Below are 461,373 nucleotides of genomic sequence, written 5' to 3'. Positions count from 1 at the left end.
TTGATAATAAAAAAGTGAAAGAGTTTTCTTTAGGAATGAAACAAAGGTTAGGAATAGCCAGAGCTATTTCTACAAGACCAGAACTTCTCATTTTAGACGAGCCGATTAACGGTCTGGATCCAATAGGTATAAAAGAGTTGAGGGATCTCTTTAAGTTACTTTGCAGAGAATATGGAATTACATTATTAGTCTCCAGTCACATTTTAGCCGAAATGGAACAAATGTCAGATACTGTTGGTATCATACAGAATGGCAAGTTAATAAAAGAAGTTTCTATGAAGAGTATAAACGGAAAACAAACAGAGTATGTAGAGGTAAAAGTCCAAAATATAAAAAAAGCGTTATATATTTTAGAGCAAAATCTGGGGATAAGAAATTTTAAAATGATTGACCAGCAATTAATTCGTATCTATGAAACAGCAGTTACACAACAAGAAATCTCTAAAGCACTTATTCTGAATGACATTGGTATAGAAAGTATAAATAAAAAACACAGTTCTTTAGAAGAATACTTCTTAAATTCTATGAATGGGGAGGGAATACACACTAGATAGATTGCCTGTCTGTGTTATGCACCTATTTGCATTGTCTTAAATTCTTCTGCCGGAGGCTAATTGAAATGTTAAAACTTATGAAATTAGAGTACAAAAAACATCACTTATCACAGTATTTTAAATGGGTGGCACTTTGGATATTCATCATCTTTGCCTTAGTGGCTCTTATGGGATGGGAATCTAAAAATGAAAATGAACTTATGTTTCGTGATTATGCAGATTTTATATCTCTAACTAATATTTTAATTAGAATTGTGTTTATTTGTTTTTCTGCTGTGATTTTATCCCGTTTAGTTATTGATGAATATAAAAATAAAACAATACAATTGCTGTTTACTTATCCTTTACAAAGAAAAAAATTAATGCAAGCTAAACTATCTATTGTCTTCCTATTCTGCTTTGTAAGTATTGTTATTGCTACGTTTGTTATTAACTTGTTAATTCTCTTCGTGAGTCCGCACTTATATTTATTCGAGAAGCCTGTTGAAATGAGTGAAGTTGTTTCCGCTATGCCATCGACTCTTCTCACCGCTTTTATGATGGGAGGAGTGAGTCTGATTCCTTTATTTTTCGGCATGAGAAAAAAATCAACTTCTGCTACAATCACTTGGGCTGTCATAATCGGGGTCTTTATCAATGCAACAGTTTCCGACGGAGGAGAAACAGTCAGTTTAAGTCAATTTATTATCATTCCAATTATACTTTGTTTATTTGGTTTTTTAGTGGGTTATCTTTCTTACCGTAAGGTGGATCAGAAAGATTTATTGTAGATAAAAGGAGAAATTATACAATGAAGAAGATTATAGCATCATGTGCAGTGTTAATCGTAATCGGCGGAATTGTTTTAAGCCTTTATAAGACAGATACTAAAAACTTTAAAAAGAACGTGTCCTACAATGTTGAAAAAATTGATACTTTAAAAGTATATACTGACTCATGGGATGTGAAGTTTAAAAAGAGTAATTTAAATAAGGTAACAATATCTGCTGAGGGGAAACAGAAAGATAAGGCTCCAGTTACATTTCAAGAAAATGGGAGAGATTTGGTCGTTAGTCAAAAAGAACAAAAGAATGGCGGCTTTTTGGATGGATTTACTTTTGGGAAGCAGGGCGGCACAATCTATATTAATGTTCCCGATTCAGGTATGAACAATATTGAAATAACCAATAAAGATGGGAATATACAATTAAGTGAAATTTCAGCTGAACATATTGTCGTTGATAATCATTCCGGTGATGAAAAAATCAATAATGTTTCGGCTCATACTGGAAAGTTTTCATCCAAGGATGGGGCGTTAAGCGTTGAAAATAGTTCTTTTGAGAAATTAAATATAACATCTGCAAGCGGCGATAACGAGATGAAGGAAATACATAGTTCCAATGTAAAGGTTACTTCTAAAGATGGAGCGGTTTCAATCAAGGACATAACAGAAGGAACATCTTTATCAGTAAATACGAAATCAGGAGATATAGGTGTATCTTATAAAAAAGCGCCAACTTCACTTGCTGTTTTTGCTCAGAGTAATTCTGATGTAACGTTTGATCTAGATGGGCTTAATAAGAGCCATGATGGCGTAAAACTGAAAAAAGGTGAAATTGGCGCAGGAAGTAATAAAGTGAGTCTATCTAGTGAAGATGGTTCGATAAAGGTGAGATAAAAAGAGAAAAACACAAGACAACAATTCCCGCTATTGAAGAATGGTTGTCTTATTTGTTTGTATTTAAAATATTTTGGAATATTTATCTCCTTTTGTATAAAAAATAATTATAATGAGATTAATTATCTGTATAATGATTGAAATAAACAGTGAATTAAGAATATCAGTTTTATATTTAAGGAGCGGAAAGCTTGGGTTACAAAATATTAATTGTAGAAGACGACCAATTCATAAGCGATATGGTAAGCGAAAGCTTAACGAAAGAAGGGTTTGAAGTAACAGCAGCTTTTGATGGTGAAGAAGCTTTAGACATATTGAACACCCAAAAGTTTGAGGTTATATTGTTGGATTTAATGCTTCCGAAGATAGATGGGATGGAATGTTTAAGAATGATTCGTTCCAAAAGTATGGTTCCCGTTCTTATCATGTCTGCAAAAGATGAAGATGTAGATAAGGCACTTGGTCTCGGCCTCGGGGCTGATGATTATATTTCTAAACCTTTTTCTATGCTGGAGGTAATAGCCAGAATTAAAGCAACCATTAGAAGAGAAAGACACTATAAGAGCTCCCTGTCTTCAAAGGAAGAAAAAATCATTAAAATAGGTGATTTAAGTGTTGACCTGCATGGCTTTTCTGTTAAAAAATTCAATGAAAAGATTAATCTCACGGCAAAAGAATTTAATATTTTAAAACTCTTTATTTCTAATCCTTCACAAGTATATACTAAGTCTCAACTTTATAAATCCGTATGGGAAGATGAGTATCATGGAGATGAGAATGTAATTAATGTTCATATTAGACGGCTTAGAGAGAAAATTGAGGACGATCCATCTCATCCAATGTACATAAAAACTTTGTGGGGAATCGGTTATAAGTTGGGAGATTTTTAAATTGTTTTATATGTTGGTTATTTTATTCATATGCTCTGCAGCAGTAAATATATTTCTTTTCCGAAGCCGATTAAATCTAAGGACTGAGATTAAATATATAAGAAATAAACTTCGAAAAGTTGTTAATGAAGAGACAGGCGAAAGATTATTGCTTAACACGGAAGATAAATATATAAAATCCTTGTTAATTCAAATAAACCGTCTTTTAGACCATAATCAAAAGATCAAAGGGAACTACAATAGTATTGAACTGTCAATGCGAAAAATGTTATCAAATATTTCACACGATTTAAAGACGCCTTTAACAGTTATACTAGGTTATATTGAAATGATAAATAACGATAAAAGTCTGACTTCGGAAAAGGTTATGAGTTTACTAAAAACAGTTAATTTAAAAACGGTCGAGGTATTAGCGTTAATAAACCGTTTTTTTGAACTTGTAAAATTAGAGTCAGGAGATAAAAAATTAAATTCTTCACGAATTGACATATGTGAAGTCAGCCGAAAAATAATTTTGGATTACTACGAAATTTTAATCAGCAAAGAATTTGAAGTAGTGATTGATATACCCGATGATTCTGTCTTTGTTAGCGGAGATGAAGATGCAATTGAGAGGGTTCTGAATAATTTAATTACGAATGCAATTCAATATGGTTCCGATGGTAAGATGGTGGGTTTAAAGATCAGAATAACTGATAATGATGTTTTTGTAGAAGTATCAGATAAAGGAAAAGGAATAAATGAAATGCATAAAGACCGTGTCTTTGAACGAATGTACACATTGGAGGACTCGAGAAATACCAATTATCAGGGAAGCGGATTGGGGCTGACGATTACTAAGAGATTAGTAGAGCAAATGGAAGGAAGTATATCTCTAAATAGTGTCCCCTTCAAAGAAACAACGTTTTCTGTACGTTTAAGACGTATTAAATTTTAATAAATGCAGTAAGGTTTCTTCTGTATACGTCTTCAAATCCCCTTTCTCTTTAATCTGAGAGGCTGACAACAGCCTCTTTTTTTACACACAAAAACCTGGCATGAATCTTGCATATAAAAAGGGGCGTAACGACAATGTGAAAGGGATTGATGGGTTTTGGTGTAAAAGCGCTTACATTTTGTTCTGCCGGTAATTGAAGCTTACACGTAAAATACGATGAGGTGATAAAACATGTCAGCCAACCCGCTTTCTAAAAGCAATCAGAAAGATGAAGAAAAAGAAGTTCTTAATTTGTTCTTGTCAACACAATCGATCATAAAAGAGGCCCTGCGCAAACTGGGGTACCCTGACAATATGTATGAATTGATGAAAGAGCCGATGCGGCTTTTGACCGTCCGCATCCCTGTCAAAATGGACAATGGCTCAGTACAGGTTTTCACGGGCTACCGCTCACAGCATAATGACGCAGTCGGCCCGACAAAAGGAGGCGTGCGGTTTCATCCGGAAGTCAGTGAAGAAGAGGTTAAGGCGCTTTCGGTCTGGATGACTTTAAAATGCGGCATCACAAATCTTCCTTACGGGGGCGGAAAAGGCGGCATCATCTGTGATCCGCGGACGATGTCATTCGGAGAGCTGGAACGGCTGAGCCGCGGATATGTGCGTGCGATCAGCCAGATCGTCGGTCCGACAAAGGATATTCCGGCTCCCGACGTATATACCAACTCGCAGATTATGGCATGGATGATGGACGAATACAGCCGCCTGAGAGAATTTGATTCACCGGGATTCATTACGGGCAAACCGATCGTTCTCGGCGGTTCACAGGGGCGGGAGACAGCGACCGCGCAAGGCGTCACGATTTGTATTGAGGAAGCCGTTAAGAAAAAAGGGATTCCATTGGAAAATGCGCGGATCATCATTCAGGGGTTCGGAAATGCGGGGAGCTTTCTCGCTAAATTTATGCATGACGCCGGCGCCAAGGTGATCGGCATCTCAGACGCCCACGGCGCTTTGTATGACCCTGACGGCCTTGACATTGATTACTTGCTGGATAAGCGGGACAGCTTCGGCACGGTGACGAATCTCTTCTCGGATGTCATAACGAACCGGGAGCTGCTGGAAAAGGACTGTGATATTCTCGTGCCTGCCGCAATCTCCAATCAGATTACGGCTGAAAACGCCCATCACATTAAAGCCTCAATCATTGTGGAGGCGGCGAACGGGCCGACAACGATAGACGCCACGAAAATCCTGAATGAAAGAGGCGTGCTTCTCGTGCCGGATATTTTGGCAAGCGCCGGCGGCGTGACGGTGTCTTATTTTGAATGGGTGCAAAATAATCAAGGCTTTTACTGGTCTGAGGAGGAAGTCGCCGGAAAACTGCGCAGCGTCATGGTGAATTCGTTTGAATCCATTTATCAGACAGCGCATACCCACAAAGTCGATATGCGTTTGGCCGCTTATATGACGGGCATCAGAAAGTCGGCTGAAGCGGCCCGGTTCCGCGGCTGGGTATAAGTGTTACCCGCAAAGAGATTTTGCATCAGTTATATAGCAGATCGCAAAATTTCTTTGCGTTTTCAGATTGCAGCTGACAGATTCGGACAAGCTTCGTCCGCTTTCGGCAAAGATTTTCTCATTTTTATCACAAATTGCTATGCTGGTATGCTTCTTGCATCTTCATAAAGCGTGAGCACACATTACAAAATACGGGGAGGAATTCTAATGACAGTTTCATACGCACACGAACCATTTACAAATTTTCAGGAAGAGACAAATAAACAATCGTTTCAGGAAGCGCTGGCTTATGTGAATTCACAGCTCGGCAAGCATTATCCGCTTATCATCAATGGTGAAGCGATTGAAACGGATAAAAAGATCATTTCCGTCAATCCGGCAGATAAAAAAGAAGTGATCGGTTCTGTATCGGCAGCCGGAAAAGAACTTGCGGAAAAGGCCATGCTGGCTGCGCTGCAGGCATTTCAAACATGGAAAAAAGTACGGCCGGAACACCGCGCGAATGTGCTGTTTAAAGCGGCGGCCATCATCCGCAGAAGAAAGCACGAATTCTCCGCGTATCTAGTGAAAGAAGCCGGAAAACCGTGGAAGGAAGCGGATGCTGATACGGCGGAAGCGATCGACTTTTTAGAGTATTATGCCCGTCAGATGCTGAAACTGAAAGACGGTTCCCCTGTAAAGAGCCGTGACGGAGAATTTAATCAGTATCACTATGAGCCGCTTGGGGTGGGAATCGTCATTTCTCCATTCAACTTCCCGCTTGCGATCATGGCGGGAACGGCGGCGGCAGCCATCGTAACAGGCAACACGATACTGCTGAAACCGGCGGATGCGGCGCCTGTCGTGGCGGCGAAATTTGTTGAAGTGATGAAAGAAGCGGGCCTGCCGGACGGCGTGCTCCAATTCATACCGGGCGACGGAGGAGAAATCGGCGACTATCTGGTTGAGCATCCGAAGACGAGATTTGTGTCGTTTACAGGTTCCCGCGCGGTCGGATGCCGCATCTATGAACGCGCCGCAAAAGTACAGCCGGGCCAAAAGTGGCTGAAACGGGTCATTGCCGAAATGGGAGGGAAAGATACGGTGCTTGTAGACAGAGATGCTGATCTTGATCTTGCCGCTTCCTCAATCGTGTATTCCGCCTTCGGATTCTCAGGCCAAAAATGTTCAGCCGGTTCCCGTGCGGTCATTCATCAGGACGTCTATGATGAAGTTGTTGAAAAAGCCGTCGCTTTAACAAAATCACTCACCGTCGGAAGTCCGGAAGATTTTGATACATACATGGGGCCAGTCATCCACGAAGCATCTTATAATAAAGTCATGAGGTATATCGAAATCGGCAAAACAGAAGGAAAACTCTTGACGGGAGGCGAAGGTGATGATTCAAAAGGATACTTTATTCAGCCGACCATTTTTGCGGATGTTGATGAAAACGCCCGCCTGATGCAGGAGGAAATTTTCGGGCCGGTCGTCGCGATCTCAAAAGCCCGTGATTTCGACCATATGCTTGAGATTGCCAATAATACCGATTACGGACTGACGGGCGCTCTGTTATCGAAAACCCGCGCGCACATTGAACGCGCCCGCGAAGATTTTCACGTCGGGAATCTATACTTCAACCGCGGATGTACGGGAGCGATTGTCGGATACCAGCCGTTCGGCGGTTTCAATATGTCAGGAACCGATTCAAAAGCCGGAGGACCTGACTATCTGATTCTTCATATGCAGGCAAAAACAACGTCTGAAGCCTATTAATCTTTCGGAAATAGCGCGATGAAAAAGAGAGTCGCGCTATTTTCTCTATATGAGGGTAAGGAGGATGGAACATGTATCAGCAGCTCAGCAAAATGCTTCCGGAGGAGAAAATAGAAGCCATTACGAAATCACTGGTGGCGTTAAACAGCATCAACGGCACATTGGGAGAAGGAAAAAAAGCCGACTATATCAAAGATATGATCAAGAGCTTTCCCTACTTTCAGGAGAACCCGTCACATGTGTGGGAGCAGGCGATTCCAGAGGACCCTTACGGCCGCAAAAATATTTTCGCATTTATTGAGGGAAACGGCGACAGCCTGAATACGGTCATTTATCACGCTCATCTTGATACGGTCGGCATCGAGGATTTCGGCCCTTTAAAAGATATCGCTTTTGATTCCGACCGTCTCGCGGAGTATTTCTCAAACTATGAATTTGATCGTGATGTGCAGCGGGACGCCCGCTCAGGCGAGTGGATGTTCGGAAGGGGTTCGGTTGATATGCAGAGCGGTATTGCCGTTCATCTCGCCAATCTGCTTCATTTTTCTGAGCGGCGCGATCAGCTGCCGGGCCATATTCTGTTCATGGCAAACCCGGATGAAGAAAGCCAGCATTCCGGCATTTTAACCAGCATTTCTGAATTAAAACGGCTGAAACAAGAAAAGCAGCTTCGTTATTTAGCAGCGATTAATAACGACTTCATCACGCCGCTGTATGAGGGTGACACGACAAGGTACATCTACACGGGCGCGGCAGGGAAGCTTTTGCCTTGCTTTGCGATTTACGGGCGGGAGGTGCATGTCGGTGATACGCTGTCCGGCATCGACCCGAATTTGATCGCGTCAGAAATCACCAGAAGAATTCACAACAACATTCATATGGCGGAAAACATTGAAGGGGAGCTTGTGCTTCCGCCGACCTGCCTCTACCAGCGTGACAACAAGGAAGCGTATAACGTGCAGACCGCCGTCAGCAGCTATGTCTATTTTAATTATTTTATTTACGAGAAAACCGCCAAAGAAGTCATGGATCAGCTGACTGCCGCGGCTGCCGAAGCCTGCAAAGAGACAGAACAAAAATTATCTGATTATTATGACGAATACTGCGAGAGAACGAGCCTGCCGAAAAAAGAGATGTCATGGAACGTTCAAGTGTACAGTCTGGAAGATTATCTGAAAAGGCTGAGAAGCCGCGGGATAGACCCTGCACAGTGTATCGAGCAGGCATTTAAAACATATGAACATCTTGAACTGCGGATGAGATGCTTTAAAGCCGTCGAGGAACTGCAAAAACTCGATCCTGAGCAGGGAGCTAAAGTCATTATTTTCTATGCGCCGCCTTACCTTCCGCACAATTATCTGAAGGAAGAAAGCACACGGGACCGGCTTTTGCAGCATGTCATTCAAGAAGCCGTCGATAAAACAGCGGCGTCAACGGGAGAAACATTCGCCTTTAAAAAGTTTTTCCCTTATTTAGCGGACGGAAGCTTTTTATCGCTGCATGAAACAGACGCGGAGGTCTCCGCCTTTACCGATAATTTTCCAGGCTGGGATGTCATCGGGATGATTCCTTTTAAAGAAATCAGGGAATTGAATATTCCGTCGATCAATATAGGGGTATACGGAAAGGACGGCCATAAATGGACGGAACGCGTGTATAAGCCGTACACATTCCATGTGCTGCCGGAACTCATTCAGCAGACGACAATGCACCTTTTGCACAGCTACCGATTAGACATACGCACAAATGGCTGACATAACGGAATAAGGGGGATGTATATGCAGGGAGATACCAATCAAACTGAATTGCAGCGCACGATGAAGGGCCGGCATTTGTTTATGATCGCCCTCGGCGGCGTGATCGGGACGGGTCTTTTTCTGGGCTCCGGTTTTACGATCAGTGAAGCGGGACCGATCGGCGCGATATTGGCTTATGTGATCGGCGGATTTTTAATGTATCTGGTGATGCTTTGTTTGGGGGAGCTCGCGGTCGCCATGCCGGTCGCAGGATCATTTCAGGCGTATGCCGCAAAGTTTCTCGGGCCGTCGACGGGTTTTACGATCGGATGGATGTACGCATTCAGCTGGGCCAATACAGTGGGGCTTGAACTGACGTCGGCGGGGATTTTAATGCAGCGGTGGTTTCCGGCCGTTCCGATTTGGGTGTGGTGCCTTGTATTCGGCGTCGTCATTTTTTCCATTAACGCGCTGTCTGCGCGGAGTTTTGCGGAAATGGAATTTTGGTTTTCCAGCATTAAGGTCATGGCCATTGTATTGTTTATTATTCTCGGCTGCGCTGCGGTATTCGGCTTTGTCGGTTTTAACGGCGGGCAGACGGCTCCGTATCTGTCAAACTTTACGACGGACAAAGGGCTTTTCCCGAACGGTGCCCAAGCCGTGCTGTTTACCCTTGTCATGGTGAATTTTTCATTCCAGGGCACCGAGCTGGTCGGAATCGCCTCGGGAGAAAGCGAAAACCCGGAAAAGACGCTTCCCCGCTCAATCCGAAACGTCATATGGCGGACGCTGTTTTTCTTCGTGCTGGCGATGTTTGTTCTCGTGTCCATTTTGCCGTACCAAACGGCAGGCGTCATCGAAAGCCCGTTTGTGGCTGTGCTGGATAAAATCGGCGTTCCCTATGCGGCTGATATCATGAACTTTGTCATTCTGACCGCCATGCTGTCGGTGGCGAATTCCGGACTGTATGCTTCGTCCAGAATGATGTGGTCCCTGTCAAAAACTAAGATGGGCCCCGCTTCCTTAACGAAACTGACGAAAAAAGGCGTGCCTCTGAAAGCTCTTTCCATCACCATCGCTATCTCCGGTTTATCCCTGCTGACAAGTGTATTCGCGGCTGAAACGGTGTATGTGTGGCTCATTTCCATCTCCGGTATGATTACCGTCGTCGCGTGGATGTCAATCTGCGCTTCACAATTCGTTTTCCGGAGACGCTTTCTCGCTGAAGGAGGAAATCTGAAAGACCTGGCATTTAAAACGCCTCTTTATCCGATCGTGCCGATTCTCGGATTTTCGGTTTACGGTCTTATCTTAATCAGTCTCATCTTTATTCCCGACCAGCGTATCGGTCTGTACTGCGGCGTCCCGCTGATGATCATCTGTTACGCGTATTATCACTTCGGTATCAAAAAACGCCTGAAGCGTGAGCCGGCTTCTTCGGAAAAAGGCGCTGCCGGATAAGAAAAAAAGCCCGCCGCTTTAAGCGGAGGGCTTTACTTTGTTTTCCGTTTTGCCGACAGCACATAGGATAGAACGGCACAGAACTCAAAACCGAAAATGCTGACGGCCATCGGCCAGGCATTTTCTTCTCCGGCAATACCGACAAGGGGAGCGGCAGCCGCACCCCCGATAAAGGGCAGGAGTCCGAGAAGAGCCGCAGCGCTTCCCGCGCCTTTCTCCTGTTTCTGCATAGCCAAAGAAAATCCCGTCGTCGTGACGATCCCGACAGAAGAAACAATGATGAATAAAGAAATGCAGACCGCCGTCAGGCCTAAACCAAACGCAAGTGATAAAAGCAAAGCGATGCTTCCGATGACGGCGATCAACAGCCCGGAGACAAACAGCTTCTGTTCATCATGTGTTTTAGCCATCCGTCCGGTGATTTGGGTGGCGCATATGATTCCCGCACCGTTTACGGCGAACAGCAGGCTGAACATTTGCGCTGATACGCCGTAGATGTTTTGCAGTACAAACGGCGACCCGGCAATGTATGCGAACATGCCGGTCATCACAAATGCCTGGCTGAGCGCAAATCCCATAAACATCCGGTCGCCAAGCAGGCCGCGAAACGTCATCAGCGTCTCCCGGAGTCCGCCGCTTGTCCGCTTTTCCGGCGGGAGTGATTCAGGCAACGCCGTAAGCACGGCGGCAGAAATGATACAGCCGATCACTGCCAGCACGATAAATACGATTTTCCAGCCGGCGAACTGAAGGATAAATCCCCCTGTAATCGGCGCTAAAATCGGCGCCGCCCCATTGACGAGCATCAGTAATGAGAAAAAAGCCGTCAATTCTTTTCCGGAATACATATCGCGTGCGGAAGCCCGTGCGATGACGATTCCGGCCGCCCCGGTGAATCCTTGAATAAACCTCATGACAATTAAAAACGAAACAGAAGGGCTGAAGGCGCATAATAAAGAAGACAGCGTATAAAGCAGCAATGACAGAATCAGCGGTTTCCGGCGCCCGATCATATCACTGAGCGGCCCGACAACGATCTGCCCGACCGCCAGCCCCAAAAGACAAAACGTCAGGCTCAGCTGCGCAAGTGACGCTGTCGTATGAAGATCGGCCGCCACTTCAGGCAAAGCGGGCAGATACATATCGAGCGAAAGCGGCCCGAATGAAGCGAGCGTCCCGAGAATCAGTACCATGCCGAGGCCTGCGCGGGCGGCCTTTGAATCAGCGTTATTCATTCCATGACCCCCACCTTAACAAATGATTCTATCACTATAGCATAACCGGACGGCGTATTTTATATTATTTGTTGAATATAAACTAAATATTTTATTTAAAATCTGAATGTAAATAAAAAATCAGAATTGGTTTTCATGTGAAATGTAAAATGAAACATAAGGATGCTAAACTATAAAACAACAAAAGGTAGAAAAGTTTTACGGAAGAGGTGTTCAAAGAGCATGAACAGCAAACAAACCGATCACATCGAAACGAAACGCCGATTTCCGATCTGTCTCGCGCTTGCTTTGACATTAGGCGTATTTGCCGCGGGTTCTGAAGAGCTGGTGATTTCTCCGCTGCTTCCGGATTTAGCGCGGGCTTTCAGCTCGGATGTCAGTGTGCTGGCGCTTTCCATCAGTATTTACGGAGTGATGATTTTTATCGGCGCGCCGCTTCTCGTTCCGCTGGGAGATAAATATTCCCGGGAGCTCAGCCTGATGGCGGGGCTGCTTATATTTACGGCCGGCACGGTGATCTGCGCGCTGGCGCACAATCTCTTTTTCTTCTTTCTGGGCAGGGCGCTTTCCGGGCTTGCGGCGGGTGCGTTTGTGCCGACAGCATATGCGGTGGTCGGCGACCGTGTGCCTTATGCGTACCGCGGCAAGGTGATGGGTCTGATCGTGTCAAGCTGGTCGCTCGCTTTGATTTTCGGCGTTCCGATCGGCTCTTTTATCGGCGGTGTTTTGAATTGGAGGTGGACGTTTTGGATTTTCGCCCTCATGTCTGTCCTCGTTGCTTCGCTCATTTTCATTGAGGCGCGCCGCAGTACGGCGGATGGGGATAAAACAGAAGAGGAAAACGGACGGCAGGCAGGCACTTTCCGGGATGCGCTGAAGGTGCCCCGTGTCCCTGTATACCTCACGATCACTTTTTGCAACATGATCGGTTTTTACGGCATGTATTCCTTTCTCGGCACCTATCTTCACCGCATGCTCCCGGGGGGAAATACAGCTTCAGGGCTGCTGATCATGGTGTACGGAATCGGTTTTTCCATGAGCGTGTTCACCGGAAAAATCGCAGATAAGGCGGGGAAAATGCGCTCTTTGATCGCGGCATTGGCCGTGATCAGCATATGGCTTTCCTGTCTCGCCTATGCGCCGTCATCAATGCCGTTTTTGGTCATCGGGTTATTCGTCTGGGGATTGATGCAAAGCCTGACGGTGACCTTGCTCAGCACCATTTTAAGTGATTGCTCACAGAGCCGCCGGGGCAAAATCATGGCATTTTACAGCCTGGCGTCCAATTTGGCCGTCACCTTGGGTTCTGCTGTCATGGGTCCGGTCTATGTCGAATACGGATATGCAGCTGTCGGATTTATCTGTGCGGCCGTCACCCTCATCGGTTTTGTCCTCAGCGTTTTCGCATACAGAAGGTATGGGAAATATGAGCATCAGGCCGACCAATCATTGTATCGGTAAAATAAAGTTTCTATAATTTTGTAAATGTTAATTTTTAACACCTTATATCTTAAGGTGTTTTTTAATATATAGGAATAATTATCAATATTTTCAAATAATATTGACAGCTTGAACGTCTATGGATAATATTTACTTAAAATTTAACAGATTGGTTGGTGCTCATGATTATATTGGATAATAGCATTCAAACAAAAAGCAAGGCTTATTCAATATCTAAACTGATTACGATCAACACGCTCGGTCCTGAAGGGACAAGCAGTGAGTACGCAGCAAAAAACTTCATCACCAATTTTACCCTTCTCCAAGGGGTGAACAGTAAATTATCACTGCATGATACATTTGAATCGTGCATTGAAAAAACGCTTCAAAGTCCGCTGGAATACACAATTGTGCCTCACGCGTATGACGGCATTAAGCACTTCTACATGAGACCGGATCTGCAGCTTCTGCAAATTTTCAGGTGCGACACCCCGATGTACGGCCTGGCTGTCCGGCCCGGTTTTGAATATACGGATGACATGCTTGATAAGGCTGTCATCGTATCCCACCCGTCTCCTATCAATTTGATTAAGTATTTTACCCGTAAAGATGTCACGTTTGATCTGGTGAACTCAACGAGCGCAGCCGCGAAAAGAGTGAAGGACGGTTTGTCCGACATCGCGCTGACAAATGAGCTGGCCAGACAAAAGTACGGCCTTCACTTTGTCAAAACATTTAAAAGCATTCCCATGAGCTGGTCATTATTCGGAAAAGGAGAGATTCATGATGAAAACTGAACAAGATTTGCAGGAACTTTATTTCCCGACGCCTAAATTAATAGAATGGGATAACGGAGTAAGACAATATTCGTCCGTCAGAGGCGATACGGAAGTTCTGCTTTCTTACGTTCCGCCGCATACAAACGTGGAACCGCATCAGCATAAGGAAGTCCAAATCGGCCTTGTCGTTTCCGGCGAGCTGTCCATGACTGTCGGAGATGTCACAAGAAAGATGACCGCGCTGGAATCAGCCTATATCGCGCCTCCTAACGTGCCTCACGGCGCAAGAAATGAGACGGATCAAGAAGTGATCGCCATTGATATTAAACGCCTGAAAGCCGGTGAAACCTACACAAGCCCCGAGGACTATTTTTTGAATATTTTTAAAACGAGAGACTTATTGCCTGGGATGGAAGTCACGTTCTTCGTGGAAGACTGGGTGGAAATCATGCTTGCCAACATTCCGGGCAATGGAGGAGAAATGCCGTTTCATAAACACCGCAATGAACAGATCGGCATCTGCATCGGCGGCGGCTATGATATGACCATTGAAGGCTGCAAAGTGGATATGACATTCGGCACAGCTTATTTCTGCGATCCGAGAGAAGATCACGGCGCCATCAACAGATTTGAAAAAGATTCAAAATCAGTCAATATCTTTTTCCCTCCGCGCTATAACAGAGCAAAAGCGAAAAAATTAGAGGCGAAAGAGTCATGAACCTGACGGATAAAACCGTCCTCATCACAGGGGGCGCATCAGGCATCGGTTATGCCGCGGTTCAGGCGTTTCTGAATCAGCAGGCGAATGTGGTCGTCGCGGATATTGATGAGGCGCAGGGAGAAGCGATGATCAGGAAAGAAAACAATGACAGGCTGCATTTTGTGCAGACGGATATTACAGATGAACCGGCATGTCAAAACGCCATCCGGTCAGCGGTAGACAAGTTCGGCGGATTGGATGTGTTAATCAATAACGCCGGCATCGAAATTGTCGCGCCGATTCATGAGATGGAGCTGAGCGATTGGAACAAGGTGCTCAACGTCAATCTGACGGGCATGTTTCTTATGAGCAAGCACGCGCTCAAGTATATGCTCAAAAGCGGCAAGGGCAATATCATTAACACGTGCTCCGTCGGAGGAGTCGTTGCATGGCCCGACATTCCCGCATATAACGCCTCTAAAGGCGGCGTATTGCAGCTGACGCGTTCGATGGCCGTCGATTACGCCAAACACAACATCCGCGTCAATTGCGTGTGCCCGGGAATCATTGACACACCTTTGAATGAAAAGTCGTTCCTTGAAAACAACGAAGGCACGCTTGAAGAAATCAAAAAAGAAAAAGCGAAAGTCAATCCGCTGCTGAGACTCGGCAAGCCTGAAGAAATAGCGAACGTCATGCTGTTTCTCGCGTCGGATTTATCAAGCTATATGACCGGAAGCGCGATCACCGCAGACGGTGGATACACCGCACAATAGAGAAGGAGTGTTTACATATGGAGAGAAAAACAGTATTGGTCATTGCTGATCTTGGAGGCTGCCCGCCGCACATGTTTTATAAAAGCGCTGCTGAAAAATATAACCTGGTCAGCTTTATTCCAAGGCCTTTTGCAATTACAGCCTCTCATGCAGCTTTGATTGAAAAATACTCGGTCGCGGTCATTAAAGATAAAGACTATTTTAAGAGTCTGGATGATTTTGAGCATCCCGATTCGATTTACTGGGCTCATGAAGATCATGACAAACCTGAGGAAGAAGTAGTCGAAGAAATCGTCAAGGTGGCCGGCATGTTCGCGGTTGACGCCATTACGACCAACAATGAACTGTTTATCGCTCCGATGGCAAAAGCGTGTGAACGTCTCGGCCTGCGGGGAGCGGGCGTACAGGCCGCTGAAAATGCCAGAGATAAAAACAAAATGAGAGCCGCCTTCAACCGGGCCGGCGTCAAATCCATCAAAAACAAACGGGTGACGACGCTGGAAGATTTCCGCGCCGCGCTTCAGGAAATCGGAACGCCGCTCATTCTGAAGCCTACATATCTGGCGAGCTCCATCGGCGTGACGCTTATCAAAGAGAGGGAAACGGCAGAAGCCGAATTTAACAGAGTCAATGAATACCTGAAGTCGATCAACGTACCGAAAGCGGTCACGTTTGAAGCGCCGTTTATCGCGGAAGAATTTTTGCAGGGCGAGTATGACGACTGGTACGAAACAAGCGGTTATTCCGACTATATCAGTATAGAAGGCATCATGGCCGACGGGGAATACTTCCCTGTCGCGATTCATGATAAAACACCGCAAATCGGATTCACGGAGACATCGCATATTACGCCGTCCATCCTGGATGATGACGCGAAGCGGAAAATCGTCGAAGCAGCCAAAAAGGCGAATGAAGGACTAGGCCTCGAAAACTGCGCAACACATACAGAGATTAAATTAATGAAAAACCGGGAAGCCGGACTGATTGAATCAGCGGCACGATTTGCGGGCTGGAACATGATTCCGAATATTAAAAAGGTCTTCGGCGTCGATATGGCGCAGCTGTTATTGGATGTTCTCTGTTTCGGAAAAGAAGCCGATCTGCCGAAAGGATTATTGGAGCAGGAGCCATGCTATGTCGCCGACTGCCACTTGTATCCTCAGCATTTCAAAGAGAACGGCCAGCTGCCTGAGACGGCTGTCGATTTCGTCATTGAAAGCATTGACATTCCCGACGGCGTCTTAAAGGGAGACACCGAAATCGTTTCTTTCTCGGCGGCCGAGGCGGGTACGTCCGTGGATCTGCGGCTGTTCGAAGCGTTCAACAGCATTGCGGCGTTCGAGCTGAAAGGAAGCAATTCGGGTGACGTGGCCGAATCAATCAAACAAATTCAGCAGCAGGCGAAGCTGACTGCAAAGTATGCGTTACCGGTATGAAACAGCTGAAACCGAACTCTAAGTATTTGCTTTTCGGGCAGGCGCTTTCGTTTATGGGAGACTATTGCGTTCTCCCGGCCCTGCTCATTTTGTCTACATACTATCATGACTACTGGGTGACGTCCGGCGTCATCGCGGTCCGCAGTATTCCGATGGTGTTTCAGCCGTTTTTAGGCGTGCTCGTGGACCGGCTCGACAGGGTGAAAATCATGCTGTGGACGGATGTGATCAGAGGTGTCATCTTTTTGGGGCTGACATTTCTCCCGAAAGGCGAATATCCGCTGCTTTTTCTGGCGCTGCTGTTTGTTTCTTACGGAAGCGGCGTGTTTTTTAATCCGGCACGTCTCGCGGTCATGTCGTCTTTAGAAGCGGATATTAAAAATATCAACACTTTGTTTGCAAAAGCCACGACGATTTCGATTATTGTCGGCGCTGCAGCCGGCGGACTTTTTCTGTTAGGCGGTTCTGTGGAGCTTGCCGTCGCGTTTAACGGGGTGACCTATCTTGTCTCCGCGTTTTTCATCAGCCGCATTAAGCTTCAATACGTGCCGATTCAGTCAGAAAACGTGAGAGAAGCTTTTCAGTCGTTTAAAGAAGGCCTGAAGGAAATCAAAACAAATGCTTTTGTGTTAAACGCCATGTTCACGATGATTACGATGGCGCTTTTGTGGGGTGTCGTCTACAGCTATTTCCCGATTGTCAGCCGCTTTTTAGGCGACGGGGAAATCGGCAATTTCATCCTGACGTTCTGTATCGGCTTCGGCGGCTTTATCGGCGCCGCTCTTGTCAGCAAATGGGGCTTTAACAACAATAAAGGGCTGATGTATTTTACAGTGTTATCGATCGTCTCGCTTGCGCTGTTTTTGTTTACCCCGATTTTCGCCGTGTCAGTCATTGCTGCCATTCTTTTCTTTATCGCAATGGAATACGGTGAAGTGCTGGCAAAGGTCAAAGTTCAGGAGAACGCGGCGAACCAGATTCAGGGCCGGATTTTTTCGGTGGCGGAGGCCTCCATCGGATTGTGCATCGCCGTCGGTTCCATGCTGATCAACATTGTAGACGCGGCAGTTATCATGGCGTTTATCGTCCTTTTGGTCAGCGGGCTGTTTCTGCATACAAAACTGGTCAATAAATCCTTTTCAGAACGGAATAACGAATCAGAGCAAATTCATTTATAAGGAGCCTTTCAGATGGAAATCATACCGTCCGACGTCATCAAGACACTTCCGAAACAGGAATTTTCGCTCGTTTTTCAAAAGGTAAAAGAGATGGAGAAAACGGGAGTCCAGATCATTAATCTCGGGCAGGGGAATCCCGATCTCCCCACTCCGCCGCATATCGTTGAAACATTGCGGGAGGCTGCGCTGAATCCTTCGTATCACGGATACGGCCCGTTCAGAGGCTATCCGTTTCTGAAAGAAGCCATCGCGGAATTTTATGAGAGAGAGTACGGGGTATCGGTCAATCCGGAGACAGAAGTCGCGCTGTTCGGCGGAGGGAAAGCTGGTTTGTACGTTTTGACGCAATGCCTGCTGAACCCCGGCGATATCGCCTTAGTCCCGAACCCCGGCTACCCTGAGTATTTATCGGGCATTACAATGGCCAGAGCGGAGCTGCATGAGATGCCGCTTCATCCGGAAAACGGCTATCTGCCGGATTTTGAGCGGATTGATCCCGCCGTCCTGAAAAAAGCCAAGCTGATGTTTTTGAATTACCCGAATAACCCGACGGGCGCAACTGCGGATCAGGCGTTTTATGAAAAAGCGGCTGCGTTTGCAAAAAAACATGACATCCACCTTATTCATGATTTTGCATACGGCGCGTTCGAATTTGATCAGAACCCGGCCAGCTTTCTTCAGGCGAAAGAAGCGAAAACGGTCGGCGCGGAGCTTTATTCATTTTCGAAAACCTTCAATATGGCAGGCTGGAGAATGGCATTTGCCGTGGGGAATGAGAAAATCATTCAGGCGGTCAATGAGTTTCAGGATCACGTCTTCGTCGGCATGTTCGGCGGTCTTCAGCAGGCGGCAGCGGCGGCGCTGTCAGGAAGTCCTGATCATACGGAGCGTCTGAAGCGTACATATAAAGAACGGATTGACTTTTTCACGGCGTTATGTGAAAAGGAATTAGGCTGGAGCATTGAAAAACCGAAAGGGACTTTTTATGTTTGGGCTGAAATTCCGAATGAATTCGAGTCCTCACACCAGTTTTCGGACTATCTGCTGGAGCATGCCCATGTTGTCGTGACGCCCGGCGAGATTTTCGGAAGCGGCGGAAAGCGTTATGTCAGAATATCAATGGTGGCCAAGCAGGGCGATTTGAGGGAATTCGTGCTGCGGATTCAAAAGCTCGGTTTGTCCTTTCCTTCATTACAAGAAACATCCCGCTGAGAGCGGGATGTTTTTATTATATGCTTTTCATGCTGCCGCCGTCGGCTGACACTTGCTGCCCGGTAATATAAGAGGCTTCTTCAGAGGCAAGAAAGGCAGCCAGCGCCGCGGTTTCTTCCGCAGTTCCGACACGCTTCATCGGGACGCCTGAGGCAATCCGTTCTTCCGCTTCCGCTTTAGAAATGCCGTTTTTCTTCATGACATTCTTCACGAATTGGTGATAACGGTCTGTGGCGATAAATCCGGGATTCAGACAGTTGACAGTAATGTGAAAAGGCGCAAGCTGAATGGCGATGTTTTTGCTGGCATTAATTAAAGCGGCGTTCATCATGCTGTTGGTAAACATATTGGCGCCGGGTTCTTTCCATAGGTTTCCGACGATATTAATGATTCTGCCGAATTCGTGCTGTTTCATGATTGCTGCGGCCGTTTTCATAGAGTCGATATAAGCGATTGTTTTATTCGTAAAGGTATTTGTCATATCCTCTATATCGCAGGTTTCAAAGGTATCCGGCGAGCCGCCCGGAATGTTGTTGATCAATACATCAAGCCGTCCGCATTGTGATCTGATCTCTTCAAAAATGCCGGCTCTCGTCTTCTGGTCCGACATATCCCCGGCCAGAACGGTGACGCCCGCATCCGGATGTTTGGCGAGGATCTCTTCTTTTACCGATTCGATATTTTCGGGAACTCGTGAATTAATGACGGTATGAAAGCCATTGTCCGCCAGTTTCAGAGCGATCGCTTTGCCGATCCCCTGACTGGCTCCCATAATAAATGCGGTTCGTTTTGACAACTGTCTGCACCCCTTTACCAAAATGGAATCTCCTTTACATCGTAAAAAAAAATGATAAAAATAGCAAATTTTATTTAAATTCTGACAAAGAAAAAACCCGCCGGACAGGCGGGTGGGTGTTACACGTGCAAAAACTTCGGAAGCGTGTCGAGAGACAAGCGGTTTCCGACAAAAAATGAACCGAATTCGCCGTAGCGCGCGCTGACTTCATCAAAGCGCATTTCGTAAACAAGTTTTTTGAACTGAAGCACATCATCGCTGAAGAGCGTGACGCCCCATTCGTAATCGTCAAAACCGACAGATCCCGTGATAATCTGTTTGACTTTGCCGGCATAGCTCCGTCCGATCAAGCCGTGGCTTCTCATCAGATTTCTGCGTTCATCCATAGAAAGCATGTACCAGTTGTCATTGCCGCTTCTTCTTTTATCCATCGGATAGAAGCAGACGTATTTCGCTTCAGGCAGCTCAGGATACAGGCGGGCGCGGACATGCGGGTTTTCATACGGATCGCCTTCTCCGCTTGCGAGGTAGTTGCTCAGCTCAACCACGGACACGTAAGAATAAGCCGGGATTGTAAATTCAGCAAGCTTTGATTTGTTAAATTCAAGCTCGATTTCGTTCAGCTCTTCCATTGTCGGGCGAAGAATCATCAGCATAAAATCAGCTTTCTGTCCGACGATGCTGTAGATGGTTTGCGAGCCTTTGCCTTCTTTTTGGGCGACGCCCCATTTTTCAAGCAGTCCCGTAAATTCGTGAATAATCGACAGGCGCTCATCGCTGGATAACATCTTCCATGACGTCCAGTCCATTGTGCGGAAATCGTGAAGCGCGTACCAGCCGTCAAGCGTTTGGGCGGCTTCGTTCGTTTTTTGCTGCTCACTCATGTATCTTCACTCCTATATCTATTCATTGATGCCTTCACTATATCACAGTTTAACCGTTTCGGCTGTGGAGAAACCTTGAATAATCCGAAGCCTTGTGTCAGAAACTATGCCGTGAACAAACGGTCAATTAAATTAGTTAGAAAAATAAGATTTCTTTTTGAAAGCGCTATAATGGAAGTTGGTTATTTGAATTTAGCTGGAAGAAGAGTATGCTGTAAAAGTAAGCGTTTTTTGTCAACATAGAGGAGGGTATATCGTGGCAGATTTATTTACAAAAGTACAAGAAAAAGTCGCAGGAAAAGATGTGAAAATCGTATTTCCTGAAGGGTTGGACGAACGTATCCTGGTTGCGGTCAACAACTTGGCGGGCAACAAGGTATTAAAGCCGATCGTAGTCGGCAATAAAGAAGACATTCAAGCAAAAGCGAAAGAATTAAACCTTACGCTTGACGGCGTGGACATTTTTGACCCGCATACATATGAAGGCATGGAAGAACTCGTTCAGGCTTTCGTAGAACGCCGCAAAGGCAAAGCGACGGAAGAACAGGCCCGCAAAGCTTTGCTGGACGAAAACTATTTCGGCACGATGCTTGTGTACAAAGGTCTCGCAGACGGACTTGTCAGCGGAGCTGCACATTCTACAGCCGATACGGTGCGCCCTGCACTTCAAATCATTAAAACAAAAGAAGGCGTGAAAAAAACATCAGGCGTCTTCATCATGGCCCGCGGTGACGAGCAATATGTATTCGCTGATTGCGCGATCAACATTGCCCCTGACAGCCAGGACCTTGCCGAAATCGCCATTGAAAGCGCCAATACGGCTCAAATGTTTGACATTGACCCGCGCGTTGCCATGCTCAGCTTCTCTACAAAAGGATCGGCGAAATCAGACGAGACGGACAAAGTGGCTGAAGCCGTGAAAATTGCGAAGGAAAAAGCGCCTGAGCTTACGCTGGACGGCGAATTCCAATTCGACGCTGCATTTGTGCCGTCTGTCGCGGAGAAAAAAGCGCCGGACTCCGACATTAAAGGAGACGCGAATGTATTTGTATTCCCAAGCCTTGAAGCAGGAAACATCGGCTACAAAATCGCTCAGCGCTTAGGCGGCTTTGAAGCGGTCGGACCGATTCTGCAAGGATTGAATATGCCTGTAAACGATCTTTCCAGAGGATGTAATGCGGAAGACGTCTACAATCTTGCGTTAATTACGGCTGCTCAAGCGCTGTAATCCGCAAAAGCCGGCCTTTACGAGGGCCGGCATTTTTTATAGAAAAAACGTCACTGCGGCCCAGCCGAACAGGGACAAACAGAGAGAGCCAATCAAGCCTGCTGCGAGCGCCCGCCAGCCGTTATGACGAAACGCCGATATATGGACTTTCAAACCGAGACCCGCCATCGCCATGCCGATGAAAACATAAGACACTTGAACAAGAAATTCGGAATGCGCGGCTGAAATGACGCCTGATGTATGGATGGCGCTCATTCCGAGAAATCCGAAGATAAACCAAGGGATGGGGAGTGAAGCGGCAGAAGCCGTCTTTGACTTTCCGCTGCGGCGCGCCCGCATTCCGAGCATGAATGCGGCCGGGACGAGCAGCGCGACCCGGGTCAGTTTGACGATCACCGCCATCTCGACGGCTGCTTTTCCTCCGGCGCTGCCGGCCGCCGCCGCATGCGCCACCTCGTGAAGCGTTGCCCCGCAAAAGGCTCCGTAAGCCGCAGGAGAAAAGCCCAATACATGATAAGAAAGAGAATATACAACAGTAAAAACGGTTCCTAATAACGAAACGGCGGCCGCGCTGATGGCGGCTGCATTTTCATTTGATCTGATCTGCGGCGCGATCGCGGCAATGGCAGCCGCTCCGCAGATCGCTGTGCCGCAGGCTGTCAGCGTGCTGAGTGTCTGATCTATACGGAACAGCCGGGACAGTCCGTATACAACTGCACCCGCAAACATCATACAGCAGACGGCAATTGCAAATACGTGCCAGCCCGCATGATAGATATCCGCCAGATTCAGTCTCATACCAAGCAGGATGATGCCTGCTTTCAGCAAGTATTTGCTTGAGAACGCGATCCCCGGCTCTAATGCCGCCCGCTGTCCGAATACGGCGCGCCAAAGCATGCCGATCAGCATTGCAAGGACAAGCATTCCGAACATATGCAAAAACGGCAGGCGGCTGACATAGAAAGCCGCAAACGCAATTCCTGCGGTAACTGAAACACCTTTTACCATCTTCATCTCAGTCACTTCCCATTATCTTGATAACTCCACTTTACTGCGGTCTTAATCATTAGTAAAATATATTTATATGATCTAAACGATTAGGAAAAATAATGATTAGGGGCGATGCTTTTTGTATTATGGGGAACTGAAAACATTCATTGCCGTCGTGGAAGAAAAAAACTTTACAAAGGCGGCGCAGAAGCTGATGATTTCTCAGCCAAGCGTCAGCCTTCACATTAAAAACCTGGAGAAAGAATTTCAAACCGCCTTGCTGAACCGCTCTCCGAAGCACTTTACGACTACGCCGACGGGGGACATCCTCTATCAGCGCGCCAAGCAGATGGTCTTTTTGTACGAACAGGCGAAAACCGAAATTTACGCCCATCATCATTATGTCAAAGGGAAGCTCAAAATCGCCGCGAGCTTTACCATCGGCGAATATATTCTGCCGCCGCTTCTCGCAAAGCTTCATGACGAGTATCCCGAGCTGAACCTGGACGTCATGATCGGAAACACGGAGGAGGTCAGCGAAGCGGTTCGGATGCTTCAAGCCGATATCGGATTAATTGAAGGGCATACGGGGAAAAACGAGCTCGACATTCAGCCGTTTATGGAGGATGAATTGTGTATTGCCGCACCGAACGGACACCCGCTCGCCGGCAGAAAAAACATCCCGGCTGCCGAATTGCAAAATCAAGCGTGGGTGACGAGGGAGAAGGGTTCGGGAACGAGGGAATATTTAGACCACGTCCTTCAATCAAACGGACTGCGGCCGACATCCATGATGACGATCAGCAGCAACCAGGGCGTCAAAGAAGCCGTGATCAGCGGAATGGGTCTTTCCGTTCTGTCAAAAAGCGTGCTGCAAAAGGATCTGCTTCACGGCAGCATTTCCGTGCTTGAGATAAAAGGATTCTCCTTAAAACGGAAGCTGTCTATCATCCAATCTTCCATTATGGAGAACACAAAAAACAAAGAAATCTTCATCGCACTTTTGAAAAGCCAATTTCAATCATCTCAAGCGGAGTGATATAATAAATGCATGGAAAGCCTATGACGAAAGGGATTTAATATAGATGGGAAAGCAACCGATTGATTTACTGATGCAGCCGAGCTGGAGAATCATTGACCAATCCAGCCTCGGCCCTTATTTTGATGCGAAGCAGTCATTCGCAATGGATGATACGCTGTGCGCCTCCGTAGGCAAAGGGGAATCGCCTGCGACGGCACGCTCCTGGGTGCACCACCGGACGATCGTGCTCGGCATTCAGGACACGCGCCTGCCGTTTTTAGAGGACGGCGTGAAATTGCTGGAGGACGAAGGCTACCGTGTCATTGTCCGCAATTCCGGAGGCCTCGCCGTCGTACTGGACGAAGGCGTATTGAATATCTCGCTTATCTTTGAAGATGAGAAAAAAGGCATCGACATCGACAGAGGCTACGAGGCGATGACAGAGCTGGTGCGGCGGATGCTGCGTCCGCATAATGCCGAAATTAAAGCATATGAAATTAAAGGATCGTACTGTCCGGGCAGCTATGATCTCAGCATCGGCGGCCGAAAATTCGCGGGAATCTCACAAAGGCGCCTGCGGGGCGGAACCGCGGTTCAGATTTACCTCTGCGCCGATAAAAGCGGAAGCGAACGCGCCGATCTGATCAGACGTTTCTATCAAGCCGCTTTAAAAGACAAAAGCAACGATACAAAAGGCGTGTACCCCGACATCCGGCCCGAAACGATGGCTTCATTAAGCGAATTGCTGCAAACGGACATTACCGTGCAAGACTTAATGCTGACGCTTTTGACTGAACTGAAGGAACTCAGCGGACGCCTGTATGCAGCCGGATTATCGCCGGAAGAGGAAATGGTATTTGAAAAAAATCTGACCCGAATGCTGGAACGGAATGAGAAGGTGTTCGGCACGCAGGAAAGCTTGGACTAAGTCCGGGCTTTTTTGTTTTTTTTTGGTAATTATATACTATTTAGTTATAGTGAAAAAAGAAGTGTTGTATGAAAACTAGTTTACATTATATACCTTATTTGATTAATATATTTATGTAGGTTCCAAATAATTCTATAAACTGAAGGAGATGGAGATATGAACTTTAAAAAAATAAAAGAAGAAAAAAGAATCACGATCCCGACACATTTGTTAGCCGGAGATGCGGAACAATCAGGCAATTCTTTCGCTTGGAGCGGCTGGGTGCTTGTAGTGCCGAGCCAAGAAGACAATCAAAATCCGAATTTGAATTTCTCTGATTTAGCCGCTCAAAAGTAGGATAATCACTGTTTGGAGCCTACACATCTGAGACGAGGCGGTGAGAGTGTGACACAAGAGTATATAAGAGAAATTAAGCGGGGAGCACTGTCATGGATTGTTAAAAATATCCATTACTTTGATATGAATCATAAAGTAGCGAATGATTTCAGGTGGCGCCTTAAAACATTTATAGAACTCATTTTTCTTACCAATTACCTGATCAGAAATCAGGCAGATGATAAGGAAGTTGCTGTTTTAACGGAGTTTATTACAGAAAGGCTCCGTAATGATCAGCTTGAAGAATTTATTCATTTTGATCCGGACGGTCTCGCCGGATTGGCTATTGCGGGTGAATTTCTTACCTTGACTGATCATCCGTCACGGGCTTCGGTGATATGGGAGCTGGAAAAATTCACGGCAGCGCGTTTTGATCGCAGCCTTGCTAAAATTCCCTTTCGGAAAATGGATCTGAAGTACAGTCTGCAAAGAGCAGGCGTAACCTCGGAAATAACGGATTTTTCTGACTTATATCACTACACAGCAGCTGGTCAGGATATCCCAAATACATATATGACGGATCATGATGCGTACAGCATCACTCATACGATTTTTTATATAACAGACATGGGATGTTCTTCGCTTACGGATAAAGAGTATCATCTGCCGTCCTTAAAAGAAAAGGTCCTGAAATTTCTCGGGATCTATATCTGTCTTGAGAATTTAGATATTACTAGTGAATTATTGATGTGCAGCTCTTTTTTACATATCGACATGGATAAGGACAACCATAAACCGCTCTATGAAGCAGCCTGGAATAAAATCTATCAGGGCCGAATGAAAGAGGGGAATGTCCCGAGCATCACCTATCAACATAAACCCGGTTTGAAAGGTGAACAGCGAAGAGAAGATATGTTCAAACATTGCTATCATACAACACTTGTCGCCGCGGGTGCCGCGCATGCCTGTCTTAGAGCAGAAAGGAACGATTAACTTGAATAGATTAGCTGAAGAGACAGATCAATTTTTATTATCTTTTGCTGAACAATCGCTTCCGGATCAAAAGAGCATTCAGCTGTTTGCCGGCTTCTGCAAGTACTACAGGAAGACGAGCCATTCTTCCGCTGTAAAAGAACATACTGAAAGGATTGCCTCCGCTTTCGTTGATAAGTCATGCTGGGAAGATCTGTTTCACTGTAACACGGCCATTGTCAATGAGTTGATTCATATCTATTTAACGGCAAAAGCTTATAAAAAGAAGCAGGGAATGGATTCGGATGATCAAGTCATACGTCACGGATTGCAAAACGGCTATCTTATAAAAAAAGAATGGCCTTATTTTAAATACGCCGAATTCGCCGGTTTGCTGAACGAGCTGGGAATGTCAACTGACCATGAAAAAGTGCGCTTTTACAAGAATTCGATGTTTCAGCCTTTGCTCCATGACGCATGGAAAAGAACAGCTGAAAACGAGCTGGAGTTTGTCGAGTACTGTCTTCTTCATTTAGATCAGGGAGAGCATCTGCTTCATCCCGGCTTGAAGGCGTCCATTCAAAAATGGCTTGTGTTTTGTCTCGGCAGCAGAAAAATGAAACAGCTGTGCAATATGTTATTTATCCAATCGTGTATCGATCCATTTTTTTATGGCTGTCAAGCGGCTCTTCATCATATAAATAACGAGAATCCATCCATTCATTGTGCTCCGGCTCTTCTGCCGGCGATTGAGATTCTGAATCTGGAGTGTGGAACATGCAGATAGTCAAGGAACATTTTAATATAAAAAAAACAGAAGAATGGCTGCTGGGTTTTTGGAAGAACATTCAGCTGAAGCCGGAAGAAATGGAAGCAGATGATCTCATGCACCTGTTTTGCGGTTTAGCGGCATGTCATCACTTTGAAAAAAGAAAGGATACAGAAGAAGTCATTCTATTCTTAGACCGTTATTTTGGAGAAAAAACGCACGAATGCCATCCGGTCCTGTTCGCGTATGCGTATCATATATACCGCAGGATGGATGCCGCAAAAAGCATCTTTTTTCATAACGGACTTGAACAAATGGTCCGCGGTTTACAAGAGGAACTGAAATCAGAGCCTTCCTCTATGATCCTCATGGTGTTAGGGGCTTATTTTGGGGCGGTGACTTCGGAAGAACTGATCGTGTTCTTAGAAACCGGGATGAAACGTGAGGCCGATTTGCTCATGGCACCGGGCGGCATCCAGGAAGAACAGGCGGATGCCCTTTATGCCGTCACTTATTTGCAAATGAAAGAATTGCAGCCTTTTCTCACGGAATGGTACAAAACATCAGACTTTGCTTTTTCAGGTTTAATGTTAGCCGAGTGCAGAAAGTATCACATTGACGCCGTTGCAAAATACACAGCCATTATGAAATTTCTCCGATTCGATGAGGCGCTTTTTATACGGGAAGGGCGGGAATTTCTACGCTTTCAGCAGCGAAGCAGCGGGTGCTTCGGTTATTTGAATCCATTAGCGATGGACCAAGGGGCGGTCAGCGGCAAATTGCTGGACCGGCAGTATTTCCTGCCGTCCGCTCATTATGCCGCCGCCTCTCTGTCTATGCTGTAATGTCTCTCTTTTGAAAGACGGAAAAAGAAATGAATAAACAAATAAGAAAGTAGATCGCTATAACCGTCATGGAGTAGGGGATGTTTAACGTTGAAATCGCATCACCCGCGCTTTTATTTACATAAGCAACGAGATTTAAATGCGGAAAGAGCGTAAATTTATACCACGTAAATTGGGCAAGCAAATCAGTTCCGCCCAATATACTGCCGGCAAACAGCAGTAAGATCGATAAGCAAAGGGAGAGCGCCTGGCTTTTGCACAATACTGACAAAGTGAACGCAATGGTGACAATGCTTATAATTGATATGAAACGCAAAAGCAGAATGATTCCGGATGCTTTGATTGAACTGATGGTATACAGACTGTCATTTAAATGAGTATAGACGAGCGGATATGAAGCATTGGAAAAACCGAATAACACGCCGCCGATCAGCAAACAGCTCACACAGTAAAATAAGTAAATCATACCGGTAAACAGAAGGGAGGCCAGAAATTTCGATGTTAAAATCCGCCATCTTCGGTTCGGGCTTGTAGCGATAAACTTAATCGTCCCAAGGGCAAACTCTTTAGAAACAACCCCGCTGACGGTTAAAATCGCGGTTAAGCTTACGAAAATCTCAAGCCCGTTTGAAGTAACCGTGCCGAAAAACCTCCAGCCGTTCCATTCATAAGGGTTGATGTTATGCTCCAAATAATAGTCTTTATTCTTAACATCAGCAGAATAATAAACGCCTGTCGTTTCAGCCGGTTTATCAATTTCTTCCTGTTTTTTTTTCGGCGAGAAGCCGTTCTTTCCAATTGTTATCCGAGGAAGCATCTAACTCATGATTCATAATAAGGCCGGCCAGCAAAACGATGAGAAACAGGAAAAAAAGAGATAAAAGTGTGCCTTTTTTTCGGGTTATTTTTATGAATTCGTTCTGCGCCAGATGAAATATGCTCATACCGCGTCCTCCTGATCTGTAATCATCATGTATTTCTCTTCCAATGACAAAGTTCTTGCAGAAACGCGGGAAATCAGAATCTCTTTCTCTGCCAAAGATTTAATGACATACGGGATGGTATCTTCTTCCGCTTCCAATTCAATGACGCGGCTGTCTTTTTGCTGTACTTGAAGAATACCTTCCCGCTCTAATATTTCTTTCGCCCTTGCCGGATGATCGACCGTGACGGTAAACAGCTTTTTCTGACCAAGATTATGTCTGTTCTTCATGTCTTCAATTCCTAAAATCCGTCCCTTTTTAATGTAGGCAACCCTATCGCAAATCTCTTCCATTTCCGACAATAAATGGCTTGATAATAAAATAGAAACCCCTTGCTTCGCTAAATCAGAAAGAATGGTGCGCAATTCTTTCATACCTTTAGGATCGAGGCCGTTCATCGGTTCATCCAGAATTAATAACCCGGGATTGTGAAGAAGAGAATAAGCGAGCCCCAAGCGCTGTTTCATGCCTAATGAGAAATGTTTCACTTTTTTGCGGGCAGCCTGATCTAGTCCGACTTTTGCAAGGGTATTCATAAGGTCATCCGTTTTCAGCGAAGTGCTCCGCAGTCTGGTGAAATATTTCAGGTTTTGCAAAGCGGTCATATTCGGATACATATCCGGGCCTTCAATGATAACCCCGATATGTCTCATAAAATATTCAAAGTCGCTGTCCGGTCTGCCTCTGAATGAAATGGCTCCTTCTGTTTTTTTAATAAGCTGTACGATCATTCTGAAAATAGTGGTTTTTCCTGAGCCGTTCGGCCCTAAAAGGCCGAATATCTCGCCTTTTCTTACATCGAAAGAAATTGACTGTACAATAGGGGTATGATTGATTGTTTTAGAGACATCTTTTAATATCAGGGCTGGTTCAGTCATGATATTTGCACACCTTCCTTATGATTTAGGGTAAAAGCCGTCAAAACCGAAGAACATGCTTCCGATCAGGCCGGCAGCGATTAAAATGAGAGCAATGCTATACCACATTTTTCGATTCAATGGTTTCCCTCCTTACAACGCTGACATTCCATTTGAAATAGCGCAAAAAGATGCGGAATATCAGTTTCGAAAGATCAAATCCGGCCATAAACACCGCCATACCCGCTCCAAGAACCATACATCCGTTAAAAATGGCTGTTACAATCGGCACTTTTACAAGGAGAAAGAATGATCCGGTCATCAGCATCAGGCCGATCGCCATCAAACTTAACACCGCAACAGAGGCAAAAAGAAACGGTGTCAGCATAAACATGAAGTTGAACATGCCCATACCCAGCATCAGGCCGAATGCTTTGAAAAAGGAGCGCCATGTTTTCTGCTCCTCGGCATCACTGATGAAAATATCCGCTTTTAAGGCGCGCGCAAGTGTTTTGGGGTTTCCTAAATTGCCGGCGATTTGTTCATCGCTTTTTCCTTCAGCGCCGCCCATTTGGAATATTTCGCCGATATCGGCGAGTATCTCTTTTTGCTCAAATTCCGGCAGATCTTTTATTTCCCGCCGGAGATGTTTTAAATATTGGTCTTTACACATTCATTTTCCCTCCTTAATGATGCTGTTCACTTTTTCGGACAGGTCAAGCCATTCCGATTTTAATGTTTGATGATAAAAGGCGCCTTCTTCTGTTACTTTGTAATATTTGCGTGATGGGCCTTGATCGGAAGCTGCTGTATACGTTTTTAGGCAGTTATTTTTTGTGAGTCTTCGTAATATGGGGTAGATGGTGCCCTCCGATACAGGGAACGTTTCACTTATGATCTTGATTAATTCATAACCATATAAATCTTCATAAAGAAGCAGGGACAACACACAAAGTTCCAACGCTCCTTTTCGTAATTGGCTACTCATTTACTATCATTCCCATCATATCTAATAATTGTATTCTCTATACAGTGTATTGCACAGTAGCTAATCGATCAATAATTCCCAAGAACCATTTGGGATGAGGAATTGAATCTTTATGCTTATGTGCGGGCGGGGACCGAGATGCGCAGCCCTTGCGGGAAGAAGGCCTCCTGAACAATGTTTACATTAATATAGATCAGGATTCGCGTCATTGACAAATGGCAAAAACCCCTTTTTCCATGACAAGGAAAGGGGTTTTTTCGTTATTCGGCCATTTTTTCTAAATTGCCGTTCCGGTCCATTTTAAAGGACGGAGAGGCATGTTCGTCGTCTTCAAATAAAACTAGTTTTCTGGCTCTGTTCATAATTTTCACCAAGGTTTCGTAGTCTTCCTGAATGGTTTTTTGATCTTTTTCAAGCTTTTCGACGGCCGCTTCCAGCTGCTCGGTTTTAGACTGAAGTTCTTGGTTTTCCCGTTTTAAACGGTCATTTTCCATTTGCAGGGCGGAAGTTTGCTTTCCGCTGCCTTCATAGCTCTGCAGAAATTGAATGACGTCTGCCATTGTGAGCTCCGCCTTTTGGCTCGGCTGCTGAGGCGCCAGCAAATGTGATAAACTAGCTAACTCTTCCTTGAAGCTTTCATCGACATAAGGCATATGTTCGCCGGACATGACGGCTTGCCGGTCCTCTTTTGGCGCTTCCGTTTGAACCGTCTCTTCGGCTGCGGTTTCCTGCATGATGTCCGCATCCGGTGCAGGCGGCTGGTATAATAGTTTCTTCTTGGCCGGCTGGCCGTTTCCGAGCGCGCGCATCCGCTGTTTCCGCTGTTTTTTGGCAAGCTGAAGCGCTTTTTCATATTGATGGCGGACGACGGCATTCCACCTGAATCCGCACGCTGCCGACGTTCTGTTTAATTTATCGCCTACCTCTTCAAAGGCGTTCAGCTGCGTGCTTCCTTCCCGAACGTGACGGAGCACGGTTTCCGCAAGCAGCAGGTCGTTTTCCTCCGACCAGGCGTCCTGTCTTTGTTTTGTCAATGTTCTCAACCCCCAATATCTTTGATGGTATTAGAATGTCCAGATTGGAAAATATTTATACAAATTGGCTGAAAGAATGAGAGATACGCAGAGCCTTGCAGGATAAGATGAATCCTTGTACAATGAGATGTGATGTGATTTTTTTCGTTTTTAAAATTAAGATTTAACATAGAGGAACATTGAATGAAGGGAAGCGTACATCATGGCTAATGAATTCCGAGTGTGTGATGATTGCCAGGCCACCAATATTAAGACTTTGCTGCCGCGTTTGAAAGAAGCTGACCCGGATGCAAAAGTGGAGGTCGGATGTCAGTCATATTGCGGGCCCGGACGCAAAAAATCGTTTGCTTTCGTAAACAACCGCCCGCTGTCGGCGCCGACTGAGGACGAGCTGATTGAGAAAGTGAAAAAGAAGATCAAAAAGTAAATGTGTATTTTTACGACAGCCTCGCCCGATGGGTCAGGCTTTTTTGCTTCAAAAAATCAATGACGGAAAACTGGAACAAAACGCCGGACAAATTCAAGGATGTTTTCAAATTACAGAGCCGATATAATAGAATCACGGCTAAAAAAAAGAGGGAATGACGATGGCGTATCCAAACGGAAAATTATCAGAAGAAAAAGTGTTTAAAGATCCCGTTCACCGCTATGTTCATGTGCGGGACAAGCTGATCTGGGATTTGATCGGCACCCGTGAATTTCAGCGGCTGCGCCGGATCAAACAGCTCGGTACGACGTATTTGACGTTTCACGGCGCGGAACACAGCCGTTTTAACCATTCTCTCGGCGTCTATGAGATTGTCAGACGAATGGTTGATGATGTTTTTAAAGGGCGTCCTGAATGGGATGACAATGAACGCGAACTCTGTCTCAGCGCCGCGCTTTTGCACGATTTGGGACATGGGCCGTTTTCGCATTCCTTTGAAAAGGTTTTTCATCTGGATCATGAAGACTATACGAGGGAAATCATTCTCGGCGACACCGAGGTGAATCAGGTTCTCAGAAAGGCGGGACCGGGATTTCCGCAGGATGTTGCCGAAGTCATTGCCAAAACATACAAAAACAAGCAGGTGGTCAGCCTGATTTCGAGCCAGATTGACGCCGACAGGATGGATTACCTTCAGCGGGACGCATACTATACGGGCGTCAGCTACGGACATTTTGATATGGAACGGATTTTAAGGGTGATGCGTCCGCGAGAGGACCAGATCGTCATTAAGCAAAGCGGCATGCACGCCGTCGAAGACTATATTATGAGCCGCTATCAAATGTACTGGCAGGTGTATTTTCATCCAGTGACGAGAAGCGCTGAAGTCATTTTGACGAAAATTCTCCACCGTGCGAAGCAGCTCCATGAAGAAGGGTATATATTCACGCATGCTCCCGTTCATTTTTATTCCATTTTTGAAGGGAAGCTGACGCTTGCGGATTATCTGAAGCTTGATGAAGCCATCATTTTATATTATTTCCAGGCTTGGGAGGAAGAAGAGGACCCGATTCTGTCCGACTTGTGCCGCCGCTTCATTAACCGCCAGCTGTTTCAATATGCCGAATTTAACCCCAATGAGGAAATGTCGGCTTATTTTGAACTGACCGCTCTGTTTAAAGAGGCGGGAATTGATCCCAATTATTATTTAGTGGTCGATTCTTCATCGGATCTGCCGTATGATTTTTACCGGCCGGGTGAAGAGGAGGAGCGTCTGCCGATTCACTTGTTAACGCAGAACGGCCAGATCAAAGAGCTGTCCAGGCAGTCCGCCATTGTCGAATCCATTTCGGGCAAACGCCGGACGGACCATAAGCTCTACTATCCGATGGACCTCATTTGCGACGATTCAGAAAACCCTGAAGCAAAATTAAAAATCCGGCAGCTGCTGGGACTGACATAGAAGGATTTTGGTAAAGAAGGAAAAGGAGATGTCGGGAATTTGTTGAAAGAACATGCAAAACTGATGAAGGTGTTCTCGGATTCTGGAGAAATCATCGGGCGGAAAAAGCTGCAGAAAATCATTTATATCGCGAAGAAAATGCAGTATCCTTTCTACGAAAAATATGATTTTCATTTTTACGGCCCGTATTCCGAAGAACTGACGCTTCGAATTGAAGAGCTGTGCAATCTTGGGTTTCTGGATGAGGTGAAGGAAAAAAAGGGCGGCTACTTTCAATACCGGTACTCGCTGACGGAGACGGGAGCCGAGTTTTTACATCATGCGGAGCTTACGATGCCGGATATGAAGAAGTACATCGACAGCGTCAACAGCCGCTCATCCCGGTTTCTGGAGCTGGTGTCTACGATTTTGTATTTTGACGGTCTTGAAGCTGAAGAAAAGAAAGAGAAAGTGTTTACGATAAAAAGCAAACAGAAATATACGGATGAAGAATATGATGAGGCGCTTCACTACATAGAAGAGCTGAAACACATTTGTTAAAGGCGATGGCTTTCGTCTTTTTTGATGAAAAAACCAGGCCGCGATAAAGCGGGCCTGGTTTTGTTTATTGTCTCAATTTGCTGTGCTTGTACGAATATAAAAAGTAAACGATGACGCCGATGATCAGCCAGACGGCAAAATAAAGCCACGTTTTCAGCGGCAGATTGACCATTAAAAACAAACAGCAGATAATGGCCAAAATCGGTAGTACGGGTACAAAAGGCACTTTAAATCCCCGCGGCAGATCCTTATGGGTGCGGCGCAGAATCAGCACGGACAGACTGACCATGGCAAATGTCAATAGCGCGCCGATGTTTGAGAGATCCGACAGCTCTTTCAGATCAACAAAACCCGCGATGCATGCGCTGATCAGTCCGATCAGCCACGTATTAAAGATCGGCGCTCCCGATTTCTTTCCGACAATGGTAAAGACTTTCGGCAGCATTCCGTCTCTTGCCATCGCAAAAGATATACGGGTCGCCGCATAGGTATGGGCGAGAACGACGGCCATCAGTCCGATCACCGCACCGGCAGCGATAACGCCCGCCACCGCGTTTTGTCCGACAGTCTGTAACACATAAGACATGGCTTCCGGCACATTAAGCTGTGAATACGGAACCATACCCGTCATGACGAGACAGACGATGACGTATACCAATGTACAGATCACCAGTGAACCGATAATACCGATCGGCAGGTTGCGCTGCGGTTTTTTGACTTCTTCAGCCGAAGCGGAAATCGCGTCAAACCCGAGAAACGCAAAAAAGACGGCAGAAGCCCCTGTAATCACGCCTTTGATTCCAAAAGGCATAAAAGGATGCCAATTGCCCGGCTTCACAAAAAAGCTTCCTGTGATGATAAACAGCAAAACAATTCCGATTTTTACGAGAACCATTACATTATTAAAGGTTTTGCTCTCCTTGGAGCCGCGTGACAGAACGACGGCAATTAATAGAGTAATGATGATGGCAGGAAGGTTGACGATGCCCCCCTGGCTCGGCACGTGCAGCAGACTGTCCGGCAAAGGCATGCCGATTTCGGCTAACAGATTATTAAAATAACTTGACCAGCCGCTTGCCACCGCCGACGCCGTCACCATATAAACGGATAAGAGCGTCCAGCCCATTAAATGGCCGACAATTTCTCCCATGGTGGTATAAGAGTAAATATAGGCGCTTCCGTAAACCGGGAGAACAGAAGCGATTTCGGCGTAACATAATGCTGCAAGGCTGCAGACAACGGCTGCAATGATAAAAGAAAAGATTACGGAAGGCCCGGCGTTTTTGGCGGCCGTAATGCCTGTAAGAACCATGACGCCCGTCCCGATGACGGCGCCGATGCCCAGTAATGTTAAATCAAATCCACCCATCGTTTTGGCAGTCTGCCTGTTTCTGCTTTGTTCAAGCAGCTGGGTGATGTCTTTTTTTTGTAGGATATTCCGCAACACGCATCCCTCCATCCAAAAGCAAAAGCCAAGAGGGACTCTTTGGCTTTTACCCGTGTCACATTCTGTGTAATCGACAATCCTGTGTTCTGTTTCCCCGTCTGTTCCGTTTCTTTTCCAGTCATATTGTCTGCCGCATCCGATCAGATTATCCTTTCCGTCAAACGCAGTCACCCTTAATGATTTTACCTGAATCATGTCTATAAAACCAGCATTGCATAAAAGGGATGGGTGAAAAAGTAGGAGATAATAGTCTGTATAGGGCAGGATAAAAGTTGCGGGCTTTCCGGCCGAAATTTTGACTTTCCCCGCGAGGTATCAGTAAAATGTAATAAAAAACAATCAAATGATGATGGATGCATCTTGAAATGGGGAGTTTCTGCATGGAGCACGATATATTGCAAGCAAATGTACTGGATTACGCGCTCACGAAATATTTAAAGAGCACGAAAAAGCTTGATGAGGCGACAATTCCGAAGAGTATAAACAATATCAGAGGATTTATTCTCAGGATTATTTACCGGCACGGCACGTGCACGATTAAAGATATATTGCAGGAAGTCACATTATCGCCTTCAGCCACGACAACCGCTCTGAATCATTTAGAAAAAGAAGGTTTCGTGGAAAGGTCGAGAAATAACGAAGACCGGCGCACGGTATGGATGACGCTTTCCGAATCGGGAAAAATGGCGGCCATGCAAATGATTGAAAACCGGCAGATGCTCATTGACGAGCTGTTTGAAAAATTGACAGAGGAAGAAAAGAATACCTTTTTCAGCCTCGTTGAAAAAGTAATGAAATAAGCCGGCCTGACATAGCAGCGCCGGCCATTATCAAGGATTACTCCGTATCGCTGATCCGTTTGCCGGCGACGGCGTAATGATCCTTTCTCATTTCTTCAATCATGACAATGATCTTTTCTTCGGCTGCGCCTGTCGTTTCTTTTACGGCTTCTGTCACTTTTTCAACCAGATTCCGTTTTTGTTCATCTGTGCGGCCTTCAAGCATTTTAACGGTTACGAGCGGCATGGTGCTGATCCTCCTTTATCGTTTCCTCTCTTTGGAAGAGAGGTCACTTATAGTATACTGAATGAAGGACAATCTTGCATTTTTTAAAAAAGGGGATTTTTACATTTGGACAGATTTTTATATTATCCGCTGGAGCTAATGCCCTATGTCGTGATTACGCTGATCGTGGCATTTACGATGCATGAACTGGCGCACGCGTATGTCGCGTATCGGTTCGGAGACGATACCGCGGCGAGACAGGGCAGATTAACGCTCAATCCGATTAAACATCTTGATGTTTTCGGAACGATTCTAATTTTGGTCGCGGGTTTCGGCTGGGCCCGTCCGGTGCCGGTGAACCGCCGCGCCTTTAAAAGACCGCGGCTGGCGGGAGTGCTGGTTTCCGTCGCCGGGCCTGTAAGCAACCTGCTTCTTGCCTTTATCGGTTTCTTTTTGCTAGTGTTGATGCATGCTTACGGAATGGAGCTGCTTTCTGCATTCAGCATGGGGCTTGACCGCTTTTTCTCTATTTGGATTCAGCTGAATCTCGCGCTGTGTTTATTCAACCTGCTGCCGCTTCCTCCGCTTGACGGCTACCGGATTATTGAGGATCTCGTGCCGCCTCGGGTGCGCGCCAAAATGACTCAGTTTGAGAGCTACGGGATTATCGTGTTTCTCGTGCTGTTTGTGACACCGGTCGGCTCCTATGTCGTGTGGCCGCTGTTAAGCGAGGGGAGAGACTGGATTCTCAAGGTATTTGCCATTATATTTCAACCGCTTTTGTAGGAGGGGATTTTCATGGAAGAAAAAAAGAAGAAAACAATCGGATTTAATATTATTAAAAGTGATCCGACCGACGGACATGGCGGTTTTGGCGCCGGGGCGCTGAGCCTTGACAATATTTCTCCGGTATTTGTCGATGTGGAAGAGAAGGAAGCCTTCGTTGACATCGGCGCAATGCATGCCCGCAGTGTCGTTGAAAAAGGCATCAAATTCCTGCCGAACAAAGATGAAGTGCCGAACGGAAAACCGTACTGGCTCGTGTGGGTCACCATCGACAGAAAAGAAGAAGGCCCTTATTACGCGGGTGTGACGGCTTGTGAAATGACCGTGGACAGAAGTATCCGCAGAGGCTATAAGTCATTGCCGGAGCATGTGAATTTAATGGATAAATCAATGAAGCGCTGCATTATCGTGGATAAAATGGACGCCAGCTCAAAGCAGGTGCTTGCTGAATTTCTGCAGAAGCATGACCAAGGGCTCTGGGAACGTTCATCCGATGAATTGAAAACAGGTCTGCTTCCGGAAGAAAAATAATTTGTGAACTTTCTGTGAACTTTATAAATATTTGCACTATTTTGCAATTGTACTGAGTAAACTGTTGATACAGAATCAGGACATGGAAAGTCCCGAGCCGAACCAAGACTCGGGGTTTTTCATGTTTACGCGGAGGTTTCATCATGTTCACCGTCTTTGAAATCGGGCCTTGGGTCATTGAAGCAGATGCGGCGGCAACGAGAAAACAATACGAAAAATCATGGCCTGATCCTTGCGATTGCGGGCACTGTCGGAACTTTTCCGAGGCGGTGAATCTCCTTCCCGCCGAGAAAACAAGATTGTTTACGCAGTTTGGGATTCGTCCGGCTGTCTGTCACGATTTGGGGGAGCATGGAAAGGAAAACGGCCTGCATCATTATGCGGGCAGCTATCCGATTGTCGGCAGGCTTAGGGAAGGCTGGCCGAAGTTTCATATCGAGAGGGCGGGAGATATCCGCTTTTCGTTTTCATTGGCGAGTACAACATTTTTTATACCGAAGGGTTTTCCTGACCCCATTATCCATCTCGACTTTTCACTCTTGCTCCCATGGGTGCTTGAGGAAGACGCGGATTAAAGCCCGGCGCGCAATGCACCGGGCTCAGTCTTTTTTGCCGAGCCACTTATCCCACCATTTTTTGCGCGGAGCTTCTTTGCGGGCGGGGGCGTGTTCCTTTTCTTTTTTAGACGGTTCCGGTCCGTAGCACACATCCGCGGGCTCAGTGCCTGCGATGAAATACGTATAATGCTTTGCGGCGCAGCCGGGTCCCGAAGTGTAGCCGGAAGCGGGATCGATATAGACGCCCGTGACGCCCTTCGGCGGTTTAAGCGCTATTTCCGGTTCTCCTTCGAGCGCCTTCTCCATAAAGTCCGCCCAAATCGTCTTCGCATAGCTTTTTTCTTCTACTGAATCAATCGTGCTGCTTTTGTCATAGCCTGTCCATACACCGGCGGCAAGAGCCGGGTTAAAGCCGATCATCCAGCTGTCTGCGCTCGTCGTGCCTGATTTACCGCCATAGGTTCGGGTCAGCCGGTCAGAAATGGTGCGTCCCGTGACGGAAGTATAGCCGTTTAAATCCTGATCAAACATGCCCGTCATCATGCTCGCCGTCACAAAAGCGGCTTTTTTATCAAGCGTCTGCTGATGTCCGCGCGGCTGTTCATACAAGACATTGCCGGCGGTATCCGTCACTTTTGTGATAAAGGAAGGGGTGATTTGTTTTCCCCCGTTTGCGAGCATCGCGTAGGCATTAACCATCTCAATCGGGCGCACGGGTTCAGTTCCGAGCGCCAGAGACGGAAGGGGCTTTAAATGTTCGCTGATGCCGAATTCCTTTGCCGCCGACACGAGCTTATTCATGCCGAGAAAGAGATGGGTCTTCACTGCATAAATGTTGTCTGATAACGCAAGCGCCTGAAGCAGCGTAATCGGTTTATTGGCGTAGTAGCCGTTGTAATTGCTTGGAGAATAAGTATCTCCGTTGTCGTCAATCTGGAACTCTGTGGCTTCGCTTTTCATCAGCGTGACCGGTGTAAAGCCGCTTTGAATCGCTTTGTAGTACAAAAGCGGCTTGATCGTGGAAGCAGGCTGCCGTTTCGCCTGTGTCGCCCGGTCAAACGGGCTTTTTTCGTAGTCACGTCCGCCGAGAAGCGCAAGCACGCGCCCTGTTGCCGGATCAATCGCGGAAAAGCCGACCTGAATGTCAGAGCCGGTACGGATCGTATGTGCCACAGTGTTTTCCGCAATCCGCTGCATGCGCTTATCAAGCGTCGTATAAACACGCAATCCGCTCGTTGCCAGCTGTTCGCGCGTCATGCCGAGCTTTTTCTCGAGTTCTTTCATCGCATCATCGTAAAAATAAGGCGCCGTTTTCGCCGCGGTTCTGTTTTTCAGCGGCTGATAGGCAAGCGGCGTTTTCTTAAGCCTTTTCGCCTTTTCTTTTGAGATCATTTTTTGGCCGATCATCAGTCGGAGAATGGTTTCCTGGCGCTGTTTGGCCTTCTTTTCGCTGACATATGGCGAATAGCCGGACGGGCCTTTCGGTATGCCCGCCAAAAGCACGGCTTCCGCATCGTTCAGATCTTTGGCGTGTTTGCCGAAATACAGGCGGGAGGCGGCTTCAATTCCGTATGCACCGTGGCCGTAATATATCGTATTTACATAACCTTCTAAAATCTCGTTTTTAGAATAGTTCTGTTCAAGGCGGATCGTGTAAAATGCTTCGTTCCATTTTCGTTTCCATGTCTTATCATGCTCAAGGTAGAGATTTCTCGCGTATTGCTGGGTGATGGTGCTTGCGCCCTGAACCTTGGCCATTGCCTTTATGTCAGCCAGCGCGGCGGCAGCCATCCGCCGGTAATCAAAACCGTGGTGATTGTAAAAGTTTTGATCCTCCACCGCAATGGCGGCCTGCACCGCTATCGGATTGATATCTTTTAACCGGACCCAGTAGCGCTTTTCCCCGAAATCGGTCTCACCTAGCTTTGAGCCGTCATTCGCATAAAGAATCGTAGACTGAGGAACCCGGACGGAGGGGGCGCCCTGCCATTTCGCTGCAAGAAGAATGGATGTGAAGCAGACGCCGGCCAGCATTCCGCCGATCAGTGTCAGAAAGATGCAGGCGCGGATGATTTTGAACGTGATTCTGAGCTGTTTTCCAGATACTTTATCCACTTTTGGGAACCCCCTTTTTCATGATTCTATTATTATGTGAAAAAAGGGGGTTTTTTAAACATATCAAACCGGACACTTCTTTACTTTTTCCCCTCCATCCTCTATACTTTTTCCTTAGGTGAAAATGAGATTTTAACCGGAATAAAAGCGATACAGACGCTTACAATAAATGAAATAAGCCTTGAAAGGGAGATGACAATTGAGCGAGCTTTGGTATACGGAGAAGCAGACGAAGAATTTCGGCATTACATTAAAGGTGAAACAAACATTACATACGGAACAGACGGAATTTCAGCATCTGGAAATGGTGGAGACAGAAGAATTCGGCAACATGCTGTTCTTAGACGGAATGGTCATGACTTCTGAAAAAGACGAATTCGTCTATCATGAAATGGTTGCGCACGTCCCGTTATTTACGCACCCGAATCCGGAAAACGTCCTCGTTGTCGGCGGCGGAGACGGCGGTGTCATCAGAGAGATTCTGAAGCACCCAAGCGTAAAAAAAGCGACGCTTGTCGACATTGACGGCAAGGTTATTGAATACTCTAAAAAATTCCTTCCGTCCATTGCGGGCAAGCTTGATGATCCGCGCGTCGACGTGAGAGTCGATGACGGTTTCATGCACATCGCGAAATCAGAGAATGAGTATGACGTCATCATGGTTGATTCAACAGAACCGGTCGGACCGGCCGTCAATCTGTTCTCAAAAGGCTTCTATGCCGGAATTTCCAAGGCGTTAAAAGAAGACGGCATCTTCGTCGCGCAGACGGACAACCCGTGGTTTACACCGGAGCTGATTACAAACGTACAGCGTGACGTGAAAGAAATCTTCCCGATCACCCGTCTGTATACGGCTAATATCCCGACGTACCCGAGCGGCCTGTGGACATTTACAATCGGTTCTAAAAAGTACGATCCGCTTGAAGTGGAGGACAGCCGTTTCTTTGACATCGACACGAAATATTACACAAAAGAGCTTCACAAAGCGGCATTTGTTCTTCCGAAATTTGTGAGCGACTTAATCAAATAAAAACGTATGGCGCAGGAGCGAATCTTGCGCTTTTTTACAGGAAAGCGAGGGTTTTATCATGAGGTTTGATGAAGCATATTCAGGAAAAGTATTTATCGCAAGCCGCGCCGACTGGAAAGAGGCGGACGCCATCCTTTACGGCATGCCGATGGATTGGACGGTCAGCTACCGTCCGGGTTCGCGTTTCGGCCCGGGGAGAATCCGCGAGGTGTCTATCGGTCTTGAAGAATACAGCCCGTATCTCGACCGTGACTTGGCTGATTTGAATTTCTTTGACGCCGGCGATATTCCGCTTCCGTTCGGCAATCCGCAAAGAAGCCTTGATATGATTGAAGAATACGTGGACAGCATTTTAGAAAAAGGAAAGTTCCCGCTCGGCATGGGAGGGGAGCACCTTGTATCATGGCCTGTCATAAAAGCCATGTATAAGAAATTTCCGGACCTTGCCATCATTCATTTTGACGCGCACACCGACCTGCGCACGGATTATGAAGGCGAACCGCTTTCCCACTCTACTCCGATCCGCAAAGCGGCCGAGCTCATCGGGCCGCAAAACGTATTTTCATTCGGCATCCGTTCCGGAATGAAGGAAGAATTTGAATGGGCGAAAGAAAACGGCATGCACATTTCTAAGTTTGAAGTGCTTGAGCCGCTGAAAAAAGTGCTGCCGCAGCTTGCGGGACGCCCTGTTTATGTCACCATCGATATCGACGTGCTTGACCCCGCTCATGCGCCGGGAACGGGCACGGTTGACGCAGGAGGCATCACGTCTAAAGAATTGCTCGCGTCCATCCATGAAATCGCGCGCTCAGAAGTCAATGTAAAAGGCGCTGACCTTGTAGAAGTCGCGCCGGTCTATGACCACTCAGAACAAACCGCAAACACGGCAAGCAAGATGATTCGTGAAATGCTGCTTGGGTTTGTGAAATAAAAGAATTTCCCCCGCTTGAAACACGCGGGGGATTTTTATTGTATATAAACTACTTAGAAGTTAGTTATTTTACCATTAATAATTGATATCATTGATAAAAATTATCTAATAGGGTATTATTTAGTAAATACATCTTTAGAAAGGAAGTTAGAATGAAAACAGCAGTAGAAAATGAATTGGAATTAAAAAAGATTGAAATTTCTGTAATTAAACTGATAATTGCTGAAAAACCTAATAAAGAGATCGCTAAGTCATTAAACTACTCGCAGCGTAATGTCGAATATATCATAGCCGGTCTCTGTAAAAAGTGGAATGTGAGTACTAGAGTCGGTATTGTTTCGGAAGCATATAAAAGGAATTGTATACAGTGAACGATATGAAAGAAAAACCCCTATTGAGGGGGTTTATTTATATATGCTAAAAAAACATTCTATACAGGAATGCCGTAAAAATAAAAACTGAGATTGTCAGGTAGTTCAAATTTGTTCTCCATTTCAGAAGAATAAACAAAAGAAATAAGTATGCAATATTGAACAAATCAAAGATAGAAAAAATCAAATGATTACTTGTGAAAAATAAACTAGTGTTTGGATGTTCTGCGAAAATATTTTTGAATGATATAAGTAAAAACTTAATTGCGACCGGGATGTTAGAAAACATAAATAGGGAATAAAAAGTTTTGATCTTAATTTGAGCGCCAAGAAAATTTATAATGAGAAATAATACAAATCCTTCAAAAATCACCCCGAACATTAAAAGAAACAGTGCGGCTATTGCAATGATATAATCTAAATGTTTTACTTGCTCAACAACTTGTATAGGGATGTTTTTGGGAATTAAACTTTTCATAAAAGGTAATAGGGAACTTAAATAAAAAGCTAGCCCGATAATATAAAACAAAAATGAGGACAAAAAATTAATGTTTCGGTCCTTAAATGAAGATAATTCAATTTGCATAATCCTAAGAGACTCCTTTTATAAAGATAGGTGTAATAAATGTTTCTAACATAGCTGCTATAATTAAACCGAGAAATATAATACCAATATATTTAAAAGTGAATTTTAAATTTATTTTGAGGAGTAATAAATCCAAAGTTAATTTCATTCCTACAGAGGCTGCAAGAAGCAATACCGGGACTTCAATTATTCCATGGGGTATAACAAGCAGTAAAAGGTTTAAATTGTCTTTGATGTTTCCTATGGCATTTCCTAAAATTAATCCATTAATAATTAAAACTGCAATCGTGCCAAGTGACAGCGTCAACGGGCCTAAAAAAACAAGCAGACTCGCTACTTTAATATTATTAAAGAAAATCTGAAAAAAATCCGGACGGATATTTCGATTTAGATTATTTACATTTGAAGCGGGATCTGTATAAAAATATGCTGTAAATAAAGCAATTAAAAATAAGATCAGACAGAGTATGTACAATTTGACTAAAACGTTCTTTTTAAACAAAGTATTTTCATCCATTCGTTTAAGGGACTGCCAGGGATATTGAATTTAATGTTTTATGTTAAGCTGCTGCTGTACTTGCTGCAGCCAATTGTTCTAAAACGGCTAATGGCAAGCCTGCACCAAGAGATCCTAAAACAGTAATGATAGCCAGGACTGAACCCGTTGCGGTGATAGCACTGACAATCCAACTAGGAGCTATTATTCCAGCTCTGTTTAAAATATCGATGACATCCATGCTTAAATGATTATGTTTTATACTGAAAAGAGCGAGAACAATGATTCCTGATGCTACTAATGTAAAAATCGCTTTACTATTTTGTGTTTTTAAAAGTAGACTCATTTTTTCCTCCAATTTTTTCAATATCCCCAGCAAGTTAAATAATAAAATATATTGGAAGCTATTTGAATTGCGGATTTCCGAAAAAAATAGTTAAGAGGTGAAATCCGTTAAGGTATCTGCTGACTTATTTCAGTACAAAGAAAGCCGGACCATATGTATGATCCGGCTTTCTTTGTACTGAAACATTTATACTTTTTTTTCAAGAATAATATCAAAATAATCGGCTGCCCCATAACCTGAAATAGGAGGAGCAAATATTTGAACCAGCTTCCATCCTTGCTGCGAATACTTTTCAATAATTTCTTTATAGTCTTCTTTAGGCTTTCCTTTCCATCGGTTTACTTCTACTTTTATGAACTTATATTCGTACATTGCTGTATAATCCTCCGGAAGTGTATTGGAATTGTTACCTTGTTTTTCGATTATGATAAACTTGAATCCATAAATAGAGCGCGCAGCCTATTAAAAGTATTGGAAATTGCCATCCTGTATTTCCGTTTTTAAAATAATCTATTAATGACCATATCAGTAAAGCGACAGTATAAAAACTAAATGCTATTCTGGCGGCTATACCCGATTGGTGTTTTTGCATCTCATCCATTTTCTTCATAAGAACCGCTCCCTTAATTTTTTTTGGCGTTATAGTTGAATACTTTATCTATTCCCGTATTTAATGCGTGAGCTATCGAAAAAGCCAGACTTAAAGTCGGGTCATATTTATTATTTTCAATTGCATTGATGGTTTGCCTGGTCACATTGCAGAGCTTAGCCAGATCATTTTGTGAAATATCAGCTGCTGTTCTAAGTTTTTTTATATTGTTATCCACTAAAACCCTCCTTAAATATTTTTATCTTTATTTTAAATTTTCAAATTTATATATATTTATTTTAAATAATATATGTATATGTGTCAAATACTTTTTACATATTTGAATTTTAAGGTATACTTTTTGTTTTTGCAAATTAGTTGTTTATATAAAAAACGGCTTGCAGTTTAACCTGCAAGCCTAAAAGTAATCATTATTTAAATCATTCCGCGCTGAGCAACTTCAAATTGATGTTCCGGTGCACTTGCAATGTCGGCTGAAACAAAAATAGTGCCTATCGCTAAGCAAGTAAGTGCTAATTTATACTTCAATTTCATACAACTTCACACCTCCTTGAATCTGCTGTCTTGTTTCTTCCACTTTTAAAAAATATGCGGAAGCCTTCTCGAAATTTTCTCTTTCATGATAATATTTTGCCACATCTAAGGCAAAATCTTCAAGATCAGCATACATCAATTTATCTCTGAGAAAGTCAAAACATTCCATGATTGCTTCTTCATCAGGCTCACCGACATATAAAGATTCTAAAAATTCATACTCGACTATATATAGGGAATCTTCTGCCTCCTCTGCATAAGATATCCCTTTGTCATGATATTGTCTGGCTATGGCCGTATTTCCGATTTTATAATGTATTTGTGTGATTAAGAAATAGGCTTGCGGGAGAGAAGTGATGATGTTCCCATCTTCAAAAACAGCTATTGCCCGTTTTATGTAGTCAATGGCTGGTTTGTAATTTTCTTGGCTGTTAAAACAAAGTCCGATATTATATAGAGTCCGGCCCATTAATTGAGGCTGCTGTTCTGCCTCTGCCATGGCATAAGCTTTTTTAAAATGCTGAATTGCTTCATCATATTGCTTTAAGTCAAGAAAGTTGGTAGCGAACAATGAATGGCACTGAAGCACCCTTATATTATATGCCTCCTGCTTATGATAAATTTTATAAGCCTGCCGGGCATAATCCATAGAAAAATAAGTCTGCTTCATATAATAGTAGGACTCTGACATCTTAAAATAAAATTCAGCTTTCTCGATACAATCTTTGACAAAATCAAGCTTATATTCAGCTTTCTTAAAAAACTGAATCGCTGAAAGATATTCACGGCATTCCAGCTCATACATCCCCCGGAAAAAATTAAAATAATAATCAAGCCGTCCGGTCAGCCGGGCCTGCTTTTTATCAATATCCGCGAGCAGCTCAGATAGTCTCGGCTGTTCTTCTATCCGCTGCGATTCCAGCGGTTCGAGGTATTCGAGCATCAGATTGTGGCGGAATTCCATGAGAGAATAGTATAGATGAAGATCCTGATCATCTTCCAGACCTGCAAGTTCTTCTTTGATTTCTCTCCGTAAGTACTCGGCGTCCGGGATGCTGAACCTTCGAATGTACATATACCATTCGTTGATTTTTTCTCCAATCGCTGAAGACGATAAAACACTCGCCACTATTCCGAATCCCTCCCTTCCACGTTATGTATATGACATATTTTATCATTTTCATTCGGAAGAATAGCGCAAAAATACCGCAAACTTTTCCCCTTTGACAAAGCCGTCCGCCGAAGGAACCGCATTTTTCCCGCAGCCCGGGATTTCCGGTTTTTTCATTTTCCTTAAAAATCATGTTTATCTTCAAAACCAATCAGCAAAGATGGTAAGATAGGAGGAAGCGGTTGAACTTTTTCCCTTGAAAACTTATACTATTCAGGTTAAGCGGGATGATGAAAAGGAAGTGTCAGCATGAGACAGGAGACACCAGTAGCCATTCATGTGCAATCATTCATACACAACGGCTCAGAAGAAGAGTCGGTTGAATTTACATCGAGTGGATTCTATTACGTGAGAAACGGCAAAACGTATCTTTCCTATCACGAAGAGCATGATTTGGGCAAGATTAAAACGGTCGTCAAGATTACAGAAAAAGAGATTCTCGTGATGAGATCGGGCGCCATCCAAATGAAACAGCGGTTCATTCCGGGGGCATCGACACTCACTCAATATAAACTGCCGTTCGGACAAATGGAGCTCCGTACGGAAACGAAAAACATACAAGCTGATGTCGGCGGTTCGGAAGGCTCCGTCAAAATGACATATAACATGACTGTAGGCGAAAACCAAGAACATGTACATAACATGACGATCCAATATAAGGAGGAAACAAAGGCATGAATATTGCGGAACAGATGAAGGACGTGCTGAAGGAAGAGATCAAAGCGGCCGTTCTGAAAGCGGGCCTGGCGGAAGAAAGCCAGATTCCAAGCGTACTGTTAGAAACGCCGAAAGAAAAAACACACGGTGATTATTCCACAAACATGGCGATGCAGCTGGCGAGAATCGCAAAAAAAGCGCCGCGACAAATCGCTGAGGAGATCGTGGCGTCATTTGATAAAGGCAAAGCTTCCATTGAAAAGATGGATATTGCGGGGCCCGGCTTTATCAACTTTTACATGAACAACAGCTACTTAACAAAACTGATTCCGTCCGTGCTTGAAGCGGGTGAACATTACGGAGAGACAAACATCGGACAAGGCGAAAAGATTCAGGTCGAATTCGTATCAGCCAACCCGACGGGAGATCTTCACTTAGGCCATGCGCGCGGCGCGGCGGTAGGTGACGCGCTGTGCAGCGTGCTTTCTAAAGCGGGCTATGATGTGAGCCGCGAATACTATATTAATGATGCGGGCAACCAGATTAACAACCTGGCGCTTTCCGTTGAAGTCCGTTATTTTGAAGCGCTCGGTCTCGAGAAACCGATGCCGGAAGACGGCTACCGCGGCGAGGATATTATCGCCATCGGGAAAAAGCTTGCCGAAGATTTCGGCGACCGTTTCGTACATGAAGAGGAGAGCGAACGTCAGGCGTTTTTCCGTGAATACGGCTTAAAGTACGAGCTTGATAAACTTCGCTCCGACCTGGAAAATTTCCGCGTGCCGTTTGACGTATGGTATTCTGAAACGTCACTGTACGAAAACGGAAAAATTGATCAGGCGCTCGAGGCGCTTCGCGAAAAGGGCCATGTATACGAAGAGGACGGCGCGACATGGTTCCGCTCCACAACGTTCGGCGACGATAAAGACCGTGTGCTGATCAAAAAAGATGGCTCATACACTTATTTGCTGCCGGATATCGCATACCATAAAGACAAACTTGACCGCGGATTCGACAAGCTCATCAATGTATGGGGCGCGGATCACCACGGGTATATTCCGCGTATGAAAGCGGCAATTGAAGCGCTCGGTTACAAGAAAGGCACATTGGAAGTTGAGATCATTCAGCTCGTTCATTTATACAAAAACGGCGAAAAAATGAAGATGAGCAAACGTACGGGGAAAGCCGTAACGATGCGCGACTTGATTGAAGAAGTCGGCTTGGATGCCGTGCGTTATTTCTTCGCGATGCGCAGTGCTGATACGCACATGGATTTTGACTTGGATCTTGCCGTATCCACATCTAACGAAAACCCTGTGTATTATGCGCAATACGCACATGCACGTATTTGCAGCATGCTTCGCCAAGGGGAGGAGCAGGGACTTAAACCGGCGGCAGATCTTGATTTCAGCCATATTCAATCAGAAAAAGAATATGACCTGCTGAAAACGATCGGCGGCTTCCCTGAGGCAGTGGCAGAAGCGGCGGAAAAACGCATTCCTCACCGTGTCACAAACTATATTTATGATCTGGCTTCCGCTCTGCACAGCTTCTACAATGCGGAGAAAGTCATCGATCCGGAAAATAAAGAGAAGAGCCGCGCGCGTCTCGCTTTAATGAAGGCGACGCAAATTACGCTGAACAATGCGCTTCAGCTGATCGGCGTATCCGCTCCGGAAAAAATGTAATGATGATCAAAGGACAAAGTCTTCGGGCTTTGTTCTTTTTTTGTATATAAAGCGTGTGATGTAATTCACAATCCCGCACACTGAGTTTTTGTATGATAAGACTGATATTGAATCAGTGAAAGGGGCAAGCCGAATGATCAATCGTCAACATATTCAATTATCGTTGCAGTCATTAAGCTTAGTGGCAGGGTTTATGGTGTGGGTGCTGATTTCATCGCTCATTTCTCAAATGACATCAGATATTCATTTAAGCAAAGGCGAGATCTCATTGGTGACGGCGATTCCCGTTATTCTCGGATCGCTTCTCCGTATTCCTTTAGGATATTTAACGAACAGGTATGGCGCGCGGCTGATGTTTATGATCAGCTTCATCCTGCTTTTGTTTCCTGTATTTTGGATCAGTATCGCGGATTCTTTATTTGATTTAATCGCGGGCGGCTTTTTCTTAGGGATCGGAGGAGCGGTATTCTCCATCGGAGTGACGTCCCTCCCGAAATATTATCCGAAAGAAAAGCACGGTGTCGTCAATGGGATTTACGGTGCCGGAAACATCGGGACCGCCGTTACTACCTTTGCGGCGCCGGTTATCGCTCAAGCCGCGGGATGGAAAGCAACCGTGCAGATGTATCTTGTTTTGCTGGCTGTTTTCGCATTACTGCACGTTTTGTTCGGCGACCGGCATGAGAAGAAAGTCAAAGTTTCCATAAAGACACAAATGAAAGCCGTTTACCGAAATCATGTGCTGTGGATGTTGAGCCTGTTTTATTTTATTACGTTCGGCGCCTTTGTCGCCTTTACCATCTATCTTCCGAATTTTTTGGTTGAGCATTTTGGGCTGAGCCCTGCGGACGCCGGTTTACGGACGGCCGGCTTTATTGCGGTCTCTACACTGCTCAGGCCTGTGGGAGGGTTTCTTGCAGATAAATTGAGTCCGCTCCGTATTCTGATGTTCGTTTTCGCAGGGCTTACGCTGTCAGGCGTCATGCTGTCATTCTCCCCGACGATCGGCCTTTATGCGTTTGGATCGCTGACAGTGGCAGTCTGCTCAGGGATTGGAAACGGGACGGTATTTAAACTGGTGCCTTTCTACTTTTCGAAGCAAGCGGGGATTGCCAACGGTATTGTGTCTGCTATGGGCGGACTGGGCGGTTTTTTCCCTCCGCTGATTCTGGCAAGTGTATTTCAGGCAACAGGCCAATACGCGATCGGGTTTATGGCGCTTTCAGAGGTCGCGTTAGCCAGCTTTGTTCTTGTGATCTGGATGTATTGGCAGGAAAGAATGAAAACACATACGGAGAGAAACAGTCAGAGCCTCAATTCATAATGATCCATTCACAAGATTGTTAGTTTTTTCTGGGTGAGTGCAAATCAAGTCACGTTACAATATACATACGCAACGTGACTTTCTTCGAGGTGAGCTCATGAATATTCTCTCTGTCCGAAAATCTGATAAAGAACTTCTTTCCCGCGAACTGCATGAATTGCTGGAATCGATCAGTACGAAAAGGAAAATGAAAAAACACACTTATTTGTTTCAAGAAGGAATGGATGCAAAAGAGCTTTATCTGATTCAATCAGGACTCATTGAAATCGGCAAGCTGACGTCTGACGGAAAAGACCTGACGCTTAGAATCTGCCAAAAAAACGATATTGTCGGGGAATTGACGCTATTCACAGATGAGCCGAGATATATGCTCAGTGCGAAAGTGTTAGAGGATGGCGAGGTGCTCGTCATTAATAAAAACAAGCTGGAAAAGGAATTGATCCAAAACGGTGTTTTGACGTTTGAATTTATGAAATGGATGAGCACCCATCTTCGAAAAATCCAGTCCAAAATCAGGGACCTGCTTCTTCACGGCAAAAAGGGGGCGCTCTATTCCACCCTTATCCGCTTATCAAACAGCTACGGGGTGGAACGAAGTGACGGGATTCTGATTAACATTGTGCTGACAAATCAGGATTTGGCTAAGTTTTGCGCGGCGGCAAGGGAGAGCGTCAACCGCATGCTGGGAGACCTCCGCAAACAAGGGGTTATTTCGATAGACGAAACCGGAAAAATTATTTTGCACAAGCGGGACTATTTACGATGCGAGATCGAGTGTGAAAATTGTCCGCTTGAGATCTGCAATATTGACTGAAAAAACAAGGGCAGCCGGTGTCCTTGTTTTTCAGCTTGTGATACATATACACATGACGGCGAAAAAGAAGCCGGCATTTACGATTTCCAGAATGCCGATCGTTTTCACCGGCCAGTCTCTTCCGTGAAAAAACCAGGCCCGCAGACTGCTTGGGATAAAAGCGAGAAACGCCCAGCCTGCCCCGAGAAGAGCCGATAAAAAGGGGAGCAAGAGGTGATATCCCCATGACCAGTATGCAAAGGTTCTGTTTTTTCTCTCCCGTATGACCGACTTCACATAAAAAGAACTCCCGATAAAAAATAAAGCAGACTGCAAGAAAATAAACCAAGCCCAGCCGTCAAGGGTTCCCGTTCCCAGCCAGCAGCTCGCAAGCCCGCCTGAACAAAAGAACAGAACACCCGCAATATCATTCGTGAGCGCCCGTTCGTTTTTTCGGCGGGCATAATGCGTATGTATGAGAAACAGCGGCAATAAAAAAACGCCGATCCAGACGAGCTGCGGCTTATGATAGACAGAAATGATCAAAAAGCAGCAGGCCGGAAAACCGTAATACCATATCCACTTTTGATAAAACTGAAGCTGTTTCTTTTTCAAAGCGAGCGAAACGGGATAAACCGTCAAGTAAAGGAAAAGCCAGCCCAAAAAGAGCGGAATATGCCAGAAAACCGGGCCTCCCTTGACCATGCCAAGTAAAAATGGAATCAGCAGCATCGCCCATGCGCCGTGCTGCTTCGGAATCATCGCCTTCATCGAAACCCTCCTTTTTATTTCATTATAAATGCAGACACTCTCCTGATAAGTGACTTTTATCATACAAGCTGTGAAATACATCACTGCCGCGCGGGCTCAATCGGGCTACACTAAAGCTATCCTTAGCACAGGAGGCTTCCCTATGAATCAGTGTGACTATTTATTGTTTCTGAAACAACTTCCTATGTTTAATGAAGTGCCTCTGTCCATTGTCGAAACCTTGCTGAAAAACGGGACGTTTATCAGCGGCTCATCTGACCAATCTCCATCCTTTCTTCATTCACAATCCGTTTATATTGTATTAAAAGGCAATATCCGTTTTACGGACAGCAGGCTCCCTGAAGGGTCGCAAACCGTTGCGCTGTGGGAGAAAGGCGATGTGTTTCCGATTGATGAAAAAGGCGGGCTCTATTTATCGCCTTTTATCTCAGTCAATGCCTCACCGGATATTCTGGTACTTCATATTCCATATTCCATATTTAAGCAAATGATGTCTTACCATCCGCGGCTGCAAATGAACTTTTTGGCGATGCTTCAGCAAAATGTCTTCTGTTCCTATCAGTTGTTTTTGCGGTATCTGCATACATCACGGGATGAAAACGCCGAACCCGGTTCTTAAACAGAACCGGTTTTTTTTGATGACGCGGGCGTCCCCATATCGTTTGAAAATCCTTCCTGCTGCTCTGTGTGAACGTTTTGTGAAAAAAGCAGAGTGTGTGACATAGTTCACAAGGTGATGCGCCGTCTCTGTTTATAGTGTACATAGCATCACCTGACTCGGAAGGAGTGAACGATCATGAAGAAAAAGAAAATGAGTCCGTTGCTCAGGAGATTAAACTATTTTTCTCCTATCGAACATCATTCAAATCATCATAGCCAAACGACAAGCGAAGATCGTGATTGGGAGAATGTATATAGAAACAGATGGCAGTACGACAAAGTCGTTCGCTCCACCCACGGCGTCAACTGTACGGGTTCTTGCAGCTGGAATATTTATGTGAAAAACGGAATTGTCACGTGGGAAGGACAAAACTTGAATTATCCATCAACAGGCCCGGATATGCCTGATTTCGAACCGAGAGGCTGCCCGCGGGGGGCCAGTTTTTCTTGGTACATCTACAGCCCGCTCCGTGTGAAATATCCATATGTGCGAGGTGTGCTGATCAATTTGTGGCGGGAAGCATTGCAGGCGCATCAAAATCCGCTGGATGCCTGGAAATCGATCGTTGAAAATCCTGAAAAAGCGAAGTCCTATAAACAGGCAAGAGGGAAAGGCGGCTTTGTCCGCGCGGAATGGCCGGAAGTGCTGAAGCTGATTTCAGCCTCTCTGCTGTATACAGTGATGAAATACGGGCCTGACCGGAATGTCGGTTTTTCTCCGATTCCGGCGATGTCCATGATCAGCCATGCGTCAGGCTCGCGATTCATGTCGTTAATCGGCGGCCCAATGCTCAGTTTTTATGACTGGTATGCGGATCTTCCGCCGGCGTCCCCGCAAATTTGGGGCGACCAGACGGACGTTCCGGAGAGCAGTGATTGGTACAATTCAGGCTATATCATCACATGGGGCTCCAACGTTCCGTTAACGAGAACGCCTGATGCGCATTTTCTGGCGGAAGCCCGCTATAAAGGCGCCAAGGTCATTTCAATCAGCCCGGATTTTGCGGAATCCTCAAAGTTCGCAGATGACTGGCTGAGTATCCGCCAAGGGACTGACGGGGCGCTTGCGATGGCGATGGGTCACGTCATTTTGCAGGAATTTTACGTGAACCAAGAAACTGAACGTTTTATTGAGTACGCGAAGCAATACACCGATTTTCCATTCTTCGTCACTCTGTCAAAAGAGAACGGCGTGTATACAGCCGGGCGGTTTCTGCATGCGAAAGACATCGGGCGGCAGACAAAAAATGATCAGTGGAAGCCGGCGGTCTGGAATGAACAGACAGGTGCGTTTGCCATACCGCAAGGCACAATAGGCTCCCGCTGGGACGGGCAGCAGAAATGGAATCTGCACATGATCGACGAAGACACCGGGGAACAGATTGAGCCGCGTCTCTCCGTGCTCGGAATAGAGGACGAAATCGGCTCAGTGCGCATTCCGTATTTTTCAAATGACGGAAACAAAGTGCTTGAGCGGAATCTTCCTATTAAAAAATTGGATCTGAATGGTGAAGAAAGGTACGTCACGACCGTGTTTGACTTGATATTGGCCAACTACGGCGTGAACCGGGGCATCGGCGGACAATCAGCCTCATCCTATGATGATCCCCGTCCGTTCACACCTGCCTGGCAGGAACAGATCACGGGAATTAAAAGAGAAGCCGTTATACAGATTGCCAGGGAGTTTGCCCAAAATGCGATTGATACAGACGGCCGATCCATGATTATCGTAGGGGCGGGCATCAACCACTGGTTCAACTCCGACACGATTTACCGTGCGGTGTTAAATCTTGTTTTACTCGTAGGCGCCCAAGGCGTAAACGGCGGAGGCTGGGCCCATTACGTGGGGCAGGAAAAGCTCCGTCCGGCTGAAGGGTGGCAGACGATTGCAACCGCAAAGGACTGGGAAGGCGTGCCTAAACTGCAAAACGGCACCTCATTTTTCTACTTTGCAACAGATCAGTGGCGTTATGAGGACCAGCCGATCAGCGATTTGGCATCACCGATTGCTGCGTCATCCCGCTACAAGCATCACGCCGATTACAATGTGCTGGCGGCGCGATTAGGGTGGCTTCCGTCTTACCCGACATTCAATCAAAACGGCATTGATCTGTACAAAGAAGCTGAGAAGGCAGGGGCGGCGACACCTGAAGACGTAGGTGCGTACGTGGCCTCACGGCTTCAAGAGAAAAAACTGAAATTCGCGATTGAAGACCCTGACAATGAAGTGAATTTCCCAAGGAATCTCTTCGTATGGCGGGCAAATCTGATCTCAAGCTCAGGAAAAGGGCATGAATATTTTCTCAAGCATCTGCTGGGGACGACGAACGGTTTGATGAATGACGACAGCGACAGCATCCGCCCTGAAGAAATCAAATGGCGGGAGCAGGCGCCGGAAGGCAAGCTCGACTTGTTAATCAATCTCGACTTTCGAATGGCGGGTACGGCGCTGTATTCCGATATCGTGCTGCCGGCGGCGACATGGTATGAAAAACACGATCTCAGCAGCACGGATATGCACCCGTTCATTCATCCTTTCGCTCCGGCCATCTCGGCGCCGTGGGAATCGAGATCAGACTGGGATATTTTTAAAGCACTGTCAAAAGCCGTTTCCGATCTGGCGGAAGAAGTCGAGATGGAGCCGGTGAAAGAAGTGGTTGCGACGCCGCTCCTCCATGACACGATGCAGGAATTGGCCCAGCCGTTCGGCAAAATCAATGACTGGAGCAAGGGCGGATGTGAAGCCATTCCGGGAAAAACGATGCCGAACATCCATGTCGTTGAACGGGATTACAAACACATTTTTCATAAAATGACCGCGCTCGGCCCTTATACGGCTTTAAAACCGAGCGGAACAAAAGGGATGAGCTGGTCGATTGCGGATGAATATGAATCACTCAAACAGAGACTGGGAGAAACCGATTCAAACAGCGTTGCCAAAGGATGCCCGAATATAAGTGAAGCGAAGCAGGCGGCGGAAGCGATTTTAACCCTGTCGTCCACCTCAAATGGAAAAGTCGCCGTGAAAGCATGGGAATCGCTTGAACACATCACGAACCTGAAGCTGAAAGACCTGGCGGAAGAGCGCGAGGAAGAATGCTTTACGTTCGAGCAAATTACAGCCCAGCCGAAAACGGTCATCACCTCTCCGGCCTTTGCCGGTTCAGAAAAAGGAGGGCGCAGGTATTCGCCGTTTACGACGAATGTGGAAAAATTAATTCCGTGGCGGACACTGACAGGCAGACAATCCTATTATGTCGATCACGAACTGATGATGGAATTCGGTGAAACGATGGCGACATTTAAACCGATCCTTCAGCATCGTCCGTTCCTAAGCAAACGGCCTGATCAAGAGGGCAAAGAAATCGTCCTTAATTATTTGACGCCGCATAATAAATGGTCCGTCCACAGCATGTATTTTGATTCTCTGCCGATGCTGACGCTGTTCCGCGGCGGGCCGACCGTGTGGATGAATAAAGATGACGCAGAGGACACGGATATCAAAGACAACGATTGGATTGAATGCTTCAACCGAAACGGCGTTGTCGTCGCGAGAGCGGTTTTGTCTCACCGGATTCCTAAAGGAATGGCGTTTATGCACCATGCCCAGGACCGCCACATCAACGTGCCCGGCACAAAACTGACGAATAACCGCGGAGGCACCCATAACAGCCCGACAAGGATTCACGTCAAGCCGACACAGATGATCGGAGGCTATGCCCAGCTCAGCTACGGCTTTAACTATTACGGTCCGACGGGGAATCAGCGCGATCTGAATGTCGTCATCCGCAAGCTGAAGGAGGTCGATTGGCTTGAAGATTAAAGCGCAAATCGGGATGGTCATGAACTTGGATAAATGCATCGGCTGCCACACGTGCAGCGTCACCTGCAAAAACACGTGGACAAACCGTTCCGGTGCGGAATATATGTACTTCAATAATGTAGAAACAAAGCCTGGCATCGGCTACCCGAAGCAATGGGAGGACCAGGACAAATATAAAGGCGGCTGGACGTTGAAAAAAGGAAAGCTCGAGCTGAAATCCGGCCCGAAAACAAACCGGCTTGCAGGCCTTTTCTATAACCCGAACCAGCCGACGATTGATGACTACTATGAACCTTGGAACTATGATTATGAAACATTAACAAACAGCCCGCAGAAAAAACACCAGCCGGTGGCGCGCCCGAAATCGTCCTTAACGGGGGATTTTATGAATATCGAATGGGGCCCGAACTGGGAGGATGATCTCGCGGGCGGGCATATTACGGGTCTTGAAGATCCAAACGTGCAAAAGATGGAGGAATCGATCAAAACAGAATTCGATGAGGTCTTTATGATGTATCTGCCGCGTATTTGCGAGCACTGCATCAATCCGGCGTGCGTGTCCTCCTGCCCGTCCGGCGCCATGTACAAACGCGAGGAGGACGGCATTGTGCTTGTGGATCAAAACGCATGCCGGTCATGGAGATATTGCGTCTCATCCTGTCCTTATAAAAAAGTCTATTTTAACTGGCAAACGAACAAAGCGGAAAAATGCACACTCTGCTTTCCGCGTTTGGAGGCGGGACTGCCGACTATTTGCTCTGAAACGTGTGTCGGCAGAATCCGCTATCTCGGCGTCATGCTGTATGACGCGGACAAAGTGGAGGAAGCGGCCTCCGTTGAAAACGAAAAGGATCTCTATCATTCCCAACTGGACGTTTTTCTTGATCCGAATGATCCTGAGATTGCCAAACTGGCAAAAGAACAAGGCATCCCGGCTGAATGGATAGAGGCTGCGCAGCAATCGCCGATCTATAAAATGATCATTGACTGGAAGATTGCGCTGCCGCTTCATCCTGAGTACCGCACGCTGCCGATGGTGTGGTACATTCCGCCGCTCAGCCCGATTATGAATCTCTTTGAAGGAAAAGGCAGCCGGCAAACGGCGGAAGCGATTTTTCCGGCTATCGACCAAATGAGAATTCCGATTGACTATTTGGCGCAGTTATTAACGGCCGGTGATACGGATCATATTCGGTCAACGTTAAAGAAAATGTCTGTCATGCGCCAGTATATGAGGGCGGTGCAGACGAATAAATCAATCGATCCGGAACTGATCTCCAGTGTCGGCTTAACAGAACAGCAAATTGAAGACATGTATCGGCTGCTGGCGATCGCCAAATATGATGACCGCTTTGTGATCCCGAGCAGCCATCGAGAAGAAGTGTCAGATTTATATGCTGAACAAGGGAGCTGCGGCTTATCATTTTCAGGCGGCCCGGGCTCTTGTTTCTAATTTTTCATAAATGAGGTGTAATAACATGAACACCACAGACCGGCAAATGACGTTCTCCGCTCTTTCCGTTCTTCTCTCATATCCGGAGGAAGAGTGGAGAGCCGGGCTTCCCGATTGGAAGGCTCTTATCCATGACATCACCAATCAGCAAATCCGTGAGAAATTGCTGCACTTTTTAGAGGCGGCAGCCGGCTTTTCTCCGGAAGCGCTGATTGAACACTATGTGTATACGTTCGATTTTGGGAAAAAAACGAATATGTACGTCACCTACTTTAACTCAGGCGAACAAAGGGAACGCGGCATCGAATTGCTGCATTTAAAAAACACCTACCAGCAATCCGGTTTCCTGCCGACAGAGAAAGAGCTGCCTGATTATCTGCCGCTGATGCTGGAATTTGCTGCGGCTGCAGAAATTGAAGCAGCGAGAAGCGTGTTTGAGAAATATCTGTCCAATGTGAGGGAGCTGGCATCCCGTCTCGAAAAAAATGACAGTATATACGCTGAACTGCTGCACGTGCTGCTGGCCGCGCTTGAAAACATCGGTGTACGTGAAAGCATTGAAGAAGGGGCTGTTCAGGCATGAGCGGGCAGATCCTCTGGGGTATTATGCCATACATTGTATTGACAATCTTTATCGGCGGCCATATTTACCGCTATCAGCATGACCAATTTGGCTGGACGGCGAAATCAAGCGAGCTGTTAGAAAAGAAAAAACTCGCCGCGGGCAGCACACTTTTTCACTGGGGACTGCTATGCGTTGTCGGCGGGCATGTCATGGGGATTCTGATCCCGGAAGGCGTGTATGCTTCCCTTGGCATTTCAGAGCATATGTATCACAAAATGGCGATTGGCGCTGGCTTGCCGGCGGGCATTGCGGCATGTACCGGACTTGTCATCCTGACGTACAGAAGGCTGTTTGACAAAAGGATCCGCAAAACCAGCTCGCCATCCGATATCCTTACGCTTCTCCTGCTGCTGTTTATGATGCTGTCAGGCGTTGCGGCCACGTTTCTCAACATTGATTCGAAAGGATTTGATTACCGGACCACAGTCGGGCCGTGGTTCAGGGAAATCGTTTTGTTCAGGCCTGACGCCTCTTTGATGGAGAGTGTCCCGCTATGGTTTAAGTGTCATATCATCATAGGGTACGTCGTTTTTATCCTCTGGCCGTTTACGAGATTGGTTCATGTGTTCAGCCTGCCGCTCAAGTATTTGACCCGCAGCTATGTTGTCTATCGGAAACGCACGTAAAAATCCCCCCTGGAAGAGGGGGATTTTTTATGGTGGAAAAATAAAAACATAAGATATTTTCTGCCAAGGTAATGGCTGGGCGGCGGGGATTCCTGTTATGTTTTATTTGGAAATAACATCAACAAAAGGAGAGTGAAGAATGAAGCGGATTTTCCTCATTTTAGCCGCCTGTCTGATGACAAGCGCCGGCGTCCTGACACTCAGACATTCTCATGTATTAACCGGCGGTACAGCGGGACTGTCACTAAGCCTGTCATACGTGTTTCATTCCTCGTTTGCGATGATCTTCTTTCTGATCAATATCCCGTTTTATATATTTTCTCTCATCAGAATGGGAATCAAATTCACTCTATCCACCGTTTTTGCAGTCACAGCGCTGACTCTGTTTACCGGTGCGGATCACTGGCTGCCGCCGGTTTCTGTTTCACCGCTTGCCGGGGCGATTTGCGGCGGGGCGCTGATCGGGTTCGGCCTGTCGCTCATGTTTTATCATCAGGCATCGCTCGGCGGCGCCAATATCCTCGCTTTATTTCTGCAAAAGCGCTGCGGATGGAATCCGGGTGCCGTTAATTTTCTCTTCGATTTTGGCGTCGTGCTGGCCGGCATTTTTTCCGTCGGGTTGCTGAAAGGGCTCTTCTCCTTAGTGTCGATAGCGGTCACCGGTCTGATCATCGGCATCTTCAAAAATAAAATCAAAGGCAGCTGCTCGCTCAATCCGGCATTGCTTCAAAACATCACACCCGGCCAATCACAGGAAGCGTCATCATAAGCCTTTCCGCTCGTGCGGAGAGGCTTTTTCATATGTTTACAAGCCGGAAAACAGAGGGTATACAGAGATATCGGATCAGATGGGAGAGAGTCGGGATGCTGAAAAGGAGACTGGAATTTTGCTTTTTATATATGATGCTTATCGGAGCATATGTCATATGGTTTTTTCCGGTTTCCAGGCTTGAGTTTTACGGAGGAGTGCTTTGCTATGCAAGCATTATTTTGTTCAGCATCTATTCGTTAATTCTTGAAAACCGCACCTCGCAGCACACGCTGTTATGGATTTATATTCTTGTGTTTTTTCCGATCGCCGGGTACTTATTTTACCTTTTTTCCGGCCAGCTTTATGAAAAAGGCAAGCTGTTCAGGTCGAAACGGACATACAACCGGGAAAAGCTGAGAACGATATTTGATATGGAACAAACTCCCGATCTGTCCGGGCTGAAAGGAAATCAGAAGCGTTTCTTTCAATATTCAATCAAGGCGTCCCATATGAATATCAATACAAAAAGCAGGCTGAAGGTGCTCAAAAACGGGGAAGAAACATTTCCGGAGCTGTTTGAGGCGCTCCGGGAGGCTGCGTCATTTATACATATTGAGTATTACATGTTCAAATCAGACATGCTCGGGCACAAGATGATGGACATTATGATGGAAAAGGCGCGTCAAGGCGTGGAAGTGCGGTTTTTGTTCGACGCGGCCGGCAGCCTGAAGCTGGCCGGAAAAGATATTAAAAAACTGAAACGCGCGGGCGTGAACATCGTCCCGTTTCTGCCGCTGAAATACGGTTTTTTCAACCAAAAATTCAATTTCAGAAATCACCGCAAGATCGTCATCGTTGACGGGAAAGTCGGTTTTGTCGGCGGGCTGAATGTCGGCAAGGAGTATATCGGCAAAGACCAAGATGTCGGCTTTTGGCGGGACACCCATATGAAAGTCGAAGGAGAAATCGTTCAGACGCTTCACAGCATTTTTATGCTTGATTGGGAATACGTTTCAGATGAGGTGCTGATTGATCAGAAAGCATATACCCGCCCGGTTGCGGCAGAAAGCGGCGGCGTCTATCAAGTCGTTCCGACAGGCCCCGATATGAAGGAGCGGATGAGCGATCTGTATTATGCCATGATAGCGGCGGCCGAATCGTCTGTATGGATCGCGACGCCTTATTTCGTGCCGAATGAGCCGATCCGCACAGCGCTAAAGGAGGCTGCTGCCAGGGGCGTCCGGGTGCGTGTCATGGTGCCGGAAACCAATGACGGATTTTTAACCCAGTACGCGACGAGATCGTATTTCCCCGAGCTTCTTCGCGAAGGAATCGAAGTCTATTCCTATCAAAAAGGCTTTATGCATCAAAAGGTGCTCATCACTGACGGAAACCTCGCCTCTGTCGGGACGGCGAACATGGACATGAGAAGCTTTCAGCTGAACTTTGAAGTCAATGTCTTTTTTACAGATCAAGAGGCGATCAAAGATCTTGAAGCGCATTATCTGGAGGATATGAAGGAGTCTGAAAAAATCAGCCCCGTCCGTTTCTATAAGCGCACATTATGGGAAAGAACGAAGGAATCCTTCGCACGGTTATTTTCCGGCGTTTTATAAAAAACGCTTTTAAAACTCCTTGTGTATAGTATAATTGAGAAATATTATCATTAAGAAAGAGGCACAAGGAGGACGGAATCGTGCTGCGACAATTTTTTTCTTATTATAAACCGTACAAGAAGCTGTTTTTTCTCGACTTCTTTTCTGCCATCGCCGGCGGATTGATGGAGCTGAGTTTTCCTCTGATTGTCAATTACTTTATCGATACATTGCTCCCGGGGCGGGATTGGAGTCTGATTATTTTGACTTCCGCTGCTTTATTCGGGGTCTACGCCCTCAGCTCGGCGCTTCAGTATGTTGTGACGTATTGGGGCCATATGCTCGGCATTAACATTGAAACCGATATGCGGAAAAAGCTTTTTGACCATCTGCAAAAGCTTTCGTTCAAATTTTACGATAACAACAAAACGGGCAGTTTAATGTCCAAGCTCACCAATGATTTGATGTATATCGGAGAAACCGCCCACCACGGGCCTGAAGACCTGTTTATCGCGATCATGACGATTTTGGGCGCGTTCGGTGTGATGCTGTTCATTAACTGGCAGCTCGCGCTGTTGACTTTTATCATTATGCCGGTCGTCATATGGCTTGCTTTGTATTTTAATAAAAAAATGACTTCGGCGTTTACAAAACTGAACAAAGACGTCGGAGACTTCAGCGCGAGGGTTGAAAACAATATCGGCGGCATCCGTCTTGTTCAGGCTTTCAGCAATGAAGCGTTTGAAACGCAGCGGTTTGATGTGAACAATCAGCGTTTCCGCAAAACAAAGCTGACGTCTTATAAAATCATGGCGAAAAACGGCTCGATCAGTTACATGCTGACAAGATTCGTCACGCTGTTCGTCCTGTTGTGCGGGACATGGTTCGTGATCCGCGGATCGCTATCTTACGGGGAATTTGTCGCTTTTGTGCTGCTGACGAACGTTCTGTTCCGTCCGATTGATAAAATCAATGCGATTATTGAGATGTATCCGAGAGGCATTGCCGGTTTTAAAAGCTTTATGGAGATACTGGAAACGGAGCCTGATATCAAGGACGCCCCGAACGCGAGACATGTGTCCGGTTTAAAAGGGAATATCCGCTATGAACAGGTGTCGTTCGGTTACGAAGAAAACAGTCCGGTTCTGTCGGGAATCAATTTGTCCATTCATGCCGGGGAGACAGTCGCATTCGTTGGGCCTTCGGGAGCGGGGAAATCAACGCTGACAAGTCTGCTGCCGCGCTTTTATGAGCCGTCTGAAGGCGTGATTTCCATCGACGGAATCGATATTAAGGACATGACGCTGTCATCTCTGCGCGGACAAATCGGCGTCGTCCAGCAGGATGTCTTTCTGTTTTCCGGCACATTGCGGGAAAACATTGCTTACGGGCGGCTGGACGCGTCTGAGGAAGAAATCTGGCAGGCCGTCCGCCAGGCGCATTTAGAGGATTTGGTAAACGGGTATCCCGACGGTCTAAACACGGTAATCGGCGAGCGCGGCGTGAAACTGTCAGGCGGGCAGAAGCAGCGGCTTTCCATCGCCAGAATGTTTTTGAAAAACCCGTCGATCTTAATTTTAGACGAGGCTACATCAGCCCTCGATACAGAAACGGAAGCCGCCATTCAAAAATCGCTGCAAGAGCTGTCTGAAGGACGCACAACGCTTGTGATCGCCCATCGGCTGGCTACGATTAAGGATGCGGACCGGATCGTCGTCGTCACGAAAGAAGGCATCGCTGAACAAGGTCATCATAAGGAACTGCTGGAATCCGGCGGCATGTACCAGAGACTTCATCAGGCGCAATTCGGCGAGCTGATACATCAATAAAAGAAAAAGGATAGACGAGCGGGGGCCGGGCAGCCTCCTGTCTATCCTTTTTTTATGTAGTCCGTATTTAATGGGCTTCTTTTTGCGCAGGTTCGATGATATGTTTGAAACGGTCAACAAGCTGCACCGCTTTCTTTCCTTCCACTACAATTAAATATTCTTGTTCTTTATGGGCCATTCTGAACGTTTCTAGCTCAATGATATCTTTGATTTTGCACATCGTTTTTTTAGAGTAGATATACAGCTCGTGGCCTCCCGTGTGGCAAAGCTGATAAAGCTGAAGCATGTTTCGTAAAGTGAACTTCTTAGCGGCTATTTTCAAAGATGTAATGTTTTTCATATGTTTTCTCCTCCGTCTGATGGTCTGTTATTTCGGAAATTCCCCATATAAACGGGTGATAAACCTGGTTATGCCTTCCACTTCAGCAATCCGCCCGCCAGGCGTTTGACTCCGCGGATGGCGCTTAATTCTTCGACGAGCCGGAGCAGCGCCCGGTCTTTCTCTTTCGCCTCAATCATAAAGTCGATGTCCGTATCCCATTGTCTGAACCGCTCCAGCACCGGCAGAATAAAATTCGCATCCACATAGTCCGCATGACTGCGTACGGCTGATTCCGATTTTGGCGAGGAGAGATGGACCTTCGGCTTTAAGCCGATCCGCTGCCATGTTTTGATCATCCGCGGAAGAATGTCATCTAAATCAGCGTCATCGGTCGGATTGGCGTAAAAATGGTGATAATCAAACACAAACGGAATGCCTTCTTGCTCACAAACACTGAGTGTTTCCTCGGACGTATACGTTTTATCATCGTTTTCTAAAGTCATTCGCTGTTTGATGACATCGGGAAGTTCTTTCAGATTCACGCGGAAACGGCCAAGCGCGCTTTGTTTGTCACCGTAAGCGCCTCCGACATGGATGTTGATGACGGAACGGTCCGCGATGCCCATTGCGTCCAGCATGTCATAATGATAGGCCATATCCTTGACCGCATTTGCGGTAATCTCCTGTTTCGGGCTCGTAAAAAGCGTGAATTGGTTCGGATGAAAGCTCGTTCTGAGATCATATTTTCTGACCAGCCCGCCGATCTCACGGAACTCCTGACGAAACGGCGTAACAAAATCCCACAGCACATCCGGATGGGTGGCGAGCGGCACAATCGAGCTTGAGAATCTGTACAGCGGAATGCCGTGGCCGATCACATAGTGGATGGTGCGCAGCGTATTGGTAAGATTTGCTTTCGTCACAGAAAGCAGGGCGTCTTTCCGCTCACTGCGGGAAAGCTTGGTATAGCGCGCATATGTTAAGGTTTTGGCGGGGGACGCGTCCCAAAGGCACATGGCGTTTGCGACGAATCCGAATCTGAACAGCATATGGTTTCTCCTTTATAAAAAGTAAGATATGGCCTTTCCCAGCCATTCTGCAGGAAGCTGTCTGACGGAGCGCTGTTTCACTTTTTCTAATGTGAGAAGCTCGGATTTTTCGATGTCCTGCTTTATTGTTGAAAGCACTTCCTTTGTAAAGGCTTCATCATGAATGATGACATTCACCTCTTCATTCCAGAACAGGCTCCGTTTATCAAAATTCGGCGTGCCGATAATGCTGATGCGGTCATCTATAATGAAGGCTTTGACATGATAAAAGCCTTGATAATACCGATAGATGAGGCAGCCGGCCTTCAGAAGCTCGGGATAATAAGTAAAAGCTGTTTCCCGAACGAGCGGGTGGTCTGACTTCATCGGCACGATCAAGATGACTTTGACGCCTTTTCGGCAGGCTGAAATAAGCGCTTCCTGAAGCTTTTTGCTCGGTACATAATAAGGCGTGCCGATAATGATTTTTTTCTCCGCCTTACGGATGCAGTTTTCATAATGCGATTCAAGCGAAAAACCGTCAGATGCATATGTCCTATGAAAGATATTCCCTTCGGATAATGCCGGATAAACCCCGGGTGATCCGGGTGCTTTTCCGGTGTTTCGTTTCAGGTCGCTTACAAACAGAGTCTGAAGATCCGCCGTGCCTTCGCCGGTCATCCGCAGGTGATAATCCTCCCAGTTTCCGAACTTCGCTTTTTTGCCGAGGTACTCTTCAGCGATATTAAAACCGCCGACATAGCCGATTTTGCCGTCAATGACGGTCACTTTCCGGTGATTCCGTTTTTGCAGCCTGAAAAATAGAAACGGAAATGCCGGTTTATTTAGAAAATGAACGTGAACGCCGGCTTTTTTCATCGTTTGAATAGAAGGCTTTTTCACTGGGCGGCTGCCCGCCCAATCCAGCAGCAGATATACGGAGACGCCGGCCTGGGCCTTTTCTTTCAATAAATGAAACATCTCATGGCTGACTTGGTCGTTCTTCATAATAAAAAACATCATATGAATAGAAGAGACGGCTTGGCGGATATCAGCCGTCATCTGCCGCACAAGCTCGCTGCCGCAGTGAATGAGTGTGATATCACTCTTTTTCGGGTCAAAAACGGGCTCATACGCCTGTTTTTTGTACGCCGCCCGGCCAAGCAGCATATCAAGCAGCATAAGTGCGATCAATATGATAAAAATGACAAGCAACACAAAAATGACCTTCATACCGACGCTCCTTTCCGAAGTATTCGTAGTGTGCCCTGAGAATGTGAATTTAATTATTGACTGAACACTCATTCATTATTTATGATAAAGTAAAGATATGACAATGAAGAGGGGAATCAGAACAAAGGGGGAGACAAGATGAACGCATTTCTCATGGTAAACGCGCTGCTGTTTTCAGCTGTAACCGCTTACGCCGTTTATTTATTCGTTTACCTGATCAGAACGAGGATCGCTTATATTAAGCTCGGCCAAAGGGAAGAATTTGATAAACGCCTGAAAGAACGTCTTCAGAAGATATGGGTGAATGTGTTCGGACAGAAAAAATTGCTGAAAGATAAAAAGAGCGGAATCATCCACGTTCTGTTTTTTTACGGTTTTATACTCGTTCAGTTCGGCGCAATTGATTTTATTCTGAAAGGGCTGCTTCCTGACCGCCATCTGCCGTTCGGTCCGCTTTATCCGGCGTTTACCTTTTTTCAGGAAATCGTCACGTTTCTGATTTTAATCGCCGTAGTCTGGGCGTTTTACCGGCGCTACATTGAAAAGCTCGTCAGACTGAAACGCGGGTTTAAAGCGGGGCTTGTCCTGCTGTTTATCGGCGGACTGATGGTGACGGTGCTTCTCGGGAACGCCATGAACCTTTTATGGCACGATCATTCTCTGTCTTGGACGGAACCGATCGCTTCCTCCATTGCGTTTGTGCTCGGCGGTCTTTCAGCGCCGGCGGCCGCCGCCGTGTTTTATGTTTCATGGTGGCTTCATCTGTTGTTTTTGCTCAGCTTTTTAGTGTACGTGCCGCAATCAAAGCATGCGCACTTAATTGCGGGTCCGGCGAATGTGTTCCTCAGCAGGCTTGATTCAAAAGGAAAGCTGGAAAAAATCGATTTCACCGATGAGACGAAAGAAAGCTACGGCGTCGGAAAGATTGAAGACTTCCGCCGTTCTCAGCTTGTCGATCTTTACGCCTGCGTCGAATGCGGCCGCTGTACAAATATGTGTCCGGCCTCCGGTACGGGCAAGATGCTCTCGCCGATGGACCTCATTTTAAAGCTCAGAGACCATTTGACGGAAAAAGGCGCTGCCGTGACGTCAAAATCTCCGTGGGTGCCCGCGCCCGTTTTTCAGCACACGAAAGCGAATCAGCTCGCCGCGGCTTCCTCAGGGGGAGGATCACGTGAAGCGGCGGCAGCCATTGATTACAACCCGAGCTTAATCGGCGAGGTCATCACGGAAGAGGAGATTTGGGCGTGCACCACTTGCCGCAACTGTGAAGATCAATGTCCGGTCATGAATGAACACGTTGATAAAATTATCGATCTGCGCCGCTATCTTGTGCTTACGGAAGGGAAGATGGACAGCGACGCGCAGCGGGCCATGACAAGCATTGAAAGGCAGGGAAACCCGTGGGGCTTAAACCGGAAAGAGCGGGAGAACTGGCGGGAGCAGGCCGATACAGAGATTCCGACAGTGAAAGAAATGAAAAAACAAGACAAAGAGTTCGACTATTTGTTTTGGGTCGGCTCAATGGGTTCCTACGACAACAGGAGCCAAAAGATTGCCGTCTCATTTGCAAAGCTGCTTAATGAAGCGGGCGTATCCTTTGCGATTCTCGGCAATAAGGAAAAAAACTCAGGCGATACGCCGCGCCGTTTGGGCAACGAGTTTCTGTTCCAAGAGCTGGCGGAACACAACATCGGCGAATTTGAAAAACACGGAATCAAAAAAATCGTCACGATTGATCCGCACGCCTATAATATGTTCAAAAATGAATATCCTGATTTCGGATTCCGGGCCGAAGTCTATCATCATACTGAATTATTAGCCGAGCTTGTGTCACAGGGAAAACTAAAACCGCTTCACCCGGTGAATGAAACGATTACTTTCCATGACTCGTGCTATTTAGGAAGATACAATGAAGTGTATGAGCCGCCGAGAGCGATCTTAAAAGCCATTCCGGGCGTTCAATTGAAGGAAATGGAGCGCAGCCGCGAAAACGGGATGTGCTGCGGCGCCGGGGGAGGGCTCATGTGGATGGAAGAAGAAACGGGAGCGAGAATCAACACGGCCCGGACTGAGCAGGCGCTTTCTGTCAGTCCGACGGTCATCAGCTCCGGATGTCCTTACTGTCTGACTATGCTCGGTGACGGTACGAAAGCGAAAGAAGCCGAAGACGCGATCGGCACTTATGATGTCAGTGAATTGCTCGCCATGTCTGTATTCGGCACCGAAAAACAAGAGTCTTTATAGAAAGAAGCGGGCCGCCGGCGCATATGCCGGCGGCTTTGTTTTCGCACATCAGCCGATTTATGAAGGGACGGCTCTAAAATTTCTTAAATTACGCTGTTAAGGGTAGCATATTCTGTTTTAATTTGTTTATAATGAGAGGTATGGTTTATGAACAAAACAATACAAATTCGTTCTTATTATAGGATAGAAACAGATACATATAAGTAATAGAAAGGGAGTGTCCGACCTTGAGTATCAAACAATATTCTCAGGAACAGCTGAAGCAGATGGCTTTAGTTGAAATCGCTCACGAAATTTTCTCAGAACATAAAAAACCGGTTCCGTTTCAGGAGCTGCTGAATGAAATGATCTCCTTGCTCGGTGTTACGAAAGAGGAACTGGGCGACCGTATCGCCCAATTTTATACAGACCTGAACATTGACGGCCGCTTTATTGCTCTGTCAGACCAGACGTGGGGGCTTCGCAGCTGGTATCCGTACGATCAGCTGGACGAAGAAACACAGCCGACTGTAAAAGCGAAAAAGAAAAAAGCGAAAAAAGTCGTTGAGGAAGATCTCGACCTTGATGAATTCGAGGAAGTTGATGAAGATGACATCGATCTCGATGAAATGGAAGAAGATATTGACCTTGACGCAGACAGCTTTGACGACGAAGATATCGATGAAGAAGATGACGACGATCTTGAGATTGAAGAGGATATGATTGAAGAAGATGAGGAAGATGATGAGGATGAAGACGAGGATCAAAAACGCTGATTTCATATCAGCAAAACGATCTTGACTTTCATTGTCGAACTATGTAGTATGTATTTTGGGCTCTTCAAAAAGAAGAGAATTCATAAGAGTGCTACGCTCCCTTTCAAGAAATTGAAAGGGAGCTTTCTTATTTTCATCTCCCAAATTCTTTTACACATCATTTGTTTTTAGTGAAATGATTTTCTATAAAACGGCACATTTTAAGGAATGTAGCGCAGACCGAAGAGAGGAGCAAACGAAATGACGAAATATATTTTTGTAACCGGGGGAGTAGTATCATCACTCGGAAAAGGAATTGTGGCTGCATCACTTGGCCGCCTTTTGAAAAACAGAGGCATGAGCGTCACTATCCAAAAATTTGACCCTTATATCAACGTTGACCCGGGAACGATGAGCCCGTACCAGCACGGTGAGGTATTCGTTACCGATGACGGCGCTGAGACTGACCTTGACTTAGGGCATTATGAGCGTTTCATTGACATTAATCTGAACAGATTCAGCAATGTGACGACCGGTAAAATCTATTCTGCCGTATTGAAAAAAGAGCGCCGCGGGGACTACCTCGGCGGAACGGTTCAGGTCATTCCGCACATCACAAATGAACTGAAAGACCGCGTGTACCGTGCAGGCAAAGAAACAAACGCAGATGTAGTCATTACTGAGATCGGCGGAACAGTGGGAGACATCGAATCCCTTCCGTTCCTTGAAGCCATCCGTCAAATGAAAAGCGACATCGGCCATGAAAACGTGATGTACATTCACTGTACGCTTGTTCCGTACATCAAAGCGGCGGGCGAGCTGAAAACAAAACCGACGCAGCACAGCGTAAAAGAGCTGAGAAGCCTCGGTATTCAGCCTAATATCATCGTCGTGCGCACGGAAATGCCGATTTCTCAAGATATGAAAGATAAAATCGCGCTCTTCTGCGATATTGACACGAAAGCGGTCATCGAGTGCGAAGATGCGGACAACCTTTACTCCATCCCGCTTAACCTTCAGGAGCAGGGACTCGATAAGCTTGTCTGCGATCATATGAAATTAGAATGCAAAGACCCGGATATGACGGAATGGAAAGACCTTGTCACGAAAGTGAAAAACTTGTCTAAAACCATTACAATCAGCCTCGTCGGTAAATACGTCGAGCTTCAGGACGCTTACATTTCAGTCGTTGAATCACTGCGCCACGCCGGCTATGCGTTTGACGCTGATGTGAAGATCAAATGGATTAACGCCGAAGAAGTGACAGAAAGCAATATTCAAGAGCTGACTGGCGGCACAGACGGAATTATCGTGCCCGGCGGTTTCGGAGACCGCGGCGTAGAAGGGAAAATCATCGCCGCCAAGTATGCGCGTGAGAATAAAATTCCGTTCTTCGGCATCTGCCTCGGTATGCAGATTGCATCCATTGAATATGCGCGAAACGTATTAGGTCTGGAAGGGGCTCATTCTGCGGAGATCGATCCGTCCACTCCTTATCCGATCATCGACCTTCTGCCAGAACAAAAAGATGTCGAGGATCTTGGAGGAACGCTTCGTCTCGGACTGTACCCTTGTAAGCTTCAGGAAGACACGAAAGCCTTCGAAGCGTATGCGGATGAAGTGGTATACGAACGCCACCGCCACCGTTATGAATTCAACAACGAATACAGACAGCAAATGGAAGAGAACGGTTTTGTGTTCTCAGGCACAAGCCCTGACGGCCGTCTTGTGGAAATCATCGAGCTGAAAGACCATCCTTGGTATGTCGCTTGCCAGTTCCACCCTGAGTTCAAATCAAGACCGACAAGACCTCAGCCTTTATTCAAAGACTTTATCGGCGCTTCCGTACAAGCTGCAGAACAGAAGTAATAAAAAAAGACTTGCCTCCTTTAAAAGCGGCAAGTCTTTTTTCTGCATCAGGCATATTCCTGCATCATTTCCTTTAACGTAAAGGACAGTGCGTGATAGACATACAGGCCTGTCATTAATGAAGGAAAGCCGTATCTTGTCCCGTCTTCATCAGGCAGAAGCGGCATTTTTAATTTGCTGTCAATATGAACATCACAAAATTCCTCAATCCCGGTTTGATCTTTGATGACAGGAGATACGCCAACGAGGCCGATCCCTTTTTCATAAAGCTTTTGAGCCAGCGCCTGTTCTTCAGCCGTGCCCGGACCTGAACAAAACATCAGCACCCTGTCGCTTTCTGTAATCGAATCAGCTGTATCCGGAAACGCTTTGACGGAAGGCATCGGTTCTGAGCCGAGTTCCGCCTCGCACAAAATGCCCTGCATCTCATTTGCGCCGTATAAATAAATGGTATGACCGCTGACGGCTGCCTGCGCCAGCAGGCGCGCGCCGTCTTCTATTGCTTCGGATTCCTTATCCTGAATGCGGGAAAAAATGCCTGCAAGCTGTGTCGTAAATATCTTTAACATGAGTGAAACCTCCTTTACACATACAAGAACAGTATACAACAAAAGAGAAAATGCTCAGAAAATGTCGGAAAGTAGACTATTATAATTAAAGGAAATGTGAAAATCAAACAGAATACATAAACAACTGCTTCCTTTTGACGAAAATGATAATATTGGGGTGTAAAATGATGAATGAAAAGATTTTAATCGTAGATGACCAATACGGTATACGCATATTGCTCAATGAAGTGTTTCATAAAGAAGGGTACCAGACGTTTCAGGCCGCCAACGGCATACAGGCGCTGGACATCGTAACGAAAGAACGGCCCGATCTCGTGCTTTTAGATATGAAAATCCCCGGCATGGACGGAATCGAAATTCTCAAGCGCATGAAGATGATTGACGAATCCATCCGCGTCATTATCATGACCGCTTACGGAGAACTCGATATGATTAAGGAATCAAAAGAGCTCGGAGCGCTGACCCATTTTGCGAAACCTTTTGACATTGATGAGATCAGAGACGCGGTGAAAAAATATTTACCTCTAAAATCGAATTAATAAAATTAGAAACAATTATGTCATTGTGTTGCCGATTTGTCGAAAAGTTGGTATCCTAGAGATGGAGAAAAAGCGATCTGTTGTTTTACATATGACAGGTTTTTATGGTCATGCTATAGGTGGAAAGCTTTTTTCGAGAAGAAGCAAATCAGGCTACATAAGGAGGACTTTCGACATGCCTTTAGTTTCAATGACGGAAATGTTGAATACAGCTAAAGAAAAAGGATATGCTGTTGGACAATTTAACTTAAATAACCTTGAGTTCACTCAAGCTATTTTACAAGCAGCAGAAGAGGAAAAATCCCCGGTTATTCTTGGTGTTTCAGAAGGCGCGGGACGCTACATGGGCGGCTTCAAAACAGTGGTTGCCATGGTTAAAGCTCTTATGGAAGAATACAAAGTGACAGTTCCTGTCGCCATTCACTTAGACCACGGTTCAAGCTTTGAATCTTGTGCGAAAGCGATTCATGCAGGTTTCACTTCTGTAATGATCGACGCATCTCACCACCCGTTTGAGGAAAACGTAGCAACTACAGCTAAAGTGGTTGAGCTTGCTCATTTCCACGGCGTTTCAGTTGAAGCTGAGCTTGGAACTGTAGGCGGACAGGAAGATGACGTGATCGCTGAAGGCGTAATCTATGCTGACCCTAAAGAGTGTCAAGAACTTGTAGAGCGCACTGGCATCGACTGCCTTGCACCTGCACTGGGTTCTGTTCACGGCCCTTACAAAGGCGAACCGAACCTCGGCTTCAAAGAAATGGAAGATATCGGCAAATCAACCGGCCTTCCGTTAGTACTTCACGGCGGTACAGGAATTCCGACTGCCGACATTAAAAAATCAATCTCACTTGGTACGGCTAAAATCAACGTAAACACTGAAAACCAAATTTCTTCTGCAAAAGCTGTCCGCGAAACATTGGCAGCTAAGCCGAACGAATACGATCCTCGTAAATATCTTGGACCTGCTCGTGAAGCGATCAAAGAAACGGTTATCGGCAAAATGCGTGAGTTCGGTTCTTCAAACCAAGCTTAATCCAATGTAACATCCATAAACCGCCTGACAGCATTGACAGGCGGTTTTATGTCTTACCTTTAGAAAGCGCAATCATGTTTTACAGTTCTGAAAATTTATTACTGGGGAGGCTTTCCTTATGTTATTTTTCATTGATACAGCAAACATTGACGAGATTAAAGAAGCTTATGAACTTGGCGTTCTTGCCGGAGTTACGACAAACCCTAGTTTAGTGGCGAAAGAAGCTGACGTGTCTTTCCATGACAGACTTCGTGAGATTACGGAAGTCGTGAGCGGATCAGTAAGCGCGGAAGTCATTTCCCTGAATGCTGAAGAAATGATTGAAGAAGGTAAAGAACTTGCGAAAATCGCGCCGAATATCACGGTGAAAATCCCGATGACGTCTGAAGGGTTAAAAGCCGTAAAAGCGCTGAGCGACCTGAACATTAAAACAAACGTAACGCTCATCTTCAGTGCCAACCAGGCGCTTTTGGCGGCAAGAGCCGGAGCGACTTATGTATCTCCGTTCTTAGGCCGTCTGGATGACATCGGCCATAACGGTCTTGAACTGATTTCAGAAATAAGACAGATTTTTGACATTCATGACATTGATACACAAATCATCGCAGCTTCCATCCGTCATGCGCAGCACGTGACTGAAGCCGCTTTACGCGGTGCGCATATCGGTACGATGCCGCTGAAAGTCATTCACCAGCTGACGAAACATCCGTTAACGGATAAAGGCATCGAGCAATTCTTGGCAGACTGGAATAAATAAAGATAAATAGGGCGGCAAACCGGTTGCATCCGTTTGCCGCACCCTTATGTTTTCCTGTTTGGCAGCGGGCCTTCAGTATCAAAGTGAAGAGTGTGTTTCCCCCGGAATGTGAACCCGGCGGGCCTCTGTGCATCCTGTGTTAAAAATGCCCCGCAAAGCTTCGCTATTTTCTTCCTGTTATTTTATAATGTCCTTGTATTCTTTCTCTTCGAATTGGCTACATTTTGGACAAGAGCTTTATTTGCAGAGACAGAATAAAATGCCATTTTATTTACGCTCCGCAGCTATCTTCTTATGGAAGGAGACTATCATGGAAAAGTTGAATATTGCCGGCGGCGATCCGTTAAACGGAACCGTACATATCAGCGGTGCGAAAAACAGCGCCGTCGCATTGATACCCGCAACCATTCTGGCAAATTCCGAAGTAACGATCGAAGGGCTTCCGGAGATCTCAGATATTGAAACGCTGCGTGACCTGCTGAAAGAAATCGGCGGAAACGTCCATTTTGAAAAAGGAGAAATGGTCGTCGACCCTTCCCCGATGATCAGCATGCCGCTTCCCAACGGCAAAGTGAAAAAACTCCGCGCTTCCTATTACTTAATGGGCGCGATGCTGGGCCGCTTCAAACAGGCGGTCATCGGACTGCCGGGCGGGTGCCATCTCGGGCCGCGGCCGATTGACCAGCACATCAAAGGGTTTGAAGCGCTTGGGGCGGAAGTCACCAATGAACAAGGCGCGATTTATCTGCGCGCCGAAAGGCTGAGAGGCGCACGGATTTATTTAGATGTCGTCAGCGTCGGAGCGACGATCAATATCATGCTTGCCGCTGTACTGGCTGAAGGTAAAACCGTGATAGAAAACGCCGCCAAGGAACCTGAGATTATTGATGTGGCCACATTGCTCACCAGCATGGGCGCAAAGATCAAAGGCGCGGGAACCAATGTAATCAGAATCGACGGCGTAAAAGAGCTGCATGGATGCAGGCATACGATCATTCCGGACAGAATTGAGGCGGGCACCTTTATGATCGCCGGCGCCGCGATGGGGAAAGAAGTCATTATTGATAATGTCATACCGACTCACCTGGAGTCTTTAACGGCGAAGCTCAGGGAAATGGGTTTTCACATTGAGACGAGTGACGATCAGCTTCTTATGCTCGGCGGGCAGAAGCAGATAAAACCGGTCGACGTAAAAACGCTTGTTTACCCGGGATTCCCGACTGATCTTCAGCAGCCGATGACATCTCTGTTAACGAGAGCCAGCGGCACGAGCGTCGTAACCGACACCATCTACTCGGCCCGATTTAAACATATAGATGAGCTGAGACGGATGGGGGCCAACATGAAAGTGGAAGGCAGGTCGGCCATTATCACCGGTCCGGCCGAGCTTCAGGGCGCAAAAGTAAAGGCGAGCGATCTGCGTGCAGGCGCTTGTCTGGTCGTCGCCGGGCTCATGGCTGACGGCGTAACCGAAATTACCGGTCTCGAGCATTTAGACCGCGGCTACAGCAATCTTGAGAAAAAACTCGAAGGCCTGGGCGCCACAATCTGGCGGCAAAGGCTGACGGACGAAGAGATAGAACAGCTCCAAAATTCATAGAAATGCGGACTTTTGAGAGGAGATCGTGTTGAAATGGAAAGAAGCTTATCGATGGAATTGGTTCGAGTCACTGAAGCGGCGGCTTTAGCATCTGCCAGATGGATGGGCCGCGGGAAAAAAGATGAAGCTGATGATGCGGCGACAAGCGCAATGCGTGACGTGTTTGACACGGTGCCGATGAAAGGCACGGTCGTGATCGGGGAAGGCGAGATGGATGAAGCGCCGATGCTTTACATCGGCGAAAAGCTCGGAAACGGATACGGCCCGCGCGTCGATGTCGCCGTCGATCCTCTTGAAGGCACAAACATCGTAGCGAGCGGCGGCTGGAATGCTCTGACGGTGATCGCGGTCGCCGACCATGGAACACTGCTGAACGCCCCGGATATGTATATGGAAAAAATCGCGGTCGGTCCCGAAGCGGTAGGCTGCATCGATATCGAAGCGCCTGTCATTGATAACTTAAAAGCCGTTGCGAAAGCGAAAAACAAAGACATTGAAGATGTCGTGGCAACCATTTTAAATCGTGACAGACATGAAAAAATCATCTCTGAATTGCGTGAGGCGGGCGCCAGAATCAAACTGATCAACGACGGTGATGTCGCGGGCGCCATCAATACGGCCTTTGACCATACGGGAGTAGACATTCTCTTCGGTTCAGGCGGGGCTCCTGAAGGCGTGCTGTCTGCCGTTGCGTTAAAAGCGCTCGGCGGCGAAATCATCGGCAGGCTTCTGCCGCAAAGTGCGGAAGAGCAGACCCGCTGTGAGCGAATGGGCCTTGATGTATCCAAAGTGCTCCGGATGGAGGACCTTGTGAGAGGGGATGACGCCATTTTTGCCGCAACGGGCGTCACGGACGGAGAGCTGCTGAAAGGCGTTCAGTTCAAAGGCTCCGTCGGCACGACTGAAAGTCTGGTCATCCGGGCGAAATCAGGAACGGTCCGATTCGTTGACGGAAGACACAGCCTGAAGAAAAAACCAAATCTTGTGATCCGGCCATAAATAGAGAAAAGCGGGACGGAAAGTCCCGCTTTTCTTTTGCAATAAAGAGTCAACCCTATCATTTATATGTCAAAGCATTATTTAAGTTGAATAATTTTTTGAAATGAGGTAAAAATAAAGAGTGCTGCGATTTTTCTGTGTCATTCCTTCTTTTGAGTACTGGGAAATTTTCAAATTCTACCGCATACAGACGATATAAATATTGATCTTCTCAAGTTTTTGTCCTCGCTTCCTTCAAAACTCATTAAGACATTCCTTTTTTAAAAAAAGCGCCGATCATGGGTGGAAGTGTTACCGATAGAAGTTCCTTAACGTTTTATAAAAGAATGTGCTTTGGCGGAATCATGCGAAGCAGCCGATTTGAATGAAAACAGCAATACATTGACTATGAAAAGCGTGGTGTTTTTATGAAAGACGTATCTATTTCCTCTTTGGAAAATATGAAATTAAAAGAACTATATGAACTGGCCAGACATTATAAAATCTCCTACTACAGCAAACTGACTAAAAAAGAATTAATCTTTGCCATTCTGAAAGCCAACGCCGAGCAGGAGGATCTTCTGTTTATGGAAGGCGTGCTCGAAATCATCCAATCGGAAGGATTCGGCTTCCTCAGACCGATTAATTACTCGCCAAGCTCAGAAGACATCTACATTTCTGCTTCCCAGATCCGCCGCTTTGATTTAAGAAACGGTGACAAAGTATCCGGCAAGGTGCGTCCGCCGAAAGAAAACGAACGCTATTACGGACTTTTGCACGTTGAAGCGGTAAATGGAGACGATCCGGAATCTGCGAAAGAGCGCGTTCATTTTCCCGCGCTGACTCCGCTTTATCCGGACCGCCAAATGGTGCTTGAGACGAAACCGAATTATCTCTCAACAAGAATTCTCGATATGATGGCTCCCGTCGGTTTCGGCCAGCGCGGTCTGATCGTGGCGCCGCCGAAAGCCGGTAAAACCATGCTGCTGAAAGAAATCGCTAACAGCATTACGACAAATCAGCCTGACGCTGAATTGATCGTTCTCTTAATTGATGAAAGACCGGAAGAAGTAACGGATATTGAACGTTCCGTAGCGGGCGATGTCGTCAGCTCCACATTCGATGAAGTGCCGGAAAATCACATTAAGGTAGCGGAGCTTGTGCTTGAACGGGCGATGCGTCTCGTTGAACACAAAAAAGACGTTATCATTCTGATGGACAGCATTACCCGCCTGGCACGGGCCTACAACCTCGTTATCCCGCCAAGCGGACGTACGCTTTCCGGCGGGATTGACCCGGCTGCGTTCCATCGTCCGAAGCGCTTTTTCGGTGCCGCGCGAAACATTGAAGAGGGCGGCAGCCTGACCATTTTGGCGACGGCGCTCGTAGACACGGGCTCCCGGATGGATGACGTCATCTATGAAGAGTTTAAAGGAACGGGCAACATGGAGCTTCACCTTGACCGTTCTCTTGCGGAAAGACGGATTTTCCCGGCGATCGATATCCGCCGCTCCGGCACACGGAAGGAAGAGCTGCTCGTGCCGAAAGAGCATCTTGACCGTCTATGGGCGATCCGCAAATCGATGTCTGATTCTCCGGACTTCGCAGAGAAGTTTATGAGAAAAATGAAAAAAACAAAAACGAATCAGGAATTCTTCGATCTGATCAACCAAGAATGGAAGCAGGCGAACCTTTCATCATCAGCCCGCCGCTGATAAAAAATGTATTTGCAAATGCAGTAAATGACTGATATAATTCTCTCATATGCGTTCCGGATTACTCCGGAATAATAACTCTGTTTCCACACGGGATTCAGGGCGGAAGGAGATGGATACAATGAAAGCAGGAATTCATCCTAATTTCAAAAAAGCAACAGTTAAATGCGCTTGCGGAAATGAATTTGAAACAGGCTCAGTAAAAGAAGAGGTACGCGTTGAGATTTGCTCTGAATGCCACCCATTCTACACTGGACGTCAAAAATTCGCTTCTGCTGATGGTCGTGTTGATCGCTTTAACAAAAAATACGGTCTTAAGTAATAATAGATTTTACAGGCAGGCAAGAATTGCTTCTTGCCTGTTTTTTATGTCCATAAACAGGAAAAAAAGGGGAGCGGATAGCCTATGTACATAATGAAGCAAAGCGGATGGCTTGAGCTGATATGCGGCAGCATGTTCTCTGGGAAATCAGAAGAGCTGATCCGCAGAGTGAAAAGAGCGACATATGCGAAGCAGGAGGTCAAGGTGTTCAAACCTGCTATTGATAATCGCTACAGTGAGGAGGCCGTCGTTTCTCACAACGGCACATCCATGACAAGCCACGTCATCTCGTCTTCGGCTGAAATATGGGATCATATCAGTGAAAGCACGGACGTCATCGCGGTAGATGAAGTGCAGTTTTTCGGCGAATCGATCATCGGCGACTTATCCTCGCTTGCGGATAAAGGCTATCGTGTCATCGCGGCCGGACTTGATATGGATTTCCGGGGAGAGCCTTTCGGCGTGGTGCCGAATCTGATGGCGGTTGCCGAATCGGTGACGAAGCTGCAGGCGGTCTGCTCCGTTTGCGGGTCGCCGGCAAGCCGTACGCAGCGTTTGATTGACGGGAAGCCCGCTTCCTATGATGATCCGGTCATTTTAGTCGGCGCATCGGAGTCATACGAAGCGAGATGCAGACATCATCACGAAGTGCCGAAAAAACAGTCTGATAAATAACCCTTTTCATGAAAACATCGGTAAAAAATCCGGTGTTTTTTTGACGTTTTTTCAAAAATTGTAGTTAAATAACTTAAAAAAGAGTATGAAAAAATTAAGTAATTTTCATCTCTTGAATTTTCATTTTTACAGGCATAAAATGACTAAGTAATGTAAATAGTTATGAGACATTGTTCGAATAATTGTCAAAAAAAGATATAGCAGATCGCGATCACACTAGCCAAAACGGGTAATTACTTAACTTTGTTAACTATTTGAAGAAAGAAGGAGATTTTCTTGAATAATATTAAAGTAACGAAGGAAGGCAACTTAGAAACTACTTTAAGAGGAAAAGAAGTTCTATCTATCCCTACTTTAAATAAAGGTGTTGCGTTTTCAGCAGAAGAAAGAAAAAGCCTTGGATTAGACGGGCTGCTTCCTCCGACAATTCTGTCTCTTGATGAGCAGGCAAAACGCGCATACGAGCAGTTTCAAGCTCAGCCGGACCGCCTTCGCCAAAACGTATATTTGAATGATTTGCAAAACCGTAACGAAGTTCTTTTCTTTAAATTGCTTCAAAACCATCTTCGTGAAATGCTGCCGGTTGTTTACACACCGACTGTCGGTGAAGCGATTCAAGAATACAGCCATGAGTACAGAAGACCTCAAGGGATTTACCTTTCTATCGACAACGTGGAAGGAATCGAAGAGGCATTTGAAAACCTTCATGCCACTGCCGGAGATATTGATCTGATCGTTGCGACAGACTCAGAAAGCATCCTCGGAATCGGTGACTGGGGTGTAGGCGGTATCAACATCGCCATCGGTAAATTAGCGGTATACACAGCTGCTGCCGGTATTGACCCAAGCCGCGTCATTCCTGTCGTTCTTGACGTCGGTACGAACAATGAAAAACTTCTGAACGATCCTTTATACATCGGTAACCGCCATGAACGTATCCAAGGCGAACGTTACGAAGCTTTCGTTGACGCTTATGTAAAAGCTGCGCTTAAATATTTCCCTAAAGCTCTTCTTCACTGGGAAGACCTTGGAAACAAAAACGCGCGCAATATCATGAAGAAATACAACCATGAAATTCTTACATTCAACGATGACATTCAAGGAACAGGTGCGATTACGCTTGCAGGTGTGCTTGCGGCTATGAAGAAAACAGGCGCGTCTATTAAAGACCAGCGTGTGGTTGTCTTCGGTGCGGGATCTGCCGGAATCGGAATCGCTGACCAAATCCGCGACACTATGGTGCTTGCCGGTCTTTCTGAAGAAGAAGCCAACAAAGCGTTCTACACAATGGACTACAGAGGCTTGTTAATTGAAGGTATGGAAAACATTCTTGATTTCCAAGAGCCGTACCTGCGCACAGCTGAAGAAATTAAAGATTGGAAACGCGATGAAAATGGACAAATTCCTTTCATTGAAGTGATCCGTCAAGCGAAACCGACAATCTTAATCGGTACATCAGGCCAAAGCGGCGCGTTCAGTGAAGAAATCGTCAAAGAAATGGCAAAACACGTTGAGCGTCCGGTCATCATGCCGATGTCTAACCCGACACCGCTTGCTGAAGCCGTTCCTAGCGATCTTTTCAAATGGACTGACGGCAAAGTACTTGTGGCGACAGGAAGCCCGTTTGACAATGTAGAGTACAATGGCGTTTCACATGAAATCGGACAATCTAACAACGCATTCGCGTTCCCTGGACTTGGTCTCGGTTCAATCGTTGTAGAAGCGAAAGTGATTACTCCTGCAATGTTTGCGGCAACTGCTGACGCAATCGCAGAAAGCGTTGATTTTGAAACACCGGGTGCAGGCCTTCTGCCGAGCATGAGCGACTTACAAGAAGTTTCAATTAAAGTTGCGATCGCCGTAGCGGAAACTGCCATTAAAGAAGGCGTGGCAAACCGCATTCCTGAGAATGTAGAACAAGCCGTTCTTGATGCAATGTGGAAACCGCAATATAAGCAAGTTGTCGCTAAATAATTTTTACGATTAATTTTACAGTCCGAGGGAAAGCTTTTATGTAAAGGCTAAAGTATACGGACATTAAGGATTTGGAGGAGAACATTTTGAGCTTCTTAGATATTTTAATCCTCCTGGCGCCGATCTTTTTCGTGATCGTGCTGGGATGGTTCGCAGGTCGCTTCGGAAGTTATGACGCGAAGTCAGCAAAAGGGGTAAGCACCTTAGTTACGAAGTACGCGCTTCCGGCGCATTTTATCGCAAGTATTTTAACCACTTCAAGAAGTGCGTTTTTATCACAGGTTCCTTTGATGGTCGCTTTGATCATTGGGATTGTCGGATTCTTTATCGTCATTCTGTTGGTTTGCAAATTTATCTTCAAGTATGATTTAACGAATTCATCTGTATTTTCTTTAAACTCTGCACAGCCGACATTTGCTTTTATGGGTATTCCCGTACTAGGAAGCTTATTCGGAGCAAGCGAAGTAGCGATTCCTATCGCCGTTACGGGTATCGTGGTTAACGCCATCCTTGACCCGCTTGCGATCATTATCGCTACTGTCGGTGAGTCATCTAAGAAAAAAGACACTGAAAACGAGAACTTCTGGAAAATGACTGGTAAGTCTATTCTTCACGGTCTTTCCGAACCGCTTGCGGCTGCACCGCTTATCAGTATCATTCTGGTACTCTGCGGTGTAACACTCCCTGGCTTGGGAGAAAAAATGCTTGATCAGCTCGGAAGCACAACATCAGGTGTTGCGCTCTTCGCCGTCGGTGTAACTGTCGGTATCCGCAACATTAAGCTCAGTCTGCCGGCTTTCGGTATCGCTTTGTTAAAAGTTGCCGTTCAGCCTGCGCTGATGTACTTGATCGCTCTTGCAGTCGGACTTCCGGCTGACCAGATCACGAAAGCGGTATTGCTCGTTGCATTCCCTGGATCTGCGGTAGCGGCGATGATTGCCACACGTTTCGAAAAACAAGAGGAAGAAACTGCGTCCGCGTTCGTGATCAGTGCGATTTTATCTCTAATCTCACTGCCGATCATCATTGCGCTGACTGCATAATGAAAAGCTCCCTGTTTCAGGGAGCTTTTTTAGTTAGAATTGAAATTTAAAAGGCGAAAATCTCGTTTTTTTTCTGGGTTTCTTATGTTCTGAAGAAGCGGCTGTTTCTGAGAGGGGAGCTGTCTGGGCAAGTTCCTGGATGCGGGAGGCCAATGTCTGCAATTCGGTATTGAGGTCGTCAATTTCCCGTCTGTGCTGAAGAAGCTGATAAGACACCCCTTCATCCGCCTTTTGTTTCAGCTGGCGTTCAAGCTCCTCTATCCTTGAAAGCAGATGGTTCTCACCTTGTTTCTCTTTCGTGAGAATGTCCAGTTTGCGCTCCAGCTCTGCCAATCTTTGTTCAGCGCCGCCATTGATTTTCGGACGCTGCAAAATGAAGCCCGTCCGTTTTTTCGGCTGCCGGGGCACTTGAACATCCAGAAGGGCAGTGCCTTCAGAAATTTGCCGTTTGACCGATTTCAGCACATCAAGATCCTCAGGTGTAAAGGAATAATGTCCGAGCTCATTCCGTTCAGCCGGAAGATTCAGCTGTTTGACCCACCTTTGCACCGTTTTTGCGGAGACACCGAGCTCTTTCGCGGCCATGTTTGTATTCATGATCACATACCTCCTTTTTGCTAGGTATTCGACCATGAGGCGGCGTTCCCTTCATGTTAGACAAAACAAGAAGGAATTCGCCAAAGAAAGCGGCATTTCTTCAAAAAACGTTACGCTTCATACAATTCAAGCGGAAGCTTGTCGGGATCGAAGAAGAAGGTAAACCGTTTCCCCGTCAGCGGATCGGTTCTGATCGGTTCTGTGCCGACGCCCTTTTCCTTTAACTCCCTGACGGCTGCTTCAAGATCGTTTACGGTGAAAGCGAGATGCCGGAGACCCGCGGCTTCCGGTCTGGTCGGCCGTTCGGGCGGATCGGGAAAGGAAAACAATTCAATCGCGTACGCGCCGTCCAGCGCAAGATCAAGTTTATAAGACCCGCGATCCTTTCGGTATGTTTCTTTTATAATGCCGAAACCGAGAATCTCGGTGTAAAAAGCTTTCGACTTTTCATAATCAGAGCATATGATTGCTATATGGTGGATGGATTTCAGCATATCCGCTCCTCCTTTTTTGCTTCAGTATAACAGAGGCGAATTGCTTTTGACTGGCGATAAGCCCTATACTATAATGAGAATGTTACGCACAGGAAAACAGAGGTGAAGACCGTGTTAGACCGTTTACAGTCAATTGAACAACGATACGAAAAATTAAATGAGCTTTTAAGTGATCCGGAAGTGGTCAACGATCCGAAAAAGCTTAGAGAATATTCGAAAGAGCAATCTGATATACAAGAAACCGTTGAAGTCTATAGACAATACAGAGACGCATCAGAACAGCTTGCCGATGCGAAAGCGATGCTTGAGGAAAAGCTTGATGCCGATATGAGAGAAATGGTGAAGGAAGAAATCTCCGAACTGCAGGGAGAGACGGAAACCTTATCAGAGCGTTTGAAAGTGCTCCTCATCCCGAAAGACCCGAACGATGACAAAAACGTAATCATGGAGATCCGCGGAGCAGCGGGAGGAGAAGAAGCCGCGCTGTTTGCGGGAAATCTCTACAGAATGTACTCCCGTTACGCCGAAATCCAAGGCTGGAAGACTGAAGTCATGGAAGCAAACGTGACCGGAACGGGCGGTTACAAAGAAATCATCTTTATGATTACGGGAAAAGGCGCATACTCCAAGCTGAAGTATGAAAATGGCGCGCACCGCGTACAGCGTGTTCCGGAAACGGAATCAGGCGGCCGTATTCATACATCCACGGCGACGGTGGCGTGTCTTCCTGAAGCGGAAGAAGTAGAAGTGGACATCCACGAAAAAGACATCCGCGTCGATACATTTGCATCAAGCGGACCGGGCGGACAAAGCGTAAACACGACGATGTCGGCCGTACGCCTGACGCATTTACCGACCGGTGTCGTCGTATCCTGTCAGGATGAAAAATCTCAGATTAAAAACAAAGAAAAAGCGATGAAGGTGCTCCGCGCCAGAATCTATGACAAATTCCAGCAGGAAGCTCAGGCTGAATATGATCAGACCCGCAAATCAGCCGTCGGTTCAGGCGACCGTTCCGAGCGTATCCGCACATACAATTTCCCGCAAAACCGTGTGACGGATCACCGCATCGGCCTGACGATTCAAAAGCTGGATCAAATCCTGGAAGGCAAGCTTGATGAAGTGGTTGAAGCGTTAATCGTAGAAGACCAGTCAAGCAAGCTCCAGCAGGCGGAAAATTAAGATGAAGACCGTTTTTGAAGCCCTAAGCTGGGCTTCTTCTTATTTAACCGAAGCGGGAAGAGAAAAAAACGCGGCCGAGCTGCTGCTGTTAAATGATACCGGAATGGATCGGAGCAAACTTCTCGCAAGTCTGCAGGAGACCGTCGGCGAGGACGAGCTTTATCGATTCAGACGGCACGTGGAGATGCATAAAGAAGGTATTCCGATTCAATATATTATCGGGAAAGAACAGTTTTACGGCAGGGAATTTTTTGTGAATGACGATGTTCTCATTCCGCGTCCCGAAACGGAAGAAGTCGTCTTTCATCTGCTGGACAGACAGAAGCGGGCATTTTCCGAGGCAGAACGCCTGAACGTCATTGATATCGGTACGGGGAGCGGAGCCATTGCGGTGACGCTTGCGCTTGAATGCGGACATTTTTCAGTATCGGCTTCGGATATTTCAAAAGAAGCGCTGCAGGTGGCGGAAAGAAATGCGCAAAACCTCGGAGCGGACGTGTGTTTTTTGCAGGGAGATCTGTTAACTCCTTTTATTTCATCAGGAAAAAAAGCGGATATTATTGTTTCCAATCCGCCGTATATTTCTGAAGAAGAAATGGCGGATTTGTCGGATATCGTCCGTTTCCATGAGCCGCTTCATGCTCTTACGGACGGCGGTGACGGTTTGAAATTCTACAAGCGGTTTATGGAGGAGCTGCCTCTTGTCATGAAAGATAAAGCGCTTGTCGTCTTTGAAATCGGATATAATCAGGGAAAAGCCGTGAAAGACCTGTTCCGTCATTCCTTTCCGAATGCGGAAGTGGAAGTCGTACAGGACATCAACGGAAAAGACAGAACCGTATCCGCGGTCATCACATCATGAAAAAAGCCCGCCGGTGACGCACACGGCGGGCTTTTGTTACAATGGAAAGAAAATGAAAGGGGCATCCGCCTTGAAAAAAGCGTTCGCCTTCGGATGTATACTCGCCGCCGCAGCTTATGCGGCGGGGTTTGTTCTGCCGTTTGGCTTTGACATCATTTTCGGCGCCGTTACGGCTGTACTTATCGTCACAGCGATCATCGTTTCCGGGTTGGCCGTAAGCGGAGCGGAGCAGCGGGCCAATTATCATTCTGAAACAGAAGAAGGACGGCACGCCCGTTTAAAGATGGCCGCCGTTTTCTTTTGCGCCGCTCTCCCTTCAGCCGGCTGTCTGCTGATTACGCTTCTGTAGCCGGATTATGTCTTTGCAGCAATACGGAATCCCATACCCAATAGACGACGGCTGTTAAAACCGCAAAGATATAAAAGGCTGAATTAGAAAACAGAGATTGGCCTGACGGCTGCAAAAGACCGAAGATGATCCCGTTTGCAATGAATGACACCCCTAAATAATAAAGAAAATACAGCGGATGAAATCTCTTCGGCTTTTTATTCAGAAAGTATTGAAGCGGCAGCGCAAAAATCAAATAAGGAAACAAAAAATAAAACGCCATCGAAATGAAAGCCGCGATAATGAATTGATGAACATACAAAATAGAATAAATGACAGACATACATGCCGCCGACAGCAGCACGGTGTAATTATATTTCATCTGAAAACCTCCTATCAAAATAATATCGTACCATATTTTGAATCTGTCAATGCAGATTATCAGCTTGCTAGATTTTTTTCTTCCCGCCGGTTTAAACCTTTTCCGTCATGTCCATAATGGGACTAGATAAAAAAGCACGGAGAGGAACGGTGGGGACCGATGAAACAGACAATGATGATCTGCATATATATTTTTCTTTTATTATCAGGAGCGCTTGCGGGTTTGACAAAAGAAGAAACGGCGCGGGCATCAGCCGATGAGCCCGTCGTCATACCGGATGAAGCGATCCGGCTCAGGATTTTGGCCAACAGTGATAACGATGAGGATCAAAAGCTCAAGCGCCAGATCAGAGATGCTGTAAACAAGCAAATCACGGACTGGGTGAAAGATATCACTTCCATTGAAGAAGCGCGGCGGCTCATTCGTTCGAAGCTTCCTGAAATTAAAGAAATCGCCAAACAAACGATGAAAGAAAAGGGTGCGCATCAATCCGTTTCAGTTCAATTCAATAAAATCTCGTTTCCGACAAAGCTGTACGGCAATATGGTCTATCCGGCCGGAAAATATGAAGCGATTTTAATTACACTCGGCAATGGCGAGGGCGCCAACTGGTGGTGCGTCTTGTTTCCGCCGCTGTGCTTCCTTGATTTCTCAAACGGCGAAGCGGTGAAAGATCAGGAAGACGGCGGACAGAAGCAGGAAGAAACGCAGAAACAGACTAAAAAAGTGCTGGATGACGTAAAAGCAAAGGCTGATAAAGCGAAGAAAGAAAAGACAGATGACGATGATACGGAAGTGAAGTTTTTCCTCGTCGATTGGATTTCAGATCTATTTTCCTGAAGCAAAAGGCATAAATCCGGATTCGATTCATAGATTGGAAGAAAGAGTTGATCGAAACGGAGGGAAATATATGTTTTATCAGCTGAGAGTGGCAAGAGATCAAGATACGGAGGCGCTGGAGGCCTTTTTGAAAAAGGCTGATACGGCACATGCGGAAATCGATCAGCAGATCAGCCGTTTTATCGTGCTGGAAGACAGTGAAAAAAAGATTGCCGCCTGTCTCGGGATCGAAAAATTCAGCGGCGGAAAAGGGCTTCTCCGTTCACTCGTCATGTCGGACAGGCTGAATCAAAGCCATATCGTTACACTGTTTCAAAGTATGGATGTGCTGTGCAAAAAACATGAGATTCAAGATGTCTACTTAGTCGCCAATCAGCCCTCATCTGCTGAGTTTCTGAATGTGATGGGATTTGAAGCGTGCGCCGATACGCCTGATGAACTGTATACGTCCGAACATTTCCGCAATTCGTTATGCACAGAAGGTTCGTTTTTAATGGTGAAAACCTCTGCCTGATCTAACTTATACACAAGGTTATCCACTTATTAAAAAGTGTTGTCCACAGTTTGTGGATAACACTTGTTTTATTAAAGGACATCTTTTATACTTTCAAAAGGAATACACGAGAGAAAATAAAGTTTTACCGCTTTAAAATAAGGAGTTTGGTTATACATGAAAACAAGAAGATGGTTTGTGGATTGTTCGCGCGAATTATCCACAACCGATCCCCAGATTACACAAGCCGCGGAATTGCTCCGGCAGAATGAGGTTGTGGCTTTTCCGACAGAAACCGTTTACGGACTGGGCGCTAACGCTGAAAATACGGAAGCCGTAACGAAAATATATGAGGCGAAAGGAAGGCCGAGCGATAATCCGCTGATTGTGCATATATCCCATATCAGCCAGCTTGATCGTTTTATCAGCCATATTCCTGAGACGGCGAAAAAGCTTATGAAGCTATTCTGGCCGGGGGCGCTGACCCTTGTCCTGCCGTGTAAGCCCGGTGTGCTGTCACCCCGTGTCACCGCAGGACTTGAGACGGTAGCGGTCAGAATGCCTGATCATCCGGTAGCATTAGCCCTCATCAGCTCGGCCGGACTGCCGATCGCAGCGCCGAGCGCCAATTTATCAGGAAAACCGAGCCCGACGAAGGCCGAGCATGTAGCTCATGATTTAAACGGCCGCATTGCCGGTATTGTGGACGGCGGCGCGACGGGAATCGGAGTGGAATCAACCGTTCTGTCCTGTACGGGGAAACAGCCCGTGCTGCTTCGTCCGGGCGGCGTGACAAAAGAGCAGATTGAATCCGCCGCCGGTCCGGTTCTTGTGGATAAAGGGCTGACCGAAGAAGATGAGGTTCCTATTTCTCCGGGTATGAAATATACACATTACGCGCCTTCTGCGCCGATGGCTATTGCCGACGGCGGCGCCCGGAGAATTCAAGAACTGGCAGACACATATAAAAGCCGGGGGAAACGAATCGGCATTTTGACAACAGAAGAGAACGCCGATAGTTACCAGGCTGATTATATCAAGGTCTGCGGCAGACGCGCCGACCTTGAAACAGTGGCGTCCGCCTTATACGATGCGCTCCGCAGCTTTGATGAAGCGGAAGTGGACATGATTATTTCTGAGTCCTTTCCGGATACCGGAGTGGGGCTCGCCATTATGAACAGGCTGATGAAAGCCGCAGGCGGCACCGTTATCCATTAACTTGTTCTACCCCTTATCGGACATGCATAAGCTAAACAAGCGGGCACGTCCAAGGGGGTTTTTATTTCATGTCGAATCTATTCATCGGGGAACTTGTCTCCTTAAGCATCATGGCATTTGCTTTGGGGACGGATGCCTTTTCCGTCGGGCTCGGGATGGGAATGATTCAGCTGAAGAAAAAACAGATTTTTCATATAGGGGTTGTCATCGGGCTGTTTCATGTCATGATGCCGCTTACGGGAATGGCGGCCGGGCATCTGCTGTCCGGTTTTCTGGGGATGCTCGCCGTTTACATCGGCGGATCTCTTCTTTTTATTTTAGGGGTGCAGATGATCATCGCCGCGTTTAAACAATCAGACGGGCCGCTCATATCTCCGGCAGGCTCGGGACTGTTGCTGTTTGCGGTCGGTGTCAGTCTGGACAGCTTTTCTGTCGGGCTCAGTCTCGGGATGAACGGCTCCAATCCGTTTCTGGCCGTTACGCTGTTCGGGGTTTTCAGCACCATTTTAACATGGGCGGGCCTTTTGGCGGGAAGAAAGGTGCAGTCGTGGCTCGGCTCCTACAGCGAAGCGCTCGGCGGAGCCATTTTGATCGGATTCGGGCTGAAACTGCTTTTACCGATATAAGATACGTAAAAAAAGAAACGAAGATGCCGTTTCTTTTTTCTTCATTTATAATAGGCAGTAAGAGGTGACGGACATGAAAATAATCTTTGTATGTACAGGCAATACGTGCCGCAGTCCCATGGCTGAGGCTCTTTTTAAATCCATTGCAGAAACGAAAGGGCTGGATGTCAGCGTAAGCTCGGCCGGCGTATTCGCGTCTCCGCACGGAAAAGCGTCGGCCCATGCCGTAGAAGCGCTGTTTGAAAAACGGATCGCTCTCAATCACAGTTCATCTCCCTTATCGGAAGAACATATCGAGACGGCTGATCTGGTGCTGGCGATGACTGAACAGCACAAACAGCTGATTGAAGGCCGATATCAAAACAGTCGGGGCAAAGTCTTTACCATTAAAGAATACGTAACGGGGGAAAACGGCGATATCTCTGATCCGTTCGGCGGTCCGCTTGATGTTTATAAACAGACGCGGGACGAACTGGAGGAGCTGCTGACCCTTTTGGCTGATCAATTGCTTGACGGAAAAAGCAAGTAATCTGTCAGAAAATCTGCAAACAGGTCATTTGCAAAACGAATGTGAAAGAGTAGAATGAAATCAACGGATTTCGTAATAAAAAGGACAAGCACACTGGGCTGTCTTAGCCCAGCCATACCTAGGAGGTAAATGAATGAAAGTAGCTATTGCGTCAGATCACGGCGGCGTCCATATCCGCGAAGAAATAAAAAGTCTTTTGGATGAATTGCAGATTGAATACATTGATATGGGCTGTGAATGCGGCGCCGGCTCTGTCGATTATTCAGACTACGCTTTTCCGGTAGCGGAAAAAGTGGTGAACGGCGAAGCTGACAGGGGAATTTTAATTTGCGGCACAGGCATCGGCATGAGCATCTCCGCAAATAAGGTAAAGGGCATACGCTGTGCGCTTGCCCATGACACCTTCAGCGCAAAAGCGACGCGTGAACACAATGACACGAATGTTCTTGCGATGGGCGAACGCGTCATCGGCCCGGGGCTGGCGCGCGAAATCGCAAAAGTCTGGCTGACGACTGAATTTACGGGCGGCCGCCACGAACGGCGGATCGGCAAAATCGCAGATTACGAAGAAAAAAATCTGTAAGAGGTGCTGGACAATGGAAGAGATGAAGCAAAAATGGACGGACATGCTGACTGAGTTTCAAGAGCAGGCAGGACTGACGGACGGCAGTCTGCTGGTGATCGGGTGCAGTACAAGTGAAGCCGCCGGAAGCCGGATCGGCACCGCCGGAAGCGGGGATTGGGCTGAATTGATATACGGCGGACTTAACCGGTTTAAGGAAAAAACGGGTGTGCATCTTGCTTTTCAATGCTGCGAGCATTTAAACAGGGCGCTTGTCATTGAAGCGGAAACGGCCGAGCGGTTCAGGCTCCCCATTGTTTCAGCCGTCCCCGTCCCGAAAGCGGGCGGAGCGATGGCCTCTTATGCATATCGGCAGATGCGTTCTCCCGTGCTCGCCGAATCGATTCAGGCTGACGCCGGGATTGACATCGGCGATACGTTCATCGGCATGCATCTGAAACCCGTTGCCGTCCCTGTCCGGATATCGAGCCGTGAGCTTGGAGAAGCACATGTGACGATGGCCCGGACAAGGCCGAAGCTGATAGGCGGAATTCGCGCTGTTTATGAATGCGAATGATGAAAATACTTTTCCTATATAATGTTCGTGTTTTCTAATTAAATTTTGTGATTTTTTTAAATAAGCTGTTACATTCACCTGAAAAACCATGTACAATAAGGGTGGTAAAAATAAAGAACAGGAAACGGATAGGAGAGGATCTCGCTGATGAAACATTTACCTGTACAAGACAAACAAGTGTTTAACGCCATCAAAGATGAGCGTAAGCGTCAACAGACTAAGATCGAATTAATTGCTTCTGAAAACTTCGTGACGGAAGCGGTAATGGAAGCACAAGGCTCTGTTTTAACAAACAAATATGCTGAAGGCTACCCCGGCAAACGCTACTACGGCGGCTGTGAGCATGTTGATGTCGTTGAGGACATCGCCCGCGACCGCGCGAAAGAGATTTTCGGAGCTGAGCATGTAAACGTTCAGCCGCACTCAGGCGCTCAGGCGAACATGGCTGTTTACTTCACGATTTTAGAGCACGGCGACACGGTGCTCGGGATGAACCTCTCCCACGGCGGCCACTTAACACACGGAAGCCCGGTTAATTTCAGCGGCGTTCAATACAACTTTGTAGAATACGGTGTCGATAAAGACACGCAATATATAGATTATGAAGATGTGCGTGAAAAAGCGCTGGCGCATAAGCCGAAACTCATCGTTGCCGGAGCGAGCGCGTACCCCCGCACGATCGACTTTAAAAAATTCCGTGAAATCGCTGATGAAGTCGGCGCTTACTTCATGGTCGACATGGCGCATATCGCGGGTCTTGTCGCAGCCGGTCTTCATCCGAATCCGGTTCCTTATGCTGACTTTGTAACGACAACGACTCACAAAACACTTCGCGGACCCCGCGGAGGAATGATCCTTTGCCGTGAAGAGTTCGGCAAAAAGATTGATAAATCCATTTTCCCGGGAATCCAAGGCGGACCGCTTATGCATGTCATCGCGGCCAAAGCCGTTTCTTTCGGAGAAGTGCTTGAAGATGAGTTCAAAACATATGCGCAAAACGTCATCTCGAACGCGAAGCGCCTGGCTGAGTCTCTGAACAAAGAGGGCATTCAGCTCGTATCAGGCGGAACGGATAACCACCTTGTGCTTGTCGACCTCCGTTCTCTCGGTCTGACCGGAAAAGTCGCTGAACACGTTCTTGATGAAATCGGCATTACATCTAATAAAAACGCGATCCCTTACGATCCGGAAAAACCGTTCGTCACAAGCGGAATCCGTCTCGGTACGGCAGCTGTGACAAGCCGCGGCTTTGACGGTGACGCGCTTGAAGAAGTCGGCGCCATCATCGGCCTCGCGCTGAAAAATCATGAAGACGAAGCAAAACTTGAAGAAGCGAGACAGCGCGTATCTGCCTTGACTGAAAAGTTTCCTTTATATAAAGAACTGGACTATTAATAAGGAAGAAACCCGCCGGAACCTTAATCCGGCGGGTTTTTTTATGATTTTCTTGAAACTGTTTGTCTTTTTCTGTAGAATCAATAGAAGTGTGAAAAAGTCACTCGGACAACAAAAAAGGAGCTGAACACAGTATGGGAAAGGTTTACGTATTTGATCATCCTTTAATCCAGCATAAGCTGACATATATTCGGAATGAAAATACAGGCACAAAGGATTTCAGAGACCTTGTGGACGAAGTCGCATCACTGATGGCGTTTGAAATTACACGTGATCTTCCTCTTAAAGAAGTGGAAGTGAAAACACCTGTTCAAACAGCGACATCCAAAGTGATTTCAGGGAAGAAACTCGGTATCGTGCCGATCCTGAGAGCGGGTCTCGGAATGGTTGACGGCATGCTGAAATTAATCCCGGCCGCTAAAGTGGGACATGTCGGATTATACCGTGATCCGGAAACCTTAAAACCGGTGGAATACTATGTCAAGCTTCCTTCTGATGTAGAAGAACGCGAATTTATTGTCGTGGATCCGATGCTTGCTACGGGAGGCTCTGCGGTGGAAGCGATAAACAGCCTGAAAAAGCGCGGCGCGAGAAACATTCGTTTTATGTGTCTTGTAGCGGCTCCGGAAGGCGTGGAAGAGCTGATGAAACATCATTCTGACGTTGATATTTATATCGCCGCCCTTGATGAAAAACTGAATGAAAAAGGCTATATCGTTCCGGGCCTCGGTGACGCGGGTGACAGACTGTACGGAACCAAATAAATCGGAAAACCTCATTCAGGGGTTTTCTTTTTTTTATCCAGATATTTGCTGAATGGGCAGAGTTCATACATTTATAGGTGAATTTGTGAACATTCTGTGTATGCTTCCGGTATAAAAAGTTTTTTAACTTTAAACAGATTGACACATGTTAGGGGCTATTGTATGCTAAACGAGGGTATTATGAGAAGGTTTTCATTCCTTTCATTTCTAGTATCCATCCTCATTTTAAATCCTCCAAAAAACCCGTTATATGAGGATTTATCTAAGCGAATGAAACAGCATCCCGTGGCATCAGGAGGATGAGTGGTTTTTTCGAACAGGCCGTTTTGCGGACAAAAAAGGCCTTCTGCAAAGGGTTAACCGCATGTTTTGCCGTATCCAGGAATTATATTACATTTTCATCAGGAGACAGATAGTTGATGGACGATCCCAATCTTACATTCAGCAGACAACGAAGATATGTATTTGTGATCTTAGCAATCTATTTGCTGGGATATGGTCTTACGGCGTATAAAACTGTTTTTTTAGGCCTCTTTTTGGGAACTGTTTTCAGTTTGTTTAATTTGTGGCTCTTGACCAGAAGAATGAATGCTTTTGACAAGGCCGTGGCGAAAGGAAAGTCCATACGATCACTCGGGAGCGCAGCGCGTTGGTGCAATGCGATACTTGCGATGGCTGTCGCCTTTAAATATCCCGATAAAGTCAGTGTGGCAAGTGTGATTATTGGATTAATGACAATTTATCCCGTCATTATGATAGATTCCATTATTCAGCTCAAACGTTCATCAATGGAAGAGAGGTGAAAACCCATTGAATCACGATTACAGAACTATTGATTTGTTTGGTCTTACTTTTAATCTGACAAACATTCTGATGATTACTGTGGCAAGTGTGATTGTGCTGCTGATTGCGATTCTTACTACGAGAACGCTGTCTATCCGTCCGGGAAAAGCCCAGAACTTCATGGAATGGATTGTTGATTTTGTCCGCAATATTATAGGCAGTACAATGGATTTAAAAACAGGGGCTAACTTCTTGGCGCTTGGTGTAACCTTGCTGATGTACATATTTGTATCAAATATGCTGGGGCTGCCGTTTTCTGTAACGGTCGGACACGAGCTTTGGTGGAAATCACCGACGGCCGATCCGGCTATTACTCTGACTCTAGCCGTTATGGTTGTGTCGTTAACGCACTATTACGGCGTGAAGATGAAAGGTTTGAAGGAATACTCTAAGGATTACCTCAGACCGGTTCCGCTTATGTTCCCGATGAAGATCATTGAGGAGTTTGCGAATACGCTGACACTCGGACTTCGTCTTTACGGTAACATTTTCGCCGGGGAAATTCTTCTTGGCCTGCTTGCGAATCTGGCGACGAATTTCTACTCAAACAGCTTCTTTCTCGGTTTGGTCGGCACAGTCGGAGCCATTCTTCCGATGCTTGCATGGCAGGCGTTCAGCTTGTTCATCGGGACCATCCAGGCATTTATCTTTACGATGCTGACGATGGTGTACATGTCACACAAAATCAGTCATGATCATTAAAATCATATATCCATTCGGATAACATTTTAAAGGAGGAACTTTTTCATGAATTTAATAGCAGCTGCAATTGCAATCGGTTTAGGTGCACTTGGTGCAGGTATTGGTAACGGTCTGATCGTTTCACGTACGGTAGAGGGAATCGCCCGTCAGCCGGAAGCAGGAAAAGAACTTAGAACTCTTATGTTCATGGGTATCGCATTGGTTGAGGCCCTTCCGATTATCGCTGTCGTTATCGCGTTCTTAGCGTTCTTTGGCTAAGCAAAAAAGCCTTATATGAACTAAAAATGGCGAAGATCACTCTAAGAGAACCTTCGCCATTGCTTTATGTCTGATAAGCAGGCCGTACCGAAACGGCTTTTTATCAGCAGAGAAAACCTGCAGAAGGGAGTTGCCGTAGTAGATGTCTCAATTACCTCTTGAATTAGGACTGTCGTTTAACGGCGGAGATATCCTATTCCAATTGTTAGCTATGTTAGTTTTATTAGCGCTTCTCAAGAAATTCGCTCTGGGACCGCTATTAAATATAATGAAACAGCGTGAAGATCATATCGCCGGCGAAATTACGTCCGCTGAAGAAAGAAATAAAGAAGCGCAGAAGCTGATTGAAGAGCAGCGCGTTCTTTTAAAAGAAGCGAAACAGGAATCACAATCACTCATTGAAAATGCGAAAAAACTGGGTGAAAAGCAGAAGGAAGACATTATTCAGGCTGCACGCGCCGAGTCTGAAAGATTGAAAGAAGCGGCGAGAACCGAAATTGTCAAAGAAAAAGAACAAGCGGTTTCCGCACTTCGCGAGCAAGTCGCATCACTTTCTGTCTTAATCGCATCGAAAGTGATTGAAAAAGAGCTTGATGAACAAGCCCAGGAACAACTGATTCAGGACTATCTTAAAGAGGTAGGAGAAAGCCGATGAGTGGATCTGCTGTCTCTAAACGATACGCGTCAGCGCTTTTCGACATTGCCGTTGAGACTTCTCAAATCAATGAAATCGAAGAAGAGCTTACCGTACTAAAAGAAGTGTTCCGAAACGAAGCCGGATTACAGGAAGTGTTAAGCCATCCGAAGGTATCGGCCGCTAAGAAAAAAGAGCTGATTCAGCAATCGTTCGGCGCACTGTCTGAGTCTGTGCTGCATACGATTTTTCTTCTGATTGACCGCCGCCGGTCTTCGATTGTGCCTGATCTCACAGACGAGTTTATCAAACTTGCCAATCAGGCCCGTCAGACAGAGGACGCGGTTGTTTATTCAGTAAAACCGCTGTCAGAAGCGGAAATGTTATCATTGTCTCAAGTGTTTGCAAAAAAAGCCGGAATCGCTTCGCTCAGAATCAGAAATGAAGTGCAGACGGATTTAATAGGCGGCATTAAAGTCCGCATTGGAAACCGGATTTATGACGGAAGCGTGAGCGGAAAGCTTGAGCGCATGGAACGTCAACTTGCCGGAGGAAATCGATAGAAGGGGTGAAACCTAAGTGAGCATCAAAGCTGAAGAGATTAGCACGCTGATAAAGCAGCAAATTCAAAATTACCAATCTGAAATTGAAGTTCATGACGTAGGTACAGTCATCCAAGTCGGAGACGGTATTGCGCGTGTGCACGGCCTTGACAATTGTATGGCCGGTGAACTTGTTGAGTTTTCAAACGGCGTTTTGGGTATGGCTCAAAACCTTGAAGAATCCAACGTAGGTATCGTTATCTTAGGACCTTACAGAGATATCCGTGAAGGTGATGAGGTCAAAAGAACGGGCCGCATCATGGAAGTTCCTGTAGGTGAAGAATTAATCGGACGTATCGTCAACCCGCTCGGACAGCCGGTAGACGGACTGGGTCCGATTCTGACAAGCAAAACACGTCCGATCGAAAGCCCGGCTCCAGGCGTAATGGACCGTAAATCAGTACATGAGCCGCTGCAAACGGGTATCAAAGCGATCGACGCGTTAATTCCGATTGGCCGCGGACAGCGTGAGCTGATTATCGGGGACCGTCAGACAGGTAAAACATCTGTTGCGATTGATACAATCTTAAACCAAAAAGATCAAGACATGATCTGTGTGTACGTAGCGATCGGTCAAAAAGAATCTACAGTGCGCGGCGTAGTGGAAACACTTCGTAAGCATGGCGCGCTTGATTACACGATTGTCGTGACGGCGTCCGCTTCACAGCCGGCTCCGCTTCTGTACCTTGCACCGTATGCAGGGGTGACAATGGGTGAAGAATTCATGTACAACGGCAAGCACGTTCTCGTCGTATATGATGATTTATCCAAACAAGCGGCCGCTTACCGTGAGCTGTCATTGCTTCTTCGCCGTCCGCCGGGCCGTGAAGCATTCCCTGGGGATGTATTCTATCTTCACTCCCGTCTGCTTGAGCGCGCAGCCAAGCTGAGTGACGCAAAAGGCGCAGGATCAATTACGGCGCTGCCGTTCGTCGAAACACAAGCAGGAGATATCTCCGCTTATATCCCGACAAACGTCATTTCCATTACTGACGGACAGATTTTCCTTCAATCCGACCTATTCTTCTCAGGCGTGCGTCCTGCGATCAATGCCGGATTATCCGTATCCCGTGTCGGCGGATCAGCCCAAATCAAAGCGATGAAAAAGGTAGCGGGAACATTGCGTCTTGACCTGGCTTCATACCGTGAACTTGAAGCGTTCGCCCAATTCGGATCTGATCTTGACCAGGCGACTCAGGCGAAACTGAACCGCGGTGCGCGTACAGTTGAAGTGCTGAAGCAAGACTTGAATAAACCGCTTCCGGTTGAAAAACAGGTAGCCATTCTTTATGCGCTGACAAAAGGATATCTTGATGATATTCCGGTTGCGGATATCAGACGTTTTGAAGAAGAGTACTACATGTACCTTGATCAAAACCATAAAGATCTGCTTGACGGCATTGCGAAAACAGGAAACCTTCCTGCTGATGAAGACTTCAAAGCTGCAATCGAAGGCTTCAAACGCACATTTGCACCAAGCAACTAACCCTTAGAAGATGAGAGAAAAAGGTTCTCTTTTTCTCTCTTTTTACGCAAATGAAGAATAAAGGTGGTGAAATCTTTGGCCTCATTACGCGATATTAAGTCAAGGATCACGTCAACGAAAAAAACAAGCCAGATTACAAAAGCCATGCAGATGGTATCCGCTGCGAAGCTGAACCGTGCGGAAACCAACGCGAAGTCATTTGCTCCGTATATGGATAAGATCCAGGAGGTTGTGTTTAACGTCGGAAAAGGCGCGAAAAACGCGAAACACCCGATGCTTGTCTCAAGAGAAGTGAAAAAGACGGCGTATCTCGTCATTACGTCTGACCGCGGGCTTGCGGGTGCGTTTAACAGTTCGGTTTTGCGAAACGCTTACCGCACCATTCAAGAACGCCATCAGTCTAAAGATGAATACACGGTGATTGCAATCGGCAGAGTCGGCCGCGATTTCTTCAAAAAACGAGAAATGCCGATTTTGTCTGAGTTAGTGGGGCTTGGCGACGAGGTCACTTTTGCTCAGATTAAAGATTTGACCCGTCAGACGGTTCAAATGTTTATCGACGGCGCTTTTGATGAACTGCATTTGGTGTATAACCATTTCGTCAGTGCGATTTCACAGGAAGTGACGGAGAAAAAAGTGCTGCCTTTAACGGATTTCGGAACGAGCGGCGGGAAGCGCACGGCTTCTTACGAGTTCGAACCGGATGAAGAAGAGGTGCTCGAAGTGCTGCTTCCTCAATATGCGGAAAGCTTAATTTACGGCGCGCTTCTTGACAGTAAAGCAAGTGAACACGCTGCGAGAATGACAGCAATGAAAAATGCGACTGATAATGCGAAAGAACTCATTGATTCACTTTCGCTTTCATATAACCGCGCGCGTCAAGCGGCGATTACACAAGAAATTACCGAAATTGTCGGCGGTGCAGCCGCTTTAGAATAGAAAGATTTTGTCAGGAGGGATAGCGATGAAGAAAGGACGCGTAAGTCAGGTGCTTGGACCGGTTGTCGACGTACGTTTCGAGGACGGCCACTTGCCTGCGATTTATAATGCGATTAAAGTTTCACAGCCAGCTACAGGCGAAAATGAAGTAGGCATCGACCTAACGCTAGAGGTTGCTCTTCATTTAGGCGATGATACAGTCCGTACAATTGCCATGGCATCTACGGACGGAATTCAGCGCGGAATGGAAGCTGTTGATACAGGTGCGCCGATTTCTGTTCCTGTCGGTGATGTGACTCTCGGACGCGTATTTAACGTACTGGGAGATAAAATTGATTTAAATGAACCGCTGCCTGCGGATGCTCAAAAGGACCCGATCCACAGATCAGCTCCTTCATTCGATGAGCTTTCAACTGAGGTTGAAATTCTTGAAACGGGAATTAAGGTTGTTGACCTGCTCGCTCCTTACATCAAGGGCGGTAAAATCGGTTTGTTCGGCGGCGCCGGCGTAGGTAAAACCGTATTAATCCAGGAATTAATCAACAACATCGCGCAAGAGCACGGCGGTATTTCCGTATTCGCCGGTGTAGGAGAGCGTACTCGTGAAGGGAACGACCTTTTCTACGAAATGAGCGATTCAGGCGTTATCAAGAAAACAGCCATGGTCTTCGGACAAATGAACGAGCCGCCGGGCGCACGTATGCGTGTAGCACTGACAGGTCTTACAATGGCTGAGCATTTCCGTGATAAACAAGGACAGGACGTACTGTTCTTTATCGATAACATTTTCCGTTTCACACAAGCGGGTTCAGAGGTTTCCGCGCTTCTCGGCCGTATGCCTTCTGCGGTTGGTTATCAGCCGACGCTTGCGACAGAAATGGGTCAGCTTCAAGAGCGTATTACGTCTACAAACGTTGGTTCAGTTACATCTATCCAGGCGATCTACGTGCCTGCCGATGACTACACTGACCCGGCTCCGGCGACAACGTTCGCTCACTTGGATGCAACGACTAACCTTGAGCGTAAATTAACTGAAATGGGTATCTACCCTGCGGTTGATCCGCTGGCTTCCACTTCCCGCGCGCTTGCTCCGGAAATTGTCGGAGAAGAGCATTATGCGGTGGCGCGTGAAGTCCAGTCAACGCTTCAGCGTTACAAAGAACTTCAGGATATTATCGCGATTCTCGGTATGGACGAATTAGGTGAAGAAGACAAGCTTGTCGTTCACCGCGCACGCCGTATCCAGTTCTTCCTTTCTCAAAACTTCCACGTAGCTGAGCAGTTTACGGGACAAAAGGGTTCTTACGTGCCTGTTAAAGAAACGGTACGAGGCTTTAAAGAAATCCTTTCCGGTAAATATGACCATCTTCCGGAAGATGCATTCCGTCTTGTGGGACGCATTGAAGAAGTCATTGAGAATGCAAAAGAGATGGGTGTAGAAGTTTAATCTGGTCCTAGGAGGGTAAAAGCATGAAGACCGTTAAAGTCAATATCGTTACTCCCGACGGCCCAGTATATGATGCTGATATTGAAATGGTAAGTGTAAGAGCCGAGAGCGGTGATCTCGGTATCTTGCCTGGCCATATTCCGACCGTGGCTCCGCTTAAAATCGGCGCTGTCCGCCTTAAAAAAGACGGGCAGACCGAATTGGCGGCTGTCAGCGGCGGATTTTTAGAAGTCCGTCCTGATCAGGTCACTATCCTTGCACAAGCCGCTGAAACAGCGGAAAGCATTGATAAAGAGCGCGCCCTTGCTGCGAAAAAGCGGGCGGAAGACCGTTTGAACAAACGATCAGATGATACTGACATTCGTCGGGCTGAGCTTGCGTTACAGCGGGCTGTAAACAGATTGGATGTTGCAGGAAACTAAAAAAGAATCCTTCTCGGCTGTCTGAGAAGGATTCTTTTTCTATATTAACGCATAAGAGATTCATAGACGCCGATAAGCGGATGATCCTCTTCTTTTTGCAGATATAAATGTTCGCAGCAGTTGTCGGTGTGCCACGTTTTGTTTCCTCTCCGCACACCCGTCGTATAGGCGCCGTCCGTATACGGATAAGGTTTGACGACCCATTCGGCATCGTCATGGTGTCGGATGGCGCAATCGATGACATACACGCTGAGCATTTTCTCAAATTCGTCAATCGGCAGGTTCCAATCCGCCAAAAGCAGCTCTTTTATGCTGCGGAAGTAAAGAGATTCCACTTCCAGCAGGCTGCCGCGTGAATAATCAAGAGAAATGTTGAAAAACTGACATAATTCTTTCAGTTCCTCTGTTTGAGACTGTCTATAATCATAGTAGAATGCTATCGCTTCCCACTCGTGGTCAAATACGGGAAGTGTTTCTCCATACTGCTTTTCCGGATGAAAAAAGGAATGATTCATATTCCCATCTCCTTTCCAAAAAAGTATATCATGCCGGAGAACGGACATTTAAGCGGGGATTGGCCCTAATTTTGGATAAAAATTCTGATGTAAAAATGATCATCTTTCTCTCTTCTTCTTATATAATAAGAGAGGATATGAGGGGCGGAAAAAATGAAAGGAGATGGGATTTGTGAATGTATTGGGGCAGCAGGCCGCAATCAGCATCCTGGTTCACCTGGTATGCATTGCGGTGACATGGTGGGCGCTTCAGGCCGTCAACTTTGATCCGCTGATCCGAAAAGGAAAAATAGTGCAGGCGAGGCTGCTGATCATTCTTCTTACCATTGCGATCGGTACGGCAGTCGCTGACTTCTTTTTAGATTATCTTACCTATTCGAAACAGCTTCCATACTTATTTTAAGATGTTTCGTCTGTTGAAATGAAGGGAATCGCTGGGTGAGCAACCAATTTTTCTTCACCCGCTTGGCGAGTTTTGACGAAGTTTTCCATGTATCGCTTTCCCCGGCTCCGGCAAAAATGGGAGTAAGGGGGAGAGATCGATATGAAGAAAAAAAGAGCAGGCCGCATCATCTTATTTTTTGTTTTTTTAAGCGCCTTAATAGCGGTATTTCATTCCATTCATGCAAGTGAGCTGTCTCCGCTTGCCCAGATTGCCGAAGGAATGGAGCGGCAGCATGTCACTGTAGATGAATGGACGCTTCATGCGAAAGAAAATCTGAACCTGTCACTGAGTGAATTTGATGACAAGGTAAAAGAACTGAAGACGCAGTATCCGCAATATCACTGGAAAACCGCGCGGGAAGATAAAATCGTAAAGGCCGTCGGCACGTATTCTGACAAAAAAAATCACACAACTTTTAAACTGCAGCTCGTCACTACCCTCAAAAACCAGAACCCAACTTCGTATTTATTATATGAGCAAATGAGCCCGGAGCAACCGGAAAACTGGAATGATACATATGAACAGTTTGAACGGCAGGCACATGACATATTTCAAAATAAAGTATTTATTTTTACTTGTCTAAAGGGTCATTTAAATGATAATATGAGTATTGTTTTGCAAAAAAAAGCAGAACAGCTCATGAAAGAATTTGAAGCAAGTCCAGTTGAACATGTAGTTGAGCCTCATTTCGTTTCTGTTTCTGCATTTACATATAAGTGGACAGATTACATCATGACATCGAAACATAAGATGAATGTGCAAGTTGCGCTTAGAAGTGCGGGAATGGGCGAAAAACATACCGTTACGGTTGGCACACCAATCGTGACGACTGAATATTAATATAGAGAATATAGGGACGCGGAGGGGAATACCTTGGAAAAAATCATCGTCCGCGGCGGTCAGAAGTTAAACGGCACAGTGAAAGTTGAAGGAGCAAAAAATGCCGTTTTACCAGTTATCGCTGCATCTTTATTAGCAAGTGAAGAAAAAAGCGTAATATGTGATGTACCTACGCTCTCCGATGTATATACAATCAACGAAGTGTTGCGTCATTTAGGAGCAGATGTGCATTTTGAGAATAATGAAGTTACCGTAAACGCTTCTTACGCTTTAGAAACAGAAGCACCTTTTGAATATGTGCGTAAAATGCGCGCGTCAGTGCTTGTTATGGGCCCTCTGTTAGCCCGTACGGGTCATTCAAGAGTAGCGCTTCCAGGCGGCTGCGCAATCGGCTCAAGACCGATTGATCAGCATTTAAAAGGCTTTGAAGCAATGGGTGCAAAAATCAAAGTAGGCAACGGCTTTATTGAAGCAGAAGTGGAAGGCCGTCTGCAGGGCGCAAAAATCTATTTAGATTTCCCAAGTGTGGGTGCGACAGAAAACTTGATTATGGCAGCTGCTTTAGCTGAAGGAACAACAACGCTTGAAAACGTGGCAAAAGAGCCTGAAATCGTTGACTTAGCGAACTATATCAATGCGATGGGCGGAAAAATCCGCGGAGCCGGCACAGGCACCATTAAAATTGAAGGTGTCGAGAAGCTTCGCGGCGTAAGACACAACATCATTCCTGACCGTATTGAAGCGGGTACTTTCATGGTGGCTGCGGCTATCACGGAAGGAAATGTATTAGTCAAAGGTGCGGTTCCTGAGCATCTTACGTCTTTAATTGCGAAGATGGAAGAAATGGGAGTCAAAATTACGGATGAAGGAGAAGGCCTTCGTGTCATCGGTCCTGCCCAGCTGAAGCCGATCGACATTAAAACGATGCCTCACCCAGGATTCCCGACTGATATGCAGTCGCAAATGATGGCGCTGCTTCTCCGTGCGAGCGGAACAAGCATGATTACTGAAACTGTGTTTGAAAACCGTTTTATGCATGCTGAAGAATTCCGCCGGATGAATGGCGACATTAAAATTGAAGGACGTTCTGTGATCATTAACGGTCCTGTACAGCTGCAAGGCGCAGAAGTTGCCGCTACGGACCTGCGTGCGGGCGCGGCGCTGATTCTTGCGGGATTAGTGGCTGAAGGTCATACACGCGTCACGGAACTGAAGCACTTGGATCGCGGTTATGTGAATTTCCATCAAAAACTTGCGGCTCTCGGAGCTGACATCGAGCGTGTCGTTGATGAAACGGCCGCTGAACAAGAAAGCAAAGAAGTCGTAACTGACCTAAACGCATAATGGCTGTAAAAACAGTATGTCAATCTGGCATACTGTTTTTTTATGGTTTATCATCATTATTATGCTCTGATTTCCAAAAAAGAATACGTTTTTCGCGTGAAAAATGGAATAAAGATTCTGTCCAAAAGGAAGTCATATTAGCTTGTCCCTGCCCATAAGATGAAGTAGAGTCGAATCCCAAGCAGGAGGCAGCTGATATATGAAACCGATTGTATTTCTACTATCCGGGCTGTGTATACTTATTCTTCTAGTCCCCACCATTCTCGTCCTTCCGTTTCAGGCAGAAAAAGGAGCAGCCGTAAACAGAGAGCCCGGACACAAAACAGCACACACCACACGAGAAACAAAAGGAGCAGAAACATTGAAAGAATCACCTGTATCCATTCCGGTTTATCGGACATCCAATCATTATGTAGAAAACATTCCGCTTGAAGAGTACGTGGTCGGTGTCGTGGCTTCCGAAATGCCCGCAAACTTTAAACCGGAGGCCTTAAAAGCCCAGGCGCTCGCCGCCCGGACATTCATCGTCAGACTGATGGTCGCTGACTCAGCCGTTCAGGCGCCGAAAGGATCACTGGTGGATGATACGCAAATGTTCCAAGTCTATCAAAGCAAAAGCCAGCTGAAAAAAGAATGGGGTTCTAAGTACGCACACAACCTCAAGAAAATCACAAACGCGGTCGCCGGCACGCAAGGAAAGATTTTAACGTACGACAACAAGCCGATTGAGGCATCTTTCTTCTCTACGAGCAACGGGTATACGGAAAATGCGGAAGCCTATTGGACAAGCGCCATTCCTTATTTAAAGAGCGTGAAAAGTCCGTGGGATAAACAATCGCCGAAATATCTCGCCACCCAGACCTTCAGTGTGCCGGAGTTTCAGCAAAAGCTCGGCGTACAGCTCTCGGGACAAAACACAGTGGGACAGATTACAGCCAGAACGCCGGGCCATCAAGTGGCGACGGCCGTCATCAACGGTAAAAAGCTGAAGGGAAGAGACATCCGGGAAAAACTCGGACTTCGTTCTGCCGACTTTGAATGGAAACGAAACGGCGGCAGCATCACCATTACGACAAAAGGATTCGGCCACGGCGTCGGCATGAGCCAGTACGGGGCCAATTACATGGCGAAGCAGGGGAAATCCGTGGCGGACATCGTCAAGCATTATTATCAGGGAGTGGACATTTCCGAAGCAGATTCATTTTTAAACAAATATATGGCGAAAAAATAGACGCTTTCATGAGCGTCTGTTTTTTTTGAAAACTATTCCATAAACGGTAAAGCAACCAACAGACTCATATAACGAAAGCCTAAAGGCTGACAAATGCCGATTGAAGGCTGAGCGCCGGGTGTAAATCACTGATAAAAATGCCGCTTCTATGTGAATATACGCAAAAATAATGAGGAACGCCGTCCTATTTATTTCCCTTTTCATCTCATTTACGATAAATATTGTTCGGCGTTGAACGTAAATCTATTGAAAAGGGGAAAAAGCAATGAAAAAAACATTTTCACTCATACTCATGCTCGGATTGATGCTGACTGCTGCATCTCCTGCTTTTGCTGCCGAGAATGCAAACGAGAAGACTCTTTCATTTAAAAACAATACCGCCATTTTACTTGATGCGAGCGGCAGTATGGCAAAACGGATTGACGGTGTTTCTAAATACAACATGGCAAAAGAAGAAATTGTCCGTTTTGCGGATCAAATTAAATCTAAATCACAGGTCAGAATGACGGTTTTCGGTTCGGAAGGCAATAATAAAAACTCCGGAAAGGTTCAATCTTGTGAATCCATTCGCGGTGTGTACGGATTCCAAAGGTTTGACAGACAGAGCTTCCTTAACTCTCTTAACGGAATCGGGCCTACGGGCTGGACACCGATTGCAAAAGCATTAGAGGATGCGAAGGCTTCCTTTACCGGTTTGCACAAACTTGGCAGTAAATCCGTTTTCCTGTTGACGGACGGCGAGGAGACATGCGGAGGAGATCCTGTTAAGACAGCGAAAGAACTTCGCAAACAGCATATTAAAGTCAACGTGATCGGCTTTGACTTTAAGGAAGGCTTCAACGGCCAGCTTCACGAGATTGCCAAAGCGGGCGGAGGAAAATATTACGAAGCTCACAGCCAAAAGGATATGAACCGCATCTTTACAATGGCAGCGAGTTCATTAGCGGAATAAGAAAAGGTGCCGTTTATCGGCCCTTTTTTTTATTTTTATTTAACAAAAATTTCAAGAAAAGATGAAGAGAAAACTGTAAAAAGAATCAGATTCCGGACTTATATTACAAAAAGGGCGAAAAAGGCATTAAATCTGTCATCATTTATCCAATCTTTTTAGGATGATGCGCATAATTCTGCTCATTTTTAACGGCGTACCGCCGCTTATACAAAAGGAATCCCGCCCTATATCTTTTTGCATACTCGTCATCTAGCATAGAGAAGAGCCGGGGGCCCATCGGCCAAAAACAAACGGAGAGGAATGAAAGAAATGAAAAAAATGTTCACTGCGGGGATTGTCGGACTTTTGACGCTTTCACTCGGATCACCTGTTTTTGCAGCTGAGAAAAAGCACGAAGAAACAAACGTTGCCGTGCTGTTTGATGCAAGCGGAAGCATGATACAAAAAACAGGGGGAGAGCGTAAAATAGATGTTGCGAAAGAGTCTGTCACTTCTTTTGCGGAAGTTCTTCCTGAAGACACGAATCTGATGCTTCGGGTATTCGGACATAAGGGCAATAATAAAAACTCAGGCAAAGCCGTATCATGTAATGCGACAGAAACGTTATACGGCCTTCAGCCGTACGCCGTGACTCCATTTGAGCAATCACTCAGCAAGATTAAACCGACCGGCTGGACACCGATTGCGAAAGCGCTTTCTGATACGCGTGAAGAATTTGAGCGGGCCGGCGCCACGGGGAAAAACGTCGTATATCTGATCACAGACGGTGAAGAAACATGCGGCGGTAATCCTCAGGCCGAAATTCAAAAGCTCCGTAAAGCGAATGTCAACACGATCGTCAATATCATCGGCTTCAACTTCGGCATGAAAGGAAGCGAAAGCCTTGAAAAAGCGGCGGAAGCGGGAGGCGGCACATATGTCTCAGCGGACAGTGCGGACGAGTTCAAACAGGCTTGGGAAGACGCTGCAAAGGATTTAGCAAAAGAATAGGTTAAAAAAGGACGCCCGCGCGGCGTCTTTTTTGTTTAGAAAACGGAACCGCGGGAATGATACGGATAAAAGGAGATGAACGCTGTTGTTAAAAGGAGCAGGCATTATATTAGTGCTGGCGGCAGTCGTTTTTGTTCTGATGGGAATTTTTCTGAAGCTTGCCGCCTTCATATTCGTCAGTATATTGGCCATTATAGCCGCAGTTATTTTATTCACCATTCTGAGCAGACATCATCGCAATGAAACATAGAGTCCTAAGAGGGCTCTTTTTTTAAACCGCAAATTCGACAAAATACAGGGATTGTGGAAGAATAAAAGAGAAGGATACTGCGGAGGGGAAAACAGTGGATGAAAAAACAACAGCGGTAAGAGACATATACCGCTATGAAAAAGGGGTATTAACAAAGACGGCAGATCGGATGGTTTCAGAGTATCCGCTGACCGTCATGGTGAACGGGCAGGAATTTGTTACGCTCGTCTGCACGCCTGACCATTTAGAGGAACTCGTCATCGGATTTCTCGCATCAGAAGGCGTCATTCGTTTTGAAAAAGAGATCAAAAGCTTTACTATAGATGAAAGTCTCGGATTTGCATATGTGGAATTGACGAATCCCGGGGTGCTTGAGCAAAAAGACTATACTAAGAGGGTCATCGGTTCATGCTGCGGGAAAGGCCGCCATTTTTACTTTCAGCAGGATGTGAAAACGGCCAAAACCGCCGTCAGCCGTATCACCATAACTCCTGAGACGTGCCTTCGCCTGATGAAGGAGATGCAAAGCGGGAGCGGCACCTTCCGGGAAACGGGCGGCGTCCATAATGCAGCGCTGTGCGATACGGAAAAGCTGCTCTTCATGAGGACGGACATCGGGCGCCACAACGCGCTGGATAAGCTGTACGGCTGCTGTTTGAAAAACGGAATGCCGGTCCGTGACAAGCTGATCGTCTTCAGCGGCCGGATTTCCTCAGAGGTTTTATTAAAAGCCGCAAAAATCGGCGTGTCGATTGTCATTTCAAAATCGGCCCCGACGGAGCTCGCGCTGCAAATGGCGGAAGAGCTGAACATAACCGCGATAGGTTTTGTCAGAAACGGATCATTTAACGTATACACACATCCTGAACGGGTTGAACAATAGAAAGGGGTCTTGGGCTTATGAATACAGAAACGCGCCGGGTGACAGACAAAAGGGAAAGGCCGCTCAGGGATCTTCGTATCTCTGTAACCGACCGCTGCAACTTCAGATGCACGTACTGTATGCCAGCCGAATTATTCGGACCGGATTATCCATTTTTACAAAAGACGGAATTGCTCTCCTTCGAGGAGCTTGAGCGGCTTGCGAAGCTGTTTGTCGGCCGCTTCGGCGTTGAAAAAATCAGGCTGACGGGCGGAGAGCCGCTCATGAGAAAAGATATGCCTGAATTGATCAAAAAACTTGCGCGCATCCCCGGACTTAAAGATATCGCGATGACGACAAACGGCTCTCTGCTTCCCGTGTATGCGGAAAAACTGAAGCAGGCGGGGCTGCATCGCGTGACAGTCAGCCTCGATTCTTTAGAGGATGAGCGGTTTAAGGCCATTAACGGCCGCGGGGTTTCGGTGAACAAGGTGCTTGAGGGCATTGAGGCGGCAAAATCGGCCGGACTCGGTGTGAAAATCAACATGGTTGTTCAAAAGGGCGTCAATGAAAAAGATATCCTGCCGATGGCCCGCTATTTTAAAGAAAAGGGTCATATTCTCCGGTTTATTGAATTTATGGATGTCGGCAATACGAATCAATGGAATAAAAAAGACGTGATCACGAAGGCCGAGATTATTGATCTGATCAACCAGCACATGCCGACGGAGCCGATAGAAGCGAATTATAAAGGAGAGGTCGCTTCCAGGTTCCGCTATCTTGACGGTTCCGGCGAAATCGGCGTAATTTCCTCCGTATCGGATGCATTCTGCGCCTCTTGCAACAGAGCGCGCCTGTCGGCGAGAGGCGAGCTGTTTACGTGCCTGTTTGCGTCAAGCGGCTATGATGTTCGGAAACTCGTGCGCGGCGGTCTGACCGATGACGAATTGACGGAATCCATCGCTTCTGTCTGGAGAAATCGCACGGATCAGTATTCAATTGACCGCGCGCTTTCTAAAACGGATGGGAAAAAGAAAGTGGAAATGTCTTATATAGGCGGATGAAGAAAAGCTTGCCCGGACCAGGGCAGGCTTTTTTATTCACAATATGAGAGCGGTCTGTTCAAAAAATACCGGTAACAGCCGAAATATATGATAGGAATTTTGATGCAGGACAATCAAGTTATGCAATTCCAAAGCCATACAATATGTTAAAATATAACCAATAGAAATTAGAAAAGGTTGTGAAAGGGGCATGACCGCATACGAGATTCCGTCATCTCAAGTTGGAGTTAAGATCAACAAATGGTACAAGCACATTTTAGCGTTTCAAGCGGCTGATGCCATAAAGCTGAAAGAGGAAATTGATGAGGATATACAACGTATGGAGGAAGACCAGCTGCTGCTGTTATATTATCAGCTGATCAGCTACCGCCATCATATTATGCTTGATTACGTCAAGCCGGAATGCACCGAACAATCACAGATTCAGTACAGCGAGCTGCAAAAGACGATCGAAAGCACGGACAGCATATCGGGACTGTCTGAGTATTATTTCCATTTGTTCAGAGGGATGTATGAATTCGATCACAATAACTATGTTGCGGCTATTTCTTTTTACCGGAAAGCGGAAAAACTCCTTTCATTTGTCGAGGATGATATAGAGAGGGCGGAATTCCATTTCAAGATGTCTGAAGTGTTTTATGTCATGAAGCAGACTCATTTTTCCATGAATCACGGGATTCAGGCGCTGGATACGTATATGAAACACGATTTCTACAGAGTGCGGAGAATTCAATGCCATTTCGTCATCTCAGGAAACTACATCGACTGCAAAAACTACGACAAAGCGCTTGAGCATTTAGACGAAGCCCTCCGCCTTTCTTTGCTTGAAGGACAGCCCCGCCTGATCGGGTCTTCGCTTTACAATCTGGGGAATTGTTATTCTGAAAAGCGCGATCTGGATGAAGCGGCCCGGTACTTTAGAAAAGCGGTTCCCGTTTTTGAAGAGCATCAGCTTGAACAGCTTCCGAAGGCGCTGTTCAGCTTAACGCACACCCTTTTCAGGCTGCATGATGACCAAGCGGCCCTTACCTATTATGAAAGAGGGGTCATGATCGCGAAAGAACGGGGCGACCGATTCAGTTTAGAGAAGTATAAGTTTTTACAAGCGCTTTATTTGGAGTCACTCAATATGGATTTAATCCATGAAGTGTTTGACTATATGAATGAAAAATCGCTGTATGTGTATATTGAAGATTTCGCCTTGGAGGCCGCCATTTACACAAGCGGACATGGGCAATATAAAGAAGCGGCGTATTTTTATGAAAAAGCGATTCGCATGAGAGAAAACATTCAAAAAGAACAGTGTTTATACGATATATAATTTTCTTAACCATCTGATCAGCAGATGGTTATTTTTTTATGCACATCATAACGTTTGACCATAGAAAAAAACGGAAAAATCGCAAAAGAGAGAAAAAAGTGCGAGGGGAAGGAGGGATTTGTTGTTCGGATTCAATGATATGATAAAGTTTTTCGTATCATTTCTCATCATTCTGCCGATGGTGTCTGTCATCCATGTGTCGGGACACAGCTTTATGGCCATGCTGTTCGGAGGCAAGGCATCATTGGATATCGGAATGGGGAAACGTCTTTTAAAAGTAGGGCCGATTCAGGTTCGGCGTATCTACTTCATAGATTCTTTCTGCAAGTTCGGCGAATTGCGGATAGATAACCGCCTGACGAGCGCGCTCGTCTATTCCGGAGGCTGTCTGTTTAATCTCGCTTCTATCTTTTTAATAAATCTGCTGATCATAAAAGATGTCCTTGAGCCAAACTTATTTTTTTACCAATTTGTCTATTTTTCAACTTATTATGTTTTCTTTGCCCTTCTGCCGGTGCAATACGGGGATAATAAGCTGTCAGACGGATTGGCTGTTTACAAAGTGCTCCGCTACGGGGAACGCTGTGAAATCAATAATTGAGAGTTTACATGTTTGTGTTCAGGCTGAAAGGGAAGAAAACAAGTACACAGAACAAAAAAGGAGCTGAAGAGATCATGAGTCAAGATAACGGTTTAAAAGACAAAGTAAAAGGCGGCATGAACAAAATGAAAGGGGAAGCAAAAGACAAAGCAGGAGACATGGCAAACAAGTCCGACTTAAAAGCGGAAGGTAAAAAAGACAAAGCGAAAGGCAGCCTGCAAAAGGGTGTCGGTAAAACGAAAGATAAACTCAGTGATGATTAATTTGATAGTGAAACACAGCAAAAGCCCAAAATATTTTGGGCTTTTTGTTATGAGAAATGACAAAAATTCCAGTTCATTTGGTTAATATTCACTAAATTTTTAAATATTCTATAAATTCACCGGTAATTTCTTTATAATATTCACATAGAATGTAACCTTTCTTCACATTTAATTAAACGTTTGTTGAAGAAAAAAATCAGAAATCGGTAATTTCTGCAAAAGGAATCGGGCCGTTCACCGTCGAATAACTTTTATCACTTAACATTTCATGAGGTGAAGGGGGTGACGGCCGCCTGCATCGTTTCGGTATGACCATGCGGATTGTGTTTGACTATCACTAAGGGGGAATACAGATGAAACTGACACCGGTTGAACAAGAAAAATTGCTTATTTTTACGGCGGGAGAGCTCGCTAAGCAGCGGAAGGCGCGCGGCGTTCTGCTGAATTATCCCGAAGCCGCCGCATATTTGACCTGTTATCTGATGGAAGGCGCGAGAGACGGAAAAAGCGTTGCTGAGCTGATGGAATCCGGCCGCAATGTATTGACGGAAAAAGACGTTATGGAAGGCGTTGCGGAAATGCTGGACAGCATTCAGGTGGAAGCGACGTTCCCGGACGGGGTTAAGCTTGTCACCGTTCATCAGCCGATCAAAGCGGAGGTGAAGTCATGAAGCCGGGAGCGATTCAAGTCGCAAAGGGGACCATCACCATTAACGAAGGCCGGAAGACGCTGGAGGTGTCAGTCACCAATAACGGAACGCGGTCAGTGCAGGTAGGATCGCATTTTCATTTTGCCGAAGCCAACGGCGCCCTTTCCTTCAATCGGGACAAAGCAATCGGCATGCGCCTTGATATCCCGTCAGGCACATCTGTCCGTTTTGAACCGGGAGAAGAGAAAACCGTCACGCTCGTGGAAATCGGAGGGCGAAAAACGGTCAGAGGTCTCAACGGCATGGCCGATACGTATATGGATGAGCGGGGAAAAGAGAAGACTCTGTCAAATCTAAAAAAAGCCGGATGGATGGAGGAGGCGATCCGATGAAAATGTCACGTGAGCAATACGCTGAACTGTTCGGACCGACAACGGGAGACAAAGTCAGACTCGGAGATACGGATTTATGGATTGAAGTCGAAAAAGATTTCACGAATTACGGTGAAGAAATGATTTTCGGCGGAGGGAAAACAATCCGGGACGGCATGGGGCAGAACGGGCGTATCACCGGGAAAGACGGAGCGCTTGATCTGGTTATTACAAACGCCGTCATCCTGGATTATACCGGGATCGTCAAGGCGGATATCGGGGTGAAGGACGGCCGGATTGTCGGCGTCGGGAAAAGCGGCAACCCGGATATCATGGATGGGGTGGACCCGCACATGATTATCGGTGCCGGAACAGAAGTCATTTCCGGCGAAGGGAAAATCGTAACGGCCGGCGGGGTGGATACGCATATCCACTTTATCTGCCCGCAGCAGATGGAAGTCGCGCTTTCTTCAGGCGTGACCACGCTTCTCGGCGGCGGAACGGGTCCTGCGACGGGAAGTAAAGCGACGACTTGTACATCCGGTGCATGGTACATGTCGAGAATGCTGGAAGCGGCCGAGGAGTTTCCGATCAACGTCGGTTTCTTAGGAAAAGGGAATGCATCCGATAAAGCGCCGCTGATCGAGCAGGTGGAAGCAGGCGCGATCGGCCTGAAGCTGCATGAAGATTGGGGATCAACGCCAAGCGCCATTAAAGCTTGCATGGAAGCGGCGGATGAGGAGGACATTCAGGTGGCGATCCATACAGACACGATAAATGAAGCGGGCTTTTTAGAAAATACGCTTGATGCGATCGGCGACCGGGTTATCCATACATATCACATAGAGGGAGCCGGCGGAGGCCACGCACCGGATATTATGAAACTCGCATCTTACGCCAATATCCTGCCGTCCTCTACGACGCCGACGATTCCGTATACCGTCAACACGATGGACGAACATCTTGATATGATGATGGTCTGCCATCATTTAGATTCAAAAGTGCCTGAAGACGTGGCATTCAGTCATTCACGCATCAGAGCGGCCACCATTGCGGCGGAGGATATTCTGCACGATATCGGCGCGATCAGCATGACGTCATCTGACTCGCAGGCGATGGGCAGGGTGGGAGAAGTGATTATCCGGACATGGCAGGTGGCCGATAAAATGAAAAAACAGCGCGGCGCTCTATCAGGAGAAAACGGCAATGACAATGTGCGCGCCAAACGCTATATCGCTAAATACACGATCAACCCGGCCGTCACTCACGGCCTGAGCCATGAAGTCGGTTCCGTTGAAAAAGGAAAGCTCGCCGACCTCGTACTATGGGACCCGGTTTTCTTCGGCGTCAAACCTGAACTTGTGCTCAAAGGCGGCATGATCGCCCGCGCTCAAATGGGAGATCCGAATGCTTCCATTCCGACGCCTGAGCCCGTGTTTATGCGGCAGATGTACGCATCATACGGTAAAGCAAACCGAAATACCTCTATTACATTTATGTCCCAGGCCGGTATCGCAAACAGTGTGCCGGAAAAGCTCGGCCTTGAAAAAATGATTTCTCCCGTACGGAATATCCGTAAGCTGAGTAAGCTCGACATGAAGCTGAATGACGCGATGCCGAATATACAAGTCGATCCGAAAACCTATCAGGTGTTCGCCGACGGAGAAGAGCTGGCGTGCCAGCCCGTCAGCTATGTTCCGCTCGGACAGCGTTATTTCTTATTTTAATCCCTCTCCGGCCGGTTTCCCGCCGGCCTGTTTACACCTCTATTGCCAACTTGATTTCATCCTGCCGCCCGTTTTAGTGTATATTAGTAGTTGACAAACAAATGAAATGTAACTATTGCGGTTACAACGGTGGTGAAAAACATGATTAACAGCCGTCTTGCTGTGGCCATTCACATTCTATCGCTGATCTCAACGGATGAACGGGCGTCATCGGACATGATTGCGGGCAGCGTAAACACCAATCCCGTCGTCGTGCGGAGAACGATCAGCCAGCTGAAAAAAGCGGGTATTCTGACATCCCGGGCGGGTGTTCCGGGAGCCAGCCTGAAAAAAGATCCGTCGGAGATCACCCTCTTAGAGGTTTACAGGGCTGTGCAGAATAAGGAAGAGCTTTTTGCGGTTCACGACAATCCGAACCCCGACTGTCCGGTCGGCAAAAATATGCAGCGCGCGCTCGATGAGACGTTCGGAAGCGTACAGCGGGCAATGGAGAATGAACTTGCGAGCAAGTCCCTTTATGATGTAATGAATCATCTCTTTTGTTAAAAAGAGATGGTTCATCCCGCTATTGGTGTAACAAAAATGGTTACAAGAGGTAATGAGGAAATCACGGTATTGGCTCCATATTCAGACAAGCCTGGATGCGGGATTGCGATCTGTTTAATGAAAAAATCCTCCGAAACTAAAGGAGGCGGTTACCGGGATATTTTTATTTTGCTTAAGGCTTATGTGAAGGTGTCAGCTGTGAGCAAGTTAAACAAAAAATGATATCCTGCCTCCAGCAATGCTAAAACCGTTCGCCTCTTAATAATCATTTAAAATTTCTCAAGGAACGATCAGCAGCCCGTTAGCTGCCCCTAATTAAAGATGAGCTGTTACCACACTGTTACATTAGAACTTCCGCTGCTTTTATATCCTTCTGTCGCTAAGACTTGGTAAGCCCAATTACTGCCCAGGTTCATTCCATGACTCTTCCATGCGTTAACATGATTGCTGAAAGTGATTGCAGCGTTGCTTCCGGTCGGTCTCTTCGACTGGCGAACACTCCAGTACTGCGTAAACGTAGTGTTATCGCCATCAATGGAAGGTGCGTTATAACGTGTCGTTGTATATATGTCATATGTACCTCCATCACTCTTTACAGTACCTTTATACGTTCCGGTAGGTCTGTAAGTACCCCATGAATCCACTACATAATATTCGATGAGAGGTGCTCTCGTCCAGCCATATAAAGTCAAATATCCATTGCCATTCGGCGCCCAGACTCCGGCATTATAGTTTATTGTTCTAAATGGCGAGCCTGTAGTCCAGCCTTTACCAACAACGAAATTTCCGGTATTAGACCAATTAACACTGTAATTCCCGCCAGATCCATTGACTGCGTTGACTGTTCCGCCCCCATCAGTCCAATTTTGCCAGTAATCTGTGCCGGCTGCAGAGGCGGTTGCCGAAAACATGCTGATACTCATGAAAGCTGCCGTTAATCCAACTAAGAATTTCTTTTTAAACTTAAACATATGTTACCTCCTATACTATTTTTTCTGACTTTGACATGAGGCAGCACTCGTAAATATTTAACGAACGCCAACGCTTTTGATCGTTCCTTTCAATATAATAGCATGAATACATGAGTGAATATTAAGAACAATTGTAATTTAATTACAAAGACCCAAAAAAATGTATTATAAGTGGTCTTGTTCCGCCATGGCTTTTATCCTTATTTTGCAGAATCACAATTCTTGCTTCTAAACCTGATCAGGAACAGTCGAACAATTGAGTGATTTCAGTTGAAACTCTGAGGAAAAGTTTTATTTGAAAAAACTTTTTTGAGCTGAAGCCGGAATGTCCGAAAAAATATCTGCAGACAGCGTTATTGGAAAATCCAAAGCAGAAAAACTTTACCGTTACCGAAGAAGCGGAATAAGAAAAATCCCGGGCGGATGCGCCGGGATTTTCCTTTTTAATATGTATTGGCATCAATATTATTAAACACGCCATCCACGATGCCGAGCGTCATGAGGACAATGAAGAGAACGATACCGAGAACGGACAAGCCGACCGTCACAATCAGGTAGATCCCCTGCATTTTCACGAACTTTGCATAATTCTCCAGCATATGTTCCTCTGTCAGTTCATTGAACTGCTCCGCCATCTGTCCCGCTTCATTTGCCGAGCGCATCAGAAAAATGCCGGCAATGATCTGCAAAACGCCGGGAATGGCTCCGATTAAAAAGAAAAACGCGCCCGACAGCGCCGCAAACGCACCCACGATAATAAATAAAATACCTGTCGCTTTTCCCCATTTCGAAATAGAAATAAGCGAACGATTCACTGATTCAGGTTTCAAACTATGGCACTCCTTTACAAAAAAATACTCACTTTTCATTTATACACTATTCGGTCATTCTTTTGAATATAAAATGTGTTTTTTCGTGCCGTGTCCGTTTTTGTATCAGAAAATTCCCGAGAAACACCCCGGGAATTACAAAATCGGCGAAAGAAGTCTTGAAATCGATTCTTTAATGCGGATCCGCAGCGAACGCTCCTGATATTCTTCATACGTATATTTTCTGGAGACGAGCAGATCTTCTTTAAATGAAGAAATGAGTTTTTTCGCGATGGTGACGTCATAAATAAAGGCGTTGACTTCAAAATTAAGTCTGAAGCTTCTGACGTCGATATTCGCCGTACCGACGGAAGCCGTCTCATCATCGACGACAATCGTTTTTGCATGAATAAAGCCGTTATCGTAAATGTAGACTGAGGCTCCGGCTTTCAAAAGATCGCCGATGTAAGATAAAGTCGCCCAGTAAACGAAAGCGTGATCCGGCTTGTTCGGAATCATGATTTTGACGTCGATGCCTGACAGACAGGCGATCCTGAGGGCATCTAAAAGACTTGAGTCAGGAATAAAGTAAGGCGTCTGAATCAGGATCGACCGTTTGGCCGTTGAGATCATCTTGATATAGCCGTTTTTAATTTGTTCCCATTCTGAATCCGGTCCGCTCGTGACAATTTGCATCCCGACATTGCCCTTCGGCTCGCATTCCGGAAAATGATTCGGAACGTATGTAAGCGTATGACGATGGGAGGCTTGGTTCCAATCGAGGATAAACCGTGTCTGAATGGCGTGTACCGCCGTGCCTTGAAGCCTGAGGTGCGTATCGCGCCAGTAGCCGAATTTCGGATTCAGGCCGAGATATTCATCTCCGACGTTAAAGCCGCCGACATAGCCGGTTTCGCCGTCAATGATGACGAGCTTGCGGTGATTCCGATAATTGAGCCGCAAATTAATCGGACGAAGCCTGGAAGGAAAAAAGACTTCCACATGGCCGCCGGCGTCCCGCAGCGGTTTGAAGAATTTTTTTCTGAGTGATCTTGAACCGAGTTCATCATATAACACTCTGACTTTTACGCCTTCGCGTGCTTTTTTCACTAAGGCATCGCGCAATTTTTTTCCCAGTTCATCACCTTTATAAATATAGTATTGAAGGTGAATGTGATCTTTTGCGTTGGAAATGTCCTTCATTAAGCGTTTGAACTTATCGCGCCCGTCCGTCAAAATCTCCACCGAATTATCCTCTGTAAAGACTGCGTGGTTGTTCATGACAAGCATATAGATGAGGTCTTTATTATCCACAGTCGCTCTGTTGTTAAATTGGAATTGCCTCGACTTCAGATCTTTCAGCTGAGACTTCAGCAGCTTTTCAATCCCGATTTTTTTACGGTCCTCCCATTGAAACAGATGCTTGCGTCTCAGGTTATGGCCGAATAACAGGTATAAAATAAACCCTAAAATGGGAATAAAAAAAAGAACCAAGAGCCAAGCCCATGAAGCGCTGGCATCGCGTCTTTCTTTGAAAATCATGATGACGGCCAAAAGTATATTTAAAACGAAAAAAAATCCGAATAAAATAAATGAAATGCTCACTTTGCAACCCCGCTATATCATATTTATCAAGACTGTGCCCATTAGTATTCCGACAAGTGCAGCAATCTGATTCCCATTTCAAATTATAACATTGACATTTTGAAAGAATAAAGAGCCGGAATCAAAGATGAATGCAGTTTTCTTTCAAAGAAAGTTCCGGGTGCGGTAAAATATGCATATATGAAAAAGAAGACAAAAATGACAGCAAAGGGGAGAGGGCATGAAGCTGGAGCATGCGGAACAATTGCCGGGATTCATAAAAAAAGAAATTCAGAAAATACAAATCGCCATTGCGCCGCTGATGAAAAAAAGCATCATTTACCGTTTTCTTGCTTTCCCGCTCGCCGCTTTTAGTCTGTTTCATCTGGCATCGCTTTTGATTCAGGCCCCTTCCGGGAGAGGAGCTCTCGTGTCGGCCGGCATTTTTGCCCTCCTTGCAGCCTTGGGTCTTGCGTTGTTTAAGGAAGCCGGCTATCAGCGGAAACAGGTGCAAAAAACGATCCGCCTTTATATGCTGAACAGAATCAGAAAAAGCGATATTCTATCCGAGGAACGGAAAAACGCCTATACCCGGCTGATTGCCGAGGAGCCGTCTGCGATGAAGAGCTTTATTGAATTTTTAACGGAAGAAGACCGGAAAAAAGAAATGCTTTATTAAAAAAGAGCTGACGCGCGATCAGCTCTTTTTGTCATTCAAACACAGGGTCGTTCTCATAGTAATATGAATCAGGCGTGTCATACGTATCAGTGCTGTGATAAGCGATAATTCCGATGACAGCGAAGATGACGACTAAAATAAAAGCGAGAATGCCCAATACCACACTGGAAGCCGCGTAAAAAAACTGCATTTTGATAAATGACGCGTAATGTGCAAGCATATTTTCTTCCGCGTTTTCTTCTAGTCCTTCCTGAAGGGCGGCCGCCGCTTTTGCCGAGCGCATCAGCATGACGCCGGAAATGATGAGCAGAACCCCCGGAATGGCTCCGAGCAGCGTCACAATGGCTGACAGAGCGGAAAGAGAGCCCGTGATGATCAGAAACACGGCGGTGATCTTTCCCCATTTGGCGATGTCGGCAAGGGAACGGGCTTTTTTATTGAGCGGCTGGTTTTCGTCTTTGTCTTTATCGATGGTGATCATGACAGTTCTCTCCCTAAAATGTTCAAGTCATATCGTTTTCCGTCCATTTCGGCGATACCCGGGAATACGCCCCATTCGGTAAAACCGAATTTTTCAAACAGCTTAATGCTCGGCACATTATGTCCGAAGATAAAAGCCATCAGGCTGCGGATGCCGATTGCCGGAGCGAGTGCCAGGGCTTCTTTCAGCAGAAAGCTTCCTGCTCCTTTGCCGCGGCAATCCTGATGCAGATAGATGCTGATCTCCGCCGTTTTGTCATAGGCCGGACGGCCGTAAAACGTTTCAAAGCTGATCCAGGCCGCCACTTTGCCGGTCTCATCTTCCGCGACCATCAGCGGGCGCCGGTCCGTGTGCCGCAAAAACCAATCCATCCGGTCTGCGGGCGTCACTTCTTCCGTATCAGCCGTTACCATCCGTGAGGCAATCGTCGAGTTGTATATGGCCACCACCGCATCTAAATCCTCCAATACGGCTTTGCGCAGGGTCAAATTCATATTCCGGGATCTCCCTTCACATTTCATTACATAAATAAGTGCAATCTGCACATACTATTTCCAAAAAAGTTTTTTATGGATGTGTATATATTTTCAGAAAAGTGTTCAGAATGTTGCTGAGGTGATGAACAAATGAGAGAGGAAGAAAAGAAAACTTCTCAAGTCAAAAAACTTCAGCGGTTTTTTCGCAAACGCTGGATATTCCCTGCAATCTACTTAGTCAGTGCGGCCGTCATTTTAACAGCTGTCCTTTGGTATCAATCCGTTTCGAATGATGTGAAGGACAATCTGACGAACAACGGCGGAAACTCCGCGTATGACAGCGGCAAAGACGATGCCGTCGAAGTAGGCAAGTCAATGGAAAACGTCGCAATGCCGGCTGCTCATTCTGAAAATGTTTCTGTTGTGAAAAAGTTTTATGAAACTGATGCCGCAAAAAAAGAGAAAGAAGCAGCACTTGTTAACTATAATAACACGTACAGCCTCAGTAAAGGAATTGACTTAGCTGAGAAAGACGGAAAATCATTTGATGTTTCTGCTTCTCTGAGCGGTACGGTTGTTAAAGCTGCTAAAGACCCGGTACTGGGATATGTGGTTGAAATTGAACACTCAGACGGCCTGTCTACTGTCTATCAGTCTTTATCTGAAGTCAGCGTCGATCAGGGCGACAAAGTAAAGCAGAACCAGGTCATCGGTAAATCCGGAAAAAACCTTTACAGTGAAGAAAGCGGAAATCACGTGCACTTTGAAATTCGCAAGGACGGCGTAGCGATGAACCCGCTCAATTTTATGGACAAGCCGGTAACATCTATTGAAAAAGCGGCGGCTGAAGAGAAAAACGCTTTGACAGAAGAAACGGAAGGGTCAATTCAGCAGTCTTCCGAGAAAAAAGATGTGACGCCTAAAAAAGAAACCGAAGAAAAACCGGGTGACAAAGAGGACGGCACAAAAGACAAGACAGATGGTAAAGATGACGGCTCAATGAAAGATTCGGGCAAGTAATCTTGATCCCAAAGCGCCTATCAGCTCTGATAGGCGCTTTTCATATTGCCGCATGTGCCTTTATACTAGTAGAAAACGAAGGAGATGCTGAATGAATAAATGTCTGGCGGCCGGGTGGCTCGTCTTTGTTTTCGTTTCTGCTTTGACTGAAAGCTTTCACGATATGGTTGTGTCGCAGACGGTGTCCTTCCGTTTCACGCCCCATCCGGATGTGTCCGGTTTCTTTGTGTTCGATATGGCGGAGCTCGCAATACCGGAAGCGGCGATTCAAAAGCTCGGGCACGCGTTTTCATTTTTTGTGCTCGCCTATTTGTTTTTCAGAGAGAGCAGGCGCATGAAGAGGGCGGTGCTGTATGCATTGGCCGCCGCTTTCCTGACAGAAATCGTCCAGCTCTTTTTCGGCAGAAACGGATGCCTCCGCGATGTGCTGATTGACAGTCTCGGCATTGCCGCATTCTGTGCTTTACAAAGGAAAAAGCATACAGCCAAACATACAAAAACCGGCAGTCTGTGACAGACGCCGGCTTTTTTTTATATATTATGGTTTGTCGATTTGCTTTTATGAACGATACTTTCATAGATTCGCACGATCAGATCGACAATCGGACGAAGCACATTTGAAAATCTGAACAGCAGGAATCCGACAATGAGGGAAACGATAATGCTTCCGAGCACATCGATCGGATAATGGTGGCCGACCCAAATTCTTGAGAAGCCGGTCAAAAGGCCGAAAATCACAAGCGGCCAGCCGAGTTTTTTGTTGCGGAACAGAATCGCAATTGAAATCGCCAAAGCGCCTGTCGTATGGTCACTCGGAAATGAAGCATCCGCGGCATGAGGGATCAGCGTATGAACCGTATGCTCGACAAAGGGGCGCGGCTCGATATAGACCTTCGTGATGAGGTAGTTGACGATAAGCGCCGCAACACCCGTGAAGCCCGCGTACAGGGCGTTTTGTCTGCCTTTTGTGCTTCCGAACAGCCACATGGCAAGCAGGAAAAGGGCGTAGGCGTAAATGGCGTATTCCGTAATAAATACCATGATAGAGTCGAGAATGGCACTATGGTGCGACAAACCATTGATCGCTTTAAATAGTTCGTAATTCACAAATATCACCTTTTATCTTTATTTTATATGAACAGTGTAATGCTTTTTTCTATGAGACACAATTGGTATTAAAAATAATCATAAAAAAGTAAACAGAATGAAACGTGACTGTATTACTGTGCGTCAAGTATGCGGGAAAAGAATAGCCGAAGGAGTTTTGTCCGTTGCTGAAACGTTTGAAAAACGCCGATCTGCCGCTTGTGTTTGTCATTATGCTGCTTTGCGGATTCGGCTTGTTAATGGTGTACAGCGCCAGTGATGTGATGGGGTCTCAGCGGTACGGAGATCCATCCTATTTCTTCCATAAACAAAGTACCTCTTTACTGATCGGATTATGCTTATTTCTATTTGCCGCCTGTCTGCCGTATAAGCGGTATGCGCGGCTTGTACCGCTGTTTGTGGTCGGTTCGCTGGTATTGCTGCTGCTCGTATTGATACCGGGAATCGGGCTGGAGCGGAATTTTTCCCGCAGGTGGCTGGGAGCGGGCCCGCTTGTTGTACAGCCGTCTGAATTGGCGAAGATCGCCATGATTTTGTATTTCGCTTCGATTTATACGAAAAAGCAGCCGTACATTCATCAATTTGTGAAAGGGGTTCTGCCGCCTTTAGTGATTTTGGGGACCGCTTTTCTGCTGACATTGGCGGAGCCTGATTTAGGGACGGCTTCCTTAATCCTGGCGGCGTGCGGGTCGATTTTATTATGTGCCGGCTTGAAAAAGCGCCATCTGTTCGTGCTCGGCGCGACGGCGGTGTCCGGGATTGTTTATCTCGCATTTTCCGCTTCCTATCGTGTGAAGCGCCTCGTTTCCTTTACCAATCCGTTTGGTGACGCGAACGGGGACGGCTATCAGCTGATTCAATCCTATTTTGCTATTTCCGGAGGCGGGTTTTTCGGAAGAGGGCTTGGAAACAGTGTTGAAAAAATGAACTATCTGCCTGAGGCGCATACCGATTTCATTATGGCCGTAATCAGCGAAGAGCTGGGGATATTCGGTGTTCTGATCGTTTTGGGATTATATTTTGCGTTAATGCTTCTCGGCGTAAAAACGGCCGTGCGTGCTGATGACCCGTTCGGGAAGCTTCTTGCCATCGGAATTACGTTTCAATTAATGTTTCAGGTTGTATTGAATTTGGGAGCGATGAGCGGACTCCTCCCGGTTACGGGTGTGCCGCTTCCGTTTATCAGCTACGGCGGTTCTTCATTGATTATGACGCTGTTTTTGTGCGGCATACTGGTCAATATCAGTACATATGCGAAAAAACAACCCGTACGGCATAAGCGGCCTGTCCCGCATGAAAAAAAGGTTTCTTCTTTTTAATGAAGCCAGAAAAAACGCCCGGGACATTTCTGTTTCCGGGCGTTCTATCTGTTTATAAAGCTTCTGGTCCTTCTTCTCCGGTGCGGATATTAATCGTGTTTCCGATTTCATAGACGAATATTTTTCCGTCGCCGGGCTCTCCCGTTTTCAGCACTTTTTTCGCTGTTTCCACGACTTGATCAACGGGAACCTTGCTGACAACGATTTCCACTTTCAGCCGTTCATACACATTGCTTTCAATTTTGACTCCGCGGTACAGTTCGGTGTGGGCTTTTTGAAGGCCGCAGCCGTGTACGTTGGAGAAGGTCAGCGATGTGACTCCGATTTTACCGAGTTCCTGTTTCAATGTTTCAAACTTAGCCGGACGCGTAACGATTTCTACCTTGAACATTTGACCGCTCATCTAAGCCACTCCTCACTTTATAAGTCCTGATATGCTTTTTCCCCGTGCATCGTTAAATCAAGCCCGAGTGACTCTTCTTCTTCACTGGCGCGCAGGGGAATGAACAGACCTACAATTTTAATGATAACGAAAGTGACAATAAATACAAATACATAGGTTGCCGCAATGGCCGCAATCTGCTTCCAGAGCAGTCCCGGATCGCCGTAAAACAGCCCGTTTGCCCCGCCGTCATTGACGGAAGTGGTGGCGAATAAACCGGTCGCGATGCCGCCCCATGTCCCGCCGATCCCATGCAGCCCGAAAGCGTCAAGCGCATCATCATAACCGAAAGTCTTTTTGAGCCAATAAACGCCCCAAAAGCAGACAAGCCCGCCGATGAAACCGATTACGATGGAAGAGAACGGCGTAACGAACCCGGCAGCCGGCGTAATGGCGACAAGCCCGGCAATAGCGCCTGATACAGCACCCAGCATGGTCGGTTTTTTGTTCAGCATCCATTCGATTAAAATCCAGCCGATAATTCCGGCTGCAGCCGCGGTGTTTGTGTTAATGAAAGCAAACATCGCGATACTGTCAAGCGTCAGGGCGCTGCCGACATTGAAGCCGAACCATCCGAACCAGATGAGCGCTCCGCCCAAGAACGTGTAAATTAAGTTGTGAGGGGAAGCCGCCGTGCCGTCTTTGCGTTTTCCGAGCACAATCGCCAGCACAAGCCCGGCGACTCCGGAAGAAATGTGGACGACGTTTCCGCCTGCGAAGTCAAGAGCGCCCATTTGGCCGATCCAGCCGCCGCCCCATACCCAGTGCGCAACGGGGGTATATACGAGGGAAGCCCACAAAAAGGAAAATACAAGAAAAGCACTGAATCTCATGCGTTCAGCAAATGCTCCTGAAATAATGGCCGTTGTCAGTACGGCAAACGTCATTTGGAACATCATGAACAAGGAATGCGGGATCGTATCACTGTAACTTCCGGGTTCAAAGCCGACCCCCTTCAGCCCCGCCCATTCAATCCCGCCAAGCCATGTATTCCCGGGGGCAAAAGCGAGTGAATATCCGTACAAAACCCAAACGACGGATACGATGGCGAGAGAAGAAAAACTGTGCATCGCCGTGCTGAGCACGTTTTTGCTTTTTACCATTCCGCCGTAAAACAAAGCCAGCCCGGGGGTCATCAGCCACACGAGTAAAGCGCAAAAGAACATAAATACTGTATCGCCCATCTGCATGTTGTATTCCTCCGTCTCATTCAGAATGTAATTGTGATTAATTCATTATTATAGAGAAAAAAGAATGATAAAACATTTTCGTGTAAGGTTATCTAACATGGTTTTTTGCGTTCATAATGTTGCTTTTTCATATTGGTGTCGTGCGACTTTATATCCATAAAAAGAGCGCCGGAGCATGGCGGAAGAAATCCTGTCCGGGAAAGAGTAAAATAAACGGGGTGAGAAACACTAACTGCATCAGGAGGAATTATTATGACAACATCATTAAATCTGCAATTTGAAAAAACGGCTTTGGTCCTTATTGATTTACAAAAAGGCATTGTGCCGATTGATAAAAGCGGTACCGTTGTGCCGAACGCGAAAAAATTAATTGATGTGTTCCGGGAAAAAGGCGGATTTATCAGCTTTGTGAACGTGGATTTTCATGACGGAGCGGATGCGCTGAAGCCGCTGACGGATGAAGAGGCGGCGGGCCATTCGGCTCCGCCGGCGGATTGGGCTGAATTTGTGCCTGACATCGGAGTGAAAGAAAACGATTATACGGTAACAAAACGGCAGTGGGGCGCGTTTTTCGGCACGGACCTGGACCTTCAGCTCAGAAGACGGGGAATCGACACGATCGTGTTATGCGGGATTGCGACAAACATCGGTGTGGAAAGCACGGCGCGGGAAGCTTTTCAGCTCGGGTATCAGCAAGTTTTCGTAACTGACGCGATGGCGACATTCAGCGATGAACAGCACGAAGCGACACTCAAGTTTATCTTCCCGAAAATCGGCAGAAGCCGGACGACGGAAGAATTTATCGCACAGACAAAATGACAATCTCCAAAAAAAGCCGCGTCCTGTTCTTGACGGCCGTGGCTTCGGGGACGATGCTGAACCCATTGAACTCGTCGATGATTTCTCTTGCGCTTCACAGTATTCAGCATGAATTTCACCTGTCGTTTACAACGGTGTCCTGGCTGATATCGTCCTTTTATCTTGCCAGCGCAGTGGCGCAGCCTGTTACCGGGAAGCTCGGTGATATGCTCGGCAGGAAGAAGCTGTTTTTGATCGGGCTTCTGCTTGTTGCCGTCTCGGCGGTCGGCGCGCCGTTTGCGCCGACTTTCATGACTTTGCTGATCATGCGGCTTTTTCAATCGATCGGTAGCAGCGCGATATATCCGTCCGGCGTCGGATTGATCCGTTCAAATATACGGGAGAAGCAGGCTTCGGCGCTGGCCGTCCTGTCAATCTTTGCATCAGCCATGACGGCGCTCGGTCCGACTCTCGGCGGTTTTCTGATCGTTTGGGGAGGGTGGCCGGCAATCTTTTTCGTCAATCTGCCGTTTATCATTCTCAGCTTTTTTCTCGGAATGTATATGTTTCCGAAAGATGAAAAACGCGAGATCGGCGGCTTGAAAGGCGTGCTCCGCCAGCTTGATACGATCGGGATACTCCTGTTTGCCGGGGCGATTATCCTTCTCCTGTCGTTTTTATTGTCCTTCAGTACGAAGCCTCATTATACAGAAGGTGTATTCGGGCTTTTGTTTGTCGGGCTGTTTATCTGGCGCGAGCTGAAAACAGAGAAGCCGTTTATTGATGTCAGGCTGTTTAAAACGCATCGGAAACTATCGTCGGTGTATATTCAATTTATTTTGCTGAATATATTCTTTTACTGCATCTTTTTCGGGCTTCCGAGCTATTTTCAGGATGAAATGCATTTGTCCGTTCAGACAAGCGGATTGATTATGCTGTTTATGTCGGGCATGAGTATTCTGGTGTCGCCTCTGACCGGAAAATGGATAGATAAGAAAGGGCTTCTTCAGCCGATTGTTGCCGGAACCTGCCTGACCGCGATCGGGGCGGTGCTGTTAACGTTTTTCTTTCTTCAGGCGCCTATGATAGGAAAAGGGCTGATCCTGTCCGTGCTGGGTGTCGGCTACGGCTTCGGAAATGTCACGTTTCAGGCGGCCATGCTGAAAACGAGCCCCGCCGACATGGTCGGAACAACGTCCGGCCTGTTTCAGACCTGCCGGTATCTCGGTTCGATTTTGTCTTCTGTCATTTTGGGCATTCTTTTCGGAAAAGAAATTACCGCCGGCCATTTTCATATGCTCGGCACGATTCTTATCGTTGTCGGCGCTGTAAGCCTTTTGATGGCATTCCGGTTTTCGGTTCTCCTCAAAAAAGCCTCTTAACAGGCGCAACAAAAAGAGACGGGCTCTCCCCGTCTCTTTTTTTGTGTAATGTGCTCAAAAATCAAAACGATTATTGTCGACAGCGACCAATGTTATTTACGGAATTTTCAGTTATATTTTTTCACATGTGATGTAAGGAAAACGTACATGCGGGAGGGAGAAAATGAAAAAAACAACGAGTGATCGGCTAAGCAACAAAGATTTACTGCCTTTAGAAGACGGCGAACGGACATGGAAAGCGGTGAATTTTGCATCCATCTGGATGGGCTGTATTCATAATATCCCGACCTATGCGACTGTGGGCGGGCTCATTGCGATCGGTCTTTCTCCGTGGCAGGTGCTCGCCATTATCGTGACGGCGTCACTCATTTTGTTCGCCGCTTTGGCCTTGAACGGCCATGCCGGAACGAAATACGGACTGCCTTTTCCGGTCATTATCAGGGCTTCTTACGGAATATACGGGGCTAACATTCCGGCGCTTCTCAGGGCGTTTACAGCCATCATGTGGCTCGGAATTCAAACATTTGCCGGAAGCACGGCTTTGCACATTCTGCTTTTGAACATATGGCCGGGCTGGGGGAGTCTCGGCGGAGATTGGAATATATTCGGGCTTCATCTGCCGGGTTTTCTGTCGTTCATTTTCTTTTGGGGCATTCATCTGCTTGTGCTACGGCACGGCATGGAATCAATCAAAAAATTTGAAGTGTGGGCGGGTCCGCTTGTTTATCTCGTCTTCGGCGGCATGGTCTGGTGGGCGATAGATATTGCCGGCGGGCTCGGACCGATTTACTCACAGCCGGGAAAGTTCCATACATTTTCTGAAACGTTTTGGCCGTTTGCCGCCGGAGTGACGGGTATTATCGGAATATGGGCGACGCTGATTCTGAATATCCCTGACTTCACCCGGTTCGCCGCGTCGCAAAAAGAACAGATTCGCGGCCAGTTTTACGGCCTGCCGGGAACGTTTGCGCTGTTCGCGTTTGCGAGCATTACAGTGACATCCGGATCACAGGTAGCATTCGGAGAACCGATTTGGGATGTGGTGGAGATTTTGGCCCGGTTTGATAATCCTTTTGTTATCGCTCTTTCGGTCATCACACTTTGCATCGCCGCCGTCTCGGTTAACGTGGCGGCAAACATCGTGTCACCGGCCTATGACTTGGCGAATGTCCTGCCGAAGTATATTACATTCAGGAGGGGAGGGTATTTGACCGCCGTTTTGGCTCTGTTCACAATACCGTGGAAGCTGATGGAGAGCGCCACGAATGTTTATGCGTTTCTGGGGCTCATCGGCGGGATGCTCGGACCGGTGGCCGGGGTGATGATGGCTGATTATTTTATCATCAGAAAAAGGCAGCTCTCAGTTGAAGACCTTTATTCGGAAACCGGACAGTACACTTATTACAAAGGCTATAATTACCGGGCCTTTGCCGCGACTTTTCTCGGCGCGTTTATTTCTTTAATCGGGATGTACGTCCCGGCGTTCGCCGGCATCTATGATATTTCCTGGTTTGCGGGTGTCATTTTGTCGTGTCTCGGTTATACGGCGCTTATGTATATTCATCCTCCTTATGCAAAAGCGGAGGGACGAATCGTGCGGGAAAGAGCGGCCGAATAAAAAAAGCCGGGGGCTGCCCCCGGCTTTTTGTCATATCAGTCTGCGATTGAAACGTTTCCGTCCGCTTCAAGCGGCGTTCTTTTTTTCTGGCTCCAGCCATACAGGAGTAAAGCAATCAGGACGAACAGCCCCGCTGCCAGATAAATCGAATGGAATCCGGCCGAAGCGACGAAGAGGCCGAATACATATGACCCGCCGGCAATCCCGCTGTCAAAGAAAGTGAAGAAGGTAGCCGTCGCAAAGCCTGAACGGTGTCCGGGCGAGTTCTGAATCGCCAGCGTCTGCATACACGGTACGATCGAGCCGTATCCGAGACCGATTACGGCTCCGGACAAGAGAAGCATGAGGGCGCTGTTTGTCATCGCCAGCATGCAAAGCCCCGCGGAGAACACGATAATCGACGGATAGATGACGATTCCCGGCCCCACTCTGTCAAACAGCTTTCCTGTGAAAGGACGGGCGGCCATCATCGTCACTGCGAAACAGACGAAGAAATAGCCGCTGACATCCAACAGGTGGATCGTCTTTGCATAAACGGATAAATATGAAGTCACACTTGAATAACAGAAAGAAATGGACAACCCGACAATCGCGATTTTAAGCGCGCCTTTTTCAAACATGTCGGAGAAAGAAAAACGGAAGACTGTCGTTCCGCTGTTGTTTTGATCCGGCACACGAATCATAAAAGCAATCAGCAAGCCTAAAGAAACAAATACGGCAAAAATCGTAAAGAAAACCGGGAACGAAATGACTTTCACAAGGCTCAGCCCGAGAAACGGACCGATCGCCATGGCAAGGTTCATAGACATCGCGAAATAACCGAGCCCCTCGCCGCGCCGCTTGGCGGGAATAATGTCAGCGGCAATTGCGCCCGTGACCGTCGTTAAAATGCTGAACCAGATGCCTTGGAAAAAACGCAGTCCGAGCAGCAGATAGAAATTGTGTATCGGCAAATACAGATAAGAAGACAGGGCGAACAGCGCCAGAGATACAATCGTCATTCTTTTCTTGCCGAACCGTTCAATAATCGCCCCTGAAAAAGGACGGGTGATAATAGCAGATAACAGGAACAGGCTGATCAAAAGCCCTCCTTGCGATTCACTGCCGCCAAGCTCCTGAATCATATAGATAGGCAGCACGGCCAAAAATGTATAAAAGAACACAAAGACAAATAAATTCACGAGTACGACCATAATAAAATCTTTGGTCCAGATCGAGTCAGATTTACTCAAAAGTACAGCACTTCCCTTTCTTTTCTATTTCGTTAAAAACACATTCAGAAACTCAGAAAAAGCTTCCTTATCTCCATCCTGGAAATCCGCAAGCATGTCTTCCTCGAACTTCAGCATCTCTTGATTGATGCTGTCGTATTTCAATTCAGCTTCCTTCGTCAGGACGACGAGCTTTTCCCGCTTGTCTTCTCCCTGTTCCCGCTGAATCCAGCCGTTTTCTTCAAGGCGTTTGATCGTTCTGGTAACGGTCGGCGCCTCTACGTTCAGATAGGACCAGATTTCTTTTTGGGTCATCGGTCCGATCGTTTTTAAGCAATATAGGATTGACCATTGAGAGGAGTACAGGCCGAATGGTTCCAGCCGTTCATTGGCTTTCTTCGTAATCAGGCGGGCGCATTGATTGATTTGATGAATGAGGCGTCTGTTGACGTGGATCATTTCCGTTCTCCTTTTCAAAAAACTTACCTAAGTAACTAATTGTGCTGTTTCATTCTACAGCAGGATCGCGCGGATGTAAACCCCCCGTTCAAAAAGCAGAAAATTATGACCCGCCCCTTGTCCTTATTGAGTTTTTAGCATATTCCCAATTCATTGCTAATACACTGTTACAAACCTATCAAAGAGAGTGTTTGAGGTGAGGGATCGTGGGCATATTTCTAAAACCTTCTTATATAATCGGACAACGAAGAAGCTGCATCATCAGTGAATCTGTTACAGAATACGGATCTCATTTCACACTTCTCACATCCAACTGGGGAGGTCGAGTGGTGTGCACGATTACATCAAAGAGCGAACAATCAAGATTGGTAAGTATATCGTGGAGACGAAAAAAACCGTTCGTGTCATTGCGAAAGAGTTTGGTGTTTCCAAAAGTACCGTACACAAAGATCTGACGGAGCGCCTGCCTGAAATTAATCCTGACTTGGCGAATGAAGTAAAAGAAATACTCGATTATCATAAATCCATCAGACATTTAAGAGGGGGAGAGGCGACGAAATTAAAGTACAAGAAGGATGAAATTCTTGAAGGGGAGCCCGTTCAGCAGCCGTAGCGCCTGACGTCTGCCGGGCCCTTTTTTCTCCTCCCGGGCGGTTTCGCGAATATCCGCAAAATTTTGTCAAGAACTTATATCGTTCAGCAGCTTTTTTTTGATAAATTATGATAATATATATAATTAGGGCACAATGTGGATATTTTACTGTGAAACAGATATCAAGGAGGATATAAATAGATGTTTGCAAGGGATATTGGAATTGACCTCGGTACTGCAAATGTACTGATCCATGTAAAAGGAAAAGGAATTGTTCTGAATGAGCCTTCCGTTGTGGCACTTGATAAAAACAGCGGCAAAGTGCTGGCTGTCGGTGAAGAAGCCAGACGAATGGTTGGACGTACACCTGGGAATATTGTTGCGATCCGTCCGCTGAAAGACGGCGTAATCGCAGACTTCGAAGTAACAGAAGCCATGCTGAAACATTTCATTAATAAGCTGAATGTAAAAGGACTTTTCTCAAAACCGCGCATGCTGATCTGCTGCCCGACGAATATTACATCCGTTGAGCAAAAAGCGATTAAAGAAGCAGCTGAAAAAAGCGGCGGAAAGCATGTGTACCTTGAAGAAGAACCGAAAGTTGCCGCTATCGGCGCGGGTATGGAAATCTTCCAGCCGAGCGGTAACATGGTTGTTGACATCGGAGGCGGTACGACAGATATCGCAGTTATTTCTATGGGCGATATTGTCACCTCCTCTTCTATTAAGATGGCTGGGGACAAGTTTGACATGGAAATCTTAAATTATATCAAACGCGAGTATAAGCTGCTGATCGGTGAACGTACCGCTGAAGATATTAAGGTGAAGGTCGCAACGGTTTTCCCAGACGCACGTCATGAAGAAATCACCATCCGCGGCCGTGACATGGTTTCCGGTCTGCCGAGAACGATTACAGTAAACAGCAAAGAAGTAGAAGAAGCCCTTCGTGAATCAGTTGCCGTCATTGTGCAGGCCGCCAAGCAGGTTCTTGAAAGAACACCGCCTGAATTGTCCGCTGACATCATCGACCGCGGCGTTATCATTACCGGCGGGGGAGCGCTGTTAAACGGGCTTGACCAGCTTCTTGCCGAAGAGCTGAGGGTGCCTGTTCTTGTCGCTGAGAACCCGATGGATTGTGTTGCGGTCGGAACCGGCGTCATGCTGGATAACATGGACAAGCTTCCAAAACGCAAACTGAGCTGATGATAAAACCTCATTCTGAAAAAGAATGGGGTTTTTTTCTGCCAAACCCTTCACGAACGGGAATGTAAATCCGATAATAAGAAAAAATGCTGATTTTCATTATAGAACAAATGTTCCGGTGAGGCAACTGGAAATAATGCTATTTCAGAGGTGGAAGACTTGTTAAAAGGATTATATACCGCAACGTCCGCAATGATTACACAGCAGAGAAGAACGGAAATGCTGTCAAATAACATCGCAAACGCGAATACATCAGGGTACAAAGAGGATCAAGGTTCAATCCGCGCCTTTCCCGAGATGCTTCTGAGCCGAATAGAAGGCGATAAAAAAACGAAAATCGGCTCCGTCAACACAGGCGTATACATGCAGGAGCTGAAACCGTTGTTTACGCAGGGAAGCCTGAAAACGACCGATCAGCCGACGGATATCGCGCTGATGGAGAATCAGGTTCCCAAGAATGCCGAAACGAATGAAAACGCCGAGCTGTTTTATCCCGTGCAGACCGCGGGCGGCGTCCGCTATTCAAAAAGCAGCACTTTCTCATTAAATGAAAACAATCAGCTTACGATAAACGGAAACCTTGTGTTATCAACAAACGGACAGCCGATTACAGTCGACAATGAAAAATTCACCGTATCAGAAAACGGAACGGTCACGACAAACGGCCGGCCGGCGGGGCAGATTGATATCAGAATGGAAGAAGACGTGCGCAATCTGAAACGGGACGGCAATGACCTATACAGCACGGCCGACGGCTCTGAACTGCCGAGCGCGGCGGCGAATCCCCAAGTCTCGTATTCATTAAAGCAAGGCGTCTCGGAGCTTTCGAACGTGGACGTGACGAGCACGTATACAGAAATGACGGAAGCATACAGATCATTTGAAGCCAATCAGAAAGTCATTCAGGCTTACGATAAAAGCATGGATAAAGCCGCAAATGAAATCGGCAAAGTGTAACAAAATGGGGGACGTTCAATTATGATGCTCAGATCAATGCTGACGGCTTCAACAGCCTTAAATCAGCTTCAGCAGCAGATGGATACAGTCAGCAGCAACCTTTCAAACAGTGATACGACAGGCTATAAAGCGAGGGACTCCCGCTTTTCCGAGCTGATCAGACAGCAGTATGACCATATAGATGACAAAAAGGAAAATTCGCCGAACATGCGGAAAACGCCGCCCGGCCTGCGTCTCGGCGCCGGAACGGTCATGACCCCGCAGCTGGACTCAGGGCAGGGAAGCATCAAAAAAACCGACCGTGACCTTGATATCGCGTTCACATCACCTTATCAATATCTTCAGGCAGAAGCGGACGGACGGCGGGTGTATACAAGGGACGGCTCACTTTCCCTCAAGCCGGCCGGCGGAAATGACCGGCTGCTTCAGCTGATGACAGCGGGAGGCAATCCCATTCTCGATGAGAACGGTCAGCCCATACAAATTGACAGTTCGCTGACTCAGCTGAAAATCAGCAAAACCGGAACGCTGACTGCTTCAGACCAGGCGGGAACCCGTTCGCAGACGTTTAATCTCGGCATCGTCAATGTCAATAATCCGCAGGCGCTTCATGCGGAAGGGGATAATCTGTTTTCCGTAAACGGCGCGGGAGCTTCAGCGATTGAAGAGCTTACCGGCGCAAACCGGCAGGCAATCGGCATGGAGCAGGGCGCGCTTGAAAGTTCAAATGTCGATATGTCAAAAGAAATGACCGACTTAATCGTGTCTCAGCGTTCCTATCAGCTGAACAGCCGCACGATTACATTGGGAGACCAAATGCTGGGCTTAATCAACTCAGTCAGATAAAAGAAGGGGCGTTTTGATCAGCCGCGCATGATAAAAAATGCGGCTTTCTCAAAATCGCCCTTTTTTTTGTAGTAATCAGTAATATCCTGAAGCAGCACTTCCAAATCCACCCACGCTTCAATTTTCTGCAGCTCCAGCACAAGCTTCTGCAATCGGTCGTACGGGTCCTCCTGAGCGGTGTACAGTATGTTGAGCGCGGTCAGCTTCAATTTCATAATCTTGTTCTGCACTTTTTCAGATATGTATAAACCTTTCTGCAGCACGGTTTGTCCTTCGGCGGCAGAACCGGTTTTAAAAAGTGCTCTGACCGCTTCGTATACACAATGAAGGTAGGAAACGGGAGACTCTTTCTCGAAACGCTGATTGCCCAATACCTTTTTGTAAAAAGGGAGGGCCTCTTTATCTTTTTTCTGGGCGGTCTTTAAAAAACCAAAATTATAATAGGCGTGGCACAGCAGGTTATTGTCATTGATCCGGTCCGTTATCTTTATGGATTCATTAAAGAGCTGTTCTGCGTCGTCATAGCGTGCCTCGTCTATATAATTCACGGCGAGAAGCAGCCGGCAGCTGAGCGTTTTTTTGATGTAGCCGGCTTCATCTTGATAGATTTCCAGCGCTTTATTGACATATTGAATGGAGAGCGCAGGCGACTTCATCATGTAATATGCACCCGCTGTTTTATAATAAAATTCAGCGGCTTCGAAACGGTCCTGAATGGCCGGCAGGTACTGTTCAGCTTCTTTAAAGCGGCAGACAGCACGGTTCGGAGCGCCATTCACCATATGGAATAACCCTTTGAAAAAATAGAAATAATAAGTCAATTCATGATCCATCTCATCTTTGCGCCGCTTCAGCTCGCAGAACAGCTTATTCAGACCGTCTTTTTTTTCAAACAGCAGCTGAAACCGTGCGAAAAACAGCTGATATCTGAGTTTGAGCTTTGCATTCTTTTGTAATTTGGGGAGATGCTGATTGATTTGTTCGTGAAGGGAACGGGCTAGATCGAATTGGCGTTTTCCCATGGCGTCATACCACTCATTCAGCATCACCCGCGTACGTTTTTCAGTAAACTTAGCAATCATCTTCCAACCTCTTTGCATAGGGTAAAAATCTTTATTTATCATAACACATTAATGGACGAGGCTCATTGCCAGCTGGTTACAGTTTACAGCGCGGTTGAAAAAGAAATTGATTCATAATATACTTCCAAATGTACAGATTGGTTGCCACATATACCTTCTATACATACTATTGTCGATGAAGGAGATGTCAAGAGAATGCTTGATACTCAGCAAATTAAAGAAATTATTCCCCATCGCTATCCGTTTCTTCTGGTAGACAGAATTACGGAAGTCGAAGAAGGAAAACGGGCGGCGGGATATAAAAATGTGACGGCGAATGAAGATTTTTTCAACGGCCATTTTCCTGAATACCCTGTTATGCCGGGCGTATTAATCGTAGAGGCTTTGGCGCAGGTCGGAGCGGTTGCGATGCTGATTAAAGAAGAAAACCGGGGCAGACTTGCATTTTTTGCGGGGATTGATAACTGCCGTTTCAAAAAGCAGGTAAAACCGGGTGACAAGCTGGAGCTTGAGGTTGATATTACCCGCGCGCGCGGTACGATCGGACGCGGCAAAGGCGTTGCCAAAGTTGACGGCGAGCTCGTGTGTGAAGCTGAATTAACTTTTGCGCTCGGAGAATAAAAACAAACAAATGGGCTTATAAAAAAGCCCATTTTGTATAGAAAGGGGTGAATCTAATGTGGTCAGAATTTAAAAGCTTTGCGATGCGGGGCAATATCATGGATCTGGCAATCGGTGTCGTCATCGGCGGCGCTTTCGGCAAAATCGTGACGTCGCTCGTTGAAGATATCATCATGCCGCTTGTCGGCCTGCTTCTTGGCGGTCTTGACTTTTCAGGGCTGGCCGTGACATTCGGCGAGGCTCATATCAAGTACGGAAGCTTCATTCAAACGATTGTGAACTTCTTCATTATTTCATTTTCTATTTTTATCGTCATCCGCACAATTGGCAAGCTGAGACGTAAAAAAGAAGCAGAAGAAGAGGCTGAAGAAGCCGAGGAAACAGATCAGCAGACAGAACTGCTGACTGAAATCAGAGATCTGCTGAAACAGCGGGCTCCTCACAATGACTAAGGCACAAAAAAAGGCTGGATGATTAACGTCCGGCCTTTTTCATGATTATAATTTTTGTTTGAACGCTTCAATCAGCCGGCTGCCCGAGTAGCCTTCTTTCACAAGCGACTCCAGAATGCTTTCTGATCCGGGGTGGTTTCTTGACACCATTTGACCGTAAATTAAAACTTGTATACTTCTTTCCAGCTCGACGATATTTTTGATGCTTCCCGTCAGCTGGGCGGGACGGTTGCTTTTTTTCGTAATCGTTACAAACACCTTCGCTTCTTTCTGGCTTTTCATCAGCATGTCAAAAAAAGAAAAGTGTTCGGCCGGGACCAGTGCTTCAATTAACCAGTGATTTTCTCCGTCCTCTTTGTTGATAATCAATCCGTCTAAAAGGGGAAACTGCTCAATCGGCTGATCGTCTTTATCTAAACGTTCCACATTCAGATCAACCAGTTTAAAGGTTTTCATCTCTTATTTTCACCCCTGTTGTCCATGTTTTTCGTTCATTTATTATAACACATATCATTTTTCCCGGGAAAATGCTGTAAGACATGCTTCATCATTTTTGTAGGCGGTCAACATTTAATCATTTCTATTTTTTCATTATAATGTAAAAGAATATGGTCATGGAGAGATGCTTATGAATCAATTGCGCCTGAAGGAAATCTATATAGAAGACGGTTCAAGGCGAAAAGACGATCATTCCTACTTGGTATGCAAAAAGGAAGATTGTGAGGTGCATCTTAACAGAAGGGGAAATGTCGTCTTTTTATATGAAACAAAAGACCGCATGGAACAGTATAAAATTCAGCTTTCACTGACTGATAAAAAGCTGAGTTTTTACTGGTTCGCATGGGACGGCGGAAAGTTTGTCCGCATGTTTGAGAAAGACTGGCTCAAAACGAAACTTTTCTCGCGGCTGCTCAAAAATACATATTACATAAGCGGTCAAAAACAAAAGTTTTTTTTATCAGAAAGAAAAACGAAAACATAAGAGCAGCCTAAACGGATAACGGCTTTTTCCGCTTTTTGCTTTCACGAGCCCTTGTACTACAATGAAGCCAGCCTCGAAAAAGAGAGGAGGATACGGCTTGTTTAACCACGTTATGCTTGTCGGCCGGCTGACGAAAGATCCGGAGCTCCGTTTTACATCAGCGGGCATTCCCGTCGCGCATATTACGCTGGCGGTAAACCGCAATTTTAAAAGCGCGTCGGGTGAAACCGGAACCGACTTCGTCAACTGCACCATCTGGAGAAAAAACGCTGAAAACACGGCATTGTACTGCCAAAAAGGGTCAATGGTCGGTGTAAGCGGCAGAATCCAGACGAGAAGCTATGAAAAGACAGACGGCGTAAAAGTTTATGTGACCGAAGTCATGGCTGATACCGTTCGGTTTATGGATCAAAAACGGAAAGAGCCGCTGGCTGAATAGCATGCTTTTTTCCTCGATTTCCCGCCATTCAGCGGGCCCCGCAATACCTCCTTCCCACTCGCCAGTCGAAAGACTGGTTTTTTTGTGCGGGAGCTAAAAAATGGTTAAAAAGAAGTGATTTCGCTTATGAATACTTAAAAACATTGAATATATCGGGATAAAAACTTATAATTACTTACAGATAAGTGACGAAAAAGGGAATGAGGACGTGTATCAAGAAGAAAGACTGATTGCGATAATGGAATATTTGAAACAGCATCGGCGGATTACCGCTGAACAGATATGTTCGCTGCTTCATATTTCAAGAGATACCGCAAGAAGGGACCTTGTAAAGCTGAAAGAGCGCGGGGCCATTATCAGAACACGGGGCGGCGCGATTCTGCCGTCGGTGAATCAGGAAGTTCCGGGCTATTCGGGCCGGCTGAAAACCGTTTCTGAAGAGAAAAACAAAATCGGCAAGCTGGCCGCATCCCTGATCCATAAAGGAGACCGGATCATCCTGGACACTTCGACAACCGTGCAGGCCTGCGCGGAGCATTTAAATGTCACCGGCTGCACTGTTATTACAAATTCGATCAATCAGGCCGATATCCTTTCCGCAAAAGAGGGAATTGATATTCACCTGCTCGGCGGAAAGCTCCAGAAGGAACACCGGTTTTTATACGGGGCTTCCGTCGTAGAAAAACTGGGGGATTATCACGCCGATAAGGTGCTGATCGGCGTTGTCGGCATCTCGGAAAACGGCCTGACGATACCTCATGAAGAAGACGGCATGGTAAAGCGTAAAATGATCCGACAGGCGGAACAGGTGATTGCGCTGAGCGATCACTCCAAGCTTGGCCGTACGAGTTTTTATCAGTATGCAGACTTGCACGAGGTTGACCTGCTGATTACCGATCGGCTGCCTGATCAGGATTTTTGCGATCTGCTCGACCGGCACGGCGTAGAATTGCTTGTAACTGAATCTGAAGAAGAGGATGAGGACATGTGAAACTGATTGCCATAGATCTGGACGGCACACTGCTGAACAGCAGTCATCAAGTAAGCGATGAAAATGAGCGGGCTTTAAGGGAAGCCCGGCAAGCGGGAATTGAAATCGTGGTTTCCACGGGACGCGCGCATTTTGACGTGCACTCCATATTCGAACCGCTCGGCATAAAAACGTGGGTCATCAGCGCAAACGGAGCCGCCATTCATGCTCCTGACGGCAGCCTGTACCACTGTGATGCGATTGAAGAAACAAGAGCCCGCGGGATTTTATCCTGGCTTGAAGAGAATCAATATTACTATGAGGTGTTTACAAACAAAGCCATCTATACGCCTGAAACCGGCAGGCAGCTGCTCGATATCGAAATGGACCGGGTGAAAAGCGCCAATCCGGAAACCGATCTTTCCGTTTTGGAACAGGCGGCTTCAGTGCAATACAGCCAGTCCGGCTTTGCTTACATTCATTCATACCGTGAGCTCTTTGAGAAAGAAGAGCATCTGGATTTTTATAATATTCTCGGATTTTCGTTTGATGAGCGGAAGCTGAAAGCGGGCTGGGACCGATTCAGCGGTCAGAAAGATCTCACCCTTGTCAGCTCTGCCGACCACAACTTCGAACTGGCGTCTCGAAACGCCTCTAAAGGGCAGGCGCTCAAACGGCTGGCGCAAAAGCTCGGCATTCCGATGGCTGAAACCGCCGCGGTCGGTGACAGCTTAAATGACTATTCAATGCTTCAGGCGGCCGGAAAAGGCATAGCGATGGGGAATGCGAGAGAAGATATTAAAGAGATCGCTGATGCCGTTACATTGACAAATGATCAAAACGGCGTTGCGCATATGATCAGGAATTTACTGTGAAAGGTATGGCGATACTGTTCATGACTGGCGTGACGCATTCATGGCAAATGCGGCGTAACAGTAAGGACGACATAAAAGACCGGCTCTTCTGAGAGAGCCGGCCTTTTTGCGTTTAATGTGATTGCGCCGATGCGCTGAGGGTGAATAATTCTTCAAGCTCATCGGATGACAGCTCGGTAATCCAATTTTCACTTTGGATAATCTGATCGTTCAGCGTTTGTTTCGTTTCGAGCATGGCATCAATTTTTTCTTCAATCGTTCCCGTCGTAATGAGTTTGTGAACATGGACGAACCGTTCCTGGCCGATTCGATAGGCGCGGTCGGTCGCCTGGTTTTCCACCGCCGGGTTCCACCATCTGTCATAGTGTATGACATGATTGGCAGCCGTCAGGTTCAGGCCGGTTCCGCCCGCTTTCAGTGACAAAATCAGCGTCGGGTATTCTTTCTTCTGGAACCGTTCGACGAGAGAATCGCGTTCCTGCTTGGACAGGCTTCCGTTTAAAAACTGAACCGGTTCTCCGAATGCTTTTTCCAGGAGGCGCTTCATCATGTTGCCCATCTGAATGTATTGGGTGAAAATGAGGCAGCTTTCCCCTTGTCCGCGGATCGCCGCCATTAAATCAAGCAGCTTTTCCAGTTTGACGGATCTCCCGTTTAACAGCTCTGTCTGTTCTTCCTTCAAATAGAGCGCAGGATGGTCGCATATTTGTTTCAAGCGGCCGAGCATGCTCAAAATCAGCGCTTTCCGCTGCATCCCGGTCAGAGAAGCCATATGTTCAAATGTATCTTTGACAAGCTGTTCATAAAGGGATGCCTGTTCGGCTGAGAGCGGGATAAACTCTTTTTGTTCCAGCTTGTCAGGAAGATTAAGCGCCACTTCTTCATCCCGTTTTGTCCGGCGCAGTAAAAACGGCCGGATTAACTGCTGAAGCTGGTTGATTCTTTTTTCGTCACGGTCTTTTTCAATCGGCAGCACATAGCGTTTATGAAAGCCGGTCAGACTGCCGAGATAGCCTTTGTTCATAAAATCAAAGATCGACCAAAGCTCTGTCAGGCGGTTTTCCATCGGTGTTCCGCTCAGCGCGATATGATGGACGCCTTTCAGCTTTCTGATCGCGCGGGACTGCTTCGTATGCGCGTTTTTAATATTTTGCGCTTCATCAAGGCAGATGGTGCTCCATGTCACGGAAGAAAGCTCTTCCTGATCGGCGTGCGAGAGGCCGTAAGAAGTAAGAACGACGTCCGCGTCCTGATAGGCCGGGACAAATGCTTCCCCCTTCGGCCGGCGGGGGCCGTAATGAAGCACGGCCTTCAGCTGCGGCGAGAAGGTCTGGAGCTCACGCTGCCAGTTGCCGAGCACCGATGTCGGCGCAATGATTAAGGCAGGCGCTTTTTGCCGGCCGCTTTCCTTCACATGGAGAAAATAAGCGATCATCTGAATCGTCTTTCCAAGTCCCATGTCATCTGCGAGACAGGCGCCGAAGCCGTTTTCCCGTAAAAACAGAAGCCAGTTCATGCCGTACATCTGATAAGGGCGGAGCTGGCCCTGAAATGCGGCGCTGACTTCATGTTCCGGCAGATCCCGGGCTTCCGTCAGTTTGCGGATCAGGCTTCTGAGATGCTTTGATAATTCGATCTTGATCCCGGCAAATGCCGATGAGTCAATGATGTCCGTGTCTTCGGCTCCGTTTTCCCCGTGATCCATCAGTTCGCGCGCCAGCACGTCGGACATGTGGAGGCCCTCAGATTCCGCTTTTTCCATCAGTTTTTTCATTTGTTTAATGAATTGAGGATCAATTTTCACCCATTGGCCGCGGATGTTGACGAGTCGTCTGTTGTTTGCGACAAGCTCATTGAATTCATCCTCTGTCAGCTCAATTCCGTTAGTGGCGAATCTCCAGTTGAAATCAAGCAGAGCGTTCATGCCGACGAAGGACTCGCCCCGCGGGGAGGATGACACTTTCGCCTTGAGCATCATATTGCTGTCCCGGACAATCTGCCACCATGATGGGAGAAGAATCTCCACACCCATATCGACAAGCGTCTCACTCGCTTCCGATAAGAAGATCCAAGCCTCTTCTTCAGAAATCAGCGTCGTTCCTGAATCAAACGAAAGCCAGGGAACCGTTCTGCGGAAGCGGTCCTGTTCGCGCGCGATTTTTCCGCTGTATGCCTGCCACGCTTTTTTCAGTCCCTTCAGTCCGTCAAAAAAGGTGATGGAGCCGGTTTTTTTCTCACGTAAAAACATTTCGATTTTCCAGTCGTCACCGTCGAAATCAGGCTCGTTTAATCGAAGCCCGACGGTAAACGGCGTCAGATCGTCATGCCAGCCGATTCCCTCGAGAAAATCATCTTCATCCAAAAAGGAGCCTTTAAACGTATGAACGGCCGGTGAGCGGGTTTCGATCCGCCGCCATTTTTCCAGCAGGTCATCATTGTACTGAATGTAGTCCTGGACCGCGGCTGAGAACCAGTCTGCCGTAAAGCCTTCCAGCAAAAGCTCGCGGTCTTTGAAACGCAGGACGCCATTTTGCCAAGCCTCATAGTCCGGAAGAAAATCGCCGTCGGCAATAAATTCGTATATCGTCGAAGCCGCTTCGATTAATGGTTCCGTTTCCTTTGTCAGCTGCACGGTGCTGAATGAATTGAACGAGTTTTTTCCGAGCAGCTCGACGGTCATCCACGGGCTGAGCAGAACGGCCGGAGTGCCTATGAAGCTGACGTCTTCAAGAAACGTTCCGTAAAAGGTGGACTCATGCCATTGGAACAAATGAGTCTTCATCTGACTGAGAGTAAGCGGCTGCTCCTTCTCATCATGGCTTGACAGCGTAAATGTCCAATCTTCCATTTGTTCTACATGAATGAAAATTTCCTTAAGACTCGCCATCAATCAACTTTCCTTTCTGCAATTCTTCTTGAAGGGCGCGCAGCCTCTTGTAACTTGCGCTCAGCCGGCTGATATACCGCTCCCATACCTGCTGTTTTTTTGCCTTTTTATAAAGCGTCCGCAGTTTTTTCAGATGGCGCGCAGCCTCTTTATAGGCGCTGCGGTTTTTTTGGTCGATAAAAAAGGCCGCCGCCCGGTGATAGGAGGGAATGAGCGCTTCCGGATCACTGGCGGCAATTTCCTTCAGGATGTCCTTTTCGATTTCCCAGACGGAAAAACCGACGAGGCTGTGAATCTCCACCCACTCCGCGTACCGCCGTTTTTCGTACAGGTACTGGCTGTATTCGGTAAAGGTATAGGGAAGGCAGCCGGAAGCAAACCGTTCAAACAGCTGATCATCCCGTGAGTGCCGCGCATAATCCGCCAATAGCGCAAACAGCTCTCCGATGATGTCGCGCATTTCTTTAAACGGCTTATCAAGCTTCGTATAGTTCACGGCAAGCGGTTCGAGCCGGCCATACCATGTTTTCAGCCGTTTCCAGTCTTTTTTCGCGGTGAGTTCACCGAGCCATTGAAAAGTATACGGCAGCGCTTCAGGAGGGAAGCGGGACATATCTTGGAAGACCGCTTCATCATCTTTTTGCAAAAAGGCCAGATGAAGCCGTCCGAACCGCACTTCCGGCGAAAAACGGCGCCCGCTTTCCTGTGCGAGAATCTCCTGTTCACGCGCAACCCATTTCGGCCGGTTCAAAAGGGCGCTCCACATCTCACCGAATACCCGGAGGCGTTCGTATTGAAAAAGCTCTTCTTTCACAAGCAGTCTGCGGAGCACCGGGGGCGTCCGGTCTAAAAAAGGATCGAGTGAAAAAGACAAGGCGTACGTTTTCAGTCTGTCAATGGAGGAATAAATCGTATCCATCAGCTGTTCCACGTATGGATTGATGCTGTAATAATCTTTTTCGGCATCCAATCTGCCTGACTCAATCAAAGTGAACATGTGAAGCCAGACGGCAAGCGCCGAATGAATCTGATATAAGCTTTTAAGCTCGGGTTTTTTCGGGGCGTGTTTTTTGAGCGCTGACAGATAGCCGTAATAAAGGCCCTGCATCGTCTGGCTTCCGGCCGGCGTCCGCGCCTCCCACAGCGAGAATTCCGAATCAAAAAAAGCGAGCCAGCTTGACAGCGACTCTTCATTCGGCAGCACTTTTTCCCGAAACTGCCGGCGGACAAGCTCCCTGCTTTCCTCAAGCTTTTCTCTTTCCAGCCAATGTTCGGTAAAGGTACCGACCCGCTCGAATTGGGCATATACGTAAAGAAAAACGGCCAGCACGTGGCGGCAGATCGCCTCAGACGGGCATGCGCAGCCGCTTTTCACCATGAAAAATAAGTTCAGCGTGACCCTTACAGGCACAACATCCTGCACATATGCGGAAATCTCTGTCGGGGTTTGAACCTGTATACGATAGACGGAATCCTGCCGATATAAAATGAGTGCTTTCTTCATCAGCTGAACATTGTCTTCATTGTAAGGAAGAAGTTCTTTAAGCTGTTCAGCCGCTGCGAGCACATCTTCTTTAGCAATCATATCCTGAAGCATGATTATCGCTCCTAACGAGTCACAAAATAAAAAGATTCCAATTCCTCTATTATATCGCAACACATGGCCCGGAAAAAGTTTTTCCTAAAAAAGGACATAAAAACCCGAATGTGTCGAATGATGTATTAGAGATTGCAAAACAGCACCCGACAGCATATAATAATCTTGTTTTCAATTTAATGGAAGCCGAAAGGAAACGAATGATGAAGAAAACGAAGTTAGATCAAGAGGAGTTTCTGAAGATTTTAATGCATGCGCACGACATCGGTGAGCAGTCCTCTGAGATGACCACAAAAGAAATGCTTGAGAATTTGATTTCTTATATTAAAAATGGATATGCAACATAAAATCCCGCAGGCTCTTGGCCGCGGGATTTTTTAATCTTCCTGTAACACCAGTATTTAAAGCGCTTACAAAAATAAAACAGATTGAAGTGATTGTCTATTTTTGTCGAATTTTGTCATTTGAAAAGGTTAGAAATGACAGTTTAAAGCTGTATAATCGTAATTGGAAAAGATCATTGGAGGGAATGGGAATACGCGGAAAGTGATATGGAGGTTATATGGGAGAATCTACAAGCATAAAGGAAATATTCGCAATACTGAGAAAGCGTCTGCTGTTTATACTTATTATTACCGCGGCGGCATCTGCCGCAGGCGGACTCATCAGTTTCTTCGCTCTTACGCCGGTCTATGAAAACTCAACTCAAATTTTGGTCAGCCAATCCAAAAACAATCAAAAAGAAGTCCAATTCAATGACGTTCAAACCAACCTCCAATTAATCAACACGTATAATGTCATCATCAAAAGCCCGGTCATTCTCGACGAAGTGATTAAACAGCTGCATCTGTCCATGACTTCGAAAGAGCTGGAATCGAAAATCACAGTATCCAGCGAGCAGGATTCACAAGTCGTGACGATTGCCGTGCGGGATACGGATGCTAAGCGGGCGGCCGTTATGGCAAATGCGGTTGCAGCCGTTTTTCAGGACAAGATCACCGCCATCATGAACGTGGATAATGTCAGCATCCTTTCAAAGGCCGAAGCGGCGGACAGCCAGTCACCGGCAGAGCCTAACCGTAAGCTGAACATCGCGATTGCGTTTGCCGCCGGACTTTTGGGCGGAATCGGTCTCGCCTTTTTGCTGGAACATCTGGATAATACGATCAAATCGGAAGAACAGCTGGAATCGCTGCTCGGCATCCCGATCCTGGGAACGGTTACTTCAATCAGTACAAAAGACAGCGTTGCCAAAAACTTGAGGATGGCGGAAACCAAACAAGCGGGGGGCGGACATGTTGACGCGTAAAAAAGACAAACTCGGAAAACGAAGTGTGATTGCGATGTCTGAGCCGAAATCCATCAACTCAGAACAATATCGTACGATCCGCACAAACATTGAATTTTCTTCCGTTGATACGGAGGTGAAGTCCCTTTTGATTACATCCGCCGGCCCGGAAGAAGGAAAATCGACAACCGCGGCCAACCTTGCCGTCGTATTTGCACAGCAGGGGAAAAAAGTGCTTTTAATTGATGCGGATCTGCGCAAACCGACGGTTCATTTCACCTTCAAATTGGACAACGGAACCGGATTAACGTCACTGCTGTTAAAACAGATGCCGTTTCAGAAAGCCGTCCTGCCGGCTGATGAAGCAAACCTGGATATTTTAACGAGCGGGCCGATCCCGCCCAATCCGGCGGAGCTTTTATCGACGGGCGCCATGAAAGATCTTCTGTCAGAAGCCGGCGCAGTTTATGATAAGGTGATTTTGGATACGCCTCCCGTTTTGGCCGTAGCCGATACGAAAATATTAGGCAGCTACACTGACGGGGCCATTATGGTGATCTCAAGCGGGAAAACGGACAAGGAAAAAGCGGCCAAGGCGAAAGAAGCGCTCGATTACTGCCCGTGCAAGCTCCTTGGGGCCGTGATGAACGGGAAGAAACAAACGAAACACTCGGACTACGCCTATTACGGACAATAATGTCATAATGGGCGCGGTCCATTCTTTTTAAGGAGGGATTGAAATATGATAGATATCCATTGTCACATCCTTCCTTCCATAGACGACGGCGCGGCGGATGATACAGAAAGCCTGAAGATGGCGAGAGAAGCAGTCAGACAGGGGATTGATACGATCATCGCGACGCCGCATCATGTGAAATACCGCTATGACACGTACCGGTATACGGTCAACGAAGCGGTCAGCTTGTTAAACAAACGTTTGAATAAGGAAGGCATTCCGCTGACTGTTCTGCCCGGCCAGGAAATCAGAACAGACGGAGATCTGCTGGCAGGTCTTCAAAGCGGCTCGCTTGTCCCGCTCCATGATACAAAGTATGTGCTGGCGGAATTTCCGGCGGATCATGTCCCGGCCTACGCTGAAAGGCTGTTTTATGAACTGCAGCTGAACGGATATGTCCCCGTCATCGCCCATCCGGAGCGGAACAGGGAAATTCGCGAAAACCCTTCCGTCCTTTACAATCTTGTGAAGAAAGGGGCGGCCGCCCAAGTGACGGCCGGCTGCATTGCCGGAGTATTCGGGCGGAAAGCGAAATCCTTTTCGCTGCAGCTGATTGAAGCGAATTTGATCCACTTTCTCGCATCTGACGCCCATAATCTCGGACCGAGAAATTTTTATTATCAGGAGGCGCTCGGCGTTCTGAAAAAAGAAGCAGGGGCTGAGCTGATTTACATGCTCACGGAAAATGCGGCGCTTCTTGCTGAAAACAAAGCCGTTTATAAGGAACCTCCGCTGCCTGTGGCCCGCCGTAAGCGCTGGGGTCTTTTTTAATCGTCGTCTCCATCCCGTTTAAATGAAGCGTAAGCGGCTGTTTTGCAAGATGATTCTTTTATGCTTATGCTATTATCAGCGGCCGGCGCCGTTTTTTCCTATCATGACCTCAGGCTTCCGGCATTCCGCCGGCGCCGGGATCATATGATAATAACGGTAAGCTGCCCAGCAGCAATTTCTAAACGGTTGGGGGAACACGATGAAAATAACAGTGATCGGAACAGGCTACGTCGGTCTTGTGACAGGAGTGTCTCTTTCAGAAATCGGCCATGACGTAACATGCATAGATATTGACGAACGTAAGGTTGAGCAGATGAGAAAGGGATTGTCCCCTATCTTTGAACCGGGCCTTGAAGATATGATGAAACGAAATATCGGCCGGCATCGGCTGGCATTTGAAACGAGCTACGAAAAAGGGCTTGCGGAAGCGGACGTTATTTTTATAGCGGTCGGAACGCCGCAAAAAGAAGACGGGCACGCAAACCTTACTTATATTGAAAATGTCGCCGAACGGATTGCCGAACATATTTCTAAAGATGCGATCGTCGTGACAAAAAGCACGGTTCCCGTGGGAACGAATGACAGGATCAGCGAAGTTATTCATTCACGGCTGAAAGCGGACGTGAACATTTCAATCGCCTCGAATCCGGAATTTCTCCGTGAAGGTTCGGCGATTCACGATACCTTTCACGGCGACCGCATCGTGATCGGGGCTGAAGACCGGCAGACGCGGGAAACGCTTGACCGGGTTTTCGCGCCGCTTGCGATTCCGGTATATCATACGGACATCAGAAGCGCTGAGATGATCAAATATGCGTCAAACGCATTTTTAGCGGCAAAAATCAGTTTTATTAATGAAATTTCTCATATATGTGAAAAAGTCGGTGCGGATGTGGAATCAGTCGCACACGGAATGGGATTGGATAAACGGATCGGCAATCAATTCTTAAGAGCCGGCATCGGTTACGGCGGTTCCTGTTTTCCGAAGGATACAAACGCCCTCGTGCAGATCGCGGGACATGTGGAGCATGATTTTGAATTGCTGAAGTCCGTCATTAAAGTCAACAATAACCAGCAGTCCATGCTGGTTGATAAAGTGCTGAACAGGCTCGGCGGTGTGACGGGGAAAACCATCGCGTTATTAGGGCTGTCTTTTAAGCCGAATACAGATGATATGCGGGATGCGCCGTCCATTGTCATTGCGGATCGTCTGGCGGCTCTTGACGCCCGGATAACAGCGTACGATCCGATCGCTTCATTCCGGGCTTCCGGGCTGCTTCCGGCTGAAGTTTCCTATCGGGAGTCCATAGAAGAAGCCGTCAGGGGAGCGGATGCCGTCCTGATTCTGACAGATTGGGAACAAATTAAACACTTCCCGCTTGAAGCGTACAAAGAGCTGATGGGAACCCCGGTTATTTTCGACGGGAGAAACTGCCACTCGCTTGAGGAAGCGGAACAGGCGGGCGTGGAATATATCTCAATCGGAAGAAGAGCCGTCGTGCCTCAGACTGATTCTGTCACTTGAAAGGCCGGCGGACTGCGCCGGCCTTTTATCATACAATCATTAGAGACGAAGGGGATATTTATCGTGGAAAAAACATGGAAATTGCCGAAGCAAATGGAATCATCCCGCGGTCTGCTGGAAACGTCAGCACGGCCCTTTATCAAACTGCACGTCAAAAAAGCTGAAACGGGTCGGTATGACAGTAAAATGGCCGGAGACCCCTATTTTCCGAAACATGAACCATATCCTGAAGATGAAAGCGGCAGGCCGATGAAGCTTCTCGCTCAAATCAATTTTGCGGATATGCCCGGACTTCCTGATTTTCCGGACACCGGCATTCTTCAGTTTTACATATCGGTCAGTGATGACGTATACGGTTTGAATTTTGACGACGGGTGCGCGCAAACGGGTTTCTGCGTCAAATATTTTGAACAAGTGACAGCAGAAGAAGCAGAGCTCATGGATGATTTTTCTTTCGTTCAGGTTGAAGAGGAGTACGATTTTCCGATTCAATCCGAAGCGCTGATCACCCCTGAGCTGTCTGCTGAATGGGTGCTCCCGTCTGATTTTCAATTCGGGCGGTATGCCGGGATGGATGCCTTTGACTATTTCGAGCAGTTTGACGATGAGGTGTATGACGAATATACGGCGAACGCATTCGGCCATAAAATCGGCGGCTATGCGTCCTTCACCCAGGAAGATCCGCGGTCTTACTCCCATCAAAACCATACGATTCTGCTTTTGCAAATTGATTCAGATGATGACATTGATTCGATGTGGGGAGATGTGGGAATCGCCAATTTCTTTATCAGACCGGAAGATTTGAAGAAAAAAGATTTCTCAAACGTTTTGTACAACTGGGACTGCAGTTAACGACAGTATGATGATCATGATACAAGGCAAAGGAGACGGTTCATCACTGTCTCCTTTTTTAGGGAATTTATCATGGATACATAGAGGAGATCAATGAATGGATATGCCGTTTATGTGAGTCTTTTGGCGTTAATGATGAGCATCTCGGCTGCTGAAAATAAGTCATTTAACCTATTTAAGCTGCTTTCTGTCTATTTTAAAATATAATATATGGAAATATAGTATGGAAAAGTCTGTGCTTTTTGTACGACTTTTTGCGTAAGACGAGGTGAAAAAGATGAGCCATTCAAGCACATTAAGCCATATTAACAGCACAATCAGCCATAAACTGGGCGAGGTTGAACACCAAATTGATAAATTAAAAGAAGCGAAAAGAGAGATAGAATCTCTGCAGGAAGAGGGCGTATCTGAAATCAGAGACATCCTCAAGCCGCACTTGGACCATCATTGGACCGGCACTTTTGCTGAAGAATTTGATGACCGGCGCGATCAGGCCCATACAGAAGCATACAGAATCGTTACAGACAAATACGACGGTTATATTTACCGAATCGGCTTAAAGATGACACAGCTTGAAATTGAAAAAGGAGGGCTCCTTGCCGCCAGAAGCATCGCGAGAGAGGCAGAGCACCTGCTGACGCTGGGAGAAGAAGCCCTTGACACGGTCGGAGAAAAAATACAATCAATCAAAAGAAGCTGGAGTTGGTTTTAATGGCAGAAATAAAACTCAAATACGGAGCCGTCATGAAGCAGCTTGAATCCGTCAGCAGCGCTTTGGAGGCCGTTTCGATCGGGAACGCCGGTTCAAACGGAAAAAACAAGCTCGACTATACCTCCAAGTACCAATCCCGCGAGGCAAAGCTTGTATCAATGATCAGCGAATACAAGCAGGCCGTTCATAAGAATATCGCGGACGTTAAAGACAACGTAGATTCTTTGAAAGAACAGGACGAGGCGATCGCCGTAAAATAACGAAAGAAAGGACTTGCCGATGAGCAAAGTGTTTGAATCACAATCGTTAACGGACGAAGCAGATAAGAGAAGGAAACAATACGAAGCCCTTGAAGAGCAGCTGCGTGCGCTCAAACAAGCCTTTCAAGGCGTGGCCGATCTGGGTGATGCTTTGAAAGGGAAAGGCGCAGACAATATAAAAGATTTTTTTCAGGGACAAGCGGAAATCGCCGACAGCTGGCTGACGCTTGTCTCTGCTCAAATTGCGTTTTTAAATGGCATTTCAGGTGACATTAAAGATCAAGAACTCAGCGATACATATGCGGAGACTTCATTTTTGGAGCATGAGCTGCCCAACGCGGATTTGAAAGCTTCAGAGATTGTCTCCGCTCATAAAGCAGAAATCGATTCAATTTTGTCAGGCATCAGCGATATTATTCATCTCGACACATATACGCTGGATGATTACGCTGATAAAATGGGCGATGCCCAGAAAACCAGACGCGACACGATCACGGCAGTCGATACGCTTGATGAATCCCTGACCGCTGAATATCAAAACTTAGAATCTCTGGACAACGCAGTGCTCAGCAAATATTCCGTTCTCATGCAGGCCACCAGCAACGGGAAAAGCGCATCCCCTATGTACTATGACAAAAAAGCTTTCCACAGCAATGAAATCTACAAAAGCGTTATGGCGACAGAAAAACAGGGAACGGACTATATTGACGCAAAAGCCCAGCAGGCCGAAGCAAGACGGCTTCAGGAAAAGGCTGAAGAAGAAGCCAATAAACCATGGTACGAAAAAACATGGGACGGCATCTGCAACTTTACCGGCGAAGTCACCGGCTATTATGATTATAAAAGAGCAGCCGAAGGCGTTGATCCGGTTACCGGAGAAAAACTCTCCACCGCAGAACGCGTCACAGCAGGAGCGATGGCCGCCGCCGGATTCATACCGGTCGTCGGCTGGGCGGGCCGCGCTTTCAAAGGCGGAAAAGCCATTTACAAAACCGGAAAAACCGTCATTGCCGCAGAACACGCTTTAGATGCCTATAAAACCGGAAAATCCTTAGACATTCTCAAAATGACAGAAATGGGCGCATACGGCCTTGTTGCCTCAAACGGATTCTCAGAAGCCGTCACAGGCCGGGATATGTTCGGAAACAAAGTGTCTGAGGAGAAGCGGAAGCAAGGGGCGCTGGAAGCTGCGCTGAGTTTGGTTGGAGCGGGTGCATTGGCGAAGCATGTAAACAAAGGCATACCGCTTGCAACCCATTCAAAAGTTCAAAAAGCTAACAAGACACTAGAAAAAGTTAAACAATTCAAAGTCCCGACAAACGTCCGCGTGTATGCAGAACGCCCAGTAACAGCGAACGGCTTTACGTACGGATTCCCAACAGTCCGTGTTGATGTGGAAAAGACGGCTGTTAAGGATCTTGGGATTGCGAAGATGGCGGGCAAATGGAATAATGACGGAAAATACGATCGAATTAGAGGATATAAAGGCAGAGAACTTTCAAACTACGATAATAAGTATTTAATTGATCCTAGGCTTGTAGTAGAGATGAATTTCAAGGGTAAGGGAAAATCTGGGACAAATGCTGCTGGCTGGGAGAGAAATGCGAAAAAGTTTTTTAATACGCTGCTAAAAAGTAATCCTGAGTTTTGGAGTGCTGAAAATACTGCTAAGATTAAAAGAGGAAGAGTCCCAGTTGTTGATGAGCAATTTATAAAACATTTTCCACAGTATGCAGATTACTTAAAAGACCCAATGAGACATCATCATATTGGAGAAGGAGGCCAGGCCGCAGCTTTACCTAAAAGCCTTCATCCTGGATATGGTGGTATTCATAATGTTGAGAAAGAATGGGGAATTACTGGGGTAGACGATCAAATTGCGAATAGACTAGAAACATTCAGAAAAGAATCAGGAAGGTGACACGATGTTATTACCCGAAGAATTTAATCGAAGTTGGGATGTTAATAAAAATGGTCCGATATTAAAGTTTCCATATGATGACTTAGCAGAGACTCCTTTTTCGGAGGAATTTAAAAAATTTATTTCTTTAGGAGGTTTACCTGAAACCCCTCCGCCATATTTGGATTTCACTTCTTTTCAAACATCATTTAAACCAGTTAGAAGTATCTTTGATGTGTCGGAAGCGTTTCGAAAATATTGGCTGTTAGGTTCTACTGGTTCCGGAGATCCAATTTGTATTATAGAAAATAACGAGAGAATTGTTTATTTAGATAATGGTAATGACTATAAAGAAGTATTTATTAACTCTTCAATAAATCAATTTGCAGAAAGTATACTGCTTTTCTCAGAAATGATTGACAAAGCTATTCAGATTAATGGAGAAGATGCTTTTATCGACAATGATATTCCTGAATATGTAATTGAATGGTTGAAAGAAGAACTGAAAAGAGTAGACTCAAATTGTATAAATGAAGGGAACTTCTGGGGTATTGAAATAGAAAGTTTATATGAATAATGAATTTTCATTTTGATGCATTGAGACCTGATCAGAGAAAGATGTCCTATTAAAGGATATTATTTCACCTAACAAGTCAAAGTACATAATTGCTTTATTCTGGATCCGGCGTATGAGTTTACTGATAGTCCTTTAGCTTATGCAATTTATGTAATGGATAATAATTGGAACGTCATTTGAAATAAAAATTTCCTGAGCATAAATTTGTTGTAAAAAGTAGGTATTATACTGTACCTGCTTTTTAATTTTTTCTTTTTATGAACACTGGAGAGAAGCCTTAATTAAATATATTACTTGGAGTTACTAATTGATTAAAAAACGATAGAAGTCCTACCTGGATTGGTTTCTTTTACGCCTTTCAGGTTTTTTATCGGTATAAAACTAAAGAGGGGAGGATAAAAAACAAAAAGCCTTCTTTTTAGCAAAGGGCGGGGGCTACAGAGGAATTATGGGAAAGGTGGTTAAATAAATGAGTAGTTTCGGTGAATATAGCGATTTAGTGGAAGAGGTAATTGACTTTATTAAGCATGGAGAATTATTTAAAAATAATAATCGGAATTTGTCTGATATATTACACTTACAGAAGATTTTGAAATCGCTCAACAATTAGCATCGGTCTCAAGATACTGATGAAGTTGAAGTAATTTGGCAAGATGTAAAATCAAATGAAACCGGACAGTTGCTGGGTATAATTTCAAATAATGATCACTTAAAAACAATAGATGAAGAATTATCGAATATTTTCAATTCTGATGATAACTATTCTGAAGATTTCATTCCTATGGATTTTTGAGATATTGCTGAAGAAGTAGAGTCAGATCTGTATAAATGTGCAATCAATCATCTGGTAAACGGTAATAAAGACAATCTTTTTGAGAAAATGTTTCAAGTATATAAATCCGGCGGATGGCCTTGTGGATGGAAAGGTATCTATCCTGAAGGTCAATTAGTCGCTTTTATAACCCCGAAAGCTATGAATGATTAGTATATTTATTTGGGTTGTACCCATAAGGAGATTGAACCTTATTAAAATTAAAGATTAGGAAATGAATAGTTACTAACAGAGGTTCTCATGGTAAGAAAACATAATAAATTAGATGTCCCAAAAGATAAAAGATATAATTTGTTGAAGGAGTCTTCGTTAGATCGAAACGCAGGACGATTGAGCACGAAGACTATTTTTAGAGAGGAAAACAAGTGAAATGAAAATACATCAAATTCACGATTTTGATCTAAAAGATGAATCGGATTTTGTTCGAACACAACAATCCCTTATACATAAAATCAACCTATCCCCCGTCATCCATCCAGACTCCGTCAACACATGCGCAGGCGTCGACCTCGCTTATTGGGAGCAGGACGGGGAACCGTACGGCGTATGCAGTATCATCGTGATTGACGCTGATACAAAAGAAGTGATTGAAAAAGTGCACAGCATGGGGAAAATCGGCGTGCCGTATGTTTCCGGTTTTCTTGCGTTTCGCGAGCTGCCTTTGATCATCGAGGCGGCGAAAAAGCTGGAGGCGGAGCCGGATGTGTTTTTGTTTGATGGCAACGGGTATCTGCATTACAATCATATGGGCGTTGCCACCCATGCGGCTTTTTTTCTGGGTAAGCCTACAATTGGGATTGCGAAAACCTATCTCAAAATTAAAGGCTGCGATTTCGAGATGCCCGAAAATGAAGTCGGCGCCTACACCGATATTCTCATTGATGGCGAGGTATATGGACGGGCGCTGCGAACGCGGCGGGACGTGAAGCCTATCTTTTTGTCTTGCGGACATAACATTGATTTAGAAAGCAGCTATCAGATCACAATGAAAATGATCAATCGAGAAAGCAGGCTGCCGATCCCTGTCCGTCTGGCTGACCTTGAAACGCATGTTTTGCGAACGTTTTATCGGAAAAATCACGTGTAACACTTGGGGCTCTAAGCCACCAAGTGTTTTTTTGTATGCCTGGTGTCTGCTTTATTAAAAACTTTGTCGTCCTTGCAGATAGGTTTTTATTTGAATGTTTTTCGCGTCAAATCGATAAAAGCCTTTAATGGCGCAGACATCCACTTGTCCTTATGCCATGCTAATTGAGTAAAAACAGGGCATTCATTCTGCCAGCTGAGTTCTTTCATCCGTCCTTCGGCAATATCGTCTTTTACTGTCATTTCAGGCAATAGTCCAATTCCAAGTCCGGCCATCACGCATTGTTTGATGGCTTCTATGCTGACGAATTCTAATTTGTTAGGGTAGACTCCGGCGTCATGTAAAGTGTTCTCAAAGAGCGTGCGGTATGAACAGCCGTCCTCTGTCAGCAGAAGGGTTTCGTTTTGAAGATCTTTCAATGTTGCTGGTGAGTCTGCTGGAAAAGGATGATCATTGGCGGCTACCATTTTGATTTCATCCTGAATCAAAGATTCAACGTGCAGTGCGTCTTCCGTCCGGTTCACATCCAAAATGAAAGTGATATCAAGCTGGCCCTGTAAGAGCTGTTCTTTCGCTTGTTCGTTGGACACATACGGTTTGAATATGAGCTTTACTTGAGGAAAAGCCTGTTTGAATTCTTTTATGATAGGCGGAAGGCGGTATGTGCACTGGCTTTCCGTCGCGCCGATTTTCAACGTTCCGGTTGTTTCTCTTACTTATTTGCGGCCATTTTTGCTTCTTCTGTTAACGCAATGATCTTCTCCGCATAGGATTTGAACGTTTTGCCGGCTTCTGTCAGGATGAGCCGCTTGCCGAGCCGTTCAAATAAAGGAGTCCCGATTTCTTCTTCAAGTGATTTGATCTGAGAGGTAACGCTTGATTGTGCATAGTTAAGCATCTTGGCGGTTAGGGTGAAGTTTACATGTTCTGCTGCGGTAATAAAGGTGATCAGCTGCTTCAATTCCATATGTTCTCGCCCTTTCTAAATCGGTTTTACCGATTGGAATAATCGAAATAATCATCTGTATTGATTGATGAATCCATTATATGATGAAGAAAATCATTCGTAAACAAAGGAGCAGATGCATCATGAAAATTGCGGTTATTCATGGCGGAACGAGGTCTGGCGGAAATACGGATATTCTTGCGGAGAAGGCTGTTCAAGGATTCGATGCGGAGCACATTCATTTGCGGAAATATCGGCTCCAGCCAATTGAAGATCTGCGTCACGCCCAAGGCGGCTTTCGTCCTGTTCAAGATGACTGCGATTCTATCATTGAGCGGATATTGCCGTGCGATATTCTTGTATTCGCCACCCCAATTTATTGGTTTGGCATGTCAGGGACATTAAAGCTGTTTATTGATCGCTGGTCACAGACGCTGAGAGATCCGAGATTTCCTGATTTTAAACAGCAAATGTCAGCGAAGCAGGTATATGTAACAGCAGTGGGAGGAGACAATCCTAAACTAAAAGGGCTGCCGCTGATTCAGCAATTTGAACATATTTTTCATTTTATGGGGATGTCCTTTAAAGGCTATGTGCTGGGAGAAGGCAATCGTCCCGGTGATATTCTTCATGATCATCAGGCGCTGAGCGCGGCGAGCAGCTTATTGAAAAGAAGTGATGCTCTATGAAGCTGCTGCTGGTTATCTCTGGTATGTTGATTCTCGCACTCTTTTTAGCTTGGAAAGCGCCGACTTCTGTTTGGATACAGGCTGAAACCAATTCGCCTCAGGTTCAGCAATTTGTGAGAATGGCAGGCGCAACGCTGCAAGTCAAGCAAATCATCAAGAGTGATGCAGGCGAAGAAACAGTTGTCATATCAAATGGTATTTCTGGGCCAAAATAAAAAAGCACCTGTCCAGGTGCTTTTCTTTATAAATGAGGAACCACAAGACCTCCATACAAAAACGCCGCGATAATCAGGAAGGCCGGATGCATCTTGAATTTTGTCAAGGCAAGGAGGGAAATCCCCGCAATCACTATCGCTTGAACCCAGCCGATCGCTTTGATGCCGTCTGCGCCGATTTGCCAGGTAAGAATGAGCATCATGACGGCGATGACAGGCTGGACGGACAGCGTCATACCTTTGATGACGGGGGATTGGCGGAAGCGCTGAATGATGCGCAAGAGGACGATCAATGCGAGCGCCGACGGTACGACAGTGGCGATCAGCGCAATCAGGAACCCGGGCCACCCGCCTGCGCTGTAACCGACATACGCCGCGATTTTGGTTGCGATCGGGCCCGGCAATGCGTTCGCAAGTGCGAGCATATTTGAAAATTGATCGTTTGAGAGCCAGCTGTATCTGTTGACGACTTCTTCAAACATCAGCGGGATCGACGCCGGTCCGCCTCCATATCCGAGTACGTTTGCGACAAAAAACGCCATAAATATATAAATCATGATCATGAGGCCGACATTCCTTTATCTTTTGAACGTTTATTTGTGATTTTGTCCTTTAATTTAAAATGAAACGCGCCGTACGCCAAGAAAATGATAATGACAAAGCCGGGATTGATCTGTAACGTTTGCAGGCCGATAAAAGCGATGATAAAAAACAGGATGCCCGTGACCCAGCCGAATCCTTTAAGCGCTTTTTGGCCAAACTCGTACGCCATGATGCCGAGCATGACGGCGATCACCGGTGTTACGGCGCCAATCATGCCGGCAACAACCGCTGAGTGGCTTAAGACATTGACAGCCGCAAACAAGCCTGCCATCGCAAGACATGTAGGCAGAATATGTGCGAGGGTTGCCGCGATTGCGCCTAACGTGCCTTTCAGCTTAAAGCCCAGATACGCAGCCATTTTTGTGGCAATCGGTCCGGGAAGCGCATTAGCGATCGCTAATATTTCTCCGAATTCATCATCATCTATCCATTTGTATTTATTGACGGCTTCATGGCGGATGAGCGGGATCACCGACGGGCCGCCTCCGAATCCGAGAATGCCCGTTCGGACCATCGCCGCCGTAATGTCCCAATAGGGATGTTTCATGGCTATGTCCTCCTTACAGCTTCATGCCCGTTCTGCTTTTATACCGTTTAATCAGCATTTGGCAGTCGACGCTGACGACGCCTTTTTGCGTATAGAGCCGTTTTGTCAAAAACTCTTCCATCTCCTGATCATTTGCGAAAATGCCGTGCATATGCAGCTTGCTCGGTCCGGTCATGTGATAAAGGCTTGTCACGGCCGGCTCCTTTTCAAGCTTTAATGCGGTTTCCTCCAAATACTGCGGCTCCACCTCCACATTAAAAAACACGGACACATGACGGCCGATTTTCGCCGGGTTGATGACAGCGGTGAATTTTTCAATCACACCGGCATCCAGTAAATGCTGAATGCGGTGCTGAACCGCCACTCGCGACAGGTTAACCCGCTTTCCTACGTCTGTATAGGAAATCCTCCCTTCCTCGTGCAAAATCGAAAGAATCTGTTTATCCGTTTCATCAAGGACAAGATTCGGAATGCTGTATTCATGTTCCAACCTGCTTCACCTTCCTTCATTTGGTAGACATTATTGTATCATGAAACATTACGGTATGAAGGGGAAAATTTTTTATTGTTTTCGATGCGTAATAACTTAGAATTATTTCTTATCGAAAAGTAAATAGTGTGTGAGATTTTCTTTCAGGAATGTGGATGGCCGCGAAGCCGCTTTTTATACTTGAGAAAATTTGTAAAGGGGCTTGCCATGAATACTTCAACCATCGGAACGAAACAAATGGTCGTCAGTCCGCATTATCTCGCTTCTCAGGCGGGGGCCGGCATTCTGGAAAAGGGCGGAAACGCGTTTGACGCGGCAGTGGCGGTCAGCGCCTGTCTGGCAGTCGTGTATCCGCATATGACGGGTCTTGGCGGGGATTCATTTTGGCTCACTTACCATAAAGAAACGGGACGAATCAAAGCTTATAACGGGAGCGGCCGTTCAGGGAAGCGTGTGACGAGAGACTTGTATCGGGGCAGAAAAGCGATCCCTCTGCGCGGGACAGAAAGCGCCATTACCGTTCCGGGAATGGCGGACAGCTGGGATGCCGTGCTTTCGGCGTACGGCCGTCTTTCGCTCGCTGAGGTGCTGAAGCCAGCTCTTGATTATGCGGCAAACGGATTTCCGGTGTCCGCCGACCAGTGCGCCCACACAGAACGCAATCTCGCTCTTTTAGCCTCGATGCCTTACACCTCGGCCATTTTTACGAGAAACAAAAAAGCGCCCATGCCCGGTGAACGGTTTGTCCAGAAGGATCTGGCGGCCAGCTTGGAGCAGCTTGCCGAGAAAGGCAGAAGCGCTTTTTATGAAGGAGACCTCGCTCAACGCATCACATCCTTTCTGCAAAACAACGGCGGCCGTCTGACACTTGATGACTTTAAAGCCCACCGCGGTGAGTGGACGAACCCGGTATCCTCCGATTACCGCGGGTGCAAAATCTATCAGGCTCCGCCGAATTCACAGGGCTTTACAGGCTTAATGACGCTCAATATATTGGAAAACTATGATTTTTCTCAGATCGAACATGGTTCCTTTGACTATTATCATCTGCTGATCGAGGCGCTGAAGAAGAGTTTTCAGCACCGGAATGAAGTGCTGACTGATCCGGCATTTTCTCATATTCCGCTGGATCGGCTGCTTGATAAACGGTATGCAAAGCAGCTTGCGGAAGAAATCGGTAACGTGGCTGCGCCGGCGGTAAGCCGGCCGGTCGGAAGCGACACTGCTTATGCCGCCGTCGCCGATGCGGAAGGAAATGCCGTTTCCTTTATTCAGAGCCTCTATTTTGAGTTCGGATCTGCCGTTACAGCGGGGGAGACGGGCATTCTGCTGCAAAACCGCGGGTCATTTTTTTCGCTGGACGAATCCCATGTCAATACACTTGAACCCGGCAAGCGGACGTTCCACACCCTCATGCCGGCGATGGCCTGTAAAGAAGGAAGGCCGCACATCCTGTACGGAACCCAGGGAGGAGAAGGCCAGCCGCAAACTCAGACAGCGATGATTACGCGCATCATTGATTACAAAATGGACCCCCAGCAGGCGATCAATGAGCCGCGCTGGGTCTGGGGACGGACATGGGGAGAGGAGTATGAAGGGCTGAGGGTTGAAAGCAGAATCAGCCCTGAAACGAGAGAAGCCCTAAGGCAGAGCGGCCACCGCGTCGAGACCGTTGGTGATTTTGACGGGCTTATGGGCCATGCGGCAGCGATCGTCATTGATGAAGAAGGCTTTCTCCAAGGCGGGGCCGACCCGCGCGGCGACGGAGCGGCCGCAGGAGTATAGAGCTGCGCTAACTGATGAAAAAAATAAGCACGCCAAGCGCGGCAGAAAGACCTGCGTAAAACGAATCGTACACATATTGCTTTTCCTCCCGCCGGTGCCGCCATTCCATTAAGCCGCTGCAGCAAAATAGCATGAAAACAACTCCCGCAAATACGTACATTTCATTGAAAAAATTCACCGCTGCGATGCCCGTAATAAGCAGTGTGATTTCGATTAATCGATGTGTGCCGTTTATCGGCTTCTGCTTTTTAACAGGCTTTGGCAAATTGAGAACTTTGACGGCAAATACTTGAAACATAAGGCTGAGCAAAATAAATACGGCTGAAAAAATCAGTAACTGAGTGAAATCCATCGTCTGCCTCCTAAAAATGTGCCACTCGTTTCATACGGGTGAGGACCTTGTAAGTTTCGGCATTCTACAAGACATTAGGCTGAGTTACATGGTAAAAGACTCAAAAAGACCCCTTTCGAAAGGGGTCTTTTTGACTAGTTTCTTCTATTATAATGGTTCTGCTTCAGGTCGGGCGGACAAGCGTATATGTCTTCCCGAGTCTGGCGTATTCATTCCCCGCGAGCCTTGCCGCAGGCTTCAGCTCATCTGTCCGTATGTAGCCTTTATCGGCGTCATATACTTGGTCATTCAAATGAAAACAAACGACTCTGCCGATGATGAGGTCTGTCGTCGTTTCTCCGCTGTCATTTTGGAACGGAAGATGGCGTTCGAGTATACATTCAAACCTGACTTTTGCTTCTTTTATACCGGGAACGCTGATGCAAGCGCTGTCTGTCACAGAAAGGTCTGTCATGCCAAGCTCACTGACATCAGGATCAAGCCTTGCCGCCGTTTTGTTAATGTCTTCAATAATGGACTCATCACTGACGTGCACCACGAATTCCCGATGAGCGATTGCGTTTCTCGCGGTGTCTTTCTGCCGACCGTCCGCGCGGCTGACTGAGATGGCCAGAAGCGGCGGTTCTGCGGAGACAACGTTATAGAAACTGAAGGGCGCCGCGTTTACGGCGCCGTTGATGGATGACCGCGTAGTGACAAATGCGATCGGCCGGGGAACGACTGTGCCCGAAAGCAATTTGTAAGTGTCTTTTGCGTTCAGTTCGTCTGCTCGTAAGATATGCATGATTTCGGCCGCCTTTCTTTATCGTATGACCTGATTATACAGAAAGAAAATTCGGAAACACAACAAAAGAAAACCGGCTGCATATCTTATCACGTGGCATATATCTGATTGAGGAAAAAGGCTTCCGTTTAGCCGGCAGCCTATTTACGAATGGTGTTACTTGTAGTTTTTCTTTACAACCCAGATGTTCCCGTCTTTCCAGTACTCTGTTTTGCTGCAGTAATCGTCTTTTTTGCAAGGGTCTTTTTTATGAGGACGATAAGGTTTTTTCTGCGTGCGTTTTTTCTTGCGGCGGCATGATTTTTTGTGGCTGCGAGATTTTTTGTGAGACCGGCATGATTTTTTACGGCTGCGGGATTTTTTGTGAGAGCGGGATTTTTTATGGCTGCGAGATTTTTTGTGAGAACGGCATGATTTTTTACGGCTGCGAGATTTTTTGTGAGAACGGGACTTTTTATGGCTGCGAGATTTTTTGTGAGAACGGGATTTTTTATGGCTGCGAGATCTTTTGTGAGAGCGGCACGATTTTTTATGACTGCGAGATTTTTTGTGAGAACGGGACTTTTTATGACTGCGAGATTTTTTGTGAGAACGAGATTTTTTATGGCTGCGAGATTTTCTCTTCTTACTGCTTTTTGGTTCTTGGTACAAATAATCTTCCAATCCCTCGGTGCTTGCGGACTTTACTGCTTCTTCGATATCAGAATGGGAATAGTGGCCCATTTTGAAACCTCCTCATGATATATGTTTTAAGGATGCGATCCTTACTACCACATAGTACGCATGGATGAAAAAAGTGTATGTGTGATTCGCTGAGTTTTATATAAAAAGCACAGCCTAAATTAATACAGGGAGGGTTACTGATGAAAGACCAATCAACATTGCCTCTATACCAGCTGTTTATTCACCCGAAAGACTTAATGGAGCTGAAAAAAGACATTTGGGATGATGATCCGGTGCCCGCGGTGCTGAGAGTGAATCAAAAACGGCTTGACATTGATCTGGCGTACCGCGGCTCGCATATAAGAGATTTCAAGAAAAAGTCGTATCATATCGCTTTTTATTCGCCGAAAACATTTCGCAGGGCGAAAGAGATACATTTAAACGCTGAATACAAAGATCCGTCGATGATGCGGAATAAGCTGTCTCTTGATTTCTTCGCGGAGCTTGGGACGCTGTCACCAAAGGCGAATTTCGTAACCTTGCAAATCAATGGCAGACATGAGGGGGTGTATCTTGAGCTGGAGTCAGTGGATGAATATTTTCTGGCGAAACGGAATTTGGCGGACGGCGCTGTTTTTTACGCGGTTGATGACGACGCCAATTTCTCCCTCGTCAGTGATCTGGAGCGGGATACGAAAACATCGCTCGAACTTGGTTATGAAAAGAAAACGGGAACGAAAGAAGACGATTTATACTTGCAGGATATGATCTATAAAATTAATACCGTGCCGAAGTCAGAGTTCAAGGGGGAGATCGTCAAACACTTGGACGCCGATAAGTATTTGCGGTGGCTTGCGGGCATCGTGTTTACCTCAAACTACGATGGATTTGTTCATAATTACGCTTTGTACCGGAATCATGAAACGGGACTTTTTGAAGTCATTCCGTGGGATTACGATGCGACATGGGGAAGAGACATTCACGGTGATCGGATGGAGGCCGATTATGTCAGAATACAAGGGTTTAATACCTTGACTGCAAGGCTTCTGGATGAACCGTATTTCCGCAAAGCGTACAAACGGCTTTTGGAAGAGACGCTTCAGACCCGGTTTACCATTGAATATATGAAGCCGAAGGTCATGTCACTGTATGAGCAGATCAGGCCGCATGTCGCGAAGGACCCATATAAGAAAGAGGAGATTGATTGCTTTGACCGGGAGCCTGAAGTGATTTGCGAGTACATTAAGGAGCGGTCCGCCTTCATCAGCAGTGAGTTAGAGCGGTGGAATATCTGATTTGGAAATGAAGAAAGATTTTTTACAAATAGGCTGGTGAATCAGTTCCCGAAAATAATCGTGATACGTATATATGCATTATGCTTTTTACATTATGAGAAAAATGACTAGGAGGACAATAGATGAAACGCAATACGAAGCGGCAGCGGTCTGATGACAACTTTTTGCATGCGATGGAAGGAAAAGTAATTACTGTCTACCGGGGAGGCCCGGAGTCCAAGACAGGGAGATTAGCAGACATTCAATCGGATTATATCGCTCTTCAGGTTGATAATAAAATCGTTTATTATCAATGGAAACACGTGAAAAGTGTGACGGAAAATACGAGTGAAACCGTATCGCCGGCCGAAGCGGCAGAATGTGAAAAAGCTGATGATTTTCAAGACCTGATCAGCCGGATGACCAATCGCACGGTGCAATTGAATCAGGGAGGTCCGGAATCGAAAAGAGGAAAGCTTCACGAAACAGGGGATGATTTTCTCGTGCTGGAAACGGAAGATGACGGAATTGTATATTTTAACGCCGACCATGTCAAAAGCATCAGCGCGGAACAAGAAGAGGACGGCCAAGAGGAGGAGCGCCCGGAATTTGAAATGGCTGATGATTTTCACGGCATATTTAAACGCCTGATCCACAAATGGGTATCCATCAACCGCGGAGGTCCTGAAGCCGTTGAAGGTATACTTGTGGATAATTCCGACGGCCACTACACTCTTGTGAAAGATAAAGAAGTGCTGCGGATCTATCCTTTTCATATCAAGAGCATCAGCGAAGGGGCAAAAGGAGCAGCTAAAAAAGAGGAGAATAAAGACGACGAGAATAAAGGTGAGAAAGAGAGCACCGAAGAAGAAAAGCAGCATGAAGAAGAATCACGCGAAGAGAAGCGTACTTCCTCTAAAAAGTCGAAAAGATCATCAAGATCCGTTCGATCCTCAAAACGGGAAAAAGAGGTCTCTTATAGCTACGCCACTGTATTAAGGACAATAGATTACCGGTGGAAACGCGGCCGTAAATGATTGGAAAGATTGTCCGTAAACGCGGGAGAGGGGGGAATGAAATGGCTGGATTAAGCAGATTTCTGGATAAACAAGTCGATATTGAGATATCGGGGAATACGACATTTTCAGGAACTCTTTTGGATATCGGTCAGGATATCATTGTGATTCATGACGGCCGGACGTTTCTTTATATTCCGCTGCTGCATCTTCAGCGGATGACATTGACGCTCCCGGACGAAGAGAATAAAGAACCGTACGCAAGAAAAAAAAGTCCGCATCCCGAAAAACAGGAACATTCATTTTCTTACCGGAATACCCTCCAGCATATAAAAGGCAGATTCACAGAAATATTTGTTACGGGAGACCGTTCTATTCATGGGTATGTGACAAGTGTTTTAAATGATTATTTTGTTTTCTTCTCTCCGGTTTATAAGACTCTTTTCATCTCGATGCATCATTTGAAATGGCTGACACCCTATTCCGATGAGCAGACGCCGTATACATTAAACAGTTCAGAGCTGCCGGTTGTTCCCGCTAATGTGCCCCTTGTCCGGAATTTTGAGGAGCAATTAAAAAGATATATCGGGAAGCTGATTATTCTGGATTTAGGAGATATACCGAATAAAGTGGGGCTGTTGCAGGATGTCTCAGATAATATTCTTGAATTGACCAATGCAGACGGCGATACTGTTTTTTGGAAATTGAATCATTTAAAGACCATGCACCTGCCATAAATGATAAAACTGCCTCTCTTATACAGCAGGCAGTTTTTTTATGGGAGCTAAAGGTAAATCCAACTGATCCAAACATATAAAACGGTAATGGTAAACACGACGGTGAGAGGGACAACGATAATGGTCGTTTTGATATATTCTGACCAAGAAACTTTTTCGCCGTGCTGTCTGATGATATGCATCCAGATCAGCGTGGCTAATGTCCCGATCGGCAGAAGCAATGATCCGATATCACTGCCGATAATATTAGCCAGATAAATGATTTTTACGGTTAATGGGTCGATGGACATTTCAGTTAATGTCAAAGTGCTGATCATTAAGGCGGGATGGTTATTGAACAAATTAGAGAGGACGGATGTAGCAATGCCCATAATAGATGCAGCGTGGGCAATGCTTTGTGAGACATAAGGTTCAATAGACTGAACAAGCAGCGCCGTCAGTCCGATATTATGCAGTCCGTAGATGATAATGTACATCGTGAAGGCAAAAATAAAGATATGCCAAGGCGCTTTCCTTAATAAGTCTGCCGGTCCGATTTTTAAATAAAACCATCTCCAGCCAAGCAGGATGACTGAACTGATGACAGCCACGAGCGAAACGGATATGCCGTTGTAAGAAGCTGCAAACAGACTGATCCGGACGAACAATACAAATGCCAAAACACAAAACATGATGTTCGTACGGCTGTTTTGGGTCGGGTCTGGCGGAGGCTGAAGCGGGTGATATCGTTTGTGTTCCAGCGAATCAAAATGAACCGGAATATCGGGGAGCTGTTTCGGCAAACGGCGGTAAAAAACGGCAAACAGCAGCAATGCCATAAACACCAGTCCCAGCGTGCCGGGGATAAACATCATATTGGTGTACAAATAAAGGTCCATGCCTATCATTTTGAGAGAAATTAAATTGACGATATTACTGACGCCGATCGGGGTGCTTGCCGCCGTCGCAATTAATACGCCGCTTATTAAATACGGTGTTTTCTGATGTCTTTTAAGTCCGAGATATTGTAAGACCAATAGTAAAATAGGAGTGGTGATTAAGACGCTGCCGTCATTATTCAGAAAGAGCGTCATTGAAAAACAGAGCAGGTTGGTCAGCCAAAAAAGCCGGATGCCCGATCCCTTGGCGCGGTGAAGCAGTTTGGCCGCCGCCCAGTTAAAAAAACCGAAGCTTTCCAGCGCGATCGCCATAATCATTGTGGAGATAATGGTGATTGATGCTCCGGTGACTTTTGACCCTATATCCCCCAAATCATGAAAGGAAACGGTTCCGCATAACAAAACGAGAATGGCGCCCAGCGACGCCGGAACGGCTTCATTTAATCCCCCGGGTCTCCAAAATATAAAAATAATGGTCACAAAGAAAGAAATCAGGGTCAAAATGACGGTAATATGTGTAATGTGTTCTGCCTCCTTTTAGATGGGTCATTGCCGCCCCGTTATTTTTATCCCTCCTGATCAGTTGTACTGTATGTATACGGGTACAGGTCGTAAGGTGTACTGAGCGTTTCTACCAATTTAGTAAAATTCCATAAAAGCACAAAAAAAAGAGGCTGCTTTCGGCGGCCCTCTTTTTTATGCATTTTCCTTATCCGCCTGCAATAAAGCCTGGCGCTTATTCATAATATCCAGAAAATGTTTCAGAATCGGGTTTTGATTATCCTTGCGGTAGGCAATGACCCATTCGGCCGTGAGCTGCACCTGATTAATGCCGCGGTAGGCGACTTCGAGATTAAACAGCTTTTTAGCAGAAGAAGGCACGAAGGTTACGCCGATACCGGCACTAACCAATCCGATCACCATTTGATACTCCGTCGCTTCCTGAACGATTTTCGGTTTGAAGCCCGCCTGCTCGCAGTAGTTTACAAACTCTAGGTATAAAGTCGGCCATGTTTCTTTCGACAGTGTGATAATCGGTTCATTTTTTAAATCCTGAATGTCGATTGTCTGTTTAGCGGTAAGCGGGTGCTGCTTCGGCAAAGCCAGAATGCACGGACTGCTCTGCACCTTTTCCATATGTAACGCGGAATGCTGTAAAGGCGGATGAAGGATGCCGATATCAATGTTCCCCTTCAGAAGTTCTTCCTGCTGTCTGAAAGAAGAAATTTCACGCAGATCAAGCTTGACGGAGGGGAATTTTTCGCGGAATTCCCGAATGATCGGCGGCAGAAATTCATATGTGGCCGAGCCGACAAAACCGACGACAAGGCGGCCGAGCTCTCCCCGCGCCGTTCTCTGCGCCATTTCAATCGCTTTGTCTATTTCTTCGATCGCGTTTCTGCTGTGTTTTAAAAAACTTTCTCCGGCAGCTGAAAGCTCTACAACCCGTTTCGTGCGCTTTAATAAGGTCACGCCGACTTCCTTCTCAAGCTGTTTGATCTGCTGGCTGAGAGGCGGCTGTGTCATATTTAACCGAAGCGCAGCTTTGCCGAAATGAAGTTCTTCGGCAACGGCAATAAAGTATTGAAGATGGCGAAGCTCCATCCTTATCCATTCCTTTCTCTTTGTTAATTATTCGTGAAACATATTAATCATACGGCGAATTGATATTGGAGGTCAATTTCCAAAGAGTGTATAGTGAATAATATCACAAATTACTTAAAATTTTATATTTAATATGCATAATAAGGAGTGAGGGTGTTGGCAAAAGCAACAAATGAACTAAAAACCTCTGAAAAAAATCGGGGGGCGGAGCTTGTTGTTGATTGCTTAGTGGAGCAAGGTGTCACACATGTTTTTGGCATTCCGGGTGCAAAAATTGATGCAGTATTTGATGCGTTAAAAGATAAAGGACCTGAACTGGTTTTATGCCGTCACGAACAGAACGCTGCATTTATGGCTGCGGCTGTCGGAAGACTGACTGGAAAACCAGGCGTTTGTCTCGTTACTTCAGGCCCGGGGGCATCCAACTTGGCGACCGGCTTGTTAACGGCTAATACAGAAGGTGATCCGGTAGTGGCGCTGGCGGGTAACGTAATTCGCGCAGACCGGTTAAAACGGACACACCAATCATTGGACAATGCGGCGCTATTTCAGCCGATTACAAAATACAGTGTAGAAGTACAGGAAACAGGGAATATACCAGAAGCGGTAACAAACGCCTTCAGGGCAGCGTCAGCAGGTCAGGCAGGCGCGGCTTTTGTGAGCTTTCCGCAGGATGTTGTGAATGAAATCACAAATGTGAAAAACGTACGCAGCGTGCCGGCGCCCAAACAAGGCCCTGCACCGGAAGAAGCGGTCAGCGCGGCTATTGCGAAAATCCAGACGGCGAAACTTCCCGTTCTGTTAGTCGGCATGAAAGGCGGAAGACCGGAAGCGGTAAAACAAATCCGCAAACTGCTTGCCAAAACAAAACTGCCTTTCGTAGAAACGTACCAAGGGGCCGGCACATTGTCCAGAGAGCTGGAAGACCAATATTTCGGCCGGATCGGACTGTTCCGCAACCAGCCGGGCGATCTTCTGCTTGAACAGGCGGATGTCGTATTAACGATCGGTTATGATCCGATTGAATACGATCCGAAGTTCTGGAACGTAAACGGCGACCGTGCTATTATCCATCTTGACGAAATCCAGGCCGATATCGATCATGCCTATCAGCCGGAATTAGAATTATTAGGCGATATCGCCGCTACGGTTAAACAAATTGAACACGACGCTGTGACATTTGATATGGGCAGCCGTGAACAAGAAGTGCTGAGCGAATTAAAACAGATGCTCACAGACAGCGAGAAGGCGCCAAGCGACCATAAATCCGACAGAGTGCATCCTCTGCAAATCGTCCAAGAACTGCGCAATGCAATTGATGACGACGTAACCGTCACTTGCGATATCGGTTCTCACGCGATCTGGATGTCCCGCTACTTCCGCGCTTATGAGCCGCTGAAACTGTTGATCAGCAACGGCATGCAGACATTGGGCGTAGCGCTTCCTTGGGCGATTGCCGCCACATTGGTGAATCCGGGTGAAAAAGTCGTATCCGTTTCAGGAGACGGAGGATTCCTGTTCTCTGCAATGGAATTGGAAACGGCAGTCCGCTTAAAAGCGCCGATCGTTCACCTTGTATGGAATGACAGCACATATGATATGGTCGCATTCCAGCAAATGAAAAAATATAACCGTACATCATGCGTAGATTTCGGAAACATTGACATCGTAAAATATGCAGAAAGCTTCGGCGCCACCGGCTTGCGCGTTGAGTCACCGGAACAGCTGGCAGACGTGCTGCAAAAAGGCTTGAACACAGACGGCCCTGTCATCATTGACATTCCTGTCGATTACAGTGACAATGTTCATTTATCAAGCGACATGCTTCCGAAGCAATTCAAAGAAAAAATGAAAGCAAAAGCTCTCTAGCACTCTGCGCACCATGACCTGTTTTCTAAAACAGCCCAATTTAAAAGGAGTGAAGGGAATATGAAAAACGCAAGCGACATCCATATGATGAGCCGCGGAGAAAAAGGCTCACCTGAGGATCAGATCTATCAAGTATCCACAATGACATCTCTGCTGGACGGAGTATATGACGGAGATTTTGATATGGCTGACATTCCGAAGTTCGGTGATTTCGGAATCGGGACGTTCAACAAATTGGACGGCGAATTAATCGGATTTGACGGAGAATTTTACCGTCTGCGCGGCGACGGTACGGCTACGCCTGTTAAAGGCGGAGACCTGTCACCATTCTGCTCATTCACATTTTTCACGCCGGATATGACGCATACGATCGACGGCGAAATGACCCGTGAAGAATTCGAGCAGGAAATCGCCAGCCTTCTGCCTAGTAAAAACTTATTTTATGCGATCCGTTTAGACGGCGTATTTAAAAAGGTGCAGACAAGAACGGTAGAACGCCAGGAGAAACCGTACGTTCCGATGATCGAAGCGGTGAAAACACAGCCTGTGTTCAACTTTGACGACATCCAGGGTACAATCGCCGGCTTCTGGACGCCGGGTTACGCAAACGGCATCGCTGTTTCCGGATATCACCTGCACTTCATTGATGAAGGACGCAATTCCGGCGGACACGTGTTTGACTATGTCATTAAAGATTGTAAAGTGACCATTTCTCAAAAAATGAATATGAACCTCAAGCTTCCGAATACGGCGGACTTTTTCAACGCAAATTTAGATAATCCGAATTTTGCGAAGGATATCGAAACAACCGAAGGAAGCCCGGAATAAATTAAAAAAGAAAGCCCCATTTTTCTCGGGGGCTTTCTTTTTATTTGGCTGAACCGGCAAAGATTAGGTAAAATACAGTCAAAAGGGAAAGGTGTGGTAGCTGTGAAAGTATTGGTATTAGCGGTTCATCCTGACATGAACAACTCAGCGGTCAATAAGGCGTGGACAGAAGAATTAAAAAATCATGATGAAATCACGGTCCGTGAGCTTTATAAAGAATATCCGGACGGGAAAATAGATGCGGAAAAGGAACGGCAGCTGTGTGAACAGTATGACCGGATCGTATTTCAATTCCCGCTGTACTGGTACAGTGCGCCTCCGCTTTTAAAAACATGGATGGATCATGTGCTGGCGTATGGATGGGCTTACGGCTCCAAAGGAAAGGCGCTGCACGGCAAAGAATTGCTGCTGGCTGTTTCCGTAGGTGCCGGAGAGGATGCATATCAGGCAGGCGGGTCTAACCATTTTTCACTGAGCGAGCTCTTAAGGCCGTTTCAGGCAATGGCTAATTTTACGGGTATGACCTATTTGCCGGCTTTCGCGATGTACGGGGTAAGCAGCGCCGATGCTGCGGCTATCCGTGACAATGCCAAACGCCTGGCGGATTACATAAAGAAGCCGTTTTAGAGTCGTATGCATTCATCTTCATCCGACAATATTTCCTGAGAAATATTTCGAACCTTAGACGTTTCTGACTGCTCAAGAAAGAAAAAACGGATTTCGCGCTGAATTTGCGAAATCCGTTTTGATATTATGTCAGTTTTTGCAGATCTTTTGTGCTGATATATCCCGTTGCGCCCCCGTAATCGACAAGCGCCCAGCCGAAATCAATGCCGCCGCCGGATGTCTTTTTCCATCCGAGGAAAGAAACGCTCGTGTTTTTTGCAAGGGAAGCTTTGACCGCTTGTTTGTCTGTATATACTTTTGTTTTTGCCGTCGTTTTTACGGTTGTTGCTTCTTTAACAATATAATGAGTAGATACAAATCCTGTTTTTCCGTTTTTATAATGTACTTTTGCCCAGTCAGCGTTCTGGAATGAAACGATCTTTAAGCTGTCGCCTAAATGAAGGGTATCAGCTCTCGGACTGGCTGCTGATGCTTTTGTTCTGACGTTCAATGCTTCCGCGGAAACGAGATAAGAGTCAAGCGGGTAGCTGTACAGATCGTCAATTTTGACCGCTTCTTGCGCGTGTGTCTCCGGAAGAGGCGTTATTCCGGCAGCTGAAGCCGCTGTTATTCCCGCTGCAAGGGTCAGAATGGATGCCGCTTTGGCTGTTTTCTTCATCTGTATCTCTCCTTTTACTTCATCCTTTCACGTTTTACCGGAAGTCTAAACATCGGCCGGTTATTTTTGTGTTTGAAGTTTCAATGGAGCGGAAATGGTTTTTTTGACTTTTTCTCCTTTGAGCACCTGCTCCGCCGCTTCGGCCGCCAGTTTTCCGATCAGCTCCGGCTGCTGGGCGACCGTGGCTGTCAGCTTTCCGTTTTTAATGGAAGAAATCGCATCTTTATTTCCGTCGAAACCGACGACCAGAATGTGTTTGCCCGAGCTGTTAATCGCTTCGAGCGCCCCGAGTGCCATTTCATCATTATGGGCGAACACGGCTTTGATATCCGGATGTCCCTGCAGAAGGTTTTCCATAACGGTCAATCCTTTTGTACGGTCAAAATCCGCCGCTTGCTTTGTTACGACATCCAGCTTTTTGTCGGCAATATGATGAAAGCCCGTTCCGCGTTCCCGTGTCGCGGATGCGCCCGGCACCCCTTGCAATTCAGCCACTTTGGCGCCTTTTCCGAGCTGATCGGCGAGGTAGTCAGCCGCCATTTCTCCTCCTTTGACATTGTCAGAGGCGACAAGCGTTTCGACTTTGCCGTGTTCGGCTGAACGATCAAGCGCAATGACGGGAATGCCGAGGGAATTTGCCGATTCGACGGCTGTTGAAATCGCTGATGAATCGGTCGGATTGATCAGCAGCGCATCGACTCCCTGCTGGATCAAATCTTCTACGTCATTTGACTGTTTAGATGAATCATTTTGGGCATCGACAATAATGACCTTCATGCCCCGTTTTTTGGCTTCCTTTACAACGCCTTCTTTTAATGAAACGAAGAACGGATTGTTCAATGTGGAGACGGAGAGCCCGATAGTGAATTCTTTTTTATGTTTTGTGTTTGACGGTTTTGCCCATTGGGGCGGTTCAAGTGAACAGGCGGACAGCAAAAACAGTGATAATGCCGCGATCGTGATGATGGCTTTCTTCATAATGGTCCTCCTACTATGCCGATTTTTTGCGGTCCAGCAGCACCGCGATTAAAATGACGATTCCTTTGACGACGAGCTGATAAAAAGATGATACGCCGAGAAGGTTCAAGCCGTTGTTCAGCGTTCCGATAATCAAAACCCCGATCAGCGTACCGATGATGCGCCCTCGACCGCCGGATAGGCTCGTTCCGCCGAGAACGACCGCTGCGATGGCGTCCAGCTCGTATGATTCCCCGGCCGTCGGCTGTGCGGAATTTAAGCGTGATGTCAGAATCGCTCCTGCCAGCGCCGATAATAAACCTGTCAGAGAATAGATCATGATCTTGATGCGGGGCACTTTGATTCCCGATATCAGCGCCGCTTTCTCATTGCCGCCGATGGCGTATGTCCGGCGGCCGAACGGTGTTTTGTGCAGAAGAACCCACAGGGCCGCAAATGCAATCAGCATCGTAATGGCAGGTACGGGAATGCCGAGAAAATAACCGCGCCCGAATAATTGAAATGCGTAATTTGAACCGAGCCCCGTAATCGGATTTCCGTCCGTATAGACGAGGGTCAGTCCGCGAAAGACGGTCATTGTCGCCAAAGTAGCGATGAACGGCGCCATTTTTCCTTTTGTGATTAATAATCCGTTTATCATGCCGAGTACGGCGCCGATCGCGCAGCCGATGATGACGGCTAAGATCGGGTCGATGCCTGAGACCATCATACCTGCGACCAATGCGCTCGATAAGGCGAGGATGGCTCCGACAGAGAGATCAATGCCTCCCGTTAAAATGACAAACGTCATTCCGAATGCAATCAGAGCGTTAATCGCAACCTGCCGAAGAAGGTTGAGAATATTGAGGGGTTCAAGAAAACTCGGGTTTAAAACGGAAACGATCAGCACAAGAATCAGTAAGCCGAGAAACGGACCGAGTTTTTGCGTAAAGGTATGAATGGAAAATCGCTTTTGTTCAGTTGATGTCATTGGTTCAGTTTTCATTCTGCTGCCCTCCCGTGGCAAGTGTCATGATGTGTTCTTGTGTTGCGCCGGCCGCATTGATTTCTCCGCTGATGCGCCCTTCGTGGACGACGATGATTCTGTCACTCATGCCGAGAATTTCCGGCAGCTCGGAAGACACCATGATGATGGCGACTCCGCGATCGGTCAGTTCATTCATTAATGAATAGATTTCCCTTTTCGCGCCTACGTCGACGCCTCTTGTCGGTTCATCAAGGATGAGAACTTTCGGGCCGATTCCGATCCATTTGGCGATGACGACTTTTTGCTGATTTCCTCCTGATAAATGCCGGGCGGCGGTTTCCGGAGATGCGGTCTTAATGGTCAGACGCTTGATGAGCAGCTCAACGAACTCCGCCTCGCGTTTTCGGTCAATGATGCCTTTCGGAGAGAAGCTGGTCAGGTTCGGCAATGAGATATTTTCACGAATGGACGTATCCAGCAGCAGCCCTTCATCTTTGCGGTTCTCCGTAATCAGGCCGAGGCCCTTGCGAATGGCATCGTACGGACCCCGAATGCCGGTTTTTCGGCCGGAAATCCAGATCTCTCCGGAATCGAGCCTGTCAATTCCGAACAGCGCCCTCATGATTTCTGTCCGTCCGGCACCCATTAAGCCGGAAACGCCGAGGATTTCTCCGGCGCTCACATGGAAACTGATCTGTGAAAAGCTTCCTTTTTTTGAGGCGTTTTTCACTTCGAGCACCTTATCGCCGAGTGACGGCGTGCGAGTCGGATACCGATCGGTCAGCTCCCGCCCGACCATTTTTTTGACCACTTCATCAAAATTAGTGTCTTTAATATGCGCCGTATCGACAGTGAGGCCGTCCCGCATAATGGTGATCCGGTCGCAAATCGAAAATATCTCTTCCATTCGGTGCGAAATATAGACGATGGATACGCCGTCCCGCTTTAACGCCGTCATCACGTCAAACAGTTTGCTGATTTCCCGTTCGGTCAGCGCCGCGGTCGGTTCGTCCATAATAATGACTTCGGCGTTTGTCATCAGCGCTTTGGCAATCTCAATCATCTGCTGCTGGCCGACGGAACATTGTCCGGCTTCCCGGTCGAGAGGAAGAGAGACTCCCAGTTTTTCAAGCTGTGATTTTGCTAGCGCTTTCATTTTCTTCGTTTCCAAAACGCCGAACGCCGTCGTCAGCTCTTTGCCGATAAAAAGGTTTTCGAGCACCGTCATGTCCGGCCATATATTCAGTTCCTGATGGATAAAGGCGATTCCGTGCTTTTCGGCTTCCTTTGGATTGGAGAAGCTCATATTTGTTCCGTTTATCGTAATGTTTCCCTTGTCGAGCCGGTGGAGCCCGGTGAGCAGATTCATTAACGTCGATTTGCCCGCTCCGTTTTCTCCCATTAAAGCGTGGATTTCTCCCGGCAGAAGCTCAAATGAGACGCCGGATAGCACTTGGTTTTTGCCGAATGCTTTATGAATGTCTGTCATGCCGATGTGCATGCTGGATCCCTTCTTTCTAGAAAATCACACCCGCCTGCAGGATGCAGTTGGCGTATGGTGTCATTTCACCCGTTCGGATGACGGCTTTTGCTTTCTGTGTGAGCCGTTTGAATTCCTCGTGGGACATGTACTCGATCGTCTGCGCTGAGAAATGGCTTTCTATGAAACTTGCATTCTCAGGATTTGCGTCTTTGATCTCGGAAGCGGCTATCACCTTTTCGACTGCCATCTCCCCGGCTACCAGGCCGGTCACGTCCCGAAAGGCGGGAACGCCCGCCGTTAAGGACAAATCAATTTTAGGGACGCCGTCAGGGACGGGGAGACCCGCATCGGCGATCGCGATGAGGTCTGTATGCCCGAGATCGGCTAATACTTTGGCAATGTGGCTGTTTAACATTCCGTGTTTTTTCATGACAGCAGCTCCTCAACTTCTTTTCTGGCCGGCATCCCGCCTTGGGCGCCGAAGTGCTGCACGGACAGGGAGGCGGCGCGGTTGGCAAACAGGAGCGCTTGCTCGATGTCCCGTCCTTCCGCGAGTGCGACGGCAAGTGCCGCATTAAAGGTATCGCCGGCTCCCGTCGTGTCGACCGCTTCTGCAGGGAAAGCGGGAACAAGCCGTTCCTTGGTGCCGTCTGAGTAGCGTACGCCTTGTTTTCCTTCGGTAATGAACAGTTTGCCGGGATAGCCGGCGAGCGCTTCTTCTTTCGTCCGGTCAGGAAATAAAATGGATGCTTCATGTTCGTTCGGCGTAAGATATGCGGCATCCTCAATCGTCGATTGTTTCAGCGGCCGGGCCGGCGCGGGATTCAGGATAACCGGAATCTGCTGCGCGCGGCAGTAGCTGCACACTTCTTCAACGGTTTCTTCAGGAATCTCCTGTTGGATCAGCACGATATCAATGCCGGGAAGTTTTGCTAGCGCACTTTTGGCATAATCGGGGGAGATGTCATCGTTTGCGCCTTTTACGACGACGATGCTGTTGTCTCCTTCTGCGAGCACAATATGAGCCGTTCCGCTTTTTTTATGTGTAACCGTTTCCATGTAGTCCGTATTGACACCGTTTGCCTTCAGGTTTTCAATAATCGCTTTTCCGTAGCCGTCATTGCCTGCTTTTCCTACCATATATACGTTTGCGCCCAGACGGGAAGCGGCTACGGCCTGGTTTGCGCCTTTTCCTCCGGGCACGGTTTGAAAGTCTGTGCCCAGTACGGTTTCTCCGGCTTTCGGGCGCCGATCGGATGTGACGACCAGATCCATAGAACAGCTTCCGATAACACAAATTTCACTCATGGTGATCATCCTTTCTCGTCGTTTGTCTTCTTATGTAAGTCACGGGCAGTTGAATGGCCGTCTCTTTCGGCGGCTCTTTCTTTATCAATTGCAGCAGCAGGTTTGCCGCTTGTTTTCCCATCTCATATGCAGGCTGGCGGATGGTTGAAAGAGGCGGAAACAAAAGCCTGCTCTGCGGAATATCGTCGTATCCGATGATCTGAATCTCCTCCGGAACTTTTTTGCCGAGCCGCAGCGCCTCATGGAGGACGGCAGCCGCCGCAATGTCGTTGCTGGCAATGACTCCGTCGGTTTCAGGGTATGCTGCAAACAATTCTTCTGCTAAAATGGCGGCATCCTTGATGGAAAATGAAGCGGCGGAGATGACATTGAACTGCGCGCCTGTTTTTTGCAGCACATCAAGTGCGCCGTTAAAACGTTCCTGAGCGGTCGGAAGGTGGGCTGGGCCTTTGACAAGCGTGATGCTTGTGCTTTTGCCGCGAAGCATTTCCTCAGCCGCCCGTTTTCCGCCTGCCCGCCCGTCACTGAATACGGATGGGGCGCCTTCTTTTGTCCGGTCCAGAAATACGACCGGGTAAAGGCTGCCGCTGTATTCGGGAAGATCGGGGTAATGGGTGGCCGCCAAAATACCGGCAACTTGATTTTGTTTAAATGTTTGCAGGTAGTCGAGTTCTTTTTCCAATTCTTCATCGCTGTTGCCGATGATCAGCCGGTATCCTTCTCGCTGCAACTCGTCTTCAGCCCCGCGGGCAAGCTGAGGGAAAAAGGGATTCGTAATATCCGGAAGCAAAAGCCCGACCAGTCTGGATTCTCTTTTATAAAGAGAGCGGGCAACTTCATTCGGATAATAATTCAGCTTCTCCATGGCAAGCATGACCTTCGTTCGTGTATCTTCATGCACGTAGCCGTTGTCATTGAGGACACGCGAAACCGTGGCAACAGAGACGCCGGCAGCGCCTGCGACATCTTTAATCGTTGCCAACAAACACTCCTCCTTCATTTATGTAACCGTTTACACAAAAAGAGTAACACGAATAATTTCGGTTGGCAACAAAAAAAGAGGCCGGGGCCTCTACTAATTCACGATACCGATTTGCGAGATATTCACTTTGATATCAGGGACGATCTCGATGGAAGGATAGACCTCACGCCAATTGAGCCGCTTGCCCCGCTCATAATAATGGGTTTGATAGTTCCGGCCGATGCCGAGGATATCCGAGTTGTGCTCCTGAATATGGCTGATCACCGATCTGGCCTGCCCGTTCAGATTTGCTGAGGCTTGTTTGTTCATTTGGTCGATTGCCGTATAAGAATTCAGCTTGTCCTTCGGATATTCCAAGACGCGTGCATTCAGTTTTAAACGGATTTTCACTTTTATATGCTGCGGATCTGTATCTATAAATACAATCTTTCGCGTGGCATCCGTGATGCCGAGAGAAAGATAATTTTCAATATCCATTTTGTATTTGTCCCACAGCTTCAGATTAATATTAGCCGATTTATTAAATTGCCCGCTTAAAAGGGTCAGGAGGGTCGAATCCTGACCGAGCACCTCAGTCACTTTCCGCTGGCCGCTGAACAGGGCAGAACCCTCTACCTTTATCGTCTGTCCGTTAATCGATAAATAAGGAAGGGCGAAATCCTTATCAGCCGTCAGCATGCTTGAACGGATGGATTGCAAATTTTCCATGCTGATATTTGATTCCGCATTAGCGCTTGTTAATAAATTCGTTAAATACTTGCTGACGATCAATTTCTGCCGGACGATCAGCTTCAGCACTTCAATCGCCTCGCCGTCTTTTACAACCGCCGGATGAGCGAGAAGCGGACTTTTCGGATCTCTGTAAAAGACATCGAGATAAGGAAAAAGCGGTTTTTCCGCCATTTTCTCACCGATTAATAAGACTCTTTGCTTGGACGTGTCAATGCGCTGATCGACAAGCTTATCCAATTGAAACCGCGCTTCACGGATGGTGTGCCCGGAAGCGCTGAGCACCGTCGTAATGAATGAGCCGCCCGTTTCCTGTTCCGCCTGGGACGACTGAACCTTCCGATAGGTGATGCCGATTTTATTTTTACCGTCATGATCAACATCAAGGCTTGCGGTCAGCACGAGAGAAATATCTTTCAGCAAATTTTGATCCCAGCAGCCCGCAAGTGTCAGGCTTGCGCACATGAGACTGATAAGAACCGCTTTTTTAATGCGCATGGCGGACACCCTTTTTGCGTACAAGGACAATCAATACCATAAACAACGGAAACAAATACACAAACACAATATCGGAAATGCGGAAAAACTGATCCAGCTGCTGTATCGTTTTATCCGTGCTTGTGGCCCAAATAGACAGAAGGAAGACGAGCAGGGCCAGCGGATAAACAAACCGGCTGTGGTCTTTTTGATTGAACAGCTTGGCGATGCCGGTGCTTGCCAAGTAAAACACGTTGGCCAGCGTTGAAAAGACGGTCACGAACCAAAACGTCAAAAAGAGCAGATCCGTCCGTTCGATAATTCTGAATGAAACGGTTTTTAACAGGTACAGCACAGGCTCCGGGATCATTTTTATTTCTTCGGGGCTGATTGTGACAAAGCAAGTAAGGGTGATATACAGGTAATAAAGGATAATCAAGATGTTTGAAATCGTCAGTATTTTGTAGCGCTGGCTGACGGTGCAGTTGATTAGGGGCCCGATCACGAGCGCCGCCTGAAAGCCGGTAATGCTGACAAGTGTTTGCTGCACCCCGGTAAGCATGTCTTTTGCGGTTCCGTGAAAAATCGGCATAATGTATGTGATATCGGCTTTTCCCAGCGTGTATAAAATCGGCAGAGAGATCAGCAGCAAAAACGGTGTTAAGATAAAGCTGAACCTGGCGATCGCATTCAGCGGGGCCTGGGCGATATAGACAGAACCGAGGATCAGCATTAAGCTGACCACCCAATTCGGAGTCTGCGGGAGCACCCAGATATCCAATATCCGTGTAAATACAGAAAGAATGAGCGTGCAGAGAAACGCGAAATATAAAATATACAGCACCTGCACCCCTTTGCCGGCAAGTGTTCCGAATACCTCCTCCAGCATTTCGTACAGGTTCAGCTTCGGAAACCGGTGAAATAATATCATATACAGGCTGAATGTAAGCTGGACGAGCAATCCGGTAAGCAGAATGGAAATCCATCCGCTGCTTCCCGATTTCATCATCAGTAAATGGGGCAGCGCCAAAATGCCGATGCTGATCTGCGTCTGATTGATGAAAAACACGCCTTGAAGCGGGCTGATTTTTTTAGGCTTCATCTTTTCTCCACCCCCGAACATGTTTTATCTGCTTTGAGTCTTGCGGTCTCAAATAAAAAGGCCTTCTTTTAATAAACCAAGCCGGCAGCCGGATAAATGCATCCTTCAAGTCGCTGAAATGAAACGGCGTCAGAGATGATAAATAAGGGACGCCGAGTGATTCAAGCTTGCACAGGTTCATCAGAATAAGCCCGAAGCCGAGTGCGATGCCGATAAAACCGAACGAAGATGCCAGAAACATAAGCGGAAATCTGAGCGTTCGGATGGAGGTGCTCATTTCATATGAAGGAAGCACAAAAGAAGAAACGGCCGTAACGGCTACGACGATGATCATCATATTAGAAATGAGTCCCGCCTGAACGACTGCGTCACCGATCACGAGACCGCCGACAATGCCGATCGTCTGACTGATCGGTTTCGGCAGCCTGATACCGGCTTCGCGGATCAGTTCAATCGTAATCTCCATAATCATGGCTTCTATCAGCGGAGGGAAGGGAATATCAACAATCGAATTTTTCATGGTGATAATCAGATCGTTGGGAATGACTTCAAAATGAAATGCAATCAGCGCGATATAAAAAGCGGGCAGCGTAATCGCGATCATAAAGGCGAAAAATCTCAGCACTCTTAAAAAACTGGCGGAAATCCATCTCGTGCTGTAGTCATCCGGCGATTGAAAAAAAGAAAAGAATGTGATCGGCGCAATCAAAGCCGACGGGCTCCCATCCATCATGATCAGCACACAGCCTTCCATCACGCATGCTTTTGCTTTATCCGGCCGTTCCGTATGAATGATCTGCGGAAAAATGGAAAACGAATTATCTTCTATTGATTCCTCGATAATCCCGGGCGCAAGCACGCTGTCTATACGCAGGTATGACAGGCGCCGCTTCACTTCCTCGACAATCTCCGGATTGGCGATATTCTCAACAAAGATAACCGCAACCTTTGATTTGGCTCTTTCCCCGATATCCATATAATGAACGGAGAGATGGCGGTCCTGTATGTGAAACCGCAGCTGATGAATGTTCGTTTCCAAACTTTCCACAAACCCGTCATGGGCGCCGCGGACGATACTTTCAGATTCGGGTTCCATAATGGAACGCAGCGGATTCTGCCCGACGGAAAACAGCTTCGCTTTCCTCGATGCATCGCTGAGAAAAACAACCTGTCCGGCCAAAATCCCGTCAATGAGTTTTCTGATTTCATCCGTTTCCGCACTGCTGACGGCATTCATCGTTTCCTCGAGCGGGCCGTTCTGCAGGGTGTCGCTTAACAGAAACTCATTCAGCTTCTGTTCTTCTATCATTTGTTCAATATAAAAGAAAGCGGTATGACGGTCCTGCAGTTTGATCCTTCGTATTTTAAAATCACCGCAAACACACATCAGCTCCTGCATTTCCCGTACAGCCGATTCAAAATCGCCGGGAATCCGTTTGTTTTGTTTATCCGCAGACATCAGACCGCCTCCTTTCCTGGTTATCTGTAGTTTTCAGCGGGTATTCCTTTTTTATGCATTTTATAAAATAGAGGAGTTCCTCGATGGTTTTACCAAGAACTTCACAATTATGGATGAATATTTCTTGAACGAATATAAAGATTTATTAAAATTATTTCAAAAGAGTGATAAACGTCCTGTAAATGGTTTAAAAGGAGAAAGGCTTTCCGCATATAAAATGTGTATTTCTTGTAAACACTCCGGACCCGTCTTTTTCTGTCATGTACCAGTCATTCCGCTAGTTATTTTGGAATGGGACTGAAAGCAGGATACGGGGGAGAAATGAATGACTTTAAGACCTTATCCTTAACAAAACAGGCAGTCTGCACACAGCGGACAGAGAGTCCCGAAACGTATGCGCAGTGCGAAAAACGCTGATACAAACGGGCTGGAAAAGATGGATTATCATTACATCTTTTTCTTCCGGAACGCGAATAGTTCCATTGGTCCAAATGAATTTCTGCGCGAAAATGTAAACGCATTCATTTTTCTTTTGAAAAATTGAAGTAAGGTTGAAGTCCTGCCTATTCCCAAAAAAAGCAATTCGATAATAGGAAGAATAGCGTCACTAATAGAGAAGTTTGGCTCAGTGAAAGCGGGAAGATTATGTTACATAATGCCGATTGAGAATTCATAGTGAAGCTATATACTGATGAATGAATTTATCAATACAGAAGGAGATGTCAAAAATCAATGTGGTTACTCATTATAGCCTGTGCTGCCGTACTAATCATCGGAATCATTGAAAAAAGGCGGCATCAGAAGAATATCGATGCTCTGCCAGTACGCGTCAATATTAATGGTATCCGCGGAAAGTCAACCGTAACGAGGCTGACGACCGGAATACTGATGGAGGCGGGCTACAAAACAGTCGGAAAGACGACGGGAACAGATGCAAGGATGATCTATTGGGATACACCTGAGGAGAAACCGATCAAACGGAAACCGCAGGGCCCGAATATCGGCGAGCAAAAAGAAGTAATGAAGGAAACCGTAGAACGGGGCGCCAATGCCATTGTAAGTGAATGTATGGCGGTAAACCCGGATTATCAGATTATCTTTCAGGAAGAACTCCTTCAAGCCAACATCGGCGTCATCGTGAATGTGCTTGAAGACCATATGGACGTCATGGGGCCGACGCTTGATGAAATCGCTGAAGCTTTTACCGCGACGATACCGTATAACGGTCACCTTGTCATTACAGACAGTGAATACACAGACTTCTTTAAAGAAAAAGCCGCAGAGCGGAATACCGAGGTCATTATTGCGGATAACTCTAAAATTACAGATGAATACCTTCGAAAATTTGAATATATGGTCTTTCCTGATAACGCTTCCCTTGCGCTCGGCGTTGCCCAGGCTCTTGGGATAGATGAAGAAACGGCGTTTAAAGGAATGCTGAATGCGCCGCCTGATCCTGGCGCCATGAGAATCCTGCCGCTGCTCAGCACGAAGGAGCCCGGTCATTTCGTAAACGGCTTTGCCGCAAATGATGCATCTTCTACTTTAAATATATGGAAACGTGTAAAGGAAATCGGCTACCCGACAGATGAACCGATCGTCATCATGAACTGCCGCGCCGACCGTGTGGACAGAACGATTCAGTTCGCAAACGACGTGCTTCCGTACATTAAAACGAAGGAACTCATACTCATCGGCGAGACGACAGAACCGATCGTCAGAGCTTATGAAGAAGGCAAGATTCCTGCCGATACACTGCACGATCTGGAATATAAATCAACAGACGAAATCATGGACGTGCTGAAAACAAGAATGCAAAACCGTGTCATATATGGCGTCGGCAATATCCACGGTTCAGCGGAACCATTAATTGAAAAAATTCAAGAGTATAAGGTGAAACAGCTCGTTAGCTAGGAGGAAAAGGATAAATGTTCGGATCAGATTTATACATCTCACTTATTTTAGGCGTGTTAATCAGTTTAATTTTCGCGGAAAAAACAGGTATCGTACCTGCCGGTTTAGTCGTGCCGGGTTATTTAGGGCTCGTTTTTAACCAGCCGGTCTTTATTTTACTCGTATTGTTAGTGAGTCTTCTTACATACGTGATCGTCAAATACGGTTTATCCAGATTTATGATTTTGTACGGACGCAGAAAGTTCGCAGCTATGCTGATAACGGGAATCTGCTTAAAAATCGCCCTTGATTTCCTTTACCCGATCGTACCGTTTGAGATATCAGAATTCCGCGGAATCGGTATCATCGTACCGGGTCTGATCGCCAATACCATTCAGAAACAGGGATTAACGATTACATTTGCCAGCACGCTGTTCTTAAGCGGCGCAACTTTTGCCATTATGTTTGCTTACTACTTAATCTAATGTAAGGTGTGTCAAACGATGAAAAAACAATTAAGCTTTCAAGAAAAACTGCTGAAGCTGACCAAACAGCAGAAAAAGAAGACCAATCTTCACGTTTTTATCGCGCTGCCGATCGTCTTTTGCCTGATGTTCGTCTGCATCCTGACAGGGAAGGCGGAAACGCCGAGTGTGAAAAGAAATGCCGATGACCTTGTATCAGCCTCATTCGTCGGAGATATTATGATGGGCCGGAATGTCGAGAAAGTGACAAAGCATAAAGGCACGGAGAGTGTCTTCCGTTACGCAAAGCCATTCTTCGAAGCATCCGACTATGTGTCGGGGAACTTTGAAAACCCGGTTACATATAAAAAGAACTACAAAGAAGCAGAAAAAAATATCCACCTTCAGTCAAACAAAGATGCCGTAAAAGTATTGAAGGACATGAATTTCACCGTTCTTACGGCAGCCAACAACCATGCGATGGATTACGGCCCTCAAGGAATGCGGGATACGGTTGAAGAGTTTTCAAAGCAAAATCTTGAACTTGTCGGCGCGGGCCTCACGCTGAAGGAAGCCGAGCAGAACATTTCGTATCAAGATGTAAACGGAATCAAAATCGCAACACTGGGTTTCACTGATGTTTCCGGAAAAGGTTTTGCAGCGAAACGAAATGCGCCGGGTGTGCTTCCGGCCGATCCAGAGCTGTTTATTCCGATGATTTCTAAAGCCAAAAAGAAAGCCGATCTTGTCATTGTTCAAACACACTGGGGACAGGAATACGATAATGATCCGAATGACAGACAGCGCCAATTGGCAAGAGCAATGTCAGATGCCGGAGCGGATATTATCGTCGGACACCATCCGCACGTGCTGGAACCGATCGAAATGTACCACGGCACCGTTATTTTCTACAGCCTGGGCAACTTCGTATTCGACCAGGGGTGGACAAGAACGAGAGACACGGCGCTTGTTCAATATCATCTGCAGAAAAATGGCACGGGACGCTTTGAAGTCACGCCGATGAATATTCATGAAGCAACGCCTGCACCGGTTAAAAAAGGCAGCATCAATCATAAAACGATCGTACGTGAACTGACGAAAGAATCGAATTTCGATTGGAGCGTCAAGGATGGAAAATTAACGTTTGATGTGGATCACAGCGATATCTTAAAAAAGAAAGCGGAGTGAAAAACAAATGAAAATCATTAAAGCGGGATGGCCGTTTGCCGCGATCATTATGGTCTTTATGTTTATGTCAGCGTTTAAATACAATGATCAGCTCACAGATCAGGAAAAACAAAAAATTGACACGGAAATGCAAAAAATTCAGCAAGAGGACACAGCGGGCGCAAAATAAGCGCATGATTCCGCTTGCCGGCATATTGTTTGTTCCGAATCCAGTAAAGAATGCCCATATCGGGCATTCTTTTTTTGTGTACTCTCCTAAACATTTGTTAAAAGTTACCGATGTAAAAACTACCAAAAATAAGGAGAGTGAATAGAAAACATGCTCACAAGCTGGAGGAAGTACATCCTTGCCGGCCTTATGATTTGTCTTGTGGCACCTGCAGTGACGAGAACGGAAATTGCTGAAGCGGATTCTCAAGTTTCTGTCCTGATCGTTTCAGACGCGCAAAAACTTGTCGGAAATAAATATGTTTACGGAGGCGAAGAGCCTGAGGACGGTTTTGATCCGTCCGGATTGATGCATTATCTTTTCAGCAGACAGAACATCCATCTGCCGAGAACGGTCAGTGATCAATGGAAAGTCGGAGCCGCCGTCAAAGAAAATGACCTTTCACCGGGAGATCTTGTGTTTTTCAAAAAGTCGGATTCAACACAAAACGCGCCCGTCCATGACGGTCTTTATATCGGAAACGGAGAGATGATACACAGTTCTCCGTCTGAAGGCGTAACCGTCACACGCTTTCAAAAAAGCAGTTATTGGATGAATTTATATCTTGGCGCCAAGCGGATTACAAAAGATCCGGAACTGGCTGATGATCCGATCGTTCAGGAGGCAGCCCGTTACCTCGACATTCCGTATGTATTCGGCGGAAGCACGCCCGAGGAGGGATTCGACTGTTCGGGGCTGGTCCAATATGTTTTTGAAAACAAGCTTCACATTTACCTGCCGAGATCTGCGGAACAGCAGTGGCTGGTCGGTGAGAAAATCAAACTGAGCGGCATAAAGCCCGGGGACGTGATTTATTTCAGCGACACGTATAAAAAAGGAATTTCCCATGCGGGCATTTATGCGGGAGAGGGAAGGTTCATCCAAGCAAGCCGCTCCGCAAAAGTCACCATTTCTTACTTGTCGGAAGATTACTGGAAAAAACATTTTACGGGGGTGCGCCGATTCAGCAATTTAGCCATTTCTAAAGAAAATCCCGTTGTGTCCACAGCGGCCGATCATATCGGAATTTCTTATCTGAAAGGCGGCGTTTCACCGGAAACCGGCTTTGATACGGCGGGATTTGTTCAATACATCTATCAAAAAGCGAAAGGAATCAGCCTGCCGCGTTATGCGGACAAGCAGATGCAGGCGGGCGTTCCGGTCGATAAACAAGATCTGAAGCCCGGCGATCTGGTCTTCTTTAAAGCGGAAAGCCTGAATCCGGCCATTTATATCGGGAACGGACAAGTGATTCATGTCACCGTGTCCGCAGGCGTTACCATAACAAATATGAACACAAGCGCTTATTGGAAGGACAAATATGCGGGCAGCATCCGGCTTCCGTAAAAAAAAGACGTCAGAGAGTGTCTCTGACGTCTTTTTCTTTTACCGTTTCGGCGCTCTGTATCCGGCCGCTACCGCATCCTCTACGGAACAGAACATTTCCGCGGGATCTGTCGTCCGGTCGTAGTATGTACTTCCCGGCGTGTGATAAATGCCGTTCCGGCTGCCTTTAATGTCGCATCCCTGTGAGGTGCCGGCGGCTTTCGTCTCGGCATGTCCGCCGGAGGAAGGGGCGTTGTTTTGCGCCGTTTCCGCGTTTTCGGATGTTTTTGTTTCTGCTTTCTGCCGCTTTAAAGTTTTATTTTCTGACTGAAGCGTTTCAGCGGTCTTTTCGAGCTTCTTTTGTGAATTTTTTAATTTCTCATTGTCTTGTTTGAGTGATTTGTTTGTTTTTTTCAGCTCGCTTATCTCTTGGCTGAGTTTGATGAGTTTTTCTTCATTGCCGGCTTCGGCTTCGGATTTCTCCTTTTCGGCCGCGGCACTGATGCTTTCATATTTTTTCTCAAGCGCCTGGTGTTCTTTCGTCAATTTTTGATAAGCGGTATCAAGGGTGCTGTATTTCTCCTCTGCCTTCACGGCCGAGGCGTCCGGCTCTGCGAGGGAGGCACCGGTCAGAAGCAGGATAAATCCGCCGATGAGAAGGGGCCAAAACAGCTTTTTTGAAAAATGTTTGTCTTTTTTTGCCGCTTTGCATATGAGATGGAATATTCCGTATCCGACTGCGCAGAGAAAAGCTAAACATCCTATAATAGCGATTGCATTCGACATCATGAAACTCCTTTTTTCTTTATCTTACAATTTATTTTCATTTTTGGGAATTCCTTTTTTGGGAATTCCTTTTTTGGGAAACATGAAAAACCAGGCCGTGAAAGACCTGGCTTTTGCCTTTTATTGCTCGTTGTCGAGAAGCCGGTTGATGAAATATGCGACGCCGTTTTCATCGTTGCTTTTTGTAATATACGTGCTTTTTTCCTTCAGTTCATCAATCGCATTGCCCATTGCGATGCGGTTTCCCGCCGCTTCAAACATGGAGAAATCATTCGGGCTGTCGCCGATGGCGTAAATATCCTGTTTTTCAATTCCGTACAGTGAGGCAAGCTCCGTCAGAGCACGTCCCTTTCCGGAACCGGCAGGGAGGATTTCGATAATGTGTTTCCCGGAAGATGTCTGGGATAATTTCGGATGATGTGTAATTTCTTCTTTGGCGTTTCTCAGTTTTTCCATATCAAAAGAGAAACAAAGAAGCTTGTAAACATGTTCGTCTCCGTTAAAAATCGCCTGTATATCCTGCACGGGTTTAATGCCGAATTGTTTGAACTGCGTCTTTGCGCCCTCCCATAATGTCCGAATATCTTCCTTGGGATTGGCGCTTTTCAGAATGTCCAGTTCTGCCTGCAGTTTGGACTCGCCGTCAAATGGGGACAGCAGATGATCATCTGTATAGACCTCAAAGTAAATGTCTTTGTCCGTTAAATAAGCGGCGATATCCTTCCCGGCCTGCTGATCCATTAAGAGCCGGCTGACGAGGCGGTATCCTTTGTCATGGACTGTCCCGCCGTTTGCCGCAATGATCGGAATATCCAAATCCTTTAAGAGCGCTTTTACATCAAATGTGGCTCTGCCCGTGCAGATGGCCACGAGAATGCCCGCTTCATCTGCTCTTTGTAAAGCCGCTCTGTTTTCCGGAGAAATCACACTGTCCGAGTTCAGTAATGTGCCGTCTAAGTCAATGGCTATCAATTTCATATGTATGGATGCCCTCCTTAAAAATAAAGCTGCTTCATGTAGTATGTTCAGCTTTGTGCGAAATCAGCAGAAAGCCGTCAGTTAAAAGGCTATACCTTCATGTCCTTTTTTTCAACAGAAAAACGGCGGGATTTGCTAACCCCGCCGTGACATCTTACGCGTTTAAATCATTTTTTAATTTCGTTTTCACTTCTTGAAGGTTTTCCTCATTCAGCTTGAAGTAATAAATATTTTTGCCGTACTGAGGAGTGTAAATATAGCTGTCTGAACCTGTCAGCTGCAAAGAATCCACCGATTTCAGCGATGTGATAAACGGGAACAGACCGATGGCATCATTAAGAGATAAGTTCATTTTTAAGTTTTTCCCTAAGCTGTCGACGATATCGTCATAAGATGGGATCGAGCTTAACGATTTAGATTTTTTAATAATGGCGCTCAGCACTTCCATCTGTCTTTGTCCGCGCATCAGATCGGTGTCCGCTTTGCGTGTTCTTACATAAGCCAGTGCCTGCTCACCGTCAAGCGTCTGGACGCCCGGCTTCAGCACGACTTTTCCTTTTGTATCGACCTTAATACGATCGGCAATTTTCTGGCTTTTCACATTTACCGTAACGCCGTTCAACTCATTGACGACATCGCGGAACGCGTCGAAGTTGCTCTCAACCACATAATCTACCGGAATATCAAGCATATTTTCTACTGTTTTATAAGTTAAATTATAACCGCCGTAAGCATGTGCGTGCGCGAATTTGTCATAGCCGTGTCCCGGGATGTTGACATAGGAATCCCGCGGAATGCTGAGCATCGTCGCTGTTTTCTTTTTCCGGTTGAAGGTGACGAGCACGTTGGCGTCACTTCTTGCGTCATCTACTGATTCGCCCTTACTGTCACGGGCGTCTATTCCTAAAAGCAATACGGTGAAAGAATCCTTCTTCGGGTCAAATTCTTTGATCCGTTTTACGGACTGGTCGCCGCGGTCAAGGCTGACGTGCGCTTCTTTGGTCGCATTATTCAATTTCACAAATGCGTAGGTGCCGACGGAACCGGCGATTACCAATAAGAAAGCGGCGAATACCAGTACAAATTTCACCCATTTTCTGAGGCGTCTTTTCTTTTTTCTGCGTTGAGATCGTTCTTCCATATCATTACCTCTCGTTTCTATTCTTTGTGAAGCGTACCATAATTGTTGACTTGGAGCAACTCTGTAAATGAGAAAATTCCAAATCTTTCTCTCTATTTCGACAACATCTACTGTTATTTTTGCATCAGGTTCACATTATATTGGACGGCAGGAAGCGGGAAATGTTTCGTCGCTTTGTAAAAAATAATTAGTAAAATAATGGATATTAACGGTGCGGAAGGTTTGAAACGGACGGAAACAGGCAAAAGAAGCAGTAGAACAATTCCGCGCGGATACAGCGTTGGATGAAGGGAGTCTAAATAACATGAAAAGCATACACTCGAATAAATGGCTCTATTTTTTCGGCGCACTCGGCGGCGCGTTATACGGATATGATACCGGAGTCATTTCCGGAGCTATTTTATTTATGAAAAAAGAACTGGGACTGAACGCCTTTACAGAAGGCCTCGTCGTCAGTTCGTTATTGGCGGGGGCGATTCTCGGGTCGGGATTCGCCGGCAAACTGACCGACCGGTTCGGCAGGCGGAAGGCCATCATGGGAGCGGCGCTGCTGTTTTGTATAGGCGGTTTAGGAGTCGCTTTTGCCCCGAATACAGAGGTGATGGTTCTTTTCCGGATCATTCTCGGACTGGCTGTCGGAACATCTACAACGATCGTTCCGCTCTATTTATCGGAGCTGGCTCCGAAGCATAAACGGGGGGCGCTTTCTTCGCTGAATCAGCTGATGATTACGGTCGGAATCCTCGTTTCTTATATCGTGAACTATATATTTGCCGATGCAGGCGCTTGGCGCTGGATGCTTGGACTTGCGGTTGTGCCGTCAGTCATTCTGCTGATCGGAATCTTATTTATGCCGGAAAGCCCGCGCTGGCTGTTTACGATCGGCAAAGAAGAGAAAGCAAGAGAAATCCTTTCATCATTGCGGGGAACGAAGAATATTGATGATGAGATTGATCAGATGAAAGAAGCGGAAAAGGAAAACGAAGGCGGCTTGAAAGAATTGTTTGAGCCGTGGGTGAGACCCGCGCTGATTGCCGGCCTCGGACTTGCCTTTTTGCAGCAATTCATCGGGACAAATACAATTATTTATTACGCCCCGAAAACATTTACCAGTGTCGGGTTCGGCAATTCCGCGTCTATATTGGGAACGGTCGGAATCGGCGCCGTCAATGTCATCATGACGCTTGCGGCTATTAAAGTCATTGATAAGATCGGCCGGAAGCCGCTGCTGCTGGCCGGAAATGCGGGCATGGTCATCAGTCTGCTCGTATTGGCCGCGGTCAATCTCTTCTTTGAACATTCAGCAGCCGCATCATGGACAACGGTGATTTGTTTAGGCCTGTTTATCATTGTGTTTGCGGTCAGCTGGGGGCCTGCCGTGTGGGTCATGCTTCCTGAATTATTCCCGCTGCATGTCCGGGGTATCGGGACGGGTGTCTCCACTTTGATGCTGCATGCCGGAACATTGATTGTCTCATTAACCTATCCGATGTTAATGGAAGCAGTCGGCATCAGCTATTTATTTCTCATTTATGCCGCGATCGGGATACTGGCATTCCTGTTCGTCCGGTTTAAAGTGACCGAGACGAAGGGGAAAAGCCTTGAAGAAATTGAGCAGGATCTGAAAAGCCGTAACGGTGGCTCGGGATCAGAATCAAATCGGCGGACAGTTCATCCATAATATTCAGTTTTAGGGGGGCGGTTATTCACCGGCCCCTCAAAACGGATGCCGAGCGGGCGCCCGGTCACATAAATGACGGGGATATGTCATACGTTGTATAAAGTTACGATAAAGGCGGGGATGCCGGTGAAAACGAGTATTATTATCCTTACATATAATGAACTTGAGCTGACGAAAAAATGTCTGGCCAGCATTGAACGATACACCGACAAAGATAAGATTGAACTGATTATAGTTGACAACGGTTCCTCAGACGGAACGAGAGAATACATATCAAATCTGCCTGACGTCAAAGTCATCCTAAATGAAAAAAACCTCGGGTTCGCCAAGGGGTGCAACCAGGGTATCGAAGCGGCAGGGGGAGAAAATCTGCTGTTTCTGAACAACGATACGATGGTCACGAAAAATTGGCTCACCTCCATGCTGAGGGTGCTGTATCATTCTGAAAAAGCCGGTATGGTCGGGCCCGTCAGCAACTATGTCAGCGGCGCGCAAATGATCCATGACGCATATCAATCGCTTGATGAGCTGGAATCATTCGCGGAGGCGTATTGCGCACGGGAAAAGCATCATACAAAGCGGGTGCTGCGCCTTGTCGGCTTCTGTCTTCTGGTGAAAAGAAGCGTCATTGAAGACATCGGCCCGTTCGATGAGCAATTCGGATACGGTTCTTTTGAAGATGATGACCTATGTCTGCGAGCCCTGCAAAAAGGCTACAGCCTGCACATCGCCCTCGATGCCTTTGTGCATCACCACGGACATGCGACGTTTACGGCTAATCAGGATATCAATATCAATCAGTTATATTCGGAGAACCGCCAGCGTTTTACGGAAAAATGGGGCACTGATTTTACGTACTTTACTCATCCGAGACCGGAAATTGCGGAGCTCGTTCCCCGGGAGGCGAAACGGATACTTGATGTCGGCTGCGGCGCGGGGGCTACGGGGCTGGAACTTCAAAACAGACAGCCTTGCGAACTGTACGGAATAGAACTGCACCCGCTGGCGGCGCAAGCGGCAAAAGGACACTATGAAGCGGTGCTGCAGGAAGATGTCGAAGAAGTGAAGCTTCCTTATCCGGAAGGCTTTTTTGATTGCATCATTTTCGCCGACATCCTTGAGCACTTAAAAGACCCGTGGCGCGTCATTGAAACGTACTCATCCTATTTGTCGCCTGCCGGATCAATCGTTTGCAGCATTCCGAATATTTCCCACGCCGAAGCGCTGTTCCCGCTTCTGCTCGGTGACTGGACATACAGAGACGCCGGCATTCTCGACCGCACCCACTTGCGGTTTTTTACGCCGCAGACGGTGCGCACACTCTTTCCGGAAGAGACATTTGCTGTGAAAAAGCAGTCCTATACGTATGTTCACGTGGATGAGCGGGTGCAGCTGTTTTTACAGGAAATCACACGAATGGCGCAATCGATGCAATTTCCGGTGACACAGCTGCCCGAACAAAGCCGGATTTATCAAATTCTCCTCCGTGTCGAAAAAACAGGCTGAAGGCTACCGTCCCATCGTTCCGAAGTTGGTAATCTGAATGGAAACATCATAGTCAAAAGCCGCTTCGGAGAAGGTCTCATCCCAATGATGCTTTACTTTCTTCCAATAGTCGGGATATTGAATGCGGACTCTGTCAGAAAAGAAGACAGGGTCCGTTTCATATTGATTCTGCAGCTTATCGATGACTTCTTTCACATCGCTTTTCAGTTTTTTTTCGAAAATCTTTTCCAGCCCGTTTAAATAGTGCTGATCGAATGAATCTTCTCCGGCATATTGATCCTCTGACAAAAGTCCTTTTGTTTTTACCGCTACATGAAATGACAGCTTCCCGTTTTTCAGCCTGGGAGTGATGGCGGATGTTGATTTTTTGATCTCGAAGGTAATCGGGTGCCCCCCTTTATCCAAAGCGGGCAGCACGCCGCCCCGTATCGTCCCCATGAGCCAATTCAGGCTCTGTATTTCGTATGGTGACAGAAAGCCCGCCAATCTGTTTTGTTTTGCGTTTTTGATAATGGCCGCTCCGTCATACACCGTTTTTCCTTTTTGATTGCTGACGGCCTGAATGAGAAAACTGCGTTTATTATGGCAGTAAATTGAAGCCCTCCCGATTCGGAGCGGTTGTAAAATCTTCCCGTTGTAGTTTCCGTTGTTCGTAAGGTCGATCAGCTTTTCTGCGGGCATGGGCTGCTGCTGATTCGGCGTCGGCTCCGTCAGAATATCGGACGCTTTTCCTCTTGCCGCGAAGAGATAGCTGCTCCGCCTTAATTCATCATCGCGGATAAAATGGTTCATCATCTGCAGTATATTTTGGTCGGCCAGCAATTTGTCGCTGAATATCAGCACTTTTAAGTGATCGCTGTAAACAGGCGGATCTTTTAAAGCGACTTCACTGACGGCTTCAAGAATGGTATCCCCCCGCGTCGTCACATTGACAAACACGGGCCGGCCGGAAGCCTGGCTGTTTTCACTTTGGGGCAGCAGGTTTTGATAGGTTAATTTATATCGGCGGTCACTCGTCTCGTCTATCGCCAGTCCCCGGGCGAAAGATAGCTTTTCGACTTCCTTCGCGTCCCAGCATCCTGAAAGCGTCATCAGTATGAAAAGCGCCGCCGCCCATTTTATGAAAAGTGTCATGACGTCTGTTTCCTCCCGGCTATTTTTTTCATCCAGCTGACAAACCAGATGAGAAAAGGAATCATAATGACGGCAAAAAACGTATACCCGAGAATATTCGCGAATGCAAACACGCTGTTGATATCATCGGGGTACATCGAAAGGCCGAATGTCACTGCCAATAAGCTCCCCATCAGCCAGGCATTGTTTTTATTTTTCAGTCTGAAAATGGTGTTTAATCCGATATGCGCCCCTTTAAAAGAGCCGAGCATACAGGTAAACTGCTGGCATGTCCACGTGATTAAAAGAAAGATATCAAACCGCTCAATGAAAATACCCCGGATTTCTAAGGCGTGAATCAGGGAAATGGTCGGATACGTCACCGTTTTGGCTTCAGCGACCGACATACAGCCGATGACGACAAGCAGCGTAACGCTGTAAAATAAGCCTGCGCTGGCGATGCCGAAGACAGCAGCCTTTTTCGCCTGCTTCGGATTTTTCATAAACGGCACCAGATACAGAATCACCTCAAGTCCTGAAAAATACAAAAGGGTCCGCGGAAACATCTCAAAAAAGCTTTTGTAGCCTCCTTCCATGACCGGGCGGACGAAATCCAGCTTAAACAGTCTCAGGCTGAATATAAGCAGCATAATCAGAATGACGATCGTAACCGGGAACAGATAGGCATAAAGCTTTGAAATGGGATAGACCCCGCCGGTCACATGGTAGATGCCGACCGCCAGAAAGATGAATATGACGACACCCATCGGCGTATTTTTCAGTAAAAAGTAATTGATGACTTCACCGAGAAAACGGGCTTGAAAACAGACGGTGACGACAAAATAACAGCTGATGAATAAATTCAGAAGAGAACCGATGGCGCGTCCCATGATGCTTTGATTCAGCTCATATATGGTTTCCCCGCTGTTTTTCTGCAAAAACGGCATAAAGAGCAGGACGATGCCGATAAACACGACACCCTGCACAAGAATAATGATCCATCCGCTCGGACTGTCCGCTGTTGCGGCGGAGCGAGGCAATGTTAACACGCCCGCTCCGATCATTGTTCCGCTTACCATGAGAAGTGTCTGCATAAACGACAGCTTGTCTTCCGGTTTTTTCATGGGGATCACCTTTGCTTGATTTTATCTTTCGTCTCTTTTCTGGTCGGCCGTTTTTTCAAAAGAGGCGTCGGCAGTCTGACGATCGTATCTTTTAAGTCCTGGCCAGGCTGCGCCATGATCGGAATAAGATAATCCTGACCGAAGCTTTTCAGACGCATCAGATGGCCGACGACAAGCAGATAGCACATGATCAGTCCGTATAAACCTAATATCGCCGACAAAATCATCGAAAAAATACGGATGAGCCTCAGCGGAAAATTGAACGCATAGGAGGGCGCCGTAAAAGAAGCCAATGCCGTAACGGATACGACAATGACCATCATCGCGCTGACAATATTCGCCTGAACGGCGGCCTGCCCGATCACCACGCCCCCGATCAGGCCGATCGTCTGTCCGATCGGCTTCGGCAGCCTGAGTCCGGCTTCTCTGATCATCTCAATCGTAAAAATCATGATGAACGCTTCAACAAAAGGAGGGAACGGGACATTCAATCTGCTTCCGGCAATCGTAACCGCCATTCTCGTCGGCAAAAGCCCCGTGTGAAACGTAACGAGCGATATGTAAAGGCCGGGTAAATAAATCGTGATTAAAATGCATGTATACCGAAGCAGCCTGAGAAAGGTAACCGGAACCCACCGCTGATTATAATCGTCAGGTGAGTGGATAAATTCATCAATGGTAGCCGGCACCAAAAGGGTAAAAGGCGTTCCGTCTACAAGAATGGAAACCCTTCCTTCCAAAAGAGCGCCCATAACCCGGTCTGGCCGTTCGGTCGTCAAGACGGTCGGGAAAATGGAATACGTGTTATCTTCAATAAGCTGTTCGATTGCTCCTGATTCCGGAATGTCATCAATGGTGATCGAATCCAGTCTTTTCATCACTTCTTTTACAACATCATCAGGGGCAATATCCCGAATGTAGGCAACGGCGATCCGCTTTTTTGTCCGTTCGCCGAGTGTGATCTCTTTGATCTGGAGGTTGGGATCACCGGACTGCTCGCGCAACAGCGCCGTGTTCGTTCGGAGCTTTTCGACAAATCCTATCCTCGGCCCCCGTTCAAGCACTTCTGAAGCCGGTTCTTCAATATCACGCATTTTAAATGTTTCCGTCTCAAACGAAAGGGCTTCCTCCCATCCCTCCGCCAACAAAACCGATTTGCCGGAGAAAATGTCTGCCTCCGCGTCCTTAAGTGAAGAAAGCCGGGTGTGACGATAGCCGAAAGAGATGGATGACGGCGTTGTTTCAGCCGGCTCCTCTTGATGCCGGGCGGCCGCCTGCACGGGCGAAATAATATATTCTGCAAGCAATTGATTGTCGGTCAGTCCGTCTATATATATAAGACAGGCGTCACATTTGCCGTTTCCGTACGTAAACGAATAAAACATCATGTCATCGCTTTGGCCGAACCGTTTTTTCAGCGCTTCAAGGTTTTTGCCGAGCTCCGCATGTATCGTCATAATGTTCCCCCCTTTCCATCAGTTATTTTAATTTGCAACAAACAAGGCATTTTATTCTGGAATAGGAAATGACTGAGCATGCCGCCCCATCCGAATGGTATAATGAGCAGGTCAGCCATTTTATACATATTGTTTTTAACCGCGGCTCCCTCCGTGTTTTAAAAAAGACACAGGGGGAATGGGATATGAGCCGCTTTTTAAGGGGAGGGGAACGAACATGACGCAAGAGCCGATTTTTTTACAGCCTGTATGTAAAGAAAAACTATGGGGCGGCACGTTATTACGCGAACGATTCGGATATGACATACCTTCAGAAACAACCGGCGAATGCTGGGCGATATCAGCCCATCCGCACGGAATGAGCACGGTCAAAAGCGGTCCGTATCAAGGGAAAACCTTGATGGAACTGTGGGATCAGCATAGAGAATTATTCGGCGGAACGGAAGGGGACCGGTTTCCGCTGCTGACGAAAATACTGGACGTCAAACATCATCAGTCTGTTAAAGTCCATCCTGACGATTATGACGCCGAGGAGCATGGACAGGGTGAAACGGGGAAGTCTGAGTGCTGGTACATTATCGACTGTAAAGAAAATGCGGAGATTATATACGGTCACACGGCCCGTTCGAAAGCGGAACTTGTCACCATGATTAACAGCGGTGACTGGGAAGGCCTGCTGCGCCGCGTGAAGATCAAACCCGGCGATTTTTATTATGTGCCGAGCGGAACCATCCATGCCATTTGCGCGGGGGCGCTCGTGCTTGAAACACAGCAGAATTCAGAGGCCGCCTACCGGATATATGATTACGGGCGTACAGATCAGAACGGCGGGACGCGTGATCTGCATATCCGCGAAGCCGTCAACGCCGCGACCGTTCCTCATGTGGACGGATTTTTAGATGAATCAACTGAAACGAGAAAAGGCGTCACCATCAAAACCTTTGTGCAGGGAGAATATTTTTCTGTATACAAATGGGATATCAGCGGGACGGCGGAAATGACCCAGGACGCTCCGTTTATGCTGTGCAGCGTCACAGAAGGAAGCGGCTCCATCATCTGTGAAGGCAAGTCCGCCAAGCTTGAAAAAGGCGCGCATTTCATACTGCCGGATCAGATGCCTGACTTTACGATAAACGGAGATTGCACGATCATCGTTTCTCATATATAAAACCAAACTTAATCCCAGCTCTGGGATTAAGTTTTTTTATATATATTTCACTTTAAAAATTAAAGCACTTTCCGATAAAAGTAGTAGTGTGATAGATAAATATAGAGAAGGAGGAGAAGTAATGAAAAAAAGTTTGGCTGCCGCAATGTTATTGTCAGCGGTTACTCTTGAATTTTTCACGATAACAGACTCAGTAAAGGCAGCTTATATTGACAATTCCATTTATCAGTTAGAAACAACACAAAAGTTTGCCTCTGAAAGTGAGGCTTCTCAGGCAGTTACAAAATTGAAAAAAGATACCGGATGGAAAGCAGACTATCAAAAGAGCGGAACGTCTAAGAACTATCAAATATCTGCTTCAGGTCTGACAAGCGAAACGAATGCTAAAAGCGTACTAAGCGATTTTACGAAGCAGACAGGCATTAAAGGAACATCAAGTCCGACGGGCAGTAAGCAGCCCTATTATACTGCAGTTTCCGGAACTATTTCAGGTGAACAGCAGGCTAATAACTTGCTTGATAAAATGAAAAAGGAAACAGGATTAACCGGTACTGTTAAACCGAATGGTGTGAAGCAGCCTTATATAAGTATTGTTACATCTGAGCTGACAAGTGAGGCCGGTGCAAAGTCTGCTATTCAAGAGTTAAAGAAGCAGACTGGAGTCAATGCTAATTATCAAAAACTTGAACAGGAACCGGAGATCATTCAAATTCAATCCGGAAAAATTCAAGGAGAGAAAACAGCATCCCAAGTGAAAAGCAGTTTTCAAAAAGATTCTGGGCTGAATGCCACGTTAAACATGACTGATAAAGGCCAGTCTTACTACATTGTTACAACGAATTCTTTGATCAATAAAGCAGATGAGGCGAAAAGTCTTATCAAACAGCTTGAACAAAGCACAGGCGTCAAAAGCAGTTACAAAACCATCAATAATAATAAAACTATCACATCGTATAATATAGAAACGGGTTATTTTAACGGGCTGAGCATGGTTAAAAATTCGATCAGCCAAATAAAAAATAACACAGGAGTTAAAGGGTCCTACCAAAAAGTTGGTGCTACAAGTAATTATGTTGTGAAAATGAAGGATGTCAGCCCGGAAAAACTAAAAAGTCTTCAAGCTTTTTTTAAGAAGAAAAGATGGCATATGACTTATACAGCTGTAAAGAAAACTTCAACCCAAACAACTTATCAAGTGATAACAAATGCTGTAACAAACGCACAGGCGGATAAAGCAGTAAATTTTCTTAGCAGAAAAAAATTAAAATCATCAAAATCAAATTCAGGAAAAACAGCTGCTAATCAATATCAACTGTTATCACAACAGACTGCTGACAAAACAAAAGTAACAAAAGGTTTAAACTCTTTAAAGAAAATCGGTATTAATGCAACTGCCAAATCTATAAAACAACCAAAAGGAATAACTTATAAAATTAAGACAGAAGCCTTGCTGGACACAGCTAAGATTAATCAAGTCAAATCTTTCTTCAAGACAAAAAAATTAACGGCAGTAAATGAAAAAACCGGTAAATCCGCTTATACGCAATATCAAGTCACTGTTAGTGACTTATTAAATCAAAAAGATATAGATCGTGTGTTAACTTTTTTTAAAACAAATAATGCGAAAGGCAATGCCAAACAAAATGGCAAAAGCACATACACGCAATATAAATTAGTTACAGATCAAATCAGCACATCGTCGGCTTTAAACAAGGGACTGAGTTTCTTTAAGGCAAAGAACTTATCAGCAAGCTACACTACTAAAAACAATCCAATATACAGTATAGTGATTACTGAACAATTTACAGGGAAAAGCAATGCTGATAAGGCTGCAAGCAAAGTGAAGCAGCTTTATGGGTGGGCAGTTTCAAGTGTTGAGGTGAAAAGCGGTCCTCAAATAATGGAAACAAATTATAATATTACGATGAGTGAAATGGTCGCGAAGCAGTTAAAAGCGAACCCGCAGACGGATTCAAGTGCCTACGTATCTCTATCTTATATTAATAGTGCAAATTCTACCGTAACCGCAGATTTTCTTAATGTCAGGTCCACTCCAGAGGTAAAGAGCAATAATATTATAGGAACGGTGACAAAAGGTTATAAGGTTAATATCATTAGTGTAGAGAATAACTGGGCAAAAATTAAAATGGGTTGGCGGAAAGCAAGCGAGGAAGAAGTTTCCTACTATGTAAACCCCGCAAACTTTTCTGTGTCAGATAAAAGTTATTTTCAGTTTTTGAAGTTATCGAAATATGCAGGACTGACAGCATCAGAAGTCAATACGAAGATTTTAAAAGGGAAAGGAATTCTTGAAGGAAAAGGTGAAGCTTTTATTAAGGCAGCTGAATCTAACAGTATTAATGAGCTCTACCTGATTTCTCACGCTTTATTAGAGACCGGAAACGGTACCTCAGAGCTGGCAAACGGTGTGACCTATAATGGGAGAAAGGTATATAACATGTATGGCATAGGTGCATATGACGGAGACGCTGTGAACAAGGGTGCCCAATATGCATATAACCAAGGATGGTTCAGTCCTGAAGCAGCGATTACTGGAGGGGCCAAATTTATCGGACAGAGTTATATACACAATGCCGTATACAACCAAGATACCTTGTATAAAATGAGATGGGAGCCTTCTGTAAGCCACCAATATGCATCTGATATTGGTTGGGCGTATAAGCAGGTAAACAGAATGTACAGTCTCTATAGCCTGTTAGATAACTATCAGCTTTACTATGATATTCCTGTCTATAAATAAACGTGTTAAAAAGCTCGGAGTCATACTTCCGAGCTTTTTTCAGTATTGAATTGGACAGATGTCTTTTTGTTTGTACGATTATTTTTAAACACTATGGAGCAATATAAATATATAAAACACCTGTTCAATTGTGTGAACAGGTGTTTTTGTATGTTATTTGTTCTTCTGCAAATTGGAGCAGTTTGCTGCTCGAATTCCCATCTGAATACATATTCCATTTTTCCGAGAACCGCTTCATTTCTTCTGCACGAAATGGCTTTTTCGTCATTTCCTCCAGAAGGGCTTCGCTGTCATGACAAGCCTTTCCGGGAATGACGGACGTATAATTGTCGATTAAACCGCGTTTTCGATCATATTCCTCCAGATCATACGTGAAAAAGAAAATCGGTTTATTTAAGAGCGCGAATTCAAAAGGCACGGAAGAGTAATCCGTAATTAAAATATCAGCCGCTTTCAAGAGATCATGAAGACGCATGTCAGACACGTTCTTGATCAGTTCGCTTTCAAACGAAGCCGAAATATGATGCAAAACGGCAGGATGAAGCTTTACAAGCAGCATATACTCTCCGTTTAACGCGTTTGTGAGCTGTTCTTCGGTGAATGGCAGCCGAAAGGACTGCATATCATAATCCCTGAATGTCGGTGCGTACAGGATGATTTTTTTCGGCCATTTGTGCTTCAGTTCGGGCTTGTGTTCTTCATAATAGACGTCAGTCAGGGGGACACCCGTTTTTAACAGCTGGCCGTCCCGTATGCCGAACGACTTTTTAAAAACGTCAGCCATCGCGTCTGAACCGACGGTAACAAAGTCAAACGAGCGGTACACCTTTTTAAAACGGCTGATATCTGATGCCGGACGGTTTTGATTCGTCACATCCTCAAGGCCGAACTTTTTCAAAGAGCCGTTCGCATGCCACACCTGAATGCATGTCGTTTGAGGCCGGCGGTTTAAGACGCTTGTCATGAGGAAATAGTTATCCGTTATCACCACTTTGCTTTTAAAAAGGATCAAAACAGCCTTCAAAAGATGCAGCGGATGTTTTTCGTTCAGATAAAAAGAGCCGACACCTTCCAGCTCTTTTTTCAGACTGACGGCGTGTCTCGTATACAAAACCGTCATTTCATAAGAAAGCGATTCAGCGTGCGCTTTGTAAGAACGGATGAGAGCCTGCGCATTCTCTTCAAAAGATACCAGCAGGGTCAGATGGTTCTTGGGCTTTACAGGCTTGAACAAAACGCCGAGAACAGACAGATATATAGAATAAAAAGCGGCGAATAAAGATCGCAAGTTCATAGATTACCAATCTCTTTTGCTGTTTTATTTGTTTAAAGCTGTTTCGTTTGATCTTCTGCCTGCTTGGAATACAGGCTTTTATTTGATTTATTATTTCTCAAAACGGTAAAAGCATACTTCGGAATGTTCAGCATCCTTTTCCATCTCCACGGATTCGTCACCAGTCTGTACAGCCATTCCAGATTCGTTTTGATCATCCATTCAGGGGCGCGTTTCACCGTTCCGCTGAACACATCAAAGCTTCCTCCCAAACCGATCGATACAGCCTGAGGGAAAAGATGTTTGTGTTCATAAATAAATTGTTCCTGATGGGGATATCCTAAGGCGACAAATACGAGATCGGGTTTCGCCCGGGAAATCTGTTTGGCGACGAAGCGTTTATCCGCTTCATAACCGTTGCTGGCTCCGACAACCTCAATATTCGGATACTCTTTGCTGATCCGGTTCAAAACGGCGTCAAGCACGTCTTGTTTAGCTCCGTATAAAAATATTTTTTTAGACTGCCGGTTTGCGAGGCCGAGCAGCGCAAGAAACACATCGAATCCCGCAATTCTTGATTTCAGCGGGTGCTGCGTCAAACGTGACATTAACACGACGCCGATACCATCCGGCAGGACGAAATCCGCGGAAGAAATGACTTGATGATAACCTTTGTCTTTCGCCGCAGCGTATCCGATCTCAGGATTGACCGTCGCAATGACGGCTCCTTGCTTCTGTGCGATATAATAAGTGTCTAAATATGAAATAAACTCCTGTAAATTTCCATTAACGTAAGAAAGGTTGTGCACCATTTCAGTCTGCATCTGCCGTCCTCCTTTTTGTACGGGATTTTCTTTCACTTTTTCGTGACTTAGGCTAAGCTTTATTTTAACATAATACCTTCAGTTAAACTTAACAATAGTTTTACAAAAATATAAATAAGATAACAATTTCTTTAATCATACGCGCAAAAACCCTGCTAAACTCCTATTGTAATAACATTTGTTAATAAGTGAAATTTAACTTCGTTTTACATTGGCTTAACCTTTTCAGGGCTATGTGATATAATGAGGTTCCATGAGTACGAAATTGGCACTTTAGTGATTAAGGATACAGCTGCGCAGCATTTCAGAGCAGTTGCTTGTTATACGTATGATGATAGAAAGGAGCTTTTGTTTCATGAAGAAGGTCATTACTTACGGAACGTTTGATTTACTGCATTGGGGTCATATTAAACTGCTTGAGCGCGCAAAGCAGCTTGGGGATTACCTTGTTGTTGCCATCTCAACAGACGAGTTCAACCTGCAAAAACAAAAAAAGGCCTACCACAGCTATGAACACAGAAAGCTGATTCTGGAAACGATCCGTTATGTCGACGAAGTCATTCCGGAAAACAGCTGGGATCAAAAAGTACGTGACGTAGCGGATCACAACATCGACGTGTTCGTAATGGGAGACGATTGGGAAGGCAAATTCGATTTCCTTAAAGATCAATGCGAAGTCATCTACCTCCCTAGAACCGAAGGCATTTCCACCACACAGATTAAAAAAGAAATTGCCGGGGTGTAATACGGAATTATTGAATGCATGAACTGTTCAAAGTACTTCTTATTTGCTGATAAGGAGTACTTTTTGATGCTTAAATAGGTTTGTTATAATAATCTGAGGGAATAGTATTATTTTGCAGTGTTTTACTAAATTCCATATGGTGAAAGGGAGAAAAAATTTGTCCAATCAGCCTATTAACGATAATAATGAGCTTCCCGATATGATGTATTATTTTATCTCAGGAGGCCTCCCGGATGATTACGGAGGTCTGACCAAATCACTATTATTGCGTTCTAAACTATTCGGAGAAGAGAGTCAAAAGAATACCGCCTTCCTTACTTTTAAATTTGATTTGGAATTTCGGAGAAAAAAAAACGAACTCTTTGAAAGAAAGAAAACCGACCCTCAATATACACAAGTTATCAACATGTATGATGACTTTTTAAGTAAAAGAACAAAAGGCAAGCGGATTTATTCGGAGAAAATTGAGCTGGATCAAATAAAAAAACATGTCAGCAAAGGGAAAGTAAGCAAAACTATCTCAAAAATATTCGGAAAATCATCAAACGATTATAATCTTTCCTATTATTCAGGCAGTGATGACGTGCGTTACGTAGATTACCTGAATGATGAAAAACAAGTAATCAAAAGGGAAGAATACAATAAAGAAGGAAAACCCGTCATTGTCTCTCATTTTGATACAAAGACGAATCAAATCTTCCTTCAGGAGTTTATCAACAACGAAAATGTCGTTTATCTGGAAAAGCACTTCATGTGGGATGACCAAAGTGAAGCAGTCAAACTCACACATTTTACTTGGTACTCAGAAGAAGACCCTTTAACCTTTAAAGATGAATTTGAGTTGCGCAGTTATTGGATTGATATTCTCCAAAAAGAAAACGATCGGCCTAAACTATTTCTGGTCGACAGCAGACTACAGGATAAACATGTCTTCAGAGTGAAAAAAGCGCCGTCATCTTATTATGCGGCGATTATTCACAATAAACATTATGGTGATAATAAGTTCCAGATCAAAGGACGCTATAAAGAACTTTTCGGCCAAATAAATAACCTTGATGCCGTATTTTTTATCACTGAGGAGCAGATTGCAGATTTCAGTTTGATTTCAGGGGAAAAAGAGACATTCTTTTTTACACCGCATACGATTAATAAACCGCTCGATGAAGAGGTTTTGAAAGTTCCGAGCGAACGAAATAAAGCGGTTATTATCTCTCGGATTGTACCAATGAAAAACCTGACGCATGCCGTTAAAGCGTTCAAACTTGTTGTAAATGAAATCCCGGATGCAAAACTGGAAATATTCGGTTCTGGAGGAGAAACAGAGAAAATCAAAAAGGAAATAAAAGCTCAAAACCTCAAGAATAATGTATTGCTGAAAGGATACACGAACAACCCCGATTACGAGTTTCAAAAAGCGTGGCTGACCATTTCAACTTCTCACTTTGAAGGCTTCGGTCTGTCCAATATGGAAGCATTGAGCAATGGATGCCCGGTCGTAACTTACGATTACGATTACGGTGCCAGAAGCTTGGTAGAAGATGGAGTAAACGGCTATGTAATTGAACAATATAATATAGAAAAGCTGGCTGAGGCCATTATCTCTTTAATGAGAGATGACAGCACTCACAAACAATTTTCACGTCAAGCCTTTAAAATGGCGGAGAAATACTCTAAACCAAACTATATTAAAAATTGGTCATATGCTCTTTTCAAAATGGTTGAAGTGAGAAAAGAAAAGGAACGGCTTGCTGAAAAAGTCGGTTCTAAAGAACACCCGATCACATCTTTTGAAAAAAATGCCAACGGATTAGCGATCAGCGTTTCAGTGTCTGACCAGAATGATGCATTTGAAAAAGTCCGAATGGTTGGGATTGATCGGAAAAACAAATCTGAAATCATATCCGTATCCGCTGATCAACCGGCTCAGCCATTTTATATAGATTTTGAAAAGGACATCCAAAAAGAAAAAATTGACGCAAATCATACTTCGGTTCTTGACTTTTACATTCAATATATAACAGCTGACCATATCCGTATTCTAAGAAGGGTATCCAGCCGTGAAGTCAATTTCGGCGAAAAAGATCAGTTTATGAATAACGGATATACTTTCGAACCTTATACGACTGTGAAAGGGAATTTCTCTATTAAATTAAACAAAAAGGATCACATCGATTAAGTGAAATCGGTTAAGTGAAGAGCTTTAATTCAGAGGAGCAGAAAATAAGTATGGATGAAAATACCGTGAGCAAATGTATTTTGAAAAGCTTAAAAAATAATGTGGGAGACCTGGCACTCTCTATTTCACTTGAAAGCGAAGAACCGTTAGCTGAGGAAGTGAAATGTTATTTAAAATTAAAAGAACGGCGTTCCGGAGCCGAGGATGTTGTTATTTTAGAGAAAGAGAGCCCGGCTCAATACAGTGCATCAATTAATATTCACTCGTTTCCTGAACCTTTAGAAATGGGACAGACTTATGATTTTTATGTGGTACTGGGGGAACCGGCAGCGGAAGAAGAACAGCCGAAGCAGGTGCGTTTAACCGTGGAAGCTGAAGCGATTGAGCGTGCCTACCACCTTGATCATACGACTGAGCTGTTAATTTTACCTTATACAACCGATAAGGGTAATTTCTCTTTAAAGGTAAAAAGAGAAGCGAAAATTGTGAAGTTTGATGAGATTCAGCTGAAGGCAGAAGAGATTATGATTTCAGGGTATGCAGGATATCTAAGTTCGGAGAATCAGCTTTCAGTTAAAAACCTGCAATTTGTCATTAAAAAAGGGGGAGAAGATCCCGTAGAGAAACATTTCCCTATTAAAATGACGAAAAAAACGGAGAATATTGAACAGCTTCGGGAAGATGCATTCACCCCTGAAATTTTTGATTTCCAAATAAAAATTCCATTAAAAGATATTCCTTATTCTCTGGAAAAACGATTTGTCTACCGTATGTTTATGGAGTTTCATTGTGAAAACGACGAAGCTGAACCTATTGTTCTCAGCAGCACTCCGCTTGTGCTCGGAGACAGAAAAAATAAACTGAAAGGCCTCATAAGCGTTGTGAATAAAGACAGCGGACCGGTCAGGTATGAGGTATATAAAAAGAAGAAAAAGCAGACTGTCTGTATCCGTGTGAACGACTACAGCCTGAAAACAAGGATGAGATACTTCATAAAAGGGAAGAAAAAACGTTTCATTTCCAAAATGAAAAAACTGAAAAAACGCAGAAATTCCCTTATTACGAAAGGTTATAAAGTTGTTTTCAGAATGGCGAGCAAAATGCCTGTTAAAAGTAAGACCATTATTTTTGAAAGCTTTAACGGCAAACAATACAGCTGTAATCCGAGAGCCATTTATGAATACATGCAAATCAATCATCCGGAATATAAAATGTATTGGAGCGTAAATAAACAGTATGCAGCGCCTTTTAAAGAGAAGGGCATTCAATACATTAACAGGCTTTCTATCAAGTGGCTGTTTGCTATGGCGCGGGCAGAATATTGGGTCGTCAACAGCCGTCTGCCTTTATGGATTCCAAAGCCGGAACATACAACCTATCTTCAAACATGGCACGGCACGCCTTTAAAAAGACTTGCAATGGATATGGAAGAAGTTCATATGCCGGGTACTAATACGAAAAAATATAAAAAGAATTTTATTAAAGAGGCATCCAATTGGGATTATTTAATTTCCCCTAATGCCTACTCGTCTGAGATATTTGCGCGCGCCTTCCAATTCGATAAAACTATGATTGAATCAGGTTATCCGAGAAATGATTTTCTTCATAATGATAATAATAATGAGACAATCACAGCGATAAAAAGAAGGTTAAACCTGCCTGAGGATAAGAAAATCATTCTTTATGCGCCGACATGGAGAGATGACCAGTTTTATGCTAAAGGCCGTTATAAATTTGACCTTGATTTAGACCTGCATAAATTAAGGGAAGAGCTCGGAGATGAATATCTCGTTATTCTGAGAATGCATTATCTTGTGGCCGAAAATTTTGACCTCGGTCCGTTTGAAGGGTTTGCTTACGACTTTTCTGCACACGAAGATATTCGGGAATTGTATATGATTTCAGATCTGTTAATTACCGATTACTCTTCTGTATTTTTCGATTTTGCAAATCTGAAACGCCCGATGCTGTTTTTTGTTCCCGATATTGAAACATACCGGGATAAACTCAGAGGGTTTTATTTCGATTTTGAGAAAGATGCTCCTGGTCCGTTAGTGAAAACGACAGAGGAAACGATCGAGGCAATCAAACATATTTCATCACCGGATTATCAGCACCCGGTTTCATTCAAACCTTTTTATGACAAATTCTGTTATCTTGAGTCAGGACATTCTTCTGAGAAAGTCGTGAAAATTGTGTTTGAATCTGAATAATAGAAAAACCCCTTTGTATCAAGGGGTTTTTCTATTATGCTTTACAAACCTTTTAGCAGCATTTGCATGCGGCTTGAAAGTGAAAAAAAATTTGATTTCTGGTACAATTATCAGCGATGCTTTATAAAATCAAATCAACCTAAGGAAGATTAAAATGAATGCTGTAGTGAAAATACTAAAAGAGCAAGTAACATCATTTCCTTTAATCATGCGTTTAGCAGCCTACGAAACAAAGTCTAAATATCAAATGAATTATTTAGGCGTTTTATGGCAGTTTTTAAATCCTCTTATTCAAATGCTTGCTTATTGGTTTGTTTTTGGATTGGGGATCAGAAAAGGGGGGCCGATGGCTACAGGTGCCGGAGAAGTGCCTTTTATTTTGTGGATGCTTGCAGGTCTGATACCGTGGTTTTTTATAAGTCCGACAATATTAGACGGATCAAATAGTGTATTTAAAAGAATTAAAATGGTGGCTAAAATGAATTTTCCAATCAGTTCTTTGCCGTCTGTCGCCATCGCTTCTAATTTGTTCAGTTATGCAATTATGATGGTGATCTATATCATTGCATTGCTCGCCAGCGGAATCTATCCGAGCCTTCATTGGCTTCAATATATTTATTATTTTGTTTGTCTGATGGCTTTCTTATTTTCGTTCAGCTTGTTTAATTCGACAATCAGCGTGCTGATCCGAGACTATCAGTTTCTTCTGCAGGCAGTGACAAGACTTTTGTTTTTCCTCCTGCCGGTTTTTTGGGATATTAACTCAAAGCTGGGGGCAGCTCACCCGGAATTGGTTCCTGTCTTGAAGCTGAATCCGCTTTTTTATATAATTGACGGTTTCAGGAACAGCTTATTAGATGGTCAGTGGTTCTTTCAAGATGTGAAATATACACTGTATTTCTGGCTGTTCACCTTATTTTTGTTAACAGTCGGTTCTGTTTTACACATGAAATTCAGAGATAAGTTTATTGACTTTCTTTAATACGTAAGGAGATTGTACGATGAAACTAAAGGTTTCGTTTCGAAATGTTTCAAAGCAGTATCATCTTTATGAAAAACAGTCGGATAAAATAAAAGGTTTGTTTTTCCCTGCTAAAGATAACGGTTTTTTCGCTGTGCGAAATGTCTCCTTTGATGTATATGAAGGGGAGACAATCGGCTTTGTGGGAATTAACGGATCGGGTAAATCGACGATGTCCAATCTGCTTGCAAAAGTGATACCGCCGACAAGCGGTGAAATTGAAATGAACGGCCAGCCGTCGCTGATTGCGATTGCAGCCGGTTTAAATAATGCTTTGACGGGCCGGGATAACATAAGACTTAAATGTTTAATGATGGGGCTGACAAATAAAGAAATCGATGAGATGTATGAAAGCATAGTTGAGTTTGCTGAGATCGGTGATTTTATTAATCAGCCGGTGAAAAACTATTCAAGCGGTATGAAGTCCCGCCTTGGTTTTGCTATTTCCGTGCATATAGATCCGGATATTTTAATCATTGATGAAGCCCTCTCCGTAGGAGACCAGACATTTTATCAGAAGTGTGTTGACCGGATCCAGGAATTTAAAGAACAAGGAAAAACCATTTTCTTTGTGAGTCATTCCATTGGTCAGATTGAAAAAATGTGTGACCGTGTGGCTTGGATGCACTATGGTGAATTAAGAATGTTCGACGACACTGAAACCGTCGTCAAAGAGTACAAAGCATTTATCGATTGGTTTAATAAACTCTCCAAAAAAGACAAAGAGAAATATAAGAAAGATCAGGTTGCTGAACGTAAAAAAGAATCGCCTGAGCAGCAGGCAATTGTGAAGGAACAAAAGAAAAATAGTAAATCCGGATCAGCAGTCAATGCTATTCAAATTGCTATTTTATCAATACTGCTTGTGTTTATGGCAGGAACCATGTTTTTCAGCGCCCCGCTTCGTACTATCGCTTCCTTCGGTAAGATCGGATATCAACATGATGTTAACAAGGGGAAAGACCAGATATTGGTGAACAAAAAAGGTTTCGTATTAAAAGACCAGACGCAGGCCTATAAAGATACAGAGCTGAAAAAAAAGGCGGACTTCCTTATTCCGTTCGGTGCTCAGGTGAAAGTGGTATCTGAAGACAGGCAATCAGCAAAGATTGAGGTCAATAATAAAACGTACTATATCCCGGAAAATGCAGCGGTCTATAACGAAAAAAGTTCAAATGTGAAAGCATCCGCTTTTTCTCCGTATGTAAAGCAGGGTGATATTGATCAACTTGTGTCACATCTCGGTGAGCGCGTTAATGATATTCAGCAAGAAATGAAAGAGCTGCAGAAAGAAGTAGTGAACGGCCGGGAGATGCTATATCTTAAAAATGGCGAGGTCAGTTATGTAGTGAATAATGGCAAGGCCGAGCAGCTTGTTTTCAGAGGAATATCAGCTATTACTCCGGCAGATCTATCCCTGAATAATAAAGATGTTATAAAGGGCAGCAGTGATCGGCAATTTATTGCGGCAAATGATAAATACGCTTTTATTATCAATAACGATAATCAAACTTTAACCTGCATTATAAAATAAAAAGCTGTTGGAATAAATCCAACAGCTTTTTTTCTTATAATTCATCTTTTCTTAACAGGTCTTCCATGAAAGGGATAAGGTGATCACGCAGTTCACGATCCTGCATCGCAAATTCTAATGTAGTGGTAATAAAACCCAGTTTTTCACCAACATCATATCTTTTGCCCTCAAAATCGTAAGCAAAAACCCGCTGGATTTCATTCAGCTTTTGAATAGCGTCTGTAAGCTGAATTTCTCCTCCGGCACCAATTTGCTGTTCTTCAAGGTACATGAAGATTTCAGGAGTGAAGACATAACGTCCCAGTATTGCCAGATTGGACGGAGCAGTCCCTTGAGCCGGCTTCTCAACAAAGTTCTTCACCTGATATCTGCGGCCTTCACTTGTCAGCGGATCAATAATTCCGTAACGATGGGTTTCTTCTTCAGGCACTTGCTGAACCCCTATAATAGAAGAAAGTGTTTTTTCATATTCATCCATCAGCTGGCGAAGCCCTGGTTTTTCAGCTTGAACGATATCATCTCCGAGAAGGACGGCGAATGGCTCGTCACCGATAAAATTACGTGCGCACCAAACGGCATGTCCAAGACCTTTTGGCTCCTTTTGCCGGATATAATGAATGTCAGCAAGATTAGAGGCTTTTCGGACTTTTTCTAAGAGTTCGACTTTCCCTTTTTCTTCTAGGTTTCTTTCCAGCTCTGGTGAGTAATCAAAATGGTCTTCAATGGCTCTCTTGCTTTTTCCCGTAACAATAATAATGTCTTCAATACCCGCTTCAACCGCTTCTTCAATTATGTATTGAATCGTTGGTTTGTCTACAATCGGAAGCATCTCTTTCGGCATGGCTTTTGTTGCCGGCAGAAAGCGTGTCCCTAAACCTGCAGCGGGAATTATGGCTTTGCGTACTTTTTTCACTTTAAAGCACCTTCCTTAGCGTCACTTAAATATAAGTTAAGATATCTATACAGACTCAGGCTTGCTGATATTTTCTGTATACCCGATATTTCATTTTTAACACTTTTAATGATATAAGATAAACCATTATTAAACAAGTTTTATCCGTAAAGCCTTAATGATATATCCTTTTTCATTTATGGGAAAAATAATACAAGATATTTAACTGGCGGATCATATCGTGTAAAATGGGTTGATAATGAAAAATGATCACAAACTTGATACAGGAGAAAGAGATATGAAAAAATTTAAAGTCATGACGGTATTCGGTACAAGGCCTGAAGCGATAAAAATGGCGCCCCTTGTGCTCGAATTAAAAAAACGCCCTGAAATAGAATCATATGTCACTGTGACTGCCCAGCATAGACAAATGCTGGATCAAGTTCTTCACGCATTTCAAATTAAGCCTGACTTTGATTTGAATATTATGAAAGAACGGCAGACGCTGGCTGAAATTACTTCAAACGCCCTGGTAAAACTGGACGGCCTGTTTAAGGAAATCAAACCTGATATTGTTCTTGTTCATGGTGACACGACAACAACCTTTGCCGGAAGCCTTGCAGCTTTCTATCACCAGATTGCAGTCGGACATGTGGAGGCCGGATTGCGCACGGGCAACAAATATTCACCTTTTCCGGAAGAATTGAATCGCCAAATGACCGGCTCGCTTGCTGATATCCACTTTGCTCCGACTCAGCAAGCGAAGCAAAATTTGTTGAATGAGAATAAAAAAGAAAGCTCCATTTTTGTTACCGGAAATACAGCGATTGATGCTTTGCATACAACGGTTCACTCTGAATACTCCCATAACATTATTGAAAAAATCGGCAATGACAGAATGATTTTACTGACGGCGCATCGCCGGGAAAATTTAGGTCAGCCGATGGAACTTATGTTTAAAGCCATCCGCCGGATCGCAGATGAATTCAGCGATGTGCAAGTCGTTTATCCGGTACACCTGAATCCCGCTGTACGTGAAGCTGCTGATAAGCACTTTGGTGATTCGGAGCGCGTCCATTTAATTGAACCTCTTGAAGTGATTGATTTCCACAATTTTGCGTCAAGGTCGTATTTTATTTTAACTGATTCAGGAGGCGTTCAGGAGGAAGCTCCTTCCTTAGGAAAGCCGGTTCTCGTATTGCGCGATACGACTGAACGGCCCGAAGGAGTGGAGGCGGGCACTCTGAAATTAGCCGGTACTGATGAAGAAACGATTTATCAGATGGCAAAACAGCTGCTGACAGACAAGCAGGAATATGAAAAAATGTCGCGGGCATCTAATCCCTATGGAGATGGCATGGCGTCAAGAAGGATTGCTGAGGGGCTGCTCTATCAATTCGGACTGCGTTCAGAGCGTCCTGATTCTTTCAAGGTGTAACAAAAAAGCAGCTCCGCATAATGTATGCGAAGCTGCTTTTTCTGCATTAGTTTAAAGGTTGAGGCTGCTTCTCAATTCTTTAGTAATGGAAGCAAGACCGTTTTCATCTGCTTTATAATAGTAAATTCCGTTGATTTTAGTGCCGTCACCCTTCAACTCATGCTGAATCACTTTCTTGCGGGCATCTTTATAGCCGGATTGAATATCCCACATATCATCAAAGGTTAAATTCGTTTTTACAGTGTTCTCTACTACTTTAAACATATCTCCGAATTTCGTGACAGAAGAGATACTTGCCCCTTTATTGATAATACCCTCTATAATCTGCCGCTGTCTGTCTTGGCGCCCGAAATCCCCTTTAGGATCTTCTTTTCTCATTCGTGAGTAAGCGAGGGCTTCATCACCGTTTAATGAAATATTGCCTTTGCTGAAGTAATAACCGTCATAGTTGAAAGCGAATGTACTGTTGACAGTGATGCCTCCTAAAGTGTCAACGACATCTTTAAAGCTTTCCATATTTACTTTAATGAAATAATCTACAGGAAGGTTCAAGAAATTCTCCACAGTATCTACTGCCATTTGCGTACCGCCAAATGCATATGAATGATTGATTTTATCCATCGTGCCTTTGCCGATAATTTTTGTATAAGTGTCACGCGGAATACTGACCATTTCCGTTGTTTTTGTCTTTGGATTGACAGTAAGGTAAATGAGCGAGTCGGCTCTTCCTTTATCATTTTTACGTTCGTCCACTCCCATGATCAAGACAGAGAACGGTTCTTGTTTATTTATTTTCACCTCAGTGCTGCGTTTATTCGATTTGTTAATGTCTTCGTGAATACTGGCGACGGTTGATGCCGCTTTATGCCATAGATAGTATGTAAAGCCGCCGGAAACTAAAATAAAAATGCCGATGATTGTCAGAAAGACCAGTAACAAAGTCTTTTTCTTTTTTCTTCGTTTACTTCTCATCTCAATACACCCCATCTGTTTTAAATTGGAAATCGAACTTCCAGTAAATGAAATATTTTATAATAGAATACAATAAATCCTAATATAGTCGAATGTTATCGAAAAAAGTTTCAATGTTTCTTAATTTTTCTTTAAAATAGATAATATATTGTCGATAATCCATAATGAGGTGAAAAAAATGAAAAAAATTTTCGGATGTTTGTTCTTTATACTGCTTCTCGCCGGGTGCGGAGTTAATAATGAAAAATCTCAGGGCGAGGATGCGGGTGAAAAGCTGGTAACGAAAGAGGGCACTTATGTAGGACTGGCGGATACTCATACAATAGAAGTCACTGTGGATCATGAACCGGTAAGTTTTGATATCACTGAAGAATCAGCCGACGATGTTAAGAATTTGGATAATGGCGACAAAGTGACAGTAAAATATCAAAAAAATAGCAAGGGACAGCTTATGCTGAAGGATATCGAACCGGCAAATTAATGAACAGGGGGACGCTGTAATCTTGAAAACTTGCAAACATTTAATAGGACTGACTCTAGCTGTTGTTATATTGCTTATACCGGCGGTTTCCTTTGCGGCAGATTCAAATATATCTGTTAAGCTGACAAATTACATAGGAAATCAATCAAGCATTTCTTTATCTCCAACCGGTTTTTATCAGGTTACCGGTGATCATGTGTCTGTAACCAACCGCTTTTCGGGGGCATCCCGATATGAGACGGCGGCTCTTGCATCTGACTCCCAATGGACGAATCCTAAAACCGTTATTCTCGTCAATCGTGATGTTTTTATCGATGCATTACCAGTAATTCCTCTGGCAAAAAAATTGGATGCGCCGGTGTTATTTACACAGCCGGACACTTTGACAAAAACAACAGAAAAACAGATTGCTAAGTTCAATCCCGATAATATTCTGGTCATCGGCGGGGCTAAAAGTATTTCAAAGGACGTTGAAAATAAGCTTAAGTCTTATGGAGCTGTGAAAAGAATCAGCGGGAAAAACCGTTATGTTCTGTCTGAAAACATTGCAAAACAAATGGGAAATTACGATAAAGCAATTGTTGTAACAGGGAATGTTTTTCAAGACGCTTTAGCCATTGCTCCGTATGCCGCTGCAAACGGCTATCCCATTTTACTGACTGAAAAGGATAAATTGCCGGATTATGATCTTCCGAAGCAAGTCATAATTATCGGGAGTTCGTTCAGCGTGAGTGATGCTGTAGAAAATCAAATTAAAAAAACTTCAACTGTGCAGCGAATACCCGGATCAACACGGTATGAATTGACTGCTAATATTATTAATCAGCTAAAGTTGAAGGCTGATAAAGTCGTCATGACTAATGGAACGAAATATGCTGATGTCCTGGTTGGCGCTTCTTTAGCCGCCAAAAAAAACAGCCAAATATTATATATCAAACAAGATGATGTTCCTTCAGCAGCTAAAACAGTGACAAAAGAGAAGGCGTCGTATGCATACGACTTTATCGGAAGTACAAGCTCCATTTCCGCCGGGGTTGAAAATGAGCTTTCAAACCATTTTTACTTAGCCGGCGGGAGCACATACAACTTACAAATCAATAATGGAAAGTTAAATCTTAATCATATTAAAACATATGGGAATTCATTGAGAATAAAACCGGAAACGTACAATGAATCCAACCGGATCAGTTTGAATGGAAAAGAATACTTGGGGACGGTTAATTTTTCAATAGAGTCAGGCAAATATATCAGACCTGTAAATGAAAACATTCCTTTTGAAGATTATTTAAAAGGTGTCGTACCGAATGAAATGCCTGCAAGCTGGTCTCTTGAAGCGCTGAAGGCGCAAACGGTTGCGGCAAGAACATACTCAATTACGAAGACCGGGAGCACTGTTGCTGATACTACTGCTTTTCAAGTATATGGCGGGTACAGCTGGAATGCCAATACAACGAAAGCAGTGCAGCAGACAAAAAATAAGGTGCTGACTTACAAAGGGAATTTAATTACGGCGGCTTATTCATCGAGTAATGGCGGTTATACAGAATCAAGCGGCGAAGTATGGGGTTCAAGCGTTCCTTATTTAACTGCGAAAAAAGACACAAAAGATCCTCAAACTGCCTGGAGTCTGACGCTTTCTAAGCAGCAAATCAATCCGGATTCAATTGATGTAAATAAGCCGGCCACTTGGTTTGCTTCAAAGAATGAGACAAATGCATCTCAACTGAGCGGTATTAAAAATTGGTTTTTAAAAAATAAAGAAACAGGCGCTTCCGCCATTAAAATTTTAAAAATAGAAGATCTTACATTCAGCGGAACAACTAAAGGACAGCGGGCTAAAACAGCAACTTTGAAAGTGAATTACGCTGTCAAACAAAACAATGGAAATTACGAGGCAAATAAAACATCTGCAATGACTGTGCCGGTGACTGAACTGAGAACGATGATCGGAGCCTCCGTGTTTAAAAGCACTTATGTGACCGTCAGTCAAAACGGTTCTGCTTTTACAATCAGCGGAAAGGGATACGGACACGGCATCGGAATGAGCCAATACGGCGCTAAGGCAAGAGCGGATTCAGGAGATTCATATAGTTCAATTTTAAAATTTTATTATCCGGGCACCACATTGACTGACTATTAAATAAACGAGAGCAGGAGGAAGGCAATTGCGTTCTTATCTTAAAGTCCTGATCATTTCTATGCTGGGACTCATCTTATTTATCCCGTCAGCCTTAGCTGACAACGCGGTTAAAAGAGTAGGGGGAAGCAACAGGTACGGTACGGCTGCTGCGCTTTCCAAGCAGGTGTATTCAACAGCGAGTACAGCTGTTGTCGTCGGCGGAGGTTCGTATGCAGATGCTATATCCGCTGCCCCGATGGCATATCAGAAAAATGCGCCGCTGCTTTACACAAACAAAGATAATTTGTCATCAGAGACGAAAACCCGTCTGAAAGAATTAAAAACAAAAACGGTCATTATCGTCGGCGGAACGCCTGCTGTCTCAGCAAATACAGCAAATCAAATCAAAGCGCTCGGCATCAGTGTTAAGAGAATTTCAGGAAGCAACCGATATGATACGGCAGCTAAAGTAGCAAAGGAAATGCCTGCCGCCTCAAAAGCCGTTATTGCAAACGGATTTTTATATGCTGACGCAATAGCTGCAATTCCATATGCCGCAAAGAACGGATATCCAATTTTGTTTACGAATCAAACAGCTATCAACAGTGCGACAGCAGGAGCTATAAAAAGCAAGGGGATCAAAAGCTCTATTGTAGCAGGGGGAACCGGGAGCATAAATGCCTCTGTCTTTAAAAAACTCCCTTCTCCAAAAAGAATCAGCGGAAGCAATCGATACGAACTTGCGGCCAATCTAGTTCAGCAATTAAATCTTCCGACAGGCAATGTATTCGTCAGCAATGGTTTCGGGTATGCAGACTCTATAGCGGGTGCTGCTCTTGCTGCAAAGAAAAAACAATCTATCATTCTGACAAACGGCAGCAATCTTTCAAAAGAAACAAGAGTCTTTATCGGGAGAAAAAAATTAAGCAGCTTTACCATTATCGGGAACACCCCGGCTGTCAGCTCAAATGTTGCAAACCAGCTGAAAAATCCGGCAGCGGGAAAAACAATTTTAATTGATCCGGGTCATGGAGGGAAAGATTCCGGTTCTATAGGTAACGGCATTTTAGAAAAAGACGTCAATCTTGATATCGCTAAAAGGCTGAATACAAAATTAAATGCTTCAGGTGCTCTGCCGGTCATGACGAGGTCTAATGATACATTTTATTCCTTGCAGGAAAGGGTAAATAAAGGTGCAACCGCAGGAGCGGATTTATTCATCAGCGTTCACGGCAATGCAAATGATGCAACTTCTGCAAACGGAACTGAGACCTACTATGATGAGACATATCAAGCCGCTGCAAGCAAACGCCTGGCAGGACAAATTCAGCCTAGGGTTGTTAATGCATTAAAAACAAGAGACAGAGAGGTTAAAACAGCTCCGTTCTATGTCATTAAGTATTCCAAAATGCCTAGTGTATTAGTAGAGACGGCTTTTATTACGAATCCGTCTGATGCAAGTAAATTAAAGCAAGCATCCTATAAGGAAAAGGCAGCTGCAGCCATCAATGATGGAATCGTGTCTTATTATAAGTAAAACTTTTATATATTTGTGTACGAGCCTGCTGGTCAAAATTGATCGGCAGGCTTTTTCGTTGTTTTCCGCTCATAATGATCCTTTTCAATTATAGTAGCGGCCGTTTATGGATATGAATAGATTTACAATAAAAAAACAATAATCGAAACATTCTAATAAACATTAACGCTTCCTTTACTTCCAATTAACATCCATCTGCTAAACTCACGGCATAGGTCATCAAACATCCCAACAAATCGTGAGGTGTGTGTCAGTGGGAGCAGAGAAAAGCATGAATGTAAATAATAACTATGCAGTGCGGCAGGGGACTTCCGCTGCCGTTACGGAAAGAACGGCCCGTTATTTGGCTTTTAAGCGATTCATGGACATTGTGTTTGCGCTTGCAGGGCTTTTGGCGGCGCTCCCGGTGATGGGCCTGTTCTCCATACTGATTCGTTTGGAGTCGCCCGGCCCGGCTTTTTATAAGCAGGAGCGGGTAGGCAAAGACGGGAAGCCGTTTTATTTGTATAAGCTCCGCTCTATGAAAATAGATGCTGAAAAATCGGGGGCGGTCTGGGCGCTGAAAAAGGATCCCCGCGTGACAAAGGTCGGCGCTTTTATCAGAAGGACCCGTATTGATGAGCTGCCGCAGCTGGTAAATGTGCTTCGGGGAGAAATGAGCCTGATCGGCCCGCGTCCCGAGCGGCCCGTGTTTACGGAACAGTTTCAGGCTGAGATTCCGGGGTTTACGGAGCGGCTGGCCGTTAAGCCGGGATTAAGCGGCTGGGCGCAGGTCAACGGGGGATATGACATGACACCGAGGGAAAAACTGATGTTTGACTTATACTATATCCGCAACCTGACCTTTTCATTGGAACTGAAGATTATGCTCAAAACGTGCAAGGTGATCTGGACCGGTGACGGGGCGCGATAAAAATTCTGGTCAGCAGACAAAAAAGTAGGGAAAACGATGCCTAGTATTACAAATCAAATCTTGAGCGGCGCCAAATGGACAAGTATTTCGACAGCGTGTATTACGGTCATTCAAATCATCCAATTCGCCCTGCTCGGGCGGGTCATGTCACTGGCTGAATTCGGTCTTGTCGGCATGATCACAACGGTAGTGGTGTTTGCCCAAATTGCGCTTGATATGGGTTTTGGCGCCGCGCTCATTCAAAAAGATCATGTGACTGATAAACAGATGTCTTCCTTGTACTGGCTGAATATCATAACGGGGCTTGCGCTGTTTGCGCTGCTGTTTTTCAGCAGTCCGCTCATCGCCGATTTTTATCGGCGGGAGGAGCTTGTCTATTTAATCCGCGTGCTGGCCGTCATGTTTTTAATCGCGCCGATCGGTCAGCAATACCAGTATATGCTGCAAAAAGCGCTGGCATTTAACACGTTAAGCAAGATTGAAATCTTTTCAAATGTGCTGTCCTTCGTGTATTTGGCGGCCGCGGTTTTTTATACGGACCCGATTCTCGCCTATGTGATTTCTCAGGTGCTGCTGCAATCGTCAAAAGGCATTCTGTACTGGATGGCCTGCAGAAAAACATGGAGACCGGCGTTCGTTTTTGATCTGAAAGGAATGAAAGGCTTCTTTTCTTTCGGGGCCTTTCAGCTGTCTTCCCGGCTTGTGAACCGGCTCGGAGCGAATATTGATATGATTCTGATCGGCAGTTTTATCGGCGCCGAGGCGCTCGGCATTTACAATCTGGCCTACCAGATTGTCACGCTTCCGGTATTAAAAATTAATCCGATCATTACGAGAGTCGCGTTTCCCGTCTTTGCGAAAAACAAGCATGAAAACAGCGTTATCAGAGAAGGATTTCTCAATATGACCAAAATACTCGCGCTGATATCCTTTCCGCTTTTGCTCGGTTTGGTTTCAGTGTCGGATGCATTCGTGGCTTCGGTATTCGGAGAAAAATGGCTGGCGGCTGTCCCGGTTTTAAACGTTCTCGCCATCGTCGGGATTTTAAGGGTTCTGATGAATCCGAACGGATCTGTGCTGCTCGCAAAAGGGCGGGCCGATCTGGCGTTTTATTGGGACGCCGGGGTGATGCTGCTGTATGGTGCATCTTTGTACGCCGCCGTGCTGTCCGGAAATCTCTTGACGGTAGCCTGGACGTACGCTTTCATCAGCATCCTGAATTTCCTGATCGGGCGCTGGCTGTTGGCATATGTCATTAAGCTGCGTCTGTCGGCTTACTTCAAAGCCGTGGCCAAACCGTTTCTGCTTACGGCGGCAATGGGTGTCATCGCCTTTACAGCCAGCTTCGGAACGGAGCGGATCAGCCTTGATGTCAAGCTGCGTCTGGCAATCTCTGTAGTCTGCGGCGCGTTGTGTTATTTATTCCTGTTAGGAAAAGCTTATCCGCATATGAAAAGTAAATTAAGAAAAGGACGTTTGCTATGAAGGTATTGTGGATGACAAGTGTATATCCGAGCAGTGAGAAGCCGGGAGAAGGGGTTTTTCATGAGACGCAGGCCCAAGAACTGAGAAAGCTTGGCGCGGAGATGACTGTCATTTGTCCGCGGCCGAAACTCGCCGCGCCATTCCGGGTGCTGAAAAAGACGTATCGGCAAAAGGATATAAGGCCGGCGCATGAATGGCGGAAAGGCGTGTCCGTCCACCGGCCGTTTTATCAGGCGGTTCCCGGGCAGCTGAAATGGGCGCAGCCGCATAAAAGAATGGCGTCATCGGTTCTTTCCGCGATTAAAAATCAAGGCCTGAAGCCCGATCTGATTCACGCGCATTTCGCCATGCCGTCAGGCGGAGCGGCCGCCATTGTGTCAAAGGCTTTAGGCATTCCGTATGTACTGACCTTGCATGGCAGTGATGTCAATGTCTATCCGCATTACAGCAAAAGCGCTCATCGCGCATTTACATTTGCGGTGCGGGAAGCAGCCGATATTTACGCTGTGAGCGGCAGTCTGCGGGAACAAATGAAAAAGCTCATCGAAGCGGAGTGCAGCGTGCTTCCGATCGGCATCACGCTTGACGCCTTCCGAGAAAGGAACGAGACGAAAGAAGCCGTCAGAAAACGGCTCGGCCTTCCTCCGGATAAAAAACTGATCGTGTTCATCGGCAGGCTTGTCAAAGAGAAAGGTGTTTTCGACTTATCAAAAGCCGTTCAGTCATTGGATGAAAATTATGAAGCTGTCTTTGTCGGTGACGGTCCCGCCGCATCTTCATTGCGGGAAGCCGCTCATATCGTCACGGGGCAAGTGCCGAACGACAAGGTACAGGACTATCTGCTGGCCTCGGATGTAATGGCGCTGCCGTCCTACAGCGAAGGCATGCCGACTGTGGTCATTGAGGCGCTCGCTCTGAAGGTGCCGGTAATCTGCACCGATGTCGGAGGATTGGCTTCTTTATTCGGGAAACACCGGGGGTTGCTGATCAAGCCGGGTTCACCTGAGACGCTGGCAGAATCGATTCTGCAATATGACGGAGGAGAGGCTTGGACGCCGCAAACAGCCGAGGAACTTTATCAAACCGTCCGCACGTATTTTGACGCAAGCCAAAACGCGAAAGCGCTGAAAGAGAAATACCGATCCGTAATGAACCGGGCCGGGCAAGAGGAGAACCTTTCGAAAGAGGGATGAAGCTGTGAAAAAAATCGCTGTATTAGGAACAGGGTATGTAGGTCTTGTATCTGGAACTTGTTTTGCGGAAATCGGCCATCATGTGACTTGCTGTGACATCAATGAAGCGAAAATCAGAAGCTTGCAAAACGGAGTCATCCCGATATATGAACCGGGGCTTGAGGAATTAGCTGAAAAAAATGTCAGTGCCGGGCGCTTATCCTTTACGGCCGGCATTGAGCCGGCTGTGAAAGCCGCTGATATCATCTATATCGCCGTCGGTACGCCGATGTCAAAGACGGGTGAAGCCGATCTGACCTACATTAAGGCAGCGGCGCAAACAATCGGAGAACAGCTGAACGGATACAAAATCATTGTCACCAAAAGCACTGTTCCGGTCGGGACGGGAAAGCTAATTTTCCAAATCGTCAGCGAAGCGTCAAAGGGAAAATATCCGTTTGATGTCGCGTCAAATCCTGAATTCCTCCGCGAAGGTTCGGCGGTGCGGGATACGATGCAGATGGAGCGGGCGGTCATCGGCGCCACAAGCGAACATGCCGCTTCGGTCATTGAAGAGCTTCATAAGCCGTTCCGTACGAAGGTCGTAAAGACCAATCTTGAAAGCGCGGAAATGATTAAGTATGCCGCAAATGCTTTTTTAGCCGCCAAAATATCTTTTATTAACGATATCGCCAATATTTGCGAACGTGTCGGGGCGGACATTTCCCACGTGTCAGAAGGCGTCGGTCTTGACAGCCGGATCGGGAATAAATTTCTGCAGGCGGGCATCGGATTCGGCGGATCCTGCTTTCCGAAGGATACAACGGCTTTATTGCATATCGCAAACGCCGCCGGCTATCCGTTTCAAATGATGGAAGCCGTCATTGAAACCAATCAGAAGCAGCGGGTCCGTATTACGGAAAAATTGAACCGCGCCATCGGGCCCTTAAAAGGGAAAACCGTGGCCGTACTGGGGCTGGCCTTTAAACCGCACACAAATGACGTCCGCTCCGCCCCGGCTCTTGATATCATCACAAGTCTTAAAGAGCAGGGCGCTCACGTGAAAGCGTATGATCCGATCGCGATTCCCGAAGCGTCAGCGATATTAGGAGACGGCGGCATTGAGTATCACACAGAGCTGTACAGTGCCATCAAAAACGCGGACGCATGCCTGATTACAACAGATTGGCCGGAAGTCAAGGAGATGGATCTTAAGAGAGTGAAGCAGCTGCTCAAACAGCCGGTCATCATTGACGGCAGAAATATGTTTCCGCTGGAGTATATGAGGGTTTCAGGATTCACTTATCATTCCGTCGGACGTCCGGCGGTTCATGCCGATCGGCAAATAAAAGAACTGGCAAGATAGAAAAAGATTTGTCTTCAGGCTCTCGGCAGCCCGGCTCGGCTGCCGGTTTTGGAAAGGGGTTTGCCATGTGAGTATCAAACGTTCAGCGGCACATGTTCTTGTGCTGCTTGCCGCTCTCATTACAGGAGGATTCATCATGCTGGAGGCGGTCAGGGCGGATGCCGGCTTCGGAAAAATCACCGTGCTGCTGCTTGCCGCCATGATCGGCATTGCCGGACTTGCTTTGCTATCCGCCTTTACAACAAACGGTCAGATGTTTATGGGGCTCATTTACATACTGATCGCGTGTACATTTTTAAACCAGGCCTTCTTTGCGGTCCATCTCGGATTTTTCAGCTTATTTATATACCGGCTGTTATTAATCGGAGCGGGCGCCCTTCACATCGCCGGCATCCTGACAAACCGTCATCATATTGACAGATGGAATCGGGTGAATGTAAAAGGGGTTCTGATGTTTTTCGCCTTATGGTTTACATACGGTCTCCTATCGTTATTGTGGGCAAAATCCGTGACGTACGGGATTAAATATTTAGCTTTAATGGGAATGGGCATGTTTCTGATTTATCTTATTGTCATGTTCATTCAGCGCTTTGATCAGCTGATGGTTTTTTACGGCATATGGCTTGTGATGACCATTTTTGTGATGGCGATCGGCTTTTACAATCATTTTACACACCACCATCTGCCGAGCTCCACGCTTTATAACGGCCCGCAGTACAAACAGCATTATCCGACGTCCGTTTTCTTTAATCAAAATGATTTCGCGACGTTTTTGTGCATCAGTTTCTTTCTGTATGCGGCGGCGGTGAAAAATATGAAAAACGGCTATGTGAAGGCCGTCAGCCTGCTCTTTGCGATCTGCGCTTTGTATTTAATCATTTTGACCGGTTCGCGCGCGAGTCTGCTGGGCATATGCGCGGGGGCGGCTGTATACGTCTTCATCCTGCTGCCTTCCCTGTTGAAAAAACTCGCGCTGTACGTTGCGGGAGCGGGTGCGGCGCTGTTTGCGGTTTTATTTGCGGACCGTATCACCAATGCCGTCTTGAATCTGTTTTCAGCTCCGCAGGCGATGCCGGGACAGCAACCGCTTCCTTCCAACCTCGCGAGGGCGAATCTTTTAAAGAACGCCTTTCACTATGTGATTGATTCCTGGGGGTTCGGAGTGGGTGCCGGAAACGTCTCTTACTATTTAAAAGCGGAGCCCGTTTATGATACGGGCGGCGTAGTTGAGGTGCACAACTGGCTCGTCGAGATTATGGCGAACTTCGGCGTGCTTACGATGCTCGGTTACCTGACAGTCTATTTGTTCCTTTTTTGGACACTTTATAAATGTCATGAAAGAAAATTGGAAAATCAGTCAAGACTGATCACAGAAGGACTTATCACGGCGATGGCCGGTTTTTTGGTAAGCAGCATCAGCCCAAGCTCCGTATCAAATTTATTTTTCCACTGGGTATTTCTCTCGCTCGTGATCGCGGCGGTCAATATATTGAGGCGTTTACAAAAGGAGCCTGCCGTCACGGCGTACTATGAAAAACAGGGAGATGCGAGATGAAGGATATGTTGACAAGAATAACCCGGCGTATCAAAAAGAATATCATTTGGATCATTGCGCTGCCCGTTGTGTTAGGGGCGGCGGGATATATATTGCCGTCAAAAATCAGCGGAAGCAGCAGTTTTACATCAGAAGCCGCGATCGCCGCGGGAAATTATGATCATCCGCTTTATAATAATACAAAAGAAATCCCGCTCCTTTTGACGAGCGATGCCTTTTTAAAGCAGGCTCTGCCTGATAAAACAGATGAAGAAAGAGCGGCCGTGAAAAGTAAACTGACTGTCGAAACACAATCAGATTCATTGATCACGGTCAGCTACAGCGGCCAAAACAAACAGGAGACCGAATCGGTGTTTCAAGCCGTCATAAAAACTTTTCTGAAGAATGATCAGGATCTGTTTGAAAAACGGGCAAAAGTAGTGCGGCAGAGTATTGCTGCGCTTGAAGGAGAAACCGTCAGTGCGGACGCCAAAGTGGATAAGGAACGATTTTTATACGAATTGAAAAATACGCAGCTGAACCTGAAAGCGGCCGGCGTCATCAATTCAGAGCCGATGAATGAAACGGCGGGACAAGGCATGCCGCCGAAAAAGAAAGCGGTTCTGGGCGTTTTAATCGGCATTGCAGTTGCATTTATGTTCATTGTCATTCCTGAGTTTTTTAGAGAGTCCTTGTAAAAATCGCGATGGAGATGTGACCATGACAAACTGGAAACCTTTCGTATCTGTCATTACACCGTCTTATAACGCAAGTGAATATATCGAAGACACGATTCAGTCCGTTTTACATCAAAGCCACCCGCATTGGGAAATGATTATTGCGGATGATTGTTCAACGGACGGAACGAGAGATATTTTACGGCAATATGAACAAAAGGATGAGCGGATCCGCGTCGTTTATTTAGAGAAAAACGGGGGAGCCGCGGCTGCCAGAAATACAGCCCTTAAACATGCCAAGGGCCGTTATGTCGCATTTCTGGACAGCGATGACAGATGGAAAAAGGAAAAGCTTCAAAAACAGCTTGCGTTTATGGCAGAGCGGTCCTGTGCTTTTTCATTTACGGGCTACAGCGTCATGGAGCAGGACGGAACGCCGACGGACAAAACGATTCAAGCCCCTCAAAGCCTGTCATATGATGAAGCTTTAAAAAACACGATTATCGGCTGTTTAACGGTCATGATTGACAGAGAGCAGACGGGGCAGATTCAAATGCCTGATATCAGAACGCGGCAGGATTTAGCGACATGGCTTTCCCTGCTGAAAAGGGGATTTACGGCTTACGGCCTGAATGAGTGCCTTTCAGAATACAGGCTTGTGCAGAATTCGATTTCAAGCAACAAGTGGAAAGCCGCAAAAAAAACGTGGTTTGTTTATAGAGAAATTGAGCGCCTGCATTTTATCAAGGCTTCGTGGTGTTTTATGCAATATGCGAAAAACGCGGTCTTGAAAAGACTGTAGGCGTCAGAGGAGCTGGGTGATGAAGGTGGAACCGATTATTCACGTAATCGTCGGAGCGGCGGAATGGGGGCATGACCGGCTGAGATACAGACGGCACCGGCTGGCTGAATTTCTCGCCCGGCAAAAAGAAACGAAAAGCGTCATTTGGGTATGCCCGTCTCCGCGAGCCAATGATGGTCAGATGGCCGGGATCGCCGAGGGAATCCGGCAGTTCACTGTAAAGGATCTCATGCAGCAAAAAGCTTTCCGCTTCGGCAGGTATACAGACATGTGCTACAGGCATAAGCTTTCACCATTGGTGAACGTGCTGAAGGAAGAAGGAGAAGGGGCCCGCTGCTGCTTATGGTACACCTTCCCCGGTTTTCCGCTGCTGGCAGATCTGTTTCCTTGGGATGAAGTGATTTACGATTGCAGTGATCTGTGGGCCGCTCCGATCAGCGGCCGGTCCGGAGTGCTGTCAAATGTTAGAAGCAACATCATTAAACAGGCGGAAATGAGAATCATTCAGCGTGCCGATTCCATTACATGTACATCTGACTGTCTGCACCAGGAGGTCGGAAAAAAGCTGGAGAATCCGCACCAGAAAGTGTTCACCATTGAAAACGGTGTGGAATATGACCTGTTTTCACGGGAAAATAAACAGCCGGATGAAGACATTTTACGGGGACGGAACGGAACGGTTCTCGGTTTTATCGGCGGAATCAAACCGAAGCTCGATTTTGCGCTTCTGGCGAAAACGGCAGATGTGAGGCCTGACTGGACGATTTTATTGGTAGGCCCGAACACGGCTCAGGACGATTCGGATTTCAAGTCGCTTCTGGAGCGTCCGAATGTCATCTGGACGGGACCTGCCGCCCCGAATGAAGTGCCGTCCTATATGCAGCTTGTCGACATCGGCATCATGCCGTATAAAAATTCCCCTTATAATGATGCGGTATTTCCGCTTAAGCTTTTTGAATTTTTAGCCGCCGGGAAACCGGTTGTCGGCTGCAACCTTTCTTCTACGTCAAAAATCAAAAGGGCTTTCGTCTATGAATACGTTGAAGGGAGTGACCCCGCAGATTTCATCGCGGCCTGCGACGCGCTTCTGGCAGCGGACCGCAGCGGATCATATGAGGCTTTGCGCCGTGAATTGGCCCGGAGACGGGATTGGAATGTTTTATTCGGCCGAATGCTCGAATGCACGGGTATATTGAAAAATGCGCAATCCCATTAAAAGGGAAAGCGCATTTTTTGATTTGCGTGTTTCTTTTTGATGATGCTTGTTATAATAACTAGTAAGAATTATAATGGAAGGAACGGTTCAATATCAGAAAAGACTTCATATAATTCCAAAGGAGACTTCTTTATGCTTGACGAACGCATGTTTCGCATAGTTGTTGCGTTTTTTGTCTCTCTGCTAACGGTTTTAATCCTAACTCCTATCGTAAAAAAAATTGCGATCAAAATAGGTGCAGTTGACCAGCCCAGCAACCGAAAAGTACATGATAAAATAATGCCCCGTATGGGCGGCTTGGCCATCTTTATCGGCGTAGCGGCGGGTGTGCTCGCGGCCGGCATATATAATGAAACGAAAATGACCGCCATCACGGTGGGTGCGTTTATTATTGTTATTTTAGGAATCCTTGATGATAAATACCAATTAAGCGCAAAGGTAAAGTTTTTCGTCCAGCTGGCCGTGGCCATTATGATTGTGAGCACGGGACTGAAAATGGACTTTTTCTCCGTACCGTTTTTAACGGAACGTTTAGAATTGGGATGGGTCGCTTACCCGCTGACTGTGTTATGGATCGTCGGTATTACGAACGCGATGAACCTGATTGACGGTTTGGACGGACTCGCTGCCGGCCTGTCGGTCATCGGACTCTCCACTATCGCCGTTATGGCGTTGTCCGGAGGGAAAATCCTTATTCTGTCACTTTCACTTGTCGTGATAGGAAGCACACTCGGATTTTTATTTTATAATTTTCACCCGGCAAAGATATTTATGGGAGATACCGGATCGCTCTTTCTCGGATACGTCATCTCAGTACTCTCATTATTAGGTCTTTATAAAAGTGTTACTTTATTCAGTATCATCATTCCGATCATCATTTTGGGCGTGCCGATTTTTGATACGACATTCGCCGTCATCAGGCGGATTTTAAACAAACAGCCGATCTCAGCGCCTGATAAGTCACATATACACCACCGGCTGATGGCCTTCGGGCTGTCACACCGCACGGCTGTCATTATCATTTATTTAATCGGCTTTATTTTCAGCGTCAGTGCCATCCTGCTGAAAAGCGCGACCATATGGCTTTCGCTGTTTATTATTTTTGTATTGATTGTATTTATGCAAATCATAGCAGAGGTCACAGGGTTAGTAAATGAACAATTTAAACCATTTACCAAGTTTTACAAGAGATTGGTAAAGAAAAATTAAAAAGAGCAGATCATGCGAATGGTCTGCTTTTTTGTGGATTCTGCTATTCTCTTATTATATAAAAAAACCCGATCCTGCTCAAAGGATCGGGTTTACTCTTAATAGCCTGTTGTGCCGCCGGACTGTGTGCTGTCCGTACCGTTTGCACCAGCAGTGCCGTTGGTTGAATCGGTTGTGCCGCTTGTTCCTGTGCTGTCAGAAGTTGAATCAGTCGTGCTGTCTGTTCCCGTGCTGCTTCCGGATGGGTAATCCAGATGTTTCTGCAATTCCTGCCGTACTTTTTCGAGATTGGTCGGATCGGGCTGGAAATAATATGTTCCGCCTGTAGACGCGGTTCCGCCGCCGCCTAAATATAAATCTGATCCTGTTATGGTCAGTGTATCAATCTTTTTGCTGGTAAAGCCGCTGTAAATCTGCTGAAGGGCGAGTCCTTCAGTGATTCGGATATTCGTTTGTACATTATTGCTCGCTGTTTCAGCGATTTTATCGATTTTAGCAATATTTCCAGCCTTAGACATTTGGTCGATCAGTGCATTTAGGATTTGCTTTTGGCGGTCATTACGGCCGAAGTCTCCGCGTTTATCCTGCTTTCTCATGCGTGCGTAAGCCAGAGCCTGCTCACCGTTCAAATGCATGTTTCCTTTCTTGAAGTAGATCCGTTTCTTTTTACTGACGTCACTCATCTCGTCGAAGTCAAAAGGCACTTTTACATTGACTCCGCCGACTTCATCAATAACATCCTTAAAGCCGTTAAAATCGACAGTGACATACTTATCAATCGGTATGCCTAATAAGTCTTCGACGGTTGAGACGGTTTCATCCGCCCCGCCTTTAGCAAAAGCCGCATTGATTTTTGATTTTTTACCGGTTGTATCGCCGGCAAGCGTCACCCGCGTATCACGCGGAATACTCAGCATTTTCATTGTTTTATTTCTCGGATCAAGGGTAACGACAATAAGAGAGTCTGATCGTCCGCCTTTTCCGCTTGTGGCATAATTTTCGATCCCCATAAACAAAATGGAGAACGGTTTTTTCTTCATATCGATGACTTTATCCCGAAGTTTTGATTTGTCTCCGCGGGAAAGGGCATCATATGCATTATCTGCCGCATTGATCGTTTTGTATACTTTGTATCCGCCAAACCCGGCAGCGACTAACAAAACGAGGGTAAGCAGCAGCAAAATCCGTTTGAATATGATCTTTCGTTTGCTTTTCTTTTTCTTTCGAACACGCACTCTTACACGTTCAGCCATTACATTAGTCTCCTTTAGGGCTGACGTCTGTTTCTAAATACGTCAGTTCTCCCTCTGTATTCTTACTCTTGCCGTTCGTCAGCTCTGTCATCCATTTTATAAACTCGTCTTTGTCTTTTTCTTCAACGTACGTTTCAAATTCGACATGATCCGCATAATGGATATCTTTCAGTAAAAAAACTGATTCTCTCAGTTCGTTCTCTATCTTGCCGAGCCACGTATAATCCGCTGATGTATGCATAATCCGCATCAGCTTCCGCTCCGTAACTCCTATATGATTTAAGCCTTCAGACACTGACTTCCCATATGCACGAATCAATCCGCCTGCACCGAGCTTTATTCCGCCGAAATACCGGGTAACCACCGCGCAGGTATCTTTCAGACCGCGTTTTTTCAGCACTTCCAGCATGGGGACGCCGGCTGTGCCGCTTGGTTCTCCGTCATCATTCGCCTTTTGTATATGGTCGGTTTCGCCGATCAGATAAGCTGAGCAGTTATGAGTCGCATTCCAGTGCTGTTTTTTTATCTTTTGTATAAATTCCTGCGCTTCCTCTTCAGAAGCAGCACGGCTCAGGTGACAGATAAAACGCGATTTTTCAATCACAATCTCATGTTCACCCGTTTCTTTAACTGTTAAATAGCTGTGCAGCATGATTGCTGGACCCTCCTGACAAGCATTAAAAGACTTGTTTCTACAAATTCGAACAGACTTTAGAATTTTTGCGCATATTTTGGTATCATGAAAGAGTAAGATACTATATAAAAATGTTTTTTTCTAGAATATACGCATTCTTTCATTATAATTCGACATAAATTGCAGTTCAATTACATTTATAATAAAAATACATAACAACACCGTTACGGAGGGAGACAGATGAATAAATCGAAGATGGACTCCAAAGTTTTGGATTCTATACTTATGAAAATGCTGAAAACCGTGGACGGGAGTAAGGACGAGGTTTTTCAAATCGGAGAGCAGTCGCGCCAGCAATATGAGCAGCTGGTTGAAGAACTCAAACAGATCAAACAGCAGGTCTACGAAGTCATTGAGCTGGGCGACAAACTTGAAGTTCATACGCGGCACGCACGAAACCGCTTGTCTGAAGTAAGCAGAAATTTCCATAAGTTCAGCGAAGAAGAAATTCGCAACGCCTATGAAAAGGCGCACAAACTTCAAGTGGAACTGACGATGATCCAACAGCGTGAAAAGCAGCTGCGGGAGCGCAGAGATGATTTAGAACGCCGGCTTTTAGGTCTTCAGGAAATCATTGAACGGTCAGAATCATTGGTCAGCCAAATAACCGTCGTTCTGAATTACCTGAATCAAGACCTTCGCCAAGTAGGGCTTCTTCTTGCCGATGCGCAGGCTAAACAAGATTTCGGTTTAAGAATCATTGAAGCCCAAGAGGAAGAAAGAAAAAGAGTTTCCAGAGAAATTCATGACGGTCCCGCGCAAATGCTGGCAAATGTCATGATGAGATCGGAATTAATTGAACGGATCTTCCGCGACCGCGGCACGGAGGACGGATTTCAGGAAATCAGAAATCTGCGGCAGAATGTGCGGAATGCCCTTTACGAAGTCAGAAGGATTATATATGATTTAAGACCGATGGCATTGGACGATCTCGGGCTGATTCCGACACTGAGAAAATATCTTTATACAACTGAAGAATACAACGGAAAGGTGAAAATACATTTTCAGTGCATCGGAGACACGGAGAACCAAAGGCTTGCCCCGCAATTTGAAGTGGCGCTTTTCCGTCTCGCTCAGGAAGCCGTCACAAATGCACTCAAGCATTCAGAATCAGAGGAAATTACAGTAAAAGTGGAAGTAACCGCTGATTTTGTCGTTCTCATCATTAAGGATAATGGAAAAGGCTTTGATATTAAGGATGCTAAACAAAAGAAAAACAAGTCATTCGGCTTGCTGGGAATGAAAGAAAGAGTAGATCTGCTTGAAGGAACGATAACGATAGACTCTAAAATAGGTCTTGGGACATTTATCATGATTAAGGTTCCGTTATCTCTCGGCCTATAATTTGTTAAATAGAGCCAAAAGACATATTGACCGAACAGCGGCGTATATAGAACAATAGGATAAGGAGGCGTAGCGTGTGACTAAAGTAAATATTGTTATTATCGACGACCATCAACTATTCCGTGAGGGTGTAAAAAGAATATTGGATTTTGAACCTACCTTTGAAGTGGTAGCAGAAGGTGACGATGGAGATGAGGCGGCTCGAATCGTCGAGCATTATCATCCCGATGTTGTCATAATGGACATCAATATGCCGAATGTAAATGGAGTAGAGGCTACTAAACAGCTTGTTGAGCTGTACCCTGAATCTAAGGTGATTATCCTCTCCATCCATGATGATGAAAACTATGTGACTCATGCTTTAAAAACAGGTGCAAGAGGCTATCTCCTGAAAGAGATGGACGCAGATACTTTAATCGAAGCAGTGAAAGTGGTAGCCGAGGGTGGTTCTTACCTTCACCCGAAAGTAACCCACAATCTTGTCAACGAATTCCGCCGTCTTGCGACAAGCGGAGTTTCTGCTCATCCTCAGCATGAGGTTTACCCGGAAATCCGGAGACCATTACATATATTAACGAGACGGGAATGTGAAGTGCTGCAAATGCTTGCAGACGGAAAAAGCAACCGCGGAATCGGTGAATCATTGTTTATCAGTGAGAAAACAGTGAAAAATCACGTGAGTAATATTTTGCAAAAAATGAACGTTAATGACCGGACACAAGCCGTTGTCGTAGCCATTAAAAACGGCTGGGTAGAGATGCGTTAGTCATGTGTGAGAAGACTTGCCTGTTATGGCAAGTCTTTTTTTACAGCTGCATATCTATTAAAATACTTATTAAGTACTTAATAAGGCAGGTAAAGTGATGAAGATTGCAGTTGTAACAGACAGTACAGCATATATTCCGAAAGAGATGAGAGAAGAACATCATATTCATATGATTCCTCTCCAAGTGGTTTTCGGTGAAAAAACATTCCGCGAAGAAACAGAACTCGACTGGAGAAGTTTTTATAAAGAAGTAAAAAATCATGATGAGCTGCCGACTACGTCCCAGCCTTCTTTCGGTGAATTAATCGCATTGTACGAAGAACTGGGCAAAACATATGATGCAGTCATAAGCATACATTTGTCCAGCGGAATCAGCGGAACTTATAACAGCGCCGCCTCGGCAAACACTATGGTTGATCATATTAAAGTTTATCCCTTTGATTCAGAGATCAGCTGTTTGGCACAAGGTTTTTATGCATTAAAGGCAGCACAGCTCATTAAAGACGGTGTTGACTCACCGGAAGAGATTATAAAAGAGCTGGAAGAAATGAAAAAAACAGTCCGTGCGTATTTTATGGTGGACGATTTATCACACCTCCAGCGGGGCGGGCGTCTAAGCAGTGCTCAGGCTTTTATCGGCGGTCTGTTAAAGGTAAAGCCTATTCTTCATTTTGACAATAAGGTAATTGTTCCTTTTGAGAAGATTCGGACACGCAAAAAAGCGATTTCGAGAATTTTTGAGCTGTTTGGGGAGGATGCAAGTAAAGGAATCCCGATGCGGGCCGCTGTCATCCATGCAAACAGGGAAGAAGAAGCGGCGGATATTATACAGGAGTTAAGCGGTAAATATCCTCATGTCGAATTCTATAACAGCTATTTCGGTGCCGTGATCGGAACCCATTTGGGCGAAGGCGCCATCGGAATCGGCTGGTGCTTTAAAAACTAAGTGAAAATCTCCGTTTTCAAGGGCGGAGATTTTTTTATTATTAAGTTTTCGTGATTCGACAAAAAAATTCCCGGCAGGCATACTTTGAGCAGAAAGGAGGCAGGGAGATGTCCGAAGGTGCTTCAGAATTTTCAGAGGTGCGGGATTTCTTTTACGGCCGGCATTTATTGAGATCTGAGATACCGTTTTCAGATCATCGCATCAAGCGTTTTACAGAAAAAGAATATATAACGGCCGAGCCGTCAATCATCCGCCGGAAAAACCGTTACGTCTGCCAACGATGCGGTCAGTCTGATCAAGCCAGCTTTGCGGCATTTTGGGCGCCCTCTGCCAAAAGGCAGATTACCTATTGCCGTGCCTGTGTCATGATGGGAAGGGCTGATGAACTGACATCATTATATTATTGGAATCAAGCCCCTGAAAACAGCTGGGAGCTTGTAAAGCTTTCTTGGGAAGGAACACTGACAGACGGACAGAAGCGGGCGGCCGCCGCGCTTACAGATGCGATAAAAGAGAGACAAGAGCTTTTAGTATGGGCGGTTTGCGGATCAGGGAAAACAGAGATGCTGTTTCCGGGTATCGAGTTTGCGCTGAATCACGGTTTGCGCGTCTGTGTCGCGACTCCGCGTACAGATGTCGTACTTGAACTGCTGCCGAGACTGAAAAAAGCATTTGAGAAAGTCGAAGTTTCTGCTTTGTACGGCGGCAGCGAAGACAAAGGCCGCTTGACTCCGCTGATGATTTCAACCGCTCACCAGCTGATGCGCTATCGAGACATTTTTGATGTCATGATAATAGATGAAGTAGATGCGTTTCCTTTTTCAGCCGATGAGACATTAAGATTCGCTGTTGATAAAGCGAGGAAGAAAAACAGCGCCCTTGTTTATGTAACGGCGACTCCTTCAGACACATTAAAAAAGAAGGCTGAAGCCGGTTTGCTGAAAAGCGTCCGCATACCGGCCAGATATCATCGGAAACCCCTCCCGGAGCCGCGTTTTTTGTGGTGCGGAAATTGGAAGAAGAAGCTTCAGAAAGGAAAACTGCCGCGCTCTGTAACGGATTGGGTCCGCCAAAAACTTCAATTACAGCTGCCGGTTTTCTTATTCGTTCCGTCTGTACATGTATTGAAAAAGACAACGGATTATTTTCGGAAATTAAACATACGGGCAGAAGGCGTACATGCGGAAGACACATTCAGAAAGGATAAAGTGAAACGGTTCAGAGACGGCCGGCTTGACCTGCTGGTAACGACTACGGTTTTAGAAAGAGGGGTTACCGTGCCCAAAGTTCAGACATGTGTCCTCGGCGCAGAAGCACCTATCTTTACCGAGAGCGCGCTCGTGCAGATCGCGGGCAGAACGGGAAGGCATTATAAACATTTCAGCGGTGATGTCGTCATGTTTCATTTCGGAATTACAAACGGAATGAAAAAAGCAAAAAAACATATAGAACATATGAACAAATTGGCACAAAAAAGTAAATTGTTGGACTAGTTAATTTCAGAAAACGTGATACAGTATACTCATACTTTCCTATGAGGAGCTGTCAGCATGCTTGTCAATTGTAAAGAAATCATATTAAAGGAACTTCTCGACCGCCATATGCCTAAGCTTCATATGAAATGCACATGCCGGGTATGCAAAAATGATGTACTGGCACTTTCACTAAACCGGGCTGAACCGGCATATGTTACAGATAAAAAGAAAGTTGCTTATGCAAAAGCAGAGATAGTTGATAAACAGAAAAATACGGCGCTGCTTGTCATTCTGGCTGAATCAGCGGCGATTGTTTCGGTTAATCCAAGCGAGTTCTGTGAAACTCGGGAAGGAGCGTAATATCTCTGAATTGTTTATTGTGTGACTCACCAATTTCAAGTTCATTGACTTGGAGATCTCTGTTTTCTCTGGCGCCGGGGCAAGAGGTATGCAGCATATGCAGCAGCCAATTCGAAAAAATTGAAGGCCCCGTATGCAGTATATGCGGGAGGCCTCGGGAGTCAAATGAAAAATGCGCTGATTGTGCGGCCCGGGAATCAAAAACGGAAAAGCGCTTTTTGCTGCGGCAAAACCGTTCGGTATATTTGTATAATGATGCGATGAAGGACTCATTGGCCCGGTTTAAATTCAGGGGTGATGCGAAAATCATTCAAGCATTTGAACGTGACTTTGCTGCCGGCTTTAAAGCGGCATATCCATCAAATACACATACTCTCATCCCTATTCCGCTGAGCGGCGAACGGCTGGCGGAACGCGGATTCAATCAATCCGAGCTGCTGGCCTCTCTGCTCGGAATGCCCGTCATTTTCCCCCTCATCCGACTAAACAATGAAAAACAATCCAAAAAGAGCAAAACAGAAAGGCTGTCCGCAGAAAAAAAGTTTTCAGCAGCCGAAAACTCCGCCGAAGGTATGAACGTCATCTTAATAGACGATATTTATACGACGGGCGCCACACTGCATCAAGCCGCCGAAGTCCTGCTGACAGCGGGTAAAGCGTCATCGGTCTCCTCTTTTACTTTAATCAGGAGCTAAATCATTCTTTTTTTCTGCCGATATAATTGATAGAAATATAAGGCAGATTAAAGAAGGAATAGGAGTTAATACGATGGGTGAATTGGCGAATTGTCCAAAATGCAATGCTTTATTTTTTAAAACGAACCTGCAGACCGTGTGCCAGGCATGTATTAAAGAAGAAGAAAAAGCATTTGAAACCGTCTATAAATTTTTGAGAAAGCAGATCAACAGACAGTCGACGATGCAGCAGATCACTGAGGAAACAGGTGTGGATGAAGAGCTGATCCTCAAGTTTATCAAACAAAAAAGGATTCAGATCAGCCAGCTTCCGAATTTGGCATATCCTTGCGAAAGGTGCGGAAATCCAATCAGGACGGGGAAATTTTGCAAGTCCTGTCAGACAGATATTGAGTCGCAATTAGACCATATGAACCAAAAAACAGCCGCTGAATTCGATGAAAAAAACAGTGCAAAAGACACATACTATGCCTATAATACCAAAAACACCTGATTCCCTAAACTAACTGATAACGCAGTCGATAAAAGAATTAGACTGCGAACAGAAAGCGAGAGGAATCCTATGAAAATCAATCAGTACGGAACACAATCCGTTAATCCATACCAAAAAAATTACGAAAAGCAAGCCGTACAAAAAGAGGCTGCAAAGCCGAAGGACAAAGTGGAAATTTCTTCTCATGCAAAAGAGCTTCAAAATGCGTCAGATGCGGTCACTAAAACACGTCAGGAAAAAATCGCTCAGCTTAAAGCGGATATAGAGAGCGGAACATATAAAATAGATTCAAACAGCATCGCTGAAAATATAGTGAATTTCTATAAAAAGCAATAAAAAGGAGAAAGCCAATGTCAGCAAAGCCAATTATTGATCAACTGAGGCGACTTTGCGCACTGCATGAACATCTGCTCACGCTGTCTGAGGAGAAAACGGAAGCGCTGAAAGCAGGTAAAACAAAAGAGCTCTCCAACATATTGACCAAAGAGCAAAAGTATATTCAGGCAATCGGACAGACTGAGGAAGAACGAATCAGGTTAACTTCTCAGTTTCTCAGCCGCGGTGAGGACAATACAATTGCTGCATGCATCTCCAGAACTTCAGGCAGTGAAAAACAGGAGCTTGAAGGGTTATTTCACTCTTTGTCTGCGCTTCTTGACCGTCTGAAAGAAGTGAATGAGATGAACAAACAGCTCACGATTCAGGCTTTACAATTCATCTCCGGGGCATTCGATATGATCATGCCGGGTGAAAAAGAGAATATGAATTATAAAGAGCCGCAAGCGGCGCGCAAGCCTGTCAGCCGTTTGACATTATTCGATTCAAAAGCTTAGAACGGAGGATTTTCAATGCCATCGACTTTTATGGGGCTCGAAACAGCAAGGCGTGCATTGAGTGCGCAGCAGACTGCATTGAGCACAGTTTCAAATAACGTTGCAAATGCAAATACAGAAGGATATACGAGGCAGCGCGTCACATTACAATCGACGAGCCCTTATCCCGCAGTATCAAAAAACAGTGATCTGACGGCCGGCCAAATCGGAACAGGAGTAAAAGCCGGTTCAGTTGAGCGCGTCAGAGACAGTTTTTTAGACTATCAGTACAGAACTGAAAATACAAAATTAGGGTACTATACAGCCCGTTCCAATTCATTGTCGCAAATGGAAGGCGTCATGAAAGAGCTTGACGATAACGGATTAAACGGATCGCTCAGTTCGTTTTGGAATGCCCTTCAGGATCTGGCGACGAATCCGGAAAATACGGGAGCGCGCTCAGTTTTGCAGGAGCAGGGGAAATCTCTTGCCGAAAGTTTTAACTATATATCTACCTCTTTGACTAACATTCAGGGTGATATTAAAAAGAACCTGGATAACACAGCGGATCAGGTCAATTCCATTCTCAATCAGCTGAATGACCTTAACAATCAAATAGCGGCAGTTGAGCCGAGCGGTATGCTCCCTAATGATTTGTATGACCAAAGAGACAGATTAATTGATCAATTATCTTCTATGGCAAATATAAAAGTTTCATATAATAAGTCGGGCGGACATGCCTTGGCGACTGCTGAGGGCACGGTTAACGTCGAATTGCTGAACGGGAACAACAATTCTCTCGGTACGCTGCTCGACGGTAACACAAAAACAGTTTCAGAAATGAAAATCAACTACGACAAGGACAGCGGCCTCGTGTCGAGTGTGTCAGTCGGCAGCAGTACGGTCAATGCGGATGCATTTACCGGTAAAGGCTCACTTTTAGGTCTTATTGAATCATACGGCTATATGTCAAATGGAGAAGAAAAAGGTCTTTATCCTGAAATGCTGACGGCTCTTGACAATATGGCGCTATCCTTTGCTGACGCGTTTAATGCAGTTCATGAAAAAGGGAAGACCTATACAGGCGAACAGGGTGCAGCATTTTTTGATTTCAGCGGTGATGAAGCGGTGCCGGCAAAAGGTGCGGCAGCGAAAATAAAAGTCAGTGACAAAATTCTTGCGTCTACTGATAATATCGCAGCGTCGTTAAACGGAGAAAAAAGTGACGGCACAAACGCGACAAATCTTGCAGCCGTACAGAACAGCAAGCTGACTATTAACGGTGAAACCACTACAATTAATGACTTTTATGAATCCCTTATCGGAAAGCTGGGCGTTAATTCACAAAAAGCGGCCAATCTTATGAACAACTCTGAAAGCAACACCCTTTCAGCCGATGAACGGAGACAATCAGTCAGTGCAGTTTCTTTAGATGAAGAAATGACAAATATGATTCAGTTTCAGCACGCTTATAATGCGGCTGCGCGGATCATAACGATGCAGGATGAAATATTCGATAAAATTATTAACGGTATGGGCACCGGAGGAAGATAGGAGATAAGTAAATGAGAGTAACTCAAGGGATGATCGCAAAAAATTCTCTTCGATTTATCGGCTCAAGTTATGATAAGCTCGATCGGCTTCAGCAGCAAGTATCTACGGGGAAAAAAATCACGAAAGCTTCTGATGATCCGGTCGTTGCAATGAAGGGAATGCAGTACCGTACTCAGCTTGCGCAGGTAAACCAGTATCAGCGGAATGTTTCGCAAGGTTTTACATGGCTGGAAAACTCGGAATCAAGCGTAAACTCGGAAACGGATATTATGGGGAAAATCCGGGACTTGATGGTTCAGGCTAAAAGCGATTCGAACGGTGAAACAGAATTGAAAGCAATCGGTACAGAAATCGGCCAGCTGAAAAAGCAGCTCGTTTCTGTCGCGAATACTCAGGTAAACGGACGTTATCTGTTTAACGGAACAAATTCTGACGTCCCGCCGATCACTGAAAATGCCGACGGCACATATACGTACAACTATGAGAATTATACCGGTGCTTCGGATGTTAACATCAACATCTCAAACGGAGCAGTGCTTAAAGTGAATTCTGATCCAAACTCAGCTTTCGGAGGCGTCGCACAAAATGGAGATAATGTATTTGAATTTCTCAACTCCTTAGAAGCTTCTTTAAGCAAAGGCACGCTGTCCGAAGCAGATTCAGATCAAATTCTGTCAGATATTGACGGTTTTACTGATAAAATGAATGCTGAAAAATCCAATATCGGCGCACGCACAAACCGATTGGAACTCATTCAGACAAGATTGGAATCACAAGCGGCAACCGCTGAAAAAGTATTGTCGGATAATGAAGATGTAGAAATGGAAGATGTAATTGTTGATTATTTATCTCAACAGACGGTTCATAGAGCAGCGCTGTCAGTGAATGCGAATATCATTCAGCCGTCACTGATTGACTTTCTGAAATAATATAACTGACCGTCTTCAATATATAAAAAAGCGACTCACACCAGGGAGATCGCTTTTTTTACTAAAATACTATAAACAGGGGGGATCTCTGTGCAGATACCGAGATTGATTATTGACAGTGTGCCTGCTAAAATCGGTATAACCTTTCAAAAGGAAGAAATCGAGATGGAACAGCCGCCCGCTGACCTGGAAATCGAGCAGCCGCCGGCAGAGCTGAACATTGAAAGCACGCCGGCCAAACTGACGATTGACCAGACGAGGGCGTGGGAGAACTTGAATCTCAAATCATTTGAAAAGCTGAACGCTGAAGCCGCTCAAAAAGGTGCGGAAGCCTGCAGCGAGTTTATCGCCAAAACAGTCAGGGAAGGGAAGGAAATGGCGGCTATCGAAAAGAAAACGGGCAATGTGATGGCCCGGCAGGCAGCAGATGTCAGACCGCCCGATCCATTCGGCGAATTCAGCGACTTTCTGCCTGCGCAGTTTCTCGTCGACATTGACTGCATTCCTTCAAAGCTTACGATTGATATTGAAGCCCGCAAACCTTCAATTGAAGCAGCCGTCAATAAACCTGTATGGAATTATACGCCGGGGAAAGTTCAGATTGATATGATGCAAGACCCTAAGGTGACGATTTCGGTTGACGATGGCAACGCAGAATAAAAGATGAAAGTGGTAAAGGATTGTGAAGCATGATAATTAAAACAAAATATCACGGAGAAATCAGAATAGACGAAGGGCAGATTATCTCATTTGAAAACGGCCTGCCGGGATTTAATGACGAGACTCAATTTGTTGTTCTTCCTTTGTCGGAAGATTCACCGTTTTTGGCGCTGCAGTCTGTCAAACAGGAGCACATCGCCTTTATTGTCGCCAGTCCGTTTATTTTCTTTAAAGGGTACGAATTTGACATTGACCATGCGACGCTTGAACTTTTGCACATTGAAGATATAGAGGACGTCGAAGTGATGGCGATTTTAACGCTGGAAGAGCCTTTTGAAAACACGACCGCCAATTTAAAAGCGCCGATTATCGTCAATAAAAAGGAAATGAAGGCGAAACAAATCATTTTACATGATGCTTCCTATGAAACAAAACATCTGATAGGAGGAGGATCATGCTAGTTCTCTCAAGAAAAGTGAATGAGTCCATTCAGATCGGGCCGGATATTGAAATAAAGGTGATCGCCATCGAAGGAGAACAAGTGAAGCTGGGAATTGAAGCGCCTCAGCATGTAGATATTCACCGGAAAGAAATCTACTTGTCGATCCTGGAAGAGAACAACAGAGCCGTATCTTTTAATACTGATTTATTACTTAACCTATCCTCACAAAAAAAGTGAGGATTTTTTTATTTTCAATATAAACAATAGAAGCGGCCATCCGATATATATAGTGTAGCCAATGAGAGGGAAAATTTTCTTCAGAATGACGCTGCGCAAATGCACAAGGACGTGCGAAAAACAATTCAGGGAGGAAATACAAAATGAGAATCAACCACAATATCGCGGCTCTTAACACTAGCCGTCAGCTGAATGCAGGTTCAAACTCTGCTGCAAAAAACATGGAAAAATTATCTTCAGGTCTTCGCATCAACCGTGCTGGTGATGACGCTGCGGGTCTTGCGATCTCTGAAAAAATGCGTTCTCAAATCCGCGGTTTAGACATGGCGTCTAAAAACGCTCAAGACGGAATCTCTCTTATCCAAACATCTGAGGGGGCATTGAACGAAACTCACAGCATTCTTCAGCGTATGAGCGAGCTTGCTACACAGGCGGCAAACGATACAAACACAGATTCTGACCGTTCTGAGCTTCAAAAAGAGATGGACCAATTAGCGTCTGAAGTAACAAGAATCTCTACTGACACTGAGTTCAATACGAAAAAACTTCTTGACGGAACTGCGCAAAACCTTACGTTCCAAATCGGAGCTAACGAAGGCCAAACAATGAGCCTGTCTATCAATAAAATGGACTCTGAAAGCCTGAAAGTTGGTACGACTTATACAGTATCCGATGATCAAAATACACTTACAGCAGCTGACGGAAGCACTGCTACTTGGGCGGATGAAGAAAAAGACGGCACTACTGGTGAAGTAACAAAAGCTGCTGGATATTACGATGCGGGCGGTAAAGTTATTGCATCTGAAAAATTAGCTGCAGATTCTAAAGTAACAAAAGGTATCGACATCTCTTCTTCAGCTAAAGCTGCGTCTTCAGCTCTTACAACAATCAAAACAGCTATCGACACAGTATCTAGCGAGCGCGCTAAACTTGGTGCGGTTCAAAACCGTTTAGAGCACACAATCAACAACCTTGGTACTTCTTCTGAGAACCTGACTTCTGCTGAATCACGTATCCGTGACGTAGACATGGCTTCTGAGATGATGGAGTACACGAAAAACAACATCCTTACTCAGGCTTCTCAAGCTATGCTTGCGCAAGCTAACCAACAGCCTCAGCAAGTTCTTCAATTGCTGAAAGGTTAATGACGGAAAGATCCTGGTTCTCCAGGGTCTTTTTTTTATTTCTTCAGCTATCTCCCCCTTCAGCAAGCCAAAGAACCCTATTGACAAAATGAAACATTATATTTTGCAGTTAAATTATTGAAAACCTTTTAATATGACCGATATAAGAATAAGATCATACATTTATGGAGCTGTGATATGATAAACAGTCGGAAACTCACTGTTGTCATAGAGCCGTCTACGACTAAACGCCGAAAAGGAGAGGGTACATATGGTCACAAGAATCACAGGCCTTAATTCCGGTCTTGATGTAGATTCTCTGGTGAAAAAACTAATGGATGCCGAAAAGCAGCCGCTTAATAAATTAAATCAGCAAAAACAGACGCTTGAATGGAAGCGTGATGCTTATCGGGAAATGAATACCCAGATTGCCGACATGTATTCTACTACATTTAATAATATGCTGATGTCCACAAACTGGAATAAAAAAACAGTAACAAGTTCGGATTCCAGTGTCAGCGCGGCGGCCGTCAGTGCTGAGCAAAATATTTCAACGAGTATGTCTGTACAGCAGCTGGCCACGCCGACGACATATAAATCATCGGGCGCCATCAATTTCACTTCAGGTCAGAGCCAAACATTGAAATTCAATGTCACAAATCCGGGTGAAACGAAGCCGACTGAGGTAAACGTCACGATCGCCGCAACAGATACGATTGACGATGTCATTTCTAAACTGAACAGCTCAGGCCTTGGGGTGACGGCTTTAAAAGAGAAAATCTCTAATGGCACGGATTATGTGGATACGATCGCGTTAACTTCCAATAAAACGGGGGAAGGATTTACCCTTGCCGCAGGTGATGACGCAACCAAAAGCTTTCTGAAAGATCAGCTCGGTTTTGCCGTTGATGATGCGACAAATGAACTGACGGCCAATGCCGAAGGGAAAAATGCGAAGTTTACGTTCAACGGGCTTGAAATGACAAAAACGTCCAATAACTTTACGATCAACGGCATCAAATACACGCTGAACAGCGTGACGGACAGCAATAAAACGGTTACGATTAACAGCACGACTGATACGGACGGGATTTTTGACAACATTAAAGATTTCGTTGATAAATACAATACGTTAATTAAAAGCGCAAACGCGAAGGTGACAGAATCAAAATACCGCGATTATAAGCCGCTAACCGATGAACAAAGAGAAGCGATGACCGATAAGCAGATTGAGCAGTGGGAGGCAAAAGCCAAAAGCGGTTTATTACGGAGCGACAGCACGCTGCAGAACGGTTTGGCGGAGATGCGGCTTGATCTGTACTCAACGGTTACGATTGACGGGAAAAAATATCAGCTTGCCGATTTCGGAATTGAGACGTCTGATAGTTATACGGATCAAGGAAAGCTTGTCATTAAAGACGAAGCGAAACTGAAACAGAAAATTACCGAGAACCCTTCTCTCGTGGCTAAACTGTTTAATGCAGACAGCCCTGATACAGCGAAAACCAAAAACCCGGAGGAACAGGGGATTGCCCGGAGATTAAAAGACACATTAAACAAAATGCAGACTCAAATTTCAAAACAGGCGGGTACGGAAAGCTCGGTATCAACCAGCTTTGCCATCGGAAAAAGCCTGAATGAAATAGAAACAAATATTTCCAATATGAAAACGAAGCTGGATGATATCGAAACGAGATATTATAAAAAGTTCAGCGCACTGGATACGGCATTGGAGAAATTGAACAGCCAATCTTCATATCTCACGTCAATGTTAGGATCTTCAACATCATAACCTTGGAGGTTTTATAAAAATGGCAATAAATAATCCTTTTGCTGCTTATCAGCAGACATCCGTCTTTACAGCCGCTCCGGAAGAGCTGACCCTTATGCTTTATAACGGCTGCCTGCGATTCATTAAGCTGGCAAGGCAGGCGATGAAGCAAAACAACCTTGAAGCCAAAAATGAAAATATCGTAAAGGCGCAAAACATCATTCAAGAGCTCAGCATCACGTTAAACCGGGAGATTGAGATTTCTGAACAGATGTCATCCATTTATGATTACATCCGCCGCCGGCTGATCGACGCGAACGTGCAGAATAACGGAGAATTTTTAGATGAAGCGGAAAAACTCGTTACTGAATTTCGCGACACGTGGAAGCAGGCCATGCAGAGTGAACGGAAAAACAGCCATGGCGCGGGCGGCCTTGCCTGATGAACAGCAATGTCTTTGCTTTGTATAACGAAACGAAGAACATGTACGCTGCGCTGAAGGACGCCCCGGAAAGCGACAGTCTTATCAGCAGCGTTACGGCATTTACGGAGAAAAGGGAGGAGATGCTTGCGGGCATAAAGCCGCCTTTTTCCGAAGAAGAAAAAACGCTGCTTCAGCAGGTGGCCGCGATGGACCGCCTGATTACCGGCGAAGTGAAGCGGATTCAGGATGGTATCCGAAATGAAATAAAAACGCTTAAGAAAAAACGAATCTACCATAATACGTATTTCAATCCGTATCATCAAACGACAAGTGACGGCCGTTATTACGACAAACGCAAATAGGTGAGTGTTTTGAGAAGTTTGAACGATTACCATTTGGTGTCAGCCTATTACCAGCTTCTTTTTACGATTGATGAGGGGCTTTGCTACCTGTTGGACACGCAGGATGATTTTTTTAAGACGGAGGGCGAGCGGATTTACAACGATTTGATTCAGGCTTTTTTTCATCTCGATTCCTCTCATGCGCTTCTGCTGTCTATCATTGAGTGCCGATGCGTGGAGACGGCGATCCGCTCTTTTGACGAGATCTTTCAGGATTTCAGCATGTTAAATGATTATGATTTCCCGTCCGCCCCTTTTCAGGAGTTTTTAAAAACCATCTTTCTGCCGCATTATAAGCTATGGATGGAGCAGACGCACGCCTGCATCAAACCGTATGTTCTTCACTAGACCTGCTGCAAGCGGCAGGTCTTTTGCCTGCGTCTTCCGCATATACTTATAATCCTGCAGGAAGCTGCCGGATAAAACCGACACCATTCGTCATCGTTCACCGAATTTACACATTATTTTAACGTTTCAGCAGGGATCAGAAGGGGTAAAAGAGAAATAGTTACATATCCTTAGATAAAGGGAGGCGTTCTTTGATGAACTACAATATCAGAGGAGAAAACATTGAGGTTACACCTGCGTTAAAGGATCATGTGGAGAGAAAAATCGGCAAGCTGGAACGATATTTCGAGCAGAGCGTCAATGCCGATGTGAACGTCAACTTAAAATTCTATAACGATAAGGAATCTAAAGTTGAAGTCACCATTCCGATGACTGATCTGGCGCTTCGTTCCGAAGTGCATAACGAGGATATGTACAATGCAATTGATCTCGCAACAAACAAGCTGGAACGTCAAATCCGAAAGCACAAAACAAAAGTCAACCGAAAATTCCGCGACCAGGGTCTTCCGAAACATTATTTCGAGAACGGCAGCGCTGCTGATACGGGCGTAGCGGTTCAGGACGAAATTGAAGATGACAGCCCGGAAATTGTCCGTCAAAAGCGTTTTAATTTAAAACCGATGGATAATGAAGAAGCGATTCTCCAAATGAATATGCTCGGACATAATTTCTTCGTATTCACCAACGCGGAGACGAATCTCACAAACGTCGTTTACCGCAGAAATGACGGCAAATACGGATTAATTGAACCGACTGAATAAACCCATCCAGCCTTCCGTGAACGCGCGGAAGGTTTTTCTCTATCTTTACCTGCAAATTCTTTGGAAATAGCAAAAGGTATGTTATGATAATGAGAGGTATACATGGACAGAAAATTATCATTTATTCCATGCAAAATCTGCATGTGAACATAGAGGAGCGTTATAGATGCTTGGGATTTTAAATAAAATGTTTGATCCGACCAAACGTGCGCTGAACAAATACGAAAAAATAGCAAATGACATTGATGCCGTAAGAGGAGATTATGAAAATCTCTCTGACGAGGCGCTTAAACATAAAACGGCAGAATTTAAAGAGCGGCTTGAAAAAGGAGAAACGACGGATGACCTTCTTGTCGAAGCGTTTGCCGTCGTTCGTGAAGCTTCCCGCCGCGTAACCGGCATGTTCCCGTTTAAAGTGCAGCTGATGGGGGGCATCGCCCTTCATGAGGGGAACATTTCCGAAATGAAAACAGGGGAAGGGAAAACGCTGACGTCCACGCTTCCCGTGTATTTAAATGCCTTGACGGGAAAAGGCGTTCACGTCGTAACGGTCAACGAATATCTGGCGAGCCGTGATGCCCAGCAAATGGGAGAAATTTTTGCGTTTCTCGGGCTTACAGTCGGCCTGAACCTGAATTCGATGTCAAAAGACGAAAAACGCGAAGCTTACGCAGCCGATATCACGTATTCAACGAACAATGAACTCGGCTTTGATTATTTGCGTGACAACATGGTGCTCTATAAAGAACAAATGGTGCAGCGCCCGCTTCATTTTGCCGTTATTGATGAAGTCGATTCAATTTTAGTCGATGAAGCGAGAACGCCATTGATTATTTCCGGACAAGCTCAGAAGTCCACAAAACTGTACGTGCAGGCAAATGCGTTTGTCCGCACACTCAAGAAAGATCAGGATTATACGTATGACGTCAAAACGAAGGGCGTTCAGCTGACGGAAGAAGGAATGACGAAGGCTGAAAAAACGTTCGGCATCGACAACCTGTTTGATGTCAAAAACGTGGCCTTGAACCACCATATCAACCAGGCTTTAAAAGCTCATGCGGCGATGCAGAAAGACGTGGATTATGTTGTTGAGGACGGCCAGGTCGTCATCGTTGATTCCTTCACCGGCCGTCTGATGAAAGGACGCCGCTACAGCGAAGGTCTTCACCAGGCGATTGAGGCGAAAGAAGGCCTGGAGATTCAAAATGAAAGCATGACATTGGCGACGATTACGTTCCAAAACTATTTCCGTATGTACGAAAAGCTGGCCGGTATGACCGGTACCGCAAAAACGGAAGAGGAAGAATTCCGTAATATTTATAACATGCAGGTTGTATCCATCCCGACCAACCAGCCGGTCATCCGTGACGACCGTCCGGACTTGATCTACCGCTCAATGGAAGGGAAATTCAAGGCGGTGGCGGAGGATGTCGCCCAGCGCTACATGACCGGACAGCCGGTTCTTGTCGGTACGGTTGCCGTTGAAACGTCTGAATTGATTTCTAAACTTCTGAAAAACAAAGGGATTCCGCATCAGGTGCTGAATGCCAAAAACCATGAGCGTGAAGCTCAGATTATTGAAGAAGCGGGACAAAAAGGCGCTGTCACGATTGCGACCAACATGGCGGGACGCGGAACCGACATTAAACTCGGCGAAGGCGTAAAAGAGCTTGGCGGCCTCGCAGTCGTCGGTACGGAACGCCACGAATCCCGCCGGATTGACAATCAGCTTCGCGGACGTTCAGGACGTCAGGGAGACCCGGGCATCACACAATTTTATCTTTCAATGGAAGATGAATTGATGCGCCGTTTCGGAGCTGAACGGACGATGGCGATGCTTGACCGGTTCGGTATGGATGACTCCACGCCGATTCAGAGCAAAATGGTGTCACGCGCCGTGGAATCATCTCAAAAACGTGTCGAAGGAAACAACTTTGATTCACGTAAACAGCTTCTTCAATATGACGACGTGCTCCGTCAGCAGCGCGAAGTCATTTACAAGCAGCGTTTTGAAGTCATTGACTCTGAAAACCTGCGTGACATTGTGGAAGGCATGATCAAGTCTTCACTGGAGCGTGCGATTGCCGCTTATACGCCGAAAGAGGAGCTTCCGGAAGAATGGAATCTTGACGGCCTCGTGGAGCTGGTGAATTCAACGTATCTTGATGAAGGCGCGCTTGAAAAGAGCGATATCTTCGGAAAAGAACCGGATGAAATGCATGAGATGATCATGGACCGCATCATGACAAAATATAATGAAAAAGAAGAGAATTTCGGCACAGAGCAGATGCGTGAATTTGAAAAAGTCATCGTATTGCGTGCCGTTGATTCAAAATGGATGGATCATATTGATGCGATGGATCAGCTGCGTCAAGGGATTCACCTCCGCGCTTATGCGCAGACAAATCCGCTGCGTGAATATCAAATGGAAGGCTTCGCAATGTTTGAGCACATGATTGAGTCCATTGAGGACGAAGTTGCGAAATTCGTTATGAAGGCCGAGATTGAAAGCAATCTGGAACGCGAAGAAGTTGTTCAGGGCCAAACGACGGCTCATCAGCCGCAGGACGGCGATGAGGCCAAACAAGCGAAAAAAGCGCCGGTGCGCAAAGTTGTGGATATCGGACGCAACGCGCCTTGCCATTGCGGCAGCGGAAAAAAATATAAAAATTGCTGCGGCCGGACAGAATAGTCTCGACTGTATGAAGCGAACATGACCGGGTCTGCGTCTTATGACGCCCCGGATCTTTTAATGAGGTGAATGGAATGGAATTATCAGAAATCAGGGCAGAGCTCGAAAATATGGCTTCTCGTTTAGCGGACTTCAGGGGGTCTCTTTGACCTCGAATCAAAGGAAGCCCGCATTGCAGAATTAGATGAAAAGATGGCGGAACCGGAATTCTGGAATGACCAGCAGAAGGCCCAAACCGTCATTAACGAAGCGAACGGTCTGAAAGAATACGTGAACTCCTATCATCAGCTGAGCGAGTCTCACGAAGAGCTGCAAATGACACATGATCTTTTAAAAGAAGAACCTGACCAGGACCTTCAGCAAGAGCTTGAGAAAGAGCTGAAGTCATTAACGAAGGAATTGAATGAATTTGAGCTTCAGCTGCTGCTCAGTGAACCATATGATAAAAATAACGCGATTTTAGAACTTCACCCGGGCGCCGGCGGTACGGAATCCCAGGACTGGGGTTCCATGCTGCTCAGAATGTATACCCGCTGGGCGGAAAGACGTGGTTTCAAAGTTGAAACGCTAGATTATCTCCCGGGAGATGAAGCGGGAATTAAGTCAGTCACACTGCTTATTAAAGGCCGCAATGCATACGGCTATTTAAAAGCGGAAAAAGGCGTACACCGCCTCGTGCGGATTTCTCCATTTGATTCATCAGGCCGCCGCCACACGTCATTCGTGTCATGTGAAGTCATGCCTGAATTCAATGAAGAAATCGACATTGATATTCGTACCGAAGATATTAAAGTTGATACGTACCGGGCGAGCGGTGCCGGCGGACAGCACGTCAATACGACTGATTCAGCCGTTCGGATCACCCACCTGCCGACAAATGTAGTCGTCACGTGCCAGACGGAACGTTCACAAATCAAAAACCGCGACCGGGCGATGAAAATGCTCAAAGCGAAGCTGTATCAGCGCAGAATTGAAGAACAACAGGCGGAGCTTGACGAAATCCGCGGCGAACAGAAAGAAATCGGCTGGGGCAGCCAAATCCGCTCGTACGTCTTCCATCCGTACTCCATGGTGAAAGATCACCGGACCAATACGGAAATGGGGAACGTGCAGGCGGTTATGGACGGAGATATTGATATCTTCATTGACGCCTATTTACGTTCTAAACTGTCGTAATCCGGGAACACACCTGCCTTTGGCAAGGTGTGTTTTTTTATCCGTTCTCTTTTTCCATTTTTCACAACAGCGCTTTAGCAAATTAATACGGTATTTGGCTGTTATTTACTTCTAAGCCGGGAAGACTTAAAATGCTATCGAGAGAAAATCGGAGAACGGAGGATTTTGCATGGATGTGAATCACAATAAGCCGCTCCGTCTGATCAAAGATTATATATACATCATGATCGGGGCGGCGATTACGGGGGTCGTGTTTAACGTATTTTTGCTGCCGAACCGTATAGCAGCGGGGGGAGTAAGCGGGATCAGCACCATTTTAGAAACGTTTGGTTTTGAACCGGCTTACGTACAGTGGATTATTAACATCCCTTTGTTTATCGCCGGAGTGATTATTCTCGGCGGGAAGTTCGGAATGAAGACACTGGTCGGTTCCATCGTTCTGCCGCTCGCCGTCTATTTAACAAGAGATCTGCCTGCCGCGACGACCCATGAACTGCTGGCGGCGATTTTCGGAGGCGTCGGGATCGGAACGGGAATCGGCATCGTGTATCTCGGCAAAGGCTCCACGGGGGGAACGGCTCTGGCGGGGCAGATCATTCACAAATACACGGGGCTGTCGCTGGGAACGTGCCTTGCCATCATGGACGGATTAATTGTGCTGAGCGCGATGCTCGTTTTCGGAGTGGAGCAGGGACTGTATGCGATGCTCGGGGTATTTATTTCAAGCAAAACGATTGATGTCGTGCAGGTCGGGTTCAACCGCTCCAAAATGGCTTTAATCATTACGCAGCATGAAGAAGCCGTCAGGTCGGCTGTGTTTAAAGAAATCGACAGGGGTGTGACGAAGATTTCCGCAGTCGGCGGGTATACGGAACATGACCGGCCGATTTTAATGTGTGTCGTCGGCCAGACCGAATTCACAAAACTGAAACAAATCGTCAAACAAATTGATGAGTCAGCCTTTGTCATTGTCGCAGACGCAAGCGAGGTGCTCGGCGAGGGTTTCAAACGCGCGTAAACGGGGTTATAATAGCGAAGGGGTGCATCTTACATATGAAATCAAAATGGGCGCTGCCGGCGCTGGTTCTGACCATGTCCGTCCTGCTGGCGGCATGCGGCGGTTCCAATGAATCGAAAAAAGAAAGCTCTGACAGCTCAGGCGGGTCAAAAGCATCTGCGTCAGCGGGAGAAGAGCTTTATCAGCAAAGCTGTATCGGCTGTCACGGTAAAGACTTAGAAGGCGGCGGAGGTCCGAATTTACAGGAAGTCGGCGGGAAGTATGATGAAGCTAAAATTGAAAGCATCATTAAAAACGGACGCGGCAATATGCCGAGCCATCTTGTAAATGATGAGGAAGCCGCGAAGATCGCAAAATGGCTGTCACAGAAAAAATAACAGAAAAACCTTGCCTGTTATAGGGGCAAGGTTTTTTCACGGTCTGGGAATGAAAAGAAACTGTAATAGTAATATGTCTAAATTTGACGTATAATGAAGTGTACTGAGGAAAAGGAACTTTCAGATTTTTCATCTGTTTCCTGGTAAATCGGCCATAAACCGCTGTACGTTTGCGAACTCTATGGCTGCAAGACATAATTAAAAGATTAGGTGATTTCATGATAGAGATGAAAGAAGTATATAAATCCTATCCGAACGGTGTAAAAGCGATTAACGGGCTGTCAGTCATGATTCATCCCGGAGAATTTGTATATGTCGTAGGGCCGAGCGGAGCCGGTAAATCTACTTTTATTAAAATGATTTACAGAGAAGAAAAACCGACAAAAGGGCAAATATTGATTAATCATAAAGATCTCGCGTCTGTGAAAGAAAAAGAGATTCCTTTCGTGCGGCGTAAAATAGGTGTTGTTTTCCAAGATTTCAAACTTCTTCCGAAACTGACGGTATTTGAAAACGTCGCGTTCGCGCTTGAGGTTATCGGAGAGCAGCAGTCAGTCATTAAAAAACGCGTGCTCGAAGTGCTCGATCTTGTGCAGCTGAAGCATAAAGCGCGGCAGTTTCCCGACCAGCTTTCCGGAGGAGAACAGCAGCGTGTTTCCATCGCAAGATCCATCGTCAACAATCCTGACGTCGTGATTGCTGACGAACCGACGGGCAACCTTGATCCGGTAACATCATGGGAAGTCATGAAGACGCTGGAAGAGATTAATAACCGCGGAACGACCGTCGTGATGGCGACACACAATAAAGAAATAGTAAACACCATGAAGAAACGGGTCATCGCGATCGAAGACGGAATTATTGTGCGTGATGAGTCAAGAGGGGAGTATGGTTCTTATGATTAAAATTCTCGGGCGCCATTTGCGTGAGAGTTTTAAATCTCTCGGAAGAAACACATGGATGACATTTGCATCCATCAGTGCCGTTACCGTTACATTGATTTTGGTCGGCGTGTTTTTAGTCATTATGCTGAATTTAAACAACATGGCTAAAAATGCTGAAAAAGAAGTGGAAATTAAAGTATTAATCGATCTGACGTCCAATAAGAAAACGCAGGATACGCTGCAGAATGAGATTAAAGACATCTCGGGAATTCAAAGCGTAGAGTTTTCATCTAAAGATAAAGAGCTTGATCAATTGGTCAAAAGCTTCGGCGACAGCGGAAAGGCCATGAAAATGCAAGATCAGGAAAACCCGCTGAACAACGCGTTTATCGTCAAAACGACAGATCCGCATGATACGCCGAAAGTCGCGAAAAAAATTGAGAAGCTGGATCATGTGTATAAAGTGACATACGGGAAAGAAGAAGTCAGCCGTCTGTTTAAGATCGTCGGGGTGTCACGCAACATCGGGATTGCGTTAATCATCGGCCTTCTGTTCACGGCGATGTTCTTAATTTCAAATACGATTAAAATCACGATTTTCGCCAGAAGAAAAGAGATTGAAATCATGAAGCTTGTCGGCGCGACAAACTGGTTTATCCGCTGGCCGTTCTTCCTGGAAGGGCTGCTGCTGGGGGTATTCGGTTCTATCATACCGATCGCTCTCGTGCTGAGTACGTACCAGTCGATGGTCGCTTGGGTGGCCCCGAAAGTTCAGGGCTCATTTGTTTCACTTCTGCCGTACAGCCCGTTTGTGTTCCAAGTATCACTTGTGCTCATTCTGATCGGCGCGGTTATCGGAGTATGGGGAAGTCTGACTTCCATCCGGAAATTCCTTCGTGTATAAATACAAAAGCCAGTCTGATATAGACTGGCTTTTTTTAATGGTTTCGTTACTGAATGACGGGCAGGGCCGGTGATCCGGGCTTTAATGTAAAGTCATAAGACGATTCGTCACGGTACATCGGGTCCGCATAAATGGAATCCGAATCGTTTGCCGTTCCTTTTTGGTACGCTGTGAATGAATCATATTCTCTGTTCTTCCAATTCCAAATGCCGTCTTTTCCCGCTTCTTTGTGATAGACGTTATGATTAACGGTATTGCCTTCGTTTTTCGTATAATCATTTGCGATAAAAATCCGTGAACCGCTTGCCGTCATGATGTTTTTTTCGATCGTGTTCCCTTTTGTGCCGTACTGCAGCAGCAGCTGGCCGCCGTCAAGGTCCTTCGTGTCATTTCGATACATAATGTTATGAGCGATCACCGAATTGATGGTGCCGCCGCGTTTCGTGTCATAGCCTCCGATTGAAATACCGGTGTAAGCATTGCCGTACACCTTGTTATCCGTAATCCGGATATCTCGTGCGTATTTCCCTTTATGTTCGGAAGTGGCTTCAATGCCGAGGTCATTGTTGTAAACGGTGTTCTTCTTAATGTCCACATGTTCTGCGCCGTCAACGTAAATACCGCCCGCTGAATATTCATCTCCGTAAGCGGGATTTCCGTAAGAAGAGTTATGGCTCACCGTATTGTTTTCAATGACGCCATTTCGCGCATAGTCGTTTTGCTTGGACGTTCCTTCGTATCCGATCACGTCAATCCCGATATTGTTATTGTCCCGGATGGTATTGCCGGCAATCTTAAATCCGTCAACATTCCCGTTCAGCACGACCGCTTCGCTTGCGCCGAGCGTCAGTTTTTCAACCGTATTATTTGTGATGCTGACATCCTTCATGGCGCCTGTGCCGTAAAACGCAATGCCGTGTGCATTTCCCTCATCAGCCGTGGTTTTAATGTTTCGGATATGGTTGCCGTCAATGTTGATATGACTGCTTGATCCGGTGACGAAGATTCCCATGGCCGTTGCATCTTCTGATGATACGGAGAGATTCTCAAGCGTAACGCCGTGAATGGTAATGTACTGTTTATTGCGGATTTGAATTAACGGAGTTTCAGAATCGCTTTTTGGCGCAGATTTGCCGCTGATTGAGACATGCTCATTCTGATAGTTCCGAAATGTAATCGGCTTTTCGGCCGTGCCGCTGTGCTTTACTTCAAACGTTTCATCGTACGTCCCTTCCCGAATCAATACGGTTGTCCCGGCCTCTGCCTTTTCAGCCGCATGTTTTAATGTGCGGAACGGCTTTTCTTTCGTTCCTTCATTTTGGTCGCTGCCTGCCGGAGAAACATACAGGGCGTCCGTCTGCATTTTTTCATTGGCCTCTGTTTTTGGCCAGACAAAGGCGGTAATGCCTGCGGCCAGAACCGCCGCGGATAAAATCGATAATTTTATTTTCATATCGCATTCTCCTGTATATTTAATGAATTGCATACAAAATATTATACGTTACCCATATATATGTAACAATCTCGCTTTTTCATTTTTTTGTTGCCGTTACATGAATTCTTTGCAATTTACACATACTATCTCCAGGTTTTCGTAAAAGGACTAAGAGGAGGTAAACGATGAAGCAGAAAATGATCGCAGTGATAGCTGCCGTCAGCATCATGTGCGGCGGAGCCCATATTGCCGGGGCGGCACAGCCGAATTCATCAGACGCAGAAAGAAGCCGGGCAATGGAAAAAATCGAAAAAGCATATGAGCTGATCTCGAACGAATACGTGGAAAATGTAGATAAAGAAAAGCTTCTTGAAGGAGCGATTCAGGGGATGCTGTCTACATTAAACGACCCTTATTCCGTTTATATGGACAAGCAGACCGCCAAGCAGTTTTCCGATTCTCTTGATTCTTCTTTCGAAGGGATCGGCGCTGAAGTCGGTATGAAAGACAATAAAATCATTATCGTATCACCGTTTAAGCAATCTCCGGCGGAAAAAGCGGGCCTCAAGCCGAATGATGAAATCATCAGCATAAACGGCGAGTCAATGAACGGGAAAGGTTTAAACGAAGCCGTGCTGAAAATCAGAGGAAAAAAAGGATCGAAGGTTTCTATTAAAATACAGCGTCCGGGTACTGATAAACAGCTGTCATTCCGGATTAAAAGAGCGGAAATCCCGCTTGAAACCGTATTTGCTTCCCGCAAAGAATCAGGCGGTCATCATGTCGGCTACATCGGAATATCGACATTTTCCGAGCATACCGCCCAGGACTTCGCCGCGGCGCTGAAAAAGCTTGAAAAACAAGGGATTGACGGTCTCGTCCTTGATGTAAGAGGGAATCCCGGCGGCTACCTTCAAAGCGTCGAACAAATTTTAAAGCATTTCATCACAAAAGACATGCCTTATATCCAAATTGCGGAGCGTAACGGCGATAAAAAACAATATTTCTCAACCTTAAAACATAAGAAGCCGTATCCCGTCAATGTCATTACGGATAAAGGAAGCGCCTCCGCTTCAGAAATTCTTGCGGGTGCGTTAAAAGAAGCGGGACATTATGACGTTGTCGGTGACAATTCTTTCGGTAAAGGAACGGTTCAGCAGGCCGTGCCTATGGGAGACGGGAGCAACATTAAATTGACGCTTTACAAATGGCTGACACCGAAAGGCAATTGGATTCACAAAAAAGGCATTGCTCCGACAATCGCTGTGAGCCAGCCGGATTATTTTGCGGCGGGACCGCTTCAGCTGAAACAGCCGCTTCAGCCTGATATGAACAGCGCGGATGTCAAGCACGCCCAAATCCTGCTGAAAGGCCTAGGCTTCGACCCGGGCAGAGCAGACGGCTATTTCAGCAAAACAATGAAAAAAGCCGTTCTGGCGTTTCAAGACCGGTACAAGCTTGATAAAACAGCGGTCATTGATAAAAAGACAGCGGAAAAAATGAATCAGCTGATGAATGAACAGAAATCTGACGAAAAAAATGATTTACAGCTGCAAATGGCGTTAAAATCATTATTTGTAAAATAAATGAAAAGGAGGCGTTTTTTACGTCTCCTGTTTCTTTTGTCACTCTCTAAAAATGAACTAAAAGACATATAATTATGTCGGTTTTGACAAGATATTAAAAAAATTTTCACATTTAAACATTTATAAAGGACAAACATTACCCGATATTTATAGAGAAGAGAGACTTTATGCCGAGTTAATATGTATTCAAAATGAAACTTTTGAAAGTTGCCTCAGTCAGTTTTAGTTCTTACAATAAAAGAAGGTTCTAATAGAGAACAGTTTTAGTTTGGCAGCTGCATTTCAGTATCGAAAGCAGAAGTGTTTGCGGCGCTTCAGCACGGCAGCTGTAATCACCCGTGCTTATCTGGATAAAAAAATGGGGGTTCACAATTGAAGAGGGCAAGTATTGTGCGTGAAAAAAAATATTATGAATTAGTGGAACAACTAAAAGACAGAACAAAAGACGTCACATTTTCATCAACAAAAGCACTAAGTCTTCTTATGCTGTTCAGCAGATACCTGGTCAATTACACAAATGTTGAATGCGTTCACGAAATCAATGAAGAGTGTGCGAAGCATTATTTCACTTACTTAATGAAAAACCATAAACGTTTAGGAATCAATCTGACGGATATTAAGCGGTCCATGCTTCTGATCAGCGGCGTGATCGAGGTGGAGGTTGACCACTATCTGAAAGATTTCTCTCTCTCAAATGTAACGCTGTGGATGACGGAAGAGAGATAGACGTTTGAGATATTCAAGCCAATGATTATTTGGTAGAATAGAATTAAAATGTTTGGCTTGAGGCGGTGAAAGCAGTGTCTGTTCAATGGGGAATTGAACTTCTGAAAAGTATCGGTCTGTTTTTTTTGCACCCGATGTTCTGGTTTTTTATCATCATAAGTCTCGCATGCGGATATTTGCGGATCAAACGTGAACGCCATACGTTTCATACAAAAATCGCGGATATGTATGACGAGCTTATCTTTACATACATAAAAGGACTTATACCGGGTATTCTTCTCTCCATATTATTTTTTGGACTGGGAATTTCGATTCCATTCGGTCTTCTCGGCATAATCGCGGCTGTGACTGCTTTGCTTTCGCTGACGTTCCGTATGAATTGGCTGTCCTCAGCTTATATTGTCAGCGCCGGCATGTTCATTGCGTTTATCCTTCAGTATACCCACACAGTGCCGTTTGCGGATCGGTTTCCGCAGGCATTCGGCGTGAATTGGGCATCGGCGGCCGTGTTTATGGGCCTTTTGATTATCACGGAGGGAGCGGCTGCCTGCCGTTCAGCGCATCTGAAAACATCTCCGGCGCTTGTCGTCAGCAGCAGAGGCCTGCCCATCGGCCGTCAATTGGCGAATCGCGCATGGCTGCTTCCGCTTTTCTTATTGGTGCCGGGCAGCGGGCTTGAGTCACACCTTTCCTGGTGGCCTGTCTTTACCGTACCGGGCGGCTCTTTCCATTTGATCTGGATTCCTTATATCGCCGGCTTCGGACAGCGTGTGCAGGGGTCACTTCCGGAAGTCAGCATAAGGATAACGGCGAAACGTGTCATGATTCTCGGGGTTATCGTGACCGCATTCGGGGCAGCGGCCCTTTGGTGGACTCCGCTTGCCGGAGCCGCCGCTTGTATTGCGGTGCTCGGACGCCTGTTTTTATCATTGAGACAGCGGCTGAACGATAACGCGGCTCCGTTTTATTTCTCTAAGCGGGATCAGGGCTTAATGGTGCTCGGCATCATTCCGAACACACCCGCGGACGATCTTGAGCTGAAGATCGGTGAGATTATTACGAAAGTAAACGGCATCCCCGTGAAGCATGTGTCGGATTTTTATGAAGCACTTCAAAAAAACCGCGCATTTGTAAAAATGGAAATCATCGGCCTGAACGGTGAGATCCGGTTTGATCAGCGCGCGTCCTATGAAGGCGAACATCATGAATTAGGTATTTTATTCGTGCAGGATGAACACGAGTACGAAGAAATGACAGCATTATAATGTGATTTTTCATAATTATTCGGAATAGTTTCAAGAACTCCTAAACTAGATTTCACAATCAGCTAGAAAGTAAAACAGCTAAGAAAATTATATTTTCTTAGCTGTTTTATTTTGAAATAATAAAAAAATAAATGAAGGAGAGGTATGGCTTATTGGAAAGGTTATTGCTAACTCCAAAACCTTAATCGCCCGACAAGCTGTTTCGAGTAATAGACCTAATGGTACCTACTGGGCTTATGAAGTGCTTCCTATAGATTTTATGAATCAATATGTTTTTTCTAATAAGCATGATTTTTATGAGGAAAAGTATGTTGAAATAAAGAAATGATATGACTAGGTTACATGGCGTACATCTGATATTTATTGGATAGGGGGGAGTACATTATAAAAAAGCTTTTACTTAAGAGATTACCGTTGATTTCACTTGGAGTTATAGCTTACATACTGACAAAATACGCGCAGAACCATCAGGATTGGGCGGAAAAATACAGTAGGTCTGTATATCCGTTATTGTCAAAAACAGTAGGATTTGTACCTTCTTGGGTCACATTTTCTGTTAGTGAATGGCTCGTAGTGTTGGTTGTGTTACTATTTCTATTTTATATCGTTTATTATGTGCGCAAGGTCATCATGAGTAAAGGTGCACGTAGGATGGTAGTTTATCGTGGTGCTCTAGGAATCGTTACGATCTGTAGCGTGATATATTTTTGTTATACTATTTTGGGTGGAATAAACTATTACAGATATTCTTTTTTGTCTTATACCGAATATAAAGAAGAGAACTACAGCAAGGAGGAACTGGTCAAATTGAGTAAGTCACTTGCCGTTGAAATGGAATTGGCAAGGGAAAAGTTAGCGGATACTGATCTTTTGGCTCATGTACCAGAGGTTTTTGATTATTATGCACAACACGCAGTGTTCTCGATGCAAATGTTATCAAAGAAATATCCTGTTTTGGAGCATTCATATTCAACACCAAAACCAGTGGTGATGTCAAAACTAATGTCGCATGCAGGGATACATGGTATTTTTGTCCCTTTTACTTATGAATCCAATATCAATGTTAATGTGCCAGTTTTTTTGGTGCCTGCTACTATGGCGCATGAATTGGCACATCAGAGTGGTTTCATGCATGAGGATGAGGCAAATTTTATAGCATATCTGGCATGTAAGCAGCAGGATGATCCAATGATACTTTACAGTGGTTTATTTCTGGCATTTGATTATTCTATATCTGAGCTAAAGAAAGTGGATCCAGATAAGGCGTCTGATATAATGTCCAGTCTGTCCAAAGCGGTGCGGCATGATATAGAACAAAATGAGCAGTACCGGGATAAGTATGAGGGTGTTATTTCAAGTATTTCAAGAAATGTAAATGACGTATATCTGAAGGCAAATAATCAGACAGACGGTTTGAATAGCTATAGTGATATGGTGAATTTGTTGCTGGCAGAGCAGCGAGAGATAGAGAAGTACAATTAAATGTATCTTGAATACTTATAGGTTTATATAGTAATGATAGTGGGCTCAAGTTGAACATAGGAGTGAGTGAAATAAATAAAATAAAAGTAATTCCTATTCCATATGCTGGAGCGTCGGTAAATGTATTTCATGAATGGAAAAAACTATTGCCGGATAGATATGAATTGTTTATGAGTGAATTGGCTGGAAGAGGAACTCGATTCAGCGAGCCTTGCTACTAGTCTGTTGATGAAGCAAGTGAAGATATCGCCAAAAGAATAAGTGAACAATTAGAATATGACGATGAATATGTTATATTTGGACACAGTATGGGAGCCTTATTGACTTATGAGATATATTATAAACTTAAGCAAATGGGAATTAAGGAACCAAGGCATCTGTTTTTTTCTGGGCGAAATGCTCCACATATTTTTGAAAAGAGAGAAGACATTGAAGATATGACTAATGAAACTTTCTTGCAAAAGGTAGAACAATATGGGGGATTACCAGAGGAGTTTTATACAAAAGAGATTATGGATATGTTTCTTCCGATTTTGCGAGCAGATTTTATAATTTTGGACAATTATAAGTTTCAGCCCAAAGCAGAAAAAATAAGTTGTGGAGTAAGCGTTTTTTATGCGGATAGCGATTTTTCGACTCATATCAATGAAATGCATAAATGGAGTGAAGTTGTTGAAGGGAATGTGAAATTTCATAAGTTTAAAGGAGAACATTTTTTTTTGAATCGGTATCCTAATGATATTGTAAATACTATTGTTAAAGATACAGAGACTTATTCTTGTTCATGAGAGATTCCTCGTTTCGTCAATGTTGGTGTGGTAACTTACATTGTACAAGAGGAATCTCTCTTTTGCATTCATTTTTTGGTAGAATTTAGATAATCGACAGACGTGTTATTATATAAATCTAAAAAGATTTTGGTTTAGACTTTCTTGTCCCAATCAAGTTCCAAAAATAAAAATTTAGACTTTCTTTTCTTTGTACAGTTTGAATGTGTTTTGAAATATTATATTTAAAATAAATTTTATCAGTCTGAGAATCCTTCAATGATTGTTACTTAATTTTGCTTAATTATAAAAGTAATATTCAATAATTGTTTTAGGTAGGTTTTAGTAAGGAGAATTATGAAAAATCACATATAAAAAGCCTGGTGCCGCTAACAACACGGCGGCCGTGCTTTTTTTACGGCCGGATTACGGCGCAAGCGGCCGAACTTGATCTGAGCTCTTAGCGATTTACATTTCCCTTTTCTCTTGTAAATAAAAAGATTCTAAAACTAGAAAAGGTTCCGGAAAGCAGATGCTTACGGAACCTTTTTCGTTATGCCGAATGGCTTTTTTTCGTCTGAACGGTTTCCCCGGACTTGATACCAAGCGATACGAACAAGCCGATCACAGAAACTCCGATCAATATGATAAACAGAATATGAAACCCGGAGATTAAACCGATCAGTGCTGAAGAAATAATGCTTCCGAAATAACGGAAGGTGGAAAAAATCCCGGATGCGATACCGGACATGCCCGGTTCTACCGTCGCAAGAGAAGATACCTGCATGCTCGTCAGCCCCGCACCTGACGCGATGCCTCCGACAATAAGCGATGCCATAAGAAACGGAACGGAATGGGAATAAACCAAAAACAGAAATAAGAGATTGGCTACGGCCATCAGCCCGAAGGACAGAAAAATCATTCTTCGCGCGCCCCATTTCTGATGCAGCTGAGCTCCGCCCCAGTTGCTGGCGGACATGAAAACAGAAAAGACTGACAGCGCCATGCCGCTGTGCGACGTATTCATGCTGAAGTGGCCGGTCATAAAGAGCGGCATAATCAATAACACGGCGTACATCATTAAATTGCTTAACAGGACCGACAGATTGGCGCTCGTAAAGGTCGTGTTTTTAAACAGGTCAAAATCAATAATCGGATGTTTCGTGCGCAGCTCCCGCCTGAAAAATAGCGGAACAAATATGAGAATGAGCAGCGCGTACACCCAATAGCCCAAAGAGCTTTCATTTTTCGTCAGAAGAATTATAGATACAATGCTTCCGGCAAGCAAAACGGACCCGATGATATCAAGCGGAGCGTCAGACGTTTCTTCTTTATATTTAGGAAACATCACTAATGCCGTCACGAGTGCGATCGCAAGAAACGGAATGTTGACCCAAAAGATCGAATGCCAGCTGAAGCTCTCAATTAAAAGAGAGCCGATAAACGGACCGAGAGCCGCGCCCAGCCCGGCACCGAGGCCGAAAAAGCCGAATACTTTCGGAAGCCGTTTTTCAGACACGACATGGCGGATGATGGCGATGCTGTTTGGCGTAAGCAAAGCGCCGCCGGCAGCCTGAAGCGCCCGGAAGAAAATCAATAAGAAAAGACTTGGCGAGAGGGCGCACCCCAATGATGCGATGAGAAAAAGGCCGACGCCCCATAAATACATTTTTTTGTTTCCGTACATATCACCGAGTTTGCCGGCAATGGGCTGTGTCACGGCCATCACGATTAAATACACGGTCACTACCCATGTGATGCTGGCAATTGATTCGCTGAATGAGCGGGAAATGGATGAAAGGGCGACTGCGATCATCGTAGAATTGATGGGAACGAGTATGGCTCCCAGCAAAAGCGAAACGATCAGCGCCCATTCTTTCTTTGAACCCATCCTTCATCCTCCTTGGGGCCGGAAAATGACCGGCCGGTAATGCCTTTCATGAAAATCTCAGTGCTGTGTTTCAGCATCGTTTCCTCAGAGAGAGTAATGACTCTTTTCCCCAGCTGCAGCCGGTGTATAAAATAACCGAAAATCATCGTCATAAAGACGTCTGCATTAGCTTCTTCGCTGCCGGGGCTTATCATATTTTTCTTTGTCAGCTCCTTAAAGTAAACGATTAAATGCTTTTTCACGGATTGCGGATATACGACAATATCCTGCAGGACGTCTTCGAATAGTTCCGGTTCGCGCAGGCAGATGCGGAACACTTCTTTTTTTTGTTCCAATTGCTGCAGAAGGGTCGTGGCGAAATGAAGAAGATCCTTATACAGATCGCCTTCCGCCTTGGTGATCATGCTTTCCGGAGCCGGCGTCTGCTGTTCAATCATGGCTTTCATTAATCCTTGTTTGTTTTTAAAATTACGGAAAATCGTTGCTTCGCTTACTTTTGCTTTTTCTGCGATTTCTTTTGTTGTCGCTGCGCGGTATCCTTTTTGGATGATCAGATTCATCGCGGCGTCAATAATTCTCTTGTTCGTCGTTCTCAACATGTTTCACCTCGCGTAAATACTGGCAGGACAAGTATACACCCGCCCTGCCCGTCAATAAAGAGGGAAACCTAGCATGAAGCGCGTTTGACAATCGTAATCTTGCCGTTTGTCCCGTCCACCGTGACGATATCTCCGTCGTTGAGCCTGTCAGTCGCGGCACGTGTGCCGAGAACGGCCGGGAGCCCGTATTCTCTCGCGATGATCGCTGCATGTGACAGGATGCCGCCCGTGTCCGTAATGACGGCCTTTGCATCCTGGAACAGACTGGTCCACAGCGGTGTCGTCATTTTGCAGACAAGCACGTCTCCTGTTGAAAAACGGGAAAATTCACTTGCGTCACGAATGACTTTCACCGGGCCGCTTGCGATTCCGCTTGACGCCGCAAGTCCGTAAATTTGATGTTCAGTGTTTTTTTCATCTTCTGTGATGGAGCCGGTAATCTGTTCAGCCGTTTTCAGCTGTTCCGAAGTCGGAGTCCCGAGATAAGCGGGGGCTTCAAGCAATTGATATTGCTGGAAGAGCTGTTTTCGTTCAGCGGCTTTTTCCTGCATCGGAACCGGCGACACCAGCGCTTTCTCGACTTCATCGCTGTATAAGTACCACATATCCTCCCGATCATCGATTACGCCTTGTTTTTGAAGCAGCTCGCCGATTTTCAGAAGGCAAAGGCGCGCTTTGGCGTCCAGCATCGCATCAATATAAAAATGGTGATCATCTTTGATGACGGATGAAGACAATGTCCACTGATAATAGCGGTCAAACGTCTCCCGAAAGCCGTCATCTTCAATTCTATCCATAAAGTCGGCGTAGAGCTGTTTTCGTTTTTCTATCGTTTTATGAAACTCACTGTCAAAATCGTATCCGTTCCGGACATAGTTCTGAATGTTGGCCAAAGCGAAATAAGGGTTTTCCGCCCAAGTTTCTTCAATCAGATCATGACTTTTCACGGATCTCCAGCCGTATTCCTGTAAAAATTCACCGACTTGTTCGAGAAAGCGTTTTCCCTCATTTGATTGCAGAAGCGTCTGATGCAGCTCGTCGGCATGAGAAACCGTAAAGACGCGCCGCAGCTCAGGGCTGTCTTTTACTTGTCCGGAAAGCAGCCAGAGCTGTCTGTCGGTCTCCAATGACTTATTCATGACGCCAGCCAGCATTTCGTACAGAAGGGAGGTGTTTTCTTTCTCAACCTGTCCGTACATGGATTCCAGTATCGTGTTTAACGCAACCTGCGGAAAGACAATATTGAAATGTTCTGCGTATCCTTTTAAATAGAAGTCTTGCAGGTTTCGGAACGCATCAAGGGCAGTCTCCGGCGTATGGTCTGTATGCGCCAGTTCGTCCAGCTTTTGATAAAAAGGCAGAAAGGTTTCCTGAATAATATCATACATGCGGTCAGCCAAGACGGGGAAAAGCGCTTCTAACTGTTCTGCGGGCAGCTTGTCGTCCGTCTTATGCTGTCTGGAAAAAACACGGCCCTGATGAAGTTTGACACGCTCGATTTCGATGCCCATTACAGGGAATGCCTTCGTGCTCTCTTTGAGGCCGTATTCCAAAGCCGGCACAATGAGTGAGGCGAATAACGGGCTGACGGGGCCTTCAATATTGGCCTCCATATTGAGCCAAAAATCTTTCTGATCCCGGGGCGTCATGATAAATTCCCGTTCTTCGTCTGCCGCTTTCTGATCCTGCGCGATCGTTGTAATCGGCCTGGCCTGAAGCAGATACAGCTTATTTTCGGCAAATCCGAATTCGAGATCCACGGGATAACCGTACAGTTCTTCCGTCTTTATCGTCAGCATGGTAAGCTCTTTGATGCTCTCGTCATCAAGGCAGAAGCGGTTTCTCATGTCAGCGGTCGTCTCTTTTTCCGTCACGCCTTCGTCTTTAGAAACGATATACATTTCTTTTAAGCCGATTTCTTTTTCAATCTGAAATGTGTCTTTATTGACGATAAATGTGTCGGGCGTCACGCTGCCGGAGACGATTGCTTCTCCGAGACCGTAGCTCGCGCTGATCATCAGTTCTCCGTCATCGTGTGTGACGGGGTTGCGGCTGAAAATGACCCCTGAAACCTCGGAATTGATAAGCCCTTGCACGACAACGCCCATTAACGGTTCTGCGGTGTCATTGTTCATTTTCTCTTTATAACCGCTGACCCGCGCCGAGAAGAAGGAAGCCCAGCATTCTTTCACTTTTCCGAGAAACTCTTCTTCTGTTTTGATATTTAAATAGGTTTCGTACTGACCAGCGAAAGAAGCGCCTTCAAGATCTTCGGACGCGGAGGAGGAACGTACGGCGACAGAGGCGTATGATTCTCTCAATTCATAAAACGACGCGGTCAGTTCCTCCCGAAGCTCTTTTGAAAACGTGCCGTTCATAATGGCGCGCTCCATCTGTTCCTGATCTGCTTGAAGCCCGTTGTCTTCCATAAAACGTGTCAGGGCATTCGTCTGAATGATGAAACCGCCGGGAACGGGCAGCCCGTTTTTCGTCAGTTTAATCAGGTTCATTCCTTTTGCTCCTGCAGAGCGGCTCGATTCTTCCGCTTTTTGAAATCGCACTGAATACATGCGGTATGACCCCCTTTTTTTCCTCATCCAAGAAAATGATAGTAAACACTATCATTACATTGTAAAGAGGGAGGAAGAAACTGTCAAAGATACAAAGACCTAAACCTTCTCATCCTTTCGGCTGAAGAAAGGTAATTCGATTCATCTGGTTAATGGTTCAATGGATTTATATTCACAATTTTTTTGACAGATGATTGAAGACTGCTGAAAAAGGGTATTGTGATAGCAGGGGAACGATTGTCCGATTCTTCATTTTTTACTATAATCAGATGAGATGAAGAATTCCCGAGGAGGGTTTTTGTGATTACAAAAGCCGTTTTTGCATTATGTTTCCCTTTTATGCTGGTCGTCCTTTTTACGCGCGTCACGTTTAACCACTATGTGGCGATCGCTCTCACAGCCGCACTGCTTTTCGCATCCTATTTAAAGGGTTACACCGAAACGTATTTTATCGTTGGATTGGATGTCGTATCGCTGGTGGCCGGAGGGCTGTACATGGCCAAAAAAGAAGCAGACAAAAAGAAAGACAATGCCTGACATGGTGAATATGAAATAGAATGCCTGCTTTTACGCCATAAAAGCAGGTTTTTTATACAAAAATTGCCTTGGTAAAAACAATCCATCGAACTTTAGTTCGTATTTTTAGTGATTTTGCCCGTCATTGTGTTACTATATCAATAGGAAGATTTCGTAAAGAAACGGAGGCTTTTTTGTGAAAGATCGTTTTGAGTTAGTCTCGAAATATCAGCCCCAGGGAGATCAGCCGCAAGCGATTGAGAAGCTTGTCAAAGGCATACAGGAAGGCAGAAAACACCAGACTCTCCTGGGTGCGACAGGGACGGGCAAAACCTTTACCGTGTCCAATCTTATTAAAGAAGTGAATAAACCGACACTGGTCATTGCCCATAACAAAACCCTTGCCGGACAGCTGTACAGCGAGTTTAAGGAGTTTTTCCCGAACAACGCTGTCGAATATTTTGTCAGCTATTACGATTACTATCAGCCGGAGGCGTACGTGCCTCAAACGGATACTTTTATAGAGAAAGACGCAAGCATTAATGATGAAATTGATAAACTGAGACACTCCGCGACATCCTCTCTGTTTGAACGGAGAGATGTCATTATTATCGCGAGTGTGTCATGCATATACGGTCTCGGTTCGCCTGAAGAATACCGGGAAATGGTTGTGTCGCTCAGACCGGAAATGGAGATTGAGCGGAACGAGCTGCTGAGAAAGCTTGTGGATATCCAGTATGCCCGCAATGATATCGACTTTCAGCGCGGGACGTTCCGCGTGCGCGGAGACGTTGTGGAAATCTTCCCGGCTTCCCGTGACGAACATTGTATCAGAGTGGAATTTTTCGGAGATGAAATTGAGCGGATCAGAGAGGTCGACGCTTTGACCGGAGAAATTCTCGGCGACCGTGACCATGTCGCGATTTTCCCGGCTTCCCACTTCGTCACCCGGGCGGAAAAGATGGAAAAAGCGATTCTGAATATTGAACAGGAGCTTGAGGAGCGCTTGAAAGTGATGCACGAAAACGGCAAGCTCCTTGAAGCGCAGCGGCTTGAGCAGCGGACGAGATATGATCTTGAAATGATGCGGGAAATGGGTTTTTGCTCAGGGATCGAGAACTATTCAAGACATTTGACGCTCCGACCGCCGGGCTCTACGCCGTATACGCTGCTTGATTATTTTCCGGATGATTTTATGATTGTCGTTGATGAATCACATGTGACGATTCCGCAGGTGCGCGGCATGTTCAACGGTGACCAGGCGAGAAAACAGGTGCTTGTCGATCACGGGTTCCGCCTGCCGTCAGCGCTTGACAACCGTCCGCTCCGATTCGAGGAATTTGAGAAACACATGCACAATATCGTGTACGTGTCGGCGACTCCGGGACCGTATGAAATTGAGCATACGCCGGAAATGATCGAGCAGATCATCAGACCGACGGGACTCCTCGATCCCCTCATTGACGTCCGGCCGATCGAAGGACAGATTGATGATCTGATCGGCGAGATACAGGCGAGGATTGAACGGAATGAACGCGTTCTCGTGACGACTTTAACGAAAAAAATGTCAGAGGATCTGACCGATTATCTCAAGGAAATCGGCATCAAGGTCAATTATCTGCATTCCGAGATTAAGACGCTTGAACGGATTGAAATCATCCGTGACCTCCGCCTCGGAAAACATGATGTGTTAATCGGCATCAACCTGCTGAGGGAAGGGCTTGATATTCCGGAAGTGTCACTTGTCGCCATTCTCGATGCGGATAAAGAAGGCTTCCTCCGTTCTGAACGTTCGCTGATTCAGACGATCGGACGGGCGGCACGAAACGCGGAAGGCCGCGTCATCATGTATGCCGATAAAATCACGAATTCGATGGAAATCGCGATTAATGAAACGAAGCGCCGCCGGGAACAGCAGGAGCGCTTTAACGAAATTCACGGCATTACGCCGCAAACGATCAATAAGGAAATCCGCGATGTGATCCGCGCGACGCAGGCCGCTGAGGATAAAGAAGAATATAAAACAAAAGCCGCGCCTAAACTGGCGAAGATGACGAAGAAAGAACGCCAGAAAGTCGTTGAGCAAATGGAGCACGAAATGAAAGAAGCGGCCAGAGCGCTTGATTTCGAGCGGGCGGCAGAGCTTCGTGATTTACTGTTAGAGCTTAAAGCGGAAGGATGATGAACACATGGCAATTGACCGGATCGAGGTGAAAGGCGCAAGGGCGCACAATTTAAAAAACATTGATGTAACGATTCCGCGGGATCAGCTCGTCGTCGTGACGGGGCTGTCCGGATCGGGAAAATCATCCCTTGCCTTTGACACCATTTACGCGGAAGGACAGAGGCGGTATGTTGAATCGCTTTCTGCCTATGCGCGCCAATTTTTAGGACAGATGGATAAGCCGGACGTTGATGCGATCGAAGGGCTTTCTCCGGCGATCAGCATTGACCAGAAAACAACAAGCCGCAATCCGCGGTCAACCGTCGGAACGGTAACGGAGATTTATGATTATCTCCGGCTGCTGTACGCGAGAGTCGGGAAGCCGCACTGCCCGGAGCACGGCATTGAAATTACGTCGCAAACGATTGAACAGATGGTTGACCGGATTCTTGAATATCCGGAGCGGACGAAGCTTCAAGTGCTTGCGCCGATCATCTCAGGCAGAAAAGGCGCCCATGTCAAAGTGCTTGACCAAATCAGAAAGCAAGGTTACGTAAGGGTGCGGATTGACGGAGAAATGGCCGAGCTTTCCGACGATATTGAACTTGAAAAAAACAAAAAGCATTCCATTGAAGTAGTCATTGACCGGATTGTCGTCAAGGAAGGGGTTGCCGCCCGGCTTTCCGACTCACTGGAAACCGCGCTCCGCTTAGGGGAAGGCCGTGTCATGATAGATATCATCGGTCAGGAGGAGCTGATGTTCAGCGAGCATCACGCCTGTCCGCTGTGCGGTTTTTCTATCGGAGAGCTTGAACCCCGGCTGTTTTCGTTTAACAGCCCGTTCGGCGCCTGCCCGACTTGTGACGGTCTCGGCCTGAAGCTGGAAGTGGACCCAGAGCTCGTCATTCCCAATCCTGAGCTGTCATTAAAAGAACACGCCATCGCGCCGTGGACGCCGATCAGTTCACAATATTATCCGCAGCTGCTTCAGGCGGTCTGCCGCCATTACGGCATTGATATGGAGACTCCGGTCAAAGACCTGCCGAAGCATCAGCTTGATAAAGTGCTGTACGGCAGCGGCGATGAACGGATCTACTTTAAATACGAGAATGATTTCGGACAAGTGCGCGAAAATGAAATTGAATTTGAAGGCGTGCTGCGCAATATTGAGAGACGGTATAAAGAGACAAGCTCCGATTATATCCGTGAACAGATGGAGCAGTACATGTCACAGAAATCGTGCCCGACGTGCAAAGGCTACCGGCTGAAGAAAGAAGCGCTTGCCGTTTTGGTTAATGGGCGCCACATCGGCACCATTACCGAGCTTTCCGTCGGCGATGCGCTGGAATTTTTCAAAAACCTGACGCTGTCTGAGAAAGATATGCAGATTGCCGATTTAATTTTAAGAGAGATTGTGGAGCGGCTCAGCTTCTTAGATAAAGTCGGTCTTGATTACCTGACGCTGAGCCGGGCGGCGGGAACGCTGTCAGGCGGAGAAGCCCAGCGTATCAGGCTTGCGACGCAGATCGGCTCCCGTTTGTCAGGCGTCCTGTACATTCTTGATGAGCCGTCCATCGGTCTTCACCAGCGTGACAATGACCGTCTGATCAGCGCGCTGAAAAACATGAGGGATCTCGGCAACACACTGATTGTCGTGGAGCATGATGAAGATACGATGATGGCTGCCGATTATTTGATAGATATCGGTCCGGGTGCCGGCATTCACGGCGGCCGCGTCATATCGGCGGGGACGCCTGAAGAAGTGATGAATGATGCGGACTCTCTGACCGGACGTTATTTGTCAGGGGCTCAATTCATCCCGATGCCTCCGGAGAGAAGAAAGCCTGACGGCCGGTTCATTGAAATCAAAGGCGCTTCAGAAAACAACCTGAAAAAAGCGAACGCCAAATTCCCGCTCGGCACTTTTACGGCGGTGACAGGTGTGTCCGGTTCCGGAAAAAGCACGCTTGTGAATGAAATTCTGCATAAGGCGCTTGCGCAAAAGCTTCATAAAGCCAAAGCGAAACCGGGAAGCCATAAAGAAATCAAAGGCCTTGACCACCTTGATAAGGTGATCGACATCGACCAGGCGCCGATCGGCCGGACACCGAGATCAAACCCGGCAACTTACACGGGCGTGTTTGATGATATCCGCGATGTATTCGCGCAGACAAATGAAGCAAAGGTGCGCGGCTATAAAAAAGGCCGGTTCAGTTTTAATGTAAAAGGCGGGCGCTGTGAGGCCTGCCGCGGCGACGGCATCATCAAAATTGAGATGCACTTCCTTCCTGACGTGTACGTTCCGTGTGAAGTGTGCCACGGCAAACGTTACAACCGGGAGACGCTGGAGGTCACATACAAAGGAAAAAGCATTTCTGACGTTCTGGATATGACGGTGGAAGATGCTCTGTCTTTCTTTGAAAATATCCCGAAAATCAAACGCAAGCTTCAAACGCTTGCCGATGTCGGACTCGGGTATGTGACGCTCGGCCAGCCGGCGACGACGCTGTCAGGCGGAGAAGCGCAGCGCGTCAAGCTTGCTTCCGAACTGCATAAGCGTTCCACCGGCCGGACGCTGTATATTTTGGACGAACCGACGACAGGCCTCCACGTTGATGATATCGCAAGGCTTTTGGTTGTGCTTCAAAGACTCGTCGATAACGGAGATACCGTTTTGGTCATTGAACACAATCTCGATATCATTAAAACGGCGGACTACATCGTCGATCTGGGACCTGAAGGCGGAGCGGGCGGCGGCATGATCGTAGCCTCCGGGACGCCTGAAGAAGTTGTCGAAGTGAAAGAATCATATACGGGCCGCTATCTGAAACCGGTAATGGAACGAGATAGAAAACGGATGAAAACATTGCTGGCCGAAAAAGAAACGGCAGCCACGTAATAGATCAATAAAAACAGCCCAAAACTCATCGGTTTTGGGCTGTTGTTGTTACAGGCTTTTTTTCTGTTGGGGAAGCTGTCTGCTTAAATGCATTAAGTCCTGCAGAATATGGGTGCTGCTGCTGTCCAGCAGCACTTTTATATATTGGATATCATGGGAAATGGGAAGAGGGGCTGCTTTGATCTGTTCCAATTCAGCCAGCATTTCGCTGTTCATTCTTTTCTGTTCGCGAATTAAATTTCGAAGACTCTCTTCCGTTACTTGGGCGTTTTCGGGATCTTTCTCCATTTGTATGTCCTCCTTGCATACGGTCAGGCTTTGTTACATATTGTAATCGGTTCGGGGAAAAGATTCTATAGTGAAATCTCTGAAATCAAAAATTACGTATAACGAAGCATGTCCTTAGCATGAAAATGAAACCCGCCCATTCGTCATACGTATGTATAAGGAAGGGTTTTTACATTACGGCACAGGGAGTGTTTTTATTGAACCGAAATCAAGCGATTATCGCATCAATCTGTTATTTCAGCGTGTTTCTCGCGCCGCTCATTCTTCCGATTGTGGCTTACTTTGTCGTCGATGAAAAAGAGACGAAGCGGCATGCCATGCGCGCTCTGATTTCCCATATCATTCCGTTTGCGGGATTGCTGATTGTGACCGCGGGTGTTGTCGGCGGATTGATTACGGCTCAAGGGGAGAGTATGGTGCCCGTTTTTGTTATGATAACAGGAGCAGCTGTTTATTTTCTGATCCTCATCGGAATGGTCATTTGGAATATCGTGCAGGGAATTAAGGTGTTACGCCAGGTGTAAGAAAAGTCGGGGGAGGAGTTTTGTATGAAACAGGAGAAAGAACGGATTTTAAAGCTTGTGGAAGACGGCATGCTGACGGCGCAGGAAGCACTGACGCTCATTGAAAAACTGGATCATGAATATAAAGAAAAAGAAGAGCAGATCACCGCATTATCTGCGGAGGTCCAGGAACCTGCGGAAGATTTCGAAAGCGGGGCAAAAGGAAGCCAAAAGCCGTCGCTCGGGGCGAAGCTGTTCGACTGGATTGATTCTGCCGTCAAAAAAGTGAAGGAAGCGGATCTTGATCTGAATTTCGGCCACGCACACGAAGTGCAGCATATTTTTCAATTTAAAGACAGTGAATTCTCGGCCATTGATATGCAGATCGCAAACGGCAGCGTCAATATCGTGCCGTGGGCAGATGAAGATATCAGAGCGGAGTGCCAGGCGAAAGTGTACCGGGCGGACAGTCAGGAGGCGGCGCGCACCGCATTTCTTCAGCATATTGAGTGTGAAGTGAAGGGCAATAAGTTTTTTGTCCGCACGGAAAAGAAAACGATGAAAACCAATGTCACGCTTTATGTTCCCCAGAAAGAGTACGATAAGATAAGAGTGAAGCTGTTTAACGGACCGATCAGAGGGGAACATTTACATGTAAAAGAATTCTCGGCGAAAACGACAAACGGCGTTCTGTCATTCTCTCATTTGACGGCTGATAAAGCGTCAGCGGAAACGGCTAACGGACAAATCAAGCTGGCCGGACATCAATGCGGCGCGATTGAAGCGGAAACGATCAACGGCTTGATTGATTTGCGCGGATCGAGTGAATCCATTGACGTTCAAAGCTTTAACGGCAATATCATGCTTACCGTGACAGCGCCGCACTGCCGCTCCATCTACACGAAAACGACGACCGGAAACGTGGAGATCGCTCTGCCTGATGATTCGGCAGTGAAAGCTGAGCTGAAAAGCAATCTCGGCTCTCTCAGCCATGAGCTGATTGATGTGGAAATTTTAAAGGAAAAGAATGATACCATTCAAAAAGAACTGATGCTGGCATCAAATCAAGGCCATGATCAGCATCTCTCGATTTTCTCAGAATCGTTAACAGGAGCCATTAAGCTCAAGCATACTCAGAGGTGATTGGATGAAAAGACTTTACCGTTCAGAAAAAAACCGTAAAATCGCCGGCGTCGTCGGCGGTTTGGCGGAGTACATCAATATGGATACGTCGCTTTTGCGCATTATCACCGTTGTATTAGCGCTTGTCATGCCGGGAATCGTGCCGATTGTATATATTATCTGGTGTTTTGTTGTACCTTTAGAAGGAGATTTGAAATAAATGATCAAATGGGCAGTCAGCATTTTAGTAAATGCGTTATTATTAATCGTTATCGCGGGATATTTTGATTCCGTCCATATCAGCAGTATCGGAGCGGCTGTCATCGCCAGTGTGATTCTTTCTGTGTTAAATGTGCTGATCAAACCGATCATCGTCATATTGACATTGCCTGTCACGGTTGTGACCCTCGGCCTCTTTCTGTTTGTCATCAACGCCATTACGTTAATGATGACCGCAGCCTTGATGGGAGACAGCTTTCAGATTGACGGGTTCGGCACCGCCATTTGGGCATCCGTCGTGCTGTCCGTTTTCCACTTGCTGATCCAAAAAGGCATATTGGAGCCGCTTAGAAAAGGGTAAAAAACGAGCTGTCCCGAGAGGGCAGCTTTTTTATGTGCGGTTTACATAAGCGGCGGCCTCCTGACGCAACATAATGCATAGGGAGGTAATGAGATGAAACTTGTGATGACGCTCTTTTTTCTGATTGGTTTGCTTTGTGTGAGTCCTTCTGCGGATGCGGCGCGCAAAGAATCGGCAATCCCCGTGAATCAGCAGGAATTCGGACAGCCGCCTCATTACATACCGCTTCTGGAGAATCCTCCCCAAATCGAAGTAAAGGCGGAAATGAAAAGAAACCTGTTCATACAGGCTCATGTACAGAATGCTGACTATCAAGCGTTTTCGGCGTTTCTTTTTTATAAACAAAGCAATGAGCTGGGGTTTAAAATGGTGCCGATGGAGCCCGCGCCAGGCGCAATCCGGCTGTTTACGGCCCAGGTTTCAAAACGGGATATCTGGAATGGAGAATTGGAATATTACCTCGTTTTCACCAACGGCAGACAGCGGGCGGAATCGGAGAAAAAGCGGCTGAAGCTGGACGGCTATCAAGCTGATTTGAATCATATTCCCGAGCTGATGATTACGGAGCTTGCGGTTGATACGAAAAATGAAGACGGCGCTGATGCCTATGAATTTATCGAGGTGTATAACACGACGGACAGGCCCATTCATTTTAAAGACTATCACATCCGCTACCGCTATCCGAAGGAAGGGCCGGAATCAGATATGATATGGAGGCCGAAAGAAGATACCGTCATTCCGTCAGGCGGGACTTACGTGTTTTGGCTGAGACGCGCCGCATCAGAACTGACGATAGATGATTTCAACCGCTATTACGGGACACGCCTGAAGGAGGGAAAACATCTCGCCGTCATCGAAGGGACGGACGGAATGTCCAACGGCCGCCCGCGTACGGTGGTGCTGTCGGCAAATACCGGAAAGGGTATCGCCTCAGCGCATTACCGTAAACACGCTTTCCGCCGGCTGACTTCTTTGCTGTACAAATATCCGCTGAACGGAACGGGAGAATTGCTGAAGATCTCCACGAGCGAGCATAAGCCGTCACCGGGCTCTGTTTTTCAGGCGCAGATCCCGCAACAGAAAAGGGTGATAAAACCCGACAAGGAAAAACCGGTCATCGAAGACCTTACAGACAGAAAGCCCGTCCGGCCCGCTGAAAGCATTGAATTAAAGGCTGACATAAAAGACAAAAACCTTGTCAAAACAGCCGCGTTTTATTACCGGACCAATGAGAAAAAACCATTCAAACGAATTCTGGCAGAAAAAGACCGCAACGACAGCTTATACCATCACATTCTTTATTCCCCGGAACTGCTCGGCCAGGATCAGCTTGAATATTATATCGCAGCCAGTGATGGAGAAAATGAAGCAAAAACGCCCGTCAAGATGATTGACATTGAACAGACGAGCAAATCACACGGACTCAGAATGAATGTTGAACCCGAAGATACGATATCCGGCACCTATCTGCTCAAAGCGACTTCCGACGTCAGCCCCGATAAGATCAAGCTGTGGATTGACGGCAAACGGCAGGAGACCCGGCCGGCCTTGGAAAAAGAAGTCTATTTCGCCTTCGATGCCCGGAAAACGAATCTTTATTTTCAAAACACCGTCATGATGGAAAACGAGGTGCTGCACATTTTTGACGATCCGTCTCACCGCTACAGAACACACTCGGTTCTCCTTCCGGAACGTCTGCTGCAAAAAGGGGGCAAAACACAGAAAGTATCCATCCGTTCGGGCTCAAAGGTTTCTCCGTATGACACGGGAGAGAATCGGGATGATTTTGTCGTGAAACATGCCCGTCTGGTGCTTTCGGACGGAACGGTGATCAAAGATGGGAAGACGGACCCGGCTGAGCAGCTGTTTATCGGTGACGGCAGGCGGGCGAATCAGCAGAAGACCTTCTCATTCAGCCTGCCGGATCATTTGTTTACGTCACGGCTGCTGCCGTGGAACACGGCGAAGCTTTCTGAAGGCTATCACCATATTTTTGTTAGCGACGGTGAGGAGCAGCTGAGCCAGTCTGTGCGGGTGGACAATACGGGGCCGAAGATTGTCCCGAATATTAAAGAAGGCGCGGCGCTGAAAGGTAATGTTGAGCTGAATGCGGACATCCGTGACAAATGGAGCAAAGTGGAAGAGGTCAAAGCGTTTTTGGACGGTGAAAGCATTACGCTCCCGCATCACACGTCATCAGCCGATCTTAAGCCCGGAAAACATACCCTTACTATCATTGCGGCAGACCTTGCCGGAAATGAAACAACCTCCGTCCGCACCTTCCATATCAAACGGGAGGAGCCGAACCAGCCGGAGCTTGCCGATCAAAAAATCGGCGCCCACAAAGCAAAGCTGTCCGTCCGGGTAAAAGACCCGACGAAGGATGACATGAATGTATCATTTTACCGGGGCTTCCGTTATACCGCGCGGAATCCGGGCAGCGTGAAAGTGTATAAACACGCCTCATTAACGGAACCGCCGAGGGGCATAAAAGAAAATGAAATGCCGTTTACCCTGCCTGAAATGAACCGCATCTCGGCAAATGACGGAAAAACCGTTTCGACGGAAAGTATGGAGCGTTTTCCTTATCACCGATTCGAAGTCTCCGTTGACCCGTCTATCGACGAAACGGATCTGGCCGAGGCGGTCTGGAAAGGAAGCTCTCTGCCCGGCCGAAAGGTAACCATGTATATTTGGAATTACCGGACAAGCCGCTGGCAGGAGGCGGACAGCGTCCTTGCCAAAGATAAAAAGCCGTTTACATTAAAAGCCGCCGTTTCCGCAGCGGATGTGGTGAAGAACTCAAAAATGAATGTCATCGTGCAGGATCAAATACCGGCGAAAGGCAATTACACGTTTGTCTGGATGTCGGATACACAGTATTACGCACAAGGGCACCCGCACATTTTTGACAAAATGACGGAGTGGATCAAAGAAAATAAGGAAAAGCACAATATTAAATATGTCTTTCATACCGGTGATATCGTCGATGATTCAATGATGATGAAACAGTGGAAAAACGCCGATCACTCCATGCGGACGCTTGATAAGGCTGGGATTCCGTACGGAGTGCTTGCCGGCAATCACGACGTCGGCCATAAAGACGGCACATACCGAACCTTCGGGGATTTCTTCGGGAGCCGCCGGTTTGAACAGAACATGCATTACGGCGGATCATACAAAAATAACCGCGGGCATTATGACCTGCTGTCGGCAAGCGGGAACGATTTTATTATGATTTATATGGGCTGGGGCATTGGGGAACAAGAGATTGACTGGATCAATCAAGTGCTAAAGAGGTATCCGGACCGAACCGCCATCTTATGCTTTCATGAGTACTTGCTTGTGAGCGGAAATCGAAGTCCGATCGGGGAAACGATCTATCGAAAAGTCGTCAAGCCGAATCGCAATGTGGCGATGGTATTAAGCGGCCATTACCATAACGCCATGAAAAAAACCGATGCGCTTGACGATGACGGGGACGGAAAACCGGACCGCCTCGTCCACCAAATTCTGACCGACTACCAGGACGGTCCGGAAGGGGGACAGGGCTTTATGCGCATGATGCAATTCGATCAGGCCGCCAATCAGGTTCACATGTTCTCCTACTCGCCGTACACGGATGACATCAATTACTATGACACCGATCTGTTCGCTGATAAAGACGAATTCTCAGCAGAAATGGATTTACAGCCGAAGAGGAAAAGGGTGGCGACCGATTATTTTGAATGCAACGTCTATACGAACGAACTGCTCGGTCATAAAAAACACGTAAAAAGCGGAAAAACCGCAAATTGGGTCTGGGACGGCCTGCAGCCTGATTCCGTTTATTACTGGTACACCGTCGTTAAGGACCCGTACAACGGCAAAACAATATCACCGCTGTGGATGTTCAAAACGGGAAATACTCCGTATCGCCCGGCTCCGGATCAGTTTGATTTCAGGCATGCCTCAAACCCATAACGAAAAAAATACAGCCTGCTGATCGCTCAGAAGAAAATCTGACGGTCAGCAGGATTTTTTCTGTACGTAAATGGCGGCGCCCTGCTGTAATAAGTGCTTTTGACTTTTTTATGTCCCTTTTCTATACTAAAATCGATTGGTTTTCGTAATATGCAGGAGGAAACATAATGAACAGTAAAACCGGGACAAAAGAAAGAATTATTCAAACCTCTGCATATCTTTTTCAGATTCAGGGATACCATGCGACTGGTTTGAACCAAATTATAAAAGAGAGCGGAGCACCCAGAGGGTCTGTGTATCATCACTTTCCAAACGGAAAAGCAGAACTCGCCATTGCGGCGATCAAATATACGGGAAGATGCGTTGAAAAGCAAATACAGAATAGTATGTCTCAATTCGCGGACCCTATAGAAGCGATTCAGCACTTTATTCATGTAACGGCTGAACAGTTTAATGATCCGCAGAATATTGAGGGCGTGCCGGTTGGATTGCTGGCGGGTGAGACCGCTCTGATCAATGAAACGTTAAGATGCACATGTGTTGAGGTGTTCAAGAAGTGGACGGATGTGTTTGCGGCAAAATTTCTTGAGCATGGGTTTGAACAAGAGGAAGCGGAGAAGCTCGGGGTGACAATCAACTCGATGATTGAAGGCGCAATCATGTTTTCACTGGCTCATAAAAACAAAGAACCGCTGCTGCTGATTTCAAAACAGGTTCCGTATATTGTCCAAAACAGAGGGTAGGATTTTATTACTCTTTTCTTTATAAAAATAGCTACCAGAACCCCAGCCTCTTTGTTTTGACAGAGTCATAGAGAACATTCACCGGCTTGATTTGAAAATGGCAGATCAAAAAAACATCTCCAACCCGTAACGGTTGGAGATGTTTCATTTCACCCTGTCCATATAATGCACGAATGTGTAGCGGTCGCCTCTGTAGGCGGATTTGACGTGCTCAAAGGCAGTGCCGTCCTGCAGATAAGTGGTCCGCTTGATATAGAGGACGGGGGCGCCGGGCTGGATACCGAGCAGCTCAGCTTCTTCCTCGGAAGCGGCTCCCGGTTCAAGCTCTTGTTTTGCACGTGAGATCGGCATCTGATTGTACGCTTCAATATGCTCATACATGGATGATTGAAAATGGGAGGCGTCCAGTTTTCCCGCCTTGTCAAACGGGATGTACGATGCCTCAATCGCCATCGGGATATCATTTGCCAGCCGGACGCGGATAATTTTATGAAGCGTTGCCGGATAGCCGCATCCCAGGATAGAAGATAATTCTTCCGTCGCCTGAATCAGCTGGTATTCGGCAAGTCTGCTCCCCGGCTTCATGCCCCGGCTTCTCATATCTTCCGTAAAGCTTGTCAGCCCTTGAAGCGGCTGTTCCATCTTCAGTTTGCTGACGAACGTTCCCCGGCCTTTCTGCCTGTATAAAAATCCTTCATTCACCAGATTGGAAAGCGCCTGGCGCACCGTCATTCGGCTGATGCCGAATTGTTCGGCGTATTCCCGCTCCGACGGAAGCAGCGCATCCGCTTTCAGCTCGCCGTTTTTGATTTGTGTTTTTAATTGTTCCATAATCTGAAAGTAAATCGGAATCGGAGATTGTTTATCAATCTGCATAGGTCAAATCCTTTCAATCGCCGCCCGCAGCCTTTTCATCAATCAAGACCGTCACATCCGGATGCGCGTGCAGGGCGGAGGCGGGGAATGCTTCGCTGATGCGCCCGTCCAGAAGCTGCTTCACCGCGTGGGCCTTGCTTTTTCCGGATGCCATGATCAAAATCCGTTTGCCGGACAAAATCGTCCCGATCCCCATTGTCAGGGCTTTTACAGGGACTTGATCAATTGACGGAAAGTACCGCGCATTCGCCTGTCTTGTCTCTTCATTCAGCTCAACAACATGGGTTCGGGATTCAAATGGCGTCCCGGGTTCATTAAAGCCGATATGGCCGTTGTGTCCGATGCCTAAAAGCTGTATATCCGCTCCGCCGAGTGTTTGAATCAATCGGTCAAAGCGTCCGCATTCGGCATCAAGATCGTCTGCCCGTCCGTCAGGGAGAAAGTGGCGGTCCTTTCGGCTGTCGATATGTGCAAAAAAATGTGTATTCATATAATAATGATAGCTGTTTTTGTCCTCGGGAGAAAGCCCGGCGTATTCGTCAAGGTTGATCGTCGTGACATTTCGGAATGACAAGCCCTCTGAGCGGTGCATCCGCACAAGTTCTTTGTATACGCCTTCAGGAGTGCCCCCCGTCGCAAGGCCGAGAACGGCATCCGGCTTTTGTTTCACTGTTTCAGCGATAATCGCTGCGGCTTTTTCACTTAATTCTTCATAATGTCTGCATGTGATAACGTTCATGTCCAATCAGCCTCCCTTGAGATATATGCGGTGTTTCCGCGGCAAATCGTGGCCAGCACGCCGCACTGTCCGTCCGTCAGAACAACGTCGGCGTCTTTTCCTTCGGCGATGCTTCCTTTACGGTCGAATATGCCGAGGCGGCGGGCCGCATTTGCCGATGTCATATTTGCTATATCCGGCCATGAGCAGTTTGTAAACCTGCGCATGAGCTCTGCGCCTTCATTCATTTTTAAAATGGAACCGGCCAGCGTCCCGTCAGAGAGAAGCGCCGTGTCCCCGCGAACGGTGACTTTTTGTCCGCCGAACTCGTATTCTCCGTCCTTAAGCCCTTTTGCCCGCATGGAGTCTGTAATCATGATCAGGTTTTGGCTTCCTTTCGCCAAATAGGCAAGCTTTACAGCCAGAGGATGGGAATGAATGCCGTCAGTGATCAGCTCCGCCGTGATGCGGCCGCAGGCGAGAGCCGTACCGATGCCCCCCGGCTCACGGTGATGAAAGGAGCTCATGGCATTGAAGAGGTGCGTCATATGCACCGCCCCGGCATCCGCCGCTTTTTGTAAAAGCTCGGCTCCTGCGTCTGTGTGTCCCATTGACGGGATGATGTTTTGGTTTTTTAAATAACGGATCAGGCTGAAATCAGGATCTTCTTCCGGCGCAAGCGTCACGATTTTGATCAGCCCTCCCGAGAGCCGCTCCCATTTCTGAAAGAGCCCGGCATCAGCAGGAGTAATCCATTGTTTCGGCTGTGCTCCCGCCTTTTTCGGAGAGACAAACGGTCCTTCTAAATGAATGCCGATCAACTCAGCGCCTTTTTGGGCCTGCGGTGAGGAAGACGCCCATTTTTTGGCGTTGACGAGCGCTTTTTCAATGTTTTCGTGCTGCTGTGTGATCGTTGTCGCTAGAAAAGAGGTTGTTCCTTCTTCGGGCAGCCGGGCGGACATTGTATCAAGAGATGCAACATCAGCATCCATCGTATCCGCGCCGTATCCGCCGTGAATATGGATATCAATCATTCCGGGAAGCGCATACGAGCCCGCGGGCGCCTTCCATTCCTTCTCATACGTTTCTTGCGGTCTTGTTTTCCCCGCGTAAGCAATGATGCCGTTCTTTATACCAAGAAATCCGTTTCGGATGATTTCTTCTTCTGTTACGATGTCCGCACCGCTGATTAACAAGCTTTCAGCCACTTTAAAACACGCCTTTCTGGTTAGTTGTTAGTTTTATTTTACTCTTTTTCAGACTAGTTATCTAGACCAGTTATGCCGGAATTGTATAAATCTGTTTTGGTTCAGACGGTAAAGTGATAAAATATAACTGTTCAAAGCTCGGAACATCCCAGAACAGGAGGAACATATCTTGGCAAAGGTTCGGACCAAAGACGTAATGGAGCAGTTCCATTTAGAATTGATCAGCGGAGAAGAAGGGATTAACCGCCCGATTACGATGAGTGATTTATCACGGCCCGGTATTGAAATCGCCGGTTATTTTACATATTACCCGAGAGAACGGGTGCAGCTTTTAGGAAAAACGGAGCTGTCATTTTTTGATCAGCTTCCCGAGGAAGATAAGAAACAGCGGATGAAATCGCTGTGCACCGATGTGACGCCGGCTATCATACTTTCCAGAGATATGCCGATCCCGCCGGAGCTTGTAGAAGCTTCCGAGCAAAACGGCGTGCCTGTGCTCAGATCCCCTCTGAAAACAACCAGGCTGTCAAGCCGGCTGACGAATTTTCTTGAGAGCCGTCTCGCGCCGACAACGGCCATTCACGGCGTGCTTGTGGATATATACGGCGTCGGCGTGCTCATTACGGGAAAAAGCGGCGTCGGTAAAAGTGAAACGGCGCTGGAGCTTGTCAAACGAGGCCATCGTCTTGTCGCGGATGACTGCGTTGAAATCCGGCAGGAGGATCAGGATACCCTAGTCGGGAACGCGCCTGATCTGATTGAGCATCTGCTCGAAATCAGGGGGCTCGGCATTATAAATGTCATGACGCTGTTCGGAGCGGGCGCCGTCAGAAGCAATAAAAGAATTACAATCGTCATGGACCTTGAGCTTTGGGAGCAAGGGAAACAATACGACCGTCTCGGACTTGAAGAAGAAAAAATGAAAATCATTGATACGGAAATTACAAAACTGACCATTCCCGTTCGCCCGGGGCGGAATCTCGCCGTTATTATCGAAGTTGCGGCGATGAACTTCAGATTGAAGCGGATGGGCTTAAATGCTGCCGAGCAATTCACGAATAAGCTGGCGGATGTCATTGAGGACGGCGAACAAGACGAATAGGAGTTGGCAATGATATGAATGAAGCAGGAACACCAATCAATCCGATTGCCTTTCAGCTCGGGCCGTTATCCGTGCACTGGTACGGAATCATTATCGGCGCGGGTGCGTTATTAGGGCTTTGGATGGCCATGAGGGAGAGTGAAAAGCGGGGGCTGAAAAAGGACATTTTTATTGATCTTGTTCTTTTCGCCATCCCGATCGCAATCATTTGCGCAAGGGCATATTATGTGCTTTTCGAGTGGAGCTATTACTCGGAACACCCCGGGGAAATCATTAAAATTTGGAAAGGCGGCATTGCGATTCACGGCGGATTAATCGGCGCGATCGCGACGGGAATCGTCTTTTCAAAAGTAAGGGGCATCTCATTCTGGAAGCTGGCGGATATTGCCGCGCCGAGTATTCTGCTCGGCCAGGCCATCGGGCGCTGGGGGAACTTTATCAACCAGGAGGCTCACGGTGAAGCGGTCAGCCGGTCATTTTTGGAAAGCCTGCATCTTTCGGATTTCATCATTAATCAGATGTACATAGACGGACAATATTACCACCCGACGTTTTTGTATGAATCGCTGTGGAGTTTTGCGGGCGTCGTGATTCTGCTTCTGCTCCGCCGCGTGAACCTGCGCAGGGGCAATCTGTTTTTGACGTATGTGATCTGGTATTCAATCGGCAGATACTTTATTGAGGGAATGCGGACGGACAGCCTGATGCTTACGAGCCAGCTTCGGATCGCGCAGGTCATTTCCATTGTGCTGATTGTACTTGCGATTATTTTAATGATTTTCAGACGCATGAAGGGGTATGCCGATAAGCGGTATGCCGACACGACTGACGCCTGAAATCGGAAAGGACATAAGATGACTGATAAACGTGTAACCGCCATTTTATTCGATCTCGACGGCACGCTGATTGACACGAATGAACTGATTATCGCTTCTTACCTTCATACGCTTGATCATTATTGCCCGGGGCAGTTCAAAAGGGAAGATGTGCTTCCGTTTATCGGCCCGCCTCTGTATGAAACGTTTTCAGGTATTAATGCTGAAAAGTGCGATGAGATGATCAGCATGTACAGAGCATTCAACCATGAAAAGCACGATGAGCTCGTTACGGAGTACGAAACGGTTTATGAAACGCTTGATGAATTGAAAAAAGCGGGCTATCAGCTCGGGATTGTCACCACAAAGCTGAGGGATACAGTGAATATGGGATTGAAGCTGACAGGCATCGGGGCGTTTTTCGATACTGTCGTCACGCTTGATGATGTTAAGCATGCGAAGCCTGACCCCGAGCCTGTGCGGCTTGCTCTCAGCCGGCTGGGGTGCGATCCGTCGGAAGCCCTAATGGTCGGTGACAATTATCACGATGTCATGGCGGGAAAAAACGCCGGCACGAAAACAGCCGGCGTCGCGTGGACGATTAAAGGCGCACAGGCGCTTTCCGCCTATGAACCCGATTATATGCTCGAGAAAATGAGTGATTTATTGCACATCACCGGAGTGAAGTAATCCGTGAGAAAAACAGACCGCCATCCGGTTGCAGGTGCAAATTCATTGTGGCATGTTTATCAGACGGTTCCCTTTCTGAAGGTGATGAAAAATTTCATCATCATTCAGATCGCAAGGTATACGCCGTTTTTAAGCGTGAAAAACTGGCTGTACCGAACCTTTTTGAAAATGAATGTCGGAAAACAGACGTCATTCGCGCTGATGGTGATGCCGGATATCATGTTTCCCGAAAAAATCACTGTCGGAAAAAACAGCATCATCGGCTACAATACGACGATTTTGGCTCATGAATACTTAATACATGAGTACCGGACCGGTTTTGTCACAATCGGTGACGAGGTGATGATCGGGGCAAACACAACCATTCTGCCCGGCGTCACCATCGGGAGCGGAGCCGTTGTATCAGCCGGCACGCTGGTGCACAAAGATGTCCCGGCCGGGGCGTTTGTCGGAGGAAATCCGATGCAGGTGATCTATACGGACGAAGAAATGAAAGAACGAATGGGAAAACCCCGCTGATTAAGGTCAGCGGGGTTTTTTTATGACTTGATCACAATGGCCTGGCTGCCCATCTGCTTCCAGGCTTTTTCAAAGTCAGATCGGTCTGTTTTTCTGTTTTTATAGCCGTAAGGATCATTGACGTATACATAATCGTGATCATAACCGGTGACGGCCACGCTATGCATGCTGAACGTAATGTCGATCTTTCCGTTCGGCGTATTCCAAGTCTGCATATTATCAACCGGCTTAAAGGATGTGGTGGTAATCACCCAGACCGGCCGTCCCTTTTCAAGCTGGCGGTACACTGAAGAAATGTCTTTTCCCGTCAGGTCATATACTTTGTTTCCCGCATATTCTTTGGCAAGTTTATCAATCGGCTCATGATAAACGCCTAAACCCGGGCCGTTTTCCATGTCTCCTGCAAATCCTTCACTCGGATCTCCCTTCAGCCCGCTGCTGTATGTGAGCGGAACTTTATTGATTTTATCCGCCAATGTATTTTTTGACACATGATATCCGGCATTGTTCAAAATCATGGCAAGGCTTGTCACCTCACAGCCATTGTACAGTCTGGGAGAATCCATCTGTCTGTACAGAACGACATTCAGCGGTGACGCGCTCCCTTTTAACGGTGTTTTCTCATCAGGCTCGTCGGACTGCTGATTAAAAAAATTCAAATGAATATCGTTTGTATAGATGTTATATCCCAGATAGACAAGGATGGCTGTCAGAATCAGCACACATAATGTTCCAAGCGTCTTCATTATTACTCTCCCTTGTTTCTGATGAAGCTATTCTATGTATTATAGCACTTCTGCTCAATATGATTCGATCGTTCCGGTATGTTTACAGGTTTGTTCATTCTTTAGCCATGTTTATGGAAAAGAATAGGCGGACATTGGGCGTTGCAATTCATTCTTTTATCTGCTAACATATTATCATATTAGCGAACTAAAGGATTCGGAATTTTCCTTCAGATAAAGCGGAGGTGTAAAAGGCAAATGTTTATGTTTGAGAAACCGCATGGCATGAGAGATACACTGCCCGGTTTATACGAAGCCAAGAAAAAAGTCCGTTCCACACTGACGGATTTAATTGATAAATGGGGTTATCAGTTTATGGAGACGCCGACCCTTGAATTTTATGAAACAGTAGGCGTCCAGTCAGCCATTGAAGAACAGCAGCTGTTTAAGCTTCTCGATCAGGACGGAAAAACGCTTGTGCTTCGGCCTGACATGACCGGACCGATTGCCAGGGTGGCGGCGTCTAAGCTGCACAAACACAATCATCCGCTCAGAGCGGGGTACGCGGCAAGCGTCTATCGCGCCCAGGAGCGGGAAGGCGGACGTCCGGCCGAATTTGAACAGGTCGGCGCGGAGCTGATCGGCGACGGATCAACAAGCTCGGACGCCGAGGTGATTGCGCTGGCGGCCGGCGCTTTGAAAAACGCGGGATTGCACCGGTTTAAAATCGCGATCGGCCATGCCGGACTCGCTGATGAGCTGTTTGTCGAGGTTTTGGGCAATGCCGAGCGGGCGGATGTTCTGCGGCGCTTTCTCTTTGAAAAGAATTACGTGGGATACAGGGAACATGTCAAATCGCTTCCGCTTTCTTCAATAGACAAAAGCCGGCTGCTCGCACTTCTGGAATTGCGAGGCGGGAAAGAAATCTGCGCCAAGGCGGAGGAGATCATCGGCATCTCCGGACAAAGCTTGATTCAGGAGCTGGAAGACCTGTGGGACATTCTTGAGGATTACGGGTGTGCCGAGCATATTCGCCTTGATCTGAATATGGTCAGCCATATGAGTTATTACACGGGAATTTTATTCGAAGTGTATGCGGCAAATGTCGGTTTCGTCATCGGAAGCGGCGGACGCTATAACAATCTTCTCGGCCATTTCGGCAGTCCCGCTCCCGCCACGGGTTTCGGGCTCCGTATCGACAGGCTGATTGAAGCGCTCGGCATCCAGGAAGAAACAAGTGAAGCGGACGCCGTGATTTTCAGCAAGGAGCAGCGGGCGCAGGCCATTTTATTCGCGGAGGAAGAAAGGGCGAGAGGCAGAAAAGTCGTCCTGCAGGATTTAGCGGGCATTGAAAATATCGATCATATGACAAAATCATTCGCAAACATCACATACTTTATCGGTGCCAGAAAGGAAGAGCAGAATGGGTAAGGTACTCACAATGGCAATGCCAAAAGGACGGATATTCGAAGAAGCGGCCGGGTTGCTGCGGCAGGCCGGATACAGGCTCCCCGAGGAGTTTGAAGAATCGAGAAAGCTGATCATTGACGTTCCTGAAGAAAATCTCCGCTTTATTCTGGCAAAGCCGATGGATGTGACGACCTATGTCGAGCATGGCGTCGCTGATGCCGGTATTGCCGGAAAGGATGTCATGCTTGAGGAAGAGCGTGACGTGTATGAGGTGCTCGATCTGAAAATCAGCAAATGCCATCTCGCCGTTGCGGGGCTTCCCGGAGCGGATTGGAACGGAGTCGCCCCGAGGATTGCGACGAAATATCCGAATGTTGCGTCAAGTTATTTCAGAGAGCAGGGCGAGCAGGTGGAAATCATTAAGCTGAACGGTTCGATTGAATTGGCGCCTTTAATCGGCCTTGCTGACAGAATCGTAGATATCGTATCAACCGGGCGGACATTAAAGGAAAACGGTCTCGTTGAATCAGAACATATTTGTGACATCACATCGCGTTTTATCGTCAATCCGGTCAGCTACCGCATGAAGGATGATGTAATCGACGAATTGGCGGCCAGGCTGGCCAGGGTTGTGGAAGGAGAAACGGCAAAATGAAAATAACCGCAGTAAAAAGAAGCGAGCGGTTCTCACTGAAGCGTTCCATCGACAGCGGAACCGAAGAGCAGCGGAAAACCGTCAGGGGGATTATTGAAGACATCAGACAAAACGGTGACAAAGCCGTTTTGGCCTATACAAAAACATTTGACGGCATCAGCCTGAACCAAATGGCCGTGAGTGCAGAGGAAGTCACCGAGGCGTACCGTCTGCTTGATGATCAGCTGCTGGAAGTGATCAGACAGGCGATTGCCAATATTAAAGAATATCACGAACGCCAGCTGCAATCTTCTTGGTTTTACCATCGCAATGACGGCACGATGCTCGGGCAGAAAATAACGGCGCTCGATTCCGCGGGCGTATACGTGCCGGGCGGGACGGCCGCTTATCCGTCTTCCGTTTTAATGAATGTCATCCCCGCTCTCGCTGCGGGAGTGGAACGGATTGTTCTCGTCAGTCCTCCGGGAAAAGACGGCCGCCTTTCGCCGGGCGTTCTGGCGGCGGCGTCTGAGCTCGGCATAAAGGAAATTTACAAAGCGGGAGGCGCGCAGGCGATTGCCGCGCTCGCTTACGGAACCGAAACGATACAGCCTGTTGATAAAATCACGGGCCCCGGCAATATATTTGTAGCGCTCGCGAAGCGCGAAGTCTTCGGCGTTGTGGATATTGACATGATTGCCGGGCCCAGTGAAATCGTGGTTCTGGCAGACGATACGGCGGTGCCCAAAGAAGTCGCCGCTGACCTGCTTTCACAGGCCGAACACGATACGCTCAGCTCAAGCGTGCTTGTCACCGATTCACGAAAGCTTGCCGAAGCCGTATCAGATGAGGTGAATAAACAGCTTCAGACGCTGCCGCGTAAAGAAATCGCCGAAGCGTCGATCAGGGATCACGGCCGCATTTATATTACGGAATCGATGGAAGAGGCAGTGGACACGGTGAATGCGCTGGCGCCCGAGCATTTAGAAATCATGACGCATTCGCCGGAGGCTTTGCTTGGAAGCATCAGACACGCGGGAGCGATTTTCTTAGGACGATACAGCGCTGAACCGGTCGGCGATTATTTTGCCGGACCGAATCACGTTTTGCCGACAAACGGAACGGCGCGGTTTTCAAGCCCGTTGAATGTAACAGATTTTCAAAAGAAATCGAGCATCATCTCTTACAGCCGGAAGGCATTTGAAACGCACGCAGACAGCATTTCCGCCTTCGCGAGACTGGAAGGGCTTGAAGCGCACGCAAGATCGATTGAAGCGAGAAACGGAGGAATGACCGATGAGAAAAGCGGAACGCGCCAGAACAACAAATGAGACCGATATTAAGCTGGCTTTCGAAATAGACGGAGAAGGAAAAGCCGACATCAGCACGGATGTGCCGTTTATGACTCATATGCTTGATTTGTTCACAAAGCACGGGCAATTCGATTTAACTGTTGACGCAAAAGGCGATACGGAGATAGATGATCACCATACGACTGAAGATATCGGCATCTGTTTAGGGCAGGCTTTTTTGGAGGCGCTCGGTGATAAAAAAGGGATCAAACGGTACGGATCAGCGCTTGTGCCGATGGACGAAGCGCTCGCCCAAGTCGCCGTAGACCTGAGCAACCGGCCGCACCTTGAGATGCGCGCTGCATTTCCGCAAGCGAAAGTCGGAACGTTTGATACCGAGCTGGTACATGAATTCCTATGGAAACTGGCGCTGGAAGCGAGAATGAATCTGCACGTCATCGTTCATTACGGCACGAATACCCATCATATGATAGAAGCCGTGTTTAAGGCGCTTGGCAGAGCGCTTGATGAAGCGTCATCCATTGATCCGCGCGTCAAGGGTGTGCCGTCTACGAAAGGAATGCTGTAAATGATCGGTGTAATTGATTACGGTATGGGCAATTTATTCAGCGTGTCGAAGGCGCTGGAACGCGTCGGCGTCCCGTATGTCGTATCAGACCGGCCGGAAGAGCTTGAAAAAGCGGATGCTTTTATTCTTCCCGGTGTCGGATCATTCAGTGACGCCATGGACAATTTACGCAGCACGAAGCTTGATCAATTCATACACCGTATGGTTGACGAGGGGAAGCTGCTCCTCGGCATCTGCCTCGGCATGCAGCTCATTTTCGAAGAAAGCACCGAAAACGGCTCTGCAAAAGGACTTGGTTTATTAGCCGGAAAAGCTGTGAGACTCAAAGACAGAGATGCCGAAGGAAAAAAGCTGAAGGTGCCGCATATGGGCTGGAACCGGCTGACGTTTCACCAAACGTCTCCTTTGCTTTCGGAAGCGGAAGAAGGCTTCGTTTACTTTGTCCATTCCTATTATATAGACGGGATGGAAGACGGCGATCTTCTGGCAAGCGCTGAGTACGGCGTTCGTGTTCCGGCCATCGTCGGGAAACGCAATGTCTTCGGTGCCCAGTTTCACCCGGAAAAAAGCGGTACGGCCGGAATGGCGATCTTAACGCAATTTACAAAAATGGCAGCGGAACAGAAGGTGAAGAAATGAACGCTTTTACATTATATCCGGCAATCGATATGAGAAACGGCAAATGCGTCCGCCTCATCCAAGGCGATTACGGCAAGGAAACGATATACGGTGACTCTCCTTTAGATATGGCGGCGCAATTTGCACAAGAAGGTGCCGAATGGATTCATCTCGTGGATCTTGACGGCGCGAAAGCAGGCAGGAAAGTAAACGACAGGCATGTTCTTGACATTGCGCGGCAGTTTGATGTCAAAGTCGAGATCGGCGGCGGAATCCGTTCTGAAGCGGATGTGTACGGTTATTTATCACAAGGTGTTGATCGCGTCATTCTCGGCAGCTCGGCCGTTTCCGATCCGGCATTTGTGAAGAGTATGCTGAAACAATACGGCGGCAAAATCGCGATCGGCCTTGATGCAAGGAACGGATATGTCTCGACGGAAGGCTGGCTGGAAACATCCTCGGTAAGAGCGGCCGATCTGGGCCGTGAATTAGCGGCCGAAGGAGCGGAAACCTTCATTTTCACGGATATTGCAACTGACGGCATGCTGTCAGGACCGAACATCGAAAGCACCGTTCAGCTCGCAAAAGCAACGGGAAAAACCGTCATCGCTTCAGGCGGAGTCAGCTCAGTCGCCGATCTCAAAGCACTGGCCCGCTTCAAAGACGCCGGCGTATCGGGAGCGATTATCGGAAAAGCGCTGTATACAAAACAATTTACATTGGCTGAAGCGCTCAGCGGGGTGAAGGACGCATGATCACGAAACGAATCATTCCGTGTCTCGATGTGAAAGAAGGACGCGTCGTCAAAGGCATTCAATTTCTCGGGCTGAAAGATGCGGGCGATCCTGTCGAGCTGGCCGAAGCTTACGACAGGGAGGGCGCTGACGAACTTGTTTTTCTCGACATTTCCGCCTCTCACGAAGGCCGCAAGACGATGACAGACGTCGTAGAACAGGTTGCGGCAAAACTGGCGATTCCGTTTACGGTCGGCGGCGGAATTAATCAATTAAGCGATATGAAACGAATGCTTCGCGCCGGCGCTGATAAAGTATCCGTTAATACAGCGGCCGTCCTCCGCCCCGAGCTGATTACGGAAGGAGCGGATTTTTTCGGCTCGCAATGCATCGTAGCGGCGATTGACGCAAAGTATGACGAAGATTCGGATTGCTATAAAGTGTACACACACGGCGGCAGACAGAAAACCGACTGGGAAGTCACGGCCTGGGCAAAAGAAGCCGTCAGCCGGGGAGCGGGCGAAATCCTGCTGACAAGCATGGACGCAGACGGTGAGAAAACAGGCTTTAATCATACGCTCACACAGCTTGTCACACGTGCCGTCCCGGTGCCCGTCATTGCGTCAGGGGGAGCCGGCAGCGCGCGCCATATGCTTGAAGCCTTCACGATCGGTGAAGCGGACGCCGCGCTTGCAGCTTCCATTTTCCATTACAAAGAGACATCTATAAAAGAAGTGAAAGATTATATGAAGAAACACGGGGTGAATGTGAGATGAAACGGGCAGATGAACTGCGGTTTGACGAGGCCGGACTGATTCCCGCCATCGTACAGGATGCGGCAAGCAAAGAAGTGCTGACACTGGCTTATATGAATCGTGAATCCTACGAAAAAACGATAGAAACGAAAGAAACCTGGTTTTACAGCCGTTCACGGCAGGAGCTGTGGCATAAAGGAGCGACGTCGGGGAATACCCAAAAGGTGAAAGCCATCCGTTATGACTGCGATCAAGATGCCCTCGTCGTGCTTGCGGAGCCCTCAGGACCCGCCTGCCATAAGGGAAGTTACAGCTGCTTTTCTCCGGAAAAAGCGGACGCGCAGGATCGTTTCGGCATCTTAAACGAACTGGAAAGCGTAATCGCCAAACGGCAGGCGGAGATGCCTGACGGAGCCTACACGACGTATCTGTTTCGGGAAGGCGTCGATAAAATCCTCAAAAAAGTCGGCGAAGAAGCCGCAGAGGTTATTATCGCCGCCAAAAACCGCGACCATGAAGAATTAAAATGGGAAGCGGCGGATTTGCTGTATCATTTGCTCGTTCTTCTGCGTGAGCAGTCGCTTCCTTTGGACGACGTGCTTGACGTCCTTGCAAAACGCCATTCAGCATCTGAGTAAAACAAACCTCACGGAGAGATCCGTGAGGTTTTTAATCTGTCAAACTTAAACATTCAATTAAATATTCCTTATTTCCGCAACCGGAGGCAGATGAATTTGATAATATTGACTAATAGAGTTTATTTTGGTTTTTATCAAAAATATACGTTTTGTTCATATTCCGTTCATGCACATCCGTTATAGTATAAACAGTGATATAGGAGGAAAACATATGCCGAATAAACAACCAAAACCTAAAGGGAAATTCAGCTCATTCTTTTCATTAGTCAAAAAAACAAAACCATCATACGGTATGCTGGCCTTCGCGCTGTCTCTCAGTATTGTGACAACGCTCGTCAGCCTGCTGATTCCGCTATTGACAAAGCAGCTCGTTGACGGCTTTTCCATGTCGTCGCTGTCAGGCGTGCAAATCGGAATCATCGCAGCCGTGTTTATCGTACAGGCCGCATTAAGCGCCTACGCCACCTACGCCCTGAACTACAGCGGCCAGAAAATCATCTCGGGACTGCGTGATTTGTTGTGGCAGAAATTAATTAAACTGCCCGTCTCTTATTTTGACAAAAACGCCACGGGAGAAACGATCAGCCGTGTCACCAATGACACAATGGTGGTAAAAGAGCTGATCACAAACAATATCAGCGGATTTATTACCGGAATCATTTCCGTTATCGGATCACTGACGATCTTATTTTTCATGAACTGGAAGCTGACATTGCTCGTGCTGATCGTCGTGCCGCTGGCTGCGGTGATTTTAGTGCCGATCGGCCGGAAAATGTTTAAAATTTCTCGGGAAACACAGGATGAAACGGCGAGATTCACCGGATTATTAAACCACATCCTCCCGGAAATCAGGCTTGTAAAAGCGTCAAACGCTGAAGAAGCGGAATACGGACGCGGAAAAGCAGGCATCATGGCGCTCTTTAAACTCGGGCTGCGTGAAGCGAAGGTGCAGTCGCTCGTAGGCCCGCTTATTACACTTGTATTAATGGCGGCGCTGGTCGCTGTCATCGGGTACGGCGGGATGCAGGTGTCATCCGGTGAATTGACAGCCGGCGCACTCGTTGCCTTTATCCTGTATTTGTTTCAGATCATTATGCCGATGGGCCAGATCACTTCATTTTTCACACAGCTTCAAAAATCCGTCGGCGCAACGGAACGGATGATTCATATTCTTGCAGAAAAAGAAGAAGATATCCAAACCGGAAAAGCCATTGAAAACGCAGATCAGCCGATTAAACTTGAACAAGTCTCATTCGGCTACAAAACAGATCAAACCATCTTAAAAGACATTACGGCTACGATTGAGGCCGGCAAAGTCACCGCGATCGTCGGACCGAGCGGCGGCGGAAAAACAACGTTATTTAAGCTGCTTGAACGATTCTACAATCCGACTGCGGGCAGCATCCTGCTCGGAAATGAACCGATTGATACGTATTCCCTTGAGTCATGGCGGGAGCATATCGGCTACGTGTCGCAAGAAAGCCCGTTAATGTCAGGCACCATCCGCGACAATATCTGCTACGGATTAAAACGCGAGGTGACTGATGAGGAACTGAGGCAAGCGGCTGACATGGCCTACGCCCTGCAATTTATTGAAGACTTACCGAAGAAATTTGAAACCGAGGTCGGTGAGCGGGGAATTATGCTGTCAGGCGGACAGCGCCAGCGCATCGCCATTGCCAGAGCGCTCCTTCGCAACCCGAGCATTCTGATGCTTGATGAAGCGACATCAAGTCTGGACAGCCAATCTGAAAAATGGGTGCAGCAGGCGCTGGAAGTTCTAATGGAAGGCCGCACCACCATCGTGATCGCCCACCGTTTGTCCACGGTTGTGGATGCAGATCAGCTTCTCTTTGTCGAACAGGGTGAAATCACCGGACGGGGCACACACCATGAATTAATGGCATCCCATTCGCTGTACCGCGATTTTGCGGAGCAGCAGCTGAAGCTGAATGCCGACTTAGAAAACAAAGCTGTGTAAAGCAAGACTTTATGAATAAAAAGCAGCTGAAAAAGCTGCTTTTTATTTTGCAGCCGGAGTCCTGTTCATACGGGTGTAGGGTCGGTAACGATGAAGAGCCAAGCCATAAGCGTGTATGCCGGTACAGGAGACAATGAAAAAATTCGGTTTATAGACATCATGTCGATTCATGAAAAGAAAAAAGCAGAAGGAGGGATTTTCATGGCTGTCATATTGGTTGCGGATGACGACCGCCATATCCGTGAGCTTGTCCGCCTTATGATGGAGCAGAGCGGTTTTGACGTCGCAGAAGCGGAAGACGGGGAAGCGGCGGTGCGGCTGATCGAATCAGCACCTATAGATCTCATCATACTGGATGTGATGATGCCGAAAATGGACGGGTTTGAAGTCAGTGAAGCCGTCCGCAGCTTTACGGACATTCCGATTTTGATGCTGACGGCAAAAGGCGAAACGCTGGACAAAGTGCAAGGTTTTACTTCCGGAGCGGATGATTATCTCGTCAAACCGTTTGAGCCGCTTGAGCTGGAAGCAAGGGTCAAAGCATTGCTGAAACGGTACCGGATCACCGCTGAAAAACTGCTGACCATCGGAACGGTCACATTAGATAAGCAATCCCGCACCGTAACGCGCGGCGGCGGAGCGGGATTGACACTGCCCCGGCGTGAATTTGAGCTTTTATTTAAGCTCGCCGGTTATCCGAATAAGACGTTTTCAAGAGAACAATTAATAGAAGATATTTGGGGCTTTGATTATGAAGGTGACGAGCGGACCGTTGATGTGCATATTAAAAGGCTGAGAGAACGGTTTCCGGAAAAAGACTATCCGTTTGCCATCCATACGGTTCGGGGGCTCGGGTATCGGTTTGTGGTGACAGGATGAAACGGATCTTCAGAACGGCTGGGAAAATCATCATCCTTCTCACCGTCACCGCATTCTTCTGGCTGGCGGCTCATCTGATCATTCAGGGATTCGGTCTCATATGGCCGATTTTGCTTGTGCCGTACGCCGAGCAGATTCTGACGCTTTGGCTTGTTTTCGGCCTGCTGTTTGTAACGATGTTTATTTTTTCAAAGTCAGCACGTGAAAGACATCATGCGATCTGGGATTCGCTGACCGCCACGATCAAGCAAATGTCGAGCGGAAACTTCACAGCGGCCGCTTCCCGGAAAATGGAGAAGATCGAGCGGAACCACCCCGTGACGAAATTGGCTGATGAACTGTCGACACTCGCCGCGGAACTGAGTGAAATGGAAAAACTGAAACAAGAATTTATTTCGAACGTTTCCCATGAAATCCAAACCCCGCTCACTTCATTAAAGGGCTACGCGCATCTTCTGAAAAAACCGGATTTATCATATGAGGAGCGGGGGCGCTACTTACACATCATCGAAACAGAAACAGAACGATTATCAAAAATCAGTGAAAATCTGCTGAAGCTCACTGCGCTCGAACGCCAAACCGAACCGATACAAAAAAAACCGTTCCGCATTGACAAACAGCTGCGGCGCACCATATTGACCTGTGAGCCTGAATGGTCCGCCAAACAGATTGAGTTTCTCATTGATTTACAGGAGTCGTATGTGTACGGAGATGAATCGCTGCTCAGCCAAGTATGGATGAATCTGATTCACAATGCCGTAAAATTTACCGGTGAAGGCGGCCGCATTTCCGTTAAAATTGCAGATCTGCCGGGAGCGGCGGCTGTCGAAATCGCCGACGACGGAATCGGAATGGAGCCTGAACAGGCGGAGCGTGTATTTGAACGGTTTTATAAAGCGGACAAGGCGAGAAACGCAGGGGGAAGCGGGCTCGGCCTGTCTATCGCCCAAAAAATCGCAGAGCTGCACGGCGGTTCGATAGAGGTTGAGAGCAAGCGCGGCGAAGGAACCCTTTTCCGCGTCATTCTTCCAGCCGATCCTCGTGAAAAAAACAGCTAAAATCTGGTCGAACCAGCCAGTAAAAAACGAAGCCGATCCTGTCTTTTGAACTATTGAGGCGAAACCGTTTTATGGTATACTACTGACGGTAATACGTATAAAACGGAGGATATTTGTGGGAAAACACACTTCTGAACAGAAAAAGCACGCGCAAATTGTCCAGCTGCTTCAGGATGGACAATATTTTTTTCATAAAGGCTTAAAAGCATATAAAGAGCGGAATTTAAAACGGGCCAGCAAACTGATTCAGCGGGCCGTCCACCTCGAGCCGAATGATTCCGAAATGCTGTCCCGGCTGGCCGTCATTTATTCTGAAATGGGCCACTACCAGCAGTCAAATGAGCTGTTCGACTTTATTTTGGTGAACCTGAAAGAAGAAATGCCCGAGTGTCATTACTTTAAAGCGAATAATTTCGCGCATTTGGGGCTCTTTCAGGAAGCATACAAAGAAGCGGCGGCTTATTCAGATGCCGATCCGGACGGGGAATTCAGCGAAGAGATTGAAAATCTGATGGAGCTTTTGGATTTCGGCGAAGCGGGTGAAAACGAATCGCTCTATGACCAGGATGAGCTGCTGATCAGGCAGGACCGGGCAAAAACGCTTCTTGAGAGCGGCCAGCTTCATGAAGCGGTTGTCATGCTTGAAGAGATTACGGCCGATTATCCCGAGCTTTGGTCTGCATACAACAACCTGGCGCTCGCTTACTTTTACTCAGGCAATGTCACAAAAGCGAAACAAACGGTATTCGAAGTGCTTGAGAAAAATGAAGGCAATCTCCATGCCCTGTGCAACCTCCTTGTATTCTGCTATTACGAGAGGGAAGATGAAAAAGTCGGAGAATTGAGCGAAAGGCTCGCTAATGTGTATCCGATTTTATTCGAACAGCGCTATAAGCTGGGGGCGACGCTTGCGCTTGTCGGCAGACATGATCTCGGTTATAAATGGCTCCGGTCTCTTTACAAAAGCGGGTTCGAAGGCGACGACACGTTTTATTACTGGCTTGCCGCCTCAGCCTACGGGACAGGCCGCACAGAATTTGCGGAAACCATTTGGAAAAAGGCCGAAGCCGAATTTCCCGAATCAGACCGGCCCGCGCCTTGGGCGGAGCGGCAGGAACCGCTGCCTGCTTCACTTGAACAGCGGCTTGCCGCCTATTATATCAGCAGCGCTGAAGGAGAGCGGAACCAGCTTGAAAAAGTTCTGACGGCAAAACGCGCCGTTTCACCGTTTGAACAAGATTTCGTCAGACTGCTGCTTTCCGGTGAAAAAGGCGCTTCAGGCGTTTCCGGTGATGCGCTGTTCACGTATCGGACGGTCAAGCTTCTGGAGAGAGCGGAAGCCGACAGTTTAAAAACTGACGTCATGAGCTGCTGGGTTTTTCACGTCATTCAGCACATCCGCGCCGCCGCTGCCGTACAGAATGAGCGGGCATGGGCCGCAGCCATCGCATATGTATGGAAAGAAGCAAACGGCGAAAAAACGACGAAAAAAGAAACGGCCGCCGTTTACGGTATAACGCCGGCAACACTTTCGAAATACATCAGACAAATAGATGATATATTAGAATAAAACCGATTCTTTCTATATAAAGAGTCGGTTCTTTTTTTATCAGAAAGGGGCAAAACAGAACTTTACCGCCGAAAAAAGAGGTATTCATACGTATTTTTTTGCTTTTTGAATCGAAATCAGGCTGTAATCACCGTTTATTTTGCAAAATATGAGATTTGCAATCACATTGAAATATAACTGTAATAAAAATTGTCGAAACATGATGGTATAATGAGTCTCGTACATAAGAGATTAGTTTATTTTACATGTGCTGTATAATCTATACCAATTTAAAAGATTTAAAGATTCATACATAAAAATCATCAGCCTCACGGGTATGTGAGGGAGCGTAACTTTGATGTTCATAATAGAATTCCAAATGAGAACAGGTTTAAAGTAAAAGGGAGGAAAGAAAAAGTGAAAAAGAGTTTATTAACACTTGGTTTGGCTTCCGTCATCGGGACAAGCAGTTTTTTGATCCCGTTTACAAAAACTGCATCGGCGGAAACATTAGACAGCAAAAAAGCGAAAATTGAAAGCAAGCAATCTGAGGTGGCTTCAAGCCTTGAAGCAAAAGAAAGAGAATTGTCTAAGCTTCAGGACAAGCAGGCTAAGATTGAAAAAGAACTGAAAGACATTAACGCTAAAGCGTTGGATACAAGCAATAAAATCGAAGATAAAAAAGCTGAAAACGAAAAAACGAAAAAGCAGATCGCTGATTTGAAAAAAGAAATCAAAGAAACAGAAGCGCGTATTGAAAAACGCAATGAAATCCTGAAAAAACGCGTTCGTTCTTTACAGGAAAACGGCGGTTCTCAAGGATACATAGATGTTCTTTTAGGGGCGACAAGCTTCGGAGACTTCATTTCCCGTGCGACTGCGGTATCTTCTATCGTTGATGCGGATAAAGAGCTGATCAAACAGCAGGAGCAGGATAAAGCGAAACTCGAAGACGCAGAAGCTGAACTTAACGTGAAGCTGAAAAAAGTTCAAGATGATCTTGCGAAACTCGAGTCTATGCAAAAAGACCTGAATAAACAGCTTGATCAGAAAGACAAGCTTTTCGACGAAGCGAAAAACGGTCAGAAAAAAGCGGCTTCCGCTATCTCTGATCTGAAAAAAGAAGCATCAAAGCTTGCAAACGAAAAAGCTGACACTGAAAAAGAACAGAAGCGCATTAAAGCTGAGCAGGCTGCAGCGGCTGCCCTGATCAAAAAACAGGAAGAAGCGCAAAAAGCTTCTGAAGACCAAAACCAAAAAGATGACAGCCAGCCGGCACCGGCGGTTAAAACTGTGAAAAAAGCGGCTGTTTCAACATCATCTGATTCATCTGACAGCTCAAGCAAACCGAAGAGCACTTCAGGCGGATCATCTCATAACAGCGGCGGTTCAGATGATTCTGACGGCGGATCTGTTATTTCAAATTCAGGCGGTATTGAAGGCGCGATCAGCGTAGGTTCAAGCCTTGTGGGTCAATCCCCGTACAAATTCGGCGGCGGACGCACTCAATCTGATATTAACAACCGTATTTTTGACTGCTCTTCATTCGTACGCTGGGCTTATGCTAACGCAGGCGTTAACCTCGGACCTGCAAGCGGCACAAACACAGATACATTAATTGGAAGAGGTAAAGCAGTAAGCGCGTCTGACATGAAACGCGGAGACTTAGTATTCTTCAATACGTATAAAACAAACGGCCACGTCGGCATCTACTTAGGTAACGGAACGTTCCTGAACGATAATACATCACACGGTGTATCCATTGATTCTATGAGCAACCCTTACTGGAAGAAAGCATTCAACGGCAATGTAAGACGTGTTGTGCAATAATGAATAAGACAAGGGCCTTCTATCCCGGAAGGCTCTTTCTTTATTTGTATACCCGCTCAGGAGCCGACTAATCATGGTTTCTCAGAAAAATGAGCAAAAAAATAGCGAATTGCCCTCAGATTTAATAGGATATGGGTAAGGAATACGATTGATGGGGATTCTTATCCATATAGGGTGCGCCCCATTTCGAAAAGGAGTGAATCATGGTGTCAGAAGAAAAAATTTATGATGTGATCATTATCGGCGCGGGTCCGGCGGGGATGACCGCTGCTGTTTACACATCACGAGCGAACTTATCCACATTAATGATCGAAAGAGGAATTCCGGGCGGCCAGATGGCCAACACGGAGGATGTTGAAAACTATCCGGGTTTTGAAAGCATTCTCGGCCCTGAACTTTCTAATAAAATGTTTGAACATGCGAAAAAATTCGGTGCGGAATATGCGTACGGCGATATTAAAGAAATCGTTGACGGCAAAGAATATAAAACGGTCAAAGCCGGTTCAAAAGAATATAAAGCGCGCGCCATCGTCATTTCTGCCGGAGCGGAATACAAAAAGATCGGCGTTCCCGGCGAAAAAGAACTGGGCGGCCGCGGCGTATCGTACTGCGCGGTTTGTGACGGCGCGTTCTTTAAGAATAAAGAGCTTGTCGTTGTCGGCGGCGGAGACTCCGCCGTTGAAGAAGGCGTCTATCTGACACGCTTCGCTTCAAAAGTCACCATCGTTCACAGACGTGACAAATTGCGGGCGCAAAGCATTCTTCAGGCGCGTGCTTTTGACAATGAGAAAATTGACTTCAAATGGAACAAAACCGTAAAAGAAATCCATGAGGAAAACGGAAAAGTCGGCAGACTTACTCTTGTGGATACCGTGACGGGAGAAGAGGAAGAATTCAAAGCTGACGGCGTCTTTATTTATATCGGTATGCTTCCGCTTTCTAAACCGTTCGAAAACTTGGGCATCACAAATGAAGAAGGCTACATTGAAACAAACGCTCAAATGGAGACAAAAGTTCCGGGCATTTTCGCCGCGGGAGACATCCGTGAAAAAACGCTCCGCCAGATCGTAACGGCGACAGGCGACGGAAGTATTGCGGCTCAAAGCGTTCAGCATTATGTGGAAGAGCTTGAGGAAACGCTCAAAACCGTTAAATAATCACTGTAATGTTCAGTTTTTGAATCGTTACTGTGTTTTAATTACGCTGTAACACGGGTGAAATACTGATGTTTTAAGATGAATGTAGTAATTGACCCCCTTTTTAATGAATACACTTTGGCACGGATTCCAGTATCCGTGCCCTTTTTTTGCGATTTTCTGTTTTCTGTCAAATAAAAGAAAAGGATGTCGGTGTCTCTGCATTGTGAGAGACATGCCGAAACGGTATAATGAAGAGACGATGATTTGTTGAGAAGGTTAGGTGACGTACTTGTGCAAAGAGTGACAAATTGTGTGCTGCAGACAGATGATCAGGTTCTCCTTCTCCAAAAGCCGAGACGGGGCTGGTGGGTCGCGCCCGGCGGGAAGATGGAAAGCGGCGAATCCGTCAGAGATTCCGTCATCAGAGAGTACAGAGAAGAGACGGGCATTTATATACTAAATCCGCAGTTAAAAGGCGTGTTTACCTTTATTATTAAGGAACAGGAACAAATCGTGTCAGAGTGGATGATGTTTACTTTCGTCGCCGATTCCTACACGGGGCGGAATGTCGCTGAATCAGAGGAAGGCGTTCTGAAGTGGCATGACGTAAAAGATATCCACAGCCTTCCGATGGCCCCCGGAGACGGGCATATCCTTGATTTTATGATCAAGGGCCAAGGGCTTTTGCACGGCACCTTTACGTATACGCCGGACTTCGAGCTGCTCAGCTATCGTTTAGATCCGCAGCTTATCAAATAAAAGAAAGACCGCAGGGGGGAGAAAGATGAGTATGAATGAAAACCATGATATTCAGCTCGTCATCATTACGGGAATGTCCGGAGCGGGGAAAACCGTCGCCATTCAAAGCTTTGAGGATCTCGGCTATTTTTGCGTCGACAATCTGCCGCCTTCCTTGCTGCCGAAATTTTTGGAGCTGATGAAAGAATCAAGTTCAAAAATGAGCAAGGTCGCGCTTGTCATGGATCTGCGGGGACGTGAATTTTTTGACAGGCTGATTGAGGCGCTGGATGAAATGGCGGAAAATCCGTGGATTACACCGCGCATTCTCTTTTTAGACGCTAAGGATTCCATTCTTGTGACGAGATACAAAGAAACGAGGCGTTCTCACCCGCTGGCCGCTACCGGGCTTCCTCTTGAAGGAATCGCGCTGGAACGCCAGCTGCTTGAAGAATTGAAAGGGCGCTCTCAGCTGATCTATGACACATCGGATATGAAACCGCGTGATCTGCGTGAAAAAATCGTGGCGCATTTCGCCACGAATCAAGGTGAAACATTTACAGTGAACGTAATGTCATTCGGGTTCAAATACGGGCTTCCGATAGATGCCGACCTCGTGTTTGATGTAAGGTTTCTGCCGAATCCGTTCTACATTGAAAGCATGAGGCCGCTTACGGGGAAAGATGAGGAAGTGTCGTCCTATGTGATGAAGTGGAACGAAACACAAAAGTTTATTGAAAAGCTTGTTGATCTGCTCGGCTTTATGCTTCCGTCTTATAAGCGGGAAGGTAAAAGCCAGCTTGTCATCGCGATCGGCTGTACGGGCGGCCAGCACCGCTCCGTCACGCTCGCTGAGTATTTGGCTGACTATTTTAAAAAAGATTTCTATACTCATGTCACTCACCGGGACATTGAAAAGAGAAGCCGGAAATGAATAAGAAGCCGAAAATCGCAATCTTCGGCGGCGGAACGGGTCTGTCCGTGCTGCTTCGGGGGTTAAAGCATAAGCCCGTTGATATTACGGCGATTGTGACAGTTGCTGATGACGGCGGAAGTTCAGGCCGTCTGCGGGATGAACTTCAAATTCCGCCGCCGGGTGACATCCGTAACGTACTGGCCGCTTTGTCAGATGTTGAGCCGCTCGTTGAAAATCTGTTTCAGCACCGTTTCAACAAAGGAAGCGACTTAACCGGACATTCGCTCGGCAATTTGATTTTGGCAGCGATGACAAATATAACCGGTGATTTCTTTCACGCTGTCACCGAAATGAGCAAGGTGCTGAATGTCCGCGGCAGAGTGCTGCCGGCTGCCAACACCAGTGTCGTTCTTCACGCTGAAATGGAGGACGGGCAGGTCGTCTCCGGAGAATCGACAATCCCTTCTTACGGCCAGCGGATTAAACGGGTGTTTCTTACGCCTGAAAAAATTGATCCGCTCCCGGAAACGATTGACGTCATCCGTCAGGCCGATTTAATCATTATCGGTCCGGGAAGCCTGTACACAAGCATTCTTCCGAATCTGCTCGTGCCGAAAATCGGAGAAGAAGTCGTCAAGGCTGCGGCCAAAAAAGTATATATATGCAACGTCATGACACAGCCCGGCGAGACGCTGCAATACAGCGCGGCCGACCATGTCAAGGCGCTGAACGATCATATGGAGCAGCCGTTTATCGACACGATCTTAATCAACAATGAGGAGATCCCTGACGAAATCAAAAGCAAATATGCGAAAGAGCTGGCCCGGCCCGTCGACTTCAATGTTGAAAAGCTGAAATCCATGGGGCTTGAGGTCATCAGGGATCAGATTATCACGTATAAAAATGGCGTAATCCGTCACGATACACATAAAGTGGCTTCTCTCCTTGTCGATTTATTAAGGGACTAGAGGCCTTTTGAAATGAGGTGGCTAATATGTCATTTGCATCGGAAACAAAAAAAGAACTGACGAATCTGGAAGTGAAAGACTGCTGCGCCAAGGCGGAGCTGTCCGCGCTGATTCGGATGAACGGTTCCCTGTCATTTTCAAACCGCCATCTCGTGCTTGACGTTCAAACCGAAAATGCGGCGATTGCCCGCCGCATTTATACATTGCTGAAGAAACAATATGATGTATCGGTCGAACTGTTAGTCAGAAAAAAAATGCGGCTGAAAAAAAACAATGTTTATATTGTGCGCTTTTCTGAAAATGCAAAGCTGATTTTAGAGGAATTGAAAATCCTCGGAGAGAACTTTGTATTTGAACGGAATATTTCTGAGGAACTGGTGGCGAAACGCTGCTGCAAACGTTCTTATATGAGAGGGGCGTTTTTGGCGGGGGGATCTGTGAATAATCCCGAAACCTCGTCGTACCACTTGGAAATCTTCTCGCTTTATAAGGAACATAACGATTCATTATGCGCGCTGCTGAATGAATTTCATCTGAACAGCAAAACGCTTGAACGGAAAAAAGGCTATATTACGTATTTAAAAGAGGCGGAAAAAATCACTGAATTTCTGAATGTCATCGGCGCTCACAATTCACTGCTGCGTTTTGAAGATGTGCGGATTGTCAGAGATATGAGAAACTCAGTGAACCGCCTCGTCAATTGTGAAACAGCAAACTTAAACAAAACCATCGGTGCTTCGCTCAGACAGGTGGAAAATATTAAATACATTGATGAACGGATCGGTCTTGAAGCGCTGCCGGAAAAGCTTCGCGAAATTGCGCAGCTGCGGATTGATTATCAGGAGGTCACGCTGAAAGAACTGGGGGAAATGGTTGCAAGCGGGAAAATCAGCAAATCCGGCATCAATCACAGGCTGAGAAAGCTCGATGAAATCGCAGAACAGCTGCGTACAGGACAAAGCATCACTTTGAAATAACCGTACAGAAAAGGGGAGATCTTATGGTTCAGGAGAAAGTGGAAGTGCGTTTAAAGACGGGATTGCAGGCGCGTCCCGCTGCATTGTTTGTACAGGAGGCAAATCGCTTTGCATCAGATGTGTTTCTTGAGAAAAACGGCAAGAAAGTGAATGCCAAAAGCATTATGGGATTAATGAGCCTGGCGGTCAGCACGGGGACGGAAGTCACTCTGATCGCTGAAGGCGATGATGAAAAGGAAGCGCTGGAAAAGTTGTCCGCTTATGTGCAGGAAGAAGTGTAAACACTTTGTAAGGGGGACGGAACGATGAATGAGTTTCTGAAAGATTGTTATCAAACGATAGGCTGGGAAAAGGATTCCCTCGATTTCAGCAACCTGCCGGAGTTTTTAAAGGCGCTCGCGTATCGGTTTCCGTTTGAAAATCGCGCGGTTTTGTCCAAAAAAGAATATGACGTCACGAAAGAAGGACTGTGGCGGCACATGGTGAAGGAACCTCATGGCGGCCTTTGTTATGACTTGAACGGACTGCTTTATTTCATCCTGAAAGATGCCGGATTTGATGTCAAATTGATCCGCGGAACGGTCTGGAAAAACGGCTGGGCGCTGCCCGGCACACATGCGGCCGTACTTCTTTCCGCCGGGGGGAAAGAGTACATCGCTGATGCAGGCTTCGGCCTCAATCTCGCCATGCAGCCTGTGCCGATGTCGGGAGACGAGATGGTATCAGCGGCCGGAGCGTTCCGCGTGAGGATAGAAGAGACGGAATTCGGGACATACGTGCTTGAAATGAACAAAGGGGACGGCTGGCAGACAGGTTACGCATTTTCGCTTGAAGAAATCGATGAAAAGGACCTCAAGTCTATGAAACAAACAATCTTTGAACATGAACGCTCTCCTTTCAACAAACGCCTGCTTGCTTCTAAGCGGACACCGGAAGGGCACATGGTTCTTTCTGAACGCAATATAACAATAAAAAAACACGATGGCACGGCGGAAAACAGCAGAATAGACCGGTCAGAGTTTGAAGAAAAATTTACTGCTCATTTTATATGAAGCTCGCAGGTTCTCTGCAAAAAAAACGGCCTCCGCAGGGAAGCCGTTTTTTGTATGTGTTTATCTCATTTTTGTAAAGGTTTTATAATGATCTGTCGTCTTATAAATCAGCCAGTCGCTTGAGTAAAGAATCCGGTCTGAATTTCTGAAGCCTGATGTATAGTTAATATCCGCTTCACGCCACGTCCGTCCGCTTTTGGCAGGGAGTTTGCCTTCCCTGTTTGAGAAGATGTCTCCGCCGATGCTTTTCCCCGGAGCGACGTCTGCAAGATTCCCCTTTGATGCAACCCAGCCGAGGGCCTGTGCTTCTGACTTTGTAATGTAATTATCAGGAAGCTTATGATAGGTCTGAAGATAATCCGCAACCCCGTCAAACGTGTTGATAACCTGTGCTTCAGTGTGCGCCTTGTGAGAAGATGTATCCGTCTTGGCAGCCGTGGAAAACAGCATCCCCGCCGCGGAGAACAGCACCAGCAAACAAACGGAAATCCACGATAATCGTTTTTTCAAAGCAATACCTCCCATTTTTATCATGTGAAGCTGATTCCTTTTCATTGTATCAGCATCGAGAGAAAGGAATAGAAAGAATTTAAAAATAGTACTTTTGATCTAGCAAAAAAATAAACCCCGGCTGAACGGCCGGGATTTTTCATCTCATTGAAATTCCTTCGTGAGGTTTTTCGGCGTTTTTCCGTATACGGCGTCAATCATGTTTTGTGCGGCTTGCTTGAACATATTCAAGCGGATTTTTGCCGTTGCTGACCCGATATGCGGAAGCAATGTGACGTTTTCCAGCTGCAGGAGCGGATTGTCTTCGGCGATCGGCTCTTTTTCAAACACATCTAAACCGGCGCCTTTTATCCAGCCCTCCTGCAATGCGCGGATGAGCGCTTTCTCATCAACCGTCTTTCCCCGGGAAATATTGACGAAACATGCCGTATCTTTCATCAATTTAAATTCCCGCTCTCCCATCATATGATACGTTTCGTCAGTAAGCGGCGTAATTAACAGCACAAAGTCTGATGTTTTCAGCAGTGTATCTAAGTCGGCATATGTAACCCCGAGTTCCTTCTCAGCATCCGGTTTTCTGCTGCGGTTATAATACAGCACGTCCATGTCGAAGCCGAATTTTGCCCGTTTGGCAGCTTGTTCACCGATTCTGCCCATGCCGATAATTCCTAAGGTCTGATGGTGGACATCCATACCGAAAAGAGATTCTTCCTCAACGGTTCCCCATTTGCCGGCGCGGACGAATCGATCCAATTCGGCAACCCGTCTGGCGGAAGACAGAATTAATGAAAAAGCCAGATCAGCGACAGTGTCATCTAAGGTGTACGGTGTATGCGTGCCGACAACCCCGCGTCTTTTCATTTCTTCAATATGAAAATTATCATAGCCGACAGAATTATTGCTGACGACCTTCAGCTTCGGCGCGTGATCCAGTAAATCACTGTCAATCGCCGTTCCGGATGTCAGCAGCCCTTCAGCATCTTTCATTTTTTCGTACAGTTCCTCTTTTGGAATGGTATCTTCTTTCCAGATGTCATAGCGGCAATGCTCGCCTATCATTTGTTCGACTTCCGGCGGTATCGGTTTCGCGATGAATACATAGGGTTTCAACGGGCTTCTCCTCCTTTGTCTTTCTTCTCTATTTTATTATATAAGAGAAGCGGTAACGTGAGAAATATTCAAACGCATTACGATAAATTTCTGGTTCTTTTGAACTTAAAATGAAAGAAAAAGAAACGTACATGCTTGATTTCTCCAAACAATAACAGAATCCGCCTATATTTCTGAAGGCAAAATGAGCGGAACCGCTGTTTTCAAAAGCTTTATAGGTTGGTGTAAAGATAAATTTTATTATTTTTGAAAGATATAAATGAACATAATCTGAATTTACAGTCAAATTATCGTGTCTTTTTTTGAAAGCGCTTTTGAGGCCTTTTTCTGTGCTATAATTCCTTACTGTAAGCTGGGTAAGAAGGCTTGCAATACAATCGGATGGGAGATGAATAGAAAAATGGTTTCTTTATCAAGCATTTTGGAGCACAACCAGCAGTTTGTCCAAGAAAGGAAATATGAACCTTACCAAACGACAAAATTCCCGAAAAAAAAGCTTGTCATCGTATCCTGTATGGATACAAGGCTGACGGAGCTTCTGCCGCAGGCGATGGGACTCAGAAACGGCGATGCCAAAATCATAAAAAACGCGGGAGCCATTGTTTCTCACCCATTTGGAAGTGTCATGCGGAGCATTTTGGTTGCCGTTTATGAACTGCAGGCAGAGGAAGTCTGCATCATAGGTCACCGCGAGTGCGGAATGTCGGGATTAAATGCGGCTTCCATATTAAATAAAGCGAAAGAGCGCGGCGTGGAGGACAAATGTCTCAGCCTTCTGCAGCATGCGGGAGTCGATTTGGAAACATGGCTGACCGGTTTTCACAGCGTCGAAGAAAGCGTGGCCCACAGCGTGAATATGGTCAGGCATCATCCGCTCTTGCCTGAAGAGGTGCCGGTGCACGGGCTGGTGATCGATCCGGGGACGGGGACGCTGGATGTAGTCGTTGACGGTTATGAAACAGTCAAAGGAGGATGCAGCTGACGATGCAATTTACCGGCAGATATCAGGGATACAATTTGCAGAAATTTCAGAAAGACCTAATCGCGGGAATTGTGGTCGGAATTGTAGCGATTCCACTGGGAATGGCCTTTGCTATCGCCTCGGGGGTCGGTCCGGAATACGGGCTTTACACCGTTATTGTGGCCGGAATTCTGATTTCGCTGTTGGGCGGCTCTAAATATCAGATCGGCGGGCCTACGGGGGCGTTTGTTCCCATTTTATTTGCCATTGTGATGCAGTATGGTTTTGAGAATTTACTTGTAGCCGGTTTTATGGCAGGCGTCATGCTCGTCCTGTTTGGCGTATTTAAGCTCGGAAAGATTATGAAATTCGTGCCGAAGCCGGTGATCGTCGGATTTACGGCCGGAATCGCGGTGCTGATTTTCTCGGAGCAGATTGCCCATTTTCTCGGTCTGCGCGATATTCAAAAGCATGAAAGCTTTATCCTCAACATTGCGGAAATCGGCAAGAAGATCGGAACCTTTAATTTGTACAGCATCCTCATCGCGGGAATTGCTTTGGCCATTTTGGTGTTATCAGCCAGGCTGATGCCGAAGATTCCGGGCGCGCTTGTGGCGCTGCTTGTCTCTACAGCCGCGGCGGTCGTGTTTTTTCCTGACAAAATGGCGACAATCGGTTCTGCTTACGGGGAGATTCCGCGGCAGCTCCCGGCTTTTCAGCTTCCGGATTTCTCAATCGATAACATGGTGATGATGTTCCCGTCTGCTTTGATCATTGCGCTTCTCGGCGGACTTGAGTCCATATTATCGGCGATGGTCGCGGACAATATGAAAGGATCACGGCATGACAGCAATAGGGAGCTTGTCGGGCAGGGCATCGCCAATATGGCAGCGCCGCTTTTCGGCGGCATACCGGCAACGGGAGCGATTGCGCGGACCGCAACAAATATTAAAAACGGCGCAGTTTCTCCGATTTCCGGTGTTGTCCACGGAGTCACCGTCCTCCTCGTCCTGCTCGTCTTCGCCCCGCTTGCCGTTCACGTACCGCTTGCAAGCATGGCGCCGGTATTGATGGTTGTGGCTTGGAACATGAGTGAGCGGAGGGAAGTCGCCAATATGATGCGGCTGAAAAACACTGATTCATTCGTACTGGCGGCAACCTTTTTACTGACGGTTCTGTTTGATTTAATCATCGGCGTTTCTGCCGGTCTCGTGCTCGCTTTTGTTTTCTTTATCAGAAAAATGAGCGAATCAACAAGCATCAAAACACCGCATGCCGCTGTCAAATCGGTTAAAAATGATTCGTCCGTCAGCACATATTCCATTGAAGGGCCGCTGTTTTTCGGTTCAATTGATTCACTGGAATCATCGCTGCTGGAGAGGCTTCAGGAAAAGCCGAAGACGCTTATTCTGCTGATGAATAATGTACATTACATGGATACCTCCGCAGAAGCGGTGCTGGGGAATGTGATGAACCGGATCAAACGGCATAACGGGAGATTGATGATCGTCGGATTGCAATCACAGCCGAGAGAGCTGATCCGGAAGACGGGGCTGTTTCATAAAATCGGAAAGCAGCATTTCTTTGAGCATCAGGACGAGATAACGGGATAAATTCAGATACGGCCTGTCCATGAAAAAGCGGACAGGCCGTGTTTTTATTCGGTTTCAAAGCGCTTGATCAGTTTTTCCTGATGGGCTTTCATCGCATCTTCTAACGTGATTCCGTACTTATCGGCAAGGATGGCCAGATTTCCGAGGACGTCACCCATTTCTTCAATCAGCTCCTGCCTGCGTTCAGCCTGGGTCGCGTCCTTTTCATCCGGCCGGTCTCTGCCGATTTCATATGCTCTTACCGCCCGGGCGAGCTCACCCGCCTCTTCCATTAAAAAGCCGATTCTGATAAATGGCCCGTACGCCGTCCATCCTCGTTTTTCGTAAAAATCTTTCGTCCATCGTTCTGCTTCAGCCATCTGCATGTGAAACACTCCTTATGTCCTGTATGATTCTTATTGATATTATCATATAGAGATGGGACAATATATAGTGTATTTTGATTTATTGATGTACATATATAGATGTGGAGATGAAAAAATGAAAACCATTTGTGTATTTGCGGGGTCAAACCCGGGGGTAAATGAAGAGTACAAACGCAAAGCAGCCGAACTGGGTGAATATATGGCGGAGCAGGGAATCGGCCTTGTTTACGGCGGCTCACGGGTCGGTCTGATGGGAACCGTCGCGGATGCGTTAATGGCAGGCGGCGGAAAAGCTGTCGGCGTCATGCCGAGCGGGCTGTTCAGCGGAGAGGTTGTTCATCAGAATCTGACGGAGCTGATTGAAGTCAGCGGCATGCATGAGCGGAAAGCGAAAATGAGTGAACTTGCCGATGGGTACATTGCCATGCCCGGCGGTTTCGGAACATATGAAGAGTTATTTGAAGTGCTGTGCTGGGCGCAAATCGGCATTCATCAAAAACCGATCGGGCTGTACAATGTGAACGGGTATTTTGAGCCGATGATGAAGATGGTTAAGTACAGCATTCAGGAAGGATTTTCGAATGAGTCTCATTTGAAGCTGATACACAGTTCCTCCCGGCCGGATGAGCTGATTGAGCAGATGAACAATTACTCGTACCCGATCCTTCAGAAAAAATGGACGGAAATATAAAAAAAGAGCCATCTGGCATGTGTGTGAGTCCCGGGCGGACTTCATGAAAATCGAGTGTATTTGACAATGTGAGATTTCCTTAGGGAAATCTTTTTTTATGTCCGGATTACCATCGTAGTATAATTTAACTAATTCGGATTGGCTATCTAAGCAAAAGCGGAAGGAGACGGAAAATGGCGACGTTGTCAGATGTGGCTAAGAGAGCGAATGTTTCGAAAATGACGGTGTCACGTGTGATTAATCACCCTGATACGGTAACAGATGAACTGAAAAAGCTCGTTCATTCCGCAATGAAAGAGCTGAATTACATCCCTAATTATGCGGCAAGAGCGCTTGTGCAAAACAGAACACAGGTTGTCAAATTGCTGATTCTCGAGGAAATGGATACGACCGAACCCTATTACATGAACTTGCTGACCGGAATCAGCCGGGAGCTGGATCGCCATCATTATGCTTTGCAGCTTGTGACAAGAAATTCACTCAATATCGGGCAATGCGACGGCATTATTGCCACCGGCTTGAGAAAGGCCGATTTTGAATTTGTCATCAAAGCTTTTGAAAAGCCGTTAGTCGTATTTGGAGAAAATGAAATGGGCTATGATTTCGTCGATGTGAATAACGAAAAAGGGACTTTTATGGCAACCCGCCATGTCATGGGGCTGGGGGAGCGTGAGGTTGTCTTTTTCGGCATTGATTTGGATGAGCCATTCGAACGCTCAAGAGAACAGGGGTATATTCGGGCGATGAAAGAGAGCTGCAGAGAAACGAAGCTGTTTCGGATCGCTAACAGTTCAAAAAAAAGCGAAAGCCTGGCAAGAGAAGTTTTGAAAACGCTCGGCCGGCAAGCCGCGTTTGTCTGCGCCACCGACCGAATCGCGCTCGGGGTCATTCGTGCGGTGCAGTCACTCGGAAAACGAATTCCCGAAGATGTGGCCGTTACTGGAAATGACGGTGTTTTTCTTGACCGCATTTCCTCCCCGCGGCTGACTACGGTCAGACAGCCGGTTGTGGAAATGGGAGAGGCCTGTGCGAAAATGCTGCTGAAAAAAATGAATGAAGGCGGCGCAGCTCAAGGTCATTTGTTTTTTGAACCGGAGTTAATTGTGCGGGAATCAACTTTGTGAAAGCTTGATTCTGTTATCGGTAACAAGAGAAAAACGATTGCTTCTCCCGATTTCATCATGCTACCTTCAAAGCATAAGCCAGCCTACAAAAAGGGGGAAATATGATGGAATATGCCGCAATACACCATCAGCCGTTCAGTGCTGATGCTTATTCATATGACGGGCGGACGGTGCATATCAAAATCCGGACGAAAAAAGGTGATGCTGATCAGATTCGATTGGTTTGGGGCGATCCTTATGAATACAGCGGCGGCAGGTGGTCGGCAGCCGAGCAGCCAATGAGAAAAATAGCCGCAACCCAAAACCATGATTATTGGTTTGCTGAAGTGTCGCCGCCATTCAGGCGTTTGCAATATGCATTTATTGTCTCAGACCAGCATGAAAACATCTTTTTCGGAGCGTCAGGGGTCTGTCCTGTAAATAAAAAAACGCTGGAAACGATTCATTATTATTTTAAGCTTCCGTTTGTTCATGAGGCGGATACATTTCAAGCGCCTGAATGGGCGAAATCAACGGTTTGGTATCAAATTTTTCCGGAACGTTTTGCGAATGGAAGAGAAGACCTGTCACCGGAAGCTGCACTGCCTTGGGGGAGCAAGGACCCGGACGTTAATGATTTTTTTGGCGGAGATTTGCAGGGGATTATCGACAAGCTCGATTATTTAGAAGAATTAGGGGTGAACGGAATTTATTTAACTCCGATCTTCTCCTCTCCATCCAACCATAAATATGACACGCTGGATTACTATTCCATCGATCCGCATTTTGGGGATCGGGAGCTTTTCCGGACATTGGTCAGCCGGCTTCATGAGCGGGGAATGAAAATTATGCTTGATGCTGTTTTTAATCATATAGGCAGCGCTTCTCCGGAATGGCAGGATGTTGTAAAACACGGGGCCCGGTCCCGCTACAAAGACTGGTTCCATATTCACTCTTTTCCTGTGAAAGAAAACAATTATGACAGGTTTGCGTTTACGCCTGATATGCCGAAGCTGAATACGGCTAATCCGGAAGTACAGAGGTATTTGTTTGAGATTGCTTTGTACTGGATTCGTGAATTTGACATTGACGGCTGGCGTTTAGATGTGGCAAATGAAGTGGATCACGCTTTTTGGAAGGCATTCAGGCAGGCTGTAACGGCCGAGAAGCCCGATCTTTATATTTTGGGAGAGATATGGCATTCCTCCGAACCTTGGCTCAGAGGAGATGAGTTTCACGCTGTGATGAATTATCCTTTCACAGAGCCGATGATTGCTTATTTTGCTGACCGGGAGATTTCTGCTTCATCCATGGCCTATCGATTAAACGCGCACTTGATGAATGGGATGCGGCAGGCCAACGAGGTGATGTTTAATTTACTGGACAGCCATGATACAGAACGTCTTCTGACAAGGTGCGGAAATGATGAGAAAACAGCCCGTGCTCTGCTGGCCTTTATGTTTGCTCAGACAGGAGCGCCCTGCATCTACTACGGAACGGAAATCGGTCTGGACGGCGGGAGAGATCCATTATGCCGGAAGTGTATGGTTTGGGAAAAGGAAAAGCAAAACCAGGAAATGCTCAGCTTTATGAAACGCTTAATCACTTTACGCAAAAAAGAAAACGCTTTATTGACGTACGGAAGTCTTGAGTGGCATCTGCTTGATGATCAAAACGATTGTATCAGTTTTTCGAGGGTTTTCAATGGCAGGCAATTGATTTTCTATTTTAATCAGGGGAACCTGGCCTGGGAAATCCGTTTGCAAGATTTTAATATGGAGAGAAGCAGAATAGTTTACGATGCGTGGACGGATCAGATCCTTCAACATGATGCCGCTATTGCTGTTCAGCCGGGAGAATTTTTAATTTTGAGTGCTGACGCCCCTGTCTGAATTCTGTTATCGGTAACAGGCTGAAAGGCTTTGAAACCGCTTTCTCTAACAGAGTAGAATTGTAATAGATTCATAATAAAAGGGGGAAAAGATATGGCGGGGTTCGTCAAAAAGGGATTGGCTTTATTGACGGCATCAGTTTTGGCATTCTGTCTCGGCGCCTGTTCAAATTCAAAGGAATCGGCCGGCGCTGACGGCAAAAAGGTACTGACCGTGTCCGTTGAAGAAACCTATAAAAAATATATTGAAAGCATTAAAGGAGAGTTTGAAAAAGAGAATCACGTCACAATCAACATTGCAGAAAAGCAAATGTTCGATCAGCTGGAGGCGCTTCCTTTGGACGGCCCGGCCGGCAATGCGCCTGACGTTATGCTTGCCGCATATGACCGGATCGGCAGTTTGGCGCAGCAAGGCCATTTGCTTGATCTAAAACCTGCTGATACAAAAAGCTTTGGAGATAAAGAGATGCAGCAGGTAACGGTTAACGGAAAGGTGTATGGAATGCCGCTGGTGATTGAGACGCTTGTTCTGTATTACAACAAAGATCTTATAAAAAAAGCGCCGGCAACATTTAAAGACCTTGAAACATTAACAGAGGATCCCCGGTTTTCATTTGCTTCTGAAAAAGGAAAGTCAACGGGATTTTTAGCAAAGTGGACTGACTTTTATATGTCGTACGGTTTGCTGTCCGGTTACGGCGGATATGTATTCGGGAAAAACGGCACAGATCCCGGGGATATCGGCCTGAACAATAAAGGGGCTGCAGAAGCGGTGAAATATGCGGAGAAATGGTTTAAAACGTATTGGCCAAAAGGCATGCAGGATAACTCAAGCGCAGACGATTTTATTCAGCAAATGTTTTTGGATAAGAAAGCGGCTGCAATCATCGGCGGGCCTTGGTCGGCTGCCAATTTTCAAGAGGCCGGCCTGAACTATGGCGCCGCTCCTATTCCGACATTGCCAAACGGAAAAGAATATGCTCCGTTTGCGGGCGGCAAAGGCTGGGTTGCTTCAAAATATACAAAGGAACCCGAGCTGGCTGAAAAATGGCTTGAGTATGCAACAAATGATGCCAATGCTTACGCCTTTTATGAGGATACAAATGAAGTTCCGGCCAACACAGCCGCAAGGAAGAAAGCGGGGGAGCAAAAAAATGAGCTGGCGTCAGCTGTTATTAAACAATATGAATCAGCGGCACCTGCGCCGAATATTCCTGAAATGGCCGAGGTATGGACCGGCGCTGAAAGTTTAATGTTTGATGCGGCTTCGGGGAAAAAAACAGCAAAAAAATCGGCGGATGATGCGGTAAACGTCATAAAAGAAAACATCAAAGAAAAGTATGTGAAATAAAATCGGAGGGGAAGTGTCCGTAAGAATAGAGGGCGAAAAATGAATAAAGATGATACACTTTTACACCAAAAACGGAAGACGCCATGGTTTTTATCGATCATTCCGGGAATTGGACAGATCGCGAATCAGCAGATATCAAAGGGGATCTTATTTCTGGTCATTACGAGTTTGTTTGCTGTTGAATTATGCGTTTTCGGTATTGAGGCGCTGACCGGATTGGTTACCTTGGGAAGTGTTCCCGGTGAAGATCACTCATTATTTATGCTGATTGAAGGCACGCTGCAATTGATCTTGACGTTGATTTTTCTCATGTTCTATATCTTTTCAGTTTATGATTTCCGTCATACCGCCGCTATGAAAGCGGCGGGTTTGAAGGTGAATACAGCGGCCAAGGATATCATCCGCCATGCGGGAGATAAAGGGTTTCCTTATTTATTTACACTGCCGGCATATCTCATGATGGTGTTTGTGATTATTTTTCCTGTTCTGGTGACTCTGTTTGTTGCCTTAACAAACTATGATTTTTATCATATACCGCCTAACAGTCTGATCGACTGGGTCGGCTTTAAAAATTTCTTGAATATCTTTTTTGTCGGTTCCTACCGGGAAACATTTGTGAATGTACTGGGCTGGACCATGATATGGACAATCTGTGCAACAACGCTGCAAATCATTTTGGGGATCGTGACGGCACTTTTTGTGAATCAAGATTTTATTAAAGGCAGACGGATATTCCGAATGATTTTCTTATTTCCATGGGCTGTTCCGGCCTTTATCACAATTATGAGCTTTTCCAATATTTTTAATGACAGTATAGGGGCGATGAACACGCAGGTGATTCCATTAATTAACCACCTGCCGTTTGTGGAACTGCCGGCGATCGCGTGGAAGACTGATGCTTTCTGGACGAAGACCGCTCTGATTATGATTCAGACCTGGCTTGGCTTTCCTTATATTTATGTCATGGTAACGGGGGTCTTGCAGTCGATTCCGGGTGAATTGTATGAAGCCGCAAAGATTGACGGGGCTTCTTTTATGCAGCGTTTTCGCAATATTACATTACCGATGATTTTATTTGCGACAGCACCGGTGATGATTACACAGTACACATTTAACTTTAATAATTTTTCGATCATCTATTTGTTTAATGAAGGCGGTCCGGGAAGTGCGGGAGCCGGTGCCGGGTCGACCGATATTTTAATTTCCTGGATCTATAAACTGACAACCGGCACTTCTCCGCAATATGCTGTGGCAGCGGCCGTGACATTGTTAATTTCTTTCGTCGTCATTGGAATTTCCCTGATTGCTTTTAAAAAGTCAAATGCTTTCGGCAATGAGGAGGTGATGTAGATGGGTTCCAGAACGGCCGGAATGCTTACGAAAATCTGCACCTATTTATTTTTGCTGGTTTTAAGCATTGTCATTTTATATCCGCTGCTGATTACGGCTTCCTCCGCTTTCCGTGCGGGAAATGTGACGGCTTTTCAGCTCGATTTCTCAGGTTCCTGGACTTTTGATCATTTTAAGCGGCTGTTTGAAGAGACGCTCTATCTTCATTGGTACAGCAATACACTGATTATCGCGCTGTCAGTCATGGTATTGCAGGTCACGATTGTAACGCTTGCCGGGTATACGTACAGCCGCTATCGGTTTGCGGGGCGAAAAAAGAGTCTTGTCTTCTTTTTAATCATTCAAATGGTGCCCACAATGGCAGCGCTGACTGCTTTTTATGTATTGGCCATGCTGATAGGCGCTCTTGATCAATACTGGTTTTTGACAGCGATCTATATCGGCGGCGGAATTCCGATGAACACGTGGCTGATGAAAGGTTATTTTGATACAGTTCCGAGAGAAATTGATGAGGCTGCGCGGATGGATGGAGCGGGGCATTTCAGGATATTTGCCTCCATTGTGCTGCCGCTTGTGAAGCCGATGCTTGCCGTTCAAGCGCTTTGGGCGTTTATGGCGCCGTTCGGGGACTATTTGCTGGCGAAGTTTTTGCTTCGCTCGCCGGAAAGGCTGACCATTGCAGTAGGATTGCAGTCGTTCATTTCAAATCCGCAGCAGCAAAAAGTCGCCCTGTTTGCGGCGGGAGCTATACTTGCCGCACTGCCGATATGCATCTTGTTCTTTTTTCTCCAAAAGAACTTTGTATCCGGGCTGGCGGCGGGCGGAACAAAGGGGTAGTTCAATGAAGAATGTGCAAAATGAAAGCTTTATGATCCGCAGTCTTAAAGCGTCGGTGTCTCCGTCAGGTATTTGCCGTTACGGGAAAACATTCAGCTGGCTTCAGCTTTCCTTTCTCTTTATGTTTTTAACGTCCTGCCTTATGGCGCCGTTTACGATGTCGTTTTTGAAAATGGACCGCTTCAGCCTCAAATTGGTTATGCCTGCGGCGCTTTCTGCAGTGAATGATCGTTTTGCCGAACAATTAAACGGTATTCAAATCAGGAACGGAAAACTGACAGGCGGACAGCATTTTGATCAAATTGAAGAGGGCAAACATCTGCTGGCAGTCGATATGGAGCATGAATGGAAACCAAACGGTGAAAATGGGCGTTTGCGTGTAAAAGGATATGACAACGCGGTCATATTCCAGCCTGACCGGCTGATTATTACCGACCAAAACGGAATGGGGTTTTCAGTTCGCTATGGGAAAGCGGACGCCAGTCTTACGGACCCGGGCGTATATGAGACGGAGGCTGTTATCGGTCAATTGTGGCTGGCACAGTATAAGCCGATGATCATGATGCTGGGGTGCGCAGTGATTTTTTTGATCCAGCTATTTTTTACAGCTGTGCTTGCGGGAGGCATCTGGATGGCAAAATTATCAAAAATGATCGATATCGCGTCATGTAAGGAAGCAGCTTCTGCAGCGATATGCGCATCGGCTCTGCCTGCATTCGCGGCAGCTGCTATCGGGTTGATCCGCTTTGATTTGATTACTGTATTAATGGTTCATACATGCGGCGTCACGTTGATGATTGCTTTTTTATTCAGATATATGGCCAAAACCCGCCGTCATAATGAAAATGTTCATTCGGGAGGAAGACATGATAAATCAGCGGTTGTTTGAGATTGATGAATGGAAAATCAAAACCAATACATTTCAAAAAGAGTATATACGGCTGCAGGAAAGCCTGACTTCTCTTGCCAACGGCTATATGGGCATCAGGGGGAATTTCGAAGAGGGGTATTCAGGCGGCAGCCATCAAGGCACATATATTGCGGGCGTGTGGTTCCCTGACAAAACGCGGGTAGGCTGGTGGAAAAACGGGTATCCGGACTATTTCGGAAAAGTGATCAATGCGATGAATTTTATTGGAATAGATGTGTATGTGGACGGTGAAAAAGTCGATCTCTATCAAAACCGACTCGAATCATTTGAGTTAGAGCTTCATATGAAAGAAGGAATTCTGAGGAGGAGCGCTGTTGTCCGTATTCAGGATAAAACCGTGCGAATCAAATCAGAACGATTTCTCAGCCTGGCCGTAAAAGAGCTATGTGCGATTCATTATGAAGCGGAGTGTCTGACAGGGGACGCCGTTATTACGCTTGTTCCTTATCTTGATGGCAATGTTGTAAACGAAGATTCAAACTATCAAGAGCGGTTTTGGCAGGAAAAAGAGACAGGAGCGGATTACCGCCGCGGGCACATAACGGCAAAAACGCTCGACAATCCATTCGGAACGCCGCGTTTCACCGTCTCCGCCTTAATGGAAAATTTGACAGAAGGCTATGTCAGTCAAAGCTTTCAAACTTCCGGCATGTATGCTGAAAATCGCTTCAGCTACCAAAACAAAGCTTCATTGAAAAAGTTTATTGTTGTCACGACTTCACGCGATGTTCAAGAAGCAGAGCTTACTTCGAAAGGGGAGGAGCTTTTGGCGGCTATTCTTAAGCAAGGTTATGAAGAAGCGAGACAGCAGCATATTGCCAAGTGGAAGGAAAGATGGGCAAAAGCGGATATAGAGATAAAGGGAGATGAGGAACTTCAGCAAGGCATCCGCTACAATATCTTTCAGTTATTCTCGACATATTACGGGGCAGATGCCCGTTTGAACATCGGACCGAAAGGATTTACAGGCGAAAAATACGGCGGTGCCGCCTATTGGGATACCGAGGCGTATGCCGTTCCGATGTATTTGGCGACAGCCGAGCCGGAAGTCACGAAAAACCTGCTTTTGTACCGCTATCATCATTTGGAGGCTGCCAAACGGAACGCCGCCAAGCTGGGGATGAAGGGGGCGCTTTATCCGATGGTGACGTTTACCGGAGATGAATGCCACAATGAGTGGGAGATTACGTTTGAAGAAATTCACCGCAACGGCGCGATTTGCTATGCGATCTGCAATTATGTCCAATATACAGGCGACCGCGCCTATATGGAAGAATACGGTATAGATGTTCTTGTTGAGATCAGCAGGTTTTGGGCCGGCCGTGTCCATTTTTCAAAACGGAAAAACAAATATATGATCCACGGCGTCACAGGGCCGAATGAATACGAAAACAACGTTAACAACAATTGGTATACGAATGTCATTGCGGCTTGGACGTTGGATTATACTCTACAAAGTCTCGAAAGGATCTCAGCGGAGAAACGCCGCCTTCTGGATGTGCAGGAAGAAGAATTGAAAGTCTGGAGAGAAATCATCCGGCACATGTACTATCCGTATAGTGAAGAACTGCAAATTTTCGTTCAGCATGACACATTTTTGGACAAAGACCTGCAATCAGTTGACGAATTAGATCCAGCTGAACGGCCTCTTTATCAAAATTGGTCATGGGACAAAATCCTCCGCTCCGGCTTTATTAAACAAGCCGATGTGCTGCAAGGCATTTATTTATTTCCTGACCGTTTCTCTATAGACGAAAAACGCCGCAACTATGAATTTTATGAACCGATGACGGTTCATGAATCAAGCTTATCGCCCTCCATTCACGCGGTGCTCGCTGCCGAATTGAGGATGGAAAAGAAGGCGCTTGAATTATATAAGCGTACAGCAAGGCTTGATCTCGACAATTACAATCGTGATACGGAGGAAGGCCTTCACATTACTTCAATGACGGGAAGCTGGCTGGCGATCGTCCAAGGGTTTGCCGGCATGCGTACTTTAAAAGGAACGCTCTCATTCACCCCATTTTTGCCGAATGAATGGGACGGTTACTCGTTCCATATTAATTATCGAAACCGCTTGATCAAGGTGACGGTCGAAGAAAGGCGCGCCATATTTGAGCTTGTCAAAGGTGAACCGGTGTCCATCACAGTTTATGGAGAACCGATGGTGCTGAATGAACGATGTGAAAGGAGAATGCCTGATGAGTGAATGGTGGAAAGAAGCTGTCGTGTATCAAATTTACCCGCGCAGTTTTTATGATTCCAATGGAGATGGATTTGGGGATTTACAAGGCATTATCAAAAAGCTTGATTATATCAAAAGAATTGGCGCGGATGTGATCTGGCTGTCGCCCGTGTTTGATTCTCCGCAGGATGACAACGGCTATGACATCAGTGACTACAGAAACATGTACGAAAAATTCGGAACAAATGAAGATATGTTTCAGTTAATTGATGAAGTGCATCAGCGCGGAATGAAAATCATCATGGATCTGGTCGTGAACCACACGTCGGATGAACATGCCTGGTTTGCTGAAAGCCGCAAGTCGAAGGACAATCCTTACCGGGATTATTATTTTTGGAAAGACCCGAAATCGGACGGTTCTGAGCCGAATAATTGGGGATCGATTTTTTCAGGCTCGGCGTGGACGTTCGATGAAGGGACAGGACAGTATTATTTGCACTACTTTTCGAAAAAACAGCCTGATTTAAATTGGGAAAATGAAGCCGTTCGCCGGGAAGTGTATGATCTGATGAAGTTCTGGATGGATAAAGGCGTTGACGGCTGGCGGATGGATGTGATCGGCTCCATTTCCAAACATACCGATTTTCCGGACTATGAAACAGATAACAGCAAAAACTTTATTGTCGGCCGTTACCACTCTAACGGCCCCCGCCTGCATGAATTTATTCAAGAGATGAACAGGGAAGTGCTTTCTCATTACGACTGCATGACAGTCGGAGAGGCAAACGGTTCTGATATTGAAGAGGCGAAAAAATATACGGATGCAGGCAGGCAAGAGCTGAATATGATCTTTACATTTGAACATATGGATATCGATACAGAACAAAACTCGCCAAATGGGAAATGGCAGATCAAGCCGTTTGATGTGATTGCTTTAAAACAAACGATGACAAGGTGGCAGACCGGGTTGATGAATAGCGGCTGGAATACCTTGTATTTTGAGAACCACGATCAGCCGCGGGTGATTTCCCGCTGGGGCAATGACGGTGAGCTGCGAAAACAGTGTGCGAAAGCATTCGCAACGGTTCTCCACGGGATGAAAGGCACACCGTTTATTTACCAGGGAGAAGAAATCGGCATGGTCAACAGTGATATGCCGCTGGAGATGTATGACGATCTTGAAATAAAAAATGCATACCGTGAACTAGTCATCGAAAACAAGACGATGACAGAAAAAGAGTTTGTCAAAGCCGTGATGATAAAAGGAAGGGATCACGCGAGGACGCCGATGCAATGGGATGCAGGAAAACATGCCGGATTCACAGCCGGAGACCCTTGGTTAGCGGTCAATTCCCGCTATCAAGAAATCAATGTGAAAGAATCCTTGGAAGATCAAGATTCAATTTTCTATTACTATCAGAAGCTCATTCAATTACGAAAGCAACATAAGATCATGGTATACGGAGATTATCAGCTGCTGCTGGAAGATGATCCGCAAATCTATTGTTACATCCGTAAATATCAAGGGAAAAAGCTTCTCGTCGTTGTGAATTTGTCGGAAGACAAGGCCCAGTTCGAAGCGCCTCCGGAACTGATCCATGAGCGTTGGAAAATCCTGATTTCGAACTATCCGCAGGAGCGGGCTGACTTGAAGAGTATTAGCCTCAAACCTTATGAAGCTGTGATGGGCATCAGCATATGAAAGCGGTTATTTTTGATTTAGACGGAGTGATAACAGATACTGCGGAATATCATTTTCTCGCTTGGAAGCACATCGCAGAACAAATTGATATTCCCTTTGACAGAAGTATGAATGAAAGCCTGAAAGGAATCAGCCGAGAAGAGTCACTTGAAAGGATCCTTATTTTTGGCGGAGCGGAAAAAAGGTATACACATGCGGAGAAACAAGAACTGCTGCATCAAAAAAACCAATATTATCAAACGTTGATCAGCAGATTGACGCCGGAAGATCTCTTGCCGGGAATCGGCAGGCTTCTTTGTGAATTAAAAAATGAACATATAAAAATCGGGTTAGCATCTTCTAGCCGCAATGCCCGCGCGATCTTAAAACGTTTGGCGATTATCGATGATTTTCAAGCCATTGTTGACCCGGCGGCTCTTGCGAAGGGGAAGCCTGATCCCGAAATCTTTTTAACAGCTGCAGCGCTGCTCGGTGTTTCCACGGCTGAATGCGCGGCAATAGAAGATGCTGAAGCAGGAATATCTGCAATCAAATCTGCCGGGATGTTCGCGGTCGGTGTCGGGCGTGAACAGTCGATGCTTGGTGCTGATCTGGTTGTGAGGCAAACCGGTGAATTGTCGTTTGAGCTGTTGAAGGAAGAATGGAAGCAGTATAGGGGAAAGGTTTTAAAAAGCATCAGAGAGTGAAAAAAACCTGCAAGAGACATCATCTCTTGCAGGTTTTTTGGGCATTACTTCTGGTCTTCTGTATTGCGTGTCAGCACTTTATCGATTAAGCCGTATTCTAAGGCTTCATCAGCTGATTTGAAGTTGTCGCGGTCTGTATCGCGCTCAATGACTTCAAGCGGCTGGCCGGTACGTTCAGCAAGCACTTTGTTTAATTTGTCGCGAAGCAAGAGAATGCGTTTTGCCGCGATTTCAATTTCTGTCGCCTGTCCTTGCGCTCCGCCAAGCGGCTGGTGAATCATAACTTCACTGTTAGGAAGCGCGTAACGTTTGCCTTTTTCTCCGGCTGCAAGTAAAAATGCTCCCATAGAAGCGGCCATACCGATGCAGATCGTGGATACTTTCGGTTTAATGAACTGCATTGTATCATAGATTGCCATACCGGCAGTGATTGATCCGCCAGGGCTGTTAATGTAAATGGAAATATCTTTTTCAGGGTCTTCCGCTTCAAGGAATAAAAGCTGTGACACGATGGAGTTCGCAACGTTGTCATCAATCGCAGATCCAAGCATGATAATACGGTCCTTCAAAAGACGGGAGTAAATGTCATAAGCTCTTTCTCCGCGGTTCGTTTGTTCAATGACTGTAGGTATTAAATTCATAATGCTCCTCCTTCACCTTTTAGGTAAGTATGTATTTACATGATACATTTTTGGTCAATAAAGGTCAAACAAAACGCTGATCAAAATGCCAACCTTTTCTTCTAACACCATTTTTCCCATAAAACAAAAAGTTCAAACAGCAAAGTGGAAATGAGGATGATCAGCACCGGCGCTTGAGAAAATGATATGGCCGGAGCGCTCAAAATAGACCGCAATCGCGTCGCTACGTACGGCTGAGGGTCTGACTACGTTGTCCGCCCTTCCAAAAGCCGTACCGGCAAATACGTTTCCAGCGGCAAATCATCAAATTCGCCTTCAATTTCTTTTGCTAAAATCTCAATGGCTGTTTTGGAAATCAATTCAATCGGCTGCTGGATGGTTGCCAAGTCCGGCAGAACCGATTGAACGGTTTCAGTGCCGTCATAACCGATCACTTTTAATTGATTCGGGATGTCTATTCCCCGTTTTTTTGCCTCAGTCATCACTGCAGCCGCCATGATATCATCGCTGGCAAAAATTCCGTCGGTGTCAGGCTGTTCATCGAATAATGTTGAAATAATGTCATGGTAATGCTGATAAAAGGGTACTTCATATGTAATAGGCTTCCGTCCGTGTTCATGCATGACGTCTTCGTATGCTTTTCTTCTGAGGTTTGCCGGTGTTTCGAGTTCAATCGGGCCGTTGATATGGACGATGTGCCGGCACCCTTTTTCAATCAGCAGTTCTGCCGCCTTTTTTCCGCCGTCATAGTTGTCTGAGCCGACGACGGGAATCGTGTCCGATAAGTAATGATCAATGGCGACAATCGGCAGATTCTGCTTGTGATCATTGAGAATTCCCCGGTTGTAAGTCACGGCGATCACGCCGTCCACTTGGTTTCTTATCAGCATCTCCAAATATTTTTCTTCCTTATCCTTTCGATGTAAACTGTTGCAAAGCAGCAGTTTGTAGCCCATGGACGTACAAATGCTTTCAATATGAAAGGCGAGTTCGCCGAAAAACGGATTGCTGGAGTTTGGGATGATAAGTCCTATTAAATTGGTTCGTTTTCGGAATAAAGAGCGGGCCAGATCGTTTGGAAAGTAATTGATTTCTTCCATCGCCTTGTACACTTTTTCTTTTGTTTTTTCGCTGATATAGCCGCGGTTATTTAATACCCGCGAAACGGTTGTGGATGAAACTCCCGCTATTTTCGCAACATCATGAATGTTAGGCTTCATTCCCGTGCCCTCCTGCTTACTGAAATGGCTTACAATTTCCGTCACGCACTTATTTTAGAGAATCAGGCTGACATGTGCAAGGACATTCCATGTTTCTGTTTTCATATAAAGAGGGCGTGTTTGGTTTGATTGAAATAATCAGAAAATTTTATGTCAACCGATTGACATATGGAACCGGTTGACATACAATTCTTTTTGAAAGCGCTTTATTTATGGAGTGAAGGGAAGTGACGGGTATGGAGAGATGGCTGGCGGCATTAAAGTGAAAGAATCAAACAGTGATGGAAAGTAAGCGCTTACTATGAGCTCGCATGTATGTGATGAATATGAAGAAAGTATGCGGCTCTAAAACGGCTATTAAAAGGTCCTATTAAAGGAGCGGTGCAAATGAAAAGCTCAAAAAGTCTGTATTGGAAACTGAGTGCTTATTTCTTCTTTTTCTTTTTTACTTGGTCTTCCAGCTATTCTTTATTTGCGATTTGGTTAGGGCAGGAAATCAATTTAAACGGATCAGCGACAGGCATTATCTTTTCTGTAAACGCCGTATTTGCCCTGTGCATGCAGCCTCTTTACGGTTTTATCTCTGACAAATTGGGGCTGAAGAAAAAGATATTGTTTATGATCAGCTGTCTTCTCATATTCACGGGTCCGTTTTATATCTTCGTCTATGGACCGCTTTTACAATACAACGTCTTTCTTGGCGCCGTTGTCGGAGGCTTATATTTGGGAGCCGCTTTTTTGGCGGGGATAGGCGCGATTGAAACGTACATTGAAAAGGTCAGCCGTAAGTATGATTTCGAGTATGGAAAATCAAGAATGTGGGGCTCGCTGGGCTGGGCGGCGGCTGCATTTTTTGCAGGGCAGCTTTTCAATATCAATCCCAATATCAACTTCTGGATCGCGTCTGTTTCAGCCGTCATATTAACGGCCATCATCATGTCTGTGAAAATTGAAATGACCGATCATGAGAAAAACAGAGCGGATTCGGTCCGGTTAAAAGATGTGGGGCGGCTCTTTTTACTAAGAGATTTCTGGTTTTTTATGATGTACATTATCGGGGTGACTTGCATTTACGGTGTATATGATCAGCAGTTCCCGATCTACTATGCGTCTTTGTTTCCTTCAGTGTCGACGGGTAACCAAGTATTCGGCTACCTTAATTCATTCCAAGTGTTTTTGGAGGCCGGCATGATGTTTCTTGCCCCTTTTATCGTCAATAAGTTCGGGGCGAAAAACAGTTTGATTTTAGCGGGGTTTTTAATGGCTTTCCGCATCGTCGGGTCGGGAATTGCAGTTGAGCCTGTAGGCATTTCATCAATGAAACTCATCCACGCACTGGAACTGCCGATTATGCTGATCGCCGTTTTTAAATATTTGGCTGCCAATTTTGATACGCGTCTGTCGTCCGTCCTTTATCTCGTCGGTTTTCAATTCGCATCTCAGGCAGGCGCGTCGATTCTGTCGCCGCTTGCGGGAGGATTATATGACAGTGCGGGGTTCCGTCAAACCTATCTCATCATGGGAATCGTCGTCTTCGGTTTTACCGTCATTTCCATATTTACTTTATTGGGCCCGAAACAAAACAGCAGGCGTGTCCAGCGTCTGCAAAAAATCGGATAGAGAGGATGTTACAAATGGATAGAATTCAGCAGGCGGAAGAAGCTTTGAAGGAAGCCGAGGGTAAAGTGAAACAAAGATATCGATTGGGGTACCATATTATGCCCCGGGCGAATTGGATCAATGATCCGAACGGACTTATTCAGTTTAAAGGAGAATACCACGTCTTTTTTCAGCATCATCCGTATGATGAGCATTGGGGGCCGATGCATTGGGGACATGTAAAAAGTAAAGATCTCATTCATTGGGAGCACCTGCCGGTTGCCTTAGCTCCGGGGGATGAATTCGACCAAAGCGGCTGTTTTTCGGGAAGCGCGGTCGATGATCATGGAAGATTGGCCCTCATCTATACAGGACATAATATAATTGATCAAGAGAAAGACCTATTCTATCAAACTCAAAATATCGCTGTCAGCCAAGATGGAACCGTGTTTGAAAAGCTTCAGGAAAACCCTGTTATTGCGGAACCGCCGGAAGACAGCGCCCGTCATTTCCGCGATCCGAAAGTATGGAAGCATCGCGATGTTTGGTATATGGTCATCGGCAACTCCTCAAAAGAAAACGTCGGACGGGTCGTTTTATACCGTTCACCTGATTTGCGTGATTGGGAATACGCGGGGGTTCTCGCCCAAAGTGACGGTAATCTCGGCTATATGTGGGAATGTCCTGATTTCTTTGAATTAGGCGGCAAACATGTCCTGCTGATTTCGCCCCAGGGGATCGAGGCGGACGGTGATTCCTATCAAAATTTACATCAAACCGGTTATTTAATCGGTGACTATCATGATGAAACAAACAAATTTACACACGGCGCTTTTAAAGAACTGGATCACGGCCATGACTTTTACGCCGTGCAAACATTATTAGATGATAAAGGACGCAGAATTGCCATCGGCTGGATGGATATGTGGGAATCTGAGATGCCGACAAAAGCGGACGGATGGTGCGGTGCACTGACTTTGCCGCGAGAACTGACTTTGCATGATGATCATAAACTTTTGATGAATCCCGTGGAAGAAACCAAGCAGCTGCGGAAAATGGAATATCGGGAATGTGCCGGACGATCGGTTTCAGGGAGTTACTTGGCAAAGACGTCCGAAGACCTGCTTGAAGTCCGAGTCGTGTTTGATATAAACGATTCTGATGCCGAAACGGCAGGTTTTAAGATTCGCGGCCTTGACGAAGAAGAACTTGTGCTGACATACAATCTGACGGATAAAAAGCTGACACTTGATTGCACCAAGATGGGGAAAGCGAAAGACGGTGTGAGAAGGGTGCAGACGGATACAAACGGCAAGCTGGCGCTGCGTATCTTTATTGACAGATCCTCGATTGAAGTATTCGCCAATCATGGAGAAACAACGATGACAAGCCGTATCTATCCGAATGAAGGCAGATTGGGGATTGAGCTGTTTTCTGAGAAAGGCGCCGTAAAGGTTGAGGAATTCACCTATTGGACGTTAAAGGACATTTGGAAAAAAAGCTGAAACGGGTGATTACCGCTTTTTCTGCAGTGGCTGAAAATGTACTGAGCCGGGGGCAGTCCGCCTGAAATGGTTTTTTTGTGAAAATCAATGCCGTTATACGATGCAGGATTATGCTGCATGAGGACGCTGCATAATCCTGTTGTGCATTATCAAAAAAGAGTTGCTTTCTGTGCGTTTCTTTATTATAATATAAAGGTATCTGATTGAAAAAACGTGCGCTCGTAGCTCAGTTGGATAGAGCGGTGGTTTCCGGTACCACGTCTGTCGGGGGTTCGAATCCCTCCGAGCGCGTCCAATACGTTATAACCCCGTCATATCAACGTTTTCCGACGGTCCGTTAAGCATTAAGTGTACGAAAAGTGTCCGGAAGGGCGCGAACCGGTAAAGAACGGGCCCGGCTTTAATCGGTCGGCTCGCTTCTCCTAAAACGAAATAGTCCGATTCAGCAAACGTAACCTCGCGGATAAATAAATCCGGGAGGTTTTTTGTTATGGCGGTTTTAAAACGCAGGCAAGGCGTCAGGAATCGGCGCGAGACTGACGGAATAGAAAAGAGCTTCAAAGCGGCGAAATCCGTTCACGAAGCGTTAGGGATCGTATGCGAGCTATTTGAAACGGAGAACTATCGCGACAGAACGATCAATGATTATCGGAAGTATTGGGCGGTATTTATGGAAGTGGCCGGCATACAGCCGACGGATAACGTAACGAACATTACGGAAGATCATCTGCGGTCCTATATATCAACGATGCTCAACGTACGCGACCTTTCGCCAGTAACGATAAATATCCGTTTAGGCGGCATAAAGTCGATCCTTAGCCGAATGACTAAGCGCGGGAAAGGAAAGCATAAATCATATATTATACATGACTAATATGTGCTTTCCTTTTATTCAATTAAAGCGTCCTTTTCTGGAATAAGACTGATAGTAAGACCATCTTCAAAAAGTTTCCTTCAATACACAAACTGAACAAAATTAGTTAATCCAATGGGAAGGTCGTTGTATATGAGAGGGGAATGTTGTCTTTACATCACCTTTAGCCGAATTAATTTGCATTTGAGTTAAAAACATACTCGTAGATAAGTCTGCTCCCCTTAAATCAGCATCACGCAAATCAGCGCCAATAAAATCAACACCTCTTAAATCTGCATTCCTCATATCTGCAGCAATTAAATATGCTCCCCTTAAATCTAACGCCCTTAAATCTTTACCTCTTAATTTTTTGCCAATCCAATCGGCTCTTTCGTAATTATAATTCTTGGCATTTTTAGTGTCAGGTAACTTTGAAATTAAGCTTTCCCGAATATACTCGCTGGTTTCCGAAAGCAATTTGTTTAATGGAAATCTGTACACCACTAGATCAAGAGATAATAATTCTTCAGCATCGAGTTTTGTTAAGTTCTGCAATTCTTTTAACTGCACACTCAATTTATCAGACAAAGCATGGGGAATGTCATACGACAAGGCTTCTGCCGTGTACGCAATCATTTCATGTATTTGTTCCATGATCGGAAACACTCGGAACATTTTTTCTCTAATTTCAGGATTATCTCGCCAACTTTGACCTTTAAAAGTAATTTGAGAAACAACTTGTCCAGAACCTAAACAGTCAAACACTGTACAGCCCTTAAAACCTTTCTCTCGTAAGTTGCTGTGAATTTGACAACCATAATCAGATTGTAAATTAACACAAGGTGCACCTGCTGGCTTGTTAATTGGAAAATCGCTTGATGCTACAATATTAAGCGCTGTGCAGCAAAGTCCAAAGCACTTCGTACAATCAGCCGTTAAACTTTCTCTAATATTTTTGGCTGTTTCATTATCCATTTTTATACCCTCTTATCTTTAGTTAAATAACTTTTGAGTTTAATATACAAGATTCCTAAACAATCTTGATTGTTAAATAATAAATACCTTGTCAACTAGAACTTTTTGTAGACTTCTGCTACGCTACTTTTAATTGGTTTCTAAAATCTTTGTTCATGCTCTAGTCGCTTAACTTTCCGCTTTAATGACTCGATAATCGCATCTTTATTATTTTCGTTCATTTCATACTTAACTTGCTTTGCAGAGGGGCTTTTTATCTAGTTTTAAAGCTATTAACGAAAGTTTCTCCGTCGTTCTCCACATTAACAATAAGCTTGGCACTTTCACTGATACGCTGAGCAAGTGCTCTTTGCGCTTTTCCCTCGAAACTGTATAAAAGGACTGAATAAACATCGTTTAATTCTTCCCGCAACGAATTCATTTCGAACTTTGGTTTAAGGTTTTTTCGAACCGTCTCAAGTTTAGTATTTGCCACTTGCGTCATACCTGCTTTTAACATTTGACGCTGAAGCTGTTTTCGCATTGGATCATCTTTATGTTCTAAAAGGTTATCTAACGTTGGCATTGCTTTGTCACTCCTATAATCTTAGCCAATTGGCAAGCATTTGATCTTTTTCCTCAAAGTCGTCGGCGATTTTATTCAAGAAACCGCCTATTTCCTCAAGGTCTGTAATCGCTGCCTGTAGTGAATCTATGAATGATTGTTCAGCTTGTGTGTCGTAAAATATCGGCCCTTTATCGTAAGATTGGGCTATATCCTCTAACGTATTTGTTACATCCTGTGAATTAAGCTGATCATAAAAGCCATGCCCAACTTGACCGTAAAATTCCGTTATTAGTTCAGCAACTTTTTCGTCGTGCTCTTGATAGGCATTCTGCGCTTCTTTTTTCATCGTTCTGAGATCCTCGACCATCGCGTCAACTTTTTCGGCAAGTTTTTTGGCGCTTTTGGGAGTTACTTTAATGGCATCACCGCCACCGATTGCGCCAGCCGGAAGCATTGCGTTTAGGTTTTTATCGTACACAAGCTCATCACCGTTTACATTCGTGATATTGCCGTTTTCATCAAACGTAAAGTTGGCTTCATTTAGACCGTGTGTATCAGGATTTCGAAGAATAACAGTATCTATAAAGTAGACGAGGTTCTTTTCGATTTGGTCACCCCATCTTCCACTCAGTCTTTGTTTGCGATTGATCTGTGAAAGTGCAGGGTTTTTTGTGTAAATTGTGGTCCCGTTGTGGCGGTCATATTCGTTCCAATAACCAGCTCCGACCATATCATCCGGGTTAATAATAGATCTCACGTAAGGGTCGTACAAGCCATCGTTTATTTCTTCTTGCTTATTATCAGTATGTAGTTTGACGACAGAAGGGCTGTTAAACGCGACCCCATAAATATCATTGTTTACTGCACTGTATTCGGCCTCTGCACCTCCGAGTGAATGGCCAGTTGTTGAAACAACCGTCGATGTTCCGTTATACTTTCTTTTAACTTCTTTAACGAGTTGGTCTGCTTGGTCGATTTGCGATGTTTTCGTAATGAGTTTATAGTTTCCGGTTGTAAGCATCGCGTCTTGAGAAGGTGTGCCGTTATATTTTCCGAGTGTTTTAGACGTATCCTTCGCGTCCTTTTCAACGATATAATGAGCTTCTTTTTTGGGGTCGCTTCCAAAAACAATGTTCCCGCCGTCCGCTTTTACGCCGTCATTGATCGGGTCTTTTGCGATATCGGTTCCCGCAAAGGCGACGACCACGTTTTCAGGTTTTTTTGATTTTATCCATTTTCCGTTATTCTTCACTGCTTGTACTAATACAACCGCATCAAGTCCTGTATTATCGTCTGATTTTATTTGATCGACGTACCAGTAAGTAGGTTTTGAAATGGAGGAATTAATACGTATATAATCGTTCTTCTCTAATTTCCTTTTAAGATAGTCATAGTTATAAGCACGTTGACTCATCCTGTAATATGTTTCATCTGTCAGGTTTGAAGTCCTGATTTTCTTGCTCAAGATATACAGCACCTTTCTTGTCATGTAAAATAGGGTAGGGAAAGGGATGATTTTTTTTGAAAAAATACCTTATTATTGTTCTAGTGTTAATTATAACCGTTGGAGGGTTGGTTATGAAGCATCAATATGATGTGAAAAAGGAAGAAAATGCTCTTTTCGAAAAAGCCAAAAGTAAAATGACCGAGTACTTGCGTAGTGAGTACAAGGGTATAGAGAAAATTTCTTATGATGATTATTTTATTGATCCAACCGGCGGAATTACAGTTGAAGGATATCTAAACGGCGATAAAACTAAAGAATTTGACGGCTTATATGATCCTGTAGGAGACAAAATAGGGAGCTCCTCTGTGGATGCGGAAGAAAAATCTTAACACGCCTAAATGCACCGGATGTCACCGGTCATTTTTTCTAGTCCGCGAACTTCATCATAACTCATGGAACGGATGATTCTGTGAAAAAATATATTATTATCTTTATGGTTATCTTAATAGCAGCCGGAGGCTTTATAATGAAGAGTATGAATGATAAAAATGTTCAGGCTGAAGAGATAAAGATTGCTCAAGAACGAATGGAGAAATTTACCAAAGCGAATTATGAAGGAATACATAACGTTACATTTAAAGATAAATACGAAATAGATCCAATGGGCGGGATAGAGGTATTTGGCTATTACAACGGTGATACATCGAATAAATTCGATGGTACTTACGATAAGGCAAATGACAAGATCATGGGGCACTCAATAGACGCTGTAAGAAAGAAAGAATGCAGAGATAGAGATTGCGATTACTAAGAAGACGCTCGTCTGGCGTTTTTTGATATGAGCATACAGCAAATGAAAAAGACAAGGATTTCGGCATGTGCCGCCCTTGTCTTTTTTTATTGAACACTGTAAAACATAACCGGAAACAGCTCATTATTTGACAGTCCATTTTAACAGCGTTACAATTAAATGTGTAAATAGTTACATGTTTAAGTAAACATAATAACTCGGGAGGTGATACGTCTTGAAGGAACCTTCTTTAAAAAAAGTGATGTCTCTGCAGATTGAAGTGGATGAACCGATCGTTGCGGGGCAGACTGGATTAGGGAAAAGGCAGTTGATTCCGATACGGGGCGGAACGGTCAGCGGCGCCGTAAAGGGACGTGTGCTTCCGGGCGGGGCAGATGCCCAGATCATCCGTCCGAACGGCCGGGTCGATCTTTCTGCCAGATATGCGCTGGAGACGGAGGAGCATGAAGTCATCTATGTAGAGAACAACGGCATCCGCCAAGTCAGTGAACCGTTCCGCCAACAGGCTGCAGAGGGGCGCATCATTGATCCCGAGCACGTGTATTTCCGCACTGTGCCTGTGTTTGAAACAAGCAGTGAGGCATATCAGTTTCTGCAGGACCGGCTGTTTATCGGGGCTGCGGTCAGATTGCCGGATGACATTCGGTTAGATATTTATGAAGTTCAATAATAATATGGAGAGTGAGTCAACATGGAAAACTTTATCGGAAGCCATATGATTTACACGTATGAAAACGGCTGGGAGTATGAAATCTATATTAAAAATGATCATACGATCGACTATCGGATTCATAGCGGAATGGTAGGCGGCCGCTGGGTGCGCGATCAGGAAGTGAATATCGTCAAGCTGACAGAAGGCGTATACAAAGTGTCATGGACTGAACCGACAGGCACAGACGTTTCCTTAAACTTTATGCCGAATGAAAAACGGATGCACGGAATTATTTTCTTCCCGAAATGGGTGCATGAACATCCGGAAATCACGGTGTGCTACCAAAATGATTACATTGACGTGATGAAAGAGTCACGTGAGAAATATGAAACATACCCGAAATATGTCGTTCCCGAGTTTGCGGATATTACGTATCTCAACAATGCGGGAATCAATAACGAAACATTGATTTCAGAAGCGCCGTACGAAGGAATGACCGATGATATCCGTGCGGGAAAATTAAAATAAGAGAAAAAACCCGGCAGCTTGTCCGGGTTTTTTTTGTATCCTTTTACGAGAGGGTTTTGGTCATGATAAAGTCGACTTGTTTATCATCCCCCATATAAAAAGAGTGTTCTCCGGTTTGGACAAACCCCATTTTTTGATAAAAGGCGATTGCATTTTCGTTTTTTTCCCATACGCCCAGCCAGATGTTCTTTTTATTGTGTGCTGTTGCGATTTTCACAGCTTCATTCAGCAGATATTTGCCGAGTCCGTGTTTCTGGTGGTTTTTTCTTATATAAATTCTCTCAATCTCAAGAGAATCTTCCCCCATTTTTTCTGACTGTGCTTCGTTCATGTTGACTTTTACATACCCCGCAAGGTCATCATGATAATAAACAAAATAGAATTGAGAAGACAGATTGGATAATTCCTTTTTCAGCTGTTCAGAGCGGAATGCATTTTCCAAATAAGCTTTCATATTTTCAGGTGAATTTTGATCCTTAAATGTATCATTGAATGTTTCAATGCTTATCTCCCGGAGCTCTGTTATATCGTTAAGGCTGCACTTTTTTAATTGAATACTCATGGTCATACAGCTCCTTTCTTCATTTATCATATCAGCTGATTTTTTGTTGTATTTGCAATGAAAATACCGTATAGTAAACATACCGTAATTTTGTTGTATTTGCAACATAAAATAAGAAAATGAGGACGATAAAGTGAAATATGTTTTTTATGTTTTAGGAATCATGATCTTGACCTTTGGTATTTCTGTCACGATTCAATCAGATCTTGGAACATCGCCTTTTGATGCGCTTATTGTGGGATTGTCCGTCCATGCAGGGCTTACCGTGGGAAGCTGGGAAATCATCATCGCTTTCCTGTTAATTTGCTGTAATTCAATGTTAAAAAGGCAAAGGCCGGAATTTTCAGGGATGATTACGGCGTTTATAACGGGAATCGGGATTGATATGTGGCTTTTTTTTCTGCATCGAGTCATAACACCTGAACTATGGTACGGAAAAGCGGGCTGTTTTGCAATCGGTTTAGTTGTGATAGGGATAGGAACCGCAACCTATCTGCACACAAATTTCGCCCCGATCCCGGTTGATCGGTTAACGATAATTGTCCGCGATTTAACCGGGAGAAGCATCTTTTTTTCAAGAACGGTCATTTACTTCATATTTTTCATACTGGCCGTGATGCTAAAAGGTCCGGTAGGCATCGGAACGTTATTAACCGTTTGTTTAGGAGGGATCATCCTTCATTTCTTTATGCCGATTACCGGAAGATGGATAGACGGCATATTAACAGCATCTCCAAAGCAGGAAGAAACGAAAACCCGGTAGCAGGGGTTTTTATCCGGTTCTATCATTTTTTATTTCATCCGCATGTTCAAGGTATAATAAAAAAGGGGGAGGGATTGTTATGAGCGGTCAAAGAAAGCTCGTTTTTTACGGAGCTGTCAGCGCAGATGGCTATCTTGCGCGGGAAAATCACTCTTTAGATTGGTTAATCGGAACTGAAGGTGAAGACGGCACCGATTATGAAGCTTTCTATGAATCTGTCGATACGATCATCATGGGCAGAAAAACATACGAGGACATATTGGTTTTATTGCCTGAGGAATTTCCGTACAAAGGTAAAGAATGCTATGTGTTTTCGCGGACATTGACCGGGCGTACTGAACATGTGCGGTTTATTCAGGAAGAGCCTGCCGATTTTATAAAAGCATTGAAACGCCAAGAAGGCAAGCGGATTTGGATTGTCGGCGGGAGTGATCTGCTGCACCCGGTTTTGGAGGAAAAACTTGTCGATGAGTTTATCATTCAGATCGCCCCCGTTCTGCTCGGCCGCGGAATTTCTTTGTTCAAACCCGGAGACCGGGAGACAGGGCTGAAGCTGACTGATGTCAGGCGCTATAAGCAATTTGCGGAGTTGCATTATGAAGTGAGATAAAATGAAGTGTATGAAAGAAACCCAGTAAAGGTTACCGGGTTTCTTTTTCATGTTTGTTTTTATGTTTTGAAATGGTGTGGGCCGGCCCGCATGAAAACCCTGCAACCATGATAACAACCCCTATCCACCTCACAGCATAGAAATCAGTGTCGCGCAGGAAGATAAATGAAACTAAGGTCATAAGCGCCCCGATTATAACGGCAGCTGTGCCGATAATACTTGATTTCTCCATATAAAAACTCCTTTATGAATGTTTGTTTAACTTATTAGGATAGAATATAACATATCAGGGGTAATGTGGAAATGGATATTCTGCGATGTCTGAAGTAAGATGAAAACGAAACGCCAAGGGAGCCGGCTCCCTTGGCGTTTTTTATGCTTGAAACAGGATGCGGCGTTTTGCTGCATCGGGATCACTTTCGACAGCTGTATCCGTGTTGAGAAGCAAAGTATCGCGTGAATCGGTTTCATATTCAGGCCAATTGAAGTGAGAGGTGTTCGGGTTTCCGGTTTTTGCAAAAGCGAGCCATGCGGATTGGATTTGTTTGGAAAGCTGTTCTGCGTCATCACCGAGCGGTTCTTGCAGCGTCTTTCTCAAAGAATCAAAGTTTCCGAACACAAACGGCAATTCCAGAGCGTGAACGGCTTTATGAAACGGCGGTGTTTCGCCATGCCAATCAAAGCGGTACATCCAGACCGGTGCGTGCTGCGACTGTCCTTGTGCGAAAGCGACAGCCGGCCGCCAGAAAATCAGATCCGTCATCATATCGATTTGTCCCTTTAATGAATGCGGATATAAATCTGCCGCTTGTTCGGTGCAGTTCTCTCCGAGGTGATAATGCAAATAATCTTGCTGCTTTTTCTCGGAATGAATATCTGTATCAGGGGTGAAAAACAAATATGCTTCATCACGATTGGTTCCGATGATCATAGGTATGCCTTCTGCGGCCCCGTCTGCTATGGCTTTCACCGGTTCCGCAGGCAATGTGGCCGGATCGATGGCGGGCTGAAACAAAAGCTGAAAAATGTTTTGATCTAGTGAGCGCCGCACTTTATCCGCAGTCTTAAGCAGGTCATTAACGGAAAGCTCCTGCAATTGATCAGTGCCGGCTTCATGAATAAAAGCAGCCGCGATGTCTTTTGCCATGTCCGCCGGGATCGTATGGGAGGCGCCGCTTTCTAAAATGGCTTTATGAAACAGGCCTTTTGCGTCAGGCATTGCCATAAGGGAGGCGATGCTCATGCCGCCTGCCGATTCACCAAATATCGTGACGTTATCCGGGTCTCCTCCGAATTCGGAGATATTGTCCTTCACCCAGCGCAGCGCGGCGATCTGATCGAGCAGCCCAATATTGGAGGAATACGCGTCATGAATAGAAGACAAATGTAAAAAGCCTAACGGTCCGAGCCTGTAATTGAGTGTCACTACAATGACATCTCCGTCAGCGGCAAGAGCAGATCCGTCGTAAAGCGGTTCGCTTCCGGCACCTAAATAAAATGCCCCGCCGTGTATCCATACCATGACAGGCTTTTTTTCGCCCTCTGAATCGGGGGCGAAAACATTGAGGTAAAGGCAATCTTCAGATTGAGCCGGTATATCTCCGGAAAACGATATAGACAGCATATCATCCGGCTGCGGACAAATCGGTCCGAACGAGTCGGCATGTTTTACGCCGTCCCAAGGTGCGGGCGGCTCCGGCGCTTTAAATCTGAGCTCTCCGACGGGCGGCTTCGCGTACGGTATGCCCTTCCATGTGCGGACGCCGCGGCCGGCAGTTCCTTTCAGTGCGCCGCAGCGGGTTTGAACGGTAAGTTTTGTCATCATTTCATCCCCTTTTTTCTTTTCATTATAAACAGAGATGAAGACATGAAGCGAATAAAAGCCTTTTCATCAGCATATCATTAGTAACGCTTCCGTTCTAAAAATGATCTGACTTCCTGAACGGACAAGCCGAGTTCTTTGGCTTCCTGCATCAGCGCTTTCCATTCCTCAATGTTGGATTCAGTCAGTTTTCTGTTGCGGTAGGGTGCGGGCTCCGGGCGTTTTTCAGTCAGTTTGTTCGTAAAGGTGAACAGTTCTTCTTTCGGCATGCCTGACTGCACGGCCTGTACAAGGTGGATGCGCCACTCATCTTCCGTGTCTCCCATGTGATGCAGCATCGTTTCGGCATCAAAAAGCTCCGTCAGATCGACCTGCAGGGTGGCGGATACTTTTTTCAGAAATTGGATGGACGGATTTGAGTGAACCCCCCGTTCTATCTTGCTTAAATAAGATTTAGAGACACCTGCTTCAACTGCTAGCTGATTAATAGAGTAGCCTTTTCTTCTGCGGTATAAACGAATTATTCTTCCAATCATTGTGCTGAATTCTCCCCTGTATACTGGCATTTTTTTGTTCATTATAAGAAATTTTTCGTTCTTTATAAAATTTAAAATTATAAGGTAAGTGCAGTAAATAAGAGGAAAATCATGATAATGTTCTCTAAAAAGAACTAAATGGCTTAATTTGAAATTTTCAAATTTCGACCTTTTCTTTTATAATCCAATCATTAACAGAAGGGGGCGTTTAAGCCTGATGCAATAAGGATGAGGCTGTAATTACATGAATGAGAATATGAGTTTTAAAGAATTATTTGACATTATTAAACACAGACTTTTACTGATTTTTATCATGACAGCAGTTGTAACGCTGGTGACGGGATACATCCAATTCCGGGTGATTTCGCCCGTTTATCAGTCATCGACCCAAGTGCTCATTCATGAAACAAGCGGTGAAAAAAATTCGAATCTCAGCGACGTTCAGCTGAATCTTCATTACAACAATACGTTTCAAACGATAATGAAAAGCCCGGTAGTGCTTGAGAAAGTGAAACAGACGCTGCATCTTTCTGAGACGGCATCCGCTTTAAAAGCAAAGATCACGACAAGCAGCGAAACCGATTCAGAGATCATTACCGTAGCGGTGCAGGACGAGAACCCGAAACAGGCCGCCGCTATAGCGAACACGCTGATGAAGACATTTAAAAAAGAAGTCCGTGACAGGATGAATATAAAAGGCGTCATTGTTTTGTCTGAGGCAAAAGCATCGGAAAGCCCGATGGTCAAGCCTTCGCGCATCCGGAATATCATGATGGCGTTCGGTGCGGCTCTCATGGCGGGTGTGACGCTTGCGTTTTTTCTCCATTTTCTTGATGAAACCGTTAAAAGCGAGCGGCAGCTCAGCGAAAAAACAGACTTGCCTGTTTTAGGGGTTGTGTATGACATCAAAAATCAGCAGACACGGTCTGATGAAAAACATTTCGGGGAGTGAGGCGTTTGGGATTCAGAAAAAAGAAATCAAGAAGGGGACTGGCTCAAATATCCGTTTTACATCACAAATCATTGGTGGCTGAACAATACCGCACCATTCGGACAAATATTGAGTTCTCCTCTGTTCAGACCCATTTGCGCTCTATTCTCGTCACTTCTTCCGTTCCGGGAGAAGGAAAATCATTCAGCGCCGCCAACCTTGCCGCGGTATTTGCGCAGCAGGAAAAAAAGGTGCTGCTCGTCGATGCGGATTTACGAAAACCGACGATACACGAGACCTATCAGCTTGAAAATGTACAAGGCCTTACGAATGTGTTAGTCGGAAACGCTTCCCTCGGCGAAACGGTGCAAAAAACGCTGATTGATAACCTTTACGTCTTAACGAGCGGGCCGACGCCGCCGAATCCGGCTGAGCTTTTATCTTCAAAGGCGATGGGAGAGCTGATTCAGGAGATGTACAGCCGGTACAGTCTGGTTATTTTCGATTCACCTCCGCTTTTGGCTGTGGCGGACGGACAGATTTTAGCGAACCAGACAGATGGAAGCGTTCTCGTCGTCTTGAGCGGAAAAACGAAAATGGATACCGTCCAAAAGGCGAGAGACGCGCTCCAGCAGTCAAAGGCAAAGCTTTTGGGGGCGCTGCTGAATAAAAAGAAAATCAAAAAAACGGAGCACTACTCGTATTGAGCGGTGCAGGTGATGTCTCCTTACCTTTATCAACGGAGGCACTCGGCTCTGCTGTGGGCGGCGTTTTTCGCTGCCTTAGATGCTGGTCGTCGGTGGCGGGGTGTGAGGACGGGTTAAATGCCCAATTTTATCTTAAGATGATGCATTGTTATCGGCTTAGCTGTTATGTCTGTTTTTTTACGAAAACCGTATCAGCTAAACCGATAAATGAGGAGGGGAAAGATTGACTTACCGGAGAAGACTTTCAATGATTTTTGCATTGGATACGTATCTCGTTTTACTTTCCGTTGTTATAGGATATCAATTTTTTGAGGATTCTTATCACTTTTATGACTCCGGAGCGTTGCTGCTGACTGCCGTGAGCATGCTGATCAGCCATCATGTATGCGCTTTTATGTTTCACCAGTATAAGCAGGTATGGACGTACACGGGAATAGGCGAGCTGCTTGATCTGCTGAAGGGGATCACGCTGTCCGCAGCTGTGACAGCCGCCGTCCAATACGGGGTGTTCCACACGATTTTGTTCCGGCTGTTGGCCGTCAGCTGGATGGTTCAGCTATTGTTCATCGGAGGAAGCCGGATGATTTCACGGGTGCTGAAAGAAACGATCGGCAGGAAGCAAAATGACTCTTCCCGGGCGCTGATCATCGGCGCAGGTGCGGGGGGGACGCTGCTCGTCCGTCAGCTTACCCAGAAAAACGATCTCGGAATCATGCCTGTGGCTTTTATTGATGATGATCAGACGAAGCATAAGCTCGAAATCATGGGCCTGCCCGTCATCGGCGGAAAAGAAAGCATTATGCCGGCGGTGCAGAGGCTGAGAATTCACCATATTATCATCGCCATTCCGTCTCTTTGCACCCATGAGCTTCAGACGTTATACAAAGAATGTGTGCAGACGGGCGCCCATATTAAAATCATGCCGCAATTTGATGAGATCCTGCTCGGAACGCAGGCTGCCGGACACATCAGGGATGTAAAAGCCGAAGATCTGCTCGGCAGAAAGCCGGTCACCCTTGATACGAGCAAAATTTCTGACAGCATCAAGGGAAAAACGATTCTGGTCACGGGCGCCGGCGGCTCAATCGGTTCTGAGATCTGCCGCCAGATCAGCGCGTTTCTTCCGCGGGAAATCGTCCTTCTCGGCCACGGGGAGAACAGCATTCATTCCGTACATACCGAGCTGTCCGCACGCTTCGGCAAAGAGGTGCTCTTTCACGCGGAGATCGCCGATATTCAGGACAGAGATAAAATCTTTACTTTGATGAAAAAATACGAGCCGCACGTCGTCTATCATGCGGCTGCCCATAAACATGTGCCGTTAATGGAACATAATCCGGAAGAAGCCGTTAAAAACAACATCATCGGCACGAAAAATGTCGCCGAAGCCGCCGACATGTGCGGAACGGAAACATTCGTGCTGATTTCTTCTGACAAAGCGGTCAATCCGGCCAATGTCATGGGCGCGACGAAACGGTTTGCGGAAATGGTCATCATGAACCTCGGAAAGATCAGCCGCACCAAATTCGCCGCCGTCCGTTTCGGAAATGTGCTTGGAAGCCGCGGCAGCGTCATTCCGATTTTCAAAAAGCAGATTGAAAAAGGCGGACCCGTCACCGTCACGCACCCGGCGATGACAAGATATTTTATGACGATTCCCGAAGCGTCAAGACTCGTCATTCAGGCGGGGGCGCTTGCAAAAGGGCGGCAGATTTTCGTTCTGGATATGGGAGAACCCGTCAAAATTGTCGATCTGGCAAAAAACCTGATTCATTTATCAGGCTATACGACAGAACAGATTCCCATCGAATTCTCCGGCATCCGTCCGGGAGAAAAGATGTATGAAGAATTGCTGAATCATAATGAAGTACATACGGAGCAGATTTTTCCGAAAATCCATATCGGGAAAGCGGTGGACGGGAATTGGGCCGTGCTCATCCGTTTTATGGAGGAATTCAGCCGTCTGCCTGAAGAAGAGCTGAGAAAAAGGCTGTTTGAGGCGATCGAATCAGTACATGAAGAAGCGGCCGCAGGCGTGTGATGGGAGGACAGAAAGATGACGAAAAAAGTATTATTCTGCGCCACAGTCGATTATCATTTTAAAGCCTTTCATCTTCCGTATTTTCAATGGTTTCAGGATATGGGCTGGGAGGTGCACGTCGCGGCAGGCGGCAACATGAATCTTCCGTTCGTTGATGAAAAGTTTTCCATTCCGATCCGGCGCTCGCCGTTTCATCCCGAAAATCTTTCTGTTTACAGGCGTCTGAAACGGCTCATTCAGGACAACGGCTACGACATGATTCACTGTCATACGCCGGTCGGCGGCGTGCTTGCACGCCTTGCGGCGAGACAAGCGCGCCAAAAAGGGACAAAGGTGCTGTACACCGCGCACGGCTTTCACTTCTGCGACGGAGCGCCTCTGAAAAACTGGCTTCTTTATTACCCGATCGAAAAATTTCTTTCTTCTTATACGGATTGTCTGATTACGATTAATGAAGAGGATTACGAACGGGCCAAGCAAATGAAAAAAACAGATTGCGGCGCGAAAAAAATACACGGCATCGGGGTGAATACAGACAGGTTTCGCCCTGTGAGCCGGGAAGAGTGTGAACGTCTGAGAGAAAAACACGGCTTCGGCGCCGGGGAATTTATTCTCGTATACCCCGCTGAATTAAACGGCAATAAAAACCAGGGACTTCTCATTGAGACTGCGGCACTGCTGAAGAACCGCATCCCGGAGCTGAAACTCGTATTTGCCGGAGAAGGCGCGATGGAAGAGCCGTACAGAAAAAAGGCTGAATCACTCGGTGTATCCGACATGGTGCGGTTTTACGGTTTTTGCCGCGATATTCATGAACTGATTCAGCTTGCTGATCTGTCTGTCGCCTCAAGCATCCGCGAAGGACTCGGCATGAATCTGCTTGAAGGAATGGCTGCCGAAAAGCCCGCCGTTGCCGCGGACAACAGGGGGCACCGCGAGATCATCGAAGACGGTGTGAACGGTTTTCTCGTGCCGGCCGGGGACAGCGCGGCGTTTGCCGATCGGATTGAAAAGCTGTACCGCTCCCCGGGGCTGCGAAAAGCAATGGGGCAAGAAGGGCGCAGGACGGCGGAATGTTTTTCAGAAACACGTACGGTAAAGGAAATGGCGCACATTTACGCCGGTTATATGGATAAAAAGGAGAAAAGCGTATGAATGCAGGAGCACAACCGAAAATTTCCGTCATCATGGGAATTTATAATTGCGAAGAGACTTTAGCGGAGAGTATTGAATCCATCCTGAGCCAATCGTATAAGAATTGGGAACTGATCATGTGTGATGACGCGTCAACTGACGGAACGTATCAGATTGCGCGCCGTTACGCGGATCATTACGGCGACCGGATCACGCTGATTCAAAATAAGGCAAATCAACGGCTTGCCGCTTCGCTTAACCGCTGTCTGACATACGCAACGGGGGATTATATCGCCAGGCAGGACGGTGATGACATCTCCAACCCGAGGAGACTGGAAAAACAGGCCGCTTTCTTAAAAAAGCACGCCCACTATCAAGTCGTAGGCACGGGGATGCTCGTATTTGACGAATTCGGTGTAAGGGGCGCCCGCCTTTTGCCGCCCGTGCCGAAACCGGGAATTATGGCGAAAGGCACACCGTTCTGCCACGGCACCATTATGATGCGGGCTGAAGCGTACAAAGCGCTTGGCGGCTACCGGTCAGTCAGGCGGACGCGGCGGATGGAGGATATCGATTTGTGGCTGCGCTTTTTTGAAGCGGGTTTCCGGGGGTACAATCTCCAAGAAACGCTGTATAAAGTAAGAGAAGACAGTGATGCGTTTAAAAGGAGATCGTTTACGTATTCCATTGATAATGCGGTGCTCGTTTTTCAGGCGTGCAGACGGCTGAAGCTGCCGCTTTCCCATTACGCGTATATCGCAAAACCGCTCATCCGCGCCATTACGCCGCCCGCGGTCATGAACCGTTATCATAAAAACAGGGACATCCGCCAAAAAGAAGGGCTTGCCGAACATGACTGACAAACCGATACGGGTGCTGCACATCTTCAGCGGGATGAACAGGGGCGGCGCAGAAACGATGATGATGAATTTGTACCGGAAGATGGACAGAACGAAGGTGCAGTTTGATTTTTTAACCCATAGGAACGATCCGTGCGCTTATGATGAGGAAATTCTCGCTCTCGGCGGACGGCTTTTTTATGTGCCGAGCATCGGCAGCACAAACCCAGTTACATTTGTAAAACAGGTCAAGCGGGTGATTCAGGAAAAAGGCCCGTTTGCCGCCGTGCACGCCCATACCGATTTTCAGTCGGGATTCATCGCGCTTGCCGCTCGTTTAGCCGGCGTCCCGGTGCGGATCTGCCATTCGCACAGTACGTCGTGGCGGGGGCGGGCGTCGCGGCTTGCCGGGATGCAGCTGTTTGTTTTCAGACGGCTGATTACGGCAAACGCCACGGCACTGTGCGCCTGCGGAAAAGACGCGGGCCGTTTCTTATTCGGGAAAGAAAAAGACGTGCATCTTTTGCCGAACGGCATTGATCTCGACTTATTTGCCGGCGGGTGCGCGGACACAGAAACTGAAAAAAGGAAGCGGGGCATTGCAGGCGGCTGTTTGGTGATCGGCCATATCGGCCGCTTTACAGAAGAAAAAAACCACGAATTTCTGCTCCGGCTGGCCGCTGATATGAAAGAGCGGGGCATCGGTTTACAGCTGATTCTCGCCGGAGACGGTCCGCTTCGCACCGACATGGAAAATCTGGCGGCGAAGCTGGGGCTTGATGATGATGTGCGTTTTATCGGCATAGAAGACCGCGTTCATGCCCTGCTGAAAACGCTGGATGTATTTGTCATGCCGTCTCTTTATGAAGGGCTGCCTGTCACGCTCGTTGAAGCGCAGGCCTCCGGGGTGCCGTGCGTGATATCAGACGGCATAACGGAAGAAGCCGATGCCGGGCTCGGGCTGGTCAAAAGGCTCAGCCTTAAAGAACCGCCCCGACAATGGGCAACAGCGGTTTTACGGGCAGCAGAGGCGGCAAAGCCTGACGGGGCGCGCATTAAAGAAACCCTCAGACGGCAGGGATATGACGCGGGAGAAAATGCGGGGGCTGTTATGAAGCTTTACAATATGAATTGGAAAAAGGAACAGTAACGAATGATTGTATACGTAGTCAATATGGGAATTGTGTATATTTGGTCATGGTTCGCGAAAATGTGCGGCGGGCGTGATCAATCGCTTTCGACCGGATACCGGCCGAATCAGCTCGTCATGATCGTTCCGCTGCTATCGCTCGTATTGGTCTCCGGTTTGCGCTACAGAGTCGGGACGGATTTTCAGACGTACGCGCTGATGTACAAGCTGGCGGGAAATTACGGCAGCATTTGGGAGATCTTCGGGTTCGGAGCGAAAAAAGCAGCCGTTGATCCTGGGTTTACGGCTCTCATCTGGCTCATGAATTTTATCACGAAAGATCCGCAAATCATGTATTTCACCGTGGCGGTCGTGACGTGCAGCTTTATTTTAAAGGGGCTCGTTGAGTTCGGCCGTCCGTTTGAGCTGAGTGTGTTTTTGTTTTTGGGCACGTATCACTATTACGCTTCCTTTAACGGGATCAGGCAGTATATGGTGGCGGCCGTTTTGTTTTGGGCCGTCCGCTACGTGATCAGCGGAAGCTGGAAGCGTTATATGTCAATCGTGCTGCTGTGTTCGCTTTTTCATTCCTCAGCGCTGATTATGATTCCGGTTTATTTTCTCGTCAGAAAAAGAGCCTGGTCGCCCGCGATTTTCGGACTGTCGGCATTGTTTCTTCTTATGACGTTTCTGTATCAGAAGTTCATTTCGCTGTTTGTCGTCGTGCTGGAAAACAGCTCGTACGGCCATTATGAGAAATGGCTGATGACCAATACGAACGGGATGAACGTCGTAAAAATCGCGGTGCTGCTTCTGCCGCTGTTTTTGGCTTTCTGCTATCGGGAGCGGCTGCGGAAGTTCTGGCCCGACATTGATGTCATCGTGAATTTCTGTCTGCTCGGCCTGCTCTTCGGTCTTTTGGCGACAAAGGATGTTATTTTTGCCCGGTTTAATATATATTTCGGCCTGTACCAAATGATCCTGATCCCTTATTTTGTGAGGATTTTTGATGAAAAATCAAATGCGCTGATTTATATCGCCATTATTGTCTGTTATTTTCTTTACAGTTACTTGCTTATGCCGGTCGATTCGTCTGTGCTTCCGTACAGAACGATTTTTTCCCGGTAATGGACACTGGAGGTTTATATGGAAACACCCGCGGTCAGTTTATTAATTGCTGTGTATAATACGGAAACTTATTTAGAAAGATGCTTAGATTCATTGCTCAATCAGTCGCTCGCCAATATCGAAATCGTGGCCGTTAATGACGGGTCAACGGATCAAAGCCCGGCGATTCTTGAAACCTATCAGAAGCGGGATGAGAGAATCAGGGTCATTCATCAGCAAAACCGGGGGCTCGGCGCGGTCCGCAACAGGGGAATCGAGGCGGCGCGCGGCGAATTTATCGCTTTTATTGATGCGGACGACTGGGTTGAACCTGATTATTGCCTCAGCATGTATGAAAAAGCGAAGGCTGATCAGGCGGATCTCGTGATTTGCGAATATGCGGCCGAATTTGCGGATACGGGGAAAACCGCCGTTTCAACGATCGCTTCAGCGTACGCGGGCCTCCCGAAACAACGGTACCTGAAAGATTTATTTGAAGGAAGAGTCAGCGGTTTTTCATGGAACAAGCTGTACAAAAGAACGATGATCGAGCATCATCAGCTGCGCTTTCCGCTTCGTGATGAGCTGGAGCACGTGGAGGATCAGTACTTCAGCCTCAGGGCGCATGTTTTCGCAGGTGCGGTCTCGTACGTGGATCAGCCGCTCTATCATTATCGGATTCACTTGACTTCCATTGTGCAAAGCTATCAGAAAAAGCTGTTTGACTCAGGTCTCGTTCTCTATCGGCTGAACGAGGCTTTTTTGCGTGAAAACGGCTGCTTACAGGAATACCGGCAGGAGCTGGATTTTTTCATCGTTCAGCACGGAACAGTCTGCCTGCTGAATGAATGGAAGCGGAATAACGGCGGCCGGTTTTCTGAGAAATGGAAGAATATCAGCCGGATATGCGCTGATCCCGTGTTCCGCCTGAGCCTTTCCAAAATAGGAACGGCACCGTTTGACGCCAAACGCTCATGCCTTCTGCTTTTGGCGAAGCTGAAGCTGATTCCGTTCGTGTCGCTGGCATCAGCCGCATATCAGCGGGCAATCGAGTACAAAATGAAAATCAGAGGGTGAAGACATGTCGATACAATCTTTAAAAATCAATCTCGCGGAATGGCTGTTGCTAAAGGTCAAATACCCGTCCCAATTTCATTTCGGAACGGCAGCGGATGGGGCGGGGCTTACAGCGGCAAGAAAAAAGATCATTCTGACGCTGCTCCCGTCCCACGATAATCTCGGCGATCACGCCATCGCCTACGCAAGCAAAACGTTTCTTGAACGGGAGTATCCCGATTTTGACATTGTCGAGGTGGATATGAAGGATATATACAGATCGGCAAAAGCGCTGATCAAAAAGCGCCACCCCGATGATATGGTATTCATCATCGGCGGCGGGAACATGGGGGATTTGTACCGGTATGAGGAATGGACGCGCCGCTTTATTATCAAAACATTCCGGGAATATCGGATCGTTCAGCTTCCGGCGACGGCTCACTTTTCTGAATCAAAAAAGGGACGGAAGGAACTGAAGCGCGCCCGAAAAGTGTACAATGCGCATCCCGACCTTTTGTTAATGGCGAGAGATGAGACGACGTATCAATGGATGAAGCGTCATTTTCCCGGAAAAACAGTGCTCAAACAGCCTGACATGGTCTTATATTTGGATAAAAGCGAGCGGCACATCCCGCGGGAAGGGATCTACCTCTGTTTACGGGAGGATAAGGAGAGTGCGCTGACGGCTGAGGACAGAACGATGGTAAAAGAAGCTTTGGCAAAAGAGTACGGAGAGCTGCATTCCTTTACCACGACGGTCGGCCGGAGGGTCAGCCGCCATACACGTGAAAAGGAGCTGGAAGCACTTTGGAATACGCTGAAAGGCGCGGAAGCCGTCGTCACTGACAGGCTTCACGGGATGATTTTTTGTGCGCTGACGAAAACGCCTTGTGTCGTCATTCGTTCGTTTGATCATAAGGTAATGGAAGGCTATCAATGGCTGAAAAACATACCGAACATGACATTGCTTGAACGTCCCGACCCTGAAGCCGTAACGTCCGCCGTAAACCGGCTGCTCAGCGCAAAGCATGAGGAAGGCGGTTCTTTGCGCAGTGTTTATTTTGCCGGGCTGCGCTCGAAAATCAGCGGTGATGCCCGATGACCGCGCCGCTTGTGAGCGTGATCGTGCCGATGTATAAGACAGAGCCTTTTATTAAAGAATGCGCGGTTTCTTTAACAAAACAGACGCTGAGAGACATCGAAATCATTTTCGTCAATGACGGTTCACCGGATCAGTCAGGCCGGATTGCCGAACAATTCGCCGCAGAAGATGCGAGAATCCGGGTGATTCATAAAGAAAACGGAGGCCTCAGCTCGGCCCGCAATGCCGGAATAAAAGCCGCCCGCGGCCGTTATATCGGTTTTGCGGACGGCGATGACTATGTGACGGAAACGATGTTCGAGCGGCTTTATGAAGAAGCAGAGAAGAACCGGCTGGATATCGCCGGATGCGGCTATTATAAGGAAACGCCGTCTAAGAAAAGAACATATATGCCGCCGTCCATTCCGCCGGGCCGCGTCTTCACAGCGGATGAAATGACTGCATTGCTGACACGTGCGCACGAACATCGGTTTATTTGGTATGTGTGGCGCTATATATACCGGCGAGAAGCATTGCAAGGACTGTTGTTCCATGAAGATATCCGGTTTGCCGAGGACTCTCCGTTTAACTTGGCAGCGTTCCGCCAAGCCGCGCGTGTCAAAGTGATAGACGAAGGGCTGTATATCTACCGGGAAAATCCGCAAAGTCTTACAGAAACACCGTTTAAGCCCCACTTAGATCAAGAACTGCAAAAGCAATATGCAGCGAAAATGGCTTTTTATGAGGAAAACGGGCTGACGGACGCCTGCCGGAGCGATATTGATACATATTTGTGCAAGCATCAGATTCCGATGCTGATCGCCAACGCATGCGCCGCCCCGCAGCCGTCACATCAGATTACGGCGCATATCGGCAGAATCTTAACGTATGACATGGTAAAAACGGCGGTGCGCAGGACGCCGTGCCGCCATAAACAGCTGCTGGCGGGGGAGCGCGTGGTGCTCGGCCTGTGCAAAATGCGCCTTCCTCTTCTTCTGCATGCGTTTTTCGAACGGAAATCGAAAGAGAAAGGCAGTGCGGAAGGAGCATGAAATTTGCCATTAATTTCGGCGCCAATGTGACGGCGTTTTTACTATCGGTGTTTTTATCAGTGTGGATGACGCCCTTTATTGTGAAAACATTAGGTGTGGAGGCTTTTGGGTTTGTCCATCTGACACAGAATATCATTAACTATTTCTCTATTATTACCGTTGCGCTGAGCTCTGTCGTTGTGAGGTTTTTCTCCGTCGCCGCCCACAGGGGGAACAGGGACGAGGCCAATGCGTATGTAAGCAATTATTTAGCCGCGTCTGTCGTGATATCTCTATTGCTCGCTGTGCCGCTCGCCGGGACGGCTTTTTTTATTGACAAGATTATGAATGTACCGGCCGGGCTCTTAACGGATGTGAGGCTCTCTATCGTGATCGGCAGCGTGCTGTTTATGCTGACGTTTTTTATGGCGGGGTTCGCGACGGGGCCGTTTTTTGCCAACAAGCTTTATATCACAAGTTCCATTCAGGCCGTGCAAATGCTGGTCAGGGTGCTGTGTGTGCTCGCTCTGTTTACGTGCCTGCCTCCGAAAATCTGGCAGATCCAGCTTTCGGCATTAGCGGGAGCTGTCTGTGCGGCCGTGCTGACTTTTTTCTTCTTTAAGAAATTGATTCCTTGGTTTTCTTTCAGCCGTAAAACCTTGTCATTACAGACGAGCAAAGTGCTGTTTTCGGCCGGTGCCTGGAGTTCTGTCAACCAGATCGGCGTGCTGCTGTTTCTGCAGATTGACCTCATGACGGCCAACCTCGTGCTGGGGCCGTCTGAAGCGGGTGTCTATGCGGCGATTATTCAATTCCCGCTCCTGCTCAGAAGTCTTGCCGGGACGCTTGCTTCACTGTTTGCGCCGGTTTTGACTTCCTACTATTCAAAAGGCGATATGGAAGGCCTCCTGTCTTACGCCAATAAGGCCGTGCGGCTGAACGGGCTTCTGCTCGCGCTTCCCGCCGCATTATTAGGAGGGCTCGCCGAACCGTTTCTGGCGATTTGGCTGGGCCCGTCGTTTGTGCAGACGGCGCCGCTTTTATACATTCACGCCGGGTACTTGGCGGTCAGTCTCTCTGTCATGCCGCTTTTTTACGTATGGACGGCTTTTAATAAACAAAAAACGCCCGCCGTCGTTACTTTATGTTTAGGCGGACTGAATGTCATATTGGCCGTGGTTCTCAGCGGGCCGGCACATCTCGGGCTGTACGGCATCACCATCGCCGGTGCAGTCTCGCTCATTTTGAAAAATGCCGTCTTCACGCCGCTGTATGTTTCGCATATTACCGGTTTTCAGAAAACCGCGTTTTACAAAGGCATGTTCGGCCCGTTGGCGGCGGCCGTATTTGCCTGGGCTGTCTGCCGGGGTATCCGGCTGTTTTCACCGCTTGACAGCTGGGCCGGCCTGATCGCTACGGGGCTTGCCGTATGCATGAGCTATGCCGCATTCGCTTTTTTCTTCATTTGTACGAAAGAAGAAAGGCGGCTTGCTTTACAGAAATGCCGAAAAGTGAAAGGAGCTGTTCAGATTTGAAGGCGAAACGTGTATTTGATATAGCGGCCGCGGTGTTGTTATTGTGCGGCGCAAGCGTCATCCTTCTCTTCGCCATGGCCGCCGTCAGATGCGCCATCGGGTCTCCGGTATTGTTCAAACAGACGAGACCGGGGCATAACGGGCGTCCGTTTACGTTGTATAAACTCAGGACGATGACGGATGCGCGTGATGAAAACGGTGTACTGCTTCCGGATCATCTCCGTCTGACCAAAACGGGAAGGCTGATCAGAAAATTGAGCATCGATGAGCTTCCCCAGCTTTTTAATGTGCTCAAAGGAGATATCAGTCTTGTCGGCCCCCGGCCTCTGCTGATGGATTATCTGCCGCTTTACACGGCGGAGCAGGCGCGGCGGCACGAGGTGAAGCCGGGGATTACGGGCTGGGCGCAGATTAACGGGAGAAACGCGATTTCATGGGAGGAAAAATTCAAGCTCGACGTGTGGTACGTCGACAACCGCACATTTCTTCTCGACTTAAAGATTCTGCTTTTAACAGTGAAAAAAGTTCTCGTGTCAGAAGGCATACACCAAGCCGGCCATGTGACGGCAAAGCGCTTCACAGGCAGCGGAGATATGTCATCGTGAAAAAGATCGTGCTGATCGGAAACGGCGCACACGGAAAAGTCGTGAAGGAAATCGTGCAGGCCCGTTCCGATATGGAGCTTGCGGGCATATTGGATGACGGATTCAGCGGTTTTGCCGTTCGGAACGGTTTATATACGGGCCGGACGAAAGACGTGCCCATGCTTCGGAAACTCGTCCCCGAGGCCGTATTCACGATATGCATCGGCCGCAACCGCGTCAGAAAGCAGTTCGCTGAAACGCTTGGGCTTGAAGATGACGATTATGCCGCACTCATTCACCCCGGGGCGATCGTCAGTGAAACGGCTTCCGTCGGACACGGAACGGTTGTGATGGCGGGCGCCGTCATTCAGGCGGGCGCTGACATCGGCGCCCATTGCATCATCAATACGGGCGCGGTTGCCGATCATGACAATGCAATCGGAGATTACGTCCATCTTTCACCGCGCGCGGCGCTTGCCGGCGGAGTGAAAGTCGGGGAAGGAACGCACATCGGAATCGGCGCGTCCGTCATACCGCAGATTGACATCGGCCCTTGGTCCGTTATCGGCGCGGGGGCTGCGGTCATCAGCCGAATTCCCGGCCATGTGACGGCGGTCGGCGTTCCGGCCCGCGTCATCTCCCCTATCCATAATGAAAAAGGATGATTTCATGCAAACAAACAAACGGATTTATTTGTCTCCGCCTCATATGAGCGGAAAAGAACAGGAATACATCGCAGAAGCCTTCCGATCCAATTGGATTGCCCCGCTCGGTCCGCTCGTCAATTCGTTTGAAGCGCGGCTCGCGGAATATGCGGGAGTGAAAAGCGCGGCGGCCGTAAGCTCGGGAACGGCGGCCATCCATCTTGCCCTGCGGCTTGCGGGTGTGAAAAAAGGAGACGCTGTATTTTGTCCTTCCTTTACGTTTGTCGCCACGGCGAATCCGATTGTGTATGAGCAGGCTGAGCCCGTTTTTATTGATTCGGAATGGGAGACGTGGAATATGTCGCCCGATGCGCTTGAGCGGGCGCTGCGGGATGCAAAGCGGCGCGGCAGAATCCCGAAAGCGGTGATCGCCGTCAATCTTTACGGCCAAAGCGCGAAAATGGATGAATTAACGAGCCTTTGTGACGCATACGGCGTCTGTCTGATTGAAGACGCTGCCGAGTCCTTAGGATCAACATATAAAGGCAGGCAGAGCGGCACGTTCGGCCGTTTCGGCATTTATTCCTTTAACGGCAACAAAATCATTACAACATCGGGAGGCGGCATGCTCGTGTCTGACGATGAAGCCGCGATTGAAAAAGCGAGGTTTCTTGCGTCTCAGGCGAGAGATGCCGCCGTTCATTACCAGCACAGCGAGCTCGGTTATAACTACAGGCTCAGCAACATTCTCGCGGGCGTGGGGATATCGCAGCTGGAAGTGCTCGAAGATCGCGTCCGGGCGAGGAGAGAAATCTTTCACAGGTATCGGGAAGCGCTGGAAACGTATCCGGGCATCCGCATGATGCCGGAGCTTGAAGGAACGGTTTCAAACCGCTGGCTGACGGCTCTGACGCTTGATAACGGCGTGACGCCGGAAGAAGCCGTCGCCTGTCTTGCGGAACAGAATATTGAGGCCCGGCCGCTGTGGAAACCGCTGCATACGCAGCCGCTTTTCTCATCTTCCGTCTTTTATCCTCACAGCGAACATGAGCGTGTCTCTGAGAACCTTTTCAGCCGGGGCATCTGTCTGCCATCCGGGTCTGACCTGTCTTCTGAGGAGCAGCAGCGTGTCATTGACGCACTTGCGCAACTGTTTGAAACGAAAGGGGAGAAAACATGGACAGCCGCCATGTTATGAGCCGATTAAAAGAGACGCTGACAGGTCTGCTCAGCGTTATACCGCCGCAATCTGACATCATATATGCCGACTATCCCCTCTACGGAAATGTAGGGGATTTATTGATTATGAAAGGGACGGAGGCATTTTTTAAAGCACACGGCATCCGCGTCAGACAGCGCTGGAATCCCGACAATTTTCCATTCGGGCGCCGAGCGGACAAAAAGACGATCATCGTCTGTCAGGGTGGCGGAAATTTCGGGGATCTCTATCCGTACTATCAGACGTTCAGGGAAAAAATCGTCAAATCCTTCCCGGAAAACAGGATCGTCATCTTGCCGCAATCCATCTATTATCAGGATGAGACACGGCTTGGGAAGACATCGGCGCTTTTTGCGGGGCACAAGGATCTCCACCTGTTTACGAGGGATCATGTGTCATACGAGACCGCGAAACGCTTTTTTTCGGCGAATCATATCGGGCTTATGCCTGATATGGCCCATCAGCTGTATCCGATCGCGGCGTCAGCGGCTCCGTCACGCGGCAGGCTTCATTTTATCCGCACGGATGGGGAAATCAATCCGAAGCTGCAAAACAATCCTTCCGTTAAAAGCTGCGACTGGCAGGATGTGCTGTCAGCAAGCGACCGCAGGGGAATCGCTTTTTTCCAAACACTGAATGTTTTGAATAAAAAAGCGGGAAACCCGCTGCCGATTGCGCGGTTTTGGAAACGCTATTCCGATTTCTTGACGAAAAAAGCGGTTCTGTTTTTCAGCAGGTACGAATCGGTGGAAACGTCAAGGCTTCACGGCCACATCCTGTCCTCGCTTCTCGGGAAACCGAATACCGTCATTGATAATTCATACGGGAAAAACGCCAACTATTATCACACCTGGATGCACGAAGCGCCGGACGTCCGTCTGATCGGGGAAACCGCCGGCACGAAGGAAAACCTTCCGCTTTGAATGAGCGGAAGGTTTATTTTGTTTCTCCGCGTTTTACTTTGTTGTACGCCTCATCCAAATGCTGAATTCTTTTGAGCACAACCGAGTTTTTCGTCAGCTGATCCTGAACAAGGGTTGAGACGACGGAGCGGTAATAGCTGTTCATCGCATGAATTCGGTCTTCATTCGGATTCATTTCAATGTGCTGTGTAAAGTTTTCAATAAAATAAGGAACAGAAAAAAGTTCTGACATCTATAAAGCAACTCCTTTTAATAAGTATATACGGTATGAAACCAATCATGTACAATGAAAAAAGGGGAGTGAGCATGATGGATATCAAACTTCAGCAAACACAAATGTTAAAGCCTCAATTAACGCAAGAGCTTAAACAGGCTATCACATTACTCGGATACAATTCCGCGGAACTGGCCGGATATATTGATGAGCTCTCACTGGAAAACCCTCTGATTGAACGAAAGGAAACAGACACGCCGCCACTATCTTACCATAAAACAAATAAAAACAGGATGAAAGAACGGGACGGAAGCCAGCAGATCAGACTTACCCGCAAAACGCTGCAGGATTCGCTCAAACAGCAAGCCTTAGATATGAAGCTGTCCGATGATGAGAAAAAGATTTTCAATTATCTGATACATTCATTGGATTCAAACGGATATTTAAAAGAGGACATACCAGCTGCCGCCGACCATGTATCCGCTTCACAAGAGGAGACGGAAGCGGTTCTGAAAAAGCTTCAATCCCTTGAGCCCGCGGGAATCGGCGCCCGGTCTTTGCAGGAATGCATCCTTCTTCAGCTCCGCCGTCTTCCCGAGCGGAACGAACAGGCGGAATGGATTGCCGACGCCTATTTTGAGCTATTTGCAAGAAAGAACTGGAAAGCGCTTACGCTGAAAACGGGCATTCCGCTTAAAGACATTCAGGACATCGCTGACATGATCAGCGCGCTTGATCCGAGGCCGGGGCTCCGTTATGCGCATGAGGAGCCGGGTTTTTACGTGGAACCGGATATTTTCATCACGGTGAAAAACGGCATCATTCAAGCGCGGCTCAACAGCCGTTCGTTTCCTGACATCCAGCTTCATGCCCATTATCAGCCGCTCTTGTCAGCTGCCGGGTGCCGTGACACGAAAAATTATCTGTCGGCAAAATATCAGGAATGGCGCTGGCTGTACCGGGCTTTGTCACAAAGAAAACAAACGATCACGAGAATTATCGGCGTCCTGACTGAACGGCAGGAATCCTTTTTTCTCACAGGAAAAAGCGGAATGCAGCCGCTGACCTTAAGAGAGGTGGCGGAAACGCTGGAGCTCCACGAATCAACGATCAGCCGGGCCATCAAAGGGAAGTACGTTCAGACGCCGTACGGACTGTATGAAATGAAAACATTTTTCTCGGCAAAAGCTGAATCATCGGGGGACGGCGGCGCCTCCAATTATGCCGTGAAAGCGCATCTGGAGGCATTGGTCCATAAAGAAGATAAAAAGAAACCTTTTTCAGACCAAAAGCTTGCCGATCTGCTGCATGAACAATATGACATCCGAATCTCAAGGCGCACCGTCGCCAAATACCGTGACCAATTAAATATTCCGCCGTCATCGGCGAGAAAACGGTACAGCTGAAACCTCCCCGAGCCAAACCCCGGGGAGGTTCTCCGTGTTACGGGATCATCCATGAAAACAGATGATGCTGTAAAAATGTAATAAGACAGACGAGCAGAAGCAAAAACAGACTGTGCTTAATCGTAAAACGGAAAAGGTCGGCTTCCTTGCCCGCCAGACCGACAGCGGCACAGGCAACCGCAATGGATTGCGGAGAAATCATTTTTCCGGTGACACCGCCCGATGAATTGGCAGCGACGGAGAGAACCGGGTCCATTCCGACAGAGAGCGCCGTCACCTTTTGTAATCCGCCGAACAATAGGTTGGCCGACGTATCAGAGCCGGTAATAAATACGCCGAGCCAGCCGAGCACCGGCGAAAAAAAGGTAAACATCGCGCCCGTCATGGCAAGCGCAAGACCGAGTGTCGTGCTCATGCCGGAAGCATTCGTCACATAAGCAAAGCCGACAACAGAAACAATGGTGACGACCGGAAGCGTTAACTCTTTCACCGTCTCTATAAACGCTTCGCCCCATGTCTTCCACGACATGCCGAGGGCGAACTTGGAGATGACGGCGGCAATCAGAATCGCCGTTCCCGCTGAACCGAAAAGCTCAAGTTTGTACACGGCTTCAATCGGCGTGCCGTCCGCCTGAAGAATCTGCTGATTTACAAATGGTACGGGAGGCGTGAAGGTCAATGCACGCCCGGCTGCATTCAGCCAGGAAAGCCACATTGACGTTCCTTCGTAATGACCGGTTAAGGCAGCCTTCACGCCGGGAATCCCCCAGACGGATATCATGGCTGTCAGAAGAAGGAAAGGAGACCACGCTTTAAACACCGCGGCGCCCCCGTACTTGATCGGCGCCCGGTCAGCGGCCGCTGCTGATTCCCGTTCTGCCGCGAAACGAAAGGCCGTTTTCGGTTTCCAAAATTTCAAAAACACAGCGAGCGCGGCCATGGAAACAAGCGCCGACAGCACATCCGGCAGCTCAGGCCCTAAAAAATTCGAGCTTGCGTACTGCACGGCCGCAAAGGAGACGCCGGAAACAAGAATGGCCGGCCATATCTCAAAAGCCTTTTTAAACCCGCTCATCAAAATGATTAAGTAAAGCGGAATAAAGACGGATAAAAACGGAAGCTGCCGGCCGACCATTTGAGAAATTTCCATTGCCGGTATCCCGGTCGGACCTTCGACAGCGGTAATCGGAATGCCGATCGCGCCGAAGGCAACGGGCGCCGTATTGGCAATCAGGCAAATCCCCGCCGCATACAGCGGCTGAAAACCAAGTCCGACGAGCAAAGCGGCCGAGATCGCGACGGGAGCGCCGAAACCGGCGGCGCCTTCTAAAAACGCCCCGAATGAAAAGGCGATGAGCAGCGCCTGCAAACGCCGATCATCTGTAATTGAGAGCACCGAACTCCGGATAATCTCAAACTGTCCCGTTTTCACGGTGATTTTATACAGAAAGACCGATGTGACGATAATCCAGCCGATCGGAAGCAGCCCGTACACCGCTCCCTGAGAAGCGGACATCACCGCTTTTTCCGCCGGCATGCCGTAAACAAATACAGCGATTAAAAGTGAAACGGCTAACGTGAAAAGCCCCGCGATGTACCCCTTCATCCGTTTCACCGCAAGCGCCCAAAAAAAGAAGATAATCGGCACGAGCGCGCAAGCTGCCGATAAAAGCAAATTTCCCCCTAAAGGAGCGTACCCCTGTGTCCATTGCATCCCTAAAAAACCCCTCCTTATGTCATGTAAGCGATTACTTTTTATGATAAGGTCATCTGATGACCGGGTTAATTAGCATTATATTTTGAAAGTTTTGAAAGTACAATACTTTTCTTGAACAAATTGTCTGAACCTGTCGGCGGCACAAAAAAAGAAGTATAATAGACGATAAACATCAAGATTCACAAGTGACGGGGTGATCGCGTTGAAATATAAACAAATTAAAACGAAAAAAATCTACGAGGAAGTCGCTGACGCATTGCTGGAGAAGATAAAAGCGGGCGAGCTTAAGCCGGGTGAAAAGCTTGATTCCGTTCAGGCGCTTTCTGAGAGTTTTCAGGTCAGCCGCTCGGCAGTCAGAGAAGCGCTGTCGGCTTTGAAAGCGATGGGGCTCGTCGACATGAAGCAGGGAGAAGGCACATACATAAGAGAATTTGAGCCGTCTCATGTTTCCCAGCCGCTTTCTTCCGCCCTCTTGATGAAAAAAGAGGACGTCAAACAGCTGCTCGAAGTCAGAAAGCTGCTTGAACTCGGCGTCGCCGCCATGGCCGCTGAAAAACGCACCGAAGACGATTTACAAAAAATCCGCCAGGCTCTCCTGGAGATGAAAGGCATTGACGGAGACGAAGAATTGGGCGAAAAAGCGGATTTCTCCTTTCACATGGCGCTGGCGGAAGCATCACAAAACGGGCTGCTCAAGCATCTCATGAATCATGTCTCCGCGCTCCTTTTGGAAACAATGAGAGAAACGAGAAAAATTTGGCTGTTTTCTAAACGAACGAGCGTGCAGCGATTGTATGAAGAGCATGAACGCATTTACAGCGCCGTCGCCGCCAAAGACGCGGATGAAGCGGAAGCGGCGATGACGGCGCATCTGACGAATGTGGAAGAAGTGCTGGGGGCTTATTTTGAAGAAAATGTATAGAAGCTGACTTGTGAAAGGGGATAACATCACATGCAGGCCGAATCTTTTTTTTCTGACCATGTAAAGAAAGCTCTGACAAACGATCCTCCCGGGGAATGGATGCCGGCAGTTCCGAAAGCGTGCATCCCCCTGCATTCCGGCTATCCCGATCCCGCACTCGTTCCTGATAAGGAGCTGAAAGAAGCCGCCGCCCGCCTTCTGGATGAGGAGCGCGATCTGCCGCTGCATTATATGGGAAGCCCGAGGACGGCCGTTTTAAAAAAGCAGATTCAAGAACGGTTAGCCACCCGCGGCATTCACTGTCGGGACGATGAGCTGCTCGTGACGTCAGGCGCCTGTCAGGCGATAGATCTGGCAGCCCGGGTTTTCCTCGATGAACAAACCGCCGCTGCCGTTGAAGCTCCGGTCTATATGGAAGCGCTCGAGATTTTTAAAAATTACACACCGCATATCATGAGCATTCCGACAGATCAAGAGGGCCTGCAAACAGAAACATTAGCGTTCATGCTTGAGGAAAGAAAACGAAAAGGGCTTCTGATTCCCCGTCTTCTCTACACGATACCCGCTTTTCAGAATCCTGCGGGAACCGTAATGTCAGCGAAGCGGAGAACCCGCCTGCTTCAGCTTGCCGAAGCGTATGATTTTCTCATCTTGGAGGATGATGCATACGGTGAGCTCGGATTCACCGATATTCCGCCGCCTTTGAAAGCCATGGATCAAAACGGCCGGGTGCTGTACGCCGGTTCATTATCAAAAGTCATCGCCCCGGGTATGAGGATCGGCTGGATTGCAGGGGACGCCGCATTCATCACGGCATTGTCATGGTTAAAAAAAGACTTAGGCCACCCGTTTTCCCAAGCGGTGACCGCCGTCTATCTGGAACAAACGAATGTGGAAGAACGGCTCGCCGCCTTGCGGGAAGCATATCGAAGCAAACGTGACGTTTTGCTCGCCGCAATAGCGCGATATCTTCCGGAATCCGCATCCTGGCACGTGCCTAAAGGCGGTTACTTTGTATGGGTGAAAGCGCCTGGAGCGGATACGTCCGCACTGCTGGCGCAGGCTCTTTCTCACGGCGTTTCCTATGTCCCCGGAAAATATTTTTTTCTGCATCAGGAAGACGGTGCGGAATATCTTCGCCTGTCGTTCAGTTATGCCGGTAAAGCCGCGATAAAAGAGGGTGTGCAAAAACTGGGACGCCTGCTGGAAAACGGGATGTAGAGCAGCATGAGGAGCTTTCGGGCTTCTCTTTTTTTGTCCCCTTCAGCACATCAGGCGAAAGGATTTTTCAGAAAAACCTTCCAATCCATATTCAGAATAGTGTAGGATATTCATAGAGCTTTCCTAAAAACAGGTCATCAGATGACCGGATCACATATTGAGGATGAAAGAGGGGTTCATCATGAAAGTCTCATTATTTGTCACGTGCCTTGTGGATATGTTCCAGACCAATGTCGGAAAGGCGACGGTTGAGGTGCTGGAACGGCTCGGGTGTGAGGTGGATTTTCCCGAGGGGCAGATCTGCTGCGGGCAGCCCGCATACAACAGCGGGTATGTGACGGATGCGAAAAAAGCGATGAAGCGGATGATTGCCGCGTTTGAAGAAGCGGAGTACGTCGTCAGTCCGTCAGGTTCCTGTACGACGATGTTCCGTGAATATCCGCATCTGTTTCAGGATGATCCGAAGTGGGCGGCAAAAGCGCAGCAGCTTGCGGACAAAACATATGAGTTAACAGATTTTATCGTCAACGTTCTCGGGGTGGAGGATGTCGGGGCGGTGCTGCAAAAAAAAGCGACAGTCCATACATCGTGCCACATGACGAGGCTGCTCGGCGTGTCGGAGGAGCCGATGAAGCTTTTGCGCCATGTCAAGGGGCTCGAGCTGACCGCGCTTCCCGGAAAACATCAATGCTGCGGATTCGGAGGAACGTTTTCTGTGAAAATGGCGCAAATCTCTGAACAAATGGTGGATGAGAAGGTCGCCTGCGTGGAAGACACGGAGGCCGAGGTGCTGATCGGGGCGGATTGCGGATGTCTGATGAATATCGGAGGGCGTCTTGACCGTAAGGATAAAAACGTCAGAGTCATGCACATCGCCGAAGTGCTGAACAGCAGATAACACGAGAAACAACAAGGGGGGAAAATCATGGCGATGAAAATCGGTACCGCCGCTTTTAAAGAGCGGGTATCAGAAGGAATAGATAATGAGTTTATGAGAGGAGCCGTCTCCGGAGCGCAGGAACGGCTCAGGACAAGAAGGCTTCAGGCGGCCGAGGAATTGGGAAACTGGGAGGATTGGCGTTCCCATGCGGAAGAAATCAGACAGCATGTGCTGGACAATCTTGATTTCTATTTGGAACAGCTCGCCGAAAACGTCGCCAACAGAGGCGGACACGTCTTTTTCGCCGAAACGGCGGAAGAAGCGTCCTCCTATATCCGCGATGTCATCCGGCAGAAAAACGCCAAAAAAATCGTAAAATCCAAATCCATGGTGACAGAAGAAATCAATATGAACGAAGTGCTTGAGGAAGAGGGCTGTGAAGTCACAGAAACGGATCTCGGCGAATACATTCTCCAGATTGACGATCACGATCCGCCGTCACATATCGTTGCTCCCGCTCTTCACAAAAACAAAGAGCAGATCCGTGACGTGTTTAAAGAGAGACTCGAATACAAACAGACGGAAAAACCGGAAGAGCTCGTCATGCACGCGCGCAGCGTTCTCCGGAAAAAATTTCTCGAAGCGGATGTCGGCATTACAGGCTGCAACTTTGCGATCGCGGATACCGGATCGGTCAGTCTCGTGACGAACGAAGGAAACGGCCGCCTTGTATCCGCGCTGCCGAAGACGCAGATCACCGTGATGGGAATGGAGCGGATCGTTCCGTCATTTTCTGAGTTTGAAGTGCTTGTCAGCATGCTGACGAGAAGCGCGGTCGGCCAGCGGCTTACAAGTTACATTACGGCGCTGACGGGACCTCGTCAGCAAGGAGAAGCTGACGGGCCTGAGGAATTCCACCTTGTGGTTGTGGACAACGGGCGTTCCCGCATACTCGGCACGGAATTCCAATCGGTGCTGCAATGTATCCGCTGCGCCGCCTGCATCAACGTCTGTCCGGTGTACCGGCATGTCGGCGGACACTCGTACGGGTCCATCTATTCGGGGCCGATCGGCGCCGTCTTATCGCCTCTTCTCGGCGGATATGACGAATACAAGGAGCTCCCGTACGCATCTTCCTTATGCGCGGCCTGTACGGAAGCGTGTCCCGTTAAAATTCCGCTGCACGAGCTGCTGCTCAAGCATCGGCAGAACATCGTGGAAAAAGAGGGCAAAGCGCCGATCAGTGAAAAACTGGCGATGAAAGCCTTCGGGCTCGGCTCGTCATCCCCGTCCCTTTATAAAATGGGATCGAAATGGGCGCCTGCCGCCATGACGCCGTTTACGGAAGATGACAAAATATCAAAAGGGCCGGGGCCGTTAAAAGAATGGACGGCAATACGGGATTTCCCGGCGCCGCATAAATCGAGATTCAGAGATTGGTTTAAAGACCGGGAAAAACAAAAGGGGGAAGAATGATGATGAAAGGGACGGTTACACATCAGGAATCCTTTTTAAACCGGATCGCCGAAAATCTGGGCAGAGAGCGCAGAAAATCAGGCGTGTCCCTGCCTGAATGGAAGTATCAGCCTCAATATCAAACGCATGCGGACTGTACGGAAGACGATCTTGTCACGATGCTGAAAGACCACTGCGTCAACATTCATACCGAACTGATCGAAACGGATGCAGCCGGGCTTTACGACGCTTTGCGCACGCAGGTGAACCGTTTTGAAGGAGGGCCTGTCATCATTCCGAAGGACAGCCGGTTTGAAACGTATGGCTTGCAGACCCTTATGACAGAAGAGTGGCCGGATGAAGGGATTCCCGTTTGGGAATGGGACGCGGAACAAGGAGCGAAAAATATTGAAAAAGCGGAACAAGCGAATGTGGGCATTACATTCAGCGAGATCACGCTTGCGGAATCAGCCACCGTCGTTTTGTATGCGTCAGAGCATGCCGGCCGTTCCGTCAGCCTGCTTCCGACCACCTATATCGCAATCATCCCGAAATCTTCCATTGTGCCGAGAATGACACAGGCCAGCGATATACTGAAACAGCAGATCAGAGACGGCGTCACCGTTCCTTCCTGCATCAACTATATTACTGGACCGAGCAACTCGGCCGATATCGAAATGGATTTGGTTGTCGGCGTCCACGGACCCGTTAAAGCCGCTTATATCCTTGTGAATGACCGATAAAAAAACAAACCCCGGTTTTCTGATATGATCCCCTCATAGCAGACAGAGAAAAGAAAGCATACTGATCTGTCTGCAATGGAGGGGATTTTATATGGGGAAAACACGTAAAGCTTATGATATTCACTTTAAGAAAAAGGTTGTTGATCTTCACCTAAATGATGGGATGGGTTATCAGACAATCGCCATTGAAAATGATTAGGCGCATATTATAAGATTTAGGAAATATTGTTTTAAGGTGGTTTTGAATAACTCATGAACAGTATTCAAAAAGAAACTGAAAAGAGCAATGCATCTAGGGACTGGTTGATTTATATTACAGTATCAGTAATCTTTTTAATAGCAGTATCGATATTTAGCTTTTTTGAGTCGGAAGTTGATTTTAACGGTATGGCTCTCCGATTATTTGATGCTTTGATCAGCTGTATCTTGGTTATAAACGGTCTTTATTTTATGCAGAAAAACAAAGGGATAGCGGTCGTTTCCTTCCTTTTAGGAATAATTAATCTAGGGATATTAGCTGTTCTTTTGTTTCGTTAAAGAAAGAGGAGCCCAGCTCATATTGATATGATCCCCTCATAGCAGACAGAAAAAAGAAAGCATACTGATCTGTCTGCAATGGAGGGGATTTTTTATGGGGAAAACACGTAAAACTTATGAATATTCACTTTAAGAAAAAAGTTGTTGATCTTCACCTAAATGACCAGAGAAATGAACATTGATAAAAACCAAGTAAGGAGATGGGTTAACCACTTTCAGACAGAGGGGATGAAAGGGTCAAAACAGCTGAAGCAGTTCAAGAAGCAGTATGTAAATATATTCATTTTTACAACCATCAACGGTTCCAAAAGAAGTGAAACAACCTGAGCCCATATCAATACAGGACTCAGGCTGCTTCGTGTCTTTTTAACACTGTCTACTTGACAGGGGTCACTTCATTCGGCCGGGGTTTGTTTTTATATAAACGCGTTAATGATCATGATAAAACAGATCGCACTGACAGAAATAATCGTTTCCATCGCCGTCCATGTCAGGAACGTTTCTTTTACTGTCATTCCGAAATACTCTTTAATGAGCCAGAAACCGGAGTCATTGACATGTGACAGAATCAAAGAGCCCGCTCCCGTTGCCAAAACGAGAAGCTCACTGCTGACGCCCGGCATGACAGATGCAATCGGTGCAACAATGCCGGCCGCCGTCATCATGGCGACAGTCGCTGAACCTGTGGCGACACGGATGACCGCTGCGATCGTCCAGCTTAAAAGAACGGGAGAGAAGCTTGAATGCTTCGCAATGTCAGCGATATACGTGCCGACGCCTGAATCAATCAGGACGTTGTTAAAAGCGCCGCCGGCTCCGATCACAAGCAGAATGGAAGCGATCGGTCCGAGACAGTCATTGCTGAATTTTAAAATGCTTTCTCTGTCAAAGCCCTGATAAAAACCAAGGCTGAAAAAGGAGTAAACCGTGGCGATCAAAAGCGCCGTGACAGGGTCGCCGATAAATTTAAAAGTTTCATAGAGCGCGCTTTTTTCCGGAAGCGCAATTTCGGCAAGCGTTGCCATAAGCATCAGGATCACCGGTACCAATATCGTAAACAATGTATTTGCGAATCCCGGAAGCTTGCGTTTTTCATTCCGTTCAATAAATTGTTTTTTCAATAGTTCGGGAACGGGTTTATGAATGCGCTTACCAATCCATTTTCCGTAAAGCGGCCCCGCGATGATGGCAGTCGGAATGCCGACGATTAAAGAAAACAAAATCGTTTTTCCGACATTGGCGTGATAAATGCCGACAGCCGCCATCGCCGCCGGGTGGGGCGGAACCAATCCGTGTACGACGGAAAGTCCCGCAAGGAGCGGAATCCCGATCGTCACTAATGAAACGCCGGTTTCAATCGCAATCGTAAACAAAAGCGGCACGAGCAGGACGAAGCCGACCTGGAAAAAGACCGGGATGCCGACGATAAAAGCGACGGCCATCATCGCCCAATGCACTTTCTTTTTGCCGAAGCGGCCGATCAGGGTGTGGGCGATACGCTCCGCACCGCCTGATTCAGCCATCATTTTTCCGAGCATCGTACCGAGGGCCAGCACGATCGCAAGCAGCGACAGCGTATTGCCGAGCCCGGTTTTCATCGAAGCGATAATGTCCGGCAGATTCATGCCCGTTGCGAAACCGACAAGGATGGATGTAATCAAAAGACTGATAAACGGATTTAATTTAGCGACCGTAATCAATAAGAGTAAAACGATAATAGCGGCAATGACAATAAACAGTAACATGACCTTTTCACCCTTTCAAAGAAGAATTAACGGCTTTGTTTGAGCTGAAATTCACTGATGACGTCAAATTCATCTTTGAGCTTGTCATACAGCCGCTCGTATAAGTAAAACAGCTCAATATATGTTTCGCTGTTTTTGACGTTCGGTTCATGGCGGTGAGAAATTCTGATCCAGTCCTGAACATCCTCGATCCGTTCCATTTCGCCAAGGCTGTGCAAAGCGAGAACGGCCGCTCCGAGCGCCGAGGCTTCGTAACTTTCCGGAACGAGGACTTCCCGTCCCATCGTATCGGACAAAATCTGCCTCCAAAGCGGTGATCTCGCAAATCCTCCCGAAGCCCGCACGTCTTTTGCGGGGCCCGCCAAATCTCTCAGTGCGACACCGATTGAAAAGACGCTCATGATGACGCCTTCCAGCACCGCTCTGATAAAATGCTCCCGTTTATGGCGGAGGCTGATGCCGAAAAACGTTCCGCGGGCATTCGGATTCCAAAACGGCGCGCGCTCCCCTGATAAAAACGGCAGAAACAGCAATCCCTCAGAGCCTGCGGGCACTTTATCAGCGATATCAATCATTAAATCGTACGGATCAATGCCGAGCCGCTTCGCCGTTTCGACTTCCGGAGAAGCGAATTCGTCTCGAAGCCAGCGCAGCATAATGCCTCCGTTATTCGTCGGGCCTCCGATGACCCAATGCTTGTCAGTCAGCGCGTAACAGAATGTCCGCGCTTTTTCATCCGTAATCGGCGCATCCGTCACCGAACGCACGGCTCCGCTCGTTCCGATCGTAACGGCCACTTCGCCTTTGCCGATCGCGCCGACTCCAAGGTTGGCGAGCACGCCGTCATTTGCGCCGATAATAAACGGTGTATCCGCATGAATGCCCATCCGTGCAGCGATTTCCGGCGCAAGGCCGCGCAGCTGATGAGTGGTCGGCACGATGTCCGACAGCTGATCTTCCCGGATTCCGGCAATCCGGAGCGCTTCTTCATCCCAGGAAAGCGTATCTAAACGGAACAGCCCCGTTGCCGAAGCGATCGAATAATCGACGACATAAGTTCCGAAAAACTCGTGCAGAATATATTCTTTCATACTGATGAATTTGGCGGTTTTCGCGAATGTCTCCTTGTCCTGTTCTTTCATCCACACAATTTTGGAAAGCGGAGACATCGGGTGAATCGGCGTACCCGTTCTTTTATAAATATCAAAACCGTTCATCTCTTTTAAAATCCGTTTTGATTGCTCGGCGCTGCGGTTGTCCGCCCAAATGATGCTTTTGGTCAGCAGGCCGCCGTTTTGATCGACAGCTATCAATGAGTGCATGGCGGTGCTGATGCCGATTGCAAGCAGATTGTCAGGACTCAGTCCGGCCTTTGTGACGGCGCCCCTGATGCTTCCGATAACCGCTTCCAAAATGTGCTCAGGATCCTGCTCGGCCCATGCCGGCTTTGGCTGTATTAAATCATAGTGAACCGAATGCTTGGCTAACACTTTGCCTCTTGGTCCGAACAGAACGGCTTTCGTACTGGTCGTGCCGATATCCAGACCGATAACAGCTTGGGTTTCCTTCATAATATATCCCGCCTAATCTGATTGAATAATAAGATAGATTGATAATGTATGCCCTTACAAAGTCAATTATAGGAATAATTTTTTTATAAATCAACGATGAAGAAGAAAATTTTTTTCATAAAATTGCCTCAATTCCCGCTGTATCGGTATTCTCTCTTTTGAAAAATAAATATTCAGAAAGCGATTACAAACGTTTGTGCGCGATCATTTTTCTGATTCGCTGCAAGTTGGCGAGCGTTTTCTCCTGCCGCAGCCGGGCCGTGGCGAAATACAGTGTATCAATGACCGACAGCTGGGCAAGCCTTGCGGACATTGCTTCCGTTCTGAAAGCCGTCTCCCTTGTTGACGTATACAGCACCACGTCGGAAATCTGGGTGAGCGGCGACTTTTGGTAGCTTGTAATGCCGATCGTACCGGCGCCGAGCGATTTGGCCATTTTCACCGCGTCAAGCACGTCCTTATTGCTCCCCGAATGAGAAATGCCGATGACTGCGCTTTCGGGACCGAGAAGACCCGCTGACATCGCCTGAAAGTGAGAATCCGTGTGTGCGATGCAATTTATACCCGTACGCATAAATTTGTGATACGCGTCAGTGGCGATCAGCCCGGAACCGCCGTTTCCGTAAAATTCGATTCTGTCTGCGCGGTGGATCATTTCTACCGCTTTTTCAACGTCGGCCGGATCTAATAAATGAAAGGTATCGGTCAGACCGGAAATGTTTGTGCGGAAAACTTTCTGGATGATGACTTCGATATCGTCGTCGGGGCTCATTTCTTCATGAATGTGCTGCACCGGCTCCTGAACGATCTCCTGAGCAAGCGCGATTTTTAAATCCTGATAGCCGGAAAAACCGAGCCGTTTGCACAGCCTGAAAATCGTCGCTTCAGAGCTTTTCGTTTTTTCCGCCAGCTGAATGATGGAAAGGTGAACCACGTCTTTCGGTTCCTTCACGATATGGTCTGCAATCGCTCTCAATTTTGGCGACAAACCTTTGCTGGCCGCCTGAATCTTCCCGATGCTGCTTGAATTCACAGGGGTCATGCTATAACCTCCCTACTTGAATGTAAACGCATACTTTTATGATAAAGCAAGTTCTGTCATAAGGGAATCAGGTTTTGCTTTCTTTACCGCAAATGAAAGAAAAGAGAAAAGTATATCGGGGACACCGCCTCAATGAAACTTAATTTTTTACAAAAAGTGATCGTTCTCTAAAAAAGTGCCGGTGCTCAAGTCGCCGGCCATAAGCCAAACTCATGATGGTAAGCTGCTGTCCTGCTACAGTCCAGTTTCTAGTGAGTTGCCAGCGCTTGAAGTTCTACTTCAAATAAGTGTTCCGCCATTATTATTAACTGGATTGATCGAAAGAGAAGGATCATTAAGTCGGAGAATACCTTAGAAACACAATTCTAATCAGCTTCTCAGAAAAACTTCAAATTAATATAATAATCTAATTGCTCTGAAACGCGTACCATACATTATACTTTCAATGATTTTTAAACTCTGAGGAGGAAATTCACATGAAAGTAATTGCAATTGACTTAGATGGCACGCTGTTATCAGAGAACTTAACTATCCAAGAACAAGATGTAAGAGCTTTAAAGCTTGGACAAAAACAAGGTCATATTATAACAATCGCTACAGGGAGAGCTTTATTTGATGCAAAACACATCATCAATAAATATGATTTGGATTTTTCGATTATTGCTTCAAACGGCGCTCAAATTGATGTGGAAAATCAGGTAATATTCGAACATTTTATGGATTCAGATGTAATCCAACCTATCATAACATGGTTAAATAAAGAGGAAATCTATTATCAGCTTTACTTATCTGACAAAATTGCCGTATCAAATCAAGGAATTCAGCAGCTTGAAAAAGAACTTTACAATACAGTAGCGGAAGAACCTCATTTTAATCAAGAAGTATTTTGGAATTCTATTAAAGCTCAGATACATCAATACGGGTTAGAGGAAATACCGGGTACAATTGACCCTATCGATTATCGTTATGTCATAAAATGTATGATCGTTTCGCCAAACCAAAGAAAATTAAAAAAAGCTAAAGAATATTTTGGACAACTAAAGGAGTGTGCCGTAACGAGTTCAGGAGCATTCAATCTTGAAATCACAAGTGCAGGAGTAGATAAAGGAGCGTCATTAAATAAACTTTGTGAACATTATGGAACGGATGCGCGGAATGCAATCGCAATAGGTGATAATTTAAATGATCTGCCTATGTTTCATGTAGCAGGAATAGGGATAGCCATGGGAAATGCAGATAAGAAGCTTATTCAATTGGCTGCTTTTAAAACGTTATCGAATGATGAGTGTGGTGTATCTTATGCTTTTGATCATTACATTCTGACGAAAGAAGAAGACCCTAAACCGCGGAGTATACAGCCATGAGCCATTTTGTGAAAAGATGTTTAATCTATATTGCCGGATTGTTTATTTTATCCGTAGGGGTTGTATGTATGATTAAATCTAATACCGGGATTGCCCCCTGGGATGCTCTGAACGTGGCTTTATCAGAACTCATTGGCCTTACAATCGGGTCATGGGTTTTCATTGTCGGAGGAATCCTTATCTTTATAAACAGCCTCATAAAAATGCGGTTTCCTAATCTAGCCGGTTTTATTCCGATTTTTATTATTGGAAGTTTTGTTGACCTTTTAAACTTAAAGGTTCTTTCGTTCTTAAAAACAGATGCTGTAATTCTTCAATGGAGTTTATTTTTGATAGGGTTGAGTATATTGGCTATGGGAATCGCTATTTATTTAAGAGCATCTTTTCCTTCGATACCGAATGATGAATTAATGTTGGCTATTACTGAACGTACAGGTTGGGGTATTAATATTACAAAGACGATAGGGGAAGCTTTAGCTTTTGTGCTTGCAATCATTCTTCAGGGGCCGATTGGGATAGGAACCATCATTGTGTTGCTATGTCTGGGGATATTAGTAGGTTTATTTGACAAACTATTACACAAGATGGGGCAGCCCCGTTCTCTCTATAGTGTGGGACAGGAAGGCGCACATATTCATATAGGCCATGATAAAACAATTAATTAAATGCTTATTTTCCCTTGTGTTATTCAGTGTGAAATCCTGATAACGCTGTCTAAAAAGGAGTAACAGTAATGACAAACATTACAGAGATAGCAAAGAAAGCGAACGTTTCTCGGACAACAGTCTCTAGAGTTCTCAATAATCATCCTTATGTAAAACCTGAGAAGCGGGACGCTGTGTTAAAAGCTATGAAGGAATTAAATTATGTACCAAATTTCAACGCGATTAACCTATCCAGGGGGAAGACGAATGTATTCGGAGTCATTGTTCCTAAAATCAACCATCCGTTTTTCAGTAAACTGATTGCCGGAATAGGCGAAGAGTGTAATAAACATAATTATAGTTTACTTGTGCACCAATCAAATAATGATCCTGAACAAGAAATGGAGTTTTTTAACAGATTGAAATACAAACTTATTGACGGTCTTATTTTGGGATCCTGTGTAAGCCCCCATCACGTACTCGACGAGATATCTGGGTTTGGTAATATTGTTTCCTGTGAAGCTTCTGCAAGCAAACAGGTTGCACATATATTTATTAATCATGAGTCAGGAATCAAAATGGCAATTGATCATCTGCGAAATCAAGGACATCAATCCATTGGTCTATGTATAGGAAATCCTAAGAGCGGTGTTGGCATAAGCAGAAAAAAATCATTTTTTCACTTTCAAAATGAATACGGATTGAAATGGAGTGATAATTGGTACTTTGAGGAACAGTACACTATTGAGAATGGTATAGAAATAGCAAAATTATTACTAAATAAGTCACCTCGTCCTACGGCAATGGTTGTAGGAAGTGATTATGTTGCGGCGGGGATCATTTATGAAGCGAAAAGACAGGGAATACGAATACCTGAAGAACTGGCGGTTATAGGATTTGATAATCAGCCGATATCTAAGGTAATAGAACTTTCAACGATACATCAACCTATTAAAGAGTTGGGACAAACAGCAGCAAATTTATTATATAACTTAATGAATAACAAAGATGTCCCCAACATAAATAAGTTGGATCTAAAATTTATTAAAAGAAAGTCAACTTAAAAAGACCACTTTACGGTGGTCTTTTTTGCTTAGCATAGAATCAGCTCTGGGGCAGGCGCTTTGAAATGAGCTCTTTTTTTCGTTTCATCTATAAAACTGAAGGGCTTCATGGATAGATTTTCAAGTTCATTTAGGAAATGACAAGCTTTTAATGGCACAAATGATGTCATATTCCATACAACTTTCTCATTAAAACCTATAGCACGAATATTATGCATAAGTCGATCGATTGTGTAAGATCCTGCTGCTACATACCCTTTTCCTTGATACCACAGATTATTCCCTTCAATTTTTTCCAATGACTGGCCGCACATGGAATCTGTGTCAATACGATCTGTCATTGCTATAATACCCTTAGAGCCAACAAGTTCGACAACCCGTCGTGCAACTTCTAAGTCTACATGTTCACTATCAAAATTCATACAAATGGTTAATAAACCTTCTTTCGCGGCCCTCATCAAAGTACCAGGAACTTCTCCGACAAGTGTGTTTATATTATCTATGTTCCATTTATGTAACCGAGCATCTTTTAACCCCTCTAATCTATGTACTCTTTCTTGGGGTGTTCTCCAGGTGTGTTTAAAATTGTTTGGCATATCATTAAACAAATGATCAGTTAAAACGGCATCTGATCCAGTGTAATTGCTGCGTTTTTGCGCTGTATCTATAACTCTCATTATAAGTTCAGAGGTTTCCTCCGGGTATGCTTTTTGGAAGTGACCCAGCGCCGGTTTTACTCCAGCCTCCACAAGTGTATCCACAATCCATTCTAAACTCGGATGTTCTTCGGTGATATATTTCTTTAGATAGGAGTTTTCAGTCATAGCATCTGGAGACAGTACAGTATAAATAAGACCGTATTCTCCACAAGAAGCGATCTTTTCCCACTCTTCTTTTAAGGGTGCCCAATTTCCTTTTTCCGGTGTGCCTGCAAAGCTGGCCAGTAATGGTCCTTCTAGTGAAATACCTAAGATATTACGGTAACGTCCCTTTCTCTTTTGTGTATGGAACTCTTTCATAAAGGCTGCAAATTGATCTAATTGATTATGAGGAAGAAAGATAGAGGGTACACAGAAAATCCCTTCTATTTCGGCAAGTGTATTGATCTTTTCAATATCTAATTGATCTAAATTGCTAAAATCATAGTGACCGATTCCATGACAATGAAACTCTACTGGAAGAGATGGAACTAAATAAGAACCTGATTTCTTAAAAATCCCTTCTTCTCCAATGTCAAAGGTCAGCCATTCATTATTACTATAGGTTATATCAGCGATTTTCATTACTCCATTTGTTTCAAGGTAAGCTGGGCTTTTAATTGATGTGCTAGACTGCATAGGAAACTCCTCCTGGAAATGTTTATTTAGTATTAGTAAGACACATCATCATCTTAAAGTATGAAACGCGTACCATATCAACCCTTTATTATCATTTTTTGTAAAAATGTAGGTGTTTTATTCAACTTTATGCACCTGATTTTCTCGTTATTGTTATTTATATCCTGAAAATCTCCTTTAAAAACTCAAAAACACTAGCTGTAACGCCACTAATGCTTCTATACTGTTTCGTGTTACGCCAACTAGTGTTCTCCATGAGTTTAATTTGTGGAATTAGTTTCATGTCAATAGCTTTAATAAATGGAATATGACTTCCGGGTATAGAACCTTGTGGAGTCATTGGAGTTGAACTATTAGAAATGAAATGTGTACAGTTACTAAGCTGAGATACCGGAATAAGAGTAACTTTTCATATTTCTGCTAACTTTTTGCCGCTTAGTCCATATATCGTAGAAACCTTTCGTCAGAATTTGAAAACTAGCGGCAAAAATTAGTATTGACTTTGAAAATAGAAGACTGTATATTATGATACTATATTCAGAAAATAAAAACTCAAGAGATTCATTTAACATAAAACACTGTGAACGGGAGCAGTAAAAGAATCCAGTCAGAAAAAGAGAGCCGCGGGTTGGTGCAACGCGGACTGATTGTTCTTTGAACTCGCCCGGAAGTGGCAGGGCGGAACGGAATTATCGGAATATTCCCTATGTCCTAACGGCTGACCTTCGTTAAAAGGTTTTTAAGCTGGATTCCGGATATTCGGGATCAACAAGAGTGGTACCGCGGCTGCCTGAGGCACGCCGTCTCTTTTCCTAAAGAGGCGGCGTGCTTTTTTATGTGATGAACACTTTTTGCGAGAGGGCGTGTGATAGATGGAAAAGGACAAGCAAACGTTAAAACGGACGATGTCGTCCAGACACATTATGATGATGGCGCTTGGAGGCGCGATCGGGGCCGGGCTCTTTAAAGGCAGCAGCACGGCGATTGATGAGGCGGGGCCGTCCGTGCTGTTGGCCTACCTCCTCGGCGGAATCATTCTGCTGTTTATTATGCAAGGGCTGGCCGAAATGGCAGTCAGAAACAAACATGCAAGGACGTTCCGTGATTTGGTTCAGCAGTCTCTCGGGTCGTACGCTGCATACTTTTTAGACTGGATCTATTGGAAAATGTGGGTGCTCAATATTGCCGCGGAGGCGGTCGTAGCCGCCATTTTCATTCAATATTGGCTGCCGGAATGTCCGATATGGATATTGGCTTTGATCATTTCCATCGTGGTGACGGTCGTAAACATGCTTTCTGTGAAACTGTTTGCCGAGACGGAGTACTGGCTCGCGCTCATTAAAATTACAGTAATTGTCATCTTTATTTTATGCGGGATTCTGCTTTTATTTTTCTCATTCGGCAATCATACGGCGCCAGGGCTGTCTCACTTAACGGATCACGGAGGGTTTTTCCCGCATGGAGCGGGGGGCGTCATCACGGCGATGCTCGTCGTGATCTACTCATACGGCGGAACGGAAATCATCGGCGTCACGCTGGCGGAGACAAAAAATCCCGAAAAGGTGATCCCGAAAGCTGTCCGAAGCACGTTAACGCGGATTGTCGCTTTTTACTTGCTGCCGTTTTTCATCATCGTCAGCCTGATTCCTTGGAATCAAGTCAACAGCGTTCCCGAAAGCCCGTTTGTCATAGTATTTAAGATGATCGGGATTCCGGGTGCCGACCATATTATGAATGCCGTCATTCTTCTTGCGATTATTTCGTCCATGAACTCGGGGCTGTACGGTTCATCCCGCGTCTTGTTTACGCAGGCTTCTGACGGCCGGTTGCCGAAAGTTTTTTCAAAACTATCGAAGAAAAAGGTTCCCGTCTATGCGATTCTGACTTGTACGTCATTTTTATATGTAGGCGTCCTGATTTCTTTATTCGCAGGAAGCCAGACGTTTAATTATTTGATGGGTTCACTCGGCTATACCGTGCTGTTCATCTGGCTGATTATCGGATTCGCCCATTTGAAATCAAGAAAACATTCAACAGAACAGCCGGCTTATTACGTCAAATGGTTCCCGTATACGACATGGTTTGCGGTGCTTGCGCTTTTGGCCATCCTGATCGGCGTAATTGCGACGACATCAATCGTCATCACATGCATCACTGCGGCCATCTATCTCCTCATTACGGCTGCGTATCTTGTGAAAGGGAGACGTCAATAAATAAAAAAACTCTTGCCCCGCGGCAAGAGTTTTTTTAATGAACGGCCTTTTTTTCTGCGGCCAGAGCAGGTGTTTTCAGTTTCTTCGGTGTTATATTCACTAAACAAATGCTTGTGACGATCAGAAGCAGTCCGGCTAAAAGGCTGACGGTCAGCGGCTCATGCAGGAATATCGAGCTGACGACAATGGATATGAGCGGGATCAGGAAGGTGTAAGAGGCAACCTTGCTTGCTTCCCCTGAACCGACAAGCGTAAAAAAGGCGAGCCAGCCGAGCGCGATAACAAAAACTGAAATGAACAGAAGGCTCAGAATGAACGGAGCTTTCCATTGAATGGCTGAAAAGCTTTCTGAAAAATGGCCGGAGCTGACAAGCAGCACGCCGCCGATCAGAAGCTGAAGAGCGACCATCCAGATAGAATCCGCGCGTCCGCCCGTTCTTTTCACATATACCGTGCCGAGCGCCCAGCTGACCGCGGAGCCTAGGGCCAAAAGAATGCCGGCGATGGAAATATGGCCTCCGAAACCGGCTGCGCTGATGACGGCGACACCGGCAAAGCCCAGAATAAGACCGGCTATTTTTAAAGGATACATCGATTCCCCGAGCCACAGCCAAGAAAAAACGCCCATTAACACCGGCTGGAAAAACACGATGGCTGAAAATAGGCCGGCAGGCAGGTAATTCAAGCCGACCGTTTGCAGGCCGTAAAATAAAGTAATATTTAAAATGGCAGAAATAAGATAGATCGGCCACGTTTCTTTAAAACGCAGCTTTTTAAAACGGGGCAGCGCCACCATTAGTAATAGAAGTCCGCCGATCAGCGTGCGGATTCCGGCAAACAGAAGAGGCGGCGAATAGGCAAGCGCGGCCTTTGTCAGCGGCCAGTTAATTCCCCATACCGTGACTAGAAACGCCAGCATAAGAGCCGTCTGTATTTTCGAAAGCTGTTTCACGTCGTTCACTCCTTGTAGAACAATTCCATCATATGATACGGTAATCAGTAAGATAAATAAAATGAATCTTTTTTATAAGGAGCATAAGTAAAACGTTATGACGATTACACAACTGCGGGTTTTTGTTCAAATCGCTGAAACGGGAAGCTTTACAAAAGCGGGGCAGGCGCTGAATATGACGCAGCCCGCCGTCAGCCATGCCATCTCTGCGCTTGAGTCAGAGCTCGGCATCAAGCTGATCATCCGCGAGCGCCGCAATGGCGTAAGGCTCACGGACACGGGCGGAAAAATTCTCGTCCATATCAGAGAGGTGCTCAAAGGCATAGAAAAAGCCGAGCAGCTGGCGGCCGCGGAAAGAGGGCTTGAACAGGGAACGATACACATCGGCACATTTCCGGCCGCTTCCGCTTATTTCATTCCAAAGCTGATCAGCGTGTTTAAAAAACGGTATCCGAAGCTTGAACTGGTGCTTCATGAAGGAACGGCGGACGAAGTAAAAGAATGGCTGCAATCCCGGATGATTGACGCGGGCATTCTGCTGTTCCCGACAGAGGATATGGATTCCTTTCTGCTGAAAAAAGACAAAATGGCAGCGGTTATGCATAAAGATCATCCTCTCGCCGCACGCTCAACCGTAACGATAAAAGATCTGGACGGTGAACCGATGGTGGTTTGCGAAGGCGGTTACACGTCACCTTTTGCAGGCCTGTTTAAACAAGCCGGTGCCGAACTTTGCGCGGCCTTTACCGTGTTTAATGTCAGCACGTCCATCAATATGGTGCGGGAGGGGTTGGGCATGGCAATCTTATCCGATATGTCCATGGCCGGCAATCCCCTCCCGGAAGAAGTGGTGATTAAAGAGTTTGCGCCGGATGTATTCAGGGAGGTGCAGCTGGCGGTTCCTTCCATGAAAGACGCATCACTTGCCGCCAAGCTTTTTATTGATGTCGCCGAGGAGCTGTTCATCCGTAAGAAAACCGCCGCTGACTGATTGTTCGAAGATCATCGAATCAAATTGTTTAACTCACGGGAAAAGCTGTGGTAAGGTGTGTGGTAGAGACCTTGTTTAAGATCTGCTTACACTAAACCGCAAAGGAGAAAACGATGGCTGAACATACATTGAAAGATACTGCGTTTTCCGTATTGAATTTATCGCCGGTCGTACAGGGAGGAACGGTTGCTGAATCGTTCCGCAACAGCATGGATTTAGCGCGCCGCGCCGAGGAGTGGGGCTATAACCGCTATTGGCTTGCGGAGCATCATAATATAGAAGGAGTTGCCAGCTCGGCAACAGCGGTGCTGATCGGCCACATCGCCGGCGGCACGAAAAAAATCCGCGTCGGTTCTGGAGGTATTATGCTGCCGAATCATTCTTCACTTGTGATCGCGGAGCAATTCGGAACCCTTGAAACGTTATATCCGGGGCGGATTGACCTGGGGCTCGGACGCGCGCCGGGGACCGACCAATTAACGGCGAGAGCCTTACGAAGAAACATAAACAGCGGGGAAGATTTTCCGGAGCAGCTTGAAGAATTGAGAAATTACTTCAAACCGTCAGGCAATGTGCGCAATCAAGTCCGCGCCATTCCGGGCGAAGGGCTGGACGTGCCGATCTGGCTTCTGGGCTCAAGCGGCTTCAGCGCGCGTCTTGCGGGAGAGCTCGGGCTTCCGTTCGCCTTTGCGGCTCACTTTTCACCGAAAAACACCGTGCCCGCCCTTGAGCTGTACCGCAGCTCCTTCCGTCCGTCAGACGTACTCGATCAACCGTACGCGATGGTCGGCGTCACCGTCATTGCCGCCGATACGGATGAAAAGGCGGAGCATCTGGCAACATCGCATTATCAAAGATTTTTAGACCTCGTCCGCGGCACGCCGAACCAGCTGAAGCCTCCTGTTGAAGACATGGATCAAATCTGGTCGCCGTATGAAAAAGCGATGGTTAATGATCAGCTCAGTTCAACGATCGTCGGCGGACCGGAGCGTGTGAAGGAAAAGCTGGAAAGCTTCATCCGGACAACACAGGCGGATGAAATCATGGTGAATTCAGAAAGCTTTGAGCATGCCGACAGAATGAGATCATTTGAAATCATCGCCGAATTAAAAAACAGCTGAGCAAAAAAAGCAATGTGCCGCGCACATTGCTTTTTTTATTCGCCGATCCGCTTGACTGAATTCCGGATGACGAGTTCCGGTTCATACACGACGTCATCCTTCTTCGGTTTTTTATGTTCTAAGCAGTCGATGACGTATTTTGCCGCCGCTTTCCCCATAATGGATTTCGGATGCTTGACAGAGGTGAGCTTCACCTCGGAAATCTGGGCGAAATGTGAATCGTCATAGCCCATGACCGACACGTCATCAGGCACCTTTAACCCGAATTCTCTGAGAAGATTAATCGTCTTCAGCGCAATTTCGTCATTGTAGCAAAGAATGGCCGTCGGATGTGACCCGCTGTTTTGCTCAAGGGTATGCTTAATTTTTTGGAGAAGCACGGTTTCTTTTTCCTCAGTCGTGTAAGTCACGATCATGTCCGGAGACGGAAAAATCCCGCGCTCCCGATGCGCCTGAAGATAGCCGTTCATCCGTTTGACGCCCTGCGTGTCATCCGCTTTAAAGATTCCCATAATGTGCGTGTGGCCGAGGGACATGACGTATTCGCAAGCCATCATGCCGCCTTTGACATCATTGACGGAAAAGCTTGGTGCGGCCAGCTCCGCATAAGAGGCGTTAATCATGGCAAACGGAATGCCGTTTTTCTCCAGATTGAGATAGTAGCCGATGTTGGGCGTCTGCAGCGCGCTTTTCGTAGGCTCGACAATCAGCCCGTCTATATTTTTGGACAGCAGGTTTTCAAGGCCGCGCCGCTCACTTTCTGTATTGTTGTTGGTGCTCGTCAGCAGCATGGAATAGCCCTGTTCGCTTAAATAAGATTCAATTCCCCTGATGATGCTCGGGAAAATATAGTCTGATATGTACGTTGTAATGACGCCGATCGTTTTGTTTGAATGCATGGCTGATTTCGCCGTGCGTGAAGCGACAAAGGTGCCTCCGCCCTGAACGCTGTACAGCAGCCCCTGCGAGACCAAATCCCCGATCGCTTTTCTGATGGTATGGCGGCTGACGCCGAACTGCTGCATCAGCTCATTTTCCGTAGGCAGCTTTTCGTCCGGCTGTATTTTTCCTTGATTAAGCCATGAACAAATTTCTTCTTTTACTTGAGCATATTTCGGTAGCATATCAATTCCTCCAAAATGTATACGGACAAATTCCAGTATAACATAGTAAGCCCTTTCATCAAGCTGTAAAAATAATTGACAGATTATGAAAAACTGCTTATTCTTTATTTGTACGTACTAATTTTCCTTATTTTTAGATAAAATTCTTTATAAGTACGTACAAATGTGGCGGTTCTGAAGAAAACAAAGCAACATCAAGCGCCGCACTCAGATTTGTAAGCGTTTTTATTCTATTATTCGCGGGAGGGTAAAATTCATGAAGAATCACCCGGCACCAATTGGCTCAAATGTACCTGTCACTCGGCAGCATTCCAAGTGGTTTGTCATTCTCATCTCATGCGCAGCCGGACTGGGAGGGCTTTTGTACGGTTATGACACGGCGGTGATTTCCGGCGCCATCGGTTTCCTGAAAGATTTGTACCGCTTAAGTCCTTTTATGGAAGGGCTCGTGATTTCAAGCATAATGATCGGCGGTGTTTTCGGCGTCGGGATTTCCGGATTTTTGAGCGACCGTTTCGGACGGAGAAAGATTTTGATGGCAGCGGCGCTGTTGTTTGCGGTGTCAGCGGTTGTCTCTGCGCTTTCTCAAAGTGTGTCTTCCTTAGTGATCGCCAGAGTCATCGGCGGTCTGGGAATCGGCATGGGCTCCTCGCTTTCTGTCACGTATATTACCGAAGCCGCTCCGCCGGCAATACGCGGCAGTCTGTCTTCACTGTATCAGCTGTTTACGATATTAGGGATCTCCGGCACTTATTTTATTAACCTCGCCGTTCAGCAGTCCGGCTCATATGAATGGGGGGTGCACACCGGCTGGCGGTGGATGCTCGCTTACGGCATGATTCCGTCCGTCATCTTTTTTATCGTGCTGCTTATCGTGCCGGAAAGTCCGCGCTGGCTTGCGAAAGCGGGGCGCCGGAATGAAGCCCTCGCCGTGCTGACGCGCATTAACGGCGAGCAGACCGCGAAAGAAGAAATCAAACAAATCGAAACGTCTTTACAATTAGAAAAAATGGGGTCATTGTCTCAGCTGTTTAAACCGGGGCTGAGAAAAGCGCTTGTGATCGGGATTCTGCTGGCTTTATTCAATCAGGTCATCGGCATGAACGCAATTACGTATTACGGGCCGGAAATTTTCAAAATGATGGGCTTCGGACAGAATGCGGGGTTTATCACGACATGCATCGTCGGTGTCGTTGAAGTGATTTTCACCATTATCGCGGTTCTTTTAGTCGATAAGGTGGGCCGGAAAAAGCTGATGGGGGTCGGATCTGCCTTTATGGCGCTGTTCATGATCTTAATCGGGGCATCCTTTTATTTTCAGCTGGCGAGCGGTCCGGCTTTAGTCGTCATCATATTGGGATTCGTCGCCGCTTTCTGCGTATCAGTTGGGCCGATTACGTGGATCATGATTTCGGAAATCTTTCCGAACCACCTCCGCGCACGCGCCGCCGGTATCGCGACGATATTCTTATGGGGGGCCAACTGGGCGATCGGCCAGTTCGTGCCGATGATGATCAGCGGGTTAGGGCTCGCGTACACCTTCTGGATATTCGCCGTCATTAATATTCTCTGTTTCTTGTTTGTCGTGACGATCTGCCCTGAGACGAAAAATAAATCATTAGAAGAAATAGAAAAACTCTGGATAAAATGAAAGCGTTTTACGACAAAAGTCCGCTCCGGCGGGCTTTTGTCTGTCACCTTCATTCCGTTTCTGTATATAATGACTGTATCAAGGAGATACTGGAAAATCCTGCGAAGAATGTCGACGAATTGACCTTTAACAGTTGAATTAACAATGTCATCCTGTTAAAATAATTAAAGAAAGCAGACATAATTTTTTTTGGCTATGATGGGACGTTTTTTGTCATAGCGGGACATTTTCTGTCCAGTATGAATAGGAAGGAACGTTTGAGTCATGAACCAGTTAATACAAGCTCAAAAAAAATTATTGCCTGATCTTTTGCTTGTGATGCAGAAAAGATTTGAAATCTTGCAGTATATCAGGCTTACCGAACCGATCGGCCGCAGAAGTCTTGCAGCCAGTCTCGGATTGACCGAGCGCGTTCTCAGAAGCGAGGTTCAGTTTTTGAAAGAACAGAATCTCATCGATATTAAAACAAACGGCATGACAATGACGGAAGAGGGCTATTCACTGCTTTCGATTCTGGAAGATACGATGAAGGATGTTTTAGGATTGACGCTTTTGGAAAAGACATTAAAAGAGCGGCTCAATCTGAAAGACGCCATTATCGTTTCCGGAGACAGCGACCAATCTCCTTGGGTCAAAAAAGAATTAGGGAGAGCGGCCGTTGCATGTATGAAAAAGAGATTTTCAGGCAAAAATATCGTCGCTGTAACCGGCGGTACGACAATTGAAGCCGTCGCCGATATGATGACGCCGGATTCAAAAAACCGCGAGCTCCTGTTTGTGCCCGCAAGAGGCGGTTTAGGCGAAGATGTGAAAAACCAGGCGAACACCATATGCGCGCATATGGCGGAAAAGGCTTCAGGCACTTACCGGCTTTTGTTCGTTCCCGGGCAGCTGTCACAAGGCGCCTACTCATCTATTATTGAAGAGCCTTCCGTAAAAGAGGTGCTTCACACGATTAAATCAGCGAGTATGCTCGTTCACGGAATCGGCGAAGCTAGAACAATGGCGGAGCGAAGAAACACGCCTTTGGAAGATTTGAAGAAAATAGATGACAATCATGCGGTGACAGAGGCATTCGGCTACTACTTTAATGCGGACGGAGAAGTCGTTCACAAGGTGCATTCAGTCGGAATGCAGCTCGATGACCTCGATGCCATTCCCGACATTATCGCGGTAGCGGGCGGATCATCAAAAGCAGAAGCAATCGAAGCTTATTTTAAAAAGCAGCGAAACACGGTTCTCGTCACGGACGAAGGAGCCGCAAAGAAGTTATTAAGGGATAACAGTCCCTCAATATAAATATCTCTCACTTATTTAAAGGAGGAAATAATCATGGCAGTAAAAGTCGGTATTAACGGTTTTGGTCGTATTGGACGTAACGTATTCCGCGCAGCATTAAACAATCCTGAAGTTGAGGTAGTAGCGGTTAACGATTTAACAGACGCTAACATGCTTGCTCATCTTTTACAATATGATTCCGTACACGGAAAATTAGATGCAGAAGTTAAAGTTGACGGCAGCAACCTTGTTGTTAACGGCAAAACAATCGAAGTTTCTGCTGAGCGCGATCCTGCGAAACTCAGCTGGGGCAAACAAGGCGTTGAAATCGTAGTTGAATCTACTGGTTTCTTCACAAAACGCGCAGACGCTGCGAAACACTTAGAAGCAGGCGCGAAAAAAGTTATCATCTCTGCACCTGCTAACGAAGAAGATATCACAATCGTTATGGGTGTTAACGAAGACAAATACGATGCGGCTAACCACCATGTTATCTCTAACGCATCTTGCACAACAAACTGCCTTGCGCCGTTTGCAAAAGTACTTAACGACAAATTCGGCATCAAACGCGGTATGATGACAACTGTTCACTCTTACACAAACGATCAGCAAATTCTTGATCTTCCGCACAAAGACTACCGTCGTGCGCGTGCAGCAGCTGAAAACATCATTCCTACATCAACTGGTGCTGCTAAAGCAGTTTCCCTTGTTCTTCCTGAACTGAAAGGCAAACTGAACGGCGGAGCTATGCGTGTGCCGACTCCAAACGTTTCTCTTGTTGACCTAGTTGCTGAACTTAACAAAGACGTAACGGCTGAAGACGTAAACGCAGCTCTTAAAGAAGCGGCTGAAGGCGATCTTAAAGGAATCCTTGGCTACAGCGAAGAGCCATTAGTATCCGGAGACTACAACGGCAATGCTAACTCTTCTACAATCGATGCTCTTTCTACAATGGTTATGGAAGGCAGCATGGTAAAAGTAATCTCTTGGTACGATAACGAAAGCGGCTACTCTAACCGCGTTGTTGACCTTGCAGCTTACATCGCAAAACAAGGTCTTTAATTCATAGCTCCCGGAAAGGGCCGGACTTGGTTCTTTCGGACAGAAACGCTATAATGAAAGCGGACAAGGGAAGGGGACGGACTCCCTTTCCCTTTTTCCATGAGAACCGGCTTTCAGAAAGCGCCGGATTGCTGCAGAACGTCCGCGTTTTGAAGTTTCCGCGGCACTTTCGTTTTCTGAGCCGCCTGCCCTGGCTCAGAAGACGATCTGCCCCGTGCCCGGAAGCTGCAATCTGCCCCGCGGCGGAAGCATCATGAGGCGGTTTCACGTTTCACGTTTTTCGTGCTATGCAAACCATTTTGAAGGAGGATCTCCTAAGGCATGAATAAAAAAACAGTAAAAGACATCGACGTAAAAGGCAAAGTCGTATTCTGCCGCGTTGACTTTAACGTTCCAATGAAAGACGGGGAAGTAACAGACGATACTCGTATCCGCGCTGCGCTTCCAACAATCAAACACCTTGCAGACCAAGGCGCGAAAGTCCTTCTTGCGAGCCACTTAGGCCGCCCAAAAGGCGAAGTGGTTGAGGAGCTTCGTTTAACTCCTGTCGCTGCACGCTTAGGCGAACTGCTCGGCAAAGAAGTGAAAAAAGCGGATGAAGCTTACGGCGATGCTGTAAAAGCACAAATTTCTGATATGAAGGACGGAGACGTTCTTGTATTGGAAAACGTACGTTTCTACCCTGGTGAAGAGAAAAACGATCCTGAGCTTGCTAAAGCATTTGCTGAGCTTGCGGATGTATATGTCAATGACGCATTCGGTGCTGCCCACCGTGCTCACGCATCTACAGCCGGAATTGCCGAGCATCTGCCGGCGGTTGCAGGATTCCTGATGGAAAAAGAGCTTGACGTTCTCGGCAAAGCCGTGACAAATCCTGAGCGCCCGTTTACGGCAATCATCGGCGGCGCGAAAGTAAAAGACAAAATCGGCGTAATCGAAAGTCTGCTTGATAAAGTGGACAACCTGATCATCGGCGGAGGTCTTGCTTACACATTCGTAAAAGCGCTTGGCTATGAAGTCGGTAAATCTCTTCTTGAAGAAGATAAAATCGAACTTGCAAAATCATTCATGGACCGCGCGAAAGAAAAAGGCGTTAAATTCTATATGCCGGAAGACGTTCTCGTTGCTGATGATTTCTCTAACGATGCAAACGTTCAAATCGTGCCGATCTCTGAGATTCCAAGTGATTTAGAAGCGATCGACATCGGAACGAAAACCCGCGAAACGTACGCTGAAGTTATCAAAAACAGCAAACTGGTCGTATGGAACGGACCGATGGGCGTATTCGAAATCGACTTGTTCGCTCAAGGCACAAAAGCAGTGGCTGAAGCATTGGCAGAGGCAAACGATACATACTCTGTCATCGGCGGAGGAGACTCTGCGGCAGCCGTTGAAAAATTCGGCCTTGCTGACAAAATGAGCCATATCTCAACAGGCGGCGGCGCATCCCTTGAATTCATGGAAGGCAAAGAGCTTCCGGGTGTAGCTGCGCTGAACGATAAATAAAAACTGCTATAAGGAAGTGGAACAGATGAGAAAACCAATTATAGCCGGTAACTGGAAAATGAACAAAACACTCGGCGAGGCTGTCAGCTTCGTTGAAGAAGTGAAATCTTCCATTCCAGCAGCAGACAAAGCGGAAGCCGTTGTTTGCGCACCAGCTCTTTTCTTAGAAAAGCTGACTTCTGCTGTTAAAGGAACTGACCTGAAAGTCGGCGCCCAAAACATGCATTTTGAAGAAAACGGTGCGTTCACAGGTGAAATCAGCCCGGTCGCTCTGAAAGACCTTGGCGTGGATTACTGCGTCATCGGCCACTCTGAGCGCCGTGAAATGTTCGCTGAAACTGATGAAACAGTTAACAAAAAAGCGCATGCCGCTTTCAAACACGGCATTGTGCCGATCATTTGCGTAGGTGAAACGCTTGAAGAGCGCGAAGCCGGAAAAACAAATGATCTTGTTGCCGATCAAGTGAAAAAAGGTCTTGCGGGTCTTTCTGAAGAGCAAGTTGCCGCTTCCGTTATTGCGTACGAGCCAATCTGGGCAATCGGAACAGGCAAATCTTCTACAGCGAAAGATGCTAACGACGTCTGCGCGCATATCCGTAAAGTCGTTGCTGAAAGCTTCAGCCAGGAAACTGCTGACAAGCTCCGCATTCAATACGGCGGCAGCGTAAAACCTGCAAATATTAAAGAATATATGGCAGAGTCCGATATTGACGGTGCTTTGGTCGGCGGCGCAAGCCTTGAACCGCAGTCATTCGTTCAATTATTGGAGGAAGGTCAATATGAGTAAAAAACCAGCTGCACTCATCATTCTTGATGGGTTCGGATTACGCAATGAAACAGTCGGAAACGCAGTCGCACAAGCGAAAAAACCGAATTTCGACCGTTATTGGAACCAATACCCTCATCAGACGCTGACGGCATCAGGCGAAGCAGTCGGACTGCCTGAAGGACAGATGGGGAACTCTGAAGTCGGTCATTTGAATATCGGCGCAGGACGTATTGTGTACCAAAGCTTAACACGCGTGAACGTTGCCATCCGCGAAGGCGAATTCGAACGCAATCAAACGTTCCTTGACGCCATCAAAAACGCGAAAGACAACGACAAAGCGCTGCACCTGTTCGGCCTTCTTTCTGACGGAGGCGTACACAGTCATATCAATCATTTATTCGCGCTGCTGAAGCTTGCGAAAAGTGAAGGACTGACGAAGGTGTATATTCACGGTTTCCTCGACGGCCGCGATGTAGGTCCGCAAACAGCGAAAACTTACATTCAGCAGCTGAATGAGCAGATCGAAGAAATCGGTGTCGGCGAAATCGCCAGCATTTCCGGACGCTACTACTCCATGGACCGTGACAAACGCTGGGACCGTGTGGAAAAAGCGTACCGCGCAATGGCTTACGGCGAAGGCCCGTCTTACCGCAGCGCGATGGATGTAGTCGATGATTCTTATGCGAACGGCATACATGATGAATTCGTCATTCCGTCCGTTATCACAAAAGAAAACGGTGAACCCGTTGCGAAAATTCATGACGGCGATTCTGTGATTTTCTATAATTTCAGACCGGACCGCGCTATCCAGATTTCAAACACGTTTACCAACAAAGATTTCCGCGATTTCGACCGCGGTGAAAATCATCCGAAAAACCTGTATTTCGTCTGCCTGACTCACTTCAGTGAATCTGTTGACGGATATGTGGCTTTTAAACCGGTAAACCTTGACAATACGGTGGGTGAAGTATTAGCACAGCACGGGTTAAAACAGCTTCGCATTGCAGAAACTGAAAAGTATCCGCACGTTACGTTCTTTATGAGCGGCGGCCGCGAAGAAGAATTCCCGGGCGAAGAGCGCATCCTCATTAACTCGCCGAAGGTCGCGACATATGACCTGAAGCCTGAAATGAGCGCGTATGAAGTGAAGGATGCTCTTGTAAAAGAAATCGCGGCTGACAAGCACGACGCGATCATCCTGAACTTTGCAAACCCTGACATGGTCGGCCACTCCGGAATGGTCGAACCGACGATTAAAGCAATTGAAGCAGTGGACGAATGCTTAGGCGAAGTGGTTGACGCCATCATCGCTAAAGGCGGACATGCCATCATTACCGCTGATCACGGTAATGCGGACATTCTGATTACAGAAACAGGCGAACCGCACACTGCCCATACGACAAACCCAGTCCCTGTCATTGTGACGAAAGAAGGCGTGACGCTGCGCGAAGGCGGAATCCTAGGCGACCTCGCACCAACGTTATTAGACCTTCTCGGTGTTGAAAAACCGAAAGAAATGACAGGAACATCTTTAATTCAAAAATAAGCGTAAATCAAAAGGAGAGACAAACTCATGCCATACATTGTTGATGTTTATGCACGCGAAGTCCTCGACTCCCGCGGCAACCCAACAGTTGAAGTTGAAGTATATACAGAAACAGGAGCTTTCGGCCGCGCATTAGTGCCAAGCGGAGCTTCTACAGGTGAATACGAAGCGGTTGAGCTTCGTGACGGCGACAAAGACCGTTACCTTGGAAAAGGCGTGTTAACAGCTGTTAACAACGTAAACGAAATCATTGCTCCAGAGCTTCTTGGCTTTGATGTAACTGAACAAAACGCAATCGACCAGCTTTTAATCGAGCTTGACGGTACTGAAAACAAAGGCAAACTCGGTGCGAACGCAATCCTTGGCGTATCTATGGCTTGTGCGCGTGCTGCTGCTGATTTCTTACAGATTCCTCTTTACCAATACCTTGGAGGATTCAACTCAAAAACGCTTCCTGTACCGATGATGAACATCGTAAACGGCGGAGAGCATGCTGACAACAACGTAGACATTCAAGAATTCATGATTATGCCTGTAGGCGCGCCTAACTTCCGTGAAGCGCTTCGCATGGGCGCTCAAATCTTCCACAGCCTGAAATCCGTTCTTTCTGCTAAAGGAATGAACACAGCTGTCGGTGACGAAGGCGGATTCGCTCCGAACCTTGGTTCTAACGAAGAAGCGCTTCAAACAATCGTTGAAGCAATCGAAAAAGCCGGCTTCAAACCTGGCGAAGAAGTGAAACTTGCTATGGATGCTGCATCTTCTGAGTTCTACAACAAAGAAGACGGCAAATACCATCTGTCTGGCGAAGGCGTTGTGAAAACATCTGCTGAAATGGTTGACTGGTACGAAGAAATGGTTTCTAAATACCCAATCATCTCTATCGAAGACGGACTTGACGAGAACGACTGGGAAGGCCACAAACTTCTTACAGAGCGTCTTGGCAAAAAAGTTCAGCTTGTCGGTGACGACCTTTTCGTTACAAACACGAAAAAGCTTGCTGAAGGTATCAAAAACGGCGTAGGCAACTCTATCCTGATCAAAGTAAACCAAATCGGTACATTGACTGAAACATTCGATGCGATCGAAATGGCGAAACGCGCGGGCTACACTGCCGTTATCTCTCACCGTTCAGGTGAAACTGAAGACAGCACAATCGCTGACATCGCTGTGGCAACTAATGCAGGACAAATCAAAACAGGTGCTCCGTCCCGTACGGACCGTGTTGCGAAATACAACCAGCTTCTTCGCATCGAAGATCAGTTGGCTGAAACTGCTCAATACCACGGTATCAACTCTTTCTATAACTTGAATAAGTAAGCATAAAAAGGGCTTGGCTGCATCTGCAGCCAAGCTCTTTTAAGTGTGGGAGAGCTGAATTTCTAGAATTTCTATTACCCTGACAAAAGCAGTCAGGGTTTTTTTGAGTTGGAGTGTTTGAATGATCAAAATCAGTTTATCTTTACGCATTTCCTACAATGTTAGGTTGGGAATATGGATAATTAAGACCAAACTGAACTTGCAAAGTTTCAAATAAGATGCCGCACTTTTAAAAGTCATGACAATAGGGTGAATAAAGAAATGATAACTACGCTCGAGCTTAGCGCATAAAACCAGATATCTCCCTTGATGAATGGATGTTCGAGAGTACAGACCTACTAATATTACTCGGATCGAATATCTGAGGCTAAAAATTTCACTAGCCGATCTTGAAAAAGGACAGTGAAGCTTTAAAGCTTACAGGAGGATGGTTATTACATTTTACGGAGTAACTGTCGGTTTAGCGAATAGCAGACGCTTGGAATCAAGAAAACATACAAGAAATGATAACATTTGCATTTTATGATATGGAACTCCCGGTATCTAGTAGGAATCTGGTTACTGCATCAGGAGAAAACTCTCTTAGACCCCGAGAGAAGTATTGAAAAATAAACCATGTTTGAACAACTGTATACATTGGATCATGGTATCCGCTCAATAAAACTCACCAACTCGGACACTTCTTCAAATTTAATGAAAACATTCAATTAATGTAAGGTTGTGAGTATAACTAGTATTTAGTTAATGACAAAGCATGGTCTGACCCTTTCAATATTCCTAAAACGAGAAGTAAACAATCTTGTGATCACAGATACTTATATCCTTAATTCAGCCATCTCAGATACAGAACGGATAGTCATTAGCTGTGCCCTAGATAAAAAACAATGGTCTACAGCTGCCCGGAATTTAGCTGCATATAATACTTATAAAAGTTAAGGTAGTAGCTGATTGTGTTGACGCCCTCTCAGAACAAAATAATAGTTACTTAATTCCTTATTAATCTAAATAATTTTGATGACAACTCCAAAAGAAAGTATTCTCTCCTTTAAATAAGAGTTCCTGTGTAACATAACTGTTGTTCTTTTACTTGCGCAAAAGGCAGGATTACGATATTTTTTATTTTAAAATTTGTAATGCAGTAATGTGAAAACCGTTTTATTTCTTTCCTAAAGCATTTTAAAAATTACATTCCTAAAAACAAAGGACTTCTTTTTGGTAGTATAAAAAACTGCCCTGTTAAAATAAAGTATAAAATACCCCCCCGAGAATCTCATAAAATAAAAAAATTACATAAAACCCATTGTTTACTATAGGAAAATATGGTAGATTATTATTGAACAGGTTAATAGAGATTTTATCCAGTAAAAAATGAGGAGGTAGATAGTATGAAGAAGACAAAGATATTAAAAACACCAGAATTGAAAGTGACAAAAGATTTAAATTTGATAGACCCATGTGGAGATGTTCTTGAAGAAATTAAAGAACATGAAGTTTCAGGAGCTTTCAATACCTGGAATACAACAACTACTAGCCTGGGGGGGATTTTAGTAAGTGAGGTTCTTGGAAATAAAGGCAAAGTTTGTACAGGTACTAAAGAATGTCAAGGTACTTGCTGAAATAAGTATAAAATAGGCAGTGTAATTAACTGCCTATTTTGCAAAAAATATATTAAGGTAGGATCATTAACTTTGAAAACTAACAAATATAATCTCCAATACTGGATGAAAATGTTTCCTGAGGTTAACAATAAAGATGAATTGCAAAAGATTTTTTTAAATGTATCTGGTAAGACGATTCAATCATTAATTAGAGACGATACTAATATTGAGCAAAATAAAAGTATTATAGATATTGATAGAGTCTTAGATCATAAAAAAAGTGATTTTTTAGTGAGAAATTCTGAAGAATTTTTAGAGCATAATCCATTTTTTCATTTTTTTTCTCCTTTTCTTAACTGCAAAATTGAAGAATTCTTAGTAAAAGTAAGAATTGAAGATGCAGTAGATAATGAGGATGAATTTGTGAAAAAGGTAATTAAACATATAATGGATTTAATGTTTGAAAAAGCTTTTAGGGTTCTTGTTTTGGAAGTGAATATTGCAAGATTAGAGGGGAATTTAGAGGGGACTACCCCGGAAGAAAGACTAAATCATTTTTTAGTTGTATCTTTAAATGATGAATCATTTTTAAAAAGTGTTTATAAAGAATATGAAGTATTAACAAGTTTATTATGTGTAACGATTGATGATTATTTCACATATGTAATGGAAATAATAAAAAACACAAAACGAGAAATTAGTTCATTAAACTCTAAATTCAACTCTGATAACGATTTAGGTGCAATAACAAATATAACCACCGGTCTAGGAGATACTCATCAAAAAGGAAAATCTGTTTCAACAATATATTTTAAAAGTGGCAAGAAAATAATTTATAAACCCAGAGATTTAACGCTTGAACAAGGTTTCCAGGAAGTATTATATTGGTTGGGCGAGAAAAACATACCGGGAATTTTAAATTTCAAAAGAGTTCAAATACATACAGTAAATGATTCAGGTTGGATGGAGCACATAGATTATAAAAGTTGTTTTAATAAAAACGAAGCAAATGATTTCTATACTCGTTCAGGTAATCTTCTTTGTTTACTGTATCTTCTAAATGCAGTAGATTTTCATCATGAAAATTTAATAGCCCATGGTTCTTTCCCAGTATTAGTTGACTTAGAATCATTATTTCATGCAAGACTAAAGGTTGACCAAATTGATAAAAAGTCAGCTGTTGTTAAAGCAACTGAATTAGTTGATAACTCTGTACAGTCAATAAGTTTATTGCCTACAAAAATTTCTAAGAGAGTAGGAGACAAAGACATAAGTCTAGATATAGGGGGATTAGCTGCCTATAAGGAACAACTCTCTCCTCATAAATCATTAGTAATTGAAAATGCAGGAACAGATACGATTAAAATTTTAAGAAAAAATACTTTCATTAAACCTCAATTAAACAACCCTTCCATTAAAACAGGGTCTTACTTATATTCAGAAAATTATACGGGACAAATTAAAGATGGTTTTGCAAGTTTATATAGTTGGGTGATGTTAAATAAAGATGAATTCTGGGATAAAATTTCTCAAACTTTTAAAGAAACAAATAGCAGGTTTATCTTCAGACCCACTTACTTATACACTCAGCTTTTAAGAATCTCAAGTCATCCAGATTTTATGAGAGATACCTATAGACGTAAGATTATTTTACATAGAATCGGCATTGATTATATACAAGAGTATAAAGATATATTGAACTCAGAATATAAAGATTTATTAACTGGGGACGTTCCATTTTTTAGATCCTCTATTGAACATGAACATTTAATAGATTCTAGAGGGAAAAGAATTCACAGCATTCTGGAAGAACCTCCAATAAAAACAGTAAAGCAAAAGATTTTCAATCTTTCGAAAGAAGATTTGAAAAGACAGATTGATTTTATTGAAATGTCTTACATTAGTAATGAAAAAAGATTGAAAGAAGTTACTGATATAAAATTCTCTAAAGCTGCAAGCTTAAATAAAATTAAGTCAGAAAATTGGATAGATGAAGCAACCCAGATAGGCGAATTTATAGTTGAAAACAGTGTATGTGGTATAAATAAAAAACAAAAAGATAGAATGTGGATAGGTCCTAGTCTTGAGGGTATTGAGGAAGACATTTGGAATGCAAATGTATTGGGATTCGATATATATAATGGTAATTCAGGGATTGCTCTATTTTTAGGGTACTTGGGCGAAATCCTCAACAGAAAGGATTTTAAGCAAGCAGCTATCGAAACTATGAGACCAATACAGAAGTTTATCTCTGAAATAAAAGAAGATCACCCATATTTAATAGGTGCATTTCAAGGTATATCAGGATATTTTTATACATTAAATAAGTTATCTAATTTATTTGGAGATTCAGAATTAAGGAAGACCTCGCTTGAAAACATCGGTGTTTTATCGAAGTTAGGTAAATTCGATAAAGTATACGATTTAATAGGAGGGTCTTTAGGTAGTTTAGCAGTTATGCTTTCCATAATACCAGATATTACTGAAGAGAATAACAAAAAGGAAATTTTAAAGATTTCACATACTCATTGTGAACATATATTAAGTGTAGCAAAAAATTTTGAGGAGCAAATATCGTGGCCAGGGAAATTTTCAGCAGCATATTCAGGGTTTTCTCATGGTAATTCTGGTTTTATCGCATACTTATATAAATATTTTAAGTTAACAAATGATGAAAAATTATTGGAAGTCATTCAAAGGGCCTTAAGATTTGAAAGGAGATTGTACTCTGAAGACCACAATAATTGGTATACCACAGAAAATAAAGATAAGTTAGCTAATGGATGGTGTCACGGAGCTCCAGGTATACTTTTAAGTAAATTGATTTTAAAAGATAATGGTTTTGAAGACGAGTACATTGAAAAAGAAATATCGACTGCAATAGATTCTTCTATTCGTAATGGCATTGGCAATAACCCTACATATTGTCATGGAGATTTAGGTGTGCTTTCTATATTGAATTATGCTTCTGATTTAACTAACAATATTAATTTGAAGAATAGATGTTTAAGAACTTATCAAGACCTATTTGAAAATGTTTTGACCAAGAAATGGAGAAAGAGAGACTTAGTCTGTACTAGATCATATAGTTTAATGATCGGATTATCAGGAATAGGTTACTCAATGATCAAAAATTATGCTCCGGAAATTGTTCCCAATTTTTTATGGTTAGAATAAGCTTTAATACTCTTATTCAAAGTCATACTTGAAAGGAGGTGAGAGAATTATGAAGAAAGATATGGTCAAAAAGGCTTCAGGTTTTATTGAAGAAGACGAACTTATATCGTTAGCTAATGGTGATAATGCTACTGGAGGAGCTACTCCAGCAACAGTCGTTTTAACTGCAACTATTGGACTCACTGGAACGACTTTTACAGTTACTTTAAGTGCAGCATCATGTCCAACATCAGCGTGTACAAAACAGTGTAACAAATAAACATAATGTGTTAATAGAGAATTGTTTTAACAAACAATTCTCTATTAAATCTTTTGGAGAGGTTATAAATGGATATTAGCTATGAAAACAATAATTTCATCAGAGATGCTGTAATTAATTTCAGTTCGCCGACAAACGAAGTAGAAAAATTAAGAATAAAAAACAAAGATTACTTTGGCAACTTTTATACATTCTTTTTAGATTTTTATCAACAAAAATTAGTTAATACTTTAGAAAACGCAAGTAAGGAAAATAATTTAAAACTTAACAAACATAAAATTATAAGTAGTGCGTTAGAGGCTTTTAGCCAGGAATTAATTCAGTTATGTATAAGAACTTTAATCGTTGATATTAATGAAAGAAAAGAAAATGGTTTATTAGAAGGAAAAGATTCAAGGTTACGCTATAAGAATTATAATAATTTAATTTTTAAGAGTGAATATGTGGCTGGAATTTTGAATAAGTATCCTGTTTTAACCTATTTAATTTCTAGTAGAATATCAAATAAAATCTTGTACTTGAAAGAAGTTCTAGAGAATTTAAGAAAAAATCGTCAAGACATTTATAGAGAACTAAAAATTGAATTTGATGAAGTCTCCAATATTTATTTTAGCAGCGGAGACACTCATAATGGAGGGAAAAATGTCTTAATAATTGAAACAAACCAAGGGAAAATTGTATATAAGCCGCATAGTTTATCTCCTGATATCTTATTTAATAGTATAGTTGACTATGTTAATAATTCAGATAAAATTCTAAAAAAAATTTATAAAATTAGAACGCTTAATTATAAAGACTATGGCTATCAAGAGTTTATTGATTATAAAGAATGTGAGACTTCCGAAAAACTGAACTTCTATTTTTATAGAGTAGGTGTAAGTTTATCTATTTTTCACATTATAGGATGCGATGATTTGCATCATGAAAACTTAATTGCACATGGCGAATATCCTGTTGTTATTGACTTGGAGACTCTGATAAAAAATAATTCTATGTATAAACCAAGAAATAATAATTTAATTGATAATTTTCATGAGGATATTAATTACTCAGTTCTTGGCACTATGCTTCTCCCATTAAATTTACAAACTTCTATATTTGATTTTGACCTTGGCGGAATATCAAATGATGAAAATCAAACATCAGAAATATGGAAATCGTATATTATAGATTTCGAAGGAACTGATGAAATTCAGTTAACTAAAAAATCAGTAATAATGAACAGTACTCAAAACAGAGCTGCATATAATGGGAAAGCCGCAGACCCTAAAGATTATATTGAAGAAATATTAAAAGGTTTTACAGATTGTTATAATTTTGTTTTAGAAAATAAAAGTGGTTTTTATGATTTGGTAAAAACAGTAGGAAGCAGCAACCTGGAAGTAAGGCAAGTTTTAAGAGCTACCAGTATATATGCAAGGTTTTTAGAAGCTTCCACTCATCCAAATTATTTATCTAGTTTTGAGGAAAGAAAGGAATTATTTAAAAAAATAAATATTGCGGAAGGAGTAACAGATAAATTTAGCAAGAAGAATTTAAATGAGTTGGAATCTTTAATGTGTAATGATGTTCCGTATTTTTCAACAATGTATAATTCTTTGGATTTGATTTGTAATAAAAGTACAAGTATAGTAAATTTTTTTAGAGAGTGTTTACTTGATGTTGTATTAAACAAAATTAAAAGTATAAGTAAAACAAGTTTAAAAAAACAGCAATATTATATTCGAATGTCACTTACTACAACTATAAAAGACAGTTGGAAAAGAACAAACAAACACAATAAGAAATATCGTCCTAAATTATTTGGAAATAATAATAAAAATTATTTAGAGTGTGCAACAGAAATAGGAGACTTATTTTTAGAAACAGCAATATGGAATAATGATAGAAGCAAATGTACTTGGGTAACACCTATAATATCTGAGAATAATAAAGTAAAATTGGGTCCATTGAACTTTGACTTATATGAAGGTGGAGGAGTAATATTATTCTTAGCTTTACTTGGAAAAGAAACTGGTAATAAAGAGTACTTTGATTTAGCCTTTGCAGGAATGAGAGGTATTGAAGAACTTTTTTTGAGTGATGATAAGATGGATGGCCGGTTATCATTATTTACAGGGATAGGTTCCTTAGCCTATATATATTACCACCTATACACTTATACAAATGATTATAAATACTATGAAAAATTTAAAAAATATATTAATAAAATAAATGAAATGAATATTTCAGGAGATATACCATTGGATATTGTAGGGGGAGTATCTAGTCTTATTGTTTTTTTATTAAACCTATATAAGGAAACTAAATTAGATATTTTAAACTCCGTGTGTTGTAAACTAGGTAATACTTTATATCAATGCTTAGAAAAGAATGGTAAATATAATTATCTAACAGGACTTTCACATGGATATTCTGGTTTTACGTGGGCTCTTTGTTATCTGGGTCACATTACTAAAGACGAAAAATACACAACTTTAGGAAAAGAGTTATTGAAAAGAGAAAATAAGTTTTTTGATTTGAATACCTCTAATTGGAAGGATTTAAGAGAAGGAGAGGGGAACTCTGATCCAGTATATTGGTGTCATGGTGCGGGAGGTATAGCTCTATCAAGAGCTTTTTTAAAAAATCTGTTAAAGAACAAAGAGAACGTAGTTGATAAAGATTTAAATTGCGCTATAAGCAAGCTCCTTTCCGATGGATTTAAAAAAACAACTGATCATAGCTTATGTCATGGTATTTTTGGTAATATAGATATATTATTGAAATTAAGTGAACTTCTCAATGATATTGATCTTCAGGAAGTAGCATTTAAAGAAGCTCAAAATGCAATTAATTATATTAGAAATAAAGGTTTTATTCCAGGTTTACAGGATCATTTTGATTTAAATACATTTATGCTGGGACTTGGAGGCGTAGGCTACAGCTTATTAAGGTTACACAATCCTGTCAATCCTTCATTGTTAGCAATGGAAGTAAGGAGTTACAATGAATGATAGTGAAGAAAAAAAAGAGAGTACCTATTGTAAAACAATTGCAACAAACTGAATGTGGACTTTGCTGTTGTGCTATGTTGATCCGTTTTTATAACAGTAACGAAACTCTTTTTGAGTTAAGGTCATTTTTGGAGGCTGGAAGAGACGGACTTACTATTAAGCAGTTAAAAAACTTATTAGTTCATAAAGGATTTAAGGCGGATATATATAAATCCACTATTCTAGGGTTAAAAAAAATTAATGTTCCTTTTATTGCATATTGGAATAATGAACATTTTATAGTCGTTGAAAAAATAAAGGAAAATTATTATTATATTATAGATCCGGCTAATGGACGAAGAAAATTAACAGAAGAAGAGTTTAAGAAAGGTTTCTCGTCCTATATTTTATATGCAGTTCCTTCAGAAAGTTTCACTCCCAATAAACGAAAAGATAAGAATGTATGGTTTGGTGTATTAAAAAATATTACAAACTATAAATTGTTATTTTCTATTATAGTATTTTTATCTCTAATAAGTTATTTATTGACGTTGTATGTACCTATTTTGGTACAGAAGCTTATAGATACAAGTATTGAGTATAATAATTTAAATTCAATAAGTAATATTGTTTGGATAACATTTTTAATATCAATATTGTATGGAATGTTTGTTTTGTTTAGAGGGCTCAAAATGATAAGCCTCAATATATTCCTTAGTAAAAATCTTGTTGTTGATACATTTGCTCATCTTCTAAAACTTCCTTTTAAATTCTTTGATCTTAGATCACCTGGTGACTTGTTATTTAGGTTAAATAGCATGAATGGATTCAGAGAGCTTTTATCAACTCAACTAATTTCTGGCCTAATTGATTTAGGAGCGGTAGTTTTTATTTTAGCGTATATGTTCTTTAAATCTATACCATTAACCTTGATAACAATATTAATATTTGCAATTAACACTATATTCATGTTTTTGACTAGACCTGCTGTCGCGCAGGCCATCGATGATGAAGTAGCTGAGCAAAGTAAATCTCAAGCCATTCAAATCGAGTCTATTTTTTCTATCGCAGCCATTAAAATTTCGGGAATGGAAAATGAAATTTTCTCAACTTGGAATAACAGTTTTAATGAAGTAATAAAGCGATTCAAAAAAAGATCCATTTTACAAAATGTAGTTAATACAGTAACTCAGGTTTTTCAAACAATTGCTCCCTTGGTTATTTTAATATTAGAACTGCTATTATTTTTTGATAATAAATTTACAATGGGAGAGGTTATCGCATATCATTCTTTATCTGTTACTTTTTTTGGATTAACAACTGCTTTATTTGGTACTTATACTCAGTTTATCTTAGCTACTTCTTACTTAGAAAGAGTTAAAGATATTACAGAGACTGAATGTGAAAAAAATATTGAAAATGCAGTAAACCTTAAATTAAGAGGAAATGTAAAGCTTGAAAACGTCTCTTTTTCTTATACTAAACATTCTCCAAAGGTGCTTAAGAATATTTCTTTGGAAATAAGAGAAGGGCAGAAAATTGCTATAGTAGGTTCATCTGGTTCTGGTAAAAGTACACTTAGTAAGTTAATAATGGGGCTTTATGATCCGACTGAAGGACAAATTTGTTTTGATAGTATCCCTCTTGAAAAATTAGATAGAAAACAGTTATACAAACAAATGGGAATTGTACCCCAGGATATTACCTTGTTTAATAGTTCTATATTGAAAAATATCACATTGAATAATAAAAATATTAGTATAGAAAAAGTGAGAAAAGTAGCGAAAGCAGCACAAATAGATAAAGAAATTGAAAGTATGCCAATGAAATATAATACACCTATTTCAGAAATGGGTATGAATTTATCAGGTGGCCAGCGACAAAGGATTGTACTAGCCAGAGCACTTTTAAATGACCCTAAAATTTTAATTTTAGATGAGGCTACAAGTTCATTAGATTTGGTGAATGAAACATTGATTTCTAAATATTTAAGTGAAATGGGATGCACAAGAGTGGTTATCGCGCATAGATTGTCAACAATTATGGATTCGGATTTTATAATTGTCCTAGATAAAGGTGAAGTGGTGGAGGTTGGTAAACATGAAGAACTGCTTGCTTTAGAAGGGGTATATAGTAATCTATATCGTTCACAAACGAAAAAACAAAAAACATATTCATCATAATCACTATTAAGGAGTTGTTTGATTTGAAAAACTATAAAGGAGATGGAGCGGTATTTCTAGTAATAGGTTTTTGTTTAGGTCTTTTTTTAGGAGTTGTTTTTGATATTTTACCGTATGGTCTTTCCATAGGAATATTGATTGGATCGTTAATTGACCTTTATTTTTATGCTAGATACAAAAATAATAATAAATAAGTATAATTATATCTTAAACATCAAGATCAATGAGGAGATTTTATTCCTTTGGGCAGCAACTGAGAAACTTGTGTTAAACTTTAAAATTATTTTAATGAATTTAAAATTAGAATGGTATAAAGAACATAAGAGTTTTATGGATTATTAAGTTTTAATCTATTACTTGATGTTCCTACCAACAAAAGATTGCAACTTTATGTCTTTAGAAAAAACAAAGGGACTGACCTATAAGATGAGCCAAAAAAAAACACTTTCAAGTTTGAAAACGGATGACTGTTATCCGGTATTAGACTTGGAGGTGTTTTTTCTATGGAATAAGAGTAAGTGATCCGGTTGAAGTCAAACAGAAGGTGTAGACATGAGATTGGCAGGCGTGCCGATGAAAGAGATGATGCAGAAATTAAATATTAAGAATACACGGACGTGCAGACTTGGATTAGATAGCATAAAGCTGGGGATATACATTCGAACAGCCTGTTGAAAAGCAATATACTTACGGAAATGGTCTGGGGTTTACTTCCGAACCAGAGACTGCAAGCAGAGAATCGTTATTTGCGACAGCCGAATGAAGTGTTAAAAGAGTACAACGAATTAGAAAGGAAGTTAATAGCCAAACTTCAGTCGGACTTGTAGAAGGTTTTGCAGATATCTGTGATCTTTTAGGTATCTCACGAGCGTCTTATTGTCTCTGAAAGAAAAATGTGAAGAAGAATCAGTGCAAAGGGCATTTGGAAAAACACATTGGCGCATTATGCCGAAAGCATGGGTATCGATAGGGCTATTGGATCATCACTTCCCTAATAAAAAAGGAAATGCGTGTTAACCATAAAACGTTTCAGCGTATCATTCAGAAAAATCAGTAGCAGTTTTCTGTCCATAAGGCAAATACGGGAAGTCCGTTACTATTTTTTCAAGAGGGAGATTAGACTGAAAGTTCCATATTATCAGCTACGGCATAAATATGCTCATTTTTCTTGCATCCTTAATCCGGGGACACACACTTGATCAGTTGCCAATTCTGCCTGAGAGCTGCGTGTTGCATAGTGTCAGAAAAGCTGTTAAAACAAAACCACGCCCGTCATCGTAGAATGCACTGTCAACGATTACATTTATAATAACAATATTCGTATTCAAACGAACTAAACAGCCAATCATTGATAGACGAGCGGCAATTGGCTGTTTAAAAGTGTTTTTATCCCTGTCTCGAAAACGGGGCTTAATCGCATCATTGGCAGTTCTTTTATTAAAGGTCCAAATAAAGCCGTATCATATCCCGGCACTGTATCCCGTTTTCGAAAATCTCCTCTTCATAATGCCTGATGAAAAAATCATGGTCGATGGCTTGAAGTCTGAAGCCGCATTTTTGGTAAAGGGCAAGCTGGCCTATACTGGAGTTGCCCGTTCCAATTTCAATAGTCGCCGCTCCCATTTGTTTTGCCTTATTCACGGCCTCTTCTATGAGCTTTCTGCCGATGCCATTGTTCTGCAGCGATTCTTTTACCGCGATGTTTACGATTTCTATCGTTTTAGGCCTTGTTTGCAATAAAACGTAGACTCCTGCAAGCTCGTCTGACGTCCAAGCCGTATAGCATTCTCCTCTTACAAGATAATCATCGACAATCTCTTTCGACGGATCGGCCAGCAGCAATAGTTCATACAGCGCTTCATCCGGCTCCGCGGCTTTTCGGATGCTCAGTTTTTGCATGTCCGTTTCTCCTCCTCCGTTATGATCGACAGCTATTTTTCAAAATAACTCCAAAATCATTCTACTTTATTATAAAATATGAAACATAGGAAAAGTTATACAAGTTTTTGCAGATTGAATAGGAGGAAAGTCATGTTTTTTTGTAAGTATTGCGGCCAGCAGAACAACGAAGAGGCGCATTTCTGTAAAGAATGCGGAAAACCGATCGGGAAAGGAAGCCGGCTGGAGCGGCAGGCGGCTGAATCCGCATCACAGCCGAGAAAGCCGATCCCTAAAAAAACGCTCTTCCTATGGGGCGGCATTGCCGCAGCGCTGATCTTATTGATTGCCGCATATAAAACCGGAGCCTGGCTGACATCTGAAAAAAGGCTCACGGATCAATTCGAACAGGCGGTTCATGACGGGGACACGAAAAAGCTCGCAGCCCTGCTCACTCCTTCAGACAAAAAACTGAAGCTGAATGAGACCAATGTCAAACCGCTCCTTGCATACGCAAAGAAACACGATGAACTGCTGGCATCGCTTCGCGGCAATTCATCAGAAAAAGATGCGGTATACGTCAAAAAAGAGGGAAAAACCCTTCTTTTGTTTGACCATTACGAACTGAAAGTCGATCCGGTTTATTTCCGCGTCACAAGCAATTATAAAGGCGCCGATCTTTATATTAACAGCGAGAAAACAGGTACGGTCAAAAAAGCCGATGAAACCCAAATCTTCGGCCCGTATGCACCCGGTGTCTACACGGCGGAAGCCAGGCTTAAAAATGAGACGGTTGACGTTGTCAAAAAGCAAGAGGCAGAGGCGGCCGGCAGCCGGAATGTTGAGTTTGACCTGCCGTTAGACGCCGAGGATGTGACATTCACTCCGGCAGACAGCTTCAAAAGCGCGAAAGGCGATCTGCTGATAAACGGCAAGTCCGTCCATAAAGATCCGTTTACATCCGTTACATACGGTCCGCTCTTAACTGACGGTTCCATGACAGCCGCCGTGGAGGCTGATTTTCCTTGGGGGAAAATGAAAACTGCCGATGTTCCGATCAACAGTACTGATGTGGACTTAACGCTTATCCCGGATCAAGATACACAACAAACAATCATGGACACGATTGTCAAAACAACGAAGCAGTATACAAAAGCGATGGCAGACGGAAATACCGATCAGATGACCGAGGCTGGTTCCGCCTGGAAAGAGCAGACGAAAGAAGTGGTATCCGGCATGAAGAGTTCCGGCACCTTTTTGAAGGATCAGTATAAAGAGACAAGCTTTGATCTGGATTCATTTGCGATTTCTCAAGAGAACGGCCGCTGGCAAGTAACTGTTACGGGTAAAGAGCTTCATGAGTCTGCTTATTTCGACGGGAATACGAAGCCTGATATGGAAGAGGCTGAGCCGAGTTTTCACTATGTACTCTCATATGATACAAAACATAAAAAATGGGTTTTCGAAAAAGCTGACCCTGCCTCAGATTCTTCCGGGTCAAATGTAAAAAAAATAAAAAATGACCAGCCGAAAACCTATACATCCGCATGGGCATCATCCAAAGGAAATACAGCTTCAGGCAGCGTGACAAACGAGCAAGTCACATCGTTTATGACTGATTACCTGACAAATCAATCAAGCGCCGTCAGCCTTAACAATTTTGCCATCATGGCGGGCAATTTAGAAGAGGGGAGCCCTTTGTATGCTGATCAGCAGAAACTGGTCAAAAAACTGCACAGCGAGGGGACGACCGAAGTATTTAATGAAGTGAATGTCAAAAGCTTTTCACAGAAAGGCTCCCATTTGACGATTCACACGTACGAGGAGTTTTATATTACGAAAGCCGGCGGCAGTCCGAAGCTCAGAACATACAATTGGACGTATGGCGGCGTTGTTAAAGACGGAAGAATTTATTTAACATCCATTCAATAAAAAAAACCCCCGCGCCAATCAGGCGGCGGGGTTTCCGTTTTTAAAAGAAGAAATAATTCATGAGTTCTTTTATATAATGCTTGATCGTGAATTGAAACGTTACGCAAATGATCAAATAGATGACGATAACAGAATAAATGATATCCGCCTTAGTAGTGAGCTGATGCTGATAGCTCGCCAGCATGAGCGGAGGCACGGCAAATGCCGCTCCTAAAAGACCGACAGCCAGAATGGTGAAGCAAACGGTTGTATGAAGCAGCATAAAAATAAGGGCAAGAAGCAAAATAGCTGTAAACGGAATCAAAAAGGCCCCGAATCTGGACAGCGAATCTTTAAATGACACCTGCGCGCCGCCGGCCTTCAAAGCGATAAAAATCAAGAGATACAGGCAGAAAACGCATAATGCAAAGGTAAGCGCCGGTTTGATCACAACCGCGGTAAAACTGACGTCACGAAAGCCGTCTGATAGAAGAATATAAAACATAATCGGCGTCACCAGGCAGAAAAGCACCATGTTGATGATGCTGCTGACAAGCTGTTCGCCGCCTGTCGTTTTACATGTTTGGTACGGTCTCTTTAACACATCAAGCACGAATAAGGCAAATTGCTTTGAAGCCTGCTTAGCCGCGGCGCCGGCCTGAGCGGCCTGGCCCTGCGTTTGGTCTGCGCCTCCCTGCCCGGGCTGGGGCGCCCCGCACTTTTCACAAAACTTTCCGCCATCAGTATGATGGCCGCATTGAGAACAATACATTCTAAAACTCCTTTTACAAGTAATATAGGGATTTTGTTCAATATTTACATTATAAAAGAAAATAGGGCGGATGTAACGGAGTTTTCTAAAGATATACAAATCACTTTCTCTATGAATTGATAATAGAGAAAAAGTACCCATTATGGTAGAATTTTAATGGAGCTGATAGATATCATGTCTCTCGGCGCATTGATTCAGAGTGAAAAAGGAAATTAACGCATGCTAAAAAAATTGAAAATGCTTTATCGGCTGTTGAAATTCGGAAAAGGCTTATGGAGATAGCAAACAAAAAAAACCGTCCTTACAAGGACGGTTTTTTTCTGTTTCCGGACCGTCCGGCTGAGGTTATAAAAAGCAGACCCCGGGGTAAAAACCATGCATAAGAAACAGCGGAGAACAAAACATAACTCAATAACGGCAAGCCATAAGGAGGTACGCATGTTTTCATTCATCATTCATGTCTTCATTTCACTGTTTGCAGTCTCCAATCCCATCGGAAACGTGCCGATTTTTCTTTCACTGACGGAAGGGTACTCGGAGAAAGAACGGACAGCGATCGCGCGCAAGGCTTCCGTGCTGTCGTTTATCATCTTAGCGGCTTTTTTAATCTTCGGCCATCTGATCTTTAAACTGTTTGACATTAACATTCATGCCTTACGTATTGCGGGCGGCATTTTTATTTTCGGCATCGCTTATAATCTTCTGAACGCGAAGAAATCTCATGTACAGTCTCTCCATCATGAAGAGAAAGGGGAGAGCAAGGAGAAAGCCGATATATCCGTGACGCCTTTGTCGATTCCGATTATCGCCGGTCCCGGTACGATCGCGACGGTGATGAGTCTGTCGGCCGGCCATGGCGGCATCTTCCATTACATCAGCGTGCTTATCGGCATTGCAGCCGTCATCGCGATGACGTTCATCTTCTTTCACTATTCTTCTTTCATCAGCAATAAGCTCGGGAAAACCGAAATGAACGTCATTACCCGACTGATGGGGCTGATTTTGGCGGTGGTGGCGATCGGCATGATCGGCGCCGGTCTGAAAGGCATGTTCCCGATATTGGTTTCCTGACTTAAAAAAGCAGCGCCCGGTTATCTTCGGGTGCTGCTTTTTTCTATTTTCGGCACATGCTGAAACACTTCTTCACTCTCAAAAAATTCTATCAAACGGCTCAGCCAGTCATAATAATGGAGCCAATCCGTCAGTTCATCCAAAAGCTGGCGGGCTTTTTCTTCAATATCGGGACTGAGATTTTCCGATTCCAGAAGCTCAGTCAGCTCGCGGTTCAGCTTTTTATAGAGCATTTTGTTTTTGCTGACCGCCTTTGTCCAATTTGCCGTAAACAGGGAGATAAACGTCTGGTAATAATCACGCTCGACGTCGTAAAGGTCTTTCCGAACGCCTTTTTCAAACACTTTTTCAGCCAGATTGGCATCGGTCATTTCGCGGACCACCTGGCTCATCCTCGTTTTGCTCATCCCGGTCGCCTCTGACAGCTCATTTAACGTCATCGGCTTGCGGTTCATATAAATAATACCGAGCACACGTCCAAGTGTGGCCGGCATTCCGAATGTATGCATATTCTCGGCGATTCTCTCAATGAGATGCTCTTCAGCATGCCCGATGATATCAAGAGCGTTTTTTTCCACGGCTGATCATCCCTTCACTGGCTTTTCATGCTGACAATATATCATATTTTTTACAGTTGATGAAAAAGATGATGCGGCAGGATATGCGAGCTATCGGGAGCGATTGTAAGAACATCCGCATTGTCAGCGGGATAACATGAAAAAATACGTATATTGTATATAATTTCAACACATTGTAAACTTTTTATTTTACAAATTTCATCTTATAATAAAGATTATACTTTTCAGAAAAATAACGGAACCCTTCGGAGGTGCGCGGATTGCTGAGATTAGAAAATGTATCGAAAGTCTATAAAGGCGGAAAAAAAGCTGTCAACAGCATTGATTTAAATATCGAAAAAGGCGAGTTTATTTGTTTTATCGGGCCGAGCGGCTGCGGAAAAACGACGACGATGAAAATGATTAACAGACTGATTGAGCCGTCATCCGGAAAGATTTTTATCGATGGCGAAAACATTATGGAGCAGGACCCGGTGGAGCTGAGACGGAAAATCGGCTACGTCATTCAGCAGATCGGACTTTTCCCTCATATGACCATTCAGCAGAACATTTCCCTCGTGCCGAAACTGCTGAAATGGCCGGAACAAAAGCGGAAGGAACGGGCGCGGGAGCTTTTGAAGCTCGTCGATATGGGCCCGGAATATTTAGACCGCTATCCTCACGAGCTGAGCGGCGGACAGCAGCAGAGAATCGGCGTGCTGCGCGCCCTTGCAGCGGAACCGCCTCTTATTCTTATGGATGAACCGTTCGGAGCGCTTGATCCGATTACGCGGGATTCCCTTCAAGAAGAATTCAAAAAACTGCAAAGAACATTGAATAAAACGATTGTGTTTGTAACACACGATATGGATGAAGCTATTAAGCTGGCTGACCGGATCGTCATTTTAAAAGCGGGAGAGATCGTTCAGGCCGGCACTCCTGATGACATTCTCCGGAATCCGGCTAATGAGTTTGTCGAAGAATTTATCGGCAAAGAACGGTTATTGCAATCAAGACCGGACATTGAACGCGTCGAGCAGATGATGAACAAAAAGCCTGTCACCGTTACGGCGGACAAAACGCTTTCGCAGGCGATACAGGTGATGCGGGAACACCGTGTCGATTCCCTGCTTGTCGTTGATGACCTGAATGTGCTGCAAGGATATGTGGATGTCGAAATCATTGATCAGAACCGGAAAAAAGCGAGTCTCGTCGGCGACGTGCTCCGCTCTGATCTGTATACGGTCGAGCAGGGGACACTGCTGCGTGATACCGTACGCAAAATTTTAAAGCGCGGAATGAAATATGTACCCGTCGTTGATGAACAAAGGCATTTAGTCGGAATTGTCACGAGAGCGAGCCTTGTCGACATCGTTTACGATTCAATCTGGGGCGAGGAAGACCAGCTGGTGACAGGCTGACAAGGGGAGGAACGCTTACAATGAATGAAATGATCAAGTTTTTGCAGACGAACGGCGGAGAACTGTTATATAAAACGTGGGAGCATTTATACATTTCGATCATCGCCGTCATATTAGGCATTGTCGTCGCCGTTCCGCTCGGAGTGGCGCTGACGAGAATGAAAAAGGGCGCAGGCGCCGTCATCGGCGCCGTCAACATTGTGCAGACCTTGCCGAGTCTCGCGATACTGGCATTTTTTATCCCGCTGTTAGGCGTGGGAAAGGTGCCCGCGATCGTCGCGCTGTTTTTCTATTCGGTGCTGCCGATTCTCCGGAACACGTATACAGGCATTCAAGGCGTAAACAAAAATCTGCTGGAATCGGGAAAAGGCATCGGGATGACGGTCTGGGAGCAGATCAGGCTTGTGGAACTGCCGCTTGCGGTTCCGGTGATCATGGCGGGCATCCGCACATCCACCATTTATCTGATCGGCTGGGCGACGCTTGCTTCCTTTATCGGGGGCGGCGGGCTCGGAGACTATATTTTTATCGGCCTGAATCTCTATCAGCCTGAATATATTATCGGCGGCGCCGTGCCCGTCACCATTTTAGCCATTATCATTGATTATCTGCTGGCGGCGACGGAACGGAAGGTGACGCCGAAAGGGCTGAAAGGACTGAAGGAAGTATCATAAGGAGTTGGCTGTTTTGAAAAAAAACCAAAAGAGATGGATGTGCGCACTGGCGCTGTCGGCTGCTCTGCTTCTAGGCGGCTGTTCCCTTCCCGGCCTGAGCGGGGCTTCCGATGATACGATCAAAATCGGGGCGCAAAGCATGACGGAATCAGAAATTATCGCCAATATGATCGCACAGATGATTGAACACAATACAGACTTGAATACGGCATTAATTAAAAACCTCGGATCGAACTATGTCCAGCAGCAGTCGATGCTCGGCGGTGAAATCGATATCGCCGCGACGCGCTACTCGGGAACGGATTTAACGAGCACCCTTGGCATGGAAGCGGAAAAAGACCCGAAAAAAGCATTATCCATCGTCCAGAAGGAATTTGAGAAACGCTTCCATTACAAATGGTTTGATTCTTACGGATTTGAGAACACGTACGCTTTTACCGTCACGAAAGAGCTTGCGGAAAAAGACCATTTAGACAAAGTGTCCGACATTAAGAAGCATGCCGATCAATTTAAGCTCGGTGTAGACAATGCGTGGCTGAAAAGAAAAGGTGACGGCTATAAAGGCTTTACCGACACGTACGGCTTTGAATTCGGCACAACCTATCCGATGCAGATCGGACTTGTATACGATGCCGTGAAAAACGGGAAAATGGATGCCGTCCTCGCCTATTCAACGGACGGACGGATCAAAGCGTACGATCTGAAAATTTTAAAAGACGACAAGCAGTTTTTCCCGCCGTATGACTGTTCGCCGGTCATTCCCGACAGCGTGCTGAAGCAGCATCCTGAACTGAAGGGCATTGTGAATAAACTGATCGGCAAAATTGATACGGAAACGATGCAGGGATTGAATTACGAGGTGGACGGCAAGCTGAAAGAACCGTCCGTCGTCGCTAAAGAATTTTTGGAGAAACATCATTATTTTGAATAAGAAATGAGGTGGGGCAAATGGAAGTGCTGCAGCAGCTCGGCACTTATTATTCTCAAAACGGCGCCTATGTGCTTCAGGAGTTTTACCGCCATTTTCTCATGTCGGTATACGGCGTTTTATTTGCGGCGATCGTCGGGGTTCCGCTCGGCATCTTCATTGCCAGGCACAGAACATTAAGCGGCTGGGTATTCGCGGTGACAAACGTGATTCAGACCGTGCCGGCGCTTGCGATGCTTGCGGTGCTGATGCTCGTCATGGGGCTCGGCGCCAATACGGTGATATTGTCGCTGTTTTTATATTCGCTTCTTCCGATCATCCGGAATACGTACACGGGAATCGCCAGCATTGAACACGCTTATCTTGAATCGGGAAAAGCGATGGGCATGACCAAATTTCAGGTGCTCCGCATGGTGGAGCTGCCGCTTGCGCTTTCCGTCATCATGGCGGGGCTGCGGACGGCGCTCGTCATCGCGATCGGCATTACGGCAATCGGTACGTTTGTCGGCGCGGGCGGACTCGGTGACATCATTGTCAGGGGCTCAAACGCCACGAACGGAACCGCGATTATTTTGGCCGGCGCCATTCCGACAGCGCTGATGGCCGTTATCGCAGATCTTGTGATGGCATGGCTGGAGCGGGCGCTGAGTCCGGTGAGAAAGAAAAAACGAACCAAAGCGCCGAATGCGGCATGAAAAAAACGCCTTGCGGGTCAGGGCGTTTTTTTCTTATGGCTTCGGAACATGCTTGAAAATTTCTTCGCTTTCAAAAAACTCGATCAGGCGGCTGATCCAGTTGTAGTAATCAAGCCAATCCTTTAATTCTTTCAGCAGTTCGTTGATTTTTTCCTCAGCTTCTTCCGGCACGCCGTTTTCAAGGACGGCCGTCAGTTCGCGGTTCAGCTTTTTATGCATCATTTTATTTTTGCTGACGACCTTGCTCCATGTGGCCGTAAACAGCGTAATAAAGGTCTGGTAATAATCCTGCTCGACGTCGTATAAATCTTTGCGGACGCCTTTTTCAAACACTTTTTCCGCCAGATTGACGTCAAGCATTTCACGGACCGCCTGGCTCATTCTCGTCTTGCTCATGCCGGTCGCTTCTGATAATTCAGTTAAGGTCATCGGCTTGCGGTTCATATAAATAATGCCTAAAATGCGCCCCACCGTCGCGGGCATTCCGAATGTATGCATATTTTCAGCGATTCGTTCTATCAAATGATCTTCAGCTTGTTCGATTACGTGTAACGGATCTTTCTCCAACAGTTTCAATCCTTTCAGTCAGCAATTCCGATGTCAATATACCACATTTTTAAACCGGCGGAAATGCTCTTCCGAGAGAATTTGGCAGTAATCCGGAGCAATAAGAAGAACTTTGCCGGTCAATACGGGTTAATCAGTGCTTACACAACCTTTATATATAATATGGACAAATTGTAAACTTTTTAATTTACAAAGTTTAATTTATAATGGGAAACGTTCAATTGTCTGAAAAGTTAAATTTGGATTTAACGAATTGAATAAACTTAATCATGGAGGTGTGAGTGTTTGCTGACATTAGAAAATGTCTCGAAAATGTATAAAGGCGGGAAAAAAGCCGTCAACAGCATCAACCTGAATATCGCCAAAGGCGAATTTATTTGTTTTATCGGACCGAGCGGCTGCGGCAAAACGACGACGATGAAAATGATCAACCGCTTAATTGAACCGACAGAAGGCAGAATCCTGATAGAAGGCCGAAACATTATGGAACAAGACCCGGTGGAACTCAGAAGAAGCATCGGCTATGTCATCCAGCAGATCGGGCTGTTTCCGCATATGACCATTCAGCAGAACATTACGCTCGTTCCGAAGCTTTTAAAGCATCCTGCCGAAAAACGGAAGGAACGGGCGCGGGAGCTTTTAAAGCTCGTTGATATGGGGCCTGAATATTTAGACCGTTACCCTCATGAACTGAGCGGAGGACAGCAGCAGCGAATAGGTGTATTACGGGCACTTGCCGCAGAGCCGCCGCTCATCTTAATGGATGAACCGTTCGGGGCGCTTGACCCGATTACGAGAGATTCCCTTCAGGAAGAATTTAAAAAACTGCAAAAAACCTTACATAAAACCATCGTATTTGTTACCCATGATATGGACGAAGCCATCAAGCTTGCGGACAGAATCGTCATTCTGAAAGCGGGAGAAATCGTCCAGGCCGGAACGCCTGATGAGATTCTCAGATTTCCGGCGAATGAATTTGTTGAGGAGTTTATCGGCAAGGAACGGCTGATCCAATCATCCAGCCCTGATATTGAACGGGTGGAGCAGATCATGAATCCCGATCCCGTGACGGTAACACCTGAGAAAACACTGTCAGCCGCCATTCAGCTGATGCGTGCCGAGCGGGTGGATTCGCTGCTCGTCATTGATGAAAAGAACGTTCTCCAAGGTTATGTCGATGTGGAGATGATTGACCGCAAACGAAGACAGGCGGTAACCGTCGCGGAAGTGCTTGAGCGGGATCTGTACACGGTCAGAAGCGGCACTCTGCTCCGCGACGCCGTCCATAAAATTTTAAAAAGAGGCATGAAATTTGTGCCGGTCCTTGATGAAGCCGGCCGATTAACGGGAATCGTGACAAGGGCAAGCCTCGTTGACATCGTCTATGACTCCATCTGGGGAGAAGAGAATCAGCTCGCGGTGATGTCATGAGGAGGCTTCAATTGATATGAATCAGACCGTGCAATTTTTACAGGCAAATGGAGGAGAGATGCTTTATAAAACATGGGAGCATCTGTACATCTCATTAATCGCCGTCATGGCGGGCATTTTCGCCGCCGTTCCGCTCGGCGTCCTGCTGACGAGGATGAAAAGAGGAGCCGGCGCCGTCATCGGCATCGTCAACATCATTCAAACCTTGCCGAGCCTTGCCATTCTTGCGTTTTTTATTCCGCTTTTAGGCGTAGGAAAGGTCCCGGCCGTTGCGGCGCTGTTTTTCTATTCCATGCTGCCGATTCTCAGAAACACGTATACGGGGATTCTCGGCGTCAATCGGCATCTTCTGGAATCGGGAAAAGGAATCGGCATGACGGCATGGGAGCAGATCAGGCTTGTAGAGCTCCCGCTTGCCGCTCCGGTCATCATGGCGGGCATCAGGACGTCTTCGATTTATTTAATCGGCTGGGCGACACTCGCCTCCTTTATCGGCGGAGGCGGGCTGGGAGATTACATTTTTATCGGCTTGAACCTTTATCAGCCGGAGTATATTATCGCAGGCGCCGTTCCGGTCACAATGCTGGCGGCAGCCGTCGATTATATGCTGGGGATGACAGAACGGAAAGTCACGCCTGACGGGCTGAAGAGCATAAAGGATGCTTCATAAGGAGGAGGTCTCTCATGGGGAATAGATGCAAAAAACGGCTGCTCGCAATCGCCTGTATCGGCATGCTGCTCCTTGGCGGATGCTCGCTCCCGGGATTGAGCGCCGCATCGGAGGATACCATTAAAATCGGCGCGCAAAGCATGACCGAATCAGAAATTATCGCGAGCATGCTCGGACAGATGATCGAACATCACAGCGGGTTGAAAACATCCGTTATTAAAAATCTCGGTTCCAACGCCGTACAGCAGCAATCCTTGATCAACGGTGATATTGATATCGCCGCTACGCGCTATACAGGTGACGCGCTGACCGGGACGCTTCGCATGGAGCCGGAAAAAGACCCGGACAAAGCGCTGCGGCTCGTTCAGCGTGAATTTCAAAGCAGATACGACATGAAATGGTTTGATTCTTACGGCTTTGATAATACATACGTCTTTACCGTTTCCGGACAGCTTGCCCGCAAGTACCATTTAGAATCGGTATCCGATGTCAAAAAAGAAGCGTCTCATCTGAAATTCGGCGTAGATAACTACTGGATGAAGCTGAGAGGCAACGGATATCAGGATTTTATGAAAACATACGGAATGTCATTTGAAGGCACGTATCCGATGCAGATCGGCCTCGTTTACGACGCGCTGAAAAGCAGAAAGATGGATATCGCGCTCGCTTATTCCACCGACGGAAGAATCATCGCTTACGGACTGAAAACGCTGATGGATGATAAGCAGTTCTTTCCTCCGTATGACTGTTCACCCGTCGTTCCGGATCAAGTATTAAAAGAGCATCCCGAACTGGAGGGCGTGATCAATAAAATGATCGGCGCGATTGATACAAAGATGATGCAGAAAATGAATTACGAAGTTGACGGCCGATTAAAAGAGCCGTCCGTCGTAGCTAAGGAATATTTAGAAAAACATCATTACTTTGAATAACGGAAAGGAGATGTGCGGATGGACACGATGAAGGAGCTGTTTACGTATTACGCTCAAAACGGCAGCTATGTTCTGTATGAGTGCTGGCGGCACTTTCTCATGTCGGCGTACGGCGTCGTTTTCGCCGCCGTTTTCGCCATTCCGGCCGGAATTGTGACAGCCAGGCACGGGCGTCTCTCCGGCTGGGTGTTTGCTGTGGTGAATGTGATTCAAACCGTTCCGGCGCTGGCGATGCTCGCCGTCCTGATGCTTGTCATGGGACTCGGCGCCAATACGGTCATCACGGCTTTGTTTTTGTATTCCCTGCTGCCGATTCTCAGAAATACGCACACGGGCATTATCAATATCGAGCATGCTTATCTGGAGTCGGGAAAAGCGATGGGCATGACGAAATACCAAATCCTTCGTATGGTGGAGCTGCCGCTTGCGCTTTCCGTTATTATGGCGGGTCTCCGAACGGCGCTCGTCATTGCCATAGGCATCACGGCGATCGGCACCTTCGTCGGGGCTGGCGGCCTCGGCGATATGATCGTCAGAGGGTCGAACGCGACAAACGGAACCGCCATTATTCTGGCGGGCGCCATCCCGACCGCGCTGATGGCGGTGGCCGCAGACCTGCTGATGGCGTGGCTGGAACGAGCCCTCAGCCCGGTGAAAAAACAAAAAAGAAAGCTGATCGTACGCTCAGCCTCATGAAAAAAAGCATTCTTCCGCGTGAAGGATGCTTTTTTTGATTTCTTGATTAAATTTTGATAACTGCGCTGTAAAGTCTTACTTATCAAATAACAAAGCAGAGGGGTAATCAAATGAGCAACATCATAGAAACGAGACAGCTGCAAAAATCATTCGGCAGACAACAGGCAGTGGCTGATGTGTCTCTATCAGTAAAACGCAACAGTATATACGGCCTGCTCGGTCCGAACGGCGCGGGAAAATCAACAACACTTAAAATATTGACCGGCATGCTGCAGCAAACATCCGGCGAGGTTCTGTTCGACGGACATACATGGAAGCGCGAAGACTTGAAAAGCATCGGTTCCCTGATTGAAGCGCCGCCGCTTTACAGCAACCTGACAGCCGCTGAAAATCTGAAAGTCCGCTGCGTTATGCTCGGACTGCCTGATTCAAGAATTGCGGAAGTGCTGGAAATCACGGGATTAACGGGAACCGGAAAAAAGCGCGCCGGACAATTTTCCATGGGAATGAAACAGCGTCTCGGCATTGCGTTAGCATTATTAAGCCGTCCGTCGCTATTAATTCTTGATGAGCCGACAAACGGATTGGACCCGATGGGAATTCAGGATTTGCGGGAATTTATCCGCTCCCTCCCCGGACAGGGCATGACGGTTATTTTATCAAGCCATCTGTTATCAGAAGTCGAGCAGATTGCAGACCATATCGGGATCATCAGTGACGGCGTTTTAGGATATCAGGGAGAAATCAGCCGGGAAGATGATCTGGAGCAGTTGTTTCTGGAGGTAGTCAAATCAACACGGGAGAAAGCGGGGACAGGAAAATGATTCAGTACATGCAGGCGGAACACCTTACATCTAAAAGAACATTTATCAGAAAGCTCATCATTCTGATTCCGCTTCTGAACACGGCTTTTTCTTTTCTGCTGAATACGGCTTATTTTATGACGGGCACGTTCAATTGGTGGGCGGTTATTTTCATGCCGCTCATGATTGCTCTGATGTGCGGTTTATCTGTTAAAAAAGAGAAAAAATCTGCGAATGACCGCGCGGTGTACTCACTGCCGGCAGATTTAAAAAGCATATGGCTCTCAAAAATAAGCTTGATCGCGCTGTATTCACTCCTGTCGCAAATCGTCTTTTTCATCATCATGTTTTTACTTGGCCTTGTATTTCCGGGAATTGCTGCGCTGCAGCTGAAAGGCGTTGAAGCAGGCTCCCTTTTATGGCTGACGACGCTTTGGGAAATTCCATTGTGCTTATGGATTGCCAGGCAGTTCGGATTTACGGCAGTCATTCTCGTGAATATGATCGCCGCTTTTGTTTTGGGTATTGTGCCGGCGTCCGGTTCATTGTGGTGGCTGAGCCCATGGAGCTGGTCAGTCCGGGTGATGTCACCGATTCTCGGGATCCATCCGAACGGAATTCCGCTTCCCGCAGACAGCGGCTTATTAAACGGAAACGTGATCTTTCCGGCTATTATTCTTTCTATCCTTTCTTTTATCGCAATAAGTTTGATTTCCGCAGTGTCTTTTTCAAAAGGGGGAAACCGGTCATGACCGTGCTTTTACGATATATGTGGGCCGATGTATTAAAAATGAAGCGCACGCCGCTCATATGGATGCATGTTGCGGCGCCGGTTTTATGCGCGGGATTTTTCCTTTTGTTTTTGTATATGTATGGAAGGATTCAGGAGCCTTATGAGCTGTACAGCGTCTTCTTCAGCGCGATTGCCGTTTTATACCCTTTCATCATCAGTATTGTCTGCGGCATGTCTGCCTCGGTTGAGGAACAGGCGGGCCATTTTCAGATGATGCTGGCGGTGCCGTATTCGAAAATCGTCAGTTTTGCGGGCAAGCTGCTTTTGCTGCTCCTATTGAATGTGTTATCGGCAGGTCTCGCCATCTGTCTTTATTTGGCGGGGATGAAATTTGTTCTTCACATCAATGATCTCCCCTATCTTACGTTTTTAAAAGGAGGGGCGTGGCTGATTGCCGGCAGTATTCCGCTCTATATGATGTCTTTTTTTGTCGGCATAAAGTACGGCATGGGACCGTCCGGGCTTTTAGGGGGTGCGGGATTATTAATGGCGGCGCTCATGAATACGGGACTTGGCGATATCATCTGGCGTTTTTTCCCGTGGGCATGGAGCGTGCGGCTTTCAGGCCTTGCAGGACTGCTGTATTTTGACAAAGTCAAAAAAGAGTTCCTCCCTTATGTAAGATACGATATGAGATTCGGAGAAATAATGTTATATTTTTCTATAGTGATATTATGTCTGGCCGGCCTCTATTGGTGCAGAAGATGGGAAGGGCGGCGTTCATATGAATAAAGGCAAGGAGCGATTCGGCCGGTGGCAAACATTTTAGCAATTGATGATGAAAAAGATATTCTCGTTCTGATCAGAAACATTTTACAGCGTGATCAGCATACAGTAACGATTCTGGAAAAAGCGGAGGATCAGTCATTGGATTTTTTTCAAGGCTATGATTTGATTCTTCTCGATGTCATGATGCCCGGAACGGACGGGATTGAACTCTGCCGGCAGATTCGGCCGCTGGTGGACAGCCCGATCCTGTTTTTAACGGCAAAGTCTGACGAAGAATCCATTGTGAAAGGCCTCATGACAGGCGCTGATGATTACATCACAAAGCCGTTCGGCGTACAGGAATTGATGGCAAGGGTAAACGCGCATGTCAGAAGGGAACGGCGGGAAAAGCATCAGACGAAACGGCTGATATCAGGATTCATGTTTGATTTTGACAATAAAGAAGTGTGGATGGATGACCGGAAACTGCCTCTTACGAAAAACGAATATAAAATCGTTGAATTTCTGGCACAGCATAAAAACAGAACATTCTCACGGGAGCAGATTTACGAGGAAGTGTACGGCTTGGACGGCGATGCGCTGTATTCAACCATTACGGAGTTTATCAGAACCATCCGGAAAAAATGTAAAGAACACGGGGCTGATCCAATTAAAACGGTGTGGGGTGTCGGATACAAATGGGAATAGCAAAAGGAAAATCCAGCATCCGCAAAGAGCTTGTCAAATTTACCATCACGCTGTGTCTGAGCACGATGGGGGTGGCGGCATTATGTGTCGCCTTAAATGCCATTGCCATGAATGCCGGAGCGATCCTGCCCGCAAACTACAGCGAGCATGAGGCGGAACAGATCAAACCCCGCCTGAAATCAGCGGAAAAGATAACAGAAGATATGATTCCCGCAGGTATGACATACGCCGTTTTTGATAAAAAAACAAAGCGGATGACAAAAGGAACGATGACGGAACAAGATGCGGCCAACGCCAGAAAAAAGATTCAGCATCAGCCGTATTTTAATTATGCTCAAAAAGGATTCATGGTGATAAATCGGAAAGATGAATACGGCGTTCTCCAATATTCACTCAGGTCGGAATTTCAGTCGCCGCTGTTAAGGCGCTATCTGCCGAATTATGAATGGACGGGTCTTACGATTCTGATCACTTTGCTTCTTTTGACCGTTTTTATTGTGACGACGCGTTTCGCCAATCAGCTGAGACGGCATTTCAGCACACTCAGCTCCATTACGGCAAGCATTCAAAAACAGAATTTAAATATCAATCCAAAAAGGTCGCGTATAAAAGAATTTGACGATGTCATTGACTCTCTGCTGAAAATGAAAGACGCGCTTCAAGCATCTCTGGCGGCGCAGTGGGAGGCGGAGCGGATAAAGAAAGAACAGATCGGCGCGCTTGCGCATGATATTAAAATTCCGGCAACGATCATTAAAGGAAATGCCGAGCTGCTTCAGTTAACAGAGCCTGATGAGGAGCAGGCGGAATATGCGCAGTATATTCTGGATGCCGGAAACAAAATCGAGCATTATGTCGGACAGCTGATCCAGCTTTCTAAAGCGGAGGAGGCAGTTGCCGTTCATGTGGAATATACTGACCTCAAAGAGTGGATTCAAAACATATATCGTGACGCGGCGGCGCTTGCGGGGCCGAAGCAGATTGATCTCGTCCTCAGCGAACGGGGAATTGACCGAATAGAAGCGCCGATCGATCATGAGCTGCTCCACAGGGCGGTCATGAATATCGCGGCAAATGCCGTCGACTATACGCCGGAAGGAGGGGAAATCCGTGTGGACGTCCTGTGCACCGATTCCGCCCTCCATCTTGCCGTATCCGACAGCGGAAGCGGGTTCTCGCCGGAAGCGCTGAAAAGAGCGACACAGCTTTTTTACACGGAGGATAAAAGCAGACATTCGGCGGGGCATCACGGCATGGGGCTTACATTCGCCCATCATGTCGTACATCTTCACCACGGCGAATTAATACTTGAAAATCAGGAGTCTGGAGGAGCCCGGGCGGAGATTCGAATTCCGCTGGAAGGCGTCAGACAAAAACAAGCCCTGCACGTATGAGGGCTTGTTTTTCTGTTTCCATGTTTCTTTGAGAAAGGCAAAAATAAAAACGGCTGCCCGTTTGAGAGATCAGCCGCTTATGCGGAAAAGAGTTTATCAGGAAGGATTAATCCATTGTGAAGACCACTTGGAAATTTCCTCTAAAATAGGGGCTAATGCGCAGCCTTTTTCCGTTAATGAATACTCAATGCGGACAGGCGTTTCGGGGATAACATCCCGTTTGATGACACCTTCTGTTTCAAGTTCTTTCAGACGTTCTGACAAGACTCTTCCGCTTAAATTCGGAAGCGCCGCTTCAATTTCGCTAAATCGCTGCTGTCCGTTCAATAACTGAAAGACGATTAGAGCCACCCAGCGTTTACTTAGGATGTCGACCGCTTTTTCGAATCTGGGGCACATTTCTGATTGGTTCATGCTTTTTCACCTCGTCTTCTGCTATTATACCGCAAAATCGGAGGGAACGTATGTCTGGCGCTCGTTAAGTTGGGAGGGGATCAAAAAGAGGATGAGGAATCCGGGGAGCGCTTTTTCGCTTCAGCCGCGATAAAGTCAAAGTATTTGCTGACGCTTTCAATATCTTCTTTTGTGAAGTGCTGCCACTTTTTGCTGTCAAACAGCGGCAGATGCTCCGCGCCTCTGTCAACGGCGGTCTGATAGATGGCGCAGATGGATTGATAGCTTTCGGATGTTTCGCGGATTTCCTCCTGAAATGCCTTGATGTGTCCGGCCCGCGCCATTAACTCCTCGTACGGAATTTTTAATGTATCCGCCAATTTTCTGATGGTCGCCGGTTTAGGAATGCCGCGGTGCCCGTTTTCAATTCTGGAAATGGTCGCCGAGCTGACGCCGGAATAGACGGCAAGCTGATTGACGGTAAGCTTCCGGGCGCGGCGCAGCTCTCTTAATTGCTTTCCGAATGTGTTCAATAAGATCGCCTCACATGTGCAAAGTCATGAGTCTTCATTTGTTCTTTTTTTGGCTTCCGCCGCTAAGAACGCAAAGTATTTATCAAGCAGAACCAAGTCTTCTTTCGACAGGTGCCGCCAGTTCTCCCGCTCCAATAGGGATAAATCATGCAGCTCATACGTTTCGGCTTTTTCCAGCAAGGTGCAGCCCGTGTCGTACGGGGCTCTCGTTTCCTGGACGGTCTCTATGTATCCCGCCGTCTTCATCAGTTCCTCATACGGGATTTTCAACGCATCTGCGAGCTTTTTAATGGTTGCAGGTTTCGGCACCCCGCGTTTGCCGTTTTCAATCCGCGAGATTCCCGCGGCGCTGACGCCTGAATACGTTGCCAGCTGGTTCACTGTCAGATGCCTTTTTTCCCGCAATGTCCGCAATTGTTTCCCGAAGCTTTCCACAGTCTCTCCCCCTCCCGCGGTCTATTTATATTCTAGTATGTTTATTGACTAAAGGGAATAGCCAGGCTGGAAAAGTATTGACAAAAGTTAACAAAAGCCGTATCTTATGTATAAGAAAGAAAGTATTTGACAGAACGGAAGGTGAAGAAAGTGGTCGAAAAGATACAGATCAGAAGAGATTATGTGCTGCAGTATATGGTCAATAATGACTACTCGTTAAACCAGCTCGCCCTGGAGATCGGAATATCTCCCGCCACACTGAGCCGTGTACTGAATGGAGAGCGGAGGCCGGGACAGCTGGTCATCGGAAAAATGCTCTATTACTTTGACATGAAATTTGAAGATCTTTTTTACTACGACTTTGTTGACAAAAGTCAATGATGATGGAAGATTCAAACGCATTTCCGTTTTTCTGACATGATGTGCACCGATACGGCGTGACATGCCTTTGTTTTTCATGTAAAATAGAAGCAATGTAGGCCAGTCAGTCTGGAGGTGTATGGGATGCACACATTATTGATTACCTTATTGGTTATCGTCAGTATTGCACTTATTATTGTTGTATTGCTTCAAACCAGCAAAAGCGCCGGTTTATCGGGTGCAATTTCAGGCGGGGCGGAGCAGCTTTTCGGAAAACAGAAAGCAAGGGGCCTTGATCTGATTCTTCACCGCACAACCGTTGTGCTGGCAGTCTTGTTTTTCGTGTTGACGATTTCGCTGGCGTATATCGTATAAGGCAATGTTTGTATAAGGTCTGATTTAATATCAGGCCTTTTTCTTGTTGAGAGACGGCGTTTGTTTCTCGCAAAACTGTGGAAAACTAAATTGAATGTGCAAAAAAGGGGTTATGAGCATGAAAATTGTGACACCAAAACCATTTACATTTAAAGGCGGAGACAAAGCGGTGCTTCTGCTGCACGGATTTACGGGAAATACGGCAGACGTCAGAATGCTCGGCCGCTACTTGAATGAGCGCGGCTACACTTGTCACGCGCCTCAATATAAAGGGCACGGCGTTCCGCCGGAAGAGCTGGTACATACGGGGCCTGAAGATTGGTGGAAAGACGTCATGGACGCTTATGAATATTTACGGTCTGAAGGCTATGAAAACATTGCGGCCTGCGGACTGTCGCTTGGCGGGGTTTTTTCATTGAAATTGGGTTACACTGTACCCATAAAGGGAATTGTTCCTATGTGTGCGCCGATGCACATTAAAAGTGAAGAGGTTATGTACGAAGGAGTTCTTTCCTACGCGCGCAATTATAAAAAATTCGAAGGAAAACAGCCGGAGCAGATTGAAAAGGAAATGAAGGAGTTTGAAAAAACACCGATGAATACGCTCAAATCGCTTCAAGAGCTGATTGCCGATGTGCGCAAAAACGTCGACATGATCTATTCCCCGACATTTGTGGTTCAGGCACGGCATGACCATATGATCAATACAGAAAGTGCGAACATCATTTACAACGAGGTGGAAACGGACGACAAGCAGCTGAAATGGTATGAAGAATCAGGCCATGTCATTACGCTCGATAAAGAACGGGACCTCGTTCATCAGGATGTGTACGAATTTTTAGAGAAACTCGATTGGTAACAAACAGGAGGTCGAATAATGGAAAAAGAAGCGTTTATGGACCGTCTTCTCGCGTTTATGAAGGAAGAGGCGTACAAGCCCCTTACCGTTCAGGAACTCGAGGAGATGCTGAACATCACGGAAGCAGATGAATTTAAAGAGCTGGTAAAAGCGCTGGTGGCGCTCGAGGAGACGGGACAGATCGTCCGCACCAGAAGCAACCGCTACGGGCTTCCGGAAAAAATGAATTTAGTAAAAGGAAAAATTTCCGCGCATGCGAAAGGATTCGCGTTTTTATTGCCGGAGGATACCTCTTTAAGCGATGTGTTTATTCCGCCGAATGAGCTGAATACGGCCATGAACGGCGATATCGTCATGGTGCGGCTCAATTCCCAGTCAAGCGGATCGAGACAGGAAGGCACGGTCATCCGCATCCTGGAAAGAAGCATCGACCGCGTCGTGGGCACATACACAGAAACGAAAAGCTTCGGCTTTGTCATCCCGGATGATAAGAAAATCACGAGTGATATTTTTATTCCGAAACATGCCAATAACGGCGCTGCGGAAGGCCATAAAGTCGTCGTCAAACTGACAAGCTACCCTGAAGGCAGAATGAACGCCGAAGGAGAAATCGTTGAAATACTCGGCCATAAAAATGATCCGGGCATCGATATTTTATCCATCATCCATAAACACGGCCTGCCGGGGGACTTTCCGGCTGAAGCGATGGAGCAGGCAACAAGCACGCCCGATACCATCGATGAAAAAGACATCAAAAACCGCCGTGATCTCCGCGATCAGGTCATTGTCACCATTGACGGCGCGGATGCGAAGGATCTGGATGACGCCGTCACCGTGACAAAGCTTGATAACGGCAGCTACAAGCTCGGCGTCCATATTGCCGACGTCAGCCATTACGTCACGGAGAATTCCCCGATTGACAAAGAAGCGCTGGAAAGAGGGACAAGCGTATACTTGGTTGACCGGGTCATTCCGATGATTCCGCACAGACTGTCTAACGGAATCTGTTCTTTAAATCCGAAGGTCGACCGGCTGACGCTTTCCTGCGAAATGACAATCAACCAGCAGGGGCAGGTAACAGAGCACGAGATCTTCCAAAGCGTCATTAAAACGACGGAAAGAATGACCTATTCAGATGTCAACCGGATTCTCACAGAAGACGACGCCGAGCTGAAAGAAAGATATGAGCCGCTCGTCCCGATGTTTAAAGACATGGAACGTCTGGCGGAAATTCTCCGGGCGAAACGGATGGACCGCGGCGCCGTGGATTTTGATTTCAAAGAGGCGAAGGTGCTCGTCGATGAGGAAGGCGCCGTAAAAGACGTCGTCATCAGAGAGCGCTCAGTAGCGGAAAAGCTGATTGAAGAATTCATGCTTGTCGCAAACGAAACGGTGGCCGAGCACTTCCATTGGATGAACGTGCCGTTTATTTACCGGATTCACGAAGAGCCGAACGCCGAAAAACTGCAAAAGTTCCTGGAGTTCGTCACGACATTCGGTTATATCGTCAAAGGGAAAGCCGGAGACATTCACCCGCGCGCGCTGCAAAGCATTCTTGATGAAGTACGGGACCGTCCGGAAGAAACGGTGATTTCAACCGTCATGCTCCGTTCCATGAAGCAGGCGAAATACGACCCGCAAAGCCTGGGCCATTTCGGGCTGGCGACTGAGTTTTATACGCACTTCACATCGCCGATCCGCCGTTATCCTGACTTAATCGTTCACAGGCTGATCAGAACGTATTTGATCAACGGACAATCGGACGAAGCGACTCAAGAAAAGTGGGCCGAACGCCTTCCGGAAATCGCTGATCATACGTCAACGATGGAACGTCGCGCCGTTGATGCAGAGCGGGAAACGGACGATCTGAAAAAAGCGGAATATATGCTTGATAAAATCGGCGAGGAATTTGACGGCATGATCAGTTCCGTCACGAATTTCGGAATGTTTGTCGAGCTGCCGAATACGATTGAAGGTCTTGTGCACGTCAGCTTTATGACGGATGATTATTACCGTTTTGACGAGCAGCATTTCGCCATGATCGGTGAACGCACGGGCAACGTTTACCGCATCGGAGACGAAATCACGGTCAAAGTCGTCGACGTCAATAAAGATGAGAGAAACATCGACTTTGAAATTGTCGGCATGAAAGGCACCCGCCGTCCGAGAGAAACGACAGGCGACCGCAGAAAACGCGGCAGACCGGCGCGGAAACGCGTGTTAAACAGCAATACCCCGGCTTCACCGCCGAAATCGGAGGAAAAAGGGGAATGGTTTACAAAACCGAAGAAGAAAAAGAAAAAACGCGGTTTCCAAAACGCGCCGAAACAAAAACGCAAAAAGAAGAAGTAAATGCGAAAAGCAAATGGGGCAAAATGCTCTGTTTGCTTTCTTTCGCAAGCCGCATTTTCATTGTCGCGGAACGCTCCATTTGCTAAAATAAAGCGTATCGCACACATGAACGGTTTTTGCGGAGAGAGGAGGATAAGGCATGCCAAAAGGATCAGGCAAAGTATTATCGCAAAACAAAAAAGCAAACCATGATTACTTTATAGAAGAAACCTATGAAACAGGCATCGTGCTGCAGGGAACAGAGATTAAGTCCATCCGCGCCGGCCGCGTAAACATGAAGGATTCCTTTGCGAAAATCGAGCGCGGCGAAGTGTTCCTCCACAACATGCACATCAGCCCGTACGAGCAGGGAAACCGCTATAACCACGACCCGCTCCGGACGAGAAAGCTTTTGATGCACCGGAAAGAAATCAATAAGCTGATCGGCCTGACGAAAGAGAAAGGCTATTCCCTCGTGCCGCTGAAGCTGTATTTGAAAAACGGCTTCGCCAAAGTGTTAATCGGCCTCGGAAAAGGGAAGAAAACATACGATAAACGCGAAGATTTAAAACGAAAAGACGCCAAAAGAGAAATCGAAAGAGCGTTCAGAGACAGACAAAAAGGCTTCTGATGCCTGAGCCTTGATGTGATGACTGCCCTATGCTATACTGTTCACACATCAGATTCACAGGCTGTTTATTGAAGATATTCCCAATTGAATTTGCCTGTGATCATGGTATAATAACAGTACAGCCAGTTGAGCAAGAGCTTGATAGATCTCCCGTATACCCTTAACAAGGGGACGTTACGGATTCGACAGGGATGGATCGAGCTTGAGCTGCGAGCCGAGAGGCGATCTCGTTAACACGCACCTAAATATAACTGGCAAAACTAAAAGTTTTAACCAAAACTTAGCACTAGCTGCCTAATAAACGCAGCGAGCTCTTCCTGACATTGCCTATGTGTCCGTGAAGAGCACATCCAAGTAGGCTACGCTTGCGTTCCCGTCTGAGAACGTAAGAAGAGACTGACAGACTAGCTCTCGGAAGGCCCGCCCGCAGGCACGAAGACGAGTGAAACACGAAATATGCAGGCTACGCTCGTAGACGCTTAAGTAATCGATGTTTCTGGACGTGGGTTCGACTCCCACCGTCTCCATACATAACAGAGGAACCGCAGTGCCGTCACATGACGCACTGCGGTTTTTTCATGCCGAAATCAAGGAGTGAAAGTGAATGGAAATCGTCATCATAGACGGAAAAGATGTTACAAGCACAGAAGCATTACACCGAATCTTAAAAGATCAATTAGATTTCCCGGACTACTATGGTGAAAATCTGAATGCCTTATGGGATTGTCTGACAGGCTGGATCGAACTTCCGCTGACTTTGGTGTGGAAGAATTTTGAGGCCAGTCAGAAGGCATTGGGTTCGGATGCTGATGATGTCTTGGAGCTGTTTCAAGAGGCTCAAGAAGAGTTAGGGAATCGATTTGTCATTCAAATCGATCAGCCGTCAGCCGGGACAACGGACAGGCACTAAAAAGTGCGTACTTCCCCTCATCTATTTTTCTATCCGATAATAGGGACGGAAGGTTTCAGGCTTTCGATTTCTGTCCATATATAAGAAGAGACTTGCGATAGGGAGGAATGGATGATGGATTTGCAGTTGAAAGGGAAGACGGCGCTTGTGACGGGATCTACGTCAGGCATCGGGAAGGCGATTGCGGCTTCGCTGATTGCAGAAGGTGCGGCCGTGATCATTAACGGCCGCCGTGAAGAAAAGGTGAACGAAACGATCCGGGAACTAGAGAAACAGACGCCGGATGCCCGTCTCTATCCGGCCGCATTTGATTTAGGCACGGCGGAAGGATGCGGCGCGATTTTTCAGCAGTACCCTGATGTGGATATTCTCGTCAACAATTTAGGAATCTTTGAACCTGCGGAATACTTTGATATTCCTGACGAAGAGTGGCTCCGGTTTTTCGAGGTGAATATCATGAGCGGCGTGAGGCTGACACGCCGGTATGCAAAGCGGATGATTGAACGGAAGGAAGGGCGGGTGATTTTTATCGCGAGTGAAGCGGCCGTCATGCCTTCTCAGGAAATGGCCCATTACAGCGCTACGAAAACGACGCAGCTGTCGCTGTCACGCAGTCTGGCCGAGCTCACGGAAGGGACGAATGTGACGGTGAATACGGTCATGCCCGGCTCCACGAAAACAGAGGGCGTCGAAACAATGCTCGAGTCGCTTTATCCCGGTGAAAACCTGACCGCGGCGGAGGCGGAGAGACGATTTATGAAGGAAAATCGTCCGACGTCGATCATTCAGCGATTGATCCGTCCGGAAGAAATCGCCCACTTTGTCGCCTTTTTAAGCAGCCCGCTGTCGTCTGCCATTAACGGATCTGCATTGCGGATCGACGGCGGCTTGGTGCGGAGTATTATATAAGATGAACGTAAAAAAAACCCCCGTAAAGCGGGGGTTTTTTTAATGCGGATCACGCTGAAACCGGCCGATGATCCTGCTGATTAAATCTTTTGTGGCGCAGTCAAAATGCTCTTCTTTTTGGTTTGTCAACAGCCCGACCGGCGGTGAAATTGTCAAGTTATTGATCGGAATGACCTTCGTGCCCTCGATCGGTTCTGAGTGCGCCGTCGCCGTAAAGATTGAGACGCCGATATTTTCCCTGACATAGTATTGATGAGCCATGCTGCTGGTCAGCTCCATTTTTCGATAGCGGCTGCCGATGGCCCGCTGCAGGTGCTGTTCAATTTGAATCCGGATCGGGCAATTGGCGGGCGTAAAAATCAGGCATTCATTTTCTAAATCCTCGAGATTAACGCTTGCTTTGGCGGCAAGGGGATGTCTGTCTGACACGATGACATTGAGCGAGTCATGGAAAAACGGATCGAAATAATTTTCCAGAATCAGCTCCGGCTCGCCGCATACGGCAAAATCAATGGCGCCCTCCAACAGCTTGCGGCTGCATGTATTGGCATCATCCACGCTGACATTGACCGACATGTCAGGATAATCATGTAAGAAACCCCGCAGTACGGCAGGGAAGATCAGGCTTGCCGTCGGTTCGGATATGCCGATCTGAATAAGGCCGGCCTGGCCCTGTCTGATGTCGGCCAAAGTATGGTCAAGCACCTCGTATTGCGCGAGAAGCTGCCCGGCCCGCTCATGAAACAGCCGCCCCGCCCTTGTCAGTTTCAGCTTCTTTCCCCGTTCAAACAGCTGCGCGCCTACATCCTGTTCCAGCTGTTTAATCCGCATTGAAATCGTCGGCTGTGAGTAGTTCAGAATTTCGGCGGCCTTATAAAAGCTGCCTGACTGTACGATGGTATGAAACGTTTTAATGGTGCGTAATTCCAACGAAATCCCCTCCCGGCTGTTCATTAATTTTCTTGAACCTTTCCTTTACTTTTTTTGATTAGTCAAATAAATCAGTTTGCTTTATAGTATAAACAATCAAAGCTTAGTAAACAAATTGGAATTATATATTTTTGCGGGGAGAGTGACTTGAATGAGTGAAGACATTTTTCGATTGGCTGAGAAAAAGGATGCGCCGGAGTTTTTAGAGCTGCTGTACAGCGCGTTTCAGCCGATCCGCAATTTGGAGATTGACTGGCCGTCGGCGCGGGCCGACATCGATATGGTAACAGAAAATATTGAAAATCATTCAGCCGTCGTGCTCGAACGGGACGGACGGCTTCTTTCAACAATTACGATCCGTTTTCCGTGGGAGAGTGACACGCCTCCGTCAAAATATCCGTTTGTCTGGTGGTTTGCGACGCTTCCTGAGCTGAAGGGGCAGGGCATCGGCAGCAAACTTTTGACTTATGTGGAAGAACACGTGCTGCGGGATACGCTGAAGGCCCCGGCCATCACGCTCGGCACTTCGGCGCGCAAGCATCCCTGGCTTGTAGATATGTACAGACGGAGGGGGTATGAAGTGTATTTTGAGCAGGAGAAAGACGGAGACATCGGAGTCATGATGAGAAAGGTGCTCATACCGGAGCGGTTTGACGCGTCGCTGTTAGGCACACCGAGCTGGGCGCAATGATAAAAAAACGGATCAGAGCCGGCTGTCTGCTTCTGCTGCTCGGCGTGCTGGCCGGGTGCGGGCAAGGAGAAAGCACAAAAGCCGGGAGCGGCGTGCAGACCGTCATTGTCGGCACGGGAACTGATTTTCCGAACATTGCTTTTATGGATGAAAAAGGCGAGCTGACCGGCTATGACATTGAAGTGATGAAAGCCATTGATAAACAGCTGCCGCAATACAAATTTGTCTTTAAGACGATGGATTTTTCGAATCTGCTCACAAGTCTCGGAAACCGGAAAATTGACGTGATCGCGCACAATATGGCGAAAAATAAGGAACGGGAGAAACGCTTTTTGTATCACAAGATCCCGTATAACTACTCGCCGATGTACATCACGGTGAAGGCGGATAATGACGCGATACACACGCTCCGGGATTTAAAAGGGAAAACCGTCATCGTCGGCGCGACGTCAAACGCGGCGGACTATATGACGGCATACAACAAAACCCACGGCAGCCCGATACATTTGAAATACGCCGGGCAGGGCAGCAATGATACAGCAAACCAAATTGAGACGGGACGCGCTGACGCCACCGTATCCACGCCGTTTGCCGTCGATTTTCAAAATAAGACGCACGCGTTCAAACAAAAAACGGTCGGTGATGTGCTGCTGGATACCGAGGTGTATTTTATGTTCAATAAAAACAGCCAAACCCTGGCGGACGATACGGATCGGGCGATTCAAAAGCTTGAGAAGGACGGCACATTGAAAAGGCTGAGTGAAAAATGGCTCGGCGCGGATTATTCAAAATCAAGTTTCACGAAATAACTGAAGCAGAAAACGGGGCGATCACATGAAAATAAGACTGGCGGTCATGTCATTAACAATTGCCGCAACGGCGGCGTTATCAGCCTGCGGCGCGGGCGGGGAGGCGGCATCAGGCAATCAGAAAAACGTGAAGAACATCACGGTCGGCACGGGAACTCAATTTCCGAATATTTGCTTTATTGATGATAAAGGCAAATTGACGGGCTACGACGTTGAGCTGGTGAAAGAGCTTGACAGGCGCCTGCCGGACTATCGTTTCACTTTTAAAACGATGGATTTCTCCAACCTGCTTGTCAGCCTCGGCCAGCATAAAGTCGATATCGTAGCCCATCAAATGGAGAAAAGCGCCGAACGGGAGAAAAAATTTCTGTTCAATCAAGTCGCGTATAACAACTTCCCGCTGAAAATCACGGTGCTTCAAGAAAACGGGAACATTCACGGCATTGATGACTTGAAAGGGAAGCGGGTCATTACGAGTCCGACGTCAAACGGCGCGCTTGTGCTGAAAAAATGGAATGAAAAACACGGCAGTCCGTTTGAAATCGCTTATGCAGGCCAAGGTTCAAACGATGCGGCCAATCAGCTGAAATCCGGCCGCGCCGATGCGACGATTTCTACGCCGTTTGCCGTCGATTTCCAAAACAAAACGAGCGCGATCAAAGAAAAAACAGTCGGCGGGGTGCTGTCAAATGCCAAAGTGTTCTTTATGTTTAACAAAAATGAACAAACGCTGAGCGATGACATTGATAAAGCCCTGCAGGAAATCATTGATGACGGCACGCTTAAAAAGCTGAGTGAAAAGTGGCTCGGCGCGGATTATTCAAAGGAGCAATATTAAGTGAAAAAGAGAGGGATCGGCAATGGAAAAAGCGTTTGATATCAGTATGATCGCGTCCTTTGTGCCGACATTGCTCGGGTATTTGCCCGTCACGCTGTATATATTGGCGGTGTCTTTGCTGTTCGGCTTTCTATTGGGGCTGCTTTTGGCGCTGCCCCGCATCTATCGCATTCCCGTTTTGAATCAGTTTGCGAAGCTGTATATCTCTTTTTTCAGAGGAACGCCTATCATGGTGCAGCTGTTCATTGTATTTTACGGTATTCCGGCGCTCACGGCGCTCGCCGGGATTGATACCTCCAAAATGGACCCTTTGTATGCGGCCATCGCCACGTATGCGCTGAGCAGCGCGGCAAGAGCGGCGGAAATCATCAGGGGAGGTGTGAACAGCGTCGACCGCGGGCAGGCGGAGGCGGCGTTCAGCATCGGGCTGAACGGGGGGCAGACATTCCGGCGCATCATTCTGCCGCAGGCGCTTGTGCAGGCCTTTCCCAACATCGGAAATATGGTGATCGGTTTCTTAAAAGATACATCACTCGCTTTTTCGATCGGGGTGATGGATATGTCGGGCAGAGGACAGACCTTGATTACATCGAGCAATCATTCTTTAGAAGTGTATATCTCGCTTTCTGTTCTGTATTATGCGGCCGCCCTTTTATTTGAACGTGTCTTCAGATGGGCCGAAAAACGAATCAAGAAAGATGAGACGCGCCTTGTGACGGTTTTTGACATGAGCGCGCACGGCTGAAAAGGAGGGAGAACAGTGGAGCTGGACATTCCATTTATCGGCACTGCGATAAAACAAATGATGAAAACTGTTCCGCTTACATTGGCGATGACGGTCATTCCGATTATTGCCGGATTTTTCATAGCTCTCGGCAATATCACGGTGCGTATATTCCGCATCAAATGGCTGCTGGCCTGCTCATCGTTTTACGTGTCTTTTTTCCGCAGCACCCCGGCGATTCTCCATATTATGCTGATTTATTTAGGGGTTCCGCTGATTGCCGATCAATTCAGCCGCGCGTTTCATCTCGGCTGGTCGGCCAATCAGATTCCGGTCGCCGTGTTTGTCATCATGGCACTGTCATTAACGGCAGGCGCTTATATGACGGAAATTCTCCGATCCGGGATCATGGCCGTCGATACAGGGCAGGCGGAGGCGGCATATTCAATCGGCCTGACGCGGGGACAGATGATTCGGCGCGTGGTTCTGCCGCAGGCGTTCATGATATCGCTGCCGAACTTCACCAATATAGGCATCGGCTTTTTGCATACCACTTCCATCGCGGCAATTGTTGCAGTGCCTGAAATTACAGGAACGGCGACGATTGCGGCATCCGATAACTATGCGTTTCTGGAAGCATTTATCGGGGCGGCCGTGATTTATTGGGGATTAACGCTGATTCTCGAAGCTGTAAACAGTCTGGCGGAAAAAAGAGCGGCCAGATATCAAGGAGGCGCATTATGATCGAAATCCGAAACATTCAGAAACATTTTGGCAGTCATCACGTGCTAAAGGGGATCAATTTAAGTGTCCGGAAAGGAGAAGTCGTGACCATCATCGGCCCGAGCGGTTCCGGGAAAACCACTTTTCTGCGCTGCCTTAATTTACTTGAGCGGCCGGATGAGGGCGCCATTTCGCTGCACGGTGAAGTCATTAACTGCAAAAAGCCTGCCAAAAAAGACATTCTCAGACTGAGGAAACAGACGGCGATGGTTTTTCAGCAATATCATTTGTTTTCGCATAAAACGGCGATTCAAAATGTCATGGAAGGCCTGACGGTCGCAAGGAAAATGAAAAAACCAGATGCGTACGCCATTGCCGAGCGGGAACTGGCCAAGGTGGGGCTTCAAGATAAATTGCACGCCTATCCGAATCAGCTATCGGGAGGACAGAAGCAGCGGGTCGGAATTGCCCGGGCGCTTGCCATTCATCCTGATGTGATGCTGTTTGACGAACCGACCGCAGCCCTTGATCCGGAGCTTGTCGGCGAGGTGCTCGAGGTGATGCTTAACATTGTGCGGACCGGCGCCACCATGATTATTGTCACACATGAAATGGAGTTTGCCAGAAGAGTGTCCGACCAAATTGTGTTTATGGATGAAGGAGCAATCGTGGAACAAGGAACGCCTGAGGAAGTCTTTTACAAGACGAAAAAAGAAAGAACGAAGAAGTTCCTCCGCCGCGTGCTGCCTGATTACGGTTATGACATAAAAGAGCGCATAAAGGAGCCTGTCGTATGATTCGTTTAAGCATTTTAGACCAAAGTGTCACCGCGGAAAACCAAACCGCAGAAGAAGCCTTGCGGCAAACGGTGAAATTGGCTCAGGAGGCCGAACAATACGGATATGACCGTTTCTGGGCGGCGGAGCATCATAACAATGAAGAGATAGCGGGATCAGCGCCGGAAATTGTTCTGGGGTATCTTGCCGCAAGCACGAAAAAAATCCGTCTCGCATCCGGCGGGGTGATGCTGCAGCATTACAGTCCCTATAAAGTGGCGGAGCAGTTCCGGGTTCTGTCCGCCCTTGCTCCCGGCCGTGTGGCGCTTGGTGTCGGCAAAGCGCCCGGCGGATTTCAGCTGTCAACCGATGCGCTGCAGCGGGAGCTTATTCAGCCCGCCCGTTTATTTGAAGAAAAGCTTGAGGAGCTGACTCATTTCATCCGAAATGATTTTCCGGACTCGCACCGCTACGCGTCATTGCGGCCGGCGCCGCATACTGAGTATGCGCCTGACCTCTTTTTGCTCGGCGGCAGCGCGGAAAGCGCGATATCCGCGGCCAAACTCGGCATTTCCTTCGTTTTCGCCTATTTCATAAACGGTGAAGAGGCTGCGTTAGAAAAAGCGCGCCACGCCTTTGACGAGCATCTGCCGAAAGGGTCGAAGGCGGAATTTCACCTTGCGCCGATGGTATTTACCGCGCATACAAAAGCAGAAGCGGAAAAACACGTGGTATCGCGTGAGTCGGTCAAAATCATTCTCGAAGACGGCAAAAAGGTGAATGTCGGTTCCCGGGAACAAGCGGCAGCGTTTCTTGAACAAGTCACGCAGCCATATAAGCTGATTACACAAAAGACGGGTGTGATTGCCGGGACAAAAGAAGAGACCGCCGCCGAGCTGCGACGATTATCCGTTCAATACAGCATTACTGATTTTGTGATTTTGTCGCCTATCAAAAACGCTGAGGAAAAACGATTGTCTTACCGGCTGTTAAGCGAAGCGGTGCAGCCGGCCCCACAATTATAGGAGGGATGAACATGAGTCATGAAGTAAACGTAGTGGTCTGGAGCAAACAGGGCTGCTCCTATTGCGATGAAGTGAAAGGATATTTGCGGGAAAAAGCCGGTGCATACGAAACAATTGATGTGACAGAGCGGGATGAATTGCGTGACGTGCTGCAGACGAAGTACGGCATCCGTCATGTCCCCGTCGTTGAAATCGGCAGCGGTGACAGCCGTGTGTATCAGGCCGTTACTCAAGTCGGCATTGAACATGTAGAACGGGCGCTTGCCGATTACGAGGGGAAAAAGGGGGAGAGAAAATGAGCCGGACGGATCTTATTCAATTCGGAGCCATGATTCACGGTGTCGGCGGCACAACGGACGGCTGGCGTCATCCCGACGCCGATCCGACAGCAAGCACGAATGCAGCGTTTTACAGGCAAAAAGCGCAGACTGCTGAAAGAGGGCTGTTCAGCTTTGCTTTTATTGCGGACGGCTTGTTCATTTCTGAAAAGTCCATCCCGCATTTCTTAAATCGGTTTGAGCCGATCACTATTTTATCGGCGCTTGCCGCCTCTACAACCCATCTTGGTTTAATCGGCACATTTTCCACATCGTTCACTGAGCCGTTCACCATCGCAAGACAGCTGATGTCTCTTGACCATATCAGCGGCGGCCGGGCGGGCTGGAATCTCGTCACCTCTCCGCAGGCGGGAGCCGCGCGCAATCACAGCAAAGAAAGCCTTCCCGACCACAGCCGGCGCTACGCCATCGCCCAGGAACATGTGGACGTGGTGCGCGGCCTGTGGAATTCCTGGGAAGAAGATGCCTTCGTCCGCAACAAAGAAACCGGGCAGTTTTTTGACCCTGACAAACTGCATCGCCTGTATCACAAAGGCGAGTATTTTCAAGTGGAGGGCCCGCTGAATATCGGCCGGTCCAAACAGGGAGAGCCGGTTGTTTTCCAAGCGGGGTCTTCAGAAACCGGCCGGTCGTTTGCCGCGAGGAATGCAGATGCAGTCTTTACGCACTCCAATTCACTTGAGGAAACGAAAGCTTTTTATGATGATGTGAAGAAGCGGGCGGCGGATTACGGCCGGGACGCTACCAAGCTGCGGATCTTTCCGGGAATCAGTCCGATTATAGCCGGCTCACAAGAAGAAGCGGAAGCGAAATACCAAGAATTCGCCGAGCTGATTCCGATAGAGAACGCTGTTAAATATGTGGCCAGATTTTTTGACGATTATGATCTGAGCCGTTTTCCGCTGGATGAGCCGTTTCCTGATTTGGGCGACGTCGGGAAAAACGCGTTTCAAAGCACGACAGACCGTATCAAAAGAGAGGCGAAAGCCCGGAATCTTACGCTGCGTCAAGTGGCGCGCGAAGCCGCGTTTCCGCGAACCCATTTTATCGGGACACCGGAACGTGTGGCGTCATTAATTGAAACATGGTTTCAGCGGGAAGCGGCGGACGGGTTTATCATTCACTCTGACATCCCCGGCATGCTTGAAGCCTTTGTGGATCAAGTCATACCGATCCTTCAGGAAAAGGGGCTGTACCGAAAAAGCTATCCGGCCGATACACTGCGGGGGAATCTCGGATTGGATATTCCGGCCTGCAGACCCAATCCGATTTTGAGCAGAAACTGAGGTTTCTGCTTTTTCTGCTGCTTGCCATTCCCGTCATTACAGCCTTTTCAAAAAAATATACTGATTTCGAGATATTATTGTTGCTAAATGATTTTTTTGTAACTATAATTATTACAGAATTGATCAGTATAAAAAAACATTCATATTTCATAATAAATGTGTGTGTAATCTGAAAACGAAAGGGCTGTTTATAATGGCAAAAGTACTTTATATCACTGCTCATCCTCATGATGAAAAGACATCTTACAGCATGGCGACAGGAAAAGCGTTTATCGATTCTTATAAAGAATCAAACCCGAATGATGAGGTTGTACATATCGACCTTTACAAAGAGAACATTCCTCATATCGACGCGGATGTATTCAGCGGCTGGGGAAAACTTCAATCCGGCACAGGTTTTGAAGAGCTTTCTGAAAACGAAAAAGCGAAAGTCGGCCGTCTGAACGAGCTGAGCGATCAATTCGCGGCAGCTGATAAATACGTATTCGTCACACCGCTTTGGAACTTCTCATTCCCGCCGGTTATGAAAGCGTACCTTGATTCCGTTGCTGTAGCCGGAAAATCATTCAAATATACAGAGCAAGGCCCGATCGGTCTGTTGACTGACAAAAAAGCGCTCCACATTCAGGCGCGCGGAGGCTATTACTCTGAAGGACCGGCGGCTGACATGGAAATGGGCCACCGTTACATCGGCATCATGATGAACTTCTTCGGCGTTCCTTCTTTCGACGGATTAATCGTTGAAGGCCATAATGCTGAACCGAATAAAGCACAGCAAATTAAAGAAGATGCGATTGCCCGCGCGAAAGAAGCCGGAAAATCATTCTGATCTTAAAAAAACCTCCCAGCTGACACGGCTGGGAGGTTTTTCATATTAAAGGGCAATCGTCCGTTTTTGTTCGCTGCTTTTCATCGCCGCTTCAATAACACGGATGACATCGATGCCTTCTTTTGCCGTAACGGGAAGCGGTTTTCCGTTTAAGATGCTGTCTGTCAGCAGTTTGTAGTACGTAAGGTAAGAGCCGTTCTCAGAGGGGATTGTTTCTGTATGCCGTTTTTCATCCGCTGCGGTTGTCAGCTCTCCGAAGTTGTCAGGATCATCGGCGCCCCAGCTGTCGTCAACCGGCTTTTTGCCCGCTAAAAGCGCATCTTCCTGCCCATCCATTCCGTATTTGATAAAGCTAGCATTCCGTCCGTGAATCTGATAGCGCGGGCCGCTTGCCGCATTCATGGAGCCGGATTGAAGGATGACTTGAAGCTTGCCGTAATGGAGGGCGGCCAGAAAATAATCAACGGTTTCGCTGTTGTCCCGCTGCTTCATCATATGTGCGGTGACGGATTCCGGCATTCCGAAAAGCAGAAGTGTCTGGTCAATAATATGTGAACCGAGATCATACAGCGTTCCCGTGGCGGGTCCGTTCTTTTCGCGCCATTTTTCCTGTACAACCGGGTTGTATAGATCGTAGCTGACTTGATATGTATGAATGTCTTGAAGCGCCCCGTCCCGAATCAGCTTTTGTATTGTTAAAAAGTCATTGTCCCACCGCCGGTTGTGATACACGCTCAGTAAGACGCCTTTATCTTCAGCCGTTCTTCTCAGTTCCTCCGCTTCTGCTGAAGTCGCCGTCATCGGTTTTTCCACGACGGTGTGTTTTCCCGCCAGGAGGCATTTCATCGCTGATTCATAATGCATTCCGCTCGGTGTCGTGACGATGACGAGGTCAATGTCAGGATCACCGGTAATGTCTTCAATCGCGCGCACGGCTTCAGCCCCCGGCAGATCACGTTTGACCTCCTCCGTTCTGGACGTCATGACTTTTTTGATCTGATAATCATCAAGGACGTCCAAAAGCGGCGCATGAAAGACTTTACCCGACAAACCATATCCCAATATGCCAACCTGTATCGTTTTCAATGAATTTCCCCCTCTTGATATGTGATAACAATATATACCCCGCGGGTGTACTGGTAAAACTTGTGTGTTGAAAATTTTTTACACCGGATTTTCAAGTCTGTATAATGAAGATAACGAAGAAAAAAACCGAGGTGGAAAATGGACAAACATACCGAGCATCAATCGTTAAATCATAAAAGCGCCAAAGAAAAAGACCAGATCCTGAACCGGCTGAAACGGATTGAAGGCCAAGTCAGGGGCATTCAGAATATGGTGGATAACGAACGATACTGCGTGGATATTCTCGTGCAGATTTCAGCCGTACAGGCGGCCATGCAGAAAGTCGCGTTTCATCTGCTGGAAGATCACGCCCATCACTGCGTAGCCGGCGCTATTGAGAGCGGAAACGGGGAGCAGGCGATTGCCGAGCTGCTTGATGTTGTGAAAAAAATCGCAAAATCGTAAAATAAAATGTTTTGAAATACCCTACAGGGGTATGGTAACATGAAGAAGAAAAAACAAGACGTGGAGGGAATCATCATGGAACAAAAAACACTGCAAGTCGAAGGCATGTCCTGTCAGCACTGCGTCAAAGCAGTAGAGACCGGAGTAGGAGAACTTAACGGAGTGACGGCGGTTCAGGTGAAATTGGAAGCCGGACAGGTGGATGTGACGTTTGATGAGAACAAAGTCTCCGTATCAGATATAAAAGACGCGATTGAAGATCAAGGTTATGACGTCGTATAGGATTTATCGCGCTGCGGAAACGGGCGCGGTTTTCTTTTATCATAATTATACCCCCCTGGGGTTTATGAAGAGAGATGAGGACATTGAGTGAACCGAAAGAAATGACCATTCAAGTGGGGGGCATGACATGCGCCGCCTGCGCTTCAAGAATTGAAAAAGGGCTGAAACGGATGGACGGCGTCAATGACGCTTCCGTCAATCTTGCGCTTGAGACTTCAAACATTTCCTATCACCCTGACAAAATCGAAGCAAGCGCCATAAAAGAAAAAATTGAAAAACTCGGCTATCACGTCGTGACGGAAAAAGCCGAGTTTCAGATTGAAGGCATGACATGCGCCGCTTGCGCCAACCGGATTGAAAAGCGCCTGAACAAAATAGGGGGAGTTGACAGCGCACCGGTGAATTTCGCACTGGAAACAGTCACCGTTGAATACAATCCGAAAGAGGTGACACCGAAAGAGCTGAAAGAGACCGTGGCAAAACTCGGCTACAGATTAGACGAGAAGAAAGCGGTTGATGGAGACGGCGGATTATCCCAAAAGGAGAAAGAGCAGCGAAAACAGCTGATCAGGCTGATATTTTCTGCCGTTCTCTCCTTTCCGCTTCTATGGTCGATGGTCAGCCATTTTTCTTTTACTTCTTTTATCTGGATGCCGGATATCCTGATGAATCCGTGGCTGCAATTCGCGCTTGCGACCCCGGTGCAGCTCGTCATCGGCTGGCCTTTTTATACGGGAGCGTACAAGGCGCTGAGAAACAAAAGCGCCAATATGGATGTTCTCGTTGCGCTCGGAACGACGGCCGCTTACGCATACAGCCTGTACATGACGATTGCGTCTCTCGGACGAGACGGACATGTTGAGGGGCTTTATTATGAAACGAGCGCCATTCTGCTGACTTTGATTTTGCTTGGAAAGCTTTTAGAGATGAAAGCGAAAGGCCGCTCATCAGAAGCGATTAAAAAGTTAATGAAGCTTCAGGCGAAGACGGCGGCGGTTGAGCGGGACGGCAAAGTACAGGTGATTCCGATTGATGAGGTCCGGACGGGGGACATCGTATACGTGAAACCGGGAGAACGCGTCCCTGTCGATGGCGAAGTGATTGAAGGCCATTCCGCAATTGATGAATCGATGATTACGGGAGAGAGCATGCCTGTCGATAAGTCTCCCGGAAGCACCGTCACCGGGGCGACGATCAATGCAAACGGCTTTCTCAAAATCAGAGCGGTAAATGTCGGGAAAGATACTGCGCTTGCACACATTATTAAAATCGTGGAAGAAGCCCAAGGATCAAAAGCCCCCATTCAGCGGCTCGCGGATCACATTTCAGGCATTTTCGTCCCGATTGTGCTGGGGCTGGCCGTGCTGACTTTTCTCATTTGGTATGTATGGGCCGCGCCGGGACAGTTTTCTGAAGCGATCGGCAAATTCATCGCCGTGCTTGTCATTGCCTGTCCGTGCGCACTCGGGCTCGCCACTCCGACGAGCATTATGGCGGGCTCCGGCCGCGCAGCTGAATTCGGCATTCTTTTTAAAGGCGGAGAGCATTTAGAAAAAACACAGCGTCTGACGACAATCGTACTGGATAAAACAGGAACGGTGACAAACGGCAGACCTGTTCTGACAGACGCCGTACCGGCAGAGGGAATGAACGAAGAGGAACTCCTGCGGCTGGCGGCGGCCGCCGAAACGGGATCAGAGCACCCGCTTGGAGAAGCCATCGTGTCAGGAGCCGAAAAACGGGGGATTGCCATCCCGAAAATCACCCGGTTCCAAGCCCGGATCGGTTCCGGAATATACGCCGAGGCTGACGGCAGAACGATTCTTGCCGGATCAAGACGGCTGATGGAATCAGAACACATTGAACATGAGGCGCTGCTTCCGCACATGGCCCGCTTGGAGGCGGAAGGAAAAACGGTGATGCTTATTGCGGCAGACGGCAAAGCGGCGGGGCTTATCGCAGTCGCCGATACAATCAAAGAAACATCTCCGGCCGCGGTGAAACGCCTGAAGGACATGGGGCTTGACGTCATCATGATGACCGGTGACAACAAAAAGACCGCAGAAGCCATTGCAAAAGCCGCGGGCATCGGCAGCGTGATCGCCGAAGTGCTTCCCGAACAAAAGGCGGCGGAAATTTCCCGGCTGCAAAAAGAAGGCCGGCGCGTGGCGATGGTCGGTGACGGCATCAATGATGCTCCGGCGCTGGCTGTGGCCGATATCGGAATGGCCATCGGCACCGGCACAGATATCGCAATGGAAGCGGCCGATATTACGCTGATCCGCGGTGACCTGAACGGCATTGCTGACGCCATCGGCATGAGCAGGCTGACCATGAGAAACATCAAGCAGAATTTAGGCTGGGCATTGGGATACAACAGCATCGGCATTCCGATTGCGGCGTCCGGCTTTCTGGCCCCGTGGGTGGCAGGCGCTGCCATGGCGTTCAGCTCAGTATCGGTCGTGCTTAATGCTTTGCGTTTACAGAAGGTGAAAAAAGACAAAATGGGCTGATGCCTGTTTTGTCTTTTTTATTGACACTTTATTCAAAGCCTGCATATAATAGAGAAAACACATATATGAGTATATGTTCATATATATAAATTCGTTTAGCTGTATTGATGTTATGGGAATCCTATTACGGAAAGTAGGGTGAGTCGAAAATGAAAGCAGCCAAAGGTGAATTTGTATTAGACGGACTTGATTGCAGCAACTGTGCAAAAAAAATAGAAAACGGCGTAAAAGCCATTGACGGCATAGACGGCTGTGCTGTCAATTTTGCGGCAAGCACCATCACGGTCTCAGCCGGCGGCAAAAACGAGCAATGGATGAAAGACGAAGTCGCGAAAAAAGTAAAGTCCATTGATCCTCATGTGACCGTCCGTGCGAAACATGAAGACAAACCCGGCGAGGATGAATACCGCAAAAAGCTGCACCTGATGTTAGTGAGGCTGGCAGCGGGAGCCGTTTTGGCCGTCATCGCTTACTTCGCGCACACGGGAGCCGTCCTTGAGTTTCTGCTCTTTTTTGCTTCATATTTGATCATCGGCGGCGATATCGTAGCCAGAGCGGGAAAAAACATTGTCCGCGGCCAGGTATTTGATGAGCATTTTCTGATGGCGCTTGCCACGATCGGCGCATTTGTGATTCATCAGTATCCGGAAGGCGTCGCGGTCATGCTGTTCTACCAAATCGGTGAATTGTTTCAGGGAGCGGCCGTCAGCCGATCCAGAAAATCGATCAGCGCGTTATTGGACATCCGTCCTGAGTACGCCAATGTGAAAACGGAAAACGGCATGACTGCCGTTCCGCCGCAGGACGTCAAAGTCGGACAGGTCATTGTCGTGAATCCCGGAGAACGGATTCCGCTGGACGGAAAGGTGCTGAGCGGTTCTTCGATGGTTGATACATCCGCTTTAACGGGCGAATCCGTGCCGAGAAAAGCGGAGCCGGGGCAAGATGTGATGGCCGGATTTATGAATCAGAACGGCGTGCTTCATATTGAAACCTCTAAAGGATATGAAGACTCTGCCGTGTCAAAAATATTGGATCTGGTCGAAAATGCGGCCGGACGTAAAGCGAAAACGGAAAACTTTATTACGAAGTTTGCCAAGTATTATACACCGGCCGTTGTCATTGTTGCGGTGCTTCTCGCCTTTTTACCGCCGCTTCTCGTGCCTTCAGCCGCGCTATCCGACTGGGTGTACCGCGCGCTGATTTTCCTTGTGATTTCTTGTCCGTGCGCACTCGTCGTCTCCATTCCGCTCGGGTTTTTCGGCGGTATCGGGGCTGCGTCTAAAGCAGGGGTGCTCGTGAAAGGCAGCAACTATTTAGAAGCGCTCAATCAGGTGGCATACGCCGTGTTTGATAAAACGGGAACCTTAACGAAAGGCAATTTCGCCGTTACTGATATCAAGCCGGCGGCGGGATTTACGAAAGACAGCCTGCTTCATGCGGCCGCGCTCGCAGAAGTCCATTCCAATCATCCGATTGCTTCTTCCATCCGTGAAGCTTACAATCAACCGCTCGCGGCAGACGAGATTGAAGAATATGAAGAAATACCCGGACACGGCATTCGGGTGAAAACCGGCGGATCAACGATTTTGGCCGGAAATCAAAAACTGATGGCAAAAGAACAAATCGCTTCCGGCACAGCTGAAAATAACGGAACCGTCGTCTATGTCGCCGTTGATCAGCGGTATGCGGGGGCGATCGTGATCGCCGACGAAATCAAAGAGGACGCCAAACAGGCCATTGCCAATTTAAAAGCGCTCGGCGTGAAGCGGACAGTGATGCTGACGGGTGATTCAAAGCAGACCGGAGAAGCTGTCGGCCGAGAGCTCGGTATTGATGACGTGTACACAGAGCTTTTGCCGGGTGACAAGGTAGACCGCGTCGAAGAACTTGAAGCGGCGCTTGCACCGAATGAAAAACTGATGTTTGTCGGCGACGGGATTAATGATACGCCTGTGCTTGCCAGAGCTGACATCGGAGCTGCCATGGGGGCTCTCGGCTCTGATGCCGCCGTCGAAGCGGCCGATGTCGTCCTGATGACAGACCAGCCGTCAAAAGCAGCCGAAGCCATCCGGATTGCACGCCGCACACGCCGGATCGTCTGGCAGAACATCGGATTTGCTTTAGGCGTAAAAATCATTTTTCTCCTGCTTGGCGCATTCGGATTTGCCACTATGTGGGAAGCGGTCTTTTCAGATGTAGGCGTCACGCTGATCGCCGTTGCCAACGCGATGCGCGTCATGAGAGTGAAAGCGGAATAATTGTCAAAGATAATTCGTTTTTCAGGGTTTTCTTAAACAAGGTTGTCTTGGTAAAATAGAGAAGCGGGCCATCCGGCATCCGCTTCTTTTTTATTTTAAAAACAATGAGGTGTCTGAGTGAAAAAGAAACAATCGTCTGCGAAATTTGCGGTGATACTGACGTTAATCGTTGTCGTTTTATTTGCGGCCATCGTAATTATTAACAACCAAACGGAAAAAGCGGGCGAAACAGTCGCCGAACAGCCTTCCATTAAAGGACAGCCCGTGCTCGGCAAAGACAGCGCGCCTGTTACGGTAGTTGAATTCGGAGATTACAAATGTCCGTCATGCAAAGTATTTAACAGCGATATCTTTCCGAAAATCAAAAAAGATTTTATCGATAAAGGCGACGTGAAATTTTCATTTGTGAACGTCATGTACCACGGAAGCGGCTCGCGTCTGGCGGCTCTTGCTTCAGAAGAGGTGTGGAAAGAAGACCCGGCATCATTCTGGGCTTTCCATGAAAAGCTGTTTGAACAGCAGCCGTCAAGCGAACAGGAATGGGTCACGCCTGCATTGCTTGAAAAAACGGTCAAAAGCACCGCGAAAAAGGTTGATCCTGACAAGCTGAAGGAAAACCTTGATAAAGAGACATTTGCAAAAGAGCTGAAAGCTGACACTGACCTGAATGATAAATTAAACATTACGGCGACACCGACGATTTACGTTAATAACAAAGTGATTAAAAAATTCTCTGATTATGAGGAGATTTCAAAAACGATTAAGAAAGAGCTGAAAAATGAAAAATAGAATCGTATTTTTATATGCTTCTTGGGTGATAGCTCTTGCTGCCATGCTCGGCAGCCTATATTTCAGCGAGATCAGAAAATTCATACCGTGCGAGCTGTGCTGGTATCAAAGAATTCTCATGTACCCGCTTGTCCTGATTTTAGGAATCGCCACCTTTCAGGGTGACACGCGCGTGAAAAAATATGTGCTGCCGATGGCCGTCATCGGCGCGTTTATATCGATCATGCATTACCTTGAGCAGAAGGTGCCCGGTTTCAGCGGCATCAAGCCGTGTGTCTACGGCGTGCCTTGCTCATCTGAATATATTAACTGGTTCGGTTTCATTACCATTCCTTTCTTGGCATTGACGGCATTTATTCTCATTATTATCTGCATGTGTTTTGTCAAAACGGAACGCACGGCAAAATAAAGAGCCTGCTCCATGGGAGCGGCTCTTTTTCTATTATTTGTACCAAGCTTTGTTTGTCTCAATCTGTCTGTTATGGGAGCTGTCCCAAATATCCACGGAATAGGCATAATCATAATTCATGACGCAGCGGATGCCGCTGCCTTGGGCGTCATGCTGAAGTCCGAAGTTATGGGAAAACTCGTGCTGTGCCGCTTTCGCCGTGTTGGCCGTTCCTTGATCAAGGTTCACGCTGAAAGCAGGGCCGCTCGGTTTGCCGTTATATACATACGCGATACCGCCGGCGTCAAAACTTGATTTTGCGGTAAAACCGACGACAAAATGATAATTTTGATTTCTGAAGCTGCCTTGGAGATTCGATAAAATCTGAGAACTGTTTGAGCCGGAGGAATTCCAAGCCTGCACGGCCTGTACGACGAAATCAATGTTGTGATCACGGTTAAAAGCGACATCCGCCTGCTCCACGATCTGGACGATTCGCGTTTGCCAGTCGCTGTATTTGGCGCGGTATTCAGCGTCCGCCACCGCCAGCACTCTGACCTTCTGGCTGCCCGTACTGGCTTTAGTTGAGGCTTTATCCTGACTGACATTGGCATTAAATCGTTTCGTGCCGACCTGCTTGCCGTTTTCATCCAGAATTTTTGTGTCAACCGTCTGTTCAACTTGGACCGGGCCCTTCAGATCTTTAAAATGATCGGCTTTCGGAAGCGGGTCCGTATACACCGTTTTCGCCGGCTCCGCATGAGTGTGCGAATGTGTATGGCTTTCGGCTGACGGCAGGCCGGGAATTAATCCGGCGGCCAATAAAACAGGAAAAACAAGTGAACTGATTTTCATCTCATAACCCCCTTTTTGTTAGAGAAAGTATTCAATGAAACTTCTAATAAACCTTCCATTAAAGTATAAAATAGGAAAATGCTCTCGCTCTCAGCCGTTGCGGGTGAGGTTGTCCCGGATTAGGAATCAGAATCTTTCAAAAATAAGGTTGATTTTAAGAGAAAGCGATTATAAAATCTAATGGTCGTCAGAAAATTTAACAAATAAAAAGGAGCATATGGAATGGCCTGGGAGCTGCTTAGTGTAATCGGCATCATTGCGTTTGCGGTCAGCGGAGCGATTGTTGCGATGGAAGAGGAGTATGATATTTTAGGCGTGTATATTTTGGGGATTGTAACGGCGTTCGGCGGAGGAGCCATCCGAAATCTGCTGATCGGTGTTCCGGTCTCCGCCTTGTGGGAGCAAGGCGCGTTTTTTCAAATCGCTCTCGCATCAGTTACGATTGTCTTTTTGTTTCCGAAGCTGCTGTTAAGGCATTGGAGTAAATGGGGCAACCTATCCGATGCCATCGGGCTTTCGGCGTTTGCCATCCAAGGCGCTTTATATGCCGTGAAAATGGGCCATCCGCTCAGTGCGGTGATTGCGGCAGCGGTCCTGACCGGCAGCGGGGGCGGCATCATACGGGATCTTCTTGCCGGACGAAAGCCGCTTGTGCTGAAAGCGGAAATTTACGCGGTCTGGGCCGCGCTCGGAGGGTTAATCGTGGGCCTCGGCTGGGCCGGGGATGCCGCCGGTTTGTATGTGCTGTTTCTTGTGCTTGTGGCATGCCGCATCTGCAGTTATGTGTTCAGGTGGCGCCTGCCGAATCGTTCCTATCATATAGATCAGTAAAAAAACCGATTTCACAAAAGAAATCGGTTTTTTTTCATAACGGCTTCTGATAAAAAAAGACGCCCGATATGATAAGAAAAAGGGTATTTGACCATAATGCTGAATAATATGTTGCATATATGTTTGTATGATGAAAGCCGGATTTGTCAGCTTGATGTCGGAGGTGCCGCTGATGGCAAAACGTGATAAAGAGTGGAAAGAAGAGCAGGAAAGAATCAATTTTGTTATGAAGGAACTGGAACAGAAACAAACTCATCTTGAAGCCTCATCGGGCGGATTGAAGCAGGATATTGTGGGCTTGAGAAAAACGTTTTGGGATGATGTCACCGTGAATATGGATGATGCCCACGAAGCGGCTGAGACATTTTCAAGCATTAAACAGCAGGCAGAAATGCTTTCAGAACGTGAACGGACGCATCGGCTTCAATATCGGCAGCTTCAAAAAATCCAAAAGCTGAAAACCTCTCCTTACTTCGGCCGTGTCGATTTTACGGAAAAAGGGGAGTCCTCTTCCGAGCGGATTTATATCGGGCTGACTTCTTTGATGGATGAAAACAACGAGCAATTTCTCATTTATGATTGGCGCGCGCCCATCTCATCTCTTTACTATCAATATTCCCCGGGAAAAGCCCGTTATGAAGTTCCGGAAGAAACGATAGAGGGAGACATCACACTGAAGCGGCAGTTTATCATTAAAAACGGGACGCTTAAAGCGATGTTTAACACGGATATGACGATTGGTGACGAAATGCTGCAAGAGGTGCTGAGCGGCCATTCCGGACAGCATATGAAAAACATCGTGTCAACCATCCAAAAAGAACAGAACGAAATCATCCGGGATGAAAAAAGCAAATATCTCATTGTTCAGGGAGCCGCCGGAAGCGGGAAAACATCCGCGGCGCTTCAGCGGGCCGCTTACTTGCTGTACCGCGGGCGCGGGGTGCTTGATGCCCGTCAGATTGTATTGTTTTCCCCGAACATTTTGTTCAACAGTTATGTTTCCGCCGTATTGCCGGAATTGGGAGAAGAGAATATGGAGCAGGCCACCTTTCAAGAATATATCATCCGCCGGCTCGGACGAAAGTTTGATTGTGAAAGCCCGTACGAGCAGCTTGAATATTGCCTGACTGAACAAAACCAGGATGCACTTTCCGTAAGGCTCGCAGCCATTGCTTACAAAGCGTCATCAGCTTTCCAGGCCATGATTGACCGCTATGCCGGCTCGCTTTCCGGCTCGGGCCTGATGTGTAAACAGATCAGCTTCCGGGGAGACATCCTGATTTCAAAAGAGCGGATTGAAGACTATTTTTATTCACTTGATCAGCAGCTGCCGATTCCGAACAGAGCTGAACTGACGGCGGAATGGCTTCTCGCGGAAATCAGCGCTCTCGAAAAAAAGGAGCGTAAGAAGGAATGGGTCTTGCAGGAGAGCGAGCTGCTTGATAAGGAAGACTATGCTGAGGTTTATCAAACACTCAAGAAGCAGGCGGCAGATGATGAACCTGTATTTGACGACCATCAGCGCGAACAGCGGCTGCTTGGCGCCATTATTGTCGGCAAAGCCTTTAAACCGATTAAGCAGGCCGTCAGACGGCTCGGCTTTCTCGATATAAAACGGATGTATCTCCGGCTGTTTTCAGACTGGGGAGCTGATGAAAAGCCCGATCATTGGGAGAGCATCGGCGCTTTGACCAGAAACGCATTTGCAGAACGGTCACTTCCGTATGAAGATGCCGCTCCTTATTTGTATTTGCAGGATTTGTTAGAAGGAAAAAGAAAAAACACACAAATGAAGCACGTCTTCATTGATGAAGCGCAGGATTATTCCCCATTTCAGCTCACGTATATTCAAAGCATCTTCCCAGCGGCAAAGATGACGGTGCTCGGTGATGTCAGCCAGTCGATTTATGCCCACACCATTACGGGCCCTTCTTCCCTCGCCGGCTGCTTTCGCAATGGTGCAGAAAAGTATGTCAGCCTGAAACGGACCTACAGATCGACGCGGCAGATTGTTGAATTTACGAAAGCGCTGCTGGCTGACGGCGATGACATTGAGCCTTTTAACCGGAACGGGGAAAAACCGCGTGTTTTGCGGACGGATACAGAAAATGCGCGGCGGGAACAATTGGCGGATACAATCCGGGAGCTCAGACAAAAAGGCTGGGAGACGGTCGCCGTCATCTGCAAAACGGCCGCGGAAGCCAAAAAAGTGTTTCAGGCGGTCAGCGACGGGAGCGGTGTCCGCTTGATCAATAAAGAAAACCAGCCTTTTCAAAAAGGGGTATGCGTCATTCCCGTGTATTTGGCAAAAGGCATTGAGTTTGACGCCGTCATTGCCGCTGACGCCTCTGCTGCCCAGTACAAAAGCGAACATGACCGTAAGTTGTTATATACGGCCTGTACGCGGGCGATGCATCATCTGACCGTATTGTCTCCGGGAGAACCCTCTCCTTTTATAAAAGAAGTGCCCGCCGGCTTATTCGTGTAAGCCCTTTGCCAAGTGCAAAGGGCTTTTTATCATTAGTAATCTTAATCATTGTCATCATGATTATATATTTTACTTACATACAAACTTTCGGTAAAGTTTCAATTAGAATATTATTTTGACAATTCCTATAGAAATAACGTACGTTACGTTTAATTCCTTGTGAGGTGGATATCGTTGCAACTTCAGGTCATGAACAGTCCGTTTAATCAGGAGCAGGCAGAGCTCCTTAACCGCCTTCTGCCGACCTTGACAGAATCACAGAAAATCTGGCTGAGCGGTTATTTGGCTGCGGCCCGGTCCGAATCCGGTGAAACAGCCGCACCCGCTGCCCCGGCTCCAGCAGAAAGCCCGGCAGTCTCAAGAGAAGTGACCGTATTATACGGATCGCAAACGGGAAATGCGGAAGGTCTTGCGAAACAGACGGTAAAGACGCTTGAGGAACGGGGATTCCAGGTCACCGTCGCGTCGATGAACGATTTTAAGCCAAATAATCTGAAAAAAGTAAACAATTTACTGATCGTGGTGAGCACGCACGGAGAAGGCGATCCGCCGGATAACGCGCTGGCCTTTCATGAATTTCTTCACGGCAGACGCGCGCCGAAGCTTGAAGCGCTCCGTTACTCCGTTTTGGCGCTCGGGGACAGCTCGTATGAATTTTTCTGCCAGACCGGCAAAGAGTTTGACGAGCGTCTTCAAGAGCTCGGCGGCACCCAGCTTGCGCCGCGGGTTGATTGCGATCTTGATTATGATGAGCCGTTTGCGGAATGGCTTGACGCGGTCATCGGCGGTTTGAACGAAGGAGCGGGAAATCAAACAGCCGAAGCGCCTGCCGAGACGCCGGCTCTCGGTGAATCCGTTTATTCCAGAACGAATCCGTTTCGGGCGGAGGTTCTTGAGAACATCAATCTGAACGGACGCGGTTCGAATAAAGAAACACGCCATCTCGAGCTTTCGCTTGAAGGATCGGGCCTCGCGTATCAGCCCGGAGACAGCCTCGGCATCTATCCGGAAAATGATCCGGCGCTCGTTGATGAGCTGATCAATGAGCTGAAATGGGACCCAAAACAGGAAGTGGCGGTGAATAAACAAGGAGAGCGCCTCCCGCTGAAAGACGCGCTTACTTCTCATTTTGAAATAACCGTCTTAACAAAACCGTTCCTGCAAAAGGCCGCACAGTTTACGGCTGACCAAAAGCTGAGTGAACTTCTGGCCGAAGGAAACGAAGAGCAGGTGAAAGCGTACATCAACGGCCGTGATCTGCTTGATCTCGTCCGGGATTTCGGTCCGTGGGAAGCTTCCGCGGAAGACTTTCTTTCCATCCTGCGTAAAATGCCGGCCCGGCTCTATTCGATCGCAAGCAGTTTAGAAGCGAATCCGGAAGAGGTGCATCTGACAATCGGAGCGGTCAGATATGACGCGCACGGCAGAGAACGAAAAGGCGTCTGCAGCATTCTTTGTGCGGAAAGACTCCAGCCGGGAGATACGCTTCCGATTTACATTCAGCACAACCAAAACTTCAAGCTGCCGGAAAATCCGGATACACCGGTCATTATGGTCGGGCCGGGGACAGGCATCGCGCCGTTCCGTTCCTTTATGCAGGAGCGTGAAGAAACCGGAGCTGAGGGGAAAACATGGCTGTTTTTCGGGGATCAGCACTTTGTCACTGATTTTCTGTACCAGACGGAATGGCAAAAATGGCTGCAAAACGGTGTTCTCACAAAAATGGACGTCGCTTTTTCCCGGGATTCAGAAGAAAAGGTATATGTGCAGCACCGCATGAAAGAACAAAGCAAAGAGCTGTATGAATGGCTGCAGCAGGGAGCCGCCGTATATATCTGCGGTGATGAACAGCATATGGCGCATGACGTGCACCAGGCGCTTCTCGATATCATTCAGGAAGAAGGCGGCATGAGCCGTGAAAAAGCGGAAAGCTTCCTGGCAGACATGCAGCAGAAAAAACGCTATCAGCGTGACGTATATTGATTTTGGTTTGAAAGGAGCTTATTCAGCATGGTGAACAACATTTTAAAAGCGCCGGAAGGCCCTCCAAGTGATGTTGAGGAAATTAAAGAAAAAAGCGATTATTTGCGCGGCACATTGAAAGAAGTCATGCTCGACCGGATTTCAGCCGGCATCCCGGACGAAGACAACCGGCTGATGAAGCATCACGGAAGCTACTTGCAGGATGACCGCGATCTCCGTAATGAACGTCAAAAACAAAAGCTTGAACCGGCTTATCAGTTCATGCTGCGCGTCCGGATGCCAGGCGGCGTTTCAACTCCGGAACAATGGCTTGTCATGGATGAACTGGCGCAAAAATACGGAAACAATACATTGAAGCTGACAACGCGTGAAACGTTCCAAATGCACGGAATTTTAAAATGGAACATGAAAAAAACGATTCAGAAAATCAATGCGGCGCTGCTTGATACCATTGCGGCCTGCGGAGATGTCAACCGAAACGTCATGTGCGCTTCAAATCCGCACCAGTCTGAAATTCATGCGGAAGTATACGAATGGTCGAAGAAATTGAGCGATGACCTTCTTCCGCGCACGAGAGCCTATCATGAAATCTGGCTTGATGAGGAACGTGTGGCGGGCACTCCTGACACGGAAACGGAACCGATGTACGGGCCGCTGTACCTGCCGCGGAAATTCAAAATCGGAATCGCCGTGCCTCCGTCCAATGATATCGATGTCTTTTCTCAAGATCTCGGCTTCATTGCCATCGTGGAGGAAGGCCGACTTATCGGATTCAACGTGGCAATCGGCGGCGGTATGGGTATGACGCACGGCGATACGGCCACTTATCCGCAGCTTTCAAAAGTCATCGGCTTCTGCAAACCGGAGCAGCTGTATGATGTAGCGGAAAAAACCATTACGATTCAGCGCGATTACGGAAACCGTTCCGTCAGAAAGAATGCCAGATTCAAGTACACCGTTGACCGTCTCGGGCTGGAAAACGTAAAAGCCGAGCTGGAAAACCGCCTCGGCTGGCAGCTGGATGAAGCGAAACCTTATCATTTTGACCATAACGGCGACCGTTACGGATGGGTGAAGGGTGTAAAAGGGAAATGGCACTTTACAATGTTTATCGAAGGCGGCCGCGTCACGGACTATGAGAATTACAAGCTGATGACGGGATTGCGTGAAATCGCCAAAGTCCATACGGGAGATTTCCGTCTCACTTCTAATCAAAACCTGATTATCGGCAATGTCTCGAGCCAGAAAAAGAAACAAATCAGCGCATTAATCGAACAATACGGTCTGACAGACGGCCGGCAGCATTCCGCCCTCCGCCGCAGTTCAATGGCTTGCGTCGCGCTTCCGACATGCGGGCTCGCCATGGCCGAAGCCGAGCGGTATCTGCCGAAATTGATTGATAAAATTGAAGCCATTGTTGACGAAAACGGGCTGCGGGATGAAGAAATCACCATCCGTATGACCGGGTGCCCGAATGGCTGCGCCCGCCATGCGCTTGGCGAAATCGGATTTATCGGAAAGGCGCCCGGAAAATATAATATGTATTTAGGAGCGGCGTTTGACGGCAGCCGTTTGAGCAAAATGTACCGGGAAAATATCGGTGAAGAGGAAATTCTGAGTGAGCTTCGCACCATTCTCCCGCGCTACGCGAAAGAGCGTGAGGAAGGCGAACACTTCGGGGATTTCGTCATCCGCGCCGGCATCATTAAAGCGACGACAGACGGCACGAATTTTCACGAATAAGATGAGCACTTAAAACCAAGGATAGAGACACACTGACGGTGCGTTCTCTATCCTTTACTAAGCAGCATAAGCGCTGCACCGCGTCATGAAACAGATGACGCAGCTTGCGAAAAAGCCTGTTTTCAGAGAAAACAGGCTTTTTCTTTTTCCGGAAAAAATGTAGCTGAAGGCAAAAAAAGTTCGCCGTGAGCACGTTATGAGAAATTTTAAATAAAAACGGGTAAAATAAAAGAAGAATGGTTGCGTGCGGAAAATATATTGAATCTGCCCGATCATCGGCTCCGGCCTTTGGCAAAGGCAGAGAACAGGCAATAATGATATGATGCAGCAGATGAAGGAGGTCATGCTTTGGACATATTTTTAGTCGTACTCGTACTTTTAACCATCATCGCGATCTCAAATATCGTAAATCGGTTTGTCCCCTTTATCCCGGTGCCTCTGATTCAGGTGGCGCTCGGTATCATTGCGGCGTCATTTCCGCAGGGGCTTCATTTTGAACTGAATACTGAATTGTTTTTTGTTTTGTTTATCGCTCCGCTGCTTTTTAACGATGGAAAACGGACGCCGCGTGCGGAACTTTGGAATTTAAGAGCGCCGATTCTGCTGCTTGCGCTCGGGCTCGTGTTTGCCACGGTGATTGTCGGCGGTTACACGATTCATTGGATGATTCCGAGCATCCCGCTGGCTGCCGCGTTCGGGCTGGCGGCGATACTGTCACCGACTGACGTTGTCGCGGTCAGCGCGCTGTCAGGGCGTGTAAAGATGCCAAAAGGCATTCTGCGTCTCCTTGAAGGAGAAGGACTGATGAATGACGCATCCGGCCTGGTCGCTTTTAAATTTGCGATTGCGGCTGCCGTGACGGGCGCATTTTCGCTGGCGCAGGCCGCCTTCAGTTTCGTTCTGATTTCAGCCGGAGGTTTACTCAGCGGTGTCGTCATTTCTTTTTTGATTATCCGTTTCCGGCTGTTTTTGCGCCGCCTCGGCATGCAGGATGTCACGATGCATATGCTGATTCAAATTCTGACGCCGTTCGTCATCTATCTCGCGGCTGAAGAAATCGGCGTTTCCGGCATTTTAGCTGTTGTGGCCGGCGGCATCACGCATGCGGTGGAGCAGGACCGTCTTGAATCAACGATGGTCAAACTGCAAATCGTCTCTTCAAGTACGTGGAATATTATTTTGTTCATTCTGAACGGTCTTGTTTTCGTTATTTTAGGTGCGCAAATACCGGATGTGGTTTCCGTCATCTTTAATGATACCGCGTTTAACAATATGATGGTCATCGGGTACATTATCGTCATTACGCTGACGTTAATGATTCTCAGGTTTTTGTGGGTGCTGTTTTTTTGGAACGGCAAGTGGTTTTTTAACAAGGATCAGAGTATTTATAAACCCGGCCTGCGCTCGACCCTGCTGATTTCGGTTTCAGGCGTCAGGGGAGCGGTTACGCTTGCGGGTTCCTTTTCCATTCCTTACGTGCTCTCTGACGGCTCGCCGTTTCCTGAACGGAATTTGATTCTCTTTTTAGCCGCGGGCGTTATTATGTGCACATTGGTGCTGGCGACAATCGTACTGCCGATTTTGACAGATAAGCCGGAAGACAATGTGAAAGAGAAGAAAGTCAAATTGCTGACAGCGAGACGGAAGCTGATAAAAGCTGCCTTAACCGCCATTAAAGAAAATATGAATGAGACAAACAAAACGGCTTCTTTTGCGGTCATTGCCGAATACAATGAGAAAATGAAAAATCTCAGGTTTCAGCAGTTCACCGTCAAAAACCGCACGAAAAAAGATGAGCGGAAAGTCCGCGCCCAAGGGATACAGGCTGAACAGGAAGAATTGCTGCGGCTGATTGAGCGGGGCGACATACCGGAAGAAACGGCTGACAGCCTTCAGGAACGGTTTGATGAACTGGAAGTGCTGTATACGAATCCGTTTAAAGTCGGCTTATCTAAGAAAAAGCTGAAACGCCTGATGTACTGGATCTTTTTCGGTGAACAAAAAAAGCCGGAAATGTCGATTTTAAATGAAGAAGGCCTCATCCGCACCACGAGGGTTAAAACGGCAAAAGCGGCCATTGAAAGCCTGAAAAAACACATGACTGAAGAAAATAAAGATGTGACGCTTGCCGTCATTTCCTTTTACAATCACTTGATTTTCAGGCTGGGGCACTCGTATCACGAACAGAGTCCGAGCCGCCGTTTTGAAAATCAAAAACTCGAAATCAAACTGCGGGCCGTGCAGGCCATCCGCAACGAAATCCAAACATTATTCGAAGAGCGGGAAATTTCCCGCGATATGTCACATGAGCTTCGCCAATACATCAATGATGTGGAAGCGGCCATGCTTGACGGAGGTGAATAAAAAAAGTCCGGCATCTGTTCGCCGGACTTTTTTTGATTACGGACGATGGAATTCGACGTGATCGCCGTCGCGGTCAAACCAGCCTCTGAAGGCCCAGTTGATCCAGCCGCCATCACCTTTATTGGTGAAGCTTCCGTCTTCAAACACCCAAATGCCGTACGTGATGCCGTCATAAACGGCGGAACCGTAAAACTGAACGCCGTTAAAATGATCTTCATATTCCTGGCTTAAATTAAACACCATGACGTTATATTTTTGTCCGGAAGCATAGAATGAAGATTCCATTAAGTTTTTGACGAAGCCGTCACGGTTTTGCGCCGACTTAATCGCGTCAGCAATCGAATTGCCGATGCCGAGCAGGTCAACGTCAATGTTTAATCCGACATCTTTTGCTGAGACATCTGATGATTGCTGTGCCATGTTTTGAGGGACCGGGGTTTCTTTTGCGGATACAAAGGACAGAGGAGTCAGAGACAAAGCGGCGCCAAGGGCAACGGTCATCGGGATACGCATACGTTTCATATGATTTCCTCCTTCAATTGTGTGGTGGCTACAGTAGCGATTTACCCGGACAGTTACCCGGTTAACCGTAATTTTTGAAAAATAGGAAAATAATAACGGCAGTGGTGCTTGGGCACTAAAGATGGTTTTTGTGATAACGATGAGCGTATAATTGGTTTCTTACGGCGGAAATGTGAGATAATAATAACCGTTTACATAATGACTAGAAAGGATGGTTCAACGTGGCAAAAAGCTTAAAAGATACTGTAAAGCTTCATAATGGCGTTGAAATGCCGTGGTTCGGCCTTGGCGTCTTCAAGGTGGAAAACGGAAGCGTAGCGGCGGACTCCGTCGAAGCGGCAATCAGAAACGGCTACCGCAGCATTGATACGGCGGCTATTTATAAAAATGAAGAGGGTGTCGGCGAAGGCATCAGAGCTGCGGGCGTTGCCAGAGAAGAGCTGTTCATCACGTCAAAAGTGTGGAATGAAGATCAAGGATACGAAACGACACTTGACGCGTTTGAGAAAAGCCTTGAGCGCCTCGGCCTCGATTACCTCGACCTTTACCTGATTCACTGGCCGGGCAAGGATAAATATAAAGACACATGGCGCGCTCTTGAAAAGCTGTACAAAGACGGCAAAATCCGCGCCATCGGCGTCAGCAACTTCCAAGTGCATCATTTAGAAGAGCTGCTGAAAGATGCTGAAATCAAGCCGATGGTCAACCAGATTGAATTCCACCCGCGCCTGACTCAAAAAGAAGTAAGAGATTTCTGCAAAGCGCAGGGCATTCAAGTGGAAGCATGGTCTCCATTGATGCAGGGACAGCTCCTCGATAACGAAGTGCTGTCACAAATTGCGGAAAAACATAACAAATCGGTTGCTCAAGTGATTTTGCGCTGGGATCTTCAAAACGAAGTCGTTACCATTCCGAAATCGATTAAAGAGCACCGCATTATAGAAAATGCCGATATTTTTGATTTCGAACTGTCACAGGAAGAAATGGAAAAGATCAGCGCATTGAACAAAGACGAGCGTGTCGGCCCGAATCCGGACGAGCTTCTGTTCTAAGAAAAAACAGCCCTTTACGGGGCTGTTTTTCTTTACATAAATGTCTGTGTCTGACGTTTTACGCTGAACCTGTATGCGGCTATTAATAACAGGGCGGCGGCAAAGGCTCCCAAAATGATGATGTTCAGCATCAGGCTTTGGAGCGTGCGGCCGTGCTGCAATTGATCGACCGTATCGAGCACCCAGCGCTGAGGCAGAAATTCGGCGATTGTCTGCACCGTTTTCGGCATAATATTGCTCGGAAAGAAGCAGCCGGCGAGCAAGCATGTCGGCACGACGATCAAATTCAAAAGCGCCGATGTTGAAGCGCTGCTGTTGGAAAAACCGACGGCAATAAAGGCGATTCCGATCGCGCTTAATGCAAACAGCATCATCAGGACGAACAGCTGCCACAGCGGGAATGACGGATGAATATGAAAAGCGGCGCCCATAAAGAGAACGGCGAATAGAATTTGGACGGCCATGATAATGATATTCACCGCCGCGTTTGCCAGTACATACTGCTTTGATGTGATCGGCGTTGACAGAAGCCTGTAGTACGTCCTGTTTTCCCGCTCTTTAATCATCAGTTCCGTCAGGTTGCCGGCGGAATAGAGCATAATGATAATGAGATACCCGATGACTGAGTAAGTCATTTCTTTATGGTTCGATGTATCTTGTAAAACAGCGGACTTCGTTTGAATCGGAGAATGCTTGAAAGCGGCGTACATCGCCTGAAAGGCTTTCGCGTCTCCGCCGGAAGATTTGCCGATTGAGGCGGCGCTGTTCATATAATTGTACAAATAAGAGCTGACATATCCGGTGACCTGGGCGCCTTTCAGCGAGGTCATGCCGATGTGAGCCGGTTTCCCGTCTTTTACGCTTTGGGAGAAGCCTTTTTCAAACGTAATGAGCGCCTCCATTTTTCCTGAAGCGATCTTGGATGTGGCGGACGCAGCCGTTTCCTCCGAAATCTTCACATGATCCAGTCCTTTTAAAAACGTGACCGTATCCTGTGCCACTTCTCCGCCGTCTTGATTGAGAATGCCGATATTGAGTGTTTCGGCTCCGCCGTTGGCATTGGTCATGAAGGAGAGGAAGACGCCGATCAGCGGAGCCCCGATATAAAGAATGAGCTGTTTTTTGCTTTTTGTAATCCCTTTGAGAGTGTGTGCAAACAGCCACCAGAAGTTTTTCATATTACAATCCCTCCCGTCTTTGAAACGTAAATGCGGCGATCAGCAAAAAGAGTGCCGCCAATGCTGTATTTAAACCGAGTGCAGGCCATGCCGCTGATACATCATTTGCGTAAATGATGTTGTTAATCGCCTTATTGATCCATGATAAGGGCGACAGGACAGAAATTCCTCCGCCTTCATATTTGTAATAGGCGCCGCCGATAATGGACATCACCTGAACGATGATGACGGTGATTAATCTGGCGCTTTCGGGTTTTCTGGTCAAATAGCTCAGGCTGAGCCCGAAGCTGACGGCCAAAAGAATTTCAGAAACGAGAATCAAAAGCACAAGGCCCATGTGGCTGCCCCAATTCGCTTTTAAGATAAATTTGCTGAAGGCGATAACGGCAAGAATCGTCAGAACATTCACAGCCAAAATGCCGAGCATCTTTCCGAGAAAGATATCGCTTTTCCGGAGCGGAGCGGCGATCAGGCGATCCGCGGTGTGCCGTATTCTTTCCCCGCGGAATAAGGTGCTTGCAAAAATCGAGGCGTACAGCCCGATCATCGTTGTCATGGATATCGCGTAAAAATCTTTCGCTTTCGGTTCTTTCGCTTTGTGTAAAGACGTCTGCTTCATATAATCGCTTTTGATTTGTCCGGCCGAAGGCGCCTTATGCGCCTTGTAAGCGGCGGCGCCTGCTTTGTATTGATTGGTAAAAGCGGTCAGCATGCCTTGGACGATCGTGCCGTTTATGCCGCTCCGGTCATTTGTATAGACTTGAAAACCGGTGTTTTTTACAGTGACGAAAGCATCCGCCTGATTTTCTCGAACCTCGTTTTTGCCTTTTGCCTCCGTGTCCGCTTTTTGAAAATAAACATGCTCTTTTTTGGCGGCTTTCATAAACTCAGTAAAATAATGAGAAAGAGGGCCGTTTGACTGGTCCGTATATACGACCTTGATGTTTCCGACCGTCACCTCTGAATCAAAGGCGTTTGATAATGCCGCAGTAAAAATCAGCATGAAGACGATCGGAAAAGCAAGCATGAAAATAAAAGTCCGTCTGTCGCGGAAACTGATTTTGATTTCTTTCACGGCGATGTGCAGAATATTCATTTGCAATCCTCCTTTCAATGGGGTCAGTCGCGCAGGCTTCTGCCTGTCAGCGTGAGAAATACCGTTTCTAAGTCAGGGGCCTGTTCCTGCAAGGAGCGGATTTCAATGCCTTTGTCCATGAAGTACCGGATCAGGCGGTTTAAATTGTTGACCCCTGTGTCAGAGCTGATTTTCACGCTGTTTTCTTCCAGTGCGGCTGCTCTGACGCCGGGCAGCTCCTGAATATCGGCGAGGCTGATGCCGTTTCCGGATGACAGCTCAATCACGACGTCCTTCGTGTCGGTAATGATGGAGGTCAGCTGTTCTTTTGTGCCTTCTGCGATGACTTTTCCGTGGTCGATGATGGCGATGCGCGTGCATATTTCTTCCACTTCCTCCATGTAGTGGCTCGTGTAGATGATCGTGCAGCCCATTTCATTCAGCTTTTTCACTGATTGCAGAATATAATTTCTTGATTGCGGGTCAATACCGACCGTCGGTTCATCCATGATGATCAGTTTCGGCCGGTGGGCAAGGGCGCACGCGATATTGAGCCTGCGCTTCATTCCGCCGGAAAAATGCTTCGGCAAATATTTGTGTTTATCGCTCAAGCCCACGAATGTCAGGGCTTCCTCGACCCGTTCTCTCAGAGCCGCCCCTCTCAGGCCGTACAGCCCGGCGAAGAACTTCACATTTTCATAGGCGTTTAATTCTTCGTAAATCGCGAGGTCCTGAGGGACGATGCCGATATTCATTTTCGTTGCTTTGCTATATTTGAAAATATCTTTTCCGAGAAACAGAATGTCTCCGCCTGAAGGTTTTAAAAGACCTGAGATCATATTGATCGTCGTGCTTTTTCCGGCTCCGTTTGCGCCGAGAAACCCGAAAATCTCACCTTCTTTTACGGCAAGCGACATCTGGTCAACGGCGGCATAATCACCGAATTTCTTACTCAGCTGTTTGAGCTCCAAAATGTTCATGTTTCCACCTCTATGTCTTGTGATGCTCTTATTATAAAAAAAAGAATGAACGGCCGTTAGTGCAGCTGTTCATTCCTTTGACATGAGAATCTTCATATTTTTCACATGAAAATATTCACTTATTCAACCGGAAGCAATGTCGTGACGGAAAAACCGGCCGTGCCGTCAAAAATAACGGTTCCGTGCAAGACGGCCGCCCGTTCTTCCATACCGAGCATGCCGAGGCCTTTTTTAAAGCGGACGGCGCCGTTTCCGTTATCTTTGACTTCCGCTTTCACAGCTTTGTTCAGCACATGGATATCAATGAAAATCTGCGTGGCATCGGCGTATTTCATTGCATTGGTCAAGGCTTCGGTTACGTTTTCCTGAATGACTCTCCAATGCATTTGTGTCAGCCTGTCCAAATCGCCTTGATGCGTAAACGGAACCGGTATCCCGTTTTTGGCCGAAAATTCATCAATAAACGTTCTTAATCTGTGAATGCCCATTTGTTCAGCGGGCGGTTTCATATTTTTCAGCGTTATGCGGATATCCTCTATGCCTTCTTTGGAAATGGTAATGGCGTTTTGGAGCAGTTCAGCCGCTTTGTCCGGATGGGAGCCGAGCATCCGCTTCGCCGCTTCCATCTGGATGAGCGCGCCTGTCATGGAATGGCCGATTTTGTCATGGATGGCTTGGGACAATCTGTTTCTTTCTTCGAGTTTGCCGGTATACTCCGATTGTTTGATATATTCTGTGCTGCTGTGCAGCTGTTTCGTCAGTTTTTCAATGCTTGAGCGCATGCTGTCTGACTGCTCTTCATATTTTTTCAGCCGATTGCTGGACCGGGCGGCCAAAACGAATATCGCCAAGCAGAACAAGGTCATGACGATATAAGTCGGAAGGTCGCCGTACGGGATAAATAAAAACGGCAAAAACACGAGCAGGCAGAACACATAGCGGTGAACCGGATATTCGGCAAGAACGGCAAAAATGGCGGGCGGCAAAAGAAATAGAAACGCCGGATGGCCTAAGGCGGAAAGCCAAGCAGTCAATGCAAGCGAAAGCAGGGTGATCCCGCGCCTCCAAGCGGGCGGCCTGATCATGCAGACCGCAATGCCCAAAGACAGATAAAGCAGCAGAAACAAGACGGCGTACGGCGTGTAAGGGCGGTCTGCCGATACGAACAAAAAAGCCGTATAAAAAATGGCGATCAGTCTGCTCATCAGCATCCAAAAATCCATACCGTTCAACGCCCGTTATCCACCTTCCCGGTGATATAAAAAATGGCGATCTGCGTTCTGTGCTCAAGCCCTGTTTTCCCTAAAATAGATGAAATATAATTGGCCGTCGTCCCTTCAGAAATGAAAAGCTGTTTTGAAATTTCCCTGTTCGACAGTCCTTTCGCAATAAGCGACATGATGCTGAGCTCTCTTTCAGTAAACTGGCTTTCATCAATCTGATGCGCGGCTTCGGCCGGCCGGAAAAGGCTGTCTTTTATTTTATCCAGCACGGTGTCCTGAAGAATGCTGTGCCCGTTGAAGACGCTTTTGATCGCATCGCGTATCCGTTCCGGTTCGGTATTTTTTAATAAATATCCTTTCGCGCCGTTTTTAATCGCTTCTAAAATATACTCATCGTCGTCAAATGTCGTCAGGATCATCGGCTTCGTATCCGTTTCCTCCACGATCCGTTTTGCGGCTTCGACGCCGTTCATCACCGGCATGCGGACGTCCAACAAGGCGATATCGACGGGATTGTGTTTACAATACTCTGCCGCCTCCAGGCCGTTTTCCAACGTTGCCGATACAGTAAATTCCTCATATGTATGCAAAATGATTTTCATTCCTTCTCTGATGAAAGAATTATCATCCGCGATAATGACATTAATCTTCATGGCCGCACCCTTTGTGTGTTTTTTGTTTCATTATATACCATCCGATTTTAAATCAAAAAGCCTCCCGGCGAAAGGTGCGCGGAAGGCGGATCAGTCAAGCGGGTTTTTTCAATTGGATGAAAAACAGCATCAGGAAAGAAATGATCACAATACAGATCACCCACACCCAGGCGAGTGTTTCATTGCCGGAGTCCATCGCGACGTAAATCGCTGTCGGCAGCGTTTGGGTGACGCCGGGAATATTTCCCGCAAACATTAAAGTCGCCCCGAATTCACCTAGCGCCCTTGCAATACTGAGAATGCTTCCGGTCAAGAGGGAGGGAAAGGCAAGCGGGACGGAAATACGGGTGAACACCTGCCATCTGCCGGCTCCGTCTACTTTCGCCGCTCCCTCGATGTCGGCATCAACCGCGGCGAAGCCGGTTTTAGCGGACTGATACATAAGCGGGAAGGCGACAATAGCCGAAGCGATCACCGCGGCCGACCACGTGAAAATGACGGGCTGGTGAAAAATCCGCTCAATCGCCCGGCCGATAAAGCTGTGTTTCCCGAAAATAATAATGAGAATGAAGCCGACAACGGTAGGCGGAAGAACGAGCGGGAGCATAAACAGGGTCTCCACAGCCGTTTTTCCGGGAAATCGCGCTTTCGCCATCCAGGCGCCGGCAAGCGTCCCGAGAATGATGACGGCGAGGCCCGATGCCAAAGCCACCTCAAACGACAGTACGACGGGAGTGAAAAACTCCGAAGCCGTAATGTTACTTGGCAGTAAATCCATATTTCTTAAACACTTTCATCGCTTCATCAGACTGCAGATACTGATAAAACGCTTCTGCTTCTTTACGGTGCTTTGTATCCTTGACGATGCCGAGCGGATAAACGATCGGATCGTGCGTTTTCGCCGGCGCTTCATCGGTGATTTTCACCTTTTTCGAAATCAGTGCGTCTGTTTTATAGACAAGCCCGGCATCGACATTTCCGGTTTCAACATAAGAAAGCACCTGGCGAACGTCTTTTGCATAGACGACTTTATCTTTTACCTTGTCCCACATGGATAATGCCGTCAATGACTGTTTGGCGTATTGTCCGGCCGGAACGGATTCAGGCGTGCCGAGCGCGATTTTTTCGGCGCTGTCTTTTTTCAGGTCATTCAGATGTGTCAGGTGTGCGCTGTTTTTCTCAGGCACGATCATGACGAGATCATTTTTCAAAAGATCCGTGCTGTCCTTTTTATCGATATCTCCGTCATGAACGAGCTTTTCGAATTTATCTTCGGCTGCCGAGAAGAATAAATCAGCTCCCGCGCCTTGTGAAATTTGTTTCTGCAATGTGCCTGATGATCCGAAGTTGTCTTGAATGGTTACGTTTGAATGTGATTTTTCGTAGTTGGTCTGGATTTCTTCAAGTGCATCCTGAGCGCTGGCTGCCGCAGAAACGGTCAGCGTGACTTTTTCGTTTTGTCCGCCTTTGGACGATTGTCCGGATGAGCAGCCCGCAGTTGCGAGGAAAACGGCCATAGCCGCAGTGGTGAGTAGTGTCGCTTTCTTTTTCAACATTGTGCACCCCTTATAGCTAAATATCATTAGATCAAACTAATTATAACGCAATTGTACGTAATGGTGCGGTTTTTTTTCAATATCTGAACAGTTATAATAAAAATGGAGCGTGATAATATGACAGAAGCCACTTCCTATACAATAGAAGAAGTTGCGGGCCTTTTGAAGGTCTCAAAACTGACAGTATATGATTTGATAAAAAAAGGACTCATTCCGGCGTACAGGGTCGGAAGACAGATGAGGGTCGATGAAGAGGACTTAAAACAATATAAAGCAAACATGAGAATGTCAAAAAAGCCATCCGTATCAGAAGCTGCTGACCCGTCCCGCGGGCGGGAGCCGGAAAAAAGGCAGTCCGTTATCATCAGCGGGCAGGATGTGTCGATGGACCTCCTCAGCAAACAGCTGGAACAAACAATACAGGCGGCTCCGCTCCGCAAGTACAGCGGCAGTTTGAACAGCCTGATCGAGATGTACCGCGGGGCTTGTGACATCGTCAGTCTGCATTTGTACGATGGGGAGACGGGGCAGTATAACATCCCGTACGTGAAGCGCATTCTTTCAGGGGAGCCGTTTGCGCTTTTTCATGTCGTGCTGCGGCAGGCCGGATTATATGTGAAAAAGGGCAATCCGCTGAACATTCAGGGCTTTCAGGACTTGAGCCGAAAGGATGTCCGTATCGTCAATCGCGAAAAAGGATCAGGCGCGAGGGTGCTGCTGGATGAACAGCTCAGATCTTTCGGTATTACGCCGTCTGATGTCGCCGGCTACCATGACATTGTCACTGATCATCTGTCAGCGGCTTCACAAGTATCAAGCGGAAAGGCGGATATCGGAGTCGGGTCGCAGCATGCGGCGCATATGGCAGGCACGGACTTTATCCCGGTGATCAGTGAACAGTACGATGTGGTCGTCTTAAAACAAAACCGGGAGCTTGTTCAAAGCGTGCAGGACATCCTCAATTCTGAGGAATTCAAGTCTCAGCTTTCTCAATTATCCGGATATGATACGAAAATGACCGGACGGCTCATATATGAAACATGAAAAATCCCTCCATATAACGGAGGGATTTTTTTATTGCTTGTAAAACCGCAGCAGGTCGCCGTTTAATATTTTATCGGAAAGCATCAGCTCTTGTTCCGCTTTTTCTTTCTCATCGCTGCACGCGCTCATGTCAGAAAGCGGTTCACCCGTTTTACGGCTGTAACACGTATTTTTCGTATAAATATGATCATCCGTGATAAAGCTGCCGTTTCTCAGCACCGCAAACGGGGTCCGCTCTCCGGAAAACAGATCATTGCCGAACTGAATGCTGCCTTTCGTTTCAATGCCGAGCAGGTGAAGCAGCGTCGGTCTTACATCAACCTGTCCCGCGGCGGAAGCAATCGTTTCCGGCGCACGGTCGGTCACCCCGGGAATATGAATGATAAACGGCACGCGCTGAAGCTGAACCGTATCAAACGGAGTGATTTCCTCTTTCCCTAAGAATTCGGCAAGTCCTTGATTATGGGCTTCGGATATACCGTAATGATCTCCCATCAGGACGATCATCGCGTTGTCATACAGTCCTTCTTTTTTCAGCTTCTTGAAAAAGTGTTTCAGGGCCTCATCTTCATAGCGGACCGTCGTCACATAGCGGTTTAATAAATCGCTGCTTGTGTCCGGTTCTTCAATGAGCTGATCCTGTTTATCAATTTCAAAAGGAAAATGGTTGGTCAAAGTCAGCAGGCTCGCGTAAAACGGCTGCGGAAGCTTCTTTAATTTTTCCGCTGACTGTTCGAGAAATTCCTTATCCTTCAGGCCCCAGCCTGTTGAATTTTCCTGTGTCACCTTAAATTCATCCGCGTCGAAAAAACGGTCGATTCCGAATGCCCCGTACATCTCATCCCGGTTCCAAAAGGCCTTATGATTGGCATGCAGAACGGCTGAATAGTATTGACGGTCTTTTAACATATGGTACATCGTATTGAACCGGTGGCCGCTTTTTGTAAAAAAAACGGCGCCGCTTGAAGATGGATACAGCGAATTCGCAGTAATGAATTCTGAATCTGAGGTTTTTCCCTGTTCAGTCTGCTGATAAAAATGAGTAAAGTCATAACTTTTTTTCCGCAGTTTATTTAAAAACGGGGTAATCTCCCGCCCGTTGACCCGCTCATCCATTACAAAACGCTGGGTTGATTCGAGCGTAACAAAAATCACATTGCGCCCCTTTGCCAGCCCGAACTTTGATTCGGACGGCCTGCTGTAGTCGGCTTGAGTGTAATTTGCGACCGCCGCAAGGCTGTCTTCGTCGGCAAACGCTTTAGCCCCTGCATTCAGCGTCTGCGAAATGGTGTCATACAAATGAAAGTGGAACAGGCCGATTCCTTTTACGAGCGCTTCACGATCAAAAGGGTGCTTGAACAGCTTCGGCTGCTCGGCCTCAGACAGCGCAAGGTTGCACAGCATGAGGCCGGCTGATGCCCACGCATACGCTTTAACGGTACGGGCGCCCGTTTTTCCTTTACCGGCTTTATGCCTTTTACCAAGGTAAAACAAAACCGCAATATCCAAAAATAAAGCGATATAAAGCGGGTGAAACAGCTCTTGGACGCTGCTTCCCATATCACCCATATTGCTCGCCTGAAACAAAACCGGTATGGTGATAAAATCAATATAAAAACCGTAAAACACCGTATTTGCGATTAAAATCCCCGTCAGCATCACATTTGCCGAAAGCAGAAAGATCCGCTGTTTTTTTTCCGTCAGCAGCAGGGCGATGCCGAACAGCGGCACAATGAAGCTCAGCGGATTAATGAGAAGCAGACATTCCTCAAGAACCGAATTGTTCTGCAGATCAAAACCGAGCTTATAAACGGCATAGGTTTTCATCCACATGAACAGGATGGACAGGCATAAAAACCGATGATTGCTGAAAAAGGTTTTCTTCATATGTATGACTCCTCACCCTAAAAGCGAAAGACGCTTTTTGTTTAAGAGATGCGGCCGTGAACCAGTTCGTATAAATAATAGCAGGATACAATCGTTAAGCCGGCCAGCACAAGCTGCTCCGAAAAGCTCCCCGTTCTCATATAAAGGGGAAGACGGAAGCGGATGGCGGACGGAAACAGCAGTTTAATGCCGTTGACGGTCCATGCGTCAAGCACAAGATGACTCGCCATTCCGATCATCAGTCCGGCGGAAATGCTCGGATTCGGAATATAGGTTGCCGTAATGAAAAACATAATAAGCATAAACAGCAGACTGTGTGTAAACGTTCTGTGGCCGAACACCGTGCTTACGATTTTGGACAGAACGGGCAGCGTTCTGCCGATTTTGCTTTTCGTATGGCATATGTCGGGAATCAGCGCCCCGAGGGCACCCGCTGAGGTCATAAGGACCGGATCATACCCGTAATAATACGCAATTGCGGAACAAGAAGCGATGCCTCCCATGATGTGTGTTTTTCCTGTCATTTTTCGCTTCTCCTTTTTATTTTTGCCAAAATCCCCTGAATTACAAATATATCAAGAGAATGCATGTTTGATCAACAAACTTTACCTGTTCCGCCAAAAGGAAGGAGACGCGGATTCCGCATATTCTGCCGCGGAAAAAGACACATTATAGGTGTACCTATATTTGATAAAGAGGTGATACAGATGGCTTTCTTTAACAAAGAAAAAGGAAAAAACAGCGATAAAAACAAAAACGTCATTCAAGGCGCGCTTGACGACGCCGGTGCAGCTCTGAAAGACGATCCGCTTCAAGAAGCTGTTCAAAAGAAAAAAAACAACCGCTGACCATATAAGACGGGTAGGGCGAACGCTCTATCCGTTTTCCATCTAATTTTTCCCTTTGACAGATCTTTTTATCTCTGATAACCTCTGAGTAGAATTGAATGATAAAAATCCTCACTCTTTCTCGGTGAGGTAGAGGTTGCGCTTGATGATGAGTCGCACATGCCAGGCTGATAGGGGCCGCAAAACATGTGTTAAAGGCATCAGCGCCGAAGTGTAAAGAAAGCCGATCCTTCTTTATGCTGGGACTGTATCTGAATAAGTGCAGGACTGCCGCGTGCTTTTTCGCGGAGGGCTATCCGGAGATCAAGGGTGTGTGTGTTTCTTTAAGCATGGACTTTTGTTCAGGCTTTTTTTGCGTGTAAATATGGTCTCGGGGTCTGGTCCGTACGAATGAACAACCAGGAGGTACAGGAATGGAACAGACGAAAAAATGGGGTTTTTGGTTATTAACGGCGTTTGTCGTAGGAAATATGGTAGGCTCGGGCATCTTTTCGCTTCCGAGTACGCTCGCAAAAATCGCGAGCCCGTTCGGCGCTACATCGGCATGGCTTTTAACGGGAGCCGGTGTGTTAATGATCGCGCTGGTCTTCGGCCACTTATCCATCCGTAAGCCTGAGCTGACGGCGGGGCCGCAAAGCTATGCGCGTGCGCTGTTCAGCGATCGGAAAAAAGGGAATGCAGCGGGCTTCACGATGGTGTGGGGCTACTGGGTGGCGAGCTGGATCAGCAACGTGGCGATCATCACGAGCCTTGCCGGATATTTAACATCATTTTTCCCGATTTTAACGGATAAGCGTGAAATGTTTTCGATCGGCGGTCAGGCGGTTACGCTCGGCCAGCTGCTGACGTTTGCCGTATGTACGGTTTTATTATGGGGCACTCACACGATTCTCGTCACCAGCATTAACGGTGCGAGTAAATTAAATTTCGTCACGACGTTTTCAAAAGTATTAGGATTTATCTTCTTTATCATTGCAGGTTTGTTTGTATTTCAAACGTCGTTTTTCGATCATTTTTATTTTCCGGTTCAAACAGGTCCTCACACAGTTGAGGGAATCGGCGGGCAGATCCACAATGCGGCGATTTCAACATTATGGGCGTTCGTCGGAATTGAATCTGCAGTCATCTTATCCGGACGCGCCCGTTCGCAGCGCGACGTGAAACGCGCCACCATTACCGGATTATTGATCGCGCTTGGCATCTATATCATCGTGACATTGATTACGATGGGCGTGCTTCCGCATGGTAAGCTTGTCGGCTCGGAAAAACCGTTTGTTGACGTATTGTACGCGATCGTCGGCAATGCGGGAAGCGTCATCATGGCGATTCTGGCGATTTTGTGTCTGTTCGGAACGATGCTCGGCTGGATTCTTCTCGGCTCTGAAGTTCCGTATCAAGCGGCGAAATCCGGAGACTTTCCGGCTGCTTTTGCAAAAACGAATAAACAGGGAAGCCCGGTTGTGTCGTTAATCGTAACGAACGTGATGTCACAGATCTTTATCTTTTCGGTTATTTCCCGGACGATCAGTGACGCGTTTACGTTTTTAACGACGGCGGCGACGCTCGCTTATCTGATTCCGTATCTCGTATCAGCGTTTTACAGCCTGAAGCTCATTTTTACGGGTGAAACGTATGACGAGATAAAGGGTTCAAGAGTAAGAGACGGTATCATCGCCATCCTTGCCTGCATTTATTCTTTTTACGTTATTATTACCGGAACGGCCGATTTAACGACCTTTATTCTCGGTATCGGGCTGTTTTTCGTCGGTTTGCTGTTATATCCTTTCGTCTCAAAGAAATTTGCAAACAACAGACAATCGG

The 461,373-nt window shown here is 46.3% G+C and carries 453 protein-coding genes, 1 tRNA gene, 1 other RNA gene, 5 pseudogenes, 1 riboswitch and 1 other annotated feature (2 of these 462 only partly in view); of the genes and pseudogenes, 337 read left to right on the top strand and 123 right to left on the bottom strand.

The genetic code is table 11. The features are described 5' to 3' along the window. The 9 genes from J6600_RS17860 to J6600_RS17820 form a co-directional block, all read left to right on the top strand. Window positions 1-554: the 3' portion of an ABC transporter ATP-binding protein gene (locus J6600_RS17860; RefSeq protein ID WP_025649399.1), read on the top strand. It extends 373 nt beyond the left edge of the window; only the last 554 of its 927 coding nucleotides appear in the window; the start codon falls outside the window, past its left edge; the stop codon is at window positions 552-554. Between the two features lie 65 nt (window positions 555-619). After that, on the top strand, window positions 620-1,324 hold the full coding sequence (locus tag J6600_RS17855; RefSeq protein WP_209387703.1) for an ABC transporter permease: 705 nt from the start codon (window positions 620-622) through the stop codon (window positions 1,322-1,324). Window positions 1,325-1,344: 20 nt separating this feature from the next. Further along, a complete protein-coding gene (locus J6600_RS17850; RefSeq protein WP_021494767.1) occupies window positions 1,345-2,211 on the top strand; it encodes a DUF4097 family beta strand repeat-containing protein in 867 nt (288 codons plus the stop codon). Between the two features lie 191 nt (window positions 2,212-2,402). Then, entirely contained in the window at window positions 2,403-3,101 is a 699-nt protein-coding gene (locus J6600_RS17845; RefSeq protein WP_014419158.1) for a response regulator transcription factor, read from the top strand. Window position 3,102: 1 nt separating this feature from the next. Next, window positions 3,103-4,038, top strand: a complete 936-nt coding sequence (locus J6600_RS17840; RefSeq protein ID WP_209387702.1) for a sensor histidine kinase — start codon at window positions 3,103-3,105, stop codon at window positions 4,036-4,038. Window positions 4,039-4,269: 231 nt separating this feature from the next. Then, a complete protein-coding gene (locus J6600_RS17835) occupies window positions 4,270-5,556 on the top strand; it encodes a Glu/Leu/Phe/Val family dehydrogenase (RefSeq protein WP_014419156.1) in 1,287 nt (428 codons plus the stop codon). Window positions 5,557-5,763: 207 nt separating this feature from the next. Next, a complete protein-coding gene (gene pruA, locus J6600_RS17830; RefSeq protein WP_022553947.1) occupies window positions 5,764-7,311 on the top strand; it encodes an L-glutamate gamma-semialdehyde dehydrogenase in 1,548 nt (515 codons plus the stop codon). A gap of 71 nt (window positions 7,312-7,382) precedes the next feature. Further along, the gene (locus tag J6600_RS17825; protein WP_209387701.1) at window positions 7,383-9,065 is read left to right on the top strand and encodes a M20 family metallopeptidase; all 1,683 of its coding nucleotides are present in this window, start codon (window positions 7,383-7,385) and stop codon (window positions 9,063-9,065) included. Between the two features lie 24 nt (window positions 9,066-9,089). Further along, complete coding sequence (locus tag J6600_RS17820) at window positions 9,090-10,508, top strand: amino acid permease (RefSeq protein ID WP_012118711.1); 1,419 nt, start codon at window positions 9,090-9,092, stop codon at window positions 10,506-10,508. Between the two features lie 32 nt (window positions 10,509-10,540). Here the strand turns inward: J6600_RS17820 and J6600_RS17815 are convergent, their stop codons facing one another. Next, complete coding sequence (locus J6600_RS17815; RefSeq protein ID WP_209387700.1) at window positions 10,541-11,743, bottom strand: multidrug effflux MFS transporter; 1,203 nt, start codon at window positions 11,741-11,743, stop codon at window positions 10,541-10,543. Window positions 11,744-11,965: 222 nt separating this feature from the next. Here J6600_RS17815 and J6600_RS17810 point away from each other — a divergent pair, with 222 nt between their 5' ends. The 7 genes from J6600_RS17810 (at window position 11,966) to J6600_RS17780 (ending at window position 19,264) form a co-directional block, all read left to right on the top strand. Further along, window positions 11,966-13,204 carry an MFS transporter gene (locus tag J6600_RS17810; RefSeq protein WP_110124410.1) on the top strand — a complete coding sequence of 413 codons (1,239 nt, stop codon included), beginning with the start codon at window positions 11,966-11,968 and terminating at the stop codon, window positions 13,202-13,204. A gap of 161 nt (window positions 13,205-13,365) precedes the next feature. Beyond that, on the top strand, window positions 13,366-13,980 hold the full coding sequence (locus J6600_RS17805; protein ID WP_017418682.1) for a bacilysin biosynthesis protein BacA: 615 nt from the start codon (window positions 13,366-13,368) through the stop codon (window positions 13,978-13,980). After that, window positions 13,970-14,680, top strand: coding sequence for a 3-((4R)-4-hydroxycyclohexa-1,5-dien-1-yl)-2-oxopropanoate isomerase (gene bacB, locus J6600_RS17800; RefSeq protein ID WP_003151000.1), 711 nt, complete (start codon window positions 13,970-13,972; stop codon window positions 14,678-14,680). Before J6600_RS17805 ends, bacB begins: the two co-directional genes overlap by 11 nt. Next, complete coding sequence (gene bacC, locus J6600_RS17795; RefSeq protein WP_014419150.1) at window positions 14,677-15,438, top strand: dihydroanticapsin 7-dehydrogenase; 762 nt, start codon at window positions 14,677-14,679, stop codon at window positions 15,436-15,438. The genes bacB and bacC overlap by 4 nt, the downstream gene beginning before the upstream one ends. 17 nt (window positions 15,439-15,455) lie before the next feature. After that, window positions 15,456-16,874 carry an alanine--anticapsin ligase gene (gene bacD / locus J6600_RS17790; protein ID WP_061860976.1) on the top strand — a complete coding sequence of 473 codons (1,419 nt, stop codon included), beginning with the start codon at window positions 15,456-15,458 and terminating at the stop codon, window positions 16,872-16,874. Further along, window positions 16,871-18,052 carry a bacilysin exporter BacE gene (locus J6600_RS17785; protein ID WP_007407671.1) on the top strand — a complete coding sequence of 394 codons (1,182 nt, stop codon included), beginning with the start codon at window positions 16,871-16,873 and terminating at the stop codon, window positions 18,050-18,052. The genes bacD and J6600_RS17785 overlap by 4 nt, the downstream gene beginning before the upstream one ends. A gap of 12 nt (window positions 18,053-18,064) precedes the next feature. After that, on the top strand, window positions 18,065-19,264 hold the full coding sequence (locus J6600_RS17780; protein ID WP_209387699.1) for a transaminase BacF: 1,200 nt from the start codon (window positions 18,065-18,067) through the stop codon (window positions 19,262-19,264). 16 nt (window positions 19,265-19,280) lie between these two features. Here J6600_RS17780 and bacG read toward each other — a convergent pair whose 3' ends face one another. Both bacG and hemQ read right to left on the bottom strand, forming a co-directional pair. Beyond that, the gene (gene bacG, locus J6600_RS17775) at window positions 19,281-20,060 is read right to left on the bottom strand and encodes an NADPH-dependent reductase BacG (RefSeq protein ID WP_209387698.1); all 780 of its coding nucleotides are present in this window, start codon (window positions 20,058-20,060) and stop codon (window positions 19,281-19,283) included. Window positions 20,061-20,179: 119 nt separating this feature from the next. Beyond that, window positions 20,180-20,944, bottom strand: a complete 765-nt coding sequence (gene hemQ / locus J6600_RS17770) for a hydrogen peroxide-dependent heme synthase (RefSeq protein ID WP_003151011.1) — start codon at window positions 20,942-20,944, stop codon at window positions 20,180-20,182. A 256-nt stretch (window positions 20,945-21,200) separates the two neighbouring features. On the opposite strand from hemQ, the gene pta reads away from it, so the two are divergent. Beyond that, entirely contained in the window at window positions 21,201-22,172 is a 972-nt protein-coding gene (pta, locus tag J6600_RS17765; protein WP_003151012.1) for a phosphate acetyltransferase, read from the top strand. 36 nt (window positions 22,173-22,208) lie between these two features. Here the strand turns inward: pta and J6600_RS17760 are convergent, their stop codons facing one another. Then, complete coding sequence (locus J6600_RS17760; protein ID WP_050569561.1) at window positions 22,209-23,186, bottom strand: YeiH family protein; 978 nt, start codon at window positions 23,184-23,186, stop codon at window positions 22,209-22,211. Between the two features lie 115 nt (window positions 23,187-23,301). Between J6600_RS17760 and J6600_RS17755 the strand changes: the two genes are divergently transcribed. The 6 genes from J6600_RS17755 to J6600_RS17730 all read left to right on the top strand — a co-directional run bounded on the left by J6600_RS17755 (window position 23,302) and on the right by J6600_RS17730 (window position 28,012). After that, window positions 23,302-24,201 carry a cysJI operon transcriptional regulator CysL gene (locus J6600_RS17755; protein ID WP_209387697.1) on the top strand — a complete coding sequence of 300 codons (900 nt, stop codon included), beginning with the start codon at window positions 23,302-23,304 and terminating at the stop codon, window positions 24,199-24,201. Between the two features lie 46 nt (window positions 24,202-24,247). Next, window positions 24,248-25,111 (top strand): octanoyl-[GcvH]:protein N-octanoyltransferase, encoded by an 864-nt coding sequence (lipL, locus tag J6600_RS17750; protein ID WP_209387696.1) that lies wholly within the window; start codon window positions 24,248-24,250, stop codon window positions 25,109-25,111. Between the two features lie 156 nt (window positions 25,112-25,267). Next, window positions 25,268-25,447 carry a hypothetical protein gene (locus J6600_RS17745; protein WP_003151018.1) on the top strand — a complete coding sequence of 60 codons (180 nt, stop codon included), beginning with the start codon at window positions 25,268-25,270 and terminating at the stop codon, window positions 25,445-25,447. Between the two features lie 48 nt (window positions 25,448-25,495). Further along, window positions 25,496-26,419: a DUF6895 family protein gene (locus tag J6600_RS17740; RefSeq protein ID WP_209387695.1), complete on the top strand. Its 924-nt coding sequence runs from the start codon at window positions 25,496-25,498 to the stop codon at window positions 26,417-26,419. Then, window positions 26,388-27,185 carry a hypothetical protein gene (locus J6600_RS17735; protein WP_209387694.1) on the top strand — a complete coding sequence of 266 codons (798 nt, stop codon included), beginning with the start codon at window positions 26,388-26,390 and terminating at the stop codon, window positions 27,183-27,185. Before J6600_RS17740 ends, J6600_RS17735 begins: the two co-directional genes overlap by 32 nt. Further along, a complete protein-coding gene (locus tag J6600_RS17730; RefSeq protein ID WP_209387693.1) occupies window positions 27,176-28,012 on the top strand; it encodes a hypothetical protein in 837 nt (278 codons plus the stop codon). Before J6600_RS17735 ends, J6600_RS17730 begins: the two co-directional genes overlap by 10 nt. Here the strand turns inward: J6600_RS17730 and J6600_RS17725 are convergent. The 5 genes and pseudogenes from J6600_RS17725 to J6600_RS17705 all read right to left on the bottom strand — a co-directional run bounded on the left by J6600_RS17725 (window position 28,002) and on the right by J6600_RS17705 (window position 31,874). Continuing rightward, window positions 28,002-28,956, bottom strand: a pseudogene (locus J6600_RS17725) (ABC transporter permease subunit). The gene J6600_RS17730 and the pseudogene J6600_RS17725 overlap by 11 nt on opposite strands. Next, entirely contained in the window at window positions 28,953-29,873 is a 921-nt protein-coding gene (locus J6600_RS17720) for an ATP-binding cassette domain-containing protein (RefSeq protein WP_017418700.1), read from the bottom strand. Before J6600_RS17720 ends, J6600_RS17725 begins: the two are co-directional and overlap by 4 nt. A 97-nt stretch (window positions 29,874-29,970) precedes the next feature. Then, window positions 29,971-30,525 (bottom strand): HAAS signaling domain-containing protein, encoded by a 555-nt coding sequence (locus tag J6600_RS17715; protein ID WP_022553942.1) that lies wholly within the window; start codon window positions 30,523-30,525, stop codon window positions 29,971-29,973. Continuing rightward, window positions 30,526-30,840 (bottom strand): PadR family transcriptional regulator, encoded by a 315-nt coding sequence (locus J6600_RS17710; protein ID WP_026092292.1) that lies wholly within the window; start codon window positions 30,838-30,840, stop codon window positions 30,526-30,528. It abuts the gene before it with no gap. A 260-nt stretch (window positions 30,841-31,100) separates the two neighbouring features. Next, window positions 31,101-31,874 (bottom strand): RsfA family transcriptional regulator, encoded by a 774-nt coding sequence (locus J6600_RS17705; protein ID WP_012118695.1) that lies wholly within the window; start codon window positions 31,872-31,874, stop codon window positions 31,101-31,103. A gap of 202 nt (window positions 31,875-32,076) precedes the next feature. Here J6600_RS17705 and J6600_RS17700 point away from each other — a divergent pair, with 202 nt between their 5' ends. The 3 genes from J6600_RS17700 to J6600_RS17690 all read left to right on the top strand — a co-directional run bounded on the left by J6600_RS17700 (window position 32,077) and on the right by J6600_RS17690 (window position 34,303). Next, the gene (locus J6600_RS17700; RefSeq protein ID WP_003151034.1) at window positions 32,077-32,301 is read left to right on the top strand and encodes a YuzB family protein; all 225 of its coding nucleotides are present in this window, start codon (window positions 32,077-32,079) and stop codon (window positions 32,299-32,301) included. Between the two features lie 160 nt (window positions 32,302-32,461). Continuing rightward, window positions 32,462-33,763 (top strand): HD domain-containing protein, encoded by a 1,302-nt coding sequence (locus J6600_RS17695; protein WP_003151035.1) that lies wholly within the window; start codon window positions 32,462-32,464, stop codon window positions 33,761-33,763. Window positions 33,764-33,802: 39 nt separating this feature from the next. Further along, window positions 33,803-34,303, top strand: a complete 501-nt coding sequence (locus J6600_RS17690) for a YwgA family protein (RefSeq protein WP_007407653.1) — start codon at window positions 33,803-33,805, stop codon at window positions 34,301-34,303. Window positions 34,304-34,367: 64 nt separating this feature from the next. On the opposite strand, the gene J6600_RS17685 is transcribed toward J6600_RS17690, so the two are convergent. Next, entirely contained in the window at window positions 34,368-35,762 is a 1,395-nt protein-coding gene (locus J6600_RS17685; protein ID WP_050496158.1) for an amino acid permease, read from the bottom strand. A 368-nt stretch (window positions 35,763-36,130) separates the two neighbouring features. Between J6600_RS17685 and J6600_RS17675 the strand changes: the two genes are divergently transcribed. After that, complete coding sequence (locus J6600_RS17675; protein ID WP_029972881.1) at window positions 36,131-36,550, top strand: MarR family transcriptional regulator; 420 nt, start codon at window positions 36,131-36,133, stop codon at window positions 36,548-36,550. Window positions 36,551-36,587: 37 nt separating this feature from the next. On the opposite strand, the gene J6600_RS17670 is transcribed toward J6600_RS17675, so the two are convergent. After that, window positions 36,588-36,776 carry a 2-hydroxymuconate tautomerase gene (locus tag J6600_RS17670; RefSeq protein WP_003151042.1) on the bottom strand — a complete coding sequence of 63 codons (189 nt, stop codon included), beginning with the start codon at window positions 36,774-36,776 and terminating at the stop codon, window positions 36,588-36,590. 105 nt (window positions 36,777-36,881) lie between these two features. Here J6600_RS17670 and J6600_RS17665 point away from each other — a divergent pair, with 105 nt between their 5' ends. The 3 genes from J6600_RS17665 (at window position 36,882) to J6600_RS17655 (ending at window position 38,647) form a co-directional block, all read left to right on the top strand. Continuing rightward, complete coding sequence (locus J6600_RS17665) at window positions 36,882-37,541, top strand: site-2 protease family protein (RefSeq protein WP_003151043.1); 660 nt, start codon at window positions 36,882-36,884, stop codon at window positions 37,539-37,541. A 12-nt stretch (window positions 37,542-37,553) separates the two neighbouring features. After that, on the top strand, window positions 37,554-38,072 hold the full coding sequence (locus J6600_RS17660; protein ID WP_007407649.1) for a YwhD family protein: 519 nt from the start codon (window positions 37,554-37,556) through the stop codon (window positions 38,070-38,072). Between the two features lie 143 nt (window positions 38,073-38,215). Next, window positions 38,216-38,647, top strand: coding sequence for a hypothetical protein (locus J6600_RS17655; RefSeq protein WP_209387692.1), 432 nt, complete (start codon window positions 38,216-38,218; stop codon window positions 38,645-38,647). Between the two features lie 24 nt (window positions 38,648-38,671). Here the strand turns inward: J6600_RS17655 and J6600_RS17650 are convergent, their stop codons facing one another. After that, window positions 38,672-40,744, bottom strand: coding sequence for a transglycosylase domain-containing protein (locus tag J6600_RS17650; protein ID WP_209387691.1), 2,073 nt, complete (start codon window positions 40,742-40,744; stop codon window positions 38,672-38,674). A gap of 199 nt (window positions 40,745-40,943) precedes the next feature. On the opposite strand from J6600_RS17650, the gene speE reads away from it, so the two are divergent. The 3 genes from speE to J6600_RS17635 all read left to right on the top strand — a co-directional run bounded on the left by speE (window position 40,944) and on the right by J6600_RS17635 (window position 43,076). Beyond that, window positions 40,944-41,774: a spermidine synthase gene (gene speE, locus J6600_RS17645; protein ID WP_003151052.1), complete on the top strand. Its 831-nt coding sequence runs from the start codon at window positions 40,944-40,946 to the stop codon at window positions 41,772-41,774. A gap of 58 nt (window positions 41,775-41,832) precedes the next feature. Next, window positions 41,833-42,705, top strand: coding sequence for an agmatinase (gene speB / locus J6600_RS17640; protein WP_160183093.1), 873 nt, complete (start codon window positions 41,833-41,835; stop codon window positions 42,703-42,705). Window positions 42,706-42,857: 152 nt separating this feature from the next. After that, window positions 42,858-43,076: a helix-turn-helix transcriptional regulator gene (locus tag J6600_RS17635; protein ID WP_003151056.1), complete on the top strand. Its 219-nt coding sequence runs from the start codon at window positions 42,858-42,860 to the stop codon at window positions 43,074-43,076. Between the two features lie 590 nt (window positions 43,077-43,666). Here the strand turns inward: J6600_RS17635 and J6600_RS17630 are convergent. The 7 genes from J6600_RS17630 to J6600_RS17600 form a co-directional block, all read right to left on the bottom strand. Then, a complete protein-coding gene (locus tag J6600_RS17630) occupies window positions 43,667-44,179 on the bottom strand; it encodes a stage II sporulation protein M (RefSeq protein ID WP_007614439.1) in 513 nt (170 codons plus the stop codon). A gap of 43 nt (window positions 44,180-44,222) precedes the next feature. Then, a complete protein-coding gene (locus J6600_RS17625) occupies window positions 44,223-44,504 on the bottom strand; it encodes a hypothetical protein (RefSeq protein ID WP_007407643.1) in 282 nt (93 codons plus the stop codon). A 186-nt stretch (window positions 44,505-44,690) separates the two neighbouring features. After that, complete coding sequence (locus J6600_RS17620) at window positions 44,691-44,876, bottom strand: DUF4177 domain-containing protein (protein ID WP_007407642.1); 186 nt, start codon at window positions 44,874-44,876, stop codon at window positions 44,691-44,693. A 34-nt stretch (window positions 44,877-44,910) separates the two neighbouring features. Further along, window positions 44,911-45,114 carry a hypothetical protein gene (locus J6600_RS17615; protein ID WP_007407641.1) on the bottom strand — a complete coding sequence of 68 codons (204 nt, stop codon included), beginning with the start codon at window positions 45,112-45,114 and terminating at the stop codon, window positions 44,911-44,913. A 13-nt stretch (window positions 45,115-45,127) separates the two neighbouring features. Next, window positions 45,128-45,331, bottom strand: coding sequence for a helix-turn-helix transcriptional regulator (locus J6600_RS17610; RefSeq protein ID WP_003151064.1), 204 nt, complete (start codon window positions 45,329-45,331; stop codon window positions 45,128-45,130). A 197-nt stretch (window positions 45,332-45,528) separates the two neighbouring features. Further along, window positions 45,529-45,648, bottom strand: coding sequence for a PhrC/PhrF family phosphatase-inhibitory pheromone (locus tag J6600_RS17605; protein WP_021494790.1), 120 nt, complete (start codon window positions 45,646-45,648; stop codon window positions 45,529-45,531). Continuing rightward, window positions 45,632-46,777 carry a response regulator aspartate phosphatase gene (locus tag J6600_RS17600; RefSeq protein ID WP_209387690.1) on the bottom strand — a complete coding sequence of 382 codons (1,146 nt, stop codon included), beginning with the start codon at window positions 46,775-46,777 and terminating at the stop codon, window positions 45,632-45,634. The genes J6600_RS17605 and J6600_RS17600 overlap by 17 nt, the downstream gene beginning before the upstream one ends. Window positions 46,778-47,068: 291 nt before the next feature. Here J6600_RS17600 and J6600_RS17595 point away from each other — a divergent pair, with 291 nt between their 5' ends. The 4 genes from J6600_RS17595 (at window position 47,069) to J6600_RS17580 (ending at window position 51,302) form a co-directional block, all read left to right on the top strand. After that, entirely contained in the window at window positions 47,069-47,497 is a 429-nt protein-coding gene (locus tag J6600_RS17595; protein WP_014419128.1) for a YwiB family protein, read from the top strand. Continuing rightward, the gene (gene argS / locus J6600_RS17590; protein WP_014419127.1) at window positions 47,494-49,164 is read left to right on the top strand and encodes an arginine--tRNA ligase; all 1,671 of its coding nucleotides are present in this window, start codon (window positions 47,494-47,496) and stop codon (window positions 49,162-49,164) included. Before J6600_RS17595 ends, argS begins: the two co-directional genes overlap by 4 nt. Before the next feature lie 133 nt (window positions 49,165-49,297). Next, window positions 49,298-50,488, top strand: coding sequence for a nitrate transporter NarK (gene narK / locus J6600_RS17585; RefSeq protein ID WP_007407632.1), 1,191 nt, complete (start codon window positions 49,298-49,300; stop codon window positions 50,486-50,488). A 97-nt stretch (window positions 50,489-50,585) separates the two neighbouring features. Then, the gene (locus J6600_RS17580) at window positions 50,586-51,302 is read left to right on the top strand and encodes a fumarate/nitrate reduction transcriptional regulator Fnr (protein ID WP_007407631.1); all 717 of its coding nucleotides are present in this window, start codon (window positions 50,586-50,588) and stop codon (window positions 51,300-51,302) included. 30 nt (window positions 51,303-51,332) lie between these two features. Here the strand turns inward: J6600_RS17580 and J6600_RS17575 are convergent, their stop codons facing one another. Next, a complete protein-coding gene (locus J6600_RS17575) occupies window positions 51,333-52,052 on the bottom strand; it encodes a YwiC-like family protein (protein WP_209387689.1) in 720 nt (239 codons plus the stop codon). 142 nt (window positions 52,053-52,194) lie between these two features. Here J6600_RS17575 and J6600_RS17570 point away from each other — a divergent pair, with 142 nt between their 5' ends. From J6600_RS17570 to J6600_RS17535, 8 genes are all read left to right on the top strand, one after another. Then, entirely contained in the window at window positions 52,195-52,671 is a 477-nt protein-coding gene (locus tag J6600_RS17570) for a cyclic nucleotide-binding domain-containing protein (RefSeq protein WP_209387688.1), read from the top strand. A 177-nt stretch (window positions 52,672-52,848) separates the two neighbouring features. Beyond that, window positions 52,849-56,535, top strand: coding sequence for a nitrate reductase subunit alpha (locus J6600_RS17565; protein WP_209387687.1), 3,687 nt, complete (start codon window positions 52,849-52,851; stop codon window positions 56,533-56,535). Beyond that, window positions 56,525-57,988 carry a nitrate reductase subunit beta gene (narH, locus tag J6600_RS17560; RefSeq protein ID WP_159353548.1) on the top strand — a complete coding sequence of 488 codons (1,464 nt, stop codon included), beginning with the start codon at window positions 56,525-56,527 and terminating at the stop codon, window positions 57,986-57,988. Before J6600_RS17565 ends, narH begins: the two co-directional genes overlap by 11 nt. 25 nt (window positions 57,989-58,013) lie before the next feature. Then, window positions 58,014-58,571, top strand: a complete 558-nt coding sequence (narJ, locus tag J6600_RS17555) for a nitrate reductase molybdenum cofactor assembly chaperone (RefSeq protein WP_209387686.1) — start codon at window positions 58,014-58,016, stop codon at window positions 58,569-58,571. After that, on the top strand, window positions 58,568-59,239 hold the full coding sequence (narI, locus tag J6600_RS17550; protein WP_209387685.1) for a respiratory nitrate reductase subunit gamma: 672 nt from the start codon (window positions 58,568-58,570) through the stop codon (window positions 59,237-59,239). The genes narJ and narI overlap by 4 nt, the downstream gene beginning before the upstream one ends. Window positions 59,240-59,378: 139 nt before the next feature. Continuing rightward, entirely contained in the window at window positions 59,379-60,008 is a 630-nt protein-coding gene (locus J6600_RS17545) for a YitT family protein (RefSeq protein WP_110124404.1), read from the top strand. A 95-nt stretch (window positions 60,009-60,103) separates the two neighbouring features. Then, window positions 60,104-61,606 carry a cardiolipin synthase gene (gene cls / locus J6600_RS17540; protein ID WP_209387684.1) on the top strand — a complete coding sequence of 501 codons (1,503 nt, stop codon included), beginning with the start codon at window positions 60,104-60,106 and terminating at the stop codon, window positions 61,604-61,606. Window positions 61,607-61,686: 80 nt separating this feature from the next. Beyond that, on the top strand, window positions 61,687-63,414 hold the full coding sequence (locus J6600_RS17535) for an ABC transporter ATP-binding protein (RefSeq protein WP_029972872.1): 1,728 nt from the start codon (window positions 61,687-61,689) through the stop codon (window positions 63,412-63,414). Window positions 63,415-63,481: 67 nt separating this feature from the next. Here J6600_RS17535 and J6600_RS17530 read toward each other — a convergent pair whose 3' ends face one another. The 3 genes from J6600_RS17530 to cls (J6600_RS17520) form a co-directional block, all read right to left on the bottom strand. Continuing rightward, window positions 63,482-63,754, bottom strand: a complete 273-nt coding sequence (locus J6600_RS17530; protein WP_003151087.1) for a hypothetical protein — start codon at window positions 63,752-63,754, stop codon at window positions 63,482-63,484. 68 nt (window positions 63,755-63,822) lie between these two features. Further along, window positions 63,823-64,785 carry a UV DNA damage repair endonuclease UvsE gene (gene uvsE, locus J6600_RS17525; protein WP_209387683.1) on the bottom strand — a complete coding sequence of 321 codons (963 nt, stop codon included), beginning with the start codon at window positions 64,783-64,785 and terminating at the stop codon, window positions 63,823-63,825. Window positions 64,786-64,797: 12 nt separating this feature from the next. After that, window positions 64,798-65,997, bottom strand: coding sequence for a cardiolipin synthase (cls, locus tag J6600_RS17520; protein WP_209387682.1), 1,200 nt, complete (start codon window positions 65,995-65,997; stop codon window positions 64,798-64,800). Between the two features lie 138 nt (window positions 65,998-66,135). On the opposite strand from cls (J6600_RS17520), the gene J6600_RS17515 reads away from it, so the two are divergent. The 3 genes from J6600_RS17515 (at window position 66,136) to pyrG (ending at window position 70,847) form a co-directional block, all read left to right on the top strand. Then, complete coding sequence (locus J6600_RS17515; RefSeq protein ID WP_209387681.1) at window positions 66,136-68,244, top strand: (Fe-S)-binding protein; 2,109 nt, start codon at window positions 66,136-66,138, stop codon at window positions 68,242-68,244. A gap of 227 nt (window positions 68,245-68,471) precedes the next feature. After that, entirely contained in the window at window positions 68,472-68,999 is a 528-nt protein-coding gene (gene rpoE / locus J6600_RS17510) for a DNA-directed RNA polymerase subunit delta (RefSeq protein WP_100262056.1), read from the top strand. 240 nt (window positions 69,000-69,239) lie between these two features. After that, window positions 69,240-70,847, top strand: a complete 1,608-nt coding sequence (pyrG, locus tag J6600_RS17505; RefSeq protein ID WP_003151098.1) for a glutamine hydrolyzing CTP synthase — start codon at window positions 69,240-69,242, stop codon at window positions 70,845-70,847. 47 nt (window positions 70,848-70,894) lie between these two features. Here pyrG and J6600_RS17500 read toward each other — a convergent pair whose 3' ends face one another. Continuing rightward, entirely contained in the window at window positions 70,895-71,416 is a 522-nt protein-coding gene (locus J6600_RS17500) for a DUF2529 domain-containing protein (protein WP_007407614.1), read from the bottom strand. A gap of 164 nt (window positions 71,417-71,580) precedes the next feature. Here J6600_RS17500 and spo0F point away from each other — a divergent pair, with 164 nt between their 5' ends. The 11 genes and pseudogenes from spo0F (at window position 71,581) to J6600_RS17450 (ending at window position 82,052) form a co-directional block, all read left to right on the top strand. Then, complete coding sequence (gene spo0F / locus J6600_RS17495) at window positions 71,581-71,955, top strand: sporulation initiation phosphotransferase Spo0F (RefSeq protein WP_012118670.1); 375 nt, start codon at window positions 71,581-71,583, stop codon at window positions 71,953-71,955. A gap of 175 nt (window positions 71,956-72,130) precedes the next feature. Continuing rightward, window positions 72,131-72,988: a class II fructose-bisphosphate aldolase gene (locus J6600_RS17490; protein ID WP_003151102.1), complete on the top strand. Its 858-nt coding sequence runs from the start codon at window positions 72,131-72,133 to the stop codon at window positions 72,986-72,988. A gap of 118 nt (window positions 72,989-73,106) precedes the next feature. Beyond that, window positions 73,107-73,745, top strand: coding sequence for a fructose-6-phosphate aldolase (gene fsa, locus J6600_RS17485; protein WP_003151103.1), 639 nt, complete (start codon window positions 73,107-73,109; stop codon window positions 73,743-73,745). Window positions 73,746-74,055: 310 nt separating this feature from the next. Further along, the gene (locus J6600_RS17480; protein ID WP_007407612.1) at window positions 74,056-75,345 is read left to right on the top strand and encodes a UDP-N-acetylglucosamine 1-carboxyvinyltransferase; all 1,290 of its coding nucleotides are present in this window, start codon (window positions 74,056-74,058) and stop codon (window positions 75,343-75,345) included. A gap of 33 nt (window positions 75,346-75,378) precedes the next feature. Then, window positions 75,379-76,344 (top strand): class II fructose-bisphosphatase, encoded by a 966-nt coding sequence (gene glpX / locus J6600_RS17475; RefSeq protein ID WP_209387680.1) that lies wholly within the window; start codon window positions 75,379-75,381, stop codon window positions 76,342-76,344. Between the two features lie 201 nt (window positions 76,345-76,545). After that, window positions 76,546-76,755, top strand: a pseudogene (locus J6600_RS19885) (hypothetical protein). Beyond that, on the top strand, window positions 76,752-78,038 hold the full coding sequence (gene rho / locus J6600_RS17470; protein ID WP_003151107.1) for a transcription termination factor Rho: 1,287 nt from the start codon (window positions 76,752-76,754) through the stop codon (window positions 78,036-78,038). Before J6600_RS19885 ends, rho begins: the two are co-directional and overlap by 4 nt. Window positions 78,039-78,159: 121 nt before the next feature. Then, window positions 78,160-78,360 (top strand): 50S ribosomal protein L31, encoded by a 201-nt coding sequence (gene rpmE / locus J6600_RS17465; RefSeq protein WP_003151132.1) that lies wholly within the window; start codon window positions 78,160-78,162, stop codon window positions 78,358-78,360. 84 nt (window positions 78,361-78,444) lie between these two features. Next, window positions 78,445-79,035 carry a thymidine kinase gene (locus tag J6600_RS17460; protein WP_014419111.1) on the top strand — a complete coding sequence of 197 codons (591 nt, stop codon included), beginning with the start codon at window positions 78,445-78,447 and terminating at the stop codon, window positions 79,033-79,035. Window positions 79,036-79,311: 276 nt separating this feature from the next. Continuing rightward, window positions 79,312-81,009: an oxaloacetate-decarboxylating malate dehydrogenase gene (gene malS / locus J6600_RS17455; RefSeq protein WP_007407609.1), complete on the top strand. Its 1,698-nt coding sequence runs from the start codon at window positions 79,312-79,314 to the stop codon at window positions 81,007-81,009. A gap of 86 nt (window positions 81,010-81,095) precedes the next feature. Then, window positions 81,096-82,052 (top strand): AEC family transporter, encoded by a 957-nt coding sequence (locus tag J6600_RS17450; RefSeq protein WP_007407608.1) that lies wholly within the window; start codon window positions 81,096-81,098, stop codon window positions 82,050-82,052. Window positions 82,053-82,085: 33 nt separating this feature from the next. Here the strand turns inward: J6600_RS17450 and racA are convergent, their stop codons facing one another. Both racA and gloA2 read right to left on the bottom strand, forming a co-directional pair. Next, window positions 82,086-82,649 (bottom strand): chromosome-anchoring protein RacA, encoded by a 564-nt coding sequence (racA, locus tag J6600_RS17445; RefSeq protein WP_015418422.1) that lies wholly within the window; start codon window positions 82,647-82,649, stop codon window positions 82,086-82,088. Window positions 82,650-82,759: 110 nt separating this feature from the next. Then, on the bottom strand, window positions 82,760-83,143 hold the full coding sequence (gloA2, locus tag J6600_RS17440) for an SMU1112c/YaeR family gloxylase I-like metalloprotein (protein ID WP_007614387.1): 384 nt from the start codon (window positions 83,141-83,143) through the stop codon (window positions 82,760-82,762). Window positions 83,144-83,254: 111 nt separating this feature from the next. On the opposite strand from gloA2, the gene prfA reads away from it, so the two are divergent. The 3 genes from prfA to J6600_RS17425 all read left to right on the top strand — a co-directional run bounded on the left by prfA (window position 83,255) and on the right by J6600_RS17425 (window position 85,536). Next, the gene (gene prfA / locus J6600_RS17435) at window positions 83,255-84,325 is read left to right on the top strand and encodes a peptide chain release factor 1 (protein WP_003151139.1); all 1,071 of its coding nucleotides are present in this window, start codon (window positions 83,255-83,257) and stop codon (window positions 84,323-84,325) included. A 1-nt stretch (window position 84,326) separates the two neighbouring features. After that, the gene (prmC, locus tag J6600_RS17430) at window positions 84,327-85,187 is read left to right on the top strand and encodes a peptide chain release factor N(5)-glutamine methyltransferase (protein ID WP_021494807.1); all 861 of its coding nucleotides are present in this window, start codon (window positions 84,327-84,329) and stop codon (window positions 85,185-85,187) included. Window positions 85,188-85,257: 70 nt separating this feature from the next. Continuing rightward, complete coding sequence (locus J6600_RS17425) at window positions 85,258-85,536, top strand: DUF5316 family protein (RefSeq protein ID WP_029325732.1); 279 nt, start codon at window positions 85,258-85,260, stop codon at window positions 85,534-85,536. On the opposite strand, the gene J6600_RS17420 is transcribed toward J6600_RS17425, so the two are convergent. Further along, window positions 85,523-85,897 (bottom strand): UPF0715 family protein, encoded by a 375-nt coding sequence (locus tag J6600_RS17420; RefSeq protein ID WP_209387679.1) that lies wholly within the window; start codon window positions 85,895-85,897, stop codon window positions 85,523-85,525. The genes J6600_RS17425 and J6600_RS17420 overlap by 14 nt on opposite strands. 159 nt (window positions 85,898-86,056) lie before the next feature. Here J6600_RS17420 and spoIIR point away from each other — a divergent pair, with 159 nt between their 5' ends. From spoIIR to J6600_RS17330, 18 genes are all read left to right on the top strand, one after another. Continuing rightward, window positions 86,057-86,737 (top strand): stage II sporulation protein R, encoded by a 681-nt coding sequence (gene spoIIR, locus J6600_RS17415; RefSeq protein ID WP_154817744.1) that lies wholly within the window; start codon window positions 86,057-86,059, stop codon window positions 86,735-86,737. 70 nt (window positions 86,738-86,807) lie between these two features. After that, on the top strand, window positions 86,808-87,251 hold the full coding sequence (locus J6600_RS17410) for a GNAT family N-acetyltransferase (RefSeq protein ID WP_209387678.1): 444 nt from the start codon (window positions 86,808-86,810) through the stop codon (window positions 87,249-87,251). 156 nt (window positions 87,252-87,407) lie between these two features. Beyond that, window positions 87,408-88,448, top strand: coding sequence for an L-threonylcarbamoyladenylate synthase (locus J6600_RS17405; RefSeq protein ID WP_174747369.1), 1,041 nt, complete (start codon window positions 87,408-87,410; stop codon window positions 88,446-88,448). A gap of 68 nt (window positions 88,449-88,516) precedes the next feature. Further along, window positions 88,517-89,074 carry a manganese efflux pump MntP gene (locus J6600_RS17400; protein ID WP_209387677.1) on the top strand — a complete coding sequence of 186 codons (558 nt, stop codon included), beginning with the start codon at window positions 88,517-88,519 and terminating at the stop codon, window positions 89,072-89,074. A gap of 73 nt (window positions 89,075-89,147) precedes the next feature. Further along, window positions 89,148-89,603 (top strand): low molecular weight protein arginine phosphatase, encoded by a 456-nt coding sequence (locus J6600_RS17395; RefSeq protein WP_014419102.1) that lies wholly within the window; start codon window positions 89,148-89,150, stop codon window positions 89,601-89,603. Between the two features lie 133 nt (window positions 89,604-89,736). Next, entirely contained in the window at window positions 89,737-90,186 is a 450-nt protein-coding gene (gene rpiB, locus J6600_RS17390; protein ID WP_003151149.1) for a ribose 5-phosphate isomerase B, read from the top strand. Window positions 90,187-90,199: 13 nt separating this feature from the next. Then, window positions 90,200-90,742, top strand: coding sequence for a TIGR01440 family protein (locus J6600_RS17385; protein WP_007407598.1), 543 nt, complete (start codon window positions 90,200-90,202; stop codon window positions 90,740-90,742). Between the two features lie 147 nt (window positions 90,743-90,889). Next, the gene (gene glyA / locus J6600_RS17380) at window positions 90,890-92,137 is read left to right on the top strand and encodes a serine hydroxymethyltransferase (RefSeq protein ID WP_014419101.1); all 1,248 of its coding nucleotides are present in this window, start codon (window positions 90,890-90,892) and stop codon (window positions 92,135-92,137) included. A gap of 134 nt (window positions 92,138-92,271) precedes the next feature. Beyond that, the gene (gene upp / locus J6600_RS17375; RefSeq protein ID WP_014419100.1) at window positions 92,272-92,901 is read left to right on the top strand and encodes a uracil phosphoribosyltransferase; all 630 of its coding nucleotides are present in this window, start codon (window positions 92,272-92,274) and stop codon (window positions 92,899-92,901) included. Window positions 92,902-93,320: 419 nt separating this feature from the next. Then, window positions 93,321-93,704 carry an ATP synthase subunit I gene (gene atpI, locus J6600_RS17370; protein ID WP_003151155.1) on the top strand — a complete coding sequence of 128 codons (384 nt, stop codon included), beginning with the start codon at window positions 93,321-93,323 and terminating at the stop codon, window positions 93,702-93,704. 7 nt (window positions 93,705-93,711) lie between these two features. Then, entirely contained in the window at window positions 93,712-94,446 is a 735-nt protein-coding gene (gene atpB, locus J6600_RS17365; RefSeq protein WP_014419099.1) for a F0F1 ATP synthase subunit A, read from the top strand. A gap of 45 nt (window positions 94,447-94,491) precedes the next feature. Next, window positions 94,492-94,704, top strand: coding sequence for a F0F1 ATP synthase subunit C (gene atpE / locus J6600_RS17360; protein ID WP_003151167.1), 213 nt, complete (start codon window positions 94,492-94,494; stop codon window positions 94,702-94,704). 142 nt (window positions 94,705-94,846) lie between these two features. Further along, window positions 94,847-95,359 carry a F0F1 ATP synthase subunit B gene (gene atpF, locus J6600_RS17355; RefSeq protein ID WP_003151168.1) on the top strand — a complete coding sequence of 171 codons (513 nt, stop codon included), beginning with the start codon at window positions 94,847-94,849 and terminating at the stop codon, window positions 95,357-95,359. Further along, complete coding sequence (locus J6600_RS17350; RefSeq protein ID WP_003151169.1) at window positions 95,356-95,901, top strand: F0F1 ATP synthase subunit delta; 546 nt, start codon at window positions 95,356-95,358, stop codon at window positions 95,899-95,901. Before atpF ends, J6600_RS17350 begins: the two co-directional genes overlap by 4 nt. A gap of 16 nt (window positions 95,902-95,917) precedes the next feature. After that, complete coding sequence (gene atpA / locus J6600_RS17345) at window positions 95,918-97,426, top strand: F0F1 ATP synthase subunit alpha (protein WP_017418736.1); 1,509 nt, start codon at window positions 95,918-95,920, stop codon at window positions 97,424-97,426. Window positions 97,427-97,501: 75 nt separating this feature from the next. Beyond that, window positions 97,502-98,365: an ATP synthase F1 subunit gamma gene (gene atpG / locus J6600_RS17340; protein WP_003151172.1), complete on the top strand. Its 864-nt coding sequence runs from the start codon at window positions 97,502-97,504 to the stop codon at window positions 98,363-98,365. A gap of 25 nt (window positions 98,366-98,390) precedes the next feature. Next, on the top strand, window positions 98,391-99,812 hold the full coding sequence (gene atpD / locus J6600_RS17335; protein ID WP_003151173.1) for a F0F1 ATP synthase subunit beta: 1,422 nt from the start codon (window positions 98,391-98,393) through the stop codon (window positions 99,810-99,812). A gap of 23 nt (window positions 99,813-99,835) precedes the next feature. After that, window positions 99,836-100,234, top strand: a complete 399-nt coding sequence (locus J6600_RS17330) for a F0F1 ATP synthase subunit epsilon (protein WP_003151176.1) — start codon at window positions 99,836-99,838, stop codon at window positions 100,232-100,234. A gap of 44 nt (window positions 100,235-100,278) precedes the next feature. Here the strand turns inward: J6600_RS17330 and J6600_RS17325 are convergent, their stop codons facing one another. Next, window positions 100,279-100,749 (bottom strand): hypothetical protein, encoded by a 471-nt coding sequence (locus J6600_RS17325; protein ID WP_209387676.1) that lies wholly within the window; start codon window positions 100,747-100,749, stop codon window positions 100,279-100,281. Between the two features lie 172 nt (window positions 100,750-100,921). Here J6600_RS17325 and J6600_RS17320 point away from each other — a divergent pair, with 172 nt between their 5' ends. The 16 genes from J6600_RS17320 to J6600_RS17245 all read left to right on the top strand — a co-directional run bounded on the left by J6600_RS17320 (window position 100,922) and on the right by J6600_RS17245 (window position 114,206). After that, the gene (locus J6600_RS17320) at window positions 100,922-101,152 is read left to right on the top strand and encodes a DUF1146 family protein (protein ID WP_007614366.1); all 231 of its coding nucleotides are present in this window, start codon (window positions 100,922-100,924) and stop codon (window positions 101,150-101,152) included. A 141-nt stretch (window positions 101,153-101,293) separates the two neighbouring features. Then, window positions 101,294-102,034 (top strand): YwmB family TATA-box binding protein, encoded by a 741-nt coding sequence (locus tag J6600_RS17315; RefSeq protein ID WP_029972867.1) that lies wholly within the window; start codon window positions 101,294-101,296, stop codon window positions 102,032-102,034. Window positions 102,035-102,067: 33 nt separating this feature from the next. Continuing rightward, window positions 102,068-103,378, top strand: coding sequence for a UDP-N-acetylglucosamine 1-carboxyvinyltransferase (gene murA, locus J6600_RS17310; RefSeq protein WP_029972866.1), 1,311 nt, complete (start codon window positions 102,068-102,070; stop codon window positions 103,376-103,378). Window positions 103,379-103,577: 199 nt separating this feature from the next. Beyond that, window positions 103,578-104,609, top strand: coding sequence for a stage II sporulation protein D (gene spoIID / locus J6600_RS17305; RefSeq protein ID WP_209387675.1), 1,032 nt, complete (start codon window positions 103,578-103,580; stop codon window positions 104,607-104,609). A gap of 265 nt (window positions 104,610-104,874) precedes the next feature. Beyond that, complete coding sequence (locus J6600_RS17300) at window positions 104,875-105,561, top strand: VWA domain-containing protein (RefSeq protein WP_007407590.1); 687 nt, start codon at window positions 104,875-104,877, stop codon at window positions 105,559-105,561. 309 nt (window positions 105,562-105,870) lie between these two features. Then, a complete protein-coding gene (locus J6600_RS17295; protein ID WP_012118657.1) occupies window positions 105,871-106,551 on the top strand; it encodes a VWA domain-containing protein in 681 nt (226 codons plus the stop codon). An 85-nt stretch (window positions 106,552-106,636) separates the two neighbouring features. Next, complete coding sequence (locus J6600_RS17290; RefSeq protein WP_007407587.1) at window positions 106,637-106,801, top strand: hypothetical protein; 165 nt, start codon at window positions 106,637-106,639, stop codon at window positions 106,799-106,801. 94 nt (window positions 106,802-106,895) lie between these two features. Then, the gene (fdhD, locus tag J6600_RS17285; RefSeq protein WP_017418742.1) at window positions 106,896-107,684 is read left to right on the top strand and encodes a formate dehydrogenase accessory sulfurtransferase FdhD; all 789 of its coding nucleotides are present in this window, start codon (window positions 106,896-106,898) and stop codon (window positions 107,682-107,684) included. Between the two features lie 17 nt (window positions 107,685-107,701). Further along, window positions 107,702-108,727, top strand: coding sequence for a GTP 3',8-cyclase MoaA (moaA, locus tag J6600_RS17280; RefSeq protein ID WP_014419094.1), 1,026 nt, complete (start codon window positions 107,702-107,704; stop codon window positions 108,725-108,727). Between the two features lie 190 nt (window positions 108,728-108,917). Beyond that, window positions 108,918-110,048, top strand: coding sequence for a response regulator aspartate phosphatase (locus J6600_RS17275; protein WP_017418744.1), 1,131 nt, complete (start codon window positions 108,918-108,920; stop codon window positions 110,046-110,048). Between the two features lie 121 nt (window positions 110,049-110,169). Continuing rightward, window positions 110,170-110,649, top strand: coding sequence for a hypothetical protein (locus J6600_RS17270; protein ID WP_007407583.1), 480 nt, complete (start codon window positions 110,170-110,172; stop codon window positions 110,647-110,649). Between the two features lie 74 nt (window positions 110,650-110,723). Next, on the top strand, window positions 110,724-110,912 hold the full coding sequence (locus J6600_RS17265; protein WP_012118653.1) for a CsbD family protein: 189 nt from the start codon (window positions 110,724-110,726) through the stop codon (window positions 110,910-110,912). A 353-nt stretch (window positions 110,913-111,265) separates the two neighbouring features. Continuing rightward, a complete protein-coding gene (gene ureA / locus J6600_RS17260; RefSeq protein ID WP_003151198.1) occupies window positions 111,266-111,583 on the top strand; it encodes an urease subunit gamma in 318 nt (105 codons plus the stop codon). Further along, window positions 111,580-111,954 carry an urease subunit beta gene (gene ureB / locus J6600_RS17255; protein ID WP_003151199.1) on the top strand — a complete coding sequence of 125 codons (375 nt, stop codon included), beginning with the start codon at window positions 111,580-111,582 and terminating at the stop codon, window positions 111,952-111,954. The genes ureA and ureB overlap by 4 nt, the downstream gene beginning before the upstream one ends. Further along, complete coding sequence (ureC, locus tag J6600_RS17250; protein WP_209387674.1) at window positions 111,951-113,660, top strand: urease subunit alpha; 1,710 nt, start codon at window positions 111,951-111,953, stop codon at window positions 113,658-113,660. Before ureB ends, ureC begins: the two co-directional genes overlap by 4 nt. Before the next feature lie 141 nt (window positions 113,661-113,801). Then, complete coding sequence (locus tag J6600_RS17245; protein ID WP_014419089.1) at window positions 113,802-114,206, top strand: Rrf2 family transcriptional regulator; 405 nt, start codon at window positions 113,802-113,804, stop codon at window positions 114,204-114,206. 329 nt (window positions 114,207-114,535) lie between these two features. On the opposite strand, the gene xynA is transcribed toward J6600_RS17245, so the two are convergent. The 3 genes from xynA to cls (J6600_RS17230) form a co-directional block, all read right to left on the bottom strand. Next, window positions 114,536-115,177, bottom strand: a complete 642-nt coding sequence (xynA, locus tag J6600_RS17240) for an endo-1,4-beta-xylanase XynA (protein ID WP_007407578.1) — start codon at window positions 115,175-115,177, stop codon at window positions 114,536-114,538. A 443-nt stretch (window positions 115,178-115,620) separates the two neighbouring features. Continuing rightward, window positions 115,621-116,007, bottom strand: coding sequence for a DUF5362 family protein (locus J6600_RS17235; RefSeq protein WP_007407576.1), 387 nt, complete (start codon window positions 116,005-116,007; stop codon window positions 115,621-115,623). A 135-nt stretch (window positions 116,008-116,142) separates the two neighbouring features. After that, entirely contained in the window at window positions 116,143-117,591 is a 1,449-nt protein-coding gene (cls, locus tag J6600_RS17230; RefSeq protein ID WP_209387673.1) for a cardiolipin synthase, read from the bottom strand. Window positions 117,592-117,811: 220 nt separating this feature from the next. Here cls (J6600_RS17230) and J6600_RS17225 point away from each other — a divergent pair, with 220 nt between their 5' ends. Beyond that, window positions 117,812-118,249 carry a DUF5392 family protein gene (locus J6600_RS17225; RefSeq protein ID WP_061861616.1) on the top strand — a complete coding sequence of 146 codons (438 nt, stop codon included), beginning with the start codon at window positions 117,812-117,814 and terminating at the stop codon, window positions 118,247-118,249. Between the two features lie 31 nt (window positions 118,250-118,280). On the opposite strand, the gene J6600_RS17220 is transcribed toward J6600_RS17225, so the two are convergent. Both J6600_RS17220 and J6600_RS17215 read right to left on the bottom strand, forming a co-directional pair. Beyond that, window positions 118,281-118,730: a DUF5362 family protein gene (locus J6600_RS17220; protein WP_007407573.1), complete on the bottom strand. Its 450-nt coding sequence runs from the start codon at window positions 118,728-118,730 to the stop codon at window positions 118,281-118,283. Beyond that, window positions 118,727-119,218, bottom strand: coding sequence for a GNAT family N-acetyltransferase (locus J6600_RS17215; protein ID WP_087920810.1), 492 nt, complete (start codon window positions 119,216-119,218; stop codon window positions 118,727-118,729). The genes J6600_RS17220 and J6600_RS17215 overlap by 4 nt, the downstream gene beginning before the upstream one ends. Window positions 119,219-119,356: 138 nt before the next feature. Between J6600_RS17215 and spoIIQ the strand changes: the two genes are divergently transcribed. Continuing rightward, window positions 119,357-120,226 (top strand): stage II sporulation protein SpoIIQ, encoded by an 870-nt coding sequence (spoIIQ, locus tag J6600_RS17210; RefSeq protein WP_014419084.1) that lies wholly within the window; start codon window positions 119,357-119,359, stop codon window positions 120,224-120,226. A gap of 91 nt (window positions 120,227-120,317) precedes the next feature. Next, complete coding sequence (locus tag J6600_RS17205) at window positions 120,318-120,740, top strand: VanZ family protein (protein ID WP_014419083.1); 423 nt, start codon at window positions 120,318-120,320, stop codon at window positions 120,738-120,740. A gap of 17 nt (window positions 120,741-120,757) precedes the next feature. On the opposite strand, the gene J6600_RS17200 is transcribed toward J6600_RS17205, so the two are convergent. Further along, window positions 120,758-121,333 carry an undecaprenyl-diphosphatase gene (locus J6600_RS17200; protein WP_012118646.1) on the bottom strand — a complete coding sequence of 192 codons (576 nt, stop codon included), beginning with the start codon at window positions 121,331-121,333 and terminating at the stop codon, window positions 120,758-120,760. Window positions 121,334-121,497: 164 nt separating this feature from the next. On the opposite strand from J6600_RS17200, the gene ftsW reads away from it, so the two are divergent. Continuing rightward, window positions 121,498-122,652 carry a putative lipid II flippase FtsW gene (gene ftsW, locus J6600_RS17195; protein WP_209387672.1) on the top strand — a complete coding sequence of 385 codons (1,155 nt, stop codon included), beginning with the start codon at window positions 121,498-121,500 and terminating at the stop codon, window positions 122,650-122,652. Between the two features lie 52 nt (window positions 122,653-122,704). Here ftsW and J6600_RS17190 read toward each other — a convergent pair whose 3' ends face one another. Then, on the bottom strand, window positions 122,705-123,055 hold the full coding sequence (locus J6600_RS17190) for a P-II family nitrogen regulator (protein ID WP_014419080.1): 351 nt from the start codon (window positions 123,053-123,055) through the stop codon (window positions 122,705-122,707). A 17-nt stretch (window positions 123,056-123,072) separates the two neighbouring features. After that, window positions 123,073-124,284: an ammonium transporter gene (locus J6600_RS17185; protein WP_003151223.1), complete on the bottom strand. Its 1,212-nt coding sequence runs from the start codon at window positions 124,282-124,284 to the stop codon at window positions 123,073-123,075. Between the two features lie 252 nt (window positions 124,285-124,536). On the opposite strand from J6600_RS17185, the gene J6600_RS17180 reads away from it, so the two are divergent. The 3 genes from J6600_RS17180 to J6600_RS17170 all read left to right on the top strand — a co-directional run bounded on the left by J6600_RS17180 (window position 124,537) and on the right by J6600_RS17170 (window position 128,082). Next, entirely contained in the window at window positions 124,537-125,103 is a 567-nt protein-coding gene (locus tag J6600_RS17180) for an isochorismatase family protein (protein WP_012118644.1), read from the top strand. Further along, window positions 125,100-126,464: an MFS transporter gene (locus tag J6600_RS17175; RefSeq protein WP_014419079.1), complete on the top strand. Its 1,365-nt coding sequence runs from the start codon at window positions 125,100-125,102 to the stop codon at window positions 126,462-126,464. Before J6600_RS17180 ends, J6600_RS17175 begins: the two co-directional genes overlap by 4 nt. A 163-nt stretch (window positions 126,465-126,627) precedes the next feature. Continuing rightward, the gene (locus J6600_RS17170) at window positions 126,628-128,082 is read left to right on the top strand and encodes an NCS1 family nucleobase:cation symporter-1 (RefSeq protein ID WP_048367736.1); all 1,455 of its coding nucleotides are present in this window, start codon (window positions 126,628-126,630) and stop codon (window positions 128,080-128,082) included. Window positions 128,083-128,117: 35 nt separating this feature from the next. Here the strand turns inward: J6600_RS17170 and J6600_RS17165 are convergent, their stop codons facing one another. Then, window positions 128,118-129,314: an MFS transporter gene (locus tag J6600_RS17165; protein ID WP_014419077.1), complete on the bottom strand. Its 1,197-nt coding sequence runs from the start codon at window positions 129,312-129,314 to the stop codon at window positions 128,118-128,120. A gap of 24 nt (window positions 129,315-129,338) precedes the next feature. Beyond that, complete coding sequence (locus J6600_RS17160) at window positions 129,339-129,752, bottom strand: MarR family winged helix-turn-helix transcriptional regulator (protein ID WP_007407562.1); 414 nt, start codon at window positions 129,750-129,752, stop codon at window positions 129,339-129,341. A 331-nt stretch (window positions 129,753-130,083) separates the two neighbouring features. Between J6600_RS17160 and spoIIID the strand changes: the two genes are divergently transcribed. The 4 genes from spoIIID to J6600_RS17140 all read left to right on the top strand — a co-directional run bounded on the left by spoIIID (window position 130,084) and on the right by J6600_RS17140 (window position 133,350). Continuing rightward, window positions 130,084-130,365, top strand: a complete 282-nt coding sequence (gene spoIIID, locus J6600_RS17155) for a sporulation transcriptional regulator SpoIIID (RefSeq protein ID WP_003151236.1) — start codon at window positions 130,084-130,086, stop codon at window positions 130,363-130,365. Window positions 130,366-130,545: 180 nt separating this feature from the next. Beyond that, window positions 130,546-131,547 carry a cell shape-determining protein Mbl gene (gene mbl, locus J6600_RS17150; protein ID WP_003151237.1) on the top strand — a complete coding sequence of 334 codons (1,002 nt, stop codon included), beginning with the start codon at window positions 130,546-130,548 and terminating at the stop codon, window positions 131,545-131,547. Window positions 131,548-131,706: 159 nt separating this feature from the next. Further along, a complete protein-coding gene (locus J6600_RS17145) occupies window positions 131,707-132,504 on the top strand; it encodes a flagellar hook-basal body complex protein FlhO (RefSeq protein ID WP_007614310.1) in 798 nt (265 codons plus the stop codon). A 24-nt stretch (window positions 132,505-132,528) separates the two neighbouring features. Next, complete coding sequence (locus J6600_RS17140) at window positions 132,529-133,350, top strand: flagellar hook-basal body protein (protein ID WP_095271313.1); 822 nt, start codon at window positions 132,529-132,531, stop codon at window positions 133,348-133,350. A 17-nt stretch (window positions 133,351-133,367) separates the two neighbouring features. Here the strand turns inward: J6600_RS17140 and J6600_RS17135 are convergent, their stop codons facing one another. Beyond that, window positions 133,368-134,432, bottom strand: a complete 1,065-nt coding sequence (locus tag J6600_RS17135; protein WP_029325723.1) for a tetratricopeptide repeat protein — start codon at window positions 134,430-134,432, stop codon at window positions 133,368-133,370. A gap of 195 nt (window positions 134,433-134,627) precedes the next feature. Between J6600_RS17135 and fabZ the strand changes: the two genes are divergently transcribed. Continuing rightward, window positions 134,628-135,053, top strand: a complete 426-nt coding sequence (gene fabZ, locus J6600_RS17130) for a 3-hydroxyacyl-ACP dehydratase FabZ (protein ID WP_003151242.1) — start codon at window positions 134,628-134,630, stop codon at window positions 135,051-135,053. 56 nt (window positions 135,054-135,109) lie between these two features. Continuing rightward, entirely contained in the window at window positions 135,110-135,505 is a 396-nt protein-coding gene (gene mscL, locus J6600_RS17125; protein WP_014419073.1) for a large conductance mechanosensitive channel protein MscL, read from the top strand. Between the two features lie 45 nt (window positions 135,506-135,550). Here mscL and J6600_RS17120 read toward each other — a convergent pair whose 3' ends face one another. Further along, a complete protein-coding gene (locus tag J6600_RS17120; protein ID WP_007407558.1) occupies window positions 135,551-135,961 on the bottom strand; it encodes a YwpF-like family protein in 411 nt (136 codons plus the stop codon). A 172-nt stretch (window positions 135,962-136,133) separates the two neighbouring features. Here J6600_RS17120 and J6600_RS17115 point away from each other — a divergent pair, with 172 nt between their 5' ends. The 4 genes from J6600_RS17115 to J6600_RS17100 all read left to right on the top strand — a co-directional run bounded on the left by J6600_RS17115 (window position 136,134) and on the right by J6600_RS17100 (window position 138,771). Further along, a complete protein-coding gene (locus J6600_RS17115; protein ID WP_003151247.1) occupies window positions 136,134-136,487 on the top strand; it encodes a hypothetical protein in 354 nt (117 codons plus the stop codon). Window positions 136,488-136,584: 97 nt separating this feature from the next. Then, the gene (locus J6600_RS17110; protein WP_003151249.1) at window positions 136,585-136,926 is read left to right on the top strand and encodes a single-stranded DNA-binding protein; all 342 of its coding nucleotides are present in this window, start codon (window positions 136,585-136,587) and stop codon (window positions 136,924-136,926) included. Between the two features lie 208 nt (window positions 136,927-137,134). Continuing rightward, window positions 137,135-137,917 (top strand): transcriptional regulator GlcR, encoded by a 783-nt coding sequence (locus tag J6600_RS17105; protein WP_003151250.1) that lies wholly within the window; start codon window positions 137,135-137,137, stop codon window positions 137,915-137,917. Beyond that, window positions 137,914-138,771 carry a Cof-type HAD-IIB family hydrolase gene (locus tag J6600_RS17100; protein ID WP_014419072.1) on the top strand — a complete coding sequence of 286 codons (858 nt, stop codon included), beginning with the start codon at window positions 137,914-137,916 and terminating at the stop codon, window positions 138,769-138,771. The genes J6600_RS17105 and J6600_RS17100 overlap by 4 nt, the downstream gene beginning before the upstream one ends. A gap of 112 nt (window positions 138,772-138,883) precedes the next feature. Here J6600_RS17100 and J6600_RS17095 read toward each other — a convergent pair whose 3' ends face one another. Both J6600_RS17095 and J6600_RS17090 read right to left on the bottom strand, forming a co-directional pair. Beyond that, the gene (locus tag J6600_RS17095) at window positions 138,884-141,658 is read right to left on the bottom strand and encodes a DEAD/DEAH box helicase (protein ID WP_129093794.1); all 2,775 of its coding nucleotides are present in this window, start codon (window positions 141,656-141,658) and stop codon (window positions 138,884-138,886) included. Beyond that, window positions 141,645-143,255 carry an SWIM zinc finger family protein gene (locus J6600_RS17090; protein ID WP_209387671.1) on the bottom strand — a complete coding sequence of 537 codons (1,611 nt, stop codon included), beginning with the start codon at window positions 143,253-143,255 and terminating at the stop codon, window positions 141,645-141,647. Before J6600_RS17090 ends, J6600_RS17095 begins: the two co-directional genes overlap by 14 nt. 203 nt (window positions 143,256-143,458) lie before the next feature. Between J6600_RS17090 and J6600_RS17085 the strand changes: the two genes are divergently transcribed. The 11 genes from J6600_RS17085 (at window position 143,459) to J6600_RS17035 (ending at window position 153,795) form a co-directional block, all read left to right on the top strand. Continuing rightward, window positions 143,459-143,602, top strand: coding sequence for a YwzD family small protein (locus J6600_RS17085; protein WP_003151259.1), 144 nt, complete (start codon window positions 143,459-143,461; stop codon window positions 143,600-143,602). A gap of 215 nt (window positions 143,603-143,817) precedes the next feature. Next, window positions 143,818-144,564 (top strand): protein-tyrosine kinase activator TkmA, encoded by a 747-nt coding sequence (gene tkmA, locus J6600_RS17080; protein ID WP_007407552.1) that lies wholly within the window; start codon window positions 143,818-143,820, stop codon window positions 144,562-144,564. Continuing rightward, a complete protein-coding gene (locus J6600_RS17075) occupies window positions 144,551-145,240 on the top strand; it encodes a CpsD/CapB family tyrosine-protein kinase (protein ID WP_021494829.1) in 690 nt (229 codons plus the stop codon). The genes tkmA and J6600_RS17075 overlap by 14 nt, the downstream gene beginning before the upstream one ends. A gap of 45 nt (window positions 145,241-145,285) precedes the next feature. Next, window positions 145,286-146,050: a tyrosine-protein phosphatase gene (locus tag J6600_RS17070; RefSeq protein ID WP_209387670.1), complete on the top strand. Its 765-nt coding sequence runs from the start codon at window positions 145,286-145,288 to the stop codon at window positions 146,048-146,050. 199 nt (window positions 146,051-146,249) lie between these two features. Next, on the top strand, window positions 146,250-147,575 hold the full coding sequence (locus J6600_RS17065; RefSeq protein ID WP_209387669.1) for a UDP-glucose dehydrogenase family protein: 1,326 nt from the start codon (window positions 146,250-146,252) through the stop codon (window positions 147,573-147,575). Between the two features lie 63 nt (window positions 147,576-147,638). Beyond that, window positions 147,639-148,427, top strand: a complete 789-nt coding sequence (locus J6600_RS17060; RefSeq protein ID WP_209387668.1) for a YwqG family protein — start codon at window positions 147,639-147,641, stop codon at window positions 148,425-148,427. Window positions 148,428-148,704: 277 nt separating this feature from the next. After that, complete coding sequence (locus J6600_RS17055; protein WP_014419065.1) at window positions 148,705-149,139, top strand: coiled-coil domain-containing protein; 435 nt, start codon at window positions 148,705-148,707, stop codon at window positions 149,137-149,139. Then, entirely contained in the window at window positions 149,139-149,399 is a 261-nt protein-coding gene (locus J6600_RS17050; protein WP_007614257.1) for a YwqI/YxiC family protein, read from the top strand. The genes J6600_RS17055 and J6600_RS17050 overlap by 1 nt, the downstream gene beginning before the upstream one ends. A gap of 19 nt (window positions 149,400-149,418) precedes the next feature. Continuing rightward, window positions 149,419-151,320: a T7SS effector LXG polymorphic toxin gene (locus tag J6600_RS17045; protein ID WP_209387667.1), complete on the top strand. Its 1,902-nt coding sequence runs from the start codon at window positions 149,419-149,421 to the stop codon at window positions 151,318-151,320. A gap of 4 nt (window positions 151,321-151,324) precedes the next feature. Beyond that, window positions 151,325-151,876, top strand: a complete 552-nt coding sequence (locus J6600_RS17040; protein ID WP_021494834.1) for an SUKH-4 family immunity protein — start codon at window positions 151,325-151,327, stop codon at window positions 151,874-151,876. Between the two features lie 1,202 nt (window positions 151,877-153,078). Further along, a complete protein-coding gene (locus J6600_RS17035) occupies window positions 153,079-153,795 on the top strand; it encodes an endonuclease V (RefSeq protein WP_209387666.1) in 717 nt (238 codons plus the stop codon). 86 nt (window positions 153,796-153,881) lie between these two features. Here the strand turns inward: J6600_RS17035 and J6600_RS17030 are convergent. Continuing rightward, window positions 153,882-154,762 (bottom strand): annotated as a pseudogene (locus J6600_RS17030) (LysR family transcriptional regulator). Between the two features lie 122 nt (window positions 154,763-154,884). Here J6600_RS17030 and J6600_RS17025 point away from each other — a divergent pair. Together J6600_RS17025 and J6600_RS17020 are read left to right on the top strand one after the other, a co-directional pair. Next, a complete protein-coding gene (locus J6600_RS17025; protein WP_072177772.1) occupies window positions 154,885-155,430 on the top strand; it encodes a flavodoxin family protein in 546 nt (181 codons plus the stop codon). Then, on the top strand, window positions 155,427-155,645 hold the full coding sequence (locus tag J6600_RS17020) for a hypothetical protein (protein ID WP_017418770.1): 219 nt from the start codon (window positions 155,427-155,429) through the stop codon (window positions 155,643-155,645). The genes J6600_RS17025 and J6600_RS17020 overlap by 4 nt, the downstream gene beginning before the upstream one ends. A gap of 26 nt (window positions 155,646-155,671) precedes the next feature. Here J6600_RS17020 and chrA read toward each other — a convergent pair whose 3' ends face one another. The 3 genes from chrA to chrS are packed head-to-tail and all read right to left on the bottom strand — an operon-like array spanning window position 155,672 to window position 157,285. Further along, a complete protein-coding gene (gene chrA, locus J6600_RS17015) occupies window positions 155,672-156,208 on the bottom strand; it encodes a chromate resistance efflux protein ChrA (RefSeq protein WP_021494837.1) in 537 nt (178 codons plus the stop codon). Continuing rightward, window positions 156,205-156,795 carry a chromate efflux transporter subunit ChrB gene (chrB, locus tag J6600_RS17010; RefSeq protein WP_021494838.1) on the bottom strand — a complete coding sequence of 197 codons (591 nt, stop codon included), beginning with the start codon at window positions 156,793-156,795 and terminating at the stop codon, window positions 156,205-156,207. The genes chrA and chrB overlap by 4 nt, the downstream gene beginning before the upstream one ends. 13 nt (window positions 156,796-156,808) lie before the next feature. Further along, window positions 156,809-157,285 carry a chromate efflux transcriptional regulator ChrS gene (gene chrS / locus J6600_RS17005; RefSeq protein ID WP_007407537.1) on the bottom strand — a complete coding sequence of 159 codons (477 nt, stop codon included), beginning with the start codon at window positions 157,283-157,285 and terminating at the stop codon, window positions 156,809-156,811. A gap of 207 nt (window positions 157,286-157,492) precedes the next feature. On the opposite strand from chrS, the gene ggt reads away from it, so the two are divergent. Next, complete coding sequence (gene ggt / locus J6600_RS17000; protein ID WP_209387665.1) at window positions 157,493-159,070, top strand: gamma-glutamyltransferase; 1,578 nt, start codon at window positions 157,493-157,495, stop codon at window positions 159,068-159,070. 7 nt (window positions 159,071-159,077) lie between these two features. Here the strand turns inward: ggt and J6600_RS16995 are convergent, their stop codons facing one another. From J6600_RS16995 to J6600_RS16985, 3 genes are all read right to left on the bottom strand, one after another. After that, a complete protein-coding gene (locus tag J6600_RS16995) occupies window positions 159,078-159,422 on the bottom strand; it encodes a DUF4181 domain-containing protein (protein WP_014419052.1) in 345 nt (114 codons plus the stop codon). A 163-nt stretch (window positions 159,423-159,585) separates the two neighbouring features. Further along, window positions 159,586-160,206 (bottom strand): flavin reductase family protein, encoded by a 621-nt coding sequence (locus tag J6600_RS16990; RefSeq protein WP_014419051.1) that lies wholly within the window; start codon window positions 160,204-160,206, stop codon window positions 159,586-159,588. 156 nt (window positions 160,207-160,362) lie between these two features. Then, a complete protein-coding gene (locus J6600_RS16985; protein WP_029972849.1) occupies window positions 160,363-160,929 on the bottom strand; it encodes a CotG/ExsB N-terminal domain-containing protein in 567 nt (188 codons plus the stop codon). A 140-nt stretch (window positions 160,930-161,069) separates the two neighbouring features. Between J6600_RS16985 and J6600_RS16980 the strand changes: the two genes are divergently transcribed. The 3 genes from J6600_RS16980 to J6600_RS16970 all read left to right on the top strand — a co-directional run bounded on the left by J6600_RS16980 (window position 161,070) and on the right by J6600_RS16970 (window position 163,896). Further along, complete coding sequence (locus J6600_RS16980; protein WP_014419050.1) at window positions 161,070-162,164, top strand: CotH kinase family protein; 1,095 nt, start codon at window positions 161,070-161,072, stop codon at window positions 162,162-162,164. Between the two features lie 122 nt (window positions 162,165-162,286). Further along, window positions 162,287-163,180 (top strand): spore coat protein, encoded by an 894-nt coding sequence (locus J6600_RS16975; protein WP_209387664.1) that lies wholly within the window; start codon window positions 162,287-162,289, stop codon window positions 163,178-163,180. Between the two features lie 41 nt (window positions 163,181-163,221). Beyond that, window positions 163,222-163,896, top strand: a complete 675-nt coding sequence (locus J6600_RS16970) for a hypothetical protein (protein ID WP_007407530.1) — start codon at window positions 163,222-163,224, stop codon at window positions 163,894-163,896. Between the two features lie 47 nt (window positions 163,897-163,943). On the opposite strand, the gene J6600_RS16965 is transcribed toward J6600_RS16970, so the two are convergent. Together J6600_RS16965 and alsR are read right to left on the bottom strand one after the other, a co-directional pair. After that, window positions 163,944-165,275, bottom strand: a complete 1,332-nt coding sequence (locus tag J6600_RS16965; protein ID WP_021494843.1) for an arsenic transporter — start codon at window positions 165,273-165,275, stop codon at window positions 163,944-163,946. Between the two features lie 195 nt (window positions 165,276-165,470). Continuing rightward, complete coding sequence (gene alsR / locus J6600_RS16960) at window positions 165,471-166,379, bottom strand: acetoin biosynthesis transcriptional regulator AlsR (protein WP_007407528.1); 909 nt, start codon at window positions 166,377-166,379, stop codon at window positions 165,471-165,473. 156 nt (window positions 166,380-166,535) lie between these two features. Here alsR and alsS point away from each other — a divergent pair, with 156 nt between their 5' ends. From alsS to J6600_RS16945, 3 genes are all read left to right on the top strand, one after another. Beyond that, window positions 166,536-168,248 carry an acetolactate synthase AlsS gene (gene alsS / locus J6600_RS16955; protein ID WP_209387663.1) on the top strand — a complete coding sequence of 571 codons (1,713 nt, stop codon included), beginning with the start codon at window positions 166,536-166,538 and terminating at the stop codon, window positions 168,246-168,248. A 60-nt stretch (window positions 168,249-168,308) separates the two neighbouring features. After that, window positions 168,309-169,076, top strand: a complete 768-nt coding sequence (budA, locus tag J6600_RS16950) for an acetolactate decarboxylase (protein ID WP_003151318.1) — start codon at window positions 168,309-168,311, stop codon at window positions 169,074-169,076. Window positions 169,077-169,178: 102 nt separating this feature from the next. After that, on the top strand, window positions 169,179-169,703 hold the full coding sequence (locus J6600_RS16945; protein ID WP_020956445.1) for an NAD(P)H-dependent oxidoreductase: 525 nt from the start codon (window positions 169,179-169,181) through the stop codon (window positions 169,701-169,703). 124 nt (window positions 169,704-169,827) lie between these two features. On the opposite strand, the gene J6600_RS16940 is transcribed toward J6600_RS16945, so the two are convergent. The 10 genes from J6600_RS16940 to J6600_RS16895 all read right to left on the bottom strand — a co-directional run bounded on the left by J6600_RS16940 (window position 169,828) and on the right by J6600_RS16895 (window position 179,846). Further along, on the bottom strand, window positions 169,828-170,361 hold the full coding sequence (locus J6600_RS16940; RefSeq protein ID WP_021494846.1) for an SH3 domain-containing protein: 534 nt from the start codon (window positions 170,359-170,361) through the stop codon (window positions 169,828-169,830). 60 nt (window positions 170,362-170,421) lie between these two features. After that, the gene (gene rbsB / locus J6600_RS16935) at window positions 170,422-171,339 is read right to left on the bottom strand and encodes a ribose ABC transporter substrate-binding protein RbsB (protein WP_007407524.1); all 918 of its coding nucleotides are present in this window, start codon (window positions 171,337-171,339) and stop codon (window positions 170,422-170,424) included. Window positions 171,340-171,352: 13 nt separating this feature from the next. Then, a complete protein-coding gene (gene rbsC, locus J6600_RS16930) occupies window positions 171,353-172,324 on the bottom strand; it encodes a ribose ABC transporter permease RbsC (RefSeq protein WP_053285355.1) in 972 nt (323 codons plus the stop codon). Then, window positions 172,314-173,807, bottom strand: coding sequence for a sugar ABC transporter ATP-binding protein (locus J6600_RS16925; protein ID WP_014419046.1), 1,494 nt, complete (start codon window positions 173,805-173,807; stop codon window positions 172,314-172,316). Before J6600_RS16925 ends, rbsC begins: the two co-directional genes overlap by 11 nt. A 16-nt stretch (window positions 173,808-173,823) precedes the next feature. Then, window positions 173,824-174,219, bottom strand: coding sequence for a D-ribose pyranase (gene rbsD, locus J6600_RS16920; RefSeq protein WP_095060222.1), 396 nt, complete (start codon window positions 174,217-174,219; stop codon window positions 173,824-173,826). Continuing rightward, entirely contained in the window at window positions 174,216-175,097 is an 882-nt protein-coding gene (rbsK, locus tag J6600_RS16915; RefSeq protein WP_022553886.1) for a ribokinase, read from the bottom strand. The genes rbsD and rbsK overlap by 4 nt, the downstream gene beginning before the upstream one ends. Beyond that, window positions 175,090-176,079 (bottom strand): LacI family DNA-binding transcriptional regulator, encoded by a 990-nt coding sequence (locus J6600_RS16910; RefSeq protein ID WP_209387662.1) that lies wholly within the window; start codon window positions 176,077-176,079, stop codon window positions 175,090-175,092. Before J6600_RS16910 ends, rbsK begins: the two co-directional genes overlap by 8 nt. A 93-nt stretch (window positions 176,080-176,172) precedes the next feature. Next, window positions 176,173-177,306 carry a Ger(x)C family spore germination protein gene (locus J6600_RS16905; RefSeq protein ID WP_014419042.1) on the bottom strand — a complete coding sequence of 378 codons (1,134 nt, stop codon included), beginning with the start codon at window positions 177,304-177,306 and terminating at the stop codon, window positions 176,173-176,175. Next, the gene (locus J6600_RS16900) at window positions 177,296-178,387 is read right to left on the bottom strand and encodes a GerAB/ArcD/ProY family transporter (RefSeq protein ID WP_012118599.1); all 1,092 of its coding nucleotides are present in this window, start codon (window positions 178,385-178,387) and stop codon (window positions 177,296-177,298) included. The genes J6600_RS16905 and J6600_RS16900 overlap by 11 nt, the downstream gene beginning before the upstream one ends. Then, window positions 178,377-179,846 carry a spore germination protein gene (locus tag J6600_RS16895; protein WP_022553884.1) on the bottom strand — a complete coding sequence of 490 codons (1,470 nt, stop codon included), beginning with the start codon at window positions 179,844-179,846 and terminating at the stop codon, window positions 178,377-178,379. The genes J6600_RS16900 and J6600_RS16895 overlap by 11 nt, the downstream gene beginning before the upstream one ends. Window positions 179,847-180,578: 732 nt before the next feature. Between J6600_RS16895 and pgsB the strand changes: the two genes are divergently transcribed. The 5 genes from pgsB to J6600_RS16870 all read left to right on the top strand — a co-directional run bounded on the left by pgsB (window position 180,579) and on the right by J6600_RS16870 (window position 184,946). Continuing rightward, on the top strand, window positions 180,579-181,760 hold the full coding sequence (pgsB, locus tag J6600_RS16890; protein ID WP_003151337.1) for a poly-gamma-glutamate synthase PgsB: 1,182 nt from the start codon (window positions 180,579-180,581) through the stop codon (window positions 181,758-181,760). A 14-nt stretch (window positions 181,761-181,774) separates the two neighbouring features. Next, window positions 181,775-182,224 (top strand): poly-gamma-glutamate biosynthesis protein PgsC, encoded by a 450-nt coding sequence (pgsC, locus tag J6600_RS16885; protein ID WP_003151340.1) that lies wholly within the window; start codon window positions 181,775-181,777, stop codon window positions 182,222-182,224. Window positions 182,225-182,242: 18 nt separating this feature from the next. Continuing rightward, window positions 182,243-183,391 carry a CapA family protein gene (locus tag J6600_RS16880; RefSeq protein ID WP_007614174.1) on the top strand — a complete coding sequence of 383 codons (1,149 nt, stop codon included), beginning with the start codon at window positions 182,243-182,245 and terminating at the stop codon, window positions 183,389-183,391. A 7-nt stretch (window positions 183,392-183,398) separates the two neighbouring features. Beyond that, entirely contained in the window at window positions 183,399-183,560 is a 162-nt protein-coding gene (gene edmS, locus J6600_RS16875) for an extrachromosomal elements maintenance protein EdmS (RefSeq protein ID WP_003151344.1), read from the top strand. A gap of 150 nt (window positions 183,561-183,710) precedes the next feature. Beyond that, window positions 183,711-184,946 (top strand): C40 family peptidase, encoded by a 1,236-nt coding sequence (locus tag J6600_RS16870; protein WP_209387661.1) that lies wholly within the window; start codon window positions 183,711-183,713, stop codon window positions 184,944-184,946. 39 nt (window positions 184,947-184,985) lie between these two features. Here J6600_RS16870 and J6600_RS16865 read toward each other — a convergent pair whose 3' ends face one another. The 3 genes from J6600_RS16865 to J6600_RS16855 form a co-directional block, all read right to left on the bottom strand. Continuing rightward, entirely contained in the window at window positions 184,986-185,711 is a 726-nt protein-coding gene (locus tag J6600_RS16865) for a sunset domain-containing protein (RefSeq protein ID WP_174532741.1), read from the bottom strand. 120 nt (window positions 185,712-185,831) lie between these two features. Further along, complete coding sequence (locus J6600_RS16860; RefSeq protein WP_072177025.1) at window positions 185,832-186,689, bottom strand: Cof-type HAD-IIB family hydrolase; 858 nt, start codon at window positions 186,687-186,689, stop codon at window positions 185,832-185,834. 154 nt (window positions 186,690-186,843) lie between these two features. Next, window positions 186,844-187,830: an LCP family protein gene (locus J6600_RS16855; RefSeq protein WP_014419036.1), complete on the bottom strand. Its 987-nt coding sequence runs from the start codon at window positions 187,828-187,830 to the stop codon at window positions 186,844-186,846. 304 nt (window positions 187,831-188,134) lie between these two features. On the opposite strand from J6600_RS16855, the gene J6600_RS16850 reads away from it, so the two are divergent. Continuing rightward, window positions 188,135-189,511 (top strand): sugar porter family MFS transporter, encoded by a 1,377-nt coding sequence (locus J6600_RS16850; RefSeq protein WP_007407509.1) that lies wholly within the window; start codon window positions 188,135-188,137, stop codon window positions 189,509-189,511. 93 nt (window positions 189,512-189,604) lie between these two features. Beyond that, window positions 189,605-191,017: a bifunctional glycosyltransferase family 2 protein/class I SAM-dependent methyltransferase gene (locus tag J6600_RS16845; RefSeq protein WP_022553879.1), complete on the top strand. Its 1,413-nt coding sequence runs from the start codon at window positions 189,605-189,607 to the stop codon at window positions 191,015-191,017. Window positions 191,018-191,020: 3 nt separating this feature from the next. Here J6600_RS16845 and J6600_RS16840 read toward each other — a convergent pair whose 3' ends face one another. The 3 genes from J6600_RS16840 to gerBA are packed head-to-tail and all read right to left on the bottom strand — an operon-like array spanning window position 191,021 to window position 194,711. Further along, on the bottom strand, window positions 191,021-192,151 hold the full coding sequence (locus J6600_RS16840; RefSeq protein ID WP_209387660.1) for a Ger(x)C family spore germination protein: 1,131 nt from the start codon (window positions 192,149-192,151) through the stop codon (window positions 191,021-191,023). Further along, on the bottom strand, window positions 192,148-193,254 hold the full coding sequence (locus J6600_RS16835; RefSeq protein ID WP_014419033.1) for a GerAB/ArcD/ProY family transporter: 1,107 nt from the start codon (window positions 193,252-193,254) through the stop codon (window positions 192,148-192,150). The genes J6600_RS16840 and J6600_RS16835 overlap by 4 nt, the downstream gene beginning before the upstream one ends. A gap of 5 nt (window positions 193,255-193,259) precedes the next feature. Further along, window positions 193,260-194,711 (bottom strand): spore germination protein GerBA, encoded by a 1,452-nt coding sequence (gerBA, locus tag J6600_RS16830; RefSeq protein WP_014419032.1) that lies wholly within the window; start codon window positions 194,709-194,711, stop codon window positions 193,260-193,262. A 217-nt stretch (window positions 194,712-194,928) separates the two neighbouring features. Between gerBA and manA the strand changes: the two genes are divergently transcribed. Then, on the top strand, window positions 194,929-195,879 hold the full coding sequence (manA, locus tag J6600_RS16825; RefSeq protein ID WP_209387659.1) for a mannose-6-phosphate isomerase, class I: 951 nt from the start codon (window positions 194,929-194,931) through the stop codon (window positions 195,877-195,879). 121 nt (window positions 195,880-196,000) lie between these two features. Beyond that, window positions 196,001-198,640, top strand: a complete 2,640-nt coding sequence (locus J6600_RS16820; protein WP_209387658.1) for an N-acetylglucosaminidase — start codon at window positions 196,001-196,003, stop codon at window positions 198,638-198,640. A gap of 124 nt (window positions 198,641-198,764) precedes the next feature. On the opposite strand, the gene J6600_RS16815 is transcribed toward J6600_RS16820, so the two are convergent. Together J6600_RS16815 and J6600_RS16810 are read right to left on the bottom strand one after the other, a co-directional pair. Further along, entirely contained in the window at window positions 198,765-199,934 is a 1,170-nt protein-coding gene (locus J6600_RS16815; protein ID WP_209387657.1) for a CDP-glycerol glycerophosphotransferase family protein, read from the bottom strand. Between the two features lie 32 nt (window positions 199,935-199,966). Then, entirely contained in the window at window positions 199,967-200,737 is a 771-nt protein-coding gene (locus J6600_RS16810; RefSeq protein ID WP_061861597.1) for a WecB/TagA/CpsF family glycosyltransferase, read from the bottom strand. 355 nt (window positions 200,738-201,092) lie between these two features. Here J6600_RS16810 and tagD point away from each other — a divergent pair, with 355 nt between their 5' ends. The 5 genes from tagD (at window position 201,093) to tagH (ending at window position 208,426) form a co-directional block, all read left to right on the top strand. Continuing rightward, window positions 201,093-201,482: a glycerol-3-phosphate cytidylyltransferase gene (gene tagD, locus J6600_RS16805; protein WP_003151361.1), complete on the top strand. Its 390-nt coding sequence runs from the start codon at window positions 201,093-201,095 to the stop codon at window positions 201,480-201,482. 157 nt (window positions 201,483-201,639) lie between these two features. Further along, window positions 201,640-203,658, top strand: a complete 2,019-nt coding sequence (locus tag J6600_RS16800) for an alpha-glucosyltransferase N-terminal domain-containing protein (RefSeq protein ID WP_209387656.1) — start codon at window positions 201,640-201,642, stop codon at window positions 203,656-203,658. A 50-nt stretch (window positions 203,659-203,708) separates the two neighbouring features. Next, entirely contained in the window at window positions 203,709-205,871 is a 2,163-nt protein-coding gene (tagF, locus tag J6600_RS16795; protein ID WP_021494864.1) for a teichoic acid poly(glycerol phosphate) polymerase, read from the top strand. 154 nt (window positions 205,872-206,025) lie between these two features. Further along, window positions 206,026-206,853: a teichoic acids export ABC transporter permease subunit TagG gene (tagG, locus tag J6600_RS16790; protein ID WP_017418800.1), complete on the top strand. Its 828-nt coding sequence runs from the start codon at window positions 206,026-206,028 to the stop codon at window positions 206,851-206,853. A gap of 19 nt (window positions 206,854-206,872) precedes the next feature. Continuing rightward, on the top strand, window positions 206,873-208,426 hold the full coding sequence (gene tagH, locus J6600_RS16785; RefSeq protein ID WP_209387655.1) for a teichoic acids export ABC transporter ATP-binding subunit TagH: 1,554 nt from the start codon (window positions 206,873-206,875) through the stop codon (window positions 208,424-208,426). Window positions 208,427-208,460: 34 nt separating this feature from the next. Here tagH and galU read toward each other — a convergent pair whose 3' ends face one another. Then, window positions 208,461-209,339 (bottom strand): UTP--glucose-1-phosphate uridylyltransferase GalU, encoded by an 879-nt coding sequence (gene galU, locus J6600_RS16780; protein ID WP_015240700.1) that lies wholly within the window; start codon window positions 209,337-209,339, stop codon window positions 208,461-208,463. 277 nt (window positions 209,340-209,616) lie between these two features. On the opposite strand from galU, the gene wecB reads away from it, so the two are divergent. Further along, on the top strand, window positions 209,617-210,756 hold the full coding sequence (wecB, locus tag J6600_RS16775) for a non-hydrolyzing UDP-N-acetylglucosamine 2-epimerase (RefSeq protein WP_209387654.1): 1,140 nt from the start codon (window positions 209,617-209,619) through the stop codon (window positions 210,754-210,756). A gap of 51 nt (window positions 210,757-210,807) precedes the next feature. Here the strand turns inward: wecB and tagU are convergent, their stop codons facing one another. Continuing rightward, the gene (gene tagU / locus J6600_RS16770; protein ID WP_209387653.1) at window positions 210,808-211,728 is read right to left on the bottom strand and encodes a polyisoprenyl-teichoic acid--peptidoglycan teichoic acid transferase TagU; all 921 of its coding nucleotides are present in this window, start codon (window positions 211,726-211,728) and stop codon (window positions 210,808-210,810) included. A gap of 178 nt (window positions 211,729-211,906) precedes the next feature. Here tagU and J6600_RS16765 point away from each other — a divergent pair, with 178 nt between their 5' ends. The 12 genes from J6600_RS16765 to J6600_RS16710 all read left to right on the top strand — a co-directional run bounded on the left by J6600_RS16765 (window position 211,907) and on the right by J6600_RS16710 (window position 226,239). Continuing rightward, window positions 211,907-212,209: a membrane protein gene (locus J6600_RS16765; RefSeq protein WP_017418804.1), complete on the top strand. Its 303-nt coding sequence runs from the start codon at window positions 211,907-211,909 to the stop codon at window positions 212,207-212,209. 22 nt (window positions 212,210-212,231) lie between these two features. After that, window positions 212,232-214,349, top strand: a complete 2,118-nt coding sequence (locus J6600_RS16760) for a SpoIID/LytB domain-containing protein (RefSeq protein ID WP_209387652.1) — start codon at window positions 212,232-212,234, stop codon at window positions 214,347-214,349. A gap of 25 nt (window positions 214,350-214,374) precedes the next feature. Next, on the top strand, window positions 214,375-215,865 hold the full coding sequence (locus J6600_RS16755; RefSeq protein WP_209387651.1) for an N-acetylmuramoyl-L-alanine amidase: 1,491 nt from the start codon (window positions 214,375-214,377) through the stop codon (window positions 215,863-215,865). Between the two features lie 253 nt (window positions 215,866-216,118). Continuing rightward, window positions 216,119-216,778 carry an exopolysaccharide biosynthesis polyprenyl glycosylphosphotransferase gene (locus J6600_RS16750; protein ID WP_003151373.1) on the top strand — a complete coding sequence of 220 codons (660 nt, stop codon included), beginning with the start codon at window positions 216,119-216,121 and terminating at the stop codon, window positions 216,776-216,778. A gap of 36 nt (window positions 216,779-216,814) precedes the next feature. Next, entirely contained in the window at window positions 216,815-218,263 is a 1,449-nt protein-coding gene (gene tuaB, locus J6600_RS16745) for a teichuronic acid biosynthesis protein TuaB (RefSeq protein ID WP_014419019.1), read from the top strand. After that, window positions 218,260-219,456, top strand: a complete 1,197-nt coding sequence (tuaC, locus tag J6600_RS16740; RefSeq protein WP_209387650.1) for a teichuronic acid biosynthesis protein TuaC — start codon at window positions 218,260-218,262, stop codon at window positions 219,454-219,456. Before tuaB ends, tuaC begins: the two co-directional genes overlap by 4 nt. A 4-nt stretch (window positions 219,457-219,460) precedes the next feature. Then, window positions 219,461-220,801: a UDP-glucose 6-dehydrogenase TuaD gene (gene tuaD / locus J6600_RS16735; protein WP_209387649.1), complete on the top strand. Its 1,341-nt coding sequence runs from the start codon at window positions 219,461-219,463 to the stop codon at window positions 220,799-220,801. Between the two features lie 67 nt (window positions 220,802-220,868). Then, entirely contained in the window at window positions 220,869-222,356 is a 1,488-nt protein-coding gene (tuaE, locus tag J6600_RS16730; RefSeq protein WP_209387648.1) for a teichuronic acid biosynthesis protein TuaE, read from the top strand. Further along, complete coding sequence (gene tuaF / locus J6600_RS16725) at window positions 222,353-223,033, top strand: teichuronic acid biosynthesis protein TuaF (RefSeq protein WP_209387647.1); 681 nt, start codon at window positions 222,353-222,355, stop codon at window positions 223,031-223,033. The genes tuaE and tuaF overlap by 4 nt, the downstream gene beginning before the upstream one ends. 22 nt (window positions 223,034-223,055) lie before the next feature. Then, window positions 223,056-223,814 carry a teichuronic acid biosynthesis protein TuaG gene (gene tuaG, locus J6600_RS16720; RefSeq protein WP_209387646.1) on the top strand — a complete coding sequence of 253 codons (759 nt, stop codon included), beginning with the start codon at window positions 223,056-223,058 and terminating at the stop codon, window positions 223,812-223,814. 19 nt (window positions 223,815-223,833) lie between these two features. Then, on the top strand, window positions 223,834-225,030 hold the full coding sequence (gene tuaH, locus J6600_RS16715) for a teichuronic acid biosynthesis protein TuaH (RefSeq protein ID WP_209387645.1): 1,197 nt from the start codon (window positions 223,834-223,836) through the stop codon (window positions 225,028-225,030). A gap of 132 nt (window positions 225,031-225,162) precedes the next feature. Next, a complete protein-coding gene (locus J6600_RS16710; protein ID WP_003151382.1) occupies window positions 225,163-226,239 on the top strand; it encodes a glycosyltransferase family 4 protein in 1,077 nt (358 codons plus the stop codon). A 98-nt stretch (window positions 226,240-226,337) separates the two neighbouring features. Here the strand turns inward: J6600_RS16710 and J6600_RS16705 are convergent, their stop codons facing one another. Continuing rightward, complete coding sequence (locus J6600_RS16705) at window positions 226,338-227,492, bottom strand: LCP family protein (RefSeq protein ID WP_209387644.1); 1,155 nt, start codon at window positions 227,490-227,492, stop codon at window positions 226,338-226,340. A 4-nt stretch (window positions 227,493-227,496) separates the two neighbouring features. Further along, window positions 227,497-228,144, bottom strand: a complete 648-nt coding sequence (locus J6600_RS16700; RefSeq protein WP_007614107.1) for a YigZ family protein — start codon at window positions 228,142-228,144, stop codon at window positions 227,497-227,499. Window positions 228,145-228,366: 222 nt separating this feature from the next. Between J6600_RS16700 and degS the strand changes: the two genes are divergently transcribed. From degS to ftsX, 26 genes are all read left to right on the top strand, one after another. Continuing rightward, window positions 228,367-229,530, top strand: a complete 1,164-nt coding sequence (gene degS, locus J6600_RS16695; RefSeq protein WP_007407484.1) for a two-component sensor histidine kinase DegS — start codon at window positions 228,367-228,369, stop codon at window positions 229,528-229,530. Between the two features lie 76 nt (window positions 229,531-229,606). After that, on the top strand, window positions 229,607-230,296 hold the full coding sequence (degU, locus tag J6600_RS16690) for a two-component system response regulator DegU (protein ID WP_003219701.1): 690 nt from the start codon (window positions 229,607-229,609) through the stop codon (window positions 230,294-230,296). A gap of 97 nt (window positions 230,297-230,393) precedes the next feature. Continuing rightward, window positions 230,394-231,242: a DegV family protein gene (locus J6600_RS16685; protein ID WP_003151387.1), complete on the top strand. Its 849-nt coding sequence runs from the start codon at window positions 230,394-230,396 to the stop codon at window positions 231,240-231,242. 107 nt (window positions 231,243-231,349) lie between these two features. After that, window positions 231,350-232,735, top strand: coding sequence for an ATP-dependent helicase ComFA (locus J6600_RS16680; protein WP_209387643.1), 1,386 nt, complete (start codon window positions 231,350-231,352; stop codon window positions 232,733-232,735). Between the two features lie 57 nt (window positions 232,736-232,792). Beyond that, window positions 232,793-233,077 (top strand): late competence protein ComFB, encoded by a 285-nt coding sequence (comFB, locus tag J6600_RS16675; protein WP_209387642.1) that lies wholly within the window; start codon window positions 232,793-232,795, stop codon window positions 233,075-233,077. A 5-nt stretch (window positions 233,078-233,082) separates the two neighbouring features. After that, window positions 233,083-233,772 carry a phosphoribosyltransferase family protein gene (locus J6600_RS16670; protein ID WP_209388365.1) on the top strand — a complete coding sequence of 230 codons (690 nt, stop codon included), beginning with the start codon at window positions 233,083-233,085 and terminating at the stop codon, window positions 233,770-233,772. Window positions 233,773-233,845: 73 nt separating this feature from the next. Next, window positions 233,846-234,265, top strand: a complete 420-nt coding sequence (locus tag J6600_RS16665) for a TIGR03826 family flagellar region protein (RefSeq protein ID WP_209387641.1) — start codon at window positions 233,846-233,848, stop codon at window positions 234,263-234,265. A 69-nt stretch (window positions 234,266-234,334) separates the two neighbouring features. Then, on the top strand, window positions 234,335-234,601 hold the full coding sequence (gene flgM, locus J6600_RS16660) for a flagellar biosynthesis anti-sigma factor FlgM (protein WP_003151393.1): 267 nt from the start codon (window positions 234,335-234,337) through the stop codon (window positions 234,599-234,601). A 14-nt stretch (window positions 234,602-234,615) separates the two neighbouring features. Next, window positions 234,616-235,098 carry a flagellar protein FlgN gene (locus J6600_RS16655; protein ID WP_022553865.1) on the top strand — a complete coding sequence of 161 codons (483 nt, stop codon included), beginning with the start codon at window positions 234,616-234,618 and terminating at the stop codon, window positions 235,096-235,098. Between the two features lie 15 nt (window positions 235,099-235,113). Next, window positions 235,114-236,631, top strand: a complete 1,518-nt coding sequence (gene flgK / locus J6600_RS16650; protein ID WP_014419008.1) for a flagellar hook-associated protein FlgK — start codon at window positions 235,114-235,116, stop codon at window positions 236,629-236,631. 11 nt (window positions 236,632-236,642) lie between these two features. Further along, the gene (gene flgL, locus J6600_RS16645) at window positions 236,643-237,560 is read left to right on the top strand and encodes a flagellar hook-associated protein FlgL (RefSeq protein ID WP_007407477.1); all 918 of its coding nucleotides are present in this window, start codon (window positions 236,643-236,645) and stop codon (window positions 237,558-237,560) included. Between the two features lie 90 nt (window positions 237,561-237,650). After that, window positions 237,651-238,220, top strand: coding sequence for a DUF6470 family protein (locus tag J6600_RS16640; RefSeq protein WP_190664619.1), 570 nt, complete (start codon window positions 237,651-237,653; stop codon window positions 238,218-238,220). 29 nt (window positions 238,221-238,249) lie between these two features. Continuing rightward, window positions 238,250-238,681 (top strand): flagellar assembly protein FliW, encoded by a 432-nt coding sequence (gene fliW, locus J6600_RS16635; protein WP_007407475.1) that lies wholly within the window; start codon window positions 238,250-238,252, stop codon window positions 238,679-238,681. Further along, the gene (csrA, locus tag J6600_RS16630) at window positions 238,675-238,899 is read left to right on the top strand and encodes a carbon storage regulator CsrA (RefSeq protein WP_003151402.1); all 225 of its coding nucleotides are present in this window, start codon (window positions 238,675-238,677) and stop codon (window positions 238,897-238,899) included. Before fliW ends, csrA begins: the two co-directional genes overlap by 7 nt. Window positions 238,900-239,042: 143 nt before the next feature. Continuing rightward, window positions 239,043-240,044, top strand: a complete 1,002-nt coding sequence (locus J6600_RS16625; protein WP_014419005.1) for a flagellin N-terminal helical domain-containing protein — start codon at window positions 239,043-239,045, stop codon at window positions 240,042-240,044. 250 nt (window positions 240,045-240,294) lie between these two features. Beyond that, a complete protein-coding gene (locus J6600_RS16620) occupies window positions 240,295-241,815 on the top strand; it encodes a flagellar hook-associated protein 2 (RefSeq protein ID WP_209387640.1) in 1,521 nt (506 codons plus the stop codon). A 19-nt stretch (window positions 241,816-241,834) separates the two neighbouring features. Next, on the top strand, window positions 241,835-242,236 hold the full coding sequence (fliS, locus tag J6600_RS16615; protein WP_003151407.1) for a flagellar export chaperone FliS: 402 nt from the start codon (window positions 241,835-241,837) through the stop codon (window positions 242,234-242,236). Beyond that, complete coding sequence (fliT, locus tag J6600_RS16610) at window positions 242,236-242,580, top strand: flagella biosynthesis regulatory protein FliT (RefSeq protein ID WP_014419003.1); 345 nt, start codon at window positions 242,236-242,238, stop codon at window positions 242,578-242,580. The genes fliS and fliT overlap by 1 nt, the downstream gene beginning before the upstream one ends. Window positions 242,581-242,589: 9 nt before the next feature. Then, window positions 242,590-242,967 carry a DUF8042 domain-containing protein gene (locus J6600_RS16605; RefSeq protein WP_014419002.1) on the top strand — a complete coding sequence of 126 codons (378 nt, stop codon included), beginning with the start codon at window positions 242,590-242,592 and terminating at the stop codon, window positions 242,965-242,967. Window positions 242,968-243,161: 194 nt separating this feature from the next. Next, window positions 243,162-243,728, top strand: coding sequence for a ribosome hibernation-promoting factor, HPF/YfiA family (hpf, locus tag J6600_RS16600; protein WP_007407470.1), 567 nt, complete (start codon window positions 243,162-243,164; stop codon window positions 243,726-243,728). Between the two features lie 166 nt (window positions 243,729-243,894). Continuing rightward, window positions 243,895-246,420: a preprotein translocase subunit SecA gene (gene secA / locus J6600_RS16595; RefSeq protein WP_007407469.1), complete on the top strand. Its 2,526-nt coding sequence runs from the start codon at window positions 243,895-243,897 to the stop codon at window positions 246,418-246,420. A gap of 74 nt (window positions 246,421-246,494) precedes the next feature. Continuing rightward, a protein-coding gene (prfB, locus tag J6600_RS16590; protein WP_209387639.1) for a peptide chain release factor 2 occupies window positions 246,495-247,596 on the top strand; the annotation gives its coding sequence in 2 pieces (ribosomal slippage) (window positions 246,495-246,566 and window positions 246,568-247,596; 1,101 coding nt in all). 169 nt (window positions 247,597-247,765) lie between these two features. Then, entirely contained in the window at window positions 247,766-248,614 is an 849-nt protein-coding gene (locus J6600_RS16585) for a YitT family protein (protein ID WP_007614078.1), read from the top strand. A gap of 35 nt (window positions 248,615-248,649) precedes the next feature. Continuing rightward, entirely contained in the window at window positions 248,650-248,991 is a 342-nt protein-coding gene (gene cccB / locus J6600_RS16580; RefSeq protein WP_129091399.1) for a cytochrome c551, read from the top strand. A gap of 218 nt (window positions 248,992-249,209) precedes the next feature. After that, window positions 249,210-249,896, top strand: a complete 687-nt coding sequence (gene ftsE, locus J6600_RS16575; protein ID WP_007407465.1) for a cell division ATP-binding protein FtsE — start codon at window positions 249,210-249,212, stop codon at window positions 249,894-249,896. Beyond that, entirely contained in the window at window positions 249,889-250,779 is an 891-nt protein-coding gene (gene ftsX / locus J6600_RS16570) for a permease-like cell division protein FtsX (protein WP_007407464.1), read from the top strand. The genes ftsE and ftsX overlap by 8 nt, the downstream gene beginning before the upstream one ends. 46 nt (window positions 250,780-250,825) lie before the next feature. Here ftsX and J6600_RS16565 read toward each other — a convergent pair whose 3' ends face one another. Beyond that, the gene (locus J6600_RS16565) at window positions 250,826-252,232 is read right to left on the bottom strand and encodes a right-handed parallel beta-helix repeat-containing protein (protein WP_209387638.1); all 1,407 of its coding nucleotides are present in this window, start codon (window positions 252,230-252,232) and stop codon (window positions 250,826-250,828) included. A 209-nt stretch (window positions 252,233-252,441) separates the two neighbouring features. On the opposite strand from J6600_RS16565, the gene ctpB reads away from it, so the two are divergent. The 5 genes from ctpB to J6600_RS19630 all read left to right on the top strand — a co-directional run bounded on the left by ctpB (window position 252,442) and on the right by J6600_RS19630 (window position 258,061). Further along, window positions 252,442-253,800: a carboxy-terminal processing protease CtpB gene (gene ctpB / locus J6600_RS16560; RefSeq protein WP_481748181.1), complete on the top strand. Its 1,359-nt coding sequence runs from the start codon at window positions 252,442-252,444 to the stop codon at window positions 253,798-253,800. Window positions 253,801-254,172: 372 nt separating this feature from the next. Next, on the top strand, window positions 254,173-254,526 hold the full coding sequence (gene swrA / locus J6600_RS16555; RefSeq protein ID WP_014305920.1) for a swarming motility protein SwrAA: 354 nt from the start codon (window positions 254,173-254,175) through the stop codon (window positions 254,524-254,526). Between the two features lie 74 nt (window positions 254,527-254,600). Beyond that, complete coding sequence (gene minJ, locus J6600_RS16550; RefSeq protein WP_209387636.1) at window positions 254,601-255,791, top strand: cell division topological determinant MinJ; 1,191 nt, start codon at window positions 254,601-254,603, stop codon at window positions 255,789-255,791. 414 nt (window positions 255,792-256,205) lie between these two features. Next, complete coding sequence (locus J6600_RS16545) at window positions 256,206-257,273, top strand: DUF3810 domain-containing protein (protein WP_209387635.1); 1,068 nt, start codon at window positions 256,206-256,208, stop codon at window positions 257,271-257,273. Between the two features lie 245 nt (window positions 257,274-257,518). After that, window positions 257,519-258,061: a thioesterase II family protein gene (locus tag J6600_RS19630; RefSeq protein ID WP_348633734.1), complete on the top strand. Its 543-nt coding sequence runs from the start codon at window positions 257,519-257,521 to the stop codon at window positions 258,059-258,061. Between the two features lie 532 nt (window positions 258,062-258,593). Here J6600_RS19630 and J6600_RS16535 read toward each other — a convergent pair. From J6600_RS16535 to J6600_RS16525, 3 genes are all read right to left on the bottom strand, one after another. Next, entirely contained in the window at window positions 258,594-259,931 is a 1,338-nt protein-coding gene (locus J6600_RS16535) for an MFS transporter (RefSeq protein ID WP_209387634.1), read from the bottom strand. Beyond that, on the bottom strand, window positions 259,904-260,527 hold the full coding sequence (locus J6600_RS16530; protein ID WP_209388364.1) for a TetR/AcrR family transcriptional regulator: 624 nt from the start codon (window positions 260,525-260,527) through the stop codon (window positions 259,904-259,906). Before J6600_RS16530 ends, J6600_RS16535 begins: the two co-directional genes overlap by 28 nt. A gap of 71 nt (window positions 260,528-260,598) precedes the next feature. Then, window positions 260,599-263,100 (bottom strand): PEP/pyruvate-binding domain-containing protein, encoded by a 2,502-nt coding sequence (locus J6600_RS16525; protein ID WP_209387633.1) that lies wholly within the window; start codon window positions 263,098-263,100, stop codon window positions 260,599-260,601. A 300-nt stretch (window positions 263,101-263,400) separates the two neighbouring features. Here J6600_RS16525 and J6600_RS16520 point away from each other — a divergent pair, with 300 nt between their 5' ends. From J6600_RS16520 to uvrA, 3 genes are all read left to right on the top strand, one after another. Then, entirely contained in the window at window positions 263,401-263,637 is a 237-nt protein-coding gene (locus tag J6600_RS16520) for a CsbA family protein (protein WP_003151438.1), read from the top strand. Window positions 263,638-263,812: 175 nt separating this feature from the next. After that, on the top strand, window positions 263,813-265,798 hold the full coding sequence (uvrB, locus tag J6600_RS16515) for an excinuclease ABC subunit UvrB (protein ID WP_003151439.1): 1,986 nt from the start codon (window positions 263,813-263,815) through the stop codon (window positions 265,796-265,798). Window positions 265,799-265,805: 7 nt separating this feature from the next. Continuing rightward, window positions 265,806-268,679: an excinuclease ABC subunit UvrA gene (gene uvrA / locus J6600_RS16510; protein WP_209387632.1), complete on the top strand. Its 2,874-nt coding sequence runs from the start codon at window positions 265,806-265,808 to the stop codon at window positions 268,677-268,679. A gap of 48 nt (window positions 268,680-268,727) precedes the next feature. Here uvrA and J6600_RS16505 read toward each other — a convergent pair whose 3' ends face one another. Beyond that, the gene (locus J6600_RS16505; RefSeq protein WP_003151443.1) at window positions 268,728-268,967 is read right to left on the bottom strand and encodes a hypothetical protein; all 240 of its coding nucleotides are present in this window, start codon (window positions 268,965-268,967) and stop codon (window positions 268,728-268,730) included. A 197-nt stretch (window positions 268,968-269,164) separates the two neighbouring features. Here J6600_RS16505 and J6600_RS16500 point away from each other — a divergent pair, with 197 nt between their 5' ends. From J6600_RS16500 to J6600_RS16475, 6 genes are all read left to right on the top strand, one after another. Continuing rightward, entirely contained in the window at window positions 269,165-269,491 is a 327-nt protein-coding gene (locus J6600_RS16500) for a hypothetical protein (protein ID WP_003151444.1), read from the top strand. 24 nt (window positions 269,492-269,515) lie between these two features. Further along, window positions 269,516-270,613 carry a DUF4097 family beta strand repeat-containing protein gene (locus J6600_RS16495; RefSeq protein WP_209387631.1) on the top strand — a complete coding sequence of 366 codons (1,098 nt, stop codon included), beginning with the start codon at window positions 269,516-269,518 and terminating at the stop codon, window positions 270,611-270,613. Window positions 270,614-270,617: 4 nt separating this feature from the next. Continuing rightward, window positions 270,618-270,812 carry a PspC domain-containing protein gene (locus J6600_RS16490; RefSeq protein WP_209387630.1) on the top strand — a complete coding sequence of 65 codons (195 nt, stop codon included), beginning with the start codon at window positions 270,618-270,620 and terminating at the stop codon, window positions 270,810-270,812. Continuing rightward, window positions 270,813-271,172 (top strand): phage holin family protein, encoded by a 360-nt coding sequence (locus J6600_RS16485; RefSeq protein ID WP_014418984.1) that lies wholly within the window; start codon window positions 270,813-270,815, stop codon window positions 271,170-271,172. It begins immediately after the preceding gene. A gap of 93 nt (window positions 271,173-271,265) precedes the next feature. After that, complete coding sequence (locus J6600_RS16480) at window positions 271,266-275,135, top strand: metallophosphoesterase (protein ID WP_209387629.1); 3,870 nt, start codon at window positions 271,266-271,268, stop codon at window positions 275,133-275,135. A gap of 167 nt (window positions 275,136-275,302) precedes the next feature. Further along, the gene (locus J6600_RS16475) at window positions 275,303-275,878 is read left to right on the top strand and encodes a TetR/AcrR family transcriptional regulator (protein ID WP_007614041.1); all 576 of its coding nucleotides are present in this window, start codon (window positions 275,303-275,305) and stop codon (window positions 275,876-275,878) included. Window positions 275,879-276,022: 144 nt separating this feature from the next. Here the strand turns inward: J6600_RS16475 and J6600_RS16470 are convergent, their stop codons facing one another. From J6600_RS16470 to nagA, 3 genes are read right to left on the bottom strand one after another with little or no spacing between them, the layout of a single operon-like run. After that, window positions 276,023-276,754: a GntR family transcriptional regulator gene (locus J6600_RS16470; RefSeq protein WP_012118554.1), complete on the bottom strand. Its 732-nt coding sequence runs from the start codon at window positions 276,752-276,754 to the stop codon at window positions 276,023-276,025. Between the two features lie 13 nt (window positions 276,755-276,767). Next, complete coding sequence (nagB, locus tag J6600_RS16465; RefSeq protein WP_209387628.1) at window positions 276,768-277,493, bottom strand: glucosamine-6-phosphate deaminase; 726 nt, start codon at window positions 277,491-277,493, stop codon at window positions 276,768-276,770. Continuing rightward, entirely contained in the window at window positions 277,490-278,680 is a 1,191-nt protein-coding gene (gene nagA, locus J6600_RS16460) for an N-acetylglucosamine-6-phosphate deacetylase (RefSeq protein ID WP_209387627.1), read from the bottom strand. Before nagA ends, nagB begins: the two co-directional genes overlap by 4 nt. A gap of 169 nt (window positions 278,681-278,849) precedes the next feature. Between nagA and hprK the strand changes: the two genes are divergently transcribed. The 4 genes from hprK to J6600_RS16440 are packed head-to-tail and all read left to right on the top strand — an operon-like array spanning window position 278,850 to window position 281,806. Further along, window positions 278,850-279,782 (top strand): HPr(Ser) kinase/phosphatase, encoded by a 933-nt coding sequence (hprK, locus tag J6600_RS16455; protein ID WP_003151456.1) that lies wholly within the window; start codon window positions 278,850-278,852, stop codon window positions 279,780-279,782. 14 nt (window positions 279,783-279,796) lie between these two features. After that, the gene (gene lgt, locus J6600_RS16450; protein ID WP_209387626.1) at window positions 279,797-280,618 is read left to right on the top strand and encodes a prolipoprotein diacylglyceryl transferase; all 822 of its coding nucleotides are present in this window, start codon (window positions 279,797-279,799) and stop codon (window positions 280,616-280,618) included. An 18-nt stretch (window positions 280,619-280,636) separates the two neighbouring features. Then, entirely contained in the window at window positions 280,637-281,287 is a 651-nt protein-coding gene (gene ppaX / locus J6600_RS16445; RefSeq protein WP_029973522.1) for a pyrophosphatase PpaX, read from the top strand. Between the two features lie 3 nt (window positions 281,288-281,290). Then, a complete protein-coding gene (locus tag J6600_RS16440; RefSeq protein ID WP_094296327.1) occupies window positions 281,291-281,806 on the top strand; it encodes an acyltransferase in 516 nt (171 codons plus the stop codon). A gap of 20 nt (window positions 281,807-281,826) precedes the next feature. Here J6600_RS16440 and J6600_RS16435 read toward each other — a convergent pair whose 3' ends face one another. Beyond that, window positions 281,827-282,552: a C39 family peptidase gene (locus J6600_RS16435; protein WP_021495261.1), complete on the bottom strand. Its 726-nt coding sequence runs from the start codon at window positions 282,550-282,552 to the stop codon at window positions 281,827-281,829. A gap of 237 nt (window positions 282,553-282,789) precedes the next feature. On the opposite strand from J6600_RS16435, the gene J6600_RS16430 reads away from it, so the two are divergent. The 20 genes from J6600_RS16430 (at window position 282,790) to J6600_RS16335 (ending at window position 302,288) form a co-directional block, all read left to right on the top strand. Then, on the top strand, window positions 282,790-283,962 hold the full coding sequence (locus tag J6600_RS16430) for an ATP phosphoribosyltransferase regulatory subunit (RefSeq protein ID WP_209387625.1): 1,173 nt from the start codon (window positions 282,790-282,792) through the stop codon (window positions 283,960-283,962). Further along, window positions 283,955-284,596, top strand: a complete 642-nt coding sequence (gene hisG, locus J6600_RS16425; RefSeq protein WP_209387624.1) for an ATP phosphoribosyltransferase — start codon at window positions 283,955-283,957, stop codon at window positions 284,594-284,596. The genes J6600_RS16430 and hisG overlap by 8 nt, the downstream gene beginning before the upstream one ends. Then, window positions 284,593-285,906: a histidinol dehydrogenase gene (gene hisD / locus J6600_RS16420; RefSeq protein ID WP_209387623.1), complete on the top strand. Its 1,314-nt coding sequence runs from the start codon at window positions 284,593-284,595 to the stop codon at window positions 285,904-285,906. Before hisG ends, hisD begins: the two co-directional genes overlap by 4 nt. Next, window positions 285,872-286,456, top strand: coding sequence for an imidazoleglycerol-phosphate dehydratase HisB (gene hisB, locus J6600_RS16415; protein WP_014418974.1), 585 nt, complete (start codon window positions 285,872-285,874; stop codon window positions 286,454-286,456). Before hisD ends, hisB begins: the two co-directional genes overlap by 35 nt. Further along, entirely contained in the window at window positions 286,457-287,095 is a 639-nt protein-coding gene (gene hisH, locus J6600_RS16410; RefSeq protein ID WP_017418839.1) for an imidazole glycerol phosphate synthase subunit HisH, read from the top strand. Continuing rightward, window positions 287,092-287,829, top strand: coding sequence for a 1-(5-phosphoribosyl)-5-[(5-phosphoribosylamino)methylideneamino]imidazole-4-carboxamide isomerase (gene hisA, locus J6600_RS16405; protein ID WP_095270778.1), 738 nt, complete (start codon window positions 287,092-287,094; stop codon window positions 287,827-287,829). The genes hisH and hisA overlap by 4 nt, the downstream gene beginning before the upstream one ends. Next, the gene (gene hisF / locus J6600_RS16400; protein ID WP_014418971.1) at window positions 287,826-288,584 is read left to right on the top strand and encodes an imidazole glycerol phosphate synthase subunit HisF; all 759 of its coding nucleotides are present in this window, start codon (window positions 287,826-287,828) and stop codon (window positions 288,582-288,584) included. The genes hisA and hisF overlap by 4 nt, the downstream gene beginning before the upstream one ends. Further along, window positions 288,581-289,201: a bifunctional phosphoribosyl-AMP cyclohydrolase/phosphoribosyl-ATP diphosphatase HisIE gene (gene hisIE / locus J6600_RS16395; RefSeq protein ID WP_021495256.1), complete on the top strand. Its 621-nt coding sequence runs from the start codon at window positions 288,581-288,583 to the stop codon at window positions 289,199-289,201. The genes hisF and hisIE overlap by 4 nt, the downstream gene beginning before the upstream one ends. 211 nt (window positions 289,202-289,412) lie before the next feature. Continuing rightward, the gene (locus J6600_RS16390) at window positions 289,413-291,182 is read left to right on the top strand and encodes an ABC transporter ATP-binding protein (protein WP_014418969.1); all 1,770 of its coding nucleotides are present in this window, start codon (window positions 289,413-289,415) and stop codon (window positions 291,180-291,182) included. Between the two features lie 201 nt (window positions 291,183-291,383). After that, a complete protein-coding gene (locus J6600_RS16385; RefSeq protein WP_012118540.1) occupies window positions 291,384-292,061 on the top strand; it encodes a response regulator transcription factor in 678 nt (225 codons plus the stop codon). Then, window positions 292,058-293,119, top strand: a complete 1,062-nt coding sequence (locus tag J6600_RS16380; RefSeq protein WP_209387622.1) for a sensor histidine kinase — start codon at window positions 292,058-292,060, stop codon at window positions 293,117-293,119. Before J6600_RS16385 ends, J6600_RS16380 begins: the two co-directional genes overlap by 4 nt. 115 nt (window positions 293,120-293,234) lie before the next feature. Next, window positions 293,235-294,689, top strand: a complete 1,455-nt coding sequence (locus J6600_RS16375) for a tetratricopeptide repeat protein (RefSeq protein ID WP_209387621.1) — start codon at window positions 293,235-293,237, stop codon at window positions 294,687-294,689. A 396-nt stretch (window positions 294,690-295,085) separates the two neighbouring features. Continuing rightward, window positions 295,086-296,498 (top strand): peptidoglycan DL-endopeptidase CwlO, encoded by a 1,413-nt coding sequence (gene cwlO, locus J6600_RS16370; RefSeq protein ID WP_007407424.1) that lies wholly within the window; start codon window positions 295,086-295,088, stop codon window positions 296,496-296,498. A 206-nt stretch (window positions 296,499-296,704) separates the two neighbouring features. Beyond that, a complete protein-coding gene (trxB, locus tag J6600_RS16365) occupies window positions 296,705-297,655 on the top strand; it encodes a thioredoxin-disulfide reductase (RefSeq protein WP_007407423.1) in 951 nt (316 codons plus the stop codon). A 273-nt stretch (window positions 297,656-297,928) separates the two neighbouring features. Continuing rightward, on the top strand, window positions 297,929-298,396 hold the full coding sequence (locus tag J6600_RS16360) for an 8-oxo-dGTP diphosphatase (protein ID WP_003151491.1): 468 nt from the start codon (window positions 297,929-297,931) through the stop codon (window positions 298,394-298,396). A gap of 25 nt (window positions 298,397-298,421) precedes the next feature. After that, window positions 298,422-299,309 carry an RNase adapter RapZ gene (gene rapZ, locus J6600_RS16355; protein WP_012118535.1) on the top strand — a complete coding sequence of 296 codons (888 nt, stop codon included), beginning with the start codon at window positions 298,422-298,424 and terminating at the stop codon, window positions 299,307-299,309. Continuing rightward, complete coding sequence (locus J6600_RS16350; RefSeq protein ID WP_007407422.1) at window positions 299,306-300,259, top strand: gluconeogenesis factor YvcK family protein; 954 nt, start codon at window positions 299,306-299,308, stop codon at window positions 300,257-300,259. The genes rapZ and J6600_RS16350 overlap by 4 nt, the downstream gene beginning before the upstream one ends. Window positions 300,260-300,285: 26 nt before the next feature. Next, window positions 300,286-301,236: a DNA-binding protein WhiA gene (gene whiA, locus J6600_RS16345; RefSeq protein WP_007407421.1), complete on the top strand. Its 951-nt coding sequence runs from the start codon at window positions 300,286-300,288 to the stop codon at window positions 301,234-301,236. A 23-nt stretch (window positions 301,237-301,259) separates the two neighbouring features. Further along, window positions 301,260-301,517, top strand: a complete 258-nt coding sequence (locus J6600_RS16340; RefSeq protein WP_012118534.1) for an HPr family phosphocarrier protein — start codon at window positions 301,260-301,262, stop codon at window positions 301,515-301,517. A gap of 24 nt (window positions 301,518-301,541) precedes the next feature. Next, window positions 301,542-302,288 carry an arylamine N-acetyltransferase family protein gene (locus tag J6600_RS16335; RefSeq protein ID WP_061861565.1) on the top strand — a complete coding sequence of 249 codons (747 nt, stop codon included), beginning with the start codon at window positions 301,542-301,544 and terminating at the stop codon, window positions 302,286-302,288. 60 nt (window positions 302,289-302,348) lie between these two features. Here J6600_RS16335 and J6600_RS16330 read toward each other — a convergent pair whose 3' ends face one another. Beyond that, the gene (locus J6600_RS16330; protein ID WP_223204413.1) at window positions 302,349-302,738 is read right to left on the bottom strand and encodes a ribonuclease; all 390 of its coding nucleotides are present in this window, start codon (window positions 302,736-302,738) and stop codon (window positions 302,349-302,351) included. 204 nt (window positions 302,739-302,942) lie between these two features. Further along, entirely contained in the window at window positions 302,943-303,908 is a 966-nt protein-coding gene (locus J6600_RS16325; RefSeq protein WP_014418962.1) for a 2-hydroxyacid dehydrogenase, read from the bottom strand. Between the two features lie 400 nt (window positions 303,909-304,308). On the opposite strand from J6600_RS16325, the gene J6600_RS16320 reads away from it, so the two are divergent. Next, the gene (locus tag J6600_RS16320; protein ID WP_003151503.1) at window positions 304,309-304,890 is read left to right on the top strand and encodes a beta-class carbonic anhydrase; all 582 of its coding nucleotides are present in this window, start codon (window positions 304,309-304,311) and stop codon (window positions 304,888-304,890) included. Between the two features lie 2 nt (window positions 304,891-304,892). Continuing rightward, window positions 304,893-306,482, top strand: coding sequence for a SulP family inorganic anion transporter (locus tag J6600_RS16315; protein ID WP_025649327.1), 1,590 nt, complete (start codon window positions 304,893-304,895; stop codon window positions 306,480-306,482). A 44-nt stretch (window positions 306,483-306,526) separates the two neighbouring features. On the opposite strand, the gene J6600_RS16310 is transcribed toward J6600_RS16315, so the two are convergent. Then, entirely contained in the window at window positions 306,527-306,847 is a 321-nt protein-coding gene (locus tag J6600_RS16310) for a MazG nucleotide pyrophosphohydrolase domain-containing protein (protein WP_014418960.1), read from the bottom strand. A gap of 115 nt (window positions 306,848-306,962) precedes the next feature. On the opposite strand from J6600_RS16310, the gene J6600_RS16305 reads away from it, so the two are divergent. From J6600_RS16305 to pgmB, 10 genes are all read left to right on the top strand, one after another. Next, on the top strand, window positions 306,963-307,538 hold the full coding sequence (locus J6600_RS16305; RefSeq protein WP_014418959.1) for an LOG family protein: 576 nt from the start codon (window positions 306,963-306,965) through the stop codon (window positions 307,536-307,538). A 173-nt stretch (window positions 307,539-307,711) separates the two neighbouring features. Next, window positions 307,712-308,662 (top strand): LacI family DNA-binding transcriptional regulator, encoded by a 951-nt coding sequence (locus tag J6600_RS16300; RefSeq protein WP_014418958.1) that lies wholly within the window; start codon window positions 307,712-307,714, stop codon window positions 308,660-308,662. A 101-nt stretch (window positions 308,663-308,763) separates the two neighbouring features. Next, entirely contained in the window at window positions 308,764-310,533 is a 1,770-nt protein-coding gene (locus J6600_RS16295; RefSeq protein WP_209387620.1) for a glycoside hydrolase family 13 protein, read from the top strand. A gap of 93 nt (window positions 310,534-310,626) precedes the next feature. Continuing rightward, a complete protein-coding gene (locus J6600_RS16290) occupies window positions 310,627-311,883 on the top strand; it encodes an extracellular solute-binding protein (RefSeq protein ID WP_209387619.1) in 1,257 nt (418 codons plus the stop codon). A gap of 39 nt (window positions 311,884-311,922) precedes the next feature. Continuing rightward, entirely contained in the window at window positions 311,923-313,233 is a 1,311-nt protein-coding gene (locus J6600_RS16285; RefSeq protein WP_159354623.1) for a carbohydrate ABC transporter permease, read from the top strand. Next, a complete protein-coding gene (locus tag J6600_RS16280) occupies window positions 313,234-314,070 on the top strand; it encodes a sugar ABC transporter permease (protein ID WP_014418954.1) in 837 nt (278 codons plus the stop codon). A gap of 4 nt (window positions 314,071-314,074) precedes the next feature. Continuing rightward, entirely contained in the window at window positions 314,075-314,959 is an 885-nt protein-coding gene (locus tag J6600_RS16275) for a DUF1189 family protein (RefSeq protein ID WP_061861562.1), read from the top strand. Further along, window positions 314,937-317,210: a glycoside hydrolase family 65 protein gene (locus tag J6600_RS16270; protein WP_209387618.1), complete on the top strand. Its 2,274-nt coding sequence runs from the start codon at window positions 314,937-314,939 to the stop codon at window positions 317,208-317,210. Before J6600_RS16275 ends, J6600_RS16270 begins: the two co-directional genes overlap by 23 nt. Next, window positions 317,203-318,888, top strand: a complete 1,686-nt coding sequence (locus J6600_RS16265; protein WP_209387617.1) for a glycoside hydrolase family 13 protein — start codon at window positions 317,203-317,205, stop codon at window positions 318,886-318,888. Before J6600_RS16270 ends, J6600_RS16265 begins: the two co-directional genes overlap by 8 nt. After that, window positions 318,885-319,574, top strand: coding sequence for a beta-phosphoglucomutase (gene pgmB / locus J6600_RS16260; RefSeq protein WP_209387616.1), 690 nt, complete (start codon window positions 318,885-318,887; stop codon window positions 319,572-319,574). Before J6600_RS16265 ends, pgmB begins: the two co-directional genes overlap by 4 nt. A gap of 44 nt (window positions 319,575-319,618) precedes the next feature. Here the strand turns inward: pgmB and clpP are convergent, their stop codons facing one another. Then, window positions 319,619-320,215, bottom strand: a complete 597-nt coding sequence (gene clpP, locus J6600_RS16255) for an ATP-dependent Clp endopeptidase proteolytic subunit ClpP (RefSeq protein ID WP_003151513.1) — start codon at window positions 320,213-320,215, stop codon at window positions 319,619-319,621. Between the two features lie 245 nt (window positions 320,216-320,460). Continuing rightward, the gene (locus tag J6600_RS16250) at window positions 320,461-321,435 is read right to left on the bottom strand and encodes a LacI family DNA-binding transcriptional regulator (protein WP_015418285.1); all 975 of its coding nucleotides are present in this window, start codon (window positions 321,433-321,435) and stop codon (window positions 320,461-320,463) included. Between the two features lie 387 nt (window positions 321,436-321,822). On the opposite strand from J6600_RS16250, the gene J6600_RS16245 reads away from it, so the two are divergent. The 4 genes from J6600_RS16245 (at window position 321,823) to J6600_RS16230 (ending at window position 325,413) form a co-directional block, all read left to right on the top strand. Further along, the gene (locus J6600_RS16245; RefSeq protein ID WP_007613980.1) at window positions 321,823-323,055 is read left to right on the top strand and encodes an MFS transporter; all 1,233 of its coding nucleotides are present in this window, start codon (window positions 321,823-321,825) and stop codon (window positions 323,053-323,055) included. Between the two features lie 14 nt (window positions 323,056-323,069). After that, window positions 323,070-324,539, top strand: a complete 1,470-nt coding sequence (locus J6600_RS16240; protein ID WP_163094212.1) for a glycoside hydrolase family 32 protein — start codon at window positions 323,070-323,072, stop codon at window positions 324,537-324,539. Between the two features lie 215 nt (window positions 324,540-324,754). Further along, window positions 324,755-324,830 (top strand) — tRNA-Arg (locus tag J6600_RS16235). 199 nt (window positions 324,831-325,029) lie between these two features. After that, window positions 325,030-325,413: a phage integrase N-terminal SAM-like domain-containing protein gene (locus J6600_RS16230; RefSeq protein WP_245207591.1), complete on the top strand. Its 384-nt coding sequence runs from the start codon at window positions 325,030-325,032 to the stop codon at window positions 325,411-325,413. 102 nt (window positions 325,414-325,515) lie between these two features. Here the strand turns inward: J6600_RS16230 and J6600_RS16225 are convergent, their stop codons facing one another. The 4 genes and pseudogenes from J6600_RS16225 to J6600_RS16215 all read right to left on the bottom strand — a co-directional run bounded on the left by J6600_RS16225 (window position 325,516) and on the right by J6600_RS16215 (window position 328,379). Further along, window positions 325,516-326,367, bottom strand: coding sequence for a pentapeptide repeat-containing protein (locus tag J6600_RS16225; RefSeq protein WP_095270736.1), 852 nt, complete (start codon window positions 326,365-326,367; stop codon window positions 325,516-325,518). A 95-nt stretch (window positions 326,368-326,462) separates the two neighbouring features. Beyond that, a pseudogene (locus tag J6600_RS19880) lies at window positions 326,463-326,621 on the bottom strand (DUF6262 family protein); the annotation flags it as partial. Further along, window positions 326,621-326,932 carry a hypothetical protein gene (locus J6600_RS16220; RefSeq protein WP_095270733.1) on the bottom strand — a complete coding sequence of 104 codons (312 nt, stop codon included), beginning with the start codon at window positions 326,930-326,932 and terminating at the stop codon, window positions 326,621-326,623. The gene J6600_RS16220 and the pseudogene J6600_RS19880, both read right to left, overlap by 1 nt. A 13-nt stretch (window positions 326,933-326,945) precedes the next feature. After that, entirely contained in the window at window positions 326,946-328,379 is a 1,434-nt protein-coding gene (locus J6600_RS16215; protein ID WP_411859537.1) for a lipase, read from the bottom strand. Window positions 328,380-328,435: 56 nt separating this feature from the next. Between J6600_RS16215 and J6600_RS16210 the strand changes: the two genes are divergently transcribed. The 4 genes from J6600_RS16210 to J6600_RS16195 all read left to right on the top strand — a co-directional run bounded on the left by J6600_RS16210 (window position 328,436) and on the right by J6600_RS16195 (window position 330,352). Continuing rightward, window positions 328,436-328,750 carry a DUF1433 domain-containing protein gene (locus tag J6600_RS16210; protein ID WP_021495239.1) on the top strand — a complete coding sequence of 105 codons (315 nt, stop codon included), beginning with the start codon at window positions 328,436-328,438 and terminating at the stop codon, window positions 328,748-328,750. A 137-nt stretch (window positions 328,751-328,887) separates the two neighbouring features. Beyond that, entirely contained in the window at window positions 328,888-329,172 is a 285-nt protein-coding gene (locus J6600_RS16205) for a DUF1433 domain-containing protein (protein WP_100262144.1), read from the top strand. Between the two features lie 214 nt (window positions 329,173-329,386). Further along, entirely contained in the window at window positions 329,387-329,842 is a 456-nt protein-coding gene (locus J6600_RS16200) for a DUF3237 domain-containing protein (protein WP_094296313.1), read from the top strand. 21 nt (window positions 329,843-329,863) lie between these two features. After that, complete coding sequence (locus tag J6600_RS16195; protein WP_014305882.1) at window positions 329,864-330,352, top strand: phenolic acid decarboxylase; 489 nt, start codon at window positions 329,864-329,866, stop codon at window positions 330,350-330,352. Between the two features lie 43 nt (window positions 330,353-330,395). Here the strand turns inward: J6600_RS16195 and paiA are convergent, their stop codons facing one another. Then, the gene (paiA, locus tag J6600_RS16190; RefSeq protein WP_047936230.1) at window positions 330,396-330,914 is read right to left on the bottom strand and encodes a spermidine/spermine N(1)-acetyltransferase; all 519 of its coding nucleotides are present in this window, start codon (window positions 330,912-330,914) and stop codon (window positions 330,396-330,398) included. Between the two features lie 133 nt (window positions 330,915-331,047). Here paiA and J6600_RS16185 point away from each other — a divergent pair, with 133 nt between their 5' ends. Together J6600_RS16185 and J6600_RS16180 are read left to right on the top strand one after the other, a co-directional pair. Next, window positions 331,048-331,677, top strand: coding sequence for a YczE/YyaS/YitT family protein (locus J6600_RS16185; RefSeq protein WP_209387615.1), 630 nt, complete (start codon window positions 331,048-331,050; stop codon window positions 331,675-331,677). Between the two features lie 79 nt (window positions 331,678-331,756). Further along, window positions 331,757-332,287 carry a dihydrofolate reductase family protein gene (locus J6600_RS16180; RefSeq protein ID WP_163094210.1) on the top strand — a complete coding sequence of 177 codons (531 nt, stop codon included), beginning with the start codon at window positions 331,757-331,759 and terminating at the stop codon, window positions 332,285-332,287. A 31-nt stretch (window positions 332,288-332,318) separates the two neighbouring features. Here J6600_RS16180 and J6600_RS16175 read toward each other — a convergent pair whose 3' ends face one another. The 3 genes from J6600_RS16175 to slrR form a co-directional block, all read right to left on the bottom strand. Next, the gene (locus tag J6600_RS16175) at window positions 332,319-332,519 is read right to left on the bottom strand and encodes a hypothetical protein (protein ID WP_014418938.1); all 201 of its coding nucleotides are present in this window, start codon (window positions 332,517-332,519) and stop codon (window positions 332,319-332,321) included. A gap of 141 nt (window positions 332,520-332,660) precedes the next feature. Next, entirely contained in the window at window positions 332,661-334,109 is a 1,449-nt protein-coding gene (locus J6600_RS16170) for a carboxylesterase/lipase family protein (RefSeq protein WP_032863899.1), read from the bottom strand. Window positions 334,110-334,189: 80 nt separating this feature from the next. Further along, complete coding sequence (gene slrR / locus J6600_RS16165) at window positions 334,190-334,645, bottom strand: HTH-type transcriptional regulator SlrR (protein ID WP_007407395.1); 456 nt, start codon at window positions 334,643-334,645, stop codon at window positions 334,190-334,192. A 244-nt stretch (window positions 334,646-334,889) separates the two neighbouring features. On the opposite strand from slrR, the gene J6600_RS16160 reads away from it, so the two are divergent. The 15 genes from J6600_RS16160 to J6600_RS16090 all read left to right on the top strand — a co-directional run bounded on the left by J6600_RS16160 (window position 334,890) and on the right by J6600_RS16090 (window position 350,606). Further along, window positions 334,890-335,597 (top strand): YveK family protein, encoded by a 708-nt coding sequence (locus J6600_RS16160; protein WP_007613932.1) that lies wholly within the window; start codon window positions 334,890-334,892, stop codon window positions 335,595-335,597. 5 nt (window positions 335,598-335,602) lie between these two features. Continuing rightward, window positions 335,603-336,283 carry a protein tyrosine kinase EpsB gene (locus J6600_RS16155; protein WP_007407393.1) on the top strand — a complete coding sequence of 227 codons (681 nt, stop codon included), beginning with the start codon at window positions 335,603-335,605 and terminating at the stop codon, window positions 336,281-336,283. Between the two features lie 223 nt (window positions 336,284-336,506). Beyond that, window positions 336,507-338,324, top strand: a complete 1,818-nt coding sequence (locus J6600_RS16150) for a polysaccharide biosynthesis protein (RefSeq protein ID WP_021495233.1) — start codon at window positions 336,507-336,509, stop codon at window positions 338,322-338,324. Between the two features lie 15 nt (window positions 338,325-338,339). Beyond that, window positions 338,340-339,479 carry a glycosyltransferase family 4 protein gene (locus J6600_RS16145; protein ID WP_209387614.1) on the top strand — a complete coding sequence of 380 codons (1,140 nt, stop codon included), beginning with the start codon at window positions 338,340-338,342 and terminating at the stop codon, window positions 339,477-339,479. Beyond that, window positions 339,476-340,318, top strand: coding sequence for a glycosyltransferase EpsE (gene epsE, locus J6600_RS16140; RefSeq protein WP_209387613.1), 843 nt, complete (start codon window positions 339,476-339,478; stop codon window positions 340,316-340,318). Before J6600_RS16145 ends, epsE begins: the two co-directional genes overlap by 4 nt. Continuing rightward, entirely contained in the window at window positions 340,311-341,447 is a 1,137-nt protein-coding gene (locus J6600_RS16135; RefSeq protein WP_209387612.1) for a glycosyltransferase family 1 protein, read from the top strand. The genes epsE and J6600_RS16135 overlap by 8 nt, the downstream gene beginning before the upstream one ends. A 3-nt stretch (window positions 341,448-341,450) precedes the next feature. After that, window positions 341,451-342,554 (top strand): biofilm exopolysaccharide biosynthesis protein EpsG, encoded by a 1,104-nt coding sequence (locus tag J6600_RS16130; protein WP_174747328.1) that lies wholly within the window; start codon window positions 341,451-341,453, stop codon window positions 342,552-342,554. Window positions 342,555-342,572: 18 nt separating this feature from the next. Then, entirely contained in the window at window positions 342,573-343,610 is a 1,038-nt protein-coding gene (locus tag J6600_RS16125; RefSeq protein WP_209387611.1) for a glycosyltransferase family 2 protein, read from the top strand. Between the two features lie 4 nt (window positions 343,611-343,614). Further along, complete coding sequence (locus J6600_RS16120) at window positions 343,615-344,691, top strand: polysaccharide pyruvyl transferase family protein (RefSeq protein WP_209387610.1); 1,077 nt, start codon at window positions 343,615-343,617, stop codon at window positions 344,689-344,691. Beyond that, a complete protein-coding gene (locus tag J6600_RS16115) occupies window positions 344,688-345,722 on the top strand; it encodes a glycosyltransferase (protein WP_209387609.1) in 1,035 nt (344 codons plus the stop codon). The genes J6600_RS16120 and J6600_RS16115 overlap by 4 nt, the downstream gene beginning before the upstream one ends. Next, window positions 345,719-347,236, top strand: coding sequence for an MATE family efflux transporter (locus tag J6600_RS16110; RefSeq protein ID WP_209387608.1), 1,518 nt, complete (start codon window positions 345,719-345,721; stop codon window positions 347,234-347,236). The genes J6600_RS16115 and J6600_RS16110 overlap by 4 nt, the downstream gene beginning before the upstream one ends. Then, window positions 347,233-347,841, top strand: a complete 609-nt coding sequence (locus J6600_RS16105) for a sugar transferase (RefSeq protein ID WP_007407383.1) — start codon at window positions 347,233-347,235, stop codon at window positions 347,839-347,841. Before J6600_RS16110 ends, J6600_RS16105 begins: the two co-directional genes overlap by 4 nt. Continuing rightward, window positions 347,838-348,485 (top strand): acetyltransferase, encoded by a 648-nt coding sequence (locus tag J6600_RS16100; protein WP_209387607.1) that lies wholly within the window; start codon window positions 347,838-347,840, stop codon window positions 348,483-348,485. The genes J6600_RS16105 and J6600_RS16100 overlap by 4 nt, the downstream gene beginning before the upstream one ends. Before the next feature lie 4 nt (window positions 348,486-348,489). After that, the gene (locus tag J6600_RS16095; RefSeq protein ID WP_022553816.1) at window positions 348,490-349,662 is read left to right on the top strand and encodes an aminotransferase class I/II-fold pyridoxal phosphate-dependent enzyme; all 1,173 of its coding nucleotides are present in this window, start codon (window positions 348,490-348,492) and stop codon (window positions 349,660-349,662) included. Beyond that, window positions 349,641-350,606: a polysaccharide pyruvyl transferase family protein gene (locus tag J6600_RS16090; RefSeq protein WP_209387606.1), complete on the top strand. Its 966-nt coding sequence runs from the start codon at window positions 349,641-349,643 to the stop codon at window positions 350,604-350,606. The genes J6600_RS16095 and J6600_RS16090 overlap by 22 nt, the downstream gene beginning before the upstream one ends. Before the next feature lie 13 nt (window positions 350,607-350,619). Here the strand turns inward: J6600_RS16090 and yvfG are convergent, their stop codons facing one another. Next, the gene (yvfG, locus tag J6600_RS16085; protein WP_003151570.1) at window positions 350,620-350,838 is read right to left on the bottom strand and encodes a protein YvfG; all 219 of its coding nucleotides are present in this window, start codon (window positions 350,836-350,838) and stop codon (window positions 350,620-350,622) included. A 77-nt stretch (window positions 350,839-350,915) separates the two neighbouring features. On the opposite strand from yvfG, the gene rpoN reads away from it, so the two are divergent. Further along, window positions 350,916-352,226: an RNA polymerase factor sigma-54 gene (gene rpoN, locus J6600_RS16080; RefSeq protein ID WP_245207618.1), complete on the top strand. Its 1,311-nt coding sequence runs from the start codon at window positions 350,916-350,918 to the stop codon at window positions 352,224-352,226. 37 nt (window positions 352,227-352,263) lie between these two features. On the opposite strand, the gene lutP is transcribed toward rpoN, so the two are convergent. Continuing rightward, on the bottom strand, window positions 352,264-353,940 hold the full coding sequence (lutP, locus tag J6600_RS16075; protein ID WP_021495226.1) for an L-lactate permease LutP: 1,677 nt from the start codon (window positions 353,938-353,940) through the stop codon (window positions 352,264-352,266). 205 nt (window positions 353,941-354,145) lie between these two features. On the opposite strand from lutP, the gene lutR reads away from it, so the two are divergent. The 7 genes from lutR (at window position 354,146) to J6600_RS16045 (ending at window position 359,701) form a co-directional block, all read left to right on the top strand. Then, complete coding sequence (gene lutR / locus J6600_RS16070; RefSeq protein ID WP_014418922.1) at window positions 354,146-354,865, top strand: L-lactate utilization/bacilysin biosynthesis transcriptional regulator LutR; 720 nt, start codon at window positions 354,146-354,148, stop codon at window positions 354,863-354,865. 30 nt (window positions 354,866-354,895) lie between these two features. Continuing rightward, window positions 354,896-356,086: an aminotransferase-like domain-containing protein gene (locus J6600_RS16065; RefSeq protein WP_209387604.1), complete on the top strand. Its 1,191-nt coding sequence runs from the start codon at window positions 354,896-354,898 to the stop codon at window positions 356,084-356,086. A 181-nt stretch (window positions 356,087-356,267) separates the two neighbouring features. Further along, on the top strand, window positions 356,268-356,984 hold the full coding sequence (locus J6600_RS16060) for a (Fe-S)-binding protein (RefSeq protein WP_014418920.1): 717 nt from the start codon (window positions 356,268-356,270) through the stop codon (window positions 356,982-356,984). A 27-nt stretch (window positions 356,985-357,011) separates the two neighbouring features. Continuing rightward, window positions 357,012-358,442: a LutB/LldF family L-lactate oxidation iron-sulfur protein gene (locus tag J6600_RS16055; protein ID WP_007407375.1), complete on the top strand. Its 1,431-nt coding sequence runs from the start codon at window positions 357,012-357,014 to the stop codon at window positions 358,440-358,442. Further along, entirely contained in the window at window positions 358,442-359,164 is a 723-nt protein-coding gene (locus tag J6600_RS16050; RefSeq protein WP_021495223.1) for a LutC/YkgG family protein, read from the top strand. The genes J6600_RS16055 and J6600_RS16050 overlap by 1 nt, the downstream gene beginning before the upstream one ends. A gap of 91 nt (window positions 359,165-359,255) precedes the next feature. Next, the gene (locus J6600_RS19875; protein ID WP_459178126.1) at window positions 359,256-359,363 is read left to right on the top strand and encodes a transposase; all 108 of its coding nucleotides are present in this window, start codon (window positions 359,256-359,258) and stop codon (window positions 359,361-359,363) included. 53 nt (window positions 359,364-359,416) lie between these two features. Beyond that, on the top strand, window positions 359,417-359,701 hold the full coding sequence (locus J6600_RS16045) for a hypothetical protein (protein WP_094296304.1): 285 nt from the start codon (window positions 359,417-359,419) through the stop codon (window positions 359,699-359,701). Window positions 359,702-360,117: 416 nt separating this feature from the next. On the opposite strand, the gene J6600_RS16040 is transcribed toward J6600_RS16045, so the two are convergent. From J6600_RS16040 to J6600_RS16030, 3 genes are all read right to left on the bottom strand, one after another. Next, window positions 360,118-361,446, bottom strand: coding sequence for a GntP family permease (locus tag J6600_RS16040; protein ID WP_014418918.1), 1,329 nt, complete (start codon window positions 361,444-361,446; stop codon window positions 360,118-360,120). A 26-nt stretch (window positions 361,447-361,472) separates the two neighbouring features. Then, a complete protein-coding gene (gntK, locus tag J6600_RS16035; RefSeq protein WP_017418880.1) occupies window positions 361,473-363,017 on the bottom strand; it encodes a gluconokinase in 1,545 nt (514 codons plus the stop codon). 184 nt (window positions 363,018-363,201) lie between these two features. After that, on the bottom strand, window positions 363,202-364,059 hold the full coding sequence (locus J6600_RS16030) for a MurR/RpiR family transcriptional regulator (RefSeq protein ID WP_061862583.1): 858 nt from the start codon (window positions 364,057-364,059) through the stop codon (window positions 363,202-363,204). Window positions 364,060-364,535: 476 nt separating this feature from the next. On the opposite strand from J6600_RS16030, the gene J6600_RS16025 reads away from it, so the two are divergent. From J6600_RS16025 to J6600_RS16015, 3 genes are all read left to right on the top strand, one after another. Then, window positions 364,536-365,423, top strand: coding sequence for a Cof-type HAD-IIB family hydrolase (locus J6600_RS16025; protein ID WP_209387603.1), 888 nt, complete (start codon window positions 364,536-364,538; stop codon window positions 365,421-365,423). Next, entirely contained in the window at window positions 365,420-366,088 is a 669-nt protein-coding gene (locus tag J6600_RS16020) for a YczE/YyaS/YitT family protein (protein WP_209387602.1), read from the top strand. Before J6600_RS16025 ends, J6600_RS16020 begins: the two co-directional genes overlap by 4 nt. Window positions 366,089-366,156: 68 nt before the next feature. After that, a complete protein-coding gene (locus tag J6600_RS16015) occupies window positions 366,157-367,131 on the top strand; it encodes a LacI family DNA-binding transcriptional regulator (protein WP_209387601.1) in 975 nt (324 codons plus the stop codon). Between the two features lie 29 nt (window positions 367,132-367,160). Here the strand turns inward: J6600_RS16015 and J6600_RS16010 are convergent, their stop codons facing one another. Beyond that, window positions 367,161-368,468: an amidohydrolase family protein gene (locus J6600_RS16010; protein ID WP_209387600.1), complete on the bottom strand. Its 1,308-nt coding sequence runs from the start codon at window positions 368,466-368,468 to the stop codon at window positions 367,161-367,163. 571 nt (window positions 368,469-369,039) lie between these two features. Then, window positions 369,040-369,279: a binding site (T-box leader), on the top strand. A 61-nt stretch (window positions 369,280-369,340) separates the two neighbouring features. On the opposite strand from J6600_RS16010, the gene J6600_RS16005 reads away from it, so the two are divergent. Next, window positions 369,341-370,681, top strand: a complete 1,341-nt coding sequence (locus tag J6600_RS16005) for an amino acid permease (RefSeq protein ID WP_209387599.1) — start codon at window positions 369,341-369,343, stop codon at window positions 370,679-370,681. 34 nt (window positions 370,682-370,715) lie between these two features. Here J6600_RS16005 and J6600_RS16000 read toward each other — a convergent pair whose 3' ends face one another. After that, the gene (locus J6600_RS16000) at window positions 370,716-371,633 is read right to left on the bottom strand and encodes a DMT family transporter (RefSeq protein ID WP_022553811.1); all 918 of its coding nucleotides are present in this window, start codon (window positions 371,631-371,633) and stop codon (window positions 370,716-370,718) included. Window positions 371,634-371,730: 97 nt separating this feature from the next. Here J6600_RS16000 and J6600_RS15995 point away from each other — a divergent pair, with 97 nt between their 5' ends. Then, window positions 371,731-372,624 (top strand): LysR family transcriptional regulator, encoded by an 894-nt coding sequence (locus J6600_RS15995; protein WP_022553810.1) that lies wholly within the window; start codon window positions 371,731-371,733, stop codon window positions 372,622-372,624. Window positions 372,625-372,737: 113 nt separating this feature from the next. Beyond that, window positions 372,738-373,745 carry an LLM class flavin-dependent oxidoreductase gene (locus tag J6600_RS15990; RefSeq protein ID WP_053285140.1) on the top strand — a complete coding sequence of 336 codons (1,008 nt, stop codon included), beginning with the start codon at window positions 372,738-372,740 and terminating at the stop codon, window positions 373,743-373,745. A gap of 35 nt (window positions 373,746-373,780) precedes the next feature. Here J6600_RS15990 and araR read toward each other — a convergent pair whose 3' ends face one another. Further along, window positions 373,781-374,869 carry an arabinose utilization transcriptional regulator AraR gene (araR, locus tag J6600_RS15985; protein WP_007409953.1) on the bottom strand — a complete coding sequence of 363 codons (1,089 nt, stop codon included), beginning with the start codon at window positions 374,867-374,869 and terminating at the stop codon, window positions 373,781-373,783. A gap of 256 nt (window positions 374,870-375,125) precedes the next feature. Between araR and araE the strand changes: the two genes are divergently transcribed. From araE to J6600_RS19870, 14 genes and pseudogenes are all read left to right on the top strand, one after another. Further along, a complete protein-coding gene (araE, locus tag J6600_RS15980; RefSeq protein ID WP_003151605.1) occupies window positions 375,126-376,520 on the top strand; it encodes an arabinose-proton symporter AraE in 1,395 nt (464 codons plus the stop codon). A 264-nt stretch (window positions 376,521-376,784) separates the two neighbouring features. Continuing rightward, the gene (cggR, locus tag J6600_RS15975) at window positions 376,785-377,819 is read left to right on the top strand and encodes a gapA transcriptional regulator CggR (RefSeq protein ID WP_003151607.1); all 1,035 of its coding nucleotides are present in this window, start codon (window positions 376,785-376,787) and stop codon (window positions 377,817-377,819) included. A 33-nt stretch (window positions 377,820-377,852) separates the two neighbouring features. Beyond that, window positions 377,853-378,860, top strand: coding sequence for a type I glyceraldehyde-3-phosphate dehydrogenase (gap, locus tag J6600_RS15970; protein WP_003151611.1), 1,008 nt, complete (start codon window positions 377,853-377,855; stop codon window positions 378,858-378,860). 321 nt (window positions 378,861-379,181) lie between these two features. Beyond that, entirely contained in the window at window positions 379,182-380,366 is a 1,185-nt protein-coding gene (locus J6600_RS15965; protein ID WP_003151616.1) for a phosphoglycerate kinase, read from the top strand. Window positions 380,367-380,391: 25 nt separating this feature from the next. Then, entirely contained in the window at window positions 380,392-381,153 is a 762-nt protein-coding gene (tpiA, locus tag J6600_RS15960; RefSeq protein ID WP_003151618.1) for a triose-phosphate isomerase, read from the top strand. After that, window positions 381,146-382,681: a 2,3-bisphosphoglycerate-independent phosphoglycerate mutase gene (gene gpmI, locus J6600_RS15955; RefSeq protein WP_003151620.1), complete on the top strand. Its 1,536-nt coding sequence runs from the start codon at window positions 381,146-381,148 to the stop codon at window positions 382,679-382,681. The genes tpiA and gpmI overlap by 8 nt, the downstream gene beginning before the upstream one ends. Window positions 382,682-382,708: 27 nt before the next feature. Further along, the gene (gene eno / locus J6600_RS15950) at window positions 382,709-384,001 is read left to right on the top strand and encodes a phosphopyruvate hydratase (RefSeq protein ID WP_003151625.1); all 1,293 of its coding nucleotides are present in this window, start codon (window positions 382,709-382,711) and stop codon (window positions 383,999-384,001) included. A 1,385-nt stretch (window positions 384,002-385,386) separates the two neighbouring features. Then, window positions 385,387-385,617 carry a plantaricin C family lantibiotic gene (locus J6600_RS15945; RefSeq protein ID WP_021495220.1) on the top strand — a complete coding sequence of 77 codons (231 nt, stop codon included), beginning with the start codon at window positions 385,387-385,389 and terminating at the stop codon, window positions 385,615-385,617. A gap of 72 nt (window positions 385,618-385,689) precedes the next feature. Next, window positions 385,690-388,776: a type 2 lanthipeptide synthetase LanM family protein gene (locus J6600_RS15940; RefSeq protein ID WP_021495219.1), complete on the top strand. Its 3,087-nt coding sequence runs from the start codon at window positions 385,690-385,692 to the stop codon at window positions 388,774-388,776. Between the two features lie 49 nt (window positions 388,777-388,825). Next, complete coding sequence (locus J6600_RS15935; protein WP_095270659.1) at window positions 388,826-389,035, top strand: class II lanthipeptide, LchA2/BrtA2 family; 210 nt, start codon at window positions 388,826-388,828, stop codon at window positions 389,033-389,035. 68 nt (window positions 389,036-389,103) lie between these two features. Beyond that, entirely contained in the window at window positions 389,104-392,031 is a 2,928-nt protein-coding gene (locus J6600_RS15930; protein WP_209387598.1) for a type 2 lanthipeptide synthetase LanM family protein, read from the top strand. Then, on the top strand, window positions 392,028-394,193 hold the full coding sequence (locus J6600_RS15925) for a peptidase domain-containing ABC transporter (protein WP_209387597.1): 2,166 nt from the start codon (window positions 392,028-392,030) through the stop codon (window positions 394,191-394,193). The genes J6600_RS15930 and J6600_RS15925 overlap by 4 nt, the downstream gene beginning before the upstream one ends. Window positions 394,194-394,216: 23 nt before the next feature. Beyond that, entirely contained in the window at window positions 394,217-394,387 is a 171-nt protein-coding gene (locus tag J6600_RS15920; protein ID WP_155238646.1) for a glycine zipper domain-containing protein, read from the top strand. 314 nt (window positions 394,388-394,701) lie between these two features. Then, a pseudogene (locus J6600_RS19870) lies at window positions 394,702-395,571 on the top strand (IS3 family transposase). A 59-nt stretch (window positions 395,572-395,630) separates the two neighbouring features. Here the strand turns inward: J6600_RS19870 and J6600_RS15910 are convergent. Beyond that, window positions 395,631-396,092, bottom strand: a complete 462-nt coding sequence (locus J6600_RS15910) for a GNAT family N-acetyltransferase (RefSeq protein ID WP_209387596.1) — start codon at window positions 396,090-396,092, stop codon at window positions 395,631-395,633. 132 nt (window positions 396,093-396,224) lie between these two features. Here J6600_RS15910 and J6600_RS15905 point away from each other — a divergent pair, with 132 nt between their 5' ends. After that, entirely contained in the window at window positions 396,225-398,003 is a 1,779-nt protein-coding gene (locus J6600_RS15905) for a zinc ribbon domain-containing protein (protein WP_209387595.1), read from the top strand. A 40-nt stretch (window positions 398,004-398,043) separates the two neighbouring features. Here J6600_RS15905 and J6600_RS15900 read toward each other — a convergent pair whose 3' ends face one another. Further along, on the bottom strand, window positions 398,044-398,754 hold the full coding sequence (locus J6600_RS15900) for a zinc ribbon domain-containing protein (RefSeq protein ID WP_209387594.1): 711 nt from the start codon (window positions 398,752-398,754) through the stop codon (window positions 398,044-398,046). Between the two features lie 438 nt (window positions 398,755-399,192). Here J6600_RS15900 and J6600_RS15895 point away from each other — a divergent pair, with 438 nt between their 5' ends. Continuing rightward, window positions 399,193-399,825 (top strand): NAAT family transporter, encoded by a 633-nt coding sequence (locus J6600_RS15895; RefSeq protein WP_007409973.1) that lies wholly within the window; start codon window positions 399,193-399,195, stop codon window positions 399,823-399,825. A gap of 20 nt (window positions 399,826-399,845) precedes the next feature. Here J6600_RS15895 and J6600_RS15890 read toward each other — a convergent pair whose 3' ends face one another. Beyond that, window positions 399,846-400,403, bottom strand: coding sequence for a GbsR/MarR family transcriptional regulator (locus J6600_RS15890; protein WP_014418904.1), 558 nt, complete (start codon window positions 400,401-400,403; stop codon window positions 399,846-399,848). 260 nt (window positions 400,404-400,663) lie between these two features. On the opposite strand from J6600_RS15890, the gene opuCA reads away from it, so the two are divergent. The 4 genes from opuCA to opuCD are packed head-to-tail and all read left to right on the top strand — an operon-like array spanning window position 400,664 to window position 404,100. After that, the gene (gene opuCA, locus J6600_RS15885) at window positions 400,664-401,803 is read left to right on the top strand and encodes an osmoprotectant ABC transporter ATP-binding protein OpuCA (protein ID WP_003151651.1); all 1,140 of its coding nucleotides are present in this window, start codon (window positions 400,664-400,666) and stop codon (window positions 401,801-401,803) included. A 20-nt stretch (window positions 401,804-401,823) separates the two neighbouring features. Next, window positions 401,824-402,477 (top strand): ABC transporter permease, encoded by a 654-nt coding sequence (locus J6600_RS15880; RefSeq protein ID WP_003151654.1) that lies wholly within the window; start codon window positions 401,824-401,826, stop codon window positions 402,475-402,477. Window positions 402,478-402,514: 37 nt separating this feature from the next. Next, entirely contained in the window at window positions 402,515-403,408 is an 894-nt protein-coding gene (gene opuCC / locus J6600_RS15875; RefSeq protein ID WP_209388362.1) for an osmoprotectant ABC transporter substrate-binding lipoprotein OpuCC, read from the top strand. 17 nt (window positions 403,409-403,425) lie between these two features. Then, a complete protein-coding gene (gene opuCD, locus J6600_RS15870; RefSeq protein WP_012118473.1) occupies window positions 403,426-404,100 on the top strand; it encodes a glycine betaine/carnitine/choline/choline sulfate ABC transporter permease OpuCD in 675 nt (224 codons plus the stop codon). Window positions 404,101-404,133: 33 nt separating this feature from the next. On the opposite strand, the gene J6600_RS15865 is transcribed toward opuCD, so the two are convergent. Continuing rightward, window positions 404,134-404,667, bottom strand: a complete 534-nt coding sequence (locus J6600_RS15865) for a GbsR/MarR family transcriptional regulator (RefSeq protein WP_003151660.1) — start codon at window positions 404,665-404,667, stop codon at window positions 404,134-404,136. Window positions 404,668-404,952: 285 nt separating this feature from the next. Between J6600_RS15865 and J6600_RS15860 the strand changes: the two genes are divergently transcribed. From J6600_RS15860 to J6600_RS15820, 9 genes are all read left to right on the top strand, one after another. After that, a complete protein-coding gene (locus J6600_RS15860) occupies window positions 404,953-406,098 on the top strand; it encodes a betaine/proline/choline family ABC transporter ATP-binding protein (protein ID WP_014418902.1) in 1,146 nt (381 codons plus the stop codon). Between the two features lie 16 nt (window positions 406,099-406,114). Next, window positions 406,115-406,768, top strand: coding sequence for an ABC transporter permease (locus tag J6600_RS15855; RefSeq protein ID WP_209387593.1), 654 nt, complete (start codon window positions 406,115-406,117; stop codon window positions 406,766-406,768). A gap of 14 nt (window positions 406,769-406,782) precedes the next feature. Then, window positions 406,783-407,700 carry an osmoprotectant ABC transporter substrate-binding protein gene (locus J6600_RS15850; protein ID WP_209387592.1) on the top strand — a complete coding sequence of 306 codons (918 nt, stop codon included), beginning with the start codon at window positions 406,783-406,785 and terminating at the stop codon, window positions 407,698-407,700. A gap of 18 nt (window positions 407,701-407,718) precedes the next feature. Further along, on the top strand, window positions 407,719-408,396 hold the full coding sequence (locus J6600_RS15845) for an ABC transporter permease (RefSeq protein ID WP_209387591.1): 678 nt from the start codon (window positions 407,719-407,721) through the stop codon (window positions 408,394-408,396). Between the two features lie 110 nt (window positions 408,397-408,506). Next, the gene (locus J6600_RS15840) at window positions 408,507-409,220 is read left to right on the top strand and encodes a lantibiotic protection ABC transporter ATP-binding protein (protein WP_022553802.1); all 714 of its coding nucleotides are present in this window, start codon (window positions 408,507-408,509) and stop codon (window positions 409,218-409,220) included. Next, window positions 409,217-409,951: a lantibiotic immunity ABC transporter MutE/EpiE family permease subunit gene (locus tag J6600_RS15835; RefSeq protein ID WP_115941057.1), complete on the top strand. Its 735-nt coding sequence runs from the start codon at window positions 409,217-409,219 to the stop codon at window positions 409,949-409,951. Before J6600_RS15840 ends, J6600_RS15835 begins: the two co-directional genes overlap by 4 nt. Then, window positions 409,948-410,724, top strand: coding sequence for a lantibiotic immunity ABC transporter MutG family permease subunit (locus J6600_RS15830; protein WP_209387590.1), 777 nt, complete (start codon window positions 409,948-409,950; stop codon window positions 410,722-410,724). The genes J6600_RS15835 and J6600_RS15830 overlap by 4 nt, the downstream gene beginning before the upstream one ends. A 21-nt stretch (window positions 410,725-410,745) precedes the next feature. After that, window positions 410,746-411,408, top strand: a complete 663-nt coding sequence (locus tag J6600_RS15825; RefSeq protein WP_209387589.1) for a response regulator transcription factor — start codon at window positions 410,746-410,748, stop codon at window positions 411,406-411,408. Beyond that, complete coding sequence (locus tag J6600_RS15820; RefSeq protein ID WP_017418904.1) at window positions 411,399-412,802, top strand: sensor histidine kinase; 1,404 nt, start codon at window positions 411,399-411,401, stop codon at window positions 412,800-412,802. The genes J6600_RS15825 and J6600_RS15820 overlap by 10 nt, the downstream gene beginning before the upstream one ends. 96 nt (window positions 412,803-412,898) lie before the next feature. Here J6600_RS15820 and J6600_RS15815 read toward each other — a convergent pair whose 3' ends face one another. The 3 genes from J6600_RS15815 to rghR all read right to left on the bottom strand — a co-directional run bounded on the left by J6600_RS15815 (window position 412,899) and on the right by rghR (window position 414,163). Next, complete coding sequence (locus J6600_RS15815) at window positions 412,899-413,216, bottom strand: catDE operon transcriptional regulator CatR (protein ID WP_209387588.1); 318 nt, start codon at window positions 413,214-413,216, stop codon at window positions 412,899-412,901. An 80-nt stretch (window positions 413,217-413,296) separates the two neighbouring features. After that, window positions 413,297-413,728 carry a helix-turn-helix domain-containing protein gene (locus tag J6600_RS15810; protein ID WP_003151674.1) on the bottom strand — a complete coding sequence of 144 codons (432 nt, stop codon included), beginning with the start codon at window positions 413,726-413,728 and terminating at the stop codon, window positions 413,297-413,299. Between the two features lie 24 nt (window positions 413,729-413,752). Next, the gene (gene rghR, locus J6600_RS15805; protein WP_021494135.1) at window positions 413,753-414,163 is read right to left on the bottom strand and encodes a transcriptional repressor RghR; all 411 of its coding nucleotides are present in this window, start codon (window positions 414,161-414,163) and stop codon (window positions 413,753-413,755) included. 195 nt (window positions 414,164-414,358) lie between these two features. On the opposite strand from rghR, the gene J6600_RS15800 reads away from it, so the two are divergent. The 8 genes from J6600_RS15800 to J6600_RS15765 all read left to right on the top strand — a co-directional run bounded on the left by J6600_RS15800 (window position 414,359) and on the right by J6600_RS15765 (window position 420,538). Further along, the gene (locus J6600_RS15800) at window positions 414,359-414,544 is read left to right on the top strand and encodes a helix-turn-helix domain-containing protein (RefSeq protein WP_087920807.1); all 186 of its coding nucleotides are present in this window, start codon (window positions 414,359-414,361) and stop codon (window positions 414,542-414,544) included. A 123-nt stretch (window positions 414,545-414,667) separates the two neighbouring features. Further along, the gene (gene secG, locus J6600_RS15795; RefSeq protein ID WP_003151681.1) at window positions 414,668-414,898 is read left to right on the top strand and encodes a preprotein translocase subunit SecG; all 231 of its coding nucleotides are present in this window, start codon (window positions 414,668-414,670) and stop codon (window positions 414,896-414,898) included. A gap of 118 nt (window positions 414,899-415,016) precedes the next feature. Beyond that, on the top strand, window positions 415,017-415,757 hold the full coding sequence (locus J6600_RS15790; RefSeq protein WP_209387587.1) for an alpha/beta hydrolase: 741 nt from the start codon (window positions 415,017-415,019) through the stop codon (window positions 415,755-415,757). An 18-nt stretch (window positions 415,758-415,775) separates the two neighbouring features. Further along, entirely contained in the window at window positions 415,776-418,109 is a 2,334-nt protein-coding gene (rnr, locus tag J6600_RS15785) for a ribonuclease R (RefSeq protein WP_072177850.1), read from the top strand. Between the two features lie 139 nt (window positions 418,110-418,248). Then, entirely contained in the window at window positions 418,249-418,719 is a 471-nt protein-coding gene (smpB, locus tag J6600_RS15780; protein WP_003151688.1) for an SsrA-binding protein, read from the top strand. 167 nt (window positions 418,720-418,886) lie between these two features. Next, window positions 418,887-419,249: a transfer-messenger RNA gene (gene ssrA / locus J6600_RS15775) on the top strand. 74 nt (window positions 419,250-419,323) lie between these two features. Beyond that, window positions 419,324-419,629, top strand: coding sequence for a barstar family protein (locus tag J6600_RS15770; RefSeq protein ID WP_039063652.1), 306 nt, complete (start codon window positions 419,324-419,326; stop codon window positions 419,627-419,629). A gap of 114 nt (window positions 419,630-419,743) precedes the next feature. Beyond that, a complete protein-coding gene (locus J6600_RS15765) occupies window positions 419,744-420,538 on the top strand; it encodes an SDR family NAD(P)-dependent oxidoreductase (RefSeq protein WP_015418226.1) in 795 nt (264 codons plus the stop codon). Window positions 420,539-420,577: 39 nt separating this feature from the next. On the opposite strand, the gene J6600_RS15760 is transcribed toward J6600_RS15765, so the two are convergent. Next, complete coding sequence (locus J6600_RS15760) at window positions 420,578-421,468, bottom strand: LysR family transcriptional regulator (protein ID WP_072177466.1); 891 nt, start codon at window positions 421,466-421,468, stop codon at window positions 420,578-420,580. A gap of 151 nt (window positions 421,469-421,619) precedes the next feature. Between J6600_RS15760 and J6600_RS15755 the strand changes: the two genes are divergently transcribed. From J6600_RS15755 to J6600_RS15710, 10 genes are all read left to right on the top strand, one after another. Further along, window positions 421,620-422,159 carry a GNAT family N-acetyltransferase gene (locus J6600_RS15755; RefSeq protein WP_003151702.1) on the top strand — a complete coding sequence of 180 codons (540 nt, stop codon included), beginning with the start codon at window positions 421,620-421,622 and terminating at the stop codon, window positions 422,157-422,159. After that, window positions 422,156-422,968, top strand: coding sequence for an amino acid ABC transporter substrate-binding protein (locus tag J6600_RS15750; RefSeq protein ID WP_014418889.1), 813 nt, complete (start codon window positions 422,156-422,158; stop codon window positions 422,966-422,968). The genes J6600_RS15755 and J6600_RS15750 overlap by 4 nt, the downstream gene beginning before the upstream one ends. Window positions 422,969-422,993: 25 nt before the next feature. Next, window positions 422,994-423,806 (top strand): amino acid ABC transporter substrate-binding protein, encoded by an 813-nt coding sequence (locus J6600_RS15745; protein WP_021494133.1) that lies wholly within the window; start codon window positions 422,994-422,996, stop codon window positions 423,804-423,806. A gap of 22 nt (window positions 423,807-423,828) precedes the next feature. Next, window positions 423,829-424,551 carry an amino acid ABC transporter permease gene (locus J6600_RS15740; RefSeq protein ID WP_017418910.1) on the top strand — a complete coding sequence of 241 codons (723 nt, stop codon included), beginning with the start codon at window positions 423,829-423,831 and terminating at the stop codon, window positions 424,549-424,551. Window positions 424,552-424,566: 15 nt separating this feature from the next. Then, on the top strand, window positions 424,567-425,274 hold the full coding sequence (locus J6600_RS15735; RefSeq protein ID WP_007613790.1) for an amino acid ABC transporter permease: 708 nt from the start codon (window positions 424,567-424,569) through the stop codon (window positions 425,272-425,274). Then, window positions 425,271-426,050, top strand: a complete 780-nt coding sequence (locus J6600_RS15730) for an amino acid ABC transporter ATP-binding protein (RefSeq protein WP_007613788.1) — start codon at window positions 425,271-425,273, stop codon at window positions 426,048-426,050. Before J6600_RS15735 ends, J6600_RS15730 begins: the two co-directional genes overlap by 4 nt. Then, window positions 426,047-427,054: an LLM class flavin-dependent oxidoreductase gene (locus J6600_RS15725; RefSeq protein WP_022553795.1), complete on the top strand. Its 1,008-nt coding sequence runs from the start codon at window positions 426,047-426,049 to the stop codon at window positions 427,052-427,054. Before J6600_RS15730 ends, J6600_RS15725 begins: the two co-directional genes overlap by 4 nt. A gap of 11 nt (window positions 427,055-427,065) precedes the next feature. Continuing rightward, window positions 427,066-427,353, top strand: coding sequence for a glutaredoxin family protein (locus J6600_RS15720; protein ID WP_209387586.1), 288 nt, complete (start codon window positions 427,066-427,068; stop codon window positions 427,351-427,353). Next, window positions 427,350-428,678: an LLM class flavin-dependent oxidoreductase gene (locus tag J6600_RS15715; protein ID WP_209387585.1), complete on the top strand. Its 1,329-nt coding sequence runs from the start codon at window positions 427,350-427,352 to the stop codon at window positions 428,676-428,678. Before J6600_RS15720 ends, J6600_RS15715 begins: the two co-directional genes overlap by 4 nt. A gap of 193 nt (window positions 428,679-428,871) precedes the next feature. Beyond that, on the top strand, window positions 428,872-429,507 hold the full coding sequence (locus tag J6600_RS15710; RefSeq protein WP_012118449.1) for an FMN-dependent NADH-azoreductase: 636 nt from the start codon (window positions 428,872-428,874) through the stop codon (window positions 429,505-429,507). Between the two features lie 45 nt (window positions 429,508-429,552). On the opposite strand, the gene J6600_RS15705 is transcribed toward J6600_RS15710, so the two are convergent. Then, entirely contained in the window at window positions 429,553-430,593 is a 1,041-nt protein-coding gene (locus tag J6600_RS15705) for an oxidoreductase (RefSeq protein ID WP_209387584.1), read from the bottom strand. A 138-nt stretch (window positions 430,594-430,731) separates the two neighbouring features. Here J6600_RS15705 and csoR point away from each other — a divergent pair, with 138 nt between their 5' ends. The 6 genes from csoR to J6600_RS15675 all read left to right on the top strand — a co-directional run bounded on the left by csoR (window position 430,732) and on the right by J6600_RS15675 (window position 437,291). Beyond that, window positions 430,732-431,037 carry a copper-sensing transcriptional repressor CsoR gene (gene csoR, locus J6600_RS15700; RefSeq protein WP_003151723.1) on the top strand — a complete coding sequence of 102 codons (306 nt, stop codon included), beginning with the start codon at window positions 430,732-430,734 and terminating at the stop codon, window positions 431,035-431,037. A gap of 75 nt (window positions 431,038-431,112) precedes the next feature. Next, window positions 431,113-431,319, top strand: coding sequence for a copper chaperone CopZ (gene copZ, locus J6600_RS15695; protein ID WP_015240581.1), 207 nt, complete (start codon window positions 431,113-431,115; stop codon window positions 431,317-431,319). A gap of 83 nt (window positions 431,320-431,402) precedes the next feature. Then, on the top strand, window positions 431,403-433,832 hold the full coding sequence (locus J6600_RS15690) for a heavy metal translocating P-type ATPase (RefSeq protein WP_209387583.1): 2,430 nt from the start codon (window positions 431,403-431,405) through the stop codon (window positions 433,830-433,832). 149 nt (window positions 433,833-433,981) lie between these two features. Further along, the gene (locus tag J6600_RS15685) at window positions 433,982-436,093 is read left to right on the top strand and encodes a heavy metal translocating P-type ATPase (RefSeq protein WP_160216588.1); all 2,112 of its coding nucleotides are present in this window, start codon (window positions 433,982-433,984) and stop codon (window positions 436,091-436,093) included. Between the two features lie 117 nt (window positions 436,094-436,210). Continuing rightward, the gene (locus J6600_RS15680; protein WP_032869683.1) at window positions 436,211-436,882 is read left to right on the top strand and encodes a disulfide bond formation protein BdbD; all 672 of its coding nucleotides are present in this window, start codon (window positions 436,211-436,213) and stop codon (window positions 436,880-436,882) included. Continuing rightward, the gene (locus tag J6600_RS15675; RefSeq protein WP_007410015.1) at window positions 436,872-437,291 is read left to right on the top strand and encodes a disulfide oxidoreductase; all 420 of its coding nucleotides are present in this window, start codon (window positions 436,872-436,874) and stop codon (window positions 437,289-437,291) included. Before J6600_RS15680 ends, J6600_RS15675 begins: the two co-directional genes overlap by 11 nt. A 33-nt stretch (window positions 437,292-437,324) precedes the next feature. Here J6600_RS15675 and J6600_RS15670 read toward each other — a convergent pair whose 3' ends face one another. After that, window positions 437,325-438,125: a zinc-dependent metalloprotease gene (locus J6600_RS15670; RefSeq protein WP_015418210.1), complete on the bottom strand. Its 801-nt coding sequence runs from the start codon at window positions 438,123-438,125 to the stop codon at window positions 437,325-437,327. A 222-nt stretch (window positions 438,126-438,347) separates the two neighbouring features. On the opposite strand from J6600_RS15670, the gene J6600_RS15665 reads away from it, so the two are divergent. From J6600_RS15665 to J6600_RS15645, 5 genes are all read left to right on the top strand, one after another. After that, window positions 438,348-438,956, top strand: coding sequence for a trimeric intracellular cation channel family protein (locus J6600_RS15665; RefSeq protein ID WP_007410017.1), 609 nt, complete (start codon window positions 438,348-438,350; stop codon window positions 438,954-438,956). Window positions 438,957-439,128: 172 nt separating this feature from the next. Beyond that, window positions 439,129-441,444, top strand: a complete 2,316-nt coding sequence (gene helD, locus J6600_RS15660) for an RNA polymerase recycling motor HelD (protein ID WP_025649284.1) — start codon at window positions 439,129-439,131, stop codon at window positions 441,442-441,444. A 174-nt stretch (window positions 441,445-441,618) separates the two neighbouring features. Further along, window positions 441,619-443,427 (top strand): assimilatory sulfite reductase (NADPH) flavoprotein subunit, encoded by a 1,809-nt coding sequence (locus J6600_RS15655; RefSeq protein WP_154817944.1) that lies wholly within the window; start codon window positions 441,619-441,621, stop codon window positions 443,425-443,427. Window positions 443,428-443,454: 27 nt separating this feature from the next. Then, on the top strand, window positions 443,455-445,170 hold the full coding sequence (cysI, locus tag J6600_RS15650) for an assimilatory sulfite reductase (NADPH) hemoprotein subunit (protein ID WP_014418875.1): 1,716 nt from the start codon (window positions 443,455-443,457) through the stop codon (window positions 445,168-445,170). 348 nt (window positions 445,171-445,518) lie between these two features. Further along, entirely contained in the window at window positions 445,519-447,534 is a 2,016-nt protein-coding gene (locus J6600_RS15645; protein ID WP_007613743.1) for a Na+/H+ antiporter, read from the top strand. Between the two features lie 36 nt (window positions 447,535-447,570). Here J6600_RS15645 and J6600_RS15640 read toward each other — a convergent pair whose 3' ends face one another. Further along, a complete protein-coding gene (locus J6600_RS15640; protein WP_025649280.1) occupies window positions 447,571-448,056 on the bottom strand; it encodes a hypothetical protein in 486 nt (161 codons plus the stop codon). Between the two features lie 221 nt (window positions 448,057-448,277). Here J6600_RS15640 and J6600_RS15635 point away from each other — a divergent pair, with 221 nt between their 5' ends. Continuing rightward, on the top strand, window positions 448,278-449,108 hold the full coding sequence (locus J6600_RS15635) for an aldo/keto reductase (protein WP_007410023.1): 831 nt from the start codon (window positions 448,278-448,280) through the stop codon (window positions 449,106-449,108). A 32-nt stretch (window positions 449,109-449,140) separates the two neighbouring features. Here the strand turns inward: J6600_RS15635 and J6600_RS15630 are convergent, their stop codons facing one another. The 7 genes from J6600_RS15630 to modA form a co-directional block, all read right to left on the bottom strand. Further along, entirely contained in the window at window positions 449,141-450,286 is a 1,146-nt protein-coding gene (locus J6600_RS15630; protein WP_209387582.1) for an ABC transporter permease, read from the bottom strand. Window position 450,287: 1 nt separating this feature from the next. Continuing rightward, on the bottom strand, window positions 450,288-451,382 hold the full coding sequence (locus J6600_RS15625; RefSeq protein WP_209387581.1) for an ABC transporter permease: 1,095 nt from the start codon (window positions 451,380-451,382) through the stop codon (window positions 450,288-450,290). 23 nt (window positions 451,383-451,405) lie between these two features. Then, window positions 451,406-452,341, bottom strand: a complete 936-nt coding sequence (locus tag J6600_RS15620) for an ABC transporter ATP-binding protein (RefSeq protein WP_061862562.1) — start codon at window positions 452,339-452,341, stop codon at window positions 451,406-451,408. A 119-nt stretch (window positions 452,342-452,460) separates the two neighbouring features. Further along, entirely contained in the window at window positions 452,461-453,564 is a 1,104-nt protein-coding gene (locus J6600_RS15615; protein WP_209388361.1) for a sensor histidine kinase, read from the bottom strand. Between the two features lie 5 nt (window positions 453,565-453,569). After that, window positions 453,570-454,217: a response regulator transcription factor gene (locus J6600_RS15610; protein ID WP_022553783.1), complete on the bottom strand. Its 648-nt coding sequence runs from the start codon at window positions 454,215-454,217 to the stop codon at window positions 453,570-453,572. A 94-nt stretch (window positions 454,218-454,311) separates the two neighbouring features. Beyond that, complete coding sequence (gene modB / locus J6600_RS15605; protein ID WP_017418930.1) at window positions 454,312-454,995, bottom strand: molybdate ABC transporter permease subunit; 684 nt, start codon at window positions 454,993-454,995, stop codon at window positions 454,312-454,314. Continuing rightward, window positions 454,976-455,773, bottom strand: coding sequence for a molybdate ABC transporter substrate-binding protein (gene modA, locus J6600_RS15600; RefSeq protein WP_014418870.1), 798 nt, complete (start codon window positions 455,771-455,773; stop codon window positions 454,976-454,978). The genes modB and modA overlap by 20 nt, the downstream gene beginning before the upstream one ends. A 117-nt stretch (window positions 455,774-455,890) precedes the next feature. On the opposite strand from modA, the gene J6600_RS15595 reads away from it, so the two are divergent. Further along, window positions 455,891-456,817, top strand: a complete 927-nt coding sequence (locus tag J6600_RS15595) for a substrate-binding domain-containing protein (RefSeq protein WP_061862558.1) — start codon at window positions 455,891-455,893, stop codon at window positions 456,815-456,817. 30 nt (window positions 456,818-456,847) lie between these two features. On the opposite strand, the gene J6600_RS15590 is transcribed toward J6600_RS15595, so the two are convergent. Continuing rightward, window positions 456,848-458,704, bottom strand: coding sequence for an LTA synthase family protein (locus J6600_RS15590; RefSeq protein WP_209387580.1), 1,857 nt, complete (start codon window positions 458,702-458,704; stop codon window positions 456,848-456,850). 41 nt (window positions 458,705-458,745) lie between these two features. Continuing rightward, window positions 458,746-459,228: a metal-dependent hydrolase gene (locus tag J6600_RS15585; protein ID WP_003151759.1), complete on the bottom strand. Its 483-nt coding sequence runs from the start codon at window positions 459,226-459,228 to the stop codon at window positions 458,746-458,748. Window positions 459,229-459,411: 183 nt separating this feature from the next. On the opposite strand from J6600_RS15585, the gene sspJ reads away from it, so the two are divergent. Further along, window positions 459,412-459,552, top strand: coding sequence for a small acid-soluble spore protein SspJ (sspJ, locus tag J6600_RS15580; protein ID WP_021494114.1), 141 nt, complete (start codon window positions 459,412-459,414; stop codon window positions 459,550-459,552). Window positions 459,553-459,674: 122 nt separating this feature from the next. Then, window positions 459,675-459,855, top strand: a riboswitch (Lysine riboswitch). A 110-nt stretch (window positions 459,856-459,965) separates the two neighbouring features. Beyond that, window positions 459,966-461,373 carry the 5' portion of an amino acid permease gene (locus tag J6600_RS15575; RefSeq protein WP_007410036.1) on the top strand. It continues 5 nt past the right edge of the window, so the window shows 1,408 of its 1,413 coding nt (coding positions 1-1,408); it begins with the start codon at window positions 459,966-459,968; its stop codon lies beyond the right edge, outside the window.

The organism is Bacillus sp. LJBV19 (genome assembly GCF_017797845.1).
Lineage (GTDB): Bacteria > Bacillota > Bacilli > Bacillales > Bacillaceae > Bacillus > Bacillus velezensis.
This window is presented reverse-complemented; position numbering and strand designations above follow the sequence as displayed.

What these genes read in the sequence shown, in the direction of transcription:
- J6600_RS17855 (WP_209387703.1), top strand. Translation starts at nt 620, where the DNA reads ATGTTAAAACTTATGAAATTAGAGTACAAAAAACATCACTTATCACAG.
- J6600_RS17850 (WP_021494767.1), top strand. Translation starts at nt 1,345, where the DNA reads ATGAAGAAGATTATAGCATCATGTGCAGTGTTAATCGTAATCGGCGGA.
- J6600_RS17835 (WP_014419156.1), top strand. Translation starts at nt 4,270, where the DNA reads ATGTCAGCCAACCCGCTTTCTAAAAGCAATCAGAAAGATGAAGAAAAA.
- pruA (WP_022553947.1), top strand. Translation starts at nt 5,764, where the DNA reads ATGACAGTTTCATACGCACACGAACCATTTACAAATTTTCAGGAAGAG.
- J6600_RS17825 (WP_209387701.1), top strand. Translation starts at nt 7,383, where the DNA reads ATGTATCAGCAGCTCAGCAAAATGCTTCCGGAGGAGAAAATAGAAGCC.
- J6600_RS17820 (WP_012118711.1), top strand. Translation starts at nt 9,090, where the DNA reads ATGCAGGGAGATACCAATCAAACTGAATTGCAGCGCACGATGAAGGGC.
- J6600_RS17815 (WP_209387700.1), bottom strand. Translation starts at nt 11,743, where the DNA reads ATGAATAACGCTGATTCAAAGGCCGCCCGCGCAGGCCTCGGCATGGTA.
- J6600_RS17810 (WP_110124410.1), top strand. Translation starts at nt 11,966, where the DNA reads ATGAACAGCAAACAAACCGATCACATCGAAACGAAACGCCGATTTCCG.
- J6600_RS17805 (WP_017418682.1), top strand. Translation starts at nt 13,366, where the DNA reads ATGATTATATTGGATAATAGCATTCAAACAAAAAGCAAGGCTTATTCA.
- bacB (WP_003151000.1), top strand. Translation starts at nt 13,970, where the DNA reads ATGAAAACTGAACAAGATTTGCAGGAACTTTATTTCCCGACGCCTAAA.
- bacC (WP_014419150.1), top strand. Translation starts at nt 14,677, where the DNA reads ATGAACCTGACGGATAAAACCGTCCTCATCACAGGGGGCGCATCAGGC.
- bacD (WP_061860976.1), top strand. Translation starts at nt 15,456, where the DNA reads ATGGAGAGAAAAACAGTATTGGTCATTGCTGATCTTGGAGGCTGCCCG.
- J6600_RS17785 (WP_007407671.1), top strand. Translation starts at nt 16,871, where the DNA reads ATGAAACAGCTGAAACCGAACTCTAAGTATTTGCTTTTCGGGCAGGCG.
- J6600_RS17780 (WP_209387699.1), top strand. Translation starts at nt 18,065, where the DNA reads ATGGAAATCATACCGTCCGACGTCATCAAGACACTTCCGAAACAGGAA.
- hemQ (WP_003151011.1), bottom strand. Translation starts at nt 20,944, where the DNA reads ATGAGTGAGCAGCAAAAAACGAACGAAGCCGCCCAAACGCTTGACGGC.
- J6600_RS17760 (WP_050569561.1), bottom strand. Translation starts at nt 23,186, where the DNA reads ATGAAGATGGTAAAAGGTGTTTCAGTTACCGCAGGAATTGCGTTTGCG.
- lipL (WP_209387696.1), top strand. Translation starts at nt 24,248, where the DNA reads ATGGGAAAGCAACCGATTGATTTACTGATGCAGCCGAGCTGGAGAATC.
- J6600_RS17745 (WP_003151018.1), top strand. Translation starts at nt 25,268, where the DNA reads ATGAACTTTAAAAAAATAAAAGAAGAAAAAAGAATCACGATCCCGACA.
- J6600_RS17735 (WP_209387694.1), top strand. Translation starts at nt 26,388, where the DNA reads ATGCCTGTCTTAGAGCAGAAAGGAACGATTAACTTGAATAGATTAGCT.
- J6600_RS17730 (WP_209387693.1), top strand. Translation starts at nt 27,176, where the DNA reads ATGCAGATAGTCAAGGAACATTTTAATATAAAAAAAACAGAAGAATGG.
- J6600_RS17720 (WP_017418700.1), bottom strand. Translation starts at nt 29,873, where the DNA reads ATGACTGAACCAGCCCTGATATTAAAAGATGTCTCTAAAACAATCAAT.
- J6600_RS17715 (WP_022553942.1), bottom strand. Translation starts at nt 30,525, where the DNA reads ATGTGTAAAGACCAATATTTAAAACATCTCCGGCGGGAAATAAAAGAT.
- J6600_RS17710 (WP_026092292.1), bottom strand. Translation starts at nt 30,840, where the DNA reads ATGAGTAGCCAATTACGAAAAGGAGCGTTGGAACTTTGTGTGTTGTCC.
- J6600_RS17700 (WP_003151034.1), top strand. Translation starts at nt 32,077, where the DNA reads ATGGCTAATGAATTCCGAGTGTGTGATGATTGCCAGGCCACCAATATT.
- J6600_RS17695 (WP_003151035.1), top strand. Translation starts at nt 32,462, where the DNA reads ATGGCGTATCCAAACGGAAAATTATCAGAAGAAAAAGTGTTTAAAGAT.
- J6600_RS17685 (WP_050496158.1), bottom strand. Translation starts at nt 35,762, where the DNA reads ATGGAGGGATGCGTGTTGCGGAATATCCTACAAAAAAAAGACATCACC.
- J6600_RS17675 (WP_029972881.1), top strand. Translation starts at nt 36,131, where the DNA reads ATGGAGCACGATATATTGCAAGCAAATGTACTGGATTACGCGCTCACG.
- J6600_RS17670 (WP_003151042.1), bottom strand. Translation starts at nt 36,776, where the DNA reads ATGCCGCTCGTAACCGTTAAAATGCTTGAAGGCCGCACAGATGAACAA.
- J6600_RS17660 (WP_007407649.1), top strand. Translation starts at nt 37,554, where the DNA reads ATGGAAGAAAAAAAGAAGAAAACAATCGGATTTAATATTATTAAAAGT.
- J6600_RS17655 (WP_209387692.1), top strand. Translation starts at nt 38,216, where the DNA reads ATGTTCACCGTCTTTGAAATCGGGCCTTGGGTCATTGAAGCAGATGCG.
- speB (WP_160183093.1), top strand. Translation starts at nt 41,833, where the DNA reads ATGAGGTTTGATGAAGCATATTCAGGAAAAGTATTTATCGCAAGCCGC.
- J6600_RS17635 (WP_003151056.1), top strand. Translation starts at nt 42,858, where the DNA reads ATGAAAACAGCAGTAGAAAATGAATTGGAATTAAAAAAGATTGAAATT.
- J6600_RS17630 (WP_007614439.1), bottom strand. Translation starts at nt 44,179, where the DNA reads ATGGATGAAAATACTTTGTTTAAAAAGAACGTTTTAGTCAAATTGTAC.
- J6600_RS17625 (WP_007407643.1), bottom strand. Translation starts at nt 44,504, where the DNA reads ATGAGTCTACTTTTAAAAACACAAAATAGTAAAGCGATTTTTACATTA.
- J6600_RS17620 (WP_007407642.1), bottom strand. Translation starts at nt 44,876, where the DNA reads ATGTACGAATATAAGTTCATAAAAGTAGAAGTAAACCGATGGAAAGGA.
- J6600_RS17615 (WP_007407641.1), bottom strand. Translation starts at nt 45,114, where the DNA reads ATGAAGAAAATGGATGAGATGCAAAAACACCAATCGGGTATAGCCGCC.
- J6600_RS17605 (WP_021494790.1), bottom strand. Translation starts at nt 45,648, where the DNA reads ATGAAATTGAAGTATAAATTAGCACTTACTTGCTTAGCGATAGGCACT.
- J6600_RS17595 (WP_014419128.1), top strand. Translation starts at nt 47,069, where the DNA reads ATGAGACAGGAGACACCAGTAGCCATTCATGTGCAATCATTCATACAC.
- argS (WP_014419127.1), top strand. Translation starts at nt 47,494, where the DNA reads ATGAATATTGCGGAACAGATGAAGGACGTGCTGAAGGAAGAGATCAAA.
- narK (WP_007407632.1), top strand. Translation starts at nt 49,298, where the DNA reads ATGATCAATCGTCAACATATTCAATTATCGTTGCAGTCATTAAGCTTA.
- J6600_RS17580 (WP_007407631.1), top strand. Translation starts at nt 50,586, where the DNA reads ATGAATATTCTCTCTGTCCGAAAATCTGATAAAGAACTTCTTTCCCGC.
- J6600_RS17575 (WP_209387689.1), bottom strand. Translation starts at nt 52,052, where the DNA reads ATGAAGGCGATGATTCCGAAGCAGCACGGCGCATGGGCGATGCTGCTG.
- J6600_RS17570 (WP_209387688.1), top strand. Translation starts at nt 52,195, where the DNA reads ATGAATCAGTGTGACTATTTATTGTTTCTGAAACAACTTCCTATGTTT.
- J6600_RS17565 (WP_209387687.1), top strand. Translation starts at nt 52,849, where the DNA reads ATGAAGAAAAAGAAAATGAGTCCGTTGCTCAGGAGATTAAACTATTTT.
- narJ (WP_209387686.1), top strand. Translation starts at nt 58,014, where the DNA reads ATGAACACCACAGACCGGCAAATGACGTTCTCCGCTCTTTCCGTTCTT.
- narI (WP_209387685.1), top strand. Translation starts at nt 58,568, where the DNA reads ATGAGCGGGCAGATCCTCTGGGGTATTATGCCATACATTGTATTGACA.
- J6600_RS17545 (WP_110124404.1), top strand. Translation starts at nt 59,379, where the DNA reads ATGAAGCGGATTTTCCTCATTTTAGCCGCCTGTCTGATGACAAGCGCC.
- cls (WP_209387684.1), top strand. Translation starts at nt 60,104, where the DNA reads ATGCTGAAAAGGAGACTGGAATTTTGCTTTTTATATATGATGCTTATC.
- J6600_RS17530 (WP_003151087.1), bottom strand. Translation starts at nt 63,754, where the DNA reads ATGAAAAACATTACATCTTTGAAAATAGCCGCTAAGAAGTTCACTTTA.
- uvsE (WP_209387683.1), bottom strand. Translation starts at nt 64,785, where the DNA reads ATGCTGTTCAGATTCGGATTCGTCGCAAACGCCATGTGCCTTTGGGAC.
- cls (WP_209387682.1), bottom strand. Translation starts at nt 65,997, where the DNA reads ATGAAGGTCATTTTTGTGTTGCTTGTCATTTTTATCATATTGATCGCA.
- J6600_RS17515 (WP_209387681.1), top strand. Translation starts at nt 66,136, where the DNA reads ATGAACGCATTTCTCATGGTAAACGCGCTGCTGTTTTCAGCTGTAACC.
- pyrG (WP_003151098.1), top strand. Translation starts at nt 69,240, where the DNA reads ATGACGAAATATATTTTTGTAACCGGGGGAGTAGTATCATCACTCGGA.
- J6600_RS17500 (WP_007407614.1), bottom strand. Translation starts at nt 71,416, where the DNA reads ATGTTAAAGATATTTACGACACAGCTTGCAGGCATTTTTTCCCGCATT.
- spo0F (WP_012118670.1), top strand. Translation starts at nt 71,581, where the DNA reads ATGATGAATGAAAAGATTTTAATCGTAGATGACCAATACGGTATACGC.
- J6600_RS17490 (WP_003151102.1), top strand. Translation starts at nt 72,131, where the DNA reads ATGCCTTTAGTTTCAATGACGGAAATGTTGAATACAGCTAAAGAAAAA.
- fsa (WP_003151103.1), top strand. Translation starts at nt 73,107, where the DNA reads ATGTTATTTTTCATTGATACAGCAAACATTGACGAGATTAAAGAAGCT.
- J6600_RS17480 (WP_007407612.1), top strand. Translation starts at nt 74,056, where the DNA reads ATGGAAAAGTTGAATATTGCCGGCGGCGATCCGTTAAACGGAACCGTA.
- glpX (WP_209387680.1), top strand. Translation starts at nt 75,379, where the DNA reads ATGGAAAGAAGCTTATCGATGGAATTGGTTCGAGTCACTGAAGCGGCG.
- rho (WP_003151107.1), top strand. Translation starts at nt 76,752, where the DNA reads ATGAAAGACGTATCTATTTCCTCTTTGGAAAATATGAAATTAAAAGAA.
- rpmE (WP_003151132.1), top strand. Translation starts at nt 78,160, where the DNA reads ATGAAAGCAGGAATTCATCCTAATTTCAAAAAAGCAACAGTTAAATGC.
- J6600_RS17460 (WP_014419111.1), top strand. Translation starts at nt 78,445, where the DNA reads ATGTACATAATGAAGCAAAGCGGATGGCTTGAGCTGATATGCGGCAGC.
- racA (WP_015418422.1), bottom strand. Translation starts at nt 82,649, where the DNA reads ATGAATACAAACATGGCCGCGAAAGAGCTCGGTGTCTCCGCAAAAACG.
- gloA2 (WP_007614387.1), bottom strand. Translation starts at nt 83,143, where the DNA reads ATGCTGAAATCCATCCACCATATAGCAATCATATGCTCTGATTATGAA.
- prmC (WP_021494807.1), top strand. Translation starts at nt 84,327, where the DNA reads ATGAAGACCGTTTTTGAAGCCCTAAGCTGGGCTTCTTCTTATTTAACC.
- J6600_RS17420 (WP_209387679.1), bottom strand. Translation starts at nt 85,897, where the DNA reads ATGAAATATAATTACACCGTGCTGCTGTCGGCGGCATGTATGTCTGTC.
- spoIIR (WP_154817744.1), top strand. Translation starts at nt 86,057, where the DNA reads ATGAAACAGACAATGATGATCTGCATATATATTTTTCTTTTATTATCA.
- J6600_RS17410 (WP_209387678.1), top strand. Translation starts at nt 86,808, where the DNA reads ATGTTTTATCAGCTGAGAGTGGCAAGAGATCAAGATACGGAGGCGCTG.
- J6600_RS17405 (WP_174747369.1), top strand. Translation starts at nt 87,408, where the DNA reads ATGAAAACAAGAAGATGGTTTGTGGATTGTTCGCGCGAATTATCCACA.
- J6600_RS17400 (WP_209387677.1), top strand. Translation starts at nt 88,517, where the DNA reads ATGTCGAATCTATTCATCGGGGAACTTGTCTCCTTAAGCATCATGGCA.
- J6600_RS17395 (WP_014419102.1), top strand. Translation starts at nt 89,148, where the DNA reads ATGAAAATAATCTTTGTATGTACAGGCAATACGTGCCGCAGTCCCATG.
- rpiB (WP_003151149.1), top strand. Translation starts at nt 89,737, where the DNA reads ATGAAAGTAGCTATTGCGTCAGATCACGGCGGCGTCCATATCCGCGAA.
- J6600_RS17385 (WP_007407598.1), top strand. Translation starts at nt 90,200, where the DNA reads ATGGAAGAGATGAAGCAAAAATGGACGGACATGCTGACTGAGTTTCAA.
- glyA (WP_014419101.1), top strand. Translation starts at nt 90,890, where the DNA reads ATGAAACATTTACCTGTACAAGACAAACAAGTGTTTAACGCCATCAAA.
- upp (WP_014419100.1), top strand. Translation starts at nt 92,272, where the DNA reads ATGGGAAAGGTTTACGTATTTGATCATCCTTTAATCCAGCATAAGCTG.
- atpI (WP_003151155.1), top strand. Translation starts at nt 93,321, where the DNA reads ATGGACGATCCCAATCTTACATTCAGCAGACAACGAAGATATGTATTT.
- atpE (WP_003151167.1), top strand. Translation starts at nt 94,492, where the DNA reads ATGAATTTAATAGCAGCTGCAATTGCAATCGGTTTAGGTGCACTTGGT.
- atpF (WP_003151168.1), top strand. Translation starts at nt 94,847, where the DNA reads ATGTCTCAATTACCTCTTGAATTAGGACTGTCGTTTAACGGCGGAGAT.
- J6600_RS17350 (WP_003151169.1), top strand. Translation starts at nt 95,356, where the DNA reads ATGAGTGGATCTGCTGTCTCTAAACGATACGCGTCAGCGCTTTTCGAC.
- atpD (WP_003151173.1), top strand. Translation starts at nt 98,391, where the DNA reads ATGAAGAAAGGACGCGTAAGTCAGGTGCTTGGACCGGTTGTCGACGTA.
- J6600_RS17330 (WP_003151176.1), top strand. Translation starts at nt 99,836, where the DNA reads ATGAAGACCGTTAAAGTCAATATCGTTACTCCCGACGGCCCAGTATAT.
- J6600_RS17325 (WP_209387676.1), bottom strand. Translation starts at nt 100,749, where the DNA reads ATGAATCATTCCTTTTTTCATCCGGAAAAGCAGTATGGAGAAACACTT.
- J6600_RS17315 (WP_029972867.1), top strand. Translation starts at nt 101,294, where the DNA reads ATGAAGAAAAAAAGAGCAGGCCGCATCATCTTATTTTTTGTTTTTTTA.
- spoIID (WP_209387675.1), top strand. Translation starts at nt 103,578, where the DNA reads ATGAAACCGATTGTATTTCTACTATCCGGGCTGTGTATACTTATTCTT.
- J6600_RS17300 (WP_007407590.1), top strand. Translation starts at nt 104,875, where the DNA reads ATGAAAAAAACATTTTCACTCATACTCATGCTCGGATTGATGCTGACT.
- J6600_RS17295 (WP_012118657.1), top strand. Translation starts at nt 105,871, where the DNA reads ATGAAAAAAATGTTCACTGCGGGGATTGTCGGACTTTTGACGCTTTCA.
- moaA (WP_014419094.1), top strand. Translation starts at nt 107,702, where the DNA reads ATGAATACAGAAACGCGCCGGGTGACAGACAAAAGGGAAAGGCCGCTC.
- J6600_RS17275 (WP_017418744.1), top strand. Translation starts at nt 108,918, where the DNA reads ATGACCGCATACGAGATTCCGTCATCTCAAGTTGGAGTTAAGATCAAC.
- J6600_RS17265 (WP_012118653.1), top strand. Translation starts at nt 110,724, where the DNA reads ATGAGTCAAGATAACGGTTTAAAAGACAAAGTAAAAGGCGGCATGAAC.
- ureA (WP_003151198.1), top strand. Translation starts at nt 111,266, where the DNA reads ATGAAACTGACACCGGTTGAACAAGAAAAATTGCTTATTTTTACGGCG.
- ureB (WP_003151199.1), top strand. Translation starts at nt 111,580, where the DNA reads ATGAAGCCGGGAGCGATTCAAGTCGCAAAGGGGACCATCACCATTAAC.
- ureC (WP_209387674.1), top strand. Translation starts at nt 111,951, where the DNA reads ATGAAAATGTCACGTGAGCAATACGCTGAACTGTTCGGACCGACAACG.
- J6600_RS17245 (WP_014419089.1), top strand. Translation starts at nt 113,802, where the DNA reads ATGATTAACAGCCGTCTTGCTGTGGCCATTCACATTCTATCGCTGATC.
- xynA (WP_007407578.1), bottom strand. Translation starts at nt 115,177, where the DNA reads ATGTTTAAGTTTAAAAAGAAATTCTTAGTTGGATTAACGGCAGCTTTC.
- J6600_RS17225 (WP_061861616.1), top strand. Translation starts at nt 117,812, where the DNA reads ATGAAGCTGGAGCATGCGGAACAATTGCCGGGATTCATAAAAAAAGAA.
- J6600_RS17220 (WP_007407573.1), bottom strand. Translation starts at nt 118,730, where the DNA reads ATGATCACCATCGATAAAGACAAAGACGAAAACCAGCCGCTCAATAAA.
- spoIIQ (WP_014419084.1), top strand. Translation starts at nt 119,357, where the DNA reads ATGAGAGAGGAAGAAAAGAAAACTTCTCAAGTCAAAAAACTTCAGCGG.
- J6600_RS17205 (WP_014419083.1), top strand. Translation starts at nt 120,318, where the DNA reads ATGAATAAATGTCTGGCGGCCGGGTGGCTCGTCTTTGTTTTCGTTTCT.
- J6600_RS17190 (WP_014419080.1), bottom strand. Translation starts at nt 123,055, where the DNA reads ATGAGCGGTCAAATGTTCAAGGTAGAAATCGTTACGCGTCCGGCTAAG.
- J6600_RS17185 (WP_003151223.1), bottom strand. Translation starts at nt 124,284, where the DNA reads ATGCAGATGGGCGATACAGTATTTATGTTCTTTTGCGCTTTACTCGTG.
- J6600_RS17180 (WP_012118644.1), top strand. Translation starts at nt 124,537, where the DNA reads ATGACAACATCATTAAATCTGCAATTTGAAAAAACGGCTTTGGTCCTT.
- J6600_RS17175 (WP_014419079.1), top strand. Translation starts at nt 125,100, where the DNA reads ATGACAATCTCCAAAAAAAGCCGCGTCCTGTTCTTGACGGCCGTGGCT.
- J6600_RS17170 (WP_048367736.1), top strand. Translation starts at nt 126,628, where the DNA reads ATGAAAAAAACAACGAGTGATCGGCTAAGCAACAAAGATTTACTGCCT.
- J6600_RS17160 (WP_007407562.1), bottom strand. Translation starts at nt 129,752, where the DNA reads ATGATCCACGTCAACAGACGCCTCATTCATCAAATCAATCAATGCGCC.
- mbl (WP_003151237.1), top strand. Translation starts at nt 130,546, where the DNA reads ATGTTTGCAAGGGATATTGGAATTGACCTCGGTACTGCAAATGTACTG.
- J6600_RS17140 (WP_095271313.1), top strand. Translation starts at nt 132,529, where the DNA reads ATGCTCAGATCAATGCTGACGGCTTCAACAGCCTTAAATCAGCTTCAG.
- J6600_RS17135 (WP_029325723.1), bottom strand. Translation starts at nt 134,432, where the DNA reads ATGATTGCTAAGTTTACTGAAAAACGTACGCGGGTGATGCTGAATGAG.
- fabZ (WP_003151242.1), top strand. Translation starts at nt 134,628, where the DNA reads ATGCTTGATACTCAGCAAATTAAAGAAATTATTCCCCATCGCTATCCG.
- mscL (WP_014419073.1), top strand. Translation starts at nt 135,110, where the DNA reads ATGTGGTCAGAATTTAAAAGCTTTGCGATGCGGGGCAATATCATGGAT.
- J6600_RS17120 (WP_007407558.1), bottom strand. Translation starts at nt 135,961, where the DNA reads ATGAAAACCTTTAAACTGGTTGATCTGAATGTGGAACGTTTAGATAAA.
- J6600_RS17115 (WP_003151247.1), top strand. Translation starts at nt 136,134, where the DNA reads ATGAATCAATTGCGCCTGAAGGAAATCTATATAGAAGACGGTTCAAGG.
- J6600_RS17095 (WP_129093794.1), bottom strand. Translation starts at nt 141,658, where the DNA reads ATGGCGAGTCTTAAGGAAATTTTCATTCATGTAGAACAAATGGAAGAT.
- J6600_RS17090 (WP_209387671.1), bottom strand. Translation starts at nt 143,255, where the DNA reads ATGCTTCAGGATATGATTGCTAAAGAAGATGTGCTCGCAGCGGCTGAA.
- J6600_RS17085 (WP_003151259.1), top strand. Translation starts at nt 143,459, where the DNA reads ATGAAGAAAACGAAGTTAGATCAAGAGGAGTTTCTGAAGATTTTAATG.
- tkmA (WP_007407552.1), top strand. Translation starts at nt 143,818, where the DNA reads ATGGGAGAATCTACAAGCATAAAGGAAATATTCGCAATACTGAGAAAG.
- J6600_RS17075 (WP_021494829.1), top strand. Translation starts at nt 144,551, where the DNA reads ATGTTGACGCGTAAAAAAGACAAACTCGGAAAACGAAGTGTGATTGCG.
- J6600_RS17070 (WP_209387670.1), top strand. Translation starts at nt 145,286, where the DNA reads ATGATAGATATCCATTGTCACATCCTTCCTTCCATAGACGACGGCGCG.
- J6600_RS17065 (WP_209387669.1), top strand. Translation starts at nt 146,250, where the DNA reads ATGAAAATAACAGTGATCGGAACAGGCTACGTCGGTCTTGTGACAGGA.
- J6600_RS17055 (WP_014419065.1), top strand. Translation starts at nt 148,705, where the DNA reads ATGAGCCATTCAAGCACATTAAGCCATATTAACAGCACAATCAGCCAT.
- J6600_RS17050 (WP_007614257.1), top strand. Translation starts at nt 149,139, where the DNA reads ATGGCAGAAATAAAACTCAAATACGGAGCCGTCATGAAGCAGCTTGAA.
- J6600_RS17045 (WP_209387667.1), top strand. Translation starts at nt 149,419, where the DNA reads ATGAGCAAAGTGTTTGAATCACAATCGTTAACGGACGAAGCAGATAAG.
- J6600_RS17040 (WP_021494834.1), top strand. Translation starts at nt 151,325, where the DNA reads ATGTTATTACCCGAAGAATTTAATCGAAGTTGGGATGTTAATAAAAAT.
- J6600_RS17035 (WP_209387666.1), top strand. Translation starts at nt 153,079, where the DNA reads ATGAAAATACATCAAATTCACGATTTTGATCTAAAAGATGAATCGGAT.
- J6600_RS17025 (WP_072177772.1), top strand. Translation starts at nt 154,885, where the DNA reads ATGAAAATTGCGGTTATTCATGGCGGAACGAGGTCTGGCGGAAATACG.
- J6600_RS17020 (WP_017418770.1), top strand. Translation starts at nt 155,427, where the DNA reads ATGAAGCTGCTGCTGGTTATCTCTGGTATGTTGATTCTCGCACTCTTT.
- chrA (WP_021494837.1), bottom strand. Translation starts at nt 156,208, where the DNA reads ATGATCATGATTTATATATTTATGGCGTTTTTTGTCGCAAACGTACTC.
- chrB (WP_021494838.1), bottom strand. Translation starts at nt 156,795, where the DNA reads ATGAAACATCCCTATTGGGACATTACGGCGGCGATGGTCCGAACGGGC.
- ggt (WP_209387665.1), top strand. Translation starts at nt 157,493, where the DNA reads ATGAATACTTCAACCATCGGAACGAAACAAATGGTCGTCAGTCCGCAT.
- J6600_RS16995 (WP_014419052.1), bottom strand. Translation starts at nt 159,422, where the DNA reads ATGGATTTCACTCAGTTACTGATTTTTTCAGCCGTATTTATTTTGCTC.
- J6600_RS16990 (WP_014419051.1), bottom strand. Translation starts at nt 160,206, where the DNA reads ATGCATATCTTACGAGCAGACGAACTGAACGCAAAAGACACTTACAAA.
- J6600_RS16985 (WP_029972849.1), bottom strand. Translation starts at nt 160,929, where the DNA reads ATGGGCCACTATTCCCATTCTGATATCGAAGAAGCAGTAAAGTCCGCA.
- J6600_RS16980 (WP_014419050.1), top strand. Translation starts at nt 161,070, where the DNA reads ATGAAAGACCAATCAACATTGCCTCTATACCAGCTGTTTATTCACCCG.
- J6600_RS16975 (WP_209387664.1), top strand. Translation starts at nt 162,287, where the DNA reads ATGAAACGCAATACGAAGCGGCAGCGGTCTGATGACAACTTTTTGCAT.
- J6600_RS16970 (WP_007407530.1), top strand. Translation starts at nt 163,222, where the DNA reads ATGGCTGGATTAAGCAGATTTCTGGATAAACAAGTCGATATTGAGATA.
- alsR (WP_007407528.1), bottom strand. Translation starts at nt 166,379, where the DNA reads ATGGAGCTTCGCCATCTTCAATACTTTATTGCCGTTGCCGAAGAACTT.
- budA (WP_003151318.1), top strand. Translation starts at nt 168,309, where the DNA reads ATGAAAAACGCAAGCGACATCCATATGATGAGCCGCGGAGAAAAAGGC.
- J6600_RS16940 (WP_021494846.1), bottom strand. Translation starts at nt 170,361, where the DNA reads ATGAAGAAAACAGCCAAAGCGGCATCCATTCTGACCCTTGCAGCGGGA.
- rbsB (WP_007407524.1), bottom strand. Translation starts at nt 171,339, where the DNA reads ATGAAGAAAGCCATCATCACGATCGCGGCATTATCACTGTTTTTGCTG.
- rbsC (WP_053285355.1), bottom strand. Translation starts at nt 172,324, where the DNA reads ATGAAAACTGAACCAATGACATCAACTGAACAAAAGCGATTTTCCATT.
- J6600_RS16925 (WP_014419046.1), bottom strand. Translation starts at nt 173,807, where the DNA reads ATGCACATCGGCATGACAGACATTCATAAAGCATTCGGCAAAAACCAA.
- rbsD (WP_095060222.1), bottom strand. Translation starts at nt 174,219, where the DNA reads ATGAAAAAACACGGAATGTTAAACAGCCACATTGCCAAAGTATTAGCC.
- rbsK (WP_022553886.1), bottom strand. Translation starts at nt 175,097, where the DNA reads ATGAGTGAAATTTGTGTTATCGGAAGCTGTTCTATGGATCTGGTCGTC.
- J6600_RS16905 (WP_014419042.1), bottom strand. Translation starts at nt 177,306, where the DNA reads ATGCGCATTAAAAAAGCGGTTCTTATCAGTCTCATGTGCGCAAGCCTG.
- J6600_RS16900 (WP_012118599.1), bottom strand. Translation starts at nt 178,387, where the DNA reads ATGAAGCCTAAAAAAATCAGCCCGCTTCAAGGCGTGTTTTTCATCAAT.
- J6600_RS16895 (WP_022553884.1), bottom strand. Translation starts at nt 179,846, where the DNA reads ATGTCTGCGGATAAACAAAACAAACGGATTCCCGGCGATTTTGAATCG.
- pgsB (WP_003151337.1), top strand. Translation starts at nt 180,579, where the DNA reads ATGTGGTTACTCATTATAGCCTGTGCTGCCGTACTAATCATCGGAATC.
- pgsC (WP_003151340.1), top strand. Translation starts at nt 181,775, where the DNA reads ATGTTCGGATCAGATTTATACATCTCACTTATTTTAGGCGTGTTAATC.
- J6600_RS16880 (WP_007614174.1), top strand. Translation starts at nt 182,243, where the DNA reads ATGAAAAAACAATTAAGCTTTCAAGAAAAACTGCTGAAGCTGACCAAA.
- edmS (WP_003151344.1), top strand. Translation starts at nt 183,399, where the DNA reads ATGAAAATCATTAAAGCGGGATGGCCGTTTGCCGCGATCATTATGGTC.
- J6600_RS16870 (WP_209387661.1), top strand. Translation starts at nt 183,711, where the DNA reads ATGCTCACAAGCTGGAGGAAGTACATCCTTGCCGGCCTTATGATTTGT.
- J6600_RS16865 (WP_174532741.1), bottom strand. Translation starts at nt 185,711, where the DNA reads ATGTCGAATGCAATCGCTATTATAGGATGTTTAGCTTTTCTCTGCGCA.
- J6600_RS16860 (WP_072177025.1), bottom strand. Translation starts at nt 186,689, where the DNA reads ATGAAATTGATAGCCATTGACTTAGACGGCACATTACTGAACTCGGAC.
- J6600_RS16855 (WP_014419036.1), bottom strand. Translation starts at nt 187,830, where the DNA reads ATGGAAGAACGATCTCAACGCAGAAAAAAGAAAAGACGCCTCAGAAAA.
- J6600_RS16850 (WP_007407509.1), top strand. Translation starts at nt 188,135, where the DNA reads ATGAAAAGCATACACTCGAATAAATGGCTCTATTTTTTCGGCGCACTC.
- J6600_RS16840 (WP_209387660.1), bottom strand. Translation starts at nt 192,151, where the DNA reads ATGACACTTTTCATAAAATGGGCGGCGGCGCTTTTCATACTGATGACG.
- J6600_RS16835 (WP_014419033.1), bottom strand. Translation starts at nt 193,254, where the DNA reads ATGAAAAAACCGGAAGACAAGCTGTCGTTTATGCAGACACTTCTCATG.
- gerBA (WP_014419032.1), bottom strand. Translation starts at nt 194,711, where the DNA reads ATGACGATACATGCGGAGCTCGGCAAAAACCTTGAAGCGCTGAAAAAA.
- manA (WP_209387659.1), top strand. Translation starts at nt 194,929, where the DNA reads ATGACGCAAGAGCCGATTTTTTTACAGCCTGTATGTAAAGAAAAACTA.
- J6600_RS16820 (WP_209387658.1), top strand. Translation starts at nt 196,001, where the DNA reads ATGAAAAAAAGTTTGGCTGCCGCAATGTTATTGTCAGCGGTTACTCTT.
- J6600_RS16815 (WP_209387657.1), bottom strand. Translation starts at nt 199,934, where the DNA reads ATGAACTTGCGATCTTTATTCGCCGCTTTTTATTCTATATATCTGTCT.
- J6600_RS16810 (WP_061861597.1), bottom strand. Translation starts at nt 200,737, where the DNA reads ATGCAGACTGAAATGGTGCACAACCTTTCTTACGTTAATGGAAATTTA.
- tagD (WP_003151361.1), top strand. Translation starts at nt 201,093, where the DNA reads ATGAAGAAGGTCATTACTTACGGAACGTTTGATTTACTGCATTGGGGT.
- tagF (WP_021494864.1), top strand. Translation starts at nt 203,709, where the DNA reads ATGGATGAAAATACCGTGAGCAAATGTATTTTGAAAAGCTTAAAAAAT.
- tagG (WP_017418800.1), top strand. Translation starts at nt 206,026, where the DNA reads ATGAATGCTGTAGTGAAAATACTAAAAGAGCAAGTAACATCATTTCCT.
- tagH (WP_209387655.1), top strand. Translation starts at nt 206,873, where the DNA reads ATGAAACTAAAGGTTTCGTTTCGAAATGTTTCAAAGCAGTATCATCTT.
- wecB (WP_209387654.1), top strand. Translation starts at nt 209,617, where the DNA reads ATGAAAAAATTTAAAGTCATGACGGTATTCGGTACAAGGCCTGAAGCG.
- tagU (WP_209387653.1), bottom strand. Translation starts at nt 211,728, where the DNA reads ATGAGAAGTAAACGAAGAAAAAAGAAAAAGACTTTGTTACTGGTCTTT.
- J6600_RS16765 (WP_017418804.1), top strand. Translation starts at nt 211,907, where the DNA reads ATGAAAAAAATTTTCGGATGTTTGTTCTTTATACTGCTTCTCGCCGGG.
- tuaB (WP_014419019.1), top strand. Translation starts at nt 216,815, where the DNA reads ATGCCTAGTATTACAAATCAAATCTTGAGCGGCGCCAAATGGACAAGT.
- tuaC (WP_209387650.1), top strand. Translation starts at nt 218,260, where the DNA reads ATGAAGGTATTGTGGATGACAAGTGTATATCCGAGCAGTGAGAAGCCG.
- tuaF (WP_209387647.1), top strand. Translation starts at nt 222,353, where the DNA reads ATGAAGGATATGTTGACAAGAATAACCCGGCGTATCAAAAAGAATATC.
- tuaG (WP_209387646.1), top strand. Translation starts at nt 223,056, where the DNA reads ATGACAAACTGGAAACCTTTCGTATCTGTCATTACACCGTCTTATAAC.
- tuaH (WP_209387645.1), top strand. Translation starts at nt 223,834, where the DNA reads ATGAAGGTGGAACCGATTATTCACGTAATCGTCGGAGCGGCGGAATGG.
- J6600_RS16710 (WP_003151382.1), top strand. Translation starts at nt 225,163, where the DNA reads ATGCTTGACGAACGCATGTTTCGCATAGTTGTTGCGTTTTTTGTCTCT.
- J6600_RS16705 (WP_209387644.1), bottom strand. Translation starts at nt 227,492, where the DNA reads ATGGCTGAACGTGTAAGAGTGCGTGTTCGAAAGAAAAAGAAAAGCAAA.
- J6600_RS16700 (WP_007614107.1), bottom strand. Translation starts at nt 228,144, where the DNA reads ATGCTGCACAGCTATTTAACAGTTAAAGAAACGGGTGAACATGAGATT.
- degS (WP_007407484.1), top strand. Translation starts at nt 228,367, where the DNA reads ATGAATAAATCGAAGATGGACTCCAAAGTTTTGGATTCTATACTTATG.
- J6600_RS16685 (WP_003151387.1), top strand. Translation starts at nt 230,394, where the DNA reads ATGAAGATTGCAGTTGTAACAGACAGTACAGCATATATTCCGAAAGAG.
- J6600_RS16680 (WP_209387643.1), top strand. Translation starts at nt 231,350, where the DNA reads ATGTCCGAAGGTGCTTCAGAATTTTCAGAGGTGCGGGATTTCTTTTAC.
- comFB (WP_209387642.1), top strand. Translation starts at nt 232,793, where the DNA reads ATGCTTGTCAATTGTAAAGAAATCATATTAAAGGAACTTCTCGACCGC.
- J6600_RS16665 (WP_209387641.1), top strand. Translation starts at nt 233,846, where the DNA reads ATGGGTGAATTGGCGAATTGTCCAAAATGCAATGCTTTATTTTTTAAA.
- flgM (WP_003151393.1), top strand. Translation starts at nt 234,335, where the DNA reads ATGAAAATCAATCAGTACGGAACACAATCCGTTAATCCATACCAAAAA.
- J6600_RS16655 (WP_022553865.1), top strand. Translation starts at nt 234,616, where the DNA reads ATGTCAGCAAAGCCAATTATTGATCAACTGAGGCGACTTTGCGCACTG.
- flgK (WP_014419008.1), top strand. Translation starts at nt 235,114, where the DNA reads ATGCCATCGACTTTTATGGGGCTCGAAACAGCAAGGCGTGCATTGAGT.
- flgL (WP_007407477.1), top strand. Translation starts at nt 236,643, where the DNA reads ATGAGAGTAACTCAAGGGATGATCGCAAAAAATTCTCTTCGATTTATC.
- fliW (WP_007407475.1), top strand. Translation starts at nt 238,250, where the DNA reads ATGATAATTAAAACAAAATATCACGGAGAAATCAGAATAGACGAAGGG.
- csrA (WP_003151402.1), top strand. Translation starts at nt 238,675, where the DNA reads ATGCTAGTTCTCTCAAGAAAAGTGAATGAGTCCATTCAGATCGGGCCG.
- J6600_RS16625 (WP_014419005.1), top strand. Translation starts at nt 239,043, where the DNA reads ATGAGAATCAACCACAATATCGCGGCTCTTAACACTAGCCGTCAGCTG.
- J6600_RS16620 (WP_209387640.1), top strand. Translation starts at nt 240,295, where the DNA reads ATGGTCACAAGAATCACAGGCCTTAATTCCGGTCTTGATGTAGATTCT.
- fliS (WP_003151407.1), top strand. Translation starts at nt 241,835, where the DNA reads ATGGCAATAAATAATCCTTTTGCTGCTTATCAGCAGACATCCGTCTTT.
- fliT (WP_014419003.1), top strand. Translation starts at nt 242,236, where the DNA reads ATGAACAGCAATGTCTTTGCTTTGTATAACGAAACGAAGAACATGTAC.
- hpf (WP_007407470.1), top strand. Translation starts at nt 243,162, where the DNA reads ATGAACTACAATATCAGAGGAGAAAACATTGAGGTTACACCTGCGTTA.
- secA (WP_007407469.1), top strand. Translation starts at nt 243,895, where the DNA reads ATGCTTGGGATTTTAAATAAAATGTTTGATCCGACCAAACGTGCGCTG.
- J6600_RS16585 (WP_007614078.1), top strand. Translation starts at nt 247,766, where the DNA reads ATGGATGTGAATCACAATAAGCCGCTCCGTCTGATCAAAGATTATATA.
- cccB (WP_129091399.1), top strand. Translation starts at nt 248,650, where the DNA reads ATGAAATCAAAATGGGCGCTGCCGGCGCTGGTTCTGACCATGTCCGTC.
- ftsE (WP_007407465.1), top strand. Translation starts at nt 249,210, where the DNA reads ATGATAGAGATGAAAGAAGTATATAAATCCTATCCGAACGGTGTAAAA.
- ftsX (WP_007407464.1), top strand. Translation starts at nt 249,889, where the DNA reads ATGATTAAAATTCTCGGGCGCCATTTGCGTGAGAGTTTTAAATCTCTC.
- J6600_RS16565 (WP_209387638.1), bottom strand. Translation starts at nt 252,232, where the DNA reads ATGAAAATAAAATTATCGATTTTATCCGCGGCGGTTCTGGCCGCAGGC.
- ctpB (WP_481748181.1), top strand. Translation starts at nt 252,442, where the DNA reads ATGTGCGGCGGAGCCCATATTGCCGGGGCGGCACAGCCGAATTCATCA.
- J6600_RS16535 (WP_209387634.1), bottom strand. Translation starts at nt 259,931, where the DNA reads ATGGGTTCAAAGAAAGAATGGGCGCTGATCGTTTCGCTTTTGCTGGGA.
- J6600_RS16525 (WP_209387633.1), bottom strand. Translation starts at nt 263,100, where the DNA reads ATGTATTCAGTGCGATTTCAAAAAGCGGAAGAATCGAGCCGCTCTGCA.
- uvrA (WP_209387632.1), top strand. Translation starts at nt 265,806, where the DNA reads ATGGCAATTGACCGGATCGAGGTGAAAGGCGCAAGGGCGCACAATTTA.
- J6600_RS16505 (WP_003151443.1), bottom strand. Translation starts at nt 268,967, where the DNA reads ATGGAGAAAGATCCCGAAAACGCCCAAGTAACGGAAGAGAGTCTTCGA.
- J6600_RS16495 (WP_209387631.1), top strand. Translation starts at nt 269,516, where the DNA reads ATGAAACAGGAGAAAGAACGGATTTTAAAGCTTGTGGAAGACGGCATG.
- J6600_RS16490 (WP_209387630.1), top strand. Translation starts at nt 270,618, where the DNA reads ATGAAAAGACTTTACCGTTCAGAAAAAAACCGTAAAATCGCCGGCGTC.
- J6600_RS16485 (WP_014418984.1), top strand. Translation starts at nt 270,813, where the DNA reads ATGATCAAATGGGCAGTCAGCATTTTAGTAAATGCGTTATTATTAATC.
- J6600_RS16480 (WP_209387629.1), top strand. Translation starts at nt 271,266, where the DNA reads ATGAAACTTGTGATGACGCTCTTTTTTCTGATTGGTTTGCTTTGTGTG.
- J6600_RS16475 (WP_007614041.1), top strand. Translation starts at nt 275,303, where the DNA reads ATGAACAGTAAAACCGGGACAAAAGAAAGAATTATTCAAACCTCTGCA.
- J6600_RS16470 (WP_012118554.1), bottom strand. Translation starts at nt 276,754, where the DNA reads ATGCAGATTGATAAACAATCTCCGATTCCGATTTACTTTCAGATTATG.
- nagB (WP_209387628.1), bottom strand. Translation starts at nt 277,493, where the DNA reads ATGAACGTTATCACATGCAGACATTATGAAGAATTAAGTGAAAAAGCC.
- lgt (WP_209387626.1), top strand. Translation starts at nt 279,797, where the DNA reads ATGAATGAAGCAGGAACACCAATCAATCCGATTGCCTTTCAGCTCGGG.
- ppaX (WP_029973522.1), top strand. Translation starts at nt 280,637, where the DNA reads ATGACTGATAAACGTGTAACCGCCATTTTATTCGATCTCGACGGCACG.
- J6600_RS16435 (WP_021495261.1), bottom strand. Translation starts at nt 282,552, where the DNA reads ATGAAGACGCTTGGAACATTATGTGTGCTGATTCTGACAGCCATCCTT.
- J6600_RS16430 (WP_209387625.1), top strand. Translation starts at nt 282,790, where the DNA reads ATGTTTATGTTTGAGAAACCGCATGGCATGAGAGATACACTGCCCGGT.
- hisG (WP_209387624.1), top strand. Translation starts at nt 283,955, where the DNA reads ATGGGTAAGGTACTCACAATGGCAATGCCAAAAGGACGGATATTCGAA.
- hisD (WP_209387623.1), top strand. Translation starts at nt 284,593, where the DNA reads ATGAAAATAACCGCAGTAAAAAGAAGCGAGCGGTTCTCACTGAAGCGT.
- hisB (WP_014418974.1), top strand. Translation starts at nt 285,872, where the DNA reads ATGAGAAAAGCGGAACGCGCCAGAACAACAAATGAGACCGATATTAAG.
- hisH (WP_017418839.1), top strand. Translation starts at nt 286,457, where the DNA reads ATGATCGGTGTAATTGATTACGGTATGGGCAATTTATTCAGCGTGTCG.
- hisA (WP_095270778.1), top strand. Translation starts at nt 287,092, where the DNA reads ATGAACGCTTTTACATTATATCCGGCAATCGATATGAGAAACGGCAAA.
- hisF (WP_014418971.1), top strand. Translation starts at nt 287,826, where the DNA reads ATGATCACGAAACGAATCATTCCGTGTCTCGATGTGAAAGAAGGACGC.
- hisIE (WP_021495256.1), top strand. Translation starts at nt 288,581, where the DNA reads ATGAAACGGGCAGATGAACTGCGGTTTGACGAGGCCGGACTGATTCCC.
- J6600_RS16390 (WP_014418969.1), top strand. Translation starts at nt 289,413, where the DNA reads ATGCCGAATAAACAACCAAAACCTAAAGGGAAATTCAGCTCATTCTTT.
- J6600_RS16385 (WP_012118540.1), top strand. Translation starts at nt 291,384, where the DNA reads ATGGCTGTCATATTGGTTGCGGATGACGACCGCCATATCCGTGAGCTT.
- J6600_RS16380 (WP_209387622.1), top strand. Translation starts at nt 292,058, where the DNA reads ATGAAACGGATCTTCAGAACGGCTGGGAAAATCATCATCCTTCTCACC.
- rapZ (WP_012118535.1), top strand. Translation starts at nt 298,422, where the DNA reads ATGAGTATGAATGAAAACCATGATATTCAGCTCGTCATCATTACGGGA.
- J6600_RS16350 (WP_007407422.1), top strand. Translation starts at nt 299,306, where the DNA reads ATGAATAAGAAGCCGAAAATCGCAATCTTCGGCGGCGGAACGGGTCTG.
- whiA (WP_007407421.1), top strand. Translation starts at nt 300,286, where the DNA reads ATGTCATTTGCATCGGAAACAAAAAAAGAACTGACGAATCTGGAAGTG.
- J6600_RS16340 (WP_012118534.1), top strand. Translation starts at nt 301,260, where the DNA reads ATGGTTCAGGAGAAAGTGGAAGTGCGTTTAAAGACGGGATTGCAGGCG.
- J6600_RS16335 (WP_061861565.1), top strand. Translation starts at nt 301,542, where the DNA reads ATGAATGAGTTTCTGAAAGATTGTTATCAAACGATAGGCTGGGAAAAG.
- J6600_RS16330 (WP_223204413.1), bottom strand. Translation starts at nt 302,738, where the DNA reads ATGCTGTTTTCCACGGCTGCCAAGACGGATACATCTTCTCACAAGGCG.
- J6600_RS16320 (WP_003151503.1), top strand. Translation starts at nt 304,309, where the DNA reads ATGGTTTCTTTATCAAGCATTTTGGAGCACAACCAGCAGTTTGTCCAA.
- J6600_RS16315 (WP_025649327.1), top strand. Translation starts at nt 304,893, where the DNA reads ATGCAATTTACCGGCAGATATCAGGGATACAATTTGCAGAAATTTCAG.
- J6600_RS16310 (WP_014418960.1), bottom strand. Translation starts at nt 306,847, where the DNA reads ATGCAGATGGCTGAAGCAGAACGATGGACGAAAGATTTTTACGAAAAA.
- J6600_RS16305 (WP_014418959.1), top strand. Translation starts at nt 306,963, where the DNA reads ATGAAAACCATTTGTGTATTTGCGGGGTCAAACCCGGGGGTAAATGAA.
- J6600_RS16300 (WP_014418958.1), top strand. Translation starts at nt 307,712, where the DNA reads ATGGCGACGTTGTCAGATGTGGCTAAGAGAGCGAATGTTTCGAAAATG.
- J6600_RS16295 (WP_209387620.1), top strand. Translation starts at nt 308,764, where the DNA reads ATGATGGAATATGCCGCAATACACCATCAGCCGTTCAGTGCTGATGCT.
- J6600_RS16290 (WP_209387619.1), top strand. Translation starts at nt 310,627, where the DNA reads ATGGCGGGGTTCGTCAAAAAGGGATTGGCTTTATTGACGGCATCAGTT.
- J6600_RS16285 (WP_159354623.1), top strand. Translation starts at nt 311,923, where the DNA reads ATGAATAAAGATGATACACTTTTACACCAAAAACGGAAGACGCCATGG.
- J6600_RS16280 (WP_014418954.1), top strand. Translation starts at nt 313,234, where the DNA reads ATGGGTTCCAGAACGGCCGGAATGCTTACGAAAATCTGCACCTATTTA.
- J6600_RS16275 (WP_061861562.1), top strand. Translation starts at nt 314,075, where the DNA reads ATGAAGAATGTGCAAAATGAAAGCTTTATGATCCGCAGTCTTAAAGCG.
- J6600_RS16270 (WP_209387618.1), top strand. Translation starts at nt 314,937, where the DNA reads ATGATAAATCAGCGGTTGTTTGAGATTGATGAATGGAAAATCAAAACC.
- J6600_RS16265 (WP_209387617.1), top strand. Translation starts at nt 317,203, where the DNA reads ATGAGTGAATGGTGGAAAGAAGCTGTCGTGTATCAAATTTACCCGCGC.
- pgmB (WP_209387616.1), top strand. Translation starts at nt 318,885, where the DNA reads ATGAAAGCGGTTATTTTTGATTTAGACGGAGTGATAACAGATACTGCG.
- clpP (WP_003151513.1), bottom strand. Translation starts at nt 320,215, where the DNA reads ATGAATTTAATACCTACAGTCATTGAACAAACGAACCGCGGAGAAAGA.
- J6600_RS16250 (WP_015418285.1), bottom strand. Translation starts at nt 321,435, where the DNA reads ATGAAGCCTAACATTCATGATGTTGCGAAAATAGCGGGAGTTTCATCC.
- J6600_RS16245 (WP_007613980.1), top strand. Translation starts at nt 321,823, where the DNA reads ATGAAAAGCTCAAAAAGTCTGTATTGGAAACTGAGTGCTTATTTCTTC.
- J6600_RS16240 (WP_163094212.1), top strand. Translation starts at nt 323,070, where the DNA reads ATGGATAGAATTCAGCAGGCGGAAGAAGCTTTGAAGGAAGCCGAGGGT.
- J6600_RS16230 (WP_245207591.1), top strand. Translation starts at nt 325,030, where the DNA reads ATGGCGGTTTTAAAACGCAGGCAAGGCGTCAGGAATCGGCGCGAGACT.
- J6600_RS16225 (WP_095270736.1), bottom strand. Translation starts at nt 326,367, where the DNA reads ATGGATAATGAAACAGCCAAAAATATTAGAGAAAGTTTAACGGCTGAT.
- J6600_RS16220 (WP_095270733.1), bottom strand. Translation starts at nt 326,932, where the DNA reads ATGCCAACGTTAGATAACCTTTTAGAACATAAAGATGATCCAATGCGA.
- J6600_RS16205 (WP_100262144.1), top strand. Translation starts at nt 328,888, where the DNA reads ATGAAGAGTATGAATGATAAAAATGTTCAGGCTGAAGAGATAAAGATT.
- J6600_RS16195 (WP_014305882.1), top strand. Translation starts at nt 329,864, where the DNA reads ATGGAAAACTTTATCGGAAGCCATATGATTTACACGTATGAAAACGGC.
- paiA (WP_047936230.1), bottom strand. Translation starts at nt 330,914, where the DNA reads ATGAGTATTCAATTAAAAAAGTGCAGCCTTAACGATATAACAGAGCTC.
- J6600_RS16180 (WP_163094210.1), top strand. Translation starts at nt 331,757, where the DNA reads ATGAGCGGTCAAAGAAAGCTCGTTTTTTACGGAGCTGTCAGCGCAGAT.
- J6600_RS16175 (WP_014418938.1), bottom strand. Translation starts at nt 332,519, where the DNA reads ATGGAGAAATCAAGTATTATCGGCACAGCTGCCGTTATAATCGGGGCG.
- J6600_RS16170 (WP_032863899.1), bottom strand. Translation starts at nt 334,109, where the DNA reads ATGACAAAACTTACCGTTCAAACCCGCTGCGGCGCACTGAAAGGAACT.
- slrR (WP_007407395.1), bottom strand. Translation starts at nt 334,645, where the DNA reads ATGATTGGAAGAATAATTCGTTTATACCGCAGAAGAAAAGGCTACTCT.
- J6600_RS16160 (WP_007613932.1), top strand. Translation starts at nt 334,890, where the DNA reads ATGAATGAGAATATGAGTTTTAAAGAATTATTTGACATTATTAAACAC.
- J6600_RS16145 (WP_209387614.1), top strand. Translation starts at nt 338,340, where the DNA reads ATGACGAAAAAAGTATTATTCTGCGCCACAGTCGATTATCATTTTAAA.
- epsE (WP_209387613.1), top strand. Translation starts at nt 339,476, where the DNA reads ATGAATGCAGGAGCACAACCGAAAATTTCCGTCATCATGGGAATTTAT.
- J6600_RS16135 (WP_209387612.1), top strand. Translation starts at nt 340,311, where the DNA reads ATGACTGACAAACCGATACGGGTGCTGCACATCTTCAGCGGGATGAAC.
- J6600_RS16130 (WP_174747328.1), top strand. Translation starts at nt 341,451, where the DNA reads ATGATTGTATACGTAGTCAATATGGGAATTGTGTATATTTGGTCATGG.
- J6600_RS16125 (WP_209387611.1), top strand. Translation starts at nt 342,573, where the DNA reads ATGGAAACACCCGCGGTCAGTTTATTAATTGCTGTGTATAATACGGAA.
- J6600_RS16120 (WP_209387610.1), top strand. Translation starts at nt 343,615, where the DNA reads ATGTCGATACAATCTTTAAAAATCAATCTCGCGGAATGGCTGTTGCTA.
- J6600_RS16115 (WP_209387609.1), top strand. Translation starts at nt 344,688, where the DNA reads ATGACCGCGCCGCTTGTGAGCGTGATCGTGCCGATGTATAAGACAGAG.
- J6600_RS16110 (WP_209387608.1), top strand. Translation starts at nt 345,719, where the DNA reads ATGAAATTTGCCATTAATTTCGGCGCCAATGTGACGGCGTTTTTACTA.
- J6600_RS16095 (WP_022553816.1), top strand. Translation starts at nt 348,490, where the DNA reads ATGCAAACAAACAAACGGATTTATTTGTCTCCGCCTCATATGAGCGGA.
- J6600_RS16090 (WP_209387606.1), top strand. Translation starts at nt 349,641, where the DNA reads ATGGACAGCCGCCATGTTATGAGCCGATTAAAAGAGACGCTGACAGGT.
- yvfG (WP_003151570.1), bottom strand. Translation starts at nt 350,838, where the DNA reads ATGTCAGAACTTTTTTCTGTTCCTTATTTTATTGAAAACTTTACACAG.
- rpoN (WP_245207618.1), top strand. Translation starts at nt 350,916, where the DNA reads ATGGATATCAAACTTCAGCAAACACAAATGTTAAAGCCTCAATTAACG.
- lutP (WP_021495226.1), bottom strand. Translation starts at nt 353,940, where the DNA reads ATGCAATGGACACAGGGGTACGCTCCTTTAGGGGGAAATTTGCTTTTA.
- J6600_RS16065 (WP_209387604.1), top strand. Translation starts at nt 354,896, where the DNA reads ATGCAGGCCGAATCTTTTTTTTCTGACCATGTAAAGAAAGCTCTGACA.
- J6600_RS16060 (WP_014418920.1), top strand. Translation starts at nt 356,268, where the DNA reads ATGAAAGTCTCATTATTTGTCACGTGCCTTGTGGATATGTTCCAGACC.
- J6600_RS16055 (WP_007407375.1), top strand. Translation starts at nt 357,012, where the DNA reads ATGGCGATGAAAATCGGTACCGCCGCTTTTAAAGAGCGGGTATCAGAA.
- J6600_RS16050 (WP_021495223.1), top strand. Translation starts at nt 358,442, where the DNA reads ATGATGAAAGGGACGGTTACACATCAGGAATCCTTTTTAAACCGGATC.
- J6600_RS19875 (WP_459178126.1), top strand. Translation starts at nt 359,256, where the DNA reads ATGGGGAAAACACGTAAAGCTTATGATATTCACTTTAAGAAAAAGGTT.
- J6600_RS16045 (WP_094296304.1), top strand. Translation starts at nt 359,417, where the DNA reads ATGAACAGTATTCAAAAAGAAACTGAAAAGAGCAATGCATCTAGGGAC.
- J6600_RS16040 (WP_014418918.1), bottom strand. Translation starts at nt 361,446, where the DNA reads ATGTTACTGTTTATTGTCATTGCCGCTATTATCGTTTTACTCTTATTG.
- gntK (WP_017418880.1), bottom strand. Translation starts at nt 363,017, where the DNA reads ATGAAGGAAACCCAAGCTGTTATCGGTCTGGATATCGGCACGACCAGT.
- J6600_RS16030 (WP_061862583.1), bottom strand. Translation starts at nt 364,059, where the DNA reads ATGACCCCTGTGAATTCAAGCAGCATCGGGAAGATTCAGGCGGCCAGC.
- J6600_RS16025 (WP_209387603.1), top strand. Translation starts at nt 364,536, where the DNA reads ATGAAAGTAATTGCAATTGACTTAGATGGCACGCTGTTATCAGAGAAC.
- J6600_RS16020 (WP_209387602.1), top strand. Translation starts at nt 365,420, where the DNA reads ATGAGCCATTTTGTGAAAAGATGTTTAATCTATATTGCCGGATTGTTT.
- J6600_RS16015 (WP_209387601.1), top strand. Translation starts at nt 366,157, where the DNA reads ATGACAAACATTACAGAGATAGCAAAGAAAGCGAACGTTTCTCGGACA.
- J6600_RS16010 (WP_209387600.1), bottom strand. Translation starts at nt 368,468, where the DNA reads ATGCAGTCTAGCACATCAATTAAAAGCCCAGCTTACCTTGAAACAAAT.
- J6600_RS16005 (WP_209387599.1), top strand. Translation starts at nt 369,341, where the DNA reads ATGGAAAAGGACAAGCAAACGTTAAAACGGACGATGTCGTCCAGACAC.
- J6600_RS15995 (WP_022553810.1), top strand. Translation starts at nt 371,731, where the DNA reads ATGACGATTACACAACTGCGGGTTTTTGTTCAAATCGCTGAAACGGGA.
- J6600_RS15990 (WP_053285140.1), top strand. Translation starts at nt 372,738, where the DNA reads ATGGCTGAACATACATTGAAAGATACTGCGTTTTCCGTATTGAATTTA.
- araR (WP_007409953.1), bottom strand. Translation starts at nt 374,869, where the DNA reads ATGCTACCGAAATATGCTCAAGTAAAAGAAGAAATTTGTTCATGGCTT.
- araE (WP_003151605.1), top strand. Translation starts at nt 375,126, where the DNA reads ATGAAGAATCACCCGGCACCAATTGGCTCAAATGTACCTGTCACTCGG.
- cggR (WP_003151607.1), top strand. Translation starts at nt 376,785, where the DNA reads ATGAACCAGTTAATACAAGCTCAAAAAAAATTATTGCCTGATCTTTTG.
- gap (WP_003151611.1), top strand. Translation starts at nt 377,853, where the DNA reads ATGGCAGTAAAAGTCGGTATTAACGGTTTTGGTCGTATTGGACGTAAC.
- J6600_RS15965 (WP_003151616.1), top strand. Translation starts at nt 379,182, where the DNA reads ATGAATAAAAAAACAGTAAAAGACATCGACGTAAAAGGCAAAGTCGTA.
- tpiA (WP_003151618.1), top strand. Translation starts at nt 380,392, where the DNA reads ATGAGAAAACCAATTATAGCCGGTAACTGGAAAATGAACAAAACACTC.
- gpmI (WP_003151620.1), top strand. Translation starts at nt 381,146, where the DNA reads ATGAGTAAAAAACCAGCTGCACTCATCATTCTTGATGGGTTCGGATTA.
- eno (WP_003151625.1), top strand. Translation starts at nt 382,709, where the DNA reads ATGCCATACATTGTTGATGTTTATGCACGCGAAGTCCTCGACTCCCGC.
- J6600_RS15945 (WP_021495220.1), top strand. Translation starts at nt 385,387, where the DNA reads ATGAAGAAGACAAAGATATTAAAAACACCAGAATTGAAAGTGACAAAA.
- J6600_RS15935 (WP_095270659.1), top strand. Translation starts at nt 388,826, where the DNA reads ATGAAGAAAGATATGGTCAAAAAGGCTTCAGGTTTTATTGAAGAAGAC.
- J6600_RS15930 (WP_209387598.1), top strand. Translation starts at nt 389,104, where the DNA reads ATGGATATTAGCTATGAAAACAATAATTTCATCAGAGATGCTGTAATT.
- J6600_RS15925 (WP_209387597.1), top strand. Translation starts at nt 392,028, where the DNA reads ATGATAGTGAAGAAAAAAAAGAGAGTACCTATTGTAAAACAATTGCAA.
- J6600_RS15910 (WP_209387596.1), bottom strand. Translation starts at nt 396,092, where the DNA reads ATGCAAAAACTGAGCATCCGAAAAGCCGCGGAGCCGGATGAAGCGCTG.
- J6600_RS15905 (WP_209387595.1), top strand. Translation starts at nt 396,225, where the DNA reads ATGTTTTTTTGTAAGTATTGCGGCCAGCAGAACAACGAAGAGGCGCAT.
- J6600_RS15900 (WP_209387594.1), bottom strand. Translation starts at nt 398,754, where the DNA reads ATGTATTGTTCTCAATGCGGCCATCATACTGATGGCGGAAAGTTTTGT.
- J6600_RS15895 (WP_007409973.1), top strand. Translation starts at nt 399,193, where the DNA reads ATGTTTTCATTCATCATTCATGTCTTCATTTCACTGTTTGCAGTCTCC.
- J6600_RS15880 (WP_003151654.1), top strand. Translation starts at nt 401,824, where the DNA reads ATGAATGAAATGATCAAGTTTTTGCAGACGAACGGCGGAGAACTGTTA.
- opuCC (WP_209388362.1), top strand. Translation starts at nt 402,515, where the DNA reads ATGTGCGCACTGGCGCTGTCGGCTGCTCTGCTTCTAGGCGGCTGTTCC.
- opuCD (WP_012118473.1), top strand. Translation starts at nt 403,426, where the DNA reads ATGGAAGTGCTGCAGCAGCTCGGCACTTATTATTCTCAAAACGGCGCC.
- J6600_RS15855 (WP_209387593.1), top strand. Translation starts at nt 406,115, where the DNA reads ATGAATCAGACCGTGCAATTTTTACAGGCAAATGGAGGAGAGATGCTT.
- J6600_RS15850 (WP_209387592.1), top strand. Translation starts at nt 406,783, where the DNA reads ATGGGGAATAGATGCAAAAAACGGCTGCTCGCAATCGCCTGTATCGGC.
- J6600_RS15845 (WP_209387591.1), top strand. Translation starts at nt 407,719, where the DNA reads ATGGACACGATGAAGGAGCTGTTTACGTATTACGCTCAAAACGGCAGC.
- J6600_RS15840 (WP_022553802.1), top strand. Translation starts at nt 408,507, where the DNA reads ATGAGCAACATCATAGAAACGAGACAGCTGCAAAAATCATTCGGCAGA.
- J6600_RS15835 (WP_115941057.1), top strand. Translation starts at nt 409,217, where the DNA reads ATGATTCAGTACATGCAGGCGGAACACCTTACATCTAAAAGAACATTT.
- J6600_RS15830 (WP_209387590.1), top strand. Translation starts at nt 409,948, where the DNA reads ATGACCGTGCTTTTACGATATATGTGGGCCGATGTATTAAAAATGAAG.
- J6600_RS15820 (WP_017418904.1), top strand. Translation starts at nt 411,399, where the DNA reads ATGGGAATAGCAAAAGGAAAATCCAGCATCCGCAAAGAGCTTGTCAAA.
- J6600_RS15815 (WP_209387588.1), bottom strand. Translation starts at nt 413,216, where the DNA reads ATGAACCAATCAGAAATGTGCCCCAGATTCGAAAAAGCGGTCGACATC.
- J6600_RS15800 (WP_087920807.1), top strand. Translation starts at nt 414,359, where the DNA reads ATGGTCAATAATGACTACTCGTTAAACCAGCTCGCCCTGGAGATCGGA.
- secG (WP_003151681.1), top strand. Translation starts at nt 414,668, where the DNA reads ATGCACACATTATTGATTACCTTATTGGTTATCGTCAGTATTGCACTT.
- J6600_RS15790 (WP_209387587.1), top strand. Translation starts at nt 415,017, where the DNA reads ATGAAAATTGTGACACCAAAACCATTTACATTTAAAGGCGGAGACAAA.
- rnr (WP_072177850.1), top strand. Translation starts at nt 415,776, where the DNA reads ATGGAAAAAGAAGCGTTTATGGACCGTCTTCTCGCGTTTATGAAGGAA.
- smpB (WP_003151688.1), top strand. Translation starts at nt 418,249, where the DNA reads ATGCCAAAAGGATCAGGCAAAGTATTATCGCAAAACAAAAAAGCAAAC.
- J6600_RS15770 (WP_039063652.1), top strand. Translation starts at nt 419,324, where the DNA reads ATGGAAATCGTCATCATAGACGGAAAAGATGTTACAAGCACAGAAGCA.
- J6600_RS15765 (WP_015418226.1), top strand. Translation starts at nt 419,744, where the DNA reads ATGGATTTGCAGTTGAAAGGGAAGACGGCGCTTGTGACGGGATCTACG.
- J6600_RS15755 (WP_003151702.1), top strand. Translation starts at nt 421,620, where the DNA reads ATGAGTGAAGACATTTTTCGATTGGCTGAGAAAAAGGATGCGCCGGAG.
- J6600_RS15750 (WP_014418889.1), top strand. Translation starts at nt 422,156, where the DNA reads ATGATAAAAAAACGGATCAGAGCCGGCTGTCTGCTTCTGCTGCTCGGC.
- J6600_RS15745 (WP_021494133.1), top strand. Translation starts at nt 422,994, where the DNA reads ATGAAAATAAGACTGGCGGTCATGTCATTAACAATTGCCGCAACGGCG.
- J6600_RS15740 (WP_017418910.1), top strand. Translation starts at nt 423,829, where the DNA reads ATGGAAAAAGCGTTTGATATCAGTATGATCGCGTCCTTTGTGCCGACA.
- J6600_RS15730 (WP_007613788.1), top strand. Translation starts at nt 425,271, where the DNA reads ATGATCGAAATCCGAAACATTCAGAAACATTTTGGCAGTCATCACGTG.
- J6600_RS15725 (WP_022553795.1), top strand. Translation starts at nt 426,047, where the DNA reads ATGATTCGTTTAAGCATTTTAGACCAAAGTGTCACCGCGGAAAACCAA.
- J6600_RS15720 (WP_209387586.1), top strand. Translation starts at nt 427,066, where the DNA reads ATGAGTCATGAAGTAAACGTAGTGGTCTGGAGCAAACAGGGCTGCTCC.
- J6600_RS15715 (WP_209387585.1), top strand. Translation starts at nt 427,350, where the DNA reads ATGAGCCGGACGGATCTTATTCAATTCGGAGCCATGATTCACGGTGTC.
- J6600_RS15710 (WP_012118449.1), top strand. Translation starts at nt 428,872, where the DNA reads ATGGCAAAAGTACTTTATATCACTGCTCATCCTCATGATGAAAAGACA.
- csoR (WP_003151723.1), top strand. Translation starts at nt 430,732, where the DNA reads ATGGACAAACATACCGAGCATCAATCGTTAAATCATAAAAGCGCCAAA.
- copZ (WP_015240581.1), top strand. Translation starts at nt 431,113, where the DNA reads ATGGAACAAAAAACACTGCAAGTCGAAGGCATGTCCTGTCAGCACTGC.
- J6600_RS15685 (WP_160216588.1), top strand. Translation starts at nt 433,982, where the DNA reads ATGAAAGCAGCCAAAGGTGAATTTGTATTAGACGGACTTGATTGCAGC.
- J6600_RS15675 (WP_007410015.1), top strand. Translation starts at nt 436,872, where the DNA reads ATGAAAAATAGAATCGTATTTTTATATGCTTCTTGGGTGATAGCTCTT.
- J6600_RS15670 (WP_015418210.1), bottom strand. Translation starts at nt 438,125, where the DNA reads ATGAAAATCAGTTCACTTGTTTTTCCTGTTTTATTGGCCGCCGGATTA.
- J6600_RS15665 (WP_007410017.1), top strand. Translation starts at nt 438,348, where the DNA reads ATGGCCTGGGAGCTGCTTAGTGTAATCGGCATCATTGCGTTTGCGGTC.
- helD (WP_025649284.1), top strand. Translation starts at nt 439,129, where the DNA reads ATGGCAAAACGTGATAAAGAGTGGAAAGAAGAGCAGGAAAGAATCAAT.
- cysI (WP_014418875.1), top strand. Translation starts at nt 443,455, where the DNA reads ATGGTGAACAACATTTTAAAAGCGCCGGAAGGCCCTCCAAGTGATGTT.
- J6600_RS15640 (WP_025649280.1), bottom strand. Translation starts at nt 448,056, where the DNA reads ATGAAACGTATGCGTATCCCGATGACCGTTGCCCTTGGCGCCGCTTTG.
- J6600_RS15630 (WP_209387582.1), bottom strand. Translation starts at nt 450,286, where the DNA reads ATGAAAAACTTCTGGTGGCTGTTTGCACACACTCTCAAAGGGATTACA.
- J6600_RS15625 (WP_209387581.1), bottom strand. Translation starts at nt 451,382, where the DNA reads ATGAATATTCTGCACATCGCCGTGAAAGAAATCAAAATCAGTTTCCGC.
- J6600_RS15620 (WP_061862562.1), bottom strand. Translation starts at nt 452,341, where the DNA reads ATGAACATTTTGGAGCTCAAACAGCTGAGTAAGAAATTCGGTGATTAT.
- J6600_RS15615 (WP_209388361.1), bottom strand. Translation starts at nt 453,564, where the DNA reads ATGGATTTTTGGATGCTGATGAGCAGACTGATCGCCATTTTTTATACG.
- J6600_RS15610 (WP_022553783.1), bottom strand. Translation starts at nt 454,217, where the DNA reads ATGAAGATTAATGTCATTATCGCGGATGATAATTCTTTCATCAGAGAA.
- modB (WP_017418930.1), bottom strand. Translation starts at nt 454,995, where the DNA reads ATGGATTTACTGCCAAGTAACATTACGGCTTCGGAGTTTTTCACTCCC.
- modA (WP_014418870.1), bottom strand. Translation starts at nt 455,773, where the DNA reads ATGTTGAAAAAGAAAGCGACACTACTCACCACTGCGGCTATGGCCGTT.
- J6600_RS15595 (WP_061862558.1), top strand. Translation starts at nt 455,891, where the DNA reads ATGACAGAAGCCACTTCCTATACAATAGAAGAAGTTGCGGGCCTTTTG.
- J6600_RS15590 (WP_209387580.1), bottom strand. Translation starts at nt 458,704, where the DNA reads ATGAAGAAAACCTTTTTCAGCAATCATCGGTTTTTATGCCTGTCCATC.
- J6600_RS15585 (WP_003151759.1), bottom strand. Translation starts at nt 459,228, where the DNA reads ATGACAGGAAAAACACACATCATGGGAGGCATCGCTTCTTGTTCCGCA.
- sspJ (WP_021494114.1), top strand. Translation starts at nt 459,412, where the DNA reads ATGGCTTTCTTTAACAAAGAAAAAGGAAAAAACAGCGATAAAAACAAA.